394 protein-coding genes, 9 tRNA genes, 3 rRNA genes, 1 pseudogene and 2 riboswitches (1 of these 409 only partly in view) are annotated in these 461,373 nt (G+C 34.8%); of the genes and pseudogenes, 167 read left to right on the top strand and 240 right to left on the bottom strand.

Features of this window, described 5'->3' with window-relative positions; all coding sequences use genetic code 11:
* Nucleotides 1–6: 6 nt before the first annotated feature.
* The 5 genes from ACMDB5_RS02090 to ACMDB5_RS02110 all read left to right on the top strand — a co-directional run bounded on the left by ACMDB5_RS02090 (nucleotide 7) and on the right by ACMDB5_RS02110 (nucleotide 4,163).
* Nucleotides 7–1,065, top strand: coding sequence for a 3-oxoacyl-ACP synthase III family protein (locus ACMDB5_RS02090; RefSeq protein ID WP_413999369.1), 1,059 nt, complete (start codon nucleotides 7–9; stop codon nucleotides 1,063–1,065).
* 149 nt (nucleotides 1,066–1,214) lie between these two features.
* Nucleotides 1,215–1,739 carry a methyltransferase domain-containing protein gene (locus ACMDB5_RS02095; RefSeq protein ID WP_413999370.1) on the top strand — a complete coding sequence of 175 codons (525 nt, stop codon included), beginning with the start codon at nucleotides 1,215–1,217 and terminating at the stop codon, nucleotides 1,737–1,739.
* On the top strand, nucleotides 1,739–2,587 hold the full coding sequence (locus ACMDB5_RS02100) for a glycosyltransferase (protein ID WP_413999371.1): 849 nt from the start codon (nucleotides 1,739–1,741) through the stop codon (nucleotides 2,585–2,587). Before ACMDB5_RS02095 ends, ACMDB5_RS02100 begins: the two co-directional genes overlap by 1 nt.
* Before the next feature lie 68 nt (nucleotides 2,588–2,655).
* A complete protein-coding gene (locus tag ACMDB5_RS02105; RefSeq protein ID WP_230063126.1) occupies nucleotides 2,656–3,405 on the top strand; it encodes an MlaE family ABC transporter permease in 750 nt (249 codons plus the stop codon).
* Nucleotides 3,402–4,163, top strand: coding sequence for an ABC transporter ATP-binding protein (locus ACMDB5_RS02110; protein ID WP_413999372.1), 762 nt, complete (start codon nucleotides 3,402–3,404; stop codon nucleotides 4,161–4,163). Before ACMDB5_RS02105 ends, ACMDB5_RS02110 begins: the two co-directional genes overlap by 4 nt.
* A gap of 27 nt (nucleotides 4,164–4,190) precedes the next feature.
* Here the strand turns inward: ACMDB5_RS02110 and ACMDB5_RS02115 are convergent, their stop codons facing one another.
* The 4 genes from ACMDB5_RS02115 to ACMDB5_RS02130 all read right to left on the bottom strand — a co-directional run bounded on the left by ACMDB5_RS02115 (nucleotide 4,191) and on the right by ACMDB5_RS02130 (nucleotide 7,186).
* Nucleotides 4,191–4,790, bottom strand: a complete 600-nt coding sequence (locus tag ACMDB5_RS02115) for a SprT-like domain-containing protein (RefSeq protein WP_413999373.1) — start codon at nucleotides 4,788–4,790, stop codon at nucleotides 4,191–4,193.
* 27 nt (nucleotides 4,791–4,817) lie between these two features.
* Complete coding sequence (locus ACMDB5_RS02120) at nucleotides 4,818–5,177, bottom strand: four helix bundle protein (RefSeq protein ID WP_413999374.1); 360 nt, start codon at nucleotides 5,175–5,177, stop codon at nucleotides 4,818–4,820.
* A 27-nt stretch (nucleotides 5,178–5,204) separates the two neighbouring features.
* Nucleotides 5,205–5,882, bottom strand: coding sequence for an SDR family NAD(P)-dependent oxidoreductase (locus tag ACMDB5_RS02125; RefSeq protein WP_413999375.1), 678 nt, complete (start codon nucleotides 5,880–5,882; stop codon nucleotides 5,205–5,207).
* A gap of 164 nt (nucleotides 5,883–6,046) precedes the next feature.
* Nucleotides 6,047–7,186 (bottom strand): acyl-CoA dehydrogenase family protein, encoded by a 1,140-nt coding sequence (locus tag ACMDB5_RS02130; RefSeq protein WP_413999376.1) that lies wholly within the window; start codon nucleotides 7,184–7,186, stop codon nucleotides 6,047–6,049.
* 615 nt (nucleotides 7,187–7,801) lie between these two features.
* On the opposite strand from ACMDB5_RS02130, the gene ACMDB5_RS02135 reads away from it, so the two are divergent.
* The 7 genes from ACMDB5_RS02135 (at nucleotide 7,802) to ACMDB5_RS02165 (ending at nucleotide 13,365) form a co-directional block, all read left to right on the top strand.
* Nucleotides 7,802–8,383 (top strand): chalcone isomerase family protein, encoded by a 582-nt coding sequence (locus ACMDB5_RS02135; RefSeq protein WP_413999377.1) that lies wholly within the window; start codon nucleotides 7,802–7,804, stop codon nucleotides 8,381–8,383.
* A gap of 178 nt (nucleotides 8,384–8,561) precedes the next feature.
* On the top strand, nucleotides 8,562–9,788 hold the full coding sequence (locus ACMDB5_RS02140; RefSeq protein WP_413999378.1) for a Glu/Leu/Phe/Val dehydrogenase dimerization domain-containing protein: 1,227 nt from the start codon (nucleotides 8,562–8,564) through the stop codon (nucleotides 9,786–9,788).
* 209 nt (nucleotides 9,789–9,997) lie between these two features.
* Nucleotides 9,998–10,702, top strand: coding sequence for a MotA/TolQ/ExbB proton channel family protein (locus ACMDB5_RS02145; protein WP_413999379.1), 705 nt, complete (start codon nucleotides 9,998–10,000; stop codon nucleotides 10,700–10,702).
* Nucleotides 10,703–10,704: 2 nt separating this feature from the next.
* A complete protein-coding gene (locus tag ACMDB5_RS02150) occupies nucleotides 10,705–11,097 on the top strand; it encodes an ExbD/TolR family protein (RefSeq protein ID WP_413999380.1) in 393 nt (130 codons plus the stop codon).
* Nucleotides 11,098–11,128: 31 nt separating this feature from the next.
* Nucleotides 11,129–11,926, top strand: a complete 798-nt coding sequence (locus ACMDB5_RS02155) for an energy transducer TonB (protein WP_413999381.1) — start codon at nucleotides 11,129–11,131, stop codon at nucleotides 11,924–11,926.
* Between the two features lie 59 nt (nucleotides 11,927–11,985).
* Nucleotides 11,986–13,206, top strand: a complete 1,221-nt coding sequence (locus ACMDB5_RS02160; protein WP_413999382.1) for a bifunctional folylpolyglutamate synthase/dihydrofolate synthase — start codon at nucleotides 11,986–11,988, stop codon at nucleotides 13,204–13,206.
* A gap of 81 nt (nucleotides 13,207–13,287) precedes the next feature.
* Nucleotides 13,288–13,365 (top strand) — tRNA-Val (locus tag ACMDB5_RS02165).
* Nucleotides 13,366–13,653: 288 nt separating this feature from the next.
* Here the strand turns inward: ACMDB5_RS02165 and ACMDB5_RS02170 are convergent.
* Entirely contained in the window at nucleotides 13,654–15,351 is a 1,698-nt protein-coding gene (locus ACMDB5_RS02170) for a hypothetical protein (RefSeq protein ID WP_413999383.1), read from the bottom strand.
* 267 nt (nucleotides 15,352–15,618) lie between these two features.
* On the opposite strand from ACMDB5_RS02170, the gene ACMDB5_RS02175 reads away from it, so the two are divergent.
* Complete coding sequence (locus ACMDB5_RS02175) at nucleotides 15,619–20,898, top strand: MBG domain-containing protein (RefSeq protein ID WP_413999384.1); 5,280 nt, start codon at nucleotides 15,619–15,621, stop codon at nucleotides 20,896–20,898.
* A gap of 70 nt (nucleotides 20,899–20,968) precedes the next feature.
* The gene (locus ACMDB5_RS02180; protein WP_413999385.1) at nucleotides 20,969–21,802 is read left to right on the top strand and encodes a hypothetical protein; all 834 of its coding nucleotides are present in this window, start codon (nucleotides 20,969–20,971) and stop codon (nucleotides 21,800–21,802) included.
* 454 nt (nucleotides 21,803–22,256) lie between these two features.
* Here the strand turns inward: ACMDB5_RS02180 and ACMDB5_RS02185 are convergent, their stop codons facing one another.
* The 4 genes from ACMDB5_RS02185 to gldJ all read right to left on the bottom strand — a co-directional run bounded on the left by ACMDB5_RS02185 (nucleotide 22,257) and on the right by gldJ (nucleotide 28,696).
* Nucleotides 22,257–23,666, bottom strand: a complete 1,410-nt coding sequence (locus ACMDB5_RS02185) for a glycosyltransferase (protein ID WP_413999386.1) — start codon at nucleotides 23,664–23,666, stop codon at nucleotides 22,257–22,259.
* 436 nt (nucleotides 23,667–24,102) lie between these two features.
* The gene (locus ACMDB5_RS02190) at nucleotides 24,103–25,179 is read right to left on the bottom strand and encodes a calcium:proton antiporter (protein WP_413999387.1); all 1,077 of its coding nucleotides are present in this window, start codon (nucleotides 25,177–25,179) and stop codon (nucleotides 24,103–24,105) included.
* Between the two features lie 484 nt (nucleotides 25,180–25,663).
* On the bottom strand, nucleotides 25,664–26,950 hold the full coding sequence (locus ACMDB5_RS02195; protein WP_413999388.1) for a UDP-N-acetylmuramoyl-tripeptide--D-alanyl-D-alanine ligase: 1,287 nt from the start codon (nucleotides 26,948–26,950) through the stop codon (nucleotides 25,664–25,666).
* Nucleotides 26,951–27,010: 60 nt separating this feature from the next.
* Nucleotides 27,011–28,696 (bottom strand): gliding motility lipoprotein GldJ, encoded by a 1,686-nt coding sequence (gene gldJ / locus ACMDB5_RS02200; RefSeq protein WP_413999389.1) that lies wholly within the window; start codon nucleotides 28,694–28,696, stop codon nucleotides 27,011–27,013.
* A 728-nt stretch (nucleotides 28,697–29,424) separates the two neighbouring features.
* Between gldJ and porV the strand changes: the two genes are divergently transcribed.
* From porV to ACMDB5_RS02220, 4 genes are all read left to right on the top strand, one after another.
* Nucleotides 29,425–30,600: a type IX secretion system outer membrane channel protein PorV gene (gene porV / locus ACMDB5_RS02205; RefSeq protein ID WP_413999390.1), complete on the top strand. Its 1,176-nt coding sequence runs from the start codon at nucleotides 29,425–29,427 to the stop codon at nucleotides 30,598–30,600.
* An 81-nt stretch (nucleotides 30,601–30,681) separates the two neighbouring features.
* Entirely contained in the window at nucleotides 30,682–31,164 is a 483-nt protein-coding gene (gene cdd, locus ACMDB5_RS02210; protein ID WP_413999391.1) for a cytidine deaminase, read from the top strand.
* A gap of 142 nt (nucleotides 31,165–31,306) precedes the next feature.
* Entirely contained in the window at nucleotides 31,307–32,305 is a 999-nt protein-coding gene (gene pdhA, locus ACMDB5_RS02215) for a pyruvate dehydrogenase (acetyl-transferring) E1 component subunit alpha (protein WP_413999392.1), read from the top strand.
* A gap of 6 nt (nucleotides 32,306–32,311) precedes the next feature.
* On the top strand, nucleotides 32,312–33,934 hold the full coding sequence (locus ACMDB5_RS02220) for a 2-oxo acid dehydrogenase subunit E2 (RefSeq protein WP_413999393.1): 1,623 nt from the start codon (nucleotides 32,312–32,314) through the stop codon (nucleotides 33,932–33,934).
* A 58-nt stretch (nucleotides 33,935–33,992) separates the two neighbouring features.
* On the opposite strand, the gene ACMDB5_RS02225 is transcribed toward ACMDB5_RS02220, so the two are convergent.
* Nucleotides 33,993–35,234, bottom strand: a complete 1,242-nt coding sequence (locus tag ACMDB5_RS02225) for a glycosyltransferase (protein ID WP_413999394.1) — start codon at nucleotides 35,232–35,234, stop codon at nucleotides 33,993–33,995.
* 109 nt (nucleotides 35,235–35,343) lie between these two features.
* On the opposite strand from ACMDB5_RS02225, the gene ACMDB5_RS02230 reads away from it, so the two are divergent.
* Both ACMDB5_RS02230 and ACMDB5_RS02235 read left to right on the top strand, forming a co-directional pair.
* Nucleotides 35,344–35,925: a tRNA-(ms[2]io[6]A)-hydroxylase gene (locus tag ACMDB5_RS02230; RefSeq protein ID WP_413999395.1), complete on the top strand. Its 582-nt coding sequence runs from the start codon at nucleotides 35,344–35,346 to the stop codon at nucleotides 35,923–35,925.
* 54 nt (nucleotides 35,926–35,979) lie between these two features.
* Complete coding sequence (locus ACMDB5_RS02235) at nucleotides 35,980–38,727, top strand: AsmA-like C-terminal region-containing protein (protein WP_413999396.1); 2,748 nt, start codon at nucleotides 35,980–35,982, stop codon at nucleotides 38,725–38,727.
* A 745-nt stretch (nucleotides 38,728–39,472) separates the two neighbouring features.
* On the opposite strand, the gene rrf is transcribed toward ACMDB5_RS02235, so the two are convergent.
* The 7 genes from rrf to ACMDB5_RS02270 form a co-directional block, all read right to left on the bottom strand.
* Nucleotides 39,473–39,582: ribosomal RNA gene (rrf, locus tag ACMDB5_RS02240) — 5S ribosomal RNA — on the bottom strand.
* 128 nt (nucleotides 39,583–39,710) lie between these two features.
* Nucleotides 39,711–42,594, bottom strand: a 23S ribosomal RNA gene (locus ACMDB5_RS02245).
* Nucleotides 42,595–42,772: 178 nt separating this feature from the next.
* Nucleotides 42,773–42,846: transfer RNA gene (locus ACMDB5_RS02250), tRNA-Ala, on the bottom strand.
* Between the two features lie 101 nt (nucleotides 42,847–42,947).
* Nucleotides 42,948–43,021, bottom strand: a tRNA-Ile gene (locus ACMDB5_RS02255).
* Nucleotides 43,022–43,145: 124 nt separating this feature from the next.
* A 16S ribosomal RNA gene (locus ACMDB5_RS02260) occupies nucleotides 43,146–44,659 on the bottom strand.
* The 16S, 23S and 5S rRNA genes sit together here with 2 tRNA genes alongside, the layout of an rRNA operon.
* 785 nt (nucleotides 44,660–45,444) lie before the next feature.
* Nucleotides 45,445–46,680 (bottom strand): ABC transporter permease, encoded by a 1,236-nt coding sequence (locus tag ACMDB5_RS02265; protein ID WP_413999397.1) that lies wholly within the window; start codon nucleotides 46,678–46,680, stop codon nucleotides 45,445–45,447.
* Nucleotides 46,681–46,778: 98 nt separating this feature from the next.
* A complete protein-coding gene (locus ACMDB5_RS02270) occupies nucleotides 46,779–47,276 on the bottom strand; it encodes a YkgJ family cysteine cluster protein (protein WP_413999398.1) in 498 nt (165 codons plus the stop codon).
* Between the two features lie 79 nt (nucleotides 47,277–47,355).
* Here ACMDB5_RS02270 and ACMDB5_RS02275 point away from each other — a divergent pair, with 79 nt between their 5' ends.
* Nucleotides 47,356–48,063 carry a class I SAM-dependent methyltransferase gene (locus ACMDB5_RS02275; RefSeq protein WP_413999399.1) on the top strand — a complete coding sequence of 236 codons (708 nt, stop codon included), beginning with the start codon at nucleotides 47,356–47,358 and terminating at the stop codon, nucleotides 48,061–48,063.
* A gap of 106 nt (nucleotides 48,064–48,169) precedes the next feature.
* On the opposite strand, the gene ACMDB5_RS02280 is transcribed toward ACMDB5_RS02275, so the two are convergent.
* From ACMDB5_RS02280 to ACMDB5_RS02310, 7 genes are all read right to left on the bottom strand, one after another.
* The gene (locus ACMDB5_RS02280) at nucleotides 48,170–48,802 is read right to left on the bottom strand and encodes a 7-carboxy-7-deazaguanine synthase QueE (RefSeq protein ID WP_413999400.1); all 633 of its coding nucleotides are present in this window, start codon (nucleotides 48,800–48,802) and stop codon (nucleotides 48,170–48,172) included.
* Between the two features lie 179 nt (nucleotides 48,803–48,981).
* Complete coding sequence (locus ACMDB5_RS02285; RefSeq protein ID WP_413999401.1) at nucleotides 48,982–50,643, bottom strand: tetratricopeptide repeat protein; 1,662 nt, start codon at nucleotides 50,641–50,643, stop codon at nucleotides 48,982–48,984.
* Between the two features lie 29 nt (nucleotides 50,644–50,672).
* The gene (locus tag ACMDB5_RS02290) at nucleotides 50,673–51,605 is read right to left on the bottom strand and encodes a PstS family phosphate ABC transporter substrate-binding protein (RefSeq protein ID WP_413999402.1); all 933 of its coding nucleotides are present in this window, start codon (nucleotides 51,603–51,605) and stop codon (nucleotides 50,673–50,675) included.
* Nucleotides 51,606–51,838: 233 nt separating this feature from the next.
* Entirely contained in the window at nucleotides 51,839–52,633 is a 795-nt protein-coding gene (locus ACMDB5_RS02295; protein WP_413999403.1) for an energy transducer TonB, read from the bottom strand.
* Nucleotides 52,634–52,673: 40 nt separating this feature from the next.
* On the bottom strand, nucleotides 52,674–53,219 hold the full coding sequence (locus tag ACMDB5_RS02300; RefSeq protein ID WP_413999404.1) for an ExbD/TolR family protein: 546 nt from the start codon (nucleotides 53,217–53,219) through the stop codon (nucleotides 52,674–52,676).
* A gap of 19 nt (nucleotides 53,220–53,238) precedes the next feature.
* The gene (locus ACMDB5_RS02305) at nucleotides 53,239–53,850 is read right to left on the bottom strand and encodes an ExbD/TolR family protein (protein WP_413999405.1); all 612 of its coding nucleotides are present in this window, start codon (nucleotides 53,848–53,850) and stop codon (nucleotides 53,239–53,241) included.
* Nucleotides 53,851–53,890: 40 nt separating this feature from the next.
* Nucleotides 53,891–54,709 (bottom strand): MotA/TolQ/ExbB proton channel family protein, encoded by an 819-nt coding sequence (locus ACMDB5_RS02310; protein WP_413999406.1) that lies wholly within the window; start codon nucleotides 54,707–54,709, stop codon nucleotides 53,891–53,893.
* A gap of 374 nt (nucleotides 54,710–55,083) precedes the next feature.
* Here ACMDB5_RS02310 and ACMDB5_RS02315 point away from each other — a divergent pair, with 374 nt between their 5' ends.
* Nucleotides 55,084–56,616 (top strand): helicase HerA-like domain-containing protein, encoded by a 1,533-nt coding sequence (locus ACMDB5_RS02315; protein WP_413999407.1) that lies wholly within the window; start codon nucleotides 55,084–55,086, stop codon nucleotides 56,614–56,616.
* A 64-nt stretch (nucleotides 56,617–56,680) separates the two neighbouring features.
* On the opposite strand, the gene ACMDB5_RS02320 is transcribed toward ACMDB5_RS02315, so the two are convergent.
* Nucleotides 56,681–58,024 carry an FAD-dependent oxidoreductase gene (locus tag ACMDB5_RS02320; RefSeq protein WP_413999408.1) on the bottom strand — a complete coding sequence of 448 codons (1,344 nt, stop codon included), beginning with the start codon at nucleotides 58,022–58,024 and terminating at the stop codon, nucleotides 56,681–56,683.
* Between the two features lie 58 nt (nucleotides 58,025–58,082).
* Complete coding sequence (locus tag ACMDB5_RS02325; protein WP_413999409.1) at nucleotides 58,083–60,473, bottom strand: penicillin acylase family protein; 2,391 nt, start codon at nucleotides 60,471–60,473, stop codon at nucleotides 58,083–58,085.
* 152 nt (nucleotides 60,474–60,625) lie between these two features.
* On the opposite strand from ACMDB5_RS02325, the gene ACMDB5_RS02330 reads away from it, so the two are divergent.
* The gene (locus ACMDB5_RS02330) at nucleotides 60,626–61,264 is read left to right on the top strand and encodes a flavin reductase family protein (protein WP_413999410.1); all 639 of its coding nucleotides are present in this window, start codon (nucleotides 60,626–60,628) and stop codon (nucleotides 61,262–61,264) included.
* A gap of 79 nt (nucleotides 61,265–61,343) precedes the next feature.
* Here ACMDB5_RS02330 and ACMDB5_RS02335 read toward each other — a convergent pair whose 3' ends face one another.
* Together ACMDB5_RS02335 and kynU are read right to left on the bottom strand one after the other, a co-directional pair.
* On the bottom strand, nucleotides 61,344–61,745 hold the full coding sequence (locus tag ACMDB5_RS02335) for a YMGG-like glycine zipper-containing protein (RefSeq protein ID WP_413999411.1): 402 nt from the start codon (nucleotides 61,743–61,745) through the stop codon (nucleotides 61,344–61,346).
* 96 nt (nucleotides 61,746–61,841) lie between these two features.
* Nucleotides 61,842–63,116, bottom strand: coding sequence for a kynureninase (gene kynU / locus ACMDB5_RS02340; protein WP_413999412.1), 1,275 nt, complete (start codon nucleotides 63,114–63,116; stop codon nucleotides 61,842–61,844).
* 175 nt (nucleotides 63,117–63,291) lie between these two features.
* Here kynU and ACMDB5_RS02345 point away from each other — a divergent pair, with 175 nt between their 5' ends.
* Nucleotides 63,292–64,026 carry an SIMPL domain-containing protein gene (locus tag ACMDB5_RS02345; protein WP_413999413.1) on the top strand — a complete coding sequence of 245 codons (735 nt, stop codon included), beginning with the start codon at nucleotides 63,292–63,294 and terminating at the stop codon, nucleotides 64,024–64,026.
* Between the two features lie 73 nt (nucleotides 64,027–64,099).
* On the opposite strand, the gene queA is transcribed toward ACMDB5_RS02345, so the two are convergent.
* The 14 genes and pseudogenes from queA to ACMDB5_RS02415 form a co-directional block, all read right to left on the bottom strand.
* Nucleotides 64,100–65,149: a tRNA preQ1(34) S-adenosylmethionine ribosyltransferase-isomerase QueA gene (gene queA, locus ACMDB5_RS02350; RefSeq protein WP_413999414.1), complete on the bottom strand. Its 1,050-nt coding sequence runs from the start codon at nucleotides 65,147–65,149 to the stop codon at nucleotides 64,100–64,102.
* A gap of 193 nt (nucleotides 65,150–65,342) precedes the next feature.
* Nucleotides 65,343–66,572 (bottom strand): 3-phosphoshikimate 1-carboxyvinyltransferase, encoded by a 1,230-nt coding sequence (gene aroA, locus ACMDB5_RS02355; protein WP_413999415.1) that lies wholly within the window; start codon nucleotides 66,570–66,572, stop codon nucleotides 65,343–65,345.
* A 106-nt stretch (nucleotides 66,573–66,678) separates the two neighbouring features.
* Nucleotides 66,679–67,005 carry a nucleotide pyrophosphohydrolase gene (locus ACMDB5_RS02360; protein WP_413999416.1) on the bottom strand — a complete coding sequence of 109 codons (327 nt, stop codon included), beginning with the start codon at nucleotides 67,003–67,005 and terminating at the stop codon, nucleotides 66,679–66,681.
* A 2-nt stretch (nucleotides 67,006–67,007) separates the two neighbouring features.
* Nucleotides 67,008–67,697 (bottom strand): annotated as a pseudogene (locus ACMDB5_RS02365) (type ISP restriction/modification enzyme).
* A 90-nt stretch (nucleotides 67,698–67,787) separates the two neighbouring features.
* On the bottom strand, nucleotides 67,788–69,815 hold the full coding sequence (locus ACMDB5_RS02370) for a DUF3857 domain-containing protein (protein WP_413999417.1): 2,028 nt from the start codon (nucleotides 69,813–69,815) through the stop codon (nucleotides 67,788–67,790).
* Nucleotide 69,816: 1 nt separating this feature from the next.
* The gene (locus ACMDB5_RS02375) at nucleotides 69,817–71,730 is read right to left on the bottom strand and encodes a DUF3857 domain-containing protein (protein ID WP_413999418.1); all 1,914 of its coding nucleotides are present in this window, start codon (nucleotides 71,728–71,730) and stop codon (nucleotides 69,817–69,819) included.
* 43 nt (nucleotides 71,731–71,773) lie between these two features.
* Nucleotides 71,774–72,226: a D-aminoacyl-tRNA deacylase gene (gene dtd, locus ACMDB5_RS02380; RefSeq protein WP_413999419.1), complete on the bottom strand. Its 453-nt coding sequence runs from the start codon at nucleotides 72,224–72,226 to the stop codon at nucleotides 71,774–71,776.
* Nucleotides 72,227–72,270: 44 nt separating this feature from the next.
* On the bottom strand, nucleotides 72,271–73,248 hold the full coding sequence (rsgA, locus tag ACMDB5_RS02385; protein WP_413999420.1) for a ribosome small subunit-dependent GTPase A: 978 nt from the start codon (nucleotides 73,246–73,248) through the stop codon (nucleotides 72,271–72,273).
* Between the two features lie 81 nt (nucleotides 73,249–73,329).
* Nucleotides 73,330–73,959: a hypothetical protein gene (locus ACMDB5_RS02390; protein WP_413999421.1), complete on the bottom strand. Its 630-nt coding sequence runs from the start codon at nucleotides 73,957–73,959 to the stop codon at nucleotides 73,330–73,332.
* A gap of 98 nt (nucleotides 73,960–74,057) precedes the next feature.
* Nucleotides 74,058–75,140, bottom strand: a complete 1,083-nt coding sequence (locus ACMDB5_RS02395; protein WP_413999422.1) for a chorismate mutase — start codon at nucleotides 75,138–75,140, stop codon at nucleotides 74,058–74,060.
* 59 nt (nucleotides 75,141–75,199) lie between these two features.
* Nucleotides 75,200–76,057 (bottom strand): prephenate dehydrogenase, encoded by an 858-nt coding sequence (locus ACMDB5_RS02400; RefSeq protein WP_413999423.1) that lies wholly within the window; start codon nucleotides 76,055–76,057, stop codon nucleotides 75,200–75,202.
* A 5-nt stretch (nucleotides 76,058–76,062) separates the two neighbouring features.
* Entirely contained in the window at nucleotides 76,063–77,208 is a 1,146-nt protein-coding gene (locus tag ACMDB5_RS02405) for an aminotransferase class I/II-fold pyridoxal phosphate-dependent enzyme (RefSeq protein ID WP_413999424.1), read from the bottom strand.
* 67 nt (nucleotides 77,209–77,275) lie between these two features.
* Entirely contained in the window at nucleotides 77,276–78,103 is an 828-nt protein-coding gene (locus ACMDB5_RS02410) for a prephenate dehydratase (RefSeq protein ID WP_413999425.1), read from the bottom strand.
* A 387-nt stretch (nucleotides 78,104–78,490) separates the two neighbouring features.
* Entirely contained in the window at nucleotides 78,491–79,414 is a 924-nt protein-coding gene (locus ACMDB5_RS02415; protein ID WP_413999426.1) for a M28 family metallopeptidase, read from the bottom strand.
* Between the two features lie 245 nt (nucleotides 79,415–79,659).
* Between ACMDB5_RS02415 and gldA the strand changes: the two genes are divergently transcribed.
* Entirely contained in the window at nucleotides 79,660–80,559 is a 900-nt protein-coding gene (gldA, locus tag ACMDB5_RS02420) for a gliding motility-associated ABC transporter ATP-binding subunit GldA (RefSeq protein ID WP_413999427.1), read from the top strand.
* A 101-nt stretch (nucleotides 80,560–80,660) separates the two neighbouring features.
* Here gldA and ACMDB5_RS02425 read toward each other — a convergent pair whose 3' ends face one another.
* The 19 genes from ACMDB5_RS02425 to ACMDB5_RS02515 all read right to left on the bottom strand — a co-directional run bounded on the left by ACMDB5_RS02425 (nucleotide 80,661) and on the right by ACMDB5_RS02515 (nucleotide 103,469).
* Nucleotides 80,661–81,158: a hypothetical protein gene (locus ACMDB5_RS02425; RefSeq protein ID WP_413999428.1), complete on the bottom strand. Its 498-nt coding sequence runs from the start codon at nucleotides 81,156–81,158 to the stop codon at nucleotides 80,661–80,663.
* Between the two features lie 110 nt (nucleotides 81,159–81,268).
* Nucleotides 81,269–82,225 carry a methylenetetrahydrofolate reductase [NAD(P)H] gene (metF, locus tag ACMDB5_RS02430; protein ID WP_413999429.1) on the bottom strand — a complete coding sequence of 319 codons (957 nt, stop codon included), beginning with the start codon at nucleotides 82,223–82,225 and terminating at the stop codon, nucleotides 81,269–81,271.
* Between the two features lie 92 nt (nucleotides 82,226–82,317).
* Entirely contained in the window at nucleotides 82,318–84,999 is a 2,682-nt protein-coding gene (gene metH / locus ACMDB5_RS02435; RefSeq protein WP_413999430.1) for a methionine synthase, read from the bottom strand.
* Between the two features lie 128 nt (nucleotides 85,000–85,127).
* On the bottom strand, nucleotides 85,128–86,129 hold the full coding sequence (locus ACMDB5_RS02440; RefSeq protein WP_413999431.1) for a homocysteine S-methyltransferase family protein: 1,002 nt from the start codon (nucleotides 86,127–86,129) through the stop codon (nucleotides 85,128–85,130).
* A gap of 233 nt (nucleotides 86,130–86,362) precedes the next feature.
* Nucleotides 86,363–86,483: riboswitch (SAM riboswitch) on the bottom strand.
* A 92-nt stretch (nucleotides 86,484–86,575) separates the two neighbouring features.
* Entirely contained in the window at nucleotides 86,576–87,628 is a 1,053-nt protein-coding gene (locus tag ACMDB5_RS02445; RefSeq protein ID WP_413999432.1) for an NAD(P)/FAD-dependent oxidoreductase, read from the bottom strand.
* A 102-nt stretch (nucleotides 87,629–87,730) separates the two neighbouring features.
* Nucleotides 87,731–88,312, bottom strand: coding sequence for a bifunctional precorrin-2 dehydrogenase/sirohydrochlorin ferrochelatase (locus tag ACMDB5_RS02450; RefSeq protein ID WP_413999433.1), 582 nt, complete (start codon nucleotides 88,310–88,312; stop codon nucleotides 87,731–87,733).
* On the bottom strand, nucleotides 88,299–89,090 hold the full coding sequence (gene cobA / locus ACMDB5_RS02455; RefSeq protein WP_413999434.1) for a uroporphyrinogen-III C-methyltransferase: 792 nt from the start codon (nucleotides 89,088–89,090) through the stop codon (nucleotides 88,299–88,301). Before cobA ends, ACMDB5_RS02450 begins: the two co-directional genes overlap by 14 nt.
* Nucleotides 89,080–91,173 (bottom strand): nitrite reductase, encoded by a 2,094-nt coding sequence (locus tag ACMDB5_RS02460; RefSeq protein ID WP_413999435.1) that lies wholly within the window; start codon nucleotides 91,171–91,173, stop codon nucleotides 89,080–89,082. The genes cobA and ACMDB5_RS02460 overlap by 11 nt, the downstream gene beginning before the upstream one ends.
* Nucleotides 91,174–91,313: 140 nt before the next feature.
* Nucleotides 91,314–92,558 carry a sulfate adenylyltransferase subunit 1 gene (locus ACMDB5_RS02465; RefSeq protein ID WP_413999436.1) on the bottom strand — a complete coding sequence of 415 codons (1,245 nt, stop codon included), beginning with the start codon at nucleotides 92,556–92,558 and terminating at the stop codon, nucleotides 91,314–91,316.
* Nucleotides 92,559–92,702: 144 nt separating this feature from the next.
* Entirely contained in the window at nucleotides 92,703–93,602 is a 900-nt protein-coding gene (cysD, locus tag ACMDB5_RS02470) for a sulfate adenylyltransferase subunit CysD (RefSeq protein WP_413999437.1), read from the bottom strand.
* A gap of 66 nt (nucleotides 93,603–93,668) precedes the next feature.
* Nucleotides 93,669–94,370: a phosphoadenylyl-sulfate reductase gene (locus ACMDB5_RS02475; RefSeq protein ID WP_413999438.1), complete on the bottom strand. Its 702-nt coding sequence runs from the start codon at nucleotides 94,368–94,370 to the stop codon at nucleotides 93,669–93,671.
* The gene (locus tag ACMDB5_RS02480) at nucleotides 94,370–95,272 is read right to left on the bottom strand and encodes a sulfite exporter TauE/SafE family protein (protein WP_413999439.1); all 903 of its coding nucleotides are present in this window, start codon (nucleotides 95,270–95,272) and stop codon (nucleotides 94,370–94,372) included. The genes ACMDB5_RS02475 and ACMDB5_RS02480 overlap by 1 nt, the downstream gene beginning before the upstream one ends.
* Nucleotides 95,273–95,383: 111 nt before the next feature.
* Nucleotides 95,384–95,794 carry an RrF2 family transcriptional regulator gene (locus ACMDB5_RS02485; protein WP_413999440.1) on the bottom strand — a complete coding sequence of 137 codons (411 nt, stop codon included), beginning with the start codon at nucleotides 95,792–95,794 and terminating at the stop codon, nucleotides 95,384–95,386.
* Nucleotides 95,795–95,945: 151 nt separating this feature from the next.
* The gene (locus ACMDB5_RS02490) at nucleotides 95,946–97,118 is read right to left on the bottom strand and encodes a trans-sulfuration enzyme family protein (protein ID WP_413999441.1); all 1,173 of its coding nucleotides are present in this window, start codon (nucleotides 97,116–97,118) and stop codon (nucleotides 95,946–95,948) included.
* Nucleotides 97,119–97,145: 27 nt separating this feature from the next.
* Nucleotides 97,146–97,574 (bottom strand): OsmC family protein, encoded by a 429-nt coding sequence (locus tag ACMDB5_RS02495; RefSeq protein ID WP_413999442.1) that lies wholly within the window; start codon nucleotides 97,572–97,574, stop codon nucleotides 97,146–97,148.
* Between the two features lie 55 nt (nucleotides 97,575–97,629).
* Nucleotides 97,630–100,044: a bifunctional aspartate kinase/homoserine dehydrogenase I gene (gene thrA, locus ACMDB5_RS02500; RefSeq protein ID WP_413999443.1), complete on the bottom strand. Its 2,415-nt coding sequence runs from the start codon at nucleotides 100,042–100,044 to the stop codon at nucleotides 97,630–97,632.
* A gap of 23 nt (nucleotides 100,045–100,067) precedes the next feature.
* Entirely contained in the window at nucleotides 100,068–101,030 is a 963-nt protein-coding gene (locus ACMDB5_RS02505) for an alpha/beta fold hydrolase (protein ID WP_413999444.1), read from the bottom strand.
* Nucleotides 101,031–101,109: 79 nt separating this feature from the next.
* Nucleotides 101,110–101,216, bottom strand: a riboswitch (SAM riboswitch).
* A gap of 179 nt (nucleotides 101,217–101,395) precedes the next feature.
* On the bottom strand, nucleotides 101,396–101,599 hold the full coding sequence (locus tag ACMDB5_RS02510; protein ID WP_413999445.1) for a hypothetical protein: 204 nt from the start codon (nucleotides 101,597–101,599) through the stop codon (nucleotides 101,396–101,398).
* Nucleotides 101,600–102,194: 595 nt separating this feature from the next.
* Nucleotides 102,195–103,469: an O-acetylhomoserine aminocarboxypropyltransferase/cysteine synthase family protein gene (locus ACMDB5_RS02515; protein ID WP_413999446.1), complete on the bottom strand. Its 1,275-nt coding sequence runs from the start codon at nucleotides 103,467–103,469 to the stop codon at nucleotides 102,195–102,197.
* Nucleotides 103,470–103,987: 518 nt separating this feature from the next.
* Between ACMDB5_RS02515 and metK the strand changes: the two genes are divergently transcribed.
* Both metK and ACMDB5_RS02525 read left to right on the top strand, forming a co-directional pair.
* Nucleotides 103,988–105,238: a methionine adenosyltransferase gene (gene metK / locus ACMDB5_RS02520; RefSeq protein ID WP_413999447.1), complete on the top strand. Its 1,251-nt coding sequence runs from the start codon at nucleotides 103,988–103,990 to the stop codon at nucleotides 105,236–105,238.
* Nucleotides 105,239–105,470: 232 nt separating this feature from the next.
* Nucleotides 105,471–106,085, top strand: a complete 615-nt coding sequence (locus tag ACMDB5_RS02525) for a deoxynucleoside kinase (RefSeq protein ID WP_413999448.1) — start codon at nucleotides 105,471–105,473, stop codon at nucleotides 106,083–106,085.
* Nucleotides 106,086–106,178: 93 nt separating this feature from the next.
* Here the strand turns inward: ACMDB5_RS02525 and ACMDB5_RS02530 are convergent, their stop codons facing one another.
* The 5 genes from ACMDB5_RS02530 to ACMDB5_RS02550 all read right to left on the bottom strand — a co-directional run bounded on the left by ACMDB5_RS02530 (nucleotide 106,179) and on the right by ACMDB5_RS02550 (nucleotide 113,625).
* A complete protein-coding gene (locus ACMDB5_RS02530) occupies nucleotides 106,179–108,644 on the bottom strand; it encodes a sodium-translocating pyrophosphatase (protein WP_413999449.1) in 2,466 nt (821 codons plus the stop codon).
* 109 nt (nucleotides 108,645–108,753) lie between these two features.
* A complete protein-coding gene (locus tag ACMDB5_RS02535) occupies nucleotides 108,754–109,284 on the bottom strand; it encodes an inorganic diphosphatase (RefSeq protein WP_413999450.1) in 531 nt (176 codons plus the stop codon).
* A gap of 111 nt (nucleotides 109,285–109,395) precedes the next feature.
* Entirely contained in the window at nucleotides 109,396–109,998 is a 603-nt protein-coding gene (locus tag ACMDB5_RS02540; RefSeq protein WP_413999451.1) for a DNA-3-methyladenine glycosylase family protein, read from the bottom strand.
* An 89-nt stretch (nucleotides 109,999–110,087) separates the two neighbouring features.
* On the bottom strand, nucleotides 110,088–112,574 hold the full coding sequence (locus tag ACMDB5_RS02545; RefSeq protein ID WP_413999452.1) for a DUF5686 family protein: 2,487 nt from the start codon (nucleotides 112,572–112,574) through the stop codon (nucleotides 110,088–110,090).
* Between the two features lie 73 nt (nucleotides 112,575–112,647).
* Nucleotides 112,648–113,625: a pyruvate dehydrogenase complex E1 component subunit beta gene (locus ACMDB5_RS02550; RefSeq protein ID WP_413999453.1), complete on the bottom strand. Its 978-nt coding sequence runs from the start codon at nucleotides 113,623–113,625 to the stop codon at nucleotides 112,648–112,650.
* Between the two features lie 274 nt (nucleotides 113,626–113,899).
* On the opposite strand from ACMDB5_RS02550, the gene ACMDB5_RS02555 reads away from it, so the two are divergent.
* The 8 genes from ACMDB5_RS02555 to ACMDB5_RS02590 all read left to right on the top strand — a co-directional run bounded on the left by ACMDB5_RS02555 (nucleotide 113,900) and on the right by ACMDB5_RS02590 (nucleotide 120,427).
* Nucleotides 113,900–114,646: an electron transfer flavoprotein subunit beta/FixA family protein gene (locus ACMDB5_RS02555; RefSeq protein ID WP_413999454.1), complete on the top strand. Its 747-nt coding sequence runs from the start codon at nucleotides 113,900–113,902 to the stop codon at nucleotides 114,644–114,646.
* Between the two features lie 69 nt (nucleotides 114,647–114,715).
* Nucleotides 114,716–115,684, top strand: a complete 969-nt coding sequence (locus ACMDB5_RS02560; RefSeq protein ID WP_413999455.1) for an electron transfer flavoprotein subunit alpha/FixB family protein — start codon at nucleotides 114,716–114,718, stop codon at nucleotides 115,682–115,684.
* A gap of 118 nt (nucleotides 115,685–115,802) precedes the next feature.
* Entirely contained in the window at nucleotides 115,803–116,432 is a 630-nt protein-coding gene (locus tag ACMDB5_RS02565; RefSeq protein WP_413999456.1) for a bifunctional nuclease domain-containing protein, read from the top strand.
* Between the two features lie 68 nt (nucleotides 116,433–116,500).
* Entirely contained in the window at nucleotides 116,501–117,325 is an 825-nt protein-coding gene (locus tag ACMDB5_RS02570) for a thymidylate synthase (RefSeq protein WP_413999457.1), read from the top strand.
* Nucleotides 117,326–117,568: 243 nt separating this feature from the next.
* Entirely contained in the window at nucleotides 117,569–117,916 is a 348-nt protein-coding gene (locus tag ACMDB5_RS02575; protein WP_413999458.1) for a 2TM domain-containing protein, read from the top strand.
* Nucleotides 117,913–118,395, top strand: coding sequence for a dihydrofolate reductase (locus tag ACMDB5_RS02580; protein ID WP_413999459.1), 483 nt, complete (start codon nucleotides 117,913–117,915; stop codon nucleotides 118,393–118,395). Before ACMDB5_RS02575 ends, ACMDB5_RS02580 begins: the two co-directional genes overlap by 4 nt.
* A gap of 596 nt (nucleotides 118,396–118,991) precedes the next feature.
* Nucleotides 118,992–119,726 carry a bifunctional demethylmenaquinone methyltransferase/2-methoxy-6-polyprenyl-1,4-benzoquinol methylase UbiE gene (gene ubiE / locus ACMDB5_RS02585; RefSeq protein WP_413999460.1) on the top strand — a complete coding sequence of 245 codons (735 nt, stop codon included), beginning with the start codon at nucleotides 118,992–118,994 and terminating at the stop codon, nucleotides 119,724–119,726.
* Nucleotides 119,723–120,427 carry a porin family protein gene (locus tag ACMDB5_RS02590; RefSeq protein WP_413999461.1) on the top strand — a complete coding sequence of 235 codons (705 nt, stop codon included), beginning with the start codon at nucleotides 119,723–119,725 and terminating at the stop codon, nucleotides 120,425–120,427. The genes ubiE and ACMDB5_RS02590 overlap by 4 nt, the downstream gene beginning before the upstream one ends.
* A 66-nt stretch (nucleotides 120,428–120,493) precedes the next feature.
* On the opposite strand, the gene ACMDB5_RS02595 is transcribed toward ACMDB5_RS02590, so the two are convergent.
* On the bottom strand, nucleotides 120,494–121,216 hold the full coding sequence (locus tag ACMDB5_RS02595) for a TrmH family RNA methyltransferase (protein ID WP_413999462.1): 723 nt from the start codon (nucleotides 121,214–121,216) through the stop codon (nucleotides 120,494–120,496).
* 37 nt (nucleotides 121,217–121,253) lie between these two features.
* On the opposite strand from ACMDB5_RS02595, the gene ACMDB5_RS02600 reads away from it, so the two are divergent.
* The 3 genes from ACMDB5_RS02600 to accD all read left to right on the top strand — a co-directional run bounded on the left by ACMDB5_RS02600 (nucleotide 121,254) and on the right by accD (nucleotide 125,879).
* The gene (locus ACMDB5_RS02600) at nucleotides 121,254–123,815 is read left to right on the top strand and encodes a BamA/TamA family outer membrane protein (RefSeq protein WP_413999463.1); all 2,562 of its coding nucleotides are present in this window, start codon (nucleotides 121,254–121,256) and stop codon (nucleotides 123,813–123,815) included.
* A 67-nt stretch (nucleotides 123,816–123,882) separates the two neighbouring features.
* Nucleotides 123,883–124,950 (top strand): class II fructose-bisphosphate aldolase, encoded by a 1,068-nt coding sequence (fbaA, locus tag ACMDB5_RS02605; protein ID WP_413999464.1) that lies wholly within the window; start codon nucleotides 123,883–123,885, stop codon nucleotides 124,948–124,950.
* Nucleotides 124,951–125,024: 74 nt separating this feature from the next.
* On the top strand, nucleotides 125,025–125,879 hold the full coding sequence (accD, locus tag ACMDB5_RS02610) for an acetyl-CoA carboxylase, carboxyltransferase subunit beta (RefSeq protein ID WP_413999465.1): 855 nt from the start codon (nucleotides 125,025–125,027) through the stop codon (nucleotides 125,877–125,879).
* 53 nt (nucleotides 125,880–125,932) lie between these two features.
* Here the strand turns inward: accD and ACMDB5_RS02615 are convergent, their stop codons facing one another.
* Both ACMDB5_RS02615 and ACMDB5_RS02620 read right to left on the bottom strand, forming a co-directional pair.
* On the bottom strand, nucleotides 125,933–126,979 hold the full coding sequence (locus ACMDB5_RS02615; protein WP_413999466.1) for an NAD(P)-dependent alcohol dehydrogenase: 1,047 nt from the start codon (nucleotides 126,977–126,979) through the stop codon (nucleotides 125,933–125,935).
* Nucleotides 126,980–127,086: 107 nt separating this feature from the next.
* A complete protein-coding gene (locus ACMDB5_RS02620; RefSeq protein ID WP_413999467.1) occupies nucleotides 127,087–128,337 on the bottom strand; it encodes an ABC transporter permease in 1,251 nt (416 codons plus the stop codon).
* 199 nt (nucleotides 128,338–128,536) lie between these two features.
* Here ACMDB5_RS02620 and purH point away from each other — a divergent pair, with 199 nt between their 5' ends.
* The 6 genes from purH to rodA all read left to right on the top strand — a co-directional run bounded on the left by purH (nucleotide 128,537) and on the right by rodA (nucleotide 135,750).
* The gene (gene purH / locus ACMDB5_RS02625; RefSeq protein WP_413999468.1) at nucleotides 128,537–130,063 is read left to right on the top strand and encodes a bifunctional phosphoribosylaminoimidazolecarboxamide formyltransferase/IMP cyclohydrolase; all 1,527 of its coding nucleotides are present in this window, start codon (nucleotides 128,537–128,539) and stop codon (nucleotides 130,061–130,063) included.
* 54 nt (nucleotides 130,064–130,117) lie between these two features.
* Nucleotides 130,118–131,146 carry a rod shape-determining protein gene (locus tag ACMDB5_RS02630; RefSeq protein WP_413999469.1) on the top strand — a complete coding sequence of 343 codons (1,029 nt, stop codon included), beginning with the start codon at nucleotides 130,118–130,120 and terminating at the stop codon, nucleotides 131,144–131,146.
* Nucleotides 131,147–131,245: 99 nt separating this feature from the next.
* Nucleotides 131,246–132,070: a rod shape-determining protein MreC gene (gene mreC, locus ACMDB5_RS02635; RefSeq protein ID WP_413999470.1), complete on the top strand. Its 825-nt coding sequence runs from the start codon at nucleotides 131,246–131,248 to the stop codon at nucleotides 132,068–132,070.
* The gene (locus ACMDB5_RS02640; RefSeq protein WP_413999471.1) at nucleotides 132,063–132,569 is read left to right on the top strand and encodes a rod shape-determining protein MreD; all 507 of its coding nucleotides are present in this window, start codon (nucleotides 132,063–132,065) and stop codon (nucleotides 132,567–132,569) included. Before mreC ends, ACMDB5_RS02640 begins: the two co-directional genes overlap by 8 nt.
* Nucleotides 132,566–134,497, top strand: coding sequence for a penicillin-binding protein 2 (gene mrdA / locus ACMDB5_RS02645; RefSeq protein ID WP_413999472.1), 1,932 nt, complete (start codon nucleotides 132,566–132,568; stop codon nucleotides 134,495–134,497). Before ACMDB5_RS02640 ends, mrdA begins: the two co-directional genes overlap by 4 nt.
* A gap of 17 nt (nucleotides 134,498–134,514) precedes the next feature.
* The gene (rodA, locus tag ACMDB5_RS02650) at nucleotides 134,515–135,750 is read left to right on the top strand and encodes a rod shape-determining protein RodA (protein WP_413999473.1); all 1,236 of its coding nucleotides are present in this window, start codon (nucleotides 134,515–134,517) and stop codon (nucleotides 135,748–135,750) included.
* Here the strand turns inward: rodA and ACMDB5_RS02655 are convergent, their stop codons facing one another.
* Both ACMDB5_RS02655 and ACMDB5_RS02660 read right to left on the bottom strand, forming a co-directional pair.
* The gene (locus tag ACMDB5_RS02655) at nucleotides 135,751–136,605 is read right to left on the bottom strand and encodes a DNA/RNA non-specific endonuclease (RefSeq protein ID WP_413999474.1); all 855 of its coding nucleotides are present in this window, start codon (nucleotides 136,603–136,605) and stop codon (nucleotides 135,751–135,753) included.
* Nucleotides 136,606–136,732: 127 nt separating this feature from the next.
* Nucleotides 136,733–139,009, bottom strand: a complete 2,277-nt coding sequence (locus ACMDB5_RS02660) for a carboxy terminal-processing peptidase (RefSeq protein WP_413999475.1) — start codon at nucleotides 139,007–139,009, stop codon at nucleotides 136,733–136,735.
* A gap of 196 nt (nucleotides 139,010–139,205) precedes the next feature.
* Between ACMDB5_RS02660 and surE the strand changes: the two genes are divergently transcribed.
* From surE to ACMDB5_RS02685, 5 genes are all read left to right on the top strand, one after another.
* Nucleotides 139,206–139,985 carry a 5'/3'-nucleotidase SurE gene (surE, locus tag ACMDB5_RS02665; RefSeq protein ID WP_413999476.1) on the top strand — a complete coding sequence of 260 codons (780 nt, stop codon included), beginning with the start codon at nucleotides 139,206–139,208 and terminating at the stop codon, nucleotides 139,983–139,985.
* Nucleotides 139,978–140,250 carry a hypothetical protein gene (locus ACMDB5_RS02670; RefSeq protein ID WP_413999477.1) on the top strand — a complete coding sequence of 91 codons (273 nt, stop codon included), beginning with the start codon at nucleotides 139,978–139,980 and terminating at the stop codon, nucleotides 140,248–140,250. The genes surE and ACMDB5_RS02670 overlap by 8 nt, the downstream gene beginning before the upstream one ends.
* An 85-nt stretch (nucleotides 140,251–140,335) precedes the next feature.
* Entirely contained in the window at nucleotides 140,336–141,448 is a 1,113-nt protein-coding gene (gene lpxB, locus ACMDB5_RS02675) for a lipid-A-disaccharide synthase (RefSeq protein WP_413999478.1), read from the top strand.
* A gap of 46 nt (nucleotides 141,449–141,494) precedes the next feature.
* The gene (locus ACMDB5_RS02680; protein ID WP_413999479.1) at nucleotides 141,495–141,992 is read left to right on the top strand and encodes a C40 family peptidase; all 498 of its coding nucleotides are present in this window, start codon (nucleotides 141,495–141,497) and stop codon (nucleotides 141,990–141,992) included.
* Nucleotides 141,993–142,055: 63 nt separating this feature from the next.
* A complete protein-coding gene (locus tag ACMDB5_RS02685; protein ID WP_413999480.1) occupies nucleotides 142,056–144,083 on the top strand; it encodes a ComEC/Rec2 family competence protein in 2,028 nt (675 codons plus the stop codon).
* 4 nt (nucleotides 144,084–144,087) lie between these two features.
* Here ACMDB5_RS02685 and ACMDB5_RS02690 read toward each other — a convergent pair whose 3' ends face one another.
* The 7 genes from ACMDB5_RS02690 to ACMDB5_RS02720 all read right to left on the bottom strand — a co-directional run bounded on the left by ACMDB5_RS02690 (nucleotide 144,088) and on the right by ACMDB5_RS02720 (nucleotide 154,105).
* A complete protein-coding gene (locus tag ACMDB5_RS02690; protein WP_413999481.1) occupies nucleotides 144,088–144,546 on the bottom strand; it encodes a thioredoxin family protein in 459 nt (152 codons plus the stop codon).
* Between the two features lie 108 nt (nucleotides 144,547–144,654).
* A complete protein-coding gene (locus ACMDB5_RS02695) occupies nucleotides 144,655–145,119 on the bottom strand; it encodes a thioredoxin family protein (protein ID WP_413999482.1) in 465 nt (154 codons plus the stop codon).
* Between the two features lie 46 nt (nucleotides 145,120–145,165).
* Nucleotides 145,166–146,971 (bottom strand): peptide MFS transporter, encoded by a 1,806-nt coding sequence (locus ACMDB5_RS02700; RefSeq protein ID WP_413999483.1) that lies wholly within the window; start codon nucleotides 146,969–146,971, stop codon nucleotides 145,166–145,168.
* 7 nt (nucleotides 146,972–146,978) lie between these two features.
* Complete coding sequence (locus tag ACMDB5_RS02705) at nucleotides 146,979–148,481, bottom strand: peptide MFS transporter (RefSeq protein WP_413999484.1); 1,503 nt, start codon at nucleotides 148,479–148,481, stop codon at nucleotides 146,979–146,981.
* A 1-nt stretch (nucleotide 148,482) separates the two neighbouring features.
* Nucleotides 148,483–150,141, bottom strand: coding sequence for a peptide MFS transporter (locus tag ACMDB5_RS02710; RefSeq protein WP_413999485.1), 1,659 nt, complete (start codon nucleotides 150,139–150,141; stop codon nucleotides 148,483–148,485).
* A gap of 76 nt (nucleotides 150,142–150,217) precedes the next feature.
* Entirely contained in the window at nucleotides 150,218–151,909 is a 1,692-nt protein-coding gene (locus ACMDB5_RS02715; RefSeq protein ID WP_413999486.1) for a peptide MFS transporter, read from the bottom strand.
* A gap of 27 nt (nucleotides 151,910–151,936) precedes the next feature.
* Entirely contained in the window at nucleotides 151,937–154,105 is a 2,169-nt protein-coding gene (locus ACMDB5_RS02720) for a S9 family peptidase (protein ID WP_413999487.1), read from the bottom strand.
* A 181-nt stretch (nucleotides 154,106–154,286) separates the two neighbouring features.
* On the opposite strand from ACMDB5_RS02720, the gene ACMDB5_RS02725 reads away from it, so the two are divergent.
* A complete protein-coding gene (locus tag ACMDB5_RS02725) occupies nucleotides 154,287–155,603 on the top strand; it encodes a hydroxymethylglutaryl-CoA reductase, degradative (protein WP_413999488.1) in 1,317 nt (438 codons plus the stop codon).
* A 76-nt stretch (nucleotides 155,604–155,679) separates the two neighbouring features.
* A complete protein-coding gene (locus ACMDB5_RS02730; RefSeq protein WP_413999489.1) occupies nucleotides 155,680–156,597 on the top strand; it encodes a GYDIA family GHMP kinase in 918 nt (305 codons plus the stop codon).
* Between the two features lie 133 nt (nucleotides 156,598–156,730).
* Here the strand turns inward: ACMDB5_RS02730 and ACMDB5_RS02735 are convergent, their stop codons facing one another.
* The 6 genes from ACMDB5_RS02735 to ACMDB5_RS02760 all read right to left on the bottom strand — a co-directional run bounded on the left by ACMDB5_RS02735 (nucleotide 156,731) and on the right by ACMDB5_RS02760 (nucleotide 162,992).
* The gene (locus ACMDB5_RS02735) at nucleotides 156,731–158,827 is read right to left on the bottom strand and encodes a peptidylprolyl isomerase (protein ID WP_413999490.1); all 2,097 of its coding nucleotides are present in this window, start codon (nucleotides 158,825–158,827) and stop codon (nucleotides 156,731–156,733) included.
* A gap of 108 nt (nucleotides 158,828–158,935) precedes the next feature.
* A complete protein-coding gene (locus ACMDB5_RS02740) occupies nucleotides 158,936–160,195 on the bottom strand; it encodes a hemolysin family protein (RefSeq protein ID WP_413999491.1) in 1,260 nt (419 codons plus the stop codon).
* Nucleotides 160,196–160,198: 3 nt separating this feature from the next.
* The gene (locus tag ACMDB5_RS02745) at nucleotides 160,199–160,393 is read right to left on the bottom strand and encodes a hypothetical protein (protein ID WP_413999492.1); all 195 of its coding nucleotides are present in this window, start codon (nucleotides 160,391–160,393) and stop codon (nucleotides 160,199–160,201) included.
* 18 nt (nucleotides 160,394–160,411) lie between these two features.
* Nucleotides 160,412–160,966 carry an LPS export ABC transporter periplasmic protein LptC gene (gene lptC / locus ACMDB5_RS02750; protein ID WP_413999493.1) on the bottom strand — a complete coding sequence of 185 codons (555 nt, stop codon included), beginning with the start codon at nucleotides 160,964–160,966 and terminating at the stop codon, nucleotides 160,412–160,414.
* 48 nt (nucleotides 160,967–161,014) lie between these two features.
* Nucleotides 161,015–162,265, bottom strand: a complete 1,251-nt coding sequence (locus ACMDB5_RS02755; protein ID WP_413999494.1) for a hypothetical protein — start codon at nucleotides 162,263–162,265, stop codon at nucleotides 161,015–161,017.
* Nucleotides 162,258–162,992, bottom strand: coding sequence for a type III pantothenate kinase (locus ACMDB5_RS02760; protein ID WP_413999495.1), 735 nt, complete (start codon nucleotides 162,990–162,992; stop codon nucleotides 162,258–162,260). The genes ACMDB5_RS02755 and ACMDB5_RS02760 overlap by 8 nt, the downstream gene beginning before the upstream one ends.
* A 99-nt stretch (nucleotides 162,993–163,091) precedes the next feature.
* On the opposite strand from ACMDB5_RS02760, the gene ACMDB5_RS02765 reads away from it, so the two are divergent.
* Nucleotides 163,092–163,164, top strand: a tRNA-Phe gene (locus tag ACMDB5_RS02765).
* A gap of 154 nt (nucleotides 163,165–163,318) precedes the next feature.
* Here ACMDB5_RS02765 and ACMDB5_RS02770 read toward each other — a convergent pair.
* From ACMDB5_RS02770 to ACMDB5_RS02795, 6 genes are all read right to left on the bottom strand, one after another.
* Complete coding sequence (locus ACMDB5_RS02770; RefSeq protein WP_413999496.1) at nucleotides 163,319–163,858, bottom strand: YSC84-related protein; 540 nt, start codon at nucleotides 163,856–163,858, stop codon at nucleotides 163,319–163,321.
* A gap of 179 nt (nucleotides 163,859–164,037) precedes the next feature.
* Entirely contained in the window at nucleotides 164,038–164,733 is a 696-nt protein-coding gene (locus ACMDB5_RS02775) for a hypothetical protein (RefSeq protein ID WP_413999497.1), read from the bottom strand.
* A gap of 2 nt (nucleotides 164,734–164,735) precedes the next feature.
* Entirely contained in the window at nucleotides 164,736–168,074 is a 3,339-nt protein-coding gene (locus ACMDB5_RS02780) for an alpha-amylase family glycosyl hydrolase (protein ID WP_413999498.1), read from the bottom strand.
* 85 nt (nucleotides 168,075–168,159) lie between these two features.
* A complete protein-coding gene (locus ACMDB5_RS02785; RefSeq protein WP_413999499.1) occupies nucleotides 168,160–169,305 on the bottom strand; it encodes a SusE domain-containing protein in 1,146 nt (381 codons plus the stop codon).
* A gap of 57 nt (nucleotides 169,306–169,362) precedes the next feature.
* On the bottom strand, nucleotides 169,363–170,934 hold the full coding sequence (locus tag ACMDB5_RS02790; RefSeq protein WP_413999500.1) for a RagB/SusD family nutrient uptake outer membrane protein: 1,572 nt from the start codon (nucleotides 170,932–170,934) through the stop codon (nucleotides 169,363–169,365).
* Between the two features lie 38 nt (nucleotides 170,935–170,972).
* On the bottom strand, nucleotides 170,973–173,891 hold the full coding sequence (locus tag ACMDB5_RS02795) for a SusC/RagA family TonB-linked outer membrane protein (RefSeq protein WP_413999501.1): 2,919 nt from the start codon (nucleotides 173,889–173,891) through the stop codon (nucleotides 170,973–170,975).
* 226 nt (nucleotides 173,892–174,117) lie between these two features.
* Between ACMDB5_RS02795 and ACMDB5_RS02800 the strand changes: the two genes are divergently transcribed.
* From ACMDB5_RS02800 to ACMDB5_RS02835, 8 genes are all read left to right on the top strand, one after another.
* The gene (locus tag ACMDB5_RS02800) at nucleotides 174,118–175,137 is read left to right on the top strand and encodes a LacI family DNA-binding transcriptional regulator (protein WP_413999502.1); all 1,020 of its coding nucleotides are present in this window, start codon (nucleotides 174,118–174,120) and stop codon (nucleotides 175,135–175,137) included.
* A gap of 253 nt (nucleotides 175,138–175,390) precedes the next feature.
* Complete coding sequence (locus ACMDB5_RS02805) at nucleotides 175,391–176,752, top strand: MFS transporter (RefSeq protein WP_413999503.1); 1,362 nt, start codon at nucleotides 175,391–175,393, stop codon at nucleotides 176,750–176,752.
* 2 nt (nucleotides 176,753–176,754) lie between these two features.
* Complete coding sequence (gene pgmB, locus ACMDB5_RS02810; protein ID WP_413999504.1) at nucleotides 176,755–177,408, top strand: beta-phosphoglucomutase; 654 nt, start codon at nucleotides 176,755–176,757, stop codon at nucleotides 177,406–177,408.
* Nucleotides 177,409–177,468: 60 nt separating this feature from the next.
* Entirely contained in the window at nucleotides 177,469–179,769 is a 2,301-nt protein-coding gene (locus ACMDB5_RS02815) for a glycoside hydrolase family 65 protein (protein WP_413999505.1), read from the top strand.
* Nucleotides 179,770–179,802: 33 nt separating this feature from the next.
* Complete coding sequence (locus tag ACMDB5_RS02820) at nucleotides 179,803–181,917, top strand: glycoside hydrolase family 97 protein (RefSeq protein WP_413999506.1); 2,115 nt, start codon at nucleotides 179,803–179,805, stop codon at nucleotides 181,915–181,917.
* Between the two features lie 120 nt (nucleotides 181,918–182,037).
* Complete coding sequence (locus ACMDB5_RS02825; protein WP_413999507.1) at nucleotides 182,038–183,915, top strand: glycoside hydrolase family 13 protein; 1,878 nt, start codon at nucleotides 182,038–182,040, stop codon at nucleotides 183,913–183,915.
* Between the two features lie 113 nt (nucleotides 183,916–184,028).
* Complete coding sequence (locus ACMDB5_RS02830; RefSeq protein WP_413999508.1) at nucleotides 184,029–184,706, top strand: glycerophosphodiester phosphodiesterase; 678 nt, start codon at nucleotides 184,029–184,031, stop codon at nucleotides 184,704–184,706.
* Nucleotides 184,703–185,911 (top strand): NAD(P)/FAD-dependent oxidoreductase, encoded by a 1,209-nt coding sequence (locus ACMDB5_RS02835; RefSeq protein WP_413999509.1) that lies wholly within the window; start codon nucleotides 184,703–184,705, stop codon nucleotides 185,909–185,911. The genes ACMDB5_RS02830 and ACMDB5_RS02835 overlap by 4 nt, the downstream gene beginning before the upstream one ends.
* A 119-nt stretch (nucleotides 185,912–186,030) precedes the next feature.
* Here ACMDB5_RS02835 and ACMDB5_RS02840 read toward each other — a convergent pair whose 3' ends face one another.
* Both ACMDB5_RS02840 and ACMDB5_RS02845 read right to left on the bottom strand, forming a co-directional pair.
* Nucleotides 186,031–186,573: a hypothetical protein gene (locus ACMDB5_RS02840; RefSeq protein WP_413999510.1), complete on the bottom strand. Its 543-nt coding sequence runs from the start codon at nucleotides 186,571–186,573 to the stop codon at nucleotides 186,031–186,033.
* 27 nt (nucleotides 186,574–186,600) lie between these two features.
* A complete protein-coding gene (locus ACMDB5_RS02845) occupies nucleotides 186,601–187,509 on the bottom strand; it encodes an OmpA family protein (RefSeq protein WP_413999511.1) in 909 nt (302 codons plus the stop codon).
* A 312-nt stretch (nucleotides 187,510–187,821) separates the two neighbouring features.
* Here ACMDB5_RS02845 and ACMDB5_RS02850 point away from each other — a divergent pair, with 312 nt between their 5' ends.
* A complete protein-coding gene (locus ACMDB5_RS02850) occupies nucleotides 187,822–188,574 on the top strand; it encodes a hypothetical protein (RefSeq protein WP_413999512.1) in 753 nt (250 codons plus the stop codon).
* An 8-nt stretch (nucleotides 188,575–188,582) separates the two neighbouring features.
* Here ACMDB5_RS02850 and ACMDB5_RS02855 read toward each other — a convergent pair whose 3' ends face one another.
* On the bottom strand, nucleotides 188,583–189,059 hold the full coding sequence (locus ACMDB5_RS02855; protein WP_413999513.1) for a TspO/MBR family protein: 477 nt from the start codon (nucleotides 189,057–189,059) through the stop codon (nucleotides 188,583–188,585).
* A gap of 229 nt (nucleotides 189,060–189,288) precedes the next feature.
* Between ACMDB5_RS02855 and ACMDB5_RS02860 the strand changes: the two genes are divergently transcribed.
* The 5 genes from ACMDB5_RS02860 to ACMDB5_RS02880 all read left to right on the top strand — a co-directional run bounded on the left by ACMDB5_RS02860 (nucleotide 189,289) and on the right by ACMDB5_RS02880 (nucleotide 193,707).
* Nucleotides 189,289–190,371: a diphosphomevalonate/mevalonate 3,5-bisphosphate decarboxylase family protein gene (locus ACMDB5_RS02860; RefSeq protein ID WP_413999514.1), complete on the top strand. Its 1,083-nt coding sequence runs from the start codon at nucleotides 189,289–189,291 to the stop codon at nucleotides 190,369–190,371.
* Between the two features lie 40 nt (nucleotides 190,372–190,411).
* Nucleotides 190,412–190,606 carry a hypothetical protein gene (locus tag ACMDB5_RS02865; RefSeq protein ID WP_413999515.1) on the top strand — a complete coding sequence of 65 codons (195 nt, stop codon included), beginning with the start codon at nucleotides 190,412–190,414 and terminating at the stop codon, nucleotides 190,604–190,606.
* Nucleotides 190,607–190,647: 41 nt separating this feature from the next.
* Nucleotides 190,648–191,586 (top strand): mevalonate kinase, encoded by a 939-nt coding sequence (locus tag ACMDB5_RS02870; protein WP_413999516.1) that lies wholly within the window; start codon nucleotides 190,648–190,650, stop codon nucleotides 191,584–191,586.
* 91 nt (nucleotides 191,587–191,677) lie between these two features.
* Nucleotides 191,678–192,634, top strand: a complete 957-nt coding sequence (locus ACMDB5_RS02875) for a geranylgeranylglycerol-phosphate geranylgeranyltransferase (protein ID WP_413999517.1) — start codon at nucleotides 191,678–191,680, stop codon at nucleotides 192,632–192,634.
* Between the two features lie 92 nt (nucleotides 192,635–192,726).
* Entirely contained in the window at nucleotides 192,727–193,707 is a 981-nt protein-coding gene (locus tag ACMDB5_RS02880) for an acyl transferase (protein WP_414000350.1), read from the top strand.
* A 79-nt stretch (nucleotides 193,708–193,786) separates the two neighbouring features.
* On the opposite strand, the gene tyrS is transcribed toward ACMDB5_RS02880, so the two are convergent.
* Entirely contained in the window at nucleotides 193,787–195,079 is a 1,293-nt protein-coding gene (tyrS, locus tag ACMDB5_RS02885) for a tyrosine--tRNA ligase (protein ID WP_413999518.1), read from the bottom strand.
* Between the two features lie 128 nt (nucleotides 195,080–195,207).
* Here tyrS and ACMDB5_RS02890 point away from each other — a divergent pair, with 128 nt between their 5' ends.
* Nucleotides 195,208–196,215 (top strand): NAD-dependent epimerase/dehydratase family protein, encoded by a 1,008-nt coding sequence (locus ACMDB5_RS02890; protein ID WP_413999519.1) that lies wholly within the window; start codon nucleotides 195,208–195,210, stop codon nucleotides 196,213–196,215.
* A gap of 7 nt (nucleotides 196,216–196,222) precedes the next feature.
* Here the strand turns inward: ACMDB5_RS02890 and ACMDB5_RS02895 are convergent, their stop codons facing one another.
* Genes ACMDB5_RS02895 through ACMDB5_RS02905 form a run of 3 tightly spaced genes read right to left on the bottom strand, consistent with a single transcriptional unit; the run spans nucleotide 196,223 to nucleotide 198,802 of the window.
* A complete protein-coding gene (locus ACMDB5_RS02895; RefSeq protein WP_413999520.1) occupies nucleotides 196,223–196,714 on the bottom strand; it encodes a DUF4296 domain-containing protein in 492 nt (163 codons plus the stop codon).
* 9 nt (nucleotides 196,715–196,723) lie between these two features.
* Nucleotides 196,724–198,064: a dihydroorotase gene (locus ACMDB5_RS02900; RefSeq protein ID WP_413999521.1), complete on the bottom strand. Its 1,341-nt coding sequence runs from the start codon at nucleotides 198,062–198,064 to the stop codon at nucleotides 196,724–196,726.
* 12 nt (nucleotides 198,065–198,076) lie between these two features.
* Nucleotides 198,077–198,802, bottom strand: coding sequence for a polyprenol monophosphomannose synthase (locus ACMDB5_RS02905; protein WP_413999522.1), 726 nt, complete (start codon nucleotides 198,800–198,802; stop codon nucleotides 198,077–198,079).
* A 103-nt stretch (nucleotides 198,803–198,905) separates the two neighbouring features.
* Between ACMDB5_RS02905 and ACMDB5_RS02910 the strand changes: the two genes are divergently transcribed.
* From ACMDB5_RS02910 to ACMDB5_RS02920, 3 genes are all read left to right on the top strand, one after another.
* Nucleotides 198,906–199,577: a DUF4271 domain-containing protein gene (locus ACMDB5_RS02910; protein WP_413999523.1), complete on the top strand. Its 672-nt coding sequence runs from the start codon at nucleotides 198,906–198,908 to the stop codon at nucleotides 199,575–199,577.
* Between the two features lie 13 nt (nucleotides 199,578–199,590).
* Entirely contained in the window at nucleotides 199,591–200,340 is a 750-nt protein-coding gene (locus ACMDB5_RS02915; RefSeq protein ID WP_413999524.1) for a uroporphyrinogen-III synthase, read from the top strand.
* 167 nt (nucleotides 200,341–200,507) lie between these two features.
* Nucleotides 200,508–200,978 (top strand): Lrp/AsnC family transcriptional regulator, encoded by a 471-nt coding sequence (locus ACMDB5_RS02920; RefSeq protein ID WP_413999525.1) that lies wholly within the window; start codon nucleotides 200,508–200,510, stop codon nucleotides 200,976–200,978.
* Between the two features lie 153 nt (nucleotides 200,979–201,131).
* Here the strand turns inward: ACMDB5_RS02920 and ACMDB5_RS02925 are convergent, their stop codons facing one another.
* Nucleotides 201,132–201,821 (bottom strand): zinc metallopeptidase, encoded by a 690-nt coding sequence (locus ACMDB5_RS02925; RefSeq protein ID WP_413999526.1) that lies wholly within the window; start codon nucleotides 201,819–201,821, stop codon nucleotides 201,132–201,134.
* Nucleotides 201,822–202,013: 192 nt separating this feature from the next.
* Nucleotides 202,014–205,082, bottom strand: a complete 3,069-nt coding sequence (locus ACMDB5_RS02930) for a leucine--tRNA ligase (RefSeq protein WP_413999527.1) — start codon at nucleotides 205,080–205,082, stop codon at nucleotides 202,014–202,016.
* Between the two features lie 215 nt (nucleotides 205,083–205,297).
* Between ACMDB5_RS02930 and ACMDB5_RS02935 the strand changes: the two genes are divergently transcribed.
* The 4 genes from ACMDB5_RS02935 to truB are packed head-to-tail and all read left to right on the top strand — an operon-like array spanning nucleotide 205,298 to nucleotide 208,004.
* Nucleotides 205,298–206,173 (top strand): cell division protein FtsX, encoded by an 876-nt coding sequence (locus tag ACMDB5_RS02935; protein WP_413999528.1) that lies wholly within the window; start codon nucleotides 205,298–205,300, stop codon nucleotides 206,171–206,173.
* Between the two features lie 58 nt (nucleotides 206,174–206,231).
* On the top strand, nucleotides 206,232–206,474 hold the full coding sequence (locus ACMDB5_RS02940) for a DUF3098 domain-containing protein (RefSeq protein ID WP_413999529.1): 243 nt from the start codon (nucleotides 206,232–206,234) through the stop codon (nucleotides 206,472–206,474).
* Complete coding sequence (locus tag ACMDB5_RS02945) at nucleotides 206,475–207,284, top strand: undecaprenyl-diphosphate phosphatase (protein ID WP_413999530.1); 810 nt, start codon at nucleotides 206,475–206,477, stop codon at nucleotides 207,282–207,284. It abuts the gene before it with no gap.
* A gap of 6 nt (nucleotides 207,285–207,290) precedes the next feature.
* The gene (truB, locus tag ACMDB5_RS02950; RefSeq protein ID WP_413999531.1) at nucleotides 207,291–208,004 is read left to right on the top strand and encodes a tRNA pseudouridine(55) synthase TruB; all 714 of its coding nucleotides are present in this window, start codon (nucleotides 207,291–207,293) and stop codon (nucleotides 208,002–208,004) included.
* Here the strand turns inward: truB and ACMDB5_RS02955 are convergent.
* Nucleotides 207,955–208,581, bottom strand: coding sequence for a thioredoxin family protein (locus ACMDB5_RS02955; RefSeq protein WP_413999532.1), 627 nt, complete (start codon nucleotides 208,579–208,581; stop codon nucleotides 207,955–207,957). The genes truB and ACMDB5_RS02955 overlap by 50 nt on opposite strands.
* A 107-nt stretch (nucleotides 208,582–208,688) precedes the next feature.
* Here ACMDB5_RS02955 and ACMDB5_RS02960 point away from each other — a divergent pair, with 107 nt between their 5' ends.
* From ACMDB5_RS02960 to ACMDB5_RS02975, 4 genes are all read left to right on the top strand, one after another.
* Nucleotides 208,689–209,471, top strand: a complete 783-nt coding sequence (locus ACMDB5_RS02960) for a patatin-like phospholipase family protein (protein WP_413999533.1) — start codon at nucleotides 208,689–208,691, stop codon at nucleotides 209,469–209,471.
* Nucleotides 209,472–209,538: 67 nt separating this feature from the next.
* Nucleotides 209,539–210,246 carry a UMP kinase gene (gene pyrH / locus ACMDB5_RS02965; protein WP_413999534.1) on the top strand — a complete coding sequence of 236 codons (708 nt, stop codon included), beginning with the start codon at nucleotides 209,539–209,541 and terminating at the stop codon, nucleotides 210,244–210,246.
* Nucleotides 210,247–210,329: 83 nt separating this feature from the next.
* Nucleotides 210,330–210,893, top strand: coding sequence for a ribosome recycling factor (gene frr, locus ACMDB5_RS02970; RefSeq protein ID WP_413999535.1), 564 nt, complete (start codon nucleotides 210,330–210,332; stop codon nucleotides 210,891–210,893).
* A 115-nt stretch (nucleotides 210,894–211,008) separates the two neighbouring features.
* Nucleotides 211,009–213,507 carry a DUF5686 family protein gene (locus ACMDB5_RS02975; RefSeq protein WP_413999536.1) on the top strand — a complete coding sequence of 833 codons (2,499 nt, stop codon included), beginning with the start codon at nucleotides 211,009–211,011 and terminating at the stop codon, nucleotides 213,505–213,507.
* Nucleotides 213,508–213,511: 4 nt separating this feature from the next.
* On the opposite strand, the gene ACMDB5_RS02980 is transcribed toward ACMDB5_RS02975, so the two are convergent.
* Both ACMDB5_RS02980 and ACMDB5_RS02985 read right to left on the bottom strand, forming a co-directional pair.
* Nucleotides 213,512–213,841: a DMT family transporter gene (locus ACMDB5_RS02980; RefSeq protein ID WP_413999537.1), complete on the bottom strand. Its 330-nt coding sequence runs from the start codon at nucleotides 213,839–213,841 to the stop codon at nucleotides 213,512–213,514.
* Nucleotides 213,842–213,843: 2 nt separating this feature from the next.
* Complete coding sequence (locus ACMDB5_RS02985) at nucleotides 213,844–216,114, bottom strand: cation:proton antiporter (RefSeq protein WP_413999538.1); 2,271 nt, start codon at nucleotides 216,112–216,114, stop codon at nucleotides 213,844–213,846.
* 197 nt (nucleotides 216,115–216,311) lie between these two features.
* Here ACMDB5_RS02985 and ACMDB5_RS02990 point away from each other — a divergent pair, with 197 nt between their 5' ends.
* From ACMDB5_RS02990 to rpoN, 3 genes are all read left to right on the top strand, one after another.
* The gene (locus ACMDB5_RS02990; protein WP_413999539.1) at nucleotides 216,312–218,741 is read left to right on the top strand and encodes an efflux RND transporter permease subunit; all 2,430 of its coding nucleotides are present in this window, start codon (nucleotides 216,312–216,314) and stop codon (nucleotides 218,739–218,741) included.
* Nucleotides 218,742–219,078: 337 nt separating this feature from the next.
* Nucleotides 219,079–220,512 (top strand): asparagine--tRNA ligase, encoded by a 1,434-nt coding sequence (gene asnS, locus ACMDB5_RS02995; protein ID WP_413999540.1) that lies wholly within the window; start codon nucleotides 219,079–219,081, stop codon nucleotides 220,510–220,512.
* A 72-nt stretch (nucleotides 220,513–220,584) separates the two neighbouring features.
* Nucleotides 220,585–222,051 (top strand): RNA polymerase factor sigma-54, encoded by a 1,467-nt coding sequence (gene rpoN / locus ACMDB5_RS03000; protein WP_413999541.1) that lies wholly within the window; start codon nucleotides 220,585–220,587, stop codon nucleotides 222,049–222,051.
* 77 nt (nucleotides 222,052–222,128) lie between these two features.
* On the opposite strand, the gene ACMDB5_RS03005 is transcribed toward rpoN, so the two are convergent.
* Nucleotides 222,129–222,719, bottom strand: coding sequence for a thymidine kinase (locus ACMDB5_RS03005; protein ID WP_413999542.1), 591 nt, complete (start codon nucleotides 222,717–222,719; stop codon nucleotides 222,129–222,131).
* A 230-nt stretch (nucleotides 222,720–222,949) separates the two neighbouring features.
* Between ACMDB5_RS03005 and ACMDB5_RS03010 the strand changes: the two genes are divergently transcribed.
* The 6 genes from ACMDB5_RS03010 to ACMDB5_RS03035 all read left to right on the top strand — a co-directional run bounded on the left by ACMDB5_RS03010 (nucleotide 222,950) and on the right by ACMDB5_RS03035 (nucleotide 228,615).
* Entirely contained in the window at nucleotides 222,950–224,056 is a 1,107-nt protein-coding gene (locus ACMDB5_RS03010; RefSeq protein WP_413999543.1) for a hypothetical protein, read from the top strand.
* A gap of 8 nt (nucleotides 224,057–224,064) precedes the next feature.
* Entirely contained in the window at nucleotides 224,065–224,784 is a 720-nt protein-coding gene (rsmI, locus tag ACMDB5_RS03015) for a 16S rRNA (cytidine(1402)-2'-O)-methyltransferase (protein ID WP_413999544.1), read from the top strand.
* Nucleotides 224,785–224,795: 11 nt separating this feature from the next.
* Nucleotides 224,796–225,140 (top strand): HopJ type III effector protein, encoded by a 345-nt coding sequence (locus ACMDB5_RS03020; RefSeq protein WP_413999545.1) that lies wholly within the window; start codon nucleotides 224,796–224,798, stop codon nucleotides 225,138–225,140.
* An 86-nt stretch (nucleotides 225,141–225,226) separates the two neighbouring features.
* A complete protein-coding gene (recJ, locus tag ACMDB5_RS03025) occupies nucleotides 225,227–226,915 on the top strand; it encodes a single-stranded-DNA-specific exonuclease RecJ (protein ID WP_413999546.1) in 1,689 nt (562 codons plus the stop codon).
* On the top strand, nucleotides 226,915–228,198 hold the full coding sequence (locus ACMDB5_RS03030; RefSeq protein ID WP_413999547.1) for an MFS transporter: 1,284 nt from the start codon (nucleotides 226,915–226,917) through the stop codon (nucleotides 228,196–228,198). The genes recJ and ACMDB5_RS03030 overlap by 1 nt, the downstream gene beginning before the upstream one ends.
* A gap of 60 nt (nucleotides 228,199–228,258) precedes the next feature.
* Nucleotides 228,259–228,615, top strand: a complete 357-nt coding sequence (locus tag ACMDB5_RS03035; RefSeq protein WP_413999548.1) for a hypothetical protein — start codon at nucleotides 228,259–228,261, stop codon at nucleotides 228,613–228,615.
* Here the strand turns inward: ACMDB5_RS03035 and ACMDB5_RS03040 are convergent.
* The 5 genes from ACMDB5_RS03040 to ACMDB5_RS03060 form a co-directional block, all read right to left on the bottom strand.
* The gene (locus ACMDB5_RS03040; RefSeq protein ID WP_413999549.1) at nucleotides 228,612–229,370 is read right to left on the bottom strand and encodes a UDP-2,3-diacylglucosamine diphosphatase; all 759 of its coding nucleotides are present in this window, start codon (nucleotides 229,368–229,370) and stop codon (nucleotides 228,612–228,614) included. The two genes, ACMDB5_RS03035 and ACMDB5_RS03040, sit on opposite strands and share 4 nt — an antisense overlap.
* 23 nt (nucleotides 229,371–229,393) lie before the next feature.
* Nucleotides 229,394–229,846: a 6-pyruvoyl trahydropterin synthase family protein gene (locus ACMDB5_RS03045; RefSeq protein WP_413999550.1), complete on the bottom strand. Its 453-nt coding sequence runs from the start codon at nucleotides 229,844–229,846 to the stop codon at nucleotides 229,394–229,396.
* Nucleotides 229,815–230,054 (bottom strand): hypothetical protein, encoded by a 240-nt coding sequence (locus tag ACMDB5_RS03050; protein ID WP_413999551.1) that lies wholly within the window; start codon nucleotides 230,052–230,054, stop codon nucleotides 229,815–229,817. The genes ACMDB5_RS03045 and ACMDB5_RS03050 overlap by 32 nt, the downstream gene beginning before the upstream one ends.
* A 6-nt stretch (nucleotides 230,055–230,060) precedes the next feature.
* Nucleotides 230,061–230,828 (bottom strand): enoyl-CoA hydratase/isomerase family protein, encoded by a 768-nt coding sequence (locus tag ACMDB5_RS03055; RefSeq protein WP_413999552.1) that lies wholly within the window; start codon nucleotides 230,826–230,828, stop codon nucleotides 230,061–230,063.
* Between the two features lie 198 nt (nucleotides 230,829–231,026).
* Nucleotides 231,027–231,103: transfer RNA gene (locus ACMDB5_RS03060), tRNA-Ala, on the bottom strand.
* Between the two features lie 323 nt (nucleotides 231,104–231,426).
* On the opposite strand from ACMDB5_RS03060, the gene ACMDB5_RS03065 reads away from it, so the two are divergent.
* Nucleotides 231,427–232,602 carry a dicarboxylate/amino acid:cation symporter gene (locus ACMDB5_RS03065; protein ID WP_413999553.1) on the top strand — a complete coding sequence of 392 codons (1,176 nt, stop codon included), beginning with the start codon at nucleotides 231,427–231,429 and terminating at the stop codon, nucleotides 232,600–232,602.
* A gap of 52 nt (nucleotides 232,603–232,654) precedes the next feature.
* Here the strand turns inward: ACMDB5_RS03065 and ACMDB5_RS03070 are convergent, their stop codons facing one another.
* The 3 genes from ACMDB5_RS03070 to ACMDB5_RS03080 are packed head-to-tail and all read right to left on the bottom strand — an operon-like array spanning nucleotide 232,655 to nucleotide 235,458.
* Complete coding sequence (locus tag ACMDB5_RS03070) at nucleotides 232,655–233,602, bottom strand: lipid A deacylase LpxR family protein (RefSeq protein ID WP_413999554.1); 948 nt, start codon at nucleotides 233,600–233,602, stop codon at nucleotides 232,655–232,657.
* The gene (mtgA, locus tag ACMDB5_RS03075; protein ID WP_413999555.1) at nucleotides 233,603–234,346 is read right to left on the bottom strand and encodes a monofunctional biosynthetic peptidoglycan transglycosylase; all 744 of its coding nucleotides are present in this window, start codon (nucleotides 234,344–234,346) and stop codon (nucleotides 233,603–233,605) included.
* On the bottom strand, nucleotides 234,346–235,458 hold the full coding sequence (locus ACMDB5_RS03080) for an NAD(P)/FAD-dependent oxidoreductase (RefSeq protein WP_413999556.1): 1,113 nt from the start codon (nucleotides 235,456–235,458) through the stop codon (nucleotides 234,346–234,348). Before ACMDB5_RS03080 ends, mtgA begins: the two co-directional genes overlap by 1 nt.
* 123 nt (nucleotides 235,459–235,581) lie before the next feature.
* On the opposite strand from ACMDB5_RS03080, the gene ACMDB5_RS03085 reads away from it, so the two are divergent.
* The 3 genes from ACMDB5_RS03085 to ACMDB5_RS03095 all read left to right on the top strand — a co-directional run bounded on the left by ACMDB5_RS03085 (nucleotide 235,582) and on the right by ACMDB5_RS03095 (nucleotide 241,288).
* Nucleotides 235,582–237,483 (top strand): alpha/beta fold hydrolase, encoded by a 1,902-nt coding sequence (locus tag ACMDB5_RS03085; protein WP_413999557.1) that lies wholly within the window; start codon nucleotides 235,582–235,584, stop codon nucleotides 237,481–237,483.
* An 85-nt stretch (nucleotides 237,484–237,568) separates the two neighbouring features.
* Nucleotides 237,569–238,765: an aminopeptidase C gene (locus ACMDB5_RS03090; protein WP_413999558.1), complete on the top strand. Its 1,197-nt coding sequence runs from the start codon at nucleotides 237,569–237,571 to the stop codon at nucleotides 238,763–238,765.
* Between the two features lie 96 nt (nucleotides 238,766–238,861).
* Entirely contained in the window at nucleotides 238,862–241,288 is a 2,427-nt protein-coding gene (locus ACMDB5_RS03095) for a hybrid sensor histidine kinase/response regulator (RefSeq protein ID WP_413999559.1), read from the top strand.
* Here ACMDB5_RS03095 and ACMDB5_RS03100 read toward each other — a convergent pair.
* The 8 genes from ACMDB5_RS03100 to pdxA all read right to left on the bottom strand — a co-directional run bounded on the left by ACMDB5_RS03100 (nucleotide 241,285) and on the right by pdxA (nucleotide 248,296).
* Entirely contained in the window at nucleotides 241,285–242,619 is a 1,335-nt protein-coding gene (locus ACMDB5_RS03100) for a sigma-54-dependent transcriptional regulator (RefSeq protein ID WP_413999560.1), read from the bottom strand. The genes ACMDB5_RS03095 and ACMDB5_RS03100 overlap by 4 nt on opposite strands.
* Nucleotides 242,620–242,735: 116 nt before the next feature.
* Complete coding sequence (locus ACMDB5_RS03105; RefSeq protein WP_413999561.1) at nucleotides 242,736–243,032, bottom strand: hypothetical protein; 297 nt, start codon at nucleotides 243,030–243,032, stop codon at nucleotides 242,736–242,738.
* Between the two features lie 256 nt (nucleotides 243,033–243,288).
* Entirely contained in the window at nucleotides 243,289–244,638 is a 1,350-nt protein-coding gene (accC, locus tag ACMDB5_RS03110; protein WP_413999562.1) for an acetyl-CoA carboxylase biotin carboxylase subunit, read from the bottom strand.
* A gap of 91 nt (nucleotides 244,639–244,729) precedes the next feature.
* The gene (gene accB / locus ACMDB5_RS03115; protein WP_413999563.1) at nucleotides 244,730–245,209 is read right to left on the bottom strand and encodes an acetyl-CoA carboxylase biotin carboxyl carrier protein; all 480 of its coding nucleotides are present in this window, start codon (nucleotides 245,207–245,209) and stop codon (nucleotides 244,730–244,732) included.
* Nucleotides 245,210–245,232: 23 nt separating this feature from the next.
* A complete protein-coding gene (locus tag ACMDB5_RS03120) occupies nucleotides 245,233–246,231 on the bottom strand; it encodes a beta-ketoacyl-ACP synthase III (RefSeq protein ID WP_413999564.1) in 999 nt (332 codons plus the stop codon).
* 175 nt (nucleotides 246,232–246,406) lie between these two features.
* Nucleotides 246,407–246,601, bottom strand: a complete 195-nt coding sequence (rpmF, locus tag ACMDB5_RS03125; protein WP_007137315.1) for a 50S ribosomal protein L32 — start codon at nucleotides 246,599–246,601, stop codon at nucleotides 246,407–246,409.
* A gap of 9 nt (nucleotides 246,602–246,610) precedes the next feature.
* Entirely contained in the window at nucleotides 246,611–247,162 is a 552-nt protein-coding gene (locus ACMDB5_RS03130; RefSeq protein WP_413999565.1) for a YceD family protein, read from the bottom strand.
* Nucleotides 247,163–247,252: 90 nt separating this feature from the next.
* A complete protein-coding gene (pdxA, locus tag ACMDB5_RS03135; RefSeq protein WP_413999566.1) occupies nucleotides 247,253–248,296 on the bottom strand; it encodes a 4-hydroxythreonine-4-phosphate dehydrogenase PdxA in 1,044 nt (347 codons plus the stop codon).
* A gap of 58 nt (nucleotides 248,297–248,354) precedes the next feature.
* Between pdxA and ACMDB5_RS03140 the strand changes: the two genes are divergently transcribed.
* Nucleotides 248,355–248,942, top strand: coding sequence for a riboflavin synthase (locus tag ACMDB5_RS03140; RefSeq protein WP_413999567.1), 588 nt, complete (start codon nucleotides 248,355–248,357; stop codon nucleotides 248,940–248,942).
* A 43-nt stretch (nucleotides 248,943–248,985) separates the two neighbouring features.
* On the opposite strand, the gene ACMDB5_RS03145 is transcribed toward ACMDB5_RS03140, so the two are convergent.
* The 5 genes from ACMDB5_RS03145 to ACMDB5_RS03165 all read right to left on the bottom strand — a co-directional run bounded on the left by ACMDB5_RS03145 (nucleotide 248,986) and on the right by ACMDB5_RS03165 (nucleotide 253,251).
* The gene (locus tag ACMDB5_RS03145; protein WP_413999568.1) at nucleotides 248,986–249,225 is read right to left on the bottom strand and encodes a hypothetical protein; all 240 of its coding nucleotides are present in this window, start codon (nucleotides 249,223–249,225) and stop codon (nucleotides 248,986–248,988) included.
* Nucleotides 249,226–249,368: 143 nt separating this feature from the next.
* A tRNA-Ile gene (locus ACMDB5_RS03150) sits at nucleotides 249,369–249,442 on the bottom strand.
* A gap of 137 nt (nucleotides 249,443–249,579) precedes the next feature.
* The gene (gene mce, locus ACMDB5_RS03155; RefSeq protein ID WP_413999569.1) at nucleotides 249,580–249,981 is read right to left on the bottom strand and encodes a methylmalonyl-CoA epimerase; all 402 of its coding nucleotides are present in this window, start codon (nucleotides 249,979–249,981) and stop codon (nucleotides 249,580–249,582) included.
* 32 nt (nucleotides 249,982–250,013) lie between these two features.
* Nucleotides 250,014–252,287: a tetratricopeptide repeat protein gene (locus tag ACMDB5_RS03160; RefSeq protein ID WP_413999570.1), complete on the bottom strand. Its 2,274-nt coding sequence runs from the start codon at nucleotides 252,285–252,287 to the stop codon at nucleotides 250,014–250,016.
* Nucleotides 252,247–253,251: a hypothetical protein gene (locus ACMDB5_RS03165; RefSeq protein WP_413999571.1), complete on the bottom strand. Its 1,005-nt coding sequence runs from the start codon at nucleotides 253,249–253,251 to the stop codon at nucleotides 252,247–252,249. The genes ACMDB5_RS03160 and ACMDB5_RS03165 overlap by 41 nt, the downstream gene beginning before the upstream one ends.
* Nucleotides 253,252–253,420: 169 nt before the next feature.
* Between ACMDB5_RS03165 and ACMDB5_RS03170 the strand changes: the two genes are divergently transcribed.
* The gene (locus tag ACMDB5_RS03170) at nucleotides 253,421–255,088 is read left to right on the top strand and encodes an Ig-like domain-containing protein (RefSeq protein WP_413999572.1); all 1,668 of its coding nucleotides are present in this window, start codon (nucleotides 253,421–253,423) and stop codon (nucleotides 255,086–255,088) included.
* On the opposite strand, the gene ACMDB5_RS03175 is transcribed toward ACMDB5_RS03170, so the two are convergent.
* Nucleotides 255,078–255,845: an amidohydrolase gene (locus ACMDB5_RS03175; RefSeq protein ID WP_413999573.1), complete on the bottom strand. Its 768-nt coding sequence runs from the start codon at nucleotides 255,843–255,845 to the stop codon at nucleotides 255,078–255,080. The two genes, ACMDB5_RS03170 and ACMDB5_RS03175, sit on opposite strands and share 11 nt — an antisense overlap.
* A gap of 74 nt (nucleotides 255,846–255,919) precedes the next feature.
* Between ACMDB5_RS03175 and ACMDB5_RS03180 the strand changes: the two genes are divergently transcribed.
* Nucleotides 255,920–256,483, top strand: a complete 564-nt coding sequence (locus tag ACMDB5_RS03180) for a hypothetical protein (protein WP_413999574.1) — start codon at nucleotides 255,920–255,922, stop codon at nucleotides 256,481–256,483.
* 89 nt (nucleotides 256,484–256,572) lie between these two features.
* On the opposite strand, the gene ACMDB5_RS03185 is transcribed toward ACMDB5_RS03180, so the two are convergent.
* The 3 genes from ACMDB5_RS03185 to ACMDB5_RS03195 are packed head-to-tail and all read right to left on the bottom strand — an operon-like array spanning nucleotide 256,573 to nucleotide 260,049.
* Complete coding sequence (locus tag ACMDB5_RS03185) at nucleotides 256,573–257,319, bottom strand: succinate dehydrogenase/fumarate reductase iron-sulfur subunit (RefSeq protein WP_413999575.1); 747 nt, start codon at nucleotides 257,317–257,319, stop codon at nucleotides 256,573–256,575.
* Nucleotides 257,320–257,370: 51 nt separating this feature from the next.
* Complete coding sequence (locus ACMDB5_RS03190) at nucleotides 257,371–259,371, bottom strand: fumarate reductase/succinate dehydrogenase flavoprotein subunit (protein WP_413999576.1); 2,001 nt, start codon at nucleotides 259,369–259,371, stop codon at nucleotides 257,371–257,373.
* Nucleotides 259,372–259,383: 12 nt separating this feature from the next.
* Nucleotides 259,384–260,049, bottom strand: a complete 666-nt coding sequence (locus ACMDB5_RS03195; protein ID WP_413999577.1) for a succinate dehydrogenase cytochrome b subunit — start codon at nucleotides 260,047–260,049, stop codon at nucleotides 259,384–259,386.
* 515 nt (nucleotides 260,050–260,564) lie between these two features.
* Here ACMDB5_RS03195 and ACMDB5_RS03200 point away from each other — a divergent pair.
* From ACMDB5_RS03200 to ACMDB5_RS03210, 3 genes are all read left to right on the top strand, one after another.
* Nucleotides 260,565–261,857 (top strand): aminopeptidase P family protein, encoded by a 1,293-nt coding sequence (locus ACMDB5_RS03200; protein WP_413999578.1) that lies wholly within the window; start codon nucleotides 260,565–260,567, stop codon nucleotides 261,855–261,857.
* A 252-nt stretch (nucleotides 261,858–262,109) separates the two neighbouring features.
* Nucleotides 262,110–262,910, top strand: a complete 801-nt coding sequence (locus ACMDB5_RS03205) for a TIGR00266 family protein (protein WP_413999579.1) — start codon at nucleotides 262,110–262,112, stop codon at nucleotides 262,908–262,910.
* 86 nt (nucleotides 262,911–262,996) lie between these two features.
* Entirely contained in the window at nucleotides 262,997–263,779 is a 783-nt protein-coding gene (locus ACMDB5_RS03210) for an alpha/beta fold hydrolase (protein WP_413999580.1), read from the top strand.
* Nucleotides 263,780–263,814: 35 nt separating this feature from the next.
* Here ACMDB5_RS03210 and ACMDB5_RS03215 read toward each other — a convergent pair whose 3' ends face one another.
* The 4 genes from ACMDB5_RS03215 to ACMDB5_RS03230 all read right to left on the bottom strand — a co-directional run bounded on the left by ACMDB5_RS03215 (nucleotide 263,815) and on the right by ACMDB5_RS03230 (nucleotide 272,606).
* On the bottom strand, nucleotides 263,815–266,577 hold the full coding sequence (locus ACMDB5_RS03215) for a PD-(D/E)XK nuclease family protein (protein WP_413999581.1): 2,763 nt from the start codon (nucleotides 266,575–266,577) through the stop codon (nucleotides 263,815–263,817).
* A 64-nt stretch (nucleotides 266,578–266,641) separates the two neighbouring features.
* Nucleotides 266,642–268,075 (bottom strand): OmpA family protein, encoded by a 1,434-nt coding sequence (locus ACMDB5_RS03220; protein ID WP_413999582.1) that lies wholly within the window; start codon nucleotides 268,073–268,075, stop codon nucleotides 266,642–266,644.
* A gap of 121 nt (nucleotides 268,076–268,196) precedes the next feature.
* Complete coding sequence (gene kbl / locus ACMDB5_RS03225; RefSeq protein WP_413999583.1) at nucleotides 268,197–269,390, bottom strand: glycine C-acetyltransferase; 1,194 nt, start codon at nucleotides 269,388–269,390, stop codon at nucleotides 268,197–268,199.
* A gap of 42 nt (nucleotides 269,391–269,432) precedes the next feature.
* Nucleotides 269,433–272,606, bottom strand: coding sequence for a UvrD-helicase domain-containing protein (locus ACMDB5_RS03230; protein WP_413999584.1), 3,174 nt, complete (start codon nucleotides 272,604–272,606; stop codon nucleotides 269,433–269,435).
* Between the two features lie 220 nt (nucleotides 272,607–272,826).
* Here ACMDB5_RS03230 and rbfA point away from each other — a divergent pair, with 220 nt between their 5' ends.
* On the top strand, nucleotides 272,827–273,219 hold the full coding sequence (gene rbfA, locus ACMDB5_RS03235; protein WP_413999585.1) for a 30S ribosome-binding factor RbfA: 393 nt from the start codon (nucleotides 272,827–272,829) through the stop codon (nucleotides 273,217–273,219).
* Between the two features lie 3 nt (nucleotides 273,220–273,222).
* On the top strand, nucleotides 273,223–274,422 hold the full coding sequence (locus ACMDB5_RS03240) for an ABC transporter permease (RefSeq protein ID WP_413999586.1): 1,200 nt from the start codon (nucleotides 273,223–273,225) through the stop codon (nucleotides 274,420–274,422).
* Between the two features lie 157 nt (nucleotides 274,423–274,579).
* On the opposite strand, the gene dusB is transcribed toward ACMDB5_RS03240, so the two are convergent.
* Nucleotides 274,580–275,572: a tRNA dihydrouridine synthase DusB gene (gene dusB, locus ACMDB5_RS03245; protein ID WP_413999587.1), complete on the bottom strand. Its 993-nt coding sequence runs from the start codon at nucleotides 275,570–275,572 to the stop codon at nucleotides 274,580–274,582.
* A gap of 293 nt (nucleotides 275,573–275,865) precedes the next feature.
* On the opposite strand from dusB, the gene lepA reads away from it, so the two are divergent.
* Nucleotides 275,866–277,662, top strand: a complete 1,797-nt coding sequence (lepA, locus tag ACMDB5_RS03250) for a translation elongation factor 4 (protein ID WP_414000351.1) — start codon at nucleotides 275,866–275,868, stop codon at nucleotides 277,660–277,662.
* Between the two features lie 160 nt (nucleotides 277,663–277,822).
* On the opposite strand, the gene ACMDB5_RS03255 is transcribed toward lepA, so the two are convergent.
* On the bottom strand, nucleotides 277,823–278,755 hold the full coding sequence (locus tag ACMDB5_RS03255) for a 1-phosphofructokinase family hexose kinase (protein ID WP_413999588.1): 933 nt from the start codon (nucleotides 278,753–278,755) through the stop codon (nucleotides 277,823–277,825).
* 108 nt (nucleotides 278,756–278,863) lie between these two features.
* Between ACMDB5_RS03255 and thiL the strand changes: the two genes are divergently transcribed.
* Entirely contained in the window at nucleotides 278,864–279,913 is a 1,050-nt protein-coding gene (gene thiL, locus ACMDB5_RS03260) for a thiamine-phosphate kinase (RefSeq protein WP_413999589.1), read from the top strand.
* Between the two features lie 48 nt (nucleotides 279,914–279,961).
* On the opposite strand, the gene ACMDB5_RS03265 is transcribed toward thiL, so the two are convergent.
* From ACMDB5_RS03265 to ACMDB5_RS03285, 5 genes are all read right to left on the bottom strand, one after another.
* A complete protein-coding gene (locus tag ACMDB5_RS03265) occupies nucleotides 279,962–280,651 on the bottom strand; it encodes a response regulator transcription factor (RefSeq protein ID WP_413999590.1) in 690 nt (229 codons plus the stop codon).
* 1 nt (nucleotide 280,652) lies between these two features.
* Nucleotides 280,653–282,707, bottom strand: coding sequence for a tetratricopeptide repeat protein (locus ACMDB5_RS03270; protein ID WP_413999591.1), 2,055 nt, complete (start codon nucleotides 282,705–282,707; stop codon nucleotides 280,653–280,655).
* A gap of 102 nt (nucleotides 282,708–282,809) precedes the next feature.
* The gene (locus tag ACMDB5_RS03275) at nucleotides 282,810–283,052 is read right to left on the bottom strand and encodes a 3-oxoacyl-ACP reductase (RefSeq protein WP_413999592.1); all 243 of its coding nucleotides are present in this window, start codon (nucleotides 283,050–283,052) and stop codon (nucleotides 282,810–282,812) included.
* Between the two features lie 179 nt (nucleotides 283,053–283,231).
* On the bottom strand, nucleotides 283,232–284,050 hold the full coding sequence (locus ACMDB5_RS03280; protein WP_413999593.1) for a LytR/AlgR family response regulator transcription factor: 819 nt from the start codon (nucleotides 284,048–284,050) through the stop codon (nucleotides 283,232–283,234).
* A 360-nt stretch (nucleotides 284,051–284,410) separates the two neighbouring features.
* Entirely contained in the window at nucleotides 284,411–285,952 is a 1,542-nt protein-coding gene (locus ACMDB5_RS03285) for a glycine--tRNA ligase (RefSeq protein ID WP_413999594.1), read from the bottom strand.
* Nucleotides 285,953–286,049: 97 nt separating this feature from the next.
* Here ACMDB5_RS03285 and ACMDB5_RS03290 point away from each other — a divergent pair, with 97 nt between their 5' ends.
* Together ACMDB5_RS03290 and ACMDB5_RS03295 are read left to right on the top strand one after the other, a co-directional pair.
* Nucleotides 286,050–286,733: a ComF family protein gene (locus ACMDB5_RS03290; RefSeq protein ID WP_413999595.1), complete on the top strand. Its 684-nt coding sequence runs from the start codon at nucleotides 286,050–286,052 to the stop codon at nucleotides 286,731–286,733.
* Nucleotides 286,734–286,952: 219 nt separating this feature from the next.
* Nucleotides 286,953–287,561, top strand: a complete 609-nt coding sequence (locus ACMDB5_RS03295) for a superoxide dismutase (RefSeq protein WP_413999596.1) — start codon at nucleotides 286,953–286,955, stop codon at nucleotides 287,559–287,561.
* A 306-nt stretch (nucleotides 287,562–287,867) separates the two neighbouring features.
* Here the strand turns inward: ACMDB5_RS03295 and ACMDB5_RS03300 are convergent, their stop codons facing one another.
* The 4 genes from ACMDB5_RS03300 to ACMDB5_RS03315 form a co-directional block, all read right to left on the bottom strand.
* Nucleotides 287,868–289,766, bottom strand: a complete 1,899-nt coding sequence (locus ACMDB5_RS03300) for an amidophosphoribosyltransferase (RefSeq protein WP_413999597.1) — start codon at nucleotides 289,764–289,766, stop codon at nucleotides 287,868–287,870.
* A 105-nt stretch (nucleotides 289,767–289,871) separates the two neighbouring features.
* Entirely contained in the window at nucleotides 289,872–290,795 is a 924-nt protein-coding gene (locus ACMDB5_RS03305) for a PfkB family carbohydrate kinase (protein ID WP_413999598.1), read from the bottom strand.
* 104 nt (nucleotides 290,796–290,899) lie between these two features.
* Complete coding sequence (gene rnhA / locus ACMDB5_RS03310) at nucleotides 290,900–291,379, bottom strand: ribonuclease HI (protein ID WP_413999599.1); 480 nt, start codon at nucleotides 291,377–291,379, stop codon at nucleotides 290,900–290,902.
* Between the two features lie 42 nt (nucleotides 291,380–291,421).
* Nucleotides 291,422–291,982: a phosphoribosylglycinamide formyltransferase gene (locus ACMDB5_RS03315; protein WP_413999600.1), complete on the bottom strand. Its 561-nt coding sequence runs from the start codon at nucleotides 291,980–291,982 to the stop codon at nucleotides 291,422–291,424.
* 175 nt (nucleotides 291,983–292,157) lie between these two features.
* On the opposite strand from ACMDB5_RS03315, the gene ACMDB5_RS03320 reads away from it, so the two are divergent.
* The 6 genes from ACMDB5_RS03320 (at nucleotide 292,158) to ACMDB5_RS03345 (ending at nucleotide 297,495) form a co-directional block, all read left to right on the top strand.
* A complete protein-coding gene (locus ACMDB5_RS03320; protein WP_007137004.1) occupies nucleotides 292,158–292,394 on the top strand; it encodes an acyl carrier protein in 237 nt (78 codons plus the stop codon).
* Nucleotides 292,395–292,569: 175 nt separating this feature from the next.
* Complete coding sequence (gene fabF / locus ACMDB5_RS03325) at nucleotides 292,570–293,823, top strand: beta-ketoacyl-ACP synthase II (protein ID WP_413999601.1); 1,254 nt, start codon at nucleotides 292,570–292,572, stop codon at nucleotides 293,821–293,823.
* Nucleotides 293,824–293,829: 6 nt separating this feature from the next.
* Entirely contained in the window at nucleotides 293,830–294,570 is a 741-nt protein-coding gene (rnc, locus tag ACMDB5_RS03330; protein ID WP_413999602.1) for a ribonuclease III, read from the top strand.
* 114 nt (nucleotides 294,571–294,684) lie between these two features.
* The gene (locus ACMDB5_RS03335) at nucleotides 294,685–295,173 is read left to right on the top strand and encodes an IPExxxVDY family protein (RefSeq protein WP_413999603.1); all 489 of its coding nucleotides are present in this window, start codon (nucleotides 294,685–294,687) and stop codon (nucleotides 295,171–295,173) included.
* Between the two features lie 5 nt (nucleotides 295,174–295,178).
* Nucleotides 295,179–296,609 (top strand): pyruvate kinase, encoded by a 1,431-nt coding sequence (pyk, locus tag ACMDB5_RS03340; RefSeq protein WP_413999604.1) that lies wholly within the window; start codon nucleotides 295,179–295,181, stop codon nucleotides 296,607–296,609.
* Nucleotides 296,610–296,721: 112 nt separating this feature from the next.
* Nucleotides 296,722–297,495, top strand: a complete 774-nt coding sequence (locus ACMDB5_RS03345) for a Bax inhibitor-1/YccA family membrane protein (RefSeq protein ID WP_413999605.1) — start codon at nucleotides 296,722–296,724, stop codon at nucleotides 297,493–297,495.
* 57 nt (nucleotides 297,496–297,552) lie between these two features.
* Here the strand turns inward: ACMDB5_RS03345 and dinB are convergent, their stop codons facing one another.
* Together dinB and ACMDB5_RS03355 are read right to left on the bottom strand one after the other, a co-directional pair.
* Complete coding sequence (gene dinB / locus ACMDB5_RS03350) at nucleotides 297,553–298,638, bottom strand: DNA polymerase IV (RefSeq protein ID WP_413999606.1); 1,086 nt, start codon at nucleotides 298,636–298,638, stop codon at nucleotides 297,553–297,555.
* Between the two features lie 45 nt (nucleotides 298,639–298,683).
* Entirely contained in the window at nucleotides 298,684–300,753 is a 2,070-nt protein-coding gene (locus ACMDB5_RS03355; protein WP_413999607.1) for a recombinase, read from the bottom strand.
* A gap of 347 nt (nucleotides 300,754–301,100) precedes the next feature.
* Between ACMDB5_RS03355 and ACMDB5_RS03360 the strand changes: the two genes are divergently transcribed.
* Entirely contained in the window at nucleotides 301,101–301,571 is a 471-nt protein-coding gene (locus tag ACMDB5_RS03360) for a CYTH domain-containing protein (RefSeq protein WP_413999608.1), read from the top strand.
* On the opposite strand, the gene ACMDB5_RS03365 is transcribed toward ACMDB5_RS03360, so the two are convergent.
* The 11 genes from ACMDB5_RS03365 to uvrC form a co-directional block, all read right to left on the bottom strand.
* Nucleotides 301,572–302,066 carry a septal ring lytic transglycosylase RlpA family protein gene (locus ACMDB5_RS03365; RefSeq protein WP_413999609.1) on the bottom strand — a complete coding sequence of 165 codons (495 nt, stop codon included), beginning with the start codon at nucleotides 302,064–302,066 and terminating at the stop codon, nucleotides 301,572–301,574.
* A gap of 84 nt (nucleotides 302,067–302,150) precedes the next feature.
* On the bottom strand, nucleotides 302,151–302,573 hold the full coding sequence (locus ACMDB5_RS03370; RefSeq protein WP_413999610.1) for a hypothetical protein: 423 nt from the start codon (nucleotides 302,571–302,573) through the stop codon (nucleotides 302,151–302,153).
* A 98-nt stretch (nucleotides 302,574–302,671) separates the two neighbouring features.
* Nucleotides 302,672–305,911: a carboxypeptidase regulatory-like domain-containing protein gene (locus tag ACMDB5_RS03375; protein WP_413999611.1), complete on the bottom strand. Its 3,240-nt coding sequence runs from the start codon at nucleotides 305,909–305,911 to the stop codon at nucleotides 302,672–302,674.
* 314 nt (nucleotides 305,912–306,225) lie between these two features.
* Nucleotides 306,226–307,869, bottom strand: a complete 1,644-nt coding sequence (gene pgi, locus ACMDB5_RS03380) for a glucose-6-phosphate isomerase (protein WP_413999612.1) — start codon at nucleotides 307,867–307,869, stop codon at nucleotides 306,226–306,228.
* Between the two features lie 211 nt (nucleotides 307,870–308,080).
* The gene (locus ACMDB5_RS03385) at nucleotides 308,081–309,301 is read right to left on the bottom strand and encodes a peptidoglycan DD-metalloendopeptidase family protein (RefSeq protein WP_413999613.1); all 1,221 of its coding nucleotides are present in this window, start codon (nucleotides 309,299–309,301) and stop codon (nucleotides 308,081–308,083) included.
* 22 nt (nucleotides 309,302–309,323) lie between these two features.
* Nucleotides 309,324–310,256: a tryptophan 2,3-dioxygenase family protein gene (locus ACMDB5_RS03390; protein ID WP_413999614.1), complete on the bottom strand. Its 933-nt coding sequence runs from the start codon at nucleotides 310,254–310,256 to the stop codon at nucleotides 309,324–309,326.
* Complete coding sequence (locus ACMDB5_RS03395) at nucleotides 310,256–311,026, bottom strand: DUF3108 domain-containing protein (protein WP_413999615.1); 771 nt, start codon at nucleotides 311,024–311,026, stop codon at nucleotides 310,256–310,258. Before ACMDB5_RS03395 ends, ACMDB5_RS03390 begins: the two co-directional genes overlap by 1 nt.
* A 291-nt stretch (nucleotides 311,027–311,317) precedes the next feature.
* Nucleotides 311,318–312,478, bottom strand: coding sequence for a 4-hydroxyphenylpyruvate dioxygenase (gene hppD, locus ACMDB5_RS03400; RefSeq protein WP_413999616.1), 1,161 nt, complete (start codon nucleotides 312,476–312,478; stop codon nucleotides 311,318–311,320).
* Between the two features lie 194 nt (nucleotides 312,479–312,672).
* Nucleotides 312,673–313,830 carry a homogentisate 1,2-dioxygenase gene (locus ACMDB5_RS03405; protein WP_413999617.1) on the bottom strand — a complete coding sequence of 386 codons (1,158 nt, stop codon included), beginning with the start codon at nucleotides 313,828–313,830 and terminating at the stop codon, nucleotides 312,673–312,675.
* Between the two features lie 187 nt (nucleotides 313,831–314,017).
* Nucleotides 314,018–316,219 carry a patatin-like phospholipase family protein gene (locus ACMDB5_RS03410; RefSeq protein ID WP_413999618.1) on the bottom strand — a complete coding sequence of 734 codons (2,202 nt, stop codon included), beginning with the start codon at nucleotides 316,217–316,219 and terminating at the stop codon, nucleotides 314,018–314,020.
* A 54-nt stretch (nucleotides 316,220–316,273) separates the two neighbouring features.
* Nucleotides 316,274–318,073: an excinuclease ABC subunit UvrC gene (gene uvrC / locus ACMDB5_RS03415; protein ID WP_413999619.1), complete on the bottom strand. Its 1,800-nt coding sequence runs from the start codon at nucleotides 318,071–318,073 to the stop codon at nucleotides 316,274–316,276.
* 137 nt (nucleotides 318,074–318,210) lie between these two features.
* On the opposite strand from uvrC, the gene ACMDB5_RS03420 reads away from it, so the two are divergent.
* Together ACMDB5_RS03420 and ACMDB5_RS03425 are read left to right on the top strand one after the other, a co-directional pair.
* Nucleotides 318,211–319,188 (top strand): succinylglutamate desuccinylase/aspartoacylase family protein, encoded by a 978-nt coding sequence (locus ACMDB5_RS03420; protein WP_413999620.1) that lies wholly within the window; start codon nucleotides 318,211–318,213, stop codon nucleotides 319,186–319,188.
* Nucleotides 319,175–319,744 carry a 5-formyltetrahydrofolate cyclo-ligase gene (locus tag ACMDB5_RS03425; RefSeq protein WP_413999621.1) on the top strand — a complete coding sequence of 190 codons (570 nt, stop codon included), beginning with the start codon at nucleotides 319,175–319,177 and terminating at the stop codon, nucleotides 319,742–319,744. The genes ACMDB5_RS03420 and ACMDB5_RS03425 overlap by 14 nt, the downstream gene beginning before the upstream one ends.
* A 77-nt stretch (nucleotides 319,745–319,821) precedes the next feature.
* Here ACMDB5_RS03425 and ACMDB5_RS03430 read toward each other — a convergent pair whose 3' ends face one another.
* The 8 genes from ACMDB5_RS03430 to gdhA (ACMDB5_RS03465) form a co-directional block, all read right to left on the bottom strand.
* Entirely contained in the window at nucleotides 319,822–320,424 is a 603-nt protein-coding gene (locus ACMDB5_RS03430) for a lipoprotein signal peptidase (RefSeq protein ID WP_413999622.1), read from the bottom strand.
* 88 nt (nucleotides 320,425–320,512) lie between these two features.
* Nucleotides 320,513–320,893 (bottom strand): TraR/DksA family transcriptional regulator, encoded by a 381-nt coding sequence (locus tag ACMDB5_RS03435; RefSeq protein ID WP_413999623.1) that lies wholly within the window; start codon nucleotides 320,891–320,893, stop codon nucleotides 320,513–320,515.
* Between the two features lie 8 nt (nucleotides 320,894–320,901).
* Nucleotides 320,902–324,303, bottom strand: coding sequence for an isoleucine--tRNA ligase (ileS, locus tag ACMDB5_RS03440; protein WP_413999624.1), 3,402 nt, complete (start codon nucleotides 324,301–324,303; stop codon nucleotides 320,902–320,904).
* A gap of 135 nt (nucleotides 324,304–324,438) precedes the next feature.
* On the bottom strand, nucleotides 324,439–324,645 hold the full coding sequence (locus tag ACMDB5_RS03445) for a helix-turn-helix transcriptional regulator (protein WP_413999625.1): 207 nt from the start codon (nucleotides 324,643–324,645) through the stop codon (nucleotides 324,439–324,441).
* Nucleotides 324,635–325,096, bottom strand: coding sequence for a hypothetical protein (locus ACMDB5_RS03450; protein WP_413999626.1), 462 nt, complete (start codon nucleotides 325,094–325,096; stop codon nucleotides 324,635–324,637). Before ACMDB5_RS03450 ends, ACMDB5_RS03445 begins: the two co-directional genes overlap by 11 nt.
* A 109-nt stretch (nucleotides 325,097–325,205) precedes the next feature.
* Complete coding sequence (gene recO, locus ACMDB5_RS03455) at nucleotides 325,206–325,919, bottom strand: DNA repair protein RecO (RefSeq protein ID WP_413999627.1); 714 nt, start codon at nucleotides 325,917–325,919, stop codon at nucleotides 325,206–325,208.
* Nucleotides 325,920–326,076: 157 nt separating this feature from the next.
* Complete coding sequence (gene gdhA, locus ACMDB5_RS03460) at nucleotides 326,077–327,420, bottom strand: NADP-specific glutamate dehydrogenase (protein WP_413999628.1); 1,344 nt, start codon at nucleotides 327,418–327,420, stop codon at nucleotides 326,077–326,079.
* Between the two features lie 405 nt (nucleotides 327,421–327,825).
* On the bottom strand, nucleotides 327,826–329,169 hold the full coding sequence (gdhA, locus tag ACMDB5_RS03465) for an NADP-specific glutamate dehydrogenase (protein ID WP_413999629.1): 1,344 nt from the start codon (nucleotides 329,167–329,169) through the stop codon (nucleotides 327,826–327,828).
* A 275-nt stretch (nucleotides 329,170–329,444) separates the two neighbouring features.
* Here gdhA (ACMDB5_RS03465) and ACMDB5_RS03470 point away from each other — a divergent pair, with 275 nt between their 5' ends.
* On the top strand, nucleotides 329,445–330,248 hold the full coding sequence (locus ACMDB5_RS03470) for a THC0290_0291 family protein (protein WP_413999630.1): 804 nt from the start codon (nucleotides 329,445–329,447) through the stop codon (nucleotides 330,246–330,248).
* 61 nt (nucleotides 330,249–330,309) lie between these two features.
* Here ACMDB5_RS03470 and ACMDB5_RS03475 read toward each other — a convergent pair whose 3' ends face one another.
* Nucleotides 330,310–331,479 (bottom strand): cystathionine gamma-synthase, encoded by a 1,170-nt coding sequence (locus ACMDB5_RS03475; RefSeq protein WP_414000352.1) that lies wholly within the window; start codon nucleotides 331,477–331,479, stop codon nucleotides 330,310–330,312.
* A gap of 154 nt (nucleotides 331,480–331,633) precedes the next feature.
* Nucleotides 331,634–332,089 carry a DinB family protein gene (locus ACMDB5_RS03480; RefSeq protein WP_413999631.1) on the bottom strand — a complete coding sequence of 152 codons (456 nt, stop codon included), beginning with the start codon at nucleotides 332,087–332,089 and terminating at the stop codon, nucleotides 331,634–331,636.
* Nucleotides 332,090–332,172: 83 nt separating this feature from the next.
* On the opposite strand from ACMDB5_RS03480, the gene ACMDB5_RS03485 reads away from it, so the two are divergent.
* The 4 genes from ACMDB5_RS03485 to nadD all read left to right on the top strand — a co-directional run bounded on the left by ACMDB5_RS03485 (nucleotide 332,173) and on the right by nadD (nucleotide 334,666).
* On the top strand, nucleotides 332,173–332,523 hold the full coding sequence (locus ACMDB5_RS03485) for an arsenate reductase family protein (protein ID WP_413999632.1): 351 nt from the start codon (nucleotides 332,173–332,175) through the stop codon (nucleotides 332,521–332,523).
* 86 nt (nucleotides 332,524–332,609) lie between these two features.
* Nucleotides 332,610–333,470, top strand: a complete 861-nt coding sequence (locus ACMDB5_RS03490; RefSeq protein ID WP_413999633.1) for a YicC/YloC family endoribonuclease — start codon at nucleotides 332,610–332,612, stop codon at nucleotides 333,468–333,470.
* Nucleotides 333,471–333,506: 36 nt separating this feature from the next.
* Nucleotides 333,507–334,085, top strand: a complete 579-nt coding sequence (gene gmk / locus ACMDB5_RS03495; protein ID WP_413999634.1) for a guanylate kinase — start codon at nucleotides 333,507–333,509, stop codon at nucleotides 334,083–334,085.
* Nucleotides 334,085–334,666 (top strand): nicotinate (nicotinamide) nucleotide adenylyltransferase, encoded by a 582-nt coding sequence (nadD, locus tag ACMDB5_RS03500; protein ID WP_413999635.1) that lies wholly within the window; start codon nucleotides 334,085–334,087, stop codon nucleotides 334,664–334,666. The genes gmk and nadD overlap by 1 nt, the downstream gene beginning before the upstream one ends.
* On the opposite strand, the gene ACMDB5_RS03505 is transcribed toward nadD, so the two are convergent.
* Nucleotides 334,667–335,563 carry a LysR family transcriptional regulator gene (locus ACMDB5_RS03505; RefSeq protein WP_413999636.1) on the bottom strand — a complete coding sequence of 299 codons (897 nt, stop codon included), beginning with the start codon at nucleotides 335,561–335,563 and terminating at the stop codon, nucleotides 334,667–334,669.
* Nucleotides 335,564–335,649: 86 nt separating this feature from the next.
* Here ACMDB5_RS03505 and ACMDB5_RS03510 point away from each other — a divergent pair, with 86 nt between their 5' ends.
* The 3 genes from ACMDB5_RS03510 (at nucleotide 335,650) to ACMDB5_RS03520 (ending at nucleotide 338,865) form a co-directional block, all read left to right on the top strand.
* Nucleotides 335,650–336,414, top strand: coding sequence for a type 1 glutamine amidotransferase domain-containing protein (locus ACMDB5_RS03510; RefSeq protein WP_413999637.1), 765 nt, complete (start codon nucleotides 335,650–335,652; stop codon nucleotides 336,412–336,414).
* 2 nt (nucleotides 336,415–336,416) lie between these two features.
* Nucleotides 336,417–337,574 carry an iron-containing alcohol dehydrogenase gene (locus tag ACMDB5_RS03515; protein ID WP_413999638.1) on the top strand — a complete coding sequence of 386 codons (1,158 nt, stop codon included), beginning with the start codon at nucleotides 336,417–336,419 and terminating at the stop codon, nucleotides 337,572–337,574.
* Nucleotides 337,575–337,869: 295 nt separating this feature from the next.
* A complete protein-coding gene (locus ACMDB5_RS03520) occupies nucleotides 337,870–338,865 on the top strand; it encodes an NAD(P)H-dependent glycerol-3-phosphate dehydrogenase (protein ID WP_413999639.1) in 996 nt (331 codons plus the stop codon).
* 116 nt (nucleotides 338,866–338,981) lie between these two features.
* Here the strand turns inward: ACMDB5_RS03520 and ACMDB5_RS03525 are convergent, their stop codons facing one another.
* The 3 genes from ACMDB5_RS03525 to ACMDB5_RS03535 all read right to left on the bottom strand — a co-directional run bounded on the left by ACMDB5_RS03525 (nucleotide 338,982) and on the right by ACMDB5_RS03535 (nucleotide 340,963).
* Nucleotides 338,982–339,389: a hypothetical protein gene (locus tag ACMDB5_RS03525; protein ID WP_413999640.1), complete on the bottom strand. Its 408-nt coding sequence runs from the start codon at nucleotides 339,387–339,389 to the stop codon at nucleotides 338,982–338,984.
* Between the two features lie 87 nt (nucleotides 339,390–339,476).
* Nucleotides 339,477–340,496, bottom strand: a complete 1,020-nt coding sequence (gene pheS, locus ACMDB5_RS03530) for a phenylalanine--tRNA ligase subunit alpha (protein ID WP_413999641.1) — start codon at nucleotides 340,494–340,496, stop codon at nucleotides 339,477–339,479.
* Nucleotides 340,497–340,606: 110 nt separating this feature from the next.
* On the bottom strand, nucleotides 340,607–340,963 hold the full coding sequence (locus ACMDB5_RS03535; protein ID WP_413999642.1) for a hypothetical protein: 357 nt from the start codon (nucleotides 340,961–340,963) through the stop codon (nucleotides 340,607–340,609).
* 186 nt (nucleotides 340,964–341,149) lie between these two features.
* Here ACMDB5_RS03535 and ACMDB5_RS03540 point away from each other — a divergent pair, with 186 nt between their 5' ends.
* Nucleotides 341,150–341,653, top strand: coding sequence for a CvpA family protein (locus ACMDB5_RS03540; RefSeq protein WP_413999643.1), 504 nt, complete (start codon nucleotides 341,150–341,152; stop codon nucleotides 341,651–341,653).
* A 26-nt stretch (nucleotides 341,654–341,679) separates the two neighbouring features.
* Here ACMDB5_RS03540 and ACMDB5_RS03545 read toward each other — a convergent pair whose 3' ends face one another.
* The 10 genes from ACMDB5_RS03545 to ACMDB5_RS03590 all read right to left on the bottom strand — a co-directional run bounded on the left by ACMDB5_RS03545 (nucleotide 341,680) and on the right by ACMDB5_RS03590 (nucleotide 351,837).
* Nucleotides 341,680–342,426 (bottom strand): tetratricopeptide repeat protein, encoded by a 747-nt coding sequence (locus ACMDB5_RS03545; protein ID WP_413999644.1) that lies wholly within the window; start codon nucleotides 342,424–342,426, stop codon nucleotides 341,680–341,682.
* A gap of 58 nt (nucleotides 342,427–342,484) precedes the next feature.
* Nucleotides 342,485–344,236, bottom strand: a complete 1,752-nt coding sequence (locus ACMDB5_RS03550) for a BatD family protein (RefSeq protein ID WP_413999645.1) — start codon at nucleotides 344,234–344,236, stop codon at nucleotides 342,485–342,487.
* A gap of 66 nt (nucleotides 344,237–344,302) precedes the next feature.
* Complete coding sequence (locus ACMDB5_RS03555) at nucleotides 344,303–345,079, bottom strand: tetratricopeptide repeat protein (protein WP_413999646.1); 777 nt, start codon at nucleotides 345,077–345,079, stop codon at nucleotides 344,303–344,305.
* 53 nt (nucleotides 345,080–345,132) lie between these two features.
* Nucleotides 345,133–346,167, bottom strand: a complete 1,035-nt coding sequence (locus tag ACMDB5_RS03560; protein WP_413999647.1) for a VWA domain-containing protein — start codon at nucleotides 346,165–346,167, stop codon at nucleotides 345,133–345,135.
* Between the two features lie 59 nt (nucleotides 346,168–346,226).
* Nucleotides 346,227–346,607 (bottom strand): GxxExxY protein, encoded by a 381-nt coding sequence (locus tag ACMDB5_RS03565; protein ID WP_413999648.1) that lies wholly within the window; start codon nucleotides 346,605–346,607, stop codon nucleotides 346,227–346,229.
* 73 nt (nucleotides 346,608–346,680) lie between these two features.
* The gene (locus ACMDB5_RS03570) at nucleotides 346,681–347,682 is read right to left on the bottom strand and encodes a vWA domain-containing protein (protein ID WP_413999649.1); all 1,002 of its coding nucleotides are present in this window, start codon (nucleotides 347,680–347,682) and stop codon (nucleotides 346,681–346,683) included.
* The gene (locus tag ACMDB5_RS03575) at nucleotides 347,682–349,313 is read right to left on the bottom strand and encodes a hypothetical protein (protein ID WP_414000353.1); all 1,632 of its coding nucleotides are present in this window, start codon (nucleotides 349,311–349,313) and stop codon (nucleotides 347,682–347,684) included. The genes ACMDB5_RS03570 and ACMDB5_RS03575 overlap by 1 nt, the downstream gene beginning before the upstream one ends.
* A gap of 134 nt (nucleotides 349,314–349,447) precedes the next feature.
* Nucleotides 349,448–349,807, bottom strand: a complete 360-nt coding sequence (locus tag ACMDB5_RS03580) for a four helix bundle protein (RefSeq protein WP_413999650.1) — start codon at nucleotides 349,805–349,807, stop codon at nucleotides 349,448–349,450.
* Between the two features lie 84 nt (nucleotides 349,808–349,891).
* Entirely contained in the window at nucleotides 349,892–350,755 is an 864-nt protein-coding gene (locus tag ACMDB5_RS03585; RefSeq protein WP_413999651.1) for a DUF58 domain-containing protein, read from the bottom strand.
* 77 nt (nucleotides 350,756–350,832) lie between these two features.
* Nucleotides 350,833–351,837 (bottom strand): AAA family ATPase, encoded by a 1,005-nt coding sequence (locus tag ACMDB5_RS03590; RefSeq protein WP_413999652.1) that lies wholly within the window; start codon nucleotides 351,835–351,837, stop codon nucleotides 350,833–350,835.
* 212 nt (nucleotides 351,838–352,049) lie between these two features.
* On the opposite strand from ACMDB5_RS03590, the gene ACMDB5_RS03595 reads away from it, so the two are divergent.
* The gene (locus ACMDB5_RS03595; RefSeq protein WP_413999653.1) at nucleotides 352,050–352,922 is read left to right on the top strand and encodes an aldo/keto reductase; all 873 of its coding nucleotides are present in this window, start codon (nucleotides 352,050–352,052) and stop codon (nucleotides 352,920–352,922) included.
* Nucleotides 352,923–352,988: 66 nt separating this feature from the next.
* Entirely contained in the window at nucleotides 352,989–353,741 is a 753-nt protein-coding gene (locus ACMDB5_RS03600; protein WP_413999654.1) for an SDR family NAD(P)-dependent oxidoreductase, read from the top strand.
* 93 nt (nucleotides 353,742–353,834) lie between these two features.
* Here the strand turns inward: ACMDB5_RS03600 and ACMDB5_RS03605 are convergent, their stop codons facing one another.
* Nucleotides 353,835–354,644, bottom strand: a complete 810-nt coding sequence (locus tag ACMDB5_RS03605; RefSeq protein WP_413999655.1) for a DUF4382 domain-containing protein — start codon at nucleotides 354,642–354,644, stop codon at nucleotides 353,835–353,837.
* A 92-nt stretch (nucleotides 354,645–354,736) separates the two neighbouring features.
* Here ACMDB5_RS03605 and ACMDB5_RS03610 point away from each other — a divergent pair, with 92 nt between their 5' ends.
* The 3 genes from ACMDB5_RS03610 to ACMDB5_RS03620 all read left to right on the top strand — a co-directional run bounded on the left by ACMDB5_RS03610 (nucleotide 354,737) and on the right by ACMDB5_RS03620 (nucleotide 357,439).
* Nucleotides 354,737–355,876 carry an ATP-binding protein gene (locus ACMDB5_RS03610; protein ID WP_413999656.1) on the top strand — a complete coding sequence of 380 codons (1,140 nt, stop codon included), beginning with the start codon at nucleotides 354,737–354,739 and terminating at the stop codon, nucleotides 355,874–355,876.
* A 295-nt stretch (nucleotides 355,877–356,171) separates the two neighbouring features.
* The gene (locus tag ACMDB5_RS03615) at nucleotides 356,172–356,897 is read left to right on the top strand and encodes a metallophosphoesterase (protein WP_413999657.1); all 726 of its coding nucleotides are present in this window, start codon (nucleotides 356,172–356,174) and stop codon (nucleotides 356,895–356,897) included.
* Between the two features lie 44 nt (nucleotides 356,898–356,941).
* A complete protein-coding gene (locus ACMDB5_RS03620; protein ID WP_413999658.1) occupies nucleotides 356,942–357,439 on the top strand; it encodes a DUF6646 family protein in 498 nt (165 codons plus the stop codon).
* 93 nt (nucleotides 357,440–357,532) lie between these two features.
* On the opposite strand, the gene ACMDB5_RS03625 is transcribed toward ACMDB5_RS03620, so the two are convergent.
* From ACMDB5_RS03625 to ACMDB5_RS03635, 3 genes are all read right to left on the bottom strand, one after another.
* Nucleotides 357,533–359,080 (bottom strand): aldehyde dehydrogenase family protein, encoded by a 1,548-nt coding sequence (locus tag ACMDB5_RS03625; protein WP_413999659.1) that lies wholly within the window; start codon nucleotides 359,078–359,080, stop codon nucleotides 357,533–357,535.
* Nucleotides 359,081–359,173: 93 nt separating this feature from the next.
* Nucleotides 359,174–359,713, bottom strand: a complete 540-nt coding sequence (locus ACMDB5_RS03630) for a 3-hydroxyanthranilate 3,4-dioxygenase (protein ID WP_413999660.1) — start codon at nucleotides 359,711–359,713, stop codon at nucleotides 359,174–359,176.
* 129 nt (nucleotides 359,714–359,842) lie between these two features.
* Nucleotides 359,843–360,952 (bottom strand): endonuclease/exonuclease/phosphatase family protein, encoded by a 1,110-nt coding sequence (locus tag ACMDB5_RS03635; RefSeq protein ID WP_413999661.1) that lies wholly within the window; start codon nucleotides 360,950–360,952, stop codon nucleotides 359,843–359,845.
* 163 nt (nucleotides 360,953–361,115) lie between these two features.
* Here ACMDB5_RS03635 and ACMDB5_RS03640 point away from each other — a divergent pair, with 163 nt between their 5' ends.
* From ACMDB5_RS03640 to ACMDB5_RS03655, 4 genes are all read left to right on the top strand, one after another.
* Nucleotides 361,116–362,015: a S66 peptidase family protein gene (locus ACMDB5_RS03640; protein ID WP_413999662.1), complete on the top strand. Its 900-nt coding sequence runs from the start codon at nucleotides 361,116–361,118 to the stop codon at nucleotides 362,013–362,015.
* A 55-nt stretch (nucleotides 362,016–362,070) separates the two neighbouring features.
* Nucleotides 362,071–362,430, top strand: coding sequence for a YraN family protein (locus tag ACMDB5_RS03645; protein ID WP_413999663.1), 360 nt, complete (start codon nucleotides 362,071–362,073; stop codon nucleotides 362,428–362,430).
* Nucleotides 362,431–362,548: 118 nt separating this feature from the next.
* Nucleotides 362,549–363,205: an aspartate kinase gene (locus tag ACMDB5_RS03650; protein WP_413999664.1), complete on the top strand. Its 657-nt coding sequence runs from the start codon at nucleotides 362,549–362,551 to the stop codon at nucleotides 363,203–363,205.
* Nucleotides 363,206–363,284: 79 nt separating this feature from the next.
* Entirely contained in the window at nucleotides 363,285–363,893 is a 609-nt protein-coding gene (locus tag ACMDB5_RS03655; protein WP_413999665.1) for a transposase, read from the top strand.
* Nucleotides 363,894–363,936: 43 nt separating this feature from the next.
* Here the strand turns inward: ACMDB5_RS03655 and mfd are convergent, their stop codons facing one another.
* Together mfd and ACMDB5_RS03665 are read right to left on the bottom strand one after the other, a co-directional pair.
* Nucleotides 363,937–367,305: a transcription-repair coupling factor gene (mfd, locus tag ACMDB5_RS03660; protein ID WP_413999666.1), complete on the bottom strand. Its 3,369-nt coding sequence runs from the start codon at nucleotides 367,303–367,305 to the stop codon at nucleotides 363,937–363,939.
* Nucleotides 367,298–367,900 (bottom strand): hypothetical protein, encoded by a 603-nt coding sequence (locus ACMDB5_RS03665; RefSeq protein WP_413999667.1) that lies wholly within the window; start codon nucleotides 367,898–367,900, stop codon nucleotides 367,298–367,300. Before ACMDB5_RS03665 ends, mfd begins: the two co-directional genes overlap by 8 nt.
* Nucleotides 367,901–368,209: 309 nt before the next feature.
* On the opposite strand from ACMDB5_RS03665, the gene ACMDB5_RS03670 reads away from it, so the two are divergent.
* Nucleotides 368,210–369,148 carry an L-threonine 3-dehydrogenase gene (locus ACMDB5_RS03670; protein WP_413999668.1) on the top strand — a complete coding sequence of 313 codons (939 nt, stop codon included), beginning with the start codon at nucleotides 368,210–368,212 and terminating at the stop codon, nucleotides 369,146–369,148.
* Between the two features lie 72 nt (nucleotides 369,149–369,220).
* Here ACMDB5_RS03670 and ACMDB5_RS03675 read toward each other — a convergent pair whose 3' ends face one another.
* The 5 genes from ACMDB5_RS03675 to ACMDB5_RS03695 all read right to left on the bottom strand — a co-directional run bounded on the left by ACMDB5_RS03675 (nucleotide 369,221) and on the right by ACMDB5_RS03695 (nucleotide 375,923).
* Nucleotides 369,221–371,095: a M1 family metallopeptidase gene (locus tag ACMDB5_RS03675; protein ID WP_414000354.1), complete on the bottom strand. Its 1,875-nt coding sequence runs from the start codon at nucleotides 371,093–371,095 to the stop codon at nucleotides 369,221–369,223.
* 60 nt (nucleotides 371,096–371,155) lie between these two features.
* A complete protein-coding gene (locus ACMDB5_RS03680) occupies nucleotides 371,156–372,781 on the bottom strand; it encodes a S8 family peptidase (RefSeq protein ID WP_413999669.1) in 1,626 nt (541 codons plus the stop codon).
* 68 nt (nucleotides 372,782–372,849) lie between these two features.
* Nucleotides 372,850–373,710 carry an MBL fold metallo-hydrolase gene (locus ACMDB5_RS03685; protein WP_413999670.1) on the bottom strand — a complete coding sequence of 287 codons (861 nt, stop codon included), beginning with the start codon at nucleotides 373,708–373,710 and terminating at the stop codon, nucleotides 372,850–372,852.
* A gap of 181 nt (nucleotides 373,711–373,891) precedes the next feature.
* Nucleotides 373,892–374,956, bottom strand: a complete 1,065-nt coding sequence (locus ACMDB5_RS03690) for a M48 family metallopeptidase (protein ID WP_413999671.1) — start codon at nucleotides 374,954–374,956, stop codon at nucleotides 373,892–373,894.
* Between the two features lie 7 nt (nucleotides 374,957–374,963).
* Nucleotides 374,964–375,923, bottom strand: a complete 960-nt coding sequence (locus ACMDB5_RS03695) for a YjgN family protein (protein ID WP_413999672.1) — start codon at nucleotides 375,921–375,923, stop codon at nucleotides 374,964–374,966.
* Between the two features lie 171 nt (nucleotides 375,924–376,094).
* Here ACMDB5_RS03695 and ACMDB5_RS03700 point away from each other — a divergent pair, with 171 nt between their 5' ends.
* The 4 genes from ACMDB5_RS03700 (at nucleotide 376,095) to sufD (ending at nucleotide 380,120) form a co-directional block, all read left to right on the top strand.
* Nucleotides 376,095–376,424, top strand: a complete 330-nt coding sequence (locus ACMDB5_RS03700) for a HesB/IscA family protein (protein WP_413999673.1) — start codon at nucleotides 376,095–376,097, stop codon at nucleotides 376,422–376,424.
* An 86-nt stretch (nucleotides 376,425–376,510) separates the two neighbouring features.
* Nucleotides 376,511–377,959, top strand: coding sequence for a Fe-S cluster assembly protein SufB (sufB, locus tag ACMDB5_RS03705; protein ID WP_413999674.1), 1,449 nt, complete (start codon nucleotides 376,511–376,513; stop codon nucleotides 377,957–377,959).
* 32 nt (nucleotides 377,960–377,991) lie between these two features.
* Complete coding sequence (sufC, locus tag ACMDB5_RS03710; protein ID WP_413999675.1) at nucleotides 377,992–378,744, top strand: Fe-S cluster assembly ATPase SufC; 753 nt, start codon at nucleotides 377,992–377,994, stop codon at nucleotides 378,742–378,744.
* A 59-nt stretch (nucleotides 378,745–378,803) separates the two neighbouring features.
* The gene (gene sufD / locus ACMDB5_RS03715) at nucleotides 378,804–380,120 is read left to right on the top strand and encodes a Fe-S cluster assembly protein SufD (RefSeq protein WP_413999676.1); all 1,317 of its coding nucleotides are present in this window, start codon (nucleotides 378,804–378,806) and stop codon (nucleotides 380,118–380,120) included.
* A 104-nt stretch (nucleotides 380,121–380,224) separates the two neighbouring features.
* Here sufD and ACMDB5_RS03720 read toward each other — a convergent pair whose 3' ends face one another.
* Entirely contained in the window at nucleotides 380,225–381,571 is a 1,347-nt protein-coding gene (locus ACMDB5_RS03720) for a serine hydrolase domain-containing protein (RefSeq protein WP_413999677.1), read from the bottom strand.
* Between the two features lie 157 nt (nucleotides 381,572–381,728).
* On the opposite strand from ACMDB5_RS03720, the gene ACMDB5_RS03725 reads away from it, so the two are divergent.
* The 7 genes from ACMDB5_RS03725 to ACMDB5_RS03755 all read left to right on the top strand — a co-directional run bounded on the left by ACMDB5_RS03725 (nucleotide 381,729) and on the right by ACMDB5_RS03755 (nucleotide 386,148).
* Nucleotides 381,729–382,943, top strand: coding sequence for an aminotransferase class V-fold PLP-dependent enzyme (locus tag ACMDB5_RS03725; protein ID WP_413999678.1), 1,215 nt, complete (start codon nucleotides 381,729–381,731; stop codon nucleotides 382,941–382,943).
* A 10-nt stretch (nucleotides 382,944–382,953) separates the two neighbouring features.
* The gene (locus ACMDB5_RS03730) at nucleotides 382,954–383,397 is read left to right on the top strand and encodes a hypothetical protein (RefSeq protein ID WP_413999679.1); all 444 of its coding nucleotides are present in this window, start codon (nucleotides 382,954–382,956) and stop codon (nucleotides 383,395–383,397) included.
* The gene (locus ACMDB5_RS03735; protein WP_413999680.1) at nucleotides 383,384–383,806 is read left to right on the top strand and encodes a SufE family protein; all 423 of its coding nucleotides are present in this window, start codon (nucleotides 383,384–383,386) and stop codon (nucleotides 383,804–383,806) included. Before ACMDB5_RS03730 ends, ACMDB5_RS03735 begins: the two co-directional genes overlap by 14 nt.
* Nucleotides 383,807–383,850: 44 nt before the next feature.
* On the top strand, nucleotides 383,851–384,264 hold the full coding sequence (locus ACMDB5_RS03740) for a GxxExxY protein (RefSeq protein WP_413999681.1): 414 nt from the start codon (nucleotides 383,851–383,853) through the stop codon (nucleotides 384,262–384,264).
* 65 nt (nucleotides 384,265–384,329) lie between these two features.
* Nucleotides 384,330–384,653 (top strand): SUF system Fe-S cluster assembly protein, encoded by a 324-nt coding sequence (locus ACMDB5_RS03745; protein WP_230063500.1) that lies wholly within the window; start codon nucleotides 384,330–384,332, stop codon nucleotides 384,651–384,653.
* Between the two features lie 81 nt (nucleotides 384,654–384,734).
* Nucleotides 384,735–385,241 carry a DUF2480 family protein gene (locus tag ACMDB5_RS03750; protein WP_413999682.1) on the top strand — a complete coding sequence of 169 codons (507 nt, stop codon included), beginning with the start codon at nucleotides 384,735–384,737 and terminating at the stop codon, nucleotides 385,239–385,241.
* A gap of 55 nt (nucleotides 385,242–385,296) precedes the next feature.
* Nucleotides 385,297–386,148, top strand: coding sequence for a DUF3078 domain-containing protein (locus ACMDB5_RS03755; RefSeq protein ID WP_413999683.1), 852 nt, complete (start codon nucleotides 385,297–385,299; stop codon nucleotides 386,146–386,148).
* A 67-nt stretch (nucleotides 386,149–386,215) separates the two neighbouring features.
* On the opposite strand, the gene hflX is transcribed toward ACMDB5_RS03755, so the two are convergent.
* The 8 genes from hflX to namA form a co-directional block, all read right to left on the bottom strand.
* Nucleotides 386,216–387,454, bottom strand: coding sequence for a GTPase HflX (hflX, locus tag ACMDB5_RS03760; protein WP_413999684.1), 1,239 nt, complete (start codon nucleotides 387,452–387,454; stop codon nucleotides 386,216–386,218).
* Between the two features lie 111 nt (nucleotides 387,455–387,565).
* The gene (locus ACMDB5_RS03765) at nucleotides 387,566–388,432 is read right to left on the bottom strand and encodes a hypothetical protein (protein WP_413999685.1); all 867 of its coding nucleotides are present in this window, start codon (nucleotides 388,430–388,432) and stop codon (nucleotides 387,566–387,568) included.
* Nucleotides 388,433–388,690: 258 nt separating this feature from the next.
* On the bottom strand, nucleotides 388,691–389,161 hold the full coding sequence (locus ACMDB5_RS03770) for an FKBP-type peptidyl-prolyl cis-trans isomerase (RefSeq protein ID WP_413999686.1): 471 nt from the start codon (nucleotides 389,159–389,161) through the stop codon (nucleotides 388,691–388,693).
* Between the two features lie 127 nt (nucleotides 389,162–389,288).
* Nucleotides 389,289–390,641: a DUF5689 domain-containing protein gene (locus ACMDB5_RS03775; protein WP_413999687.1), complete on the bottom strand. Its 1,353-nt coding sequence runs from the start codon at nucleotides 390,639–390,641 to the stop codon at nucleotides 389,289–389,291.
* An 18-nt stretch (nucleotides 390,642–390,659) separates the two neighbouring features.
* Nucleotides 390,660–393,497, bottom strand: a complete 2,838-nt coding sequence (locus ACMDB5_RS03780; protein ID WP_413999688.1) for a carboxypeptidase-like regulatory domain-containing protein — start codon at nucleotides 393,495–393,497, stop codon at nucleotides 390,660–390,662.
* A 363-nt stretch (nucleotides 393,498–393,860) separates the two neighbouring features.
* Entirely contained in the window at nucleotides 393,861–395,072 is a 1,212-nt protein-coding gene (locus ACMDB5_RS03785; protein ID WP_413999689.1) for an MFS transporter, read from the bottom strand.
* Nucleotides 395,073–395,170: 98 nt separating this feature from the next.
* Nucleotides 395,171–396,211, bottom strand: a complete 1,041-nt coding sequence (locus tag ACMDB5_RS03790) for a Gfo/Idh/MocA family oxidoreductase (RefSeq protein ID WP_413999690.1) — start codon at nucleotides 396,209–396,211, stop codon at nucleotides 395,171–395,173.
* Nucleotides 396,212–396,244: 33 nt separating this feature from the next.
* Entirely contained in the window at nucleotides 396,245–397,315 is a 1,071-nt protein-coding gene (gene namA, locus ACMDB5_RS03795) for an NADPH dehydrogenase NamA (RefSeq protein WP_413999691.1), read from the bottom strand.
* 202 nt (nucleotides 397,316–397,517) lie between these two features.
* Here namA and rseP point away from each other — a divergent pair, with 202 nt between their 5' ends.
* The 5 genes from rseP to ACMDB5_RS03820 all read left to right on the top strand — a co-directional run bounded on the left by rseP (nucleotide 397,518) and on the right by ACMDB5_RS03820 (nucleotide 402,953).
* Nucleotides 397,518–398,861: an RIP metalloprotease RseP gene (gene rseP, locus ACMDB5_RS03800; protein WP_413999692.1), complete on the top strand. Its 1,344-nt coding sequence runs from the start codon at nucleotides 397,518–397,520 to the stop codon at nucleotides 398,859–398,861.
* A gap of 139 nt (nucleotides 398,862–399,000) precedes the next feature.
* Nucleotides 399,001–399,074: transfer RNA gene (locus tag ACMDB5_RS03805), tRNA-Asn, on the top strand.
* 224 nt (nucleotides 399,075–399,298) lie between these two features.
* A tRNA-Asn gene (locus tag ACMDB5_RS03810) sits at nucleotides 399,299–399,372 on the top strand.
* Between the two features lie 219 nt (nucleotides 399,373–399,591).
* Entirely contained in the window at nucleotides 399,592–401,064 is a 1,473-nt protein-coding gene (locus tag ACMDB5_RS03815; RefSeq protein WP_413999693.1) for an alkaline phosphatase PhoX, read from the top strand.
* A gap of 68 nt (nucleotides 401,065–401,132) precedes the next feature.
* Nucleotides 401,133–402,953, top strand: coding sequence for a cytochrome-c peroxidase (locus ACMDB5_RS03820; protein ID WP_413999694.1), 1,821 nt, complete (start codon nucleotides 401,133–401,135; stop codon nucleotides 402,951–402,953).
* Nucleotides 402,954–403,182: 229 nt separating this feature from the next.
* Here ACMDB5_RS03820 and ACMDB5_RS03825 read toward each other — a convergent pair whose 3' ends face one another.
* The gene (locus ACMDB5_RS03825; protein WP_413999695.1) at nucleotides 403,183–405,618 is read right to left on the bottom strand and encodes a DUF4982 domain-containing protein; all 2,436 of its coding nucleotides are present in this window, start codon (nucleotides 405,616–405,618) and stop codon (nucleotides 403,183–403,185) included.
* Between the two features lie 252 nt (nucleotides 405,619–405,870).
* Between ACMDB5_RS03825 and ACMDB5_RS03830 the strand changes: the two genes are divergently transcribed.
* The 3 genes from ACMDB5_RS03830 to ACMDB5_RS03840 all read left to right on the top strand — a co-directional run bounded on the left by ACMDB5_RS03830 (nucleotide 405,871) and on the right by ACMDB5_RS03840 (nucleotide 408,980).
* Nucleotides 405,871–406,989, top strand: a complete 1,119-nt coding sequence (locus tag ACMDB5_RS03830) for a PQQ-dependent sugar dehydrogenase (protein WP_413999696.1) — start codon at nucleotides 405,871–405,873, stop codon at nucleotides 406,987–406,989.
* Nucleotides 406,990–407,064: 75 nt separating this feature from the next.
* Nucleotides 407,065–408,105, top strand: a complete 1,041-nt coding sequence (locus ACMDB5_RS03835) for a hypothetical protein (RefSeq protein ID WP_413999697.1) — start codon at nucleotides 407,065–407,067, stop codon at nucleotides 408,103–408,105.
* A gap of 26 nt (nucleotides 408,106–408,131) precedes the next feature.
* Nucleotides 408,132–408,980, top strand: coding sequence for a polysaccharide deacetylase family protein (locus tag ACMDB5_RS03840; protein ID WP_413999698.1), 849 nt, complete (start codon nucleotides 408,132–408,134; stop codon nucleotides 408,978–408,980).
* A 78-nt stretch (nucleotides 408,981–409,058) separates the two neighbouring features.
* Here the strand turns inward: ACMDB5_RS03840 and ACMDB5_RS03845 are convergent, their stop codons facing one another.
* From ACMDB5_RS03845 to ACMDB5_RS03955, 23 genes are all read right to left on the bottom strand, one after another.
* Entirely contained in the window at nucleotides 409,059–410,348 is a 1,290-nt protein-coding gene (locus ACMDB5_RS03845) for a murein hydrolase activator EnvC family protein (RefSeq protein ID WP_413999699.1), read from the bottom strand.
* 23 nt (nucleotides 410,349–410,371) lie between these two features.
* Nucleotides 410,372–411,163 carry a DUF4292 domain-containing protein gene (locus ACMDB5_RS03850; RefSeq protein ID WP_413999700.1) on the bottom strand — a complete coding sequence of 264 codons (792 nt, stop codon included), beginning with the start codon at nucleotides 411,161–411,163 and terminating at the stop codon, nucleotides 410,372–410,374.
* A 7-nt stretch (nucleotides 411,164–411,170) separates the two neighbouring features.
* Nucleotides 411,171–412,517, bottom strand: a complete 1,347-nt coding sequence (locus ACMDB5_RS03855) for a tetratricopeptide repeat protein (protein WP_413999701.1) — start codon at nucleotides 412,515–412,517, stop codon at nucleotides 411,171–411,173.
* A gap of 48 nt (nucleotides 412,518–412,565) precedes the next feature.
* The gene (locus tag ACMDB5_RS03860; RefSeq protein WP_413999702.1) at nucleotides 412,566–413,576 is read right to left on the bottom strand and encodes a sugar phosphate nucleotidyltransferase; all 1,011 of its coding nucleotides are present in this window, start codon (nucleotides 413,574–413,576) and stop codon (nucleotides 412,566–412,568) included.
* Nucleotides 413,577–413,675: 99 nt separating this feature from the next.
* On the bottom strand, nucleotides 413,676–414,110 hold the full coding sequence (gene dut / locus ACMDB5_RS03865) for a dUTP diphosphatase (RefSeq protein ID WP_413999703.1): 435 nt from the start codon (nucleotides 414,108–414,110) through the stop codon (nucleotides 413,676–413,678).
* A gap of 64 nt (nucleotides 414,111–414,174) precedes the next feature.
* On the bottom strand, nucleotides 414,175–415,638 hold the full coding sequence (locus tag ACMDB5_RS03870) for an oligosaccharide flippase family protein (protein WP_413999704.1): 1,464 nt from the start codon (nucleotides 415,636–415,638) through the stop codon (nucleotides 414,175–414,177).
* A 38-nt stretch (nucleotides 415,639–415,676) separates the two neighbouring features.
* Entirely contained in the window at nucleotides 415,677–416,174 is a 498-nt protein-coding gene (locus ACMDB5_RS03875) for a hypothetical protein (RefSeq protein WP_413999705.1), read from the bottom strand.
* A gap of 11 nt (nucleotides 416,175–416,185) precedes the next feature.
* A complete protein-coding gene (locus ACMDB5_RS03880) occupies nucleotides 416,186–416,629 on the bottom strand; it encodes a GNAT family N-acetyltransferase (RefSeq protein WP_413999706.1) in 444 nt (147 codons plus the stop codon).
* Between the two features lie 84 nt (nucleotides 416,630–416,713).
* Complete coding sequence (atpG, locus tag ACMDB5_RS03885; protein ID WP_413999707.1) at nucleotides 416,714–417,574, bottom strand: ATP synthase F1 subunit gamma; 861 nt, start codon at nucleotides 417,572–417,574, stop codon at nucleotides 416,714–416,716.
* An 81-nt stretch (nucleotides 417,575–417,655) separates the two neighbouring features.
* Nucleotides 417,656–419,233 carry a F0F1 ATP synthase subunit alpha gene (atpA, locus tag ACMDB5_RS03890; RefSeq protein ID WP_413999708.1) on the bottom strand — a complete coding sequence of 526 codons (1,578 nt, stop codon included), beginning with the start codon at nucleotides 419,231–419,233 and terminating at the stop codon, nucleotides 417,656–417,658.
* Nucleotides 419,234–419,271: 38 nt separating this feature from the next.
* On the bottom strand, nucleotides 419,272–419,805 hold the full coding sequence (gene atpH, locus ACMDB5_RS03895) for an ATP synthase F1 subunit delta (RefSeq protein WP_413999709.1): 534 nt from the start codon (nucleotides 419,803–419,805) through the stop codon (nucleotides 419,272–419,274).
* 4 nt (nucleotides 419,806–419,809) lie between these two features.
* A complete protein-coding gene (locus tag ACMDB5_RS03900; protein WP_413999710.1) occupies nucleotides 419,810–420,301 on the bottom strand; it encodes a F0F1 ATP synthase subunit B in 492 nt (163 codons plus the stop codon).
* 83 nt (nucleotides 420,302–420,384) lie between these two features.
* Nucleotides 420,385–420,585, bottom strand: a complete 201-nt coding sequence (atpE, locus tag ACMDB5_RS03905; protein ID WP_026708812.1) for an ATP synthase F0 subunit C — start codon at nucleotides 420,583–420,585, stop codon at nucleotides 420,385–420,387.
* A 40-nt stretch (nucleotides 420,586–420,625) separates the two neighbouring features.
* Nucleotides 420,626–421,765: a F0F1 ATP synthase subunit A gene (atpB, locus tag ACMDB5_RS03910; RefSeq protein ID WP_413999711.1), complete on the bottom strand. Its 1,140-nt coding sequence runs from the start codon at nucleotides 421,763–421,765 to the stop codon at nucleotides 420,626–420,628.
* A 136-nt stretch (nucleotides 421,766–421,901) separates the two neighbouring features.
* On the bottom strand, nucleotides 421,902–422,285 hold the full coding sequence (locus ACMDB5_RS03915) for a hypothetical protein (RefSeq protein WP_413999712.1): 384 nt from the start codon (nucleotides 422,283–422,285) through the stop codon (nucleotides 421,902–421,904).
* Nucleotides 422,285–422,509, bottom strand: coding sequence for an AtpZ/AtpI family protein (locus ACMDB5_RS03920; RefSeq protein ID WP_413999713.1), 225 nt, complete (start codon nucleotides 422,507–422,509; stop codon nucleotides 422,285–422,287). The genes ACMDB5_RS03915 and ACMDB5_RS03920 overlap by 1 nt, the downstream gene beginning before the upstream one ends.
* A complete protein-coding gene (locus tag ACMDB5_RS03925) occupies nucleotides 422,478–422,885 on the bottom strand; it encodes a bactofilin family protein (RefSeq protein WP_413999714.1) in 408 nt (135 codons plus the stop codon). The genes ACMDB5_RS03920 and ACMDB5_RS03925 overlap by 32 nt, the downstream gene beginning before the upstream one ends.
* A gap of 4 nt (nucleotides 422,886–422,889) precedes the next feature.
* Nucleotides 422,890–425,517 carry a tetratricopeptide repeat protein gene (locus ACMDB5_RS03930; RefSeq protein WP_413999715.1) on the bottom strand — a complete coding sequence of 876 codons (2,628 nt, stop codon included), beginning with the start codon at nucleotides 425,515–425,517 and terminating at the stop codon, nucleotides 422,890–422,892.
* A gap of 255 nt (nucleotides 425,518–425,772) precedes the next feature.
* Nucleotides 425,773–426,468 (bottom strand): ABC transporter ATP-binding protein, encoded by a 696-nt coding sequence (locus tag ACMDB5_RS03935; protein WP_413999716.1) that lies wholly within the window; start codon nucleotides 426,466–426,468, stop codon nucleotides 425,773–425,775.
* A 60-nt stretch (nucleotides 426,469–426,528) separates the two neighbouring features.
* Nucleotides 426,529–427,998 (bottom strand): DUF5687 family protein, encoded by a 1,470-nt coding sequence (locus ACMDB5_RS03940; RefSeq protein ID WP_413999717.1) that lies wholly within the window; start codon nucleotides 427,996–427,998, stop codon nucleotides 426,529–426,531.
* A gap of 53 nt (nucleotides 427,999–428,051) precedes the next feature.
* On the bottom strand, nucleotides 428,052–428,753 hold the full coding sequence (locus tag ACMDB5_RS03945; RefSeq protein ID WP_413999718.1) for a hypothetical protein: 702 nt from the start codon (nucleotides 428,751–428,753) through the stop codon (nucleotides 428,052–428,054).
* Complete coding sequence (locus ACMDB5_RS03950; RefSeq protein ID WP_413999719.1) at nucleotides 428,750–429,430, bottom strand: hypothetical protein; 681 nt, start codon at nucleotides 429,428–429,430, stop codon at nucleotides 428,750–428,752. Before ACMDB5_RS03950 ends, ACMDB5_RS03945 begins: the two co-directional genes overlap by 4 nt.
* Nucleotides 429,431–429,441: 11 nt before the next feature.
* Nucleotides 429,442–429,777 carry a PadR family transcriptional regulator gene (locus ACMDB5_RS03955; RefSeq protein WP_413999720.1) on the bottom strand — a complete coding sequence of 112 codons (336 nt, stop codon included), beginning with the start codon at nucleotides 429,775–429,777 and terminating at the stop codon, nucleotides 429,442–429,444.
* 128 nt (nucleotides 429,778–429,905) lie between these two features.
* On the opposite strand from ACMDB5_RS03955, the gene ACMDB5_RS03960 reads away from it, so the two are divergent.
* Entirely contained in the window at nucleotides 429,906–430,958 is a 1,053-nt protein-coding gene (locus ACMDB5_RS03960) for a 2Fe-2S iron-sulfur cluster-binding protein (protein WP_413999721.1), read from the top strand.
* 92 nt (nucleotides 430,959–431,050) lie between these two features.
* Here ACMDB5_RS03960 and ACMDB5_RS03965 read toward each other — a convergent pair whose 3' ends face one another.
* Nucleotides 431,051–432,064, bottom strand: coding sequence for a glycosyltransferase family 9 protein (locus ACMDB5_RS03965; RefSeq protein WP_414000355.1), 1,014 nt, complete (start codon nucleotides 432,062–432,064; stop codon nucleotides 431,051–431,053).
* Between the two features lie 42 nt (nucleotides 432,065–432,106).
* The gene (locus ACMDB5_RS03970) at nucleotides 432,107–432,712 is read right to left on the bottom strand and encodes a DUF4254 domain-containing protein (protein ID WP_413999722.1); all 606 of its coding nucleotides are present in this window, start codon (nucleotides 432,710–432,712) and stop codon (nucleotides 432,107–432,109) included.
* A 121-nt stretch (nucleotides 432,713–432,833) separates the two neighbouring features.
* Here ACMDB5_RS03970 and upp point away from each other — a divergent pair, with 121 nt between their 5' ends.
* Nucleotides 432,834–433,487, top strand: coding sequence for a uracil phosphoribosyltransferase (upp, locus tag ACMDB5_RS03975; RefSeq protein ID WP_413999723.1), 654 nt, complete (start codon nucleotides 432,834–432,836; stop codon nucleotides 433,485–433,487).
* Here upp and ACMDB5_RS03980 read toward each other — a convergent pair.
* Nucleotides 433,482–434,411 carry a DUF6427 family protein gene (locus ACMDB5_RS03980; RefSeq protein ID WP_413999724.1) on the bottom strand — a complete coding sequence of 310 codons (930 nt, stop codon included), beginning with the start codon at nucleotides 434,409–434,411 and terminating at the stop codon, nucleotides 433,482–433,484. The two genes, upp and ACMDB5_RS03980, sit on opposite strands and share 6 nt — an antisense overlap.
* A 144-nt stretch (nucleotides 434,412–434,555) precedes the next feature.
* Between ACMDB5_RS03980 and ACMDB5_RS03985 the strand changes: the two genes are divergently transcribed.
* Entirely contained in the window at nucleotides 434,556–434,786 is a 231-nt protein-coding gene (locus ACMDB5_RS03985; protein ID WP_413999725.1) for a DUF6341 family protein, read from the top strand.
* A 31-nt stretch (nucleotides 434,787–434,817) separates the two neighbouring features.
* Here ACMDB5_RS03985 and purD read toward each other — a convergent pair whose 3' ends face one another.
* A complete protein-coding gene (gene purD, locus ACMDB5_RS03990) occupies nucleotides 434,818–436,092 on the bottom strand; it encodes a phosphoribosylamine--glycine ligase (RefSeq protein ID WP_413999726.1) in 1,275 nt (424 codons plus the stop codon).
* Between the two features lie 120 nt (nucleotides 436,093–436,212).
* Here purD and ACMDB5_RS03995 point away from each other — a divergent pair, with 120 nt between their 5' ends.
* The 3 genes from ACMDB5_RS03995 to ACMDB5_RS04005 are packed head-to-tail and all read left to right on the top strand — an operon-like array spanning nucleotide 436,213 to nucleotide 438,970.
* Nucleotides 436,213–437,082 (top strand): hypothetical protein, encoded by an 870-nt coding sequence (locus tag ACMDB5_RS03995; protein ID WP_413999727.1) that lies wholly within the window; start codon nucleotides 436,213–436,215, stop codon nucleotides 437,080–437,082.
* Nucleotides 437,082–438,395: a phenylacetate--CoA ligase family protein gene (locus ACMDB5_RS04000; protein ID WP_414000356.1), complete on the top strand. Its 1,314-nt coding sequence runs from the start codon at nucleotides 437,082–437,084 to the stop codon at nucleotides 438,393–438,395. The genes ACMDB5_RS03995 and ACMDB5_RS04000 overlap by 1 nt, the downstream gene beginning before the upstream one ends.
* A 47-nt stretch (nucleotides 438,396–438,442) precedes the next feature.
* Entirely contained in the window at nucleotides 438,443–438,970 is a 528-nt protein-coding gene (locus ACMDB5_RS04005; protein ID WP_413999728.1) for an ORF6N domain-containing protein, read from the top strand.
* On the opposite strand, the gene ACMDB5_RS04010 is transcribed toward ACMDB5_RS04005, so the two are convergent.
* The 5 genes from ACMDB5_RS04010 to ACMDB5_RS04030 all read right to left on the bottom strand — a co-directional run bounded on the left by ACMDB5_RS04010 (nucleotide 438,971) and on the right by ACMDB5_RS04030 (nucleotide 444,602).
* Nucleotides 438,971–439,741: a glycosyltransferase family 2 protein gene (locus tag ACMDB5_RS04010; RefSeq protein WP_413999729.1), complete on the bottom strand. Its 771-nt coding sequence runs from the start codon at nucleotides 439,739–439,741 to the stop codon at nucleotides 438,971–438,973.
* Nucleotides 439,742–439,770: 29 nt separating this feature from the next.
* On the bottom strand, nucleotides 439,771–440,754 hold the full coding sequence (locus tag ACMDB5_RS04015) for a UDP-glucuronic acid decarboxylase family protein (RefSeq protein ID WP_413999730.1): 984 nt from the start codon (nucleotides 440,752–440,754) through the stop codon (nucleotides 439,771–439,773).
* 47 nt (nucleotides 440,755–440,801) lie between these two features.
* Nucleotides 440,802–442,481, bottom strand: a complete 1,680-nt coding sequence (locus ACMDB5_RS04020; RefSeq protein ID WP_413999731.1) for a DUF6909 family protein — start codon at nucleotides 442,479–442,481, stop codon at nucleotides 440,802–440,804.
* A 36-nt stretch (nucleotides 442,482–442,517) separates the two neighbouring features.
* The gene (locus tag ACMDB5_RS04025; protein ID WP_413999732.1) at nucleotides 442,518–444,017 is read right to left on the bottom strand and encodes a GH3 auxin-responsive promoter family protein; all 1,500 of its coding nucleotides are present in this window, start codon (nucleotides 444,015–444,017) and stop codon (nucleotides 442,518–442,520) included.
* A 72-nt stretch (nucleotides 444,018–444,089) separates the two neighbouring features.
* The gene (locus ACMDB5_RS04030; protein WP_413999733.1) at nucleotides 444,090–444,602 is read right to left on the bottom strand and encodes a peptidase; all 513 of its coding nucleotides are present in this window, start codon (nucleotides 444,600–444,602) and stop codon (nucleotides 444,090–444,092) included.
* A gap of 213 nt (nucleotides 444,603–444,815) precedes the next feature.
* On the opposite strand from ACMDB5_RS04030, the gene tatA reads away from it, so the two are divergent.
* Nucleotides 444,816–444,998 carry a twin-arginine translocase TatA/TatE family subunit gene (gene tatA / locus ACMDB5_RS04035; RefSeq protein ID WP_413999734.1) on the top strand — a complete coding sequence of 61 codons (183 nt, stop codon included), beginning with the start codon at nucleotides 444,816–444,818 and terminating at the stop codon, nucleotides 444,996–444,998.
* Nucleotides 444,999–445,034: 36 nt separating this feature from the next.
* Here tatA and ACMDB5_RS04040 read toward each other — a convergent pair whose 3' ends face one another.
* A complete protein-coding gene (locus tag ACMDB5_RS04040; RefSeq protein ID WP_413999735.1) occupies nucleotides 445,035–447,158 on the bottom strand; it encodes a Tex family protein in 2,124 nt (707 codons plus the stop codon).
* An 88-nt stretch (nucleotides 447,159–447,246) separates the two neighbouring features.
* Between ACMDB5_RS04040 and ACMDB5_RS04045 the strand changes: the two genes are divergently transcribed.
* Nucleotides 447,247–447,525, top strand: coding sequence for a DUF1294 domain-containing protein (locus ACMDB5_RS04045; protein ID WP_413999736.1), 279 nt, complete (start codon nucleotides 447,247–447,249; stop codon nucleotides 447,523–447,525).
* 67 nt (nucleotides 447,526–447,592) lie between these two features.
* Here the strand turns inward: ACMDB5_RS04045 and rpiB are convergent, their stop codons facing one another.
* The gene (gene rpiB / locus ACMDB5_RS04050) at nucleotides 447,593–448,021 is read right to left on the bottom strand and encodes a ribose 5-phosphate isomerase B (RefSeq protein WP_413999737.1); all 429 of its coding nucleotides are present in this window, start codon (nucleotides 448,019–448,021) and stop codon (nucleotides 447,593–447,595) included.
* Nucleotides 448,022–448,718: 697 nt separating this feature from the next.
* Entirely contained in the window at nucleotides 448,719–448,958 is a 240-nt protein-coding gene (locus ACMDB5_RS04055) for a DUF2007 domain-containing protein (protein ID WP_413999738.1), read from the bottom strand.
* 116 nt (nucleotides 448,959–449,074) lie between these two features.
* On the opposite strand from ACMDB5_RS04055, the gene rnr reads away from it, so the two are divergent.
* From rnr to ACMDB5_RS04070, 3 genes are read left to right on the top strand one after another with little or no spacing between them, the layout of a single operon-like run.
* Complete coding sequence (rnr, locus tag ACMDB5_RS04060) at nucleotides 449,075–451,267, top strand: ribonuclease R (protein WP_413999739.1); 2,193 nt, start codon at nucleotides 449,075–449,077, stop codon at nucleotides 451,265–451,267.
* Nucleotides 451,268–451,281: 14 nt separating this feature from the next.
* Nucleotides 451,282–451,950, top strand: a complete 669-nt coding sequence (locus ACMDB5_RS04065; protein ID WP_413999740.1) for a head GIN domain-containing protein — start codon at nucleotides 451,282–451,284, stop codon at nucleotides 451,948–451,950.
* A gap of 39 nt (nucleotides 451,951–451,989) precedes the next feature.
* Nucleotides 451,990–452,667, top strand: a complete 678-nt coding sequence (locus tag ACMDB5_RS04070) for a LysE family translocator (RefSeq protein ID WP_413999741.1) — start codon at nucleotides 451,990–451,992, stop codon at nucleotides 452,665–452,667.
* A gap of 224 nt (nucleotides 452,668–452,891) precedes the next feature.
* Here the strand turns inward: ACMDB5_RS04070 and ACMDB5_RS04075 are convergent.
* Together ACMDB5_RS04075 and folB are read right to left on the bottom strand one after the other, a co-directional pair.
* Nucleotides 452,892–452,962: transfer RNA gene (locus ACMDB5_RS04075), tRNA-Cys, on the bottom strand.
* A gap of 104 nt (nucleotides 452,963–453,066) precedes the next feature.
* Complete coding sequence (gene folB, locus ACMDB5_RS04080) at nucleotides 453,067–453,426, bottom strand: dihydroneopterin aldolase (protein WP_413999742.1); 360 nt, start codon at nucleotides 453,424–453,426, stop codon at nucleotides 453,067–453,069.
* Nucleotides 453,427–453,572: 146 nt separating this feature from the next.
* Between folB and ACMDB5_RS04085 the strand changes: the two genes are divergently transcribed.
* The 4 genes from ACMDB5_RS04085 (at nucleotide 453,573) to ACMDB5_RS04100 (ending at nucleotide 456,960) form a co-directional block, all read left to right on the top strand.
* The gene (locus tag ACMDB5_RS04085) at nucleotides 453,573–455,675 is read left to right on the top strand and encodes a glutamine--tRNA ligase/YqeY domain fusion protein (RefSeq protein WP_413999743.1); all 2,103 of its coding nucleotides are present in this window, start codon (nucleotides 453,573–453,575) and stop codon (nucleotides 455,673–455,675) included.
* 306 nt (nucleotides 455,676–455,981) lie between these two features.
* Nucleotides 455,982–456,311 (top strand): YtxH domain-containing protein, encoded by a 330-nt coding sequence (locus ACMDB5_RS04090; protein WP_413999744.1) that lies wholly within the window; start codon nucleotides 455,982–455,984, stop codon nucleotides 456,309–456,311.
* A 40-nt stretch (nucleotides 456,312–456,351) separates the two neighbouring features.
* Nucleotides 456,352–456,702, top strand: a complete 351-nt coding sequence (locus ACMDB5_RS04095) for a competence protein (RefSeq protein ID WP_413999745.1) — start codon at nucleotides 456,352–456,354, stop codon at nucleotides 456,700–456,702.
* A 3-nt stretch (nucleotides 456,703–456,705) separates the two neighbouring features.
* Complete coding sequence (locus tag ACMDB5_RS04100; protein WP_413999746.1) at nucleotides 456,706–456,960, top strand: DUF6327 family protein; 255 nt, start codon at nucleotides 456,706–456,708, stop codon at nucleotides 456,958–456,960.
* Nucleotides 456,961–456,990: 30 nt separating this feature from the next.
* Here ACMDB5_RS04100 and ACMDB5_RS04105 read toward each other — a convergent pair whose 3' ends face one another.
* Nucleotides 456,991–457,974 carry an SPFH domain-containing protein gene (locus ACMDB5_RS04105; RefSeq protein WP_413999747.1) on the bottom strand — a complete coding sequence of 328 codons (984 nt, stop codon included), beginning with the start codon at nucleotides 457,972–457,974 and terminating at the stop codon, nucleotides 456,991–456,993.
* 76 nt (nucleotides 457,975–458,050) lie between these two features.
* Here ACMDB5_RS04105 and ACMDB5_RS04110 point away from each other — a divergent pair, with 76 nt between their 5' ends.
* Nucleotides 458,051–458,692, top strand: coding sequence for a PorT family protein (locus ACMDB5_RS04110; RefSeq protein ID WP_413999748.1), 642 nt, complete (start codon nucleotides 458,051–458,053; stop codon nucleotides 458,690–458,692).
* Between the two features lie 33 nt (nucleotides 458,693–458,725).
* On the opposite strand, the gene gltX is transcribed toward ACMDB5_RS04110, so the two are convergent.
* Nucleotides 458,726–460,231 (bottom strand): glutamate--tRNA ligase, encoded by a 1,506-nt coding sequence (gene gltX, locus ACMDB5_RS04115; protein ID WP_413999749.1) that lies wholly within the window; start codon nucleotides 460,229–460,231, stop codon nucleotides 458,726–458,728.
* 187 nt (nucleotides 460,232–460,418) lie between these two features.
* On the opposite strand from gltX, the gene ACMDB5_RS04120 reads away from it, so the two are divergent.
* Nucleotides 460,419–461,373: the beginning of a hypothetical protein gene (locus tag ACMDB5_RS04120; protein ID WP_413999750.1), read on the top strand. 2,348 nt of this gene lie beyond the right edge of the window; 955 of the gene's 3,303 nt are visible here — the first part of the coding sequence; the start codon lies at nucleotides 460,419–460,421; the stop codon falls past the right edge of the window.

The raw sequence follows: 461,373 nt of genomic DNA on the forward strand, positions 1-461,373 counted from the left end.
AAACCGATGAAAATAAAAATAACTGGAATAGGAAGCTATATTCCTGAGAAAAAAGTAAGCAATACAGACTTTGGAGATCACGTTTTTTTGAATGAAGATGGAACCCCTTTTGGTTATCCGAATGAGGTGGTCATCAAAAAATTCAAAAGCATAACCGGAATTGAACACAGACGCTATGCTGAAAACAATTTAAATTCTTCCGACCTCGCATTTTTCGCATCCCAAAAGGCAATAGAAAATGCTGGTATTGATCCTGAAACTATAGATTATATTATTTTTGCACATAATTTTGGGGATGTCAAATGTGGAACTACACAATCTGATATGCTTCCAAGTTTAGCCACGCGTGTCAAAAATAAATTACAAATAAAAAACCCAAAATGCGTTGCTTATGATATCCTTTTTGGATGTCCTGGCTGGATTGAAGGCGTTTTACAAGCAAATGCTTTTATCAAATCAGGCATGGCAAACCGTTGTTTGGTTATTGGTTCTGAAACTTTATCCAGAGTGGTTGATGAGCATGATAGAGATTCTATGATTTATTCTGATGGCGCTGGTGCCGCGATTGTGGAAGCATCCGATGATGAAACTGGTATGCTTTCGTACGAAAGCGCAACCTATGCTATGGATGAAGCAAATTATTTGTTTTTCGGAAAATCGTACAATCCGGATTTAGATCCAGATACGCGTTATATAAAAATGAATGGCCGTAAAATTTATGAATTTGCATTAAATAACGTCCCTATAGCTATGAAAAGTTGTTTGGAGAAAAGTGGTATTGCTATTGATGATGTTAAAAAAATTCTCATTCACCAAGCCAATGAAAAAATGGATGAGGCAATCATTCAACGCTTTTACAAATTACATGACAGACCGGTTCCGCAAGATATTATGCCAATGTGTATTCACGAGCTAGGAAACAGCAGTGTAGCTACGGTACCCACACTTTTTGATTTATTAATTAGAGGCGAAATAAAAGATCAGAAAATCAACAAAGGCGACATACTGTTATTCGCTTCTGTTGGTGCAGGAATGAACATCAATGCCTTTGTTTACAGGTATTAGTTTAAATATAATTCTGAAAATCATACTCAAAAAGTCCACAGTAAAAACTATTTTTTAACTGTGGACTTTTCATTTCTATCTACAATAAAAAACTGCAAAAGAAGAAATATATCTTTGTACCTTTGCAACCTTATTATATCAGTAAAAAAATGTACGAAAAAACGTTTCCAAATAAAAGATTCAAACACACTTTAGAATTTTTAAACAAACACATTTCAACAACGAATACTATTTTAGACTTAGGTGTAGAAAACCCTTTTTCTAAAATCATGAAAGCCGAAGGATTTTCAGTTAAAAACACCAACGGAGAAGATTTAGATATCGATCAATCTGTTTTTTCAACGGAAACACCAGATGTTGTAACTGCTTTTGAAATATTCGAACATTTACTGAATCCTTACACTATTTTAAGCGAAATAAAATCAGACAAACTTTTTATTTCTATTCCATTGCGACTGTGGTTTTCATCAGCGTATAGAAGCAAAACAGATATGTGGGACAGACACTACCATGAATTTGAAGATTGGCAATTAGACTGGTTGCTTGAAAAAACAGGATGGAAAATTGTCGCAAGAGAAAAATTCACTCATCCAGTTAAAAAAATCGGTTTTCGCCCTTTATTGCGTTATTTCACAAATAGGTATTATATAGTTTATGCCGAAAAAATAAAATAATGAACTACTATATAGTTATTCCTTCTCATAACGAAGAAAAGCTCATTTCACTCACCTTACAATCGCTAGTAGAGCAAACTGTTTTGCCTAGCAAAGTTGTAGTAGTAAATGATAATTCAACTGATAAAACTGCCGAAGTCGTACTGGCTTTCGCAAAAGAAAATCCGTTTATATCATTGGTGGAAAAAAAATCTAGTGCGATCCATTTACCGGGAAGCAAAGTGATTCAGGCGTTCCAAAAAGGTTTTGAAACCTTGGATGACAATTACGACCTAATTGTAAAAATTGATGCCGACTTGATTTTTCCGAATAATTATTTCGAAACCATTATCCAGCATTTTAAATCAGACAATTCAATTGGTATGGTTGGAGGCTTTTGTTATATTGAGAAAAATGGCGAATGGATTTTAGAAAATCTAACAGATAAAGACCATATTCGCGGAGCCTTAAAAGCGTACAGAAAAGAAACTTTCAAACAAATTGGCGGTTTAAAACCTCAAATGGGCTGGGATACAGTTGACGAATTACTTTGTAAATTCTACAATTGGAAAGTAGTTACTGATGCTTCTTTAAAAGTAAAACATTTAAAACCTACTGGTGCCAATTACAACAAAACGGCTCGCTATAAACAAGGCGAGGCTTTTTATACTTTAGGTTACGGTTTCATAATTACCGCCATTGCCTCGGCAAAACTGGCAATGATGAAGAAGAAACCTTTGCTTTTTTTAGATTACATAAAAGGATTCTGGAAAGCCAAATCAGCTAAAACGCCAATTATGGTAACCAAAGAACAAGCAAAATTTATTAGAAACTATCGCTTAAAAAAAATGAAAGAGAAGCTTTTCTAAGGAAAACCAACAACTCATTATTCATAACTCATAACTATTTTTGTAATTTAGCCCATAATCACAAAACTATGATGCTCATTCGATATATAACGCAGATAGGAAGATACTTCTTGATGCTAAAAGAAATTTTCAACAAACAGACGAAATGGTCAGTGATGAAAAAACTAATATTCAAGGAAATTGATGATTTAATTATCGATTCTCTTGGTATTGTTTGCTTCATTTCATTCTTCGTTGGAGGAGTTGTTGCTATTCAAACTGCATTAAATCTTACCAATCCGTTAATTCCAAAATACCTTATTGGTTTTGCCACGCGACAATCAGTGATATTAGAATTTGCTCCGACTTTTATTTCTGTGATTATGGCAGGAAAAATGGGGTCATTCATCACCTCAAGCATCGGTACCATGCGAGTTACCGAGCAAATTGATGCCTTAGAAGTAATGGGAGTGAACTCATTGAATTATTTGGTATTCCCTAAAATAATTGCCTTATTACTGTATCCATTTGTAATTGGAATAAGTATGTTTCTAGGTGTTCTAGGTGGCTGGATGGCTGGTGTATATGGTGGTTTTACTTCAAGTGCCGAATTTATCAATGGTGCCCAAATGGAATTCATTCCATTTCATATTGTTTATGCTTTTATTAAAACATTAATATTCGCCATGTTACTTGCAACAATCCCTTCTTTTCATGGGTATTACATGAAAGGTGGTGCGCTAGAAGTGGGTAAAGCCAGTACAGTATCATTTGTTTGGACCTCAGTATCCATCATTCTTTTCAATTACATATTAACTCAGTTGTTACTAGGATCATGATAGAAGTAAAAAACGTAGAAAAATCATTTGGAGACAGCAAAATCCTTAAAGGTGTTTCAACCATTTTTGAAACTGGAAAAACCAATTTAATTATTGGACAAAGTGGTTCGGGTAAAACAGTTATGCTCAAAAGCCTTTTAGGCATTCATACCCCGGAATCTGGCACCATAGCTTTTGATGGCAGAATTTATTCTGAATTAGATCCCGATGAAAAGAGAGAACTCAGAACAGAAATCGGAATGGTCTTTCAAGGTAGCGCGCTATTCGACTCTATGACTGTAGCCGAAAACGTAGCTTTCCCTTTGAAAATGTTTACCAATGACAATAAATCTAAGGTTCAAGATCGAGTAGATTTTGTACTAAAAAGAGTAAATCTTATCGACGCGCATAAAAAATTACCTTCGGAGATTTCAGGAGGAATGCAAAAACGTGTGGCGATTGCCCGCGCCATTGTAAACAATCCAAAATATTTGTTTTGTGATGAACCCAATTCTGGATTAGACCCAAATACCGCAATATTGATCGATAATCTCATCAAAGAAATCACCGAAGAATACAATATTACCACTGTGATAAACACCCACGACATGAACTCGGTTATGGAAATTGGCGATAAGATCTTATTTCTAAAAAACGGCCTAAAAGCTTGGGAAGGAACCAAAGAAGAAATTTTTAGAACCGATAATGAAGCGGTCGTTGACTTTGTATATTCTTCTAATTTATTCAAAAAAGTAAGAGAAGCTTATTTGAAAGAGTAATATTTTTTTTAGCTTTTAATAAAAAATTTAGCTTGGTAACAACTCCACTTCAGCGTTAGGATTAAACAGATACATACGTCCCGAATTGATTTCGACACATTCGTATCTTTTTATTCGAAGTGCCCCTTTTTTGAAAATTTTGCCGTTCTGTATTCTAAAAACGCTATCATAAGGAATCTCAAAGATATAGTTTTTGTCATTTTTGGCATCAAATTGTTTCAAAGCCAATGCCAAAGTCGCATCGGTATCGCTACTTGCCGTAGGATTCTTAAAATGTCTTGCTAATAAAGGCAACAAATGACTAGGGAAAATCTCCGGTCGAATAAATGGAATCATCAGTCGCTGAAAAGAATATTTCCATTCGTTGCCATGCGGTTTGATGTTTCGACCGAATTTTTCAAAAGCAACAAGGTGGGAAATTTCATGAATCAGCGTAATCAAAAACTTATATTTATTCAGATTTGAATTAACTGTAATTTCATGTTTTCCGTTCAAACCTTTGCGGTAATCACCATGTCTAGTTTGTCTTTCGTTGACAATTTTAAGATGCACCTGATTAACAACAATCAGTTCAAAAACTGGTTTTACAGCATGCTCCGGTATATATCTTGCTAAGGTTTCGCTCAAAACAAATTTTGAATTATGAGTTATAGATTATGAGTTATGAGTTTTCTTAGAGCTGATGATTATACTTCGAATAATTTTCAAAACTTCGTTACTCTGTTCGTGCAATGATTTAAATTCATTTTCAGAAATGTATTCTGTTGCATTTAAAAGTTCTAACCAATACATTGTTTCATCACATTCTTTTTGAGCTATAGCTAATTTATGAATAAAATCTGGTTTACTTTGAGCATTTACAGCTTCGCGAACATTATCTCCAACAGAAGTTATGGAGCGTAAAAATTGTTTACTCATAATATACTCTTTCTTTTCAGCAACAATATATTTATAGAAGTTAACACCACTTACAGCCAAATCAAAACTCTTTGTTTTAACGATACTTTCACTCATAACTTATAGCTAATAATTTATAACTTTTTATGGATTCGTTGAAGAAACCTGCAACACTTTTCCGTTGAAATATTTATTGCCCGTCAAAGTAAAATTAAAAATATAATCGGCCATTTCACCGGCGGATATAGGTGCTTGATAACCCGGAAAAGCTTCCGCAAGCATTTCTGTTTGAACTGAGCCCAAAGCCAAAACATTAAAAGAAATTCCACGCTCTTTGTATTCTTCTGCCAATAATTCCATAAGCGTAATTACAGCTCCTTTGCTTGAACTATAAGCTGCAAGTCCTGCAAACTTAAGACTTCCTTGTATACCTCCCATAGAACTGATGGCAACTACATGACTCCCTTTTTGCAAATAAGGCAAAGCAATTCGTGTCAAATTTGCAACAGCAAAAACATTCACTTTATAAATATTTTCAAAATCTTCTTGTGTAGTTTCCGAAAATGGTTTCAACACTAAACTTCCGGCATTATGTACAATTGCATCTATTTGTTTCCAAGATTTAGAAAGAAAATCACTTACTTTAACTAGTTCCGATTCATTAGATAAATCAACCGAAAGACAAGTAATGTTTTCATTCCCTAACAAAGTTTGAGGGATTTTCCTTGAAATAGCCAAAACTTGATGTCCAGCTTTTGCAAATTGCAAGGCTAACTCATGCCCTATTCCCCTACTCGTTCCTGTGATAATAATATTTTTCATAAAGCAAAAATAAACAAAAGCCATAAAAAAAGACAATCAAAACCAAGGATTGTTTTTTGATTTACACAAAGAAGAATCAGGCACCTATATTTTTTGATTAAAACAAAAAAGTCCAATCTCAGATTTTGAGATTGGACTTTCAGTAAAACTATATTTTGTCTCTGTTATGAGATCAACGTTCTTGAAATTACGATACGTTGTATTTCAGAAGTTCCTTCATAAATCTGGGTTATTTTGGCATCACGCATCATACGCTCCACATGATATTCGGCAACATAGCCATTACCTCCGTGAATTTGAACTGCTTCAATTGTAGTATCCATAGCCGTTTGCGAAGCAAACAATTTTGCCATTGCTCCAGATTGAGAGATGTCCATTCCGGCATCTTTTTCAAAAGCCGCTTTAAAACACAACATTTTGGCAGCCATAATCTGAGTCGCCATATCAGCTAATTTGAACGCAATTGCCTGGTGTTTGAAAATTTCCTTTCCAAAAGCTTTACGCTCTTGAGAATATTTCAAAGCCAACTCATAAGCTCCGGTAGCAATACCTAAAGCTTGGGAAGCGATACCGATTCTTCCGCCGTTTAGCACAGCCATTGCAAAATTAAATCCAAATCCATCGGCTCCAATTCTATTTTCTTTTGGCACTTTCACATCCGAAAACATCAATGAATGAGTATCTGATCCGCGAATTCCCATTTTCTTTTCTTTTGGACCAATATCAAAACCTGCCCATCCTTTTTCAACGATAAATGCATTAATTCCTTTATGTCCTTTCTCGATATCCGTTTGCGCAATTACAATATAAGTAGATGCTGTAGCTCCGTTTGTAATCCAGTTCTTTGTACCATTTAACAAATAATGGTCTCCTTTGTCAATAGCGGTTGTTTTTTGGGAAGTAGCATCAGAACCAGCTTCTGGCTCCGACAAACAAAAAGCGCCTATAACATCTCCTTGGGCCAAAGGAACTAAATATTTCATTTTTTGCTCTTCATTACAATATTTTTCTAAACCGGCACAAACTAATGAATTATTAACAGACATTACTACCGCGGCCGAAGCATCTATTTTAGCAATCTCAGTCATCGCTAAAACATAAGAAACGCTATCTAACCCGGAACCGCCATATTTAGGATCAACCATCATTCCTAAAAACCCAAGTTCAGCCATTTTTTTTACTTGCTCTGTTGGAAATTTAGAATGCTCATCTCTTTCTATCACTCCCGGCAACAATTCATTTTGAGCAAAATCTCTAGCAGCCTGTTGTATCATCAACTGCTCTTCAGTTAGATTAAAATCCATATCTGTATTTATTATTTAAAATATTAAAATTCCAACTCTACAAATAAAAACAAAATTCCCCAAAAAACAATCTCTAAAGCGATTCCTTAAGATCTTTTCTGACAGTTTTATTTTTTCATTACAGCATTGATGATTGTCTTATGATATACAAATTAATTCCGTTTTTATTCAAAAAACGCTTCCAAAAATACTTTTTTTTTATGAAATCACCAATTTTGATCCAAAAATTTGATCAATAAAAAATCATCACTATATCGTTATCGATAATATGTCAGGAACTTCGCTCGACTGAAATAAATTGACACTCTTTCACCTTCGAATTATCAAGCTGAAATATTTTTTTAGAATTAAACATTTCAATAATAAAACAACTATTCCGTCGCTCATAAGCAGCTTATTCTTTACGAATCTTAACAAAAAAATCTAAATCAAAATGACAATTTGTCAATCAAATCAAGCTATTTTTACTTTTTACCCAACTAAATAACAAATCGAAAAACAAAATAGAAAAATTATTCTTACAAAATAAATTTATCAGGAAAACTAGGCTTCTTTGGCTATTAAATACACTAATTAAAACTAATTTTGCTACAAAATAATTCAATACACATTACCATGAAAAAAATCTTACTACTGCTTACTGTGCTTTTATCTGTCCAATTCTCTACTGTTACAGCACAATCTCAAATAGAAATAAACGGAATCACTGTTCCTAGAACAATCAACATCCAAAACAAAAACCTGACACTCAACGGAGTTGGAGGCAGATCTAAAATGTGGGTCGAAGTTTATGTTCAGGCCTTGTATTTATCACGTCTTTCGGAAGATCCTAACTACATCGTTGAAAGCGACACAGAAATGGCTGTAAGAATACATATTACTTCTTCATTAGTTTCATCAGGGAAACTGACGAGAAATTTCAATATTGGATTTGAAAAATCGGCTGGAACTAATCTAAACTCTTTAAGGCCTAAAATAGAAGCTTTCAAGAAAATGTTAAGCGATGAAATTGTAAAAGATGATGTTTACAATCTTTTTTACAACCCTATTGACACTTCGGTTTGGGTTTACAAAAATGATATATTGAAGGGTAAAATACCCGGAATTGATTTTAAAAAGGCATTATTTGGTATTTGGCTTTCTGACAAACCTGTCGATGAAACCCTTAAAAAGAACTTGCTAGGTATATACAAATAAATTATTTTTTAAAGAATCAGCTTACAAATCAACTGCAATGAGACAAATCCTATTGCAAATACATTGTTTAAGATAGCGATTAAAATTTAAAAACACCATCAAATGAAATAACATTCCAAATACACAATTCGCATCATACTAATTTTTATATTTGTCAAAATTAAATATATCGCAAAAAATGAAAGATTTATTAAAGAAATTCGAAAATAAAGAACCTGAAATCATTTTTAACTGGAAAGATTCCGAAACAGAAGCCGAAGGATGGACTGTCATCAACTCGCTTCGTGGCGGCGCTGCCGGTGGAGGAACAAGAATGAGAAAAGGATTAGATATGAATGAAGTTTTGTCTTTGGCAAAAACGATGGAAGTAAAATTTAGTGTTTCTGGACCAGCAATTGGTGGTGCTAAATCCGGTATTAATTTCGATCCGAACGATCCAAGAAAAAAAGGCGTACTACAACGTTGGTTTAAAGCCGTTTCACCTTTACTAAAAAGTTATTACGGAACAGGTGGCGATTTGAATGTAGATGAAATCCATGAAGTAATCCCAATGACGGAAGAATGTGGCGTTTGGCATCCGCAAGAAGGAGTCTTTAATGGTCATTTTAAACCTACCGAAGCAGATAAAATCAATCGAATTGGACAATTGCGTCAAGGAGTTATTAAAGTAATTGAAAACCCTAAATATTCTCCTGATGTTTACCGCAAATATACTGTTGCGGATATGATTACCGGTTTTGGTGTTGCTGAAGCCGTTCGTAATTATTACTCTATTTATGGAGGCGATGTAAAAGGAAAAAAAGCCATTATTCAAGGTTTTGGTAATGTTGGTTCGGCTGCTGCTTTCTATTTAGCCGAAATGGGTGCAAAAATAATCGGAATTATAGATAGAGACGGTGGGGTAATAAACGAAAACGGCTATACTTTTGAAGAAGTAAAAGCCTTATTCCTTGCCAAAGACGGAAACAAACTAGTTGCCGACAACATGATTCCTTTTGATGAAATCAATCAAAAAATATGGACAATCGGTGCCGAAATATTCACTCCTTGCGCAGCTTCACGATTGGTTACCCAATCTCAAATTGATAGCTTAATTGCCAATGGTCTGGAAGTAATTTCTTGTGGTGCCAATGTTCCTTTTGCGGACAAGGAAATTTTCTTTGGACCAATTATGGAGGATGTTGACAGCAAAGTAAGTTTGATCCCTGACTTTATCTCAAACTGCGGAATGGCGAGAGTTTTTGCTTATTTCATGGAAAAGAAAGTGCAAATAACAGATGAAGCTATTTTTCAAGATACTTCTGAAATCATAAAAAAAGCTATTCAAAAAGCACACGCTTTAAATAGTTCAAAAACAAATATTAGTGCTACTGCCTTTGAAATTGCTTTAAAACAGTTAGTATAATCTTTTCTATAATTACAAACATTTAGTTCGTTTGTAATTACATTTTATTAGTCAGTTTGATGCATCAAGTTTAGTACAGATGCATTAAACTGACTTTTTTTACAGCTCATAATTAGCACCTTAAGCAAATTCTTCTCATTGGTTATATTAATCTTAGAAAACAGCAATTTTTATAATATATTAGCGTTTTCATAATAAAGAAAATTTCTATGAGTCTATTGTTACAAGCAGACAGCCTAACTGTTGCAAAAGAAAGTTTAGTCGAAGCAGTCCCTGTTGAAAAAACTTTATCAATTATTGAATTATTAACTAGCGGAGGATTAGCAGGTCAGCTAATTATGATCTCTTTATTCCTGATGTTTTTCGTTGCTTTGTATCTTTATTTTGAACGACTGATGGCTATTAATGCCGCTTCAAAAATTGACCTGAATTTCATGGGACAAATTAGAGAAAACATCAGAAACGGACGTATTGATAATGCCAAAATAGCTTGCGCACACTCTAAATCTCCTGTTGCAAGACTAATTGAGAAGGGAATTTCGCGAATAGGAAAACCACTTGACGACATCAACACCGCTATTGAAAACGCCGGAAAATTAGAAATTTACAAACTAGAAAAAAATGTAAGTATGCTTGCTACTATTTCTGGAGCGGGTCCTATGACCGGTTTCTTAGGAACAGTTGTAGGTATGATTCAGGCATTTCATAAGATGGCCAGTTCTGGAGGACAAATAGAAGTTGGCGCACTTTCTGAAGGTATTTATACAGCAATGACAACTACTGTTGTTGGTTTAGTAGTAGGAATTATTGCTTATGTTGGCTACAATCACTTGGTAGTAAAAACAGATAAGATTGTTCATCAAATGGAAGCCAATGCAGTTGACTTTTTAGACTTATTAAACGACCCTGCATAATCATGAATTTAAGAGGAAGAAATAAAGTTAGCGCCGAATTCAATATGTCATCAATGACAGATATTGTTTTCTTATTGCTTATATTCTTTATGCTGACATCTACAATGGTAACTACAAATGCATTGGATCTAGTCTTACCAAAAGCAAAAGGAAAAACAGACAGCAATAAGAATATAACAGTAAGCATCAATAAAAAATTAGAATTCTTTATTGACAAAGATCCCGTTTCAGAAACCGAATTGGAATCAAAATTATTATCCTTGTTTTCTGCAGACAAAACTAAAGCTATTGTTTTAAGAGCAGAAGAAGGAGTACCAATTGAAAAAGCAGTCAATGTTTTGGACATTGCAAACAGAAACCAAATCAAGGTTGTTTTGGCGGTAAGGCCTAAATAATTTTAGCTGCCTTAAAAAAGATTTATTCTACATGAAATACTTAGAAACAAAAGAAGAAAAAAAATCATTTACAATCACATCAATTATTTTTGTGATTCTATTTATTTTGTTCTTTTATTTAGGATTAACTTCTTTGGATCCGCCTCCTGAAAATGGAATAGCCATAAACTTTGGAACAACAGAGTTTGGATCGGGAAACATCCAGCCTACAGAAGCAATACAATCAGCTCCCAAAGCAACAGCGGCAAAACAAGCAACCTCAGCGGATGAGGAGATTCTCTCTCAGGACATTGAGGAAGCGGTTGTAATGAAACAAACCAACAAAACACAACCAACAAAAGAAACCGCAAAAGAAGAAGTCAAACCAAAACCAAAAGAAAACCCACAACCTTCAAAAAGCACCTCTGATGCTTTATCCAGCCTAATAAATGGCCCTAAATCTGATGGGAAAGCACAAGGCGGCGAAGGCAATGATAATGTAGCAGGAGACAAAGGAAGCCTAAACGGTAACCCTTATGCAAACAGCTATTACGGTTCAGGAAGTGGAAGCAGCAACGGAAGTGGCTGGGGATTAAACGGAAGAAGCATTAGTTCTAGAGGAAAAGAAGTTCAAAAATGCAATGAATTTGGAACTGTTGTTGTGCAAATTACAGTAAATAGAAATGGCAATGTTGTTGCCGCCAAATATACCAAAGGAACAACAAATACCAATCCGTGTTTGGTAGAACCTGCATTGGCAACAGCCCGAAAATACAAATGGCAACCAGACCCAAAAGCTCCGGAAACCCAAATCGGCTTTATAACCGTTAATTTTAAATTAGGCGAATAATCATAACTATAAATAATAAAAACTCAAGTATCTTTGAGTTTTTATTATTTATAGACCTCATGAATTACCAAGAAACAACGGCATGGATGTTTAACCAACTTCCGATGTACCAGCTCCAAGGAGCCTCTGCTTATAAAAAAGACTTGACAAACACTCATTTATTGATCAATCATCTTGGCAATCCACACACAAATTTAAAATGCATTCATGTTGCTGGCACAAATGGAAAAGGCTCAACCTCTCACATGCTAGCCTCCATACTTCAAGAAGCCGGATACAAAGTAGGACTATATACTTCGCCGCATTTAAAAGATTACAGAGAACGCATCAAAATTAACGGAACCGAAATTGCCGAAGATTTCGTTTGTGATTTTATCAATTCGAATAAAGTTTTTTTTGAATCAAATGATATTAGTTTTTTCGAAATGAGCGTTGGACTTGCCTTTGCTTATTTTGCTAAAGAAAAGGTAGACATCGCTATTATCGAAGTTGGAATGGGCGGAAGACTAGACGCCACTAATATAATCACGCCCTTGGTATCTGTTATCACAAATATCGGATTAGACCACACCCAATTTTTAGGAAACAACCTTGAATCAGTTGCCTTTGAAAAAGCAGGAATTATCAAACCCGGAATTCCCGTTGTTATTGGCGAATATACTCCGGAAACACAGCCCGTCTTTTTGGCTAAAGCCAAAGAAAACAATTCAAAAATCTATTTTGCTTCTGATATAATTTCAAATGTATATCCTTCAGATTTGATTGGTGATTACCAAATACACAATAAAAAAACAGTTTTACAAACTATTGCAATTTTAAACGAAGGAAAAGAATACGAAATCAAGCCCGAAAACATCCAATCCGGTTTATTAAATGTTGTAAAAAACACAGGTCTTCAAGGCAGATGGCAACAATTAGGAGAATCCCCAAAAGTCATTTGCGACACCGCACACAACAAAGAGGGCTTGAAAATTGTACTAAATCAAATACAAAACGAAAAATTTGACACTTTGCACATTGTTTTAGGTGTGGTAAACGACAAAGACTTGGACGAGATCTTACCTTTATTCCCCAAAAAAGCAATTTATTATTTTTGCAAACCAAATATTCCTCGCGGACTGGATGCTCAAATTCTAAAGCAAAAAGCAGCTTCTTTTAAGCTAAACGGAGAAGTATACAATTCTGTTTCAGAAGCTTACAATAAGGCGATTCATAACGCTTCAAAAACCGATTTTATATACATTGGGGGAAGTACATTTGTAGTAGCAGAAATTTTATAATTTTTTTTATTTTTTGCTTGCATATCCCGAAAACAGGCGTATATTTGCACTCGCAATAACGCAAGACATTGCAACCCGAAAGGGCGATTAGCTCAGCTGGTTCAGAGCACCTCGTTTACACCGAGGGGGTCGGGGGTTCGAACCCCTCATCGCCCACCAAAAAACTCCTTAAAAATTAAGGAGTTTTTTTATTTCTTTATTTTTCTTTCAAAATAAAAATGAATTAATAAAAGTTTGGGACTAAGCAACTCGTCTAACTATACTTTTTTGAGAATCTTTTTCTTTCTATTTTCATATAATTCATCCTTACGGTTTTCATACACTACTTATAAACCATCCATGCACTATGTCTCATGTTTGGAGTACAGATTATTAAATAAATCCTAATATAGTTATACACTGTGTCTCGTAATTCATTTTTAAAGTTAAATCATACTAGTTTAGCTACTATCTCAACTCTATGATTTCAAATAGTAAATCATATTTATCTCCTAACTTTTTCTTCAATCGCTGTTTGTTTTTTTTGATGGCATCAACAGTAACTCCTAGTAAACTAGCCATTTCCTGATTAGTAAAATCTAATTTTTGGAGCATTATTATTTTAAGATTAGATTCTTTTAGCTCCGGGAAACTTCCTATTAAAGATTCATAAAAAGGAGTATGCAGTTTTTTAAACTCACGTTTAAAAGCATTCCAGTTTTCATCGGTCATTAGATGAGAGTCTAATATTTCCTGAAGTTTGTCTTTTTCTTCTTCCTTTAAATGTTTTAAAGCGGAATTTTTACTTTCATCAAGTTCCGCTTTTAAAATAGATATTTGTTTGTTTTTATTTCGAAGATATTCAATGTAAGTACTTAAATCAAAATTAGCATCTTTAAGCTTTTTCTCAAAAATTATCCTGTCATTTTCATATTCCATTACTCTTAATTTTTTTATTTTTAATCTTTTTCGTGAAGATATATAAATAAAAAGACTCAATAATATGGCAAACACTACAATTAAAATGTAGATGTTTTTCATTTTTTCTTCATGCTGTAATTCTAATTGATTTTTTTTAGCCTCATTTTCATATTTCATTTTTTGAATCAGCCAGTTGGATCTTCGCAACACGGTCTTACCATTTGTTTTAAGCAGGGTATCTTCTATTAAATTTAATTGACGCCTGAGTATTAACTCTTCATTTGGATTTTGATTATTTAAGATATGCAGTTTTAATTCAATTATTTCTTTTAATGAGCTTTTGTAATATGGCTTAGAATTTGCAATTCTTTCTGCTCTTTCTAAAATTATCTTTGCTTCATTTACTGCCTTGGATTTTAAAAGAATTTTTGCCAATATAATAGAAGCAAACATTTCGTTTTTATATTCTTTAAACTTTTGTGAATAATAGATATCTTTTTTTAAGAGACTAATTGCTTCTTTAATATTTCCTTTGTTTTCATATACCAATGCTTTGTCACCAAGGATTTTTGCGTACCGAATACTGTCACCAATTTTTAAGGAGATGGCTTCCGATTTATTAAAGTAGTACATCGCATTTGATAAATCTTTACGATTGAAATAACAATTACCAATTGCATTTAAAACACTAGCTGATTCTGATGACACTTTCTTGGAGTATTGTAATGATTTTTTTAAGAAATAAATTGCAGAATTATCTTCAACTGTAAACATCATCCAGCCGAAAAATTTGAAAGTCTCCTCTGGCAAAATAATTTCTGAAGCATCAACTTTCTTCGTATTTTCAATAGTTTTAAGGGCAATTGGAATTAGTTTATCTATCTCACAATAAAAATACAGGTATTTCGAATAATTCAATTGTGTCCAGACAAGGAGTGAAGGATCGTTTAGTTTTTGTGCTTCTTGAATTGATTTTAAATAATAATAATTACTTCTATTATTTATCTTATCAAAAAAATTAGAATAGCCGTTTGCTAATAAAGCATCATATAAAACGTGAAATCTTTTACTTGATGACTGCTTTAAAAATGCCAAATGTTTTTTTAATTCTAAAGTATCTTTTTTAGAATTGTTTTCATTAGTAATAATTGTAGCTATCTTTTTATTTGAATCTGTAACAGAAACTTGTAGATTTTGCGAATGTAGCTTTGTCAAAAAAATAAAGCTAATCATCATAAAAAACAAGCTGTTTTTTTTTGCAAGAGAAGTCATTTGGAGGGGCTTATTAAGTTGCTAAAATAAAAAAATAAAGTATTTCATTTTAATTTTTTATTATAAAAAAACAACAGGGTAACTAAAAACAATACGATAAATAAAAATGTCTTCTTTTTGTCCACCCCCATAAATAGGATAAAAATGATCACATCCCTACTTTCGTGCTTTAAAAAGTAAACTATACTTTTTTGCGCCATTTTATAGCGCCACGATAAACAAACTAAATCCTACTAACGAATGAAACAAAAATTACTTTTATTTTTAGCAATGCTATTTTTCGGTGTGGCTTCTGCGAAAAATTTTATATCCGATAACATTAATTATAATGAGACAGAAGCTAAAACTGTCGAGGCAGGTCCTAATCCTAAATTCTCGGGAGTAACAACCATAGCCTCAGTAGTAGAAAATAATGGTGTAAATTATCCCGTAACTCCATTAATAATAAATAACAATATTTTTGATAGTGTAAACCGAGCTACATGTGCATTATATGCGCCTATAGAAAGCATTTCTGATTACCAGTTGGCTTCCGTGTGGGGTAATTTCTCATCGAGAACAATTCCAATAACAGCGGTATATAGTGTTTCAGTTCTAGCAAACGGAACTTATGGTACAGGGCAAAACTTAGATTTCATTGTTAATTTTAATAGAGAGGTGATAATTTATGGATCACCACAAATAGCAATAACTATTGGCTCAACTACACGTCTGGCAACTTATATTAGCGGTTCAGGGACAGTAAATTTATTATTTAGTTATACTGTTCAATCAGGAGATAATGATGCTGATGGTATTATTATAAATTCATTATCACTTAATGGAGGTGCCATAAGGGATTTAGCAGATAATGATGCTGACTTGAATTTGAATAATGTTGGTGCTACAAAGGATATTTTAGTGAAAACTATTGTCCCAAGTGAAAACAATGTGCTTTATGTAAATAAAAATGCAACTGGTAATCAAACAGGAAACTCTTGGCAAAATGCCATCATGGAATTGGCAGATGCTTTAAGATATGCCAAGCAACAAGATAATTTTACATCAACTACACCTTTAAAAATATTTGTAGCGGGAGGTACTTATAAGCCACTGTATAGTCCAATAGATGGTGCTAGTTTTGGTACAGACCAAAATCGTGATAATACTTTTTTGATGGTCAATAATGTACAAGTGTATGGCGGATTTGCTGGTGACGAAAATACTTTAGAAGAAAGAGACTTAAGCCTAACAGTAAATCAAACTATCTTAAGTGGAGATTTGGGTATTGCTAATGATATCACAGACAATGCTTATCATGTAATTGTGAGTGCTGGCGAAGTTGGTACTGCTCGTTTAGACGGCTTTACCATTACAAAAGGATATGCAAATAGTACAGGAAGATATGTAGCAAATACTAAAGAAGCTTATAGTTGTTCAGGTGCAGGTATCTACAATTCGGAATCAAACCCTTTTTATAAAAATCTTATCATAAAAGAAAACATTTGTTTAGAATCTGGCGGTGGTATGTTTAGTTATATGTCAACACCAAATCTTCAGAATGTTACCATCCAAAACAACCAAGCTAAAGATGGTGGTGGAATGGCAAATCAATACAAGTCTTTTGCGTCTCTTCTAAATGTATCGATTAAAAATAACAATGCTAGTGAGAGTGGTAGCGGGTTGTACAATGTAGATAATTCTAGTGCAACACTTACTAATGCTTCTATTGTAGGAAATAGAGCGACAATAAATAGCGAAATAGTAGCAGGTTGTGAGTCTCAAAATTCCTCTGTAACTCTAAAAAACAGTATTGTTTGGGATGAACTTACAGGAACTTTTACGGCTCAATATTCATTGATCAAAAATAAATCGAACACGGATAATGGTAATATAGACGCCACAAACTTAACAGAAGCTAAGCTATTTAATAATGCTGCAAACGACGATTACAGTCTAAAAAACACTAGCCCTGCTGTAAATGCAGGAGACAATAACTTATATACAGGTACCCTGGCAACAGACAAAGATTTGGCAGGTAATGCACGTATTTTTGATGGCTCACCTACTATAGATGTAATTGATATGGGAGCTTATGAGTTGCAGGAAAATCTCTTTAAACCTGCGCCAACTGCTAAGTATCTAACTCAGGTGTTTGCAGGAGATGACAAAACTTTAACCAATTTACAAGTAAGTGGTACTGCCATAAAATGGTATACCGCAGCAACTGGTGGTTCAGTTTTAGCAATTACTACAGAATTAGCAGATGCCACTACATATTATGCAACACAAACTATTGATGAAGTAGAAAGTACAAAAAGAGTAGCTATTACAGCAAAACGTATTTCAGATGCTAATCAAAACATGTTGGCAGGAAGTACAGTAGCAAACTTAGTGAGCACACCAACTACAGGTAGTACAGCAACATGGTTTAGTGCAGCCAATGGCGGTACTGCTCTAAATAGTACAGATGTGTTAGGAGCAGGTATGTATTATGTAGAACAAAATACACCTGAAACTATAGAGATCTTAGGTAGCGGATTCACAGCGATTCAGGACATGGTAGTTCTAGAAGATGGCAAAATTTTGTTATCAGATGCTGAAGAAAATGCCATCAAACGTATGGATGCTGATGGGACGAATATCGTAACCTTAGGTAGTGGATTTAACTACCCTTGTCAGATCGCTGTCCAATCTGATGGAAAAATTCTGGTGGCAGATAGAAATAATGGGATGATTAAACGTATGGATGCTGATGGGACTAATATAGTAACTTTAGGAACTGGATTTAATGGTGCTACAGGAATAGCTATTCAATCGGATGGGAAAATTGTGGTAGCAGATAGTGAGAATAATCTTATCAAACGCATGGATGCTGATGGCATGAATATCATAACCTTAGCTAGTGGATTTAAATACCCTAGTAGGATAGCTATCCAAGCCGATGGAAAAATTGTGGTAGCAGATAGAGATAATAATTTGATTAAAAGGATGGATGCAGATGGGACTAATATTGAAACTTTAGGCAGTGGGTTTACTCTTCCTAATGGCATAGCCATTCAATCGGATGGAAAAATTGTGGTAGCAGATAGTGATAATGGTGCCATAAAACGTATGGATGCTGATGGTACGAATATCGTAACCTTAGTTAGTGGACTTAGGACCCCTACTAGTGCAATCATTCAATCAGATAATAAAATTGTAGTGGCAAATTTACTTGATAATGAAATTAAGCGTATAACCACGGCAAGTTCCACAAACAGAGTAGCGGTCACGGTAGATTTATCCCCAACCATTTCTACACTTTTACCAGCAGACGATGCGACAGATGTTGCAAGTGCCAATAATTTAGCAGTTACTTTTGATCAAAATGTAGTAAAAGGTACTGGAAACATTACTATTTATGATACTTCAGATGACAGTGTTATAGAAACGATAGATGTAACTACTGCTAATGTTACGGTAACTGATGCTATAGTAACGATCAATCCAACTTCAAACTTAGAGAAATCTAAAACGTATTATGTAAAAATAGCTGCCACCGCATTTAAAAACGTTGCAGGCAATACTTTTGCAGGAATTTTAGATAAAACTACTTGGAGCTTTGCAACCGAATTAAAAATAGCTCCAACAGTGACTTTTGCTGATTTTACCAAAACGTATGGAGACGCCAATTTTAATTTGGCAGCCAGCTCAAATTCCACAGGTGCTATAAGCTATGAAGTTGTAATAGGAGGAACTGGAAGTGTAACATTATCGGGAACGAATAATACTATGGTAACAATAGGCAATGCAGGAACGGTAACGCTAAAAGCGACTGTTGCTGCAGATGCAAATTACAGCGAAGCAAGTCAATCGGTTACACTTACAATTTCACAGAAAGAGATAACAGTAACAGCGACTTCAGGGCAAACAAAAGTGTACCATTCAACAGATCCTGCATTTACTTATACTGCTAGTGAAACATTAGCTACTGGAAATACTTTTAGCGGAAGCTTAAGCCGTGTTGCTGGTGAAAATGTTGGAACTTATGCTTATACTATTGGTGATTTATCTGCAGGATCGAACTATGCTGTAACGTTGATTGATTCAAATACCTTTGCTATTACAGCAAAATCAATCACGGTAACCGCTGATGCTTCTCAAACAAAAGTGTACCGTTCAACAGACCCTGCATTTACTTTTACTGCTAGTGAAGCATTAGCTTCAGGAAATACTTTTAACGGAAGCTTAAGCCGTGTTGCTGGTGAAAATGTTGGAACATATGCTTATACTATTGGTGATTTATCTGCAGGATCGAACTATGCTGTAACGTTGATTGATTCAAATACCTTTGCTATTACAGCAAAATCAATCACGGTAACCGCTGATGCTTCTCAAACAAAAGTATACGGAGCAGCAGACACTGAATTTACTTTTACTGCTAGTGAAACATTAGCTACAGGAAATACTTTTAGCGGAAGCTTAAGCCGTGTTGCTGGTGAAAATGTTGGAATATATGCTTATACTATTGGTGATTTATCTGCAGGATCAAACTATGCTATAACGTTGATTGATTCAAATACCTTTGCTATTACAGCAAAATCAATCACGGTAACCGCTGATGCTTCTCAAACAAAAGTGTACGGAGCAGCAGATCCGGCTTTTACCTATTCAGTTTCACCAAGTTTAGTAGGAAATGATACCTTCTCTGGTGCTTTAGGAAGAGTAATTGGAGAGAATGTCGGAACTTATGCTATTGAACAAGGAACATTAAATAATACTAACTACGCTATAACGTATATACCGTCTAATTTTAGTATTTCTAAAGCTAATCAAGTAATTACCTGGAATCAAACTTTGGTTTCGAATTGTGGAGAGACATCAACAAGTGTTTTAACAGCTATTTCTAATAGTGGTTTAGCGGTAAGTTATGCTTCTTCCAATACGGATGTGGTAACGATTTCAAATGATGAATTAACATTTATCAATCTTGGTTCGGCAACTGTTACAGCTTCGCAAGCGGGTAATAACAATTACAATACCGCTGAAACTATAGCATTGTCAGCTTTGAATAGCCAACCGAATTTGATCAGACAACAATTCGAGGATGTTATTTTCTTTGACAATAGTTCTAAAGAATTTAAATCTTATACTTGGTATAAAAATGGGGTTTTAGTTCTAGGTCAAACGTTGCAGTATTATAAAGAAACTGGAGGCCTAAACGGTACTTATTATGCGGTTGCAACAAAATTAGACGGGACATTAATTACTACTTGTCCATTAATTTTGTCTTCAACTGTAACAGTTGAGACCGTTAAAGTTGTTCCTAATCCTGTCAGAAGTAATGCAAGTTATCAGTTGGTTACGAATGTAAATGCTGCTCAAATGCAAAATGCCCGTATTGAGGTATTTGGTATGAATGGATCGTTGTTGGATCAAAGAACAACTAATGAAAACGAGACCACATTACAGGCGCCAGGTGTTGAAGGTATCTATGTCGTGAGAATCACTTTAGCAAATGGTAAAACGTTTACAAAAAACCTTCTAGTAAAAAACTAAATAATGGAAGAGTATGAAGTCCTCATTTTTTATAAATGGGGATGGATTATTCTGATAAAAAATAACATATATGAAATTTAATAGTAAACACATACTAGGCATTATAGTAATTCTATTCTCTACAGTTGCTAGTGCTCAATTTTACGTAGGTGTACAAACAGGAGTGGGGAATCTTGAAAGTAATGTGGCTGGAACAGTAGCCGAAACTAAAATGGGAAGAGCTGTAAAAGCAGGATATATCTATTCTTTTACAAAAAACATCGGAATTGGATCGGGAATAGAATTCTCGCAATACAAGCAAAACGTTTCTTTGACTTACTCATCTAACACACTAACGAATTATGAAGTAGATGCTTCTGGTTCAGCATTTATTTATAATGTTACTACTAGTAATTATAAAGAAAAACAAACATTGCAAGCCGTTCAAATTCCACTTTTTGTGCAATTAAAAACCAACATCAATACAGGAATTGATTTTAATTTTAGAGCAGGAGTAAAGTATTTTTTACCTGTGAGTTATAAAATAAAAGCGACTGCAGATAATGTAAATAATACTGCTTATTACCCCGATGTTAATTTGACAATTGATAATTTGCCTGAATATGGAATAGGACAGCAAAGTAGTTATTCAGCTATAGGGGAATATGAAACAAAAGGAATTTTCATGAGTTCTTTCGAGTTAGGATTTACATTCGATATCGGCAAAAAGAATGCTTTATATGCAGCAATGTTTCTCGAAAATGGATATGGAACGATACTTGACCAAGAAAAAAAGCAGTCTTATGTAGGGTATAATCCAACATCAACCACCGATAGAAAAGCGAATGGTCTGTACAGCATTGAACAAAATGCTAAAATCACGCCAGTGGCATTTGGTCTGACATTAGGATGGAATTTTAAATAAATTTATCTTCCGAAAAAAAGATACAAGGTCATAAATAATCAAGGTTTTTATATTTGTAGAAAATGGATAAAAGATCAGCATATTACTACACAATAGGAAAGTAATTTGTTGATAAGATCTATAGTACTAAATTATTTTAAACTATCAATAAAGTTCAAAATAAGTATCAGGTGTTCGATTGTAGCCCCTGACAGCCCACCAAGAAACTCCTTAAGAAATTAAGGAGTTTTTTTATGCCTACTTTTGAAGTAAATTCAAAATCTTTAAAATATTGTTTTTTTAAAAAAACTACAAGAAGGTAGCTAATCAGAAAACAAAAAAGCCATCTCAAATATTAATATTTGAGACGGCTTCTTTGTTTATTAATAGTCACAAATGACTTCTTCTTATTTGTATTCTCAGCATTTATTTTAAAGACAATATCTACTTTAAAATAAAAACTAATGTTGTTCTTTTATTTTTGTGGTAATTCACGAGTCAACCAACCACTACGTCCAGCAGTAGCAATAGCATAAGGTGAAATCCAAAACAAACCAAATGTATATAAAACACTGTACGCATAAGCCCATAATGATTCTGACAAACTGTATTTTTTAGCGTAAAAAAACACTGGGAAACTCGCAGAAATTAATATTCCTAAAAGTGTAGAACTCAAAAATAATAATGGATGCATTACAATAAAATACAACATAAAAAGTAAAAATGGATACGTCATTACAATTGATAGAAACTGATTTGTAAACAACAATCTAGTTCCGACTTTAGATTCATTTTTGAAATTTGTAAAAACAAATTTAGCCATAACTAAATTTTCACGAACATTACTTCTTCCCCATCTAATAAACATTTTATACAATCCTTTATACTTTTCTGGAACATCAGTTAGAACAATTGCATTTCGTTGGAAAAGCACTTTTTTACCTTGCTTTAAAATCATATTGGTCATGGCTCTATCTTCACCAATATCCGAAGCCTGCCCCATAAAAGTTTGATTAATCCATTCTGGAAGACATTTAAACACTGCCGTACTTCTATAAGCCGCTAAAGCTCCAGGAGTACATAAAACACTTCCTAATTGACTTTCTACTGAACGTACAAATTCAAAACTCATAACAAAACTCACATTAAGCATTTTAGGCAAAATAGCATTCTTGTTATTTAAAACACGAACATTCCCTGCTACGGCTCCACAATTTTCATCTACAATAAGTGGGCTTACTAAATTTCTTAAAGTATTAGGTTTAATAATCGAATCACTATCAATCGTTACAAAAACATCACCTGTCCCTAAATTAAATCCACGGTATAAAGCATGTCTTTTTCCTTTGTTTTCAGGTTGTTGAAAAACCACGATTTGATCTCCTAATTTATCTTTGGCTTTGTTCATCCAAGACCAAGTGTCATCTTTACTACCATCATCAATAGCTAAAATTTGCAATTTATGTTTTGGATAATCACTGTTTGCGATACTTAATAAAGTATCATAAACCAAATTTCCTTCGTTGTAAGCTGGAACAATCACAGTACATGTAGGCAATAATTCGTCAGTTACTGCTTCAATTGGTTTATATTTAAAGTACAAAAACACATTGTATAAAAAGAATGAAACTTTGAATAAAAGCAATGCTAAAGTCAGTACAAGAAAAGCCAATCCAAATGAAGAATCAATTCTGCTTTCGCGAAAGGTATCAAAATCGGGTTGCAAGAAATATACTAATGAAGCACCTGTAATCAACAACAAAATGGTCGCTGATAAAATAATTCGATTAAAAAGTACATTTTTAGAAGGAGCTATGTTAGTTGAAGTATTTATTTCTTTGTTAGTAAAAAAAGTGTCATTTGGCGGCATCGTCTGTGTTTTCATATTATTAGGAATCATCAATCTGTTATTGTTTTCTCAAGAACAAGCAATTGTTATTCCAAACAAACATCTTACTAAAATCCAAACACTTACAATTATTTTAAAATTTTAAAACTGTATAAAAATTACTCACTTAGTATACACATTACCCATTTTGTTGCCCTATTATTAGAAAAATTAGCTTTATTTTATTTCAAAAAACATTGTAATTGACAACGCTAAAAAATAAAAATGAAAAACGCTGCAAAACCGAAATTCTACAGCGTTATTCCAACAAATAATTAAAATCAGAGAAAGTTTTTAAAAATTTCTTTGATAACTTCAATAGCAAAACGGTCGCACTCCACTAATGTTTTTTCACCATAAAAAACTCCTTAAGAAATTAAGGAGTTTTTTGTGTTTGTATTTTTCTAATTGTATTTACTGTTATATGTAAGGATTACGGATATATCATAAGAAATACAAAAGCAAATAAATTGACTAGAAGCACCACTCCGTAAACAATATTAGACTTGCCTTTACTTAATGACAACATTACAGTAAACACCGATAATGCTAATAGAACAATAGATTTAATGTCGAGTCCTAGAATAATAGGCATATCCATCATAATACAAACCACCGAAACACTAGGAATGGTTAATCCAATACTTGCCAAAGCAGAACCCAAGGCTAAATTTATACTAGTTTGGAGTCTGTTTTTTCTTGCCGCTATGATAGCAGCAATTGCTTCAGGCAGTAAAATTATTGCCGCAATTATAACCCCCACCAAAGTTTTTGGCAGACTATAGCTGACAATAATACTTTCGATTGCAGGAGAAAGGGTTTTAGCCAATAACACAACAATACCTAAGCTTATGATAAGAAAAACAATACTTGTAAAGAATACCTTATTATTGATTGCTATAGGCCCAGCAACTTCTTCATCTTCATCGGGTCCAATTGTTAGGAAATACTGTCGGTATCTTCTAGTTTGCGCAAATAGAAAAGAGGAGTAGATAACGAGGCAAGCTGCAGAAGCAAAAATAAGTTGTGGTACTGAATAATACGATCCCGCAACACTTTCGGTGAAAGTAGGAAAGACCAATGTAAATACTATAATCGAAACCAGTGAAACTAAACCAATGGTCACAGAAGAAGCAGAAAAATTCTGTTCGTAATGTTTGAGACCGCCAATAAGAAGACACAATCCAATAATACCATTAAGAATAAGCATTGTGGCAGCATATACAGTATCTCTGGCTAACGAAGCCGCTTCAGAGCCTTCTGACATCATTAGAGACACAATAATCGAAACTTCGATAACAGTTATCGATATAGCCAAAATAATGGTTCCATAAGGCTCTCCAACTCTTTCTGCTATTATCTCAGAATGATGTACTGCCGACATAACACTAAGAATAAGTAGTAAGCTTGCAACAATTTGAAAAAAGCCACTGTTGTCAACAAGTCCGCTAAAAAAGAGAATCCAAGATAATATTGGAATGATAATCGTCCACTGAAGTAATTGTTTCATTTTTTTTAATAAGTAAATACTCGTAAATTAATATTTTTGCCTATAGATCTTACTCTAAACAGGCTCTTTATTTTCCCGAATATAGAATTATTTTTGCTAAAAATGACAAAAAAACTGCATTATGTTTAATTATATGCTAGTAAATTTATGGCTCAAAACAACTACTTTGAAGCTAATCTCCTTTAAATCATACAGTAAAAATCGTCAGCAAAAAAGTGAAATTTGAATTTGAATTAATGGCAATAGCATGCCATTTTAGTTCATTTTTGCATTTTTATGAAAAAAACTTCTAAAAAAGAAGGCACAAAAAAACCGCCTCAAAATGGTATCGAGACGGCTTCTTTTATTTCAGGATTACACTTTTATTTCTTTTCTAATTTGTTTCACACATTAGCTATTAGACAAAAGAGAAAATCTCGTGGACTTTTTAATGAAAATTTAGTCTAAAACATCCATCCAAAAAACTAGCGAGATTTTGTTCTTTTTAAGAAATATAATCCAATATTCTCTCTAAAGCCATTCCTCTTGATCCTTTTATAAGAATCGTTTTACTTTCAAACTTTTGCTCTTTTAAAACTTCTAAAAAACTATCAAAAGATTCAAAAAAACCAAAATTATCCTTTTTTATTCTATTGTGATAAAAATCCTTCCCGATAAAATAACATCTCAAATCTTCACTTTTAGACAGTAAATCCACAATGTTTTTGTGCTCTTGAATACTTTCAACACCTAACTCAAACATGTCACCTAAAATCGCAATTTTATTTGGCTTCTCTAATTGAATAAAATTTTCTATGGCTACCTCCATACTGCTAGGATTAGCATTATAAGCATCTAAGATTATCTGATTTGATCCTTTTGTTAATAATTGTGATCTATTGTTTTCTGGAATATAAGCTTCCAATGCCTCTTTAATAGACAAATCATCCACTTCAAAGTATTTCCCTATAGTAAGTGCCGCATTTAAATTATTAGCATTGTACAAGCCAATTAGGTGAGACGAAATTACAATGTTTGAATAACAAACCTCCACAAACGGATTCGCTTTAACAGATTTGATATTAACAGCAGCGTTTTCTTTATTTACACCAAAAGAATATGATTTTATTTTTTTTGATTTCTCTGCCTGAATCGGGTCTTCCAAATTTACGAAAGCCAATTTGTTATTTTGAGAAAGGTAATCATACATTTCACTTTTACCTTCAATAACACCTGCAATACCTCCGAAACCTTCCAAATGCGCTTTACCAAAATTTGTGATATAGCCATAATCAGGCTGAGCCAATTCGCATAAAAAAGCAATCTCCTTCTTATGATTAGCTCCCATTTCAACAATGCCAATTTCAGTATCTGAATTAAAAGACAATAAAGTCAACGGAACTCCAATATGGTTGTTTAAGTTTCCTAGGGTAGCTTTGGTTTTATACTTTTTTGAAAGCACCACTTGAATTAATTCTTTAGTGGTTGTTTTACCGTTACTTCCTGTGAGCGCTATTATAGGTAATTTTAGATATTCTCTGTGGAATTTTGCCAATTCCTGTAAAGCCACTAAGCTATCATCGACCAAAATGGTTCTTTGGTCAATGTAATAATCCGCATTATCAATTATAACAGAAGAAGCTCCTTTGCCCAAGGCTTCTTTAGCGAATGTGTTAGCATCAAATCGCTCCCCTTTTATGGCAACAAATAATGAATTCTGTTCGATCCTGCGAGTATCTATTGAAACCGAATTGCATTTTAAAAACAAACTATGAATGTAATTGATATCCATCTCAAAATGATTTAAAAAACAAAAGCCCTAATCAAAGGGCTTTTATATTTCTACTTAAAATTAATTTCTTGGTGATTTTCTTTTTTCGGCTTTAGGACCTACTCTTGACATAGCGTTTCTAAATCCAATATAATCTGTAGCCATATCTTGAGGAAAATACCTTCTTTGCGCAGGATCTAACCAATAAGCTCTATCTCTCCAAGAACCTCCTTTATAAACTCTTACTTTATCATTTATTAAAGTAGTTCTCTTGCTTGACTTATCGTATTTTCTAACCATCATTCCTAAACTGTCAGTAGTAACATTGTGTCTAGGGGAGTTATACATATTTTTATCATCTTTTCCTTTATCTGTATCCGAGTCAGAACCCCCAAAATTATAATACTTAGAAGACTGTCTATCACCGTCTCTATAACCGATATTATCGCTCTTATCAAAATTTTGTCTCAAATAAGTTTCTTGTTCATCAACTGGAACTTGTGCAATTTGACCTGGAAAGTTCCTAGCTATTATTTTTCCGTTACTTAAGGTATCATATTTAATATTGTCTTTAGTAACAATTTCGACTTTACCATCTTTTCCAATTTTGTTTTTGGTATAAAGGTTTCCTCTAAAATAATTGAAATCGTTGCCTTCGTTATCGATTATTGGTCTATAAACGTCAGCTACCCATTCGGCAACGTTTCCTGCCATATCATATAATCCAAAATCATTTGCTGGATATTTTTTTACTGCATTTGTAATATCAGCTCCGTCATCAGACCATCCAGCGATACCACCGTAATCTCCATTTCCTTGCTTAAAGTTAGCCAACTGATCTCCTTTACTCTGTCTTTTACCAGAGCGAGTATAACCTCCAGACCAAGGATATTTCTTTTGACCCTTGTAAATATTATATTCTCTCTGACCAACATCTGCAGCTGCTGCATATTCCCACTCAGCCTCCGTAGGAAGTCTATATTCAGGTAAAATAAGTCCCGAAGAACGTTGTGCATATACATTTTTTGGCTCAGAAACAGTTCCATCTTTTGCAGATTTAGAACTTTTTTTATTGCCTTTAGTGTTTTTTAGAACAATATCTTCATTACCACCACGAGCTAATGTTGGTGCATTTAAGTAGGTTTCTGTGTTAAATGAATTTTCTGCAGAAACATCATCTGTCTTAGCATTTTTCTTAAGATAACCGCTCTTTTCTAATATTGCTTCATTTACACGATCCGTTCTCCATTTGCTAAATTCAACTGCTTGAATCCAATTAACACCTACAACAGGGTAATCAGCATAAGAAGGATGTCTTAAATAATTATTAGTCATTGTTTCATTATAACCCAATCTATCTCTCCAAACTAAAGTATCTGGAGAAGCTCCCTCATAGATATGTTTATAATTATCCTCTGTTGGTGGAAATACATTTTTCAACCAATCTAGATATTCCAAATACATGAAATTGGTAACTTCAGTCTCATCCATATAAAAGGACTGAACGTGTTGCTGTGTTGCGGTATTATTCCAATCATGCATCACATCATCTTCTACTTTACCCATGGTAAAAGTTCCACCTTCAACAAAAACTAATCCAGGACCAGCAACTTGTTTTTTATTAGCTAAAGCTTTTTTACCATCTACATTCCAACCAGTAGCCTTTGAAGCACTTTTTGAGCTGGATTTTTTACTACAACTGGCAAAACCTATAATCATTAATAATGATAACATCAATCGTAAAGCCATAATCTTGTTTACTTTCATACTCTTTGGGGTGATATTTTAAGTGACGCAATATAATAATTAACCATTAACTCGCAACACCATTCGATATAATTTTAATCTGATAATTTATACGCAATAGAACATACAAAATAAACGCAAATTTATACTTTTTATTATTTATTTGCATATCAAATGATAAATTTTTACATATAATACGATTTTCCCAAAAAACATCACTAAAGAAAAGTACTGCAATTTGATTAATCTCAAAATACTTGCTGTTTAAATCCAAAGTAGAAAAACGACACAAGCATTGAATATCAGCCTCGGCAAAAATAAATATGCAACTCTCGGCAATATTAATTCAAAAATAAAGTTATAAACAAATGATGAAATATTTGTTTATGCTGTCAGAATAAAAACTCCATTATTTCTGCTTATTTTTAAAAAAGATAAGCAATTCACAAACAAAAACAAGCGCTAAACAAATTCTAAACCACTAATATTTACTTTTAAAAACAGCAAACCGTAAAAACATCCAAAATAACAACATAGACAAAATCCTCCTAACAGCCTTAAACTAGCTTACCTTATTCCTAAACATTTAGATTATTTCAGGATCAATACAATTAATTTCAACAAAAAAGAAAGTGCATTTTTTCACTTACCAACAGCTAAAACCTGTTTAACTGATAAAAATCAGAAAAATATTGACAAATTTATAATACATAAATAACTATATTTGTTCAATGAATATCTTAATTATAATGAGAAAACTAATACTTTATACAAGTTGTTTGTTTGCATTTTATTTTGTCAAAGCACAGGAAAGAGCCATCAATCCTGCGGTACCCTTTTTACTGGTATCTGCCGATGCAAGAGCTGCAGGTATGGCTGACATTGGAGTAGCAACTTCTGCTGATGCCTTTTCTCAACAATGGAATCCTGCAAAATATGCGTTTTCAACTGACAAGCAAGGGCTTTCTGTAAGCTACACTCCGTATCTGACAGATTTAGCAAATGACATCTCCTTAGGACAATTAACTTATTATAACAAAATCAGTGAACGAAGTGCTTTTGCTGGAAGTCTACGCTATTTTGGTTTTGGAAATATTGAACTAAGAGACAATGCCTTTGACGACCCTAGAATTGTCTCCCCAAACGAATTTGCATTAGACGGGTCCTATTCATTAAAACTGAGTGAGAAATTCTCAATGGCCGTTGCTGGTAGATACATCCGCTCTAACCTAAAAGTTGTTTCAGATATCGGTGATACTTCTGCAGCAAATTCATTTGCAATAGATGTAGCCGGTTTTTATCAATCAGAGGAGATTGCTTACAATAGTTTTAACGGAAGATGGAGAGCCGGGTTTAACATTCAAAATCTCGGACCAAAAATCAGTTATGACAATGATGAGATTAGTACCAACTTTTTACCTGCTAATCTAAAAATAGGAACCGGATTTGATTTTATACTAGACGACTCTAACAAAGTAGCTTTAAATCTTGAATTCAACAAACTACTGATTCCAACTCCTCAAAATTCAGACTTAAATGGCGATGGCGAAATCAGCGGATCAGACGAACTTGCTTTATTAAACAAAAATCAAGAAGACTACAGACGAATTAGTTGGGTTTCCGGAGTATTTAAATCATTTGGTGATGCCCCAGACGGCATAAAAGAAGAACTACAAGAAATAACTTATGCTGCAGGCGCAGAATACCTATATCAAGATTCATTTGCTATGCGAATGGGCTATTTTCACGAAAGCCCTTCAAAAGGTGCTCGAAAATATTTTTCTCTTGGCGCCGGATTTAAATACAGCACAATTAAAGTAGATATTTCTTACTTATTTTCAACATCTAAAATTCCAAACCCATTAGAAAACACCTTACGCTTCTCTCTTTCGTTTAATTTTGGAGACAAGTACGAACAATATTAACATTTTATAAAATCACATTAAAAATCCAAATTTCAATATCCTGAAATTTGGATTTTTTTTCCAAAAAAAAATCCCATAATCATGAAAGAAATATCTATTGTAAGCACATTCTCTGTTTATAATTCAATCCAGGAATTACCAAATGACGTACAGGATCTTATGGCAAAAGCTGTCAATATTAGAAAAAAGGCTTATGCTCCATATTCAAAATTCAGAGTCGGCGTAGCTATTTTTCTAGACAACGGAGAAATTGTTTTAGGCTCAAACCAAGAAAACGCAGCATATCCATCCGGACTTTGCGCAGAACGCGTAGCTATCTTTCACGCAGGAGCAATTTACCCTGAAGCCAAAATTATAAAAATGGCTATTACCGCGGCTTCAGACACAAACAAAACAATGGCCCCAATTCCTCCTTGTGGCTCATGCAGGCAATCAATCGCCGAATATGAAATAAAACAAGATACTCCAATTGAAATCTATTTTATGGGCGAATCAGGCGAAATACATAAATCCGCATCGTTAAAAAACTTACTCCCTCTTATGTTTGACAAAAAGTTCTTGTAAAAAATCCAAAAATTAGCTTATAAATTTTAGTTCTAAGTTTGAATGTGTTATTTTTGCGATTCGCAAATTTGTGGGATAAAACTATTTTGCGTCATAGACTTAGTTGATAACACAATAAAACTTTAGCAAAAGAACAATCGAGATGAAAGAAGTTACAAAAGAGGTTTATTTAAAGTGGTATGAAGATATGCTACTTTGGAGAAAGTTTGAAGACAAACTTGCAGCATTATACATACAACAAAAAGTTAGAGGTTTTCTACACTTATACAATGGTCAAGAAGCTGTACTTGCAGGAGCATTACACGCAATGGACTTGTCAAAAGATAAAATGATTACTGCATACAGAAATCACGTTCAACCAATAGGAATGGGTGTTGACCCAAGACGCGTAATGGCTGAACTTTTAGGAAAAGTTACAGGAACATCTAAAGGAATGGGTGGTTCTATGCACATCTTCTCAAAAGAACACCGTTTTTATGGTGGTCATGGAATTGTAGGTGGACAAATTCCTGTAGGTGCTGGATTAGCTTTTGGAGACAAATATTTCAATACTGGAGGAGTTACAATGACCTACTTTGGTGATGGAGCTGCTCGTCAAGGTTCTCTACACGAAGCTTTCAACATGGCTATGTTATGGAAACTTCCGGTAGTATTTATCGTTGAAAACAACGGTTATGCAATGGGAACATCTGTAGAGAGAACTGCAAACCATACTGATATTTGGAAACTTGGATTAGGCTACGAAATGCCTTGCGGACCAGTTGACGGGATGAATCCTGTAAAGGTAGCTGAAGCAATGACTGAAGCAATTGATAGAGCACGTCGTGGTGATGGACCAACTTTCCTAGAAATGAAAACATATAGATATAGAGGTCACTCTATGTCTGACGCACAATTATACCGTACGAAAGAAGAGGTTGAAGAATACAAAAAAATCGATCCAATTACTCAAGTATTAGATGTTATCAAGGATCAAAAATACGCTACTGAAGAAGAAATTGAAGCGATTGACCAAAGAGTAAAAGACTTAGTTGAAGAATGTGCAACTTTTGCAGAAGAATCTGATTACCCACCAATTCAACAACTTTACGACGTAGTATACGAACAAGAAAACTATCCTTTTATACCTCATAAACTATAAATCAATATGGCAATCAAAATAACAATGCCTCGTTTGAGCGATACTATGACGGAAGGAACAGTAGCAACTTGGCTAAAAAAAGTAGGAGATAAAGTTTCAGAAGGAGATATTCTAGCTGAAATTGAAACCGACAAAGCAACAATGGAATTTGAATCCTTCAACGAAGGAACTCTTTTATATATAGGTATTCCAGAAGGAGAAACCGCTCCTGTAGACTCTTTACTGGCAATAATAGGAAAAGAAGGAGAAGATATTTCTTCTTTAATATCTGGAGATTCCGCTGCCGCTCCAGTTGCAGCTGAAGTTAAAAAAGAAGAAGTTTTAGCAGTTGCTGCTCCAACTAATTCAGCACTTCCAAAAGGAGTTGTAGTTGTTACCATGCCTCGTTTGAGCGATACCATGACAGAAGGAACTGTAGCCACTTGGTTGAAAAAAGTAGGAGATAAAGTTTCAGAAGGAGACATTCTTGCTGAAATCGAAACGGATAAAGCAACAATGGAATTCGAATCTTTCAACGAAGGAACTTTATTATACGTAGGAATCGAAGAAGGAAATACAGCTCCTGTTGACAGCCTTTTGGCCATCATTGGACCTGCAGGAACTGACATTAGCGGAATTGCTGAAAATTATAAAACTGGCGGAGCGCCACAAGCTGCTCCAGCTGTAACAGAAGAAAAAGCAGTAGCTTCAACAGAAAAAACTGCAGAACCAATTGTTCAAGAACCATCAACTGATGGACAACGCATTTTAGCATCACCATTAGCAAAGAAAATTGCTTCTGACAAAGGAATCCAATTAACTCAAGTTAAAGGTTCTGGAGAAAACGGACGTATCGTAAAAAGTGATATCGAAAACTTCACTCCTGCTGCTGCCGCTCCACAAGCTGTTGCTGCACCTGCAAAAACTGAGGTTGCTGCTGCACCAAAAGTATTTGTTCCTGCTGGAGAAGTTTTCACTGAAGAAATCAAAAATTCGCAAATGCGTAAAATCATTGCGAAACGTTTGGCTGAATCTTTATTCACTGCACCACATTACAACTTAGTAATCGAAGTGACTATGGACGATGCAATGAAATCAAGAGCAACTATCAATAGCGTTCCAGATACCAAAGTATCTTTCAACGATATGGTAATCAAAGCTTGTGCTTTAGCATTGAAAAAGCACCCAAAAATAAACTCACAATGGAAAGAAGATGCTATCATCATCAATCACCACGTGAACATTGGAGTTGCTGTAGCTGTTGAAGATGGATTAGTTGTTCCTGTATTGAAATTCACTGACGCTATGAGTTTATCTCAAATTGGTGCTAGTGTAAGAGATCTTGCTGGAAGAGCTAAAAACAAAAAACTAGGACCACAAGAAATGGAAGGAAGTACTTTCACTGTTTCCAACCTAGGAATGTTTGGAATCACTGAATTCAACTCTATCATCAACCAACCTAACTCTGCTATCCTTTCAGTAGGAGCTATCGTAGAGAAACCAGTGGTTAAAAACGGACAAATCGTTGTAGGGAACACTATGATGTTATCTCTTGCTTGTGACCACCGTACTATCGATGGAGCAACTGGAGCACAGTTCTTACAAACATTAAAACAATACATTGAAAATCCAGTAACCATGCTTGCATAATTACTGATTCTGCATAAAACTAAAAACCCGTCTTGTATAAAACTTGACGGGTTTTTTATTACTTATTCTTCTCCTCAATCCACTTTGACATATACTTGGTGCTTTTCAAAGTATGATGTTGCAATAACTCACCCATAAAATTCACCAATCGATGATGTGTTAAATTATCTTGCAATGATTTTATTTGTTGTTCAAAATCATCCGCAAAAGATGCTCGCAAATAACGTTGTTCAATAATTACAATTCCATTTTTTTGAGCTTGAAACCAAATATTTTTATCTTGATATAATTGCACTGCTTTTTCTGCAAAAAGTTCAGGCATATCTTCTATAAAACCATTCCAGGCTAAATCGCCCTGCATGGATTCTGCACCTATAGAAGTCGTCACACTTGGAGTTCCGCATTGCATTGCTTCTAATAATTTTCCTTTAATTCCAGCACCAAAACGCAGAGGAGCCAAAACAACACGGGCTTGCTTGACAACTTCATTCGCATTTTCAGCTCGCCCTTTTATCAAAAATCCTTCTTTTGCATTATGCAACTGCAACACTTTTTGCGAAGAATAAGCACCATAAACATTCAAAACCGCCGCTGGCAATTGCTTTCTAATTTTAGACCAAATCTCTTCCTTTAAATATTGCACGGCATTCCAATTGGGCTCATGAAGAAAATTACCGATAAAAACAAAATCCTGTCGTTCCTCAAAAGAAGGTAATTTTTCCAAATCAGGAATTTCATTCGATTCTAAAAGCAAAGGCAAATAATACAATAAAGCCGAATCGATTCGGAAAGTCGTTTTCAACAAATCCATTTCAAATTCCGAAATCATCAAAGACAAATCGCAACGCAGAATACTAGCAATCTCTCTTTTTGCAACTTCTTCAGCTAATAAATCTGTGCTTTGAAACGGACGGTTTTCTTTGAATGCTTTTTGCCTTGCCAAACGCAAACAATGCAAATCTTCGGTATCTAATAATCGTAATGCATTCGGACAATTCTCGGCAACACGCCAGCCAAATTGTTCTTCGATCATAAAACGATCAAATAAAACAACTGTAGGATTCAATTCTTTTATAAATGTGTCAAAACTAGAACAGTTTAAGGCTATTGACTTTTTCACGACTCCATACAAATTCAAATCAACCATAAAATCGCTGTCCTGAGCTGGACTCGCAAAAACAACCTTGAAACCCTGTTCTTTAAAAAGTGAAACCAATTGCATCATCCTTCCTCCTGCCGCAGAAGAATTGGGTTCAGGCCAAACAAAACCTATTATTAAAAGCGATTGCATTTGATTCATAATTTTAAAAAGTTATTATTGCAAAATAATGGTATTTCGGCGGCAAATCCTTCATTTCTAATAAAAATCAATTAGAAAAGACTAATTTTGCAAAAAAAAATTCAGGATTATGTTAGGATTAAAATTAGCCACCGATCCAAGATGGGTAAATATTGTAGAATCGAATATCGAAGAAATTTTGACCGACCATGCTTGGTGTGAACAAAAGGCTGCTTCAAACGCTATAAGTCTTATCACCCAAAATTCCGAAAAAGAAGAATTGGTTACCGAATTGATGCTCATTGCCAAAGAAGAATTAGAACATTTTCAAATGGTTTATGATCTAATAAAAGAAAGAGGTCTTACTTTTGGTCGGGAACGCAAAGACAGCTATGTAAACGAGCTTTTTAAATTCATGAAAAAAGACGGAAGTCGAAACGATGCTTTATGCGAACGTCTGCTTTTCTCGGCTATGATTGAAGCTCGCAGTTGCGAACGATTCAAAGTCTTATCGGAAAACATAAAAGATCCTGAATTGGCTATATTTTACCGTGATTTAATGATTAGTGAAGCGGGACACTACACCACTTTTTTAACTTTTGCTCGAAAATATGCCGATAATGTTGACGTTGACAAACGCTGGAAACAATGGATTGAATATGAAACATCCATTATTAGCAACTACGGTAAGAATGAAACTGTTCACGGATAATAAACAATTCCAAAACACGTTCCTATATTTCATTTCATAAACAACAACATTATCATGTCTCAAAAAAAAGCTATATTTTTTAAAATATTGAAATATATAGGAATCACTTTAATAAGTTTATTGGCTTTTATGTTTATTGCTCCCTATATTTTTGCAGACAAAATCAATGCAGAAATAAAAAAAGTAGCCAATGAAAAACTGAATGCCAAACTGGATTATTCTGAATCTAAAGTTTCTTTTTTTAATCATTTTCCTTCATTAACCGTAAGTTTAGACAATTTTAAACTGAATGGTTCAGCTCCTTTTCAAAATGAAAAATTAATTACAGCCAAAGAAATTGCTTTTGGTATTAATGTTCCAAGCTTAATTTTTGGAAAATCAGTCAATATCGACAAAATTTTTATTTCTAATGCTGATATAAATGTAAAGGTCAACAAAGAAGGATTTGCAAATTATAATGTCTATAAATCCAGCAAAGCGGAGACAAATGATAATAATGAAGATAGTTCATTAAAATTAGAGAAAATCGAAATCAAAAACAGCAAAATTGTTTATGATGATTTATCGACCAAACTTCATTTTGACATATTTGGTTTTAATTATTTAGGAAAAGGAGATTTAAGCAAAGCTATTTTTGATTTATATTCAAAAGCAAAAATCGAAAAATTCAATATTTTATATGACAATGAGCCTTATTTGATGAATAAAAAAGTCAATGCCGATTTAATTACCAAAGTAAATGTGAATTCCCTTTCACTTATTTTTGAACAAAACGATTTAAAAATAAACAATCTTCCGGTTGATTTCAAAGGAAAATTCGATTTCCTTCAAGAAGGTTATAATATGGATTTTATCCTAAAAACAACCAACAGCAACTTATATGATTTATTTACTGCCTTGCCTCCAAAATTTATTACTTGGTTAAATAAAACTGATTTAAAAGGAAAAATCGATTTTCTCTTAACTCTAAAGGGAAATTACATTGCCTCTAAAAACATTGCGCCAACAATGAATCTCGATTTAAAAGTAAGGGACGGTTTTGTAAATTACAACAAAAGCAAAACACCCATAACAAATTTAAATTTAGATTTTTTGACTAAATTACCTTCTTTGAATCCTGATCTTTTGATCGTGGACATGAAGAATTTATCTCTAAATATTGAAAAAGAATACCTAAAAACTAAAATATACAGCACCGGAACAACCACATCTGAAGTTGATGCAGTTCTAGATGCAAAGATTGATTTAGGTAAACTAAACCGTGCGATTGGTATTCCTGACTTAGATCTAGAAGGAATTCTAATTGCCGACATAAAAACAAAAGGTAAATACGATCAAAAAAAAGGCATTTTCCCTATTACCAATGCTGTGCTTAATTTGAAAGATGGTTATATTAAAACTAAATACTATCCCAATCCAATTACAAACATTGAAGTTGTTTCAACTATTTCCAACCCAAAAGGAACCTTTGATGATTTAAAAGTTACCACAAAACCTGCGCAATTTACTTTTGAGGGCAATCCTGTTTTTGTAGAAGCAGATTTAAGTAATTTCAAAAATCTTACTTATGATATCAAAGCCAAAGGAACTCTGGATATAGCCAAAATATATAAAGTTTTTTCTCAAAAAGGATTGGATTTAGAAGGATTCATAAAAGCAGATTTAAGGTTAAAAGGAAAGCAGAGTGATGCCGAAAAAGGGAATTATTCTAAACTTCAAAACAGCGGAACATTAGAAATTAGGAATATTGGCGTAGCTACTGAATACTTACCTAAAACTTTTCTTATCAAGGAAGGAATATTCAAATTCAATCAGGACAAGATGCATTTTAATACTTTCTTAGCATCTTACGGTCAATCTGATTTTAAAATGAATGGTTATTTGCAAAATGTATTCAATTTTATAGCTTCCAAAAATGGCGTTTTAAAAGGTTCTTTTATCTTAAATTCTAAATACATAAATGCTGATGAATTCATGTCAAGCACTAGTAGCAATTCATCTACAACCGCTACTGCAAATTCTCCTGTCTCAAACCAAGCCGTTGCAGAAAAAGGAGTAATTATAATTCCATCTAACCTAGATTTACATTTTCAAGCAAATGCTCAAAAAGTAGATTTTAAAGGACTTAATCTTAAAGAAGCAAAAGGAACATTGAAAATGAAAAACGGCTCGCTAAACATGCAGAATACTGGTTTTAATTTGATAGGTTGTGCTGTTACGATGGATGCCAATTACAAAAGTGTAACTCCAAAAAAAGCAGAATTTGATTATCATATAAAAGCATCCGAGTTCGATATAAAAAGAGCCTACAATGAGGTGAAAATTTTTAGAGAAATGGCTAGTGCTGCTGAAAAAGCACAAGGAATTATATCTTTAGATTATAACCTTAAGGGCAGATTAAATGAAAACATGGAACCTGTTTTTCCTTCTTTAATAGGTAACGGTGTCATTTCTGTAAAAAATATAAAATTTTACGGTATGAAAATGTTTAATACTGTGGCTAGCAAAACAAATCACGAAGGTTTGAAAAATCCTGAAATAAACAAAATTGACATACGTAGTTCAATAAAAAATAACATTATTACACTAGAAAGATTCAAATTCAAATTTGCGGGATTCAGACCTCGAATAGAAGGCACAACAAGTTTAGACGGAAAACTAAATCTAAAAATGAGATTAGGATTACCTCCTTTAGGTATTTTTGGAGTACCACTAGTTATCACCGGAAATAAAGACAATCCAAAAGTAAAAATAGGTAGAAAATCAGAGGACTTAGAAGAGACAGAAGACACTTTGAATTAGCTCTTATTATAACATCCAAAATAGATTGACTGATTTAAATTTTTCCCGATTCGCTAAGCGATCGGGATTTTTTTTTGCAAACAATGACAATGTAAGCGGTTTACATTTTTAAAGAATCAATTAAACTTTTCTAAGCATAATTACATTACTCCTAATACAGTTACAGCTATAGAACACCAACTATTATATACAAGTATAGCTTAGTTTTCGCAAATAGGTCAAATAACTATAATATTACCCACTCTTTAATAAACCCTTTAATTCTGATTATTATTATAACCTTAATTAATTTATACTTAACTAAAATTTGATCTTTACAGACTTATACAAAAGAAACTATCCTTCCAAATTTATTTTCCATAGAAGTTTTTCTTTTTCCATCTGATGATATAATTTTCAGGTAATAGTTTACTTTAATAATATAACTAACTATATCAAATCTTCTAGCAACAAATTTAGCTATGCAAAAATGGTAGATTTCTATCTTCTGTACAAATTGACTAAATCATTCTCTTAGCCCTCAACTTTTGAACTTGATTCTTTCAAACCTACTTGCTTGAAAACATCAGAATAAGCTTCTGATTTAATGATTCCAAACAAAAAACCCTCTATCCGATTGGATAGAGGGTTTTACAGAATCTAAAACAGGTCCAGATTAAACAAAGCCGTCGAACCGAGCCCTTAGACAAACACTTCGATGCTATAAAAACAAAAAAGCCTGTCTTTTCAGACAGGCTTTTCTAAAGAAAGGCGACGACATACTCTCCCACATAACTGCAGTACCATCTGCGCAGGCGGGCTTAACTTCTCTGTTCGGGATGGGAAGAGGTGAGCCCCGCCGCAATAACCACCTTAAGGTCGTTTTGCAATGGGTAATCCATTATTTATGGATCAACATTACACAATATCTTAACATACTGAGATAAAGAAAAAAGTATTTATTTAGAAAGTTTCTTCCTCCGGGTTACCCCGGAGGAAAAGGTGTACATAAGCTTACGGATTATTAGTACTACTCGACTATGACATTACTGCCTTTACATCTATAGCCTATCAACGTGGTCATCTCCCACGATCCTTAAAAGAAATCTCATCTTGTGGTGGGTTTCGCGCTTATATGCTTTCAGCGCTTATCCCTTCCAAACGTAGCTACTCTGCGGTGCCACTGGCGTGACAACAGATACACTAGAGGTTTGTCCAATTCGGTCCTCTCGTACTAGAATCAGATCCACTCAAATTTCTTGCGCCCACAGTAGATAGAGACCGAACTGTCTCACGACGTTCTGAACCCAGCTCGCGTGCCACTTTAATGGGCGAACAGCCCAACCCTTGGGACCTTCTCCAGCCCCAGGATGTGACGAGCCGACATCGAGGTGCCAAACCCCCCCGTCGATATGAGCTCTTGGGGGAGATCAGCCTGTTATCCCCGGCGTACCTTTTATCCTTTGAGCGATGGCCCTTCCATGCGGAACCACCGGATCACTATGCTCTACTTTCGTACCTGATCGACCTGTATGTCTCTCAGTCAAGCTCCCTTATGCCATTGCACTCTACGCACGGTTACCAAGCGTACTGAGGGAACCTTTAGAAGCCTCCGTTACTCTTTTGGAGGCGACCACCCCAGTCAAACTACCCACCAAGCAATGTCCCCCGCAAAACGGGGTTAGGCCTCAGATAAACAAAGGGTTGTATTTCAACAATGACTCCACAACGCCTAGCGACGCCACTTCACAGTCTCCAACCTATCCTACACATCATTTATCCAAGGTCAATACTAAGCTATAGTAAAGGTGCACAGGGTCTTTTCGTCCCACTGCGGGTAAACGGCATCTTCACCGTTACTACAATTTCACCGAGCTCATGGCTGAGACAGTGTCCAGATCGTTACACCATTCGTGCAGGTCGGAACTTACCCGACAAGGAATTTCGCTACCTTAGGACCGTTATAGTTACGGCCGCCGTTTACTGGGGCTTCAATTCAATGCTTCTCCGAAGATAACATCTCCTCTTAACCTTCCAGCACCGGGCAGGTGTCAGGCCCTATACTTCATCTTACGATTTTGCAGAGCCCTGTGTTTTTGATAAACAGTCGCCTGGACCTCTTCACTGCGGCCAGCATTGCTGCTGGCGACCCTTCTCCCGAAGTTACGGGTCTATTTTGCCTAATTCCTTAGCCATGAATCTCTCGAGCACCTTAGAATTCTCATCTCGACTACCTGTGTCGGTTTGCGGTACGGGTACTATTAACCTGAAGTTTAGAGGTTTTTCTTGGAAGCCCTTAGGTGCACTATCTCTTTGTCCGAAGACGCCGAGTACTATCGTATTTCCCCAAAACCCGTGGATTTGCCTGCGGGTCTTATAGGTAGGTACTTCAACGAACTATTCCGTCAGTTCGCGGCACTTTCATCACTCCGTCACCCCATCACAGTTAACAGTAGTACGGGAATATTAACCCGTTGTCCATCGACTGTCCCTTTCGGGTTCGCCTTAGGTCCCGACTAACCCACAGCTGATTAGCATAGCTGTGGAAACCTTAGTCTTTCGGTGTGCGGGTTTCTCGCCCGCATTATCGTTACTTATGCCTACATTTTCTTTTCTAACCAGTCCAGCATACCTTACGATACACCTTCTACCCTGTTAGAATGCTCCCCTACCACTTAGAGTAAACTCTAAATCCATAGCTTCGGTAATATACTTATGCCCGATTATTATCCATGCTCGTCCGCTCGACTAGTGAGCTGTTACGCACTCTTTAAATGAATGGCTGCTTCCAAGCCAACATCCTAGCTGTCTGGGCAGACAAACCTCGTTCTTTCAACTTAGTATATATTTGGGGACCTTAGCTGATGGTCTGGGTTCTTTCCCTCTCGGACTTGGACCTTAGCACCCAAGCCCTCACTGTTATGAAACATTATATAGCATTCGGAGTTTGTCAGGAATTGGTAGGCGGTGAAGCCCCCGCATCCAATCAGTAGCTCTACCTCTATATAACTTTACGCATAACGCTGCACCTAAATGCATTTCGGGGAGTACGAGCTATTTCCGAGTTTGATTGGCCTTTCACCCCTACCCACAGATCATCCCAAGACTTTTCAACGTCAACGGGTTCGGTCCTCCACTGTGTGTTACCACAGCTTCAACCTGTCCATGGGTAGATCACACGGTTTCGCGTCTAACACTACTGACTAAAGCGCCCTATTCAGACTCGCTTTCGCTACGGATCCGTGGCTTAACCACTTATCCTTGCCAGCAACGTTAACTCGTAGGCTCATTATGCAAAAGGCACGCCGTCACCCCACGAAAGGGCTCCGACCGCTTGTAAGCGTATGGTTTCAGGATCTATTTCACTCCGTTATTCACGGTTCTTTTCACCTTTCCCTCACGGTACTGGTTCACTATCGGTCTCTCAGGAGTATTTAGCCTTAGCGGATGGTCCCGCCAAATTCAGACAGGGTTTCACGTGCCCCGCCCTACTCAGGATACCACTATCCTTTACACTCGTTACCTATACAGGACTATCACCCTCTTTGGTTCTACTTTCCAGTAGATTCTAGTTCCTTGTGCAAGAAATGTCGTGGTCCTACAACCCCAACATTGCCGTAACAACATTGGTTTGGGCTAATCCGCGTTCGCTCGCCACTACTTACGGAATCACTTTTGTTTTCTTCTCCTCCGCCTACTTAGATGTTTCAGTTCAGCGGGTTTGCCCACCTATCGGTGTACTATGTCTTCAACATAGTGGGTTGCCCCATTCAGGTATCTACGGATCAATCGGTGTGTGCCCGTCCCCGTAGCTTTTCGCAGCTTATCACGCCTTTCATCGCCTCTGAGAGCCAAGGCATCCCCCATACGCCCTTATTTTGCTTATTGTACCAATCTTAAATTTAATTAAGACCGTTTTTGTTTGTCTTTTACTATAAATAGTAAAAAACGCTTTCTACTTTTTAATATTTTTCTTATCTCAATATGTCAATGAACGGTTATCTGTGGATTTATGGATTCGTGATTCGAATAAACGAATGACCAAAAAACCAAATCAACTGATTTGTGGAGAATAACGGAGTCGAACCGTTGACCTCCTGCGTGCAAGGCAGGCGCTCTAGCCAGCTGAGCTAATCCCCCAATACAGTTGGCAGTGTTCAGTATTCAGTAACTTTACTTTACATCCAAATGAGTTGTGAATTGCTAACTCTAGATTCTTCTTTGTATTTAAGTGTAAATAGTTGTCTCGGACAGACTCGAACTGTCGACCCCTACATTATCAGTGTAGTACTCTAACCAGCTGAGCTACGAGACACTCTTATTCTTAAATTGTATTATTTGAACTAACAGCAAGAGTAATAAATTCTTTAGATATTTTTCCAATATCTCTTTTCGTCTTCTTTCTTGAAAGTGTATTGCTACTAACATTCAAGCTCTAGAAAGGAGGTGTTCCAGCCGCACCTTCCGGTACGGCTACCTTGTTACGACTTAGCCCTAGTTACCAGTTTTACCCTAGGCAGCTCCTTGCGGTCACCGACTTCAGGCACCCCCAGCTTCCATGGCTTGACGGGCGGTGTGTACAAGGCCCGGGAACGTATTCACCGGATCATGGCTGATATCCGATTACTAGCGATTCCAGCTTCACGGAGTCGAGTTGCAGACTCCGATCCGAACTGTGACCGGTTTTATAGATTCGCTCCTGGTCACCCAGTGGCTGCTCTCTGTACCGGCCATTGTAGCACGTGTGTAGCCCAAGGCGTAAGGGCCGTGATGATTTGACGTCATCCCCACCTTCCTCACAGTTTGCACTGGCAGTCTCGTTAGAGTTCCCGACATGACTCGCTGGCAACTAACAACAGGGGTTGCGCTCGTTATAGGACTTAACCTGACACCTCACGGCACGAGCTGACGACAACCATGCAGCACCTTGTAAATTGTCTTGCGAAAAGTCTGTTTCCAAACCGGTCAATCTACATTTAAGCCTTGGTAAGGTTCCTCGCGTATCATCGAATTAAACCACATGCTCCACCGCTTGTGCGGGCCCCCGTCAATTCCTTTGAGTTTCATTCTTGCGAACGTACTCCCCAGGTGGGATACTTATCACTTTCGCTTAGCCACTGAGATTGCTCCCAACAGCTAGTATCCATCGTTTACGGCGTGGACTACCAGGGTATCTAATCCTGTTCGCTACCCACGCTTTCGTCCATCAGCGTCAATATATTAGTAGTAACCTGCCTTCGCAATTGGTATTCCATGTAATCTCTAAGCATTTCACCGCTACACTACATATTCTAGTTACTTCCTAATAATTCAAGTTTAGCAGTATCAATGGCCGTTCCACCGTTGAGCGATGGGCTTTCACCACTGACTTACTAAACCGCCTACGGACCCTTTAAACCCAATGATTCCGGATAACGCTTGGATCCTCCGTATTACCGCGGCTGCTGGCACGGAGTTAGCCGATCCTTATTCTCACAGTACCGTCAAGACTCTACACGTAGAGTTGTTTCTTCCTGTGCAAAAGCAGTTTACAATCCATAGGACCGTCATCCTGCACGCGGCATGGCTGGATCAGGCTTGCGCCCATTGTCCAATATTCCTCACTGCTGCCTCCCGTAGGAGTCTGGTCCGTGTCTCAGTACCAGTGTGGGGGATCTCCCTCTCAGGACCCCTACCCATCGTAGCCTTGGTAAGCCGTTACCTTACCAACTAGCTAATGGGACGCATGCTCATCTTTCACCGTTGTGACTTTAATAATTAAATGATGCCATTCAATTATACTATGAGGTATTAATCCAAATTTCTCTGGGCTATCCCTCTGTGAAAGGTAGATTGCATACGCGTTACGCACCCGTGCGCCGGTCTCTAATTCCGAAGAACTATACCCCTCGACTTGCATGTGTTAAGCCTGCCGCTAGCGTTCATCCTGAGCCAGGATCAAACTCTTCATCGTATATTATGCGAGAACCATAAATGATTCTCTGTTTTTATTCGACTGAAGATCTATCGGTTTTTTCAAATCTATCGATTCTATTACTCTTATTCTTTTGTTTTAAGATCTCTCTTAAAACGGCTGTCAATTCAATATGTCTAGGAACGTGTCTTATCGTTTTTTCGTCTCGTTCTTCACATCTAAATGTGTTTCTCGAAGCGGGTGCAAAAGTACAACTTCTTTTTAATCTCGCAAGAAAAATTTAAAGTTTTTTTGAAGCTTTAAAACTTCGTTTTCTTTATTCTATCTTACCAATCTCTCAAGGAACTTTGCATATTTTGCGGGGTGCAAAGGTAACAAGCAAATTCAAATCTCACAAGCTTTTTTTGAGTTTTATTTTAGAAAACTAAATCCCTAAATCAAATAATCGCTGTCAGTGTTTTAATGAACGTTTGTCGCTGTTGCGGGTGCAAAAGTAGAACCTTTATACCGTTATACAAGCTTTTTAAACACCTTTTTTTTAACTTTTATTAACTTTAATTTTAAATCACTGAAAACCCGAACTTTGGAATTAAAAGTTTTTTTAGCGTTTCACGGATTACAACCTTATTATGTTGCTAGGCGGCGAAAACACAGCTCCAACAAGGCTTTTTAACAATCAATACTACCTTATAATAAAGACACAATTATAAGTTTTGATTCAAATTAAAAGGTTTTATCGCTGTTTTACCATCCAGAAAGAAAAAAGACTTTACTTATATACAAGTAAAGCCTTTTTTAATAACATAGAACTCCAGAAGAAACCATCAATCAAAACGAATTGCTTTAACTGGTGAGATTTTGGTTATTATATAGGACGGAATTAACAACACCAAAAAGCAAACGCCAATCGTGAGTAAATTCAATAATACAATGTATCCCCAATTAAGATATACGGGAGCCTGATCTACATAGTAATTTTCAGGATTGAGTTTAACTATTCCAAAATATTGCTGCAACAACAATATAACAATCCCTATTAAATTCCCCCAAAAGAGACCACGTAGAATAAGATAAGAAGCATTGTACAAAAATATTTTTCTAATACTCCAATTATTAGACCCTAATGCCTTTAATATTCCTATCATTTGGGTACGTTCTAGAATAAGCACCAAAAGCGCAACAACCATATTTATAGTAGCAACAACAATCATCACGATCAATATAATTATAATATTGAAATCAAATAATTGAAGCCACTCAAATATATAACTGTATTTTTCGATTATGGTTTTGGTATCGAGTGTGGATCCTATTTTTTGATACACCTGATCACCTACTGCTTCTATATTGTCAAAGTCCGAAACAAAAACCTCAAAAGCTCCTATTTGATCGGGCGTCCATTTATTAATTCGTTGTATGTGCCGAATATCACCTATTATATAGGTAGCATCGAATTCTTGAAAACCAGAATTAAAAATTCCCGTAATTTTAAAACGGCGAATGTTTGGCAATTTATTCTCCCCTTCTTTCATAAAGAAAGTATTGAATGTATCCCCGACTTTCAAATTTAGCCTATTGGCCAAAAATTGAGACAACAATACTTCTTGATTTACATTTTTAGAATAATCCGGTAATTTGCCTGCAATTAGATATTCCTTTATATTATCCCATTTATAATCCGAACCAACGCCTTTAAAAACTATTCCTTCAAAAGCTGTTTCTGTCCTAATAATTCCAGCCTTACTAGCAGTAGCCTGAATATGACTCACACCTTCTACGGAATTAAACTTCGGATAAAAATCTTGATTTTTAGAAATTGGAGCTGTGGTAGTTTCTGATTGATTACTATCAAAATTTGAAATGATAACATGCCCATTGAATGCAGAAATTTTCTCTCGGATCTTTTGCTGCAACCCTATTCCAGTCGCAACCGACACGATCATCATTATCATACCGATAGCTATTGCCGAAATAGCAATTTTTATAATTGGTGCCGAGATACTGCTTTTATAGTCTTTAGCAGTTATAAGTCTTTTAGCGATGAAATATTCTAAATTCAAGATTTTCGTTTTGGTTTCAATGCAAATATACATAAAGTTTTAAGCCCTGAATTGCATAAGCTTTCAGTAATAAAGAGAATGATGCTTTTCGAAATTATTTAAAGCGGTAACTTCTTTTTCATTTCTTCTACGATATTGTAAGCCGCAGGACAAATGGCAACATTTTTTAAAGTCAGGTCAGAAATTTGTTGAAACTTCTTTCTGTCTGTATGCGGAAATTCTCTACAAGCCTTTGGACGCACATCATAAATCATACAAGCATTTTCATTATCAAGAAAAGTACAAGGTACACTTTGCAATACATAATCTTTATCTTCATCAATACGCAAATATTGCTCAATGAACTGCTGCGGCTTTTGTTTCAGATGTTTTGAAACGCGTTCAATATCCGCTAGAGTAAATAAAGGACCGGTAGTCTTACAACAATTGGCACATTTCAAACAATCTGTTTTCTTGAATTCGGCATCATGCAAATCTTGCATTACATAATCTAAATTTTTAGGCGCCTTCTTTTTAAGCTTATCAAAATACTTTTTATTTTCTATATGCTTATCTTTGGCAAGTTTATTCAACAGCCCTATTTGTGGATTTGTCAATTTTGTGGATTTGATAAATTTATGCTGCAAAATTAATCAAATCAAATAAACAAATTACCACACCATCAAAGAAACAATTATGAAAGACCTTTTTGGCAAAGCCATACTAGACTACCAAACGAATAATTCTCCTGAAGATTTGATCACAGAAACATCCATATCAGATGCTGATGAAATGAGCGTTGCTTATTTATTCCGATCTTTTGATGATATGCCTAATCTGGAACAAAAAGCCCTTCAATTAGCCAAAGGAAAAACTCTTGATGTTGGTTGTGGCGCAGGAAGTCATAGTTTGTATTTGCAAAATGAGAGAGATTTAGACATAACATCCATTGATATTTCTAAAAAAGCCATCGAAGCTTCTAAATTAAGAGGCCTTTCTTCTGCTAAAGTTGTAAATATTCTGGATTTAGATGAGATTGAAAAATTCGATACAATTTTACTACTAATGAATGGTACCGGAATCTTTGGAAAACTAAGCAATCTTCCTAAGTATCTTCAAAAATTAAAAACGCTATTAAACGAAAACGGACAAATACTAATCGATTCTTCTGATATAATTTATATGTTTGACGAAGACGAAGATGGCGGAAAATGGATTCCGAGTAACGATTATTATGGTGAATTAGAATTCACAATCACTTATAAAAATGAAAAAGAAGAACCATTTCCTTGGCTGTATCTTGACTATAATACTTTACAAAACGCTGCAATAGACAACGGATTAAATTGTGAATTGATACTTGAAGGCGAACATTATGATTATTTAGCGAAACTTTCAATTTAAAAAAGCTTTACACTACCTAAACCTGTAATGTGCTTTTAATTAAAAACCATCTTAGAGTAACAGAAATACAAAAAAGCCAAACAATTATTCTTGTTTGGCTTTTTTATTATGGAATATTCAAATATTTATGTGTTTGAAGCGAAACACGCCATTTTGGATTATTCATTACATAATCAACAATCAGCGGAGTCATTTCCTCTTTCTTACTCCATTCTGGCTGAAGGAACAAAATAGCTTCCTTATTTACCAACTCTGCTTGTTCCTCCGCAAAAATAAAATCATGTTTATTATGAATAATCACTTTTAATTCTTGTGCATTATCATAAACCGTTTGAGTAGGAAGCTTGTTTTTCTTTGGCGAAAGACAAATCCAATCCCAAGTTCCAGATAAAGGATAAGCACCCGAAGTTTCGATATGCACCTTACGGTTATTCTCCTTTAATTTTTGGGTCAAGAGACTCATATCCCACATTAAAGGCTCACCTCCGGTTACCACAACCGTTTCAGAATATTTACTTGCATTTGCAACGATCGTATCTACACCAGTTGGAGGATGCAATTCTGCATTCCAACTTTCTTTAACATCGCACCAATGACAACCTACATCACACCCACCAATTCTAATAAAGTACGCAGCTGTTCCTGTATGAAAACCTTCTCCTTGAATAGTATAAAACTCTTCCATCAAGGGAAGCATGGCGCCTTTATTAACTTCTAATTGTATTTCTTTTGATAACATTATTGTAATTTAAAGTGCAAAGATAACTAATTTGAAAAGGAGTCAATTTAATAATATGAAAATGCTTGAAAAATGATTTAACGCCAGTCATCAATTCATTAACATTCCAAAGACATATCTATACTAACAAAAAAACCGATAGAATAAACTATCGGTTTTTATAAAAATCGTATGAACTACTATTTTAATGACTTCAAAGATTCAGTTGCAAACTTATTAGCAGGGTCAATTGCTAGAGTTTTAGCAAAATATTCTTTTGCTTTAGCCGAAGCTGAGTTAGCCGCAATTGTATTATAAGCTTCAACAAGTTTCGCTTTAGTAGAAGACTTTGCAAGCTCATCTGCTCCACTTTCTGTTACCACTTTGGCAAATTCTTCATAATACTGAATCATCATTTCTGGTTTTCCTAACAAACTATTTACTCGCGCTCTATAAAGATAAGCATCATGTGTTGTTGGAGATCCTGCAATTAAATTCCCTAAAGCAGTATCTGCTTTTTGTAAAGCAACTTGATCTTGTTTTTCTGAAGCAAGATTTGCGTTAGCAAAATATATCGATGTACCCAAATAGAAATTGTCAATTAGATAGTTTTTAGAATCTGGATTCGTCACCGCAATCTCTAAAATAGCTGCAGCTTCTTTATATAACTTTTGACCGTATAATTTTGTTGAAATTTCATTAAGATCATTTGCAACATAAGCTTCCATTTCTACTGCTTTCTTAATAAAACCAATTCCCTCGTTAAAAAGAGTCGCATCTATAGTAGCTCCATCAGCACTTGTTCCTTTTTTTATTTTTGCTAAACCTAAATAAAGATAATCTTGAGCGATTACTTTATTCGTTGGAATTCCAATAAAATCATTTAACGATTTAATTGCTAAATCTACATTTCCATTCTCATAGGCGGCATATCCTAAATAACGGTAAATTCTAGGATTTACTGCGTCAATTTCTTTCATCTTATTTGCCTCAACTTCTAAAGCTTTATAGTCTTTGGCCAAAATAAGAAAGTCAGCATGACGCATACGAGATGCCAAAGAATAATCTGTAAGAGCCATATACTTTTCATAATAAGTCAGCGCCTCTTTAATATATTGATCATATCTACCTGGTACATTAGCAGCCCAATAGTAATAGGTTTCCGCTAATTCTCTATAAACAGGACCGTAATTAGGACTTATTGCTATTACATCATTGTAAGCAGCTACTGCTTCTGTATATGCTTTAGCTCCTTTTAACAAAACACCTAATTGCATTTTTGCTCTTATCAATGAATTGTTTGCTTGAAAAGCATTTCTATAAGCAGCATAAGCTTCGTTTTGATTTTTTTCACCATAAAAAGCATCTCCAAAAGCTAATTGTACCTGCGCTTCTTGTCCGCTACGTTCTTTAGCTAGATTCAATGTAGCAATTGCAGCCTTATAATCTGGTTTTGAAGCATTCATATAAGCACGTGCTATATAAACATATTCTTCAAAATCCTTTTTCTTCATTTCTTTTTTAGCCAATTCAAATTTTGCCTTTGCAGCCATTAAATCACCATTATCAAGATCAATTTGACCAAGACCTATGTTATTCAACTGCGCATGCTCTTTAGCACTTAATCCTTTTTGATACACCATTTTGGCAGAATCAGCAATATTTTGCTCTAAATAAACATTCCCTAAAAGAAAGAAAGCCGCTCCCTCAGCAGGATTTGTTTTAATTATCGATTTCAAAGTCGATTTAGCGCTTTCAAATTGTTCAGCATCAATTGCTTTTTTAGCTTGATTTATATCCTGAGCTTGGGCTACGGATACGGAAGCCAGAAAGGCAACACCCAAAAATTTAAATTTGTTCATTTTATTACTTTATTTATTATATTCTTATTCTACTTTTTCTTTTCCGTAGTGTCCGCTTGTGTTTTAAAAACCACCTTTCTACCAGGCACACGCACAGGTAATAACCCCGATTTCAAAACAATACGCTGACCTACTTCTCCTGCTATGAATGAAGCGAATCCCATTCCTAGACCATTATACCCTTGACAATTTATTATAAACAAATCGCGTGCCAAAGGATAAGTCCCTTCAGCTAGGTTATTTTGTGTTGGAGCAAAATAGTCCTTTTTACCCTCACCCTTAACACTAAGAACATTAATGTCTTTAACCAAGTTTTTAATGGTAGCAGATGGTTGATAAAGCCAATTCAACCCAACTACTCCAATCATTCCATCGTTTTCCGAAACAAACTTTACCACATCCTCATTAACCTTAAAAGAGAAAACCCCCTTTTGAGGAACTTCCTTAATTCCTGCCAATTCAGTCATATACCGAACAGTACTTGAGTTTAAATTGTCAAAAACCAGTCCTTTTATGCTCTTCTGCTCTTTTCCTTGCATAAAAAGTATAACGTCTTGAAGTGCAATTAAAGTATCCTTATTGTTCCTATTTGCGATAAAAGCTATTGCATCAGTAGCAATTTTAGTAACCTTTGGAGTTATTTTAAGAATCTGAAAATGCTTTAACTCATCTTCGTTTAGTTTTCTTGATAATATTGCTATTTGTGAACTGTCATTCAGGAAAGACCTCAAAACTTCCTTCTCAGACTTCGCTTCCAAAATAATTTTAGCATTATAATCGCTTTGAAAAACAGCAATTTGATCCTCTATTAATGGCTTTATACTTTCGTCAACAAGGATTGTTGCCGAACCTTTCAAAATAGTTTCTTTATCCTTTCCTGAATTATCAGATTGCTTACAATTAACAAACAACATCGAAACAAAAAGGATTGATACGTACTGGAGTTTTGCAAAGTTTTTCATAATCTAGTCTTTATTATCGTTAATAATACGTACAAATCTAATAGAAGCATATACGATGAGAAGAATCCCAAAAACAACTCTATACGTAAAACTCATTTCTAATGGGAAATTATTCATAAAGATAATAAATAAACCCAAAATAAGATAGGACAGGAAAAACAAAATTCCTATAACGAGAAGAAATCGCTCTTTAAGCGATTTCTTCTGTATATTTCTATAAATTTTTTCTAGCATTATTCAGCGCTTTGAATAGTAATCGGAAGAGAATAAAGCACCCTTACCGGTTTTCCATTTTGAACTCCAGGGTTCCATTTAGGACATTTACTTAAAACTCTGATAGCTTCTTTTCCAGTTCCGTAACCGATATCTCTAAGTACTTTGATATCTGTTAATGAACCATCTTTTTCTACAACAAAAGTTACATAAACTTTACCTTTAAGACCTTCTTCCTCAGGTGCACGATAATTTTTCCCTACAAAAGAGTAAAATTTTTCGATTCCACCAGGAAATTCAGGTTTTACCTCGATACCTGCCGTGTTGTAAATTTGATTGTCTTCTTCAACAACCTTACTTGGTCCTGTACCTACTGGAGCAACAGTTAATACTGCATCTGGATCTCCTTTTATAGTTTCAGCTCCTAGTTTTTTCTCTTTAATTTCAACAATTTTTGGTGGCTCTTCAGTAACCTCTTCTGCCTTAGCCACAACTGGCTTCACAAACTTCACCTGATCCACTTTTGGTGGTGGTGGTGGTGGTGGTGGCGTAAATTTCTTAATCTCTTCTTTCTTTGGAGGTAATTTTACAGTAGTGATTTTAATATCTCTATCCATATCTTTCTCCTCTGACTTAGGAATCATATCCGCAATCAAAGGGGCACCCACAGCAAGAGTAAAGAAAATAGCTCCCAAAATAAGGGCCTTAACAGTTGTCTTCCTGTTGCCTTTTCTTAGTTCATAAGCTCCATAACTCTTATTACGCCCTTCGAAAACAATATCAAGCCATTGGTTTTTTAATATATCTAATTTCATTTTTCTTAATTATTAGGTTATTAAGAAAACAAGATTGCTCTTATTTTCCCTCTAACAATTTTTGTTCCTCAGGCGAAAAATCATTAACGATTGTATACGTTGGTACATCAGAGATTGCCATCTCATCTAGAATATCAACCACATTTCTATAGTTTGACTTTTTGCTTGGTTTGATAATTACAATCATCCCTTTGTCCTTACTACCTGTATATTCAAGAACTGTTTTCTTTCTAGAAAGAATCTCTTTTCTTATTCCATCTTTACCATAAGCAATCTGCTTAGGGCCTGCAATAGGATTTTCTAATAAACCCATGTAATAAATCAACTTATTATCTGCTCCTAACATTAAGGTCATGGTACGATTCTCGTCAACTTTTATATCAACATTTTTATCATCCGGTTCTTTATCTGGCAACCCCAAGTTCATCGATTGAGGTTTAGACAACGAGGTTGTTAGCATAAAAAATGTAATCAATAAGAATGCCAAATCCACCATGGCAGTTAAATCTACCTTTGAGTTTTGTTTTTTACTTCTTACTTTTCCACCTTTTGCGCCTCCACCGTCGCCGGTATTTAATTCAGCCATTTTAGTGTCTTTTTTTTAATTAAAAATCATTTCCTCTTAAACCAGTAACCAAACTAAAGCTATTGATCTTTTGATCCTGACAAATATCCATTACTTTTCTTATCATAGGATACTCTTCCTTTGCATCACCTTTTATAGCTACCTGCAATTCTTTATCATTAACCTCTATATTCGCAATACGCGCATTATAGATCCAATCTTTCAATTGATTGTCTAGCGAATCTGCAGGAATACCAGGTTGCCCCGCTTTACTTCTATCAGACGCTTTCATCTCAATGATTTGTTTAAGATTAAGAATTGGCACGCCAAAATCATCCATCCTCGAAAATGTGTTTTTATCCTCATCACTAAAAGTAACGCCGTATTTCTCTGCCATCAACTCTAACGTTCTTACGCGAACTTCTTTTCCTTTCAAATCAAAGAACACTTTCCCTTTACCTACAGTTAATGTAGCTAAATCAGTTTCAGGCAATTTAGTCTGAACCGTTGAAGTAGGTGTATCTACAGGTAGAGCTTCAGGTATTTTGGCTGTTGAAGTCATTACAAAGAAGGTAAGCAAAAGAAATGCAACATCACACATCGCGGTCATATCTGTAGACCCCGGATTTTTATTTATTTTTATTTTAGCCATTCTTTTTGTTTTTTATTTGATATAATATATATCAACAATATTATTGCTTCAAACTTCCTCTGAATTTTCTGTAAGTATTCACAATTGAAACAGCAGCCTCATCAATTGAATACGTAAGATCATCAATTTTTGAAGTAAAGAAATTGTAAGAAATAATTGCTACAGCTGAAGTTCCAATACCTGTTGCTGTATTAATAAGTGCCTCAGAAATACCACTTGCAAGAGCTGCTTGATCCGGAGTTCCAGCAGAAGCCAATGCACCAAATGCTTTAATCATACCAGAAACTGTTCCTAATAATCCAATAAGAGTACCCAAAGAAACTAAAGACGAAATAATTGTCATGTTTTTTTGCAACATTGGCATTTCAAGAGATGTAGCCTCTTCTATTTCTTTGTGAATAGTCTCTGAAGCCTCTTCACTATTAAATCCTTCTTTCTTAACTGCTTGGTATTTTACTAAGGCAGATTTAATTGCATTTGCAACAGAACCTTGTTGTTTATCACAAGAAGCAATAGCATCTTCAATTTCACCTGCTTTGATACTTGCTTGTATCTTAGTCATGAATGTATCCAATTTAGTTTTACCAGCTGCTTTAGATATCACAAAATATCTTTCAATAGAAAAAACAAGAACCATTAATAACATTCCTAATAATACTGGCACAATTGCACCCCCATGATACACTTGACCTAAAGTATTCAATGGATGCCCTGTTTCTGGATTTCCACCTTCAAAGTTAGAAGGAGAACCCATTATAACTTTCCAAATAAACACACCAACACCGATACATGCAACAATAATGATTCCTGAAATCATTCCTCCTCCATTTGAAGTGCTTTCTTTTTTAACGTTTGCCATTTTTTTTAAATTTTAATAGTTTTAAATAATTTATTTTTATGTTGTAATAAACTTGTTAGGAGCAAATTTATATGTTTCGTTCAAATAAAAAAACTTTTTTCAATTTAATTCGAATTAAATTTATTGAATTTAAAAATACAATCCTGAAACAATTTGAATAATCATCAACATTCCTAATGGAATTATTGTTATTTTTAAAAATAACCCTCTTTTTATGATTAATCATCACAATTCATTAAACCTACAGACCTAACTGTTAAAAAAAAGTTTTTTCAACTATTGACAACATAAATGTAATAAAATTGCAGTAAACACTAAAATTACCTACTTTTAAAAGGTTAAAACCTATAAAAACTAAGCTCAACTAAAATACCATGACTAGAAAGGAAGAATTTATAAATAGTATTATTGAAGGATATAATTCAAAAGGCGAAAGCATAATCTTAGGCGGAGCAATCCTTGACGGAGAGGCCTTGGCAAATACATATGTAAAAATCCCATTGAAAACCCTAAATAGACACGGCTTAATTGCCGGAGCAACCGGAACCGGAAAAACCAAAACCATTCAGGTATTATCCGAACAATTATCATCATTTGGAATCCCTGTATTAATGATGGATATCAAAGGTGATTTTAGTGGTATTGCAAAAGAAGGCGAAGAAAAAGCATTTATAACCGAGCGCCACACGAAAATAAATATCCCTTACAAAACAGCAAAATTCCCTGTCGAATTATTAAGCTTATCCGAACAAAGCGGTGTACGCCTAAGAGCAACAATATCGGAATTTGGTCCTGTTTTATTTTCACGAATTTTGGATTTAAATGACACTCAAGCTGGTGTAATGTCAGTAATATTTAAATACTGCGATGATAATAAAATGCCTTTGTTAGACTTAAAGGACATCAAAAAAATCATTAATTATATCACCGAAGAAGGGAAAGATGAAATCACATCAAGTTATGGCAAGATCTCTACTTCGACAACCGGTATTATTCTAAGAAAAATTATAGAACTAGAACAACAGGGAGCCGATTTATTTTTTGGAGAAATGTCTTTTGACATTGAAGATTTAATGCGAATTGACGAAAACGGACAAGGATACGTCAACATTATTCGCCTGACTGACATTCAAGACAAACCCAAATTATTCTCGACTTTCATGTTGAGTCTACTTGCGGAAATATACCAACAAATGCCGGAAAAAGGAGATTTAGACCAACCCGAATTAGTAGTTTTCATTGACGAAGCTCATTTGATTTTCAATCAAGCTAGCAAAGCATTATTAGAACAAATAGAAACAATTGTAAAACTGATTCGTTCCAAAGGAATAGGGATTTACTTTATTACCCAAAATCCAATGGACGTTCCTAGTGGCGTATTGGCTCAATTAGGGTTAAAAATACAGCATGCTTTGAGAGCATTTACCGCTAAAGACAGACAATCTATAAAACAAACAGCAGACAATTACCCTACTTCAGAATACTACAAAACCGACGAAGTATTAACAAGCCTTGGTATTGGTGAAGCTTTAGTTACTGCCTTAAACGAAAAAGGAATTCCAACTCCACTTGTCGCTACAATGATGCGTGCTCCAATGAGCCGAATGGATGTTCTGACCGAAAGTGAGATTCAGGAAATCAACAGCAAATCGAAATTGGTAAAAAAATACAGTGAGATTATTGATCGTGAAAGCGCTTATGAAATGCTCAATGAAAAAATCGCTTCAATTGAAGAAGAAACAACCAAAAAAACACAAGAAATAGAAGAACAGAAAGCTTCAAAAAATAAGACAACCCAAGAAACAAGTACAACAGAAGTTGTTGGAAAATCAGTCTTAAAAGTTTTGACGAGTGCTACTTTTATTCGAGGAGCATTTGGAATATTGACAAAAATGTTGAGAAAATAATTCTGAACAACAAAAAACCCTTTTAATCTGAGTTAAAAGGGTTTCTATTTTTATAATTAAAGAATTAATCCTGAGTTAATAACTCCAAAATTCTATTTTCTACCATTTCAGAATCCCAAACCTTTTCTATATTTTCCATTTTCAAAACCTCCTCCATAATAGCATTTTGACAATCTCCAATAGCCAAAGCCTCAGCATAAGGGCGATCACTAAAAGTTACCCTACTATAAAGTGGAATCCATTTTTCTGGGTGTTTATCCGAGAACCATTTTTCTATCTTCTTTTGCAAAAGAAATTTATCATCGGCAGTTTTCGAACTCATTTCCAGAAAATTACGATAGGAAAGTTCTGCAATAGCATCAGCATTAGGCTTGCGCGATTTTTGATATTCGGAGAAAATAGTTTCCCAGTCGTCTCCATATTTTTCGATCATTTCATCCAGAACCGATATATCTTCAAAACCGGCATTCATTCCTTGTCCATAAAAAGGAACTATCGCATGACAAGCATCGCCTATTAAAGCAATTTTATCTTTATAAGTCCATGGAAAACATTTCATAGTTACCAATGTACTTGTAGGGTTTTCAAAGAAATCTTCGGCTAGTTTAGGAATAACATCAATTGAGTCCGGAAAGTTTTTTTCAAAAAATGCCTCAACATCTTTTCTCTCTTTAAGCGATTCGAAAGAATTCTCTCCTTCGAATGGCATAAACAAAGTACAGGTAAAACTGCCATCTAAATTAGGCAAGGCTATTAGCATATACTCCCCTCGCGGCCAAATATGAAATGAATTTTTGTCTAGTTTATGGGAACCATCAGAATTTGCAGGAATATTTAATTCTTTATATCCAATATTTAAAAACTCTTGCGAATAATTGAACATGCTTTGGCGTTGCATACGATGGCGAATTCTCGAAAAAGCACCGTCAGCGCCAAACACCATATCGTATTTTTTTTCTTCCCAAGCGCCTCTTTCTGTTTCTCCAATGTGCAAAGTAGCTTCATTCAAGGTTACATCCCAAATCTTCTGATTAAAGAAAAAATCGGCACCGGCTGCTTCGGCCAGATCAATCATTTTTCGATTTAAACTACCTCTTGAGATGGAATAAATACACTCACCTTCTTGTCCGTAATTTTGAAAATTTAGTTTATCTACCAAATGAATAGCTCGTTTATCCATGGGTATTGCGATTTCGCGAACCGCTTCGCCTGCATTCACCCTGTCTAAAGCTTTCCAACCTCTATTAGACATCGCTAAATTTATGGAACGTCCCGAAAATTCAGCCTGTCTTATATCTAGACTTCTGTCGTATATATGAACCGTGTGTCCCGCTTTGCGTAGATAAATAGCCAATAGCGAGCCAACTAAACCGGAACCAACAACAGCTATTTTTTTTGGAGTTTGCATTATTTTTTATAAAAGTTAGGCAAAATTACTGATTTATTATGGCAAGGGACCAAATCCCTTAGTTTTTAACTGGCACAAAAACCAATTTTGTTGAAGTCTTAACAATCTCCTCTTTATTCATCTTCATTTTTCTGAATTTACCCGCATTGTATAATTCAGCCTGATCGCGAAAATGAGCACTCAAAGGATTTCCTGATTGTCCTGTAGGCAAAATACCCCAACTGTTTTCAATATCCGAGAAATCTACCACTCTTCGCGTTGATGGTCCGCCCGTCACAACATGTTTTGCTTCATCTGTATAATGAAACATTTGGTTATTGATTACTTCATTAGAACCCGAAACTTCAAATGGTCCAACATTAAATATTTTTCGCAAAGCAGCCACTTTCCCTAGCGGATGTTGGTATTCAACCACATGTACTTTGTTCCAAGTCCATGCTGGAACTGAATTCCCTAATTGCTTCTCAAGGCTAGCAATTGCTTCTTTAAATGATTTGGAAAGAATCTCATTTCTGGTTTCCTTCTTGTTTTTGGTTTTAACGTTGTCCCACCAAAGCGAATTTTCGTTAGCAACTTGTTTTGCAATTATTTGCTTCATTATATGTGTATCCAAAAATTGTTTGAAGCCATCCTCTCCGAGTTCGTCTTCAAAAGTATTCTTTAGATACAAATAAATCCATTTGTTGTAAATCGTTGGTGCAACATCATTTTTATTATTTGTTCCTTTCCACGATTTCAAAATGGCTACCGCTTCTTTTTCATTTTTTGAAAGTGAATTTTGATTTAGACTCGAAATTAAATTGACAACCACATCTGGAGCTACCGATGAAACGTTATCAGCAATCATTTTAGCAACCGCTTCTTTGTCCCAATTTGATTTTGGATCCAGTAATTGTATAATTCTTTTAGCTCTATCTTCCGGCAAATAATAACCCGGATATAAAAACCCATCAATGGCTTCGGGTTGATTATTGGCAGAATACACATAATTCCAATCCGGATTTACTGCCGAAGGATTTTTGGAGAAATCCAAATACTCGGTAATATCATCTTTGCCTGAAGCACCGTCTAAAATAAAATGAGTATCAACACCTTCATTGTGTTTGTATAATTTTCCGGTTGCCCACCAACCTACATTTCCTTTGGCATCTCCATACATCACATTCAAACCCGGAGCCGCAATAAGACTAACCCCTTTCTGGAAATCGGTCTTGCTCTTAGAATGCGATAGTATGTAAACCGCTTCTAGAATCTGAATGGGTTGTTGGGTATAAATCCAAGATAGAGCCACTGGTGTTTTTTTATCCAAACCATCAATCATATCATTCACAACAGGACCGTGGCGACTGACTTTCAAATTCAAAACGACATCGGAGCTGTCTTTAACTTTTATTGTTTTTTTTCTAAGCTCATAATCACTGAAACCATTTGGTGTTTTATATTTATTGGCATCATTCGGATTATTTTCTTCCTGATACAAATCGATATCATCGTTTTCAAACATCGTCAAACCATAAGCATAATCTCTGTTATGCCCCAACAAAGGATAAGGAGTTCCTGCGAGATAACAACCATATAATTCGAATTCTGGCGTTACAATATGCGCTTCATACCATGTACCTGGTTGCGAAAAACCGATATGCGGATCATTGGCAAAAATCACTTTCCCGTTTTTAGTTTTCTTTGGTGCAATCACCCAACTGTTGCTTCCTATAAAAGGCGGAATTGGAGATTTTTCTAGCAAGGCTGCAATCGATTTTGAGATTTCTGCAAATTCTTGCGGCTTTTCTTTTGCTGTTTTTATTATCGTAGTATCCAATGAGCCATCTAATCCAAAATCCTTTAGATAATTCATTCCCCACTTATTCCGAATATCTGTCAATAACGGATCCGTCTTTTGTGCCATGGCAAAACTAAATGCCATGTATCCATAAATATTATAGATATCTTTAATGGTGAATTTTTCTTTCTTCACGCCAATCAACTGAAACTCTATTGGACTTGTCCCTTCATCCATATATTGATTGATTCCGTCCAAATAAGCCATCGCTAATTGGTAACTTGGACTATTTTCATCCAAAGCCGCAATCGCTTTCTCTGAGGCTTCTTCGATGCCTAACCCAACAAAAAATTGGTCGTTCTTCAAAGTCACTTTTCCAAAAATTTCGGACAAACGTCCTGGAGCAATACGTCGCATTAATTCCATTTGCCACAAACGATCTTGAGCATGAACATAACCCAAGGCAGTCATAGCATCTTTGGCATTATTAGCATATATATGAGGAACTCCAAAATCATCAAAATAAACCGTGGTTTCTTTCTGAATGTTTTTCAACTCTACTTTACCTTCATATTTGGGTTTTAGATAAAAACCATAAATTACCAATCCGATGAGTAGAATTACTAATAATGAAACTAAAACTAAGAGTGCCTTTTTTATTTTTTTCATATTCGAAGAAATTTCACTCACAAATATAAAGGTTTTAAAAATTAAACCGAATGAAATCATAGTCCAAAACTTGAATAAAAAAAGGCTATCGCTTTGTTAAGTCTATAAATACAAGGAATAAACAAAGATGTATATTTGTCTAAAACAAAAAAATGGAACAACTATCAACAAAAGATTTTTCCAAGATGGGAAGAATAGAAAGGTTGAATTTAATCAACTCTTGTACAGGATATAAATCAGCAAATTTAATCGCAACTCAATCAATCGATGGCAAATCTAATATTGCAATTTTTAGCAGTGTAACTCACCTAGGAAGTGATCCCGCTTTAATTGGATTCATCGTCCGACCAACCACAGTAACAAGAGACACCTACAAGAACATCAAAGAAACGGGATATTTCACTGTTAATCATGTAACAGAATCGATGATTGCTGATGCTCATCATACTTCAGCAAACTATGCCCCTGGTATTTCTGAATTTGAAAAAACGAATTTAGAAGAAGAATATAAGGAACACATAAAGATTCCTTTTGCAAAAGGGAGCCCAATACAACTCTATTGTAAATATGTAAACGAATACTATATTGCAGAAAACGATACTATTCATGTTATCGCCTCCATAGAAAATATTTTTTTTGAAGAAAACTTAAGACACGATGATGGATGGTTGCAAATTGACAAAGGAAATGTAGTTGCTCTAAATGGGCTAGACGGATACTGCTTGCCCAAATTAATTGATCGCTTTCAGTATGCAAGAAAAGATACCCCAACAAAATCATTCTTAAAATAGAATAAAATCAGGACGATAATCCATAAAAAAAGGGCTTTTGAATACCTGATTCAAAAGCCCTTTTTTATATAAAATTATATTATTTTTTTCTTCCGTCAATAATTGCCCCAGTCCCTGCGCCTACACCAGCACCGGCTAAACCTCCAATTATAGCACCCTGTCCTTTTTTCTTGCTAATAATCGCCCCAGTTGCTGCTCCTACTCCTGCTCCAATCACAGCTCCTTTTGCAGTATTACTCCAAGCTTTCTTCTTTGCAGTGGTGGCTGGAGCTGAAGTAGAAGGTTGCTTAACAATAACAACCTCTTTTTGAGATTCAACCTTGTCCATTTCAACTTGCATTGAATCAATAATTTTTTGTTTTTCAATTTCTACTTTCATAGAATCAATAGTTTCTTGCTTTGCGGCTTGACTATCCATTTTCCCTTGATCTTTACAAGAAATTACAACAACAGCTAATAACAACAAGTATAATGCTTTCATAATTTTTTATCTTTTATTTTACAAAGTAAACCCATAGCGTACTATTTTAAGTTATATAATTATACGCAAAACTTATATAATTACTAAAATCTTAGACTATTTCAGTATTCCTGTTTTTAATATTTGCCCAAAATCATACATATCTTCAAAAGAGCAATACAAAGGAACAGGTGCTAAACGGATAACGTTAGGTTCGCGCCAATCTGTAATTACACCGCTTTTCATTAAATAATCAAACAAACTTCGCCCTTCCCCATGAAGTAATACCGATAATTGGCATCCTCTTTCAGATTGATTTGTCGGTGTAATAATTTCAAAACTGCTGTCGACTTCCTTATCAATTTCGTGAAGAATAAACTCCAGATAAGAAGTAATTTTGTCTCTTTTTTCAATCAAAGCATCCATTCCTATTTCATCGAACATCTCTACAGAAGCCAAATAAGGAGCCAACGAAAGTACGGGCAAATTACTTATTTGCCAGCCATCAGCACCATGAACAGGATCAAAAGTAGGCTCCATTTTAAAACGGCGCTCTTTATTGTGTCCCCACCAACCCGCAAATCGCGGTAAGTCAGAATCGTTGTGGTGTTTTTCATGTACAAAACATCCCGAAGCATTTCCAGGTCCTGAATTCATATATTTGTAACTGCACCAAGCCGCAAAATCTACGTTCCAATCATGAAGTTCTAATTTAATGTTTCCGGCAGCATGCGCCAAATCCCATCCTACTTTTGCCCCAACTTGATGTCCTGCGGCAGTGATGGTTTTCATATCAAAAACCTGCCCGGTATAATAATTGACTCCGCCTATCAAGACCAAAGCCAATTCCTCTCCTACTTCATTAATTTTAGCCAATACATCTTCCAATCGGATGTTGTGCTCTCCGTCTCTGCGCTTAATTTCAACAATTGCATCTTCGGGATTATATCCATGAGAATGTACTTGACTTTGAAACATATATTGATCCGAAGGAAAGGCTTTTTCCTCGCAAATGATTTTATATCTCGTTTTCGTAGGTCTGTAAAAAGAAACCATCAGTAAGTGAAGATTTACTGTCAAAGTGTTCATCACGGTAACCTCAGATGGTAATGCCCCAACTACTTTACTCAATGGTTTTGCAAAACGTTCTTGATAATCCCACCATGGTTTTTCAGCATAAAAATGTCCTTCTACAGCAAGATTAGCCCAATCATCCATTATTTCATCAACATAGGCTTTAGTCCTTTTGGGTTGCAGCCCCAATGAATTTCCAGTAAAGTAAATTACTTTTTCTCCATTGACTTTTGGAAAAATAAATTCGTCTCTATATTTATTTAATTTGTCTTGTGAATCGAGTTGCTGGGCAAATTCTTTAGTGTTTTCGAAAATCATGTTTCTAATTTAGTTTTGTAAAAATAACTAATATTTATTCCGGCGCAAACCGTATCCCTTTTATTTTACCTCTCCAACAAACTAGTAAAATATGTAAGTGACCAATTACTTAAAAAGCACATCCATCTGAAATCAAATTTTAGTTATATTTGATTGTACTTTAAATCCGATTATTATGCTTAAAAACAGTCTAAACGTAATTATCCTTTCGATAGCAGTGGTTCTTTCTGCTTTCTTGTTTTCAAATGCTTTTCAGAACAGAAACAAAAGCAACGACACTATTAGCGTTACTGGTTTAGGAAAAACAGATTTTGTCTCTGATTTAATTGTTTGGAAAGGATCATTTTCTAAAAAAAGTAGCACGCTAAAAGAAGCTTATACCTCATTGGATATTGACCGAGAAAAAATTAAAAATTACTTATCTGGTAAAGGGATTCCGGCTGCTGATATTATATTTTCTGCCATTAATTTCAATAAAGATTACGAGACAACATACAATGAAAACGGAAGTATCAGACAAAACATATTTACTGGTTTTACCCTGAGTCAAAATGTCAGCATTCAGTCTAAAGAAGTAAATAAAATTGAAGATATATCCAGACAATCCAGTGAATTAATCAACTCTGGTGTTGAGTTTTATTCGAATGCTCCTGAATATTACTACACCAAATTAGCCGAACTAAAAATAAAAATGATTGCAGAAGCCACAAAAGACGCTAGCACAAGAGCCAAAAGCATTGCTGAGAATGCTAATGCCAACTTGGGTAATTTGAAAAAATCGGACATGGGCGTTTTCCAAATTATAGGACAAAACTCATCCGAAGATTATTCATATGGAGGTTCTTTCAATACCATCTCCAAAAATAAAACAGCAACTATTACAGTAAAATTAGTTTATCAAGTAGATTAAGATTTTCAACTTTGTTGCAAAAAAAAATCTCGCCATTGCTGACGAGATTCATGAATTAACCTTTACAAGTGAATTAGATGATTAACATCGCGTCACCATAAGAGTAAAATTTGTATTTTTCTTTGATTGCTTCCTCATACGCTCTCTTCATTAAATCGTGACCACAAAATGCAGAAACCATCATTAATAAAGTAGATTTTGGAGTATGAAAATTGGTAATCATACAATTTGGTATCGTAAATTCATGAGGAGGGAAAACGAATTTGTTTGTCCATCCATCAAAAGGATTTAAGGTGTTTTGCGAAGAAACAGAGCTTTCAACCGCACGCATCGATGTTGTACCAACGGTACAAATACGTTTCTTTTTTGCTTTTGCTTCATTGACAATATCACAAGCTTCTTGAGTAATTTTTAATTCCTCAGAATCCATTTTGTGTTTTGACAAATCCTCAACCTCAACAGGGTTGAATGTTCCCAAACCTACGTGAAGAGTCACCTCAGCAAATTTAACTCCTTTGATCTCTAATTTTTTCATTAAATGCTTAGAGAAGTGCAATCCTGCAGTTGGCGCCGCTACAGCTCCTTCTTCTTTAGCGTAAATAGTTTGGTAACGTTCCGCATCTTCCGGAGTTACATCTCTACTGATATATTTAGGTATTGGAGTTTCTCCAAGTTCTGTTAATTTGTTTCTGAATTCTTCATAAGAACCATCATAAAGGAAACGCAATGTTCTTCCACGAGAAGTTGTGTTATCAATAACCTCAGCCACTAATGAATCATCGTCACCGAAATACAATTTGTTCCCGATTCTGATTTTACGAGCCGGATCTACCAAAACGTCCCAAAGACGTTGTTCTGCATTTAATTCTCTAAGTAAGAAAACTTCAATTCTTGCTCCCGTTTTCTCTTTATTTCCGTACAAACGTGCTGGAAAAACTTTGGTGTTATTCAAAATTAAAACATCACCATCGTCAAAATAATCAATAACATCTTTGAACATTTTATGTTCGATAGTTTGTTTTTTGCGATCAATAACCATAAGACGAGCCTCATCTCTATTCTCAGCAGGGAATTCTGCTAAAAGTTCTTTAGGTAAATCAAATTGAAAATGTGATAATTTCATCTGTTTGTTTTTATTTAAAGTTAACCCTTCGACTGAGCTCAGGGCGACAAAAAGTTAATTGAAAATCAAATAACTAAGCGAATGCAAATATACGACTGTGAGATAGGCGTTGTCAAGTGTTTTGATGTTTAATTTAAACACAAAGTCACAAAGCCACCTATTATCAAACATTTAACCCCGCAGACACTGAGAATTACGCAGTCGTTTCTGAAATTATAAATCCTAAATTTTTCATATCCTCCCAAAAATCAGGGTAAGATTTAGAAACTACTTCGGCATTTTCAATTATTATAGGCACTTTTAAAGCCAAAGGAGCAAATGCCATTGCCATTCGATGGTCATTATAGGTGGCAATTTTCACATTGTGATTAATATTGTTTGAAGCTACAAGTGTCAAACTATCATTGGTAACCGATATATTAGCTCCCAGTTTTGTCAGCTCAATTCTTAGTGCTTCCAATCGATCGGTTTCTTTTATTTTCAAAGTATGAAGCCCCGTCAAATGACAGCCAATTCCTAAACCAAGACAAGTAACAACTATCGTTTGAGCGATATCTGGAGTATTGTTAAGTTCGAAATTTACGTCTTCAAAATTAAAATCCTTTTGCTTTGTTAAGGTTATTTTATTCGCATCGAATTGCGTTTGCACTCCTAACTTTCTATAAATAGAAACTAATTCTGAATCGCCTTGCAAACTGTTTTCCTTGTAGCTTGTCAATGAAATAGAAACTTCTTCCGCCAAAGCGGCCAGACTGAAAAAATAAGAAGCCGAACTCCAATCGGATTCCACAACCATTTCTTTAGTTTCAACTTCTTGTTTTGGAAACACTTTAATTATATTCCCTTCAAAACTAGTTTGAATATCCAGATCATTCAGCAAAGCCAATGTCATTTTGATATAAGGAATAGAGGTAATTTCACCTTCTAAAATCAACTCTAAACCGTTTTCTAATTTGGGCGCAATTAACAACAAAGCCGAAATATACTGGCTGCTAACGTTAGCCGCCATAGTTACTTTCGAAGCGGTAATTTTTTGTCCTTTAATACGAATTGGCGGATAACCAACCTCTTTTTCATACGAAATTTCAGCTCCTAACTGCTCTAAAGCCTCAACCAAAATTTTTACTGGACGCTCATGCATTCTAGCAGAACCGGTCAAAACCACTTCACGCCCTTCTTGCACGGCAAAATAGGCTGTCAGGAATCGCATTGCGGTTCCTGCATGATGAATATCTATTATTTCCTCATTCCCTTTTAATGCCTTTTGCATTACCTCACTATCATCAGAATTAGAGGTATTAGCAAGGGTAACATTAGGAAACAAAGCTTGTAACAATAATAGTCGGTTGGTTTCGCTTTTTGAGCCGGTAACGGCAATTTGAGCATTTAAATCAGAATGGGTAGTTTGTAACAGTAAATTCATGTTGTGATTATGAGTTATGAATTATGAATTATGAATTATGGTCGGCATAATTCAAGCCCGCAATTTACCACTCCACATTTATAATTCATAATTTATAAACCACAAATTATTTCAGTTTCTCGTTGTTTTTGTGACGATCCTTATCTCTAATTGATTTTAAATCCATCTTTTTATCAAAAGCAGCTTGTAAATCAATTCCTGTTTGATTTGCTAAACACAAAACCACAAAAACCACATCGGCTAATTCTTCGCCAAGATCTTTGTTTTTATCACTTTCTTTTTCAGATTGTTCTCCATAACGGCGAGCAATGATTCGGGCAACTTCACCTACTTCTTCGGTAAGCTGCGCCATATTTGTCAATTCGTTGAAGTAACGCACACCGTGTTCTTTTATCCAAGTATCTACTTCTAGTTGGGAATTTTTTAAATCCATTTTTATTCTATTACAATTTTATTAATCTCGTTCATAATCCTATCTGTTTCATTTAAGGCAACTATTATTTTTTGATAATGCAAAATATCATCCAGTTTTAGTGTTTGTCCTTTTCTGTCTTTGAGCCATTTTTGTGCCGGTTGATAAGGGCCAATGTAAAAATTCCAAGCTACATCTGGAACATTCTCAAAATATTGGGTTTCGTTTATGTAAACCTTAGCGTTTTCGCAAACAACTTTCACAACTATATTATCGCCATCTTCAGGATATCGGGCAATGAAGTTCTCTGTAATTAGGCTTTCAAATAAATGAATTTGGCGTAAATTCTTGCCCAATTTCACTAATCCTCAAAAGTTTTCTACATTTTTTGGATATAGATTTTCCGGAAAATTTGTTTTAGGAAAATCTTTGTATTTCCCTCTATATATTGATGAATGCAAAACGGCATAAATATAGTCTAGAATATCTATTAGCTCAAAAATTTGTTTGAATTCATCTCGCAGTTCATCTTTATTATTAGCAAAACAAACGTTGCCATTTTTATTTTCTACCACAAAGGTTAGTCCTAGCTTTTTGGCAATTTCGTTTGCTATTTCTGGTTCTAAATTAGGAATGTTTATTACCGTTAATTTTGTTGAGATAGCTCTGCTATATACCGAATTTATATTTTGAATATATTGTTCTAAAGTCATTTTTAGCTAGAATTAAAAACGTAAAGAATTGATAAAACAAAACGTCTTAAACGAGGTTTTTGCTACAAAGCTACAAAGACTCAAAATAAATTATATTCTTTTTAAAACTATTTTTTCAGATTCTTTAGCAATCTTTTTTTTGTAATATTCTTTTAACATTTCATACTTCTCCGTTCCAACAATAGCATCATTAATTTGGTGCTGGATTAAAAGTTGTATTTTATCCCCATTTAAAGCAATCTCATATTTAAAAGTGCCTAAATTATCTTCCATTACAATCACCGCAGGAGTCGGTAATGTTTCAACAGAAAAACCTTCAGGAATTTGAATCATAATATTATACTTATCTAAAAAGGGAAACCCAAAATCTACTGGATATTCTCTTACTTCTTGGGTAAATGGGTTTTTGTCATTTCCGAAAAACAACATTGGATTCACATAAATTTTACCTCCAATAAGTTCACATAAATCACCCCCTGCAAAAGAATATGTTTCTGTAATTGGTAAGAAAATATCTTTTTCATTGGTTCTACTATACTCGCTAATTTCTATTTTATTATTACGGTTTTCAAGTTTTTCTAAATATTCATCTTCTTTGACAGAATCAATATTAGCTCTAGTTATCATCGCATTATAATCTGAATTTTGCCTTCTGGCTTTCCCTATTACCTTCCCATCAGAATCAATATTGTAAGTCATAAAAACAATATCATTTGAAAGTTTTCTAGGCATCAAATCTACTTCATCTGAGGTACCATCTTTTCTAATTAATCTTCCCGTCCAATTTAAAGCTCTAAAAGGCAAAACATTTGGAATTGAAAACTTATCAGATGCATCTAATAAAACATTCCCATTAGCAGTTTCAACAGCTGCTATCACATAATTAAAAGCTGTTCTGTTAGGAAACAATGCAATCCCATTTGATCGAGTACTCACTAAAACCGGATTGGCATTAATACCTGCATGTCGCAACATAGCTGTGAGCATCAGATTGATTTCGGCCACATTTCCTACCTTGTCTTTATAGGCCTTCTTTACGCCCTCATCGCATGAATACCCATAAAAATCATTCCACTTTACTCTATTCTTAACAAAATTAAAAATTGCTGTTATTTTATCTTCTTGCGTATTTAAGCCTACAAGCAATTTATTAATATCTTCTTCAAAATAACCTGTTTTTTTAAGCTCAATTCCAAAACCTTCGCTCTCATAAATTTTCTTAGCTACCGACTCCCAATCAGTCGAATACAATTCAAGGAGGGAATTTGGGAATTTAGTCATTGCCAATTCATGCGAAACACTCGATGTGTAATTATCTATATTATTTACAAAAGCTTCTCCTTTCATCGCAGGAAGATTTTCTCCCAAGTAAGTAGTTTGAGTTTCCTGATAATTAATTTTGTCTTGAGAAAAAGTAGCCTTGATAGGCGCCGAAGCAAGTCCTCCTCCCCCTGATCTTTCTTTATTATTTATCACAATTGATTTATTGCCCTTTTCAACAGTAACCTTAGGAAAAACATAACCTTTTTGATTCGGTTTATAAACGAAATATTCGGGGATAAAGGTTTTAAATTCTGAATAATTTACAGGAATACTAGTTTGGAAATTCCATTCTTTCAATTCAGCTATACGCGGAGATTTAACGGTATACCTATATTCAATAACAGAGCCTTCTTTTACGTTAGGCATCACTATCTTTTTTCTACCCCAATATTTATTGATTTTTTCGTCAAATTCCCCTTCACTTTTCAATTTAGTTTTCTCTATTTTCCCATCAACTAAATTATAAGTTATAGCATCCGAGAATGAAATATTTTCTTTTAAATTACTCCCTAAATAGTATTGAAGTGTTTTATTAGCCCAATCGTATCCCTCTTTTTTATAAATTTTGATACGTGTTCTAACTTCGGTCACCATTTCAAAACCTTTATCTTGTGAATATTCAAATTGAACTTCCCCTTTATTGAATAAAACCGCAGCTACAGCCGTAGGATCTTTAAGATGCTCTTTTTCTTCTAGTTCGGCTATATTAACTTTTCCTAATTTGAATTCTTGTGCATTTGTTTTAGAAACAAATACTATCAACAAAAAAGCACTGATAAATGTTTTGATTTTCATTCTATTCTTGGTTTTTAGTTAGTATAATTTTGGCATTATCATTTTTAGACACTTGTTCCATAAAAAGGCGATATTCATCGTATTCTTTATTCGAATATTTCCCTTTACTTAAAAACATCGTGCGTTTATAAATCAGTTTATTGGTATCTTTTTTGACGATTTCAGTTTTATATTCTCCAAATTTTACTTTCAATTCAAAGTTTGAAGGCAAAAATTCAATCGAAAAGCCCGCTGGTAAATTAATCTCAATTTCATCTGTATCTAAATAGCCACGCTGAATTTGAAATGGATTTTTTCTATTTCTTATACGCTTGACATTTCCTGTATATTGATTGAAAGCATTCACTACAAAAATCATTTTATTTCCCGAAATAGAAGCATAATCTAATGCGCTAACCTGAATATCTTCAGTAAAACGAATACTTTCTTTATCATTAGTAAAACTTAATTTACCCAGTTTAAGATTATTGATATTACTCCAATATTCTTTATAATGTGTTTCTTTTTCTGTAGGCTGTAAATTTTCTATTCTAGATTTTGAACTATATTGAGAACCCTCTGAAATAATTGATATTGAACCCGAAAGATCACCATTTCCATCAATTGTATAGACTCCTTTATCTACTTGGCTATTGCCCTTATCGTCATACACTTTGGTTTTAACAATTACCCCTCCTTCCGGTTTAATTACTAAAACATTTCTATCGTCGGTAAAAGTTCCTTGATAACCAAAAGGATCATCTTGACTCGTGCACTCAAGCCAAATATAATTCCCATCTGTAGGAATTGCTAATATCATGTGGTTTCCTTGCATAGAAACAAAATCGGAGTCGATATTTTTTTTGGTTCTGTCTCCATACAAAATCGTATTATAAGATGGGACATCCACCGCATTTAATAACGCTTTCGTATAATTAGTCAAAGCCTTACAATCACCATAACCTAATCGATCTACATCATTGGCCAGCATGGGTTTCCAGCCTCCAATCCCAACCTGAATACTGATATATCTTGATTTTTGCTGAACGTAGTCATAAATTAGTTTGGCTTTCTTAATAGGATCTTTTTCATTACCTACCAAAGATTTCATTTTGGCGATGGTTTCTTCAGACAACTCTGTTGTACCTGATAAAATCTTATTGGAGTACCATTGCCCAAATTCTTCCCAAGTTTTCGCTGTTCCATCTACACCTTCAAGATTAAAAAGCTCTAGAGCAATCATCACTTTAGGAAAAACTGAACTAAAATCAGGGCTGTAATCTTCCGGTTTTTTGGCTCCAATATTAGTTGCTTCATAAGTAAGTTGAATAGGGGTTTCATTAATTTTTTTTATATTAAAATCAGAAAAATTATATTCTTTCTTTTTAAACCCTAGAGTTGAAGGAAAACTCACATTCAAAACACTTTTCTCAATACTTAAAAAATAGTTATCTAACGGAAACCATTGTGGCAAAAAAGCTGTATTAGAAGTTTCTATTTCACTTTCATAAACAATGGTAAAAGGATATTGAATAGGCGTATATTTCAAATAAATAATTCGATTATCGGATAAAAGTGTTACACCATCAATGACACTTTGATCTTTAAAATCCTTCTTTTTTATTTTTTTAATTTCATTTCCTGAACCATCAAATACTGCTGCTTCAATATTTTTAATATTGGTTTTTTTATCATAATTTTCAGAAGCATCTATAGAGCCTAGTCCATTTTCATTAAAAACAGTAATCACTCTTTTAGTTTTGATCGTCATACTGCGTTGGGAAGCAATAACAATATCAATTTGGTTTAAACGAACAACTGCATTTGCATTTTCTTTAAGACTATCCGAGATTTTTAAAGTAGTATATTCATTCTTTTGAGCGAAAAGAAAGCTCGTAAAAAGAAAAAAGAAAGGAGATAAAAATTTAAATAACATAAATTTTTTAATCAAATATATAAGAAGTTTTTGATTAAAAAAATTATTCTTTGTTTTTACTGTCTATAATTATAGTTACTGGACCGTCATTTAACAGACTGACTTTCATGTCGGTACCAAAAACACCCGTTTGTACTTTCTTGCCTAATTCTTTCTCCAAATATTTCACGAAATTTTCATACATGGGGATGGCAATTTCGGGCTTAGAGGCCTTTATGTAAGATGGACGATTCCCTTTTTTGGTGGAAGCATGTAATGTAAACTGGCTTACCACAATAATTTCGCCATCAATATCTTTAACGGAAAGATTCATAACATGGTTTTTGTCACCAAATATGCGAAGATTCACAATTTTTCCAACGAGCCAATTAATGTCTTCTTGGGTATCGGCATCTTCAAGACCAACCAAGACCAACAATCCTTTTTGGATATCGGCTACGATTTCAGAATCAATTGTTACCGAAGCTTGAGAAACTCTTTGAACTACAACTTTCAATTTCTGGGATTTTGGAATTTAATATTTGGAATTGCTTTAGGGCTTTACTCCCTGTTTTTATCGCTGATTATTCGATCTTCATTGTGAATATCGGTACGGTAATTTTCATCATCACCCTCTAAAATTTTAAGATAGCTGTTGTATCGAGACCAAGCTATTTCGTCTCTATCTAATGCCGCTTTAACAGCACAATGCGGCTCTTCTTTATGCAAGCAATTATTGAACTTACACTGGTCCTTCAACTTGAAAAATTCAGGAAAATATCCACTGACTTCTTCTTTTTCCATATCCACGATTCCAAAACCTTTTATTCCCGGAGTATCGATAATTTTGGCATCAAAAGACAAATCATACATTTCGGCAAAAGTTGTCGTGTGTTGTCCCTGTTTACTGGCTTCAGAAATAGTCTTTGTTTTAAGATGCAAAGAAGGCTCCAAAGCATTCACCAAAGTCGATTTTCCTACACCGGAATGTCCAGAAAACATGCTTACTTTGCCAATCATCATCTCTTTCAACTCCCCAACTCCTTTCATTTCTGTCGAAGAAACACGCAAACATTTATAACCAATTTCCTGATACACATGCTGCATATACAGTTGTTCATCAAGCGTAGCTTCGTCTAAAGTGTCTATTTTATTGAAAACCAAAACCGTTTCAATCCCATAGGCTTCGGCAGTTACTAAAAAACGGTCGATAAAATTAAAAGTCGTAGGCGGATTATTTATCGTCACAAGCAAAAAAACCCGATCAATATTAGATGCAATAATGTGCATTTGATGGGATAAATTCACCGATTTACGAACGATATAATTCTTCCTATCGTGAATATTATTAATAGTTCCCGTTACAGTATCCGAAGATTCTTCCAATTCATAGTCCACAATATCCCCCACCGCAATAGGATTGGTACTTTTGATTCCCTTGATTCTGAATTTCCCTTTCATACGGCATTCTATAAAATCACCTTGTTCTGATTTTACGGTGTACCAACTTCCTGTAGATTTGTATACGAGTCCTGTCATGACGCAAAGATAAGATTTTGAATCTTGATATATAGCAAAAAAAAAGTTGTCATTTCTAACAACTTAAAAAAACAATAACTTTTATTTTAAATAGGGGAAATTTCTCGAAACTTTTCTCATCATACTTTCCACTAGATCATCTGTAGATGTTCCAATACTATCATCCATTGTTTTGAAAAAACGCCATAATAACTCTCCATCAGCTCCATTATTAATCATCATCGTCAAAGAACCAGAACCTGTTTTTCCTCCAAAACCACCAAAAAGCACAGCTGTTACGATAGCACCTGCCTCTGTCTTAGTCTGTTCAGTCTCAAAAGCTCCACTGACTACAGCATCAACGCCTAATGCTTTTGCAACTTCATCTTTTGTCATTTCGTCAAGCTTATCGGATATACCAGCTTTCTTTAATAAAATATTTGTCTTTTCAACATCTTGAAAACCCACACTATATTTATCAGCTTTACGCAATAAAAAAGTATACATGCTTGATTGAATTGATTTAGCCATTTTTATCTCTTGATCTTTATTAGCATCTGAACTAAAATTCTTAGGCTGTTTTTTGTATGTTATTTTAACAATAAAAGGTAAAATTGCTACAACTTTATGTTCTTTAACTGTAGATGATAGCTGTGGGCTTTCAAAGATTTGTTTCTGGGAATAACAAATAAAATTTAAAAATAAAATTGATAATAGTAATAATTTTTTCATTTTCTAGATATTTAATATTTATATATTGTTTTACATTAAAAACAATAATACAAAAAACCCGCAAAAAAAATGCGGGTTTATAAAAAAATGTTAATTTTTTAAGCGTTTACTATTTTTTCTTGATGACCAATACTTTCCTGGTGGATCGCTTTGAACATTCTAAGAACAAACTCTTCGGTCAAACCTCTTTTTTCTCCTTCAAGAATCATTTTTCCAAGAATTTCATTCCAACGTGTATTTTGAAGTACCGCAACGTTAGCGTCTTTTTTCACTTGACCAATTTCGTCAGCTACTTTCATACGCTTTCCTAATAAGTCTAATAAATTAGTATCCAAAACATCGATATTCGCTCTCAATTTTTTCATTTTTTGAGTGTACTCATCCGATACATCGTCTTGTTTTCTTACTCTCAAATCTTTGAAAATTTGTTTCAAAGCATCCGGCGTCACTTGTTGTGCTGCATCACTCCACGCATTATCAGGATCAGTATGTGTTTCGATGATCATACCGTCATAATTTAAATTCAATGCTTCCTGTGTTACTTCAAGAATCATATCTCTGTTACCAGTAATGTGAGATGGATCGATGATTAAAGGTAAATCAGGGAATTTATTTTGCAAGTCAATAGCAATTTGCCATTCTGGAATGTTTCTGTATTTTGTTTTTTCGTAAGTAGAAAAACCTCTGTGAATTACTCCTAATTTTTCGATTCCGGCGGCATGCAAACGCTCTACACCACCTAACCATAAAGCCATATCTGGATTTACTGGATTTTTTATCAAAACAATTTTATCTGTTCCTGCCAATGTATCTGCAATTTCCTGAACAGCAAACGGATTTGCAGTCGTACGCGCGCCAACCCATAAAACATCGATATCATATTCCAAAGCCAATTTACAGTGTGCAGCGGTAGCCACTTCGGTTCCCATTAGCAATCCGGTTTCTTCTTTGGCTTTTTTCAACCATTTCAATCCAATTTCTCCAACACCTTCAAATCCTCCCGGACGCGTTCTTGGCTTCCAGATTCCAGCTCTAAAGATACTTACATCCGAATCCTTCAATTCATGCGCAATTTTCAACACTTGTTCTTCTGTTTCAGCACTACAAGGACCAGCTATTACTAGAGGGTGAGTTAAATTGAAATCATTTAACCACGCTCTCATTTCTTTCTTATTTTCCATCTTTTAGTTTTTAGTTTATTTTTAAAATTTTTAGTTTATTTTTTTACGCGATAAGTATTTTATTTCTTAACGTTTATCCCGTTTAATATTTCTTTTATTTTATTGACGCTCTGCATTTCATTGTAAATCGCATCGTAATCTTCCTTTTCCAACAGTTCCTTGAACTTTGATAAATTAGAAATATACTCTTCCAATGTTTTCACAACCTGCTTCCTATTTTGTTTAAATATAGGCGTCCACATCGCCGGAGAACTTTTAGCCAGACGAACGGTACTTTCAAAACCCGAACCCGCCATATCAAAAATATCCTGCTCGTGTTTCTCCTTATCGATCACCGTTTTCCCAAGCATGAAAGAAGAAATATGGGACAAATGCGACACATAAGCGATATGCTTGTCATGCGATTTTGGATCCATATAACGTATTCTCATCCCGATTGATTTAAAAAGCTCCAATGCTTTTTCCTGTAACTTGAAAGTGGTTTTCTCCACCTCACAAATAATGTTCGTTTTCCCCTGAAACAATCCTTTTATCGCCGCCGACGGTCCCGAAAATTCCGTCCCTGCTATCGGATGCGTAGCAATAAAATTTCGCCTTTTCGGATGACTGGCAACCGCTTCGCAAATAGGCATTTTGGTAGAACCCACTTCAAAAACAATCGTGTTATCGCCAATTGCATCCAAAACGGTTGGCAAAACCACCATCGCAACATCTACCGGAACAGATACAATCACAAAATCAGCCGAAGCCAAATCCTCCATATTTCCGGCAACATCAACAACCCCTAAGGCAATCGCTTCCTGCAAATGACTTTCGTTACTGTCAATCCCACAAACTATTGCTTCCGGATGCAGCGATTTGATATCTAATGCCATCGAACCACCTATCAATCCTATTCCTATTATGTAAATTTTCATTTTAATTAAAATCTATCAATTGCTTCTTGTATCTTTTCTTCTTTTACACAAAGTGCAAATCGAATATAACCCTCTCCATTACTGCCAAAAATTGTTCCCGGTGTTATAAAAATAGATTTCTCATATAAAATCTGGTCGATGAACTTTTCTGCTGAAGTTATTCCTTCCGGTAATTTTGCCCAAACAAACAATCCTACACCTTCTTTATATACCTTACAATTTAATTTTTCGACCAATTGTTCCGTAAGAACTCGTCTTCTTTTATAAATTGCATTCATCGATTCAAACCAGGATTTATCACTATTTAATGCGGCAATCGCTCCTTTTTGGATCCCGAAAAACATTCCACTATCCATATTACTTTTCACCTTCAAAACCGCATCAATACAGGCAGCATTTCCTAAAACCATTCCAACTCTCCAACCCGCCATGTTGAAAGTTTTACTCAAGGAATTCAATTCTAGTGCTACTTCTTTTGCTCCTTCCACTTGCAACAAACTCATCGGATTGTCATTCAAAACAAAACTGTACGGATTGTCATTGATTAATAATATTTGGTGCTTTTTGGCGAAAGTCACCAACTTTGCAAACAGCTCCAAACTTCCTCTCGCTCCCGTTGGCATGTGCGGATAACCAATCCACATGATTTTCACTTTCGATAAATCTAATTTTTCCAAAGCCTCAAAATCAGGTTCCCAATTAGTGCTTTCTTTCAAATCATAATAAACAGGAACCGCTCCCACCAAATTTGTTACCGAAGTATAAGTCGGATATCCTGGATTTGGAATCAAAACATGATCGCCTTCATTCAAAAAAGCCAATGAAATGTGCATAATTCCTTCTTTCGAACCCATCAAAGGCAAAATCTCCGTATTTGGATTTAACACAACATCGAAATTATTTTTATAAAAATCAGCCATTCCCTGACGTAATTCCGGCAACCCTTGATAACTCTGATATTGGTGCGCATTCACATCTTGCATTGCCTCTTGAATCGCATCAATTACAGCTTTCGAAGGCTGTAAATCCGGGCTTCCAATACCCATATTGATTATTGGTTTACCTTCCGAAGCTAGCTGTCTTACTTCTCTCAATTTTGAGGAGAAATAATATTCTTCAATTATATCTAAACGTTTCGCTGTTGTAATCATGGTTTTATTTTAAAATCTTTCTGTATTCTTGTTCTGCCTTCTGAAATCTGCCTTCTCCTTTCTGGGTTTACTCTTTTGTGTTTTTATATTCTCCCAAAACTTTAAAATACTCCGCCATAATTATCAATAGTGATTTTGCTTTTGCATAATCTTCGTATTTTTCGAACGTAACATCCACAAAAAAGGAATATTTCCAAGGCGTTTCTATTTTTGGCAACGATTGAATTTTAGTTAAATTCAGCTTACAATCGCTCATTACATTCAAAACTGCAGCCAAACTTCCGCGTTTGTGATCCAATTCAAATTTGACCGAAGCTCTTCGGATTTCATTTTCCGGTACGAATGAATTTTCCTTTTTTATGATAACAAAACGAGTCATGTTATTTTTTATAGTTTGAATTTCCGGAGCCAAAATTTCTAAATCATACATTTCGGCAGCTGTTTTACTGGCAATTGCCGCGATGCCTTTTAGTTGCTTTTCTTGGATTCTTCGAGCCGTTTCGGCAGTATCTTTATCTTCAACCAATTTAATGTTGGGGTATTTTTTCAGGAATTCCATACATTGCAAAATAGCCATAGGATGCGAATGTACTTCTTGAATATCTTCTATTTTCTGACCTTTTAATGCCATTAAATTTTGGTGAATTCTTAAATAATGCTCTCCGATTATGTGCAAATTGTTTTTGTCAATCAAAGCATAATTTGGAATAATTGGCCCAGCGATAGAATTTTCAATCGCCATAACCGCCTGATCTGATTTGCCCGAAAGCAAGCTATCTACCAATTCTTCAAAGGACAAACACTCATCGACTATTACCTCTTGTTCATAATATTCTTGTGCCACCTGATGATGAAAAGACCCTTTTATTCCTTGTATTGCAACTTTATTATCCATTTTTGTAAAAATTAGGCAAAAAAAAATCCCGATTCACATCGGGATTGTATATTTATAATTATCAATTTAATTTTTGAATTAAATAACCATACGACAATCCCTACCCTGTTCCCAGAAGAAATAATAAGAATTGCTAAAATAAAATCGGTTATCCAACATTTTGTTTTGTGTTTTTTGAATCAAATTCTATGCGAATGTATAAATTATTTCCAGCTCACCAAAAAAAAAATTACTTTTTATGAAACAAAAAAAGAATTCTCGATAAAACTAGTTTTAAATTATACAATCATTAAAAATACCTTAATAAAATAACATATAAGCAGCTGCACAATAAGCAGTTTGAGCACTAAAAAACAATCCCAATACTTTTGTAAAAAAGATATCTTATTATTTTTTCACTCTTGAAGGCGTGTCTTCACCGCTAATAATACTCTGTGAACTAATGGCAATTGCCTTTATAATTTCGGTCATATTATCTAAATCCAGAGTCGATACTTCGTCACTCAATTTATGATAGTTTGCTTCTACATCCATTTTTGAGGTTGAAATAGTATGTGCTGGAACTCCTTGTGCGGCCAATCTCGCATTATCAGAACGATAAAAAAGCTGCTCTTTTGGGTATGGGTCCTGATAGAAGTTAAAATCGGTACCTTTTAAATTTTTCTGTAAAATAGTTCCGAAATCCGTTTTCTCAAAGCCGGTTATGTATGCCGAGTTTTTACCCCATTTGCTCTCCGTCCCGATCATTTCGATATTGAACATGGCGATCACTTTGTTAGGATCCATTTTTTCGGAGAAAAATTTGGCTCCAAAACCGCCTACTTCTTCTCCGGTAAAGGCCACAAAAATAATGGTTCTCTCATTTTGGTTCAATTCTTTAAAATATTTTGCCAATGCAATTACTGCCGTCGTCCCCGAAGCATCATCATTGGCTCCATTATAAATTTTATCTACCCCTTCTTTCTCCATTTCCAAATGGTCATAATGTGCCGAAAAGATAACATATTCATCCGCTTTTGATTTTCCGGGCAGTATTCCAATTACATTATTTGCTGCTTTTCCTTTTACATCAAATTCTTGACGAAAATTTTTCAAATCTTTAAAATAAGAAAGGTCAATTTTCTTGAATTCGTCTTCAATAAAAGCGGAAGCCAAATCAATTCCAGGCGAAAAAATAGCTCTTCCTTCCATTTTATCCGAAGCAAGTTCTGTCTCAATCCTAACAACTTCCTGGTTGTCGATCATTAATTTTTGTTGCGCCTGAGCGAAAAGTCCAAGAAAAAGGAACAATAAGATACTTTTGTTTTTCATAATTAGTTTGGTTTAGTTTAGTAGTTTCAAGCCACAAATGTATCTTTTTGGCTAATTACCAATGAATCTTTGGATTACTGTGACTATAAAATTGGTCGTAAATATATAAATCTAAATCCTAGTCTGCAATTTCAACTGTTTTTGAATAACTATTAATCAATGTTTTCAAAAAATCATGAATTGACAGCTGAAGAAACTACAAATCAATCCTTTTTCTGTTTACTTTTGCAACAAATAATTCGCCAATGTCAATAGAAGTAAATAACATTTCAAAAAGTTATGGTGCCCAAAAAGCACTTGACAACATTTCGTTTTCTGTAAATAAAGGAGAAATCGTTGGTTTCTTGGGGCCAAATGGAGCCGGAAAATCTACTTTGATGAAAATATTGACGACTTACATCAATGCCGATGAAGGTTCTGCAATGGTGAACGGACATGATGTAAACTCAGCCCCAAAAGCGGTTCAGCTCTCTATTGGCTATTTACCTGAACATAACCCACTGTATTTGGATTTGTACGTAAGGGAATATTTGGCTTTTAATGCCGATGTTTATAAAGTAGCTAAATCACGCATCGAAGAAGTGATTCAACTTACGGGTTTAACTGCCGAAAGCCATAAAAAAATAGGGCAACTATCCAAAGGATACCGCCAGCGCGTGGGGCTTGCCAACGCTTTATTGCACAATCCCGATGTTTTGATCCTGGATGAACCAACGACAGGTCTGGACCCAAACCAATTAATTGAAATACGAAATGTGATAAAAAACGCAGGAAAAGACAAAACCGTTTTTCTTTCCACACATATCATGCAGGAAGTAGAAGCTATTTGCGACCGTGTGATTATCATCAATAATGGTGTGATTGTAGCCGACAAAAAACTGGACAAATTAATCTCTGCCGACAAAGAGCAAGTAATTGAAGTGGAATTTGATTATAAAATTGAAGAACAGGTTATTTGCAAAATAGAAAATCTTACTTCCTATAAAAATACGCACGACATGATTTGGGAATTGACTTTTCTTGCCGATAAAGATATGCGTCCTGTAATATTTGATTTTGCCAATGCCAATGGCTTAAAAACCCTTCAACTCAATCAAAAAAATAAAAATCTCGAAGCAGTCTTTAGGGAAATTACCAAAAAATAACTTACGGAAGTAAATTTCAGATAAAAAGAAAAGCTCGTTGACCCATAAACTGGATTAAACGAGCTTTTTTATTTTAATAGCAATATCTATTGCTAAATTTATTAGCTTTTTGGCAAAGGAGCTCCTACTGCAATATCACATCTATGCCCGTCTTTTCCGTGTGGAGGATTCATCCCTTCTGGAGTTTCGGTATCAGCAGTACTTGTCGACAATAAGGCAGGAACCGGCTGTTGCACATTAATCTTTTGCGAAACCTGACCTGAAGCCGGAGTCGCTGTATTTGTTGCAGTTACCGGAGCAGCTTTTGAATTTAAAGGTGCACCAACCTGAATATCACAACGATGACCTGGTTGTCCATGTGCCGGATTCAATCCTTTAGCAACTGAAACAGGAGCTCCCGAATTCGTTTGCTGATTTCCAGCATTTACACCTTGTTGATCCACAGCTGTTGTTGCTGTTTGAGTCGCAACTGCAGGTGAAACATTTTGATAAAAAGGCACAACATTAGTCGAACTATTATTGATCTCTTTTTTGCTTTCCTCTTTACAAGAAGTCAACGCAATAAAAGAGGCAAAAATGAAGTAAAAATTAGATCTCATAATCGATTATTTATTTTTATTTAAATCAAATATAAGCCTTTAAAATACTCCTACAAAAAATTTAATTTAATTTTCACAAATCAGCTTAGCAAACAACAACTTACTATCTCCTAAAAAACCTGAGAAGCTATTTGGCGTATATTCTCCGATTTTCCCATAGAATAATAATGCAATACAGGAACACCAGCTGCCTTTAACTCTACTGATTGTTGAATTGCCCATTCTATTCCAACTTGCCTAATCTCTGCATTGTTTTTACAATGATCCACTGCGCGAATTAAATCTTCGGGTAAATCGATTCTAAAAATTTGCGGCAATATTTGTAAATGTTTTTGTATTGCAAGAGGTTTAATCCCCGGAATAATAGGAACCGTGATTCCCATTTCTCTGGCTTTAGCAACAAACTCAAAGTATTTAGCATTGTCAAAAAACATTTGGGTAACCACATAATCAGCTCCGGCATCTACTTTCTCTTTCAATCGTTTTAAGTCCGAAAGTAATGATGGTGACTCTAAATGTTTCTCCGGATAACCTGCCACACCAATACAAAAATCAGCCTTGTTATCAATATGCATCACATCGTGCAAATACTTGCCTTCATTCAATTGGTTAATTTGTTGTACCAAATCGACTGCGAAATTATTCCCTCCTTCTTTTGCCACAAAGGATTGCTCATCTTTCATCGCATCACCACGTAAAGCCATTACATTATTGATGCCTAAATAATGACAATCTACCAATAAATACTCGGTTTCCTCCTTTGTAAAACCACCGCAAAGCACGTGCGGAACGGTATCTACATCGTACTTATGTTTAATGGAAGCACAAATCCCCAAAGTTCCCGGACGCATTCTGGTTAGTTTTTTATCTAATAATCCATTGCCTTTATCAACATAAATATACTCCTCACGAGAAGTAGTTACATCAATAAATGGTGGCTTGAACTCCATCAACGGATCAATATTATCGTATAGCTCTTGAATGTTTTTCCCTTTTTGAGGCGGAATAATTTCGAAAGAAAATAATGTATTCCCTTTAGCTTCTTCTATATGCTGTGTAACTTTCATTCTGAATTATGAGTTATAAATTATAAGTTATGAGTTGAAAATCTGAATTCAATCCCGAAGCTTCGGGACATTAATCAACAATCATAAATCATTTAATCTGCAATATTTGGGTTCAACCATTTCATCGCTAAGTCAGTTGAAATACTTCTGCGTTTCGCGTAATCGATAACTTGATCCTCTTTTATTTTACCAAGACCAAAATACTTACTTTGCGGATTTCCAAAATAATATCCAGAAACCGAAGAAGCTGGCCACATCGCCATACTTTCAGTCAATGTTACCCCAATTTCTTCTTCCACATTTAACAGTTTCCAGATTGTTGGTTTCTCTAAATGGTCAGGACAAGCAGGATAACCCGGTGCTGGACGAATTCCTTTATAGGTTTCGGCAATCATATCCTCGGTACTTAAAGCTTCATCCGGAGAATAACCCCAAATGTCTTTTCTTATTCTTTCATGCAGGTATTCGGCAAAAGCCTCCGCGAAACGATCGGCCAATGCTTTGACCATTATCGAATTATAATCATCTAAATCCTTTTCGAATTCAGCCGCCCATTCGTCAACACCAAAACCGGTAGTTATACAAAACGCACCCATATAATCCGTTTTACCGGAATCTTTTGGAGCAATAAAATCAGACAAAGCAATATTTGGTGCTCCTTTTGTTTTTTGTGATTGTTGGCGTAATGTTAGGAATTTCTCCAAAACTTTTCCGTTTTCATCGCGCAACTCAATATCATCATCGTTAACTTGATTCGCTGGGAAAATACCGTAGATTCCTTTAGCGGTCAGTTTCTTTTCTTTCAAAATTACTTCCAACATCTCATTGGCATCCGCAAAAACAGAAGTTGCCTGTTCTCCTACCACTTCATCGGTAAGAATTGCCGGATATTTTCCGAACAATTCCCAAGTTCTAAAAAATGGCGTCCAGTCAATATAAGGAACCAAAACATCCAAATCGACTTCAATTGTTTTTGCTCCAATAAAATTAGGTTTCATTGGATTGTAATTTTCCCAATCCAACTGCAATTTATTTTTTCTTGCCTGTTCAATGGTCAGGAAATTTTTATCTCGAGAACGATTTAAAAAAGTCTCTCTAAAAGCATCATACTCTTCACGAATTGATGCGGTATATGTTTTTTTATCTGCATTCAATAAACTTCCGGCAACCGTTACAGCTCTCGAAGCATCATTAACATGAACTACTGTTTCTCTATATTGTGGGGCAATTTTCACGGCAGTGTGCGCCCGTGAAGTAGTAGCTCCACCAATCATTACCGGGATTTTTATATTTCGCTTGTCTAACTCTTTGGCCAAATAAACCATTTCGTCTAATGACGGAGTAATCAATCCGCTTAGACCAATAATATCTACATTATGCTCTATGGCAGCTGCGATAATTTTCTCTGGAGCAACCATTACGCCCAGATCTACAATCTCATAATTATTACAAGCCAAAACCACCGATACAATATTTTTTCCAATATCGTGTACATCGCCTTTTACCGTTGCCATAAGGATTTTTCCATTTCCTTGCTTGTCGCCAGCTTGCTTGCTCGCTTCAATAAACGGCAATAAATAAGCCACGGCTTTTTTCATCACACGAGCCGACTTTACCACTTGTGGCAAAAACATTTTTCCGGATCCAAATAAATCTCCTACGACATTCATCCCTGCCATCAAGTTGATCTCGATAACTTCGATTGGTTTTGTTGCAGCTAAGCGCGCTTCCTCTACATCTTCTTCTATAAATTGATCAATTCCTTTAACAAGTGCATGGGTAATACGCTCTTGAACTGTTCCCGAACGCCATTCTTGTACCGCTTTTTCATTTCCTTTAGCATCGCCTTTTACATTTTCGGCAAAATCCAATAACCTTTCTGTTGCGTCATCGCGTCTGTTCAGGATTACATCTTCAACATGTTCCAATAAATCCTTTGGAATCTCGTCGTAAATAGAAAGCATTTCCGGATTCACAATTCCCATCGTCATTCCATTTTGGATGGCGTGGTACAAGAAGACCGAGTGCATCGCTTCACGAACAACATCATTCCCTCTAAAAGAAAACGAAACATTACTCACGCCGCCACTAATATGCGCATGAGGAAGATTCTCTCTTACCCATTTTGTTCCTCTAAAGAAATCCAATGCATTCAGACGGTGCTCTTCCATACCTGTTGCTACAGGAAAAATATTCAAATCGAAAATAATATCTTGCGGAGCAAAACCTACTTTATTTACTAAAACATCATACGAACGCTGACAAATCTCTACTCTTCGTTCATAATTATCCGCTTGACCCACCTCATCAAAAGCCATCACAATAGCAGCCGCTCCATAACGCTTAATCAATTTAGCGTGTTGAATAAACTGTTCTTCTCCTTCTTTTAACGAAATCGAGTTTACGACACATTTTCCTTGCACAACTTTAAGACCCGCTTCGATAATTTCCCATTTTGAACTATCAATCATGATAGGAACTCTAGAAATATCCGGTTCAGCTGCGATTAAATTTAGGAATTTTGTCATTGCATATTCGCCATCAAGCATTCCTTCATCCATATTAATATCGATGATTTGGGCGCCTCCTTCAACTTGTTCTTTTGCAATGCTTAATGCTTCTTCGTATTTTTCTTCCTTAATTAATCTAAGGAATTTTCTAGATCCCGTTACATTTGTACGCTCCCCAACGTTTACAAAAACACTGTCAGGTGTAACAATCAGAGGTTCTAATCCTGATAAAACCAAATTCCTTCTTGCTTCCTTTTCTGCCATTTTTATTTATTTATAATCCTCCAAGATTTTAAAAATCTTAGTGGCTTAAGCTTTTTGTTATTTTTTGCTTCCACTTATTTTTTTTACAAGATTTTGAAACCCTTGTAAAAAACTAACAAATCAAATTATTACATTGTTGCTGTTGATACTCTTGGCTTATACTCCTTAGCAATATCAGCAATCAGCTTGATGTGCTCTGGTGTTGTTCCGCAACAACCACCGATGATGTTTATTAAATTATCGTCTAAATATTCCTTGATAAAAGCTTGCATTTGCTCTGGGGTTTCGTCGTATTCTCCAAAAGCATTTGGCAATCCTGCATTAGGATGCGCCGACACATTGAACGAGGTATTTTGCGACAAGGTTTGTAGATAAGGTTTCAACAAATCGGCTCCCAGGGCGCAATTAAAACCAACGCTCAACAAAGGAATATGCGAAACTGAAATCAAGAAAGCCTCCACCGTTTGTCCAGAAAGTGTTCTTCCCGAAGCATCAGTAATGGTTCCTGAAACCATGATTGGAATATCAATATTGCGTTCGTCCTTTACTTCTTCGATGGCGAAAAGCGCAGCTTTGGCGTTTAAGGTATCGAAAATAGTTTCCACCAATAACAAATCGCAACCGCCATCCATTAATGCTTCCACTTGTTGTTTGTAAGCGATACGCAAATCATCAAAAGTCACAGCTCGGTATCCTGGATCATTTACATCTGGCGACATACTCGCCGTTCTGTTTGTAGGTCCTACTGAACCAGCAACAAAACGAGGTTTCTCTGGATTTTTAGCTGTAAATTCATCTGCTACTTCACGAGCCAGTTTTGCCGATTCATAGTTCAGTTCATAAACCAAATCTTCCAAATGATAATCGGCCATACCAATTGTTGTTCCAGAGAAAGTATTGGTTTCTACAATATCTGCTCCTGCTTCAAAATAAGCGGCGTGAACTGCTTTGATGGCTTGTGGTTGGGTTAGTGACAACAAATCGTTGTTCCCTTTTAGAGAATGAGGAAAATCTTTGAATCGCTCTCCACGAAAATCTTCTTCCGAAAAATTGTAGCGTTGCAACATTGTTCCCATAGCTCCATCGAGCACGAGTATATTTTTTTTAATTGCTTCTTGAATTAATGCCATTTATTATTTTTTATAAATTTAAAATGCTCACTATAACCACTCTTTAGCCCTGATGGAAGCGGCATCCTTTTTATCCTGAATTTATTTCAGGATAAAAAGATACAGCGCACAGCAGGAAGCATATTGGCTAAAAATGCGCCAATTATTCGCTCATTTTACTAAAAAAATCAGCTAGCTAGTATATTGTAAGGTTGTCAAGAAAAGTTTTTGAGAAATACTGTAGAAGTATTCTTATGTTATCTATCTTATAGTTCTGTAATAAATTCAGAATAAAGTAGAATGTAGCACCTTCTTTAAAGATAAAGGGTTGCTAAGGTTTCATCGGGTCTTTCCCTCCGCCTTTCGTGATAACTTTCAATAAATATAGGAACAGTGCAAAGTAAAGACATAGCGCTAATACTTGCAAGTATTAGCGCTACATTTTTTAACTGGTTTATGGTAAGTTGTTAAACTATGGCTTTGACCACTGCTTTAGGAGCTTCTTTACGAGTCCCGTCAAATCCATCAACACCGCTTACTGTTGTGTATTTTAGTACATATTTCTTACCCGGATTGATGATTTGGTAAGCTGCTTGACACATAATTGTTGCTTCGTGGAAACCACAAAGGATCAATTTTAGTTTTCCTGGATAGGTATTTACATCTCCTATGGCAAAAATTCCCGGAATATTAGTTTGATAATCTAATGCATTATTTACTTTGATTGCATTTTTTTCGATTTCCAGTCCCCAGTTTCCAATAGGCCCTAATTTTGGTGTTAATCCAAAAAGTGGAATGAAATAATCGGTAGGAATTGTTCGCTGTGCGCCTTCTTCATCAACCACAACTGATTCTAGATGTTCTGCGCCGTTCAATCCAACTACTTCTCCTGGAGTAATCATTTTTATTTTTCCTGCATTTTTCAGTTCCTGTACTTTTTCGACAGAATCTAATGCACCTCTAAACTCATTTCTGCGGTGAATCAAAGTAACCTCAGAAGCAACATTCGACAAGAAAATACTCCAATCTAAAGCAGAATCCCCGCCTCCGGCGATTACGACTTTTTTGTCTCTGAATTTTTCCGGGTTTTTAATAAAGTATTTTATCCCTTTATCCTCATAAAATTCAATGTCTTCGATAAGTGGTTTTCTAGGTTCGAAGCTTCCCAATCCGCCTGCAATGGCAACAACCGGAGCGTGAAACTTTTTCCCTTTATTTGAAGTTACGATAAAACTCCCGTCTTCTTGTTTTTCAATGGTTTCGGCACGTTCTCCAAGGGTAAATCCCGGCTCGAACTGCTTAATTTGTTCCATTAAATTATCGACTAAATCTCCCGCCAATACTTCCGGAAAACCGGGAATATCGTAGATCGGTTTTTTTGGATATAACTCCGAAAGTTGTCCGCCTGCTTGTGGTAAGGCGTCTAATATATGGCATTTTAATTTTAATAATCCTGCTTCAAAAACGGCAAATAAACCAGTTGGACCGGCTCCTATTATAAGGATATCTGTTTTAATCATTTTTTTATTCTTTATGTAATTATTCTAAATTATCTGATTACAAATTAACGATTGATTTTTACTTCCTAAAATGATAATTATCATTCGCTAGTTTTGGCTGTATTATTCTTTATTCTTTAATGACTCCGTAATTTCATTCATTTTCTGAACTTTCTCTTCAAAATTCCCTTTTAGGGTTTTGCGATAGTCATTTAAATTTTCGACCATTTTATTTATATCCTCCGGAATCACTTCTTCAAAAAACTCACGCAATCTCTTGGCTGTTGTAGGTGATTTCCCATTGGTTGAAATGGCAATTTTTACATTCCCTTTGGTTACGATTCCACCCAAATAATAATCGCATAAATCTGGTGTATCTGCTATATTACAAATCAAATGCCTTTTTCGGGACAGATCATAAATCCTTTTATTCACTTTTAAATCATCGGTACAGGCAATAACCAGATGCCGTTTTTTTAGCATTTTTTTCTTGAACTTTGCTTTAGTCAATTGTACCGAAGGATGTTTTGCGACCAAGTCTTCTAATTCCGGCAAAAACTTTGGCGCAACTACCTCAACATTTGCATTGGGACTGGACTTTAGCATGAAAGATAATTTTTCCAATCCTACGTTTCCCCCGCCTACAATGAGTACGTTGAGTTGGTGTAATTTTAAAAATATCGGATACAACTCATTCCTTTCCATACGCCAGCACCTTATGATTTGATTTTAATTCTTTATAAAAACCAATCCTTTTCTTACTGTCACCCACTACTTCCCCAATAACGATGATTGCCGGTGAACTTAAATTATTCTCTGCCACGACTCTCTGGATTGTATCTATAGTTCCAATTCCTACTTTTTCCTCCGGCGTTGTTCCGTTTTGAATTATCGCTACAGGAATTTCTCCTTTGGATTCTTTTTGGAATAAAGCCACAATTTCCGCCAATTTACTCATTCCCATCAAAATCACCACAGTTGCGGTAGATTGAGCCGCTAAAGCTACATCTGTTGACAATTTTCGCGCAGAAGTTGTTCCTGTGATTACCCAAAAACTCTCCGAAATTCCTCTTTTTGTCAATGAAATTCCTTGAGAAGCTGGAACCGCAATCGAAGATGAAATTCCAGGCACTACAAAGGTAGGGATTCCAAAACTTTCTACGAATTCTATTTCTTCACTTCCTCTTCCAAAAATAAACGGATCTCCGCCTTTCAACCGAACCACATTCCCGTAAGTAAGTGCATTATCTACAATCAATTGGTTGATTTCGTCTTGTGTATAAGCATGACAGCCTTTTCTTTTTCCAACAAATATTTTCAACGCTTTTTTAGGAGCAAAAGACAATAACTCGTCATTAGCCAAAGCATCGTACAAAACCACATTGGCTTCCGCCAAAGCTTTTGCTCCTTTGATGGTAAGCAAATCCGGATCTCCAGGACCGGCGCCTACCAAAGTAACTTGAGGTTCTATTTTATTTATCATCTTTTAGGTCTTTGGCTCTGAATGCTTCTATCGTATCAAAAAAAGTGATTGCTTCTTGAATATACTTTGTAGCGAACTCCTGAGATGGTTCATTTTTATTAATTTGGAATACTAAATCCTTTAAGGTAGATTGCAATGGAATTTTATTTGTTGCCACAAAAACGGTATCAAACAAATCAATTATTCCCGCTTGATGATTCGTTTTTTGGTTTTCCGAAAGCAACAAGGCTTTGGAGCCGTTTACAAAACCGGCATAGGCATGATAAATCGCATCCGACCATTTTTTGTCTTCGAAAGCCTCTTGTGCGAAAGTCAATTTGTCTTTGGCTTCTAACAATAAGGTAGCCACAAGATCAATTACAACACCGGCACATTCTCCAACACCAACCGCTTTCACGTAATTATCTGCATTTCCCCAATCCACGAAATCGGCTTCGGTAAGATTAGTCACATCAGCTAAAGGTTTCAAAAACTCGTAAAAGTATTTTTCTCCTTTGGCATCATAATAATCCAAAAAGGATTGTCCGTTTGCATTTTCTTCAAAATCATTTAAGATAAAACGCAAAGCATCTGGTCCTCTTCTGCTAGGGATTTTGATCACTTTGTCCGAAAATCGTCCTTGTCCGTTTCCTAAATTCCCACCGCCCAACAACACCTGAAGCGCTGGCGCAACCAGTTTTCCGGCATTGATAGACATTCCCTGAAAACCAATTTCGGCCATATTATGTTGACCGCAGGCGTTCATACAGCCACTAATTTTAATCGTAATTTCTTTATTATTGCTGTATTGCGGGTATTCCGTTTCCAGTACTCTTTCCAGTTCTGCCGCGATTCCTGTGCTGCTTGCAATACCAAGATTACAGGTATCTGTTCCTGGACAAGCCGTAATATCTGCGGTACTGTTATATCCTAAAGCTACAAAATCTAATTTGGCTAATTCCTGGTAGAAAAACTCCAGATTTTCCTCTTTTACATTTCGTATTAAAATATCTTGTCTTAGCGTAAAACGCAATTCATTTGCCGCATAATTTTTGATTAAATCAGCCAATGCTCTGGCTTTATCTGTATAAAAATCACCCAATAAAACTTTGATTCCGATCGCTACATAACCAGCTTGTTTTTGCGCAATCACATTCGACTTTTTCCAAGCATCGAAAGCGGCTATATCTTCAATAGTCACTTCTGGCGCTGCCAACAAAGGTTCTGGAATTGGACCATCAAAAGCAGTCGTGTCGATTTCAACCACTTGGTGTGACAAAGCTAATTTTTCTTCTTCGACCAATTTTAAAAATTCGTCACGACCAATATCTTTAATCAAGAATTTCATTCGTGCTTTTAATCTTTTAGCTCTTTCACCAAAACGATCAAATATTCTTAAAACTCCTTCGGCTGTCGGGATAATTTGATTAACCGGAATAAATTCCGACAATAATTCGGCATGACTAGGCTGCGAACCCAATCCGCCACCCAACATTACTTTAAACCCTCTTTCGCCATTTACAATTCTAGGAATGAAGCCTAAATCATGCAAATAACTCAAAGCAGTATCTTTATCCGAAGAAGAAAATGAGATTTTAAATTTACGTCCCATCTCCTGGCAAACCGGATTTCTCAAGAAAAATTGAAACATGGCATGTGCATAAGGCGAAACATCAAAAGGTTCGTCAACATCGATTCCTGCTGTTTCGCTGGCCGTAATATTTCTTACTGTATTTCCACAAGCTTCCCTTAAGGTAACATCGTCTTTCTCTAAATTAGCCCATAATTCAGGTGTTCTGTCTAAACTCACATAGTGAATTTGAATATCCTGACGCGTTGTAATGTGCAAACGACCAGTAGAATATTCATCCGAAACTTTAGTGATGCGATTTAATTGCTCGCTGGTCACTTTCCCGAAAGGCAATTTGATACGTATCATTTGCACGCCTTCCTGACGCTGTCCGTAGACACCACGCGCTAAACGAAGGCTACGAAAACGTTCATCATCTATTTTTCCTTCTTTGAATAAACGAATTTTTCTCTCTAAATCGATGATGTCTTTTTCGACAATCGGGTTTTCTATTTCGGTTCTAAAACTTTGCATGATCTGTGTATGTTTTTCCTCCCCCCGACCCCCTCCGAAGGAGGGGGAGACTTAGCGGAGATCGATTCTTTTTTTTAAAATCAGATTTATTTTGGCTCCCTCCTCTTCGGGGAGTCCCGAAGCGTCGGGAGGAGTGGGGATTATTTTATAAAACCAACTCCTGCGGTTGTATTGGTTGCGACATCAATTAAAATAAAAGCTCCGTTTGATTTATTGTCATTATAGGCGTCAAAATACAAGGCTTTGCTTAATTTAATTGTTACTTCTCCAATTTCGTTAATAGCTAATTGAGTCGCTGGATTTGTACCTGAATAATCGGTAGCGATTACGTTTTTTACGCTTTCAATTTTTGCCAAAACTCTATTGGTATTATGCTGAATCAAATATTTTGTTCCGGCAACGAGCTTTTTACTGTCCATCCAGCAAATTGTTGTTGTGATGTCTTTTTCGATTCTAGGAAGTTCATCCGATTTTACAATCATATCTCCTCTGGTCACATTAATGTCATTTTCCAATTCGATTGTGATTGAAGAACCGGCTGCAGCTTCGTCAAATTGTTTATCAAAAAAATGAATCTTGCTGACTTTAGATTCCGTCAAAGATGGAAGAACCGTTACCGCATCGCCCACTTTAATATTGTCACCGTATAATTTACCGGCATAACCTCTAAAGTCGTGGTATTCCTCTGTTTTTGGCCTGATAACCGTTTGAACCGGGAAACGCGCCTGCCCTTTTTCGTACACATCTGTTGGCTCTAATTCTTCTAAATGTTCCAAAACCGTTTGTCCTGTGTACCAAGGCATGTTTCCTGATCTGTCAGCTACATTTCCTCCATTAATGGCGCTCAAAGGAATGTAACTCACATTTTGTTCTTTGAAAGAACTTTTACTGTTTAATTCCTGAAAATCGGCTTTGATTTTATTGAATACTTCTTCCGAATAATCAACCAAATCCATTTTGTTTACAGCAACAATCACTTCTTTTACGCGCAATAAATTATTGATAAAAAAGTGACGATAGGTTTGCTCAATCACTCCTTTTCTGGCGTCAATCAAGATAATTGAAACCTGTGAAGTTGAAGCTCCCGTAACCATGTTTCTGGTATATTCTACGTGACCCGGAGTATCGGCAATAATGTAACTTTTCTTTGCAGTCGAAAAATAAATATGCGCCACATCTATCGTAATTCCTTGTTCTCTCTCGGCAACCAAACCATCAGTAGCCAAAGAAAAATCAAGATAATCGTATCCTTTTTGTTTACTACTCTTCTCTATTGCTTCAATTTTATCTGTTGTCAATGATTTTGTATCGTACAATAATCTCCCGATCAAAGTACTTTTTCCATCATCTACACTTCCTGCTGTTGCTATTTTTAAAACTTCCATTCTTTTTTTGTTTAAAGTTTAAGGTTTCCAAAAACACCTTATGTAAACTTCTAAATTTGATTTTTTTATTTTAAATGTTGAATTTTAAATTTTAAATGTCTCGGAACAATTCATAACTTATAATTCATAACTTATAATTGTTTTCTAAAAGTATCCTTGTTGTTTTCTTTTCTCCATGGCCGCCTCCGAACGTTTATCATCAATTCGGGCTCCTCTTTCAGAAATGGTAGAAGACCTGATTTCGCCAACTACTTCTTGAATCGTTGCAGCATAAGAATCGACCGCCGCCGTACAGCTCATGTCTCCAACAGTTCTAAAGCGAACAATTCTTTCTTCGATTTCTTCATCTTCTTCCTGATACACAAAAGGAGAATGTGACCAGATTAAGCCGTCTCGCATAAATACTTTTCGTTTGTGTGAAAAATAAATCGATGGAATTTCGATTTTTTCTTGTTCGATATAACTCCAAACATCTAATTCGGTCCAGTTTGAAATCGGGAAAACACGTACATTTTGCCCATTTTCAATTTTTCCATTCAAAATATCAAACAATTCCGGACGTTGGTTTTTTTCATCCCATTGACCAAAATCATCACGTACCGAAAAAATACGCTCTTTGGCTCTTGCTTTTTCTTCATCACGACGTGCGCCGCCAATACAAGCATCAAACTTAAATTCTTCGATAGCATCCAAAAGTGTTGTTGTTTGCAAACTGTTTCTGCTCGAATATTTCCCTGATTCTTCGATTACTTTTCCTTCATCGATAGCATCCTGAACATTACGAACGATTAATTCTAATCCCAATTCTTCTACCAATTTATCTCTAAATGCAATGGTTTCCGGAAAATTATGTCCCGTATCAACATGCAAAAGAGGAAAAGGAATTTTTGCAGGAAAGAATGCTTTTTGCGCCAATCTCACTAAAGTAATCGAATCTTTACCTCCAGAAAAAAGCAAAACCGGTTTGTCAAACTGAGAAATTACTTCTCTAAATATATATATCGCTTCGCTTTCTAAAGCGTTTGTTTTAACTATTGTACTCATTATTATTTGGTAATTTGTTTATTTGTCTATTCGGTTAAACGACCAAACAGATAAACGATTAAACTATTATTTTTGGTGCAAACCGCACTCTTTATGACTAGATTCCCATGACCATCTTCCCGCTCTTATATCTTCTCCCGGAGCAATCGCCCTAGTACAAGGAGCACAACCTATACTTACAAAACCTTGTTTATGAAGCGCATTTTGCGGCACATTATTATCATCAATATATTTTTGAACTTTCTCTAAAGTCCATTTTAACAATGGATTGAATTTTATGATTTTAAAATGAGCATCGTATTCAAACAAATCCAAACTATTTCTGTTTTCCGATTGTTCCGCTCTTAAACCCGTAATCCAAACTTCGTTTCCTTTCAAAGCTTTGGTCAACGGTGCCACTTTTCGAATAAAACAACATTCTTTTCTGTTTTCAACAGATTCATAAAAACTGTTTGGTCCTTTCGTATTCAATAAATTTTCTACCGCCACGGCTTCCGGAAAATAAACTTTGATTGCCGTTTTATACTTTTTCAGCGTCTTATGAAAAACATCATAAGTCTCCTGAAACATTCGACCTGTATCTAAAGTAAAAATATTGATTGGCAAATCGTTTTTCGCGATAAGCGCTGTGATTACTTGGTCTTCTTGTCCGAACGAAGTCGAAAAAACCACTTTGTTTTTATACTCATTAGCCAAAAATGAAAGCGTTTCTTCAATGGAAAACCCTTTCGTTTTTTCTAATAAAGTATTTACTAATGCTGTACTCATTATAATAATTTAGATAATGTTCTTAAACTCAAAATAATAATTAAAACTCCCACCAAAATCATCATCGGTTGTCTTTTGATTTTATTAACCAATAAAGCGGCAATAGGAGCAGCGATCACGCCTCCCAAAATCAACCCGATAATTACCTGCCAACCTTGGATTCCTCCAAAAATCATAAAGGTGATTCCGCTGGCAAAAGAAACTGCAAATTCAGCAGCATTTACGGAACCAATTGTATATCTTGGATTTCTACCTCGTCCTAGCAATGTAGATGTTACGATTGGGCCCCAACCGCCTCCGCCAACTGAATCCATAAAACCTCCGAAAGAAGCTAAAATGCCCAATTTCTTGGTTTTCTTTTTTATAATATTTTTTTGCATTGCTTTTCTAATAATAATACAAGCCAAAGCAATCATATAAACCGCAATAAAAGGCTTAATTACATCGCCATCAATTACATCAGATAATAAATACGCTCCGGTTATAGAACCTAAAACGCCCGGAATCAATAAATGCCTTACTAATTTTTTATTGATGTTTCCAAATTTATGATGTGAAATAGCCGATACTCCAGTGGTAAACATTTCTGCTACGTGAACCCCCGTGCTACTAACAACTGGTGGAACTCCATAAGCCAATAAAAAAGAGGTTGATGTTGCACCATAACCCATTCCTAAAGTCCCATCAACTAACTGAGCAAAAACACCAATCATGAAAAAGACTAAAAACTCCTGATTGAATCCATTTAAAAAACCATTCCAAGAAAATTCCGAATGGTGATTATACACTAAAGTAAATATTAACCCTACTAACAAAACAACAGGGATAATAACCCACAAACGCTCTGAAAAAGTGATTTCCTGTTTTACCGCAATACTATTTTTATTTACTTCCGAATTCATCTTAAATTATTTTTTCAACAAAAATCTATTACCCTATCGGCTTTATAGATTAAAAGGCAAAAGTAATGCTTTTTATTAAATTACAAATTTTTTTTTAGATTATTTTACGGTTTAAAAAGCGATATCAGCCAGAGTATTATTTTCTAATATCATCAAGGTATTGTCTCGTACTTCGGTCATTAGCCTCCGAACAGCACAAGTAGCTTCATCGGTACAGTCTTCACATTTTTCATAAAAATTATGACTGGCGCAAGGTAGAAGCGCAATGGGACCCTCGAGAATTCGATAGACATGAGCCATATTAATGTCTTTTGGCTCTTTGATGAGGTAATAACCGCCACCTTTTCCTTTTTTGGCACCCAAAAAACCCGAATTACGCAATAATAACAAAATACTTTCTAAAAATTTAGTCGAAATGTTTTCACTTTTTGCAATCTCTGCAATTTGAACTGGCGTTTGATCTTTCTGGCGAGCCAAAAAAGTCAAAGCCTTTATTCCGTATTTTGTTTTTTTAGAAAGCATAATTAACGATTTTTGATTTAAGAATGATGATCAACGATTTTTGATTTAAAAAAACATCAATTGTTTTAAATTCAAACACCAAATCTACAATCTTTTTTAGCGACAATCATCAAATCTAAAATCAAAAATCGTTTATCAAAAATTGAAAATCTTATGAAAGTGCCTGTTCTAAATCGGCAATTACATCTTTAACAGTTTCCAAACCTACAGAAACGCGCACCAAACCATCGGTGATACTTACCGCTAACCTTTCTTCAACAGATAATTTGCTGTGTGTTGTTGATGCCGGATGTGTAACGATTGTTCTGGTATCTCCTAAATTTGCAGAAAGCGAACACAATTTAATTTTATTCAAAAAAGCCCTTCCAGCTTCAATTCCGCCTTTTATTTCAAAAGCTACAATATTCCCACCAAGACTCATTTGTTTTTTGGCAATTTCATATTGCGGATGCGATTTCAAGAACGGATATTTTACTGTATTCACATTTGGATGGTTTTCGAGAAACTCTGCCACTTTCATCGCATTTTCGCAATGTTTCTCTACGCGAACGGCTAATGTTTCTAAACTTTTCGACAATACCCAAGCATTGAAAGGAGACATTGAAGGTCCTGTATTTCTCGAAAATAAATAAATTTGTCTTATCAAATCTTCATTTCCTACGGTAACTCCGCCAAGAACTCTTCCTTGCCCGTCAATTAATTTTGTAGCAGAATGAATGACCAAATGAGCTCCAAATTTAATTGGATTCTGGATATAAGGTGTCGCAAAACAGTTGTCGATAATCAATATCAGATTGTGTTTTTTGGCAATATTTCCCAATAATTCTAAATCGATAATATCTACCGCCGGATTCGTTGGCGACTCAGCATACAAAATTTTAGTATTAGGCTTAATAAAGCTCTCAATGGTTTCCGGTTTGTCAATATCAAAATACGAAGTTTCGATATTCCATTTTGGAAAATAAGTTGTAAACAACGCATGGGTTGACCCAAAAACACTACCCGCAGAAACGATATGATCACCTGATTTTAACAAGGCTGCAAAAGTAGAATAAACCGCTGCCATCCCTGTAGCATAGGCATAACCTGCTTCGGCACCTTCCATTTTGCAAATTTTCTCTACAAATTCAGTTGTGTTTGGATTGCTAAAACGACTGTAAATATTTCTTTCTTTTTCTTCCGTAAAAGAAGCACGCATATCTTCGGCATCTTCAAATACAAAACTGGATGATAAATACAAAGGCACCGAATGCTCTAAATATTGGGTTCTTTCTAATTGACTGCGTATGGCTTGGGTTTCAAAACCAAATTCTTGTTCGTTCATTTTTTTATTTTCTTTTACAAATGGCTATTAACCAAGTGTTATATTATTCAAAACTACTTTATAATGTATTGTTGCCGTGGGTTCTAATGTTTTAGAAACGGAACAGTATTTCTCGAAAGAAAGCTGTGCCGCTCTTAAAGCTTTTTCTTCGTTTATAGGTCCTTCCAAGAAGAAAACTACAGTAATATTCTTGAACGGTTTGGCTTCTCCAACTTGCACTCTTTCGCCCTCAACTTCCGCTTTGAAAGAAGTAATTTCCTGGCGTTGCTTTTTTAAAATCGAAATCATATCAATCGCGCTACAACCAGCAACTCCCATCAATACTAATTCCATTGGGCTTGGTCCCATATCATTCCCGCCAAATTCAGGACGACTATCTACATTTACTATATGTCCACGCTCATTTTTTAATTCAAAGTGGAAATTATCGTTTATTCTGTTTAATGTTATTTTCATTTTGTATCTTTTTTATATCTAAATTCAAAAATCATTACTCTGCGATCTGAAATCCTTATCCTTTATCCGACAATCTCAAAACATCTCCAAAAACACCTCTCGCCGTAACTGCCGATCCGGCTCCAGCTCCCTGAATCACGATTGGTCGGTCTCCGTAAGATTCCGTGTAAATTTCGAAGAAAGAGTCTGATCCTTTCAATCCGCCTAGCGCCGTATCAGATGGAACCGAAACTAATTTTACTTCTAGATTTCCTTTGTCGTTTTGTAAATCTCCAGACAATTCGCCTATATATCTCAAAACGTGATTTGGCTTTTGTTCGCTTTTTATCTTATCATAAATTGGGTCAAATTCCTTCAATTTATTTAGAAAATCAGAAACATCGCCTTCACGTAAATGTTCCGGAATAAGATTCTGAATCCCAATTTCTTCAAATTCATTTTGCAAATCCAATTCTCTTGCTAAAATCAATAGTTTACGTCCTACATCATTACCGCATAAATCTTCTCTTGGATCCGGTTCTGTGTACCCATTATCAATTGCTTCTTTCAAAATTTCACTAAAAGGAGCATCCTTGGCTGAGAAATTATTGAACAAATAACTCAATGTGCCAGAAAAAACGCCTTTAATTTTGGTGATATTTTCACCAGAAAGATGCAGTAATTTTATAGTATCTATCAACGGCAGACCAGCACCAACATTAGTTTCATAAAGATAACTCTTTTGATTATCCGCCAATACCTTTCTTAAATCTTTGTAAAACTTATAACTTAATGTGTTGGCAACTTTGTTAGAAGATATTAAATCAAAACTGTTTTCGGCCAATCTTACATAATTCTCAACGAAATCAGCACTTGCCGTATTATCTATTGCAATTAAATTCTCCAGATGATGTTCATTTGCATAAGCGATAACATCATCAATTGTATACGAAAAGCCGTTAGTTTGTATTTCGTTTATCCAATTTGGTGATACTCCGTTTTTATTCAAAAGGATATTTTTTGAATTGGCAATCGCAAAAACATTCAATTTAATTCCTTTTCTTTTCTCGATTGTTTCAGCAGATTCCAATATCTGGTTAATCAAAGTTCCTCCAACCAAACCATGGCCAAAAACGGCAATATTATTTTTCTTTGAAACTCCAAAAATCTCTCCGTGAATAACATTCAGCGCTTTGTTCAGTTGGTGCTTATAAACCACCAAACTAACATTCTTACCCGTCACCGTATTATTGAAAAGTATAGGAACAATTTTATTCTTGATTAATGCCGTATAAGGCTTGTAAAACGTACTTAAATCCTGACCAATAATTGAAATTACAGAAACATTATCGGTCACCGTAATTTTATTGACATCCTTTGAATAGAAATCATTTTCAAATTCTTTTTCAAGTTCAATCATCGCTTTGGTCGCTTTATCAGCGGCTACCACTAACCCAATCCCTCTTTCAGATGATCCTTGTGATATGATACTTACGCTGATATCATTATCTCCCATCACTCTAAAAATACGGGCATCAACACCGGTTTTCCCTAATAAACCTCTTCCTTCAAGATTCACCAAAGCCACATTTTCTAATACAGAAAGCGTTTTAATTCCTGCTTCATTCGAATTAGATGTGATTAGCGTTCCTTTATTTTCGTGATTAAAGGTGTTTAAAATACGAAGTGGAATGTTTTTTTCCAATAAAGGAATAATCGTTTTAGCATGTAATATCGTTGCACCAAAATTGGCTAACTCATTGGCCTCATTAAAGGTCAAATGATCAATTTTTTTAGCATCCAAAACCAAATCTGGGTTGGCTGTGTAAATTCCATCCACATGAGTATAGCTCTGAAGTTCTTCGGCGTCTAAATAATTCGCCAGTAAAGAAGCGGTGTAATTACTGCCATTTCTTCCTAAAGTAGTCGTGTCATTGTTGTTATTTGAACCAATAAAACCAGTGACAATATTTACTGTGGTCCCATTATTTTGTTTAAAGTGTTGAATAACATTTTTCTTGGAAAGTTGTTCAAGCGGTTGCGCATCACCAAATTTAGAATCGGTTTTTAGCAAAACTCTTGAATCCGTAAAATGAGCATTTATTCCTTTAGAAACCAAAATAGCCGTCAGTAATTTTGCCGAAATCAATTCTCCCTTAGAAAGAACCTGATCTTTTATTTTGGTACTATAATCTCCAATTAGGCTAATCCCTTCAAAAAGTTTTTCCAATATTTGGAATTCTTCAGACAAATCTACTTCTTGATATTCTCCGTTTTGATATTTTTTAAAATCTTCAAATAAAGGCTTGTAATCTCCGTTTTCGGATGCAATTCTTAGTATATCTTCTAATTCATCTGTTGCATTTCCACGAGCTGAAACTACAACCGCAATTTGCTCTCCTTGATTTACTTTGTCAACTATGATCGAAACAACTTTACTTATTCCTTCACCATTAGATAGTGATTTACCTCCAAATTTTAATATTTTCATTTTACTATGTTTTATAATTGCCATTAAAAAATATCGGCAAGTAAATTATTTAATTGTTCGTATTCGATCAAAAAGGCGTCGTGCCCGTGTACCGATTCAATTTCCTGATAAGATACATTGATATTGAGTTTCTTTAATTCCTGATAGGTTTCTTTATTTTCTTTTGCCGTAAAAAACAAGTCCGAATTAATTCCAATAATGTGAATTGAGGCTTCTATTCTCGAAGCCAGAACTTCAAATGAATCCGTGTTTCTGCTAACATCAATTGTTTTTAGCAATTGGTTCATCATCTTATACGAAGACAGTTGAAACCGTTTTTGTAGTTTTTCTCCATGATGAATAAGCCAACTTTCAACATTAAAAATTGCTAATTCTTCGTTTTTGGTTCTTTGAAATTTTTCTTTGAAAGATTCCGGAGTACGATAACACATCATGGCGTGCGTCCTGGCATCTTCAATAGGTTTACAAGAATTATTTAGGATTTGTTCTTGCAAAAAACAATTGGCAATCAACCAATCAGTAGCTTTCCAATCGGTAGCAATAGGAATTAAATGTTTGGTGATTTTAGGCTCTAAGGCAATCATCTCCCAAGCAATCCCACCACCTACTGAACCACCAATTAAAGCATACAATTGATCAATTTTAAGAAATTGAATCCCTTGGATGAATAATTTAGCGATATCTCTGGCCTTAAAATCTAAATAATTATCTATAGTCGTTTTATCATAACCATTACCCGGTATGTTAAAAGCAATTACGGTATATTTATTAGTGTCTATTGTTTTATTGTCACCAATTAAATCATTCCACCAGCCATCATTCCCTACAACACGAGAATTGCCCGTTAAAGCATGATTGACCAAAACGATAGGAGCTGTGTTTAATGCCGGTCCAAAAACTTCATAAGTTAAGTTTAAGACAGGATAAACAACGCCACTTTCGGTGGTGAAATTTTTTATAGTAATAGGATTGAGTTTATTTTCCAATTTCAAATCTTTTAAAATTTTGATCTGTGTCTGGAAATATTAGAAAGAAAAAGCTAGAAATAAACTAGGAGAATTCTTGTTGTTATCTTTCCACTTGAGTGTGGTAGAATGCAGCACCTTCTTCGATTTCTCGAAGGGTTGCTAAGGCTTCATTGGGTCTAATCCCTCTGCCTTTCTTTATAACATTTCAGTACGTTTGTGAACTTATTGGCGCAAATTAACTACATTTTTTGTTAATAACCAAACAAAAATGCCTTAGATTTTATTCTTAAAATAGTACAAACACAAAAACGCAAGGCAACACCGAACATTGCTATTCAGAAATTACTTGCGATTAAGTCACTATAAAATTGGGAAAAACCCAACTATATAAAAAGAGTGTCATTTTCTTTTGAATACATCAAAAACTGTAATGAATTGGATTGTTTTTTTAAATCCTTTTCATCAGTTGCATCCAATCCTAATCTCGGATTAATTAAATCATTTTCTGATAAATTAACTCTACTTCTTTTGTTTCTTAAATTCCTAAAGAAATTAAATTTTTCGCTAAATGTGTTTTTTGTGCTCATCGTACTTATTGTTTTGGTTATTCTTTATTTTAAAATCAATGCTTGCTTATTATTAAAAATGTTTTCTTAGATAGTATAAAAAAACCCTTTTGGATAAAATACCAAAAGGGTTTAAGTAATGTATACCTACACTTTTGGAAATCAACATCCTTCTACAAGAAATTTTGTAGAAAGTGATTTACTATTTTTAATGACGCATTTATTCATCGTGTGTGTTTTATTTTGAAACATATTATATTAAAAAAGCCTCCCAATGCTATTTACTATTGAGAGGCTCTTGCTATAGATGTGTAAATTGAAAGCAATTACAACCCGGCAGATTCCTCCGAAATATTTTTAACCTTTTTGCAAATCTTAAAATTCATTTTTTGTTTTTTCTTGATATACAAATATGGCTATTTTTTCTCTATTTTCCAAATATCTTAAGCCTATTTAACGTTAGTTTAGCAAAAAAACACTATTTAGCTATTTAGTTAACAATCTAATAACAAATAAGCTAGAACTAACTTCCAAAACCAAACGTTTTATATTATTTTAAATCAATACGCCAAAAATGACTTTCGAATTAGTCCGCTGAATAAATTCACTTTTAAAACTACAAACTATCAAAAACTGCTTTTAAATCTGCTTTCAAATCATCAATATCTTCTAAACCTACTGACAAGCGAATTAAATCCTGAGTAACACCCGAAGCGACTTGCTGGTCTGCCGATAATTGTTGATGCGTTGTACTTGCAGGATGAATAATTAAAGACTTCGTATCTCCAATATTGGCTAAAAGCGAAAACAGCTTGGTTTCATCAGCTACTTTTTTGGCAGCTTCAAAACCTCCCTTTAAACCAAAGGTTAGCAAACCGTTTTGTCCTTTTGGCAAATAAGTTTGCGCTAAATCATAATACTTACTTGACTTTAATCCTGGATAATTTACCCAAGCCACTGCATCTTGATCTTCTAACCATTGTGCTAAAGCCAAACCGTTTTCACTGTGTTTCTGCACGCGAAGCGGCAAAGTCTCTAAACCTTGGATAATTTGAAATGCATTAAACGGACTCAAAGCCGCACCAAAATCACGTAAACCTTCAATTCTAGCTTTTGCAATAAAAGCAGCATTACCCAATGCTTCATGATAAATTAAACCATGATAGCCCGCAGCTGGTTCTGTAAATTCCGGAAACTTACCACTGCTCCAGTCAAAAGTTCCTGCATCAATAATAGCGCCTCCCAATGAAGTTCCGTTACCTGCAATGTATTTCGTCAACGAATGAACAACAATATTTGCACCGTATGTAATAGGATTTAATAAATAAGGAGAAGCCACAGTGTTATCAACCATGAATGGTACTCGAAATGCTTTGGCTTGCGCCGAGATCGCCTTTAAGTCCAAAACATCTAGTTTAGGATTCCCTAAAGATTCTGCAAAAAATACTCTTGTATTTTCTTGAGCAGCTTTAGTAAAATTAGTCGGATCAGAAGGATCTACAAAAGTAGTTGTGATTCCTAATCTAGGCAAAGTAACACTTAGCAAATTATAAGTCCCTCCATACAAACTGTTAGATGCTACAATATGATCGCCGGCCCTAAGCAAAACAAGCAAAGCAGTTGTGATAGCTGCTGTTCCTGATGCCGTAACCACCGCAGCGATTCCACCTTCCAAAGCAGCCAAACGCTGTTCCAAAATATCGTTTGTAGGATTATTTAATCTTGTATAAATATAACCCGTTTCTGCTAAACCAAATAAATTAGCCGCATGTTCTGAGTTATTAAAAACATAAGAACTAGTTTGATAAATAGGAACCGCTCTTGTTCCTCCGTGTTGTCTAACATCATGCCCAGCATGCAAAGCCTTAGTTGCAAAATTTTGTGTACTCATTGTGTTTGATTTTATTTAGTTAATAGTTTTTAGATTATAATTTGAATTAATTTCATAAAAAAACCCCTGCGGTTAGCAGAGGTCTCAATTATATATTTTAGATTTTTAAAACTATACAATAGCGAACTCTGCGGAATACTCCGGCATCATAAAACACATATTGTTAGTAATAAATTTCATTTTTCTATTATTTGATAATAGCAAATTTGCAAACTATTTTTGATGTGACCAAATAAAAACGAATATATTTACAAAGCCTATAGAATAACTAGGATATGTTAAATATATTAATTTAAATTAAAAAAAGATTAAGTTTAATTTGCAATTCAAAATGGTTTCATACATTTGCACCCGAATACAAGAGGAAAAATTTGAACTGATTGCAACCTCTTCATAATGAAACGAATTCATTATGAATACTGAATGTTTTTCAGTAGAAAAAATGCTAAAGCAGAAACTCTTCTTTAGCACTATTTTGCAACTATTTTTTCCTCGCTTAATTTTAAACAACAATTATTATGGCCTATTTATTTACGTCAGAATCTGTGAGTGAAGGACATCCAGACAAAATTGCAGATCAAATTTCGGACGCATTAATTGATAACTTTTTAGCATTTGACCCCGAATCAAAAGTGGCTTGCGAGACTCTGGTTACAACTGGACAAGTAATATTGGCCGGAGAAGTAAAATCAAACACCTACTTAGACGTACAAAATATTGCTCGTGAGGTAATCAGAAAAATTGGTTACACGAAAAGTGAATATATGTTTGAAGCTAATTCTTGTGGAATTCTTTCTGCAATTCACGAACAATCAGCTGACATAAACCAAGGAGTTGATAGAGCCAATCCTGAAGAGCAAGGTGCTGGTGACCAAGGAATGATGTTTGGTTACGCAACAAACGAAACAGACAACTACATGCCTTTGGCACTTGATTTATCTCATAAATTATTGCAGGAATTAGCTATTTTAAGACGCGAAAATAATGAAATCACTTATTTACGTCCAGATGCTAAATCTCAGGTAACTTTAGAATACAGCGACGACAACAAACCAACTCGTATTGATGCGATTGTAATTTCGACACAACACGATGATTTTGACGAAGAAGCAGTAATGCTTGCCAAAATCAAAAAAGATATCATCGAGATCTTGATCCCAAGAATCATTGCCAAAAATCCTAAACAAGCGCATTTATTCAATGATAAAATCCAATACCACATTAACCCAACAGGGAAATTTGTAATTGGAGGACCTCACGGAGATACCGGACTTACAGGAAGAAAAATCATTGTGGATACTTACGGTGGAAAAGGTGCTCACGGTGGTGGCGCATTCTCCGGTAAAGATCCAAGTAAAGTAGATAGAAGTGCTGCTTATGCTACACGTCATATTGCTAAAAACTTGGTTGCTGCAGGCGTTGCTGAAGAAATCTTAGTTCAGGTTTCTTACGCTATTGGTGTTGCAAAACCAATGGGTATTTTCATCGATACTTACGGAACATCTAAAGTAAACTTAACCAATGGTGAAATTGCAAAAAAAGTAGAAGCTATCTTCGATATGCGTCCTTATTTTATTGAGCAACGTTTGAAACTAAGAAATCCTATTTACAGCGAAACAGCTGCTTACGGACACATGGGACGTACGCCTGAAACAGTAACAAAAACTTTCTCTGCTCCAGGTGGAAACGAAAAAACAGTTACAGTTGAATTGTTTACTTGGGAAAAATTAGATTTCGTTGACCAAGTAAAAACGGCTTTCGGATTGTAATAAATAAGATCGGATTATTTTATAAAAAAGCCATTCATTGATCATGAATGGCTTTTTTATGTTCTAAAACTATAAAAAACAAATATTTTTTTTAGTAGTCAAAGACTTATATAAAAATCAGAGGAAGAAAATTAAAATTTCGAAAAACGTTTGAAAAATTCAGCAATAGAGAGCAAATTTTATCTATTTTTACAATTAAGTAATTTACAAATTATAAAATCATAACAGCGTAATGCACATAGCAGTAGCAGGAAACATAGGGTCTGGAAAAACAACTTTAACACGTTTATTGGCGAAACACTTTAAATGGGAACCCCATTTTGAAGATGTGGTAGACAATCCATATTTGGATGATTTTTATCACCAAATGGAACGTTGGTCTTTTAATTTGCAAATCTACTTCTTGAATAGTCGTTTTCGTCAGGTGATGCAAATTCGCGAAAGCGGTAAAAAAATAATTCAGGACAGAACCATTTATGAAGATGCTCATATTTTTGCACCCAATCTTTATTCGATGGGACTGATGACCAATAGGGATTTCCAAAATTATTCTTCTCTTTTTGAATTAATGGAATCTACGGTTAAAGCGCCTGATTTATTAATCTACCTAAGAAGCTCTATCCCGAATCTTGTGGGACAAATTCACAAACGCGGCCGTGAGTACGAATCTACTATTTCTATTGATTATTTGAGTCGTTTGAATGAACGCTACGAGGCATGGATTCATACTTACGACAGAGGTAAATTACTTATTATTGATGTAGACAACATCAACTTTGTTGACAGACCCGAAGACTTAGGAAATATTATAAATCGAATAGATGCCGAGATAAACGGGTTATTTTAATCCTCTTGCCTCACCTTCAAAGAAATAAAGTAAATCTTTTTAAAATAAAAATGCCCCACGAAAGTGAGGCATTTTCTTTATAATCAAGTTAAATTAATTTTTCAACGCGTCAATTTTGGCCTGAACCTCAGCATCCGTTCCTTCAAAAACATGAACTTCTGATTTCCCATTTGTGGTCGTTTTGATTGTCGCTTTCACTTTCCCATTAATATTTACTTTTTCAATAGAAACTTCTTTAGAAGTCGTTTCGGCTTTCATTGCGTCTGGCTTCATGTGTTCGCATTTTGCATTGGTACAACCTTTGGCCAGACATTCTTCTTTAGACATTGATGTACATGCTCCCATAGTAATACAACAGCTGGCTTTATCAGAAATCGTATGACTACCGTCACCTAAAATTGGTGCCATAACTAATCCAATCAAACAAGTCAATTTTATTAAGATATTCATCGACGGCCCAGAAGTATCCTTGAATGGATCACCAACCGTATCTCCTGTCACAGCAGCTTTATGCGCATCTGAACCTTTATAAGTCATTTCGCCATTAATCATAACACCGGCTTCAAATGATTTCTTGGCATTATCCCAAGCGCCTCCTGCATTATTTTGAAAAACAGCCCAAAGAACGCCCGAAACAGTAACTCCAGCCATATAGCCCCCTAACATTTCGGCAATCAATTGATTATTGCCACCATAAACTAATTTCCCTAAAAGCACAATCGCAATTGGAAAACCAATGGTTAATATCCCCGGCAGCATCATTTCTCTTAAAGCCGCTTTGGTTGAAATATCAACGCATTTTGCATATTCTGGTTTTCCAGTTCCCTCCATAATCCCTGGAATTTCTTTGAACTGACGACGCACTTCATACACCATATCCATAGCTGCTTTACCCACTGAGTTCATCGCCAAAGCCGAAAAAACAACAGGTATCATTCCGCCCACAAATAACATCGCCAGAACTGGTGCTTTAAAAATATTGATCCCGTCAATTCCTGTAAAAGTTACATAAGCCGCAAATAGAGCCAATGAAGTCAATGCTGCCGATGCAATAGCAAACCCTTTTCCGGTTGCAGCAGTTGTATTCCCCACAGAATCCAAAATATCGGTACGGGTACGCACTTCTTTAGGCAATTCGCTCATCTCGGCAATTCCTCCTGCATTATCAGAAATTGGACCAAAAGCATCGATTGCTAATTGCATTGCTGTTGTTGCCATCATCGCCGAAGCCGCCAATGCCACACCATAAAATCCTGCAAATGCATAAGAAGTCCAAATAGCAGCAGCGAACAATAATACTGTTGGAAAAGTAGATATCATTCCCGTTGCTAAACCTGCAATCACGTTAGTTCCCGCACCTGTACTCGATTTTTGAACAATTGCCATAACCGGCTTTGTACCTAAACCTGTATAATATTCCGTAACTGAAGAAATCACCCCACCAACTACTAAACCTACGATTGTAGCATAAAAAACCCTCATAGATGAAATATCCTGGCTTCCTTCACCGAAAAACTCCATATTCATAGTTTCCGGTAACATATATTGTACTAAAAAGAAACAAGCAATAGCAGTTAGCGCAATAGAAACCCAGTTCCCTATATTCAATGCTTTTTGAACTTGTGCTTCTTTTGCATTTTCATCAGTAATTTTTACAAGCATGGTTCCAATGATAGAAAATAAAATTCCGAAACCGGCAATAGTCATTGGTAATAAAATAGGCCCTATTCCGCCAAAAGCGTCTTGAATATTTCCGCCCATGTCTTTAATGACGTAATTCCCAAGAACCATCGCTGCCAAAACGGTGGCCACGTAAGAACCAAATAAATCCGCTCCCATTCCGGCAACATCACCTACGTTATCCCCCACATTATCCGCAATTGTAGCCGGATTACGAGGATCGTCTTCTGGAATTCCGGCCTCAACCTTACCTACTAAATCAGCACCAACATCAGCAGCTTTTGTATAAATTCCGCCACCAACTCTTGCAAACAAGGCAATAGATTCTGCTCCAAGAGAAAATCCAGCCAATGTTTCCAGTACCACGGTCATGTCTTCGGTAGAAGTCCAGCTTCCGTTCATAAAAAAATGAAAAAAGAAAATAAAAAAAGAAGTCAAACCCAGAACGGCTAAACCGGCAACACCCAATCCCATTACGGTTCCTCCTCCAAAAGATACTTTCAACGCCTGAGGCAAACTCGTACGAGCGGCTTGTGTTGTTCTTACATTTGTTTTAGTTGCTATCTTCATACCCATATTCCCGGCAAGAGCAGAGAAAAAGGCTCCAAAAACAAAAGCAACCACTATTAATAGATGTGTTTTAACCCCTGATATAAATGTTATTCCTGCTAAAACTATACTGGCCAAAAGCACAAAAACGGCTAATAATCTATATTCGGCCTTAAGGAAGGCAAGTGCCCCTTCATAAATGTAATCTGAAATCTCTTTCATCTTTCCATCGCCGGCATCTTGTTTTAAAACCCATGTGCGTTTAACCCACATAAATAAAAGCCCTACAATTGCCATGATTATTGGCAAATAAATCATAATTGTATTCATAAATTCGTTTTGGTTTTTTGGTTAATAATCAACACTATTAAAAACGAATTTAAACAAAAAAAGCAATATTCTTACAGAATATTGCTTTTTTTAAGATATATAGAAAAGATTATTTAATACTAAATAAACCTTCTGGTTTGTTTTCTATCTGATCAAAACGATCCGTACAGGCTTTCAAAATTGCATAAGCTTCGTCTCTATCTCCCCAACCACCAACATCGACAGTTTTGTTTTCAAGATCTTTATACACTTGAAAGAAATGCTCAATTTCTTTTAATAAATGCGGGTTCATATCTGATAGGTTTTCCAATTTGTTCCAAATTGGATCAGAAACTGGTACACAAATCACTTTTTCGTCTGGACCTTTATCATCTGCCATATGGAAAACCCCGATAGGCTTTACTTCCATTACACATCCAGGAAAAGTAGGCTCATTTACTAAAACCAATACATCCAAAGGATCACCATCTAATGCAAGAGTTTCTGGTATAAAACCATAATCAGCCGGATACATCATTGACGAGAATAACATTCTATCAAAACGCATTCTTTTAATTTCAAAATCGTATTCGTATTTATTTCTACTCCCTCTTGGGATTTCGATTAATACATCGAAAGTTTTTAATTTGTCTGCAGTCATTTTATCGTATGTCTTAAATTCTTTTATGCGAGTGCAAAAGTAGTTTAAAAACCCGTTCTCCACAAGAATAATCCGTCATAAAACGCAAGAAAACAAAAGCTTCGCTATTTATTAGTACGAAATCGTCCTAGCTCTTTTTTTTAGGTAATAATGCCATAAAAGAAAACTAGCCATAGAACGATACGGCCTCCATTTTATGCTATGTATCTCTATGATTTCTTTTTCGTGGATATCGAATAATTCTTTTATGGTATTAATTATGGCTATATCTCCCAATGGCAGCAAATCTGGCTCTTGAAGACAAAACATTAAATAAATATCTATCGTCCAGTTTCCTATTCCTTTTATCTTGATGAGCTCTTCTCGAACTTGTTGAGCCGGTTTATTGGCCAGACTGTCTATATCAATATCTTGATTCAAGATCGCTAGTGCTAATGCTTTGATATAAGATGTTTTTTGTCGGCTTACGCCAAGGACTCTAAACTCCTCATCGGATATATTCAGAAGAATCTCTGGTTTGACTGTTTTTGCCCTTGTTTTTAATTTCAAAAAAGCTGCTTTGGCAGAATCAATTGAAACTTGCTGTTCTAATATTAGCAAAACTAAAGTTCCGAAACCTTCCGGTCTTTTGGGAATTACAGGCAAGCCATATTTTTCAATTATCAACTTGAAAACAGGTTCTTTTTCTGAAAGATATTCGATAGCTTCTTGCATACTCTTTTTTTAGCCCAGATAGAAGTGTAAATCCTTTTCCTTTTTTAAGAAAAAAGGAAAAGATTGAAACGAATAGCTGGAAATAGCTCCTAGAAATAAAACCCAAAAGATCCTTTTATAGAAAAACGCTGTGTATCTGGGGTGTTAAAATAATTTCCTCTCCAAGCAAAATCAATACGCAGAACTTTGAAAATATTTCCGATTCCTGCGCTGTATTCCCAGTACACGTCTTCGGGTGCGTTATAAACCAATCCCGATGCATTGATTGCTCTATTAGCGTCAGATACGGTTCCGTAAACTGCTTTTGCGCCAACAATTTCTCTCCAATTGAGTTTTCTCATAAATGGAATTCTTGAAAACAAACGGCCTCCAAAATTATGATCCCACTGCAACATGGCATATTGATCTGTTACAAACTCGTAAAAATTAAGATTACTAAAAGTGTTTTCAATAGTAAAATAAGTTTGATTTCCCGGAATAACATTCAGCAAGCCTAAAGGAATTGTACCAAAAGTTTTACCGACCTCCATAATTACATTCGAACGTCCCAATGGCCCTATAATTATAGGTTGTTTATAATACAATTGGATTTTTTCGTATTTGAAATCACTATTAAGTAAACCTTTAAATCCATGACTGTAATTTACATAAAAACGGCTAAAAGGGCTATCTGCATCACTTCTCTCTACACCATAACCAATCGTTTTTCTATTGGGTGTGTATTCAATCTGGAAGTTAACTTCTGATTGTTTCAAATCACTTTTCGTAGTTGTAAAAGTATTGTCCGTATAATAATCCAAACTAAATGTACTAGAAGCCGACTCTAAAGTTCGGTACGAAAATCCGGTTTGAAAAGTCAAGTTCTTGATTGGCTCTATTTCTATACCTAAATTACTCAGGTTAATATTAGTCAGTTTTCCATTACTACCCGAAGAAAACAACGAAGAAGAAGCAAAACTCCTACCTAAAACATCATTTGTTGTGGTAAGACTTGCGCCTATCTGTTCGATATCACGCCTATTACCTCCCGAAAGTATAATTCTGCTTTTTTTGTCTACCATCCATTTCCCAGAAAGTCCGTATTTGAATTTATTATCATCAAATCCATAAGCGGTATAACCTTGCAATCTCCATACATCGTTAGGCCCAAAATAAGTTCTTCCTCCCGCTCTAAGTCGTATTCCCTCGACCTCATTGTACCCAAAACTAGAAAAAATAGGCCCGTAATCAATATGTCCAAATTGAACATAACCACTACCTAGAATAGACACTAAATTATACAGCTGCCTAAATTTCTTAACGGTTTGCAAGGTATCGAGCATCTTATAAATCCCTTTCTCATCTTTATTTAGATTCTCAAAACGGTTTTCTTCCCAATAAGCTTCGGATTTATTATAAACTTCATTGTCAATATAGTTGACCTCATCCCTATAAAACCCTGCCGGTTTCTCTATATTAAATTTATGATTTTGATATAATGTGGTTCGCTTTCCATAAACCCCTTTAGAATCTTCTTTTTTATTTAAAGCAAAATCCGACATCATATAATCACGAGTCAAAAGGAAAACAGAATCATTTTTTACTTCAAATTCCTGTTCGATATAAATATCTTTTACCCAGTTAATATTAGCACTTTTAGTCACTGCCATATTAATTTTTTTAATGGCAAATGTGGTATCGTTAACCCAAAAATCGCCTTTAAAAGTCAACTCATTTTTACGTCTTGGATAAAATAAAATATTATAACACCATTTTTTATCTATATAAGCACTGTCTCTAAGTACATAATTATAAACATCTATCCCTGTTTTTGATAAGGGACTGGTGAAGCTTTTGTCAAAAAAAGTCAGGTGGTTGTTGTAAATATCATAATCCGAGTATAGATCTTTTACAAAGGATAAGATTTGTTGATTATCACTAAATCCCGAATTCTTATTGGCATTTAGTTTTTCCTTTACTTTCTTTAATTTATTATTCCCGTAAACATCAGACAAAGACTCGTTTATGAAAATAGGCAAGTAAGTTTTTCCGGTAACACTAGAGGTATCGATGTGTTTAAAGACAAACTCCATTCCTTTAAAAATCTTGCTCTTCATAAATGCACTATCAATGGTATTCATGTCAAACTCCACTTTTTCGTACTTCTCCATCTGATATTGATCAAACTGATAAAGTCCGTTTTTACGCTTTCTTTCCCATATTTTTCTAAGAATATCAAGTGCAGGATTGTTCTTTTTAGATGTCTTTCCGGTAAAAATTACGACTTCGTTTAAAGACTCCGCTTCGTTTAAGCGAATCCTTAAATTATAATTAACCGCCTTCTCCAGCGTAATTTCCCGGTCTGAGAAACCAACCGAAGTTACTATTACTGCAGTATAAGTGTTTTTGGATTCAAGATAAAAATGACCATCCTCATTAGAAACAATACCTTCATTAGAATCCTTGAAAGCAACGTTAGCAAAAGGAACCGGCTGATTTAATTTATCCACGATAACACCGCTCACTTTTGTTTGAGCAAAAAGGGTCCCCCCGATTGTCCATAAAAAAAGCAAACACAATAATAGACTCTTATTCATAATTTATATTTAAAAAAAAACTTCATCAAACTAACGTAAGATGAAGCCTTAATAGTATTGACAAATGTATGTATTATTTATACATTACTTTTTTCACTGCTTTTATTACATCACCTGCGTTTGGCAACCATTCTTTCAACAATACTGGAGAATATGGCGCTGGTGTATCAGCGGTAGTAATTCTTTGTATTGGAGCATCCAGAAAATCAAAAGCACGTTCTTGAACAACATAAGTAATCTCTGAAGCAACACTCGCAAAAGGCCAAGCCTCTTCAAGAATAACTAATCTGTTTGTTTTCTTAACCGATGTCAAGATTGTTTCATGATCCAAAGGACGAACAGTTCTCAAATCGATAATCTCACAAGAAATTCCTTCTTTGGCCAATTCATCAGCTGCAATATGAGCTTCTTTTATAATCTTACCAAAAGAAACAATAGTTACATCAGTTCCTTCACGCTTAATATCTGCGACACCAAGTGGAATTATATATTCGCCATCCGGCACTTCACCTTTATCACCATACATTTGTTCTGATTCCATAAAAATAACTGGATCATTGTCACGAATAGCCGCTTTCAAAAGCCCTTTCGCATCATAAACAGTAGAAGGAACCACAACTTTAAGTCCTGGCGTATTAGCAAACCAATTTTCTAAAGCCTGAGAGTGTGTTGCTCCTAATTGTCCTGCCGAAGCCGTTGGACCACGAAAAACAATAGGAACATTAAATTGTCCACCAGACATCTGACGCATCTTGGCAGCGTTATTTATAATCTGATCGATACCTACTAAACAAAAATTGAAAGTCATATATTCAACAATCGGCCTACAACCATTCATTGCCGAACCTACTGCAATCCCTGTAAATCCAAGCTCTGCAATTGGAGTATCAATTACCCTTTTTTCACCAAACTCGGCAAGCATCCCTTTAGACGCTTTGTAAGCACCATTATATTCAGCAACTTCTTCACCCATTAAATATATGGACTCATCATGACGCATTTCTTCACTCATCGCTTCGCAAATGGCCTCTCTAAATTGTATCGTTCTCATATTTGATTATTGTATCTGTATAATTTTCGAAAAGCAAAAATAAATATTTTAAATCACTTAAAGGCATAAATTAGTTTAAAAATAATCAGGAGTTGTTTCTAAGTCTATACTATATCTTCCTGTCAATAAAGATACCGCAAGAAAGCACAAGACCATTAAGACAAGAACGAAATCGTAATAGTTAAAAGAAAAATATTATGCATGCATAGTAAATTATTGGAATTAATATTATATTTTTGTGAAAGCATTTTAAGAAAATCAAAAAAATATACCTATGAAAATATTAGTTTGCATCAGTCACGTTCCTGATACTACTTCAAAAATTAATTTTACCAATGGTGACTCTGAATTTGATACCAATGGCGTACAATATGTAATAAATCCTAACGACGAATTTGGTTTGACTCGTGCCATTTGGTTCCAAGAGCAACAAGGCGCAACAGTGACTGTTGTGAATGTTGGCGGACCTGAAACAGAACCAACTTTAAGAAAAGCATTAGCAATAGGAGCAAACGAAGCCATTCGTGTAAATGCAAATCCTGCTGACGGTTTTTTTGTTGCCAAACAACTTGCCGAAATAATTAAAAATGGCGGTTATGACCTTATCATTGCCGGAAAAGAATCATTGGATTATAATGGCGGAATGGTTCCTGGAATGATTGCCGGAATCCTAGGTTACAACTTCCTAAATTCATGCACCGGCATAACGGTTGATGGCACAAATGTAAAAGCAATTCGTGAGATTGACGGCGGAAAAGAAACCGTTTCTACCACATTGCCATTAATCATTGGAGCACAAAAAGGATTGGTTGAAGAAAAAGATTTACGCATCCCAAATATGAGAGGAATCATGACTGCTAGAACTAAGGCTTTGGCTTTAGTAGAACCGGTAGAAACCACTATAAATACCAAAGCGGTAAGATTTGAAAAACCAGCTCCTAAATCAGCAGTGAAACTAATCTCACCAGATAATTTAGATGAATTAATCGACTTATTACACAACGAAGCGAAAGTAATATAATTTTAAATTGTGAATTAACGTTCTCAAATACATTTAAAATTTATAATTCAACATTTAAAATAAAAAAACATGTCAATATTAATATATGCAGAATATGCAGAAGGAAAATTCAAAAAAGTAGCTTTCGAATTAGCTTCCTATGCAAAAAAAGTAGCCGAAAGTCTAGGAACAACAGTAACAGCTGTAACGATTAACGCCGGAGATGTTTCTGAATTATCAAAATACGGAGTTGATAAAGTCCTAAAAGTAAACAACGATAAATTATCTGGATTTACAGCCAAAGCTTATGCTGATGTCATCAAACAAGCAGCCCAAAAAGAAAGTGCAAAATTAGTTTTACTTTCTTCATCCACAGACAGCATTTACCTTTCTTCTCTTGTGGCAGTAGCCCTAGAAGCCGGTTACGCTTCAAATGTGGTTGGATTACCAGTAAGCACCTCTCCTTTTCAAGTAAAAAGAAATGCTTTTTCAAACAAAGCATTCAATATCACCGAAATCAATACCGACATTAAAGTTCTTGGTCTTGCCAAAAATTCTTATGGCGTTTTTGAAAGCGCATCCACTTTAACCGAAGAAGACTTTAATCCAACTATTGGAGAGAATGATTTTGGCGTAAAGGTAGAATCAGTTGAGAAAGTAACCGGAAAAGTATCTATCGCTGATGCTGACATTGTAGTTTCAGGAGGACGTGGATTAAAAGGCCCTGAAAACTGGGGAATGATCGAAGAATTAGCTTCGGTTCTTGGTGCAGCAACTGCTTGCTCAAAACCCGTATCAGATCTTGGATGGAGACCTCACGCTGAGCACGTAGGACAAACAGGAAAGCCTGTTGCGACCAACTTATACATAGCAGTAGGGATTTCTGGCGCAATACAACATATTGCCGGAATCAGTTCCTCAAAAGTAAAAGTAGTTATCAATAGCGATCCTGATGCTCCTTTCTTTAAAGTAGCCGATTATGGAATTGTAGGAGATGCTTTTGAAATTGTGCCAAAATTGATCGAAAAATTTAAAGCATTTAAAGCGCAACACTCATAAATTCAATAAAACTGTTGAAATTGCTGCCTAAAAAACAAGATATTTGTATCTTTGCTTTTAGGCAGCATTTTTTTTAAACACAAATTTAAGTACGAAGTACTTTAGCATATCAACAACTATGAGCTTAGTTAAATTATCCATAAAAGGAATTTCATACAGTCAAACCCAAAACGGGGCCTATGCCTTGATTTTAAATGAAGTTGACGGTGAAAGAAAATTGCCTATTGTAATAGGTGCTTTTGAAGCGCAATCTATAGCAATAGCCCTAGAAAAAGAAATTAAGCCCCCACGTCCACTAACTCATGATTTATTTAAAAATTTTGCGGAACGATTTGACATCACAGTAAAACAAGTTATTATTCACAAGCTAGTTGATGGCGTTTTCTATTCCAGTATTATTTGCGAAAGAGATAAAATAGAAGAAATAATAGACGCCAGAACATCCGATGCAATTGCATTGGCATTACGTTTTAATGCTCCTATTTTTACCTATAAGAATATTTTAGATAAAGCTGGAATCTTTTTAAAAACAAATCCACTGGAAACAGACAAAGACTCTCAAGAAATTGACGACATCCTTTCTAATCCCGAGACTTTTGGCAATGAAGAAGAAAGCACTCAATCGGCTAGAGCCTATATCAAAAACAGTCTGCAGGAATTAAACGAATTACTCGAACAAGCGATTCAAATTGAGGATTATGAAAAAGCCGCTAAAATAAGAGACGAAATTTCCAGAAGAGAATCCTAACTAGAAGTTGATATTACTATTTGTTAATTTAGTTATTCAAATTAACAAATCCACAAATAAGCAAACGAATGAAGCAATATTTAGATTTAGTACAGCATGTTTTGGAAAACGGTTGTCAAAAAGGAGATCGTACCGGAACAGGAACAAAAAGTGTATTTGGTCATCAACTGCGTTTTGATTTAAGCGAAGGTTTTCCAATGGTTACCACTAAAAAACTGCACTTCAAATCAATTGTTTATGAATTGCTTTGGTTTTTAAAAGGAGATACAAACATAAAATACCTTCAAGAAAACGGCGTAAAAATATGGGATGCTTGGGCTGATAAAAATGGCGATTTAGGCCCTGTATACGGGCATCAATGGCGCAATTGGAACAGCGAAGAAATTGACCAAATAGCCGACTTAATCAGCGAACTAAAAACCAACCCAAATAGCCGCAGAATGTTAGTTTCTGCATGGAATCCATCTGTACTTCCAGACACAACTAAATCGTTTGAAGAAAATGTAGCCAACAATAAAGCTGCTTTGCCTCCCTGTCATGCATTCTTTCAATTCTACGTTGCCGATGGCAAATTATCCTGCCAGTTATACCAAAGAAGTGCCGATATATTCCTAGGAGTTCCTTTCAACATTGCCTCATATGCCTTGCTAACGATGATGATTGCACAGGTATGCCATTTAGAAGTAGGAGAATTCATCCATACTTTTGGCGACGCACATATTTACAACAATCATATTGAGCAACTTGAGTTACAATTATCAAGAGAGCCAAAAACATTACCAAAAATGGTTTTGAATCCGAACATCAAGAATATTTTCGATTTTGATTTTGAAGATTTTACACTCGAAGGATACGAGCCTCATGCACTAATAAAAGGGAGCGTTGCAGTCTAACCCAAATTAAACTTTAAACTACATACAAGAATTCATAATTTACAGTAATTATTTACATTTAAAAAAGCAACTTCTTAAAAGGCTTTTAATCCTAAAAATTATTGTATTTTATCAATACAACTGGTAAAACTTTAAAATTATACTAATAACGTAAAACTAGGTAAGCATTTCCAGAAATAATCCATATTTCAAATAGCTTCTTTTATAAATTAAATTTTATCTTTATAAAATAAATTTAAGCCAATGGAAAGAGACCAACACGAACTATACGAAAATGCCCGAAGACGAATAAAACAGAAAAAAAGACTTTACTATCACTTTGTTTTACTAACACTTGGTAGTTTATTCCTGTTTGTATCGACTAAAATTTTCAATACTGCCATTGATTCAAATTGGTACATTTGGGTAATTACGTTATGGATTTTTCTTTTTATTTTACATTTCATAAAAGTTTTCATCACGGATCGGTTTATGAATAAAGATTGGGAAAGAGACCAAATAGACCGACTTGTTGCTTTACAACAAAAAAAACTAACTGAATTACAGACAAAAACAGCCGAAGAATTACCCAATAAACTAGAGACAGAATGATTATAATGATTGCGGCAGTTGCCGAAAATAATGCGCTTGGAAAGAACAATGAATTGGTCTGGCATCTGCCCAATGACTTCAAAAGATTCAAAAATCTTACTTCAGGACATCATATCATTATGGGAAGAAAAACATTTGAAAGCTTTCCAAAACCACTTCCCAACAGAACCCATATCGTAATCACCCGTCAAAAAGACTATAAACCGGAAGGCTGCATTGTAGTAAACAGCATCGAAGAAGCAATAAAAATTTGTCCCGAAAATGAAATCTCGTATGTTATTGGCGGAGGAGAAATATATGAATTAGCTATGATTTATTCTGACAAAATAGAGCTTACTCTTGTTCATCACAGCTTTGACGCTGATGCTTTTTTTCCTGAAATCAAACTTGATGACTGGAAAATAATTAATTCTGAATTTCAACCTAAGGACGAAAAACATCTTTTTGATTATACTTATCAAACTTACATCAGAAAATAAAAAAACACCTCAGTTTCCTGGGGTGTTTTTTTTATTCAATGATAGGGAAAAATGATCTACACTTGAAACAAGATTTGATAACATAAAATGAAAATTACAAATGTCAACATTATCCCTGAAACACAGGTGATAACATTTGACATTCTTTGAGAATACATCTCAAAAAAGCCTTTAATACCAAATACCACGAAGATACTAAAGACATAAAAAATCAAAATTTCCAAAAACAAATTTAATCCTAAGAACGTATGTTGCGCTAAAATTACGGTACCGTTTTTTATAACAGCACCATCAAAACAGCTCACAAGAACAAGTGACAAAATTAGCGCAAAAAGCAACCACTTGATTTGGACCATAAATTCCCTTTTAATCATTGAAAAAATATTTTTGCTTTATATTTTGTAAAATTCGACATTAATACATTTGATTGCAATACCCACTTTTAGTGATTTTTAAACAAGTATATTCTTATTTTATTATTCTGTTTTTATCAAAACGAAAGATTACTCATTTTTTGAATCATTATTCTACACTATTTAAAAAACTAGATTACAGTTCAAAATAGATTATAGTATATTTGTGAAAATTTTTAAAAAATGTCAAAAAACATAACTCCTTATAAAGATTCTACTTTAGGCAAAAAAGAGCAGGTCGCAAAAATGTTTGATACCATATCTGGAAATTATGACAATCTAAATCGTGTCATCTCTTTTGGAATAGATGTAAAGTGGCGTAAGAAAGTTTTGGGAATTGTAGCCAAATCAAATCCAGAAACCATTCTTGATATTGCAACCGGAACAGGCGATTTAGCTATTTTAATGGCTAAAACAAATGCGAAAAAAATTATTGGACTAGACATATCGGCCGGAATGCTCGAAGTAGGCGTAAAAAAGATTGCCGAGAAGAATTTATCCAATACCATAGAAATGGTTTTGGGCGACTCTGAAAACATCCCTTTTGACGACAATTATTTTGATGCAATAACAGTTGCTTTTGGTGTGAGAAATTTTGAAAATCTTGAAAAAGGACTAGCCGAAATATTAAGAGTGTTGAAGCCAAATGGAACATTTGTAATTTTAGAAACTTCGGTACCAGATAAAGCTCCATACAAACAAGGCTATAATTTTTACAGCAAAAACATACTCCCAATTATTGGAAAATTGTTCTCAAAAGACAATGTAGCTTATGGTTATTTATCTGAATCAGCAGCAGCCTTTCCTTATGGTGAAGCTTTAAACAATATTTTAAGAAAAATTGGGTTTATAGATGTTGTAGCCTTACCACAAACATTTGGCGTAGCCACTATTTATTCTGCATCGAAAAAAATATGAAAAAAATTGCCGTCATAGTTCTACTCGTTTTATCGCTTAAGGGATACTCGCAAGGTCAAAAAAGAATATTTGGAAAAGACCCTATCATCAATTTGGAAAACTTTCAAAAACAGCAACTCTATTTTGGTTTCTACTTGGGCTTCAACTCTTTTGACTTTAAAATAGATTATAAAACAGATGGCCCAGATATACTGGTAAAAAAAACTACGGGATTCAACGTAGGATTAGTAAGCGACTTAAAACTACAGGAATACATCAATTTGCGTTTTGAACCTGGATTGTATTATACCAAAAGAGACTTACACTTTCCCGGCTTCGCAAGAGAAATAGACGCCTTAAGAGAAGTAAACAGCACCTATATTCATTTTCCGCTGCTAGTAAAATTTTCATCACTCAGAACAGGAAATGTTAGACCTTATTTATTGGGTGGCGTATCAACGACGCTAAACTTATCCAGTAACTCAAAATCTATAGACGATAATTCCCAGCAAAAATTCAGAGTAAAACCTTGGACTAAAAACTATGAACTAGGTTTTGGAATCGATATTTTCTCTGAATACTTCATATTTTCTCCTTCGATAAGAGGTGTTTTTGGGCTTTCAGATGAATTGATACGAGACAATGATCCTAATAGCCCATGGACGAGTAATATTGAATCTATGAAAAACAGAGCTGTTTTTATTAATTTTACTTTCCACTAGGTAAAAATTAATAAAAACAAAACTGGATTTTTTATTCATCAATAATTCATTAGGCTATATCCTAAATTATCTTCTGAACTCACTTAATATTATGGCTGCTGCAGTGGCCACATTTAAGCTTTCTGTTTTTTGAATATCTCCAAAACGAGGAATTGACAGTCTATTTTTGATGTTTTTTTCGAGTGCTTCCGAAATTCCATTAGCCTCATTTCCCATGATAACAATTCCTTCCTGTGGCAAAGTAGTTTTATAAATGTTTTCACCATCCATAAAAGTACCAAAAACAGCTAACTTACTTTGAGACACAAAAGCTTTTAAATCAATATAATTGACATTGACTCTGGCAATAGATCCCATTGTGGCTTGCACTACTTTTGGGTTGTAGATATCTACTGTTTCTTTTGAACACAACAACTGTTTTATTCCAAACCAGTCACATAATCTTAAAATTGTCCCTAAATTTCCGGGATCGCGAATTGAATCTAAAGCAACGATCAATCCCGACTCAATAATTTTTTTCTCTAAGGGAATTTTAAAAACTGCCAAACAAGTATTTGGAGTAGCCAAAGCACTGATTTTCTTTAAATCGGCTTCGCTAATTAATGTTCTTTTTAAAGCTAAAACATCCTTAAAATCATCTTGAACAGTATACAAATGTTCGAGTTCAAAATTTGATTGCACTAATTCTTGAATTACTTTTACACCTTCGGCAAAAAACAATTGATTAGCAACTCTATACTTTTTTTGTTGTAAACTAGTTATAAGCTTTATTTGGTTTTTACTAACCATAAAAATATGTACTTTTGAATTAAATATTTTAGAACACTTGAAGAAAATTTCAACAAAAATATCATTATTTATTCTAATAGGGATAATTTTATCTGCCTGTAACGCTGAAAAAAGAGTTCCAGAGGGCAAACAACTCCTTATAAAAAATCAAATTACAGTAAACGGGAAAAACATCAAGGACGAAAATGTCTTTGATCAGTTGTATCAAAAACCGAACAGTACTTTGTTAGGATATCGTTTGCGTTTGCATTTATATAATTTGGCAAATCTAAATCCTGACTCAACATACCAAGCTAAATTCACCAATAATCCGGGAAAATACGAACGAAAATCAAAATGGCTCTCTGCAAAACAAGTAGACCGCCTTGGAAAATCTTTTTGGAATAAAGGAATACATGAATTCTTAAAGAAAACTGGCGAACCACCAGTAATAATTGACTCTTCGAAGACTAGTAAATCGCTTTTGAGACTTAAATATTACTATTTCAACAATGGTTTTTTTAATGTAAAAACTGATTACAAAGAAGACAGTATTAGCCTCAAAAGAGGAAAAATAAAATATCTCGTAACTACCGGAAAAGGATATGTTTTAGACTCTTTGAAAAGAAAAATTTCAACCCCAGCGTTAGATTCTTTATTTGAGTCTAACAAATCGAATACTTTTATCAAATCTGGTAAACAATACCAAACAATCGATTTTGAAAATGAAAAAAATCGTATCACAACACATTTTAGAAATAATGGTGTCTATTATTTCCAGCCAACCTATGTAACTTTTGACGTAGACACTATCAATAAGAAAAATACGGCTAATGTAAATTTAATCATCAACGATTATTCCTACATAGAAAAAGATTCTACCAAAACAGAGCCTTTTAAAATGTATAAAATAAGTGATGTAAATATTTATACTGATTACTCAACAAATAACAGCAATTCAACAATTACTGATAGCACCACGTACAAAAATTTTAATTTGTACAGTCATGCAAAATTAAAATACAAGCCCTACGCTATAGCGGATGCCATTTTTATAACTAAAGGAAGTCTTTTTGCCGATAACAAAACAGTGCTCACTACACGTTATTTAAATAATCTTAAAATTTTCAGTTATCCCAGCATACAATATGAAGTAGACAAAAGAGACAGTACAAGCAGTTCATTGATTGCAAAGATATATTTGACTCCAAGAAAGAAATATAGTTTTGGTGCCTCTGTAGATCTCACCCACTCTAACATTCAGGATTTCGGAATTTCATTTAGCCCTTCTATTTCGATAAGAAACGTATTTAACGGAGCCGAAACTTTAGAAATTTCAGCCAGAGGAAATGTAGGTTCATCTAAAGATTTAGCAAATCCTAAAAATCAGCTATTAAATGTATCGGAATATGGTATTGATTTAAAATTAAATTTTCCGAGAATTCTTATGCCTTTCTCAACCGAAAAAATAATACCTAAAAACATGATCCCCTCTACCCTTATGGCAGTGGGATTTGCGAGACAAACAAACATTGGATTAGACAAAGAAAATTTCACCGGACTGCTTTCTTATAATTGGACTCCAAAAAAGAATAATTCTGCCCGTTTTGACCTATTCAACATACAATTTGTTCGAAATCTAAATCCGAAAAATTATTTCAATGTTTATGGCTCTTCATATACTGCGCTAAACAATATTGGAAAAACATACAATACAAATCCGCTTTATTTCACCAATGATACCGACAAGAATTTAAGCATTGAAAATGGTACAATGGGATTCACAAACGATGTATTATCAGGAACAACAGCTTTAACACCCGCTGATAGTGATTATACTACAGTAAAAAACATAGAAGAACGAAGAATCAGGCTGATTGAAAACGATTTTATCCTAGCTACTAACTTTACTTTTACAAAATCAACCAAAAAAGACTTAGCCGATAACGATTTTTATCTTTTTAAAACCAAAATTGAGTCCGCAGGAACCCTTTTATCTCTAATTTCAAATACCACTAGTAAAACTAAAAATGCAAATGGAAATTACGAACTCTTTAATTTAGAATACACCGAATATTTAAAAACGGAATTCGACTACATAAAACACTGGGATTTAACTAAAGAGAAAGTAATTGCGGTAAGGAGCTTTTTTGGAATTGCCATTCCTTTTGGAAATTCAAACAACGTACCTTTTTCAAGGAGTTATTTCTCTGGAGGATCAAATGACAACAGAGCTTGGCAGCCTTATAGCTTAGGCCCCGGAAGAAGTAAAGCAATGAATGATTTCAATGAAGCCAATATGAAAATTGCACTCAGCGGAGAATTTAGATTTAAAGTTTTTGGGGAATTAAAAGGAGCTGTTTTTGCAGATGCCGGAAACATTTGGGATGTTTTTGACAATGTAGAGGACGAAGCTTCAACTTTCGAAGGATTTAAAAGTCTAAAAGACTTAGCACTAGGCACTGGAATTGGACTCCGATACGATTTAAGCTTTTTTGTTGTCCGATTCGATTTAGGATTTAAAACCTATAATCCGTCCAATGAAGAAGGCAAAAAATGGTTTTATGAATATAATTTTGGACACTCTGTTTTAAATTTTGGAATTAATTACCCTTTCTAATGCTAATTAATTCTTATTTTTGCAGACTTAAACTAAAAACTAGAGAAACCAACTAAAAAAAAATACAATGGCACATAACATCAAACCGGGCGTAGCTACAGGAGATCAGGTTCAAGAAATTTTCAATTATGCAAAAGAAAAAGGTTTTGCTCTTCCTGCAGTAAATGTTACTGGTTCAAACACAGTAAATGCTGTTATTGAGACTGCGGCAAAACTAAATGCTCCCGTTATTATTCAATTTTCTAACGGAGGCGCACAATTTAATGCTGGAAAAGGACTTTCGAATGCAAATGAAAAAGCAGCGATCTTAGGTGGAATTGCAGGTGCAAAACACATCCATACTCTTGCTGAAGCTTATGGAGCTACAGTAATTTTGCACACGGATCATTGTGCTAAAAAATTATTACCTTGGATTGACGGATTGTTAGACGCTTCCGAAGAGCATTTTGCAGCAACCGGAAAACCATTATTCAGTTCTCACATGATTGATTTATCTGAAGAACCAATCGAAGAGAATATCGAAATTTGCAAAGGCTACCTAGAGAGAATGAGCAAAATGGGAATGACATTGGAAATTGAGCTTGGAATTACAGGTGGAGAAGAAGATGGTGTTGACAATTCTGACGTAGACAGTTCAAAATTATACACACAACCAGAAGAAGTAGCTTATGCTTACGAAGAATTATCTAAAGTAAGCCCGAAATTTACAATTGCAGCTGCTTTTGGAAACGTTCATGGAGTTTACAAACCAGGAAATGTGAAACTAACTCCGAAAATTTTGAAAAATTCTCAAGATTTCGTTCAGAACAAATTCAACACAGGAAGCAACCCAGTAGATTTCGTTTTCCACGGTGGATCTGGTTCTACACTAGAAGAAATCAGAGAAGCTATTGGATACGGAGTTATCAAAATGAACATTGATACTGACTTACAATTTGCATTTACCGAAGGTTCTCGTGACTATATGGTAAAAAATATTGACTATTTGAAAACTCAAATTGGTAATCCTGAAGGTGCTGATATTCCTAATAAAAAATATTACGACCCAAGAAAATGGTTACGCGAAAGCGAAGTAACTTTCAACACAAGGTTAGAGCAAGCATTTGCTGACTTAAATAATGTGAATACACTATAAAATTACGATAGTAAGAATTACGATATACGATTTAAATCGTATATCGTATATCGTAAATCTTAAATTAATTAAATATGGCTTGGTTTAAAAGAAAAGAAAAAGGAATTACAACTGCTACCGAAGACAAAATGGATGTCCCAAAAGGACTTTGGTACAAGTCACCTACCGGAAAAATTATTGACGCTGAAGAGCTGGAACGCAATTTATTTGTAAGTCCGGAAGATGGTTTTCACGTTAGAATTGGTAGTGCTACCTATTTTGAAATTTTATTTGACAATAATGATTTTGTCGAATTAGATAAAAACTTAACTTCCAAAGACCCATTACACTTTGTTGACACAAAGAAATATGCAGATCGTCTAAAAGATGTAATGGAAAAAACCAAACTTAAGGACGCAGTGCGTACTGCAGTTGGAAAATCAAAAGGCAAAGATTTAGTAATTTGCTGTATGGATTTTGCCTTTATTGGTGGCTCAATGGGAGCTGTTGTAGGTGAAAAAATAGCAAGAGGTATTGATTATTCTATCAAGAACAACATTCCTTTTTTGATGATTTCAAAATCTGGTGGAGCAAGAATGATGGAAGCGGCTTATTCATTAATGCAATTAGCTAAAACATCCGTAAAACTTGCCCAACTTGCCGAAGCTAAAATTCCTTACATTTCATTATGTACAGATCCAACTACTGGAGGAACGACTGCTTCTTACGCTATGTTAGGAGATATAAACATTGCTGAACCTGGTGCATTAATCGGATTCGCAGGACCTAGAGTTGTAAAAGACACTACTGGTAAAGATTTACCAGAAGGTTTTCAAACTTCCGAATTTCTTTTGGAGCATGGTTTCTTAGACTTTATTACGCCAAGAAAAGAATTGAAAGACAAAATCAACCTTTATATCGATTTAATTCGAAATCAAGAAGTAAGATAAAAAAAATCCCGAATTAATTCGGGATTTTTTTTGCTTAAAAAGTAAATCTAAGGCTATTTTAAACTAGCCATATCAATTACAAAACGATACTTAACATCACTTTCATTCATACGATCATAGGCTTCGTTAATATAAGACATATCAATCACTTCAACATCAGAAGTGATGTTATGTTCCGCACAATAGTCTAACATTTCCTGAGTCTCGGCAATTCCTCCTATCAAGCTCCCCATAATACTTCTTCTTTTCATAATCAAAGTAAAAACAGGAATTTCAGCAGGAGCTGGCGGAGCACCAACTACAATCATTGTTCCGTTAGTTCTCAATAAATTCAAATAGGCATTATGATCATGCTTTGCAGATACGGTATTTAAAATAAAATCAAACTTATTTGTCAAAGAATCCATTGTTTCAGAATCGGATGTTAAGGCAAAATGATGAGCTCCTAATTTTTTAGCATCTGCTTCTTTGGAAGGAGAATGACTTAACATGGTAACTTCGGCACCAAAAGATACTGCAAATTTCACAGCCATATGACCCAATCCACCCAAACCTAAAACACCAACTTTATGTCCTTTACCAACCTTTAAATAGCGTAATGGAGAATAAGTTGTAATTCCTGCACATAATAAAGGAGCAACACCCGAAAGCTCTAATTTGTCCGAAATACGCAAAGTATAGTCTTGATCAACTGTAATACTGGTCGAATAGCCTCCATAAGTAGGTATTTTTGTTCCTCTTTCATAGCTATTATAAGTACCAGTCATCCCTTCATCACAAAACTGTTCCTCGCCTGATTTACAACTAGGACAAGTTCTACAAGAATCCACAAAACAACCCACGCCTGCTAATTCACCGATCTTAAATTTAGTAACTTCGCTACCCAAGGCGGTAATTCTACCCACAATTTCATGTCCGGGCACCAATGGATATATAGCTGGTCCCCAATCTCCTTTTGCTGTATGAATATCTGAATGACAAACACCACTGTAAAGTATCTCTATCTGAACTTGTTTTGAGCCAAGTTCTTTTCTATCAAATGAATACGGTTTTAATGGAGTTTCCGCATCATAAGCTGCATAAGCCTTAATTGCTGTCATAATGTAAATTTTAGTTGAATGTTAAAAGTACAAAAAAGACAAACTATGCTTGTTAATAATATGATAAATCGAAGAAAACAATATTTAAGTTATATTCCGATAAAAGATTACATCCCTGTTCTGATTGCTTCTACGGGATCCAGTTTTGAAGCAGTTATAGCCGGAAGAATTCCAGATATTAGACCGATCAGAGCAGCTAAACCTGTTCCTAGAACAACATTCCCCATACCAAGAACAAACTCGAAATCCAAAGCTTTTGTTAGTACTACAGAAATAATCCAGACCAAAATCAATCCAATCATCCCTCCTATTACAGAAAGAATCACAGCTTCAAACAAAAATTGAAACAAAATAAATCTATTTTTGGCTCCTAATGACTTCTGGATTCCTATCAAATTCGTACGCTCTTTTACCGAAACAAACATGATATTAGCAATTCCAAATCCACCTACCAATAATGAAAATCCACTAATTATCCAGCCCACAAAATTCATTTGACCGATAATTCCGTCTATTAAATCTGTAAATCCGGACAAAACATTAATAAAAAAATTATTCCCTTCATCTGCTTTCATCCCTCGTATAGCTCTCAATTTTTGAGCAACTTCTGCCTTATAAGCATCCATATCGATTCCTTTTTGGGGTTTAATCAAAATCACAGGTGTCATTGAGTCATTATTATCGCCATACATTCGTCTTAGAAAATTAACTGGTATAAAAACCGAAGTATCGTTATCATCACCAAACATTCCTGCGCCCTGCTTTTTTAAAATTCCAATAACTGTAAACCGCTGTCCGTATAAACGAATATTTTTCCCTATTGGGTCACTTTCTTCAAATAAATTCTTGGCAATTTCATAACCCAATACTATTACCGCAGTTCCGGAATTAGACTCTGATTCATTGTAAAATCTTCCTTTTTCGAACTCAAGTCCCTGAATATCGATAAATTCATAAGAAACAGGAACCACATTTACATCACTAACTAGCTTTGATTCATATTTAATACTTTCCCGTTTTACAAAAAACTGATATCCTATTTGTTCCGTATTATTTAACGATCCTTTTAAAGAAGTATATTCATCGTATTTCACATCAGGAAACTGCTCCCGCTTCCATTGCGGAATATCACTAGGACCAAAAGAAAAACGCATCAAATAAATGGTATTTTTATCTAAACTACTTAAATCCTTTGTGATTTTTCTATCTAAAGAATCTACAGCAGCAAGCACCGCAATTATCGAAAAAATCCCTATGGTAACACCTAGCAAAGAAAGCAAAGTCCTTAACTTGTTGTTTCGCAAAGCATTCATAGCAAAAGCAAAACTTTCTTTCAATAATCGAAGATAAACTAACATAATATCATTTTTGTGTTAAGGTAAAATTCTATAAATATTATTCAAAAACCTAAGAAAATAAATATTCATTGTAGTTCCATATTTACATTTCACCTTTTTTTAACAAAATTAAAAGAGTAATTTAGAAATTATCTCATTTTCAAATAGTCTAATTTTCACATTAAAAAACTATTTTTGCACTTTATAACTATAACTACACATGAGCACAACAAAAACAATTCAATCTGCATTAATCTCAGTTTTTTCGAAAGAAGGTCTTGAACCAATTGTAAGACTATTAAATAGTCAAAATGTTACACTTTATTCTACAGGAGGAACCGAAGATTTCATAAAAAACTTAGGAATTCCCGTAGTTCCTGTTGAAGACGTTACTTCTTACCCATCTATTCTTGGAGGAAGAGTAAAAACATTACACCCTAAAGTTTTTGGTGGAATTTTAAATCGTCAAGACAACGAAAGTGATGTGCAGCAAATGGAGGAATACAACATTCCCCAAATTGACTTAGTGATTGTTGACTTATATCCGTTTGAAAAAACTGTAGCTTCGGGAGCAAGCGAAGCTGATATTATTGAAAAAATAGATATCGGTGGAATTTCTTTAATTCGCGCTGCCGCAAAAAACTTCAAGGATACTGTAATTGTTGCCTCTGTTGATGAATATAGTACACTTTTGGATTTGATTACAACTCAAAACGGAGCAACAACTTTGGCCGACAGAAAACTATTGGCAACAAAAGCTTTTCATGTTTCTTCACACTATGACACGGCTATTTTTAATTATTTCAATGCCGACGAAACTATCTATAAAGAAAGCATTGCTAATGGTCAAGTATTGAGATACGGAGAAAACCCACATCAAAAAGGATTTTTCTTTGGAGATTTTGACGCGATGTTCAATAAATTACACGGAAAAGAATTATCGTACAACAACTTATTGGATGTAGATGCTGCCGTAAATTTAATTTATGAATTCAAAACTGACGGACCTACATTTGCCATTTTAAAACACAACAATGCCTGCGGTTTAGCCACAAGAACTACCATTAGCGAAGCATATAATGCTGCTTTGGCTTGTGATCCAACATCTGCATTTGGTGGAGTATTGATCTCTAACACAAAAATTGACGTTGCAACAGCAACAGAAATCAACAAATTATTTTGCGAAGTAGTTATCGCTCCAGAATATGACGCTGAAGCCGTAACAATTTTACAAGAAAAGAAAAACCGAATCATATTAGTTCAAAATGAGGTTGAATTACCTAACAAACAAGTTAGAACTTGCCTAAACGGACTTTTAATTCAAGAAAGAAACAACATCACCGACAATAAAGACGATCTAAAGACCGTTACTATTACAACTCCTACAGAACAGGAAATTAAAGATTTAATATTTGCTTCAAAAATTTGTAAAAACACCAAATCGAATACGATTGTTTTTGCAAAAAACGGAACACTTATTTCATCAGGAACAGGACAAACTTCAAGAGTTGACGCTTTATTACAAGCAATCGAAAAAGCAAAAACATTTGGTTTTGATTTACACGGTGCCTCAATGGCAAGTGATGCCTTTTTCCCTTTCCCGGATTGTGTTGCTCTTGCAAAAGAAGCTGGCATAACCGCTGTAATTCAGCCTGGAGGATCAATAAAAGACGAATTAAGCATAAACTATTGCAACGAAAATAATCTTGCAATGGTATTTACTGGAACACGTCATTTCAAACATTAATTTGTTTAACTTTGCATGCTATTATTTATTATAACTTTTAACCCTAAATAATTTATGGGATTTTTTGATTTCATGACCGAGGATATTGCGATAGACCTTGGTACCGCTAATACTTTAATCATACATAATGACAAAGTAGTTATTGACAGTCCATCGATTGTTGCCCGTGACAGAATCTCAGGCAAAATTATCGCTGTTGGTAAAGAAGCCAACCTTATGCAAGGTAAAACACATGAAAACATTAAAACAATAAGACCTTTGAAAGATGGTGTAATTGCTGATTTTGATGCTTCAGAAAAAATGATCAGTATGTTTATAAAAAGCATACCGGCATTAAAAAAGAAAATGTTCACTCCAGCATTAAGAATGATTGTTTGTATACCTTCTGGAATTACTGAAGTGGAGATGAGAGCTGTTAAGGAATCTTGCGAAAGAGTAAATGGTAAAGAAGTATATCTAATACACGAACCAATGGCAGCAGCTATTGGTATCGGCATCGATATCATGCAACCAAAAGGAAACATGATTGTTGACATAGGTGGTGGTACAACTGAAATTGCTGTTATAGCATTAGGTGGAATTGTATGCGACAAATCAGTAAAAATTGCTGGTGATGTATTCACAAATGATATCGTGTATTATATGCGTACGCAACACAACCTTTTTGTTGGAGAAAGTACTGCTGAAAAAATAAAAATCCAGATTGGAGCAGCTATTGAAGATTTAGAAACTCCTCCAGAAGACATGTCAGTACAAGGAAGAGATTTACTTACAGGTAAACCTAAACAAGTTGACGTTTCTTATAGAGAAATCGCAAAAGCATTAGACAAATCTATCCAAAGAATCGAAGATGCTGTTATGGAAACTTTATCGCAAACTCCTCCTGAATTAGCAGCTGACATTTACAACACCGGTATTTACCTTGCAGGTGGAGGATCAATGTTAAGAGGATTGGATAAAAGAATCTCGCAAAAAACGGATTTACCGGTTTACATTGCAGAAGATCCATTGAGAGCAGTAGTTAGAGGAACCGGAATGGCTCTTAAAAATATTTCAAAATTTAAAAGTATCTTAATAAAATAAGATTCCTTAAATTTATCATGTATTCATCAAGTACAAAACTAAAATTTAAAAGAATCAGACACTTAAGTACATCCTGAAACAAAATAATCAAATAAGAGAATGCAGCAAATATTTAATTTTATATTCAAAAACAGTAATCGACTACTGTTTTTGCTGTTATTATGCATTTCGCTTTTGCTTACAATACAATCTCATTCCTACCACCGAAGCAAAATAATAAGCTCCGCTAATTTTTTGAGCGGTGGTGTTTATGAAAAAATAAACAATGTAAGTGAATATCTGAATTTAAGAACAGAAAACGATGCATTAGCTCTTGAAAACGCAAGACTGAAAAGTCTTTTATTTAATGCCAAAGATACTTTAGCTATACAAAACTTTGAAAAAATTAAAGGTGTTGCGCCAGAAGACATTGTTGTTTCAAAAGTGATTCACAACTCCTACAACGTTCATGAAAATTTCATAACGCTAAATTCAGGTTCTTTACAAGGTATAAAACCGGATATGGGAGTGATAAACAGCCTCGGAATCATTGGAATAGTTGACAAAACTTCTCCTAAATATTCAACGGTTGTAAGTATCTTAAATATAAAATCTCAAATCAATGCCAAAATAAAAAAATCAAATCATTTTGGCTCTTTGGTTTGGAATGGAAAAAATACAGGTTTTGTTCAATTAATAGATGTACCTAGATTAGCAGCCGTTAGAAAAGGAGATACAATTGTAACTGGTGGACAATCCGTTATTTTCCCTGAAAATATTAACATAGGAACTGTTAGCAAAGTATACATTGACAATAAAACCAATTATTACACCTTAGATATAAAACTCTTTAATGACATGACTAATTTAGGTCATGTTTATATCATAAAAAGCGAAGATAGAGAAGAGCTTAATAACTTAGAAAAAAGAGAAAAAGATGAATAGCACTTTATTAACCAATACTTTGAGGTTCATTTTGTTGTTGGCCATCCAGATTCTTATCTTCAATAACATGACTTTTTTGGGATTTATAATTCCATTACCCTATATCTTATTCATCATTTTATATCCGGTAAATGGTAACAAATCAGGTCTTTTGCTTGCCAGTTTCCTTCTTGGTATAATTATGGATGTGTTTTCTAATTCAGGTGGAATTCATGCTACAGCTTGTTTAACTTTAGCATTTTTAAGACCTTATATTTTTAAATTTGCATTTGGAGTGAGTTATGAATACCAGACTATAAAACTAAACGATGTTTTAACCCCCGAACGATTTTCTTTTATTTCGCTATCGGTAATAATTCATCATTTCACATTATTCTTATTAGAAGCATTTCAAATAAGCTTCTTTTTAGACATATTAATACGATCTTTATTAAGTACCGTATTCACCATTATCAGTTGTATTGTTATAATATACCTTATTAAGCCCAACAAAAAATGAGAAAACTCTTGCTGCCTTCTTTAATCATTGTTGCAGCATCATTGCTAGTAATACGAATATTTTATTTGCAAGTTGTAAACGACACTTTCAAATTGAAATCGGAAAATAATGCCATCAAAATCAAATATGATTATCCTGAAAGGGGTTATATCTATGATCGAAATGGAAAATTATTAGTGGCAAATCAGGCATCGTACGATATCATGGTAATTCCAAGAGAATTAAAAAACATTGATACTCTTGAATTCTGCCACTTACTAAACATCACAAAAGAGGATTTTATAGAAAAAATAGCCAAAGCTAAGGTATACAGCCCACGCTTGCCTTCTGTTTTTTTGTCCCAATTAAACAAGAGTGAATTTGCAGCTTTTCAAGAAAAAATCAGAAAATTTGAAGGATTTTATTTCCAAAAACGTTCACTTCGAGACTATGAAGTGGATTTTGGGGCCAATATATTTGGGTTTATAACTCAGGTTAACGAAAAATTAATTGCCAAAAACCCGTATTACAAAAGCGGTGATTTAATCGGAAAACAAGGTGTTGAAGAGTACTACGAAGATATTTTACGCGGAATAAAAGGAGTTAAATATTTCCAAAAAGACAAATACAACCGAGAAATTGGCTCGTATAAAAACGGAAAATTTGATACAATTGCCGTACAAGGAGAGGATATAAATCTTACATTGGATGCGGAGCTTCAAAAATATGGCGAGCAATTGATGATCAATAAAAGAGGTGGAATTGTTGCCATAGAGCCTAAAACTGGAGAAATTCTAGCACTTGTTACAGCTCCTTCTTACGATCCCGGCATATTAGTTGGAAGACAAAGATCTAAAAACTACACCATGCTCTACCGTGATTCCATTGCAAACCCATTATATGATAGAGCGCTCTTAGCGGAATATCCGCCGGGATCACCATTTAAAATCCTAACGGGTTTAATCGGATTACAAGAACAAGTAGTTGATGAACAAACCACATTTATGTGTAATCATGGTTTTAGCTACGCCAGAGGCCGATTCATGAAATGCCATGATTCCGGCCCTAATCAATTGCACAATGGAATATACCACTCCTGTAACACTTACTTCGCACAAGTTTACATGAAAACCATAAACAAATATGCAAAACCGTCTTATGCTGTTGATGTTTGGAGTAATCATGTAAAAAGCTTTGGACTCGGTCAATTCATGGGCTATGATTTACCGACAGGAAAGAGAGGAAATGTCCCTGATTCTAAAACATACAAAAAAATCTACCCGAATGGAGGATGGAGAAGTACTACCATAGTATCGAATTCCATTGGTCAGGGAGAAGTTTTAATGACTCCTATTCAATTGGCTAATATGATGGCAACTGTTGCCAATCAAGGATATTATTACACTCCTCATATCATCAAAAAAATAAAAGGAGAGAACATTGACCCAAAATTCAAGGTAAAACATGAAACCACAATAGACAAAAAGTATTTCCCCCCTATGATAAGTGGTTTGTTTGATGTATACAATTTAGGTACTGCAAGTTCGCTTCGCGTAGAAGGAATCGACATCTGTGGTAAAACAGGAACTGCTGAAAACTTTGCTAAAATTGGTGGTAAAAGAATTCAAATGGAGGACCACTCTATATTTGTAGCTTTTGCACCAAAAGACAATCCAAAAATTGCAATAGCTGTTATGGTAGAGAATGGAGGCTTTGGCGCCACCATTGCAGGACCTATAGCCAGTTTAATGATTGAAAAATACTTGCGTAAAACAATTACAAGAACAGATTTAGAAAAAAGAATTCTTGAAAGAAGTTTACAAGATCGATATGCAAAACTAGGAGGTCTTTCGGAAGTTGTCAAATTGCAATTGAAAAAACAGGATTCTATTTTAAAAAGTAAAAAAGTAATTCCGGCAATAAAAAAGGATACTACTAAACAAAATTAATAAGCGATTCATTTCAAATGAAAAACCAAAGTATAAAGAAAAATCTGGACTGGACTTGTGTCATCATCTATAGCTTATTAGTGCTTATGGGTTGGTTGAACATATACTCCTCCTCCTTATCTTCTATTGAAGACACTTATCAAAAACAGCTTATATTTATTTTCCTGACAATTCCTCTAATTTTCATCGTACTTGCAATTGACGGGAAGTTTTATGAAAAATACGCCAGTATCATTTTCGGTATTTCTTTATTGTCCTTGGTAGGATTATTTCTATTTGGTAAAACCATCGCAGGGCAAAGATGTTGGTATGCTATTGGCAGCTTCACCCTTCAACCATCAGAGTTTGCAAAAGCAGCGACCTCATTAGCTTTAGCTAAATACCTGAGTGATTCTCAAATTAGCTTAAAAGATGTCAATAGGCAAATTCAAGCCCTTGCCATTGTATTTTTACCAGTTATGCTTATTCTGCCTCAACCGGATCCGGGAAGCGCCCTTATTTACAGCATTTTCATAATTATATTGTATCGCGAAGGACTTCCTGCTTGGTATGTTTGGACTGGATTTTCTGCAATATTATTATTTATGTTAACCCTAATAATAGAACCGCAATACGTTATACTAATCGCTTTATTGGTTATAATCCTTGTCTATTATAAATCCAGATTAGCCGACAGAAATATTATAGTAAGCGGGATTCTTTTTGTTATAATTTCGGGTTTTGTACTATCTGTAGATTATGTTTTTGATAATGTTTTCAAGCAGCATCACCGGGATCGTTTTAATATCTTGCTCGGTAAAACCGTAGATTTAAAAGGTATCGGATACAACACAAACCAATCTGAAATAGCAATTGGCTCAGGTGGCTGGATTGGAAAAGGTTTTCTTGAAGGAACTCAAACCAAAGGAGGCTTTGTACCAGAACAACATACCGATTATATTTTCACCACCGTTGGAGAAGAATGGGGTTTTGCCGGTTCTATAGTGGTAATCGGATTATTTGTAACCTTATTACTTCGTGTAATTTATCTGGCTGAAAGACAAAAGACAAAATTTAGTAGGGTATACGGCTATTGTGTCGCCGGTATTTTATTTACCCATTTCTTTGTAAATATTGCAATGGTTGTTGGCGTATTTCCAACTATTGGAGTTCCCTTGCCTTTCTTTTCTTATGGAGGATCAGGACTTTGGGGGTTCACAATTTTATTATTTATTTTTCTAAAAATGGATGCAAATAAGGTAAATGAATGGTAATTATTTAGAAAGCCAAGACCTGTAATCGGTACTTTTTTCTAACTCGTTTCCTATTTTATCATCTAATGCAGGAAAAAAATCAATTCCTGTCATACCTTCAATTCTATCTACAGAAACCACAAAATCATATAAAGGTTTCTCACTTTTTTTGTTTGGAATCAAAAAAGCAATCATTTTGAAATTCCCTCTTGAATTGTCTAATACAACCTTATAGAAAAACTCAGGTACAGCAACACGCTCTTTACCTATAGTCTTCAATGATGGAGCTAAAACACCTCCAGTAACAACAAAAACACCATCATATTTCTCTGCCCAATATCGAACTTTTTGCTCTAATCGATTCCAAATACCGCCATTAAAAGCACGATCTTGGGGCGCAATGTTTGATGTATAGAAAGTGTCATCGTAAGCTTTCTTATTAAATTGCATATCGCCAGCAGGGCATAAATGTCCTTTATCAAAACCTGATTTTTTAAAATTCCTCCAATCAGCTGATCTTGTTATAACCTTAGGATCTTCTATAAAAAAAGGTCTTTTAAAATTATTCTTCTTAATATAATTCTTCTTTAATTCGTAGGCCACCCACTCTGCTTGTTCTGATTTTTCATTATACGATAATGTATAATAATCATGATTCACAATTTGCCCTGTTGTAGAAGTAGGCAAAAAAAAAGATAAAGCAACCTCATTTACACTATTGCCTTTCTCCTTTATTCTATCTATTCGGTTACTATTGATAGGCAAAACAATCTTCCCTTCTGATAAAGAAATACTGTCTAGATTTCCCCCAGCAGAATAAAGAATAAAAATGCCAATTAAACCAAAAACAATCGGAAAAAGTTTAATATATTTCATAAACGAATATAAATTTTGCTCGTAAAATTAAATAAAATCCCAACCAAAAAGCAAAGAAAAAACGCTTCAAAAATTAAATAATTTCTGAAGCGCTTTTATGTATTTTTATCAATTTTATCAACCTAACTTAAGACTTTACAAGCTTTTCTTTTTTTAATTTGGCAGGTAAACTTTTCTTCAAATCAGCCTTAGCTTGCAAATCATCCAAAACATTCAATGCCTCTTCAATATAAATATCCTTAGATAGACCTTGATGCCATCTTTCTCTTTTTTCTTTCAAGACGCTATCTTTGGCCATTTCTTCAACTTCATAAGGCAAAGAATTAAACTTCAAAGAATTTTTATATTGAGAAATAGGCTTGTACTTTTTAGCCTTTTCTTCAATTTCGTTTTGAGCAATTCTGAATTTATCAATATTTAAACTATAAGTATTGTCCTCTCTCCTGCTATCAATCCATTTTGCATTGTCTTCTATCAACTGAAATTGAGCATTGTTAGCAATTCTATTTTTACTATTCAAAACAGCATTGTTAAAATTATCCGTTTTATTCCAAACAGTATAATCTGCAGCATCAATTTTATCCCATGGCATTGCATTCTCTACATCACGTTCACCCATTTTTAAATAAGCAAATCTATCCGGCATAACAACATCACTACTCACTCCTTCTAATTGAGTTGATCCACCATTGATTCTATAAAACTTTTGGGTTGTTGTTTTCAAAGCACCCAAATCGCCTACACCACTATTTCTAATAAATTGATTAAAATCAATAACGTTCTGAACTGTTCCTTTACCGTATGTTTGTTTGCTACCGACGATAATGCCTCTTTTGTAATCCTGAATTGCGGCTGCTAAAATCTCTGAAGCTGAAGCCGAGAAACTATTAACCATAATTACCAACGGACCATCCCATTCAATTTTTTTATCTCTATCATACAAAACTTCTTTCTTTAATCCCGCTGATTTGATTTGTACAATTGGGCCTTGCTCAATAAATAAACCTGCTATATCAACAACTGTAGACAAAGATCCTCCGCCATCATCACGTACATCAAGAACAATTCCGTTAATATTTTCCTTTTTCAATCGTGCTACTTCAATGGCAATGTCTTTTCCAGCATCTCTACCTCCCCTATTGGCAAAATCAATATAGAATTTTGGCAAATAAATAACTCCGTATTTTAAACCATCTTTATTAACAATACTTGACTTTACATAGGTTTCTTCAATTTCAACAATATCTCTTATTATAGATATAACCTTAATTGTTCCATCCACTTTTTTAACGGTAAGACGAACTTCTGACCCTTTAGGTCCTTTAATTTTTTTGACAACATCATCAAGACGCATCCCAACAATATCTACAGGATCTCCGTTTCCTTGCGCTACTTTGGTCACTACGTCACCTGCCTCAAGCTCTTTTCCTCTCCAAGCCGGACCACCTGATATCAATTCAGAAATTTCGGTAAAATCATTTTTCTTTTGAAGACGCGCACCAATTCCTTCTAATTTACCGCTTATATCTACATCAAAACGCTCTTTCTCTTCTGGTGCAAAATAATTGGTATGCGGATCAAAGCGAGCAGTAATTGAATTAATGTAAACCGAGAACCAGTCATCCCTGTCTAAATCTTTCATAAAATCAAAATACTCATTTAATGCTTTTAAAGCATTTGTTCTTGTATCTTTTTCTAGCTCAGCAAAAGTTTTTGGCTTGTTGTCCTCTTTAACTTTAGCAGAATTTTTTTTATTTTTTACGTTAAGAGGATCTGCATTAACCTTTTCACCATCCTTTAAAATCTCAGAAGATTCTTGAGTACTAGCAACGCCCTTAGCTTTATCTTCTTGCATCTTCAAAAGATCTGTCAAAGACGAAAGTGCAGATAATTTAATCTGTTTTCTCCAACGGTCCTTAAGCTCCTTTTCATTTTTTGCATAGGGCGCTTTATCATAATCCGTATTAAAAGTTTCATCAATTGAATAATCAAATGGAGTGCTTACTACTTCCTTATATATTTTTTTACTTTCTTCCATTCGTTTCATCAAACGGTCGTAGGTCAAATTAAAGAAAGTTAGATCTTTATTGATTAAAGCATCATCAAGTTCATATTCAAATTTTGAAAATTCATCAATATCAGACTGAATAAAAAAACGCTTAGAAGGATCTAAAGCTTGAATATAATCCTTATAAACCCCTTTTGAGAATTTATCATCTATAGGAGCCGGACTATAATGTCCTTTTTCGATAACAAAAGTCAATAATTCTAAAAGCAATTTGTCTTTACCTGGATCTGACTCAGCTCCCGATTTTATTTTAAACGCAAATAAAGTTGCCGAAAGAGCAACAATTGCAAGGAGTATTTTATAATTTCTCTTCATAAAGCTAATAATAGTATTCATCCAAATTTTTAAACTAATTTACAGTAAAAAACATGCCAACACTTACTGTGCCCACATAAATTTTTGTTAAAGATATAAAATTGTTTTTTTTGTTTTGGCATTAAACCACCAGTTAATAAATTTTGTTTTTCTTTGTTTGAAAGATACAAATCTGTACAATTTGATTGGATTTTCCAAATCATAAACTCGAAATATAATGAATAAAGAAAAGCCTTTAATTTTAATAACAAATGACGATGGGGTTTCGGCTCCCGGACTTAGAGCGTTAATTGCCGTTATGTCCGAAATTGGAGAGGTTGTAATTGTAGCTCCTGACAAGCCACAAAGCGGCATGGGACACGCCATTACCACAAACAACACCTTGTATCTAAATAAAATTTCGAAAGAAAACGACGCTATTTTAGAATATAGTTGCTCGGGAACTCCGGTAGATTGTGTAAAACTGGCGGTAAATGAAATTCTGAAAAAGAAACCAGACCTTTGTGTATCAGGAGTGAATCATGGCTCCAATTCTTCGATCAACGTTATTTATTCAGGAACAATGAGTGCCGCCTTAGAAGCTGGTATCGAGGGAATTCCCGCCATCGGTTTTTCACTTTTGGATTACGATTGGAATGCGGATTTTGAAACCATGAAACCATTTATTAAAAAAATCACCATGGAAGTATTAGAAAACAAACTTCCGCAGGACATCGTTTTAAATGTAAATTTCCCCAAGTTAAAGAAGGAAAATATCAAAGGGATCAAAGTCTGTCGTCAGGCTAAAGCGCTTTGGATGGAAAAATTTTATAAGCGACAAACTCCTCAAGGAAGGGATTATTACTGGCTTGCCGGAGAATTTGTAAATCAGGACAAAGGAGAAGACACTGACGAATGGGCATTAGAAAACGGCTACATTTCTGTGGTTCCCGTTCAGTTTGACCTGACTGCGCATCATGCAACTCAACAACTTAATACCTGGAAATGGAATGAATAAAATTGATTTAGTTATTGGATTAATAATTGGTTTTTTAGCCTCCTTGGTAGGTTGCTTTATTTTTATCACTTTTTTTACCGATTATCATTTTATAAATGGAATTCGCATCATGAAATTACAAGGTTCGCTGGGAAAATTAATTACTCTCGGTTGTATTCTTGACTTGGTCGTCTTTGCTCTTTTACTAAAACTAAACAAAGAACTTATGGCTCGTGGCGTTATATTAGCCGTTATCGCAATAGCGATTCTTACTTTGTTTATTTAAAATAACATCCAATTAACTTGATTGATGCCCTTTCAATACCTAATTTTGGTAACGAAAGTTTTTTAACCCAATCACAATCTCAAAAATGAAATACTACATTATAGCGGGTGAAGCCTCAGGCGACTTACATGGTTCTAATTTAATGAAATCTTTGTACAAAGAAGACGTAAATGCTGACATCCGGTTTTGGGGAGGCGACTTAATGCAACAAGTAGGTGGCACTTTGGTTAAACATTACAAAGAATTGGCTTTCATGGGTTTTGTCGAGGTACTGTTCAATCTTAAAACCATCTTAGGCAACATCAAAATATGTAAAAAAGACATTATTGAGTTCCAACCCGATGCGATTATTTTTATTGATTACCCGGGATTTAATATGCGCATAGCAAAATGGGCAAAAGAAATTGGCATCCGAACACATTATTACATTTCTCCACAAATTTGGGCTTGGAAAGAGAATAGAATTGCAGCTATCAAACGCGATGTAGACAAAATGTATGTTATTTTGCCTTTCGAAAAAAACTTCTACGAAGACAAACACAACTATCCCGTGGAATTTGTTGGACATCCTTTAATTGACGCAATTCACAACCAAGCTGCAATTGATTCAGAAGTTTTTAGAACAGAAAACCATTTAAACGAAAAACCAATTATAGCATTACTTCCCGGCAGCAGAAAACAAGAAATCACCAAAATGCTTTCGGTGATGCTGAGTGTAGTAGCTGATTTTCCGGAATATCAATTTGTAATTGCCGGCGCGCCGAGTCAGGAATATGATTTTTATAAGAGTTTTATTTCCAATGAAAACATCAATTTTATTTCTAATAAAACCTATGATTTGTTAAAAAATGCAACAGCAGCCTTAGTCACATCAGGTACGGCTACGCTCGAAACGGCTCTTTTCAAAGTACCGGAAGTTGTTTGTTACAAAGGAAGTTGGGCTTCGTACCAAATTGCCAAACGCATCATTACCTTAAAATACATTTCGCTTGTAAACCTTATCATGGATGAAGAAGTGGTGACTGAACTAATCCAGGATGACTTTAACAGTAAAAACATTAAAAGAGAATTAAAAAAAATACTGGAACCCCAATACCGCAAACAACTCTTGGAGAAATATGATTTGCTGGAGAATAAACTTGGCGGAATTGGAGCCAGCGAAAAAACGGCCAAATTAATTGTTGCCGATCTCAAATAATTTTAATCTAATAAAATCTAATTCCGGATTATAAAAAAATACGCATTTGAAACAATTATTATCACTCCTATTATTACTTATCATTTTTACTTCTTGTAATTCTTCTAAAGCCGTCTCTAATTCGACTTCTAAAAAGAATGCGGGAAAAGCTAGCTCTTTAGCTGAGCAAATAATAAACTCAGCCTCTGAAAATATTGGTATTCGTTACAAAATGGCAGGCACAACAAAATCAGGCTACGATTGCTCCGGCTTGGTTTATTCAACTTTTGATTTGTATGACATCAAGCTTCCAAGAAGTTCTTTTGAGCAGTCAAAAATTGGAATTGAATTGGGTAAGAATGTCGAAAAAGCCAAAAAAGGGGATTTAATATTCTTTAAAACAAATAAGAGATCAAAAATAAACCATGTTGGAATTGTAACTGAAGTACTGGATGATGAAATCCGTTTTGTGCATTCATCAACCTCAAGAGGAGTTATTATTTCATCTACAAAAGAGCCTTATTATCAAAATTCTTTCGTTCAATTAAATCGAATTTTACAATAAATTGCTTCCTTAAATAAAGTACATTTTATCGCTAAAAAGCTGTACTTTAGAACAATGAAAGTGATGCAATTCCCTTTAGCGAGAATTACAGTGGCTTTTATTCTGGGAATAATAGCCGGTTTTTATCTAAAACCAAATCCAATATTTGTATTTGGTTTATTGATTGCTGTCTTTTTTATCTTTATTATCAGCTACTTTTTACAAAAAAACACCTTTGGAAAAGGGATCTATTTTGGTTTATCCACTTATTTTTTATCTTTTCTTATTGGAGTCACGACCCAAATTATTCACACAGACTCTTACCAAAAAAGTAATTATACCCACAATGAAACCGTATTTAAGAAGCCGCAAATCCTATCAATAGTTATTCGCGAAAAACTAAAAAGCTCCAACTATAACTACCGTTATATTGCCCTTATAAATCATATAGGATCCAAAGAATATACCGGAAGAATAATTCTAAACATCCCAAAAGACAGTTTAAACCATACATTTGAAACCGGAACTATATTGCGCATTAAAGGAATGTTATACAAACACAAACTTCCTAATAACCCGAACCAGTTTGATTATGGAGCCTATTTAAAGAACAAACAAATCTATGCGCAATTGTATGCAGATCATGAACAAATAAACATAAGTTCTGCTTTAAAAAAGGATATTTGGTATTACAGCTCCAGATTTACTTCCTCAATTATACATAATTTAGAAAAAAAGGGATTCAACAAAACCGAATTAAATGTCGCCGTTGCATTAATTATGGGGCAACAGCAGGACATTTCACCAGAAATTATTCGGGATTATCAATATGCCGGAGCTGTTCATATATTGTCGGTTTCAGGATTACACATCGGCTTTATATTGCTTTTTGTCACCTTTATCCTGAAGCCCATCCCAAATACAAAAAAAGGAAAATTATTGAAACTGCTAATCACATTGATCTCTTTATCCCTATTTGGATTAGTGGCGGGTCTTGCTCCTTCGGTTGTACGATCAGTAACTATGTTCTCCTTTGTGGCAATAGGCTATTACCTGAGTAGAAGCGTCAATATTTACCACACTATATTGGTTTCTATTTTCCTTATTCTGCTATTTCAACCTTCTTTTCTTTTTGATGTTGGTTTTCAGTTAAGCTATGTCGCTTTATTCTTTATCATTTGGTTTCAGCCTTTATTGAGTACTATCTGGTCGCCAAAATCCAAAGTGTTACAATATATTTGGGGAATACTTACCGTTTCTTTTGCAGCACAAATAGGTACTTTGCCTTTGAGTATTTATTATTTTCATCAATTTCCAGGCTTATTTTTCCTGACCAATATAGCCATCATTCCATTATTGAGTTTCATAATGATTTTGGGAGTCGTGGTGATGTTATTGGCTTCTTTAGATTACGTTCCTTTTTTATTGACAAAACCATTTGAATGGAGTATTTATTTCTTGAACAAAATTGTAAACTTCATCGCTTCATTCGAACAATTTATAATCAAAGATATTCCATTCAACGCCTATTTATTAGCGAGTTTCTACTTAACAATTATTGCTTTTATAGTCTTTTTTCAAAACCCCAATTTCAAAAAACTTACAATTGCATTAATCTCTATTATCACCATCCAGCTTGTCTTTATAACAAACCAATGGAAAATTAATCAGCAACAAGAATGGCTTGTTTACAACGTAAAAAAGAATACGCTAATTACAGAGCGCTATGGAAATAAAGTAGCTTTGTACGCCAATGACAGCATCTTAAAGTCCAATCAAAACCACAATGTACTCCAATCTTATTTAGTGGGCAATTTTAGCACTTTGAATGCAAAAGAAAAAATTAAAAATGTGCTTTATTTTAAGGGAAATAAAATTCTTATTATAGACAGCTTGGCCGTTTATCCCAAAGACTCAAATCCAGATATTCTATTACTCACCCAATCACCAAAAGTAAATTTAGAAAGAATACTGCAAAATCTAAAACCCAAAATCGTTGTTGCAGATGGATCCAATTACAGAACGATTCAAAAAATATGGAAAGTGAGTTGTGAAAAACAACGAATCCCTTTCCACTCAACTGGTGAAAAGGGATTTTATATATTGAATTAAAAACTTATTCTTCTTCTGTCTTGGCATTCAAAATTTTATTAGAATCTTCGATCCAAGCCTTAACACCTCCAGGCTTGTAACCTATTTTACCCAATAAACGATAACTTATTTTGTTTTTACGAGTCACTGCATTTGAAAAACAAATCTCAGGTAAATTCTGTACTCCAAAAGCTTTTTTAAGCGACTGATTTCGTTCAATATTTTCATTTGAAGAATTATCAGTCAAATCCAGCTTTACCAAAACCACATTATCTCTTGACCAAAGGGCAAAATCTAAGGTTTTTAATATTTGGGATTCCAAAATCTTATCTGCATTATTATCTGTAAACAAAATCAACATTGGTTTTTTTTGTTCTTTACTAACAGTAATTGCATTGCTAATGTCGGTATTCCAATTTAAAACTTGAGCTTCTACGCTTAAAGAAAGCAACATCAAAAACGACAAAAATATTTTTTTACACATCAGATATTCAGTTTACTTTATTACTTTTTAAACTATAATGATTATAGTATACATTATTTACAATGCGCTAAAAGTAATAAAATAAATACAAAATCCAATTAAAAAAATTTATGATTTGGACTTAATAATTTTGTTAGCCACTTCTAACCAAGCAGCTGGACCGCCGGCAACGTAACCCGTGCTTCCTAATCCTTCAAAATTTACCTTGCCTCCTTTATTCGTTCCTTTGGCAAAATGAACCGTCGGATATCCCTGAATTCCAAAGGTTTGTTGCAATTCATTGTTTTGTTTTTTAAGCTCCGGTGTTTGAGCAGTTCTTCTCGGATAATCTAATTCTACAAGAACAACATTTTCTTTAGCCCATTTTTCGAACTCAGGCGTTTTCAAAACCTCTTTTTGCAATCGGATACACCAACCACACCAATCACTTCCTGTAAAAAACAGCAATAAGGGTTTCTTATTTTTTTTAGAAACTTCAATTGCTTTTTTGACATCTGTGTGCCAAACCAATTCTTGGGCTTCAACTGCAAAAGAGCCCACCAAAAGCAACAATGTTATAAATATCTTTTTCATAAATTTTTTTTTAAAAATTATTCAACTCAAAAATCGAACCAAAATCTTATCGAACACCATGCATTAACTTCTTAATTACTGGTGCCATTAAAATTGAAAACACCCCTACCGTTACCGATATGATAGTTAACATCCAAAAGAAATAGCTTAATCCGTGCTCGTTTGCAATTTTGTCAATATTCTCACCAAACATACCTGCCCCTTTCATTCCTATCGCCACAGCTAGATACCAAACTCCAAACATAAAAGCAATCATTCTTGCCGGCACCAATTTACTCACATAAGACAAACCTACAGGCGAAATACACAATTCAGCCATTGTATGGAATAAATATACTAAAATAAGCCAAATCATACTTACCGAAGCTGTTTTTGCTCCCGCTTCAATTCCATTAGCTCCAAAAGCGATACAAGCCATACCCATTGCCAATAATCCCATACCGATACCATACTTAAAATTAGCCGACGGATTGTATTTACTTTCCCATAATTTTGAAAATAAAGGAGCCAAAGTTATAATGAACAAAGAATTCAATGTCGAAAACCAAGTAGCCGGAACTTCTGTCAAAGCAGTTGTTACTTTCTCAATTTTTAATAATGCTAGCGTTTCATCAGATAATGACAAATAACCTGCCGTATAATAATCCTTTGCCAACATCCAAATTGCAATGGCCCAAATAATCACAAAACTCATGCTTAGAATAATATTAGCAAGAGCATAATCTTTGAACGTTTTCTTAAACATTAAATACAAAACAAAGGTAATAATAGCTAAAGGTAAAATGGTGATCAAGGAATTCATAACCAAGAAAACAACACTCCAATTTCCTTCCAAAACTCGGTTCGTATAATCATTTGCAAAAATGGTCAAACTGTTTGGAGATTGCTCAAAAATAGCCCAAAAGAAAATGGTTAAGAAAGCAAAGAAAGTAACCGCTATTAATTTTTCTCTTGTAATTTGAGAATACTGCGTAAAGCGATAAACAAGCAAAATAATAAATAAAACCAGGGCTGTTACAATTGCGATAGAATTACCATTTGCACCTAAAAAGCCAAACACATTTACTTTTCCTCCAGAAATTTTAGAAGCAGGATCATTCAAAATCCAAAGTAATCCCAATATCGAAGACATTGCAATTACAACTAACTGCCAAGGAGTAAAAGGATTTCTTTTATCTGTATCTAATGCAGCAGCTTTGGCAACACTCTCTTTATTTGGTTTTAAACCAATCTCACCAAAAATATTTTGTGACAACCAAAATTGTAACATCCCGAAGAACATAAAAATTCCAGCAAGTCCAAATCCATAACTCCAGCCCACTTTTTCTCCTAAGTATCCACAAAGCAAAATTCCGAAGAAAGCACCTGCGTTAACTCCCATGTAAAACAAAGTATAAGCTCCGTCTTTTTTCTCCGGACGATCTTTGTACATTTCGGAAATTATAGAAGTCATATTAGGTTTGAAAAAACCATTCCCGAAAACTAATAACAATAATCCTAAATAAATAGAAAACTCTGTTTCAACAGCCATCGAAGCGTGTCCGAGAGTCATTAAAACAGCACCAACGACAACCGCCCATCTAAAACCAATCACTTTATCGGCAAAGTAACCACCCATCATTGTTGACAAATAGACCAAACCTACATAAGACCCAAATAAAGCAGATGCGTTTTCACGAGTCCATTCCCAACCGCCATCAGCAAATGATGTTGTTAAAAATAATATCAATAAAGAACGCATTCCGTAGAATGAGAATCGTTCCCACATTTCGGTGAAAAACAAAACGAATAATCCGGCTGGATGCCCTAAAACGGAATTTTTAAAAAACTGGTCTGTTGTATTCTGAGTCATATTTATATTATTTTACTTCCTGCATTAATTTTTTAACAAAAGGAGAAATCGCGATTAAAACAAGCCCTGCGATTAAGGCATAAATAGCTAATTGATAGTAACCATCAGTATAGGTGTTTAGCTTTTCTAAATTAGTTGCATTTTTTGAAGCTTTCGCAATATTTGCTCCTAAAATTCCGGCAAAATATTGACCGTAAGCACTCGCTAAAAACCACATTCCCATAATTACAGCTTGTGTTTTTTGTGGCGATAATTTCGTCATTGCGCTCATTCCAATTGGAGACAAACATAGTTCTCCAAAAGTGATAATAAACCAACCAAACGCAAATACCCCAAGTGATGTTCTTCCTGAAGCGTCAGCAAAAAACTGAGTGTAATAGAAAACCCAGAAACCTCCAGCTAAAAACAAAAAGGCTAAACCAAATTTTATGATTGTATTAGGCTCAATTTTCTTTTTTGCCATCCATAACCAAACCAATCCAACTAAAGCCGCAAAAGTAATTACAAAGAAAGAATTGGCAGAATTGTTTACTCCATTTGGACTCAATGTAACTCCAGCAACAGTATTGTTTAAGTTATTTGCTGCAAACAGACTTAAAGAACCACCGCTTTGCTCAAAAAATGCCCAAAAGACAATTGAAAAAAGGATAAACACTAAAGCCGCTAATAATTTTTTGTTTTCAACTATAGAAAAATTTCTCATTTCATAAAACAAATACAAAATGGAAATTGGACCAATGGCATACATGAAATAATCTGTATATTCAGTATTTGCAACCATAATGATTACAATTGGAATAATTAAAACAGAACCTAAATAAGTTAAGTTTTCCAATAATTTTCTTCGTGAAGCTTCTAAATTTGGTAATGGTGAAAGTCCAATAGTTGCTAAACTTTTTTGTGTTTGAGTAAAAGTTAACAAACTAATTACCATTACTAAAGCCGCAAAACCAAAACCTACATTCCAACGCAAATGCTCAGGAACTATTGATTTCCATAGAGAACCTTCAGCGACAGCAATACATATGTATCCACCAATGAATGCTCCTAAATTCACACCCATATAAAAGAATGAAAATCCGGCATCGCGTCTTGGGTCATTATCTTTATAAAGTTGTCCAACCATAGAAGAAATATTAGGCTTAAAAAAACCTGTTCCTACAATTGTAAACCCTAATCCAGTAAAAAATAAATTTTTTGGATCAATTGCTAAAATGACACTTCCGATAATCATTAAAATTCCACCCCAAAAAAGAGACTTCCTTAAACCTAGAATTTTATCTGCAAATAATCCGCCAATAAAGGTAAAAGCATAAACCCAAGCTTGAGTAGCACCATATTGTAAATTTGCAACTTCTTCATCCATGGCTAAATGATTTACCATGAATATAACTAACATTCCTCTCATTCCGTAAAAACAGAATCGTTCCCACATTTCTGAGAAAAACAAATACCACAATTGTTTTGGATATTTGCCTTTAAAATTTTGTATTTCTTCTATTGTTTGCATACTAATTGATTCCGTGATCTTTCATCACCTTATTTAAATTTTTCACCAAAGCAAACATCAGTACCGTTGCAAATAGCAACAAGCCAAAGTTCACCCAAAAAAAGTTTGCTTTATCATCGTATTGATCCCACATACTGGCCAAAACGCCACTTAATTTATTTCCGATTGAAGTTGACAAAAACCAACCACCCATCATTAAAGCCGTAATGTTTTTTGGAGATAATTTGGACACAATCGATAATCCCATCGGACTCAAAAATAATTCTCCGATGGTGATAATTCCATAATTAGCAACTAACCACCAAACCGACACTTTTTCGGCACCATTTCCACCAATATGAACCGCGGCAACCATTACCAATACAGATAATGCCGAGATCAATAATCCGAATGCAATTTTTGTTGGAGTCGATGGTTCTTTTCTTCTGCTACGCAAAAACGTAAAAAATGCTACAATCAAAGGAGTCAAAATAATCACCCAACCTGGATTTATCGACTGACTTAAATTAGTCGCCCAAATTGATACTTTTGATCCTTCGGCAGGTTTTTTGTCTTCGGCTACGTTTCTAAAATAAACCGGATAATCAACTGTTTTTACCACTTCGCCGTTTTCCTTTTGCAGTCTAAAACTAGCATCATACAATTCAGTCGAATCTTTTTTGAATTCTACTTCCTTAGCCAATTTCAAACCATTGAAAACCGTTTGGGTAGTTCCAGTAATTTCCCTGTCGGTATAACGGTCTGCCCATGTTGTCAACGCAGAACCATTCAATTTAAAAACCGCCCAAAATAAAATAACCACGGCAAAAATAGAAAGCAATGCACCTATTTGTCGCTTCTCTTCTACTTTTGCTTTAAAATATAAACTTCCATAAAAATAAACTACCGGAATACATGCAAAAATGAATGCATCGGTACTATCAGAACCAAAAATAGCACTGTCTAAATTCATATCAGATTGCACACCTTTGATCAACCAACCAATAACTCCAAACACAACCGACGGAACTAAGATGTACAACACAATTTTTGAAAACGGCATATCGCCTTCTTGAATTCCTTTTTTATCCGTTTTATCACCATAATGTTTTGTCCCCATTAGGAAAACAATAACGCCAATAAACATTCCCAATCCTGCCGCCATAAAAGCGTATTGCCATCCTAAAAGTATTTGCAAGGCCGCACCAAAGAAGTTACAGATGAAAGCACCCACATTTATTCCCATATAGAAAATATTGTATCCTTCGTCCTTCTTGTCTTTGTATTTCTCTTCGTCATAGAAGTTACCTAAAAGTGTGGAAATATTCGGTTTGAAAAAACCATTACCCACAATAACTAGCGTCATGGCTACATACAACATGGTCAAACTATGAATTCCCATCATAAAATAACCCGCACCCATCATCAATCCACCAAGAACAATCGAATTCCTATATCCTAAATATCTGTCGGCAACTAAACCACCGATGAAAGGAGTCAAGAAAACTAATGCAATGAAAGTTCCATACAAGTCAGAAGCTTCTTTCTCAGTCATGGCAAATCCAGCTTCTACATCTTTTAGATATAAAGTAAAGATTCCAATCATTAAATAATAACCGAAACGTTCCCACATTTCAGACAGAAACAAAAACGGCAATGCTTTTGGGTGGTTCTTCCACATAATAAAGTAGGTTTAAAATTAAAAAATTACCTACCCCAAATAAATCGGATAGGTAATTGTGTATAGTTGTTAAATTTTAGCGAACTCCGTGCATCATTTTCTTTAAAAGTGGAGTCAGAGCAAATAAAACTACTGCTGCAATCCCTGTTAAAATCACAAAAACCATGAAGAACTCAAAAAGATTATGAATTTCAAAACCAGCAAAAATTGGATTTGTTGCGCTAATCTGATGTGTTTCTAAAAGCTGTAATTGCTCTGGAGTGGCAACAACCGTTTTATCTAAAATTGGTTGCAAGTCAACTCCCAATTCTTTAGCTTTTGCAAACTTCTCTCCTGTTGCTGGCATGATAGAGCCTAAAGTACCTGATAAAGCGTATCCGGCAGCATTAGACAAGAAAAACACACCAAAAAGCAAGGAAGAAAAACGTTTTGGTGATAATTTACCTACCAAAGACAATCCTATTGGTGACAAACACAACTCAGCAAAAGTTTGAATTAAATACAAAAGAATCAACCATTTTATAGCTAGAAGTCCACTGTTACCTAAATCTTTTACGTTGTAAGCAATTATAAAATAACTCAATGCAATCAATGCTAAACCAATTGCTTGCTTCACCGGAGATATTGGTTCTTTACCTTTTTCTCTCAATTTATCCCACAGAATACTAAAAGGCAAAGCGAAAGCAAAAACGAAAATTCCGTTGAATACCTGAACCATCGAGGCTGGCATTTGCCATCCAAACATAAAAGTCCTATCGGTTTGATTTGCTGCAATAAATGTCAAAGAAGATCCTGCTTGCTCAAAAGCCGCCCAGAAAAATATAATAAAAAAGGCAACAATATAAATCACGAAAATTCGGTCTCTTTCTACTTTTGTCAACGAACTATCAGAAATAATCAATCCTGCCAATGTCAATCCACTTGCATAAATAATTGGATAAATTAATGTTTTTATAAAATTATCTCCGTCTAAAATATAACGGAAAGCAAAGAACAAAATCACAAAAGCAATAACAGCACCAACCAAAGCTTGTGTTGAGAAAACCGCTTTTTGAGCTTCGCCTTCTTCATAATCACTTACATCATTCTTAGATGGCAATCCTCCTAATGGTTTTCCTTCTGGAGTAACAACATATTTATTTTTCAATACATAAAAAACGGCTGTTCCAATCAACATCGCAATTGATGCCGCCAAGAATCCCCATTTGAAAGCATGTATATTCTGAACACCATTTACAACTTCGTCACCTAAATAAGGACAGATTGTTTGCCCTAAAAAGGCACCCAAATTGATTCCCATATAGAAAATTGTAAAAGCAGTATCTAGCTTGGTTTTTTCTTGTTTTGGATATAAACTCCCAACCATACTTGAGATGTTTGGCTTAAAAAAACCATTTCCAAAAATAATAATTCCCAATGCTGACCACATTAAAGTATTGGCCAAACTCATATTTGAACCAAAAACACTGGCACTGGTAAACAACAATAGCTGTCCTATAGCCATCATTAATCCTCCCAACAAAATACAATTTCTGTTTCCAAAGAAACGATCGGCAATAAAACCACCCAACATAGGTGTTAGATAACAAAGTCCCAAGAAACCTCCATAAATTAACGATGCTTCCGACTCTTTCATCATTAAAGAGTTTACCAAAAACAAGGTAAGAATTGCTCGCATTCCGTAGAAATTGAAACGCTCCCACATTTCGGTTCCAAATAATACCCAAAGACCTTTTGGATGTTTCGATTTCACTGCTACTTCACTCATTTTTATTATATAGGTTAAATTGGTTTATTATAAATTCTCTTTGATGAAATTTGTCATCTTGTTGTACAATTGAACTCTGGTTTTCCCACCGTAAATTCCATGATTTTTATCCGGATAAATCTCTGAGTCAAATTGCTTATTTGCCTGAATTAAAGCCTCCATCATTTGCATAGAATTCTGAACATGCACATTATCATCTGCACTTCCATGAATTAAAAGGAATTTTCCATTTAATTTATCAACATGGTTGATTGGCGAATTATCGTCGTAACCACTTGCGTTCTCTTGTGGAGTCTGCATATATCTTTCGGTATAAATGCTGTCATAAAATCTCCAATTGGTTACCGGAGCAACAGCAATTGCCATTTTAAACGTATCATTACCTTTCAAAAGACAATTAGAAGCCATAAATCCTCCGTAAGACCAGCCAAATATACCTATTCTGGATTTATCAACAAATGAATAATTTCCTATCACTTTAGCAGCATCAATTTGATCTTCCACTTCATATTTCCCTAATTGCAATTGGGTTACTTTCTTAAAATCGGCTCCTTTAAAACCAGTTCCTCTTCCGTCAACACAAGCTACAATATAACCTTGTTGCGTAAGCATCATAAACCAATAATCATTGCTACCAATACCTTGATTAGCTACCTGCTGAGAACCTGGTCCAGAATACTGATGCATGAAAACCGGGTATTTTTTGTTGGGATCAAAATCTTTTGGCTTAATCATCCAAGCGTTTAATTCGATTCCTTTCTCTGTTTTCAGAACAAAAAACTCTTTTACTGGCAAATCATAGGCTTTTAATTTAGAAGCCAGTGCCGCATTGTCCTCAATAACTTTTATTTTTTTTCCATTTTTGGCCTCGTTCAGCGTATAAGTAGTTGGCTGAGACGCATTAGAAAAAGTACCGATAAAATATTGGAAATTTGGACTAAAAGTAGCTCCACTTGTTCCTGTTCCTGCAGACAAACGCACCTTGTTTTTGCCGTCAAGAGCTATTCTATAAATATCACGATTAATTGAACCGTTTTCTACCGATTGATAAAAAACAGTGCTTGTTTTTTCGTCAAAACCATAATAAGAAGTTACCTCCCAGTTTCCTTCAGTAACCTGATTTCGCAACTTTCCATTTTTATCATAAACATAAATATGATTGAAACCGTCTTTTTCGCTTGTCCAAATAAAACTGTTGTCTTTTAAGAAAGTTAAATTATCCGTCACATCTACATAAGCCTTATCTTTTTCGTTCAAAACGACTTTTGTTGCACCCGTAGTTCCATCAACAAACAACAAATCCAAATTGTTTTGATGACGATTTAAAACCTGAGCCGATAAAACATTAGCATCATTGGTCCATTTTAATCTGGCAATGTAAAAATCATTGTAGTTCCCTAAATTGATTTTTTTAGTGTCTTTAGAAGCTTCATCAAACACATGCAATGAAACTAGAGAATTTTTCTCTCCCGCTTTTGGGTATTTGAATGTTTCAATGGTAGGATACAAATTTTTGTGAAACATTGACATCGAGAATTCAGGAACCTGACTTTCGTCAAAACGAATATAAGCAAGTTTCTTACTGTCTTTACTCCAATCGAATGCTCTTACAAAAGCAAACTCTTCCTCATAAACCCAGTCCGTAATACCATTAATTATTGCATTTTTCTTCCCATCAGTAGTAATCTGAGTAGTTGCTTTTGAATCTAAATCATATACATAAAGATTATTCTCCCTTGCATAAGCGATCTTTTTTCCGTCTGGTGAAAATGTTGGTTCTTGCACCTGAAAGTCAAATAACTTAGTCAGCTCTTTATTAGTCGTGTCATATAAATAATAATCTGCGGTAAAAGAGTGACGAAAAATTTGAGTGGAGTTACAAGCTAATAAAATCTTTTTCTCGGCTGAGTCAAAAGTATAGCTATTAATCATTGGTAAACCAGGATGGTTTTTGGTATCGACTAAAGTAGATGTCTTTTTGAGCGTTGCAAAATCATACAAATCAATCTGCATCGACTTCGTTGCTCGGTCAAAATTTAAGACTGTATATTGATTTGAATTTTTCATGGACTGTAGAGCGTCCATTCCTTGGGTACGGAAAGTACCGTTATAAATTTCATCAACTGTTATTTTTTGTTGTCCAAAAACGGCGAAACATAAAAATAAAAATAAGACCGAAAAGCGCTTAGAATTCATACTATTGATTTATATATAAAAAAGACCCCAATTTTAGTGAAAAAATTACAATTACATAACATTTTATATGTTAAATATTAAAAACAATATTTTTAAACTCCTATTTATGATGATTACAAAATGATTAATAAAAGAGCTAAAAACGTATCTTTGCCACTAATTACACTATAATCTACTGAAAATGAATAAGCCTATTGCCGGATTTTCGAAACTATCCAAAGAAGAAAAAATAAATTGGATTGCCAAAGAATACTTTTCAACTCCTTCCGAAGCCATAACATTACTCAAAAACTATTGGAATTCAGATGAAAAAATACAAAAGCTACACGATGAATTCATCGAAAATACGATAAGTAATTTCTATATTCCCCTTGGCGTGGCACCTAATTTCCTAATTAACGGGAAATATCAAACCATTCCGATGGCAATCGAAGAAAGTTCTGTTGTAGCCGCAGCTTCAAAATCAGCAAAATTCTGGTCGACACGAGGCGGATTTAAAGCCACGGTTATCGATACCGAAAAAATAGGTCAGGTTCATTTCCTATTCAAAGGTGATGTTTCTAAGTTGGAATTATTTTTTGTTCAAACCAAAGCAAAGTTTTTTTCGGAAACTGAAAGCATAACAAAAAACATGCAAAAACGAGGCGGCGGGATTCTGGATATTGTCCTGAAAGACAAAACCGATTTGCTAGACAATTATTTTCAACTTCATGCCACATTTGAAACCAAAGACAGCATGGGCGCTAACTTTATTAATTCTTGTTTGGAGCAATTTGCCAAAACCTTAAAAGAAGAAGCCCTATCTTACGAACTTTTTACCGAAACCGAAAAGGGTCTTCAAATTATCATGAGCATACTTTCTAATTATGTTCCCAATTGCATCGTACGCGCCGAAGTTTCTTGCCCAATAGAAGACTTAACGGAAAAACACATTCAAAATCCGCAGGAATTTGCAGAACGCTTCGTTCAAGCTGTCCAGATTGCCGAAGTAGAACCTTATAGAGCCGTAACCCACAACAAAGGAATTATGAACGGAATTGACGCCGTAGTGCTAGCCACAGGCAATGACTTCCGCGCCGTTGAAGCCGGAATCCATGCCTATGCCGCAAAATCCGGACAATATTCTAGTTTATCCCATGCCGAAATAGAAAATGGTGTTTTCAAATTTTGGCTAGAAGTTCCGTTAGCATTAGGAACCGTGGGCGGATTAACGTCCTTGCATCCATTAGTAAAGCTATCATTGCAAATGCTCGAAAATCCATCTGCAAAAGAATTAATGCAGACCGTGGCTGTTGCCGGTTTGGCTCAAAATTTTGCCGCCTTGCGTTCTTTGACCACAACAGGAATTCAGGACGGACACATGAAAATGCATTTGAATAATATCTTAAATCAGTTTGAAGCAAATGATGAGGAACGTATTTTCATCAAAAAACACTTTAAACTCCATGTTGTTTCGCACAGTGCAGTTGTCGAATTGATTGAGAATTTACGAAAATAACACTAGAAGCTAATCCTACAATTTACTTGATTAAAAAATCGAGTAAAGTCGGGAATAAAAAAGAATACAGGAATAAATGAAAAAAACATTCTATAGCAACGGTAAATTATTAATTACCGGCGAATATTTGGTTTTAGATGGCGCCAAAGCTTTTGCGTTACCTACAAAATTTGGACAAAATTTAATTATTGAATCAGGAATAAACCAGGAAATAAGTTGGAAAAGCTACGACTCAAACGGAAGCATTTGGTTTGAAGAAACCATTTCGTTTTTGGAAATTTCGTCATCCCAAATTCCGGAATCCGAATCTGTAAAAACAACATTAATAGAAATTTTGCATCAAGCCTTTTTATTGAATCCTGATTTCCTAAATAACACAAACGGCTACACCATTAGCACCCAACTTACATTTCCTCGAAAATGGGGACTGGGAACTTCCTCAACGTTGATAAACAATATTGCACAATGGCTACAAATCGATGCCTTTGTCCTGCTTAACAATAGTTTTGGAGGTAGTGGTTATGATATCGCTTGCGCCCAAAACGATTTCCCTATTTTGTACCATTTAGTAAACGGTAAACCTATTGTCGAAAAAGTATCTTTCAACCCTGCCTTTAGCCAAAACATCTATTTCGTTTACCTTAATAAGAAACAAAGCAGCAAAACATCTATAGCAAGATACCAAACAAACAAAGCCTTTAAACGCGAAAAAACTATTGACGAAATTAACAAAGTAACACAGACTATTTTGAATGCAACCAATCTAGATACATTTGCTGAAGCAATAACCGCACATGAAGCCTTAATGAGCCATGTTCTAGAAACAAGCACGGTTCAAGAAACTTTATTTTCGGATTTTGATGGAGCTATAAAAAGTTTAGGAGCTTGGGGAGGCGATTTTGTTATGGCAGTTTCAAAAGAAGATCCTACCGCTTATTTCAAGTCAAAAGGATATGAAACAATACTTACTTATGATGAAATGATTTTAAGTTAAACTACTCATTAATCATACTTACTTCATCCATCTAAAATCCGATAAAAAAACAAATAGCATAAACATAAAAAAACCGATACATATTATGTATCGGTTTTTTTTATAAATGAATTAGTAATTACCTCAAATGAAATTAATAATTGAATTGTTTTCTATTGTCTTTAATTTCAGCACTGTTTTTAAGAGCCGGTAAAACTCTGTTTGCATCTCCTGCAGATTGCGCTTTTAATTTAGCAACATAAGGAGCGTGATCTTTCAAAGCCGGAGCTTTTACAGTACTAACGTTTTTAACAACATATACCCCTGTATTTCCTTCAATTGGGGCAGATAATTTATTTGCTGCTAAAGCAAATGCATTTCCTACAACTTTAGGCTCTTGACCAACACCTACTAACATTGGGTTTTCCATGGTAACATCTGTAGCTTGAAGAACAGTAGAACCTGTAGCTTTTGCAATAGCTTCTAAAGAACTTCCAGTCATTTTAGCCTTGATTAATTCAGCCTTTTTCTTGTTTTTAAGAATTGACTCTACATAAGGTCTTGCTTGCGTAACTGGTACCAATCCTGAATCGTCAATACTTTTCACTCTTGCTATAACGTGACCAATATTTGCCAATTCAAAACGTTTTACTACACCTACTTTAGAATCACCTTCAAAAACCCATCTTACGATTGTTCTTTGATTTCCAAGAGGTCCGAAATTTTCATCCATTGCTGAAACTGTAACAGGAGCAGCTATAGTAAGTGCCATTTCTTTGGCAATTTTATTAAAATCTTTATCTGCAGCATCCATTTCAAATTTGGTTGCTTGAGTAAATATTTTATCAGAAGTCGCTTCAGAAGGCTCTACTTTTTGAGCTACTGTAGCTAAACGAATTCCGTCTTGCTTATCTGTAATTTTGATAATGTGAAAACCAAAATCAGTTTCAACTAAACCTACTTTTCCAATTCCGTTATTGAAAACAAAATCATTGAAAGGTTTTACCATTTGGTTTTGCTCAAAATAACCTAAATCTCCACCTTGTTGTGCAGATGAATCATCTGAATTTGTAAAAGCCAACATCAAGAAACTATCCGGATTAGCATTTACCTGAGCTAATATAGCCTCCGCTTTTGCCTTTGCCTCTTCTTTAGTTCTGTTCTCTTTCTTATTAGGAACTTGTGTTCCTTCATAGCTAATCAAAATATGACTCGCTTTTGCACTTACACCTGCTTTTTTACCCATAGATTTTGAAATACAATAGTATTTTCCAAACATATAAGGTCCGTAAACTTCTCCAGGAGCAAGGTTAAATAATTGATCCGCATCTACAGCTGGCAAATCTTTTTTGGCAACATAAGTTGAATCATAAGGAACATCTGAATTTGAATTTACAAACTCAATTGTATTTTTAGCCGATTTAAAACCAGGCAAAGTATCGTTTTTACCAGTAGCTTGGTTATAAACCACGCTTCCTGAAAGCAAACCTTTTATTCTTGCTTTAACCTCAGCTTCATCTGCTGCAGAGGCTTTATCTTCAATCAAAACATATTCTACTTCACGAGTTTCATCTGCTTTGAATTTCTTGTTGTTTTTCTTCATATAATCTAAAACCTCAGCATCAGTAACTTTAACGTCACTGTCCTTGATGGTAGAATACAATCCGGCAACATAAGCAAAATTCACTTTATTAGCTTCCATTTCATATTTCAACTTTCCTTCACTCTCAGTAGTAAAAGTACTTGCTTTGATCAAAGTATTATAGATTTGATATTTTGCGTTTAACTCAGCATCTTTCTCTCTATCTTTCAGAAATTGAGCTTGTGCTGGATTTGCTTTAAAATATTCTTTAAATTTTGCAAGATCAAATATTCCGGCAGCATTTAAAAACATTGGATTTCTACCAATATTTTGATCTGCTTTCAAAATTTCCAATAAGTGTTTCTCACCTACTCTTAATCCTATTTTATCAAACTCAGAAGTCAACAAAGCAACAGAAACCTCTTGATCCCAAACTCTGTTTGCAGCTGCTGTAGAAGTAATCCCTTGACCACTTTTTTCAACATTGCTTACTTTAATTCTAAAATCCTCAAACGAAATGTCTTTTCCATTGATACTTCCCACATCTTTTGATGTACTGTCGAAACTACCACTTTTAAATAAATCACCAATGATAAAAGCAAATAAAGCCAATGCGATAACTGCAATCATTAAAGCGGAACGTTGTCTAATTTTTGATAAAACTGCCATTTTTATTGTTGTTAATTTTATATTCAGTTTGCGAAAATACAATTATCTAATTAATAATTATACTAGTAGTGTTTTATTTTGCAAGAAAATTCAATTTTACAAAATAAATCACTCTTTTACGGTCATTTTAACCAATTCTATTTTTTTGTTTGTCGCTTCTTCTATCACAAAATGATAGATTCCGATGACAATTACCTCACCTTTTGACGGAATTTCCTTAGTAAAGTTAACGATAAACCCTCCTAGAGTACCATAAGAATCACTCTCCGGAATAGAAAGTTTATGGGCTTGATTTAAATACTCTACATCAAATCGAGCCGAAAAAAGATACGTATCATTCCCAAGTTCTTTTTCGATTAGCTCTTCATCGGAATCGTGCTCATCTTCAATTTCTCCAAAAAGCTCTTCAACTATATCTTCAATAGTTACAATCCCAGAAGTCCCACCATATTCATCCAAAACCACCGCAACGCTTTTTCTCTTTTTGGTAAGCAAATCTATCACATCTTTTATATAAATCGTCTCCGGAACAAATTCGACAGAAATGACGATAGACTTAATATTTTCAGGCTTTTTAAACAAATCGAACGAATGTACGTAACCTACAATATCGTCCAATGAGTTTTGATAAACCACAATTTTGGAATAACCAGTTTCTATAAACAATTCTTTTAGATCCGTGATGGAATCAAAAAGATCAATAGCCACAATTTCGGTTCTCGGACTCATTACATCTCTGGCTTTTACTCCCGAGAATTCTAATGCATTTTGAAATATCTGAATTTCTGAATCCACTTCATCGTGATCTTCAACGGTACTCATTTGTTCCGTTATATAATTCCCTAACTCTACTTTGCTAAAATAAAGCTGTATTTGATCTCCCTGAGTTCTAAAAAATCTTTTAAGGATAAAATCCGAAACCCAGATAAGAAAGCTGGAAATAAAATAAAACAATAGATAAAAACAATAAGCCGGAACAGCAAAGAACTTTATTAATGCATTTGCATAAATTTGAAAGAAAACTTTCGGCAAAAACTCAGCCGTCATCAAAACAATTAATGTTGATAACAGAATTTGAATAAACAAACTCAAGGCGTCCGAAAAATGGTAGTTCAGCGAATTAATCCAACGCATCAACAATTCACCCATAAAAAAACCATAAACAACCAGAGCAATATTGTTTCCAATAAGCATTGCCGCTATAAATTTTGACGGTTTTTCGGTAAGCTTAGTAAGTATTTTAGAAAGGAAATTATCTTGTTTTTTTTCTATTTCAAGATAAATTTTATTGGAAGAAATAAATGCTATTTCCATTCCTGAAAAAAAAGCAGATAATATTAGGCATAATATTATAATACTAATTTCCATGAATTATTGTTTTTTGTTTCGCTCTTCTATTCTTTTTGCAAATTTCAATCTAAAGAAAAACATAAAAACGGCAAGCCCAGCAATCAAAAGACTCAATATAGGTGTTGCATCAGCCATTTCCCATTTAACAAATGCATCGTAAACAAAAACTCCTGCAAAAACAAGATAAAGATAAGGTGTGTATTTCATGTAACCCATAATTTGATATTTTTATATTTATTCGGCGGTTTCTACTTCGCCAGTTATTCTTTGTGAATTTATAACTTTAAAATCCTTGCTAAAATCGATTCCTTGTCCATTGGAAACCCCTTTCAGATCTGTAAATTTAAACTTTTTTTCAGTAAAAAACCATTCGTTTTTTTGATCAAAATACAGCTGTTCTGTTTCAAGCATTTGCCCGTCTTGGGATGCAATTTTTACTTTTCCCCTTAAGTCAATAATTCCGGTAATTTTATAAGAAACGGCATAGTTTGAAGTTATGCGCGTCGTTTTAGCCTTATCATCATAAAGCGTAACATCTATTCCTTTTGGAAATTCCGTAAACGGAAAATCAACACTGGTATAATCCAGCATTTTAGAACTTACCAAAATTGCTTTTATAAGACCTGAGTCTGTATATTTCAAATTCACGTTGTCGGCATCACCATTTGGCGTAAACTCTGAAAAATTTATTTTTTGAACTTCTTTAAAATTACTTTCACACCCAAAAAACAGAGTCATGGCTAGAACCATGACTACTGAAATTGTTTTATATTTTTTTGATAAAATCATACGTCAAGATAGACAAAGTGAAATGTAACTGCTGTCGCTTTTAATATATTAATTGAATTTTCTTTTAACGAACCATTTGTCATTAAGAGAAAATCCTACACTTATATTAGCATAATTCTCCTGAATCAAATTTGAAGAAGTAGTTCCTTTTTTCCCTAATTCAAAACCAACATTCACATTAGAAAAAGCCCCTGTTATAGGAAATCCAAGTCCTAAAGTTACTCCTATATCATTTATAGATTCTGAATTAACCATCAATCCTGTTTTGTCAAATTTCAAACCACCTCTATAAACGATTCTTTTAGCATAACTTGAAAAGGAATTGTAATTAGGAATATAATAACCCCCAACGCTGTATTTCATAGAATTCTCATAAGACACATTATTCATCCCATTGTAGCTATTCACCAAATCTCCTGTACTTCCCATCACTACCTGAGCGCCTAAAAGCCATTTTCTTGATTCCCCTATTCCTGCGCCAATAGACAACTTACTAGGTAATTTCAAGTCTTTAGCATTTTTTTGTTCATCAAGAAGATCGACAATCTGCACATCAAATGAAGAATTAAACATCACTGTCGAAATATTTCTCGAATTGTTAGATGTTAATGTACTCTCAAGCGTATAATTTACACTACTGTAAAAATTAAGTTTTTTACCTATTTTAGTTTGATACATTGTCCCAATGTTAAAATTCACACCAGATAAATCTGCGTTATTCAATTCACGCGTTCCAATAGGAACTCCTGTAACAAATTCTAAACTACTGGTTTCAATTTTACCAAAATTATACTGCACATCTGCACCGATAGTAAAATTAGGAGCTATTTTATATCCCAATCCCAAAAAAGCTTTATTCAAGCCTCCCGAACCATTAAGACGTCTACTAATCGCTCCGGCGTCAGAAGACAGAGCTTCAATTTTATATCCTACAGACGAATAAGGAATCAATCCAAATCCTAATCCAAACTTACCTAAAGGCAATCCTACCGCAAGATAATCCAAAGTAGTTCTTGTCGCTTTTTCCGATTTAGAACTTGACTTTAATGTGTTTGTATTATAAGTTCCTCCAAGTGAAAAAGTGGTATATTTCAAATTAGCAAAACTTGCCGGATTCTCTAAATTGAGATGAATACTATCTTGCTCTACCGCTAAACCTGCCATCGAACGATTTTCAACAGTTCCTTTAAATCTTACATCGCCAATACCATAAAAAGAATAAGGAGACGAAGTCCCTTCTTGGGCAAAAGACGCTATCGATAAAAATAAACAAGCGCTTACTATAATTTTTTTAATCATTTTTGATTTTATATTGAAATGTTCGGTTCAAACTCTCTAAAAGAAAATTTGAATTGGCAAATATGGTATTTTTTAATCGTTTAGCCAAAAAATCTGTGTCTCCGCCCGTTAAAATTATTATAAATTTTGAACATTGTCGTTTATATTCATTAATAAAACCATCTATCTCATAAACCAATCCGTTGACAACACCGGAGTGAATTGACTCATAAGTTGATTTTCCAATGAAATTCTTAGGGCTTTCTAATGTCAACAAAGGCAATTTTGAAGTAAAATTGTGCAGGGCTTCATACCTCAATCGCAGACCGGGAGCAATAGCCCCACCTTGATAATTATCATTTTCGTCAATAAAATCATAGGTAACACAAGTCCCGGCATCAATCACCAATCTATTTTGACCAGGATATTGCAAGGTAGCTCCTGCAGCAAGAACCATCCTATCAATTCCTAAAGTATGAGGCGTTTCATAACTGTTAACAAACGGAAAAGTATCCTTATGGGAGACAAAATGCACTTCAAGTTCGTTTTCAAACTCTAAAAAAGACTCTTTTTCTACATTTCCGACCGACGCCACAACCAAATGGGTCGTTTTGTTATATTTTTTTAAAATATTTTTAATATTTTTCTGAAGCTCCGTTTTCTCAAAAACAAAATACTCAAAGGACATATCACCCTCAAAAACAGAAGCTTTAATTCTAGTATTTCCTACATCAACCGTTAAAATCATAATTATAATTTTGTTTTTGCGAAGGTACGAATACATTTTTTTTTAAAAATGTATTGCACAAACAAAAAAACATCCTATATTTGCACCCGCAACAAGCACGGTACCTTAGCTCAGATGGTAGAGCAATGGACTGAAAATCCATGTGTCCCTGGTTCGATCCCTGGAGGTACCACTTTAAAACCCGAATAGAAATATTCGGGTTTTTTGTTTATACAACTTAATTATATTTCACAAAAAAGAGGGAGCAAATTACTCCCTCTTTTTAATTCTCAAATAGTTTATATTTTAGCACCTCTTTGAATTCTTCATTGAATAACGAAAGTGCCTTACAGTTTATTAAATTTAAACTTCTGTCCACCCACAGATGCCTCGTACATAAGTCCACCCTTTTGCATAGTGAACACCATAATACCATTAGCATACTTTACATTAGCTGAGGCACCAGCTGTTACCGCTACCGCTGAAACCTGAGCAGAGAACTCCAATCGACTCTCTTTAAAACGGTCCATGTCATCCTTAGTCTCAAAAAATATCACTTCACGATATGCTTGTCCTCCTGCCTGAAATCCTATACTCAGTTGGGTCAGCTTTGCCATACCTACCATCTTGTTATGCTCATAAACAACTCCATTACCGGCTGCGCCACCTACACCAATCCCACCTTTTCCAACATTAGGAAAGATGACATAACCATTTGCTTTTTCAAAAAGCCCTTTCATAAGAGGATCCGCTTTAATAAACTCAACCTTAGCAGTCTTGCTGTCAGCAATAATTTTATTTTTCTTAGAGGCCGATTGCCCGAACATCGATGTTACACTTATTAAACAAGCCAACACCATAACCCAAATAATGCTTAAATTTTTCATACTTCCTGTTTTTAAATTATTGTAAAGCAACTCATGATACCATGCTTTTATTCATAAACTGAAGAGCAAAACATCTTTGTTCAAATATACAACAAATCCATTAGATATAAAAAAATACCTCTGATTATCAGTAACATAGATACTATTGATTTAAAACAAAATTCCAAAAAAAAAAAACATTAATTAGTTTTAAAATTCCATACCTGACCTACTGTTTCTCCTCCTTTATTATCCTTAACCACAACCCTCCAATAATAAATTTTAGAAGCTTCCACATTTACATCTAAAGTAGTTGCCGCTTTATTTACTCCAACTTTAGTCGTAGGCGGATTAGTCGTTCCAAAAAGCACATCAAAAACAAGAATATCATTTACATCTACATCAGTTGCATTCCACTTTAAAGTCACCGAAGGCGTGTTTAAAACCCCATTTAAAGCCGGCGAAACAAGTTCGGGCGAAAAAGGCAAATGATTTGTAAATCCAACTCCCTCAGTATAAAAACTGTACACCAAGGAATAACTACTCGATAAATTCTTACCATCTGTTGCTTTCACACGCCAATAATAAGCCACTCCTTTCTCTAAAGAAATTGATTGTACATTTGCTGTTCCTTCGGTTGTTTTTACAATCTGCAAAAACTGATTATCCTTTGCTACTTGCATCTGATAGATTATCGGATGTTTTTCTGCATCGGTAGATACTTCCCATTGAAAACTAATCGAATTATCAATGCATAATTTATTATTTGAAGGTGATACCAGCAAAGGAATTGTTGGAGCTGTATTTTCCTTTTCTGTAGGAGTTCCTGGATTATCACTTCCTCCACAAGAAAAAATAAACAAACAAATAAACAGCAGGTATATATATTTTTTCATCATCATTTTTTTATTATCGTTAGCACTTTAGGATTATCCAAATAAATCTTAGCAAAATAAATTCCTGCAGTTTGGCTTGCAAGGCTAAGCTCAACTTTATCATTTACAACCGGATAAACCTGTTTTGAAATTAATTGAGAAGACACATTATAAAGTGCTATTTCTACTTTACTTTTAGATTCAGGCAATGAAATCTCAAAGATATCAGCTGTTGGATTCGGATATAATGACAAAATCCCTAATGAGTTATCTATTTTATTTGAATAAATTCCCTCGCAAGCTTTAGCGGTTTTTACCTCAAGAAAATCCCCTGATTGTGCGTCTATTGAAAAAGAAGACGAGGCGGTCTCAAATAGCACAACTCCGTTTACAAATACCTGATAAGGTGCGGTTCCATTTTCAATTTCAACTGAAACTTTATTTGATAAAACAGTAGATTTCGCAGTAATCATTGTTCCTTTTGGAATCGTAACATTGTAGCATTGTTCAAATATCTTTCCTCCTACCGAAATACAAACCGTATAAGTATCAGGGGTTAAATTTGGAATAACCAAACGATTATTGACAAAATTGTACGTTTTTCCATTAACCGTAGCCGTATAATCATAGCTTTCAATTGCGTTGATATTTATCTCTCCATTGTTTTTTCCAAGACAAGTTTCGCCTTTTGATTCAATCGAAAAATTATCTATAGGCAATTCAAAGTTTAATGATTGAATATCTAATTTTGACTTTTGATTGCCATAAATTCTGAAACCACCTGGCGGCATTGAAATAGCAGCATTGATATCTGTTACGTTTAAGGTAGAATTATCCATCAGATTGTACCATGTTCCGGCATACGGAAAACCGCTAACCACATTTTGCTGTGTCACATTAAAATTAGCTATAATCAAAACATCTTTAAGCTCCGTATTGGCTAAGGCAGGATTCGTTATTCGGATATTCGGATACAATGAACTAGCATTGACCATAGTTGCAGTTCCTGAAAAAACAGGTTCAGCAATTTTTAACGCAATCATTGTGGACCAATTCTTATAAATTTTATTTCTATTAGCATTTTCCAACCAATTGTTAGTCCATTGCGGCTGCGGTTTAGTATCCAATTTACAGTCTCCGGGAATAGCATCATTAGATGTATTCACCGAACCATTATTACAGCTAAATATAGAAGGTTCCCATCCCAATTCTCCAAACTGCCAAATCATTTTTGGTCCGGGAACTAATAAAGAAACAGCTCCAATTGCCGACATTCTAGATAATGCTGTATTCAGATTTTTGACATTATGAGTTGTATTTGTACTATTGCCAAATTGCAAATTTTTGTACATCAAACGTTCTTCATCGTGACTTTCGGCATAACCCATCAATCGATTGGCGGTAAAGCCCCTGCTGGAGTTATTCATTCTGGCAATGTTAGCAGCGTATCCCATAGAAAGTTCATTATAGGTGGAGTTCATATTACCCCACATCATAATTCCCTTGCTTGGTGTTTCGGTAATCTTATAATTCGCCCATTGCTGCTCTTCGGCATCTGTGCCTAAATGTTCAAAAATGGTATAATGAGTCGGATCTAAACTCCAAGAATAATCAGCATAGGATTTCAAAACATCCACCCGATCCTGTTGATAGGAATTGGTACAACTTTCGTCCGAAGCCGTGCAATTTTGTGTAAAACCTTTGGTTAAATCCCAGCGAAATCCATCAATTTTATATTCTTCGACCCATTGCTTAATTACTCTCTGCACATAATTTTGTGTTCTGGCTTGTTGATGGTTAAAATCTTCACCAACATTATAACTATGTTTTGCAACGGTGTTAAAATATGGATTCTCAGCAGTTGGCGAACCAAATCCATCGCCATCAGGATCATTCATCCACATACGCACCATCGGATTTCTTCCAAAAGCATGATTTAAAGCCACGTCTAAGATTACCGCAATTCCGTTTTGATGGCATAAATCGATGAACTCTTTTAATTTATCCGAAGGCCCATAAAATTTATCCAAAGCCATATGAAACGAAGTGTTATAACCCCAACTTTCGTTTCCTTCAAATTCCATTATGGGCATTAATTGGATCGCATTTATTTTAAGATTTTTAAAATAATCAATTCGATCAATTAAACTCTGAAAATTACGACTGGCATCAAAATCACGAACCAAAACCTCGTAAACAACCAATTTTTCTTTTTCCGGTTTTACAAAATTAGACACTTGCCAATTGTAAGGCGTTTGCCCAGTTTTTAAAACCGTTACTTCAAAACTTTGCCCCACAGGATAAGCTGGCATATTAGGATATGTAGTAGATGGAATCCCTGAATCATCATAAGGCGAAAGAACCAAAGTCGAATACGGATCAGCAGTTTTGACCAAGCTTGGAGAATTAGCAATTGGATTGGTTTTGACCACCCAATATTGATAGGTATTATTTTCTCCCGAAACCAATCCGGTTAATTCCAACCAAAATTTCCCGGAATTTGGATCTTTTTTCATCGCATAGGATGGAGTAGGTTGCCAATTATTAAAACTTCCTGCTACATATACAAAATCCTTTAAAGGCGCATCTAAAACCAATGTAGCTCTAGTTGCATCAACAATATTATAATTTATCCCATCAACTAAACCCGCAGGCATCGTTTCTGAAACCGTATTCGGATTTACAATTACCGAGAATTTTTTGGAAACAACATTAGAACCCTGAGAAACAACTAATTCATAATTCTGATTAGTCGCGACAGCAGCATGTGTATAAGAATAGGAAGCGGTACTTAAATTTGAATTCAAAACAACACCATTTGCTTTTAAAACGTAACTCGCATCTCCGTTTGTATTTGTTGCCACAATATTAAAATTTGTGCCTGAAGCGATAACCGTAGAGCTATTTTCAACTGGAGCTGATAATGCTACTTGAAACGAACCGACAGCAACCAAAATGTCTTGCGATTTTTTATCACCGGTTCCGTCTTTAGCTTTGATCAAAAAACCTATTTTACCAATTCCGGCAGTATTGTAATAGGCTGTCGGCGTAATCGTTTTGGTATAGGTGTCTGTTGCTGAATTGTAAGTAAACCTGCTAGCTTCGGTTGAAGCAGTCCAATCACCGTTATTCGGGGTTCCTTTTTGAGTACTACCGCTTGTATCGAAAGCCCAAGCCCAAAGATACAGCGCATTCCCTGTTACACCCCAAGCAGCTTCGTTGATACTACTTCCGTTAATCGTTATGGTTATTGCAGTCGTCTCCTCAAAAGTGGCAGGGTTTACAGAATAACTAACAGTTTGTTGCTGCGCAAAAGTTATTAGAGTAAACAGTCCAAAAAATAAAAGTAGTGTTTTTTTCATGGTTTGGTAGTTATTAAAATTCAATAAAAAAAGGGCTATACGAAGACAGCCCTTTTCAATAATTAAAATCAATTTTGGTTAAAAATTAATTTGCTATTAATTTTATATTGTAGTTTGCGGAATTATTCAAATCCAACACTACTTTGTAATTTCCAGCAGTTGGAACTTTCATATTTCCTCCACCAAATTTTATTTTATTCTGGGATGTAGCCACAAGAGTTTCTACACCTCCAGACATTGTACCCATTTTTATGGACCAATCATCTTTTAGACGAACTAGAAATTCATCTGCTTTTAATACTAAATCTTTGGTGTACATTCTATAATAAGGTGAAGCCGGATTAGTATCAAAAACTAAATCGGTAGGATTATCCCAACCATTAGGTGTGGCTGCTCCTATTATAGCCACTCGCACTTTAGCAATAGTATAAGTATTCGCTAACCAATCTACAGTAAAGAAATAGGTTCCTGCACCATCTACTGGTTTAATGTCTTTTCCGCCTAATTTGGTAAATGTATTTGGATTCTCAGTAAGATCTCCCTTATCACCAGACCAAGCTGGACCAGGGGTAAATTTGAATGCAGGAGAAGCATTATTCATCCACACAAAACCTTCGTATTTGCCGTTGTTATTTGCAGAAAACAATCTTGGTGCATTGTCTGGTGCCCAATCAGCAAAAGTACTTGATCCACCAAAACTACCCGGAACATAAATCCTATCGAACTCATCAAAAGTATCAAACGGATTTCCTGTAAAAGCTACTTCTTGAGAAACTGATCTAACCCCATTTGCAGAAGACTCAAGTTGAGTAGACGGCATCCCTACCACTCTCATTTTAAAACTTCCCGAAGCCCCAATTGCACCTCCGGCTCCTAATAACATAGAATTCAACTGTCTTTGGGTTAAAACTTTTTCGTGATTTGATATGGAACTATCATTAAAACTTCCCAGAACAAAAGATTGAGGTTCAGAAAAATCAGCAGTAGCTTTGACAACTTGCAATGAATAAGTCACCGAAGCAGAATATCCAAAATCAGCAGAAGACCACTTTATTGTTGCTACATCATCGGCAGCTTTTGGAGCCGTTAATACATAATCAGCTCCAGCCGGTGTACTCAAAACGATATTTTGAGTTAGCGAAGCAACCGGATCCTGATCCTCATTAGTACAAGAAACCAACGAACTGGCTATTCCTGTCAATAAAATCAAACTTAAAAATATTTTTTTCATAATAAAAACTTTATTTAAACCCGTTGGTTAGTCAATCCTAACCAACGAGTTTTTTTATTAATATCCTGGATTTTGTGACAAATTAGTATTCGCATTCAATTCTTTATTTGGTATCGGAAATATCAACCTATTTGGAGATAAATCTGAACCAGATTGACTTCCACCTTTCCATTGCCAATTATAACCGCTTAAGTATTTATTAAACCTAATTAAATCTTGTCTTCTATGTCCTTCCCAGTACAATTCTTTGGCTCTTTCATTCAAGATGAATTGAGGTGTCAAATCAGACAAGGTAACAAGACCTACTCCGGCTCTTTGTCTTAAATCATTAACATATGTCAAAGCCGTAGCAAGACTCCCTTTTCCATTAACAACAGCCAATTCAGCATACATCAAATAGGCATCTGCCATTCTAAACAATGGGAAATCAGTATCCGGAAATGTTTGATCTTTACCATTAGCTCCCGTCGAAGTTTTATTAGAGAATTTTATTAATTTTTTCCCTTGCTCAAATTTAGCATAGTCAGAAATCGAGGCTGGACTTGCATCACCAGGAACATACATAATACGAGCATCACTTGTTCCAGCTATATCAGCAAATTCTTTACGAACTCTAAATCCTTGCCATCCAAAATCTATACCTACTAATGGAGCTGATACAGCATCAGTAGACCCATGTAATAAATAGGTCATTCCTCCCCATGTTTTGGTATTTACCCCATCAAATGCGATAGGAAAAATAACTTCATCTTGGGCTCCATTAGTATTATTATCAGCTTTAAACAAGTTTGCATAAGGTATTTGTGCAATACTATATCCGGAACCAATAATAGAATTTACAACGGTCAATGCATCTGCACTTTTATCAACTCCTGTATAAACAGAGGAATTCAATAGCAATTTGGCCTTAAGCATCCAAAGTGCCGCTTTATCTGCACGACCGTACTCATTTGCTTTTGGCGCAGCCATATCAACTTCTATAGCATCTAATTCGGATAATATATAATTGAAAACAAATTCTCTTGTTTGCATTTTAGGTGGCGTTCCTAAAGCATCCGCATCAGTTCCAAAAGGTAATTTTCCAAAAATATCTATACCATGATAATAAGACAATGCTCTTAAAAAACGAACTTCTGCTCTGTATCTTTTAACCTCATCACGTAAAGTTCCTGAAACGCCTCTGCTATCTAATTTTGCATCGGTAGTTTCTCTTAAAAATTCATTACTCAAACTTACTTGATAAAAAACTCGAGCAAAAAATGCTTCAAGAAAAACATTGTCTGCATTCCAAGTATTAAAATTTAAATCCTTAATAGTTGGATTATCACTTTCTCCCCAAGCAATAATTGCTTCATCGGTAGTTAATTCTTGCAATTGCCAGTATCCTCTTAAATATTGAGAAAATCCCTCATTAACAGTTCCTGCTCCAGATCCTAAATCTGATTCTCCATCTGGTCCTTTTTGTCCTGTAACTGCTAAACCTCCATAAATTTTTGCCAAAAGTTGTTTGTACGCACCCGGAGTAGCATAAAATTGCTCACCCGTGAAATCATCATCGTCTTTTGGAGTAATATCTAAGCTACAAGAAGCTAATGCTACTAAGACAAATGCAATCAATACTGATCTCATATCAAAATATTTTTTATATTTTTTCATCCTTTTTTTTATTAAAAATTAGCATTTACACCCAACATATACATTCTTGCTCTAGGGTAAATAGTCCCATCTATACCATCATTAAAAACTTCTGGATCGATGTTTTTATACTTAGTTATTGTTAGTACATTTTGAACACCAGCATAGAATCTCAAAGATGTTTTACCTCCTAAAACCTCGCTAAATTTATATCCTAATGTAACATTGTCTAATTTAAGGAAAGAACCATCTTTAACATAATAATCGGATTCTTTTACAGCCGAAGTAAAGAAAGTATTACTATAATCAATCGGTGCATTATTTAAAGTATTATCAACTGTATTATTAATCGAAGTTAATACCGATCTATCTGCAGATATCCTATCATATACATAATTTCCTAAACTTGCTCTCCAAGCCATTGAGAAATCCCAATTCTTATAAAATGTTGCATTTGCCATAAAGCCCATAGTAACATCTGCCTGAGGCTTTTTATAATTATATTTATCCTTACTATCAATGGCACCGTCTTTATTTCTATCAACATAAACGCCTTGAATAGCTTTACCTGCAACATCATACACTTGTTCATATACCCAATAAGAAAAAGGGGCTATTCCTATTTTATGTGTCTGTACAAAACCGCCCAGTCCTACTCCACCTATTTGAAGTCCATCAGAAAACAAACTAGTTATCTCAGATTTATTGTAGGCAACGTTATAATTCAAATTCAGATCAAACTTTTCATTTTGTACGGCCTGATAGTTTAATGAAAAGTCAATTCCTTTAGATTGTAAAGAACCAATATTTCTATACCCATAGATTCTTAAATTCTGCAATGATCCTTCAGCAACTTGAGAGAATAAATCATTTGTCTCAGAAAAATAACCATCTAACGATCCTTTTAAACGATTATTCATAAAGCCGAAATCCAAACCAATATTATATTTCGTGCTTCTTTCCCATTTTAAATTCTCATTGTAACCTTCTGGCTTAGAAATAACAACAAATGAATTTCCAAATTGATAGGAATTATTGTTAGAAGTAGAATATCTTTTGAACCAATCTATCGGTGCATCAATATTTTGCTGACCAACTTCACCATAACCTAATCTCAATTTTAAATCAGAAATCGTGTTAGAATCTTTCAAGAAATTTTCTTCTTTAATTTTCCAAGCAAAGGCATAACCTAAGAAATTTGCCCATTTGTTTTCTGGGGAAATTTTAGAAGAACCGTCTCTCCTAAAGTTAACTGTCAACAAATACTTACTATCGAAACCTAAGTTAGCACGACCAAAATAAGCCCCTAATTTATTCCCCGGATCAGTATAAATATCTTCATTGTTTTCCTCTCCCAGATTCAATCCAAAAAGATTTCTATTTCCTGATCTGTAATCTCTTTTGCCAAATTCCTGATATTCATAACCTCCTAAGAAATCTACATCTAATTTACCAAATGATTTATTATAGTTTAATTGTGCGCTTATGTTATGGTTTTTATTATGATACCAAGTTTCTGAATAAGACCCAATTTGTTCGTTTCCTATAACACTTGGATTAAAACCAGAACGAGAAAATGGATTTACTGTTACACTACCATCTCCATCTTGTTTGTCCATTCCAGCGTTCAAAATTGCTCTTAACTCAGGTAAAAAATGGAATTTATAATCAATATTAATATTCCCAAAAAATCTATGGCTATTAGAAATATCACGTCTTTCTTTTAATTGACTTACCGGATTTGAAGTTCCTCTTGGATTCCCTGAAACAGGATCTATCCATTCTGTGTAGCCTGCAAAAATTGAATTTGGATTATATACAGATTGTGTAGGATCATAAGAAATAGCGCTTCCTATTGCTCCTTCTTCAGCATTTCTTTTGGTTGTGTATGAATAATTACCTGTAAGATTAATTTTCAGATGATCCTCAAAAAACGTTGGATTTAAAGCTACCGATGCCGTTGATCTCTTGAAATTAGAAGTCATTAAAATCCCGTTATTATCTGTATTACCGACTGTTAATCGTGAAGGAATTTTCTTAAACAAATTACCCATTACCGATAAACTAACATCTGACGTTACAGAAGTTTGGAAAATTTCTTTTTGCCAATCTGTTTCTGAATTCCCTAAAAGTCCAACTTTACCAGGCGCTACTTGACCAACCAAAGCTCTGTAATCATCTGCTGAATATACATCAATCTTTTTGGCCAAAGTATTTAAGGTCGTAAAGGTATTCAATGAAACCTGAATGTCTTTTTTAGATCCTTTTTTAGTCGTTATAATAATTACCCCATTTGAACCTCTATTTCCATATATAGCAGTTGCAGATGCATCCTTTAGTATAGAGAATGTTTCAATATCATTTGGATTAACTACCGAAAGTCCTCCAGTAATTGGCAAACCATCTATTACGATTAAAGGGTCATTGCTTGCCGCTAAAGATGAGCCACCTCGAATTCTTATAACTGCTTCATTACCAGGAGTACCAGATGAAGTTACCACAACACCAGGCGCTCGCCCATTAAGAAGACCATCAACACTTGTAATTGCCCCTCTATTAAATTCCTTTGTAGTAATTAAATCTACAGATCCAGTAGCATCTTTTTTCTTAACGCTTCCGTAACCTACCTGAACCACAACTTCTTTTAATTGATTTTCATCTTCTCCCAAAGAAACATTTACTATTTTTTGAGAATCATAATTAATTACTGAGTTTTTATATCCAATAAAAGAAAATACTATTTTATCTCCTTTTTTAATATTTGATAATTGATACTTCCCATCAAAATCAGTCGAAACACCGTTTGTGGTGCCTTGTATATTTACATTTACTCCCGGAATCGGTTGTCCTGATGTTTTGTCAAGAACAACACCACTTATAGTATTCTGTGCCAGAACACCAAAAGGCAACAGCAGCAATAAAAATAACAACTTTTTATAAATTGTTTTCATACTTTTCGTTTAAGTTAATTTGGTTTTTATTAATTTTTACTCTTACTTCGAATGTTAAATTTATGTAAATTTTAAGACGCTCGACAAAAGCATTTTTCAAATGGCTTACGAAAACGTGGTAGTGTTGAAAACTTTATATATATTACTGATTTTTGAAGGTATAATTATTATAATCTAAATAATTAATACCTTTATTTACGGAAATAAAATTTATCAAATTGTTGTTATGAAAAAGAAGATAACGCTTAAGCAAATTGCCAGAGAATTGGATGTATCTATTTCAACCGTTTCAAAGTCCCTAAGAAACAGTTCCGAAATTGGAGAAGATACCCGATTAAAGGTACAAGCTTTCGCTAAATTCTATAATTACAAACCCAACAATATTGCCCTAAGTTTAAAAAACAGGAAATCAAAAGCCATAGGTATAATCATTCCTGAGATTGTACATCATTTTTTCTCGACTGTCATTAATGGAATTGAACAAGTGGCTAACGAACATGGCTACAGCGTTATCATCTGTTTGTCTGACGATTCTTTTGACAAAGAAGTCCTTAACATGGAAATGCTTGCTAATGGAAGCATTGATGGTTTTATCATGTCCTTATCCAAAGAAACCCAATTCAAAGGCGATTTTCACCACATTACAGAAGTAATCAATCAAGGAATGCCCGTTGTCATGTTTGATAGAGTAACCAATGAAATCCTTTGCGACAAAGTTATTATTGACGACAAATCAGCTGCCTACGAGGCGGTACAAAGCTTGATTGACAACGGTAAGAAAAAAATTGCCCTAGTAACTACTGTCGATTATGTAAGCGTGGGCAAACTAAGAACAGATGGCTATATCAAAGCGCTTTTAGATAACAATCTTCCATTTGATGAAAATCTAATCATTAAAATTGAGAATGTAGATACCTGCGAAATCATAATCAGCAAACTACTCGAAGACAAAGCCATTGATGCCGTTTTTGCGGTAAACGAGCTTTTTGCGGTAACCTGTATCAAAACAGCCAACAAAATGGGATTAAGAGTCCCAGATGATTTATCTATAATTGCTTTTACTGACGGTATCATTTCAAAATACTCGACTCCTACAATTACTACCGTAAGCCAAAACGGAATAAAAATGGGCAATAAAGCAGCAAAAATGCTCATCGACAGATTAGAATCAGAACATGATGAGGAAGAAAATTACAAAACCGAAGTAATTGAAACCCATCTGATAGAGAGAGAATCAACTAATTAAGGGTTAGACGTGATGAGGTTTGCTTAACATCTAACTCCTAATATATCTAACTTCTCACCTCCTACCTTTTTTTCTTACTTTATTCATTACTACAACCTTGTAGTAAGAAATATTGCCTTTTATTTGTATCTAACAAACAAAAGTTCAAAATAAATTTTTACATTTACCTCATCAAAGCTTTTACTTTTACTTCGAAAAATAAGTTAAGTTTTGATAAGCATCGCGCTTATCGTATTCATTTTAAATTACGATAATGGAAAAGCGTAAGTTAGGTTTCTGGGAAATTTGGAACATGAGTTTCGGTTTTTTGGGAATACAGATGGGTTTTGCCCTTCAAAATGCTAATGCCAGCAGAATTCTTCAAATTTTTGGTGCCGATGTGCATGAACTATCTTGGTTTTGGATAATTGCTCCTTTAATGGGACTAATTGTACAACCCATAATAGGCTACTATAGCGACAAAACATGGGGAAAATTTGGACGAAGAAAACCTTTCTTTTTAGTTGGTGCTTTATTAGCCTCTATTGGTTTGGTTTTAATGCCTCAAGCCGAAATTTTTATCGCCTTATTGCCTGCCATTTGGGTTGGTGCAGGAATGCTGATGATCATGGATGCGTCCTTCAATATTGCGATGGAACCATTCCGAGCTTTAGTGGGAGACAATTTAAGAACAGATCAAAGAACCCTTGGTTTTAGTGTTCAAACCGCATTAATCGGATTTGGAGCAGTAATAGGTTCTTGGCTTCCATATGTACTTACCAACTGGTTTGGCGTTTCCAATAGAAACGAAGATGGAGGCGTTCCTTTGCATCTTATTTGGTCCTTTATAATTGGAGCCGTTATTCTTATCGGTTCCATCCTAATTACCATTTTTACCACCAAAGAATATTCTCCGGAAGAATTGGCACAGTTTGAAGATGAAAATGGTCATCAAGAAGTATTAGACACAACAATTGTAGAAAAAAAATCCAGTCTATTAGATATTTTTGAAGATTTCAAAAAAATGCCTACTACTATGAAACAACTGAGCTGGGTTCAGTTTTTCTCTTGGTTTGGCCTTTTCGGAATGTGGGTATTTACCACTCCTGCCATAGCACATCACGTTTATGGTTTACCAATCACTGACAATAAAAGTGTTGCTTATCAAGATGCCGGTGACTGGGTTGGCGTATTATTCGGAATCTACAATCTCGTTTCAGCTTTTTATGCTTTCGCCTTACCCTATATAGCAAAAAAAATAGGAAGAAAATTAACCCATTCCCTTTCACTAATCATTGGTGGATTAGGTTTAATCTCTATGTATTTTGTACCAAATGAAAACTGGCTTATTCTCTCCATGATTGGTGTAGGAATTGCTTGGGCAAGTATTTTATCTATGCCTTATGCCATTTTAGCGGGTTCCATTTCTCCAATGAAAATGGGGGTTTACATGGGGATTTTCAATTTCTTTATTGTTATCCCTCAAATCATAAATGCCTTAATTGGAGGTCCTTTAGTTAAGTATGTGTATCATGACGATGCCATACTTGCGTTAGTTACAAGTGGAGTTAGTTTCCTTATTGCTGCCGTATTAGTAGTAAAAGTGAAAGATGTTGATGATGTAATAAAACAATAACCATGATTAAAAAAGCATTTATATTCGACCTTGACGGTGTGATCGTAGATACTGCCAAATACCATTATTTAGCCTGGAAAAAAATTGCAGAGGAATTAAACATTGATTTCACACTCGAACATAATGAATTATTAAAAGGAGTTAGCAGAGTGCGCTCATTAGATATCATTCTAGAATTAGGCCAAATTGAAGCCTCACAAGAAGATAAAAACAAATGGCTTTTTCAAAAAAATGAGGACTATCTATCCTACTTGGTTGATATCGATCAAAGCGAAATATTGCCGGGTGTTTTACCAATTTTAAAATATTTAAAAGAACAAAACCAGGCTATCGCCTTGGGTTCGGCAAGTAAAAATGCCAGACCTATTCTTGAGAAAACCGGAATCATGCCCTATTTTGACGCAATCGTAGATGGTAATGATGTTTCGAATGCGAAACCGGATCCAGAAGTTTTTTTGATAGCCGCTCAATTATTAGGCGTTCTGCCAGAAGACGCCATCGTCTTCGAAGATTCTGTGGCTGGTGTTCAAGCGGCCAATATCGGAAAAATGACCAGTATCGGAATTGGAGAAGAAGCTATTTTGTACCAAGCAAAATACATATTTAAAGATTTCACACATATAGAAACGAGTTTTATAGCGTCTTTAATAAAATAGAAAACGACTTAATTAGAGAATAATATAATTCTCAAAGCAGAAAATAAAAATTAAAACAAAATGAACCAAGATTATATAAAAGCAGACAATTGGTCCATCATTGAAGAGGGATTTGATGCAGAAAGAGTAAAATCGTCTGAAAGCCTATTCAGTATCGGTAACGGTGCTATGGGACAACGTGCTAATTTTGAAGAAAAATATACGGGACGCAGCTTCCAAGGAAGTTATATTGCCGGAATCTATTATCCGGATAAGACCAAAGTGGGCTGGTGGAAAAACGGCTATCCGGAATATTTTGCCAAAGTTTTAAATGCTCCAAATTGGATTGGGATAGACATTGAAATAAATGGCGAAAACTTCGATTTGAATTCTTGTACCGCAATAAAAGATTTCCGTCGGGAATTGAACATGAAAGAAGGATGGTACAATCGTTCTTTCAGTGCTACTTTAAATAACGGCACTGAAATTTCGGTTAATGTTCGTCGCTTCCTTTCTATAGACCTAGACGAAGTGGGAATTATCAATTATGAAATTACTCCTTTAAACAAGGATGCAAAAATAATTTACAAACCTTATATTGATGCCGGAGTTACCAATGAAGACGCCAATTGGGATGAAAAATTCTGGGAACCGCTTAAAGTAAAAAAATCAGGGAATGAGGCTTTTATCACGGCACAAACTTTCAAAACTCATTTTGAGGTAACCACCTTTATGCAAAACAGCATTTGGGAAAATGGCGAAAACATAGGCATCTCTCCTTCAGCAATTGACAGCCTTCCGGACAAAATTAAATTCAGTTACGATGTAATTGTGGCTCAAGGCCAAAAATCATCCATCCAAAAAATTGGCGGATACACTGTTTCTTTAAATCATAAAAACACTCTTGCGGCGGCAGAAAAAGCAATTCAAGCTGCATTAGCCAAAGGATACAATCAGTTACTGAAAGAACAAATTGAAGCTTGGGCTAAAATCTGGGAAATGTCAGATATTACGATTGAAGGAGATGTAAAGGCACAACAGGGAATTCGATTTAATATTTTTCAATTAAACCAAACCTATTTAGGGAAAGACAGCCGATTGAATATTGGACCAAAAGGTTTTACCGGCGAAAAATATGGTGGTTCTACTTATTGGGACACCGAAGCCTATTGTATTCCTTTTTATATGGCTACCAAAGACCAAGAAGTAGCCCGAAACTTATTGACTTACCGCTACAATCATCTTGAAAAAGCAATTGAAAATGCCGAGAAAAACTTAGGTTTTAAAAATGGGGCCGCTTTGTACCCGATGGTGACAATGAACGGAGAAGAATGTCATAACGAATGGGAGATTACTCATGAGGAAATCCATAGAAATGGCGCCATTGCTTTTGCTATTTTCAATTACCACCGTTTCACAGGTGACAATTCTTATATTCCTGAAAAAGGATTGGAAGTTTTAATTGGAATTTCGCGTTTTTGGCATCAAAGAGCCAATTTCTCAAAAGACAAAAACCAATTTGTAATTTTGGGAGTAACTGGTCCGAACGAATATGAAAATAACGTCAACAATAATTTCCACACCAATTATATTGCCAAATGGTGTATCAATTATACGCAGGAACAAATTAAAAAAGTAGCTTTAGAATTTCCTTTGGATCACAAACGAATCGTGGAAAAAGTAAAATTGTCAGATGCCGAACTTCAGCAATGGAAAAAAGTAGCCGATAATATGTATTTCCCAAAATCGGAAGATTTAGGGATTTATTTACAACAAGATGGCTTTTTGGACAAAGATTTGGTTCCCGTAGAAGGTCTAGATCCTTCACAAAGACCGATCAACCAAAAATGGTCTTGGGATCGTGTTTTACGTTCTCCTTATATCAAACAGGCAGATGTCCTGCAATCTTTTTACTTCTTCGAAGAGCATTTTTCGAAAGAAGAATTGAAACGTAATTTTGAATATTACGAATCCTTTACCGTTCACGAAAGTTCTCTTTCTCCTTGCGTACATTCAATTCAAGCAGCAACTCTAGACAAAATGGATATGGCTTACGCCTTTTATTTAAGGACTTCGCGTCTGGATTTAGACGATTACAACAAGGAGGTAGAAGAAGGCTGTCACATCACATCGATGGCAGGAACTTGGATGAGTATTGTTGAAGGATTTGGCGGAATGAGAATTAAAGAGAACAAGCTTCATTTTTCTCCAAAAATCCCAAAACAATGGAAAGCCTACTCTTTTAAAATTAATTTTAGAAATCAGATTTTGAAAGTTGCTGTTAGCCAAAACGAAACTAGCTTCTCCGTAAATGGAGATACCGATTTAGCGATAGTAGTTAACGGACAAACTGTAATGGCCACCAAATTTGAAAAAGCATAAATAATAACCCCTAATATTTTTAAAATCCGAAACATGAAGAATTTAATTTTAACAGCATTCATTTTGCTTGCATTTAGCAACATCGCCAAAGCGCAGCAACTGAAATCCCCCGAAGGAAAATTTGTCATGGAATTTTCGTTACTCAACGATGGAACTCCAAGCTACAACCTTAAATACAAAAACAAAGAGGTTATAAAATCTAGTAAATTGGGATTAGAACTGAAAGATGACAAAAAATCATTGTTGAATGATTTTACTGTTGTTGATTCTAAAACAAGCACTTTTGACGAAACCTGGAAACCGGTTTGGGGCGAAGTAAATCAAATTCGCAATCATTACAACGAATTAGCCGTAACTTTAAATCAAAAAGGAACAGACCGTCAAATCATCATTCGTTTCCGATTATTTGATGACGGATTGGGTTTCCGTTATGAATTTCCTACTCAAAAAAACCTGACTTATTTTGTGATCAAAGAGGAGAGAACACAATTTGCAATGGCAGGCGACCATAGCGCTTTTTGGATGCCTGGCGATTACGATACCCAAGAATACGATTATACTCAATCGAAATTATCTGAAATCAGAGGACTTTCAGAAAAGGCCTATACCGAAAATGTTTCGCAAAAATCTTTTTCGCCAACAGGCGTGCAAACTTCATTAATGATGAAATCGGCAGATGGGGTGTACATCAATTTACACGAAGCGGCCTTGATTAATTATTCTTGTATGCATTTGAATTTGGATGACAAAAACATGGTTTTCCAATCTTGGTTAACGCCGGATGCAAACGGAGACAAAGGATACATGCAAGCACCGAATCATTCTCCTTGGAGAACGATTATCGTAAGCGATGATGCGCGCCAAATTCTTGCTTCAAAAATGACTTTAAACTTAAATGACCCATGTAAGATTGAAGATACTTCTTGGATAAAACCGGTTAAATATGTGGGCGTTTGGTGGGAAATGATCACCGGAAAAAGCTCTTGGGCTTACACCAATGATTTCCCTTCGGTACAACTTGGAGTTACTGATTATACCAAAGCGAAACCAAATGGAACTCACGGAGCCACTACCGCACACGTAAAAGAATACATCGATTTTGCCGCTAAACATGGTTTTGACGCAGTTCTTGTTGAAGGTTGGAACGAAGGTTGGGAAGATTGGTTTGGACATTCAAAAGATTATGTTTTTGATTTCGTAACCCCTTATCCTGATTTTGACGTAAAAGGAATTCATGCTTACGCAAAAGCAAAAGGAGTAAAAATGATTATGCACCATGAAACTTCGGGATCTGTTCGCAATTATGAGCGCCACATGGATAAAGCATACCAATTTATGAATGACAACGGTTACAATGCCGTAAAAAGTGGTTATGTAGGTAACATTTTGCCAAGTGGTGAAAATCATTACAACCAATGGGCAATAAACCATTATCAATATGCTCTTGAAAAAGCAGCCGAATATAAAATCATGGTCAATGCGCACGAAGCAGTTCGCCCAACTGGAATTTCCAGAACCTACCCAAATTTAATCGGTAATGAGTCGGCCAGAGGAACAGAATACCAAGCTTTTGGAGGTTCTAAACCCAACCATGTTACTGTTGTACCTTTTACTCGTTTAATTGGTGGACCAATGGATTACACTCCTGGTATTTTTGAAATGGATATCAGCAAACTTAATCCTGACAACAAATCGCACGTAAACAGCACCATTGCCAACCAATTGGCATTGTACGTAACCATGTACAGCCCATTACAAATGGCAGCTGATTTAATTGAGCATTACAATAAGTTTCCGGATGCTTTCCAATTCATCAAAGATGTAGCCGTAGATTGGGACGAAAGTAAATATCTTGAAGCAGAACCAGGCGATTATATCACTGTTGCTCGTAAAGCAAAAGGAACAAACAATTGGTTCGTAGGTAATGTAAATGGTGAAACTAGCCGTACTTCAAACATCAACTTTGATTTCTTGGAAAAAGGTAAAAAATACACCGCTACAATCTATGCCGATGCAAAAGAAGCACATTACAAAACCAATCCACAGGCATACAAAATTCGCAAAATGACGGTGACCAATAAATCTAAATTGTCGCAGTTATCTGCTCCTGGCGGAGGTTATGCAATAAGCATCATCGAAACCAAATAAATTATTCAAAGACAACTAATGCCATTCAAAATCATTAGTTGTCTTTTTTCAATTTTCATATCCATAAAAGGTTTAAAACCTTAAATCAATTCTATTAATCGAATTTTATATCTTCAGATTATGAATATTAAAAATCAACTCACAAAAACAAAGACTCATTTGCTTCATAAAATAATGTTGTTTGTTCTATTGTTTTCCGCTTCGGTAAACGCACAAATCCAGCGAACAGAACCTCCTTTTTGGTACGCCGGTATGCATAATCCGGAACTTCAAATCATGTTTTATGGGAAAAACATAGCTCAAAATGAGGTTTCGGTTTCAAATAATATCGCCATAAAAAACGTTCAGAAAACCGAGAATCCTAACTACGTTTTCGTCACAATTGACACCAAAAACATTCCGGCTTCTGAGTTACTTTTTACATTTAAAAACAAAAACAAAGTTGCTTTCACTAAAAAATACTCTTTAAAACAACGAAGAGAAAATTCGGCTTCACGTAAAAGTTTTGACGCTTCAGATATGATGTATCTATTGATGCCCGATCGTTTTGCAAACGGAAACACAAAAAATGACAGCCATCCGTCAGTAACCGAAAAAGAAGACCGAACGCTATCCGGAGGTCGTCACGGAGGTGATATCGAAGGAATTGTAAAAAATCTTGATTACTTACAAGAATTAGGCGTTACTGCGCTTTGGAGTACGCCAATGTGCGAAGACAATGACAAAACCTATTCCTACCACACTTATGGTCAATCGGATGTGTATAAAATCGATCCACGTTACGGAACCAATGAGGATTATGTTCGCCTTTCGGCAGAATTGAAAAAACGAAACATGAAATTGGTCAAAGATTATGTGACGAATCATTGGGGTGCTGAACATTGGATGTACAAAGATTTGCCTACCTACGACTGGGTACACCAATTTCCTGGATATTCTCAATCAAATTACAGAATGACCACTCAATTTGACACCAATGCTTCTGCAATTGATGCCAAAAACTGCATGGATGGCTGGTTTGTTCCATCAATGCCAGATTTAAATCAATCCAATCCTTTGGTTCTGAATTATATTACTCAAAATGCCATTTGGTGGATTGAATATGCCGATTTAGATGGATTCAGAGTTGACACTTATTCTTACAATGACAAAGCCGGAATCTCAAAATGGACCAAAGCAATTACAGACGAGTACCCAAATTTCAACATCGTCGGGGAAGTATGGATGCACGACCAGGCACAAATGTCCTATTGGCAAAAAGACAGCCCAATTAGTGCCATTCAAAGCTATAATTCTTATTTACCAAGCGTAATGGATTTTACATTACATGACGCTTTTGGAAGTGTTTTCAATGAAGACAAGGCGTCTTGGAACGATGGAATGATTAAAGTTTACGACAATTTTACAAACGATTTTTTATATGCAAATACAGATAATCTGTTGACTTTTGTCGAAAATCATGATACCGGAAGATTCAATCATATTTATAAAAACGATCTCAAAAAATACAAAATGGCTATGACTATACTGGCTACTGTTCGCGGAATTCCGCAATTGTATTACGGATCAGAAATAGGTATGAGCGGAGACAAAGGCAAAGGCGATGGTGATATTCGCCAAGATTTTCCGGGTGGCTGGCAAGGCGATCAAAACAATGCTTTTACCAAAGAAGGAAGAACCCAACAGCAAAATGAGTATTTCGATTTTACTTCAAAAATATTCCAATGGAGAAAAACCAATGAAGCGGTTCATTTCGGAAAAATGACCCATTATATTCCTGAAAATAATATATACGTCTATTTTAGATACACCAAAAACAAAACGGTCATGGTGATCATTAATAACAACAACGAAAAGCAAACATTAAAAACCGACCGTTTTAAAGAAAATATTGGCGATTTCAAAACAGCGAAAGAAGTAATGACAGATGCGACTTTCAATTTAACAAATGAAATTTCAATTGAAGGGAAATCTGCTTTGGTTTTAGAATTAAACTAAAGCAAGCCTTAAAAGCATCATTCAGAAAGACAATTCATAACGAATGATAAAAGCACAAATCGATTTCGGTTTGTGCTTTTTTATTTTAGCTACCTTTGTCAAAAATCATTGCAATGCTCAAAATAGGCCATCGCGGCGCCAAAGGATATGAACCTGAGAATACCCTAATAGGTTTTCAAAAAGCAATTGACATGCATGTTGACGGTATCGAGCTGGATGTACATTTGAGCGCTGACGGGGAAATCATGGTTATTCACGATGAAAGCATTGACAGAAAAACTAACGGCCAAGGAATTGTAAATACCTTATCTTTGCCAGAGTTGAAACGATTTCTAATAAGTCACGAGCATGCAATTCCTACACTGACAGAAGTATTTGATTTAGTAAACCGCAAATGTTTCATCAATATTGAATTGAAAAGCTATGAAACGGCCGATAAAGTAGTGAATCTGATTGAAAAATATGTCGAAGAAATGAATTGGGAATATACTGATTTCTTGGTTTCGAGTTTTGATTGGAACGCTTTGCAACAGGTCACTTTTTCAAATTCAGCAATCCCCATTGGCGTACTGACAGAAACCGATTTGGACTTGGCTTTGGCTTTCGCCAAATTTATTCAGGCAAAGTCAATTCATCCCCATTATCATTTATTGACAGCCGAAAATACGGCTCAATTCCAAGAAAAAGGATTCCAAGTTTTTCCCTGGACCATCAATGAATCAGAAGACCTAAAAAAAATAAAATCATTTAACGTAAACGGAATCATCACTGATTTTCCAGATAGAATATGAACCAGAATTTTGATATAATTATAGTGGGCGGTGGCGCTGCAGGTTTTTTTACAGCCATCAATATTGTTGAGAAAAACCCAAAATTAAAAGTAGCCATTCTGGAACGCGGAGCCGAAGTGTTACAAAAAGTGCGCATTTCAGGAGGAGGGCGTTGTAACGTGACCCACGCCTGTTTTGAACCCAACGAACTGGTGAAGTTTTATCCTCGTGGTGAAAAAGAATTGCGTGGCCCTTTCCATCAGTTTTGTTCCGGCGATACCATAGAATGGTTCGAAAAACACGGAGTGGAACTCAAAATTGAGGATGATGGACGAATGTTTCCCGTTTCGAATTCATCTCAAACCATTATCGACTGTTTCCTGAAAGCTACACAAAAACTCGGAATTGCAGTACTCACAGGACAAAGCCTGCAATCTGTTTTTAAAAAGGATAATTTGTGGAAAATTGAAACCCAAAACGAAAATTATATTACCGAAAAACTAATTTTGGCCACGGGTAGCAACCCTAAAATCTGGGAAATGCTCCAAACTTTCGGACATGCTGTTGTCAGCCCAGTCCCTTCGCTATTCACTTTCAATATCAAAGATCCAAGAATTAAGGAATTGCCCGGAGTTGCGGCACAAGTCAGCGTAAAAGTAAAAGACAGCAAACTCAGTTCAACCGGACCTTTATTAATCACGCATTGGGGAATGAGCGGACCGGCAATTTTAAAATTATCGGCTTGGGGAGCACGCATTTTACATGATAAAAATTATCAGTTTACTATTTTCGTTAATTGGTTAAATGACATTGAAACTTCTGAAGCAGAAAAAATCCTCAAAGACATAAAACAGGAAAACGCCAAAAAAGCGGTTTCCAGGAAATCACCTTTTGAGTTCCCGAATCGTTTGTGGGAAAGTCTGGTTCTCGCTTCGGGAATAGAAGCCGAAACCAAATGGGCAGATTTATCAAAAACACAATTGCAAAATCTAGCAAATCAACTAACGAATGCGACTTTCCAGGTAAACGGAAAAAGCACTTTTAAGGAAGAATTTGTAACCGCTGGCGGAATCGATTTAAAAGAAATCAATTTTAAAACCATGGAAAGTAAATTACACGAAAATCTCTATTTTGCCGGAGAAATAGTGAACATTGATGCGATTACCGGCGGATTTAATTTTCAAAATGCTTGGACAAGCGGTTTTATTTTGGCGAACTCCATATAGTTCTCAGTTCCGGTTTTCTGTAAATAAATTATGATTTGGACACTTTTGAATAAAAAAATAAAAAACAAAGCCGACAGCTTTTAAAAAGCTGTCGGCTTTGTTTTTTAACCAGTAATAAATTATTTTCTCCCACCAATATGGGCTTCTTGCCATTTTTTTAGTTCTCGCCACTTCCCTTCAAAAGCCAATTTTGCCTGATATGGCCAAGTTTCTGGATTATGTATTACAAATCGTTCCCCTTCCTTGTCCAAAATTTCCTGGCATCGGCTAACGGGAGTATCACAAAGTGTTTCCCATGTTGTAATTCCATTGGCATGGAACAATTCTTCAATCTTCGGACCAATTCCTTCGATAATTTTCAAATCGTTTTCATTAATTTTTTTTTCAAAAATATCAGATGCCGCAATGGTATCAAAAGGGACGAAAGCAGATATAAGCCCAGAAACGGCCTCATGCTGTGCCGCCGCAGGAGCAGTCGCTTTAGCTTTCAAAGCCATCAATTCAGCCTCCAACTTAGACGATCTCGCCTGACATTTATCTAATTCTAATTGCAACTCGCCTGAACTATCTTTGGCTGAGGAAAATAGTTTTCCAAGTAAGTAGCCTAATAGTGCACAAATTAAGCCTACTAAAATCGGGATTATTATACAAGGTGAATCCATAATTATATTTTTTTAAGTTTTAATTTTCTAGTTTATTTTAACAACAACACATCTGTTTTTGGCCTGACCCTCTTTTGTTGAATTATCATTCATAGGTTCGGCTGGACCTTTGGAAGAAGTATTAATTTTTTCTGCTACAATTCCATTCTTTACTAAATAAGACTTTGCAAAATCGGCTCTTTTTTGTCCCAAACGAATATTTGTATCAGCATTGCCCTTGTTATCCGTATGTCCTACTGCCTCTAGCTTTGCATCTTCGACATGATTTAGGTAATTGCTAATATCGGCTACTTTCTGGTGATCTTCTTTAGACGCTATAATATATGCTTGTCCGGTTTTAAAATAAAAAATCAATGGATTGGTATTAATCTTCTCTTTTAAGGCAGTCCAATCCGTAGTAGCTGTATTGTCTTTTTCTGAAATCATAAAAGAAAGCGGCCCAAATAAGGTGTCGTTTTTAAAACTTAAATTATCCCTGATTTCTCCGTTAATCTCAATATCAGAGTCTAAAAACCCTTTTGAAATAAAATAATCCTTGACACCGTTTGCCCGAGCAAAACCAAGATTCGGGAAGCTCGAATTATTCATTTCTTCAGCCGTGGCAAATCCAGTAATTCTCAACTTTTGTCCACCTTTATCAAAAATGGTTTTCAATGAAGAAAGTCCCAAATCAATGGAATCTGGAACCGGAAGAAAATGCGTAAAGCCATTCCTTGAAAAATTAAAATTGTCATGCGAACTGAAGTCAATTCCTTTTCCTTTTAACGAGAACAAACTTAACTGGTTCAAGGTTCCCGAATTGGCATTTGCCGGTGTCGAATTTTCCTTTATCGGACTAATATTGCCATCGCTGGAACAACAAAACTTATGATATAGAAAACTACCAATTATTATGGTCGCCAAAATACCAAGTACGTAAGTGGATTTTTTGCTCATATGGTAAAAATTTAAACAATCAATCAAAGTTACTAAAAATCAGTAACTTATGTGTTTAAAGTATTAAAAAAAGTAAAATAAATTTAAATTATTTCTATATAATTTAACCGTCAAATACTCCCATTAAATACCATTGAAAAACTTGGACAAAGCAAATCCAAAAGCAATAATTATCCCGGATTTTTACTGGTTTTGGAAAATTGAAAATTAGCTTTTAAAAGCGCTTCATTTAAAATTAACAAGATTTTATGTATTTATTAAATTTTAGTTTAGACGAATCCAATACATTTACCTTTAACTAATTAGATTTATATGAAAGTAAAACTACCCGTCATATTATTATTTTTTATATTTCAATCGGGTTTTTCACAATCTGAAAAATTAATTAACGGCACCGTTTTATCCGAGCAATTCGCGGTCGCAAAAGTTGAAGTCTCAAATTTCAATTCTAAAAAAACAACAATTACAAACTCCGCAGGAACATTCTCAATTCATGCAAAAGTGGGGGATGAAATCATTTTTGTATCAAAAGACCATGACATCAAAAAAATCATAATTAATCAAAATAGTATCAACAATAATAATCTTATCATTATATTAAACCTTAAACCGGAACAATTAGACGAAGTATTAATTGCAAAAATACCTACTATCAAATTAAGTAAGGATTTAAAATGGGAACAGCAAAAAAGAGACCAATTGGTTCTGGAAAAAGCCGCCAGTACTCTAAAAATAGCTGGATACAAAGATGGAACCATTGAAAACCCAATGGATTTTATGCGGATTGGCGGCATGATTTTAGGCTTATTCGCCAAAGAAAAAGAGAAAGTCGAAAAAAAGGCTCCCAAAATTGAATTTATCGCCTTGGCAAAAAGCATCTGTGAACCTGATTTTTTTAGTAAAACACTAAAATTACAAGCAGACGAAATAGCCCTATTTCTTTATTTTTGCGAAGCGGATAGCAAATCAAAATCTCTTCTTGAAAACGCTAATACTTTATCGGTAATGGATTTCTTATCCAATAAAAACAAAGAATTTCAAAAATTAAAAGAGTTCCAAAAATAGACGAAAAACTATCGGTTCAGAAACCAAATACTCGCATTCAACACCGCCGCAAAACTGACCCAAGCCAAATAGGGCAATATTAAATAACCAGCTACCTTATTGATTTTAGAAAAATGTGCATAGGTTTCATAAATCATCAGCCATAACAAAACAATCTCGATACCGGCAAGCATAGGATTATGCAATCCAAAAAACAAATAAGACCACAATGCATTTAAAGCCAACTGAATTGCAAAAATAAGCAAGGCTCTTTTCACCGTTTCTTTATCAGAATCCATTCGATCCCAAACCAATCCAGCGGCAACACCCATCATAATATACAACATACTCCACACCGGTGCAAAAACCCAATTAGGTGGATTAAAACTCGGCTTTATTAATGTTGGATACCAGGTCTCAATACTGGAACGAGTCTCTACCCCCGAAAAATAACCGATAACAAGGCAAGTAACAACAACAGTAAGTATTCTGGTAATCTTATTCATTTTAATTTTTTAAAATTTACGAAACTTTATATTATTTAAGCCATATAAGTACTTTAAGAAAGTTTAAGAATTATTGAGTTGTAGGAATGTCAAATAAATTCTTGAATGGACTTAGTAAGCTTAAATTGTATTTTTTTGCCAAATTTAATCAAAAGTTTAGTACAATTCAATAAATAAACGAATCGAGGTCTAAATCAAAAAAAGTATCTTTGTCAAAATTTTAGAATTCATGTTTTCAGCAAACGATTTTATACCTACTCCCTATTCTCAAACTGTAGAACAAGGTAATTTCCAATGGAGCGCACCCAGCAATATTGCTTTGGTAAAATATTGGGGAAAGAAAGACAATCAAATTCCGGCCAATCCTTCGGTGAGTTTTACTTTGAAAAATTGTAAAACAATTACCAAGCTGGCTTTCGCCAAAAAAGAAAAGCAAGACGTTTTTTCTTTTGATTTGCTTTTTGAAGGAAAGCCAAAAGAAGATTTCAAACCCAAAATCCAAAAATTCCTAGAACGAATTGAAACATATTTGCCGTTTTTGAAAGCATATCATCTTACGATAGACACTCAAAATACGTTTCCGCACAGTTCGGGAATTGCATCTTCGGCTTCTGGAATGGCGGCTTTGGCGATGAACTTGATGAGCCTGGAAAAAGCATTGAATCCTGAAATGACCGAAGACTATTTTTATCAAAAAGCCTCTTTCTTGGCCCGTTTGGGTTCTGGAAGTGCCTGTCGTAGCGTAAAAGGCGAAGTTGTAGTTTGGGGAAATCAGGCGAATATTGAAGGAAGCTCTGATCTGTTTGGCGTTGAATTTCCTTATGCTATTCACGAGAATTTCAAGAATTACCAAGACACTATTTTATTAGTAGACAAAGGCGAAAAGCAGGTTTCCAGTACATTGGGTCATGATTTGATGCACGACCATCCTTTTGCCGAAAGGCGATTTGCACAAGCACACGAAAACTTAGGCAAACTGATTCCTATTTTTGAAAACGGGAATTTGGAGGAATTCATAAAAGTGGTCGAAAGTGAGGCTTTGACCTTACATGCTATGATGCTGACTTCGATGCCTTATTTCATTTTAATGAAACCCAACACCTTGCAAATCATCAATGCGATTTGGAAATTCAGAAACGAGACTAAAATTCCCGTTTGTTTCACGCTAGATGCCGGTGCCAATGTACATGTTTTGTATCCCGAAAACGTTAGCGTTGCTGTATTACAATTTATTCAGCAAGAATTAGTTGACTTTTGTCAAAATGGGCAGTACCTTTGCGACTCGTTAGGAAATGGAGCGATGCAGTTGTAATACATTTTTTTCATATCTTTAGCCTTAAATAGCTGAAATCATGGATATTCAATCAGAAAAACTAGAATTGATAAAAATGTTGTTAGAAACTGATGACAAAACCATAATTGAAACGATAAAAAGCATTTTAAAATCGGAGAGAAAAAATTCTTTCAAAGAATTATCTCCGGAACAACAAAACGAAATTAATATTGTAATACAAAAAGAAAATCGAGGTGACATCGTCGATTTTTAAAATTAAATTACCAATCTCAAATTGTTAATTTTCAAACAAATATGAAAGGACCCCTATTTTACTCAAAAATATTACTCTTTGGAGAATACGGAATTATTCGTGACTCTAAAGGACTATCTATTCCTTACAATTTCTATAATGGCGCGTTAAAAAGAAATGAAAATCCTTCTGCCGAAGCAATTACATCCAATGCCAGCTTGAAACGTTTTGCCGATTATTTAGAAACTTTACAAAGCGAGCAACCTGACTTAGTTACTTTTGATTTAGGAACGCTAAAGAATGATATTGAAACCGGAATGTATTTTGATTCCAGTATTCCGCAAGGTTATGGTGTGGGAAGTAGTGGCGCATTAGTTGCTGCTATTTACGACAAATATGCCCAGAATAAAATTACGGTTCTTGAGAATTTAACTCGTGAAAAACTATTACAATTAAAAACTATATTTTCTCAAATGGAGAGTTTTTTTCACGGAAAAAGCTCTGGTTTAGATCCGTTGAACAGTTATTTGAGCATCCCGATTCTAATCAATTCTAAAGATAATATTGAGGCGACCGGAATTCCGACACAAAGTTTTGATGGCAAAGGCGCAGTGTTCTTGCTAGATTCAGGAATTGTAGGAGAAACAGCGCCAATGGTTAATATTTTTATGGAAAACCTAAAAGATAAGGGATTCCGTACGATGCTAAAAAACCAATTTGTAAAATATACCGATGCTTGTGTGGAGAATTTCCTTGGCGGAGACATGAAATCTTTATTCTTGAACACCAAGAAACTTTCAAAAGTTGTTTTAAACAATTTCAAGCCAATGATTCCGGAACAATTTCACGCTATCTGGCAAAAAGGGATTGACACCAATGATTATTACCTGAAATTATGCGGATCTGGTGGTGGCGGTTACATTCTTGGTTTTACCGAAGACTTAGAAAAAGCCAAAATTTCTTTGAAAGATTATAAACTGGAAGTGGTTTATCAGTTTTAATTCCTCTCCCCAACCCTCTCCAAAGGAGAGGGAACAAAATGTAAAAAAACTTATCCTTATTATTGGAACTACATCCTTTAAATAAATCTAAATGTTAAGCAGGCAGCACAAACTTCTCATAATGAAAATTGTCAGTTTGTTCTCTGTCGTTAGAGGCTATAACATTCCGATTATTATTATTGCTCAATATCTTTCGGCAATATTTATTCTTGCCCCTGAGAAAAGAGCGCTCGCGGTATTGATGGATTTTCATTTGTTCCTACTCGTTTTTGCTTCGTCTATAACAATCGCTTCAGGTTATATTATCAATAATTTTTACGACAGTAAAAAAGACCTAATCAACCGTCCTAACAAATCCATGCTGGATCGATTGGTAAGCCAAAAAACGAAATTAAACGTTTACTTTACACTAAATTTTATCGCTTCATTAATGGCTCTTGTCGTTTCGTGGCGTGCTTTTTTATACTTTTCGGTCTATATTTTCCTGATTTGGTTCTACTCCCATAAAATAAAAAAATACCCTATAATAGGAAATCTAACCGCAGCTTTACTGGCAGTAATTCCCTTTTTCGCCATATTATTACATTATTATTTCAAGCTTACTTTTGAAGAAATTGAAAGCTACAAGGATCATCTTGCTGTAATTTTTTCGCATGCCAATTTTCTTTTTCTGTTATTGCTCATCCGAGAAATAATTAAAGATTTAGAAAATATAAAAGGAGATCTTGCCAATGGATATCAGACAATTCCGATTATCTACGGCGAAATTATTGCAAAAAAAATCATAACCATCTTAACACTATTAACCATAATTCCGGTTTATGTTCTAATCGAAATTTATGACGTGGGTTATATGGACATTTATTTCTATTTCTGTATGATTGTTCTGATTTTCTTCCTTTTATATTTATGGAAATCCGACAGCAAAGGTCAATATTTACTACTTCACAACATCCTGAAATTCCTTATCGTTGCCGGAGTTTTTTCTATCGTCCTCATCGATCCTTCAGTATTATGGAATGGTAAAAAAATGTTGTTGATCATTTAAAAAAATACAAAAGCAAAAAGTTGACTCTTTCACTAGCTATTGATAAATTCGAAAGACTTACTAAATATTTATACCTTTACACAAAAAAATTCTTGATTACAGCTACCGATATATTTGCCATTTCAAATCAAAAACAATTTGAAAAAATTGCTTTAAAAGTATTTCGTCATCAATATGAAAACAATTTAGTCTATCATGAATTCTGCGATTTCTTGAAAGTCGATATTCATAAAGTAAAATCATTGGCCCAAATTCCTTTTTTGCCTATTCAGTTTTTCAAAAGTCATGCTGTAGTTTCTAACAACAATGCTATTGAAGAAGCTTTTACCAGTAGCGGAACGACCGGAATGATTACCAGCAAGCATTTGGTAACTGATGCTTCCATCTATGAGGAAAGCTACCGCAAAGGATTTTCTCAGTTTTATGGCAACATCGAAGATTATGTGGTTTTGGCATTATTACCTTCCTATCTTGAAAGAGAAGGTTCTTCGTTGATTTATATGGTCGAGGATTTAATTAAATTATCCAATCAGCCCGAGAGCGGTTTTTATTTGCACAACCACGATGAACTGATCAAGAAACTAATTGAATTAGATCAAGCAGGGCAAAATGTAATTCTGATTGGAGTTACCTATGCTTTATTGGATTTAATCGAAAAACAGCAGTTTCAATTGCAAAATACCATTATCATGGAAACAGGCGGTATGAAAGGCAAACGAAAAGAAATGATTCGAGAAGAACTGCACCAGCAACTTTGTGAAGGTTTTGGCGTATCGGCCATTCATTCAGAATATGGCATGACCGAATTGCTATCGCAAGCCTATTCTCTTGGCGAAGGCGTATTCGAATGTCCTTCTTGGATGCAAATCCTCATTCGTGACACCGAAGATGCTTTGTCCTATATTCCTCAAGGAAAAACGGGCGGCATCAACGTAATTGATTTGGCCAACATTAATTCCTGCTCTTTTATTGCCACTCAAGATTTGGGCAAAAAAAATCCCAACAACTCTTTCGAGGTATTGGGACGTTTTGATAATTCCGATATTCGCGGTTGTAATTTAATGGTACTATAAAAGATAATTCGTTTATTTGGTTTTAAGAAGATCGCAATGAACTTCGCTAAAGAAATAACCGAATACACAAATTAACAAATTACACCACTCTCACCACAAAATAATTTTTCTTTCCGCTTTGCAACAACACAAACTGATTGTTGATTAAATCATTGGCAGAAAGTGCGAAATCCTCTTTCACTTTTTCTCTGTTTACCGAAATCGAATTCGCCGTCAAAGCGCGTCTCGCTTCACCATTCGATTTAAAGAAACCTGTTTTTTCGTTTAAGACATCAACAATATTGATTCCTGTTTCGATTTCAGTTCTAGCAATTTCGGCTTGCGGAACACCGTCAAAAACATCTAAGAAAGTGGCCTCATCCAATTGTTTTAAATCATCTGAAGTAGAATTTCCGAACAAAATATTCGATGCTTTAATCGCATTTTCTAAATCTTCTGCCGAATGCACCATTACCGTAATTTCCTCGGCCAAACGTTTTTGCAACAAACGCAAATGCGGTGTTTCTCTATGTTTTTCGGTTAAAACCTCAATTTCTTCTTTCGATAAAAACGTAAAAATCTTGATGTATTTTTCGGCATCCACATCAGAAGTATTCAACCAATATTGGTAAAACTTATAAGGCGAAGTTCGAACTGCATCCAGCCAAATATTTCCTCCTTCTGATTTTCCAAATTTGGTTCCATCCGCTTTTGTAATCAACGGACAAGTCAAAGCATAGGCTTTTCCGCCGGCAATTCTGCGAACTAATTCGGTTCCCGTGGTGATGTTTCCCCATTGGTCACTTCCGCCCATTTGTAGTGTACAACTTTTATTTTTGTACAAATGCAAAAAGTCATATCCTTGAACCAATTGATAGGTAAACTCCGTAAATGACATTCCTTCGGCAGCTTCAGAAGACAAACGTTTCTTTACCGAATCTTTGGCCATCATATAATTCACGGTAATATGTTTACCAACATCACGAATAAAATCCAGAAAAGAAAAATTCTTCATCCAGTCGTAATTATTCACTAACTCAGCAGCATTTGGCGCATCAGAAGTGAAATCTAAAAAACGGGATAATTGTCCTTTTATAGCTTCTTGATTGTGACGCAAAGTTGTTTCGTCTAATAAATTTCTTTCGTTGGATTTTCCTGACGGATCACCAATCATTCCTGTCGCACCACCCACTAAAGCTAATGGCTTGTGTCCAGACAGCTGAAAATGTTTCAATAACATTACTCCAACTAAATGTCCTATATGCAATGAATCGGCAGTTGGGTCAATTCCCACATACCCCACACGCATTTGTTCCATCAAATGTTCTTCTGTGCCCGGCATAACATCATGGAGCATTCCTCTCCAAGTCACTTCTTCAATAAAATTCTTCATCTTTTTTAATCAATTTACTTTCGTCAGTTCAGCCTTTTAAGCTTCATGTGCGCAAAGATAAAATTTATTGTGGATTCGGTTATTTGTTTATTAGCTTATTCGAAAAAAAATATTCGTATTTTAGCAACATGATTTTAGTAACAGGAGGAACCGGTTTAGTAGGCGCACATTTATTGCTTCATTTAGTTGAATCCCAAAGTATCGGGAGTGAGAAGGTTCGGGCAATTTATCGAACTGCCGAAAGCATCAATAAAACGAAATCATTGTTTCAACTTTACAATAGAACTAATCTATTTGATTCTATAGAATGGTTAGAGGCTGATATCATTGATGTTCCTTCTTTAGAACAAGCTTTCGTCGGAATTGATAAAGTGTACCATTGTGCTGCAGTTATCTCATTTGATCCAAAAGACGAAGAATTAATTCGGAAAATTAACATTGAAGGCACCGCAAATATTGTCAATTTCTGTCTTAGCAATTCGATTCAAAAATTGTGTTATATCAGTTCGATAGCAGCATTGGGCGATTTAGCGGCGCATGAAACTATTATTACCGAAGAAACCGAATGGAATCCCGAAAAACCTCACAGCGATTATGCCATCTCTAAATATGGTGCCGAAATGGAAATTTGGCGCGGCCAACAAGAAGGATTAAAAATATTAATTGTAAATCCAGGTGTAATTATTGGCCCTGGTTTTCAAGAACAAGGAAGCGGCTTACTTTTTAAGAAAGTAGCCGATGGCTTAACTTTTTACACTCTTGGGACTAGCGGATTTGTTGCCGTAAGCGATGTTGTCAGAATTAGTAGCGAATTAATGAATAGTGAAATTTGCAATGAAAGATTTACACTAATCGCACAAAACATCTCTTTTAGAGACATATTAAACAGTATTGCAGATGCTTTGCAAGTGCAAAAACCTACTAAGCATGTAAAGCCTTTTTTAATGGAAATAGTATGGAGGGTAGATTGGATTTTATCTGTTGTTTTTAGACAAAAAAGACAGTTTACAAAAGCTACAGCAAAAGCATCTTATTCTAAAAGTCAATACTCAAACGAGAAAATTAAAAGGGTTTTAAAAACCGATTTTATCGATATTCATCAATACATTAAAGAAATTTCAAGCTTGAAGGCTTAATTCATTTTTATTGCAAAGCTTCTTTTTTCATCGAAGATTCCTTTACCAAATTGTGCTTTAAAAATTTCTTCCTTTTCCCAATTACAGAATCCTTTACAGTTAAAGAATCTTTGGCGGGTTTTGCCTTTTTAACTTTTTCTTGCTTCTTTTTTTCCAACATAACTAAAGAATCGGCAACTGCCTTTTCTTTATCGATACGTTTGATAATTTGATCAGACATTGCTTTATACTCTACATAATTAGAAGCATAATAAACATTATTTTGAGCAAATTGAGCACTATCAACTTTATATTTCTTGTAGATAAATTCAGCCGGATTTACTTTATACGGCTCCATCGAAATCGGATTTTGATATTTTATCGCTTCTAAAAGCGACAAATCATACATAATATCCACCATAACGCCTTTTTCAATAAGTCGTTCCGGTTTTTTTACTACCTCCTCTTTACAGCTACTCAGCACTATAAAAAGCACTAAAATTGACATTACTTTTCTCATATTCAGCTCTTATCGATCAAATAACAATCGCTTTCCTGCCTTAATCTCTTTTACTTTAAAGGCAGTATAAACTAATTGTCCGTTTACAAAAGTATGGGTAATTCTGGACTTAAATGTAAATCCTTCAAATGGAGACCAACCACATTTAGCCAAAATATTTTCCTTCTTTACACTCCATGGCAAACCTGGATTTACAATAACTAGATCGGCATAATAACCTTCTTTCACAAAACCACGTTTTTCTATCTTGAAAATTTTTGCCGGATTATGGCACATTTTCTCCACAATCTTCTCAACACTGATTTTCCCTTGGTGAAAAGCTTCAAACATTGCTACTACAGCATGTTGCACTAATGGCCCACCCGAAGGCGCTTTCAGATAAGATTGCTTTTTCTCTTCCAAAGTATGAGGTGCATGATCAGTAGCAATAACATCTATTCTATCATCTAGTAAAGCTTTCCACAAAGCATCTCTATCTTGAGCTGTTTTTACAGCAGGATTCCATTTAATCAAATTCCCCTTTGTGGTGTAATCCTCATTGGTAAACCACAAATGATGTACGCAAACTTCGGCAGTAATTCGTTTCTCTTCCAAAGGAATTTTGTTCGTAAACAAATCCATTTCTTTGGCAGTAGAAAGATGAAAAATATGCAAGCGAGCTCCTGTTTTCTTAGCAAGTGCAATCGCTTTTGAAGATGAAATATAACAAGCTTCTTCGCTACGGATAAGGTGGTGCACCGTTACCGGAACATCCTCACCAAACTCTGCAATATATTTTTCTAAATTACTTTTTATTGTAGCCTCGTCTTCGCAATGCACCGCGATTAACATTGGAGTACTTGAAAATATTTTCTCCAAAGTTGCTTCATTATCCACGAGCATATTTCCGGTTGAGGAACCTAAAAATATTTTAATCCCTGCTACATTTTTCGGATTCGTTTTTAGAACTTCATCCAAATTATCATTGGTAGCTCCCATCATAAACGAATAATTCGCATAGGATTTTTCGGCAGCTAATTGGTATTTTTCTTCTAAAATTTCTTGGGTAACCGCATTAGGAACCGTATTGGGCTGCTCAATATAAGAGGTGATTCCGCCGGCAACTGCGGCTCTAGACTCTGATTCGATATCGCCTTTATAAGTAAGTCCCGGTTCTCTAAAATGCACCTGATCATCAATGGCTCCGGGCATCAAATAATTCCCTTCGGCATCTATGATTTTACAATCCGATGACTTAGCACTTATGCTTTCTGAAATTTCAACAATTAAGTCATTCTCAATTAATACATCGCCCTCAAAAATCACCCCTTCATTTACTATTTTGGCATTCTTAATTAAAACCCTATTCATTGTTTTTTTATATTATAAACTATTAACTAATTTTTTTAATCTCAGAGAAATCACACCAAAAACGGCTTCAACAATAATTGAATTACTCATTTTTGATTGTCCTTTGGTTCTATCTGTAAAAATAATAGGAACCTCAACAATTTTGAAATTTTTACAAAAAGTTCTGTATTTCATTTCAATTTGAAAAGCATAACCCACAAATTTTATTTTATCTAAATTGATCTCTTCCAACAGCTGCCTTTTATAACAAACGAAACCTGCTGTTGCATCATGAATTTTCATTCCGGTAATAAATCGCACATAAACAGATGCAAAATAAGACAATAACACCCTGCTCAATGGCCAGTTCACCACATTTACGCCGGTAACATATCGGGATCCAATTGCTAAATCAGCATCACCAAAATGGCAAGCATCGTATAACTTTTGTAGATCATTTGGGTTATGCGAAAAATCGGCATCCATTTCAAAAATAAAATCATATTTATTTTCCAATGCCCATTTAAAACCATGAACATAAGCGGTTCCTAATCCAGATTTTTTTTCTCTTTTTTCCAAAAACAACCTTCCTTCAAATTCCGATTGCAACAACTGAACCTTATCTGCGGTATGATCCGGAGAATTATCATCGATGATAAGTACGTGAAAAGGTTTGTGTTGCGAAAGCACTGATCTGATAATGCTTTCGATATTTTCAATTTCGTTATAGGTAGGAATTATAACAATACAATCGTTCATGTTTCTAGTAATTTCACCGCAAAAGTAACCTTTTTATGGCATTTGACTCATAATAAAATTATAATAAAAGATTGATACAAAAAATTAGTAATTTTGCCTCGCTATGATTGAACACGTACTTCATCCGAGAATAACCGAAAACAAAGACTGGATAACGGCTTTATTTGTCCTGTCATTTGTTATTATTGCTATAACCAAGTCTGTTTACGAAAACCGATTTGGTGATTTTATGAATTTATTATTTTCAGATAAATATTCAAAAATTTACCGAGACAGCAGTCATCTAAAAAGCGGATTTACCGTTTCGCTGTTCTTTGTTCAAGTTATTTCATTTGCTTTTTTCATTCAGTTTTCGCTGAGTCTTTTTGGTTACGCTTCCAAAACAGATTGGATATTGTATATCCAAATTATAACTTTTCTTATTTTCTTTATTCTATCTAAATATCTGGTAGAAAAAATCATTGCCACGGCATTCAATATTGAGGAATTTGTTGAGCAATTTAACTTACAAAAAGTTACCTATAGGACTTATATTGGGCTTTTTATACTGCCAATCAACGTTATTCTGTTCTATTACGATACAATCTCAAAAAATATTCCATTAATTATAATATTCACTATATTGATATTTAATGTGTTAGCTTATTTGATTTCAATAAAAAACTATCAAAATTTAATATTCAGTAAGTTGTTTTATTTTATTTTATATCTTTGCACTCTCGAAATAGCACCTTATTTTTTTATGTATTATTGGTACACAAAAGGAAGCGCTTAGAAAAAGTTAAAATATGAAAGTGAAAACAATTTTGGTGTCACAACCCGAGCCTAAAGTGGAAAATTCCCCTTACTTTGAGCTTCAGCAAAAGCATAAAGTTAAAATTGATTTCAGACCTTTTATTCACATAGAAGGAGTTAATGCCAAAGAGATTAGACTTCAAAAAATCGATCTTAATCATTATACTGCAATTATTTTAACCAGCAGAAATGCCGTAGACCATTTTTTTAGAGTTGCAGAAGAAATGCGCTTTAAAGTACCCGAAGGATTGAAATATTTTTGTCAATCAGAGGCTGTTGCATTTTACTTGCAAAAATACGTTGTCTATAGAAAAAGAAAAATTTATGTTGGAGCAAAAGATTTTGCCGATTTATCACCATTGATAAAAAAGTACAAAGACGAAAAGTTCCTTTTACCCGCTTCAGATCAATTGAATGCAGACGCTCCTATTACTCTTAACGGATTAAAGGTAGACTGGACTCAGGCAATATTCTACAAAACGGTAATGAGCGATCTTTCTGATTTGGCCGATGTGTATTACGATATCTTGGCGTTTTTTAGCCCAACCGGAATAAAATCTTTGTTCAAAAACTTCCCAGAATTCAAACAAAACAACACTAGAATAGCCGTTTTTGGAAGCACAACTCAAAAGGAAGCCCTAGACCACGGATTAAGAATTGATATTCTTGCTCCAACTCCAGAAACCCCTTCGATGACAATGGCATTAGAAAAATACATAAACGACGCAAACAAAGGAAAATAATCCTGAATTTGTTCTTAAATAGAATCACAAAACCATCAGTTTTACTGATGGTTTTTTTATACCCAAATTTAATTAAAACTTAAAATTACCGAAAACTTATTGTTTTTTATTTAAATTTGATTTAAAAATACAACTAAAACAAAGTTTTTAGTTTCAAAAAGCAACCCATGAAAATCAACTCTCTTGTAGCGGAAATTGACGGTATCGATAAAGAAATCTTAAGATCCTTAATGGAAGATGCCCGTAAGCCAATCCTTCAAATAGCCAATAAAATAGGGATTTCTGGAGCAGCTATTCACCAACGCTTGCGAAAACTGGAACAATCTGGCGTAATTTCAGGCTCTAAATTTGTCGTAAACCAAAAAGTATTAGGCTACAACACCATGGCTTTTGTCGGGATTTATCTGGACAAAGCCGCAAGAAACCCGGAAGCCGTGAAGGATTTGAAAAAAATCCCCGAAGTTTTAGAATGTCATTACACCACCGGAAACTGGTCGATATTGATAAAAATAATTTGTAGAGACAACGAACATTTAATGCAATTACTAAACACCAAAATCCAAGCAATTGAAGGTGTTTCTAGAACTGAAACCTTCATTTCCTTAGACCAACAAATTGACAGACAGATTCAGTTATAATTTTATTGGTTAATCGTTGATTTGGTTATTCGAAAAAAAAAAAAAAAACAATATCCCACAAAAAAAGCCTTAACGCTCAAAGTAGCATAAAGGCTTTTTTTATATAATTCAAGGATACAAATTACCGAATTAACAACAAAACAAATCCAGTTGTTAATCCCTTCTGCTTCCACCCATATAGATTGAAACATAGTACAACAAGGTTGCAATAGAACCAAGAGCTGCAACGACATAAGTTCTAGCCGCCCATTTCAAAGCATCTTTGGCTCCTGCTTGTTCTTGCTGCGTAAGCATTCTTTTATTTTCTAACCAAGCCAAAGCACGGTGACTTGCATCATATTCTACGGGCAAAGTAACTATTGAGAATAAAGTTGTTGCTGCAAAAATTATAATCCCAATCAATAATAATTGCGGAAAACTTTTCATCATCACAATACCTGCCAATAAAATCCATTGCATATAGGTAGATGCCACGTTTACGACAGGAACTAATTTAGAACGCATATTCAACCATTCATAGCCTACCGCATGTTGTACCGCATGACCACATTCATGGGCCGCAACAGCAGCAGCAGCAGCATTACGCTGGTTATAAACAGCCTCGCTTAAATTAACCGTTTTATTTACCGGATTATAATGATCCGTCAATTGTCCCGGAGTCGAAATCACTCTTACATCACGAATCCCGTTATCAGCTAGCATTTTTTCGGCAATTTCGGCGCCACTCATTCCGTTTTGCAATTGTAATTTAGAATAATGCTCAAATTTGCTCTTTAGTCTTGAACTCACCAACCAGCTTGCCAGCATAATAGCTCCAGCCAATATTAAATAACCCATTCCCATATTTCTGTGTTTTATTTTTTAAAGTTACAAAGTAAACATCAAATTGTGAACCACTTTTTTAAAATGCCAAATTGACATTAGTTAAAAAAATCTAAATAAATAAAAAATCCAAATCCCAACAGCTGTTGAAATTTGGATTTTTAATATATCGGCATCGTAGAGATGCACTGCGGCGCATCTCTACGTGTACTTCTACCCTACCAAATTGATGATTTTTCCTGGAACAATAATAACCTTATTTGGCGTTCTGCCATCTAATTGTTTTTGTGTTCTTTCATCTTTCATGATGATTTCTTCGATTTGTTCTTTGGTTAAATCCAAAGGCAATTCGATGGTGAAACGCATTTTTCCGTTGAAAGAAACCGGATATTCCTTACTGCTTTCCACTAAATGTGCTGGTTCAAAAACCGGAAAAGCCACCGTAGCTATTGAGCCTTCATGACCTAATAACGACCATAATTCCTCGGCTATGTGTGGCGCATAAGGCGAAATCACAATTGCCAATGGTTCTAAAATCGCTCTTGAATAACAATTTTGAGTCGATAATTCATTCACACAAATCATAAACTGAGAAACAGAAGTATTGAAAGAGAAATTCTCAATATCTTCCGCCACTTTTTTAATGGTTTTATGCAATGATTTTAAATTGTCTTTTGTTGGCGCTTCATCGGTTACAATCATACCGTTTTCGTCAAAATACAAACGACACAGTTTTTTCAAGAAACCAAAAACCCCCGAAATCCCTGCCGTATTCCAAGGTTTTGCCTGTTCCAATGGCCCTAAAAACATTTCGTACAAACGCAAGGTATCCGCACCATATTCGGCACAAATATCATCTGGAGTAACTACATTGTATTTGGATTTCGACATTTTCTCTACTTCGCGACCAACGATATATTTACCGTTTTCATCGCAAATAAATTCAGCAGTAGAATATTGCTCTCTCCATCCTTTGAATTTTTCAATATCTAATTCATCAGAAGTATTTACAAAATTTACATCTGTATGCGGTTTTACAACTGAACATCTATAATCATAACACTCATCCAATATATCTTTCTCAGAATCTATAAAAGTTAAATTCGGAAATTTATTACGAATCAATTTATCTAAAACATCGTTTTCTATAAGACCATCCTCATCTGATTTAAACTTCTCTGATTCAAAAACCTTTTTTGAAATTCCAACAAAAAAAGGACGAGGTTGATCAATAGCAATACATTTACTATTATCTCCAAAATCTCTTTTAACAGAACGATAGTTTAATTCTACCCATACACCATTTACAAAAGCACTCGTTCCCAAAATCATTCCCTGATTAATCAGTTTTTTGAATGGTTCTTCCGTTGGAGCAAAACCTTTGTCTTTTAAGAATTTATTCCAAAAACGAGAATACAATAAATGTCCGGTTGCATGCTCGTTTCCGCCAATGTACAAATCGACACTTTCCCAATAAGCCAAAGCTTCTTTGCTTGCAAATTCGTTTTCATTGTGCGCATCCATATAACGCATCCAATAGAACGAACTTCCCGCCCAACCCGGCATGGTGTTCAATTCAAGAGGAAACACAGTTACATTATCTACTAACTCAGTACCAACAACTGAACACTGAACACTGTCCCAAGCCCAAACTTCGGCATTCCCTAAAGGAGGCAAACCGTCTTCTGTTGGTAAATATTTCTCTACTTCTGGTAATATAATTGGCAAATGTTTCGCATCAATCATTTGTGGCAAACCATTTACATAATACACCGGAAATGGTTCTCCCCAATATCTTTGACGGGAGAAAACAGCATCACGCAAACGGTAATTTGTTTTCCCTTTTCCTTGGTTTAATTTTTCTAATTCAGCAATTACTTTTTGAGTTCCATCTTTATAACCTAATCCGTTTAAGAAATCAGAATCAACCAATTTGAAACCGTCTTTTGCTCCAAAAGCGGCTTCAGAAATATCTTTATCAAAAATATTTTTGATTTCAGGCATTCCGTTTTGACCTTTAAAGAAATTAGCAAAAGCATAATCTCTTTCGTCACCGCAAGGAACCGCCATTACAGCACCTGTTCCGTAACCTGCCAAAACATAATCACCAATCCAAACCGGAATTGACTCTTTGGTAAACGGATGCTCCGCATAAGCTCCGGTAAATACACCCGAAATGGTTTTTACATCAGCCATACGCTCTCTTTCGGAACGTTTTGCTGTTTTTTCTATATAAGCTTCAACAGCCGCTTTTTGTTCTGGAGTTGTGATTCTAGCAACCAAATCATGTTCTGGTGCCAAAGTCATAAACGTAACTCCAAAAATAGTATCGGGACGAGTCGTGAAAACATCAATAACTTCGTTGTGTTCTTTTACATTGAAAGAAACCATCGCTCCAACCGATTTTCCAATCCAGTTCCTTTGGCTTTCCTTGATGCTTTCGCTCCAATCGATATCGTTCAAACCTTGTAACAAGCGTTCTGCATAAGCCGAAATACGCATGCTCCATTGGGTCATTTTTTTACGAACCACGGCGAAACCGCCACGTTCCGAAACTCCGTTTACAATCTCGTCATTTGCCAAAACCGTTCCCAAGCCCGGACACCAGTTTACTTCGGTCTCTGCCAAATAAGTTAATCTATATTGTAAAAGAATTTTCTCTTGTTGTTCTTTTGCGAAAGCGTTCCATTCGCTTGACGAAAACGCAACGATATTATCATCGCAAACTGCATTCACATTTGTATTTCCATCTTTTTCAAAAATAGCCGTCAAAGTCGAAATATCTTCGGCTTTATCGCTGTTTTTGTTGTACCAAGAATTGAATAATTGGATAAAAATCCACTGTGTATGTTTGTAATAATCCGGATTTGAAGTTCGAACTTCTCTGCTCCAATCAAAAGAAAATCCAATTTGATCCAATTGTTTTCTATATCCGGCAATTTTATTTCCTTCTTTGTCAAAACCACCATCAATATTTACTGAAGTGGTGTCCTCCGGACGTTGACCTGTTTGAATAGCATATTGTTCTGCCGGCAACCCGAAACTGTCGTACCCCATAGGATGCAACACATTAAAACCTTGATGTCTTTTGTATCTTGCAAAAACATCAGAAGCAATGTATCCTAGCGGATGCCCCACGTGCAATCCAGCACCTGAAGGATAAGGAAACATATCCAGCACATAATACTTAGGTTTATCGGAGTTATTTACAGCGGCAAAAGTTTGATTTTCTGCCCAATAGTTGCGCCATTTGGCTTCTATTTCGTTCGGATTGTATTTCATTCTCTTTAAATATTGTTTTTTTGAAATCGGGTTAACTTAAATTCCCCTCCTCCATTCGGTTCAAAATTGTAAGCTTGCAAAGCTGTATTGCGTTTCTCACAATGAATTATTAAGCGGCAAATTTACGTTTATTGTACGAAAGTTAAAACTTTGAGCGTTATTAACTTTAAATAAAGAAATTCTTTATTATTTTTACCCCATAATTAAAATAAACTATGAGTTCTTCATTTGATAAGTTTCAAAAGCGCAGGTTAATTTCCTCTTATTTTTCGGTGGTTCTAAGTGTATTCTTGGTATTATTTTTATTAGGCGTATTAGGCCTTTTTATTATAAATTCTAAGAAACTGGCAGATGACTTCAAAGAGAAAATTGCGATGACCGTATTTTTCAAGAACGAAGCCAACGACACTATCCTAAAGGCTTTTGGAGGACAACTTAAAATAGCTCCTTATGCTAAATCGAATGTGTATGTTTCTAAGGAAGCTGCCGCAAAACAACATACGGATATCATCGGAGAGGATTTCATGACCTTTTTGGGTGAAAACCCATTGCAAAACTCCTACGACATTCATTTAAAAGCCGATTATGTCGTTAAAGACAGTATCACAAAAATTGAAAGACAACTGCGTACAAACCCTATGATTGCTGATATTGTTTATGACAAACAATTAGTAAATCTAGTAAATGACAATATCAAGAAAGTGAGTATGTGGATCTTAATCATCAGCGGATTCCTAACTTTTATCGCCGTTTTACTGATTAACAGTTCCTTGCGTTTGTCGATACATTCTAACAGATTTATCATCAAAACCATGCAAATGGTTGGCGCCACAAAAACATTCATTCGAAAACCTTTTGTTATGCGCAGCATAAAATTAGGAATGATGGGAGCCGCTTTGGCAATTATTGCACTAATTGGTCTTTTGATTTATGTAGAAACCAGTTTCCCTGATCTTGGAATCCTAGACGACAAAATGCTAATTGTTTTTGTTTTACTAGCCGTTTTTGGAATTGGAGTTTTAATCACCTGGTTAAGCACTCACTTTGCCACACAACGATTCTTGAATCTAAGAACAGACGATCTTTATTAATTTCAGATTATTGATTAACGATTTCAGATTTTAAAAAAACATAATAATTCCATATAAAATGAAAAATAACGACCAAAAACACGAATTCCTTTTTGGAAAGATAAATTACAAAATTCTATTGATTGGAATTGGAGTTATTGCTCTAGGATTTATTTTAATGTCTGGCGGAGGAAGTGATGATCCTAATGTATTTAGTGAGGCTATTTTTGACTTCAGAAGAATCCGTTTGGCTCCAACTACTGTTTTAATTGGTTTTGGAATCACCATTTATGCCATACTAAAGAATCCCAACAAAGCATAAATGAATACATTACAAGCATTTTTAATTGCAATTATAGAAGGACTAACAGAATATCTTCCTGTCTCTTCAACTGGTCACATGGTATTTGTTAGTTCTTATTTTGGAATCCAAGAGGATGATTTCGTCAAACTTTTCCAGGTTTCCATTCAGTTTGGAGCTATTTTGGCGGTAGTCGCTTTATATTGGAAAAAGTTTTTTGATTTTTCAAAATTCAATTTCTACATCAAGTTGGCCGCTGCGGTAATTCCGGCTTTGGTTCTGGGAAAATTATTCGATGATAAAATTGAGGCAGTTTTAGGAAATCCAATTCCTATTGCCATTGTATTGATTCTAGGCGGAATCGTATTGCTTTTTATAGACAACTATTTTCAAAACCCAACCATTAACCGAGAAGAAGATATCACCATCAAAAAAGCGGTGACCATAGGTTTCTGGCAATGTTTGGCTATGATGCCGGGAACAAGTAGATCAGCCGCATCCATCATTGGAGGAATGCAACAAGGATTGACGCGTCAGGCTGCAGCCGAATTCTCTTTCTTTTTGGCCGTCCCTACAATGCTAGCTGTAACTTGCTATTCTGTTTTTTTAAAGACTTACGAAAGCTCCCAAATGAAAGGCTACGAGCTCATCTTGAAATCGGATGAAAACATCAAAATGTTTCTAATTGGAAATTTAATTGCTTTTATCGTTGCGGTTTTAGCCATTAAATTCTTCATTGAAATCATTAAAAAATACGGTTTTAAACCTTGGGGTTGGTACAGAATCATTGTTGGTTCTTTTTTACTTATCTATTTCACTTACCTAAAATAAATTCCCTTGCTAACTCAAGAAGACTACTTAAACGGACAAATTTTACTGATTGACAAACCTTTAAAATGGAGTTCTTTTCAGGCAGTGAACAAACTAAAATACGCCTTGATCAACAAGATGGGGCTCCCAAAAAAGTTTAAGATTGGACATGCCGGGACTTTAGATCCATTAGCCTCGGGATTATTGCTAGTTTGTACAGGAAAATTCACCAAAAGAATATCTGAACTTCAAGGACAAGCCAAAGAATACACAGGAACTTTCTTTATCGGGGCAACGACACCTTCCTATGATTTAGAAACCGAAATTGATCAAACTTTCCCAACGGAACACATTGACGAAGCATTAATTCGCGAAACGGTGAAACAGTTTTTGGGTGAAATTGACCAAAAACCGCCCGTTTTTTCGGCAATAAAAAAAGACGGTGTACGATTGTATGAACATGCACGCGCAGGGGTCGAAGTTGAAATAGCCTCCAGAAAAACCACTATCCATGAATTTGAAATTACCCGAATAGCACTTCCCGAAATAGATTTCAGGGTAGTTTGCAGCAAAGGAACTTACATCCGTTCTCTCGCTTACGATTTTGGAAAGGCGATGCAATCAGGCTCGCACCTGACTGCTTTACGCCGAACAAAAATTGGAGATTATGATGTGAAAAACGCTGTAGATGTTACATATTTTGAACAATCTCTTGGTCTAGATCAAGCATCATCTGAATAATTTCTTCTTGAGTAGAGAGCCCTTTGTCATGCAAGTACCATAATTGCAAATTGGTTTTAGCTATTTCATCAACAACTCTATGCTCTTTTTTGTAATTTAAAATCAGGTCAGAAGCTCCTTTTGGTCTTGGTCCCCAATGAGCCAAGGCTCCGCCTGTTTCTCTGTTAATGACAATCAATTTAGGAATTGCTCTGCCTTTGTTAGTCAAAAACAAATCCATAAGTTCTTCATTTTCATCACGAAGAACAATCTTCAAATCAATTCTACTATCAGAAACACTAGCCATTTTATTAAAAATAGGCAATAACTGAGCCGCATCACCACACCAACCTTCTGAAATAACTAACCATAGGTAACCGTTTTTCAAAGACTTTAATTTCTGAATATTCTCATCTGAGACTTTCAAGGTTTTTTCCAAACGATTCATGCGGGTTTCGTTCAAATGGCTGTAATTGGTCAATTCATCCGACTGTTCTTTACCAGTAGATTTTTCTTCAAGTAACAAATCTGAAACTATTTTTCTATATTCTAGATAAGAATGACTCTTAAACAAGGCTTTAGCAATTGAGGCTTTCATAATTTATATTTATTTATGTAAAGTTAGAACAAAATAATAATTTTAAACATGACAAAAGTCACTTTGAAATAAACAAAAACTGTAATTTTATAAAAAACAGAAAATAGATGATAAATCTAAAAACAAAATCAATTGGTCTAGCACTTTCAGGTGGCGGAACAAAGGGTTTGGCACATGCTGGTGCCATAAAATTTCTAGAAGAAAAAAACATTCGTCCCTCTCGAATAGCGGGTACAAGTGCCGGATCTATTGTGGGAGCGATGTATGCTTGGGGAAAATCACCTGAAGAAATTCTGGAATTCTTCAAATCAGTATACCTTTTTCATTGGAAACACATCACCTTTAAAAAAGCAGGATTAATCGATTCGTCTTCGTTTATTGATTATTTTCATGCCATTTTTCAAGATGCGGTCATAGGAGATTTAAAAATTCCGACTCAAATTACGGCAACAGATATGATAAGAGGGAAATTAAAAATATTTGAGTCCGAAACAAAAATTATCGATGCTTTAATTTCTTCTTCCGCTTTTCCAGGAATCATTTCACCATTTGAAATTAAAGGAAATCACTATAGCGATGGTGGGATCTTAAATCATTTCCCGACAGATATTTTACAAGGTCGTTGTGATACTATAATTGGTATTTATGTCAGTCCGATTCAAAAGATTGAAGCCAAAGACTTAAATTCGATACGATCTGTCACCAATAGAGCATTCGATATTCTTTCGGAGAATTCAAACAGCCAAAAATTCAACTTTTGCGACTGGATTATAGAACCAAAAGAACTGAGTGTTTTTAGCACATTTGAAACGAATAAACTCAAAATGGATTCGATTTTCAACCTTGGTTATCAGGCAGCGAAAAACACCTATGAGAAACAAAATTTATAAATTTTGAACGACACTTTTTAAAAAAAAAGAATATACCTATATTTGCACAAAACAACTCAACATACACATGAAATATAAAAGAATTCTTCTAAAATTAAGCGGTGAAGCTTTGATGGGTGAAAGACAATATGGAATTGATCCTGTAAGATTAGCCGAATATGCTGAAGAAATTAAAAAGATTCACGACCAAGGAGTAGAAATTGCTATCGTAATAGGTGGTGGAAACATCTTTAGAGGAGTTGCAGGTGCAAGTAATGGAATGGACAGAGTGCAAGGTGACTATATGGGAATGCTTGCCACTGTTATCAACGGAATGGCATTACAAGGCGCATTAGAAGACAAAGGAATGCTAACCCGATTGCAAACCGCATTGAAAATTGAAGCTATAGCTGAGCCATATATTAAAAGAAGAGCGGTGCGTCACCTTGAAAAAGGAAGAATCGTAATTTTTGGAGCTGGTACCGGAAATCCTTATTTTACAACGGATACAGCAGCCGTTTTACGTGGCGTTGAAATTAATGCCGATGTAATCCTAAAAGGAACCCGTGTTGATGGTGTTTATGATTCAGATCCTGAAAAAAATGCTTCAGCATTAAAATTTGATACCATCTCGTTTGAAGATGTTCTTAAAAAAGGATTGAATGTAATGGATACCACAGCTTTCACTTTGAGTCAGGAAAATAAATTGCCAATTGTAATTTTTGACATGAATAAAGAAGGTAACCTATTAAAAATCTGTGAAGGACAAAACATAGGAACCGAAGTAAATATATAAATAGATTATTAGACAGTTAGATTATTAGATGGTTAGAAAGTCTAAGAAATCCGGCAGTCCAAGAAATCTAAAAATCTAAAAATATGACTGAAGAAATTGAATTTATATTAGATAGCACCAAAGAATCTATGTCAGGTTCTATTGCTCACTTAGAGAAAGAATTCCTAAATATTCGTGCTGGAAAAGCATCTCCTGCCATGTTGGGAAGTGTTTTTGTAGATTATTATGGTTCATCGACACCACTTTCACAGGTAGCAAAAATCAGCGTTCCTGATGCAAGAACGATTACTTTGCAACCTTTTGAAAGAAATATGCTGCATACGATAGAGAAAGCAATCATGATTGCCAATATTGGTTTTAATCCGATGAATAACGGAGATTTAATCATAATCAGTGTTCCGCCTTTGACAGAAGACAGAAGACGCGAATTGGCAAAACAAGCAAAATCAGAAGCTGAAGACGGTAAAATAGGAATTAGAAATGCTCGTAAAGACGCTAATACCGATATCAAAAAATTAGAAAAAGACGGAACATCAGAAGACATTTGTAAAAGTGCCGAAGAAGAAGTTCAAAACCTAACCAATAGTTACATCAAAAAAATTGACGAACTTCTTGCTGTAAAAGAAGCCGAAATCATGAAAGTATAACTTTTGATAAACATCATTACAATCCGTCTCGTTAAAATAACAAGACGGATTTTTTTATTGCTATTTTTGCTGCAACAAAACAAAATTATAATCGTTTTGTAATAAAACTACATCTATGAAGCATTTTTGGATATTGCTTTTCCTATTTTCACTTTCGCTTCAGGCACAATTTCAAATAAATGGAATTGTCAAAGAATCTACCACTAATAAGCCACTACCCTTTGCAACTATTACCTCAAATGACGGCTTGAATACCGTTACGGATGTAGATGGGAAATTCAATATTTTATCTAAAAAAATACTCAATAGTTTCACTGTATCGTATCTTGGCTTTACGCCGACTAAAGTAGTTATTGAAAAAAACAAAAATTATTATGCCGTTTTCCTCTCTCAAAAAAGAAGTGATTTAAACGAAGTTTTGATTGCTAATGAAAATCCTGCTTTGGCAATAATCAAAAAGGCAATTGAGAACAAAAACAGCAATGATCCGCAAAAAAAACTAAACAATTTTGAGTTCAAATCCTACAACAAACTAATTGTTACAGCTAATCCCGACTCAATTTCTGAAAGAACAGATTCAGTTTTTATCAAAAAACCCATCGGAATAGTATTCAAAAAAATCGATTCTGCTAATTATAAATTTAAAGAGATTGTAACCAAACAGCATTTGTTTCAAACCGAAAAAGTATCCCAATTTCAATTTGGCGGTCACAAATTAAAAGAAACCATTCTGGGAACAAAAATGGCTGGTTTTAAGCAGCCTATTTATGAAATCATAGGCTTCAACCTACAATCCTTTTCTATTTACGATTCCAGTTACGAACTGTTTGAAACCAAATACAACAGCCCGATTGCAAAAGATGCTTTTCACGATTATAGCTATAAATTATTAGACACGGTTTTGATAAATGGAAGAAATTCCTATATGGTGTATTTCAAAAACAAAAAGAAAAGAAAAGCATCCGGTTTAGAAGGCGTATTATACATCGACCAAAACAGTTATGCCATTTCTAAAGCTATCATGCGTATAAAAGGAGTTCTTGACATCAGCGGAATCCATGATTTTAAATACATCGCTGAAGAGAATATTTGGTTTCCGATACGCAAGACTTTTAAAATCATAAAAGGGAAAAATGATGACGATATAAAGATTCTTGGCGGCACCATACAATTTGACGGTGATGTAGAAAAAGACTTTAAACCTCGAAAAAAAACGGCGACTGATTATGCTTATCTTCTGTCTGAAACTGAAAACTTTGACATTAATTACAACATCCCGATCGAAATTAAAAAAAGTCATATTTCAATCGAAATTCAAGATGATGCCATTAACAAACCTGAAAGTTTTTGGAAGACTTACCGAAAAGACAGCCTAGACATTCGAGACAAAAAAACCTATTTAGCTTTGGATAGCATCGCTATTAAAAAACGAATTGAAAGCCGCATCCGTTTTGGCCGAAAAATTGTCAATGGCTATCTGCCGATGGGATATGTAGACTTGGATTTGCGCAGAATATTCAGGTATAACAATTACGAAGGATTTAGGCTGGGCATTGGCGGTACCACAAGCGAACAATTTTCCAAAATATACAGAATTGAAGGATACACCGCTTATGGAACAAAAGACGGAGAGTTCAAATACAACTTGGGTGTTGCGGCTCGCGTGGGTAAATTTTCAAATTCATGGATTGGAGCTTCCTACACAGACGACGTTAGGGAGATTGCCAGCACTTTATATTCAGTTGAAAAAAGACCTTTTAAACTCTATGATCCAAGACCTATAAATATTAGTACTTTTTACAATTATGTGAGTTGGAAAACTTATATAGAAACCAAAATTATTCCCAAAACCGAAAGTAAATGGGAACTCACTCATTCTGCCATAGAGCCTAAATTCAATTACACTTACAATTTAGACGGTACTTTATATACTCATTATGTAATGACAACGGCCATGGTTTCATTGCAATGGAACCCTTTTAGCGATTATATGCAAACGCCAATCGGAAGAATTGAGGTAGAGAAACGTTTTCCAAAATTCACTTTTCAATACACTCAATCATTACCAAAAATAGCCAACAATGATTTTGAGTTCAGCAAAATTGACTTTAAAACCGAATATGAAAAGAAATATTTAAATGGTCAAAAAACCAATTTACTTTTAGAGGCCGGATATGCTTTAGGCGATGTTCCGCTAACGCATTTGTACAATACTTCGCCAAATAATATCACCAAAGAAACCGTCATACAAAGAATTACTTTTGCAGGAAGAAATAGTTTTGAAACAATGTATTTTAATGAGTTTTTCTCCAGTGAATTTGTTTATTTCCAACTCAAGCACGGTTTCAAGCGAGTTACTCTTTTTCAAAAAGTAAAACCTTCGTTAGTGCTTGTTTCCAGAATGGCATGGGGAAATTTACAAAAACCAGAACAACATATTGGTTTAGATTACAAAACCCTAGATAAAGGCTATTTTGAATCTGGGATAGAACTCAATCAAATTTTAAACGGCTTGGGATTAACGGCATTTTACCGTTATGGCCCAAATGGCTTACCTAAATTTGAGGACAATATTGCCATCAAACTGAGCTTTGTCTTTAATCTGGGGCTCTAATATTTTAATGACTCGATACGAATTTCAACCCTACAATTGAAGCAATTAGAGTGCTCAAAAAGAAAATTCTCCAAAAAGTAGCGGGTTCTTTAAAAATAAAAATTCCAACCAAAACTGTTCCAACTGCACCAATTCCTGTCCAAACCGCGTAAGCTGTTCCAATAGGCAATTCCTGTGTTGCTTTGTAAAGTAGCACCATACTTATGGTAAGACAAACTAAAAATCCCAACATCCAATAAGTAGATGCCGCGCCGCTTGTTTCTTTGGCTTTGCCTAAACAAGAAGCAAAACCTACTTCGAACAAACCTCCTAATATCAATAAAATCCAACTCATAATTATTGTTTTAAAATCAAAACTGATGGTACACCACTCAACCAATCGCTTCGGTAATCCACCAGCGCTTTCCAGCTCTCTAAACTAATTAGCATTAAATCCTGCTGCTCTAAAAATTCTTTTTTGATAATTTTATCATCTATTAAACCAATATTATTAGGGTATTTTTGTTGCAAAGAATTTATCGCACTCTCCATAACAAAATTGGTATTTACATGTCCGTTTACATCCAAAACCATTATTTCAGAGTTGTTGTTGTAAATTAATTTCTGCGCATAATCGATCAGAAAGGAATCTTCGGGACTGAAAATTGGAAGAAAAACTTTATTTACGTTTTGAAGTTCTTTGTCAATCAAAATCCCAATTGGCATTTTGGTTTTAGAAATAATCTGTCTTGTTCTTTCATCAAATGGTGAATTTTCAAAAAGACCTTCTTTTCCGGTGAATTTATCAATCAATCGATCCGGATTAATTATCCTTGTGGTAAAGCCAATTACTTTTCCAAGAATGGTTCCTTCAAAAATTGATTTTCCTAAACCTACTAACAGCAAATCATAATCTCCTTGATTTGCAACATCGGCAATCTCTGTTTCTATATCAGCAGTTGCTTTAAATATGGTCGTAATTTCCTGATTTAAAACCTTTGATTCTTTGACAATAGGAATAAAACTGCTTTTTTCCCTGTCCTCAATATTATAAGGATTCATCTCGTCACTCAATGACAAATGCATTGCGGTTATAGTTGATTGCTCTTTTTGCTTTTTCATTAAACTATGAGCCAATCGCAAAAGCGACTTCCCTTTTTCGTTGTTCCCAAACGAAATTAATATTCGATACTTATTAAGATTAGTTACTTCTACGGTATCGGTATTCTCCTTAGTTTTAAAAACAAAATTGATTAGATCTAAGGCCGGACCTGTCATAAATGTAGTTACTAATGCCATAATTACCATCATCGTAAAAACTTCAGGAGTCAACACTTTGAGTTCTAATCCTATATTTAAGACAATTAACTCCATTAATCCTCTGGTGTTCATCAAAGCTCCAATGGTTAAACTGTCGCGCCAATTTTGTCCAACAAATCTGGCTGCCAGCGCACTCCCTAAAAATTTACCAACAACTGCTACCAGAATAATGAAACCGGTTACTTTCCATAAATAAGGATCGTTGATAAGTCCAATTTCAGTTTTCAAACCCGTAAAAACAAAAAACAAAGGCAATAGAAGAATAACCGAAACGTCTTCAACTTTTTCAATAAATATAGTTCTGAATTTAGGTACATCTGGCATAATAGCACCGGTCATAAAAGCACCAAATAAGGCGTGAATCCCTATTACTTCTGTAGCATAAGAAGAAAGGATAAGTATCAAAAAGAAAATAGCCACTACTGGCTTGACTATCGCATCTTTTGAACCGTATAAATCTCCTATTCGCTTCAAGAAGGGTTTTACTATAAAAAGCATAACCAAAACGTAAATCATCGCTAAACCGATAATGTATAAAGAACTCACAAAAGTTCCTGCTTTTACGATTGCAATTACAACTGCCAATAAACACCAAGCCGTGATATCATCGGCGGCAGCACAAGTAATAACAATAGCGCCCAATCTGGTTTTATGAATACCTCTTTCCTGAACAATTCGTGCCAGAACAGGAAAAGCAGTGATGCTCATCGCAATTCCCATAAACAAACTAAACGAAAGGAATTTTACGCCTTCGGGAGCAAATCGATTATAAACAAAATAAGCAAGCCCAATTCCTAAGGCAAATGGAATAACAATACTGGCATGACTGATGACAACCGCCTCGTTGGCTTTATTTTTTAAAACTTTCAAATCAAGCTCCATTCCTATGACAAACATGAAAAGTATCAATCCTATCTGGCTCAAGAACTTAAGATTCCCCAAGGATTCTACCGGAAATAACGCAGCCGAAAAATCCGGAAAATACATTCCCAACAACGAAGGCCCAAGAACGATTCCTGCGATAATTTCACCAATTACGGAAGGTTGTCCTATTTTTTTGAAGATCCAGCCACAAAAACGGGCCACCAAGATAATCGTAATAATCTGCGCTAAAAGTATAGCCAAAGGATCCTGAAAATTATGCAGCATTGATGTTATAAAATCATCCCAAGAAGCTTTTCCAGAATTTGGAGTCACAATCGTTTCGCGGACTTCTAAATGCTTTCCTTCACTTATAATCCAATAAATTAATGCAGTAAAACCACCTGTAACACCAAAATAAAATAATGCGTTTTTATAATTCTTCATACTTATTTTTAAAAGAAAATCTCAGCTTTAAAAAGCAAAGATGAGAAAATCAAATATATAATTTATAACTTAAAGAATTATCTTATCGTAAAATAAAAAAAGCCCTTGTATTATTAGCCTTACAATATAAAAAGTTTAGCACAAACCTCATGATTCATAGCTGTTTTACCTACCTTTGCCGCCGATATATATGAAATATGATTAAGTGGTTTAGTTTAGGATTTTGGGAATTAATAGCCCGAACAATACTCAGAAATAGAATAATTATTTTGTGTGGAATTGCTTTAATAACAATTCTACTTGCTTTACAGTGGAAAAATGTAAAATTTACCCAAACCGAAGCTAACCTTATCCCAGCAGATGATAAGGTAAATGTTGACTATGATCATTTTCTTAAAAACTTCGGCGAAGAAGGAAATTTGATCGTAATAGCAACCAAAGACCCAAAGTTATTTACTCCAAAAGTATTCAAAGCTTGGAGTGCACTTATGGAAAAAATCAAAAGCGATAAAGAAGTAAGTTTGGTGATTTCTGTAGACAATCTACAACAATTAGTCAAAAATGACTCTTTGCAAACTTTTGAATTAAAACCTTTTGTAAACCCCGAAAAAATAAACGACCCTGTTTACTTAACCCAACTGAAATCGGATTTTTTCAAAAATCTTCCTTTTTACGAAGGCTTACTTTTTAATAAAAAAACAGAGGCGGTTCGCTCGGCAATTTATCTGGACAAAGAGATTGTCAACACCAAAGCCAGAAAAGATTATGTGCTTCATAAATTTATTCCTGAGATAGATAAATTTTACAAGGAAACAGGCATCAAACCTCATGTTTCGGGCATGCCTTACATCCGAACATTAAATGCTAAAACCATTACTGATGAAATTGGTTTATTTATTGGTGCGGCTTTATTGATAACCTCGCTTATTTTCTTTTATTTCTTCCGTTCGTTCAAAGCTACTCTTACTTCTTTGATTATTGTGATTATCGGGGTAATGTGGTCTTTCGGGATTATGGGAGGAATGGGTTATGAAATAACTGTACTTACCGCTTTGGTACCAACATTAGTAATTGTAATTGGTATTCCGAATTGTATTTTCTTTATCAACAAATACCATCAGGAATACCACAAACACGCCAACAAAGCCAAAGCATTGCAACGTGTAATTACCAAAACCGGGACAGCTACACTTATGACCAACATTACAACTGCTGTGGGTTTTGCAACATTTATTATAACCAATAATGTATTGCTTAAAGAATTTGGAGTGGTTACAACGATCAACATTATTGCTATTTACACCTTAAGTTTGTTGATTATCCCGATATTTTTTAGCTATTTTCCTCCTCCAATACCTAGACACTTAAACCATTTAGAACGCCAATCACTAGCTAATTTTTTCAAATGGATTATCAATACTGTAAAATACAGACGTTTTTCCGTATATGTAACTTCAATAATCTTATTGGTTTTCGGAATAATCGGTATCTACAAAATTAAAATTTCAGGAAGTATCATAGAAGACATGCCTAAAAAAACCGACTTCTTTGACGACATTCGTTTCTTCGAAAAAGAATTCGATGGAGTCATGCCTCTCGAAATAATGATCAATACCAAAAAGGAAAATGGGGCAATGAAACTTAGCAATCTGCGAAGAATGGAAGAATTGGAAGAAACGATTGTTGATATTCCGGAACTTTCTAAACCGCTATCAATTGTTAATGTGGCCAAAAGTTTCAAACAAGCCTATTACAACGGAAATCCTGAGTTTTACGAATTGCCTTCTTCACAGGAAGAAACATTCTTAATTCCTTACATTAAAAATTCGCTCAAAAAATCAAAAGACAATCAGCTTAAAAGCTACATCACTGATGACGGAAGTATTGCACGAATGACTGCATTTATCAAAGATGAAAACGGCGAAAAAATGGAGGGTATCGAATCTCAAATTCGCAGAAAAGTCGATAAAATTTTCCCAGCTCCAAAATACGAAGTAATTATTACCGGTAAAGCATCCGTATTCCAAAAAGGAACAAAATACTTGCTTGACAATTTATTATCTTCCTTACTTTTTGCTTTTGCATTAACCGGAGGTCTAGTTGCAATCATGTTCCGTTCTTTCAAGATGGTCTTGGTGTCTATTATTCCTAATTTATTACCATTGTTGATGACTGCGGGTCTGATGGGCTTTTTGGGAATTCCGTTAAAACCTTCTACCCTATTGGTTTTCGGAATCGCATTCGGAATGTCAGTAGACGACACCCTACGTTTCCTGGCACAATACCGATTGGAACTCCCAAGAAACAACTGGAAAATAAAAAAATCCGTTTTTGCCACATTTGAAGATTCGGGTATTAGTATGTTTTACACTTCTATTGTATTATTCTTTGGTTTCTCTGTATTCATGCTTTCAAGCTTTGGAGGAACAGTCGCCCTTGGAGGTTTAGTTGCTATTACTTTGTGTTTTGGTATGCTGTCTAATCTTGTTTTATTACCTTCATTGGTACTAACATTAAACAAAACCTTGGCTAATCAACAGGAATTTATTGAACCTACAATAGATATATTGGAACATTCAGATGAAGAAGTTGATGAATTAGAACGAAAAAACAAGCTACGTTCTTAAGAACTGACTCCACTTTCAATAATAAATAAAAAATCCTTTTGTGTACTGACTGATACATAAAAGGATTTTTCATTTATCAGCTCAGAAAAAGCACCAAATACAGCAGAAAACTCGATCAAATTGCTTTATTTTCTTTTTTATAAAAATTTAGCCAACTCCATTTAAAATGGCTTCTTTTTACTTTTTTGCTATCAAAACCAAAAGATATAGTGTCCCGAGGCGTCGGAAGTGGAAATAGCTCCTGATTACATCATTTCCCACAATGACAATTAGAAACAAATCATTTATATTTGCAGTTCGAACAGTAGACAATTTTAATATCAACAATATAAATAAAATGAGACATACAAAAGTTAAAGACTTGCTGAACAGCACCACGACACTTCATGAAGTAAATGCAAAAGGATGGGTGAGAACTTTTAGAAACAATCAATTTATTGCTTTGAATGATGGTTCTACCATCAACAATATACAATGTGTAGTCGATTTCGAGAACACGCCAGACGAAACTTTAAAGAGAGTTACTACCGGTGCTGCGGTTTCGGTAACGGGAACCTTGGTGGAAAGCAAAGGTGCCGGACAAAAATTTGAGATTCAGGTTTCTAAATTAGAAATCCTTGGAGACTCCGATGCGGAGAAATTTCCAATGCAACCAAAGAAACATTCGCTAGAATTTTTACGTGAAAACGCGCATTTACGTGTAAGAACAAATGCTTTTGGTGCAATTATGAGAGTACGTTCGGTATTGTCATTTGCAGTTCACAACTATTTTCAACAAAAAGGTTTTGTGTATGTAAACACGCCAATTATTACTGGTTCTGACGCAGAAGGAGCAGGTGAAATGTTTAAAGTTACAGCTTTGCCATTTGACAACACGCCAAGAACCGAAGACGGAAAAGTAAATTACAAGGAAGATTTCTTCGGAAAAGAAACCAATTTGACGGTTTCCGGACAATTGGAAGGGGAAACTTTTGCGATGGCTTTAGGCCAAATTTATACTTTTGGACCAACTTTTAGAGCCGAAAACTCGAATACTTCTCGCCACTTGGCTGAATTTTGGATGATTGAGCCAGAAGTTGCTTTCAACGATTTGAATGACAACATGGATCTAGCTGAAGATTTTATCCAATACGTGATTAAATACACGATGGAGAAATGTCAGGATGATTTGAAATTTCTTGAGGGACGTTTATTAGAAGAAGAAAAATCAAAACCACAGGCAGAAAGAAGCGAAATGCCATTATTGGAAAAATTAAGCTTCGTGCTTGAAAACAATTTCAAACGCGTTTCTTATACCGAAGCGATTGATATTTTGAGAGATTGTACTCCAAATAAAAAGAAAAAATTCAACTATATCATCAACGAATGGGGAGCTGATTTACAATCGGAACACGAACGTTATTTGGTTGAAAAACACTTTAAATGCCCAGTAATCTTGTTTGATTATCCGGCAAACATCAAAGCATTCTATATGCGTTTGAACGAAGATGGAAAAACGGTTCGTGCAATGGATATCCTTTTCCCTGGAATCGGAGAAATCGTAGGAGGTTCTCAAAGAGAGGAGCGTTTTGATGTATTAGTTGAAAAAATGAAAGCATTAGGAATCGACGAAGAAGAATTATGGTGGTACCTAGACACTAGAAGATTTGGTTCGGCTGTTCACTCTGGTTTCGGACTTGGATTCGAAAGACTAGTTCTTTTTGTAACAGGAATGACAAACATTCGTGACGTAATTCCTTTCCCAAGAACACCTGGAAGTGCTGAATTCTAAAAAAAGCTAATTTGTGAATTTGGTTATTTGTTGATTCAAATAACCAGATAACCGAATAACCAAACAATCTATATGCTAAAGCAATTCTTAAATTTAAAATTATCACAGAAGTTATCTCCACAGCAAATTCAGCTGATGAAGTTAATTCAATTGCCTACGCAAGCCTTTGAACAGCGATTAATCGAAGAAATGAATGAGAATCCAGCTCTTGAAGCAGGAAAAGAAGAGGATGATTACGAAAAAGACGAATTCGAAAACGAAGATTACGATGACTACGATGATTCCGAATCAGATAGAATTGAGGCCGATGACATCAATATTGACGAATATTTAAGCAGCGATGACACGCCTGATTACAAAACACAGGCAAACAACTACAGCGATGACGATGAAGATCGCGAATCGCCACTAGCTGCTCCAATCAGTTTTCATCAGGATTTAATCAATCAGTTGAATACCTTTATCCTGACGGATGATGAACGCGATATTGCCGAATTTCTAGTAGGAAGCATTGATGATATGGGATATATCCGCAGAAGTATTCCCGATATTGTTGATGACATGGCTTTTACTCAGGCAATTTATACTGATGAAACTACGGTAGAAAGAATGCTACACGTAATCCACGAACTGGAGCCTTCCGGAGTGGGCGCGCGCGATTTACAGGAATGTTTGTTGTTACAATTAAAACACAAAACACCTACAGAATCAGTAGCATTGGCAACCGATATTATCGAAAATCAGTTTGATGCTTTCACAAAAAAGCATTACGACAAACTTATTCAAAAATATAATGTTTCTAATGAACAGCTTAAAAAAGCAATTCATGAAATAGAGAAACTCAATCCAAAACCAGGTGGCGCTTTTAGCGGAAACAATAAAGTAACCGAAAATGTGGTTCCTGATTTTGCTATCCGAATCGTTGACGGCGAACTAGAACTAACCTTAAACGGACGAAATGCTCCTTCGCTGCATGTTTCCAAAGACTATCAGGAAATGATGCAAACCTATAAAGAATCGCGTGATAAATCATCCGCCCAAAAAGATGCTGTGCAGTTTATCAAACAAAAACTGGATTCGGCAAAATGGTTTATCGATGCGATTCGTCAACGCCAGGAAACGCTTTTTGTAACCATGAATGCAATTATGCATTATCAGGAAGAATATTTCTTGGATGGCGACGAAACCAAGCTGAAACCGATGATCCTTAAAGACATTGCAGATCTTGTAGGTCTAGACATTTCTACTGTTTCACGTGTGGCCAACAGCAAATTTGTCGAAACACCTTATGGCACGAAATTGATCAAAGAATTCTTCTCTGAAGCGATGAAAAATGATCAAGGTGAAGATGTTTCTACGTTGGAAATCAAAAAAATTCTTCAAAATATCATTGAGGAAGAAGATAAGAAAAAACCACTTCCTGATGATCAGTTGGCCGAATTACTAAAAGAAAAAGGCTATCCAATTGCCCGAAGAACAATTGCAAAATACAGGGAACAACTGGATATTCCTGTGGCAAGAATGAGGAAAAAAATATAATTCACCTTTGCATAAAAATAATAAACCCGACAAATTTTAATAGCTGTCGGGTTTTATTTTACCTAAAAAATTTATAATTATTCTTCTTTATTTTTCTTCATCGCATGATAAAAGGCCGCACGGCTTAATGGCTCATATTCTTCGGTTTCGCCCAGCATCACCAATTTATCATTATCGGTTTTACGAAAACTATAATTGGCTAAATTTCCTGTGCGCGTACACACGGCATGAACCTTAGTCACATATTCGGCAGTAGCCATAAGAGCCGGCATGGGTCCAAAAGGATTTCCTTTGAAATCCATATCCAATCCTGCTACAATAACACGAATTCCTTGATTTGCTAAATCGTTGCAAACTCTGACAATTTCATCATCAAAAAACTGCGCTTCGTCAATCCCAACTACATCACAGCCTTGGGCCAAAATGGCAATATTTGCCGCCGCCGGTACTGCCGTGGAACGAATTTCATTGGCATCATGCGACACTACCATATCATCATGGTAACGGGTGTCGATTTCCGGTTTAAAAATTTCTACTTTTTGTTTGGCAAATTGTGCTCTTTTCAGTCGTCGGATTAACTCTTCGGTTTTACCCGAAAACATCGAGCCGGAAATAACTTCGATCCAACCAAATTGCTCTTTATGATTTACTGTATTTTCGAGAAACATTTTGTATTTTTCTAACTTAAAAAATGAATAGTTTTTATTACTTTGTACCGTAATAAACCGACTTGGATTTTATACTTTTACACTGTCTCAAAAGTAGAAAATTTTTATCAATTCGAAGATTTGTGGACACTTAATTAAAAATTAAATGTTGCCTTCAGAGGAATCTTACTTCCTTGCCCATAATACAGAACAACAAAGAGATACACCATACATACTATAATTCAAACGTTATGAAAAGAAAATTGGAAGCCGATTTAATCAGCATTGCACACAGAATATTACAACTAAAGAATAAATCTGACATCAACCAATTGTATTTGGAAACTCAAAAATTATATGAAAAACTGTCTGTACTACGATTTGTCGAGACGCATTATGGCGATGTAAAACCTACCATTGGATATACTGAAATCGAAAAAGAAATTGAATCGTTTTTTGATACCGATACCGAAATAGCTATTGAGAAAATTGAAATCACCGAAATCAATTTAACATCTGAAACAACAACCGAAGAAAGTATCGAAAAAAACACCATTGCAACGGAAACCGAAAAAACAGAGGTGGAAACCGAAAACAAAACGATTGTAGCAGATGAAAAAGAAGTTGTAGTAGAAAAAGAAGAAGCTTTTGAAGCGGAGGGTACGGAACAATCGATAGCTACCGAGGAAACTTTAGTGGAAGAAAAGGAGAAACTTGAAGAAGTAAGCAATACAGATACCGATGAAGAAATCGATGCCGTAGCATTATCGAATGAAGAGAGTTTAGTTACTAATGAAGCCATTGAAGATGTTCAGAAAGAAGAAGTATCAAATGAAAAAGCTCCGGAAGATTTTAAACCCATTTTTGAACTATCCGAAGAAATAGAAACCCCTACAAAACCAGAAGCGGTACAAATTTCGTTTGAAGATTTATTAGGCGGAAATTACAACGACACTCTTTTTGTAAAGGTAGATGAAGTAGAAACTATTGCTCCGACCCCTATTTTTGAAGCTGTAGAAGAAGTTGTTTTAGAAAAAATTATTTTAGAAGAAAAAGCTCCAAATCAGCATATTGAAAATAAATTTGAAAAAGCAGAGCCAAAATCCATTTCTCTAAATGATAAACTTTCAAAAGGAATCAACATTGATTTAAATGATCAGATTGCTTTTGTAAAACACCTTTTCGGAAACAGCAACGAGGATTACAACCGTGTGCTGAATCAATTAATTACGTTTGACAACTTTTACGAAACCAGAAATTTTATTGAAGAAATGGTCAAACCGGATTACAACAACTGGGATGGAAAAGCCGATTATGAAGAGCGTTTCATGGATATCATTGAGAAAAAATTCCTTTAATACAGTTTATGTCAAAATTATACATAGTCCCTACGCCTATTGGCAATCTTGAAGACATGACCTTTAGAGCCATCCGGATTCTAAAAGAGGTCGACTTGATTCTTGCCGAGGACACCCGCACTAGCGGAAAACTCTTAAAGCATTTTGAAATTGGCACGCACATGCACAGCCACCACATGCACAATGAGCATAAAACGGTCGAGAATTTAATTTCCAGATTAAAAGGCGGTGAAACTATTGCGCTAATTTCTGATGCTGGAACACCTGCAATTTCTGATCCCGGATTTTTATTGACTCGTGCCTGCGTTGAAAATGGAATTGCTGTGGAATGTCTGCCTGGCGCCACTGCTTTTGTTCCTGCTTTGGTAAATAGCGGCTTGCCCAATGACAAATTTGTTTTTGAAGGCTTTCTGCCAGAAAAAAAAGGACGCCAAACCCGATATTTAGAACTTGCCGAAGAAACAAGAACAATGATTCTTTATGTTTCTCCCCATAAATTAGTAAAAACACTAGCTGAATTCATCACTTATTTTGGTGAAGACAGACAAATTTGTGTTTCGAGAGAACTCTCCAAATTACACGAAGAAAACCGAAGAGGAACAGCCAAAGAAGTTCTGGCCCATTTCGAAAAAACAGCCCCGCGTGGTGAAATCGTTGTGGTCGTAGCCGGCAAAACAGTCGTTAAAGAAGTTAAGAAAAGTAAATTCCAAAAAGAAGAAGAAGAATAACAACAAGAAAAATGAATATAGCAGCTTTTATCTCAAAATTAAAACAAACTCCAGAAGCAATCAGTTTTCCGGAAACTATAGCAGTCATTGAAGAAAATTACAATTTTACTCCAACTGCATTCGAAAATGGATTACAACACAATGCGGCAGGAGAAAACTCGGGTTCTTGCAAATTATTTGCTTTTGCCGAATTGCAAAATTTATCTCAAGCCGAAACATTAGCCTGCTTTGGCGCTTATTACCGTGAAGAAGTATTGGGAGATCCAGAAGGAACCAATCACCAAAATATTCGCAACTTTATTACCCATGGTTGGGACGGAATTTCATTTTACGGAAGTCCTTTAGAATTGAAGTAAACTATTTAAGAATTTCGATTAACGATTTTTAATTTCAGAAAGCAAAATCCCAAATTAAAAATTGTTAATCTTCAATCAAAAATCAAATGCGTTGGACTCTTAAACCAAAACCTTCCGAAGATAAAATCAAGCATTTGGCGCAAGCCTTGAATGTGGAAGATTTTGTGGCTACTTTATTAGTGCAACGCGGCATTGAAACTTTTGAAGATGCTAAGAATTTTTTTAGACCATCGCTAGACCATTTGCACGATCCATACTTGATGAAAGACATGGAGAAAGCAATCGAACGAATCGAAAAAGCGATCGAAAATCAGGAACGTATCCTTGTTTTTGGCGATTATGACGTTGACGGAACAACAGCCGTTTCACTGGTTTCTTCCTATTTAAAAAGCTATTATCCAAATGTTTCGACTTATATTCCGGATCGTTATGCAGAAGGTTATGGCATTTCCTTTAAAGGAATTGACTTTGCCGATGACAATGAATTTTCGTTAATCATTGCTTTGGATTGCGGCATAAAATCGATAGATCATGTCGCTTACGCAAAAGAACGAAACATCGATTTCATCATTTGTGACCACCACAGACCCGGAAATGAATTACCCGAAGCGGTTGCTATTCTTGACCCAAAAAGAGATGATTGTAGATATCCTTATGACGAATTATGTGGCTGTGGAATTGGATTTAAACTGATTCAGGCTTTAGGAGCGAATAGAAATCAAACCATCACCGATTTAGTGCCTTATTTAGATTTGGTTGCCGCCGCTATTGCTGCAGACATTGTTCCGATGACAGGCGAAAACCGAGTGTTGGCTTATTTTGGATTGCAAGTCATCAATAGCGATCCCAGACCCGGAATCAAAGCTTTGATACATCAGATAAAAAAGCAGACTTTGGATATTACTGATGTCGTTTTTATAATTGCCCCCAGAATTAATGCAGCCGGCCGAATCAAGCACGGCAATCATGCGGTTGAATTGCTAACCGAATTCGATTTTGAGCAAGCCCAACAATTTGCATCAGAAATAGAACAATACAATTCAGACCGTAAAGATCTGGACAAACATATCACCAAAGAGGCTTTTCAACAAATTGAAAAAAACCAAGAGCAGGAGCGATTTACAACGGTAGTTTATCAAGAAGATTGGCACAAAGGCGTTATTGGTATTGTGGCTTCCCGATTGATCGAAACTTACTACCGTCCTACGCTGGTTTTTACAAAAAGTGGCGATAAATATGCCGCTTCGGCGCGTTCTGTAAAAGGCTTTGATGTTTATAATGCTCTCGAAGCTTGCTCTGAACACTTGGAGCAATTTGGCGGACACATGTATGCAGCGGGAATGACATTGAAGGAAGAAAATTATTCCATTTTCAAAGAAGCTTTTGAAAAGCAGGTTCAGGAAACCATCCATCCGGATATGCTTACGCCAGAAATCGAGATTGATGCCGAAATCAATTTTTCGGACATTACTCCAAAACTCATCCGAATTTTAAAACAATTTGAGCCTTTCGGTCCTCAGAATATGACGCCCACTTTTTTGACTAAAAACGTAAAAGATACCGGCTACGCCAAAAAACTAGGTGCAGAAGACGAACATCTGAAATTATTTCTAAAACAAAACAGCCCCGAAGGAATTCCTGCAATCGGTTTTGGACTGGGCAATAAAATTGATTTAACCGCAAATCAAAAACCATTTCAAGTCGCTTATTGTATCGACGAAAATGAATGGAACGGAAAAGTTTCTGTTCAATTAAGATTAAAAAGCATAAAATAATGAGTTCCGAAAAAATAAAGAAAAAAGACCCCTACGCAGCTTTACGCTATAAAGAATTCAATACTTTTTTGCTTTTGCGTTTTGCCATGGTTTTTGCTTGGTCAATGCAATTTATCATTATCGAATGGCAAGTGTACAGCATTACCAAAGATCCACTTTCGTTAGGAATTATCGGTTTAATGGAAGTCATTCCTGCAATTTCATTAGCCTTGTTTGCCGGACATGTAGTAGATCAAAAAGAAAAAAAAGGCTTGCTTGTAAAATGTATCCTAGCTTTCTCTGTCATTAGTTTTGGTTTGTTTTTATTGACTTGGCCAGCTGTGATAGGCGATATTTCGACAAAAACGATTCTATATTCTATTTATTTCTTGGTTTTCCTTGGTGGATTAGTCAGAGCCTTTCTCGGACCGACCATATTTTCTTTACTATCCTTACTTGTTCCCAAAAAAGCATATCCCAACGCAGCCACGTGGAGCAGTTCTGTTTGGCAAATTGCTTCGGTTGTAGGACCTGCTGTTGCCGGTTTTTCTATTACGCTCATCGGAGTGCATTGGTCCTTGTGTACGGTTTTTGCATGTTCCATTTTTGCCTTACTGGCCTTGTCTCAAATAGCAGCTAAACCAATTTTGAATCCTAAAATTGGAGAGCCAGTTATGCAAAGTTTATCCGAAGGAATCAAATTTGTCTTCAACAACAAGACTGTTTTAGGAGCTATTACACTAGACATGGTGGCGGTTCTTTTTGGTGGTGCGATAGCATTATTGCCTATTTTTGCCCAAGATATTTTAAAAGTGGGACCGGAAGGCTTCGGTTTTCTTAGAGCTGCTCCCGCAGTAGGTGCTTTTTTGACGATGCTTATCACTGCTTATGTTCCTTTGAGTAAAAATGCAGGAATGAAACTCTTGACAGCCATATTTGCTTTCGGACTTTGTATTATTGTTTTTGGTCTTTCTACTATTTTTTGGGTTTCGCTGATTGCCCTATTCTTAAGTGGCGTTTTTGATGGCATTTCGGTAGTCATCCGCCAAACCATCCTACAATTAAAAACACCCGATCATATGCGCGGCAGAGTTTCGGCAGTAAATTCGATGTTTGTAGGTTCTTCAAATGAATTGGGTGCTTTTGAAAGCGGATTAACCGCTAAATTAATGGGAACTGTAACTGCCGTAGTTTTTGGCGGAAGCATGACACTTCTGGTGGTTTTAACTACAGGAATTGTTTCTCCTTCATTTAGAAAGCTAGATTTGAGAAAAGATTTAGAGGAACATGAAAACGAAGATTAACCCCTGATTTTATTTAGAATAATTATAAATAATCATTATATTTGTTTCAAACATTTTCACATGAAAGAAATAAAACAAATATATTACAATGATTCAGGAACTTCTTTTTACTGGAGAAAAGAGAATGAAATAGTAATTGACAAAATACAATTGATATTTAGAGAAACCGGATTTTATTTTAATAAACAGGAACTCGAACTATTTAAAAACTGTATCGAGGAAAGTTTCTTGCTAAATAATTCTTGCGAAGATTGCAAACTAAAAAACCATTGCACTAAATTTTTATTAAAAACACCTTGTTCCCAAATTGATCTAGCAGTTTCAATGGAAGAATTAAATGCCGTAAAAGATCTGGTAGAAGGCACTTTGTTTAAAATAAACTTAGATGATTATTTGTATGGTGTGGGGATGAATTAGTTTTCGAATTTTTTTATTTCAAAAGTATCACCGTCAAAAACACCATAAGTAAAATAGCTGATCCAGTCTCCCAGATTCACATACTCTGCATTTTCGCCTACACTTAGTTTCATCGGCAGATGGCGGTGGCCAAAAACAAGGTAATTATAATGTTTGGTTTCCAGTTTTCTTTTGGAATACAAAATAAGCCATTCGTTATCTTCTCCTAAAAAAGTCACATCTTCAGCTCCGGAAATCAGTTTGTTTTTCACCGAAAGATATTGTGCTAAACGTACTCCTATATCGGGATGTAACCATCTGAAAAGCCATTTCGAGAATGGATTGGTGAATACTTTTTTCATTCTTTTGTATCCTATATCACCGGGGCCTTTACCGTCACCATGACCAATAAGGAATGTTTTATCCCCAAAAGTAAATTCTTTGTTATCGTGAAAAACCGGAATATTCAATTCTTTCTGGAAATAATCTTCCATCCATAAATCGTGATTTCCCACAAAGAAATAAATAGGGATTCCGCTGTCTCTAATTTCTGCTAGTTTCCCTAGAACCCTTACAAATCCTTTTGGAACTACTGATTTGTATTCGAACCAAAAATCAAACAAATCACCCAATAAAAAAATGGCTTCTGCATCCTTTTTTACCTCATCAAGCCAAGCCACAAAGCGTTTTTCTCTAGGAAAACTCAGTTCGGCAGTTGGCGCTCCAAAATGCTGATCGGAAGCAAAATATACTTTTTTATTGTTAGCTAATTGCATGAAACGGAAATATCAAAATAGATTTATAAATTATCGCTGGCGTACCATTCTGCAAAAGAAGAATCTGTTTCTTGCAGTTTTAAAGAAAAAAGCTTGATATTTTCTGGCAATCGGCTGATAATTCTTTGTGAAAAATCGATCACCATATTCTCACTCGTAGGCTGATAATCGACTAAGATAACGTGGTGTCCACGGTTTTTTAATTCTGCGGCCAATTCGACATGAGGAGTAGTTTCGTTAAAAACAGTGGCATGATCAAATTGATCTACAATTTCCTCTTTTACTATTTTTTTTAAGTCGGTAAAATCGATAACCATCCCAAATTTTACGTCATTTCGATTCTCAATAGGACTTCCGATAACGGTTACTGACAATTTATAACTATGCCCATGAACATTTTTACATTTTCCATCATAACCATACAAGGCATGACCGGTTTCGAAACTAAATTTTTTTGTAATTCTGATTTTGCTCATTGCCATCTAATTTTGAATGCAAATTTAGTGAATAATTAACCGTTTTTAACTCTTTTTTTGCAGAAGCATACATCCAGTAAGCCAATCCAACCAAAACAACAAACGGAATAAAGGAGCCAATAAGCACTCCAATCTGATAACTGTTATCAGTTGCACTTTTTAATTTCTCTGCAATATCCACTCCTTGAACGAGCGTTATAATCTTCATTACCTACTATTTTTTAAATTGTTCCAAAGCATTTCTGGTAAAATCAGACAAAACTAACTTCCCAGAAATTGCTGCCCTGTCTACTAATAATTGATCCCAATTTTCAGTCCCTTCCCAAAAAACCATTTTCATCTCGGCTAAAGCTTCCGGATTATAATTAGACAATTTAGAACAAAAATTAGTCAATGCTAGGTCGAGATCTTCTATGTTTTCATAGGTTTCGGCATACAAACCTTTGGCTGTAGCCCAATCAGCAGATTTCCATTCGTGAGCCGATAAAGTCATTTCGGACAAAGCAGTCTTACCAATTTTTCTAGAAACTGCGGGCTCAATAACAAAAGGACCAATACCTATTGCTAGTTCAGATAATTTAATCGATGCGGATTTTGTGGCAAAAACATAATCACAGGCCGAAGCAATTCCTACACCGCCTCCAACTGTTTTTCCGTGGACACGCCCCACAATAATTTTCTTGCAGTTTCGCATGGCATTAATCAAATGGGCAAATCCAGAGAAGAAATATTTTCCTTCTTCTAGATTAGTCACCGCCAATAGTTCATCAAAAGAAGCTCCGGCACAAAAAGCTCCGGATCCTCCACTTTTCAAAACAATTAGAGAAACATTCTGATTTTCGCTTAAATTATTCAATTCAGCTGTCAAAAGATCTAACAATTGACGCGGAAATGAATTACTTGCCGGATGTTCAAATTGAAGCGTTGCAATTTTATTTTCTATTGATGTGATGAGCGAACCGTTTGGGTTTTCTGAAGCCATTTTTAACTATTTTTATGTAAAGTTAGAAATATTCGGATTAAAGAATCCTTTTTTGAAAGATTTAGAAGTTCTTTTTTCAACTAAGTATTTCCGCCCTTTAAATCAACATTAAGTCTGGTTTCTATCTTTTTTGAACTTCATTCTTATTTTACCGAAAATAAAAAAGGCTCTGCATCGCTGCAAAGCCTTTGTTTTAGTTGGTGGAGAATATCGGATTCGAACCGATCACCTCTTGCCTGCCAGGCAAGCGCTCTAGCCAAATGAGCTAATCCCCCAATTACGGCGCAAATATAATATAATAATGGATTAAAACTACAAATATGCTATAAAAAAGGAATCGGCTAGTGCTTTATTTATGCAAACAAAAGTGTTCCTAACAACAAAATCTCTAAAAGATGGAGGCGAATTTTGTTTAAAACAATCTGTTAAATATAAACCATAAGTGTAGGAAAACATTACGTAGTGATGTCTTAACTGTGTTAATAAAGCAAAAAACTGGAATCACAGTACCCTTGTTCAGAACATTGGCAGTATATTCGCCAACTTAAAAATAATCTACTACGAAGCCTTTAGAGGCTTTTACTAATTAGCATATATTATGAAGCATTTATTTTCGAACTTACTGTTTAAAGTTTTTCTTGCCATCGTTTTAGGTATTGTTTTCGGACTGTATTTACCCGAATCTATAAACAGGATATTTACAACATTTAATGCTTTTTTCGGACAGTTTTTAAATTTCGCTATTCCATTAATTATAATGGGATTAATAATGCCCGCGATTTCCGATTTAGGAAAAGGTGCAGGTAAGTTATTATTGCTTACTGCCGCTATTGCTTATGGGTCGACTTTATTCTCGGGTTTTATGACTTATTTCGTCACCTCGGGTATATTCCCACAACTGCTAGAATCTCATGTTAATAATGTAGCTAAAATTGGAAGTTCAGCCCCAGAATTGACTCCTTTTTTCACCATTAGCATTCCTCCTGCCTTAGATGTTATGACTGCTTTAGTTTTTGCTTTTGTTATTGGATTAGGATTATCCTATCAAGAAAAATCAAGCTTGAAATTAGTAGTAAAAGATTTCGAGACCATTATAATGCAGTTAATAGCAAACGTAATTGTTCCGCTATTGCCCTTATTTATCTTGGGTATATTTGCAAGTATGTCTTTTAGCGGAAAAGTATTCTCAATTCTTTCCGTGTTTATCAATATTATCGGTGTGATTTTCGCCTTACATATTATCTTATTACTTCTTCAATATACTATTGCAGGTATAGTTACAAAGAAGAATCCTTTCAAATTATTACTAACAATGATGCCTGCTTATTTCACTGCATTGGGTACACAATCTTCGGCAGCGACTATTCCTGTTACCTTGGAACAGACTTTAAAAAATGGCGTTTCTGAAAAAATTGCCGGTTTTGTAATTCCATTATGTGCTACTATTCACTTATCAGGAAGTACTATGAAAATTACAGCTTGTGCGATTGCATTAATGATTTTGCATGGAATGCCATTTGATATTACACTATTTGCAGGTTTTATATTTATGCTAGGAATTGCAATGGTTGCGGCGCCCGGAGTTCCTGGAGGAGCAATTATGGCAGCAGTGGGGATATTGCAATCTATGTTGGGTTTCAATGATGAAATGATCGGATTAATGATTGCCTTATATATTGCAATGGATAGTTTTGGTACTGCATGCAATGTTACGGGAGATGCCGCTATTGCTTTAGTTGTAGATCGAATTACCAAAGAGAAATTGGTTTCTTAATTCAAATTTTGTTTTGATAACTAAAATTGACAATGATTATCTTAACTCAACTTTAATTAAACAGATAGGAAACATTTATTGATCCATAAAAATATCCCGTATTCAAATCATGTCTTACTTCTTTTCCCTTATAAATAAAGGCATAGGATAAGTTAAGATTGTTTTTTCGGTATTTCAAACCCGCTTCCCCATTAAACCGAAAAGGAATCAAATCATAGGTTACGGGACTACTGTCATTAAAAAGACTTCCTTCGATTGTCGCATCATACAATTGATAATTAATACTTGGATGAAAATAAAAATAAAATTCGCTTTCTATCTGCCGAAGATCTTTATTGACCGAAGCACCATAAAAATTGGAATTATAAATTGGAACTAATTTTTTAAATCCAATTCTGGTCAAAAACCCGCTGGAAATCCCCGTAAAAACCGTTCCCAGATTGGTCTCAGATTGAGAATAAAAATCAATAACATCCATATTGTCTTTTGGAAACAACTTTTTGGAAAACAAAAAATGGGATTGGAGAGCCACCGCATTTTTAATTTGGTTCTTCCACCCTTCAACGGATTCATAATTAAAAAAATGATGAAATCCACTTTGCATCTCTCGTCCAAATGAATTAGGTCCGATGAAACCCAGTTGAAAACTAACATTTATTACCGATTCATTTTGATAGAAGAAAGTTTTTCCAGCTTCTGCAAAAAGATAGCCTGCAAAAGGGCGGTCATTTTTTTCAATCGCTTTTGATTTGATACTTCTGGGATTATAGATATACTGACCTAGTCTAAATTCTGAGATTGTTTTATTGACACCTGCTTTATTGTTTTTAGCTAAATGGCGGTAAAAAAACTCTAAACCATTGGTATAGTACATGTCATTCTTAGAAGACGTATATAAATCATTATCAGTAACAAGCCCAACTTCAATAGTTTTTCCTTGTCCCTTTACAATTACAGAAACCAATACTATAAAGAGGAAAAGGGCTTTTTTGACTATCATCTAATAATTTATTTTCCCTACAGTCCTCATGATCCGAACAATTTTGGCCTTTCTATTATTGATATAAGTTGAAGAACTTGTAGCTTTATATTTTCTTGGACTAGGCAAAATCGCTGCTATTCCCGCCGCTTGAGTTGGTGTAAGATTAGCAGCATCTTTATGATACCAATGTTCCGCAGCTGCTTGTGCCCCATAAACACCGTCACCCATTTCGATACTATTCAAATACACTTCCATGATACGTTCTTTGCCCCAAACTAATTCTATAAGCACTGTAAAATAAGCTTCCAATCCCTTACGAAGATAACTGCGCCCTTGCCAAAGAAACACGTTCTTAGCCGTTTGTTGCGAAATGGTACTACCACCTTTTATTCTTCTGCCTCTTTCGTTGTTATTATATGCTTTTTGCATGGCCGTAAAGTCAAAGCCATTGTGCTGTAAAAAAGTTCCATCCTCGCTAGCGATTACGGCTTTTTGTAAATTAACGGATATGTTTTCCAAAGGTTCCCAATCATGACTAAAATAAACTTCTTTACCGGCCACTTTATTTTCGATGGCACGAATAGCCATTAAAGGAGTGAAAGGCACGGGAACAAATTTATAAAGCACTACAAAAAACAAAGAAATTCCAAAGAACCACAACATCATCTTAAACAAAAACCGGCTTACTTTACTCATGAAGCTAGTGGATTCTTTTTTTACTGGTTTTTTAGTGGGTTTCTTTTGTGTAATTTTTGTTGCCATTATACTAAATCTGCTAATTCTGTTCCTATTAAACTTCCTATTGCCACTCCCATTCCGCCTAATCTTACTCCGCAATACACATTTTCTGATAATTGCGAAACAATAGGACTCTTGCTACTGCCAATTCCCATGATACCGCTCCAACGGTGGGCAATTTTGAAATCTTGATTGGGCAAAATTACTTCTTTTAATAGTTGTTCCAATTTATTTTGAATAATTTCTGTTTGAGCAAATTCAGTTGTGGTTTCTCCCTCAAAGTCAAGGTTTCTGCCTCCGCCTAGCAATACTCTGTCGCCAATATTTCTAAAATAATAATAACCTTTGTCTAAATGAAAAGTACCTTTTATGCCTAAATCCGGAATGGGTTCGGTAATTAAAACCTGTGCTCTGGCCGGTTTTACAGCTCCATCAGTTAATTTATTTGCGAAACCATTAGTGGCAAACAAAACTTTTTTTGTCATAAAACTAAAATCATCAAGCACAATTTCGACAACATTTCCTTTATCTAAAAAAGAAGTGACTGTTTGCTGATTTAAAATTAGTATATTTTCAGAAACAGCATTTTTTAATAAAGCCTGCATCATATTTCCGGTATCAATTTGCGCTTCGAATGGATTGAAAACTAAATGTTCTCGAACGCCATTAAACCCAAAACGATCCATTTCCTTAGTAAACACATTCGCCTTAAAAAGTGGCTTTAGAATTTCATTTATAAATGGTAACTTATTGACACATTCTTCATAACAACCTGTATCTTCTTTTAGAAACAACTCATAACCACCATACGATTTAAAATCTATAGCGGTATCTCCAAGTCGTTTTCGCAATAATTGCAAGCCTTGCCAGCGCTTTTGAACCAAATTAAAAACCTCTTCTTCTGAATGGGTTTTCAAATCATCAATAATTTCCGAAATACTTCCGAAACAGGCAAAACCAGCATTTTTAGTACTAGCACCATGAGGCAACATTCCTCTTTCAAGAACAACTATTTTACTTTCGGGAAATTTCTCTCTCAGCCGTAAGGCCGCATGCAAACCTACGATACCACTTCCCACTATCGTATAATCCACATTTGTGAACCAATTTTTTAATTCCCAATAACTTAGCTGCATCTGAAAAATTTTTATAAAAATAATATTTTTAGCCTAATGTAAATTAAAAAGAGTTAACATAATCCTCCGATACTTTTCAGAATAAAATCATTACTTTTAAAACCTTAAAAAACAAATACTTTTATGAAAAAATTATTTTTTATAACCCTGACAATGATAAGCTTAAATGCAATTAGCCAAAATGTAATGACACCTGAAATCCTTTGGAAGCTAGGAAGAGTTACTCCTTTAGGTATTTCTAAAGACGCAAAAAATGTTGTTTACAAAGTAACGACCCCTTCGATCGAAGAAAATAAATCAAATTCTAAATTCTATGTTATTCCTGTAAATGGAGGTAATCCAACAGAGGTCGCATCAACAAAAGATTTATTGACAGACAAAAACATTTCGCCTGACGGCAAATACCTTGTTTATAATGAAGAAGTGAAGCTCAACAAAGTACTGGGAAAGGATTTTTATCCAAAACTGGAAAAATCTGATGCACAAATCTATGATGGCTTGGATTATCGCCATTGGGATACTTGGAACGAGGGGAATTTTAACCACGTTTTTTACAAGGAAACCATAGAAGATGCCGTAGGAACTGACATAATGGGTAATGAAAATTTTGATAGCCCTCAGAAACCATTTGGAGGCGACGAAGATTACATCTGGTCTCCAGACAGTAAAAGTATTTTTTATATAAGTAAGAAAAAAGCAGGAACCCAATATGCGATTTCTACAAACACCAACATTTACGAATACAATCTGGAAACCGGAAAAACCTTAAATAGAACAGAAGACAATCTAGGTTATGACACGGCTCCTCAATTTTCTCCAGCAGGAAATTTGACTTGGTTGCAAATGAAACGCGACGGTTATGAAGCTGACAAAAATGACATTATTGTTGATTTTAAAGGAATAAAAATGAACCTTACCGCAACTTGGGACGGTACTGTTGATAGTTTCCTTTGGAGTAAAGATGGCAGAAAAGTATATTTTCTGGCTCCAATTAACGGAACAAAACAGTTATTTGAAGTTAATTTCCCGGGACTTACCAAAATTGCATACAATGTTAGTCAAATTACCGATGGAGATTTTGATGTAAATGATTTGATTGGTTTTTCTGGAAACAACATTATCGTTACCAGAACTGACATGAACCATGCTTCGGAAATTTTTTCTTTTGATATGAAAGACAAAACCTGGAAGCAGTTAACGAATGTGAATACGGCAACTTATAACACATTGGCGTTAAGCAAAACCGAAAGAAGATACGTGACCACAACAGACGGCAAGAAAATGTTAGTTTGGGTAATTCTTCCTCCTAACTTTGATAAAACAAAAAAATACCCAACTCTTTTATATTGCCAAGGAGGACCACAAAGTGCTCTAACGCAATCTTATTCTTTCCGTTGGAATTTTCAGTTAATGGCTGCTAACGGTTATATTGTTGTAGCTCCTAACCGTAGAGGAATGCCAGGACACGGTGTAGCTTGGAACGAACAAATCAGTAAAGATTGGGGCGGACAGGTAATGGATGATTATCTATCAGCTATTGACGATGTTGCTAAAGAAAAGTATGTTGATTCGGCTCGTTTAGGTTGTGTCGGCGCTAGTTATGGCGGATATTCTGTGTTTTATTTAGCCGGAATACACAACAATAGATTCAAATCTTTTATCGCTCACGATGGTGTTTTCAATACGCAAAGTATGTTTGGAACTACAGAGGAAGTTTTCTTCAATAACTGGGATTTTGGAGGTCCGTATTGGGAAAAGGATAATGCAGTAGCTCAAAAAACCTACACCACATTCAATCCTATTAATTTAGTAGACAAATGGAATACTCCTATTTTAATCATACAAGGAGGAAAAGATTTTAGAGTACCAATAGGACAAGGGCAAGAAGCTTTTCAAGCAGCACAATTACGTGGTATAAAAAGTAGATTCCTTTATTTTCCAGAAGAAAATCATTGGGTTTTAAAACCTCAGAATGCACAAGTTTGGCAAGGGGAATTTTACAAATGGCTAAAAGAAACGCTGTAAACTTATTTTGCTATTGTTAAAATCAAATTATAAAGTAACAATTTTGTCGCTTTACACACAAACATTAAAATCAAAATTATAGAATATGTACAAATTACCAATTAAAAGTCTTTTTATTGCCTCAACCTTTTTGTTTGGCGTAAACACTATTTCAGCACAAGACGGTCTTGTTAACTCATTAAAGGTTAATGCCAGCGCAAAAAGTAAAGAAAGTTTCAAATTTAAAGACATTATTAACCTAGCCAACACTTCGGTAAAAGACCAAGGATCATCAGGAACATGTTGGAGCTATTGCACGAATTCTTACTTAGAATCAGAAATGATTCGATTAGGTAAACAACCGGTTGAATTATCTCAAATTTTTTCAGCTCGTAATACTTATGTAGAAAAAGGTAAAAATTATGTACGTATGCACGGAGCCATAACACTTGGTGACGGTGGTGCCTTACATGATGTTATCAATATGTACGCTAAATACGGAGCTATCCCACAAGAAGCTTACACTGGCTTGAATTATGGAACTTCAAAAAACAAATTTGCCGAAATGGGATCTCTTATGGAGGGTCTATTAGCTGCCGTAGTTAAAAATCCTAACGGAGAATTGACTCCAAATTGGATCAAAGCTTATACAGCTGTAATCGATTCTTACCTAGGACAAGTTCCAGAAAATTTCAATTACAAAGGAAAGAATTATACTCCTCAAACATTTGCTAAAGAAGTAGTAGGTATTAACCCAACTGATTACATCGAAATATCATCATTTAGCGATTCGCCTTACTACACTAAAATGACCATGATGGTACCAGATAACTGGTCTTTAGATCAAATTTACAATGTGCAATTAAACGATATGACTAATATTATCGATAATGCATTGAAAAATGGATTTACCGTTGCTTGGGCTTCTGATGTAAGCGAAAAAAGTTTCAGCTGGAAAAATGGTGTAGCTTATGTCCCAACAAAAAAAATGGAGGAAATGACCGCTGAAGAAAAAGAAAATATGTTTAACGGACCTAAGGCTGAGTTAGAAATTACTCCCGAATTACGTCAAAATGCATTTGACAACTATCAAACTACTGATGATCACGCAATGCACATTGTTGGTCTTGCTAAAGATCAAACAGGCAAAGAATATTATATCGTAAAAAACTCTTGGGGAGCAACAAACGACTATAAAGGCTACCTTAACGTTAGTAAAAACTATGTAAAATATAAAACTACCGCTTTCATGGTAAATAAAGCTGGAATCCCAGCTGATATTGCTAAAAAAATGGGCGTATAATCTCAGAATCCAAAATTATAGCTAGGCAAATTCTTTAACTATTTTAAAGAAAAAACTATGCTATTATCTAAAACCAGCCCACACTAATTCTAAAAAATGGGAAACAAAAACAGCAATATTCCTGTAAAAGTTTTCATAAGTTACATTGCTCTAGTAGCACTTGTAGTTAGTGTGGGTTGGATTTTATATTCTGAAAACAAAGTCTATTCTAACATTGAAAATGAAATTAACTTCGAAGAAAACAAAGTTTTAAAAATTAGTAACCTTTTTTCTAATGTATACAAAACAGAAAGTTTAGCTCGAAAAACTATTCAGTCCAATTCAGAAAAAGATTTAAAAAATTATCTACAAGAAACAGATTCCCTAAAAATTCGCATTGATTTATTAAAAAAAACGGTCTCAAGTGACTACCAAATTAAATTACTTGACAGCGTTACCATTTTACTTTCCGAAAAAACTCAAAATATAAGGCAACTCAAGGCCATAAAGAATAAAACAACAGAAGAAACATCTGTAAAAGATGCTATCCAGGGATTGAATCAATTAGAGTTTTCATTACGCAAATTACAATTACAAGATTTTCATAAAAACCCAGAAAAACTCAGTAAATACAAGCGAACTGTATTGCAAAATTACGTTGATTATCTGAATCAAAATATACCAGATGACAGCAGCAATACCCTAACAAAAAAAGTCTCTGATTCTATCCTATCGACTTCTAAACAATTATTAAACGTTGTAAAACTAGAAACCGAAAAGAAAAAAGCTTCCTTAGCTATTCAAGAAAAAAAACTACTCAACAATGAGATTTTAATATCGGATCAGCTTAGAAAAGTTCTTCAAATTATAGAGCAAGAAATCATTGTTCATTCTATTGAAAACAATAAAGAAAAAGAAAAATCGCTCAAAAGAATCAATCAGATCGTAACTGCTGCAGCGATTGTAGGATTATTACTTACTATATTCTTTTCTATACTTATTGCCAGTGATTTTTCTAAAACACAATTGTATAAAAAGCGATTGGAGATTGCCAATTTTAAAACCCGAAACTTGCTAAAAAGCAGAGAACAACTCATCTCTACAGTAAGTCACGACTTAAAAACACCATTAACTACCATTGTTGGTTATGCTGAATTATTGGGGACTTCTGACTTAACAAATAAACAGTTATATTTTACCAATAACATTAAAAACTCATCTGAATATATTTCGAGATTGGTAAAGGATTTATTGGATTTCTCCCAAATTGAAGCCGGCAAAATTACTATCGAAAAAAAACCTTTTTCATTAAAGGAGACAATTCATGAGGTAGCCAATAATATCCAATCCGTTTATCAAAAAAAGGAAATTGAACTCTTAATTACTATTGACAAAAAGTTCGATCAATCTATCATTGGAGATGAATTTCGATTAAAACAGGTTTTATTTAACATCATAGGCAACGCTTATAAATTTACAAACAAAGGATTCATTACAATAAATGCGAGCTTGGCGCCAACAGAAAACCTAGCTTTTATTAGCGTTACAGATTCTGGAATCGGAATAGCAAAAGACAGTCAGAAATTAATTTTTGAAGAATTCGCTCAGGCAAATGAATCGATTGAAAAAACATTTGGCGGAACTGGTTTGGGATTATCAATTTCGAAAAAAATCGCTTCTCTTTTAGGAGGCGAATTGTATTTGAAGCACAGTTCACAAATAGGAAGCTGTTTTGAAATTAAACTACCCATTACTTTTGATACATCAAGCAGTAATACCAAAGTTAATACCGCGATTTACGTTCCGAAAAAGCAAAATAAAACTATCATTTTAGTTGATGACGATGCCACTTTATTACAACTAACCGCCGAAGTTTTAAAACAGTACTTTAAAGTTATCTCTTTTTCTAATGCCCAAGCAACATTAGAATACCTTAAATTAGAAAGCTTTGATTTATTAATTACCGATATCCAAATGCCAATAATGAATGGTTTTGAATTGGTAAATGCTCTAAAAACAGGAAACAACAGCTATACTAAGCAACCTCTAATTGCTGTAACAGGCAGAGCGGATCTAAGCGATGAAATCTATCAAAAAGCAGGATTTTCAGTGGTGCTAAAAAAGCCTTTTACACCAAATATTCTTTTGAAAACGATTGATGCTGTTTTCAGCCAAACAAATCTTCCAAAACAAGAGAAAATAGCGAGTAAAAAACAGGACGAGTTGTTTTCCTTACATTCGTTAGAATTATTTTTAAACAATGATCAGGAAGCTATAAAAAATGTAATTCAATCTCTTATAAGTACTACTGCAGCTAATCTTATCCTATTCGAAGATACTATTCAGGCATTTGAGCCAGAAAAAATAAAGCAGCTCGCCCATAAAATGGCGCCCATGTTCAAGCAGATTGAAGCAACGGAAATTGCCGCAATTTTAACACAACTGGAAATACAAGAATTTAGTGTTGCGGAATTAAAAGTGCTTTTTTCAAATTTAAAATCAAAAATCACTATCCTCTTTACCGAAATTGAAAAAGTGATCTAATTAATATCGTACAACTTTAGCTTGTTATAAAGTGTTTTACGAGTTATTTTCAACAATTTAGCAGCCTCCGATTTATTATTTTGCGTTTTAGCCAAAGCATAAACAATAGCTTCTTTTTCGTTTTCAGACAAAGACAAGCTAGTAGTCGTAGGCTGATTTTTTTCAAAAAACTCCACTGGCAAAACTGCTTTTTCTATAAAATCATCCTTCGTTAAAAGCGTTGCCCGTTTCACACAGTTTTGCATTTCTCGTAAATTTCCCGGCCAAGGATAATTTTGAAAAATATCCACTACTTCACTAGAGAAACCTATAACTTCTTTATTTAACTGCTCATTTGCCTTCTCTAAAAAAAACTCGGCAAAAATCATTAAATCTTCTGCACGTTCTGAAAGTGAAGGCGAATGAATAGAAAATTCATTAATTCTATGGTATAAATCTTCCCTAAAATCACCATTTTTAACCGCTTCACGCAAATCTTCATTGGTAGCTGTAATAATCCTAATATCAACCTCTATTTCTTTATTACTCCCTACCGGTTTTATCTTTCGCTCTTGCAAAGCACGCAACAGCTGAATTTGGTTTTCATAGGACAAATTTCCAATTTCATCTAAAAAAAGAGTTCCTCCATTAGCAGCTTCAAAATAGCCAATCTTGTCAGAAATAGCTCCTGTAAAAGAACCTTTTAAATGACCAAAAAACTCACTTGCAGCCAACTCTTTTGGAATTGCGCCACAATCAACGGCAATAAAATTAGCGTCTTTTCGATTGCTTTTTTGATGAATACTTTTAGCTATAATTTCTTTTCCGGTACCGCTTTCGCCAATAATTAAAACCGACATATCCGTTGGACTGACCAATTGAATGTGTTCAGCTAATTTTTTGGAAGCTTTTGAGATCCCCTCGACATATTCTGAGGAAGAAGATTTTTTATTACTAGACACATGCTTTTTATTTTCTTTTGGTTTTGACTCAAAAGCTTGCATTGCATTAGTGATTACCAATAATACTTCATCCGGATTAAATGGTTTCGAAATATAATCGGAAGCCCCGTTTTTTATGGCTCGAACTGCAGTATTTATGTCTGAATAACCGGTCATCAAAACTACTGGGGTCTGAAAATTAGTTGTTTTAATCTCTGCTAACAAGTCTATTCCATCAGCATCCGGCAAGCGTAAATCGGTTAAAATCAAATCGAAAGTATCATTTTTAAAAATCAATCGAGCATCGGCAGCAGAAAAAGAGGTCGTCACTTCGTACTTATTTTTAATTAGAAATTTCTCTAATAGTTTACAAAACGAAATATCATCTTCAATAATTAAAATCTTCGGCATTAGTCTTGGTACTTTTTACGCTAAATTAAGGCTTATATATTGTAATTATAATAAAATTATGCAAAAAAGAGGCTGTCAAAATTAGACAGCCTCTTTTTTAAAAAACAAAACCTATTTTATTTTTGTATCCATTTTCCGTTTGCATCAGCAAATAAAGAACCTACTTTTTCACCTACAGTTATATCTAACTTATATTCTTTTTTCTCGTTTACATACGCTTTTGTAAGCACCGCATCCGGATAGGCTTTTTTCAAAGCGTTTACAACTGCCGCTGGCAACTCTTCTATTTTGATTTCAGTGTATTCTTCAGCAATTGTCACTGATTTTTCTACTGGATTGTTTGTAGCTATAGTGGCTGCAAATGTTGATAAACTTCCTAATACGATAGCGGCTGATAAGATTAATTTTTTCATAATGTGTCTATTTAAATATAATTATTATTGTTTTACACTTCAGACAATGAAATTATTATGCCGCTAATTATTTCTTAATTAAAAAAATATAACATATTAATTTACAACGAATTAATATTAATTCCGTTTTTAAAACGATTGGATATCCACGTGTAATGATTACCTAAAATGGATACTTTTTACACACTTTCGGAAAAAAAAGCCATAAAAAAAAGCCACACATATAGTGCGGCTTAATTATAATATATACAATAAATTAAATTAAAGGATCAACCATTTTGAATGTATCCATAAAAGCAGTTGTATAATCTCCTGCTAAATAGCGAGGATCATCCATCAATTGTCTATGAAAAGGTATTGTTGTTTTTATTCCTTCAATTACAAATTCATCTAATGCTCTTCTCATTTTACTAATAGCTTCTTCTCTTGATTGAGCTGTAGTAATCAATTTTGCAATCATCGAATCGTAATTTGGTGGAATCGTATAACCGGAATACACATGGGTATCCAATCTTACTCCGTGTCCACCTGGCATATGAAGCGTCGTGATTTTTCCTGGTGAAGGACGGAAATCATGGTACGGATCTTCTGCATTGATACGACATTCGATACTGTGCAATTGTGGCAAATAATTTTTACCTGAAATTGGCACACCAGCAGCAACTAAAATTTGCTCGCGTATCAAGTCATAATCTATAACTTGCTCGGTAATTGGGTGCTCCACCTGAATACGGGTATTCATTTCCATGAAATAGAAATTACGGTGTTTATCCACCAAAAATTCTATCGTTCCAGCACCTTCGTATTTAATATATTCAGCCGCTTTTACAGCCGCTTCACCCATTCTATTACGCAATTCATCAGTCATAAACGGAGATGGAGTCTCTTCTGTCAATTTTTGGTGACGACGTTGAACAGAACAATCTCTTTCAGAAAGGTGACAAGCTTTACCGTAAGCATCACCAACTACTTGAATTTCGATATGACGAGGTTCTTCAATTAATTTTTCAAGATACATACCGTCATTTCCAAAAGCAGCGGCAGATTCCTGACGGGCATCTTCCCAAGCTTTTAGTAAGTCTGCTTCTTTAGCAACAGCACGCATTCCTTTTCCACCACCACCGGCAGTAGCTTTTAGCATAACTGGATAACCAATTTCCTTTGCCAATTTTTGTGCTTGCTCAAAAGACTCTAACAATCCTTCTGAACCAGGTACACATGGCACTCCTGCAGATATCATTGTTGCTTTTGCCGAAGCTTTATCACCCATTCTCTCAATCATTTCAGAAGATGGACCAATGAATTTGATTCCATGCTCTTGACATATTTTTGAGAATTTTGCATTTTCAGAAAGGAATCCGTATCCTGGATGTATTGCATCTGCATTGGTAATCTCAGCAGCAGCAATAACATTTGACATTTTCATATAGGACAAGTTGCTTGGCGGTGGACCAATACAAACAGCCTCATCAGCAAACTTTACGTGTAAGCTTTCTGCATCTGCAGTAGAATAAACAGCCACCGTTTTTATTCCCATTTCCTTACAGGTCCTGATAATACGAAGCGCAATTTCTCCCCTATTTGCAATTAATATTTTTTTAAACATCTTATTGAAATTATAAATTATAATTATAAATTTTAAATTATTTGAATGACAGATGATAATTCATCATTCAAAATTCATCATTCAAAATTTCTTATGATGGATCTACCAAGAATAAAGGTTGGTCAAATTCTACAGGAGACATATCGTCTACTAATATTTTCACGATTTTACCAGTAATTTCAGATTCAATTTCATTGAATAATTTCATTGCTTCAATAACACAAAGAACATCTCCTTTAGCAATTGTATTTCCTACTTCTACGAAAACAGCTTTATCAGGTGATGGTTTTCTGTAGAAAGTTCCAATGATAGGTGATTTTATAGTTACATATTTAGACTCTTCAACAACTGGAGCTGCTGCTACTGGAGCTGCTGGCGCCGAAATTTGTGGAGCCAATGCTTGCTGAAGTTGACCTTGAGCAGGAACTTGCTGAACATAAGTAGTTTCAGTTACGTTTCCTTCTAAAGTTGTTCTAATGGTGATTTTAACATCATCCATTTCTAATTTAACTTCTGCAACTCCCGAATTTGCTACAAATTTGATTAAGTTCTGAATTTCTTTTAAATCCATGATTATTTGTTTTTAGTTTAAATTTATTTTTTGTCGTATGCCCATTTTAAATATATAGATCCCCAAGTGAATCCACCTCCAAATGCAGCAAAAATAACCGTATCTCCTTTTTTAAGTAAGTGTTCGAAATCATTTAGAACAAGAGGCAAGGTTGCAGAAGTCGTATTTCCATACTTTTCTATATTCATCAAAACCTTAGATTCTTCTAAATTCATTCTGCTTGCAGTAGCGTCTATTATACGCTTGTTTGCCTGATGTGGCACTAACCAATTAACATCTTCATTAGTCAAGTTGTTTCTTTTTAAGATTAACTCGCTTGCATCAGCCATATTAGTTACAGCATATTTAAAAACTGTTTTACCGTCTTGCACAATGTTGTGTCGATTTTCTTTAATTGTCTCTAATGAGGCTGGATGAAGTGATCCACCAGCATCAATCTTTAAAAAATCACGACCTACGCCATCACTTCTCAAATATTCATCCTGTAATCCTAAACCTTCATTATTAGGCTCAAACAAAACTGCACCTGCACCATCTCCAAAGATGATACAAGTAGATCTATCTGTATAATCTACAATAGAAGACATTTTATCGGCACCAATTAAAAGTACTTTTTTATATCTTCCTGATTGAATGTAAGCAGCCGCAGTAGACATTCCGTATAAGAAACTAGAACATGCTGCTTGCAAATCATAGGCGAAAGCATTTGTTGCTCCAATTTGAGTGGCAACATATACTCCTGTAGAAGCAACCGGCATATCTGGTGTTGCAGTTGCCATTATTAATAAATCAATATCCAAAGGATCAATATTCGCTTTCGCTAATAAATCCTGAGCTGCTTTTATAGCTAAAAAAGAGGTGCCTTTATCCTCATCTTTAAGGATTCTTCTTTCTTTAATTCCTGTACGAGTGGTAATCCACTCATCGTTTGTATCAACCATTGTTTCAAGAACTTTGTTTGAAAGTACAAAGTCAGGAACATAGGCTCCTACAGCGGTGATTGCGGCCGTAATTGTATTCATTGTATTCGAATATTTTTTATCAAATGCTACCATTTAATAAAACGTTTAAAAGAGTTGAAAATTACAAAAAAAATCCTAAACCCTCTGTTTTAGAACTCTTTAATTTATTTAAAATAACAGACAACAAAAAAACTCTCACATAGTGAGAGTTCAAATATCATTTGTAAAAAATGCATTAAGCAACAGCTACAGACTTATCGATAACAACTTGTCCTCTGTAATACATTTTCCCTTCATGCCAGTAGGCTCTGTGGTATAAATGTGCTTCACCCGTAATTGGGCAAGTAGCGATTTGTGCTACAGTAGCTTTATAATGTGTTCTTCTCTTATCTCTTCTTGTTTTGGAGATTTTTCTCTTAGGATGCGCCATTTTACTATATTATTTATCCGTTAATAGTTGCTTTAATTTGTCCCAACGTGGGTCAATATTTTCTTCTTTATTCTCTTCTTTATCTTCTTCTGGTTGTTCTTTTAATGTTAATTCATTCAGTTTCTCAAGAGCTTCCGTTTTTAAACTTCCGTCTTTCACTCCTGGATGAACTCGTCTTAGAGGCACAGAAAGCGCAATCATTTCATATATATACTGCGCAATATCTATTTCAAACTCTCCAAAAGGTAAAATAAGCAACTCTTCGTTGTCATTATTATACACCTCTCCAAAACGAACTATCAACCTCATATCCCCTTTTACAGGCATGTCAAAATCTTCACTCGTAAGATCACAAGGCACATTAACTGTACCCTTATGCTTGAAGGTCAACTCCAACATATTGCTTTTCTTCTCTAAAACTACATTTACTTTGATTTCTGAATTTTGAAATTCGTCATAATCAAAGATTTCAAAGAACGCATTAGCTATTTGATACTCAAAATGATGTTTCCCTAGCTTTAATCCCACAAAAGGGATTACATATTCTTTTGTCTTATTCATTTCAACAAAATTTTACCCCAAACTTCGGGAGTGCAAAGATATAAAATTATTGCAAAACTAATAATGTTATTTATTATTTTTTATCTTCTGCTATTTTTCCCTAACCTTTAGTGGTTTTTCACTGATTTCTGCATACTCCGCTCTTGAACGATAAACATCTAATGCAAGATAAACAGCTTCCTTGAAAGAATTATAATCTGCAATACCCTTCCCTGCAATATCATAAGCAGTTCCGTGATCCGGAGAAGTTCTTATTTTATCCAAACCGGCCGTATAATTCACTCCTTTACCAAAAGACAACGTTTTAAAAGGAATCAATCCTTGATCGTGATAAGTGGCAATTATTGCATCATAATTCTCGTATTGTCCACTTCCAAAAAATCCATCCGCAGCAAAAGGCCCAAAAACCAAAGTTCCTTTGTCAAATATTTTTTTTAATGCCGGTCTCAAAACCGCGTCATCTTCTTTTCCTATCACTCCGCCGTCACCACAATGCGGATTCAACCCCAAAACAGCAATCTTAGGCTTATTGATGCTAAAATCCTGGATTAAAGACTGCTTTACAGTTTCTATTTTCCTTACAATCAAATCTTCAGTAAGATGTGACGCAACCTCACTCACCGGGATATGATCCGTCAAAAGCCCAACCCTTAAACCATCCTGAACCATCAACATAAGAGCATCTCCTTCTAATTCTTGATCTAGATAATCGGTGTGTCCCGGAAACTTGAACTCTTCCGATTGTATATTGTATTTATTGATTGGCGCCGTTACCAGTACATCTACCAAACCTTCTTTCAAAGCCTTCGTTGCCGCCACAAATGATTTCACAGCATACTCCCCTACTTTTTCATCATTAACTCCAAGATTCAAATCGACTCCTTCTCTCCAAAGATTCAAAACATTAATCTTCCCCGGAAGAATCTGATCTAATTTATCAATCCCATGAAGCGCAACAGCAGACTCTAAATTCTTTTTTATAAATGACATTATTTTCACATTAGCAAAAATAACGGGCGTACACAACTCTAACATTCGCGAATCCTCGAATGTTTTTAAAACAACTTCGCTTCCAATACCGTTTAAATCTCCGATTGAAATTCCAACAATTATATTTTCTGCTTTTTTCATCATGACCACAAGTTATTTATTGCTAATTTTGAAGTGCAAATTTAGTAAAATAAAACAAGAAATGTTTACAGGAATAATAGAAACCCTTGGCACCATCCAAGAAATAAAAAAAGAGAAAGACAACATCTATATAACGATAGACTCTTCGATTACCGCTGAACTCAAAATAGACCAAAGTGTTTCGCACAATGGAATTTGCCTAACGGTTGTTGCCCTAAAAGACAACAACTACACTGTAACCGCTATTGACGAGACGATAAAAAAAACAAACTTGGTAGATTGGAAAGTTGGCGATAGCGTAAATTTAGAGAGAGCGATGAAATTAGGAGATCGACTAGACGGCCACATCGTACAAGGACATGTTGACCAAACCGGAACCTGTATTGAAGCTCAAGAAACTAACGGAAGCTGGCTCTACACCTTTGAATATGATGAAGCCTTAAATAATCTAACAATCGAAAAGGGCTCGATTACCGTAAATGGAGTAAGTTTAACCGTCGTAAATTCAAAGAAAAACCAATTTAGCGTCGCCATCATCCCTTATACACACGAGCACACTAATTTTAAAAGCTTTAAAGTAGGCACAAAAATAAATCTAGAATTTGACGTAATCGGGAAATATGTATCTAAATTACACGCTAACCGCTAAAAAACAAGACGATCAAAATCTCATTAAAAACAAAAGCTCCAAATTAATTTGGAGCTTTTGTTTTTAATCTATGATTATAAATGACATAAATTCCAAACAACAGAGCAATCACAACCAATATCACAATATTTTCATCAATAGGCAAACCATCTGGCGGCGGCGGAGTATTTCTCTGGTTTGTTGGCGCAGGCGGAGTGGTTTTCGCCGAAACTTTATTCCAAACAACAAAAAATCCAAATAGGAAAACAATTAAAATAAATAATTTGTTTTTGCTAATTTTCATTATCCTGAAATAAAAAAGATTTAAAAAAAACACCGTTCCCACAAAAAACAATCATAACAAAAATATGACTTTTTCTTATAAAAACCTGATTTTCATCGGCATAAAATAAAAAAGCCTTTTAGAAAAATCTAAAAGGCTTTTTGTGGTCCCACCTGGGCTCGAACCAGGGACCACCTGATTATGAGTCAGGTGCTCTAACCAGCTGAGCTATAGGACCGGTTAAGAGTTTGCAATATTACTACTATTTTTCGTTTACACCAAATATTTTTTGCTTAGATTTTCAATTAAACACACTATTCGAACATTCAAATCAGAAAGTTATTGATTATTAGATTTCTAAATTTTAAAGAAAAATTATTTTATTTCCTGACACAACTCTATCAAAACACCATTAGTGCTTTTTGGATGCAAAAAGGCAACTAACTTATTATCGGCCCCTTTTTTTGGAATTTCATTCAAAACAACAAAGCCCTCCTTTTTCAAACGCGCTATTTCCTCAACAATATCCTCCACATCAAAAGCAATATGATGGATTCCCTCTCCTTTCTTGGCTATAAACTTAGCAATAGGACTATCGGGATTAGTAGCTGCCAAAAGTTCAATTTTATTTGGACCGTTTTTAAAAAAAGAAGTTGTAACTCCTTCGCTTTCTACTTCCTCAAATTTATAAGCTGGTGCGCCAAAAAGTTTCTCAAAAACCAGATTCGAAACTTCCAAATCATTCACTGCAATTCCTATATGTTCTATTTTTCTCATCCTACAAACTGTATTAAACAACAAAGATACGATTATGGTCTGTTAATATAAGTCCTAAAATACCCGCATTCTGCAATTACCTCCTGATAGTATTTTGTGTCAGAATAGTCTTTTTCTAACTTTTTAAAACCATCCCAAGCTAAAAAATTAACCTTATCATCATACATATCCCACCAATTTTTATTCTGGAAATAATACCTATTGTTGTAAAATTCATTTCGTTCGCATTTTGCCAACAAATAAACACATTTTGCCTTTTGTTCCTTTGTAGTCGCCGCTTCAAAGGCTTTTCTATAATACATTTTTGACAATGAGCAATCTACAATCATTTTTTTAATTGGATCTCTAAAAAAAGTTGGACTAGAACCAAAACCTGCAATAGCGCCTTCATGGAAAAGACGTGCATTCCCAAAATGAGTAATATTGTAAAAAGCATTGCCCAATAACAAACAATTATTATAAACATCTTCATTTTGAACCACCTTATCCTGCATCTCTTTTATCAGCTTTAAAAACTCTATTTGCGTAAACTTCTTTTTTTGATGAGCGGCATGCTCGCAATCGTGGCAATCTTTGATATTTCCGTTAAAAGGATTTCCCGGAAATTTTACGTATTGCAAACTGTCGGTCTTTTGCATAAAAGCAATTGCCTCAGGAATCTTATTTTCAAAAGTGGCTTTTGTAGCTTGAAAAGCATTAATATCTTTCAATTTCAGATTATAAACACTATTTGCAATGACTTCCATTTCGGTTTTATTTGATTTCGAAAGGAAATCTTTCATCGCTTGTAAGTTTTTATCATTGTCATAAAATCCTTCCGTAGCTACAAAAAGCTCCGCCATGACATTGTTGTTTTTTGCTTTATACAAGGCTGACAAGTACAATTTACTCCAATTGGTAGCATTATGATAACGAAAACTCTCTATGTTCTTTTTCGGAAGCTCCTTATAAAGCCAATGTAAATCATTCAAAATCGTTTTTTCAGAAGCAGGATTAATAACTGAAATTTTATTCAAGTTATTCACAAATCGCAACAATCGCAACTGATTTGAAGCCAAGTCCGTTTTAGGCAACTTTGGTGCCACCGCATCAAAGGTTTTATCTGCTTTTGTATATTCTCCGTTTAAAGTTTGCAAATAACCCAATGCAATACTCCACAGATAGGGTTCGTGTGTAGCATTTGAAGCAGTAATTTTATTCACCAAAGCCAAAACCGATTTATCCATATTGGCTAATTGTGATTTCTTATTCTCCGAAACCGATTTATCCTTATAATTAGCATTAATTTTATTCTCTTGACCATTAATTAATCGCGTTAACAAATAATTCAAATGCTCGCTTGAAGGATCTAATTCAAAAATATTAGAAATCGCGTTTACTTCGTCCTTATAAAACCCATGAATAGCCCAAAGCGCCGCTTTTTCCTGATTGTTTTCCGCCATCGCTAAGGATTGATTCCAATCTGCTTCCTCTTGCGGATGAAAACTATAAGCCGCAACCACTCGCATTGGCGGACATTTATCAAAAACTTGGCTGTACAAATAATTAGAAACCGCATAATTCTTTTGCTTGTAATAAATTCCCGCTAAATAGCCGACTGCTCTATAATACAAGGTGTTTTTAGGAACAGAAGCTGCTGTTTTATTAAAAAAATCAATTGCTTTTTGCCTATCATCACTATAAAAATAAGCTTTTATCGTTTGGAACCAATATCGATTTTTTAGAAACGCATCTTTTGTTGTATTGTATTTATTTTCAATTTCTTTAATCAATTCTAAATCAGTAAAAACCTTTGAAACAACCGGTTCATAGCCCCAATGTTCTTCTCCAATAGAAACAGTTTCTATTTGTTGTGCCAAATATAAAAACCTAATAAACTCTTTAGTCTTTGCATCTTTCAAATTTATTTTCGAAGCAAAACCTATCGAAGATTCATTTTTTTCTTTTGTTTTAAAAAAGAAGTACAATTCCTCAACCTTTATTTTTCTGTTATTGTCTAATAAAAAAGCCTTTACCTCGTCTGGATTCATCTTTTCTTTTAAAAAAGACTGCCAATCAGCCGTTATTTCATCGTTGAATCTGGAATTGTGCTGAGCATCAAACCCAATTCCGTAAAAAACTTCTCCAGACAAAAACAATGGCGAGTAGGATTTATCAACAAAAGCTTCTGGCGTAAAATTAGAATTGTATCCATAATACCAATCCTCAAACCATTCGCCACCACCACAAGCATAAATAACACCATAAACAAATAGTAAAAAGATGCTAGAAACAAGAAACAACTTGCTTAAAAATAGTTTTCTCATAGTTTTTTATATTGAGTTCGTCTAAGTCATAAAAAATAATCTCTTTTGGCATTGCTGCCGAATTTTCTTTTAAATCACGAGCCATTTCTTTTAAATCAGCACCCGAAACGGCTTCTATTTTTAAGATATCGCCTTTTTTATAAAAAGTTCCTTTTCGATAATTAGAACGATTTACTCGAAAACTATTGGATTCTTCTAAGGTAAAATTGGAATCCAATTGTAAGTCCGAAACTGTCATTTTGCTTCGTAAACCAATCACTTTTCCATCACTAATATGAATTCCCCAGGAATAAATTGGCAAGGCAAAGTCTAATGCCAAAGGATATTTCTTTAAACTTTTTAAATAACGGCTGGCAATACTCTGATCGTATATAGAATTGAGCGAATTTACCGCAATTTTTCCCATGTTATAATACATCAAAACAGCCGAATCTACGTTAGGAATTTTAGTTTTTTCAAAATATTTCACTTGGTGCAATCGAATTGTAGCTGATAGTTTTTTATCCGAAATACGTTTAAAGTCTTCTATAAACTGCAAATAGTTTGTTTTACTTTGCAAAGTCCAATCGCAATCTATTTGAATTTCCTGACAAGAAAGATTATTTTTAGAATTGATAAGATTTACAAAATCATAGGTTTGTTGCGCCAGCTTTTTGCTGTCAAAATTGGCCTTTAGCATCACTTTATTTTTGATATAAACCACCGGAACGATTGTTTTCACCGACGGAAGAGCAGAAAAATGTATCGGACTTAATGGAAAAGGTTCGTTTGTTTTTGGGTGTAAATCAATATCAAAATACCGAATGTATATTTTTTGAACATCATTACCTTGTAACGTTTCTTTTTCTAAAGATGATAAAGAAAAATTGGTCTTCCAATAATAAAAAGCAATAATCGGTTTTTCTTTACGATTGCAAGAAGCAAAAACCACAATTAAAACGATATACCAAAAATAATTTTTCAAAAAAATAAAAGAATTAAAAGTTTTACAAATGTAGGATTTTATTACTTAAAAAGGGTGGATTCCGACTTAAATCAATCGACAACCTATACAAATCCACCTAATAATTCTATAAAAGTTTCGATTAGAGTAAATATAATTGTTATTTTGTATCCTTAAATTCTGAACTTTTATGTTGAAAAATAAAACACTCATTATATACATCATTTTAGCACTTTCGATAGCTGGTTGTGCCAAAAGAGGATCAATCACTGGCGGTCTAAAAGACACCATTGCTCCTGTCCTAAAAATGAGTTTCCCAGAAAACTTCAACACCAATTTTAAAGGAGACGAAATCAAATTAGAATTTGATGAAAACATCAAGCTCAAAAACCTAAACAAACAATTGGTCATTTCGCCACCAATGAAACAGGAACCGCTAATCCTACCAACAACTGCAAGCAAACATATTACTATAAAAATAAAAGATACTTTGCAGCCTAATACTACTTATAGCTTAAATTTTGGGCAAAGTATTGCCGATAATAACGAAGGAAATCCCTATAATCAGTTTAAATATGTATTCTCAACTGGTGCCTATATTGACTCCTTAGCTCTTGGCGGAAGAATAAAAGACGCTAAAAATAAGGAAGCCGATTCTTTTGTTTCGGTAATGCTTTATGAAGTAAATGACACCTTTAAAGATTCTGTTATTTACAAAGAAAATCCTAGATACATTACAAATACCTTAGACAGTTTAAAAACATTCCGTCTTGAAAATCTAAAGGCTGGAAAATACCTTCTTGTAGCACTAAAGGATAAAAACAACAATAATAAACTTAACCCAAAAGAGGATAAAATTGGATTTCACAAACAATTCATCACCATTCCTAATGACACTGTATATGAATTGGAATTATTCAAAGAAGTACTCCCATTTAAAGCCTTTAAGCCTACTCAAGCTTCCGGAAATCGTTTGCTTATGGGATATGAAGGAAATATGACTTTAGCCAATTCCAGACCAAAAATAACTTTAAAAAACAACAACGAAACCTTAGCTTCGATTATAACACAGCTACCTAAAAAAGATTCGCTCCAAATATGGTTCAAGCCATTAAAAACCGATTCTTTATCCTTGGCTGCAGCCAAAGATAAATACCAAAAAGACTTTACTTTCAAAATTAAAGACCAAAAGAAAGACACCTTAAACATAACAGCTCTATACAATGGGACTTTGCATTTTAGGAATCGATTTACATTAGAAACTGCCACGCCATTGGTTAAATTTGATAATTCAAAAATAAAACTGATTAATAAGGATTCTATTGCTGTTCCTTTTACTAGCGAATATGATGATTTTAATCAAAAATTGTTTTTTGATTTCAAGAAAGAACCTTTAGAAAAATACACTTTCACCATTTTACCGGGAGCTTTTACCGATTTTTTCGAAAAATCAAATGATACTTTAACTTATAAAGTGACTACGCAAAACACTTCGGATTATGGGAATCTTAGAATAAAACTAGAAAACGTAAAGCATTTTCCGGTCATTGTAGAATTAACAGATGCAAAAGGTGATGTTGTTTTTGCTTCTGAATACACCGAAAACAGCACCACTGTCGATTTTAATCTACTAGAACCCACACTATTTACACTTCGCGCTATTTATGACGAAAACAAAAATAAAATTTACGATTCCGGAAATTATTTAGAGAAACGCTATTCCGAAGAAGTGATTTATTTTTCAAAAGAAATAGATATCCGAGCAAATTGGGATGTCGAGCAAGCTTTCGATTTGAGCATTCCTTACACGCCTGAACCAAAAAAGAAAACGGATAACAAGAAAAAATCTAGTTTTTAAGCTCAAAAGTGTCTTTATCGTTCAAAAAACCTAGTTTTTTTCGAACTTCGATTAATTTGGATCTATCTAAAGTAGCTGTAAGAACTGCATCGGCTTCTTGTGGCTCCACTATATAATCTCCCAGGTAATCGACAACTTGCGAATGCCCAATATATACATGTCCATTTTCATCTACTCCGGTTCTGTTAACACCTATTACATAACTCATATTTTCTATTGCTCGTGCTTTCAATAAAGCATCCCAAGCATTTGTTCTTATTTTTGGCCAACTGGCTACATAAAGCATCAAATCATAATCCTCAATGTTTCTTGAAAAAACCGGAAAACGCAAATCATAACAAACAAGCAGACAAATTTTCCATTCTAAATACTCAATAATAACTTTTTTAGTTCCTGCCGTATAAACTTTATTCTCTCCGGCAAGGGTAAATAAATGTCTTTTATCATAATACTGAATCTCGCCCGAAGGAAACACAAATAACATTCTATTATAAAAATTGCCATTCTCCTCAATAACAATACTTCCTGTTATGGCACTGTTTTTGGCTTTCGCCAATGATTGCATCCATAACGCAGTTTCGCCTTCCATCGTTTCGGCAACAGCACTGGGATTCATCGTAAAACCGGTGGTAAACATTTCCGGAAGCACAATCAAATCAACAGCCGAAGAAATTGAATTAATTTTTTCTTCGAAATAATCGCGGTTAAATTTTGAATTTTCCCAAACTAAAGGAGCTTGTATCAGTATAACTTGCATCGTTTTATTTTTTCATAAAAATAAGAAATATCATAATAGTATAAGTTCATTATATTAGCAAAAAAAACACAATTATGAAAAAGACAATACTTCTCTGCACAATGTTATTCTCTGTTTTGATTTGGGGACAAGAGAAATCAGGAGCTAAACAATTTTGGGAAAATTTACAAAAACAATGCGGAAAATCTTTTGAAGGAGAAGTAAAAGAAGGCGCTGACAATGATACTTTTAGAGATAAAAAACTAGTAATGCACGTCCGTAATTGCAGTGAAAACACCATTCGAATTCCGTTTTTTGTAGGAGACGACAAATCAAGAACTTGGGTGTTAACATACACAAACGACCGCATTCAATTGAAACACGACCACCGTCACGAAGATGGCTCTGAAGACAAGGTTACCCAATACGGAGGAACAACCTCTAATTCTGGTTCGTCAACGCTTCAGTTTTTCCCAGCAGATCAAGAAACATGTGATTTAATTCCAAATGCTGCTGCAAATGTCTGGTGGATTACTTTAGACGAAACTTCTTTTACGTATAACTTAAGACGCATTGGTTCGGACCGATTGTTTACCGTTAAATTTGACATTACAAAGGCAGTTTCAACACCTTCCGCACCTTGGGGATGGAAAGACTAAACCCTATCTAAAATCTAACGTTTATTTATATAAAAAAACGCATTCAACTTTGAGATTGAATGCGTTTTTTAAATTTATATTTCGAGGTTTTATCCTTTCAAACTTGCAGATAAATATTCTCTATTCATACGAGCGATGTTTTCCAGAGAAATTCCTTTTGGACATTCCACCTCACAAGCTCCAGTATTGGTACAGTTACCAAAACCTTCATCGTCCATTTGATTTACCATGTTTAATACACGATCAACCGCTTCTACTTGACCTTGTGGCAATAAAGCAAATTGAGATACTTTGGCAGCCACAAACAACATCGCAGATGAGTTTTTACAAGTAGCAACACAAGCACCACAACCGATACAAGTAGCGGCATCGAAAGCATCATCAGCATCTTTCTTGTTAATAGGGATTGTATTGGCATCAATTGTATTTCCAGAAGTATTTACCGAAATAAATCCTCCAGCGTGTTGAATTCTGTCAAAAGAACTTCTGTCAACTACTAAATCTTTTACTACTGGGAAAGCAGCAGCACGGAATGGCTCGATTGTAATCGTGTCACCATCCTTAAACATACGCATGTGCAATTGACAAGTCGTAACTCCTCTGTCTGGTCCGTGCGCTTCACCGTTAATGAATAAAGAACACATTCCGCAAATTCCTTCACGACAATCGTGGTCAAAAGCTACTGGATCTCCACCAGCATTGATTTGTTGTTCATTGAATACGTCAAGCATTTCAAGGAATGACATATCAGGTTCAATTCCGTCGATTTTATAATCAACCATTGCTCCTTTATCTTGGGCGTTTTTCTGACGCCATATTTTTAATGTAAGTTTCATTGTGTATAAGTATTGAGTATTAAGAAATAAGTATCGAGACTTTTCTGAATACTATTTATAACTTCTTTGAACTAGTTTGATGTTTTCGTAAACCAATGGCTCTTTGTGTAATACGGCATCGCTAGGTTTTCCCTTGTATTCCCAAGCAGCTACATATGCAAAGTTTTCATCATCACGTAAAGCTTCCCCTTCTTCTGTTTGGTATTCTTCACGGAAGTGACCTCCACAAGATTCATTACGGTGTAAAGCATCTTTAGCAAACAATTCTCCTAATTCTAAGAAATCGGCAACACGAATTGCTTTTTCTAATTCTTGGTTGAATCCTTTGTCAGTTCCTGGTACTCTTACATCTTTGTAAAACTCTTCACGTAAAGCAGCAATTTCTACAATAGCCTCATTTAATCCTTTTTCGTTACGAGCCATACCTACTTTATCCCACATAATTTTACCTAATTTTTTGTGGAAGTGGTCAACTGAATGCGTTCCTTTATTATTCATAAAGTTCGAAATCAATTCTTTTACACTTTTCTCAGCCTCAATAAACTCTGGTAAATCTGTAGAAATTTCACCCATTTTGATATCTGGAGCTAAGTAATCTCCAATAGTATAAGGCAATACGAAATATCCATCAGCTAAACCTTGCATTAGAGCAGAAGCTCCAAGTCTGTTTGCTCCGTGATCTGAGAAATTAGATTCTCCGATAGAGAAACAACCAGGAATTGTAGTCATCAAGTTATAATCAACCCATGTTCCACCCATTGTGTAGTGAACCGCTGGGTAAATCATCATTGGTGAAGTATAAGGATCCTCATCTACAATTTTATAATACATCTGGAACAAGTTCCCGTATTTACTTTTTACAATTTCAGTACCTAATTTAGTTACTAATTTAGTATCATTAGCATCTAAACCTTTTACATAAACCGCTTCAGTACCATAACGCTTAATTGCTGCAGCAAAATCCAAGTAAACTGCTTCACCCGTTTTGTTAACACCAAAACCAGCATCACATCTTTCTTTTGCAGCACGAGAAGCTACGTCACGTGGAACCAAGTTACCAAAAGCAGGATATCTTCTTTCTAAGAAATAATCTCTGTCAGCTTCCGCTAAATCAGTTGCTTTTTTCTTTCCTTCACGAATTGCTTGTGCATCTTCTTGTTTTGCAGGAACCCAGATACGTCCGTCATTACGTAACGACTCTGACATCAAAGTCAATTTAGACTGGTGATCTCCTGAAACCGGAATACAAGTTGGGTGAATTTGAGTATAACAAGGATTTGCAAAGAAAGCCCCTTTTTTGTGGATTTTCCAAGCTGCAGTAGCATTAGAACCCATTGCATTTGTTGATAAGAAGAAAACGTTTCCATAACCTCCAGAACCAATTACAACTGCATGAGCTGAATGTCTTTCGATTTCACCAGTAACTAAGTTACGAGCGATAATTCCTCTTGCTTTACCATCAATAATTACTAATTCTAGCATTTCGTGACGGTTGTACATTTTGATTTTTCCACGACCAATTTGACGGTTCATTGCAGAATAAGCTCCTAACAATAATTGTTGTCCTGTTTGCCCTTGAGCATAAAATGTACGAGAAACCAAAGTTCCTCCAAAAGAACGGTTATCCAATAATCCACCATATTCACGAGCCAATGGCACCCCTTGAGCCACACATTGGTCAATAATATTAGCAGAAACTTCAGCTAAACGATATACGTTAGCCTCACGAGCACGGTAATCTCCTCCTTTTACAGTATCGTAAAACAATCTGTGAACAGAGTCACCGTCTCCTTTATAATTTTTTGCCGCATTGATCCCCCCTTGTGCCGCAATAGAGTGCGCACGACGTGGTGAATCTTGAAAACAAAATGCTTTTACGTTATATCCTAACTCAGCCAAAGTAGCAGCGGCAGAACCTCCTGCTAGTCCTGTTCCAACAACGATAATATCTAAATTACGTTTGTTAGCAGGGTTTACTAAATTAATATGATCTTTATAATCGGTCCATTTGTCCGCAATTGGACCATTTGGAATTTTTGAATCTAATGCCATTATAATTGTATATTAATGATTGAAATGATGAAATAATGCAATAAATACGAAACCTAAAGGAACAACAATCGCGAAACCTAATCCGAAATTCTTCAAACCTTTTGTGTATTTATTATTTTGTCCGATAGACTGAAAAGAGGAGCTGAAACCGTGTTGTAAGTGCAAAGACAACAACACAAATGACAAGCAGTATAAAGCAGTACGAACTGGACTTTCAAATTTTGCTACTAATTCATGGAAATACCTTGTTTCATCCAACGGATTAACCTCTACGTATTTGTAAACCATTTCTGGAACCCAAAAATCGTAAGAATGCAAGAATAAGAAGGCAAGAATTACAACCCCAGAATAAATCATGTTTCTTGAAGCCCAAGAAGAATTAGCCGCTCCGTTATTCTTAGCATAAGAAATCGGTCTTGCATTTCTATTTTGAATTTCCAAAACAAAACCCATGATAAAGTGAAAAATTACTCCCACGACTAAAATTGGCTGGATAACGAATTGAACCAACGGATTGTTCCCCATGAAATGGGATATCGAATTAAAAGTATTAGAACTAAAAACCGACGTCATATTGATGAAAAAGTGCTGTGCTAGGAACAACATCAAAAAAATTCCTGAAAGCGCCATAGCAACTTTTTTAGCTATTGACGACTTCAATAATGCAGATTTTGCCATAAGATTTGAATAATTTGTTTTAAAAAATATCACAAAAATAAAGCAAATAGACATGAACTACAACCTTTTCGCTGTTATTTATAATGATTTTAAAGTGCCTTGCACCTCTTTAAGACATCTCTTAAAAAACACTTTTAACTGATTGTTTGATGATTAATGACTAATCAATGGTTTTTTAAATTTTATATTAAAAAAAAATATCCCGATTTTACCAACACATCAATTTTAGTTCGATATAAAAACACCTACAACTGCCGGAATAAAACCTACAAAATCAAGAAAAAATGTTACAATTTGAGCCAAAAAGAAATAGCTTAAAGTTATAAATTTCAAACTATCGAATTTAATGTTTTTATATAAAATTTATCAAATTCCTAACTTAAACTGATTTAATCTTAGTATTTTTGACTCATCAAAATAAAAACCGAATTGTTAGCTCTTTTCAACAATCTCAAGCCCCAATTCGGATACTGAATGACGATATCCCATTGTTTAAAAAATAAATTTTACATAATATGAAATACCATCAAATAGACCGTCAATTATTTATAAAAAACCGCGCTAAATTCATGGGGCAGATGAAGCCTAAAAGCGTAGCCGTTTTTAATTCTAACGATATTTATCCTGTTTCCGCAGACAGTACTTTGCCATTTGCACAGCACCGCGATATATTTTATTTAAGCGGCGTAGATCAGGAAGAAAGTATTTTGCTATTATTCCCGGATGCTCCTTACGAACACCAAAGAGAAATCTTGTTCTTAAAAGAAACTAACGATCATATTGCAGTTTGGGAAGGTGAAAAATTAACCAAAGACCGCGCTTTCGAAGTTTCAGGAATCAAAACCGTGTATTGGCTGCAAGAATTCGAAAAAGTTTTATTCGAATTAATGACGCACTCAGAAACTATTTACATCAACACTAACGAACATTATCGCGCTACCGTGGAAACAGAAACCCGCGAAGCTCGTTTTGTAAAATGGTGGAAAGAGAAATATCCTGCGCACGCGGTTGCCAAAAGCAATCCAATTTTGCAACGCATCCGCTCGGTAAAAGAAAGCGAAGAACTAGACCTTATCCAACAAGCGTGTAACATCACCGAAAAAGGTTTTAGAAGAATACTTTCATTTGTAAAACCAAATGTAATGGAATACGAAATCGAAGCCGAGTTCATTCACGAGTTCATTTCTAATCGTTCTAAAGGTTTTGCTTACACACCAATTATTGGTTCAGGAAACAATGCTAACGTATTGCATTATATAGAGAACAACCAACAATGTAAGGCTGGCGATTTAATTTTACTAGATGTTGGTGCCGAATATGCTAATTATTCTAGCGACATGACGCGTACAATTCCTGTTTCTGGAAAATTTTCGGATAGACAAAAAGACGTTTACAATGCCGTTTTAAATGTTAAAAACGAAGCTACTAAAATGTTGGTTCCAGGAACTATGTGGAAACAATACCATGCTGAAGTAGGTAAAATTATGACATCAGAATTGCTTGGTCTGGGATTAATCGATAAAGCCGATGTGCAAAACGAAAATCCGGACTGGCCAGCATACAAAAAATATTTCATGCACGGAACTTCACACCATATGGGATTAGACACCCATGATTATGGAATCCTGACTGATCCGATGCAAGCCAATATGGTTTTCACTGTAGAACCCGGAATTTATATCCCTGCCGAAGGTTTTGGAATACGCCTAGAAGATGATGTGGTAATCCAAGAAACTGGAGCTCCATTCAACCTAATGCGCAATATTCCTATCGAAGTAGAGGAAATAGAAAGCTTGATGAATTCTTAATTAAGAATATAGAAAAAACAACTAAGACGGCTCGCAGTAATGTGAGCCGTTTTTTGTTAAATTATGGCACATCCTCGCCTCCGCAAACTACGGCAAGGTCGGGCTGTACGCTATAAGTCCTCGTCCCGAAAAAATCGGGACTGCGGGCTTTCCGCTGCCATCCCTTGTGCAAAAAAACGCTTAAATAAATCATAAAAATGTAACATTTTAATTAAGCTTCCAACTAATTACTAATATCAAAAAACTAAAATTATGAGAGCACACGAAATAGATTACCAGATTTTTGGTGAAGAAATGCAATATGTAGAAATCGAATTAGACCCACAAGAAATAGTAATTGCCGAGGCGGGCAGTTTCATGATGATGGACAATAATATCCAGATGCAAACCATCTTTGGAGACGGCTCTGAACAGCAAACCGGTATTTTTGGAAAACTCCTAAATGCAGGAAAAAGAGTCCTTACCGGCGAAAGCTTGTTCATGACCGCCTTTATCAATCAAAACAATACCAAAGGCAAAGTATCTTTTGCCTCTCCTTATCCCGGTAAAATCCTCCCTATTGATTTGACCGAATTTCAAGGAAAATTTATCTGTCAAAAAAGCTCTTTCCTTTGCGCCGCCAAAGGTGTTGCTGTCGGCATTGAGTTCTCCAAAAAAATAGGCACCGGCCTTTTTGGCGGTGAAGGTTTCATCATGCAAAAAATTGAGGGCGACGGTCTGGCATTTGTACATTCGGGTGGAACCTTGGCTAAAAAAGAACTGCGCGCCGGCGAAGTTCTAAAAGTAGACACGGGCTGCATTGTAGGTTTTACCAAAGACATTGATTACGATATCGAATTCATCGGCGGAATCAAGAACTCCATTTTTGGAGGCGAAGGCTTATTTTACGCAACCCTTCGCGGACCGGGAACGGTGTACGTGCAATCTCTTCCCTTCAGCCGATTAGCGGATCGGATTATCGCTTCGGCGCCAAGAGCTGGCGGTAATAGCCGCGAAGAAGGTAGCTTACTGGGCGGATTAGGAAGTTTACTAGATGGCGACAGACGATTTTAATTTACTCACGGCTTTCAGAAATGGGAGCCGTTTTTTATTTGAAATAAGATAAAAACTCTAATTTTGCACCAACATATAACACTCCCTTGAAACAAATTCAATTTAAAAATAGCAGCATTTCTTATACGGATACCGGAAAAGGCAACGCTATTGTCCTGCTTCATGGTTTCTTGGAGAATCAAGGTATGTGGAACAATTATATAGAAGTTTTTTCAAAAAAAAACCGCGTCATCACTATTGATTTATTGGGCCATGGAGAAACGGAATGCATGGGCTACGCACATACAATGGAAGACAATGCCGATGCCGTACATACCGTTTTAGCAGAATTACGAATACGGAAAGCCATTTTTGTTGGTCATTCGATGGGTGGTTATGTAGCACTTGCTTTCGCCGAATTGTATCCTGATTTTGTCAAAGGCATGGTTTTACTGAATTCTACCGCAAAAGCGGATAGCGACGAAAGGAAACTCAATAGAGATCGTGCTATTAAAGCCGTAAAACAAAGCTATATCAATTTTGTTCGCTTGGCCATCGTCAATTTATTTAGCGAAAACAATCGAGAAAGATTATCAGAAGAAATTGAAAATGTAAAAAAAGAGGCGTTAAAAACTCCACTTCAAGCCATTGTTGCTTCGCTGGAAGGAATGAAAATAAGAGCGGACCGCGAAGTTTTACTCCATCTTAGCCCATTTCCAAAAATGCTTATTTTAGGTAAAAAAGACCCTGTTTTGCCCTACAAAGAAACCAAAACACAAATAGAAAACACCGAAGTAGAATTAGTTACTTTCGCTGACGGACATATGAGCCATATTGAAAACCAAGAAGAACTGACTAAAGTATTATTGGCTTTTTTTAAGAAGATTTAAAACAAAAATCTCTTTACAAACTTTGTGCAAAACCTTTAAACTTTCTCCTCAAAAGGAATCGCTTGATCTAATATCTCTTTCAATAACAAAACTATTTGTTCCAGATAATTAGTCATTACCTCCTCGTTAATAATCAGCTGCGCTTCCTTCTCTTCTTTGAAATTAAAAGGCAAAAATCCCGATTTTAAGTTTTTGAAAGAAATAATTCCGGCTTCAATTGGCTTTGAATTTGCTTCTTTTTCGTACATATAAGCATAAGCCAAAACCTGAATAATTTTGTCATTCTTAATTTCTTCGATCAAACCTTTCCATGATTTCAAAGTCACGTTGGCTTTCTCTACTTTTCCCGTTTTATAATCAATGATTCTAATTGTTCCGTTGCGTTCTTCAATACGGTCAACATTTCCTTTTATCAGTACCGGAAAAGGCAAACTAGAATGTTCCAAAACGCGTTCGAATGTTTTTTCCAAAGCGATGATTTTAATTGCATCACCACTTTTGATACTTTCCTGTTCAACTTTTAGGAAATTAAACACATTTCGTTTAGCCACCTCAAAAGCCAGCAAATTTCGTCCTTTTTTTATTTCACCCTCTTTATAAACGATTTTGAATTGTTTCAAAACCTCATCATCGATGAGGTTAAAACAATTATCAATATCTTTTTCAGAAATGAATTTCCCAACAAATGGATCGTACAGTGCTTTTAAAGTTTCGTGAATTATAGTACCCAAAGTATTCAAAGCGATATTTTCCTCGACTTCCTCGACTTCCCTGATTCGCAATATTTTTTGAAAATAAAACTGGATCGGATTTCTGATATAACTCGTCAAAGCCGAAGGCGAAAAACCGACATCGGCAATTTCCTTTAATCGCAACATTACCGCCTCTGATTTTTCAATAACCATCGGTTTATAAGCCGTTTCCGGCAAAACTGCATTATAGATTTCGTGTTTCAACGTATGATTTCGCTGCTTTTCGACTTCTAATTGTGTAATAAATCGGCTCTTTTCTCCTGCATCCAAACCTTCACTTTCAGTATTGTACAACAAATAAATATTTTTGGCGCGTTGCAACAAATGGTAAAAGTGATAGGTATAAATAGCGTCTTTCTCTTTGAAAGTAGGCAATCCTAATTCTCTTTTCACATCATAAGGAATAAATGAATTTTGCGATTTTCCCGCCGGAAACTTTCCTTCATTCATCGAAGTAACGATTACGGTATCAAAATCCAATACACGGCTTTCTAAAACTCCCATGATTTGCAAACCATTCAAGGGCTCCCCTTCAAAAGAAACGGCAGCCAAATCGATTACCTGTTTATAGATCGCATGTAAAGTTTCAATTTTATCAATATGCTCATGTCGCGAATAATAGCTAATCAATTTGTTGATGACTTTAAAAATAGCAAAAACAAAGGCTTTGGTTATTTTCTCTTCTTCATTGTCATTACTCAAATTATTTTTGATAGTCAGTAACAAACTAGAAACGGTTTGCAAAACGGCAATCGATCCTTTTTCCCATTTCTGAAAAAGCAACAAAAACAAATCAGTTGGACTCTGATTAAGCTCTATGACTTTTTGATGGCTTATAAAAGTATAATTATTTTTATTGATACTATTCACCAAATCGCTAGTTTTAGCATAAGGCTCGACCAGAGGATGAGTTAAAACATCCAACACATCTTTATAGTAAAACACATAGCTAGCCGATTTTCTAGACAAAGCATTAGTATGCATTTTGAACAGTTTGGCTATTAAAATTTGTGCGGGATTATTTTTACTCGGATAGCCCATTGTAATATTCAAAGCGCCCACAGATGAAGGCAAAGAGTACAAAAGAGGCACCAATAGATTTTCTTCACCAAGAACCACAGCTACTTTATCAAGAGAGGTATTTGGATTTTCATTTATGATATTCTCAATAATACTACCTGTGATTTTAGCCTGGCCGATGGTTTTAGGAGTACCAATAATTTGGATGTTTTTAGATTGCGAAAAATCATTTACAATCCATTCAAAAGGACTGGACTTATAATGTTTCCAGCTCTCCTTGAATCTCCTTACAAATAATCCGGCATCATGAAACGGATCATTTAAGAATGTTTGATCTACATCCCAATAAATCTGAGCTTGATCTGAAGCGATAAGATGTTGGATTATCTTTTCCTCTGCTGCATTCAAAGCATTAAAACCGGCAAAAAGATATTGTTTTTGATCAATAGAATCTGAAAAGTGATTTAAATTAACCACCGCTTCACGATAAATTAATCCCTGATAACCGATTCCTTTTTTGAGTAAATGTGAATATAACGATTGATAGTAAAGTGGAAGCAATTTCCAAAAATCAATATAATTTTCAAGTAGTTGGGTTTTATTCTCTACCTCAATTCCCCATTTCTTGATGTCTTCGATGTCTTTTAGGTAAGACAAAACATGTGATGGATCTAATAAATACCGATCGATTTCATTAAAATCCTGCAAAAGTGTTTTTGCCCAATTAGCGAATAACTCAAATGATTGCAGATTGGATTTTTCTGTTACAGATAAGTAAACTTCATAAAATTCAAATAACAATTCAATAGGATCTACAGAACGAATACCGGTAATATCTTGAATAAAATCTTCAATGCTAATAATTTCTGGAGAAAGTATATTGTTTTGGACTTGCTTCTTGAGTGCTTCGACCAAAAAAATCTTTGCTCTTTTGTTTGGCAAAACCACTATTGTATTCGCTAGTTTATCTGAGTATTTTTCAATTAAAACCTGAGCGATTTTATCTAGAAAAGAAATATTTATCATTTCATAAAAATAAAAAAAACGCCCCGATAAATCGAGGCGTTTTCTATAAATATTTTAAGAAAAATTATTCTTTAATCAAAGAAACTTCAACTCTTCTGTTAGCAGCTTTTCCTTTTGCTGTTTTGTTAGAAGCAATTGGTTTAGATTCTCCAAAACCAGTAGAATTTAATCTATCAGAAGCGATACCTTTTTCGATTAAGTAATTTTTAACCGCTGCAGCTCTGTTTTCAGATAAATTTTGGTTCAATGCATCACTACCATCACTATCAGTATGTCCTTCAATCATGAATTTTGAGTTAGGATATTCTTTTAGGATTTCAACGATAGAGTTTAAAACTGGGTAAGTTTGAGGTTTGAAAGTAGATTTACCAGAGTTAAACAAGATTGTTTTACCGTAGTCATTCAATTTTGTCATAACTTCCTTAGAAACTTCTGGACAACCGTGGTTAGCAACTGTACCTTTTACTTCTGGACATCTGTCATCTTTATCTAAAACTCCATCTCCATCAGTATCTGGCCAAGGACAACCACCGTTCTCTTTAGGACCTGCAACAGTTGGACATTTGTCATCTTTATCAGCAACTCCGTCTCCATCAGTATCAGGACATCCTTTTAAAGCTTTTAAACCAGCAACTTCTGGACAAGCATCATCTTTATCTGGAACTCCATCGCCATCAGTATCAGGACAACCATTGAATTCTTTTAAACCAGCAACTTCTGGACAAGCATCATCTTTGTCAGGAATACCATCTCCATCAGTATCAGGACATCCGTTGAATTCTTTTAAACCAGCAACTTCTGGACAAGCATCATCTTTGTCATATATCCCATCACCATCAGTATCTTTACCTCCAAATTTGAAGATAATCCCTGCAGAATGTTGAAAATGAGACGGTGCATCTGGAGTTCCAAAAGCATTTTCTCTATCTCCAAATGAATACTTATACTTTGTAGCAAGCTCTAAACCTACATTCTCTGTAAACCAAAAAGTTAAACCAGCACCTGGGTTTAATGTTCCGTAGCTACTATCTCCAAAGAAAGTATAACCTCCTCCAACAGATAAAGATGGATCAATTACCTTAGATTTAATCAAGTTCATGAAGCTATATTTAACAGTAGCATCAATACCATAATACATTAAATCTCCAGGATTCGTTACAACATAACCACGAGAATCATGACCAACAGCCGTTGGAGCAAATCTCACATATTTATCAATTTTGTTTACAGAACCAGTAATTCCAAAAGAGAAATTATCACCAAGATATCTAGAGACACTTAGATAAGATACAGACGGAAGTATGTTCCAATTGTCTTTCACGTCAAATGGTTGAGAGAAATGACGGTCTAACCATCCATTCCCACCACCAGCACTCGTTTTAGTGTCTACGGCATTAACTCCAAAAGAGATTGCCCACGGATTATTACTGTCTTGTGCGTGGGAACTTAACCCCATCGCCATTATTGCAGCAACAAAAAGTTTGTTAAGATGTTTCATACTTAATATTTTTAATTACATTTAGTTAATTAGTAACAAAAGTAGCTCGTAAATTTTTAACTACAAAAAAAAACGTTAACAAAATGCATAAAATTAAACCAAAACACACTAAAAATAAGAACTATACAACATTTAGTGCCTTTCCTACTTCTATAAATGCGCTTATAGCCTTGTCCAAATGTTCTTTGGTATGTGCCGCAGATAGCTGTACTCTAATTCTTGCTTTATCTTTAGGAACAACTGGAAAAAAGAACCCAATTACATAAATTCCTTTTTTCAACAACTCGTCAGCCATCGTTTGTGACAACTTTGCATCATACAACATTACAGGCACGATAGCAGAATCTCCGTCTACAATATCGAAACCTGCTTTTTTCATTCCCTCCTTGAAGTAATTTGTATTCCACTCTAATTTATCTCTTAAAGTAGTGTCTTTTTCAAGTAATTCAAAAACTTTAATCGAAGCTCCTACAATTGCTGGCGCCAATGAATTAGAAAACAAATACGGTCTAGAACGTTGACGTAATAATTCGATTATTTCTTTTTTGGCTGTAGTATAACCTCCCATGGCACCTCCTAAAGCTTTTCCAAGAGTACCAGTTACAATATCAACTCTTCCCATTACTCCTTTAGCCTCCAGAGTTCCTTTTCCTGTTGCACCAATAAAACCTGCGGCATGACATTCATCGACCATAACCAGTGCATCGTATTTATCGGCTAAATCACATATTTTATCCAATGGAGCAACAATACCATCCATAGAGAAAACACCATCAGTAACAATTATCTTAAAGCGACTTCCTGCCTCATTCGCTTTTATAAGCTGCTGTTCTAAATCCTCCATATCGCTATTCGCATAACGATAACGAGCTGCTTTACACAAACGTACCCCATCAATAATTGAAGCATGATTCAGGCTATCCGAAATTATTGCGTCACCTTCACCTAATAAAGGTTCAAAAACACCTCCATTGGCATCAAAAGCCGCAGCATAAAGAATCGTATCTTCTGTACCGTAAAATTCAGATATCTTTCTCTCTAAAGTTTTGTGGATATCCTGTGTCCCACAAATAAAACGAACAGACGACATCCCGAAACCATGTGTATCCATTACATCTTTTGCAGCCTGAATTACTTCTGGATGAGATGACAATCCAAGATAGTTATTGGCACAAAAATTCAAAACTGTTTCTCCTGTAGAAATCGTTATTTCGGCTCCTTGAGGAGATGTTATGATTCTTTCTTTTTTGAATATTCCATTGTCTTCAATAGTCTGCAATTCGTTTTGCAAAAAATCTTTAATTTTTCCGTACATTTTTATGCCTTTTAATATATTTATAATTAGTTGTGTTTTCGCCTACAAATCTACTACATCAATTTCTTTTCCGATATAAATTAGCGACTTTTTTATCACTTTGTACCCCATCAACTCAATAGCGTTTTGGTAATTCTCTAATTGCGCTTGGTATTTTGAATTATGAATCCCTGTTTTATAATCCAATAGAAAAACCTCCTTGTCTTTAGTCAATACCATTCTATCCGGTTTCATCGTTTTACCTTCTTTTTGAATAATGGTTTGTTCGTTCAAAACTTCATTCCCTTCTGCAAAAAACAATTCCAACTTTTGATCATTTACAATATCTTGAATAGTCTGGCGTACAATTTCTTTTTGCGTCAGATTAATCAATCCATTTTCCAATGCTTTATCAATCGCTAAGTCAATATCATTTTTTGTCTTTATAAAAGATAAAATCTCATGTACCACATTACCATATTCAATAGATTCCTGCTGATGTGTACCCCACATTAAAGCTTCGCGTTGGGCAATTTTAATGTTTTTAGGATCTAATGTTTCGATTACGTTTACAATAGGTTTGGAACTATCAATATGCTTTGCTTCTAATGACAATTTGGTCGCTTTCCCGAATTCATATTCCAAGATACTTTCATCGAAAATCTTTTTATCCATCAAGTAATTAATAAAAAATGTCGACATATTATTTGGCTTAACCTCTCCTTTGCTTGTCAAATTCATATTCGAAATCACATACAATTGTTCTTCGGCGCGGGTTAAAGCAACATAGAGTACATTAACATTATCCAACAATTCTTCTTGCTTTTTTTGACCATAAACCGATTTGGCTTCCTCTCCAAAACCTTCCACAGCGCTGCTATTATCTATTAATGCTTTAGGTAAACCAAAATCCATTTCTTCAGCATCAAGCCAGAGTTTATCTTTTGGTTTTTTGTTATAATCTTCTTCCGCAAAAGGCATTATCACCACAGGAAATTCTAAACCTTTTGATTTATGAATTGTCATAATACGAACCGCATTATTCCCTTCCGGCGATGGAATACTAAATTTCTCTGCGTTTTTGTCCCAAAAAACAAGAAAATCAGCAATTCCCGCCTGATTGCGTACATCACGCTCCAATACTATATCGAGAAAATATTGCACATAAGCATTCCCCACCCCCAAAGGGGGAGTTAACGAAGGATTAGAAATAAATTTAGAAACAATAATCTCTACCGCTTCGTAAAGCGATTTTTTCCGAATGTTCTCAAACGAGAGTGAAATATCAAAACTCATCAGCCATTTCTCAAAATCAGCTTCCTGTTTTTGCTCCATACCCTTTGCAATAAAATCATGAACCGGCAATTGATCCTGAATATTTTCAGCAACATAATGCAAGAAATAGGCTTTCGCTTCTAAATCGGCATTATTTTTTAAATATTTCAAAAGATGGATAATCAATCGAACTTCGGTTGCATTTTGAATCATCAGCGTTTCGGATGATAACAACGGAATACTTTGCTCAGTTAAATAATTTGCAATAGCAATTCCCTGACCTCGCTTACGCGTTAGAATAACAATATCCTTATATTCAAAACCCTGACGAATTACTTTTTGAATTGTATTTAAAGTTGCCAAAACATACAATTCGGTCTTATCCAATGCTTCCTCATCCTCCTCTGTAGTTTCTACTTTTGGAATAAAGGAAATATTGACATAACCACCCGTTTTATCGTTCGTCTTTTGATGGCTGTGATTTTCATATAAATCTTTATAATCCAAATGCTCGAACTCATTCGATAATAATTTAAAAAAATCGTTATTAAATTCAATTACCTGCGAATACGAACGGTAATTCTTATCTAAATGTTCTAATTTCTTATCCGGATTATTAAACGGATTATTATCCTTACTTAATTCAATAAACTGCTCCGCTTTTCCGCCTCGCCAGCGGTAAATAGACTGCTTGGGATCGCCCACAATCATTAATGTCCCTTTCTCGCCAAAATCATCCTGACCTGAAAGCGCATTATCTATAAGCGGAATCAGATTTTGCCATTGCATCTCGGATGTATCCTGAAATTCATCTATAAAAAAATGTCGGTAACGCTCCCCTAATCGTTCGTATATAAAAGGAGCTGGTTGATTCTGAATTTCCCTGTGAATTATGGCATTAAATTCCGAGATGGAAAGTACGTTTTGCTCTTCTTGAATTTTAGCCAATTCGTTGCTCACGGTATTCAGCAAAGACAGCGGTGTAATATTTTTAAGAAAGGCTTTGTAAAAATCTCGTTTCTCGAAATTTTTATAAATAGTTGCCAGAATTTGTAATAATTCTGGGATTAAATTCTCAATTAAGGCTCGGTCTTTAGCCGTTTTATTGATTGCTATATCATCAAACTCATGAAAAGTTTTATTCTTAGGATTGTACTTTCCTTCTCTAATACTTACAAGATGATTTGGGAAAGTGCCTCGGGAAAAGGATTTCAAATCAATCCCGTTATTTTCTATTAAAAGCAAAGCAGCTTCGGCAAACTCAGCATTATCTTTCTCTAATACCTTACAGGCTTCCGCCAATTTCTTTTTAATGGCTACAAACTCAGCAATAGATGTGTTATGGAATTGGGTAATCTCATTTCGGTTATTTTCATTGAGGACTAAACGACCGGTATCTAGAATTTCCCTTGAAATATCCCAGGATTTATCATCATCGGTTTTTTCCATTGTAAAATCGATGAGCAACTTGGTCAAGGTTTCATCTTCGCCGGCTTGGGCAATAATGGCATCGACGGCTTCAACAAGCAAATTTTCGGTATCCAAAGTCACCTCAAAAGTCATAGGCAAATTCAAATCATGTGCAAAAGCACGAATCACTTTATGGGTAAATTTATCGATGGTCGAAATATCAAAAGCGGCATAATTGTGAATGATATGCTTGATGATTTGTTGCGATTTGGTTTTGATTTGAATGATCGAAAGTTCCGTATCAATAGCCAAATCCTGCATTAAATCTTGTGCTTTTCCGCTTGGTTCGTCTTTAGCAAATTCAGACAAACTACCTACAATCCTACTTTTCATTTCGTGTACCGCTTTATTGGTGAACGTAATGGCGAGAATGTTGCGATAGGCATCATTTTTTTTAGCAACAAGAATAATTTTCAAGTATTCTTTGACCAAGGCGTAGGTTTTACCGGAACCGGCAGAGGCGTCATATATAGAAAAGGAAGGTCTTTGCATTTGGATTTTCGATTGTTGATTAACGATTCTAAATTTTAGAAAAACATACTTGTAATGCTCTTCGCTAGCCCTGATGGCAACGGCATCCTTTTATGTCTCGCAAAAAAGCGAGACATAAAAGATAGAGTGTACAGCAGGAAAAAGCTCCTAAAAATATAGGAATTAATAGCTTGTTTTTAAAAATTGTCCGTTTAATGTTTAAAAGTACTATTTTTGCACTATGGAAACAAATAGACAGAAAAAAATAGGTGGGGTAATCCAAAAAGATTTGGTTGACATTCTGCAAGGTGAAGTGAGAAAAAACGGAGTTAGTAATTTGATAATTTCGGTATCCAAGGTTGTTGTAACTTCAGATTTGTCTGTGGCTACGGTGCATTTAAGTGTTTTCCCTCAGGATAAAGCAAAAGAAATTTTAGAGGCGGTTAAGTCGAATTCTAAAACAATAAAACATGATTTATCACAAAGAGTACGTTTACAATTGAGAAAAGTACCTAATTTGGTTTTCTTTATTGACGACTCTTTGGATTATATTGAAAAAATTGACAATGCCCTTGCAAATAGAGACAATCCTATAGAAAATAGAGATCTTTTGGAGAAACGTAAGTTTAAATAAAATTTGAATTTTCCACTTTACATAGCCAAACGTTACATCCTTAGTAACAGTAAAAACAATGCCATAAACATCATTAATCGCATTGCGAGTATGGGAATCATTGTTGGTGCCATGGCTTTGTTCGTGGTTCTTTCGGTCTTTAGTGGTCTTAAAGTTTTTAGTCTTTCGTTCAGCAATGATATTGATCCGGATTTAAAAATTTCCAGTACCTTAGGCAAATCTTTCTTTGTTTCTCCTGATCAAGAAAATCAAATCAAGAAAATTGATGGACTTGCCTCCTACTCTAAAATTATCGAAGAACGCGTTTTGTTTGTTTTTGACAACAAGCAGCTAGTCACTTACCTAAAAGGTGTTGATGTAAATTTTGACAAAGTTAACGACATCAAAAAAACACTTTATAATGGCCAATGGTTTGAACCAAACACCTATCAAGTTATTGTTGGCTATGGAATTGCCCAAAAATTCTCAATGGGTTTGCTCGATTTCAACAAACAGCTGGAAGTTTTAGTTCCTAAACCCGGTAAAGGAACCATAGAAAATGCGGAGCAAGCCTTCAATAAAAGTGAGGTTTATCCAGTTGGAGTTTACGCAATAAGCGAAGATTTAGATTCTAAATACGTTTTTGCCGATTTAGGTTTAGCCCAAGAATTATTAGAATACAAATCCAATCAGATTTCAGGAATCGAAATCAAGGAAAAACCGGGAGCTGATGAAAATGCAATTATCAGCCAACTGCAAACTATTTTAAACCATAAAATTACCGTAAAAAACAGGGCGCAACTCAACGAATCTTTGTATAAAATGCTGAATACGGAGAATATTGTCGTCTATTTAATATTTACTTTGGTAATTGTCGTGGCACTTTTTAACCTGATTGGCGCACTGATTATGATGATTCTGGATAAAAAAGGAAACCTAAAAACACTTTTTAATCTGGGAACCGAAATCAATGATTTACGCAAAATATTCTTGCTTCAAGGGACTTTACTGAGTGTTTTTGGTGGAATTATTGGGCTTGTTTTAGGAATTGCAATTGTGCTTCTGCAACAACATTTTGAACTCATAATGATAACTCCAACACTGGCATATCCTGTGGTTTTCTCTCTTGAAAACGTATTGATTGTCATGGGAACGATTGTTACCCTTGGTTTTATTGCTTCCCTGATTGCCAGCAGCCGAGTAAGCAAGAAGTTGTTGGATTAAATCCGTAAAACCACTAATTTCAGATTAAAAAAGAATCTTCTTAAACCATTAAGATATTTATTCGAATTCACACCGCCATTTCTAGTGTTCTAAAAAGCAACATCTTTTATTATAAAAACCCGATAGCTTTTTTGAAACTATCGGGTTTTTTATAATGTTATATCAATTCATAAGCTGAATAAGCTTGTTCAATCTCATTCAGAACTGCGAATAATTCTTCGGGACGATCTAGAGTTACTAATTTTTGTTTGAAAGGCTTAAAAGAGTGTATTCCTTTGAAATAATTGGTGTAATGGGGTCTTGTTTCAACAATACCCAGTCTTTCTCCTTTCCATTCCATCGCCCAAGTTAAATGGTTTCGGACGGCTTCCACCCTATCGGCAACCGTAGGTTTGGCCAAATGTTCGCCTGTTTTCATGTAATGCTTGATTTCGTTAAAAATCCAAGGATAGCCAATCGCAGCACGACCAATCATGATTCCGTCGATGCCATATTCATTTTTATATTGCAATGCTTTTTCGGGGGAATCGATATCTCCATTCCCAAAAATAGGCATCGTGATTCTAGGGTTGTTTTTCACTCGCGCGATATGCGACCAATCCGAGTGGCCCTTGTACATTTGCGCACGTGTTCTGGCGTGAATACTTAATGCCGCAACGCCAATATCCTGCAAACGCTCTGCAACTTCGTCAATATTGATGGAGTTGTCATCCCAACCCAAACGGGTTTTTACGGTAACCGGCAAATCCGTACTATCGATAACCGCTTTAGTTAATCGCACCATCAAATCCACATCTTTCAATACTCCAGCGCCGGCGCCTTTGCAAACTACTTTTTTTACCGGACAACCATAATTGATATCTATTAAATCCGGGTTTACGGCGGAAACTATTTTGGATGACATTGCCATTGCTTCTTCATCGCCACCAAAAATCTGGATTCCAACGGGGCGTTCGTAATCAAAAATATCCAACTTCATTCGGCTTTTGATGGCGTCTCGAATTAATCCTTCGGAGGAGATGAATTCCGAATACATCAAATCGGCACCATGCATCTTGCACAATCTGCGATACGGTGGATCGCTCACATCTTCCATAGGTGCGAGAAGTAAAGGGAAATCAGGTAATTCTATGTTGCCAATCTTGACCATCTGCTTAATTTTGGCGCAAAATTACAACTTTTAGACGAATACCCGAATACCCGAAGGGAAAAGACTTAATATTAAAGCCTTTAGTTTATAGATTCTAGGCTTTGAAGCTATTGATTTTAGCGTATATTTGCAGATTAATTGTCGCGGTTTGCGAATGTGTGCGAGGGATAGCAGTGGAAATCCCTTTCTTTTTTTCTTAAAAAAGAAAGGATTATAACGGATAGCCCGACCCTTGTTGTCACGCCCTGAAATAAATCAGGACAAGCCAAAAATAAAATTGACAGATGGATAAAATGAAAAAAATAAGGAATTTTTGCATTATTGCACATATTGACCACGGGAAAAGTACGCTTGCAGACCGTTTACTAGGAGCAACTCAGACGGTTACGGCTCGTGAAGAAAAGGCGCAATTGCTAGATAACATGGATCTAGAGCGCGAACGTGGGATTACGATTAAGAGTCACGCGATTCAGATGGAATACACCTATAAAGGTGAGGAATATATCCTAAACTTGATTGATACTCCTGGACACGTAGATTTTTCATACGAAGTTTCTCGTTCTATTGCCGCTTGCGAAGGTGCGCTTTTGATTGTGGATGCGGCACAAAGTATCCAAGCACAAACGATTTCGAATTTATATTTAGCTTTAGAAAACGACCTGGAAATTATTCCGGTTTTGAATAAAGTAGATTTACCATCTGCGAATCCTGAAGAAGTAAGTGATGATATTATTGACTTACTTGGATGCAAATTGGAAGATATCATCCATGCTTCAGGAAAAACAGGTTTTGGTGTCGAGAATATTTTGGCGGCGATTATCGAACGAATTCCTCCTCCATCAGGAAATATTGACGAACCTTTACAGGCTTTGATTTTTGACTCGCATTACAACCCATTTCGTGGAATTGAGGTTATTTTCCGTGTGAAAAACGGACAGATAAAAAAAGGCCAAAAAATTAAATTCATGGCCACTGGAAATGAATATTTTGCGGACGAAATTGGAACATTAAAACTGAACCAGGTTCCGAAACAAGTAATTTCGGCTGGTGATGTTGGTTATTTGATTTCAGGAATCAAGGAAGCCAAAGAAGTAAAAGTTGGGGATACTTTAACCGATGCTAAAACGCCAACAACGAATATGATTACGGGTTTCGAAGACGTGAAACCGATGGTTTTTGCTGGAATTTACCCAGTAGACACCGAAGATTACGAAGACTTGCGTGCTTCGATGGAGAAATTACAATTGAACGATGCTTCGTTGGTTTTTCTTCCAGAAAGTTCGGCGGCTTTAGGATTTGGTTTCCGTTGTGGATTCTTAGGAATGTTACACATGGAAATCATTCAAGAACGTTTAGAGCGTGAATTTGATATGACGGTAATTACAACGGTTCCTAACGTTTCCTATTTAGCTTACACCAAAAAAGAACCGGATACTGCATTTGTAATTAACAATCCTTCGGATTTACCGGAACCATCAAAATTAGATCGCGTTGAAGAACCTTTTATAAAAGCAACGATCATTACCAAAGCGGATTTCGTGGGTAACGTAATGAGTTTGTGTATCGAAAAACGCGGTATTATAACCAATCAAACCTACCTGACAACCGAGCGTGTGGAATTGAATTTTGACATGCCCTTAGCGGAAATTGTATTCGATTTTTACGATCGTTTGAAAACCGTTTCTAAAGGATATGCTTCTTTTGATTACACCCCAATCGGGATGCGTACTTCAAAATTAGTACGATTAGATGTTTTATTAAATGCACAATCTGTGGATGCACTTTCTGCTTTAATTCACGAAAGCAATGCCTACAACATTGGTAAAAAAATGTGTGAAAAATTGCGTGAGTTGATCCCAAGACAACAATTTGACATTCCGATTCAAGCAGCAATTGGAGCTAAAATTATCGCTCGTGAAACGATTAAAGCACTTCGTAAAGACGTTACCGCTAAATGTTATGGTGGGGATATTTCTCGTAAACGTAAACTTTTGGAAAAACAGAAAAAAGGTAAAAAACGTATGAGATTGGTTGGAAATGTTGAGATTCCGCAAGAAGCATTTATGGCCGTTTTGAAATTGAATGATTAATTCTTTTTCTAGAAAATAGAAGAAAGAACAAAGAATAAAGAGGAAACCTGATGATGTAAAAATTATCAGGTTTTTTTGTTTTTATTCCCGCTGTAGAGATGCACTGCTGTGCATCTCTACGATCGTGCGTCTCTACAACTAACATCGGGTAAAATTAAATTTATTTATCCTTCAACCATTCAAACAATCGCTGCGCATCTTCCAATTTAAACAATTGCGTGCCTTCATTCATCGTTGCCGCAGATCCGCAGGCAACTCCCCAACGAATGACTTCTTTTAAAGATTTATTCTGAGATAATGCCCAAACCATACCACCAACCATACTATCACCGGCGCCAACGGTGCTTTTTTTGGCAACATTGGGAGCGTGGACAAATTCATAATTATCTTTCGTGACCAAAACCGCTCCTTGAGGTCCGAGAGAAACCACAATGATTTCGGCACCGCCTTTAGCAATGATCTGTTTGGCGGCATCTTTTACTTCTTCCATCTCGAGGCGTTCCACACCAATCAGTTTTGCCAATTCGCCCACATTGGGTTTTATCAAGTAAACACCCGCTTCTAACACTTTTTTAAATGCTTCACCAGTAGTATCGACAATCAGTTTTGAATTGTTTTTTTTTGCTTTTTCTGCAATTTGCTTATAATAATCAATGGGCAAGCCTTCACTCAAACCTCCGCTGAGAACCAAAAAATTGAAATCTAATCCCTCAATAGTTGAACTAATTTTTTCTTTTTCTGAAATTGTGACGGCTGGAGCAGGAAAAACAAAACGATACTGGGAATTTGTATGATCATCCACCGCAACAAAATTTTCTCGGGTCCAAGTTTCAGTTTCGATTGCTTCAAAAGGAATCGAATCTCTTTTCAATAATCCTTTCAGCATTTCACCGGTTGCACCGCCTGAAGTAATTACCGCCAATGAAGTTCCTCCCAATTTCGATATCGCTTTAGAAACATTGATTCCGCCGCCGCCTGCATCAAACATGGGTACTTGACATCTCATTTTTTGTTCGGGAATCAAACCCGAGAAATGGGCACTTTTATCTAAGGCCGGACTCACCGTTAGCGTAACAATATCGAATGTTTTCACTTTATTGCATTTTTATAATCTTAAAGGTCGAAAAAAATTCCATACAACACACTCAATTTAAGGCGAAGATTTCTTTGTATATTTGCAAGTTCAAAACAAAGAAAAAAGATGATCGAAGATAAAACGCCACAACGAACAAGCATAGCTCAATTAGGAGAATTTGGATTAATAGACCATTTGACAAAAAACTTCGAAATCAACCAATCTTCCACCATAAAAGGAATTGGTGATGACGCTGCCGTCTTGGATTTTAAAGACAAAAAAGTGGTCGTTTCTACCGATTTGCTGATTGAAGGCGTACATTTTGACTTGGCATACATGCCACTAAAGCATTTAGGCTACAAAGCAGTTGTGGTTAACATTTCTGATATCTGCGCAATGAATGCCAAAGCCACACAAATCACGGTTTCGGTGGCAGTATCCAATCGTTTTCCTTTGGAAGCTTTAGAAGAACTATTTGCAGGTATCACCCATGCTGCAAACGAGTACAAAGTGGATGTTATTGGTGGTGACACCACCTCATCACAAAAAGGATTAATCATCAGCATTACCGCCATCGGAGAAGCTAACGAAGAAGAAATCGTCTATAGAAACGGTGCCAAACAAACCGATTTATTAGTGGTTACCGGCGATATTGGTGCAGCTTATATGGGATTACAGGTTTTAGAACGCGAGAAACAAGTTTTTCAGGTGAACCCAAATTCCCAACCTGATTTAGATGCTTATACGTATCTTATAGAGCGTCAACTAAAACCGGAAGCCCGAAAAGATGTCCGCACTTTACTGCACGCTTTAGAGATAAAACCAACTTCAATGATTGACATTTCGGATGGATTGTCATCAGAAATCATGCATTTATGCAAACAATCTGGTGTGGGTTGTAATTTATATGAAGACAAATTGCCAATCGACCCGCAGTTTATAAACGTATGTGAGGAATTCAATATCGACAGCACAACCGTTGCGATAAACGGAGGTGAAGATTATGAATTGCTTTTCACGATTGCTATGGAAGATTTTGAAAAAATAAAGGGAAATCCAAATTTCTCTATCATTGGACATATGACCCAAGAAAGCGAAGGCATTCATTTAGTAACTCGAGCGAACACTAAAATTCCTTTAAAAGCTCGCGGCTGGGATGCCATCAGAGAAGAATAATTTTAAAACAAAAACGACACTTTAATAAGTGTCGTTTTTGTTTTAAATCTAAAATAACAGTCCAATATTTCTAGCTTCACGGACTAAATCAATGTCGCTACCGTCAGTTACTTTCAGTAATTCTTTTAGATTTAGCTTCCTTACTTCAATCGCATTTAAAGATATAGGAATATACTGAGGCAAGTCTTTTGTTTTAGTTCCTTTTGATAAATGAAATAAAATTTGCTTGTCAAATAAATCAATCTCTATACTGTGTTCTTCAGATTCCAACATTTTAAGAACCGATTGACTATAATATTTTTCGTCTTTGATTACTTTATTAAAAGCAAACAACAACTCATCAAATGTCAAGTCGTTTTTTATAACTAGTCCACTAGGATTTATATTTTTTATAATCGTTTTTATCTTTAAAAACTCGGTAAACATGGTCAGCATAATAATTTTGCAATCCGGCATAAATTCCAGAATCAACTTTGCTAAATCTTCACCAGAATAAAGTCCCTTTTCTTCATAAGGTGGCATACTTATATCTAAAAAAGCAATGTCAAAAATAGTGTCTGGATTTGTAATAATATGATAAGCTGATTCGCAATCCTTGGCTTCTGCAATAAAAAACTCATGCTTTTCTGGCTTATATCTCGTAATTGCATTTTTATACCCTTGTATAATAAAAGGATGATCGTCTACAATTAGTACATTGTTCTTTATCTTAGTTAAGGCAGCTGATTCAGTTGTCATTTTATGTGGCTATTTGTTTTTGTTCTATTGGGACTGTAACTGTAATGATTGTTCCTTCGTTTTTTTTAGATTTTATATTAAATGAACCATTACATTCATTTGTTCGAGAAAGCATGTTTTGCAAACCAATACCTTTTTTCTTCACATTGGCATTAAACCCGATTCCGTCATCGGTTATTGTCAACTCCAAGTCTTCTTCTGTTTTTTTCAGTTCAACTCTAATTGAGCGAGCGTTTGCATATTTATTAATATTTTGAAGCGATTCCTGAATAATACGATATATATTAATTTTAACAGAATTGGGAACCGATTCCCATTTAATATTCGAATCGATACTTGTGACTAATTTTGACTGGAATGTTCTTCTTTGCTCTTCGAATAAATTATCGACTATGGCAACGAAGTTATTAATTAATTCTGATTTTTCTCTATTCAAATCGTGCGAAATTTCACGAATATCCTGCTCAATATTCTTCAATTCTTTTAAATAACCGATTCTCTGATTGATAGCCATCTCATCCTGAAACCCATTTAATCCATCTAAATTCATACGAACACCAAACATTCTTCCCAACACCCCATCATGTAGTTCTTGGGCTACTCTCTTTTTCTCTTTTACTCTAATGGTATCAATCGTATTCTGCTGAGAAATCATCAAATTATAGATATCCTCATTGGCTTCCTGTTGCCTTTGCTTGTATTGCAATTCTCTGTTTTTTGCTTTTTGAGCTTTGATAATATACAAAAATAAGCCTATGATTGTCAAACCACTAAAAAGATAAACCAAATTTCTGTTTTGAGTTGTTAAGTCAGAGTTCTCCCCTTTTATTACATCCGTTTCATACTCAATACGAGAGAACTTATCTCCCATTTTACGCTCCGCTTTTTGCAACTCTTCATTGACATGAATATATTCCCTGTTATAAGCAGCAGCATTTCCGGGTTCTACTACAGCCATTTGCTTCAATGCCACTAAGATATCTCTAGAAATTTTGGTGTTACGAGCAAGCAAAAGAGCTTCTTTAGAATATTGAATTGCTTTGGCCTCATCTCCTTTGGAAACAAAATATTCTGATAAATGTATTTTATTGGTAAATATTCCTGAACCTAGTTTTAGACTATCTCTGAGTTTCAGCGATTGATAAAACAAATCAGGTAAGCCATCTTTTTCGTTTAGTTTGAATTTAGAATAGGCTAAATTATCCAACAACATCGCATATAAAGGTGGCTTATGAATCATCAAATTCTCTTGTTCCAATCCTTTTTGAAAATATTTTTTTGCTTGCAGATAATTCTTTGAGCTAATATAAAGATACCCTATATTATTATACGAAGTTGCTCTAGACTGAAATTCCACTGGTAATGTTTCATCCTCGATAACGGATAATGCTTTATTATTGTAAGCTAGTGCATTATCAAATTCACCAAGTTCATTATATATTAAGCCTAGAAGATTATAAGCATCATATAATACTATGCTATTTACTCTTTTTTCACCTTTGATAATTCGTAACACACTAAAAATAGCTTTTTCAGCCCCTAGGAAATCTCCAGCCTTATATTGCAGAGTAGCTTTATTAATCAGCGTTTTACTTAGATTAAACTTATCCTTAAATTTCTCATAAATCTTTTCCGCATTATAATAAAATACAAAAGCACTATCTGAGACTGTTTGAGCTTCATAATAATCACCCAAATAAGTATAAGCTTTTGCAATACTTGCAGTGTCATTTGCGCTTACTGACTTTTCCAAAACAAGATGTACAGTCTTACTATAGTCTTTCCAATTATTGATATTATAAAATCTATTAGCAACTTTAAATAGATTAACCCTATTTAACGAATCGTTTTCTTGATTCATTACAATCTCAAAAGCTTTTTGATTAATCAGGTGTCTTTTCTCTCGAGTGAGACTTAAATCATTAGCCAATGAGAAATAAGTAGACAGACTATCATTAGAAGTATTAACAATTTCATTCTCTGAATCTTTCTTGGTACATCCAAAAAACAAAATCAGGAAATAGATAAATAAGAATTTAAAAATAATTTTTTTCAATAGTATTATCTTTAATTTTACCAAAAATAGTAAAATAAAACTATTAGAATAAAAAAAGCTGCCAAAATTGACAGCTTGAATATTATTACAAAAAAATAGTTATCAGTCTAACTTCATATTACCACCTGCTGAACCTTGTCCTATAATATCTAATTTCATATTACCACCTGCTGAACCTTGTCCTATAATATCTAATTTCATATTACCACCTGCTGAACCTTGTCCTATAATATCTAATTTCATATTACCTCCAGCAGAGCCTTGTCCAATTATATCTACTGTAGTAAAAGATGTTAATACCATTACTAAAGAAAATAGTCCGATTGTTAAGATTGATTTTTTCATAATTTGGGATTTTTTATGTTTTTAATTTGTTTTACGTTATTTTAAGAATCCGTTTGTGTGGGAATTCTTTTGTAAAACTACATAGCGAATCTCTATTTTTCTTACAAATACAGGCCTATATGGTGGAATGTGGCTGTCTGATAGTAGATGACAGTCAAATTTGGGTAGATGGCCTTTTTTTAAATTTCTAAGTAATTCCCATTCGAAATTTCAGAAATAATAAGGTCGATGTTAATCTTGTAGGATTTAGAAAAAGGAAGTTTTGTGGTGGTATTCTTTATGTAACAGACCGCATTTCCGGTATGGATCCTCGAAATGTAATTACAGTTTACAATATAACTATTATGAATTCGGACAAAAGGATAAGACAAAGCACTCTCAAAATGTTTCAATGTCTTGAAGGCAGTTACCATTTCTCCACTATTTAGATGAATATCGGTAGAATTATTATCCGCTTGCAAATAGCAAATATCTCTGGCATCAATATATCTATAATCACCATAAGACTTTATACACAATATGAGCGGTTTTTGCTGACTTAAAGTTTCGTGATGCACAAAAGAGACTGGTTTCTCTTCTTGAGGCTCTGGCGGCGATTGTGCCAAAATCTTTTCCTCTTCACCATCTGCTTTTTTCAATTTAAGGATTGACTTGACAAAATCAATTCGTGACAATGGCTTCAACATATATGCCGTCACATCATATTCTATGGCCTCAAAAGCTAAGTCTTTCTTTCTAGTTGTAACAATAATTTTAGGAATTACCTTCAAATATCTGTGCAACTCATTTATAAGAGCTAATGACAGCATACTTTTCTTGTCAACAGGATCAATTTCGAGAAAAACCAATTGGGGAGTGTGCTCTAAGATAAGGTTTAAACCCTCGACATAATTATGTGCCGATGCAACAAAAGTAAGCTCCGAAAAACTGTCAGCAATGGCTTTCGTTTTCAAAACACTTTCTTGATCGTCGTCAATAATAATGTACGAATAATTCATCAGTGGCTTTTCCTAGAATTAGCATCCATTACATTTGGTATCCAAAGTAAAACATACTCTAAATTATTAAGCAATTGCGGTAGTTTTGGGAAACTAATTAAACAAAAGTGTAAAACACTACATAAAACGCTATTATTTAACATTCTAAAAATAAGCATTTAACTATTTTTCCTTATTAGTTGTTAATATGTTCATAACAAATGTTGATACATTGAGATGAAGTGCAAATAAACCCGATAAAAGACGTGAATATTTTTTTGAAAAGAGCACAAAAATAGATATACAAAATTCATTTGATACCATTCTAAAAAAAAAGCTTTCCGTTTTGGAAAGCTTTTCTTATATAAACAAAAAAACTAATTACATTTTCATCAACCAATTTTTCATCGAAACTTCATCTTCTATAATTGATTTCAAATCGGCAATTTTTACGCGATCTTGTTTCATGCTGTCTCTATGTCTAATTGTTACGGTTTGATCTTCGATTGTTTGGTGATCCACTGTAATACAAAATGGAGTTCCCAAAGCATCCTGTCTTCTATAACGGCGACCAACTGCATCTTTTTCATCATAAGACACATTGAAATCCCATTTTAAATCCTCAATGATTTTATGTGCAATTTCAGGCAATCCATCTTTTTTTACCAAAGGCAAAACTGCCGCTTTTGTTGGTGCCAAAACTGCAGGCAATTTCAGAACTGTTCTTGTAGATCCGTCTTCCAAAGTTTCTTCTTTCAAAGAAGTAGCAAAAACAGCCAAGAACATTCTATCTAATCCTACCGAAGTTTCAACCACATAAGGAACATAATTTTGATTCAATTCGGCATCAAAATATTGTAATTTTCTGCCTGAAAATTTCTCATGCGCTTTCAAATCAAAATCAGTACGAGAGTGAATTCCTTCTAATTCTTTGAATCCAAAAGGAAAATTAAACTCAATATCAGCCGCAGCATTAGCGTAATGCGCTAATTTTTCGTGATCATGAAAACGATAATTCTCTCTTCCTAAACCTAGAGACAAATGCCATTTTAAACGCGCTTCTTTCCAAAACTCATAATGCTTCATTTCATCTCCCGGACGCACAAAAAATTGCATTTCCATTTGTTCAAACTCACGCATACGGAAAATAAATTGTCTTGCAACAATCTCGTTTCTAAAAGCCTTTCCAGTTTGAGCAATTCCAAAAGGAACTTTCATTCGTCCTGATTTTTGTACATTCAAGAAATTTACAAATATACCCTGAGCTGTTTCCGGACGCAAATATAAATCCATTGCAGAATCGGCAGAAGCACCTAATTTTGTACCAAACATCAAGTTAAATTGACGAACTTCGGTCCAATTTCTAGATCCTGATTCTGGACAAGCAATTTCTAATTCTTCAATTAAGGCTTTTACATCAGCCAAATCTTCATTCCCTAAAGAGCGAGCCATTCTTTCTAAAATTGCTCTTTCTTTAGCTTTGTATTCAACTACTCTAGCATTTGTAGTAACAAATTCTTGTTCGTTAAAAGCATCGCCAAAACGAACTCTTGCCTTTTCAATTTCTTTGATTGCTTTTTGATTTAGCTTTTCGGCATAATCTTCAATCAAAACATCCGCTCTATATCTTCTTTTCGAATCTTTATTGTCGATTAATGGATCGTTAAACGCATCTACGTGTCCTGACGCTTTCCAAGTAGTAGGATGCATCAATATAGCCGCATCAAGTCCCACTATGTTTTCGTTCATCTGAACCATCGCTTTCCACCAATACTCGCGTATGTTCTTTTTTAACTCTACACCGTTTTGTGCATAATCATAGACTGCACTCAAACCATCGTATATTTCGCTTGACGGAAAAATAAATCCGTACTCTTTTGCGTGCGAAACTACATTCTTAAAAATATCTTCTTGTTTTGCCATAGTACTGCAAAAATATAAAAAGAGAACTGAAAAAAAAGGAAATAAGAGAAGTTTGAAGCATTGATTTTCATATTTTTATAAATAAATTCGTAATTATATGTTCAAGAGCATCATAAACCTATTCTTTCCCAAGGCATGCGCTGGCTGTAATTCATTTTTACTGACAAATGAAAATGTAATTTGTACTCTTTGTAGGCATCATATCCCGCTAACAAATCATCATTTGAACCCAGAAAACGAAGCTTTCAAAAAATTTTACGGCAAAATACCTATAGAATATGCCTCAGCATTTCTTTATTTTCATAAAAAAGGAATTGTACAAGAGGTAATACACAAACTAAAATACAAAGGACATCAAGAAATAGGTGCCGTTTTAGGAAACTGGTATGCCGAAGATTTAAAAGAAATTCTGATTCTTCAAGAAGTAGACACAATAGTCCCAGTCCCTTTGCACAAAAAGAAATACCACGAAAGAGGCTACAATCAAGTTACCGCTTTTGGACTTGCTCTTTCGAACGAATTGAATGTAAACTATGATGATTCTATTCTGATTCGAACGCTTTATTCCAAAACACAATCCAAAAAAAATCTTTTAGGCAGAACCGAAGGTATCGAAACCACCTTCAACGTTAATTTTACCGAAAAAGACCATCACAAACATTTCCTTCTTGTTGATGATGTAATCACAACCGGCTCGACTCTTGAAGCCTGTTCCCGTGCTTTAATGAAAATTCCCGGAGCAAAAATCAGCATTGTTTGTATGGCAATGGCGCAATCTTAAAATTGAATTATTCTTCTATAAAAAAGACTTACAAACAGCGTTTTATTAGAATAAAAAATAAAAACAAGCTCTTTTTAATTTAATCCTAATTGTAACAAAGAACGGCTAATTACAGCAATCAATTTAATTAATGTAATTATAACCAAATAGAATTTCCGATTACAAAGTTAAATGTTTAAATTTGGATAAATTTTTATAAATCATTTAAACAACTATATCATGGCTTTTGAACTACCTCAATTACCTTATGCTTATGACGCATTAGAACCTCATATTGATGCTCGTACAATGGAAATTCACCATACAAAACATCATAATGCATATACTACCAATTTGAATGCTGCAATTGCAGGAACAGATATGGAAGGTAAAACAATCGAAAATATCTTGATTAATCTTGATATGAAAAATGCTGCCGTTCGCAACAACGGAGGTGGATTTTACAACCATAATCTTTTTTGGACAGTTATGGCTCCTAACGCTGGTGGATTGCCAACTGGAGATTTGTTAGCAGCAATTGAAGGTACTTTTGGTACTTTTGAAGAATTTAAAGCTAAATTCAGTAAAGCTGGAGCAACACAATTTGGTTCAGGATGGGCTTGGTTATGTGTTCAAAAAGGTGGAAAATTAGACGTTTGTGGAACTCCAAACCAAGACAATCCTTTAATGCCAGGAATTGGTTGTGGAGGAACTCCAATCCTTGGAATGGATGTTTGGGAACACGCTTATTATTTGAATTATCAAAACAGAAGACCTGATTATATTGAAGCTTTTTTCAGTGTAATTAACTGGACTGAAGTTTCAAGAAGATATGCTTTAGAAAAATAGTCTTTCAGAAAACAGAGAATAGATTACAGATCTAAACGCTAGAAATAAAAAGTCGGATGAGCTAAATAGTTCATCCGACTTTTTTATGGTTAGTTTTTACTTCTGCCCTCAGGCTTGGCATCTTTTCACCTCAGTTTATTCCAATAAAAAAGGTGGAATAAATTCCACCTTTTTTGCCCCAAATCTACCATAAACTTAACCTACTAAATGTTATGGTAGTTTAAAATTATAGAAGTTATTCGCTGTAAACAAATATTCAAGACGAACAACTCAAAAAACCGATAAATTACATAATTTGATCGATTACTAATATGCTCTAGCGTCTTTGCCTTCGTAAAAATTCATAAAAGCACGATTCACAACTCTGTTTCCTCCCGGAGTAGGATAATCTCCCGTAAAATACCAATCTCCTAAATTCTCAGGACATGCTACATGAAGATCCTCCACGGTTTGAAATATAATTTTAACTTCCGCTTTTATTTCCGGAGAGCTCAACATTTCTGCAATTTTATCAGAAACCTCTTGTGGCTCAAACGGCGCATAAATAGCCGTTACATAATTCACAACCTCAGTGTCTTCAAAGTTTTCTTGCGCCTTACATTTTGCATAAACTTCATCAACAATATGATATAGATTTCTTTCTTTCAATAATTCTAAAGCTGCTCTAAAGGCTACTAAACCTTCCATTTTAGCCATATCAATTCCATAACAATCAGGATAACGTATCTGTGGCGCCGATGAAACGATAACAATTCTCTTAGGCTTCAAACGATCCATCATTTTGATGATACTCATTTTAAGTGTCGTTCCACGAACAATACTATCATCAATAATCACCAAATTATCGGTAGGTTTTATAACACCATAGGTCACGTCATATACGTGAGCCACTAGATCATCTCGGCTACTGTCTTCGGTAATAAATGTTCTGAGTTTAGCATCCTTGATAGCCACTTTCTCGGTACGGATTTTTACAGAAAGTAATTCTTGCAAACTATCGGCAGTCAGAGTGTCTCTGTTCGCCAAAATGTAATCATTTTTCCTTTTATTTAAAAAATCCTGAGCCGCTTCTACCATTCCATAGAACGAAGTTTCCGCAGTATTTGGAATATAAGAAAAAACCGTATTATCAGTATCGCTATCAATAGCATCTAAAACTGCAGGCAAAATTAATTTTCCTAAATTTTTTCTTTCTTGATATATCGTAGCATCACTTCCTCTAGAGAAATAAATACGCTCAAAAGAACATGCTTTTAAAGGTAAAGCTTCGCGAATTTGTTCATCAAGAACGGTTCCGTCTTTTTTAACTATTATTGCATGACCAGGTTTAATCTCCTGTACTTTATCAAAATCAACATTAAAAACAGTTTGAATTACCGGACGTTCTGAAGCTACAACTACTACTTCATCATCTTGATAATAATAAGCTGGACGAATTCCTGCAGGATCACGAGTAACAAATGCATCTCCGTGACCTATCAATCCCGCCATAGCGTATCCTCCGTCCCAGTTTTTTGATGCACGACGCAAAATTCTTCCCACATCAAGACGATCACCGATAACCGGAGAAGCTTCTCGTTTTGACAAGCCTTCGTTTTTACAATCGTTATATAACTGAGTAACTTCGTCATCAAGAAAGTGACCAATTTTTTCCATTACAGTAACCGTATCTGCCATTTCTTTTGGATGCTGTCCCAAACGAACTAAATCAGCAAACAGCTCCTTAACATTTGTCATATTGAAGTTTCCTGCAACAATCAGATTTCTATGCATCCAATTATTTTGACGTAAAAAAGGATGAACATTTTCGATGCTGTTTTTCCCAAAAGTACCGTAACGAACGTGACCTAAGTAAACCTCTCCTACATAAGGAATATTTTTCTTTTGAAGCGCCACATCATCTGCATATTCAGGATGAGAAACCATCTCTTCATTTATCCTTTCATTAATTTGAGCAAAAACATCCTGAATCGGTTGTGCATGATTAGAACGCACGCGGCTTATGTATCTCTCTCCTGGCTCCATGTCTAGTTTTATACTTGCAAAACCAGCACCATCCTGCCCGCGGTTGTGCTGCTTTTCCATCATCAGGTACATTTTTTGTACTCCGTAAAAAGCAGTTCCGTATTTTTCTTTGTAAAATTCAAGCGGTTTTAGTAGTCTAACTAAGGCTATCCCACATTCGTGTTTTAAAGCGTCGCTCATTGTATTGTTTTTGTTGTGTTGTTGTTTACTAATATATATTCTTACAAAAAGAATTAAAAACCATGATTATTAACCAAAAAAACCTCGTTTCCGAGGTTTGTAACTTTATAGCGCTATATCAAATTGAGTCAAAGACTTGAATTGTTTTAATCTTGTCAAGACTTCTTCTTTATCAAGATCTACCATTCTTTCTGTTCCAAATTTCTCCACACAAAATGAAGCTAAATTAGACCCATAGATTATGGCATTCTTCATGTTCTCGAAAGAAATGTTTTCGCTTTGCGTGATAAATCCTGCGAACCCCCCAGCAAATGTATCTCCAGCTCCCGTTGGATCAAAAACTTCTTCCAATGGTAATGCTGGCGCAAAGAAAACATCTTTATTATGGAACAATAATGCTCCGTGCTCTCCTTTTTTAATCACCACATACTTTGGTCCCATAGTATGAATTTTGGCAGCAGCCTTTACTAAAGAATATTCTCCCGAAAGCTGACGCGCTTCTTCATCATTTATGGTAATAACATCCACTCTTTTTATTACATCCAATAATTCTGGTAAGGCACAATCCATCCAAAAATTCATTGTATCCAAAACAACTAATTTTGGCTGTGTTTCCATTTGATCCAAAACACTGCTTTGCACTAATGGATGCAAGTTTCCAAGCATTACTACATCGGCATCTTTATAATCCTGAGGTACTTTTGGTTGAAAATCCGCCAAAGTATTCAATTCAGTTACCAAAGTATCTCTTGAATTCAAATCGTTATGATAACGACCGCTCCAAAAGAAAGTTTTTCCACCTTTTACAATTTCCAAACCTGAAATATCAATATTTCTGCTAGTCAATAAATCTAAATGTTCTTGTGGAAAATCATCGCCAACTACTGAAACGATAGCTGATTTTAAATTAAAAAAAGATGCAGAAAGTCCGATATATGTAGCGGCTCCACCTAAAATCTTATCTGTTTTCCCGAAAGGAGTTTCAATAGCGTCGAAAGCAACAGTCCCGACAATCAGCAATTTGTTCATTTTTTGGTTTTCGAATTAAAGCGCAAAGGTAGTTCATAAGTTGCAAAATTGCAACGGCTAAAATCGTAAAGTTTTACTAATTTATCACACTGAACACTAATGCATTACGTTATTTTACTGCCTTCATTTTCGTAATAAGCATCTATAGAAAGCGAACTACTTTGAGAAGCCATAACCGCCAATTCATCGCACCTTTCGTTTTGCGGATGGTTATTATGTCCTTTTATCCATTTAAAATCAACCTGGTGTTTTCTGTAAACAACCAAAAAACGCTTCCATAAATCAGGATTTTTCTTTCCCGTAAATCCTTTTTTCTCCCATCCAAAAACCCATTTCTTCAATACCGAATCGACCACATATTTTGAATCCGAAACAACCAAAACTCTCGTATTGGGGTTTTTCAACTTCTCGAGTCCTACTATAACTCCCAATAATTCCATTCTATTATTAGTGGTATGCCTAAATCCTTCATAGAATTCTTTCTTATGAGGCGTTCCCACCAACTCCATCACAACACCATAACCTCCTTTTCCAGGGTTTCCTTTTGCAGCACCATCAGTATATATATGTACGTCGTGAATCATTATAGCTAATTAGATCTTAGTATTTGAAAATTGTATTGGTTCTTAACCCAGTAATTCCGCAATTACACTAGGGAAATATTTTTGCTCCAATTCATGGATTTTATCAGCAACTGTTTCCGGAGTTTCTTCGCCTGACAAAACGATACTCTTTTGAAAAATAATATTTCCTTCATCATAATTTTCATTCACATAATGAATAGAAATTCCCGTTTCTTTTTCTTTATTTTCAACAATACTCTTATGAATATTCATGCCATACATTCCTTTTCCTCCGTATTTAGGCAACAAAGCAGGATGTATATTTATGATTTTATCCGGATAATAGGCTATAATATCTTCCGGAAATTTCAACAAAAATCCGGCAAGAACAATCAAATCAGGTTGAATTTCATTTATTTTTTGCAATACATCTCCTTTATTTAATTCCTCTTTAGAGAAAATCTCCGCAGGAACCTCATATTTACTAGCTCTTTCGATGACCTTAGCCGAAGCATTATTTGTAAAAACAGCGACTACGGTTCCTGATTCATTTGAATCAAAATATTTTATAATATTCTCAGCGTTAGTCCCAGATCCAGAAGCAAAAATCACTATTTTTTTCATAATCAACTTGAATTTATTTACGCAAAAAAAGGAATAAAAAATGAAAATAAATAACATTGAGAAGCCTTTGTTGAAATATATTTTATAAATTAGTTGTCACATTTATCAACTTAATGGTTGTTTTAAAATAAAGTTTTTTATTTTTGCCACCAATTAAATTCTAAAATTAAAGATTATGTCAGACATTGCATCAAGAGTAAAAGCGATTATCGTAGACAAATTAGGCGTTGACGAAAACGAAGTTGTAACAGAAGCAAGCTTCACTAATGATTTAGGAGCTGATTCATTAGACACTGTTGAGCTTATCATGGAATTCGAAAAAGAATTCGATATTCAAATTCCAGACGATCAAGCAGAAAACATTGCTACTGTAGGTCAAGCTATTTCTTACATCGAAGAAGCTAAAAAATAATAAATACTCACTCGCTTGCAGCTTTGTAAGCGAGTGTTATTATTTTTTTCAAAAATTAAATTCGAGATTGTAAATCAATCAAAAGATATATAATATAATACCCACGGCTTTTTTGTAGAATTACAGTAAAGAAAGCGTGGGTTTTATTTGTTTAAAGATACAAAATACATAAGTTATGGTATTAAAACGAGTTGTTGTAACAGGTTTAGGTGCTCTTACTCCTATTGGAAATAATATTGAAGAGTATTGGAACGCTCTTATTAACGGTGTTAGTGGTGCAGCACCAATTACTTATTTTGATGCTTCAAAGTTTAGAACAAAATTTGCCTGTGAAGTAAAAAACTTCAATGTTGAAGATTTTATTGACAGAAAAGAGGCACGGAAAATGGACCGTTACGCACAATACGCTATGGTTGCATCTGACGAAGCTGTAAATGATGCTAATTTTGATTTTGAAAAATTAGACAAAGATAGAGTAGGTGTTATTTGGGGTTCAGGAATTGGAGGATTAGAAACTTTTCAAATAGAGGTTCTTAATTTTGCAGCTGGTGACGGTACTCCAAAGTTTAATCCTTTTTTCATACCAAAAATGATTGCTGATATAGCTGGTGGTCTTATTTCGATGAAACATGGATTTAGGGGTCCAAACTTCACAACAGTTTCCGCTTGTGCATCATCAACAAACGCTATCATTGATGCTTTCAATTACATTCGCCTTGGTCATGCTGACGCAATAGTAACAGGTGGCTCTGAAGCAGCGGTAACAATTGCCGGAATGGGAGGTTTTAATGCAATGCATGCCTTGTCAACCAGAAATGATGACCCAAAAACAGCTTCCAGACCAATGGACAAAGACAGAGACGGATTTGTACTAGGAGAAGGTGCCGGAGCATTAGTTCTGGAAGAATATGAGCACGCTGTAGCTCGTGGCGCAACCATCTATTGCGAAATTGGTGGTGGTGGAATGTCAGCTGATGCGCATCATATAACAGCTCCTCATCCAGAAGGTTTAGGCGCTAAAAATGTAATGTTAAACTGCTTGAGAGACGCTGGCTTAAAACCAACGGATGTAGACGGCGTAAACATGCACGGAACTTCAACTCCTCTTGGTGATATTGGAGAATCTAAAGCAATTCTACATGTTTTTGGCGAACACGCTTACACAATGAATTTGAATTCAACAAAATCAATGACAGGCCATTTACTTGGTGCTACCGGAGCAATTGAAGCAATATCATGTATTCTTTCATTAAAACACGGAATAGTTCCCCCTACAATCAATCATTTTACTGATGACGATAACATTGACCCTAAACTGAACTTCACTTTCAATGTTGCTCAAAAAAGAGACATGAAAGTTGTTATGAGTAATACCTTCGGTTTTGGAGGTCACAATGCTTGTGTTTTGGTTAAAAAATTAGACTTGTAATTCCATATGGGTATAATAAGCAAAATATTTTCAAAATCCCGTTCTCAAGAAGACGGGATTTTTTTTGATTCTATCCAAAAAATATTGGGTTTTACCCCAAAAAACATCGATCATTACAGAAAAGCTTTTACACACCGCTCTTCCAATAAGCTGAATTCGGAAGGAAACCCGATAAACTACGAACGCTTAGAGTTTTTGGGAGACGCTATGTTAAGCGCCGTAATTGCAGCACATTTGTTTAACAAAGCACCGCTTGGCGACGAAGGCTACCTCACTAAAATGCGCTCAAAAATAGTAAGCAGGGAACACCTGAACGAACTTGGCAAAGATCTAAATTTGATTCAATTTATTGAAAGCAAAGTGCCGGTTCAACATTTTGGAGAAAACATACACGGCAATATTTTTGAATCATTAATAGGGGCTATTTACCTAGACAAAGGTTACGATTATTGCGAGAAATTCATTCAAAAAAGAGTGATTACCCCTTATGTAGATATTTCCAGATTAGAAGGAAAAGTAATCAGTTACAAAAGCTTAGTAATCGAATGGTGTCAGAAGGAGAAAAAAATATTCCACTACGATATTTTTGAAGATAATGCCATCGATGGGCAACGTTTATTTGGAGTAAAACTCAGCATCGATGACAAAGTAATTGCAAAAGCGAGAGCAACATCGAAAAAGAAAGCAGAAGAAAAAGCATCCCAACGCGCCTATTTTGCATTTCAACAAAAAATGGACAAGAAATAACATTAATTTCTTCAAAACTACAACGTTTTCGTTCATAAATTAACTAAATCATTACATATTACCACTCTAACACTTCGTTAGAAACACTATATTTACACCTTATTTTTGACGAATATGGCTATTCATAAATTGGATCTTGGCGAATTTGACGAAATAGATTACCATCTCATTGCAATTCATACTTCATTAGAAGATTATAGATTGGCGTTTTTCATCAATCAAAATCTTCCGATCAATTTAAGCATGAGCAAGGATGAGATTCAAATTAATATAAAAGAAGGAGAAACTAATTTTTCTAGATTTTATTATTATGACTCAGAAAATGAAATATCCTGGAATTTAATTCAAAATAAAAACGAGGTTTTTCAACAAAAAAAAGATGCTGATCAAAATCTATTCTCGAATTTAACCCAGGGAATTCCAACAAAGGTTTACTTACTTCCAGAATTCAAAAAAGCAGATTTCTTTTTGAAAATTGAACATAACGACAACGCAATAGACGTTTCAAAAATAAAAATAACATTAAATACCATTGATAGCATATCAACAGTTTATACTGTAGATACGAATCAGATAAGATCAAAAAACAATTTAATTTTTTAATACAAATGATTACGAACAAAAAAACCAAAATTGTAGCCACACTGGGCCCTGCATGCAGCACAAGAGAGACTATAAAAGACATGATTGACGCAGGTGTAAATGTGTTTAGGGTTAATTTTTCTCACGCAGACTATTCTGACGTTAAAGAAAAAATTAGCATCATAAGAGGACTAAATGATGAGTACGGATATACAACGGCAATACTTGGCGATTTACAAGGACCTAAACTTCGCGTAGGAGTGATGAACGAAGGAGTTGTAGTTAATGATGGAGATTTAATTACTTTTACGACTGCCGAAGACATTATTGGAACTGCTGAAAAAGTTTTCATGAAGTACAAAAACTTTCCAAATGATGTTAATCCAGGGGAAAGAATTTTACTAGACGACGGGAAACTTATTTTTGAAATTGTTGAGACTGACAAAAACACCGAAGTAATTGCAAGAGTTATTCAAGGTGGAGAATTAAAATCTAAAAAAGGAGTAAACCTTCCTAACACCAAAATATCACTTCCTGCAATGACAGAAAAGGATATTGCAGATGCTATATTTGCCATCGAACAAAAAGTAGACTGGATTGCACTTTCGTTTGTAAAAACGCCACAAGATCTAAAAGACCTACAGGAATTAATTGCTGAACATTCTGAACATAAAATTCCAATTGTAGCCAAAATAGAAATGCCCGAGGCATTAGAAAACATAGATAAAATTATTGCTTATTGTGATGGTTTGATGGTAGCGCGTGGTGATTTAGGTGTGGAACTTCCTGCTCACGAAGTACCATTAGTTCAAAAAGAATTGATCCGTAAAGCCAAAACAGCTCGAATCCCAGTAATTGTAGCCACTCAAATGATGGAAACTATGATTACGAGTTTAACTCCAACAAGAGCAGAGGTAAACGACGTGGCTAACTCGGTAATGGATGGTACAGATGCCGTAATGCTTTCTGGCGAAACTGCCACTGGTAATTATCCGGTTCAGGTGATTCAAAAAATGACTCAAATTATTGAGGCTGTCGAAGATTCTCCACTTATCAATGTGCCACAAAACACACCACAAATAAAAACGAAACGTTTTATTACTAAAACTATTTGTCAAAGTGCTGCACTTATGGCTAATACAATCAAAGCCAAAGCAATTTGTACTTTGACTAACAGCGGATACACTGCTTTTCAGATTTCTGCTTGGAGACCATCGGCTCACATTTTGGTATTCACTTCAAACAAAAGAATACTTACACAACTTAATTTACTTTGGGGTGTTAAATCTTATTATTACGACAAAAGAGTAAGCACAGATGACACCGTAACAGACATAAACGAAATTGTAAAAGAAAAAGGATATGTAACTCCTGGTGACTTTGTAATCAACTTAGCAGCTATGCCTATCAAAGAGAAAGGAATGGTAAATACCCTTAGAGTTTCAGAAATTGAATAACTAAGAATTTTTAACAAATATTTAAACCGCCTCTTAATGATTTTAACGAGGCGGTTTTTTTGTACTAATTTATTTTCATATATCTTTGATGAAAAACAAATACTATTCAATTATGAATTTCGAATCAAGAAACCCTTTTTTGAACAATAAATCTTTTTCGGCAACATCTGCTACAAGAAAAGAGGAAGTGCATCAAGCAACTATTATTGATTACAACCAAGAAATGACTTTATCAGGAACGATCAATAAAACCTTATTATTGTTTCTATTGCTTACTGCATCGGCTATGGTAATTTGGTGGATGTCATTTAATGGTATGAACCCAATAATTCCAACTATTGGAGGCGCTGTAGTAGGACTAATTTTAGTGGTTGTTTCTGCATTTAAACCTCAATATTCCTCTTATTTAGCTCCCGGATACGCATTATTCGAAGGATTATTCATTGGCGGAATCTCTGCAATTTTTGAAGCTATGTATCCCGGAATTGTAATCCAAGCCGTTGGAGCTACTTTTGTGACATTTGCCGTTTGTTTAGGATTGTACAAATTCAAAATAGTAAAAGTAACAGAACAGTTCAAATCGGTTGTTGTTGCGGCAACACTTGCCATTGCGACTTATTACTTAATATCTTGGTTAGTTTCAATGTTCACAAGCTTTCAACCAGTTCATCACGGCAATTCCATGATGAGTATCGGAATCAGTGTATTTGTAATCATAATCGCAGCTTTGAACTTATTTTTAGATTTTGATAGAATCGAAAAAGGAGTTCAGGAAAAAATGCCAAAATATATGGAATGGTTTGCTGCCATGGGATTAATGATAACCTTAGTTTGGTTGTACATCGAGTTCCTAAGATTACTTTCAAAACTTTCAAGCAAAGACTAAAAACAATCTGGTCAATAAAACAAGAAACCCTTTTCATTACGAAAAGGGTTTCTTGTTTTAAAAGGCAAATTTTAACTGCACAACTACCGCTTTTTTAACTTCAGTATTCAAATTACTCATCGATATTCCCAGTAACCGAACAGAGTCTTTCATCCGTTCTTGATACAAAAGTTCTTTTACGGTTTCTAAAATCAATCCTTTATCCGAAATAAAATAAGGCAAAGTCTTGCTTCTTGTTTGCTGACTAAAATCGCTATATTTGATTTTTAACGTGACCGTTTTACCGGAAATATTGTGTTTTTTAAGCCTTCTTTCTAATGCGTTTGCAATAGTATCCAATTGTTCAACCATGAATATTTCTGAAGAAAGATTGACATCAAAAGTATGTTCGGCAGCTACTGATTTCGTAATTCTATCCGACTTGACTTCACTATTATGAATCCCGCGCACCACACTATAATAGAAACTTCCAGATTTTCCGAAATGTTTTTCAAGAAACTCCAGAGATTTACTCTTTAATTCAAGTCCTGTAAAGATTCCTAATTGATACATTTTTTCGGTGGTGACTTTTCCAACTCCATAAAACTTACGAATTGGCAGTTCTTCTAAAAAAGCAAGAACTTCATCAGGGTTTACTGTTTTTTGTCCATTAGGTTTGTTGTAATCACTGGCTATTTTTGCAACAAACTTATTAATCGATATTCCGGCCGAAGCCGTTAAACCTACCTCATTAAAAATTCGTGCTCTAATTTCTTCCGCCAATAAACTCGCACTGGGATTTCCTTTTTTATTTTGGGTAACATCTAAATAGGCTTCATCGAGCGAAAGCGGTTCTACAAGATCCGTGTATTCGCGAAATATCTTATGAATCTTAGTTGAAATCTCTTTATAACGATCAAATCTAGGTTTTACAAAGATAAGTTCCGGGCAATTTCTCTTGGCCAAAACACCGCTAATAGCACTTCTAACACCAAATTTTCGGGCTTCATAACTTGCCGCCGCAACCACTCCTCTATTTTCAGAACCTCCAACAGCAATAGGCTTACCACGCAACTCTGGATTATCCATTTGCTCCACGGAAGCATAAAAAGCATCCATATCGATATGTATGATTTTCCTATTTAGAATTAAATCCTCCATCATAAACAAATTGAATAACCACCTCTCTTATCGAATAGTTTAGTATAACTAGGAATTTTTTAGCTCCTCCAACTGCGACTCATTTGCTTTTTTTTCTGTTGGAAAAAAGAAACTAAGAGGTTTTGACTTGAAATGATTCCAAATCGAAACGGTAACAAATCGCAATTCAAATAATGAGATAGCACGCGAACGGAATGCAAGACCTAATGAAAGGCTGAAACTCACCATAAAGTTAACCAATCCGATAAGACCAATCCCAAAAATCCCCCAAAATAACATCCAATTGCTTACTTCATAATTTGCCCCATACAAAGCCAAAGCAAGGTTTCCACTACCAAAAGTTATGTGTCGGACATCGAGATTTAATCCTAAAAACAACCCAATAGAAGCCGTACTACCCATAAATATTCCAAACCAAAAATTAGAAATAATACCAGCCCATTTCTTCTCATATAGTTTTGCTAATTGCAGGGTTTTATTTTTTCCAAAATTTCTTTTCAAGAAAGGGTGTTCTGCAATTCTAAAACAAACCTGATTGTGCTTGTCTCTGTTGGCAACACTGCCTGAAATGATTCCTGATAAAAACAGAAATACTCCTGCAATAGCCGCATGAAAAATAGCCAAGGAATGAATTGGACTTAAATCAACGAGCAAGGTTTCCCATTTAGTAGCAGCAATATTATAATTTAAAAAATAATCAATCAACCATATTCCAAGTAATGAAACCGGAAAAGCCATAACCACATTCCCAACAAAGGCAATAAACTGGGATCGGAAAACGCGAGCAAAAAAAACAGCAAACGCTTTATACTTTGCAGTACCTATACCTTTCTGCAACGCACCTTCTTCTAATGCCTTAATTAAAGCCGAAGCCGTCATCGCAGGTTGTTTTGTAGCCAATGTAAAACCCAAAAGATAAATGGCAATAAATCCAAAAGCATAATTCATACTATACAGAAAAGCGTGGCCAAAAAAACTTGTCTCTGCCTTAGAAAGCAAAACTTTTACAATACACAAAATCCCTACAATAAAACCACCTCCTAAAGCGCCTTGGAACATTTTAAAATACTCCTTACGGCTTTCCGTAATATAATGTTCTCCTGTTTTGGCGGTATGTTGTGTAATCTCATAAGAAAGTAACTGGGTACTTTCGGCAACGAATTTTCGAACATTATTTTTATAACAGTTATACTTTATCAATCGTAAAGCCAATATAATACCGTTATTCCTTTTATCTTTTTCAGAATCAACTACTAATAACGAAATTAAAAACGTCAAACGTTCTAGTTGCTGTCTAATTTTTAACAAATGCTGATTTACCCGCAATGAAATTCCATATTTTGAACTGTTATGAAATGCTTTCTCCACAAATCCTTCGCATTGCTTCTTCAAAATCAACAACTGCGCATAAGATAAATCATCTGAAGTAATATAATGCTTCGCTGAATTTATAATCCGATCTTCAATCAAAAATAATTCCTTTTCAAAAGCGGAAAAAGGGCTCTCAAGATCATCAAACTCAGGCACCATTTTGATCACATCAGTCTCCATGGCTCGACCACTGATTCGTTGAATAATCAAGTGCTGAGCAATCAATAATTCAGACAAAACAGAATTAGGCAACTTGCTTTCGTAAATAGACTTGAATTTCAAAAGATCATACAATTCTTCCAATTGACTTAAGGGGATTCTGTCAATCCAAACTCCATCATTAGCAAGATAAAAAACCTGATTGAGGACATATTCTAAAGTATCCTTTTGCGGCTGATAGGGCAATAACTTAGCAAAGATTCTTTTTTTGACTTCAAAAATAAAATCTACATCTTGCAAGATGGCGGCATCAGAAAGGATTTTATTAAATTTCCTATCCTTTAAAATTTCTTTGAGATAGATGGAAAGCTGTTTCCGGCAGGAATAGTTCTCTTTTAAAAAAGAAATAATTTCTTGTAAATCTACAGTCTGTTGCTTTTTGTTTTTTAAAGGTCTTATTAAGCGAACTAATTTTACTAAAGGCTCTAAGACATCATTAGTTTCGCGCCAGGATTGCGTTTCTCCAAAAAATTCAGTTAAAAGTCCTGCTGCGGTAGATTTTGGTTTGGTTTTGAAAAATAGCTTCATTGTAACAATTCGATTTTTGTAAAAATACAAATCGCCCAAAGAAATTCTGGTAACTTAATCAAAAAAAAACATAAAAATACAATTCCGGATTGGCAACAGACCTTTTTGTTTACTCAAAACACAGAAAAATAACCGTAAATAGTTTTCAAATAAAACAAACCATAACCCTTTGAACTAAAGCCTAAATTCAATAGCTTTTGAAAGTCACAAAGCCATTAAAGTAAAATATTCAATACCTTTGGGTTCGGAATTAGCCCAGATGGAAGCGGCATCCTTTTTATTTTTTCTTTAAAAATAAAAAGATACAGCGAACAGCTGGAAAAGCTTCAAAATAAAACAAATACAAAATGATCGAGATTGAACGAAAATTTCTAGTTACTTCAGACCAATTTAAAAAGGAAGCCTTTGCTCAAAACCGAATTAAACAGGGTTATTTGAGCTCCGTCCCAGAACGAACAGTACGAGTTAGACTAAAAGGAAACAAAGCCTACATAACCATAAAAGGAATCTCAAATGAAGCGGGCATGTCGCGTTTTGAATGGGAAAAGGAAATTCCCGTTGATGAAGCCGAAAAGCTACTGCTATTGTGCGAAAAAGGGATTATTGACAAAACCCGCTTTGATGTAAAAGTAGGCAATCATATTTATGAAGTGGATGAATTTTATGGAGATAATCAAGGTTTGCTTATTGCCGAGGTAGAACTTCAATCTGAAACAGAAACTTTTGAAAAACCAAACTGGCTTGGAAAAGAAGTGACTAGCGACAAACGCTATTACAATTCGCACTTGAGTATTATTCCTTATAAAAATTGGAAATAATTATTTAATCTCTTCAATAGTTACCATCATGGATCCCGCCGCTTTATTTTTAGTAATCTCCATAAAAGCTTTTTTAGAGAGATCAATTTCTCTAGATCTCACAAATGGCCCCCTGTCGTTAACTTCAACAATTATAAACTTTCCGTTGGCCTCATTTGTTACTTTTAATTTAGTTCCAAAAGGGAGTTTTTTATGGGCTGCAGTGTATTTACCCTTGTCGTATTTTACACCGCTAGTTGTTCTTTTTCCATGAAATTTATCTGCATAATAGGACGCATGAGCATTTTTTTTATACAGTTTTAATTTCGTTATTTCTTCTGTCAAAGTGTCCTTTAAAATTTGTTGTTGCCCAACTGGGGATTTACTCTTCTTGACAGTATCTTTTTGCGCTGCTGTTTTTGACAACGATGCTTTTATTTTATCAGCAATTAAACTCTGACTACTCGCAAAGCCTACTATAGCCAGTAAAAAAAATAGTGTTATTAGTTTCTTCATTTGTAACTTTTTATTTGGACTCTATTTGTACAAAAACTGTACCTAGATAAAAAAAGTCCTATTTCTAGGACTTTTTACATTTTATTAAAACCACATTGACCATGGAATTCTACTTAAAATAAGTACTAATCCCAAACCGTAGAAAATGCTAAATGTTTTGAATTTAGATTCAGATGTTGTTAATTTTTTATGCTTAGACCATCCAATTGTAATTAAAGCAATAGCAATAATGTTGATTAACGGATGCTCTAATGATGTTAATCGCAAAGCTTTATCAGACATTTGTCCAAGGGAAGCGAAACCAAGCGGAGAAACAAAGTACAAAATTAATCCAACTAACAATTGAGTATGAGTTCCTATCAAACCGAAAATTGCAATTTTTCTGTCTTTGGCTGTAAATTCTTTTTTAGATATCAAACCAATAACGGAATTAACAACAGCAATCACTAATAACAAAAGAGCTAGATAAGCCCAACCAGAATGGAACTTTTGAATGAATTCGTACATAAATTAATTATTTTATTAAAAACAAATATAAGAAAAATAATAGCATAAAAAAACCCTCATTCCAATTAGAAATGAGGGTTTTTTATAATTAACAAATATTAGTTAAAAGTATAACGAACACCTGTTTGTATTTGCCATCTTGATGAATTAAGACCAGCATCGTCAACTTGGTTGATATTAGCAGCTACTGCAGGATTATAACTAAAAGTTGGTGTGTTTGTGCCAGGTAAGAAATTTTCTTGCTTAAGCAACTGAACTTGGTCAAAACTTGTGAAATACCTTTTACCCCAATTTTTATTCAATAGGTTTGTGAAGTTAAAAATATCTGCTGTAAATTCTAAAGTGTGTTTCTTTTTACCTGAATATATAGTAAACTCTTGAGCGAATTTTAAATCTACAACATGTGAAGTTTTCAAACGATCTCCATTACGCTCCGCATAACCACCTTTTCTACTTCTTAAGTAGTCATTTCCTTCAACAAAAGCACTAAAAGCATCCCATTGCTGATCAGCCGTTAAACCTCCTGAATTTGCTATGAAATTAATTTCGCTTTTACTAGCAGGAATATAAATCAATGCTGAATTAGAAAACGTATCTTGTAATAAACGACCACTATCATTATACACATAACTTATTGGAGTTCCTTGTGCTCCTTCATAGAAGAATCCAATTCTTGTTTTAGTGAATTTATTCCATTTTAATGTCGCATTACCATTAGAAATAACTCTTCTTCCTTGGTCAAAATCCGATCTAGAAAGTGTTAAATAATTTGCGCCATTTACAGTTTCTGTATTATTCCATTGAGAACTGTTTTGAGAAGAAGTTGCATCTAGTAAAACTGTTGACTTACCATAAGAATACGTTCCAGAAATATTAGCATCGATAAAATCAGATCTGAAATTTTTAGCCAATGTAAAAGAAATATTATGAGCTTTACCTTCATCTGTATTTGAAGCTAAATAAACACCCAAATAAGTAGGATCTACTCTACTATTTCCATTGTAACGTGGTCTTTTATCAGCACCTGTTAAATTACTTGAAGCCGCTTTTATGTTTAAATTTTCATAAGTAATTGCACTAATATTATCATTATAAGTGATTTCAGATGTAAAAACAAAACCTAATGGTAATTTTTGATCAACTGCAAAACTTGCTTTAAACACTTGTGGCAATTTAAAATTATTCGCAAATAAATCTATGTTACCACCTTTTCCTCCTGAACCAGGCAATGGTCCTAAAGCAACAGAACCATTCATAATCTGACTATCTACACTTGGATTTGGATTAAAAACTGGTGTTTTTGTAATATCCGTGATCGAAATAGCTCCTTGAGAAATACCATTATTATTATAAACCCCTCCTGGCCAAACCAAAGGCAATCTAGAAGTAAATACTCCTAACCCTCCTCTAAATTGAGTTGATTTGTTACCATTAAGATCATAATTAAAACCTAAACGTGGTGCAAAATGAGCATGGTTTGCAATACCTTGACCTGTACGAGCTCCTTGTAAATCTTTACCGGCTGCTTCTAATATACCAACTGTTCTGTTATTAAAATCAGTATTTACTAAACCGTCTTCCCAAATAGGAAGATCAACTCTAACTCCATATGAAAGCTTGAAATTATCGTTTATCCTCATATCATTTTGAACATAAAATCCAAATTGTTTTGTACCAAACTCAGCAGCCCCTAAAGATTCATCCCCTTCACCACCAATCAAAGAATAATTCATTTGGAATCTGTTCGGTCTATTACCTAGCATGAAATCGTTAAAACTATTAAATCTGTATGAACCGAAATTATTTCCAAAAAACACGTTTCTTGAAGATGAAAACTCATTATGAGTACCAATAGTTATTGTACTTATTCCAGTATTAATTTCAAAATTATCTGTAATTGTCAATACCTTTTGACTTAAAAAGTTTGCAGTAGAAAAACCTTCTGCTCCAAAGAAAATATTCCCAGAACCATCAACGATCTGAACTGTCGGGAAAGGATTACCTAATGCATCTCTATCATCGATTACTTTTGTGTATGCAACTACTAAATTATTTGAAAATTTATTTCCAAATCTAGAGTTTAATTCCAAAGCAGTAGAATTAGTTGTAGAATTAAATAATTGGCTACCATTAATAAAATTTATTGCAGTCGCTGAAGATCTACTTGGCGAGAAATTTTCTGCTTTTACATAACTGTGCTTAAAAGACAGCTTATGGTCATCATTAATATTCCAATCTATCTTACCAACCAATTTATCACTCACAAGAGTTCTTACATTGTTTTCAAAAGAACCTGGATCATATCCATAAGTAGCAAGTTTAGTTCTTAACTCACCTAATCTATTTGCAGACAAACCAGTATAATTGCCTATTTCAAAAGGTTGTGGAGTTTCATTATCTTGTCTCTCATAATTAATGAAATAAAATAATTTATCTTTTACAATTGATCCTCCAGCTCTTACCCCATAAGTCCTTGCTGAGAAATCAGCTAATTTTGTTCTTGGGTTTGTTCCTGCCAATGATGGAGGAGTTTTTGCTGCTAAATTTTGATCTCTATTTAAAAAATAAGCAGAACCTTCAAAATTATTTGTTCCTGAACGTGTAATAGCACTAATCGCTCCCCCAGCAAAACCAGATAATTTTACATCATAAGGAGCAACACTTACCTGAAATTGCTCAATAGCATCTACAGAGATTGGACTCACTCCTGTTTGTCCACCATTAGTTCCATTAGCTGCCAAACCGAAAACGTCGTTACTTACAGCTCCATCAATATAAATAGCGTTAAATCTATTATTTTGTCCTCCAATAGAAAGAACATCATCTCCTCTTAATTGAGCTTGCGGTGTAAGTCTTGCAAAATCAGAAATATTTCTAGACAAAGAAGGCAATGCTTTAATTTTATCTGAATCTATTACTGTTTGAGCACCCGTTCTCTTAGAATTAAAAGTATTGTCTTTTGAAACCTTAACAACAACTTCTTGAAGTTCATTTGTTTCATCTGACAAAACCACTTTTAAATTCTTTGATTCTCCTAATTGAAGATTTACATTGTTTTCTTCAAATGTTTTAAACCCTATAAAAGCAATCACAATCTTATAAGGACCACCAACTCTCATGTTAGAGATTCTAAAACCACCATTAAAATCAGTTGAAGCAGTATAACGCGTTCCTGATGGTGTGTGAATTGCAAGAACTGAAGCTCCTGGTAATGATTGCCCTAAACTGTCATAAACACCCCCATTAATGGAAGAAGTTGTATTACCTTGAGCATAAATACTGGAATCTGCACAAATAAATGCAATCAGTATTAAAAACAATTTTAATAATTTTTTCATGATGTGTTGATTATTATTTTTTTGGCAAAATTATAACATTTTAACTACAGAATGTTACTATAATGTTAATAAAAATAACATTAAAAAACAACTTATAAATTCCAAAAAGAATAATATATGTTTTTTCTCTTAAATAAATGCGTATTTAATAATTAAAATGCTGTTTTTTAGACAATTACTCAATAAACAAGCCTAAATAAAACTTATAAATATCACAAAAAAAATAAGAGCGTTCATTTAGCACCCTAAAAAACAAAACCTTGACTCCAAAAAATCAAGGTTTTACTTTAAAAACTATTTAAAAAAAACAATCTTTATTTATGCTCTAAAAAATAACTTAATAAAAATGCCGTCGAACTATCATGTGTTTTTACTTCACGCGTATTAATCTCATCAAGGATTGAATTAGCCAATTGTTTTCCAAGTTCTACTCCCCACTGATCATAACTAAAAATATTCCAAATGATTCCCTGTACAAAAATCTTATGCTCATATAATGCAACTAAAGAACCTAACGATTTTGGCGTCAATTTTTCAATCAGAATAGTATTTGTTGGCTTATTACCTTCAAAAACTTTAAACGGCAGAAGAAACTTTGCTTTATCAGAGTCCAGACCTTGTTTATCAAATTCAGCCTGAACTTGTGCTTCGCTTTTTCCATGCAACAAGGCTTCGGTTTGCGCAAAAAAGTTAGACATTAATTTATCATGATGGTCATCATTTCCGTACAATGGTTTTACAAATCCAATAAAATCAGAAGGAATCAACTTAGTTCCTTGATGAATTAACTGAAAAAAAGCATGCTGAGAATTAGTTCCCGGCTCTCCCCAGATAATAGTTCCGGTTTGATAATTCACAGGTTTACCATCTCGACCTACACTTTTACCGTTACTTTCCATTGTTCCTTGTTGCAAATAAGGCGCTAACTTTTGCAAATACTGAGTGTAAGGAATCAATGCTTCACTTTCGGCTCCAAAAAAGTTGTTGTACCAAATACTCAACAAAGCGAGGATTACTGGCATATTTTTATCAAAATCGGCTGTTTTGAAATGATCATCCATTTCATTTGCTCCACCCAAGAGTTCGTCAAAATTTTCAAAACCTACCGCTAAACTTATCGTTAAACCCACGGCACTCCAAAGAGAAAATCTTCCTCCAACCCAATCCCACATTGGAAACACATTGTCCGGATTAATTCCAAACTCCGTTACTTTTTGAATGTTGGTAGAAACTGCCACAAAATGTTTTGCTACATCCTCTTGTGTTGCTGATTGCAAAAACCATTCTCGGATGGTTTCTGAATTAGTCAAGGTTTCCTGAGTTGTAAATGTTTTCGAAACAATCACAAAAAGAGTTGTCTCGGGATTTAATTTTTTAATAATTTCATTTACGTGATCGCCGTCAACATTTGAAACAAAATGAACATTTAAATGATTCTTATAATATTGTAAAGCTTCAACGACCATAGTAGGACCTAAGTCAGAACCACCAATTCCTATATTTACAACATCTGTAAAAAGTTTTCCCGTAAAACCAGTTTTTCCTCCAGAAACAATTTCGTTCGTAAAAGCTTTTATTTTATTTTTAACCTCATAAACTTCAGGCACAACATTTTGACCATTCACATTTATTACTGCCGTTTCTTTAGCTCGCAATGCTGTATGAAGAACCGCTCTATTTTCGGTTTGATTAATTATTCCACCACCAAAATATTCAGCAATTGCTTTTTTAAGCCCCAACTCATTTGTCAACTCAAGCAATAACTCTAGCGTTTCTTCATTGACTATGTTTTTAGAATAATCAATTAAAAAATCATTCCATCTTAGATTGAACTTTTCAACTCTTGAAGCATCTATTTGAAACATTTGTTGCATTGAAGCCTTTTGCATCTCTTCATAATGCGTTTGTAGTTTTTTCCAAGCTACTGTTTCTGTTGGGTTTTTTGTATCTAAAGCCATTTATATTAGGATTATAGTAATTATTTTTTCTCTTGTCAAAAATACTGAAATTAGATTTAACAGATAAAGCATTTTTAATTATAACCAAATAATGAAAAAAAGACTCCGATATCAAAATTATAGACAAAAAAAGAACGGAATGCTATTAAATTAATAGCATTCCGTTCTTTTTATTTATTTTTAAAACTATCGGAAAAACAATTACAAATGACTATAAATTCGCAACGCTATCCAATTCAAATTTTAATGGTTCGATCATTTTCATAAACCGTTCTTTGTTTTTCCCAACCATAGGTTCGCCGCTAGGCAAATTTAGCCTTAACGCATCAACTTGTACACCGTTTTTCCAAAATCTATAGCATACATGCGGTCCTGTAGCCAAACCTGTGCTTCCTACTCTACCAATAACATCGCCTTGATTTACATGCTGTCCGCGTCGCACCAAAATTTTGGACATATGCAGGTATTGAGTCGAATAAGTTCCGTTGTGTTTTACTTTAACAAAATTTCCATTCCCGGCAGTATAACCTGTTTTTTCAACAACACCAGATGCCGTAGTGGTGATTGGAGTCCCTGTAGGCGCTGCATAATCAGTTCCTTTATGGGCTTTCCATCTTTGTTGCACGGGATGAAATCGGTTCATAGAGAATCGAGAAGTCAATCTACTAAATTTTATAGGAGTTTTAAGAAAGAAATTCTTTAACGTTTTTCCTTGTTCATCGTAATATTCAATTTTACCCGAAGAAGGATTTTGAGCAAAAGGGAAGGCATAAATAATTTTTCCTTTGTATTCAAAAAAAGAAGCTTCAAGATTATCAACTCCATCATAAACGGTGTCATTAATAAATCTTTCGGTAAAAGTAATTGCAAACCTATCTCCTTTTTTCAACTTAAAAAAGTCGATTGACCAAGAATATATTTTTGTTATCCGGCTCGCTAATGCTGCTTCAACTCCTGAATTACCAAGAGTTTCAGATAAAGATCCTTTTAAAACACCACCTATCGTTCTTCTTTTGATAGTAACTGGCCTTGTTTTTTTATAAGCCACCACCGCAGTGTCTCTAAAATCAAAAACATAATAATTTAAGGCATCGGGTTGGTATACAAAAACCTGTATTTTATTAGTCTTATCCTTGGTTCTAAGAATCGTGTACGGCTTATCTGGTCGAATAGACTTTACATTAAACGTATCTTTAATACTTTCTACGATTTCGAATACCCTACGATTCCCTATGTTTTGTTTATTTATGATTGTTCCAAAAGTATCTCCATTTTTTATCGTATCCTGAACCACATTAAAATCAGAAAAATTAAATCCAAAATCCGATTTTTCTGCAACGGCTTTAACCGGCTTCACAACAATCTCCTTTTCGGATTTCTTACACGATAATATAGATGTTACTATTAAAATAAATACCAATACTTGTTTCAAACCTCATTATTTTTAATTCAACCTATTTTTCCACACCCCAACTTGCTAATTCCTCCTCATTCCATAGTTCTGGAAAAAAAATTCTTCTTTGGTATTTTGGATGCATGTATTTTTTCCAATCACTTCCTCCGGTGGCTTCACCGCTACCTTGTCCATTATCTATATATTTCCTTGCTGCATTCAAATGTCCCATAACCCAAGTAATATTTACCGTATGGTCAAAATGGCGCATTGCTTTTATCAACTCAGGATTTTTTTGATCTAACTCAGGAAGTTGTTTGAATTTTTGCCAAATATTTATGCTATTATACTCCTCCATGTGTCGTAAGAAAACACCTTTATACTTTCTTTCAAATTCTTCTAATAAAAAAGATTTCTTGCCTGTGTGATAATCTTTTCCAGCCGCCTGCCAATACAAATGCTCAAAAGCATGTTCGTAAGGCGTATTTCTATCAATCGTTTCTCTATAACGATGATCTATAAGGTTAATCAAATCAGTTGAAGAAAATTCAATCAATCGGTATTGAGCACTTTGAAAACCAGATGCAGGAGTTAATGTGTTTCTGAATTTTAGATATTGATCCACTTCCATTCCGTCACCCATAATATCGAAAGAAGTAGTCAGCATATCAAAATAACGACTAATCCTGGTTAATCTTTCGGCAAAAAAATCAGTTTTTATATCTTGAGAATAAGAAATTTGATGCATTTCCCAAAGGATCATTTTAAACATCAACTCATTAACCTGATGATACATAATAAAAACCATTTCATCAGGAAGTGTAGTTCTTTGAATTTGTAGATTTAGTAAAGCATCCGTTTGAATGTAATCCCAATAAGTAATGGGCTTTGACCAAAGTAATCCTTCAAGATGCGTTTCCGTTTTTTGGTTAATAGATTCGTATTTAAGCTCTATCTGCTTTAAAACAGCTTCTGTATTCTCACTAATATTCATTATATTTTTATTTTAAACGGATTGTTTAATCCTTTAAACGCATCCAAATCTGCTTTAATTGAACCTACGGCAAGATCCGCCTTTATTCGAATAGGCAATCTATTACCATCGTCAGAAATCCAAACTGTTAAACTTTCTTTTTCTTTAAAAACGCGCCCTGATTGCACCAAAGGCCTAAAGACCATTGAAGACACAACGCCAAATTTAGTTGTAATATCTTCACGTCCTATAAACTTTAACTTAAATTTTGTGGTTTCGCCGTCAAAAAACATATCAATTGACACAGATTCCCCTGGTTTTATTTTATCTATACCCGGATAATTGCGTAAATAATAAAAAGCTGACAGAATATCCTGAGTGTTTTTTGGAATCGCAAAGGTGTTTTCGCTTTTGTTTTTATAATCTTTTACAAGAACTTTATTTGCTTGCTGATTAAAAAATCCTTCTTGATTTTTAGTATAACCTCCTTCATTGATTTTTCTAACAAACTGATATGGACTTCCAGAATCCTTATCGATGTAGCTTTCGTATAAATCATCGACTTTAAAAAAAAAGCGCGACACTCCTGTAGTATATCCTTTACCAACTACATGAAAGGCTTTTTTATTATTTACGGTAGCATCTTTAACCTCTAGGGTTGCAAAGCCAGCGTTTATAAAACCATAATGGATTCGGAATTTAAACCATTCTCCAACATCATATGCATCATCATTTCGGGAATCAAAACCAACGGTTACTATCAATATCAAGAAGAGTACTATTTTTTTCATAATTTACTTTGTCTATTTATCGACTGTATAAGCAAATTTAGTTCCAAAATATATTAAAACAAAAAAACTCAGTCAAATAATGACTGAGTTTTTATGCTATTAACTAACCAAAAAACTATAAATTATGAAATTTATATCAATTCGGAAGGAAACCACCCCTTCCATTTTGCGAGTGCAAAGGTAGCCAATAAATCAACTTATTTTTTCTAAAAAAAAAGTTTAACACAACAATTGCCAAACAACTTATCGTTCCTTGACTATTTTTTCACATAATGTAAAAAAAACAGCTTTTTACAACGTTCCTCGCAATTGCTGTTCACGCTCTATAGATTCAAACAAAGCTTTAAAGTTTCCTGCTCCAAAGCCTTTAGCTCCCATTCTTTGTATAATTTCAAAAAACAAAGTTGGTCTATCTTGTACCGGTTTTGTAAAGATTTGCAATAAATAGCCTTCTTCATCAGCATCAACCATAATAGCCAATTTTTCAATTTCATTCAAATCTTCCTTCATCATTTTCATATGCTCACCCAATCGCTCCGGAATTGCCTCATAATAAGCGTGAGGAGGAGCTGACAAGAATTCGACACCTCTTGCTTTCAATTGAGATACTGTTTTGATGATATCATCCGTTGCAATGGCGATATGCTGAATACCAGGACCACCATAAAAATCAAGATATTCTTCAATTTGAGATTTTTTCTTTCCTTCGGCAGGTTCGTTGATTGGAAATTTGATTCTTCCGTTTCCATTAGACATCACTTTACTCATCAAAGCCGAATATTCGGTGTTGATTTGTTTATCATCAAAAGAAAGGAAATTCACGAATCCCATTACCTCTTCATAGAACTTCACCCAAGTATTCATTTCATTCCAACCCACATTACCCACCATGTGGTCTATGTATTTCAATCCCGTTGGTTCCGGATTGTAATCGGATTTCCATTCTTTGTAGCCTGGCAAGAAAACACCTTTATAATTTTTGCGTTCCACGAAAATATGAACCGTTTCTCCGTAAGTATAAATTCCCGAACGCACTACTTCTCCAAACTCGTCTTTTTCTACCGTTGGTTCCATGAAAGAACGCGCGCCGCGCTTCATTGTTTCTTCATAGGCACTAGTTGCATCTTCTACCCAAAGAGCCGCCACTTTTACCCCATCACCATGTTTTCTCAAATGTTCGTTTATAGGAGAATCTTGTGTTAGTGGCGTAGTTAAAACAATGCGAATCTTATCTTGTTTTAAAACATATGAAGTTTTGTCTTTTACACCGGTTTCTAAACCTGCATAAGCCAGTGACTGGTAACCAAAAGCGGTTTTATAATAATGTGCCGATTGTTTTGCATTCCCTACGTAGAATTCTACATAATCGGTCCCTAATAAAGGAAGGAAATCTTGTGCTCCTTCAAATATTTTTTCTAGTCCGTATTCTACTGATTTTACTTCTTTACTCATTGTGATTTATTTTTTGATTTGGTAAATCTGATTTTGAAACGCCGATAGCGAGAATAAAACAGATTTACAATGTTTATTATTTAAAAAAATGTTGTTGATTTTACCGAGGCCTAGCCCTGATGGAAGCGGCATCCTTTATGTTTTTTCTTTAAAAAAATAAAGATATAGCGCACAGCAGGAAATAGCTCCTTAAATTACTCTACCCATGATTTGTAATATTGACCATCATCAAGACCCATGGCTTCTTCGGTAACCATTAACGGTCGGAAAGTATCGACCATTACCGCTAATTCGTGGGTTATGGTTTGACCAATACTGCGCTCCATGGCTCCTGGCGCGGGGCCGTGCGGAATCCCTTTTGGGTGCAATGTAATATGACCTTGCTCAATATTGTTGCGCGACATGAAATCGCCATCTACATAATACAAAACCTCATCACTGTCAATATTGCTGTGATTGTAAGGCGCAGGAATTGCTTTTGGATGATAATCGTACAATCTTGGAACGAAAGAACAAACCACGAAAGTCGAGGTTTCGAAAGTTTGATGTACCGGTGGCGGCTGATGAACGCGACCTGTTATAGGCTCGAAATTATGAATGCTAAATCCGTAAGGAAAATTGTAACCGTCCCAACCCACAACGTCAAAAGGATGCGTGGCATAGACTATTTCGTGCATCATTCCTTCTTTCTTGATTTTGATCAAGAAATCGCCTTTTTCGTCATGGGTTTCCAATTCATTAGGCAAAATAAAATCGCGTTCGCAAAATGGAGAATGCTCTAAATGCTGACCCGATTCGTTTTTATAGCGCTTTGGCGTATAAAAAGGAGCAAAAGATTCGACGTAGAAAAGTCTGTTTTCTGAAGTTTCAAAATCAATTTGATAAATCATTCCACGAGGAATAATCAAATAGTCACCGTATTCAAATGGAATATTTCCCATCATGGTTCGCAATTTCCCTTTTCCTTTGTGAATGAAAATCATTTCATCGGCATCGGCATTTTTATAGAAATAATTGCGTAAGGATTTTCTTGGTGCAGCTAATCCTATCGTACAGTCTTTATTGACAAGCATCGCTTTTCGGCTTTCCAAAAAATCGTCTTCGGGTTTTAATTCAAAACCTTTTAACAACAACGATTTTATGTTTTTTCCAATGGCAATTTTTGGTTCAACCGAATATGATTTTGTAATTTCCTTAATTTGCGTTGGCCTGTGCACATGGTAAAGCAAAGAGGAGTGACCATGAAAACCTTCCGTTCCAAACAACTGTTCGTAATACAAACCACCATTTGGTTTTTCGAATTGTGTGTGTCTTTTTTGGGGGAAACTTCCCAATTTATGATATAAAGGCATGTTTTTTTGTTTAAAGTTAAAGTCTAAAAGTTTGAGATTTTTCAAAACCAAACTTTCTAATTAAATCAAAAAAATACGCAATCTATTCCGGATTTCTCTTGATAAGGAATTGCAGATATCCCAATAAACCGCTCCAAGTTGTTTTCATGATAACAAATATCGGAATTTTTATTAACATAAATTATATTTAAAATAAAAATCCAACAGAAAACCAAGTATAGCTTTTTGAGTTTTCAGGAGACCAAGAATGTTTTATTTCTATCGGACCAATAATCGTTTCTAAACCGTAACCGATAGCATAACCTGAATATTTGGGAATAGAAATCCAATCAGTTGTTTCAAATAATCGATCACCCAAGTTCGCAAAATTAGCCGAAAAATTAATGTGGTTTTTTTTGTAGAACTCGTAATCAAAGGTTGCCGATGACTTTATATAACTATTGGCAGCAATGCTCAAAAAATCATATCCATAAAAATGTCTGAAGTTATTTATCGTATTATAACCATAACCTCCCAAAATAAAATTAAAAAACGGCACACTTTCTTTACCAATTGAAAAGCCGGCTTCGGTATTGAGTTTTATAGTAGCCTTGTTAAAAATCTTTGCCGCAATTCCAAAATCAGCCTTTGCTATAGAAAAAGGATTAAATTCATTTGTATAATTTGATGACAACAAATAGGATTGAATGTCTCCCGAGAAAGACCATCCTTTAGTAGGGAAATATTTATCATCAAAGGAGTCGTATTTCAAATATCCAAAAACGCTTCCATAGGTACTCTTGTCTATTATTGGATCGATATTAGCCAAGGTTTCGGACTCAATTTTTAAAAATTTCAACTCAAATCCAGCTCCTATTAAAAATTTTCTCACGAATAAGGATTGAAAATAAATCTGATTTGTTACATCCGAGAAGTCGGTATTAATGGCTTTTACTCCAAAAGTGTCCGGGTCTAAACCACTTACTTCTTTAGCCATGTTTTTATTAAATTGGTTAAAAGATGATTTAAAACCGATACTTAAATTAAATCCATTTTCGATGTAATAATCAAAATTATAACGGAAATTATCGCCTAAAATAACATCAAATGAAGTCACATCATTTTTAAAAAAAGTTTTTTTACGCATCAAATTAATCAGAACCCCGCTCTTAAATAAGCCATCATAATGCAACCCGAATTTCAGATAGGATTTCGTTGGATTTTCTTTTAAAGTGAGATTCAAATCATCTCCTCCGTCATTTGGACTTAGCGAATAGGCAATGGCACTAAAGTTTTGTGTCGCATTAATATTATTTATTCCGGCTTCCAATTCCTTGTAACTGATTTTGGATCCTGGCTTAAACCTCAACTTCCCTATAACATAATCTTTTGTAAAATTATCCAAATCATTGCAATTTATGCTTTTAAGATTTAAAGAATCTACCACTAATTCCAACTTAGGCTTAGTGAATTTATTAGAACTATCAACCAGTAGTTTGATTTTTTCATAAACCGAAAAAGTAGCATCCTCACCCCTTACAATAATCTCTTTTCCTTTGTCAAAGGAGATTACGCCATAGTTTTTAATATCCGGTTTTATATAAATATCCGTTTTTACTACATTCTCTTTCATTTTTTCAATCGAATGAAGATTTGTAATTTGAACTAAAATTTTGGTAGCATCTTTAAGTGAATAGCGATCAAGCAAATCATTTTGCACATCTACTCCTATAATAATATCGGCGCCCAAATTCCTAATCTCATCTATAGGATAATTATTAGTCACACCGCCATCAACTAAAAGTTTTTCATCTATTTCAATAGGGGAAAATAAAGATGGAAAAGCGGCGCTGGCAATCATGGCCTGAGCCAGATTACCCTTATCTAATATCACTTGTTCTCCTGTCTCAATATTAGAACCTATGCACAAAAAAGGAGTTGGCAACTGATTAAAATCCCTAACGTGTCTTACATTTCTGGTAAGCCTGCTTAATAAATTAAAGTTGTAGAGTCCTTTAGAAAGTGCCTTAGGTATTCCTATTTTAAAATCATTAAAAGGCAAACTAAGCGCATAAAGTTCGTCATTTCTCTTTTCATAAAAATTCTTAGACGCTCTAGGAATAAAATCGCTTAGCAATTCATCAAAATTAGTTTTTTGAAAAATAGAATCAATTTGAGCAGCATTATATCCCGAAGCATAAAGTCCGCCCACAACAGCTCCCATACTTGTGCCGCCAATAAAATCTATCTTTACTCCCGCATCTTCAAGCACTTTCAAAACGCCAATATGCGCAAATCCTTTTGCACCTCCACCACTTAAAACCAAACCTATTTTTGGTCTTTTCTGCTCTTGTGAAAACACAGTCAGACAAGTAAAAAAGATAAAAATTAAAAGTGTTTGTCTTTTCATAAAAGTGCTTATTTTTTCAGATTAATCAGCATTATTAGAATTATATGCTTCGTATTATTCCTGAATGGTTTTGTAAAAGTCGACAATTTTTTTTGCTTTAGATATACCTATAACGTCAGAAATTTCTTTTTCTGTCGCTAATTTCAATCTTTTAACACTTTTAAAATGTTGAATTAGTACAAGCATCGTTTTTTCGCCAATTCCAGGAATGGATTCTATCGAAGAATTCAATGCCGCTTTACTTCTCTTGTCCCTATGATGCGTAATCCCAAATCGGTGCGCTTCATTTCTCAATTGCTGAATTACCTTTAAAGTTTCTGATTTCTTATCCAAATACAAAGGAACTGAATCTCCGGGGTAAAATAATTCTTCTAATCTTTTGGCGATTCCAATTATGGCTATTTTCCCTCTCAACCCCAATTCATCTAAACTCTTAAGTGCCGATGACAACTGCCCTTTCCCTCCATCGATGATTATCAATTGCGGCAAAGGTTCTTTTTCGTCCAACAATCTTTTGTAACGTCGATAAACTACTTCTTGCATAGATGCAAAATCATCGGGTCCTTCGACTGTTTTTATATTAAAATGACGGTAATCCTTTTTACTCGGCTTCCCGTCTTTAAAAACTACGCAAGCCGCAACAGGATTGGTTCCTTGAATATTCGAATTATCAAAACACTCAATGTGTCGCGGTTCGACTGACAATCGCAAATCTTTTTGCATTTGTGCCATAATTCTATTGGCATGCCTATCGGGATCCACAATCTGCAATTGTTTTAGCTGTTCGATCCTGTAAAACTTCGCATTCCGAATTGACAGGTCCAAAATTTGCTTTTTGTCACCCAATTGAGGCACTATAACCTTAATCTTTTCTCCCAAATCAACCGAAAAAGGAACAATTACTTCTCTAGACAACAATTGAAAACGCTCTCGGAGTTCTATTATCGCTAATTCCAATAATTCTTCGTCTGTTTCCTCTAATTTCTTTTTTATTTCCATCGTATGCGATCGAATAATCGAACCATGAGAAATTTGCAAGAAGTTTACATAGGCCGCACTTTCGTCAGAAACAATCGAGAACACATCTACATTAGTAATTTTTGGATTTACAATCGTAGAACGCGATTGGTAATTTTCGAGCACTTCAATTTTTTCTTTAATTTTTTGTGCTTCTTCAAAATGCATGTTTTGAGCCAACTCAATCATCATCTTTTTGAAGTCCTTCATGCTTTCCTTAAAATTTCCTTTCAATATTTCGCGGATGGCATCTACTTTCTTTTGGTAATCCTCCAAAAGTTCAAATCCTTCGCAAGGGCCTTTGCAATTACCAATATGGTATTCCAAACAAACCTTAAATTTACCACTTTCTATATTGGACTGGTTTAAATCATAATTGCAGGTCCGAAGTGGATACAATTCTTTTATCAGCTCTAAAATAGTATTCACGGTTTTAAAACTTGTATAGGGCCCAAAATATTCCGAACCATCTTTAACCATTCTTCTGGTAGCGAAAATTCGAGAAAAAGGTTCTTTTTTAATACACAGCCAAGGATAACTTTTGTCATCACGCAACAACACATTATATCTAGGTTGAAATGTTTTGATTAGGTTATTTTCCAGTAAAAGCGCATCCGTTTCTGTTGGAACAACGATATGTTTAATCGTTACAATTTTCTTGACAAGGACATTTGTTTTAGCCGTATCATGAATCTTATTAAAATAGGATGAAACCCTTTTTTTTAAATTCTTGGCCTTACCTACGTACAAGATTTTTCCCTGCTTATCATAATATTGATACACACCAGGACCGTCAGGCAATGTTTGGATTTGAAGTTCTAGACTTGGGTTTTGCATTATAGTGTTATTTCACAAAGATACGCGATGGCACTTAGAGATATCGGTGATTTTATTATTTTGAAGTTCTTTATTGAATTCATTTCAAATTTACGAAATACAAATAATTATTTCTACATTTAGATTTTTTATTCCCTATGAAAAGCACAAAATCCATAACCATTTTAGGAGAAACCATTTTACCTGGTCAAAACAAAACAATTGATATGGAAATTGCCAAACTACACAACACGGCAAAACTTAAAATCCCAATCATCGTTGAACGCTCCAAAATTGATGGTCCTATTGTTCTTTTTTCTGCAGGAATTCATGGTGATGAAATCAACGGCATCGAAATTGTACGCCAACTTATCGCTAAAAAAATTAACAAACCTCAAAGAGGAACCATCATCTGTATTCCCGTAATTAACATGTTTGGTTTTATCAACAGATCTAGAGAGTTTCCCGATGGCAGAGACTTAAATAGGGTTTTTCCGGGAACCAAAAAAGGCTCACTCGCCAGTAGATTTGCTTACCACATTTTGACCGAAATCATGCCACTTGTAGATTATGCAGTTGATTTTCATGCCGGAGGCGCCAGCAGATTCAACGTCCCACAGATTCGCTTGACACCAAATAATGCTGAGCTAAAAATATTAGCCGATGTTTTTAATGCTCCTTTTACTTTATTTTCAAAAAACATTAGCGGTTCATTCAGAAATTCTAGCCAGAAATTAAATGTGAAAATGCTGCTCTTTGAAGGAGGAAAATCCTTAGACATCAACAATAATATTACAGCCGAAGGCGTAAATGGCGCAAAACGACTACTGCATCATCTTAACATGCTAGATCCTAAACACATTATTGAAGAGCAAAAATCAAAAACAATTTATATCGAAAATTCGGGTTGGATTAGAGCACAATATTCCGGCTTATTGCATGACAATAATAAAATAGGTTGTTTTATCAAGAAAGGAACCGCTCTTGCCAGCATTACAGATCCTTTCGGGAAATTTGAACGCAAAGTAAAAGCCCCGAACGACGGCTATATTATCAATGCAAATCTCTCGCCCATTGTTTATCAAGGCGATGCAATTTATCACATATCAAAATCAATCGATGATGGAAACGAATAAAAAAGAATTACGCTTAAAATACAAAACCCTGCGAAACCAACTTTCGGAAAACGAATTAGAAGAAAAAAGCTTGGCTATCGCCAATAAATTACTGACACTTCCTATTTGGGACAAAACCTATTTTCATGTTTTTTTGCCCATTACAGAACAAAAAGAAGTAGATACCGAGTTAATATTACATTTAATATCAGGGAAAGACAAAGAAACTATTATCTCGAAAGCTGATTTTGAAACCAGAGATATGACCCATTTCCTACTTACCGATAACACCAAAATCAAGAAAAACGAATACAACATCCCTGAACCGGTTGATGGAATCGAAGTGCCTCCTCATAAAATTGAGGTTGTTTTTGTTCCTCTTTTAGCTTTTGATATGGAAGGACATCGAATAGGCTATGGCAAGGGTTTCTATGATAAATTCCTGTCTAAATGCAAGCCAGAAACCATCAAAATTGGTCTTTCTTACTTTGAACCCGAAAAATCAATTACCGATACTCATGAAAATGATGTCAAATTAGATTATTGCGTTACTCCTCATGAAATTTATGAATTTTGATTATTTCCCAAGTTGCTGTCAAAAAAAAAGACCTATTTCAAATTATGAAATAGGTCTTTTTTTTGACAGATTTTATCTTATTCATTATGATGAAATGCTCTCTTATTGAAAACAATCAATATCCCCACACCTGTTGAAATGGCTACATCGGCAACATTGAAAATGGCATTGAAAAAAGTGAAGTCTTTTCCGCCCCAAAATGGCAACCAACTAGGCAGGTTTCCATGCCAAAAAGGGAAATAAAACATATCTACTACCTTTCCGTGAAACAAAGTCCCATAAGGATTATCAGAAAATATCGTAGCTAATTCCGAATGACTATCATTAAAAATTATTCCGTAAAAAACAGAATCAATTATATTACCAAAAGCTCCAGCAAGAATTAGTGCAATGGAAACAATCAAATAATTAGAGCTGTGCTTTCTCTCTACAGAATCCCACAACCAATACCCAATTCCTCCAACGGCAACCAATCTAAAAAGAGTAAGAATCAATTTACCATAGGCTCCCGGAATTTCGGTACCCCATGCCATGCCTTCGTTCTCAATAAATAGAATCTTGAACCATTTAAAAACAGTTACTTCCTCTCCTAATATAAAGTTAGTTTTTATATATATTTTAGAAAGTTGATCAACAATTAATATAAGGAAGATCAATAAATATGCTTTTCGTAATGACATTTTTAAAATTTTAAGTGCGTAAAAGTAATAATTTAATCAAAAAAAACGCTCCCAATGGAGCGTTAAATATTTATATAACGAAAGTCGATTATCGTTGTAAATTTTTAGCTTCTATACTCATCGTAGCGTGAGGAACGATTTTCAACCTATCTTTGTTAATTAGTTTTCCTGTGACTTTACAGATCCCATAAGTTTTGTTCTCAACACGGAATAAAGCATTTTTTAAATCACGAATAAACTTCTCCTGACGAATGGCCAGTTGTGAGTTAGCTTCTTTAGACATGGTTTCGCTTCCCTCTTCAAATGCTTTGAAAGTAGGCGATGTATCATCGGTACCATTATTCAAATCATTCATATAGGCACTTTTTATCAAATCTAAATCAAATTGTGCTTTCTCAATTTTCTTTAGAATTATCTCTTTGAACTCAGCCAAATCGGCGTCAGAGTACCTTGTTGCTTCTTCTACCATAACCTATATTATTTAGTAATTGTTATTTTTGTTTTTATCTCATCAAACTCAATTTCTGTACCATTTTCTAATTCATCCACAAAAACCAAATCACTGGTTAATGTTTCCGATTTGATATAGTCTTCGTTTTTAAGAATTGCTTGTTCCAAAAGTCCATCTCTTTTCAATTGAACCTTGATTTTATCAGTAACTTCAAATCCGGAATCTTTACGGATATTCTGAATTCTGTTTACCAATTCTCTTGCAATTCCCTCTTGTTTCAATTCTTCAGAAATTGTAATATCTAATGCAACCGTTATTCCGTTTGAATTAGCTACCAACCAACCTTCAATATCTTGCGATGTTATCTCTACATCTTCTAAAGATAAAGTTACGTCTTTTCCTGCAATAACAACATTCAGACTTCCTTCCTTGTCTAATTGATTAATCTGCTCAGCCGAAAACCCTTGTATTTCCTTAGAAATCAACCCCATATCCTTACCAAAACGCGGTCCAAGTGCCTTAAAATTAGGCTTAATTTGTTTCACCAAAACACCCGAAGCATCATCTAAAAGTTGAATTTCTTTCACGTTTACCTCGGCTTTTATCAGCTCAGAAACTGCCTCAATTTCAGCTCTTTGATTCTCGTCAAGCACCGGTATCATTACCTTTTGCAATGGTTGACGTACCTTGATCATTTCCTTTTTACGAAGCGATAAAACCAGTGACGAAATGGTTTGCGCTTTCTGCATTTTGCTCTCTAACGATTTATCAACAAAGTTTTCAACGTATTTTGGGAACTCCGCCAAATGTACACTATCAAATTTTTCTGACTGTGTTGCCAAAGTTAAGTCTCTGTAAAGCTTATCCATAAAGAATGGCGCGATAGGTGCTCCAAGTTTGCTTATGGTCAATAAACAAGTATATAAGGTTTGATAAGCCGCAATTTTATCCTGCGCATATTCGCCTTTCCAGAAACGTCTTCTGCACAAACGAACATACCAGTTACTCAGGTTTTCCTGTACGAAATCAGAAATAGCACGAGCGGCTTTAGTAGGTTCATAATCGGCATAAAAACCGTCCACATCTTTTATCAAAGTGTTCAATTCCGAAATAATCCATTGATCAATTTCCGGTCTTTCGTTCAAAGGAATTTCTGCTTCTTCGTATTTGAATCCGTCAATATTGGCGTACAAACTAAAGAACGAATAGGTATTGTATAATGTTCCGAAGAATTTTCTACGAACCTCAGCAATTCCTTCCAAGTCAAACTTTAAGTTGTCCCAAGGATTTGCATTCGAAATCATGTACCAACGCGTAGCATCAGGACCATATTCTTTTAATGTTTCAAAAGGATCTGCGGCATTACCTAAACGTTTGGACATTTTTTGTCCGTTTTTGTCTAATACCAATCCGTTTGAAACAACATTTTTATAGGCAACTTTATCAAAAACCAAGGTTGCGATAGCGTGCAAGGTATAAAACCAGCCACGGGTTTGATCTACTCCTTCGGCGATAAAATCAGCAGGGAAATCTTTATTCTCGTCTATTTTGTCTTTATTTTCAAAAGGATAATGCCATTGTGCATAAGGCATAGAACCCGAATCGAACCAAACATCTATCAAATCGGCCTCTCGTTTCATCGGCTTTCCAGAAGCGGAAACCAACGTAATTTCATCGACCACATTTTTATGTAAATCAATCAAATCATAGTTTGATTCGGCCATATTACCAATTTCAAAACCTTTGAAAGGATTTTCTTTTTGGAAACCCGCAGCGATTGATTTTTCGATTTCGTTGTATAATTCCTCAACCGAACCAATCAAGATTTCTTCGGTTCCTTCTTCGGATCTCCAAATTGGCAATGGAATTCCCCAATATCTTGAACGGGACAAATTCCAGTCATTGGCATTTTTCAACCAATTTCCAAAACGACCTTCTCCGGTAGCTTTTGGTTTCCAGTTAATCGTTTCGTTCAAGTCGAACATGCGGTCTCTAACTTCCGTGATTTTTATAAACCAGGAATCCAAAGGATAATATAAAATAGGCTTATCGGTTCTCCAACAATGTGGATAACTGTGCACGTATTTCTCTACTTTGAAAGCTCTGTTTTCTTCTTTTAATCGAATGGCAATTTCAACATCCATAGAACGTTCCGGTGCTTGACCTTCATCGTAATATTCATTTTTCACATATTTACCGGCATAATCACCCATATGCGATGTGAATTTCCCTTGTAAATCAACCAAAGGAACTGGAATTCCATTTTCGTCAAGAACCAACATTGGCGGCACCTCAGGCGTAGCTTCTTTGGCCACTTTGGCATCATCAGCACCAAAAGTTGGCGCGGTGTGCACAATTCCTGTTCCGTCTTCGGTGGTAACAAAATCCCCTGAAATTACTCGGAAAGCATTTTCCGGATTTTGATATGGCAATGCAAACGGTAGTAATTGTTCGTATTTTATCCCAACTAAATCCAATCCTTTGCATTCAGCCAATATTTCGTATGGTATTTTCTTGTCGCCTTCTTTGAAGTTTTCAAAATCAGCAGCTTCTGTACTTTCAAAAAATCCTTTTCCGAATTGTTTCCCAACTAAATTCTTAGCCAAAATAACGGTTATCGGTCTGAAAGTGTATTGATTGAAAGTATTAACTAAAACATAGTCAATTTTTGGACCAACAGTCAATGCCGTGTTAGATGGCAAAGTCCAAGGAGTCGTTGTCCAAGCTAAAATATAAATGTCGCCAAAACCTTGAAGAAAATCTGGCAAGGTTTCATTTAATGCTTTAAACTGAGCCACAATGGTCGTATCCGTTACATCACGGTAAGAACCCGGCTGGTTTACTTCATGCGAGCTCAATCCTGTTCCCGCTTTTGGAGAATACGGTTGAATGGTGTAGCCTTTGTACATCAAATCCTTGTTGTAGATTTGCTTCAAAATCCACCAAACCGTTTCCATATATTTGGATTTGTAAGTCACATACGGATCTTCCATATCAACCCAATATCCCATTTTTTCGGTCAAATCATTCCACACATCGGTATAACGCATCACGGTTTTTTTACACGCTTCGTTATATTCTTCAATGGAAATCTTAGTTCCGATATCTTCTTTGGTAATTCCTAATTCTTTTTCCGTTCCCAATTCCACAGGCAATCCGTGTGTATCCCAGCCCGCTTTACGCTTCACTTGGAATCCCTTTTGGGTTTTATATCTGCAAAAAATATCTTTGATGGCACGCGCCATTACGTGGTGAATTCCCGGTAATCCATTTGCCGAAGGCGGACCCTCAAAAAATACGAATGGTTGGTTTCCTTCACGTGTGCTTACACTTTTCTCGAATATGTTTTCTTTCTTCCAAAAATCCAGAACTTCCGTTGCTACTGTTGGTAAGTCAAGTCCTTTGTATTCAGTAAATTTTGTGCTCATTTTATCCTTTTCTTTAATCGATGTGCGAAAGTAATGAATTTTGAATTATTGCACACGAATTTCACAAATTTTCACTACGGTTTGTTACTAGAGACTCCAGAATCACAAGAATTTATTAAAAAGCCAAGGTATTAGCTATTGTTTTTCATCTCCTTCTAACTCGAAAAATTCATTAACTGATTTACCAAACAACTTTGACAATTTTAACGCTAAAACAGTAGATGGGACAAAGCGATTGGTTTCAATTGAATTTATTGTTTGTCGAGAAACACCTATTCTTTCCGCAAGCTCCTCTTGAGTTATGTTTAAAATGGCTCGCTCTACTTTTAGTCTATTCTTCATTATAGGCCTTTTTTAACTTCCTGAATGTTAGAATTTGCATCATAAGTAAAACTCCCAATATTGGAATATCCTTACTACCTTCCATTTTTGGCGCATGTGAGAAAATAAATACAATTACATAATTAACAAATGGCAACAGTAAATAAGCTAGTACAGTACCAATGACAGCGTAATGATACGATTGCATCCTAATTTTTGCAATTAACTCGTCCTCTACTTTTTCCTTAGAAATTGCTATGGTGAGCAAACTTAAAATAGCTATCGTCGAACCTATCCTCTGGAATAAATCTTGGTATTTATTATTTTCTAAATAGATAGAGATAACCGGAACTGAGATAAATGAAATAATAAACAATACTAAACCAATAATTTTAAATTTATTTGGCAGCTGATAGTTCGTGTATTTATCAATCTTTTCGATATCTTCTGGCACTTGTACTTTTGTTTTCATAAATTAATTAGTTAAAGTCTATTTTCCATAAAGAACAACAAACTAGATTAAAAGACAAATACACTTTACTTTTTGATGCAAAATTAAATTTGGGAAAAAATTTTAATCTCTAAGAAAAAACTTCTTTCAAAACGTCCAATGATTTTGGTTTTTTAAAACCATCCAAATGAAAACTATAATAATCAATTAGAATTTTCAAAATGATTTGCCTTTCAATAACATGAAAGATTTTTTGATCATTATCGAATTTTAAACCAATCAGTTTTTTAAACAAACTTGTTTCGTGCTCCGTCAACGAACTTATGGCATGAAAAGGAGTAAAAACACCTTCGGTCATCTCAAAAAAAGGCATATCCATATCGGAAATATCGGGATAAAAGCCAAGGTATTTTGTAATTTCAAGCAGTAAAATCAAATGAAAATTAGCCATTTCATCATGATTATCCAACCAATGTAAGGCGGTTTCCAGAAAAGTAAAAAGAGGCTCGTTTTTTTCCTCTTCGTGAATGGAATGATGCAAAACCTCAGAAAGAAACATCACGATAGTACTCTTATAAATATTGGAATGTATCGAATGAAACGGAGTCGCTATCTTTATTTCTTTGAAGTTTTCTAATGTGCCTTTATTTTTATGAACCGCCTCGATATCCAATAGTGTCAACGGCTGGAAATAAGCTATTTTTTGATTGGATTTTCTGCCGGAAAAAGCATCCCGAACAAAGTACGATTTCAATCCATGCGAGAGCGTGAAACACTTTACAATCAAGCTTTTTTCTTGAAATTTCAAAGACGAAATGACGATTGCCTTGGTTTTTACCTGCATTTTTTAACTTTTTTTGGAAATAAAACAGTTTTATTCGCCTGCAAATATACTACAAACCAAAACACTTGGCTTTTGATTCATTCCTCAAAAAAAACCTTCTATCTTCCCGAACATTCAGAAAAATAGAAGGCATTTAAAAAATATTTTAAAAAAGAGATTATACCACTCCTTGAGCCAGCATGGCATCGGCCACTTTTACAAAACCTGCAATATTTGCTCCTTTCACATAATCAACATGTCCGGTTTCGTCAGTTCCATATTTCACACAAGAAGAGTGAATATCAGCCATAATTTCTTTTAATCTTTCATCTACTTTTTTAGAAGACCATTTCAGTCTTAATGAATTTTGAGACATCTCAAGACCTGAAGTTGTAACTCCACCAGCATTTGAAGCTTTACCTGGAGCGTACAATATTTTTGCATCCTGAAAAACAACAACCGCCTCTGGGGTAGATGGCATATTTGCACCTTCGGCAACACAAATACATCCGTTAGCCACCAGCGTTTTAGCATCCTCATCATCCAACTCGTTTTGAGTTGCACAAGGCAAGGCAACATCACATTTTATCCCCCAAGGACGAGCTCCGACAACATATTTGGCATTTGGATACTTGGTTACATAATCCTTAATCGTGCCTCTTAATTCATTTTTCAGTTCCATCACATGAGCCAATTTTTCTGCATCAAATCCGTCAGCATCATAAACATATCCTAAAGAATCTGAAAGAGCAACCACTTTTCCTCCTAATTCATTCACTTTTTCGGTTGCATATTGCGCTACGTTTCCTGAACCAGAAATCACCACAGTTTTACCGTTAAAATCATCTCCTTTTGTAGCTAACATACTTTGTGCAAAATACACCGTACCATATCCTGTAGATTCGGGTCTTATCAACGAACCTCCAAAAGAAATTCCCTTTCCGGTTAAAACTCCTGTAAATTCGTTTTTAATCTTTTTATACTGCCCAAACATATAACCTACTTCTCTTGCTCCAACACCAATATCACCCGCAGGAACGTCAGTATCAGCACCAATGTGTCTGCATAATTCATTCATGAAACTTTGACAAAAACGCATCACTTCAATATCCGATTTTCCTTTTGGATCAAAATTAGAACCTCCTTTTCCACCGCCCATTGGCAAAGTGGTCAAACTATTTTTGAAGGTTTGTTCAAAAGCCAAAAATTTCAAGATGCTCAAATTTACAGAAGGATGAAAACGAATTCCTCCTTTGTAAGGACCAATTGCCGAATTCATCTGAATACGATATCCTCTATTTACCTGTGTTTTCCCACGATCATCAATCCAAGGCACACGAAAAATAACAATTCGTTCTGCCTCGACCATCCGCTCCAAAAGCATTTTATTTTGATATTTTTTATTTTTTTCAATAAAAGGAATAACAGCTTCAGCAACCTCTATAACAGCTTGCATGAATTCCGGCTCATTTGGGTTGTTTTTGGCAACCTCTCCGATAAAAGTAGAAATGCTTTGTGACATGATAATTAGATTATAAACGTTAGAGAAAACGTCATTGTTTAGGTTCACAAAGATAGGTCACAATCAAAATACTGGGAATTTATTTTTGCTTTTACCGGAAGAATTCCCTATTCATTAAATAAGGACTATCAATTTTATTTTATACAAAAATTCGAATAGGGAATATTATTAATTTCATAATAAAACCAAAATAACCGCCACTTTAATTTCAACAAAAAGCAGCAAATTCTTGTCTAATTTTCCCAAAATAGCACTTCTACTTAGCAATAATTCAATCCTCTTCGTCGCGATAGCTCCTCTTTACTTACATGCAGAATGATTTTAAAACCGTATTTTCATTAAATAAAAAACCTTCTGTCAAAACTACGACAGAAGGTTTTTGTTTAAAATATTTACAAAGTTGGTTTACACCACTCCTTGGGCAAGCATTGCATCTGCAACTTTCACAAAACCGGCAATGTTAGCTCCTTTTACATAATTTACGTAACCATCGTCATCAGTACCGTATTTCTTACACTGATTGTGTATGCCTGTCATGATTTCCTTCAATCTCGAGTCTACTTCTTCACTTGTCCAGTTTAGACGGATAGAGTTTTGGGTCATCTCTAATCCTGAAGCCGCAACACCTCCTGCATTGGCTGCTTTACCTGGTGCAAATAGAACTTTAGCATTTAAGAATTCTTTAATAGCTCCTAATGTACTTGGCATATTGGCCGCTTCGGTTACACAAATCACTCCGTTAGCAATCAATTTTTTCGCATCCTCTTCATTCAACTCATTTTGAGTTGCACAAGGAATTGCAACATCAACCTTAACTTCCCAAACGCTTCTTCCTTTATGGAAAACCGCATTTGGATATTTCTCTAAATAAGACTCTACTCTGTTATCTCCTCTAGCTCTCATTTCAAGCATAAATTCAATCTTATCTCCCGAGATACCTTCTTCGTCATAAATATAACCATCAGGCCCAGAAATAGTAACTAATTTTCCGCCAAGATCGTTCACTTTTAAAGCGACTCCCCAAGCCACATTTCCAAATCCTGAAATAGCTACTCTTTTACCTTTGATGGTGTGACCAATAGTCTGCAACATTTGTTCGGTAAAATAAACCACTCCATAACCTGTAGCTTCCGGACGAATCAAAGAACCTCCGTATGCCAATCCTTTACCGGTTAAAACTCCGGTAAACTCGTTTCTTATTCTCTTATATTGACCAAATAAATACCCAATTTCTCTAGCACCAACACCAATATCCCCAGCAGGAACGTCTAATTGTGGACCGATATGTCTGCATAATTCCGTCATGAATGACTGGCAAAAACGCATCACTTCGCCATCTGATTTTCCTTGTGGATCAAAATCAGATCCTCCTTTTCCTCCGCCCATTGGCAAAGTCGTCAAGCTGTTTTTAAATACTTGCTCAAAAGCTAAAAATTTCAATACCGATAAATTTACGGTATGATGAAAACGAATTCCTCCCTTGTAAGGTCCGATGGCAGAATTCATCTGAATTCTAAATCCTCTATTTACCTGAATTTCACCTTTATCATCAACCCAAGGAACACGAAATATAATAGAACGTTCCGGCTCAGACATTCTTAAAAGCAGGTTTTTTCCATCATATTTTTTCTGTGTTGCAATAAATGGAATCACCGTTTCGGCAAATTCTCTAACTGCTTGAATAAATTCTGGTTCGTTTGGATTTTTGGCTTCAACCTGAGCCATAAAATCATTTATTTTTAGTAACATATATAAATAACAAATTAATTAAGAAAACGTTTTCGTTAGCCAATACAAATATACGTTTTATAAGAATATTCGAAATACATATGTTTTATTTTCTCAATAGAATTATCTTTTCATTAAGTAATCACAAGGAAATCCTCTATAAAACTAGCTTTTTCACAGAAATTACTACAGTTTTCACAAATAAAATAGAATTTGACTTATTATTTTTTATTTTAATTCCAATAAGGGATTGATGTTTTCCTTATATTTGTTTGTACTTGAAATTTTAACTGAAAATGCTAAAATACATCACCCTCACTCTATTTGTTTTTTTGGGTTTTTCAAATAAAACAAATGCGCAATTTGGTTTTTCGCATGAAGTAGGGATTATTGTTGGTCCTGTAGCCTTTCAATCTGATTACGGAGAACGTTATAATCTAGATACCAATGCAGGAAATACTGGTATAGGGATTGGTATTATTCATTATATCAATTTTTCATACAAAGCAGAATGCAACTGCTATGCCCCCGAAACCTATTTTAACGATCATTTTAAACTGAGAAGTGAGTTGTCCTACAATAAAACAAATTTGGAACATTTTGGAGAATGGGTAGCGCCAGACAAAACCTCACTGGGAGCCGATCAATTAAGAGCCATGAGAGGAAGCACCGCAGTTACTAATATAGGTATGCAGTTAGAATATTTCCCCCTAAGCATTAGAGATTTTACAGCTAGAATAGGAAGCTTAGGCCCATTCATAAGCCTTGGCGGCCAATTCAGTCAATACGATGCCAAAGCATCTTCAACAATGGGTCCGCTAGGAACTCCTTTAACCACATTTCCAAAATACCTAACCCCAACTGATGATCGCCCTTACGGTTTTTCAACAGAGACCGGCACAGTTTGGTCAGTCATTTCAAGTGTAGGAACCCGTTACAAACTAACACCTTTACAAGATTTAATGGTTGATTTGAGATTTCAATATTATTTTTCAAATTGGGTAGATGGCTTAAACCCAAATCCAGCCATTTACAAAGAGAACAAGGCCAACGATTGGTTAGTTTGGTTCAATGTGGGTTATATTTATTATCTGCAATAGAAAAACAAAATCCCAATCCTAAAAAAATTAGAATTGGGATTTTTTATAAAATTGGGCTGAATTATGCCAATGCCTGTTTTAAATCTTCAATTAAATCTTCGGCATCTTCTATACCTACACTCAATCGAACCAAATCATCGGTAATTCCTATTTCTTTTCTTTTGTCTTCCGGAATCGAGGCATGTGTCATTAGTGCCGGATGATTGGCCAATGACTCAACTCCGCCAAGAGATTCCGCCAAAGTAAATACCTTTAGCTTTTCAAGAAAATCAATCGAATCTTCTTTTTTACCCGATACAAATGTGAAAGAAACCATTCCCCCAAAATCACTCATCTGCTTCTTTGCAATTTCATGAAACGGATGACTTTCTAAACCTGGGTAATAAACGGTTTTAATTTTAGGGTGACTGTTTAAAAATTCAACCACTTTTACACCATTTTCACAATGTCTTTGCATTCTTAGATGCAATGTTTTTATTCCTCTAAGGACTAAAAAGCTATCCATTGGTCCAAGGGTAGCACCCGTAGCAAATTGTTGAAAATGCAATTGCTCTCCTAATGCTTCGTCTTTTACAATTAAAGCTCCTGCAATAACATCAGAATGTCCCGAAAGATATTTTGTTGCCGAATGCATAACTACATCTGCTCCTAAATCTAAGGGATTCTGCAAATAAGGTGTCGCAAAAGTGTTATCAACCGCAAAAAGGATGTTGTTCGCTTTAGTAATCTTGGCAATTTCTTGAATATCTGCCAATTTCATCAAAGGATTCGTTGGCGTTTCCACCCAAACCAACTTAGTGTTCTTGTTGATTAATGACTGGAATTTCCCCATATCATTCATATCTACAAAATGAAATTTAATCCCAGAATCCTTATATATTTTAGTAAACATTCTATAAGTTCCTCCATACAAATCATCCATAGCAATTATTTCATCACCGGCTTTGAAAGAACGCAACAAACAATCTGTTGCCGCCAATCCGGATGAAAAAGCCAATCCCCTTACCCCATTTTCAATACTTGCCAATGCATTTTCTAGCGCAGATCTGGTAGGATTTGCCGCCCTGCTGTATTCATAATCCGGATTTATGGGCTGTCCAGGACTTTTTTGCACAAATGTTGACGTTTGATAAACCGGAGGCATTACGGCTCCCGTGCTTGGATCGTGATGCTGCCCTCCGTGAATTGTTTTAGTATTAAATTTCATAGCTGAATATTTTTTATTTTTTATTGCTCATCTGGAACTTGCATAGCTGTTCTTCGTACTTCCATCGAATTTTCGTTATGCAGATTCCAGATCTCTTAATTTTTGATTGCGAATATCTTTCACAAAATTACCCTTTAATTTATTCTAAACAAACCATTGGCTCCTTCCTTACTTGAAATTATACAAACTTCTTTATGCCCATCATAATCCCTGTATGAATTGCCTCATGGTAAATATTAAACGAAATAGCGTCTTCTGCATTTTTTATAGCAAAACCTGTCATAGTTGTAAATTCCTGGAAATTTTTGAAAATTTTATTATCCAAATCCATTTTGGTTTGATCGATTGTCTCAAAAAGAAATTTCTTTATCTCATCAACATCTGCCTGGGTTGCGTCCTGAACTGGTGCGCTTCCTTTCTTATATTTATTGACCATTTCATCCGAAATCATCATAGGTAAACCTGATAATTTATAAACCAGCATTTGCTGCACTACAACGATGTGACCGATATTCCAAATCAAATTATTATTATAGCCTTCGGGAATTTTATTTAATTGCTCTAACGTATATCCATGCAAAAATCGGGACAATGTTTCCCTGCTCGTTGCGGTAATCTGAAATGTTTGATTCATATCCTATGATTTTATTTTTTTATAAAATTAATCATTTTCACTGTTAAATGAATTTTCTTTGCATAAAGAAAATTCAAAGCATTATGAACAAAATATATTATATCGCTTCTTGTGATACTTGCCGAAAAATCATAAAATCTTTACCAAAAGGGAATAACCTCGTTTTTCGCGACATCAAACAAAACCCACTTACGATTGAGGAACTAGAGGAAATGCACCAAATTTCAGGAAGTTATGAAGTCTTATTTAGCAAAAAAGCCCAGCTTTACAAATCGATGAATCTAAAAGACAAGTCATTAACCGAAGAGGACTACAAAAACTATATACTAGAACATTATACTTTTTTAAGCCGACCTGTTTTTGTCATTGAAAACAAGGTTTATATTGGCGGCAGCCAACAAAGCATGCTTCAGGTAATGAAAGCATTGGAATAGTTTTCAGGCTGTAGTCTTGGGTCTGTAGACCGAAAACTGGACACTGAACACTTTTTTCTTATCTTTGACCACTTTTAGAAAATAATATGATACAATCGATGACGGGTTTTGGTAAAGCTACTTTACAATTACCAACCAAAAAAATAACAGTAGAAGTAAAATCCTTAAACAGTAAAGGTTTGGATTTGAATGTGAGAATGCCTTCCCTTTACCGCGAAATGGAATTAGGTTTGAGAACCCAGATTGCATCTACACTAGAAAGAGGAAAAGTTGATTTTTCTATTTTTATCGAAAGTACCGCCGAACAAACTTCCACGAAAGTGAATGTGCCAATTGTAAAAGGATACATCGAGCAATTACGTGCCGTTTATGCTGATGCCGATGAAACAGAACTAATGAAAATGGCGATTCGCATGCCCGATACGATGAAAATTGAGCGTGATGAAATTGACGAAAATGATTGGGCAGAAATCAAAAAAGTAATCGAAGAGAGCTTGAATAATATCCTTAATTTCAGAAGAGATGAAGGAATGTCACTCGAAAAAGAATTTCAATTGCGAATAGGAAATATTCGTCAATACATGACTGATGCTTTAGCACTTGATCCTGAACGCGTTCAAGCTATAAAAGACCGTTTACAAACTGCTATTGATGAATTAAAAGTAAACGTTGACGAGAATCGTTTTGAACAAGAATTGATCTATTATTTAGAGAAATTAGATATTACCGAAGAAAAAGTACGTTTGACCAATCACTTGGATTATTTCTTGGAAACCATCAAAGGAACCGAAGCCAACGGTAGAAAATTAGGTTTTATTACCCAAGAAATGGGGCGCGAAATCAATACGATGGGATCTAAATCCAATCATGCGCAAATGCAGAAATTGGTCGTTCAGATGAAAGACGAATTGGAAAAAATCAAAGAACAAGTTTTAAACGTATTATAGCCTCCTAACCCCAAAGGGGAATAAAAAACAACAATAATGAGCAGCACAGGCGGAAAATTAATCGTATTCTCGGCACCTTCGGGATCCGGAAAAACGACCATAGTTAGGCATTTATTAAGCAAGGAAGATTTAAATTTAGAATTCTCAATCTCAGCAGCTTCTCGCGAGCCAAGAGGAGAAGAAGTGAACGGGAAAGATTACTACTTCATCTCGACCGAAGAATTCAAAAAGCACATCAAAAATGACGATTTCTTGGAATGGGAAGAAGTATACCGAGATAATTTTTACGGAACGCTAAAAAGCGAAGTAGAACGAATCTGGGCCAAAGGAAAAAACGTGATTTTTGATATTGATGTCGCAGGAGGATTGCGAATTAAACACAAATTTCCTGAACAAACTCTAGCTGTTTTCGTAAAGCCGCCAAGTGTAGATGAGCTAAAAAGAAGACTTAAAGAACGCTCGACCGAAAGCGAGGATAAAATCAATATGCGCATTGCAAAAGCATCAGTTGAACTGGCAACAGCGCCACAATTTGATACCATTATAAAAAATTACGATTTAGAAATCGCTTTAGAAGAAGCCTATCAATTGGTTAAAAACTTTGTAAAAGAATAATGAAAATCGGATTGTATTTCGGAACGTTTAACCCCATTCATGTCGGACATTTAATCATTGCCAATCACATGGCTGAAAATGCCGATTTAGAACAAGTGTGGCTTGTCGTTACGCCCCATAATCCGCTAAAAAAGAAAGATACTTTGCTCGATGATTATCATCGCCTAGAAATGGTGCATCTGGCAACCGAGGATTTCCCGAAATTGAAACCCTCTGATATCGAATTCAAATTATCGCAGCCTAATTATACGGTAAACACCTTGGTTCATCTGGAAGAGAAATTCCCTAATCACGACTTTTCTTTGATTATGGGAGAAGACAATTTAAAGTCTTTACACAAGTGGAAAAACCATGAAATTATTCTGCAAAATCATGAAATCTATGTCTATCCTCGGATTTCTTCCGAGGCAGAAAACCTTGACTTAAAAAACCATCCCAAAGTTCATTTGATTGATGCACCAATAGTCGAAATTTCCTCAACATTTATTCGAAAAAGCATCAAAGAAGGAAAAAATATCCAACCACTATTGCCTACAAAAGTCTGGGAATATATTGATCATAATAATTTCTATAAAAAATAATTAGGCCAGCAGTTTTTTCAATTCTTCTTCCATTTCCTGGAAGGCGTTATTAAAATTATCGTTTTTACCCGATAACAAGAACACCTCCGTACTAGGCATTTGTTTGCTGTTCCATACTAATTGCAATTTTTTATTTTCAATAAAAAACTTGGCATTCACATCCCAAACCACTGCAATTCCAGTATTTTTAGAAACTATATCCAACATCTCATATTCACTTGGAATAATATAATTAGGAACCATCGAAGGTCTCTTTTTATTAAAAGCATGGAGCCAAAACAACTTCACATGTGGAATTCCGGAATCATGGCTATACCATTTTTGTTCGTTTAACCATTGTTCCGCTTCCAGGAAATCTTTGGATTTTACTTTTGCTTTAAATCCAGAAACATCAATATTCATTGAACCCACAATGATTTGTTTCATCTCACCTAACTTTTTCTGAATCGTATCAAAGGTGTCGTACTTCTTGGTAACAACTGCAAAATCCAACTTTTTTGTGTTTACCAAGTCAAATAGCGTTTCATCTTCATAAAAGCTAAAATCGATAAAATCAAATTTCGAAATCAAAGAACTACCGATGCTGCTAAACAAATGCTTTGAAATTCCCACAGAAATCAAACGGTTGGCATTAAATGCCTTCATTCCAAAACCATTCTCTACATTTTCCAATCTATTCAAAGCCTCTATAATCAAGTTATTAAGTAACTTAGCATATTCTGTTGGCTCAACTCCTTTAGATTTTCTATTAAAAAGAGTATAACCTACATGCGCCTCTAACATCGCTATTTGTTGGCTAACAGCCGGTTGACTGATAAATAATTCTTTAGCAGCCAAAGAAAAATTACCGTTTTTATACACGGATTTAAACGTTCTGTACCATTCTAAGTTAACCATGATATAAATATATTTATCACAAACATAATTTAAATTATTTTTACTAATAACATGTATACCTTAAATTTGTATAAATAAATTCAACAATGAAAAAAATCGCATTAATCGCAACTATCATTTTAACAGCGAATAGCATCGTAGCTACTGCACAAAATAAAAAAGACATGAAAAAAGTACTATTTGTTCTTACCAGTCATGATAAACTGGGAGATACCGGAGAAAAAACAGGTTATTGGACTGAAGAATTTGCTGCGCCTTATTATGAATTAGCAGATAAAGGAGTTCAAATTGATATTGCCACACCATTGGGTGGACAACCTCCAATTGATCCAAAAAGTGAAGACCCAGCATCAGCGACAGAAGACACTAAAAGATTAGACAAAGATAATGCTTTATTGGCAAAATTAAAAAATACTATAAAATTAGCTGACGTTAAAGAGTCCAATTATGATGCTATTTTTTATCCAGGAGGTCATGGTCCTTTGTGGGATTTAGCTACTGATAAAAATTCCGCTGCCTTAATCGAAAAATTCTACACCAGCAAAAAGCCGTTAGCCTTTGTTTGTCATTCTCCAGCGGTATTAAAAAACGTAAAAGTCAATGGAGACTATTTAGTTAAAGGAAAAAAACTAACAGGTTTTTCTAATACTGAAGAAGCAGCAGTAGGATTAACGAAAGTCGTTCCGTTTTTATTAGAAGATGCTTTACAGGCAAATGGAGCTCATTATTCAAAAGGAGCCGACTGGAATCCTTATGCGGTAGTAGACGGTTTGCTGATAACAGGTCAAAATCCTGCTTCTTCTAAACTAGTGGCCGAAAAATTATTACAACAATTAAACGCAAAAAAATAAAGATGTTAAACTTTGAATTATACAACCCTACAAATCTTGTATTCGGTAAGGGACAAATAGAAAAATTAGGATCATTAGTACCAAAAGGAGCTAAAATATTATTGGCTTATGGTGGCGGAAGTATCTTTAAAAACGGAATTCATCAGCAGGTTATCGATAATCTTAAAGGCTTTGAGATTGTTGAATTTGGCGGAATAGAACCCAATCCTCATTTTGAAACTTTGATGAAAGCGGTTGCAATTATTAAAGAACAAAAAATAGACTTTATTCTAGCTGTTGGTGGTGGCTCGGTGATTGATGGTGTGAAATTTATTTCGGCAGCCGTTGATTTTGACGGGAACCCAATAGACATCCTTCAAAAACGTTTGTTGATAAAAGAAAATGCAGTGCCTTTTGGAACGGTTCTAACTCTGCCGGCTACGGGAAGCGAAATGAATTCTGGCGCGGTGGTAACTATTGAAGCTACCCAAGAAAAACTAGCTTTTGGAGGTTCGGCTTTGTTCCCGAAATTCTCTATTTGCGATCCAACTGTAATTGTATCCCTACCAAAAAGACAGCTTCAAAATGGTGTCGTAGATGCCTACACCCACGTGATGGAGCAATATTTAACCTATCCTCATGATGGTTATTTACAAGACCGAATTGCAGAAGGAATTCTACAAACTTTAATCGAAGTAGGTCCTAAAGTAGTCGAAAACCCAGGAGATTATGCTTTGGCATCTAATTTTATGTGGAGTTGTACCATGGCATTAAACGGTTTAATCCAAAAAGGAGTTCCTAGTGATTGGGCAACCCACATGATTGGCCATGAATTAACCGCTTTATACGGAATTGACCACGCGCGTACTTTAGCAATTATCGCTCCTAGTTTGTACAAAGTGATGTTAGAAACCAAAAAACAAAAATTGGCACAATACGGAAAACGTATTTTCAATTTGGAAGGAACAGAAGAAGAAATTGCGACGAAAGCTATTGAAAAAACAGTTGAGTTCTTCCATACTATGGGGATGAACACCAAACTATCTGATTATACCCAAGACTACGACAAGGCCGCTGATTTTATTGTAAAACGTTTTGATCAAAGAGGCTGGAAAGGCTTAGGAGAAAAACAAAACATCACTTTAGAAAAAGTAAAATCTATCGTGGAGATGAGTTACTAATTCACAAAAAAAGAAGAAATCTATATAAAACAAAAAGGCGTTCGTGAATTTATTCATAGACGCCTTTTCAGAACACCAAAACAAAACTAACTAATTCAATTCTCATATCTAACTAACAAATTAACGTACAGACTTTTATAACGCTACAAAAACATTAATATTGTATATAATTATAAAAAAAAGTATCAAAATTTAACTTTGTGTATTTTTCCACTCTTAAATATCGAGACTCCATCATTATTTTCTTGCCTCATTAGTACATTTTTAAGTACTTTTGATTAAATTTAATACTAAAATGACCGAAAATCTAAAATTTGCAGTAATTGGAGGCGGGAGTTGGGCAACGGCAATCACGAAAATGTTATGCGTAAACCTTTCCGAAGTTTCTTGGTATATGCGTAATGAAGCTGCAATAGAGCACATAAAAACTCACAAACACAATCCCAATTATCTAAGTTCAGTAGAATTTGACACCCAAAAGTTAAAACTCACTAGCGACATTAATGAAGCGGTTGCTTATGCTGATTACATTATTTTTGCTATCCCATCGGCTTTTTTAAATGGAGAACTAGAAAAATTGACTGTTTCATTGAAAGATAAAATCATTTTTTCAGCAATTAAAGGTATCGTTCCAGAAACCAGTTTGATTGTTGGAGAACATTTTCACTTTCAATATGATATTCCCTACTATAATATTGGTGTAATAACTGGTCCATGCCATGCCGAAGAGGTGGCCTTGGAGCGTCTGTCTTATCTAACCATTGCTTGTGGTGATGCCGAAAAGGCTAAAACTGTAGCAAAAAATTTATCAGGAAATTTTATCAAAACAAAAATTACCGATGATATTATAGGAACTGAATATGCCGCCATGCTCAAAAACATTTATGCTATTGCTGCAGGAATTGCCCACGGATTGGGTTATGGTGATAATTTTCAGGCGGTTTTGATGAGCAACGGGATTCGTGAAATGAAAAAATTCATCAAGAAAGTACACAAAATGAAACGAAACATAAATGATTCGGCTTATCTGGGTGATTTATTGGTAACGGGTTATTCTCTATTTTCAAGAAACAGAACTTTCGGAAATATGATTGGTAAAGGCTACACCGTACAAAGTGCTATGATGGAAATGAGCATGGTTTCAGAAGGATATTATGCTACAAATAGCGCTTACAAACTCAATCAGGGTTATGGTGCAAAAACGCCAATTATAGATGCCGTTTATGAAATTCTTTACAAAGGAAAAGAGGCTAAGACTATTTTTAAAGAACTAACGAATAAACTGGATTAAATCCAAAATTCCAATTATAGCTTAAGATTTACAAAAAAACCGCCGATTTACAGATTTTAAATTAGAATCTGTAAATCGGCGGTTTTAATTTTTATAATAAATCAAAAAAAGATAGACTATCTTACAATAACACCTTCAACGAATAAAATTGGCACTTCTTCGGTGCTGTTTTCATTGATAGAATTTGCTTTAAAAATAAACTTTTTATCGTACAGGGTGTTTCCGATGAAAAAAGTAAGCATAAATTCATTGTTAAGTGTCAAAACACTTTTTTCTACCATTTCAATTTTAACGACTGAAACAGCAGAAACTTCAACAAAAGCATGACGTAACAGCGAAGTTTTTTTCATTTCTCCATCTATAGTTCCAAAAGCTTTAGAAACCACCATAACACTTTCGATAAGGAAATCGCTATCATTTACTAAATAGACATACCAAACTTTTTCCATAAAATCGTCACTCCACTCTTGAACAGCAGCCAAGAATACGTTTTCAACTTCGGGGATGATGATATCTTTTTTCATATGCTTTAATTTTTGATCTAAGAAAAACGATTTTTGATTTCTAAATCTAGAAACCAAAAATCGTTCATCAAAATTCTTAAAATATTTTTATACTATCGATTTAAATTGCTCTAGGAAACGAACGTCATTTTCGTAGAACATACGAATATCACCAATTTGATACAATAACATTGCAATACGCTCTACACCCATTCCAAATGCAAAACCGTTGTATTCCTCAGCATTGATACCACAGTTTTTCAAAACATTAGGATCAACCATACCACAACCACCAATTTCTAACCATCCGGTTCCTTTGGTAATTCTATAATCGGTTTCGGTTTTTAAACCCCAATAAATATCAATTTCGGCACTTGGTTCCGTAAATGGGAAATAAGATGGACGCAAACGGATTTTAGATTTTCCGAACATTTCTTTAGTGAAATAAAGCAATGTTTGTTTCAAATCAGCAAACGAAACATCTTTGTCAATGTACAATCCTTCTACCTGATGGAAAATACAGTGTGAACGAGACGAAACGGCTTCATTACGAAAAACTCTTCCCGGAGAAATCGTTCTGATAGGCGGCTTGTTGTTCTCCATATAACGCACCTGCACTGATGAAGTGTGCGTGCGTAATAAGATGTCAGGATTTGTTTGAATAAAAAACGTATCCTGCATATCGCGCGCCGGATGGTATTCCGGTAAGTTTAATGCAGTGAAATTATGCCAATCGTCTTCAATTTCCGGTCCTTCAGAAACATTGAAACCAATGTTTGAAAAGATATCGATAATTTGGTTTTTCACAATGGAAATAGGATGGCGAGAACCAATTGTAATTGGCTCCGAAGAACGTGTCAAATCACCATAAAAACCCTTACTTTCTTCCTTACTTTCTAAAGTTTCCTGTATGGTTTTTACCTTTTCTTCTGCAGAAGTTTTTAGTAAATTAATTACTTGTCCAAATTCCTTTTTTTGGTCGTTGGGAACGTTCTTGAACTCGGCAAAAAATTCTTTTAGAATCCCTTTACTTCCTAGAAATTTGATCCTAAATGCTTCTAATTCCGTTGCATTTTCTGTCGAGAAAGCTTGTGCTTCACCAATATATTCTTTTATCTTGTCTATCATTTTCATCCAATAATTGAGAGTGCAAATTTAAGTAATTTGTTTCAGCTTTAAAGTTTAAAAGTTTAAAGTTTCCTTCCTTAAATAAAAATCTGCAATCTTAAATCCTAAATTTAATCTATTAGTTCCCTTTCTAAAAAGTAATTCACGATTGCCTCTTTCATCAAAACCGATTGTTCTCCTGCTTTTAAAGGCGGCAATTCCTCTTTTACTCTATAATGAGGCCATCCTTCTTCGTCAAAAAAATCAAATTCATAGAAGCCATAAGGTTCTAATAATCGGCAAATGGCAATATGCATCAGATTTAATTTTTCGTCTTTTTTGAATTCACGATGAACTTTACCCAATTCCTGAACTCCAATCAGGTAAATAATAGCGTCTAAATCTAAGTCTTCCCCTTGCGAAAATTGATCGGAAAGTATCGTTACAAGCTGTTCCCAGCGTTCTTTAAGTTGTGTGTCTCTTGACATTTTTAATATAGGATTTTAGATTTTAGATTTTAGATTTTGGGCAGAAATCGTAATAGTTATGTTTTTAAATCTGAATTCTGCAATCTGGATTCTAAAATTATTTAGGCAAAGATAAGAACTTGAAAATTGGCAATCGATAACCAACAATTCTTTTATATTTGCACTTTTATTTAAAACAGCATAAAAATGGGTTTTTTGGATATTATTTTAGGAGGATTACTTGGATATGCTTTGTATAAAGGAATCCGAAACGGACTTTTTGTAGAAATTGCTTCTCTAGTCTCTTTATTGGCAGGTATTTATTTTGCCGTTAAATTCTCTTCGATTATAAAAAGTGTGTTATCGGGATTTGTTTCCTGGAATCCGCATACGATACAAGTGACCGCTTTTGTCCTTACTTTTATTGTGGTTGTAGCAGGTATTTATATGCTGGGAAAATTCTTTACAAACCTTGCTGATTTTGCCTATATGGGCTGGATCAATAAAGCGGGTGGTGGTTTCTTTCGCCTGTTAAAAACAGTACTGATCATCAGTGTAGTTCTGACAGTTTTCGAAAAAATAAATTACAAAAATTTCTTAGCTAAAAAAGAAACTCTAGACAATTCCATATTCTATAATCCTATTCAAAAAACAGCGGGATTCATTTTTCCTTCAATCGAAAAATGGTATGATGGCGCAAAAAAAAAGTAATCAATCCCTGTTTAGGGGCAATAAAACTACTTTACTTCTTTAATAGCGCTACTCTCAATCCAACCTTCGGTACCATCTGTTAATTGAATTTTTTTCCAGTTATCCAAGGTTTCTTTTACGAATACTTTGGTTCCTTCGTGTAATACGAAAACATTAGAAGATTTCTTCTGTGGCTCGCTTTTCATATCAGTTATCTCGGCAAAAACTACTGCAGGTCTTTCGTTTTCAGCATGACTTTTTTCGAAAAAAGCAGCCGAAACACTGATAATAACTAACAATAACATCAGGAACATTCCCAAGAAAAACATCCTTTTAGAAAGTGAAATTTGAGAAAAATAATACCCACAAAAAGACAATAAGAACAATCCCGAAAAGGATATAGAAATCCACGCCCATGTATTGTATTGATAAATTCCCGTGAAATCACGAAGCAATTTTCCGAAACCTACTTTTGGAATCACTTTTATTTCATCAATAGTACGTTTTTGGGCAAATTTCAAATTATTTACTATTTCGCTATCATTAGGACTCAACGACAAAGCCTTTTCGTAGTTATAAATTGCCTGAGCCACTTTATTAAGTCTGTAGTAGCAATTCCCTAAATTAAAAAACAATTCTGCCGATTGCTGTTTATTAACACTCAAAACACTTTCATAGGCTTCGACAGCTTGCTCGTATTTTGCATTTTTATAAAACTCATTCCCTTTTTCAAAGCCATTTTGGGCAAAGAAAACTTGAGTTGTTAACAATAATATATAAAGTATATTTTTCATTTTATTAGTCATAAGTTGTCGATGTACCATTTATAAATTTAAAATCGCCAATCTAAAATTATATCTGTTTTTCCAATTCAGAAATGATCAAAACCGCTTTATCAAAATCCTGCTGTATTGTAGCAGTTGATGAAGGCGCATATCGAGCGACTTCACAATTCTCGGTAAGGGCAATAAAATCATTCACCGTTTCTGGTTTTGCATTTCTGTTCACCAACAATTCTTTAATATTATCCTTACTCATTTCTGAGGTTTCTATATGCAGTTTAGCTTTCAAGAAATTGTGCATCGCCTTTTCGAGAGCAACATAAAATGGCTCTTTGTTGCTGATTTGTTTTTTGGCTTCTGACAAATACTTCTTAGCCAATCTATTGTTCCTTTTAATTCTGTTTCCAACAACATCACCGTCGATGGCTTCTTTTTTATTCTTGACCAAAATAATTAATGGCAACATTAAGAATGGTAAAAACAATAAACCCAAATACAAATTAGAACCAAAAAAATCATTCTGGGCAACCGAAACAAGGTTTGTTTTTAACTTAATAAATTTGAATTGTTCGGTACTAGAAATTTTATTTTTATCATGATCAGAATCCGAACCGCTAACAGCTCTTGTATCCGTTGGCCCATCAAGAACGTTTATCATTATCTCGGGAGAGTTAATTGTCTTGTAAGTACGCGATCCTAAATCAAAATAGGAAAATTGCATTGATTTGATTGGATAATTTCCTTTGTACTGTGGTATAATGGTGTAACTATCAGAAACTTTCCCCGCCATACCTGCCAGCGATGTATTTACTTGCTCACTGTGAACCGCATCATACATTTCCAGCGCATTTGGGACTACCGGTTTTGGTAAATTGAATAATTTCATATTTCCTTTACCACTAACGCTTACCACTAGATCTAAGCTCTCTCCGTTTTTAAGACTTGTTTTTGTAGGCGTCACTTTGAAGTCAAAATTCCCTACAGCTCCCGAAAAATCAGCAGGTTTCCCTGCTTCCGGTAACGCTCTAACCGCAATGGTTTTTGCACCAGCAGAAACTCTTTTACTGTCTAGTTTCAATATCATTTGTCCAATCACATTTCTGCGATTAGTTGGCAACTCAACATCTATATCTAATGAAAGTGGCTCTATCACCAATTTTCCTGATTTTTGAGGATAAAGGACTGTTTTTCTTAAAACCACGTACCTGTATTTCTCACCTTTGAACATCCCTTCTTCGGCAACAAGCTCCTTAATATCAACATTCTGACTCCAAAAATCATTGTATTTCGGCTTATTAAGCTCCCTCCAATTGGTTATTCCTATGTTATAACTAAAGTATAATTTATAAACTACACTAATAGGCTCGTTGATATAGGGATTTGTCTTAGAAATATCGGCAACCAGATAGATATTATCATCTGCTGAAATGCTGGTATCATTTGGATCTTTAGGCGATTCTACCGCTGCCGTAACATTTATTTTAATGGACGCCGTTTTATAAATTTGCCCATTGAATTCAATTGTTGCCTGCTTAATGAGCAATGTCCCTTTTTGGTTAGGTAAAAGGTAATAAGAATATATTTTTTCAAAAGAGCTTCTTCCATTTACCCAAGATTGACTCACTTGTTGGCTAGGTCCAGCAATAACCCTGAATCCATCAAAAGAAGGTTCGTTAAAGTTATCGCCATCTATATTCATGACAAAGTCAACACGAAGCCTTTCGTTTAGTCCAAGCGTGGTTTTGCTCACTTTGGCCTCAAATTGTACTTGAGCCAAAAGTCCTTGAAAACTTAACAGTATTAAAATTAAATATCTTTTCATTTCTTATTCAATCCTTATCTTTTCCTTACGTTTTTATTTTACCTTGAATATGCAAGTAAAACCGAATTACCAATCTTTCTCGGTCTTGGTTGGTTTCCCTTTTACTTTTTGAGCATTCACTTTATTCTGGATTTTCTTTTCTTCATTATTTACGGCATCTAAAAGACTTTCCAATCTTTGTTTAGAAATTCCACCAGGAGTTGGCTTTGGCTTTCCTTCGTTATCGGATTTATCATCTTTGTCCTTTCCGTCTTTCTTATCCTTATCTCCTTTATCGTCTTTCTTATCTTTGTCTCCGTCTTTTTTATCGTCCTTTTTGTCCTTCTCTCCGTCCTTTTTATCGTCTTTCTTATCCTTATCTTTCTTGTCTTTGTCTTTATTCTTATCGTCTTTCGGAGGATTTTCCTTCAGCATCTTTTTGGCCAAAGCATAATTATACCTTGTTTGCTCATCAGTAGGATCATTGCGAAGTGCGTTTTTATAAGCTGCAACTGCTTCGGTATAATTTTTTTCTTTCATGAAAACATTCCCTAAATTATGAAAGGCTTTATGCTTTTCAGGTCTTGTTTTAATGTTTTCGATCGCCTTTGCATAAGCTAATTTAGCTTCGCCAATTTGGTTTTGTTTGTATATCGAATTCCCTAAATTATAAGAAGCAACGGTTTTCTTAGGAAATTTCGAATTAGAAATTCGGTAATTAGCCTCGGCATCAACAAATTTATTCTGGGTATATTCCTCATTTGCTTTAGACAAACTTTTATCCTTCTCTTGAGCAAATATCCCTCCCAGCCCTAAAAAGAGAAGCGTAAAAAAGCTAAATAAGTATGTTTTAAAATTTTTCATTTTTATTAAATTATGTTAATCCTCAAAAGCAAAATCTTTAAAGGAATCGACATTTATTTTTCTTCGTTAAACAGATTCAACTTCTTAACCCATTTTGTTTTTCTTTCTAATAAGAAAAGATCTAAGAATAACAACACAAATCCAAATCCTAAAAACCACTGAAATTGTGATTGAAAATCGGCCATTTGAGTCGCTTCAAACTCGGTTTTCTGAATTTTATCCAAAGTGTTTTTTACATATTCCAAAACTTCTTTGGTATTATTCCCATTCATATAACCTCCCTTTGTCGCTTTGGCAATTGTTTCTAAACTGGCTTGGTTTAACTTGGTTACAACCACTTCGCCATTGTTATCTCTTTGGTAACTTTCAACAATTCCATTTCTTTTCAAAGGAATCGTCCCTCCTTTTTCGGTACCAACACCCAAAGTTATGATACGAATTCCTTCGGCATTAGCTTCATCGGCGGCAACTTGAGCTCCTTCGGAATGGTCTTCCCCATCTGAAATCAAAATCAATAACTTGCTGGTTTTGCTTTTATCGTCAAAATAAGTTGCAGATAATTTTATGGCTTCGTCCAAAGATGTCCCTTGCGAAGAAACCATCTCGGTATTCATACTTTGCAAGAACATTTTTGCAACGCTATAATCTGACGTTATCGGTAAAACCGGAAAAGCACTTCCCGCATAAGCCACAATTCCTATTCTGTCATTCCCCAGCTGATTGATAATTTGCGAAACAATTTGTTTACTTTTTTCCAATCGACTTGGAGCGACGTCTTCGGCAAGCATACTTTTGGAGACATCTATCGCAAAAACGATGTCGATTCCCTCTCTTTTTACCGTTTCCATCTTAGTCCCGATTTTTGGGTTTACCAATCCTAAAATCAATGCAGCCAAAGCCAACAAAACTACAATCAATTTAAAAGCAGGTTTAAAAACTGAACGTTCCGGACTCAATTTTTTAATTAAGTCCAAATCACCAAATTCGCGTTGCTTTTTTCTTTTCCAATATGAATTGAACAAGAATAACAGCACCACCAATGGCAGAATAAAAAGCAGGTATAAATATTTTTTTTCGTCTAATTCCATATTTTTTAACCACAATGGGCACTAAGATTTTTCACAAAGCACACCATATTAATGTTTATTTATAAAGTTCCATTTATTACTCTTCTAACACCATTTTTTAATAAACTGACATTAAAATTGATTAATAACCCTAATTTACAATTTGACAATCTTAAATAAGTCAACAGCTGAGCTAAATGAACATCATTAAGTGCTTCGACCGATTTTATTTCAACAATAAATTTATCTTCAATAATAATATCAATTCTATAACCAACATCTAATTTTACCTCTTCGTAAACTAGAGGCAATTGTTTTTGTTTTTCAATTTTTAAACCATACTTTTTGAGTTCATAAAACAACCATTCCTCATAAGCACTTTCCAATAAACCAGGCCCCAATATTTTATGAACTTTTAATGCGCTTTCAAAAACAATTTTTGATATTTCATTTTCATCCATTATATATAATTATTAGTTTCCTTTAAAAACTTAGTGCCCTTTGAGACTCCTTAGTGTCCTTTGTGTTTAAACACTAAATAAAGCTTCTATAAACTGTATTTCTCAAGCCAATTTCCACCAACAATAAAAAACCGGCAAGCCAAACAAAAGGTCTGTATTTTTCATCATAGTCATAGAACTTTAATTCTTCTATTTCGGTAGTTTCCAGTTTATTGATCTCATTATAAATTTCGGCCAACTTACTATTGCTTGTCGCTCTAAAATATTTACCGTCAGTCTTTTTGGCGATGCTTTTCATTAATTGTTCGTCAATTTCCACCTTCATCATTTGAAATAAAAACTGACCATTTGGCCCAACCGCATAAGGCGATTCAGCCATTCCATTGGTTCCTAAACCAATTGTGTACACTTTTATTCCATATTGCTTGGCAATATCCGAAGCGGTTTCGGGCTCGATAAAACCAGCATTATTAACACCATCGGTCAAAAGAATAATAACCTTACTCTTGGCTTTGCTGTCTTTCAAACGGTTCACGGCAGTAGCCAATCCCATTCCAATTCCTGTTCCATCCTGCAAAACATTATCGTACTTTATACTCTTGATGGCTTCCAAAATAACCGCTTTATCGCTAGTTACCGGAGTTTTTGTATAAGATTCGGAGGCATAGACAACTAATCCTATCCTATCATTTGGTCTTTCTTCCACAAAATCTGCAGCCACTCTTTTCAGCGCTTCCATTCGGTTTGGTTTCAAATCTTTGGCAAGCATACTTCCGGAAACATCGACCGCCATAACGATATCAATTCCTTTTGTGGTTTTTGTCTTATTGCTTATGTCAACCGTTCTGGGTCTTGCCATGGCAACAATCAAAGAGCTTAAAGCCAATAATCTAAAAACGCTCAAAAAAGGTTTCATCTTTGCTAAAAAAGAGGTCGAACCTTTGAATCCTTCAATCGAACTCATTTTTAAAGTTGCTGATTGATGGTTTCTTTTAAAAACCAACCAAATAATGGCAAGGGGTATTAAAAGAAACAACCAAAAAAACTCCGGATTTAAAAAAGTTATTTTTGCCATTATTTGCTCAGTTGTTTTAATTCTACAGAGTTCAAAACTCGTTCGGATACTTTATTTGCATACAAATCGCCTTCTTGATGAAGAATCATGATTTGTTGTAATCCGCCATCTTGACCAAACAACAAAATCTCATAATATGTTTTTTTGCTGCTCTTTATGTCTTTATCTATACTAGAGAAAGTTCCGTACGCTTTTACACCACTAATACCTTCTCCGGTATCGAAATCTTCTTGTTTCACAATCATATTTTGCGCTCCCTGAGATTCTAACGTTTGAATTGTAACTTCAATAGATTTTTTCAAATCAATTTCAGTTTGCTGTTTGTATTTCATCGTAGAAACCATCAGGTAAAAATTATCGGTAAAACTACCGTAAGCAAAAGATTGCATTTCTTTGACTAATGCCAAACCTTCTTTAGGAAGCGATTTCGTTAAATCAATTCTTTTAAGCACTTTTGGCGTTTCAATTCTGACTCCCGGATTCCCATAAGTACTTGTTACCCATTCTCCTTCCAGCAATTCCTTAGTTGGATGTCCAATAATATTATCTTTTACATAATCAAATCCTTTGGTTGCAATAAAATAAATTGTAGTAGCCATTATCAGAAAAAGGACCGCTGCCACCGAAATAGCGATGCGTTTATTTCGCTTTTTCTTCAACTGCATTTGAATCTGTTTTTGTCTTTGCGCTTCATTCAATAAAATATCTTCTTCGGGCGCAACTTCTACAGGAATAGAATTGTCTAGCGTTAAGATTACTTTTTGTATTTTATTTCGGTCTTCGGTGATTTCGTATTCCAAAGGTTTTGATTTGGCAAACTTAACCAAATCGGCCTGTTTTAAAACGCGTTCCAGGTTTTCGATGGTTTCCTGAGAAACCGTCATTTTCTTTTTGACAGAAGCGGCTCTAAGTCCAACAATCAATTCCGAAGTTGTGCTTTCCATAGCCGGAATTTCAATAGCTTCTTCAATATAATTTCGAGCTATATCAGTCAATTCGCTATAATAAGCCTTTACTTCTCCTTTTTGCCAAAGCTCCTTTTGCTCCAGCGTATCCATTAAACTGGTCGCTTTTTCTATTGGAGTTTTGTATACCTCTTCTTCTATCTTTTTCTTTTGTTGTTTTTTAATGAACCAATACACCAATGCACCGATACCAAGAATCAAAGCCAGGATCAAAAGATATTTCCACCAAGGAGACATCGAACTCTTTACTGGAACAATATCCTTAATATCATACATCTTTTGTTTTAAGGTATCCACTTGCACATTAGCCACTTCAACCAAAAGGGAATCCGTCATATAAGGCTTACTGTTAATAAAAATCTTAATGCTTGGGATAACATATTTTCCGGAATCAAACTGGGTTAAACCATATTTCTTGATTAACTCATATTGATCATTATTTTTGATGGTATCAATAGGATACGAACGGATGACCTCAAGAGCTCCGATGCTTTTCAGATTCGGGAAATCAACTTTAGATAAAGTATCTACCGTAGTTTTCAGTGTCAATTTGAACTCGGCACCAATTTTATTTTTTGTAGTATCGATACTTGTTACCACCTTTTTCTGTTGGGCAAAAACAGCTGTGGAAAGAAGTAATAACAGTAAGAATAAGTGTTTTTTCATGTATAATGTTTCCATTTTTTGATTTTCGATTGAAGCAAATGATTTTTGATTGAAGATTAACGATTTTTGATTTCAGAATTGAGCTGCAATTGTAATCAAACATCGTTCATTCTATGCATTTAATTCAATTTTTCCTAATCAGAACCTGCCTTTGATGTTTTAATACTTGAAACAAAAATCGATATTAATTCATTTGCTTCTTTTTTTACTATTGTTAGTTTTTCAATATCTGATGTTAAATTTGCTTTTTCAATAATCTTCAAGCATACAAATGATTCTCTCAATTCTTTAAGACAGATACCCATTTTATGGATAAAATCTTTCTTGCTTTCAGCACTTTGAGCTTCGCCATAATTTAAAGCTGGCGAGGTTCCAGAACGAATTATTTGACTCGCCAAATGATTTCCCGCATAATTTTTCTCAAAATTATTAGCCACATTAATAATTAAAGCCGCAAAATCTATCAATCTATCTTCTAAAACCTGCTTGTTCATGCTTTTATATTTATGATCGTTAATCTTTTCATTCATCACAACCACATCTGCAATCAAAAATCGTTAATCATCATTCTTCAATCATTATCTCGATTTAAAATAGCCTAATAATTTGGTTACATAACTTTCGTCAACTCTTGTATTTACAATTCCGGAACCGGATTTTCTAAAAGTTTCCTTGAAATAATTTACCTTATCATGGTGGTATTTCTCATAATTCAACCGAACTGTTTTAGAACCGGTATCAATCAATCGCGTTTCTCCGGTTTCGGCATCAAGCATAGGAACCATCCCTATATTCGGCATTTTTTCTTCTCGAATGTCATATACTCGAATACCCGTAATATCATGTTTTTTGGATGCTATTTTTAAAGTATGCTCATAATCTTCTGCCATGAAATCAGAAATCATAAAAACAATGGCTTTCTTTTTCTGGGTGCTTGACAAGAATTTTAAGGCTTGAGCAACATCTGTTTTATGACTTTTGGGTTCGAATTCTATCAATTCCCGAATGATACGCAATACGTGCGATCTTCCTTTTTTGGGCGGAATGTATAATTCTATTTGGTCGGAAAATAATATCAACCCAATTTTATCATTGTTTTGGGTAGCCGAAAAAGCCATGGTAGCGGCAATCTCAGTGACAATCTCTCTTTTAAACTGGTTTTTGGAACCAAAACTTTCAGAACCCGAAATATCGACCATCAACATCATCGTCAATTCGCGCTCCTCCTCAAAAACTTTTACGTGGGCTTCGTTGTAACGTGCTGTTACGTTCCAATCGATAGCACGAATATCATCACCATATTGGTATTGTCGCACTTCGCTGAAAGTCATTCCGCGTCCTTTGAATGAGGTATGGTATTCCCCCGAAAAGATGTGATCGCTCAATCTTCGGGTTTTAATTTCTATTTTCCGTACTTTTTTTAAAAGCTCTTTTGTATCCATTTTGATTATTGATTGTTGATTAACGATTGCTGATTTCAGATCTAAAATCTAAAATCTTATATCAAAAATCTAAAATCTTAAGGTACTTCTACTTCGTTTATAATTTTATTGATGATGTCAACAGAAGTAACATTTTCGGCTTCTGCCTCATAAGTAACACCAATTCTATGACGCAATACATCATGAACAACGGCACGAACATCCTCTGGAATCACATAACCACGACGTTTGATAAAAGCATAACATTTGGCGGCATTGGCTAAATTGATACTTCCACGTGGCGATGCTCCAAAACTGATTAATGGTTTCAAATCGGCCAATTTATATTTCTCAGGGTAACGTGTGGCAAAAATAATATCAAGAATGTATTTCTCAATTTTCTCATCCATATAAACTTCACGAACCGCTTCTTGAGCACGCAAAATTTGTTCTACCGAAACAACTTGATTTACTTTCTCATAGCTTCCTTTTAGATTTTGACGAATTACCATTCGTTCTTCATCAATTTTTGGATAGTCAATAACGGTTTTTAGCATGAAACGATCGACTTGAGCTTCCGGAAGTTGATACGTTCCCTCTTGTTCAATTGGATTCTGCGTTGCCAAAACCAAGAAAGGTCTGTCTAACTTGAAGGTCGTATCGCCAATGGTCACTTGTTTTTCCTGCATGGCTTCCAATAATGCTGATTGCACTTTGGCTGGCGCACGGTTTATCTCATCGGCAAGAACGAAATTAGCAAAAATAGGTCCTTTTTTGATAGAGAACTCATTTTGCTTAATGTTATAAATCATAGTACCCACAACATCGGCAGGTAATAAATCAGGTGTAAACTGAATTCTGCTAAACGAACCATGAACAGCCTGTGAAAGTGTATTTATTGCTAAGGTTTTTGCCAATCCGGGAACTCCTTCCAATAAAATATGCCCTTGACCTAAAAGCCCGATCAACAAACGCTCTACCATGTGCTTTTGACCCACAATCACCTTGTTCATTTCCATACTAAGGAGGTCTATAAAAGCACTCTCTCTTTCAATTTTTTCATTGATTGCTCTAATGTCTATAGTCGCAGTATTTTCTTCCATATTATTATTTTTAAACCCTTGAATTTTACACCTTACTTTTGGTAGTGCAAATTGAATTTTTTTTTAGAAGGAAGATGTTAAAAAATGGTTAAAACTTCGATTTATAGTCTAATTTTAAGGATGAATTATGATTCAATTTTTATATTTTTAAGAACTTTGAAAAATATACTTTAAAATAGAAGATTTACACATTTTAATAAAAAACAAAACCCATGAGTAAGACAACATTATCGCCTATTATTGCTGGCACCATGAATTGGGGAGTTTGGGATAAAAACCTGACTCCAAAGGAAATGGAAAACATAATTCATGTTTGTTTAGAAAACAAAATAACCACCTTTGACCATGCCGACATTTATGGTTCTTATACCACCGAAGCCGATTTTGGAAAAGCATTTGCCTCAAGCAAGATTGCCAGAGAAAAAATGCAACTGATCTCGAAATGCGGTATTCAAATGCTTGCCGAAAATCGAACTAACAAAATCAAACATTACGATTATTCGAAATCGCATATAATTGCCTCTGTAGAGCAGTCTTTAAAAAACTTACAAACTGATTATTTGGACGCTTTCTTGTTACACAGACCAAGTCCATTAATGCAAGCTGATGAGATTGCCGAAGCGGTAGAAAAACTAAAAACGGATGGAAAAATCATTGATTTTGGGCTTTCTAATTTCACATCTTCCCAGACAGAATTAATTCGCCAAAAAGTAGAAGTTAGTTACAATCAAATACAATTTTCGGCGACTAATTTTGAGCCTATGGTTGACGGTAGTTTTGACTATATGCAAGTTCACAACATTCGTCCGATGTCATGGAATCCATTAGGATTTGTTTTCAGGGAAGATATCCCACAAACCCACCGTTTGAAAAAATTATTAGCAACATTAGTTTCGAAATACAGCTTGGGTGCCGACACAATTTTACTGGCTTGGATTTTAAAACATCCCGCAAAAGTGATTCCAATTGCCGGAACTGTAAACGTTGCCAGAATACAATCATTGATGAAAGCAGTCGAATTAGACCTAGAAAAAGAAGATTGGTTTGCTATTTGGACCGAAAGCAGAGGAGACGAAGTACCTTAGTTTAGAATACAGACAGCAAAATTAAGAACGCAGAATTAAGATTGCGTTTGTAAAAATCAATAAACAATGAACAAAACAGCTTTAATAACTGGTGCCACCAGCGGAATTGGAAGGGAGACAGCAAGAATATTGGCAAAAAACAATTATAGAATCATTCTTTGCGGAAGACGGGAAGATCGATTGATCGAACTCAAAAAAGAACTTTCTCAGCATACTGAAATCCATACTTTACTATTTGATGTTCGAGACAAAAAAGCTGTTTTTGAGAGTATTAGTTCTTTGCCCGAAAGCTTTTCAAATATTGATATCCTTATTAATAATGCTGGAAATGCTCATGGTTTAGATCCTATTCAAAACGGAGATTTAGAGGATTGGGATGCCATGATTGACATTAATGTAAAAGGGCTTTTATATGTTTCCAAGGCCATCATTCCGAAAATGATAGAGAAAAAATCTGGGCATATTATTAACATTGGTTCCACAGCAGCAAAAGAAGTGTATCCAAACGGAAACGTATATTGTGCAACAAAACATGCCGTTGATGCCATCAATCAAGGAATGCGTATGGATTTGAATGCTTTCGGAATAAAAGTTGGTGCAATCCATCCCGGAATGGTGAATACTGAATTTAGCGAAGTGCGCTTTAAAGGCGACAAAGAAAGAGCTACTAACGTCTATAAAGGATTTGAACCTTTGCAAGCAGAAGACATTGCAGACATTATTCATTTTGTGATTTCAAGACCTTATCATGTTAATATTGCCGATTTGATAGTGATGCCTTCGGCTCAGGCCTCATCAACTCTTGTGAAGAGAGATTAATCAAGTTTTATAGTAATCGAAAAGAGGCTTAAATTCAAGTTCATTTGAAATTTAAGCCTCTTTTTAGTCTAATAATTTACAATCAGCAGTTTCTTATAAAGAAATCGCACCCATATCAGTCATTGTTCCATTAACTACTACTATCCCCGGAATTATTTTAATTGCTTTTCCTGAAGCTACGTCCGGAGTTAGTGTCACAATGTAAGTCCCCGCTGGAATACCATTAAGCTGAAACACTCCTGATTCATCGGCATAGGCAGAAACCACAACATCTCCTACCAGAACGGATGCCAATACCTGATAACCTGTCAAAACAGGATTAATGGCACCTTTGATAACTCCAGAAGTTGCAGCTGTAGAAACTCTGATAACCGGATGCAAATTATAATTACCTGAATTCCCTGCTTGCACCACAATCGAATGTTCTACATCAAAATCCAACAAAAAATCATAAGTCGCACCTGCAAGTAGCGTTTGGTTAATTTTCAATTTCAGCCCTGATTGTTGCGCACTTGGCGTTTTTAAAGGATAAGTTACACCATCTTTGACAACAGTATTGTTCTCACCTAAAACCAATCGGACTTGTCCTAAAAACCCAGAAGGCACTAGATTATCAGCTAATAATACATTTACACCACCCGTTAAATCCAACAAATTATAAGTCATAGGAGTGACATTCCCTATACTAACCCAACCTTTGTTGTCATCATTGTCTGTAGTTGCTTTTATCAAAACGTCTTGTACATCAATGTTTACAGCATCATAATCTCCAGGAGCATCAGTCATTCGAATTGAAACTCTTGAAGTTTGTGTCGAATCATCAGTTGAATTACATCCTATAAATAACAAGGACATAAACGCCATTACACAAAAACTTAACACGTAAAATTTAATCTTTTTCATATCTTTCCATTATTTAAATTTGGTTACATTTAATAACGTTTAAATTTACGAATTAGTATTATTTTAGTAGATCCTCTTAGCCATTTTAACACATGATCAACAAACGTCTTTTAGTCAAGAACCTACTCGCACACAATGATGAGAGCAGTTTTTATGACAAAAAGCGCCAATTAAATTTACATACTCGTGAAGGGAAAGCAAAGTTTCTCAAGCACATTTGCGCACTCTCTAATTCTAATCCAGCAAATAATTCCTATATCGTAGTAGGAGTTGAAGATCATGATAATGAAATCGTGGGGGATGATTTTTTTGACGATAGCAGAATACAGAACTTGGTGAATGCTTACTTAGAAAACCCTCCTAAGATTCAATATGAAAACATCCCATTTCCTAACCTTTCGAAAGATAAAGTGGTGGGATTAGTAACCATAAAACCTAAAAATAAAACTTCTTTTTTTAAAAAAGGAATTCATACCATTCCAGCTAACAGTATTTTTATAAGAAGAGGAAGCAATACTACTCCTACCGAAGAAAAAGTTGAAAAAAATTACCAAAACTCAGAAACTGTCCTTAGTATTGAAAACAATTCTAGAAATAACATCAAATACACTCTGGATGGCGTAATTGATTTCATGAACTTCCGCCACAAAGATATGGCGCCAAAATACAAAGTTTTTAAAGAATTATTTGTCATTTGCTGGGCAGGAATTCCTAAAAAAGTACGTGACAAAACCTATCTTTCCCGAGTGGACATTGAATTGATAAATGAGCAAATCAAACTGTTTTATTCTGCCCTAGATGTAGTAACAATTCACTGTGACGAGGATTCTTTTACGATTACAGAATATGTCCCTTTGGGCTTGAATGACAGAACAAGTTATTATCCATTGGAAGAACAAACCATTTATTTCTATGAAAACGGCTATTATAAAATTGAAAATAAAATGCTTTTTCAACCGCCGGAATTCAATAGAAAAATGCTTTACCACATCTACAATAGCAATATTACGTTATTAAATAAGTTAAGAAAAGGATCTTCATTGACCGAGAGAGAGCATAAGGATTTAGAAAATTTACCCTCAACATTTATGATTTGTTACCTCAACGGTTTTGAAGATGCCAAAGAAAAACTGATTGATGCCAAGCCGCTTTTAAAACCCTATCCTCAAATTTATTTATCTTTTAAAGAGGCTATGCGAATTTTGAGAAAGATGAAGTATAACGTACAATAAGCCTGTAATTTAAAAAAAGTATCTTTCTAGCCGCTGGGTTTTTTATGTGTTACTAATTTTACTTAAAAAAAACATCATTAATCAGACTACAAACAACATGAACAACTAGTAATGTAAAAGCTATAATTGCATTCATTTTAGAAGTGTTTAATTTTTATGTAAACCTAATTTTATTTTTACTCACTAACAATCACCAAATTTAGTGATATTTCAATACCGCAAAAAACCTCCAAAAAAACGCTATCTTCCTAAGTCTTTTACGTAATTTTATGAAATAATAAAGAGAGTACAACAAATGAGAACATTAGTAATAGGCGATATACATGGTGGTTTGCGAGCACTACACCAAATCATGGAAAGAGCCAAGGTTACCCAAAAAGATAATTTAATTTTTTTGGGCGATTATGTAGACGGCTGGAGCCAATCGCCCCAAGTCATCGATTTTTTGATTCAATTAAATACAACTAACAACTGCATATTTATCCGAGGCAACCATGATGATTTATTACTCGATTGGCTAAAAGACGACAAAGACAATCCATTATGGCACAAACACGGTGGAGGATCTACTGTTTTAGCCTATGAAAAGGTAAAAGAAGAAACAAAACAAAGACACATTGTATTCTTACAATCATTAAAAGATTATCATCTGGATGAAAAAATGCGTTTGTTTATTCATGCCGGATTCTCTAATATGAATGGTGTTGCTTATGAATATTTTTCGGAGACTTTTTATTGGGACAGAACCTTATGGGAAACCGCTATGGCCTTAGACAAAACCATAAAACCTGCTGATTTATTATACCCAAAACGACTTACATTATACAATGAAATTTATATAGGTCACACTCCTGTTTCCCGTATTGGGAAAAGCGTTCCGGTACAAATGGCCTGTGTTTGGAATGTTGATACAGGCGCAGCCTTCAAAGGACCACTTACTATTATGGATATTGATACCAAAAAATTCTGGCAAAGCGAACCTTTAAATGAGCTGTATTTTGACGAAAAAGGCAGGAATTAACTTATTTAAACTACTTTTGTCGCGAATTCTAAAATTATAAGAATATGAAAAAAATTATCACATTATCATTATTATTATTCGTTGGTTTTATAAATGCCCAAGCTTTCAAAGGAAAAGGAGATACAAAATTTAATCTTGGTGCCAACATTCAAAATGGAGGATCGGGAATCGGTGTTTCATCAGATTTTGGAATCGGGGAAAATATGTCATACGGTTTTGCCGTTTCTTATCTATTATCTGTAGACTCAAATGTTTTAGGAAACAAACCAGAATTTGGAGATAGAATTGATGCCAAATTTAGATTCAACGCTAATTTGGGAAATGTTTTTCAACTTGATGAAAAAATGGATATTTACCCTGGTTTAGATTTAGGGTTAAGAAATTTTGGCGCTCATCTAGGATTCCGTTATTTCTTTACAGAAGGTTTTGGCGTTTTTACTGAAGCCGGAGTTCCAATTGCCAGTTACAAAACCAATCCAATAGGTTTTGACAAACTAAACAACCAGTTTGTGTTTAATATTGGAGCTTCATTCAATTTGTAACATTTGTAAAAAACACTAAATTCACCAGAATTTTTATAATAAAAAAAGGCAATTTGAAAATTCAAATTGCCTTTTTTAGTTTGTGATTATTAGTTACAAATCAAATCTTATTCCTTGTGCTAATGGTAATTGTTTACCGTAATTAATGGTATTTGTTTGTCTTCTCATGTAAGCTTTCCACGCATCAGAACCAGATTCACGTCCGCCACCGGTTTCTTTTTCACCGCCAAAAGCACCACCGATTTCAGCACCAGAAGTTCCAATATTCACATTGGCAATTCCACAATCAGAACCGGATTGAGAAAGGAACAATTCCATTTCTCTCATACTATTGGTAAAAATAGAAGAAGAAAGTCCTTGTGGAACTCCGTTTTGCAAGGCAATAGCTTCTTCAATTGTACTGTATTTCATTACATACAAAATTGGAGCAAAAGTTTCTGTTTGAACGATATCAAAATGATTTTCAGCCTCAATGATACATGGTTTTACATAACAACCACTTTCATATCCTACTCCTTCTACTAAACCGCCTTCAACAATAATTTTACCTCCTTCTTGTTTTGCTTGCTCAATAGCGTTTAAGTAATCCTGAACGGCACCTTTATCAATAAGCGGCCCCACATGATTGTTCTCATCTAATGGATTCCCGATTTGCAATTGCTTGTAAGCGCTTTTTAATACGCTGATTGTTTTATCATATACACTTTCGTGAACAATCAAACGTCTGGTTGATGTACAACGTTGACCTGCAGTTCCTACTGCACCAAAAACAGCTCCAACCAACACCATACTGATATCAGCATGTTCCGAAACGATAATTGCATTGTTCCCTCCTAATTCAAGGATTGTGTTTCCAAAACGTTCTGCTACCGTTTTTGATACGTGGCGACCAATTTTGGTTGATCCGGTGAAAGAAACTAACGAAATTCGCTTATCATTATTGATCAAATCACCTGATTCATTTCCTGTTACCAAACAACTAACTCCTTCAGGAACATTATTTCGCTCTAAAACTGTCTTGATAATATTTTGACAAGCCACACCACATAAAGGTGTTTTTGAACTTGGTTTCCAAATGGCAACATCACCACAAATCCAGGCAATCATCGAGTTCCAGCTCCAAACAGCAACAGGGAAGTTAAAAGCCGAAATAATTCCGACTGTCCCTATTGGGTGGTATTGCTCGTACATTCTGTGTAAAGGTCTTTCAGAGTGCATCGTTAATCCGTATAGCTGACGGGACAATCCCACCGCAAAATCACAGATATCAATCATTTCCTGAACCTCACCATATCCTTCTTGAAGACTTTTTCCCATTTCATAAGAAACCAGTTTTCCAAGAGGTTCTTTAAATTTTCTTAATTCATCTCCCATCTGACGAACAATTTCGCCTCTTTTGGGAGCCGGAACCATACGCCATTCCAAAAAAGCTTCTGAAGCTTTTTGCATCGCTTTTTCATAATCTTCTTTAGACGAAGTTTTTACTTTACCAATTAAAGCGCCATCTGCTGGTGAGTAGCTTTCAATGATTTTTCCGTTGGCAAAATTGTTTGATCCGGTTGATGTTCCTTCATTAATCTCTTCAATCCCTAATTGTTTCAGAGCTTCTTTTATTCCAAATTGACTTACTTTTGTTATCATTGTAACTTTTTAATTAAAAATTGTTATATTTTTTACGTAAAGATATTATTAAATCCTGAAATAGCCAACTTAAACATTTAGAGTAAAATCATGTTACTTATGACTTACGAATCTTGGATCCGTTTCCATAACGGTTCCGCAATTGGAACAAGTTCTTAATTCCAATGAATTATAAAAGTTTTCAAAATGAGAAAGAAAGTCCTTTTCAATATTATGAAGCTCAAAATAGACTTCATATAATTTATGATTACAGTTATCACAATACCAGATCAAGCCATCCGTAAATCCTTTTCCAGCTCTTTTTCGTTCTATTACTAAACCTATTGATCCCTCTGAACGAACCGGAGAATGCGGTATTTTTGCCGGATGCAAATACATATCACCAGCATGAAGCTCCATTTCTTTGCGTTGTCCATCTTCTTGAATAAATACTTTAATTGATCCTTCCAATTGATAAAACAATTCCTCGGTTTCGTTATAATGATAGTCTTTTCGCGCATTTGGACCAGCAACTATCATAACAATATAATCCCCAGATTCTTGATATAGATTTTTATTACCAACTGGTGGTTTAAGTAGATGATGATTTTCGTCAAGCCATTTATTGAGATTGAAAGGTTTTGCTATTGCCATTTTGTAGTGTTGTTATGTTTAAGAATCGCTAAGTTACTAAAAAGTCACAAGTCTTAAAGTCAATGAAAACTTAAAGTCTTTCTATCGAAAAATAATCTATTTACTAATGCGAAATGAATTATAAGGATTTTATTTTAATTCTTTAATCAAATAGATATAGACCGGAAAATGGTCGCTAAACCCAATTTCGGTTGCCGAATGCCTTTTGGGATAACCCTTATATTGCCCAGAAGTTTGTATTAAAAAAGACTTGTTGTAAATTCCCGATTTCCAGTATTGATAAGTAGAAAAATTGTCTTGTATCAAAGATTGTGAAACCATGATCTGATCAAAAATATCCCAAGAATCCCTAAAAGCAATTGTCCCCAATCCTTTTTTTGCCATTTCCTCAAACGGATTATAAATTCCCAACAAGGGAACTTCTTTTTTATTAGCCTTTGCTCCAAGCGCTATCTTTATACTTTTATTATAAGGACCGTCATTCAAATCACCAAGCGTAATCACTTTGGCATTGGGATTTATTCTTTGCAAAGAGTCAATAACTTTTCTGTTCAGTGTTCCGGCAGCTTCTCTATAAGGGCTTGATTTTTTTTCACCACCAGATCGTGAAGGCCAATGATTGACTATGATACTAATTTCTTCACCTTCTAAAAATCCGGTGACCAATAATTGATCTCGCGTAAACACTCGATTTGTTTGGGGATTTAACTCTAAATTATCATCTATTTTATCATCGGATTCTAATTTAGAAATTGCTTTTGCCTTACTTTCCTCTTTAAAAACATATAAAGGAACATTGGTGTATGTTGTGGGTTTAAAATGTTTTTTTTGATACAATAAGGCTACATCGATACCTCTTTTGTCGGGCGAATCAAAATGGATAATTCCAAAGTCTTTATCAATCAGTTTTGGTTCCTTGATTAAATCCTCCAAAACACCTCTATTTTCTATCTCGCAACAACCTATAAAAGTAGGTGCATTAGCATTATCCGAAGAACCAATTTCGAGTAAAACTCTGGAAAGATTTTGTAGCTTTTGATTGTATTTTTTGGAGGTCCAACGTTGTGCTCCTTTCGGTGTCCATTCGTCATCATTCGTATGGGGATCATTAATGGTATCAAAAAGATTTTCGAAATTATAAAAAGCAACCGTATGAATACTATACTTCTTCGATTGAGCTCCAACTTTTGCCATTGGCAACACCAAAATTAGCAAACAAATCAAATGTAATACTCTCATAGCTGATTTTTAAAATTTGATTAGAATCAAAGCCTTTTTTATAAATCAAAAATTGCTTCTAGTAAAAATACTTCATTTGTAGAACAAACTAAAATTATTTTCAAATTTCCTATCTTTGTTTTTATAGGCTTTTTAATCTTAAACAGTCAAGCCCAAACATTAGATGATAACACCACTCAAATTACAAAAAGGAGACACGGTAGCTATTTTGGCTACAGCTAGAAAAAACACCGATGACAATCTAAAACCCGCGATAGACTTATTACACAGCTGGGGATTAGAAGTTTTAATTGGCAACACGATTGGTTTAGACAATAATCAACTGGCCGGAACCGACGAACAAAGAGCAGCCGACTTTCAGCAACAATTAGACAACCCAAATGTAAAAGCAATTTGGTGCGTGCGCGGTGGCTACGGAACGGTTCGCATGATTGATTTATTGGATTTTACTCAATTCAAACAAAACCCGAAGTGGATTATCGGTTTTAGCGATATTACCGTTTTGCACAGTCATCTAAATCTAATGGGCTATAAATCCATCCATGGAATTATGCCGATAAGTATCCCAAAAGCCAGTAAAGAAGCTATTGAAACACTAGAAATGGCTTTGTTCGGAGAACCATTATCATATGAAATTACCTCTGATGTCAAAAACCGATTGGGAACCGCAAGTGGTGAATTAATAGGAGGAAATTTATCAATTCTTTATAGTCTTTTCGGCTCTCCATCGGCGATTGAATGCCAAGACAAAATATTATTTATAGAAGATTTAGATGAGTATCTTTATCACATTGATCGTATGATGATGAACTTAAAACGAAACGGTTGCTTAGAAAACATCAAAGGAATCATTGTGGGTTCTATGTCTAAAATGAGAGATAATGAAATCCCTTGGGGGAAAAATGCCCTTGAAATCATAGAAGATATTACCAAAAATTATAGTTTTCCGGTTCTATACAATTTTCCTGCAGGACATATTGACGACAACAGGGCTTTGATTTTAGGAAACAAAGTAACTATGGAAGTGACCGACAAAAAAAGTATCTTAAAATTTAATGACTAAACACCAAAACTACTTTTGATTGCTGAAATCTTAAACTGAGACTGAATACTAAAAAATGGCCGAACACAACGAATTAGGAAAACTAGGCGAAGAATTGGCTGTAGAATTTCTGCAAAAAAACGGCTATACTATTTTAGAAACAAATTGGACTTTTCAAAAAGCCGAAATTGATATCCTCGCAAAAAAGGATACTATTCTGGCAGTCGTAGAAGTTAAAACCCGTTCTTCATTGGATTTTGGCTTGCCACAAGATTTTGTAAAACCAAAAAAAATCCAACTTTTGGTAAAAGCAGTTGATGCTTATGTGAACGAAAAAGAATTAGAAATTAACGTCCGTTTTGATATCATCGCAATTCATAAAGAAGGAAAATCTTTTGTAATCGAACACCTTATAGATGCATTTTACCATTTTTAGACGAATTTAATCACTGTTATATTTGTAACAAAATGTTTTTTATTTATATTTGCAATGTTTTTTAAAACATAAAACTATTAAAACCAACTGCTTAAAATAAGTAAAAAAATAATTTAGTATGAAAACTGTTTCTTCTATAGTAGAGAATTACATCAAAACGAAGCCTTTTTTATTAAATGCATTATCACTCGGAATCATTAACTTAACTTCATTGTCAAGAAACATAATGGCCGAATTAGAGAATGAATTCGACAAAGAAGTGAAACAGGGTGCCGTAGTAATGTCCCTAAAAAGATTAACAGAAGAACTTGATTTTAGATTAAATCACAAAATCAATAAAGTAATAAAAAACATAGGCGAAATAACGGTGCGTTCTTCACTAACCGATTATACTTTTGCCGTTTCTGAAACTGTTTTGAACAAACAAGCGGAACTAATTTCGGACATTAATTCATTTCCGGATGTTTTTTATACCTCATCAAGAGGAGTAAACGAAATTAATATCGTAGTTAGTAAAACTGTAAATCAATTAGTTGACAAGCACTTTGCTAATGAAAAACTGATCCAAAAACTAGATGATCTTGCTTCGATCACCGTAAAATTACCAAAAGAAAACATCGCTGTTCCAGGTATTTATTATTTCATTTTTCAGCGTCTTGCCTGGGAAGGAATCATCATCAACGAAGTAATATCAACCTCTAATGAATTCACCATTTTAGTGAGCGAAGAACAGGTAGATGTGGCATTTAAAGTAATTAAGGATTTAAAGAATTAATCTTATAATCGACAAAGCTTCCAGCCTTTTAAAGGCTGGAAGCTTTGTCAAAGGTCGGAAACTTTAAAAACTAACTCTTATGAATCCAATTCCCCTTGAAAACGGTAAATACTATCACATTTATAATAGAGGTAATAATGGAATTGATTTGTTTTTTGAAATTGAAAACTACAATCATTTTTTAAGGTTATACGAGAAATACATTGACCCAATAGCCGAAACTTATGCTTGGTGTTTGATGAAAAATCATTTTCACATTCTGGTTTACATCAAAGAAACCGAAGAGATTGATGTTACAAAATTAGAATACTCATCAACTGATAAACCAAAAACGGTAAGTGCTTCAAAACAGTTTTCAAATTTGTTCAACGCTTATACTTTAGCGATGAATAAGCGATATAAAAGGACCGGTAGTTTATTTGAGAAAAATTTTAGGAGAAAAGTAGTTACTTCTGAAGCTTATTTTAAAAAACTTGTTTTTTATATCCACAATAACCCTGTTCATCATAAGTTTACGGAAAACATTATAGAATATCCTTGGACTTCTTACAGAACAGTTATTTCAACCCAAAAGACCAAATTACAAAGAGATAAAATTATAGAATCGTTTAATGATTTGGAAAACTTTAAATATTACCATACCATTAACCAAAATTTAGATGAAATTGAAGATCTAATCATGGAGTAACAAAGCTTCCAGCCTTTAAAAGGCTGGAAGCTTTAAATTATTCTTATTTCCCTCCCAACAACTCCATCAATTCCAATGCTCTTCTTGTTGATTTTACATTTTCAAAAGTCAATAATAAGCGTAAGCCATTTGCGGTTTGTTTTTCTTTCATCTTACAGATAGTATTGTGTTTTTGAACAAACTGCAACACCTCACGAAAACGGTTTGACTGGTAATAATCCGATTGTTGATCGGACACAAAATAGCCTATCATTTTGCCTTTTTTCATAACCAACTTCTCAATTCCAATTCGAGTTGCAATCCATTTAATGCGGATACTATTCATTAAAGCATTCGCTCGTGGTGGCATAGGACCAAAACGGTCAATCAATTTATTTTGGAAAATGATAAGTTCTTCTTCGTTTTTCACGGCACCCAATTCGTTGTACAAACTCAATCGTTCCGAAACATTATTGATGTATTCGTCCGAAAACAATAATTCAAAATCGGTGTCTATTTGCAGGTCTTTTACGTATTCTTTGGTTTCAATATTATTTTCCTCCGGATATAAATCTTTGAATTCGTTTTCTTTCAATTCCTCGATGGCTTCATTCATGATTTTTTGATAGGTATCAAAACCTATTTCGTTGATAAAACCACTTTGCTCACCTCCCAATAAATCTCCTGCTCCACGAATTTCCAAATCCTTCATCGCAATATTAAAACCGCTTCCCAATTCGCTGAATTGTTCCAAAGCCTGAATTCTTTTCCTTGCGTCATCGGTCATCGCCGAATAAGGCGGACAAATGAAATAACAAAACGCTTTTTTGTTGCTTCGTCCCACACGTCCTCTCATTTGATGCAAATCAGACAAACCAAAATTATTGGCGTTATTGATAAAAATCGTGTTGGCATTTGGAACATCCAATCCGCTTTCGATAATCGTGGTTGCCACCAAAACATCAAACTCGCCGTTCATGAAGGCCAACATTAACTCTTCGAGTTTTTTCCCGTCCATTTGGCCGTGACCAATTCCAACTCGCGCATTAGGAACCAAACGCTGAATCATTCCGGCTACTTCCTTGATATTCTCTATCCTATTATTGATAAAGAAAACCTGTCCGTTTCGCTGAATCTCATACGAAATCGCATCTCGAATTAACTCTTCGCTAAAACCAACCACATTGGTTTCAATAGGATATCTGTTAGGCGGTGGTGTTGTAATTACCGATAAATCTCGTGCTGCCATCAGCGAAAACTGTAAGGTTCTCGGGATAGGCGTTGCTGTCAAAGTCAGCGTATCTACATTGGCCGCAATAGTTTTGAGCTTGTCTTTTACGTTTACTCCGAACTTTTGTTCCTCATCAACAATCAGTAAGCCGAGATCCTTGAAAACGACATTTTTGTTGACTAATTGATGGGTTCCAATGACAATATCCAGCTTCCCATCGGCTAAATCTTTTAAGGTTTCTGCCTTTTGTTTCGCCGTTCTAAATCGGTTTAAATAACCAATAGAAACGGGCATATCTTTTAATCTTTCGGTAAAAGTTCTATAATGTTGGTATGCCAGAATAGTTGTAGGAACCAAAACGGCAACTTGTTTACTGTTATCCACGGCCTTGAAAGCGGCGCGAATGGCGACTTCTGTTTTACCAAAACCTACATCTCCACAAACCAAACGATCCATCGGACGGTCACTTTCCATATCGGCTTTTACCTCCTGAGTCGATTTAGTCTGATCCGGCGTGTCTTCGTAAATAAAAGAACTTTCCAATTCATTTTGCAAATAACTGTCGGGCGCAAACTGGAATCCTTTATCCAAACGCCTTTTAGCGTACAACTGAATCAAATTGAAAGCAATATGTTTGACTCTTGCCTTGGTCTTTTGTTTTAAAACTTTCCAGGCATTCGATCCCAATTTGTAAATTTTGGGAGGCGTTCCGTCCTTGCCGTTGTATTTTGATATTTTGTGAAGCGAATGAATACTCACATACACAATGTCGTTGTCGGCATAAACGAGTTTTATGGTTTCCTGCGTTTTGCCTTCAACTTGTATTTTTTGCAAACCGCCGAATCGTCCAATTCCGTGATCTATGTGTGTTACATAATCACCAACTGAAAGTGTTGTCAGCTCTTTTAACGTTATATTTTGCTTTTTGGAATAACCATTTTTGATGCTAAATTTATGATAACGTTCAAAAATTTGGTGATCCGTATAACAAGTAAGTTGATTTTCTTCATCTATAAAACCCTGATACAAGGGCAAAACAATCGTATTATATTGTTTTCTGATATTCTCCGAATTAGCTTCATCCAAAGTTTCGAAAATATCGTGAAATCGTTTCGCCTGAGCTTCATTAGAACAAAACAAATAGTTCTTGAAGCCATTGAAATGATTTTCATTCAAATCATTCAACAACAAATCAAATTGCTTGTTAAAAGACGGCTGTGGTTTAATATGAAAATCGAATTTCTGAGTAATTCTAAAAATCGGTTTCGAACTCAATTCCACAATCGAAAAATCCAAAGCTCTTTTTACAAAAGCGGTTTGATTAAGGAATAATTGTTCTGGCGCAGCATGCTTAATATCTTTGGATAATTTTTCGAAAGCTTCTTCGGCTTTGGCAAATTGCTTGTCCAATTGTGATAATAAATCCTCGGTATTTTGAATAAAAATTATCGTTCGCTCCGAAATATAATCCAAGAAACTTTCTCGGTTTTCCTGAAAAATTTTGTTTTCTACATTTGGAATTATCGTAATTTTCTTCTGTTTTTCTATAGACAATTGGGTTGCCACATCAAAACTTCGAATACTTTCAACCTCATCACCAAAAAATTCAATTCGGTACGGATTATCATTTGAAAAAGAAAACACATCGACAATTCCTCCACGAACCGAAAATTCTCCGGGTTCTGTGATAAAATCCACTCTTTTGAATTCATATTCAAATAAAACTTCGTTGATGAAATCAATCGATATTTTGTCGCCAACAGCAACTTTTAGCGTGTTTTTGTCCAAATCTCTGCGCGTCACCACTTTTTCGAACAAAGCTTCCGGATAACTGACAATAATCGCCGGTTTTTTTCGGGAATTAATTCTGTTCAAAACTTCGGCGCGAAGCAAAACATTGGCGTTATCTGTCTCTTCAATTTGATACGGACGGCGAAAAGAACCGGGATAGAACAAGACATCCTGTTCACCAACCAATTGTTCCAAATCATTCAAATAGTAAGCGGCTTCTTCTTTGTTATTTAAAATAATCAAAAAAGGATGTTCTGTTTTCTTAAACAACGACCGAATTACAAATGAGGCTGCCGATCCCAACAAACCGTTAAGATGTACTTTTTGTTGGTTATTTTCCTGCAAACGACTTGCAATCTGCAAGATTTTAGGCGAAGAATCGTAGGTTTTATATAAGGCTGCTTTACTCAACTCGAGGCAAATTTGGGTCTATTTTTAGGTTTGGAATCGCTCTTGCGGTATCCATCATTTTCATCAATTCAGATTCGCCTTGTTCCAAAGGAATTTTGTTTTTCGTTACAATTTTATCCATTTGTCTTTCCAATGATATCAATTCAAGGTTAATTTCGGCAACTAATTGAACCACTTTTTCGGCAGGAATATTATCCAAATGAATGAATAAATCCAACAGACGCACCTTAGTAATCAATGTGGCAATTCGGCTTTTTATTTGTGGTTTGTTAAACTCAGCCGGAACATTATCATTCAAAGCCATTGCTTTTTTAGAAATCGCTGCCGATTTTTCTTGAAATGCCTCAATGCTTTTTTTAGGTTTTTGAGCAAGTTCAGCTAAAAAAAGGCGTAACTCATTCCAAGTAGTCACGCTGCCTTCTGTTGCGGTATTAATTGGCGTATCGTTAAAAACCCAGCCTTTCTTAATTTTAGAGAAAACAACTTCTCTCTTTTCAGCGTTTTTTTGATTGTCGGACAGCCTTTTTTGATTTTCGTCTTTGCATGAAGAAAGTAAGACAATCAAGAAAAGAAAGTATGATAATTTATATTTCATTTGTAGTTATTTATTATTTTTTCAATGGTCACTCCTTTTATTCGCATCTCATCACCAGTGATGGCTTCAAATTTCTTTTTATATTTCTTTCATTTTGAATCCCATTGAAACGCAAAGTTACAAAGTAAATTTATAATTACAGATTGCAAAATGCGAATTGCAAACCAAAGTTAGACATAAGCTTTTCATCATTAGATACTCAAATGCGAATGGGCTTTGGGCTTGCCTTTCTTTAGATTTTTAAACTCTAGTTTGATACTAATAATTATTTTTGAAAATAGTATATTTGCACTACAAAAAATATCCAAGATGAATCCAAAAATATTAATTATAGGTGCTTGCGGGCAGATAGGCACAGAACTGACCCATTCTCTAAGAAAAATATACGGAACAGAAAATGTAATTGCTTCTGATATCCGAAAATTGAATACTGATGTTGTAAATTCTGGTCCTTTTGAGGTCGTAAACGCCTTAGATTTTAACCAGATTGAGCATCTTGTTGAAGAACATCAAATAACTGATGTTTATTTAATGGCGGCCTTATTATCGGCTACAGCCGAAAAAAACCCTGCCTTTGCCTGGGATTTGAACATGAATTCCTTGTTCCACGTTTTAAATTTGGCAAAAGCCGGAAAGATCAAAAAAATATTCTGGCCATCGAGCATCGCTGTTTTTGGACCTACAACTCCAAAAGAAAACACGCCACAATATACCGTTATGGAACCTTCAACGGTTTATGGAATCAGCAAGCAAGCTGGTGAAAGATGGTGTGAGTATTACCATAACATTTTTGGAGTAGATGTACGAAGCATCAGATATCCGGGTTTAATAAGCTGGTCATCGCCTCCTGGTGGCGGAACAACAGATTATGCTGTTGATATTTTCCACAAAGCATTAGCCGATAAAAAATACGAATGTTTCTTATCATCGGAAACTAAAATGCCAATGATGTACATGGACGATGCTATTAATGCAACGATAAGCATTATGCAGGCTCCGGAAGAAAAAATTAAAATACGCTCTTCATACAACTTGGCCGCGATGAGTTTTACCCCGACAGAAATTGCTGCCGAGATCAAAAAACACATCCCTGAATTTACAATCACTTACGAGCCGGATTTCCGTCAAAAAATTGCCGACAGCTGGCCTGCAAGCATTGATGACAGTAGCGCCAGAGAAGATTGGAATTGGAATCACAAATTTGATCTAGAATCTATGACAACGGATATGTTAGAGCATTTGAAATAATCCAAAAAAGTAAATACCAAAAAAAAAGTCTAGTTTTTGAAACTAGACTTTTTTTTGACTTCTAATGAAGATTTATTTTACTTCATAAACATTATTCGTTTGCTTAACATCAGCCATTAATCCACTTGGATCAATAGTGATTTTCTTAATTGTATTTTTCGGCTTAGCGATAGTAAAATCATAATTTGAGGCAGCCCAAGCCCAATCGTTTAGAACTGTTCTTTTCACTGCCGGATTTGGATTTTCCTTCTCAAAACTCATCATTCGCAAAGGAATGTAAAAACTTTCCTTACTTCCGTCGGTATATTCAACTAACAAATCAATAGGCATTGGCATTCTGCCAATTCTTTCTAGGCTAACTGTAGCTTTATCCCCATTTTCTTTTACAGCTGTAATTCCATAATCGATAGTATTGGTCGTTTGAGTCCAATCCATCAAATACCAATCTAAATTTGCGCCAGAAACACGTTCAGCCGTTCTTTTGATATCATTAGGCGTAGGATGTTTGAACTTGAAATCGTGATAATATCTCTTTATTGTTTCTGCTAATTTATCCTGTCCGATCAAATAACCCAATTGAGACAAAAAGATACTTCCTTTTACATAAGAAGAAGTACTGTAAGGTCTATTTTCATCATAACGATCTCCATGGGTACCTTGTGGTTGTTCTTTGCCAGACTCTATTAATTTATAATAAGCGTTGTAATTTCCTTTGAATGGATTTTCAACTTTTTTGTCTGACAATTCATTTTCTCCCCAATCTTGAACATAGGTTGTAAAACCTTCGTCCATCCAAGGATGTTTTGATTCGTTTGAAGCTAAAACATGTTGAAACCAAGCATGTGCTAACTCGTGTGTTGCAGTACCGTAAATCCCCGCAAGAGTACCGTTTCCTAACATCAATGTACACATGGCATACTCCATTCCGCCATCGCCACCTTGTATAAAAGAGTATTGTTTGTATGGATAATCACCTATGTTTTTATTGAAAAAATCCAACATATTAACCATTAACGGCTGTAGTTTTTTCCAGTTCTCAATTATCTTTGGATTGTTTTTATACAAGAAATGCAAATCAACATTGTTAGGTCCCTTTACCACATCATGGATGTAGTCTTTATCAGCTGCCCAAGTAAAATCATGAACCATAGGTGCGATAAAATGCCAAGTCAGATTTTTAGTTTTCTTTGGATAAGTAACGGTAACTCCAGCATCTTGGTATCCATGACCAATTTCGTTTTGATTTTGCAAATAACCCGAACCTCCTAAAGTATATTCTTTATCGATTGTAATCTTCACATCAAAATTTCCCCACACCCCATGAAATTCTCTGGCAATGTACGGATCAGCGTGCCAACCTTCGAAATCAAATTCGGCTAATTTCGGATACCATTGCGACATTGAGAATGCTATACCTTCGGAATTATTTCTTCCGGAACGGCGAATTTGCACTGGAACTTGTCCATCAAAATCAAGTGTGAAAGTTGTTTTTGAATTTGGTAATATAGGCTTAGCCAAAGTAACTTCAAGAATAGTTCCTACAGTTTTTGTAGTAGCAGCAACGCCATCTTGCTTAAAATTAGTAATCTTAAGGTAGCCGATTTCATTTGGTTTTAAAGTTTCAATTCGGCTCACTTTTACCTCTTTACCGTCAACATTTACTTTGTTTACCATTCTTGCGTCTGGATCTTTAATGGAGTGCAATCTGGCATCCATTTCACTTCCCGGCTGAAATGCATTATTAAACAAATGATAATAGACTTTTCTTAAGGTGTCAGGCGAATTATTGGTGTAAACCAATTCCTGTTTTCCTTTGTATTGGTAGTTTTTCACATCCATGACAACATCCATTTTATAATCGACATGCTGTTGCCAATAAGTAGAGCTTTGGGCATAAATAGAACCCAGATTAAGCGTAATAATTGAAAGTAAAAGCAGTTTTTTCATCATTTTGCAAATAAAAAATGGAAGGACAATCGTCCTTCCATTGGATTAGAATTATTAAGTTTATTTTTTAGACATTTTCTCAGCCATCAATAAAGCATTGTATGCGTTCACCATTTTTCCTGATTTAGATAAAGCAGCAAAAGAACGGCTGTCTTTTGGATTTCCACCTACTACAACATCAGTTGTGATTGCTACTCCTGAATCCATCAAAATATGTTTTACCTGTGAGGCTGATAATTTTGGATAATAAGAACGAATTAAGGCTGCAACTCCAGCAACGTTTGGTGCGGCCATTGAAGTTCCTTGTAAATATTGGTAAGCATCTTTTGGTGTTGTAGCATAAATTTTTACTCCCGGAGCAAAAACATCCACATTCACTTTACCGATATTTGAAAAATCAGCCACAACTTTATCTCCGTATTCAAAATTTAAAGCACCAATGGTAATCATATTATCGGCAAATTCATTTATTTTATCATCAGAATCGCTTGGGAAATTATCATTGTAGTCGATGTCTTTTGCATCATTTCCTGCTGCATGAACAATTAGTACGTCTTTCTTTTCAGCATATTTAATCGCATCATAAACCCATTGTTTATGAGGAGAGAAACTTTTTCCAAAACTTCCGTTGATTACTTTTGCACCATTATCTACTGCATAACGAATTCCAAGAGCAATGTCTTTATCATACTCATCACCATCTGGGACGGCGCGAACAGTCAAAATTTCAACATTACTAGCAACACCATCCCCACCAATTGAATTGTCTCTACTTTGAGCTACGATTCCTGCAACGTGAGTTCCGTGAAGTGCTTCATCTTTGTCTGGCCCAATAACGTTATTGTTTCCGTACTTTGTGTCAGTTATATCTTCTGGATTATCTCCCAGTACTTTTCTGTAATCTTTTTTTAGGTTATCTCCTTTTAAAAGCAAATTAAGATCATCCAATTCTTTTTGAACAGCCACTTTTAGCTCAGCTATAGGCATTCCAAAAGAAAGCATTTGTTGGATTGCCGCCTTGCTTTTTTGTACTTCAGGCTCTTGCGATACAATGGCATTTACTTCCTCAGCTGAATAAGCCGGTTTGCCAAAATGTTTTGCCAAAGTGGCATCACCAGCAGTAATCATTTCAAGCATTCCTTCCATGCGGGCTTTTCCTCCCGATGCTTCGGCTATTTTTTTATCAGCAAATTTCTTCGCTGCCTGATAAGTAACCTCATCGGCCAAATTCTTATTTTTGATGATTCTTTCGTATTCCAGATTCTCTTTGGTAATATCTCCTAGGAAATTCCAACCATGAATATCATCTACATAGCCATTATTATCATCATCAATTCCATTTCCAGGAATCTCTTTTGGGTTAGTCCAAACTACTGACTTTAGATCTTCGTGTTCAATATCAACACCCGAATCTACAATTCCAACAATTACTTTAACTCCTTTTTTGTTTTTCAATAGCTCTGCATAAGCTCTATCGACACTCATTCCCGGAATCGTATCTTTTACAATATCCAAATGACTCCAACGTTTTAGCTCAATTTCTTTTAACGGAGCTACTTTTTTAATATTCAAAGGAGCGCTGATAACCGCTAATGTACTTGTTTCTGATACTTGTTTCTGAGCACCACAACCTGCTAAAACCAAGGTGGCGAAAACTGATAAATAAAGAGGTTTAATATTATTCATTTAATTATTTATTTTTAAAATATTGGTCTAAAGTATATGTTTTTGTTACAAAATAAAAGCGATTAACACTATCTTAAGATTTCCTCACAGCTAAAAACGGCTTTCAATCGTACACCTTTTTCGGTATGTTGTACCGTTATAATTTCATTATGCGCATCATGCTCCAAGAATAAATAGTAATTATTATCGGCTGCGGCATTCAGGAATTTAGTTTTCTCAGGCATCGTTAATAAAGGTCTCGTATCATATCCCATCACATAAGGAACCGGAATGTGTCCGGCTGTAGCCAATAAATCAGCACAGAAAACAATCGTTTTGTCTTTGTATTGAATGTGTGGAATCATCTGTTTTTCGGTATGTCCATCGGCAAAGAATATGCCAAAGCCCAGTTCTGATTGTTCCAGAAAATCGCCTTCGGGTCTTTTGATAAAATTCAATTGTCCGCTTTCTTGCATAGGCAAAATGTTTTCGGACAAAAAAGAAGCTTTTTCTCTAGGATTGGGTTTTGTTGCCCATTCCCAGTGGCTGTCATTGCTCCAAAACTTGGCATTTTTAAAAGCTGGCTCGTAAGCTGTTTTGTCCTTGTTCCATTGTACACTTCCACCACAATGGTCAAAATGCAAATGCGTCATAAAAACATCGGTAATATCATCGCGATGAAAACCGTATTTAGCCAAAGATTTGTCCATCGAATGGCTTCCCCAAAGTGAATAATAGCCAAAAAATTTCTCCGATTGTTTGTTCCCCATTCCGGTATCAATAAGAATCAACCGATTTTCATCTTCAATGAGTAAACATCTTGCTGCGATACCAATTAGATTATTGGAGTCGGCCGGATTGGTTTTATTCCAAATGGTTTTGGGTACCACACCAAACATGGCGCCACCATCGAGTTTAAAATTCCCTGTTTCTATAGGATAGAGTTTCATCTTATTGTACTTTAAAACTAAATTATCATCAAATATAAAAGATTCAATAATAAAACTCCCTTAATTAGTTGCTTTATTATTGAATCTTGAAATTAAAACCCTTCACACACAGAATAAACAGTAAAAAAATCTCTAATAATAAGAAATAGCTTAAAAAAATGTAATTTGTTTTTTAGTCGTTCTACTTCTTTAGTTTTTCAAAAATACTTTCTAATCTACTGTTCGTTTTAAACTTGAAAGATTTTGTTTTTATTATTTCATCGATATAACTTATTCTTTCTTTCGTCAAAGGATGCGAACTTAGAAACTCCGGAATCACAATCGCATTTTGGTGCTGTAGTCGCTTGAATAAATCAGACATGCCTTGCGGATTGACTCCATTAGAAACCAAAATCTCAAAGCCATCTAAATCTGCCTGATGTTCAAACTCTCTAGAAAAAGAAAGAGATTGTAAACTGTTTACATTATCCCCAATTGTTGTCATAATACCATTTGCATCTCCTAAAATTGCAGAAACGAATAAATAACCTGACAAACTCCTACAAATTGCTTTGATAGAATGTCTATTATTGACATGAGCCACTTCGTGACCAATTAAAGCTACCAACTCTTCATAGCTCTTCATCTCGTCCAATATCCCTTTATAAACAACGATATTTCCGTCAGGAAGTGCAAAAGCATTAACAATATCCGAATCGACAACTGTAAACTTTATCGGCTTGGTGTTTTTCAATTTTAATTCCTTTGCAAATAAATTTAGAGCCTCCGTCTTAGCCGAATCAACGGAGTTAAAAAGCATATTCTCTTCAAAAAAATTACTTCCTAATTTATCATCATAATCCTCTGGTATCAAAACCACCGATTTTTCTGCTACCCAAGGAATGGCATATACATAAGAAAGCCCTATAAATACCATAATAAACAAAGTAAAAATTGCATGAGAAGTTAATCCTAAATCCAATAATTTATGATACCAGTCTACATGACCATTGTTTTTTCTAAAAAGAGTTATTTCTTGAATAAAAACTAAATCTTTTATAACAATACTTTGAACAGGATCATCTCCATATTGAAGATAAAGAGCTCCGCTTTTTTTCTCAAAAGAAACGGACTCTAATCTCCATTTAACAGGACTATCTTTAGGTGATTCAAAATAAAATATAGAAGTTCCTTTATCTAAAGACAACTCTATTTGTTGAGGAACCGAAGAATTCCCATCATAAAAAACCCCAATTGTTTTACACATAATGGTATTACATTACAAAATCTAAATCCAAGAAATCACTGATATCCTCACCAGTAGCGTCTTTGTAGTTTCCTTCTGTTTGTTGTATCGAATCTAAATCAATATTACCCTCTAATTCAATATTATTAAAAATATATTTCATTGTCCTTGTAACTACCCATGCATATCCAAGTCCAAGTGTACCGATGATAATAAATATGTTAACAAAAGCTAATTTTAAAAAACCACCTCCAGTTACAGTAGAATTTAATTTAATTTCTTCTTTGCCTTTATTTAAACTTAAGTTATCTATATAATAATCGAAAAGATCTTTTTGCCACCAAAAAGCATAAATACCAAGTGTAAATACCGTTAAGAAATAGCCTTTAAGATTTAACATAAAATAATCTCCGCCGTCTCCTTCATAATTCAGTTCGATTTCACCAAATCTAACATTATTCAAAAGATATTTTCTTAGATTAATGGACATCCATGAACCGTAAAGACCAATAGAAATAATTGTAAAAAAAATCCATTTAAAGAAGTTTTTGGTAAGTTCGTTTCTATCTCCTCTATATCCAAAACGGATCCCTCGCCAAGACGTCCTTGACATTCTATATCTATAGGAACCGTGAATTGCTAAAGGTAAAATTGCTATAAATCCAAGGTAAAACAATAGTAAACCCACAAACGGTATTTTTAAATATATAAACAAAAGCAACATACCATAAAGAGTGATGAATATTAAAATAGCTTTTAAAAAACCTTTAAACATCTCTTTCCCTGTTCCATGAAAAGAAAATGAATCTCCATTTAATGATGTCCCTCCATAAAGAAACTGAAGGCGTTTTGCTTTTGCCCATGGATAGTAAAATCCAAGGGTAACAATTGTTAGAAGCCAATTGACAATAATGACTCCAAAAAAGTCACTCCCATTTCCGTGAAAATCTATTTTATAGTTTTTTGGGCTAGATAACGGTTCATTCATGTTTTATAGTGTTATTTCTTGTTAATAATCGATAAAAGTAATTTATTTTTTGAATTATAAAACATTATAGGCATTTTCTATTTTAGCATTAGTTATAAAAATGTTATCGATTATGGAAAAAGGTTTTTATATAGTATCTTTGCGGTTAATTTAGACAAAATCAATATAACAATGATAAAGGTTTCTGATACTGCCAAAAAGAAAATCATCGATTTGATGAAAGACGATGGCTTTGATGCTGCTACAGATTATGTTAGAGTAGGCGTAAAAAGTGGTGGCTGCTCGGGATTGTCTTATGATTTAAAATTCGATAAAGACAAAGGCGAAGACGATAAAATTTTCGTAGACAACGATATAACGATTGCAGTGGAGAAAAAATCTTTTCTGTATTTAGCCGGAACAATTTTAGAATTTTCAGGCGGACTAAACGGAAAAGGATTTGTTTTCAATAATCCAAATGCAAGCAGAACTTGCGGTTGCGGAGAGAGTTTTTCTCTGTAATTGCTACATAAGTTTACAAAACATAAATTTTAAACCATTTAATAATTAAAACTTAATTCCTAAATGGTTCTAATTAAAAGAAAAAAATGTCAAAATACACAGAAGACGATTTAAAAATCGAACTCGAAACTAAAGAATACGAGTACGGATTTTATACTAATCTAGAAGCGGATACTTTCCCCGTTGGCTTAAACGAAGATATAGTTCGTGCCATTTCGCTTAGAAAAGAAGAACCACAATGGATGACCGACTGGCGTATTGAGGCTTTTCGTTCTTGGCAGGAGATGATTGAGCCAGAATGGGCCAATGTACATTATGAAAAACCAGATTTTCAGGCGATTTCCTATTATTCGGCTCCAAAAGTGATAGATCCTAATAAAACATTAGACGATGTAGATCCAGAACTTTTAGAAATGTATAAAAAGTTAGGAATCTCTATCGATGAGCAAAAAATGATGAATAATGTGGCTATGGATATTGTTGTTGACTCGGTTTCAGTAGCTACAACATTCAAGAAAACATTAGGCGAAAAAGGAATTATCTTTATGAGTATTTCCGAAGCCATCAAAGAACACCCGGAATTAGTTCGTAAATATTTAGGAACAGTTGTCCCGCAAAAAGATAATTTTTACGCGGCTTTGAATTCAGCTGTTTTCTCTGACGGTTCTTTTTGTTATATTCCAAAAGGCGTACGTTGCCCAATGGAACTTTCTACTTATTTTAGAATAAATCAAGCCGGAACAGGTCAGTTCGAAAGAACCTTACTAATTGCCGATGAAGGAAGTTATGTAAGTTACCTAGAAGGCTGTACTGCACCAAGTCGTGATGAAAATCAATTGCACGCTGCAGTAGTAGAACTAATAGCATTAGACGATGCCGAAATCAAATATTCAACTGTACAAAACTGGTACCCTGGAAACAAAGAAGGTAAAGGTGGAGTTTTCAATTTTGTAACCAAAAGAGGAATCTGCGAGAAAAATGCTAAAATTTCTTGGACACAAGTTGAAACAGGTTCAGCGGTAACTTGGAAATATCCTTCTGTTATTTTAAAAGGAGATAATTCAGTAGGCGAATTTTACTCGATTGCCGTTACTAATAATTTCCAGCAAGCCGATACCGGAACTAAGATGATTCATTTAGGAAAAAACACTAAATCGACAATTATCTCCAAAGGTATTTCTGCCGGAAAATCACAAAATAGCTATAGAGGATTGGTACAAATTAGCGCTCGCGCTGATAACGCCAGAAACTTTTCGCAATGTGACTCGTTGTTAATGGGCAACAATTGTGGTGCGCATACTTTTCCTTATATCGAAAGTAAAAATCCATCGGCCAAAGTAGAACACGAAGCTACGACATCTAAAATTGGTGAAGACCAAGTTTTCTATTGCAACCAACGTGGAATCCCAACCGAAAAAGCAATTGCTTTAATTGTAAACGGATTCAGCAAGGATGTATTGAACAAGCTGCCAATGGAATTTGCTGTGGAAGCTCAAAAATTATTAGAAATTTCTCTTGAGGGATCTGTAGGATAACCTTTTTAAGACTTTATAAAAACAAGACATTTATGTTATCAATAAAAAATTTACACGCCTCCATTGGAGACAAAGAAATATTAAAAGGAATCAACCTTGAAGTAAAAGCTGGTGAAGTTCATGCTATCATGGGACCAAATGGTGCTGGAAAAAGTACCCTTTCGGCTGTAATTGCAGGAAACGAAAACTACGAAATGACCGAAGGAGAAATCTTTTTGGAAGGAGAAGACATTACTGAATTGGCTCCTGAAGAAAGAGCACATAAAGGCGTTTTTCTTTCTTTTCAATATCCGGTTGAAATTCCTGGAGTTTCTGTAACAAATTTCATAAGAACAGCCATCAATGAAACACGCAAAGCAAACGGTCAGGAAGAAATGCCAGCCAATGAAATGCTGAAACTGATTCGTGAAAAAGCGGAATTATTGGAAATCGACAGAAAATTTTTGTCTCGTTCCCTTAACGAAGGTTTTTCAGGGGGAGAGAAAAAACGTAACGAAATTTTCCAAATGGCAATGTTAGAGCCAAAATTGGCGATTCTTGACGAAACCGATTCTGGATTGGATATCGACGCTTTGCGAATTGTTGCAAACGGAGTAAACAAACTGAAAAGCGACAAAAATGCAGTTATCGTTATCACGCACTACCAAAGATTATTGGATCATATCGTTCCTGATTTTGTTCACGTTCTTTACAACGGAAAAATTGTAAAATCGGGTGATGCAAGTCTGGCCTTAGAACTAGAAGAAAAAGGATACGACTGGATCAAACAAGAACAAGAAGCTTAAATTAGTTAGCAGTTAGCAGTTTTTAAAACTCATAACTCATAACTTTTAACTAAAAAAAAATGGAATTGAAAGATAAATTAATCTCGTCTTTTATGGCTTTTGAGGAGCGCATCGATGTTCATTCTGAACTTCATGATGTGAGAACTTCAGCTATAAAAAACTTTGAAAATAAAGGTTTTCCAACCAAAAAAGAAGAAGCTTGGAAATATACTTCGCTAAACGCCATCCTAAAAAATGACTTTACAGTATTTCCAAAAAACGAAAGTTCGATTGAATTTAACCAAGTAAAAAAATACTTCATCCATGAAATAGACACTTACAAAGTGGTTTTCATTGACGGCGTATTTAGTTCTCATTTATCTTCAACAACACACGAAGGAATTGATGTTTGTTTGATGTCATCGGCACTAAACAAACCAAAATACAAAATGATTATTGATACCTATTTCAATCAGATTGCCAACAAAGAGGAGAGTTTAACTTCTTTGAACACGGCTTTCGCCAATGAAGGCGCCTATATCAATATCCCAAAAAGCAAAGTGGCCGACAAACCAATTGAGATTATGTATTTCTCAACTGGTAGCGAAGCAGCGCTTATGGTACAACCAAGAAATTTAGTAATTGCAGGAGAAAATTCTCATGTTCAAATCATCGAGCGCCACCAAAGTTTAAGCGGAAATCCCGTTTTAACAAATTCGGTTACCGAGATTTTTGCCCAAAAACGTGCGATTGTAGATTATTATAAAATACAAAATGACAATCTTGAGGCTAACCTTATAGACAATACTTACGTTTCACAAAAACAGGAAAGTCACGTTTCGGTTCATACCTTCTCTTTTGGAGGAAACCTGACTAGAAACAACTTGAACTTCTATCACTTTGGAGAAAGATTGACAAGTACCCTGAACGGAATCACCATTATTGGCGAAAAACAGCATGTGGATCACTATACTTTAGTGAAACACTCTTCACCAAATTGCGAAAGTTTTCAGGATTACAAAGGAATCTTTTCAGATCGTTCGACAGGTGTTTTCAACGGAAAAGTTTTTGTTGAAAAAGAGGCTCAAAAAACAAATGCATTCCAAAAAAGCAATAACATTTTATTGAGCGACAAAGCCACAATCAATGCCAAGCCACAATTGGAAATTTTTGCAGATGATGTAAAATGTTCGCACGGATGTACGATCGGTCAACTGGATGAAACTGCTTTGTTTTACATGCAACAACGTGGAATTCCACAAAAAGAAGCCAAAGCTTTGTTGATGTATGCCTTCTCAAATGCAGTTATCGAAAATATCAAAATACCGGAATTGAAACAACGAATTACTAAAATTATTGCCACAAAATTAGGCGTGAAATTAGGATTTGATTTGTAATAAATTCTGAAGCGCAAGCTTCGCAAATATTTAAGCAAAAAGGGCACAAGTTAAATAAACTTTGTGCCCTTTGTACTTTTATTTAGTGTCCTTTGTGGGCAAATTTATTTCTTCAAACTCCTAATAATTCCTTTCAACATTCCGTTTACGTCAAACTTAGCGTCTTCGGTCAATCCCATTCGTACAATTACCAAATCCAGCGATGGAATAATAAACACTTTTTGTCCCTGATAGCCATTACAGGAATACAAATCTTTTGGAGCATCAGGATATCTACCACCTGCATTGAGCCAGAAATGTCCTCCATAATCTCCCTTGGAACCATTCGTTGGCGTAGCCACATATTTTGCCCAACTTTCGTCAAATAATTGCTCGCCATTCCAATTCCCCTTGTGCAGATACAATAAACCAAACTTAGCCCAATCTCTTGTTGTTGCCCAGCCATAGGAAGAACCTACAAAATTACCTGCCATATCCGTTTCGATTAACATTGATTGCATTCCAATTTTATCAATCAAGGCAGCGTACCAAAAATCAAGATATTCCTGCTGTGTTTTGAATTGATTTCTCAAAATATAAGACAATAAATTAGTCGTTCCTGATGAATAATTCCAATGACTGTTAGGCACGAATACAGCCGGTTTTTCGAGTTGTACTCTTCCCATATTTTCTGACAGAAAAAGCATTTTTGTGGCATCGCAAATCGTGTTGTAATCTTCCTCCCATTCCAATCCGGAGTTCATATGGATCAAATCGTTTGTGGTGATATTTTTACGTTTGTCATTTTGCCATTCGGGAATCGGGGCGGGTTTATAAATATCATATTTTCCTTGTTTTTGTAGTATCCCAAATAGCGTTGCTGTAATACTTTTGGTCATCGACCACCCTAAAATTTTGCTGTTTTTATCGAAACCGGCATCATACTTTTCGGCAATGATTTTATCTTTATAAACAACCAAAAGAGAACGCGTACGTTTGTCTTTTTTTCCTTTACTATCAAAGGCATTGGCTACAGCCAGATTTAATTTATCATAATCAATATTGGGAAAAACCGTGTCTTGGGCTTCTTTATCGCCATAAGGAAAGGACAAATCATTTTTTACTTTAGTTCTTTTCGGAATGGCATAGGGTTTTGAAATATCAAAATCATCATTAATTAATGTCGCGCCCAAACCTTCACGATAAATCGCTTTTCGTTTTTTTAATCCATATACAGAAGCAGTTGCAAATTTTCCTTCTTCGTCAATTTTGTTTTTAGCCAAATCAATCATATCGATATCATTGTCTCCTTTTTCGATCATTTCAAGCGAACGGTGGTCTATGAAATGTCCAGAAGCGACACTTTTGGCTGAAAAGCCGGAAATTAAATCCAACTTTGGATAAGTAGTATATCCAATATAAAAAAAACCGACAAAGGACGCAAAACCAATAAGTTTGAATATTTTTTTCATTTGAAACTATTTTAATGCAATTTATTAAAAACATTCAATACAGCGAATTATACTTACAAATGATTTAGACTATAAAACATAGTAAGAATCTATGAAAACTTAATTTCTTAATGGTATAATTTTAGTACTTTTGTATTTAGAATTTTTCTAAATAATTATGCTAGACATTCAAAAAGTAAGAGCCGATTTTCCTATACTTTCACAAAAAGTAAACGGAAAACCTTTAGTTTATTTCGATAACGGAGCCACATCGCAAAAACCACAAGTGGTCATTGATGCCATATCTAAGTATTACCAAGAAATCAATGCCAACATACATCGTGGCGTGCATACATTAAGCCAATTAGCAACCGATGCCTACGAAATTTCTCGTGGCAAAGTTCAAAATCATATCAATGCCAAATTTACCCATGAAGTGCTTTTCACTTCAGGAACTACCTTTGGGATTAATTTAGTTGCCAACGGATTTGCCTCGATTTTAAAACCAGCCGATGAAGTTTTAGTTTCGGCATTGGAACACCACAGCAATATTGTGCCTTGGCAAATGTTGTGCGAGAAGACTGGTGCTTCCCTGAAAGTTATCCCTATCAATGAAAATGGCGAGCTGATTATGGCTGAATTTGATAAAATCCTTTCGGATAAAACCAAAATCGTGGCCGTAAATCATATCTCTAATGCGCTGGGAACAATCAATCCTATCAAGTACATGATTGATAAAGCGCATGAAGTTGGCGCTGCTATTTTAATTGACGGAGCACAAGCTGTTCCTCATTTAAAACCGGATGTTCAAGCATTGGATTGTGATTTCTATGTTTTTTCAGGACATAAAATGTGCGGACCAACAGGAACCGGAATTTTATACGGAAAAGAAGCCTGGTTGAATAAATTACCGCCTTATCAAGGTGGTGGCGAGATGATCAAAGAAGTGACTTTCGAAAAAACCACTTATGCCGAATTACCTCATAAATTTGAAGCGGGAACTCCTAATATTGCTGGTGGCATTGTCTTAGGAACCGCCATTGACTATATGAATGAAATAGGTTTTGACAACATTCAAAAACAGGAATTAGAATTATTGGAATACGGAACACAACGATTATTGGAAATTGAAGGCTTGAAGATTTTTGGCACAGCCAAAGAAAAAACTTCGGTAATTTCATTTAATATCGAAGGAATTCATCCATATGACATTGGTACAATAATTGACAAGTTGGGTATAGCGGTTCGAACAGGACATCATTGCACCCAACCAATAATGAATTTTTTCTGTATTCCGGGAACCATCAGAGCCTCTTTTTCTTTTTATAACACCAAAGAAGAAATTGATCTTATGGTAGAAGCCGTCAAAAAAGCGAAAACAATGTTATCCTAAAAACTAAATTATGAAAATAATCTCTTTATTGTTCTTAACCCTATTTTTGGGAAAAGGTTGTCAAAACGCCGAAGCACAAGAAATTAATGCTGCCGTAATTGAATACGTAGCCAATACAAGAGGTTTTTATCAAAAAATAGTTATTGAAGAAAAGAAATTTTCCATTTCAAGAGACCGAAACCAGAGTGAAAAACCAGTTGCAACAGAAATTTCAAATGCTGATTGGAACGAATTAATTACGATATTTCAAGAAATCAACTTAGACGAAATCCCAGAGTTGAAATCGCCAACAGAAAAACGCTTTTACGATGGAGCGGCTATCGCCAATTTGAAAATTACATACAAGGGAAAAACGTATGAATCAAAAAGTTTTGATCATGGATATCCACCAGTAGAAATTAAAAAATTAGTAAATAAAATAAATTCATTTGCAAAACAGAATGACGAAAATTAAAGACATACAGAACGAAATAGTAGATGAATTTTCTATGTTTGACGATTGGATGCAACGCTACGAATACATCATCGAACTGGGAAAAAATCTTCCGTTAATCAAAGAGGAATTCAAGACAGAAAACAATTTGATTAAAGGTTGCCAATCAAAAGTATGGTTGCAAGGAGAAAAAAACGAGGAAAAGATAATTTTTACTGCCGATAGTGATGCCATATTGACCAAGGGAATTATTGCAATTTTAATCCGCGTTTTTTCTAACCAGTCGCCTGCAGATATCATCAATGCTGACATGAGTTTTATCGATGAAATTGGGCTAAAAGAGCATTTATCCCCTACCCGCGCCAATGGTTTGGTATCAATGATAAAAAATATTAAAATGTATGCCTTGGCATTCAATACTCAAAACTAATTTTTTAAAACATATAAGTCATATAAGCAAATCATTAAAAGACTATGAATGTAACCAAAAGTTTTCTCAAAGATCTAGTTTATCAGATTAATGGAGCAGCAATTGAAGTTCATAAAAGTTTTGGGCCAGGTCTTTTAGAAAATGTTTATCATCAATGTCTTAAAAAAGAATTAGAATTGAGAAAAATAAATTATTCATCTGAATTTTTGATCCCTTTAAATTATAAGGGACATGAGTTAGAATCTAAACTCAGATGTGATTTATTTATAGAAAATACTCTCGTTGTTGAATTAAAATCGGTAAACGAAATAAACCCTATTTTTGAAGCACAATTGCTTACTTATATGAACTTATTAAATGCACCGATTGGCTTATTGATTAATTTTAATGTAAAGAATATTTACCACGAAGGCCAAAAAACTTTGGTAAATGAATTCTATAGACGACTAGAAGAATAAATAATTAAAAAACTTACATGACTTATATGGTTTTAAAAAAATATAAGTCGCAAAACTAAAACAAAATGGAACAAGAAATAGACACTAACGAATTAGGCGAAGCAATCGTAAAAAAATTAAAAACCATTTACGATCCTGAGATTCCTGTAGACATATATGAATTAGGATTAATTTATGACGTTATGGTCAACACCGATTATGAGGTAAAAATCCTGATGACACTTACTTCCCCTAACTGTCCGGTTGCCGAAAGTTTACCGAGAGAAGTGGAAGAAAAAGTAAAATCAATCGAGCATATTAAAGATGCCGAAGTAGAAATTACTTTCGACCCGCCTTGGAGCAAAGACCTAATGAGCGAAGAAGCAAAACTAGAATTGGGAATGTTGTAAATTAGCATTCAGATAACAGTGGTCGGTTAGCAAATTTTTTTACTGCTGAACACTGTTATCTCAATACTGAACACTGAAAAAATGGACGAAATAATTAATAAAGTAGCCAATAGCGCCTTAGAAGTTTTTGATTTAGAGGATTACTATCCAAGAGGAATCCGCACACAAGTTGATATTTCACAATGGTTATTGGAAGGTTTTTTGTTAAAAGAAAAAGATTTTCGGGAGCATCTTAAAAACCACGATTGGGCGCAATATCAAGACCAATTTGTGGCTATTAATTGTAGTACAGACGCTATTATTCCGGCTTGGGCTTCTATTTTAGTAGCAATTCAATTGGCTCCTTTTGCCAAAAAAATCATCAATGGAAGTATCGAAGATTTAGATTCGGCACTATATGAAGAATTACTTCCAAAACTGGATTATTCAGTATATCAAAACAAACCAACCATTATAAAGGGTTGCTCGCAAAAACCGGTTCCGATGCGTGCCTATGTTTTGGCGGCTCATTATTTGTATCCTTTTGCCAGAAGTATTATGTATGGCGAAGCCTGTTCGGCAGTTCCCTTGTATAAGAAAAAGCTATAAAATACATTTTGTCAATTTCATTTTTTATATTTGTTAAACTAACAAAATAAAGAATATGAAAAAAGCACTACTTTCTTTGGTTTTTATTTTGACACTCGTTTCTGGAAATGCCCAAGAAGTCCCAAAAGACAGCACAAAACTCTGGACAAAAAAAGGAAACATATCCTTACTTTTTAATCAGTCAGCCTATAATAGGCAATGGCTTGGTGGCGGAACCTCAAACCTTGCAGGAAATTTTGGTTTGAATTACGATTTCAATTACAAAAAAGAAACTATCGTTTGGGACAATAAATTTATTTTGGCTTATGGTTTGAGTAAAATAAAAGGAATTGAAAAAACCGCCAAAACGGATGACCGATTGGAACTGAATTCCCTTTGGGGCAAAAAATCATCTGCTCCAAATTGGTACTACTCAATATACTTCAATTTCAAATCACAAATGGATTCCGGTCTGGATAAAAACAATCAAATTATCTCTCATTTTTTTTCTCCCGCTTATTTTCAGTTTGGTCCTGGAATGTTATGGAAAAAAAACGACAACCTAAGTGTCAATTTTTCTCCCGCAGCAGCTAAATTAATTCTTGTTCATAAACATTTTACTGATTTTGGACCTTCTTTTGGTGTTTTGCAAGGAGACGCTTCTAGATTTGAATTTGGCGCTAGCGTCACTGCTTATTACAAATTTAATGTAATGGCAAATGTCTCGATCGAGAATAGACTTAATTTATACTCCAATTATTTAGACGATCCACAAAACGTTGATGTCGATTATCAGATGAATGTAATTATGAAAATCAATAAATATTTGTCGGCAAATGTTGCTGTACAAGCAATTTACGATGACAATTCTGTGCAAGCTGTTCAGGTGCGTGAAATTTTTGGTCTGGGTATTAATTTTGGAATTTAAACTTTTTTAATCAACATAAAAAAAATCCCTATTGATTTACTTTCAAAAGGGATTTTTTTATTTAAATCTATTCTTCTTTGTCTTCTTTTTCCACAGCATCCTTATAATCCGGATATAAAAACTTATTGTAAGGAAAACGAGTTATGTGAATTTGTCTTACCGCTTCATAGACACGCTCTCTAAATTCTTCAAAGTTCTCTTTGTTTGTAGCCGAAATAAACAAGGCATTTTGTTCCCCTACTCGGCTCATCCAAGTCGATTTCCATTCCTCAAGTGTATAATGTTTTGTGGTTTTCTCGGTCATTAAATCATCCTCATCAATCGTCAAATGCCTATAAGCATCTATTTTATTGAAAACCATAATTACCGGTTTATTATTGGCTTTGATATCCAATAAAGTTTGATTTACCGATGCAATGTGATCTTCAAATTCAGGATGCGAAATATCAACTACGTGCAACAATAAATCGGCTTCACGAACCTCATCCAACGTACTCTTGAAAGAATCTACTAGTTGTGTAGGCAATTTTCGAATAAATCCAACGGTATCCGAAAGCAGGAAAGGTAAGTTTTTGATTACCACTTTTCGAACCGTAGTATCTAATGTTGCAAAAAGTTTATTCTCTACAAACACATCACTTTTACCAACGGCATTCATCAAAGTCGATTTTCCTACATTGGTATATCCCACCAAAGCCACGCGAACCATAGAACCGCGATTGCTTCTTTGTGTACCCATTTGTTTGTCAATAGCCTTGATTTTATCTTTCAATAAAGCAATCCTATCGCGCACGATACGTCTATCCGTTTCAATTTCCGTTTCTCCGGGTCCACGCATTCCAATCCCTCCCTTTTGACGTTCCAAGTGCGTCCAAAGACCTGATAATCGAGGCAACAAATAGATACATTGTGCCAGCTCTACTTGGGTTCTGGCATAAGAGGTTTCGGCACGTTGTGCAAAAATATCCAAGATAAGATTGGTCCTATCCAGAATTTTACATTCGGTTATTATTTTAGAAATATTTTTTTGTTGCGAAGGCGTTAATTCATCATCAAAAATCAATGTTGAAATCCCGTTTTCTTTTACAAAATAATGGATTTCCTCTATTTTTCCGGTTCCAACAAAAGTCTTAGGATTAGGACGCTCCATTTTTTGCGAAAAACGTTTCACCACTTCTCCACCTGCGGTAAAAGTTAAAAACTCTAATTCGTCAAGATACTCATTGAGCTTAGCTTCACTTTGATTTTGAGTAACAATACCAACAATGGCTGTCTTTTCGAAATTTATTACTTCTTTTTCTAACATAACTTTGAATAAGCCACAAATTTAATGATTTAACAGCTACTAATACTTATTCCATGCATTTTTAAAACAAAAGGAATTCGCAAAATAAAAGATTGTCAAAAAAACAAAACTTTATTCGTAAAAATAATTCGTCTCGGTTTTTACTATTCCATTGTCTTCCAAAAGAGAATAGGCTGTTGGGTAGTTCAGATTGTTGTATTTATATTTCCCGATTTTCCCTATATGATTTACCGAAGTAGATTGAAAACTCAATTCGTTATTAGTAGAGACGGATTGAAAATCAAACTCGGCCTCATGAAAAGAAACTATGGGAACAATTATTTTATAGTTGTCCCCAAACAGATTTTTGACAATTAATAAATTAACTGAATTTTTATCGTCAAAAGTGTAGCTCAGCATCGACTTATCGCCTACTAATCCTTTATGTCTTACAATGTTGTCTTTATAGTAAGCGTATTCTATTTTATTGATAATTTGTTGATTTCGATCCCTTGAAGTACGTCTGATAACACATCCGTTTTCAATTACATACTCTATATCGTCAATAAAATTTTGATGATTGTTGCTTTTTTTGGTTATTGCTTTTACTCTTGCTCCCTCGTATTTTAGGCTCACCGTTTTACTCACAAACTCTCCTCCTTCTTCATATTTTTTCTCTAACTTTAGCAATCGTTTCTCATTGTCATAGCTGTAATTTACAACTTCTTTCCAATTGCTTCCTTCTCTTTCTTTGACACTCATATCCAACAATCCATTTCGATTGTAAAAGAAACTTTGGATAACATCGGATGTTTTTATCGTCGAGATTTTTCCGTCTTTAAATAAAATGTTTTTGTTTACAATTTCGCCGCTTTTTAAATTGCGGAAATTTGTTCTTACAATTTTGATTTGTTTCAATTTAATAGTGTTTTCCTGGGTTTGACTTTGTATCAAAAATGGAAAAGCCATCATTAAAATGGCAATGAAGTAGGTTTTCATAGGGTATTAGTATTGATTTGGAATCGCCAAAATACAAAAATCAACAAGAGGATGAAACTTTAGTTTCTGGAAACCCACATATAAAAACAATCAAACTGATAACCAATACTTTAATTTAAATTGTTTTTTATTCAAAATCTTAAATGAGTTTAACTATTACTCTTAAAAATAAAAAAATCCAAGCTACACAAAGTCGCCACTTAATTAGCAACATTTTGTTTAGCTTGGATAGTCCTTGGCAAAAATTTCTTATTCTGCCTATTTTACAGTAATTAATTTAACATCAAAAATAAGTACAGCGCCTCCAGGTATACCTGGTCGACCATAACTGCCATAACCAAGATGAGAGGGAACTAAAAGAACTCCGCTTCCACCTTCTTTAAAATAAGTAATCCCTTCTGTCCAACCTTTTATAACCTGCTGCAAACCAAAAGAAATACCTTCTGCTTTACTTTGGTCAAACACAGATCCATTTGTAAAATAACCTTTATAAGCAACCGTTACATTAGAAGTTGCAGTAGGTTGTTTCCCATCGCCTGGTTCAGTAATTATATAATACAAACCTGTATCGCTTTTTACAGCTGTTAAATTTTTGGCTGCAATATAATCCGTTATTTCTTTTTCATTTTGGATTGTATAATCAACTGGTTGAGTTTCTATATTTGTATTTGTGTCTGATAAACAAGAAACAAATAGCAAGGAAACAAGTGCTAATAAAGTGTATTTCATGATAAATTTGATTTATAAAGATCGCAAATATAATAAAATTACACCAACAAAATCTTTATAAAATCCCTGTATAAAAAGAACTTACTCTTGTTTTTTTGCTGACAATTCTGGAGTTTTCACACTCAAACTAATCCCCAAAAATCTGTACATCATCAACCTGAAATGCACCATCCAAAGCAAGGTTTCTCCCTGATCCGATATACTTAAAAGCGATGTTGATTTTACCCATATAAGAAGACAAATCTACTCCTCCGGAGCCTACAAACTGATACCAAGGTGTGGCTTGCTTGGGTAAATTCACCTTCAACGGAATCCAAGTTGCCTTGGTTACATTTAAGCCATCAAAATTAGTCGAAACATAAACTTCCAATGTGTTCAAAGGAGAATCGACATCCAGATGATGTTGAGCAGTTCTAAAAGTCAGAATCTCATTGGTATGTGTATCCATATCAATTTTAGGCGAAATCAGCCAAGCAATATTAGAAACCACTTTAGTTCCACTAATAGCAAACTCTGCATAGCCGTTGCCCGAATAAACCCCGCCTTTCCAGAACAAAGTACCACTCTGAACAATATTTGCCCAGCCGGGTAAACTCAAATTAGACTTATCAACCACCGCTTGAAAATCTTGGGAGAAAAAAGGAACGGCCCGCTTGCCGCTCATTGCCACATCTTTTTCAGAACGTGCCAACAACTGATAATCAGAACCAAATTTGGTCAAAACTCCTTTTACTTTTCCGATGCCATTGGGAACTAAATTTCGAGCAAAATCAGCATAACTACTTGTCCTAAAAATAACTTGATTACCGTATTTGTCCATCAAACTCCAGTTCGTCGCTCCACCAATATCATTTGTTTCCTCATAATAATGCCGGCCAATTGCAGCTTCGGTAAATTGTACATCAGACAATTCGATTAGTGTATTCAAATTAGAATCCGCAACTAAATCAGGAATTGTGATGGAACGAACTAAAAGGTTTTCGGCCACATTAGTACAGGAAGCATGCAGAACATTTTTATAGTCATTTTGAGAAAGTCGCCCCACTGCTCCCTCATTATACGAATTGACATAAATACCACCAATACGCAAACTGCCATAATTAATATCGGTATATTGGTTTTTTAATTTCACATAAACCTTGTTTCCTAATCGGAAATCGACATACAAATTTGTTGCGTCTACGGGAACACTAAAACCTTGAGTTTGATTTGTGGCTGTAGCCAAAGTTTGAAATGATATTGTCTTGAAAAAATTACCGTTTGCATCGCTAGAAACAACATAAGCTTCTATCACATCGTCATAGGTATATTGCGAAACGATGGCGCCAGCATTGCCATGAATTTGAGAAACGGTTTTGTTTACGGCAAAATCAGGCTGGGTACAATTCAACTTTGGAACCGCCACCTCATCATTTCCACAACCCAAAAATAGAATCACAAAAACCATCAAAAAAAGGAATTTACCGCTATTACTTCTCATAACATTTGATTTTAAAAATTAAAAATTGAAGTAGAGATTTACAAAATAGGTTCGGCCATAGCCATAAAAATATTTGTTGCCAAAAGAAGGTGTTCCGCTGGAAACATCCTGATTGAGCTGTCTGAAATTAGCATTCCGGGCTTGTTCATAACCGCCCGTTTTATATTTGCTGTCTAGCACATTATTAATACTGGCAAAAAGCCCCAAGTATTTTCCTTTGATCCGCCATGATTTTCCCCCAAGTAAATTGAGCAAGGCTACCAGGTCAAATTTTTCTTGTTTTAGTAATTCCGCCGCTCTTTCTTCGGTGGCTTCGGGGAAAGGGAATCCGCTGGCGGGATTTGTATAAAATTGTGCCGTTCTAGAAATGGGCGAAACATCAATATAAGAATCCGCCAGATAATTTACGTTAGTTCCTATCCACCAGAATTTGGGATCCCGATATTCAATTCCTAAACTATAGGCTTGTTGTGGCATGCCGGATTGTTTGTAATTCTTCAAAAGTGCTTTCCCAAAATCATAGGACGGATTGGTATTTTCTGCAGTGGCCACCGCATCGTTATTGATACTCACATTGGGATTATTCTCATATGTGAATTGACCATAAGCCGCCGAAAAACTCATTTTTAAAGTGGTAGTAAATTGATATTCATAACTAAATTCGGTACCGATGTTTTTACGATCCAGGTGAGTTAATGTTTGGCCTACAAAAGCATTCGTATTGGTATAACCAGCTCCATTATCAAAAATTCCTTCTGCATAAAAGAAGGTTGTTTTAGTGGCATCTTTTAGAGTCGAATAATAGGCTGTCAATCTCATTTTTAATTTTGGTGAACGGAAAACATAAGTCGCATCGAGGCTATTGATCGTTTCACTTTGCAAACCATCAACAATCGAATTATTCAATCTCGCATTGGGAAAAGTATTTCTAAGAGTCGGCGCTTTGGTCAAATGAGCCGCATTAAAACTAAGCAATTGTTTTCCAGAGATTTTAAAAACAATTCCGCCTTTGAAACCAAAATTTTCAAAAGCTACTTTGGCACTTTTACCAAAAGAAATGCTTTCATAAATTCCGTTTTTATACAAGCCTTCTCTTTGATAATTCGTACTGGAGAAAGATTGCGCCAAATAGAAATCAATTATATCGTACGAAAACTTAAACTGGCTAAAGGCATCAAAAGTATTTGCTCTATACTTATAATTGTATCCATAAGCATCGCCCACCACCACTTGACGATTTGGATTATTAAGATCCGATTGCGCTTGACTGCCACTATAAAACCCATCAATATCTTCAAAAAAAGCACCTCCCAATAAATCCAATAGCTTTTGATAGTTATGAGATTTAAAATCCCGAAACGAAACGCCCGCATTCAAAATCAAGTTTTCATTCAATTGCGAATCGAAGTTTGATGCAAGCACAGCGGTTTGGTCATCAGTCCGATCTTCATATAAAACATAATGACTTTGTGCCGGTTCATAGCTTATAATTTCCCCATTATTATCCAAAATCGGATTTTGATTGGCCCGGTACATCGCATCCCAATCGATTTGAGGATTTGCTAGAAATGCAAGTTTGCTCTTCTCGGCATTCTCATAATCAGGAGTAAAATTGCCCGAAAACTCACCGTCATCTTTGGCATACATCGAACTGTAATAGCTGGGCAATTTTCTAAAATAAGTAGGATCCGGACTGTTCGCGCGTTGGTAATCGAGATTGCTGTTGCTTATTTTACCAAACTGATACATCAGGCTTGAATTGAGACTGCTGTGATCGTTGATTTTAAAATAATGATTGAGCATTAAGATTGGTTCTTCAATGGTTTTCTCTCTGGCATTTCTTTTTTTGCCATCTTGGTAACCCCAATAAGAATTGTATTTTTCACTGGTTAATTGCGTAACTTCTGTGGTGTTTGGCGAGTTCTTCCCACGAGTATTTGGCGTATAAAAACCAGTCGCATTAAGTGAATGCCTTTCATTTAATTTCTTTTCGACACTAAGAAAAAGGGAATTCCCATCATAGGTAGTTCCTTCAAAATAGCCTTCATTAGCATAACGTTTCCCTGCCGAAACCACATAAGCCCAGCCATTCTTAGTCATGCCCGACGCATAAGTTCCCATCATACGCCAACTATAATTGGTGTTGGTTCCCGAAACCGTAATTCTCGACCCGATTCTATAAATAGAAGCACGGGTATTAATTTCCTGCGTACCCAGAATACCGCCAAAAGTATAATCAGATGGGGTAGTGCCAATGGAAAATTCCTGATTTCGGGTGGCATCATTCAATCCACCCCAATTGCCCCATTGTGGCCTACCGTCATACAGCTTGTTCATAACAACACCGTTGATCATGATAGTCGCATTTTCGCTGTCCAATCCTCGAAGCCGGAACCGTGCCGATCCCCAATTGAAAGCAGCCGCTTGCTGGAAAGCATCTTTGGAGGATTGTAGCAAACCCGAAGTGCTCTCGGAACCACTATTGTCATCCGTAAGGTCATTTTCGAAAAGACGAATTGAACTGCTTTGCTGGTCTGAAATCTGGTCTTCTTCCAACAAAATTGTTCCCAAATCTAGTAATTGACCTTCGTTTAGGCTTACAGGAAACAAGGCGTCTTTGTAACCTTGATTGTGAAAAAGAATTAGATAATCTCCCGCTGGTGCGGAATCAAAAAGGAACTTCCCATTAGCTTCTGTTAATTGAAGCAAACTTGTGTTTTGAATCGAAACAACTACAGAAACCAAAGGCTGCAAGCTTCTGGAATCCAAAACCTTACCTGAAATTCCGGTTTTATCTTGCGCAAAAACATATCCTAGCTGTAAAATAAAAAAGAGTGATCCAATACTTTTTCTCATAAGTCTGTTACTGTTTTATTGCCAAAAAGAGTTCTGACGGATCAGAAAGTTTCGCTTTTTAATAAAATTTGATTGTTTCATTTCTGAGCATAAAAAAATATCCCAAAAAGGAATACTTATGACAGAAATAGCGGAAAAAGAGTTTTTTGGAAAATTATAAGCTAACCAAATACAAACAGAAAAGTGATGAAAAAGTGGTATTAATACTCTATTGTTTGATTAGGCATTTTAAAAGTAATCAAAATAGTAATAAGTTGTTGATTTTGAGTTAAAAATCTCAAAATCAACAACTTATTTTAAATAAAAACGAATCAGTAAATTTTTATAAGCTAAAAAATTTAATTTGGATTAAAATGCCAAAAGCTATTCGACAGCCTTAATTCTCGAAACCATAAATGCGATTAGAACTCCAAAAATTCCGATAAAAGCAAACGAAAATCGCAAACCAAACAATTCAGCAATATAACCAATAACCGGTGGTCCCATTAAAAATCCCAGAAAACTAACGCTGGAAACTATGGTTAATGCTTCTCCTGGAGGAACTGTTGGATTTTTTCCTGCAATACTATAAATCGTAGGAACAATTGTTGAAACTCCAACTCCCACAAACATAAATGCAATTGTTGACGGAATCAAATAAGGAAAAAACACGGAGGTAAAAAGTCCGGCTGAAATCATAATTCCACTGATTTGCATGACCGGTTTCCTTCCAAATTTACTAATCAAATGATCTCCGAAGAAACGCCCTCCGGCCATCATTATCATAAATGAAGTATATCCCAAAATTACCAATGGACCAGGAGCCTGGATGACATCCTTGAAATAAACACCACTCCAGTCAAACATCACACCTTCGCTTGCCATACAACAAAAACCAATTATTCCCAGCCAAATCAGCGCGCTATCAGGTTTTGTAAATCCTTTTTTCTTTTCGGCTTTAATTTTTTCTTTGGCTTTTATTAAAAACTTATAATTGAAAAGAACTAACAAAAGAACGATTCCTCCTACTGCTAAAAAATGTATATAAGGCGTAAGTTCTAAGGCAAGCATTCCAAGTCCCACTAAGGCTCCAATAAATCCGGCCAAACTCCACATGCCGTGAAAAGATGACATAATTGTTTTCTTAAAAAGTACCTCGGTATAAACACCTTGTGTATTTACAGCTATGTTAGCCAAATTACCAAAGACTCCGAAAAGCATTAATCCGAGTGACAGCTGCCAAGACGCGGAAGCTAAGCCCAAATTAGTCAAACTAAAAACATATAATAAAAGTGAGAATATAAGAATACGATGGCTTCCAAAACGTGTGACCAATTTTCCTGAAAAAGGCATAATTAACAGCTGTCCTAATGGCAAAGCAAACAAAATTGTTCCCAGATCGCCATCGCCTAAGTGCAAAGCCGTTTTAATATCCGGAATTCTACTTGCCCAGGTAGCAAAACACAATCCCATACCAAAATAAAACATCGATACCGCCCAACGAATCCGTTTTAGATAGGAAACCTTGGCGTTTCGATAATTTTTTTTGTACTTCCCTTTGGCTTTAAATCGGACTATGAAATTTAAATCTATCAAAACAAATTCGTTTTTATTATTTTAAGGTACAAAAATAGAAAAGCAACCGTTCACTTATCTAAAACGTCACATTAAACAAAAAAATACAACGTTATTGTTTATAAATTTATCACTGCTTGTTGCTTATTACTTTCAATTGCAGCTTCAATGATCTGCATCACTTTCACACCATCTTGGGCAGTAACCGGTTCAGGCTTATCATTTGAAATCGATTGATAAACACCTTCAAAAAAATCATAATAATTTCCTTGAAGTGTTGGTGTTTTTTCAATCAAGATGTCGTTATTAATCTCTGTATGAAGAATACCTTCTTTAGTCGTGGCTTCTTTGCCCCAAGTATCAAGGTTTGGTTTTTTTCCCAATTTCAAATCGTCTTCCTGCACATCACCACGCGGTTTCAGGAAAGATCCTTTTTTTCCGTGAATTATATAGGCCGGAATAGGCTCTCTGACAAAAAAACCTGCTTTTAATCGAACCCTAAAATCCGGATAATAAAGCAACAAATCGATACAATCATCTACCAAAGAATGTTCCCGAGTTACCCGAATATCGGCAAAAACGGCTTGAGGAAAACCAAATAAATACAATGCCTGATCAATCAGGTGCGGTCCTAAATCTTTTAGAATTCCCGCTCCCGAATTGGCTGTTTCTTTGTGCTGCTTTGGACTCAAATTAGGACTGTAACGGTCAAAATGGAATTCGGCTTCCACAATTTCGCCCAAAACACCATCCAAAATGATTTTTCGCACTGTTTTTAAATCGCTGTCCCATCTTCTGTTTTGAAAAACAGCCAGTTTCAATCCTTTTACTTTGGCTAAAGCAGCCAATTCCTTAGCTTCAGCAACCGTAGTGGTAAACGCTTTTTCAACTATAGCATGTTTTCCCGCCTCCAATACTTTTTTGGCATATTCAAAATGGGTTTCTACTGGTGTATTTACGATGACCAAATCAACATCATCTTCCAATAACGCTTCTAAACTGGAATAACTCTTTGTATCGGGATAATCCTGTTGTATCAATTTTTTACTTCTTTCCCAAGAACCCAATAATTCAAATCCGGGGTGGAAGGCGATAAAAGGTGCGTGAAACACTTTTCCTGACATTCCGTAGGAAAGTAGGGCTGTTTTTATTTTTTGCATAATTTGTTATTAAAATAGTAAAACCTCAAAAAGCTATTTTATTTTTGCCCTTTCATATTGATTTGGCCATGATACATCCGTATTTAATTCTTTTGCAAAAGCTAACCCCAAGTTTGGGTTTCGGAGCGATTCTCTAGCAAACAAAACCAAATCCGCTTTTCCGTTAATCAGGATTTCTTCTGCCTGATGTGCTTCTGTAATAAGTCCGACGGCGCCGGTCAGAATTCCGGTTTCTTTTTTTATGCTTTCCGCAAAAGGCACCTGATAGCCGGGGGATACCGGGATTTTTTGGTAAGATACTGCGCCTCCCGAAGAAACATCAATCAAATCTACTCCTTTTTCTTTGAGTATTTTCGAAAGCTGTACCGATTCTTCGATATTCCAACCGCCCTCTGCCCAGTCCGTGGCAGAGATTCTGACAAATAAAGGCAAATCATTTGGCCATTCACCTTGCACAGATTCTAGCACTTCCAAAAGCAGCCGGATTCGGTTTTCAAAACTGCCACCATATTCATCTGTTCTTAAATTAGATAAAGGCGAAAGAAATTCGTGCAACAAATAACCATGCGCAGCATGAAGCTCCATTACTTGGAATCCCGCTAGTACTGATCTTTTAGTTGCTGATGCAAAATCGGAAATCACTTTTTGGATCCCCATTTTATCCAAAGCAATCGGAGGCGTTTCCGTATCATGAAAGCCTATTGCTGATGGCGCCACGGTTTCCCACCCACCTTGTGTACTATCGATTTTTTTATTGCCGTTCCAAGGCGAAGTAACGCTGGCTTTTCGCCCGGCATGCGCCAATTGGATTCCGGGAACCGCATTTTGACTCTTGATAAATTGGGTGATTGCCTGCAATTTTTCAATATGTTCGTCTTTCCATATTCCCAAATCCTCAGGAGAAATTCGACCTTCGGGAGAAACAGCTGTAGCCTCCTGAATAATCAATCCCGCACCGCCACTGGCACGACTGCCCAAATGAACCAAATGCCAATCATTGGCAAAGCCATCCTGAGATGAATACTGACACATCGGAGAAATCACGATTCTATTTTTGAGCAAAATGCTTTTTATTTGAAGAGAAGAAAATAATTTTGAAGACATATCATTTACTTTTTAAAATTAAGATTAATCCAATGCAACACAAATATCAGTTACAGAAAGTAAAGTTACTCGACCTGACTGAAAACGAGAATTGAAATCGGAATAATTAACAAATATTTAAAAGCTTATGAAGCAATAATTACGTATAATACAAATAGAAAACCTTACTTTTGTGAGTTATAAAAAGAATTAAAATTTAAAAATGGATCTATTTATCAAGCTTTCTCAATTTTTATTGAGTTTATCATTACTTATTATACTTCACGAATTAGGACATTTTATTCCTGCTAAATTATTCAAAACTAGAGTCGAAAAATTCTATTTGTTTTTTGACGTGAAATATTCCCTTATAAAAAAGAAAATCGGCGAAACGGAGTACGGAATTGGTTGGTTGCCTTTGGGCGGATATGTAAAAATTTCCGGTATGATAGACGAAAGTATGGATAAAGAACAAATGGCTTTGCCACCACAACCTTGGGAATTTCGCTCTAAACCAGCTTATCAACGTTTGATTATTATGTTGGGCGGGGTTACTGTAAACTTTATTTTGGCTTTTATCATCTACATAGGGATGGCTTTTACCTATGGCGACACCTATATTGCTAATGCTGATTTGAAAGACGGTCTTTTGATTGAGAATCCAGTGATGCTAAAAGCAGGTTTCAAAACGGGAGATAAAATCTTGGCGGCTGATGGAACAAAAATTGTCAAGTTTGACAACGACATCAACATGAAAATCATCTTGGCCAAAGAGGTACTAATCGAAAGAAATGGTATCGAACAAACCATAAAAATGCCTAATGATTTTGTGGACCAACTTTCGAAATTTGAAAAAGGATTATTACTTGATTTCAGGATGCCATTTGTAATAGGCGCCATTAGTGATGAGACTGCCAATGCAGAACTGAAACCTAAAGATGTTGTTTTAACTCTTAACGGGCAAACTGCAAAATACTTTGATCAGGCTAAAATCATCTTAGAAAACAACAAAGGTAAAACTATTGTTGCAACAGTTTTACGTAACCAAAAGGAAGAACAAGTTCATGTCGCAATTAATAAAGAAGGAAAACTGGGTGTTCAACTAGGTGCATTGGGTCTTTCATCTCTAGAAAAAATGGGGTACTATAAAGTGAGTACACAAGAATTTAGTTTCTTAGAATCCATTCCTGTGGGAATTGAGAAAGGAAAAAACCAATTAGTAGGTTACGGAAAACAGCTAAAAATGATTTTCAGTCCAAGTACGGGTGCATACAAACAAGTTGGCGGATTTAAAGCCATATTTGATATTTTTCCTAGTAATTGGAGCTGGGAAGTTTTCTGGTCTATCACAGCTTTGCTATCAATTATGCTTGGAGTTATGAACTTATTACCTATTCCGGCGCTTGATGGTGGTCATGTAATGTTTTTATTGTATGAAATAATTTCAGGCAAAAAACCAAGTGATAAATTCTTAGAAAACGCACAAATGGTTGGTTTTGTTTTACTTATAACCTTGCTTTTATTTGCTAACGGAAACGATATTTACAAGGCAATTATCGGGAAGTAAAAAAAATAAAAAAAAGTTTGATTTTTATTTGCAAAAACCAAATGATAGCCTATCTTTGCACCGCTTTACAACTGAAACAAACATCACAATAAAGCATCAAAAAAGATTAAAAAGTTCTTATATATAAAAATATACAGTTTCCTTCTTAGCTCAGTTGGTTAGAGCATCTGACTGTTAATCAGAGGGTCCTTGGTTCGAGCCCAAGAGAGGGAGCTTTTTAAAAAGCCTGACAGCAATGTCGGGCTTTTTTTTGGTCTAAACTGAACAAAACACAACTTCACCGTGTTTTATTGAATCAGCTGCAAAAGTTGGGGATTAGGCAAATTTTTATTTGCACAAACCAAATGATAGTCTATCTTTGCAACCGCTTCGACAAATAAACAACGTCAACAAAAGCACAATAAACACGTTCCTAATCGCATTTTAAATATACAGTTTCCTTCTTAGCTCAGTTGGTTAGAGCATCTGACTGTTAATCAGAGGGTCCTTGGTTCGAGCCCAAGAGAGGGAGCTTTTTAAAGCCTGACAGCAATGTTGGGCTTTTTTTGTTTCTATACTTTATTAAAAAAATCTTTTAGAAAGTCTCTCCACTTTTTCTTTACTTAAAATTAACTTGGTAATGTTAGCATCACTTGTGCTTAACGAAAGGATCACTATTTCCATAAAATCCATTAACTTCTATAAAATTTCTTCGCTGTTTCTTTGTCAAAAATAATTTTAAAAAAGAATCATGAAATTTAATTACCTAAAACAACTCGGGCTTTTATCTGTAGTAAGTTTATCGGCGGTAAGTTGTCAAAATGACAATAACGAAGATAAGCCGAATGCTTTAATTGATTTTAATACTTCATCGATGCCGGCTTTGGTAGTGGCTAAGGAAGGCTTCGAAAACCTAAAAATTACTTCATTAATCAGCAGTACTGATGTATTGTCACAATCTCCTTCTTTCGTATATGGAGCACAACCTGACGGAGCTGGATTCATGAAAGATCCAAACGGAGACGGTTACATGATGATTACAAATCACGAGATATTAAAATCGGTTTCCAGAGTCTATTTTGACAAAACATTAAAACCTATAAAAGGAGATTATATCGTTGACGGAATTGGAGGCTTGACCAGATTGTGCTCTGCAACCTTAGCTACTCCAGCAATTCACGGATTTGGACCACTATTTTTAACCGCAGGAGAAAGTGGAGAAGAAAGTATGGTACACGGAATTGATCCTTTTAGCTTAAGCAGCCAAAAAAGCAGAACAGATCGCGTTTTACCAGCCTTAGGTAAAGCAAGCATGGAAAATGCTGTTCCGCTTACAAAAGCCGCTTATACGGGCAAAACGGTAATTTTAATTGGCGAAGACCAAAGCTATTCAACTGGACACACTAGTGCTGGACAAGTCATCATGTATGTAAGTGATGTTGTTGGAGATCTTACCAATGGTAAACTATATGCCTTAAAAAGAAATGACGGAGTTCAAGTTGAAACTTCTATGACAGTAGGCAACTCTTTTGATGTCTCTTTTGTTGAGATTCCAAATGCCAAGAACTTAACCGGAGCGGCAATCAATACGGCTGTAAATAATTTAGGAGCTATTCGTTTTTCAAGAGTGGAAGATGTAGATTACAGAAAAGGTTCTGCCAAAAACAATAGAGAAATTTATTTTACGGCTACTGGTCAAGCTAGCGGTGACGCTCCAGTTTCTGGATACACGATGTGGGGAAGAGTATACAGATTAGTCTTGAACGACAACAATCCATTATTAGGAAAATTAGAATTAGTAGTTGAAGGCGATTCTACTCCAGGTACCGGAATTATAAATCCAGATAACATTTGTGTGACCGAAAACTATGTTTACATCCAAGAAGATGGAGATTCTTACTATGCCGCTGCGAAACACGATTCTTATATCTGGCAATACAACATCGCCACAAAAGCGAACAAACCTTGGTTGACCATGAACCATAAAAGGGATGACGCCGTTTGGAACGCAACTTACAACCAAACGGGAACAACCAAATTAGGAAGTTGGGAATATGGAGCTATGGAAGACATTTCTGATGTGATTGGAGTTCCAAACACATTTATCGTTAACATTCACCCGCACACTTGGCAAAAAGACGCTTTCTTAAATCCTGACGGAAGTGGCGTAAACACTAATAAAGAAGGCGGTCAAACCGTAATTATCAGAAACGTTCAAAAATAATTTTTGACACCAATTAAACCAAGGCAACCTCCATTATGGGTTGTCTTGGTTTATATATTACCTAAAAAATGAAATTGTCCCAAAAGAATTGTAGCCGAAAAATCATTCTTATTATCAACTTTACTCTTGCCTTCTTTTTATTAGGTTGCGAAAAAGAATACGTACCCTTGACCCTACAGCAAGAGCTATTAGCAGATGTTGAGAAGTTTGAACAAATAACAAATGATTTTCAACACATCTCCGAAAAAGAAACTGACCAAAAAAAGATTCACCAAGCTTTCCAATCGGCACGACTGTCCTATAAAAAAATAGAATGGGCTGTTGAATATTTCACTCCGGATCCGGCTCGGTTCATTAATGGTCCTGCTTTGGATGAACTGGAAGTTGCCGAAAACAAATTTTTACCTCCCAATGGTTTTCAGGTAATAGAAGAACTACTTTACCCTGATTACGACCCAAAAAACAAAACCGATTTAGTTCGTGAAATAAAAATGATCAAAGCTAATTTGAATCAGGTCAAGCAAAGTTTGAGCGTGATCACCATTTCTGATGATTATGTTTTAGATGCTTCAAAAATGCAGATCAACCGGATTCTAGCACTCGGAATCACCGGATTTGATTCCCCAATTGCTTTACAATCGATACCGGAAACAAAAGCAAGTTTGAACGCCTTAGGTGTTTTGATTAGCAAAATGAACTACAAGGGAAAGATGTCAGAGCTGATAGAAAAAAAGATAGTGAAGCTCTGCTCAGAAGCAGCCAAATATTGCCAAAAAAATTCGGATTTTAACACGTTCGACAGAGCTCATTTTATCAAGAATTTTTTAAACCCAATCAGCAAAAATCTGATTGTCTTTCAGAAAACAAATGCCATAAAAAACATAGACCGAAATAACGCCCTCAATCCAAATGCTACAACCATTTTTGACAAAGATGCCTTTGATGTAAATGCTTTTATCCCTTCAAAAGAATACCAATTTACCACCCAAAAAGCGGCTTTGGGAAAACAACTATTCAATGAAAATTCTTTTTCAAAAGACAAAACCAGAAGTTGTGTTTCCTGCCATAATCCGGAGCTGGCTTTCGCCGATAATTTGAAAACCAACACCTCTTTAAAAGGTGGAAACCTGTATCGCAATACACCTACACTAACCTATGCGTCCTTGCAGAATGCCCAGTTTTGGGATATGCGCCAATTGGATTTAGAAAAACAAAGCACAGATGTGATTCAGAACAAAGAAGAAATGCACGGCGACATATCCAACATTATCGGAATCCTAAGCAAAGACAAAGCCTACCAGAAATCATTTCAGGCAGCTTTTCCAAAATCCAAGAAAATAGAAGAATGGCAAATCCAAAATGCTTTGGCGAGTTACATCCGTTCCCTAAACGCATTCGATAGCAAATTTGACAAATACATGCGAGGAGAATCAAATGATTTTACAACCGAAGAAAAACTAGGTTTCAATCTTTTTTCAGGCAAAGCCAAATGTGCTACTTGTCATTTCATTCCGCTATTTAACGGAACGGTTCCACCAAAATTCAATAAAACCGAGCACGAGATTATTGGCACACCCGAACATAAAAACGGTCTGAAAATAAGTCCCGATTTGGGAAGATATATCCAATACGAAATGCCCCAATTAAAAAACGCATTCAAAACGCCAACGCTGAGAAATGCTGCAGTAACCGCTCCTTACATGCACAATGGCGCATTCTCGACCTTAGAAGAAGTTATCGATTTTTATAACAAAGGCGGAGGACTTGGCTCTGGGATAGCAGTTGACAACCAAAGTCTGCCTTCGGATGAATTAAAACTCACCGAAAAAGAAAAGAAAGCCCTAATCGCTTTTATGGAAACCTTAACCGACGAAAAATATCAAGATTAAATCATAAATAGGCTTCTTGACCTATATAAACGCTGTTTTTATTTTTTTTGCTTTTCTTCCAAGAAAAGTTTTTTAAGAGACCGTCCGTTCTGGATGGTCTCTTTTTTTCGCTCCTAGCTTCACTAAAAAATAATATCAATTTTTTAGAATATCACTTAGATACTGTTTTTAATAAATAATGATTTACTTTTAATATAAACAGGTAAAATAACTCATTCATCACAACACTTTATAACTGCTTATTAACGATGTCTACCTTTAGTTTCCCCGTTTTTAAACCTTTGCCTGTAACGCTAAGTTCCATCGTTCCGGTTTCTTCTAGCGATTGCAACACCACCACTAATTGTCCACTAAACAACTTCATTGTAGGCAAATGAAATTGTTCTAATGAAGTTGCATCACCATTACAGGCTGCTCTGTATTTTCCTTTTCCGTTTACCTTAAATTGCAATTGGTTAGTAGCCGTAGGGCAAGGAATTCCGTTTTTATCAACTACCGAAACAGTAACAAAAGATAAGTCTTTGCCATCGGCTTGAATTGTTTTTCTATCGGCGTTAAGCACAATTTTGAATGGCGTTCCTGCGGTATGCATTTCTTTTTCGGAAACTGCTTTTCCGTCTTTGTCATAGGCAACCACTTTCACGGTTCCTGGCTCGTATTTTACATCCATCCACATCAAACGATATCTGTTTTGAGGGCTAGAAGTATTCTTTTTTTGAATTCCCATACTTTTGCCATTTACAAAAAGCTCTGCACTTTCGTAATTGGTATAAACAAAAACGGGTGTTACTTGACCTTCGCGTCCTTCCCAATTCCAGTGTGGTAAAATATGTAGGGTTTCGTCTTTCTTGTTCCAACGGCTTCTATACAAATAGAATCGATCTTTGGGTAAACCCGCTAAATCATTAATCCCAAAATAAGAACTACGCGATGGCCAGCTCTCATCATAAGGCGTAGGTTCGCCTAAGTAATCAAATCCGGTCCATACAAATTCACCTATAACCCAAGGTTTATCATCTTGAAGAACAAAATCTTCATCTGGTACATTAGACCAGCTGCAGGCTTCTAAATCATAAGACGAAGATTGAAAATCAGCATATTGTTTGTTTTTTGCTTGTACCACCGGAAATTTATAAATCCCTCTTGAACTTACTGTAGAAGCGGTTTCGGAACCCAAAATAAATCCTTGTGGAAATTTGTTATAAGCCTCTTGGTATAGATTCACTCGATAGTTTAATCCTGGAATATCCAGCAAGGCACCAAAACCAGATTCCATAGTTGCTTTTACCTGATCCATTCCTACCGTTACCGGTCGCGTAGGATCTTCTCTATGAAAAATATCTTGCAGCCATTTGGCACGCTTTGCTCCGTCTGATCCCCATTGATCGGGAACTTCATTGCCGGAACTCCACATCACAATACAGGGATGATTCCTAGTGGCATGAACTAAATTAACAATATCTTTTTCGGCATATTCCTCAAAAAATCGATGGTAGCCATTTTCAACTTTGGGTTTAGCCCATTCATCAAAACTTTCAGCAAGAAATAAAAAACCCATTTCATCACACAACTCTAATTGCTCTAAGGAAGGCATGTTATGCGAACTGCGAATCGCATTACAACCCATATCTTTTAATATGGTTAATTGACGACGTAAAGCCGCTATATTTACTGCCGCTCCTAATGGTCCTAAATCGTGGTGCAGACAAACCCCTTTGAATTTTGTTATTTCTCCGTTTAAACTAAATCCTTTGTTCGCTTCATACTTTATCTCCCGAATTCCAAAACGAGTGCTAACTTCATCTTTTAACTCATTCCCTACAAACCATTGCGAAACGGCTTTATACAAATACGGATTCTCAGGACTCCATAATTTCGGATTGTCAACTTTAATATTTTGATCCAATTCCTTTCCAAATTGGGTAGTCGCTTTATCCGAATTTAAAACTTTTCCATCCGCATCAAAAATAGTAGTCACTAGATAACCATTTTCTCCGGAAACCTTCGTTTTAATATTTACTTTAGCAACTTCGGCACTAATAAATGGTGTTGTAATATTTGTACCCCACTGCTCTATGCTCTCCTTGTTTTTGACAATCAGACTGACTTTTCTATACAAACCAGCCCCAGGATACCAGCGAGAGGCAAACTCTTTATTGGTTAACTTAACAGCCAAAGTATTTTCTCCCTCTTTAATAAACTCAGAGATCTCAAAATAAAAATAACCATAACCATAGGCCCATTCTCCTATTTTTTTCCCGTTTAAATAGACTTGTGGCTCGCTCATCGCTCCTTCAAAAAGCAAAATCACTTTTTTAGTTTTCTCAGTAGCAGTAATTGTAAATTTATTTCTATACCAAGCGGAACCTATATGTGGCAATGCGCCCGTTCTTCCTGTTTTTTCAGAAGCTACATTTTCTCCGTTTTGAACAATAGCTATATTTTGCTTGTCTACTTCTTTGTTAAAAGGTCCGTAAATTGCCCAATCATGTGGTACTGTTACTTTTTCCCATTTGGAATCATTAAAACTCTCTTGAGAAGCATTTTCATAATTTCCTTTTTGAAACCTCCAATTACTATCTAATTCTCTTACTGTTCGTACTTGTGAAAAAGTGATTTGTGTTATTATTAATAAAGTAAAGAGGAAAGTTCTAAGCTGTATCATTTAAAATAGTTTGTATTTATTTCTATACTTGATTTAAGGGCTACTTCAGGAGTTGTGTTTTTATTTTTTCCGAAAAAGTAATCCTAATCTAATTGGCTATAAACTTAAATATTAATTTAAAATAATCCGTTATTTATTAAAGCTTAAAAACCTTAGGCCTTTCAACAAACTGTAATTCAGCGATAAAAAGAAAAAGAAAATCACCACATTTTTTACTATCTTTAAATCTAGCATGCTTTAAAAAATCAAATCATGAATAAAATCCAATTTCTGTTATTAGCTTTCTTTTTTTCCAGTAGTCAGGCACAAACCAATCCGAACGATATACCACTTCAAGATGAAGTAAAAAATTGCAGCTTTGAAACCGTAGCCAATGGTATTCCCATTCCTTGGGGTATGGCTTGGTTGCCGGACGGTTCGCTACTTGTAACCGAGAAAAGTGGTATACTCTATCACATCAAAAACGGTCGGAAATCTCAAATTAAAAATGTTCCCGAGGTCTACAACCACGGTCAAGGCGGTTTACTCGATATTGCTTTGCATCCCAATTATGCGAAAAATCCCTGGATTTACCTTACGCTAGCTTCTAGCGAAGGAGAAGGTAAAGGCGGCAATACCCAACTTATCCGAGCCAAACTGCAAAACGGAAGTCTGTCCGCAATTGAGTCACTATACAAATGCGCGCCTAACACCACAAAGGGACAACATTTTGGTTCCCGAATTGCGTTTGACAATGCCGGATATTTGTATTTCTCCGCTGGGGAACGTGGGGATCATTTTGTAAACCCTCAGGATATAAACCGTGATAACGGAAAAATATACCGTCTGAATGATGATGGCAGTATACCGAAAGACAATCCCTTCGTGGGGAAAACGGGCGCAAAAGAAGCCATTTATTCTTATGGGCATCGCAATCCTCAGGGTTTGGCTAAAAATCCGGTTACAGGAGCGATTTGGGAGCACGAACACGGTCCGAAAGGAGGTGATGAAATCAACATCATAAAAAAAGGAGCTAACTATGGTTGGCCAATCGTTACCTATGGAATCGATTATGACGACAGTACCATCAGCACCAAAAAAGAAAAACCGGGTATTGAAAATCCTATCTACTATTGGGTTCCTTCAATCGCTCCAAGCGGAATGGCATTTGTAACCTCTAACCGCTATCCCAATTGGAAAGGACATTTGCTGGTGGGTTCCTTAAAATTCCAATACCTCGAACTGTTAAAATTAAAGGGGAATAAAGTTATCGCCCGACAAAAAATAGCCACTGACATTGGACGTGTGCGAAATGTCGTTCAAGCTCCGGACGGCTATATTTACATTGGTGTGGAAGGAAAAGGAATTATAAAAATAGTTCCCAATAAATAACTCTTCCGAATACTATTTCAATAAACAGCTCGTTCTTTAAAAAGCTATATATTTAATCCCCAAGATTTATTTTTTATGAAAAATTCCGCAATAGCCTTCATTATATTTTCTTCACTATTTATTGTTTCCAGTTGCAATCAAAGCAAAGCTGCAGACGAAGTGGATTCAAAAAAAGAAGAAAAAGAAACAAAGACGATAGTAACACCCGAAGCCACAAAGGAAATAACATCGACTACAATTGACACAGCTGATTACAACAAAAGAATGTTGGCTTTAAGCAATAACGACACCACCGGAAAATGGCCTGTAAAAACGTCATATCCTCTAGCCGGAGCTATATTGCCTTACCATAGGGTTATTGCCTATTACGGCAATCTGTATTCTAAAAGAATGGGCGTTTTAGGAGAATTTCCCCGTTCAGAAATGATTCAAAAATTACAGGGAGAAGTTGCTAAATGGCAAGCTGCAGATTCTACTATGAAAGCTATCCCTGCTTTGCATTATATTGCAGTAACGGCACAAGGAACACCCGGAAAAGACAATATGCACCGCATGCGCATGCCTTTTAAACAAATAGACACCATTTTGAGCTGGGCAAAACCCATTGATGCTTTAGTGTTTTTGGATGTACAAGTGGGGCACAGCAACGTTAAAACCGAGGTCAGCGAACTGGAGAAATATTTAAAATTGCCCAATGTACATTTGGGAATTGATCCAGAGTTTTCATTGAAAAACAAAGAAATTCCGGGATCTAAAATTGGTAGTTTTACCGCTGATGATATCAATGATGCCATTACTATTCTCGCTAAAATTGTCCGTGAAAACAAGTTGACTCCAAAAATACTTGTTGTACACCGCTTTACACAAGGCATGCTAACCAATTATAAAAAAATAAAAATAGTACCCGAAGTACAAGTTGTGATAGACATGGATGGTTTTGGCAGTAAAGTTTTAAAAAGATCAACTTATTTGAGTTACATTTATAAAGAACCAGTTCAGTTTACCGGTTTTAAATTGTTTTATAAAAACGATACTAAGAACAATCCTAATGGAATGTATACGCCTGAAGAACTCCTTAAATTCAAACCCAAACCCGTTTACATCCAGTATCAATAAATTGAAAATTCATAAATTTTTGAGGTATGAAAAAAGTTGTGTTTCCTGTTTTAATCTGTCTTTTTTTGGTCATTAGTTGCCAACAAAAAAAAGAAACTGAAGTCAAAAAAGAAGTCTCCAAACTATCTGCTAATGGCGAAGAAAAAATGGAGCCTAAATTAACAATAGCTGATGCAACCACAATACTATCCAAAAAAGAAGTGCCGGTGTTATGTTACCATCGCATCCGGAACATCCTTGCTAGTGACGGTAATGACATGAAAACCTATTCGGTAAACCCATCCGATTTTGCCGGACAAATGAAAGCCTTGAATGATAATGGTTACCAAACTATCTTACCAGATCAATTGTATAATTATTTAGTATATGGTAAATCTTTACCCAAAAAACCGATTCTAATTACTTTTGACGACAGCCGCGAAGAACAATTCAGTATAGGAGCAACCGAAATGAAAAAATACGGTTTTAAAGGTGTGTTTTTTATAATGACTGTGAGTCTTAATAAAGCTGGATATATAACAGACGCTCAAATTAAAAATTTATCCGATGAAGGACATAGCATAGCGGCACATACTTGGGATCATCACATGGTTACAAAATATTCCGGAAAAGATTGGGAAACACAATTTGTAAAACCAAAGGCTAAACTTGAAAAAATTACGGACAAAACTGTAAGCTATTTTGCTTATCCGTTTGGTTTATGGAATGAGGCTGCAATTCCCGAATTGAAAAAAAGTGGTTATAAAATGGCTTTTATTTTATCTACCAAAAGAGATGTTAGCAATCCCCTTTTTACCGTTAGACGCATTATTGTTCCTGGCGGCATGTCTGGGCAATCTCTATTGAAAAACATCGAAAAAAAATTTAATAAATAGTCTTGAAATAATTTCCATAAAAAAAGCCTTGTTTTATCTATAAAACAAGGCTTTTACTATTTAAATAAACGGTGTTGATTATCTATTAGACAACCAACCTTGTGGATTAGTATAAGTTGTATTCTGTGAAAGTAAAAATTTCAATACTGTTTTACCCGTTTCAGAACTTGTTCTTATTCTTCCCAAACTTTGTTTTTCATTTACTTTATCCCCTTTACTTACTGATACTGAACTCAGATTTTGATAAACCGTAAAATAATCTCCGTGTTGAATTACCACCGCCTTATTTATTGGAGATAAAACAATCACACTGGTAACTTCCCCACCAAAAACGGCTCTTGCATTAGCGCCATCATTGGTCGTAATTTCCAGACCACTGTTGTGAATAACCAGCGAAGTATAAACCGGATGCGCCTGGTCTCCGTAACCTAATGAAATAAATCCTTTTTCTACAGGCCAAGGTAATCTTCCTTTGTTTGCTCTAAAACTATCAGCTATCAATTTGGATTCTGGTGTCAACTCAATTCTAGAAGAAGAGACTGGTGCTTTTGCGACAGTAGCAGCTACTTCTTTTGGAGTTGCCTTAGAATTATTTGCCAATGCCTTTGCTTTTGCTCTTTCCAAAGCCGCTTTTCTGTTTGCTTCAGCAATTGCTTCACGAATTAAACGATCAATTTGTCTGTCAATTGTTTTGGCTTCTCTCTGTTTTTTACGAATGTCTGATACAATTCTGTTTTTGTCTTTTTTAATAGAATTGACCAGTTTTTCCTGTTCTCTCTTTTCTACCTCAAGAGCTTCTCTTTCTTTTTTGTTTTCGGTCAATAACTTTTGTTTTGCTACTTTTTGAACGTTCAATTTATCATTATAGACCGCTAGATCAGTAGACTTAGATTTTATCTCCTCTCCTTGATTTTTTCTAAAACTGGTATACTGTTTTAGGTATTGTGCTCGTTTATAAGCTTGCAAAAAATTCTCTGAAGACAATATGAACATTGCTCTACTTTGTTCAGAACGGCTTTTGTATGATTTCACGATCATCTTAGCATAATCCTCTCTAAGAACATCGAGTTCTCTGTTGAGTTTATTGATTGCCAACTGATTGATGTACATATCATTTGCCAAAAGTTTCGTTTGCTTTTCGGTAGTATTAATCAGGATTTCTTTCAGCCTTATCTTGTTTTTTTGAATCGTAAAAATATTAACTGCCGATTTTTCCTTTGATTTTACAGACTTCAATAACTTTTCGTTATCTCTGATTTCCTGTTGAATCTGGGCTTTTCGCTGTTCTAACTTTTCTTGTTGAGAGGACTGACTCCAGATAACTGAAGTCATGCATAAAAATAGTAGGCTTAGGAGAAATTTTGGCATCTTAAAAAATTATTTTTGCAAATTTACTTAATTATAACTCTTTTGTATCCATTTGGAATACTATATGGAAAAGAAAGTTCTTCATTGAAAGAAATGGTATTATAATCCAAATTAATTTCTGTTTTTCCTTTCTTTTGGTAGGTGTTTATAATTACACTTGTAGGTATAACGACTTCGTTAAACACTTTGTTGTTAGCATAAGCAACCTGAATCATTCTGCCTTCGGCCGTTTGGGTTATTTCCTGTTTTTTAACACTGAAATTATCCGCATCAAGATAGAAGGTTTTTTTAGTGTTTTCATTATTCACATCATCCAATCGATACAATTGCTCTACTAAAGATTCTGTATATTTTCCCTCTTTTAAATTATCTAAAGCTTCTCCAACTAAGAGATTTTGAATTTTATTATAGTCCAAATCGGTGCCCAACCATTGACTCAAAGAACTGAAATCGCCTTCAAAATAAGTGCCTTTTATTTTTTCGTAATAACTCACCGCTGTCGGCGTTATTGATGCTTTGGCCATCGTAATTCCCAGAAAACGAATACTTACCAGAATTTGTTCGTCCTTCTTAATTTTTATCTCAGCACTGACATTTTGTGTTTGTTTGTCATCGGCATATCTTGCATCTGCTTTTATGTATAATGTAGAAAAATCATTTTTATTGTTGTAATGATTTTCTATTATTTTTTTGGACTTCATTTCAATAGCCGGAACCGTTGCTGATGCTACTAAAGCTTTCGATTTACAGGACACGAGCGTGAGTGAACTGGCGGAGCAAACTATGAAAACCGCTAGTGCTAAATATTTTTTCATCTGAATTTTATTGTTTTAATAATTGATTGGCTTTGGAAAAATAGAATTCTTTTTTCTTAAAATCTCCCAAACCATTGTAAGCCTCGCCCAGTTGAATATTGAAATTTGTTTCCAATGTTTTGTCGTCAACCAGATAATCCAATCCCATTTCTAATATGTCTTTTGCCTTTTTAAACTGCTTCAATTGGTTGTAGCCCAAACCGGAATAATAATAAAACTGCGGTTGTGTTGGAAACAGTTCCACCATATCCATTGCTTTTTTGTTTAGCAATTCAAACTTTTTCGTTTCAGTATAAGCCTGAAGCAAAAGCAAATTAGTTTCGATATCTGTCTCGGCGCCTTTTAAAATCGCTTTATCGTAATATCCAATCGCTTTATCCCATTGTTTTTTGTTGTGATAAAACTTTCCTATTTCTTTGGCCACATTCACTTCCGGGTCATTGTCAAAATAACCAACGGCTTTTTCTAAAGCGTCCGCAAACTGTGGATTTGTGTTTGTGAAAATCAGAAATTCATTCAGAATTCGGTGCTTTATTTTAGAATCGATTTTAGAACTAGCCAAGGCAATATTCATCGATTTTACTGCTTTTTCTCCGTCCTTATTTTCTAAATAACTTTTGAATAAACTCACCTGCGTCCACTCAGAAGTAGGAATTTCAGTTTCTAATTTTCGCGCCGTTTCCAGCATTTTATCGGTTTCATTATTCTTAGAATACAAATAAATCAGCGAAATATAATTGGATTCCTCTTTAGGATATCTACTGATTTGCTCAATCAAATTGGCAATTTCCGTATTTTGATATTTCCCTTGGGATAAAATCTGTATTTTGTATGATTCTCTTCGATCTGATTTTCCCGAAGTTTCATTGAGTTCATTAATAAGCTCCAATGCCTTGTCAAATTGACTTGTGCTCATATAAAGTGAGGTCAGATCTTCCTTGAACTTAGGGTCAAAAGTAATCAGCTTTTGGATTGTGATAATTCCTCGATTGAAATCCTTTGTCGCATAATCCACATCATACATTCCTATCCAAAACCATTTATTAGTAGGGTCAATTTTTGTAGCATGCTCAAAAGAACCATAAGCATTTTTATAGTCTTTTAAGGCTAAATAATTTTTCCCTAATTCGAAATGGATCGTCGCATTTTCGGGCTCCATTTTCAAACATTTTTCTAACTCTAGAATCGCTTTATCATAGTTCTCAATTCCTTTTTGCTTCAATGCTTCGTAAAAATAATCCTGAAATTTATCCGTATTCAGCTTTATGTCTTCCGGTTCGGTTTGTGCCAATAGCAAGCTTGAATTGCTTAGCAAAACCGAGAATAGAATTAATAAAAATGAAACCTTTTTCATTGTCTTTTTATAAGAAACCTTAAAGGAAAACTAAAACACAATTAGCCGTTATTCCAATACGGAATAATCTCCGATACTGATGCTGGCAAAATTACCGTCAAAACTAGCATGGTTACCAATCATAGCATTATCTAAATTGGCATTTTTTATATGTACATGAGTTTGAATCAAACTGTTTTTTATCGTACTATCTACCACATGACATCCTTTTCCCAAGGACACATTAGGTCCAACAGTTGCATTGATAAGCACTACATCCTCCCCAATATAACAAGGCGGGATGATTGTTGCATTTTCTAGTTTTACACTAGGCGTAACAAGATTTATACCATCATTGTGTAAGAAGTTCAACATTCTAGAATTTGTTTCCACGGTTACATCTTTGTTTCCGCAATCCATCCAAGCACTTACTTCACCTGTTTTAAAGATTTTACCTTTTGCCATCATGTTTTTGATACCGTCATTGATTTGGTATTCGCCACCATTTTGGATGTTGTTGTCTAAAACATTTTGCAATTCTTGTTTTAATATGGCAATATCTTTAAAATAGTAAATTCCGATAACAGCCAAATCACTCACAAATTCCTGTGGTTTTTCTACCAATTCGACAATCTCACTATTTTCGTTCAATTTTACAACTCCAAAAGCCTCTGGATTTTCAATTTGTTTTACCCAAATTACCGAATCGGCTGTTGGATCTAATTCAAAATCTGCTCTAATCAAAGTATCAGCATAAGCAATTACAGCCGGTCCAGAAAGAGATTCTTTGGCACACATAATGGCATGACCGGTCCCAAGAGCTTCATTTTGATAATAAATAGTTCCTCTGGCTCCTAATTTTTCAGCAATAGCAATTAAATCCTGTTCTACTTTTTCTCCAAAACTTTCATGGATAATAAAAGCTATTTCTTCAATATCTTGATTTAAAACACCTGCAATATCTTCTACTAATCGGTGTACAATTGGTTTTCCTGCAACCGGAATTAATGGCTTAGGAATAGTTAATGTATGTGGACGTAGACGCGAACCGCGTCCTGCCATTGGTACAATTATTTTCATTAAATATTTTTTTAACCGCAAAATTCACGAAGCTTTCGCAAAGTTCACGAAGTTTATTTTATTTCTGTTTTTTTAAATAGTACAGCTGAATACTGCCAACTATTTCACTCCTGTACTTCCAAATCCGCCTTCACCTCTTGAAGTTTCGGTTAATTCCTGGACTTCAATCCAATCTGCGCGCTCGTGTTTGGCAATAATTAGTTGGGCGATACGTTCTCCGTTTTGGATCACAAAATCCTGATTGGATAAATTTACTAAAATCACCCCAATTTCCCCACGATAATCGGCATCAACTGTTCCGGGACTGTTTAAAACCGTTATTCCGTTCTTGAAAGCCAATCCGCTTCTTGGCCTCACTTGGGCTTCATAACCTATTGGTAATTCTATGAAAAGCCCTGTTTTAACGATCGTTCTTTCTAAAGGCTGCAAGGTTATAGATTCGGTAAGATTGGCTCTTAAATCCATCCCTGCCGAGGCTATTGTTTCATAGTTCGGTAAGGCATGTTGTGATTTATTGATAATGTTTATTGTCATTTTATACTATTTTATGATAAATAAAGACAAATTATAATTTGTCTCCAAAATTTTACAAAACTAACTAATTTTTACGTTTTATAATTTTGATTAATATTTCTTTTTCGTTGTGATAAATAAAATATAGGAATGCGATTAACAGTGCAATCCCAACGAAATAGTTCTCTCTAAAACCATAAAAAGATACGATTGAGAAAAGGATAGATAACGAAAGATAAGCTCCTATTTTCTTTAAATCGTAAGGTATAGGATAGTATTTGTTGCCCAGATAATAAGAAATCAACATCATACTTCCGTAAGCAGCAATAGTTGCAATGGCCGACCCCATATAACTCATACTTGGAATCAACAAATAATTAAGCGCCAAAGTAATTATTGCTCCTACTATTGAGATGTAAGCGCCAATATACGTTTTATCAATCAATTTGTACCAAACCGAAAGGTTCGTATAAATCCCCAAAAAGAAATTAGCCAAAATAATTAAAGGAACCACTTTCATTGCTACCCAATAGGAACTGTCACGAATCATCAACAATTTAAAAAGATCGGCAAATACAATTACCGATAATAAAATAAAAGAACCGAAGATGACAAAGTATTTGGTTACCATGGCATAAGTCTGCGGTGCATTTTTATCAGAGGCATGGCTGAAAAAGAAAGGTTCGATTCCTAAAGTATAAGCCGTTCTGTACAAAACCATGAACAAACCTAATTTATAACAGGCCGAATAAACTCCAACCTCAGATTCGGCAATATTAGCCGGCAATAATTTCGATAAAAGAATTTTGTCAAACTGTTCATTAATGGCAAATGCAATTCCTGCAACCATGATTGGCATACCATAACGCATCATTCGTTTCCATAATTTGAAATCAAATTTCCACTTTAAATAAACGTAATCCGGGGAAATTGCTACAAAAGTTAATAAACTTGCAATGATATTAGCCAAGAAAATATAACCAATTTGGAAGTTTTCTATGTACAAAGAACTCAAGAATCCATCAGGATTTGCATCAATTAATTTTGGCATATAAAGTAAAAAAAGTACGCTCAATATCAAGTTTATAAGCACATTCCCAATTTTTATTATAGCATACACCATGGGCTTTTGGTATGCTCTCAATTTAGAAAACGGAATAATAACTAGCGCATCCAATGCCAAAATCCAGATTGTATAGCCAATGTATTGAGAATCTATACCGGACCATCCGGCTAAAGTACCACGGAATAACAAGCCAACGAATAAAAAGACTATTGTGGTCCAAAAAATAGAAACCATAGAGGTTTCTACCACCGTTTTTTTATCGGTTTCATTATTGTAAAACCTAAAAAAAGCGGTTTCCATTCCATAAGCCAAAATAACATTAAAGAATATCATGTAGGCAAAAATCACAGACACTTTTCCATACTCGGCCTTTGGGAGTAAATCGGTATAAAGCGGTACCAGCAAAAAGCTGAACATTCGCGGTAAAACCGTAGCGAGTCCGTATATGGCCGTTTGTTTAAAAAGATTTTTATATAATCCCAAAATACTGTGTCTTATTAATTTTTAGAAAACAAAAATAACTAATTCTTTGGTTTATTCCTTGATGGATAGACAATGATTGGTTTTTCTTTTATACCGATGATTTTGTAGTAAAAAGTTTTGCTTTTTATTTTGTATTCCAAAACCGCTTCTGTAGATTTCAACTCAAATTTTGGCTGAGTTATTATTGGTGCTTTATTCCCATATTCTTTTAAGGAATCACTGTCTAAAATGAAATCATGATTGGCTTGCATTGGATAAAAATGAGCTACGAAGACACTGCTGTTTTCTTTTATAACCTTGGTTTCCTGATTCCTAAAATAGACTTTTTGCAAAAAAATCCCTTCTTCAAGCGGCTTCACAAATTCAATAAAAAAATCAGTCCCGAATAAAGATTGTCCATTTTCAACATTTCTTTTTTGAGAATAAACGGCAGCTATTTCTTGAGGAAAATCCAATTGATTATTTTGTTTAGTACCACAATATGATAGACCGAAAACGATCAAAATCAAGAACACTTTTTTATTGAGAAATCGCATTAGAAAATGATTTAAGATAAGCCTTCTTCGTTCAATATTTTCAGAAAATGAAAACCTTTAGGAACATAACCTTGGTTGTAATAAAAACGATGTGCAGTAAAATTTCCGGTAAAAGCATCAAGAACAATCATTGTGCAACCGGTTTCTTTTGCTTTTTCATCAATATAATCGGTCATCATTTTTCCGATTCCTTTCGAACGATGATCCGGATGAACAATAAAATTATCAATTTCTAAATACTTTCCGGACCAGAGTTTCGTACCCGACCATAATCCGCTAATACCTACGCAAACTTCGTTTTCAAAGACGGCCACTTGCCTGTAATTATGCGGAATCATTTCTTGAAGATAAGATTCGTATTTTTCTAAAGTAAATTTAGGGTATAAATGTTTCATCATCGCTATTTGAGCGAGCATTTCCTCTTTTGTGGTCAGTTCTTTAATATATAACTGCATGATCTTTAATTTAAACCCTAAAATTAATCAAAAAAAAAGAGCCACGAAAACCGTGGCTCTTAAATGTATTTAATATGAAATAATTTATCCTTTCAACGCTTCTGCTCCACCAACGATCTCCAAGATCTCATTAGTAATTGCAGCCTGACGGGCTTTGTTGTAAGTTAATTTCAATTGATTTCTTAATTCGGTAGCATTATCCGTTGCTTTGTGCATAGCGGTCATACGAGCACCATGTTCAGAAGCAAATGAATCTCTGATTCCTTTATACAATTGTGTTTTCAATGATTTTGGAATCAAAGTCAGTACAATTTCTTCTTTTGAAGGTTCAAAAATATAATCTCCTGCCGGAACATTCAAATCTGTTTTTATCGGTGCCAAAGGCAAAAACTGTTCTGTTTGAACAATTTGTGTAGCCGCATTTTTAAATTGATTGTAAATCAATTCAATCATATCATACTCACCCGAAACAAATTTTTGAGTTAATGTATCTGCAATAACAGCAACATTATCAAAAGTTAAATTGTCAAAAACAGTACTTTGATTAGCAACAACCGAATTCGTTTTGCTCAAAACATCGTTTCCTTTTTTACCAATGGCAAAAATATCAACTTGTTTACCCGCATAAAACGCAGCACGATTTTTGGCTTCCTTAATTACATTTGTATTAAAAGCACCACATAAACCTCTGTTAGAAGTGATGGCAACAACTAATACTTTTTTTACCTCACGTTGAGTGGTAAATTCTCCACCTATATCACCGTCAAGTGTAGCAGAAAGATTTTGTAATAATTCCGTTAATTTTTCGGCATAAGGGCGCATGGCTGTAATTGCATCTTGAGCTTTCTTAAGCTTAGCTGCAGAAACCATTTTCATCGCCGATGTGATTTGCATCGTAGATGAAACGGAAGTAATTCTATTACGTATTTCCTTTAAATTTGCCATTTTTATTATTTTGAATTATAAATTTTGAATTATAAATTATGGTGACCATTTAAAATTTATAATTCAAAACTTAAAATAATTTTAGTTGTATTTTGCTGAAACTTCTTTTGCTACAGATTGAATTACATCTGTAATTTCGTCTGTCAACTTTCCTGCTTTCAAAGCATCAAGTGTAGCTCTGTGTTTGTTGTTCATGAATTCTAAGAAATCTTTCTCAAATTCTTTCACTTTGTTCACAGGAACATTTCTCAACAAGTTTTTAGAACCAGCATAGATAATTGCTACTTGGTCTTCAACTGTATAAGGATCGTTCAAACCTTGTTTTAAGATTTCAACGTTTCTTCTTCCTTTTTCAATTACGTTCAAAGTAACAGCATCCAAATCAGAACCAAATTTAGCAAACGCTTCCAATTCACGGAATTGAGCTTGGTCTAATTTTAAAGTACCAGATACTTTTTTCATTGATTTAATTTGAGCATTACCTCCAACTCGAGATACCGAGATACCTACGTTAATTGCTGGACGAACTCCTGAGTTAAACAAATCTCCGTCAAGGAAAATCTGACCATCTGTAATCGAAATTACGTTTGTTGGGATATATGCAGAAACGTCACCAGCTTGAGTTTCGATAATTGGTAAAGCTGTCAATGAACCACCACCTTTAACGATTCCTTTTAATGAATCTGGTAAATCATTCATGTTTTTAGCAATTCCGTCATCAGCGATAACTTTACAAGCACGCTCTAATAAACGAGAGTGAAGGTAGAAAACGTCTCCAGGATATGCCTCACGTCCCGGTGGTCTTCTCAATAAAAGAGAAACCTCACGGTAAGCAACAGCTTGTTTAGATAAATCATCATAAACAATTAAAGCCGGACGACCTGAGTCTCTAAAATATTCTCCAATTGCAGCACCTGCGAAAGGAGCATAAACTTGCATTGGAGCTGGATCAGAAGCATTAGCTGCAACGATAACCGTATAAGCCATTGCACCTTTTTCTTCTAACATTTTAGCAATTCCTGCTACTGTAGAAGCTTTTTGTCCAATTGCAACATAGATACAAAATACAGGTTTTCCTGCATCGTAAAATTCTTTTTGATTTAAGATAGTGTCAATACAAACAGTTGATTTACCTGTTTGACGGTCACCAATAACCAACTCACGTTGTCCACGACCAACTGGGATCATAGCATCAACTGCTTTTACTCCTGTCTGTAATGGTTCAGTAACTGGTTGACGGAAGATAACTCCAGGAGCTTTTCTTTCCAAAGGCATTTCGTATAAGTCTCCACCGATTGGTCCTTTTCCGTCAATAGGAAAACCAAGTGTGTTTACTACACGTCCTACCATTTGTTCTCCTACTTTAAGAGAAGCAATACGTTGTGTTCTTTTAGCAGTTGAACCTTCTTTGATTCCTGTTGATGGTCCTAAAAGTACCACACCAACATTGTCTTCTTCAAGATTCAATACAATAGCCTCAAGACCATTGTCGAATTCTACTAACTCACCGTATTGAACATTTGAAAGCCCGTAAATACGAGCAATACCATCTCCAACTTGAAGTACTGTTCCTACTTCTTCTAGCGTAGCACCAGATTCAAAACCTTCTACTTGCTTTCTTAATATTGCTGATATTTCAGCAGGTTTGATTTCCGCCATCTTAATTTATAATTTAAACACTTTAAAGTGCAATAAAACTAGTTACTTAATTCTCTTTTTAATACTTGTAATCTATTAGCAACTGAAGCATTGTACTCTTTGTCGCCAATTCTTAAAATAAATCCTCCTATAATAGCTGGATCTATCGTATTTACTATTGTAATTTTTTTATCTGAAAATTCTTTTATTTTTTCAGAAACTTTCGCTTCTAATGCAGAATCCATCGGAGTTGCCGTAGTTACTTTTACTACTTGGTATCCATTGTTTTCGTCAGATAAAAGAATGTATTGAGAAACAATATCTCCTAAAATTTCAAATCTTTTGTTTTCGAATAATAAACGGAAAAGACTTTTAGTCAATCCAGTTGTACTTGCAAAAACTTCAGTCAAAGCACTTTCTTTAACAGTAACAGAAATGGTAGGATTTTGAATAAAATTATTCAATTCCTCATTCTCATTGATTGTTGAAGAAATCAAAGCCATGTCTTTATAAACTTCTTGCTCATTTCCTGCAGAAATAGCTAAGTCTAAGAATGCTTTTGCATAACGAATTGCTGCTCTAGTTCCTGACATAATTTTAGTTTAATTTTACGTCACCTAACATTTTCTCAACTAATTTAGTTTGAGCTTCTTTATTAGATAATTCGTCTTTCAATAATTTTTCTGCGATAGTAAGTGACAAAGTAGAAACCTGAGTTTTCAATTCAGCCATAGCTGCATTTTTCTCTGCTTCAATAGCCGTTTTTGCTTGAGCTATCATTCTTTCTCCTTGAACTTGTGCTTCTTTTTTAGAATCAGCAATCATTTTATCTCTCATATCACGAGCTTCTTTTAATAAAGAATCACGTTCCATTCTTGCCTCTTGTAAGATGCGTTCATTGTCAGCAGTTAAATTCTGCATTTCTCTACGAGCTGATTCAGCTGAAGCCAAAGCATTATTAATAGATTCTTCGCGACCTTTTACTGCTCCTAAAATTGGTTTCCAAGCAAATTTGCTTAAAAGAAGAAAGAAAACAAGGAAAATGATCGTTGTCCAAAAAATTAAACTCTCCGGTGAAGTTAATTGCATAAACTTATATATTTAAAAATTGTTTGTCGTTTGTTTTAAAAAATTTCCTGTAGCCAACCGCTACAGGAAATTTTAATTTTTAATTACTGTGCGATTAAAGCAACAACTACTGCGAAAAGCGCAACACCTTCAATAAGTGCAGCAGCGATAATCATAGCAGTCTGGATTTTTCCAGCAGCTTCTGGCTGACGAGCAATTGCATCCATTGCAGATCCACCAATTTTTCCAATTCCAAGACCTGCTCCGATTACAGCTAATCCAGCTCCGATTCCAGCTAATACCATAATAATAAATTTATATAGTTAATAATTAATAAAACTCTGATTAATGATGATCGTGCTCTGCTACAGCCTGACCAATAAATAATGCTGATAACAACGTAAACACGTATGCTTGTAAAGCTGCCACTAACATTTCTAATACACTCATAAATAAAACGAACGCTCCCGAAATTGGAGAAACCGCAACCGTTTCAAATATAAAGATTAAGGAAATTAAACTTAAGATGATAATATGCCCAGCAGTGATGTTAGCGAATAAACGAATCATCAATGCAAAAGGTTTTGTCAACATACCAATGATCTCAACAGGAATCATAATTGGGTATAATGCTTTTGGTACCGGCGGAGTCAAAATATGTTTCCAGTAATCTTTGTTTCCACTGAAAGAAGTTACAAGGAAAGTGATGAAAGCCAATACAAAAGTAAAGTATATATTTCCGGTTAAGTTTGAACTGAATGGAAAAAACGGAATCAAACCAATAAGGTTGTTAATCCAGATAAAGAAAAATATTGTCAAAAGATACGGCATGTATTTCGCGTATTTTTTTTCACCAATATTTGGAATTGCAATTTCGTCTCTAACAAACACAACAAGTGGCTCAAGAAATCCAGCTAATCCTTTTGGCGCCAATTGATTTTTCTTGTAAGAACGTGCTACAGCAAGAAACAACAAGAACAAAACGATTGCCGACATGAACATAGAGAAAACATTCTTTGTGATTGAGAAATCCAAAGGTCTGGCATCAAATTCAAATGCTCCATTTTCTCTTTGATCTTCTGTTAAACTTTCAAATTTATCAGCGTAAAAAATCACTTCATTAAAACGAACTAAACGTTGTCCATTTACAGAAACTACATGTTCTCCTGAATTATCATGGTGAAATTGTTCAGCCGAGAAAATTTCTAAACCATTATTTGTCCATAAAATTACAGGCAAATAAAAAGAAATAGGATGTCCATCCCAATCAGCAATATGAAATTCATGAGAATCCCCAATATGAGAATTGATTAAATCCGTAGCGTTAAATTCTTTTTTCTCGTGTGCTGTTTGAACACCGTGCTCCGCAACAGCTTCATTAACAACAGAAAGACTGTCAACCGCAGGATTTGCAAATCCAAAGTAAGGAATACTGGCTACTAAAGCAACTAATAAGAACTGAACAGGTTTATTTGAAAATACCATTATTAAATTGTGTGTCTAATTTTACGTTTCAAAATTTTTTGCAAAGGTACATAATTTATTCATAATTGAAAATATATCATTTTGTTTTTAGGCGTTATATTCCAATTAAATAACTTTATTTTAAAAAAAACAGCATTTATTGTTTGTTTATTAGGCGAATCGCGAAAAAAGTTTCGAAAAACAAGTATAAAAAATACGGAATAAAAAATGCACTTACATCTGGAATTTGGTTTTTAAGGTCTGATTGCAACAAAGGGATCAGAAAAACAATAGCCGCCATCATCTTAATCAGGCTTATACCCATAAAAGCAAAACCAGTTTTATCAGGAAAGGTTTTGTTTACAAAAACTAAAAAAGTATGGGTCAATAATGTAACTACAAGATGAAAAACATAAATACTCCAGGTTGAATAAAAAAAGGAAATATTTTCAAAAAAAGTACTTACTACATAATTTTGTATGAAAAACAATACAAGAGAAAAAGGGATTATTAACTTTAAAAATTTGTAAAATTGTTGCATTAGTCTTCTTTGTTTAAATTCTTAACCTGCCTGATAACATTGTATAATGCTATAAAAACAGCCAAAAGTGATAATATTATTGTAAAAATAGATGTGCCTGTATATTTTTCATCGAGCCAGATCCCTAAATATGTAAAGCAAAAAATGATAACTCCCATTTGAAAAGGAATATTCATCATCACTAACCATTTGTTAGTCTGCTTTAAGTTGGGTTTCTTGTCCATTTAAAAGTGATTGTTTTTTTGCATCAATATTCATTGTACAAGAAGCACTAAAATCGGCACCCGGCTCCACAGATAATTTACCTACAGTAACTTCTCCGTAAATACTTGCCGTGGCTTTCACATTTAGAATTTCAGCAACTTGAATAATCCCATTGAATTTCCCTTCGATATCAGCATTGAGACAGACTATGTCACCGGTAACACTGCCGGCAGGACCAATAACCAGTTTGCCGCTAGATTGAAAATTCCCTGTTAATTCTCCGTCAAGTCTGAAATCAGCCTGAGAAATAATATCTCCTTTTATAATAGTTCCTTCTACAATTCTATTCGTTTTCCCTAAAAGATCTGTATAGGGTTTCGTTTTTTTATCAAACATTTTTTTATTTTTTTGGGGCTAAATAAATATCCAGATTTTTCTTAATCTGAATTACTTTGTAATTTTCGTTGGTAAGCACAATCGCTGGCTTGTCTATTTTAAAGTCTTTATTCTCTTTCAAGATCGAACTAACACTTTTTGCATAAGCTTCTGATTTTATACCGTGAATCGTTACAAAAAACTCATTATCAGTATAAACATCATAGGAATAGCTTAGCTTTTGATTGTTTTCGTCAGTATTAAATTTCTTTATTTTTTCTTCAATTTCTTTTCTGCCTTTATCATCACCTTTCGCAACAGCGTAAAGGATTTTCCAATTATTAGTGTCTTTGGTAGTAAAATCCAAACTCTCTAAAGACGGAATTTGCTTATTCAAAATTTCCTGCGCTTTCTTTCCTTCTTCACTATTTGGATAATTATCAGCCACAAGTTGTAAAGCATTTTTATAAGCTAAAACCCCTCTTAATTTTCCGACAGTACTGGCTTTCAAAAGTTCAAATTTAGAAACAATTTCATCCCCTGAAAATTGATTAATCAAAGCATCAATTTTATCTAAAACAGTAGTAAATTGTTCTTCTTCATACAATTTATACCATTTATTATAGGTGTTTTCAGGTGTGTCGTTCAGCGCAGCTGCATCCGGATTTACATTATTGATTATTTGTGCATAACGTGAATCTGGGAATTGAGTGCTAATGCGTCTTTTCATCTCTTCTGCTTTGGCACTATCGGTAATTTGGTAGGTTTTATACAAATTGTACATCGCAGGAAGAATCAATTTTTCTTCGGGATTATTTAATAATAATTGCTCTAATTTATTGGTAGCCAATTCATATTCCTTGAATTTTTCCTTATAAATCACTCCAAGTTGGTAATAAGCCGAATTGCGTTCTTTGGCAATACTGTCAATTGCAGTTTGCGAAGCGGGAAGCTGTTTCAAATAAAATTCAGTGGTATATTCTTTAATTATTATTTCTTTTCCTTCGGCTAATTGATTTTCTTGGACAATCTTATCTGAACTTATGGTGTCTGTGTCAACCAAATTAGTTTTAATATTTGATTTTCTCCAATTTCCTCCTAATGCCCTATTTCCCCATATTTTTTTAAATTCCAATTTTCCAAAAGAAACCGTTGTGGGATTATAAAAATAAAAAGTACTTGCAGTTGCTCCACCGGAAGCAATTGATGGAGGCGCAATTGATGGTTTTGAAGTTGAATTTACAATATTTTGACCAGAAACAGCCTGATCTACCGCCATCGTTTTGGTATTTCGCTCAATATTTTCTTTTTTCTCTTTTAGTTTTTCCTCAGCAATTCTTTTGGCTTCATTGTCTTTCTTCAATTTATCGATAGCTTTTTCAAAATACAAAACTCGATCTGCTTCAGACAAGGAAACTACATTCATAATACTGTCATTTCTTGATGCTAGTGCTTCATATAAAATGACTTCATCAAGATCCTTCCTGATTTTTTGAATACGGATAAATTCTCTGGTCTTAAGCTCCAGTTTTACTAAAGTACTGTCATAATACTTAGCCGCCATTGGATATTCGGCATTTTTAAAATGCATGTTCCCAATGTTTCTATAATTGGATGCCATTAAATATTGATCTGTAGTCGTTTTTCTTAGCGAAGCATTATAAAAGTCTAAGGCCTGTTGCTGTTTGTCGTTTTTATCATAAAAAACGCCCATTTGGTAGAATAACACATCTAGAAAAGGTCTGTTTTCTCTGTCGGCTATCAATTTTTTATAGGTTTTCAAGAAGGCGATTGTATCATCTTTTTGATAATCAAATAATTGTGCTTTTCGGGCATGAGATTGAATAACATATTTCCTTTCGGATTTTCTATTCATTTTTATCACCGATTCGTAGCTATAAATTGCGCTGTCTTTCTTGCCCAGCTCTTCATATAATTGCCCCAATATAAATCGATACCTCGCTCTCTCGTTGTTGCGCTTGGTGAAATCTTTGGCAATTTTTAATTTTGCCACAGCACTATCTTTTTCTTCCAAATTCAAAAAAGCTTCCGCCAAAAGCGCATTGGCATCGGCAAAAACTTGTTTTTTGAGTTTTTTATCCTTCAAAAGACGGTTTATATTATTTACAACCAATGCGTCATTACCCATGCGCATATTGGTTTTTTCTCGCCAAATTTTAGCCTCATAAATCTTGCTGCTGTTGGGATATTTGTATAAAATATAATTGAATGCGTCTAAGGCCGGAAGGAACCTTTGATCGTAATAACGGGATTTCCCCAGAAGTAAATAAGACTCGTCAATCTGAGAATTTCTTTCCCATCCGTCTATATTCATCGAGTGCTTCTGAATGGCTTTGGTCGCTTTGGTTTCTGCTAATTCAAAATCAGCATTTTTAGTTTTTCCCTCAGCGGTTAAATCATCATTGATTTGCATTCTTTCAATTGGCAAACGCTTCCAAAAATTGTCTATATTGTTTGATTTTATACCTTGAATTCCTTTGTCTAAGCCTATTTGCCCATTGTATAAAATATTATATTCAGTACTTAAAGCATGGGAATTTCTAGACAGGAAAGTATTGTTTTTAGTAGAACAGCCTACCAAAAAAAACAAAGATCCCAATGGAATTGAATATTTAAACAGCTTGGTTTTCAATGGCAAATGTTTATATCATTAAACTTTGAAAAATGTTTTTTAGTATAATGACTGGTAAAAATACATTTCTTTTTGACATCGTGAAAATTATACTGCTGTTTTTAAATTCTTAATCCGCTATAAATTTTAATCTTCTTTACTTTAATTAGCTTTTTACAGACTGAATTTCAGCTAAAAAGAAAAATCCTTCTTCATTTTTTAAGAATAAAGAAGGATTATGATGATTGGAATTTGGTATGCTGTAAAAATTAAATCTTATACTGCAAAAAACACTTCTAACTCTTGCAAGGTTTCACTCGAAGTCTGAATGTCTTTAACAATTTCACCTTTGTTCAAGGCTACAATTCTGTCGCTAACTTCAACTGTATGCAACAAATCATGGCTAGAAACCAATACCGTTACATCCGGATTATCGGCTAGATCTTTGATGATTTTCTTTAAACGAAACTGTGTTGTTGGATCTAAATTAGCAAAAGGCTCATCTAGAATTATCACTTCCGGGTTTCCTATTAAAGTGGCGATGATGCCCACTTTTTTCTGATTTCCCTTGGATAAATCGCGTAAATATTTCTTGTTCTTAAGTATTTCACCGTTGAAAAATTCTTCGTGCGTAGCCAATAAAGCATCAACATCAGCTTTATTCTGTCCGCGCAAATCACCTATGAAATAAAAATATTCTTCGGGAGTCAGATAGCCAATAAGGAAACTCTCATCCAAAAAAGAAGCTGTGAATGGTTTCCAGTTTTCGCTAGCGTTTACCTGAACATCATTATTGACAATATTTCCCGTTGAAGGCTGGATTAAATCCAATAACAAACTGAAAAAAGTTGTTTTTCCTGCTCCGTTATTCCCAACTAATCCAAAGCTTTCGCCTTTTTTAATTTCTAAATTATCTATTTTTAATACGGTTGTTCCGTTGTATGTTTTCGAAAGGTTTTTTACTTGTATCATTTTGAAAAAGTTTATTCGGTTATTTTTTGATTGAATTAATCGCTTTATAAAATTTGAGGATTATCCTTTTTGTTTGTAAGCGGCAATGGTTGCGTATTTCTCTGATTTATAGATTTTTTCAATCAAAGAAAAAGCCTTGTTTTTCATTGCTAAACCTAATAATCCTACTGAAGCAACTAAAACTAATCCCACATTTGCACTAGCAAAAGTAGAACCCAGCCAATACAGTAAAACCGGTAAAGCCAATTGTGGAATCGATATCAACATTGTTTTTACATTAAATGCTTTTTTATCACCAAAAGCGCCTTTGCCAGAACTCAAATCAATTGGCGTTTTTGTGTAAGCACCGCCCAGCAAAACCAAATGAGAATTGACTCCAATGTTATAAATTGCACCCACTATAATTATTAAATAGGTTTGCCATCCAAAATACAGGTAGAATGATGCAATAGTCGTTGTTACTATTGTAGCAATTACCATCAACCACCATTTAGAACTCAAATAGCCTTTGTAAGGAATATTTTGTGTCATCATCAACTGGTAATAAGCACTGTCCCAACTAGGTACAAATTGTCCAAAAGTGATTAGAAATCCGCCAGAAACAAAAATTCCGGCAAAAATGTGCATCGTAGGATTATTATAAGCTTCAATTCCATTAGTGAAGAAAAGCAAACCATAAAAAAGAAACATAATGCTCAAGCCTACCGTGGTTTTAGATCGTTTGTTTCGTTTTATAAGTTTAATGTCATTTTTTAGAAAAGTACCGATAGTTCCAAATTGATTGAGCCAAATCAAATCCTCAGTTTTTGCAACATCATGTTTGTTAGAAAGACCCGCATCAAGGTATAAATTGCTTTTGAAATATTGGAAAGTGAAATAATACATAGCAATCAAAGCCAAAACAGGAATTGCAAAAACCCAATAAGTATTGAAAATAGCATTAAAAAAAGGAGCCGTATAATCGGTGATGTTGAAAAAACCGTAATACTGCAATCCGCCAAGAACAGAGGTTATTCCTAAGAAAATTGAAAACAAATTGTCTTTGTTACTCAATATAATATTTACAAAATTATTGATATACAGCAGCGAAAATATTGCAGTAAACCAAAGCAACACCGACACCACATCAAATCCTTCAATTATTAAAACAACGCTAAACGGAATCAGGAAAAAACCATGAACCAAATTAAAGAAGGACAAAATGGTTTTTCCTAAAGAGAAATGCACAATCGTGGATTTTTTTATTGGAAAAATCAACAGCGGACGAATGTTCATCACCGGAATTTTTTGCAACATCATTCGGATCATTAAATCCATCAATACATAATAAATCATGAATTTGTTTACTGTAACAATAGGATCGAGGTTCATTTTCTTTAAAATATAAAAAACACCGATTCCTAATCCTAAAAAGACTAAAATGAAATAAATGGCAACAAAACCCATGAAGATTTTCAAAGCCAAGTTGGTAGCGAAGGAAGCCGATCTAAAAAATGCTTTCCATTCGAGATAAAGGAATTTTTGAATCATAACTTATTGGTTTAGTTTTATGGTAAGTAAGTAAAAGTAAGAAAACGTTACATTTATTCTAATTTATATTCTGGATATGTAATTTCTAAATAAGTATGAACTTTAGATGGTATAATTTTGAAAATAATAAAAATAATTATTGAAAATAGTATAGAAATTAGACTCAACCCCAATAACCAATAGTCATTCCCAAAGAAAACATCAATATGATTAATCAATTGAAGCAGCAGATTAAAGGGGAAAATTATCGCCCCAGAAAAAGTACCGTATTTATTGATGATTTCTTCAAACAACCATTTTTTCTCTTTTGATTGCTCTTTTGTTTTTTTCTTTTTCCGGTTTCTAATCATTTCATAAAATATAAACCCCATCAAAATAAGATAAAAGCCAATAATAATCCACTCTTTATACGCACTCACTTTTAAAACACTGAATAATACCAAAGTCATTGCAATGGTCAAAACAATCTTTGGAATGCCAAAAAAATCTTTGAAATGCTGCCAAACTAAAGAGTTGTATTTTTTACCAAGGGCTATTTGTCGTTGTTCTACCACATCCATAAAACCAAAAACGCCAAACTTCTTGAATTCATTTTCCAGAGCTTCATCAAAAGATAGTTTTGGATTTTTCTGCCATTGGCATTCGATGGCATTCGCCAAATGATCGACCAATTCAGATTGCAAGTCATACCATTCGACAAAATGCTGGCGGCTGAAAACAAAAAGTTGGTCTATTTGTTCTGTTGTTAGTTTCATGAAATGGAAGGGGATAGTTTTTTCTCTACTTTAAAATGCTTGTGCAAAAATCTTAAACTGTTGATACAATACATGACAAAAATTAAAAGCAAAACCAAAGTTAATACCTTAACTTCTAAACTTTTGTTTAAAGGAACAATGCGAAAAATATTAAATGCTATTTGTATAGAAAACAAAAGGGTAATATAAAATCTTCTATTAAATAAAGTGGAATAAACGGTCTTTACCTTTGTCTTAAAAAGAGTAATTCGAAAGTAAATATTCGTTAAAATAACAACAATCAATAGCTTTTTTAGCATTGCATCGAGTACTAATAAAAAATCGACATTATTAATTATTTTATAAAGCAATAAAATAATTAAAGTGCTAAAAAAAGCTAATAGCAAACCCCATTTCAACTCTGATTTAGTGAAATTAGCCATTTTATCCATTACCATTTTTGGTCCAGAATAAGCATAGCCAAGCCATAAACCATAAGTTGTAGGTTTTAATTGCACTGCCCATTTCTCAAAAACAATTTTTAAATTTTCTTCGAATGAATGTGTGTTATCCTCCATTAAAGCTTCAATTTCTGAGGCAATATGATCGGTAACTTCCAGTTTTATGTCATCATAATTAAGACCATTCAAAACTAAAGTTTCTTCTATTAAGGTTATTTGTGGTTCGGTTAGTTTCATTTCAAAAAAAATTAAAATTCTAATTTAGGATTCACTAAGGATTGCATATTTCGAATAAAATCCTCGAGTTCCGAGAGACGATTTACCGTTTCTTTAGTACCAGCCTCAGTGAGTTTATAATATTTGCGCATGCGGTTATCCACTTTTTCAATTTCTACGTCCAACAAACCTTCGGCTTCCAACTTATGTAACGCCGGATACAAAGCCCCTTCGGTAATATTGAGTTCGCCTTGGGTTATGGCTTTTACTTTTTGGGTAATCTCATAGCCGTACATCTTACCATTTTCCTCAAGCATCTTCATAATAATCGTATTCAAACTTCCTTTATACAATTGTGAGTTTTTCATTTTCATTTTCATTTTGAAAACAAATATACATAAGATTCTTATACATAATTTTTTTAGGTATGTAAATTTTCAAACACTTTGATTTAAGAAACCTAATCTGTTTCCTATCTTTGTAAAAAAAATATCTCATGCCATCCTTTTTAAAACTAATTATAAAAGAAGTACGTCGCGAAACCAAAGATGCGGTTTCGATACTTTTTAACGTTCCAGAGGAACTAAAAGCCAATTATAATTTCATTGCAGGTCAATACCTTAACTTGAGACTAACCCTTGACGGTCAGGAAATTCGTCGCGCTTATTCCATTTGCTCAGCACCGGAAAGTGGAGAACTCCGTATTGCTGTTAAAGCAGTCAAAAATGGTGCTTTTTCTCAATTTGCCAATACAAAACTAAAAGCAGGAGATGTCCTTGAAGTTGGAAGACCAGAAGGGAAATTCATTTTGGAACCTGAAGCAAGCAAGCAAAAAAACTATGTTGCTTTTGTATCCGGAAGCGGTATTACACCGGTAATTTCTATCTTGAAATCTGTGTTGAAGAGCGAGCCTAAAAGTTCTTTCGTCCTTGTTTATGGTAACAAAACACCCGAAGAAACAATATTTAACCAAGAATTACACGATTTACAATTGCAATATGTAAGCCGATTATTTGTGCATTATGTTTATAGCCAAGCTAAAGCAGAACAGTCATTATTTGGTCGAATTGATAAATCGGTAGTGAATTTTGTATTGAACAATAAACACAAGGAACTCGAATTTGACAAGTTCTATTTATGTGGTCCTGAAGATATGATTACTACCGTTTCAGGAGTTTTGAAAGAAAAAAACGTAAAAGAATCGGCTATCAAGTTTGAACTTTTTAGCACTTCTTCGCATGAAAATGTGATTACAGAATCGCTAGAAGGTCATTCTAAAATTACCATTATGGTAGATGATGACGAAACCACTTTCGAGATGTCTAGAAAGCAAACTATTCTTGAAGCAGCCTTAAAACAAGGCATTGATGCGCCTTATTCTTGCCAGGGCGGAATTTGCAGCAGCTGTCTTTGCAGAATCACATCTGGAACAGCTGAAATGACGAAAAATTCGATTTTGACCGACAAAGAAATTGCAGACGGATTAATCCTTAGCTGTCAAGCACACCCGACATCAGAAACAATCTATGTGGATTTTGACGACGTTTAAAATCAATGTTCATTTATAAAAAAAAGAGTTTGCAATGCAAACTCTTTTTTTTGTTTATATATTTCTTGTAACTAATTAAGTCTAAATGAAGCTTAATTAGTTAATAAATGATTGATTTTTTGCACAACTGTTATTGGTGAAATCGTTCGCATTGCTTCTTCGTAGCCTGGAACTATTTTGTTTCCATAAACAGATGTAGGCAAAAATGGGTACTTTTCTTTATCTGAAACCAAGGCATTTTCCAGCGGTTGATTAAAAGGCATAAATCCGGCATAAGGGTGCGTTGCGCCCCAAAGCGTGATTACTTTTATACCTAACATCGCTGCAATATGGGCATTCCCAGAATCCATAGAAAGCATGACATCAAGATTGCTAATGAGCTCTAATTCCTGCTGAAACTTGATTTTACCAGCCATATTGATGACATTTTCTTTGTCTTTTGAAAGTGATTCCAAAATTTCGACTTCTTTTTTTCCACCACCAAAAAGCAGTATTATATAATTACTGTTTTCGGCCAATTTATTTATTACTTCTTGTATCAAGTCAATAGGATACACTTTAGAATCATATTGCGCAAAAGGAGCAATTCCGATTAATCGCTGACTATTTTCTCCTATTAAATCTAAAATTTCATCTTTTAAAACTGCTTTTTTAGGAAAAACAGGATGGGATAAATCAACCGCAAAACCAAGCTCCTCGAACACTTTCGCATGTCTTTCGAACATTGTCGTAAGTGGTTTAAAATCTTTGTTTTCAAAACGGGTTAAGGCTTTTTTCTCCTCACGGCCTTTGTCGGTATAAGCGATTTTTTTTCCGCTCAAGGCAAAAAGTGATCTTACGATTTTTGATCGTAAAACATTGTGCAAATCGGCGAAAGCATCAATCTGAAGTTGTTTTACATCTTGAAACAGTCGCATCAGGCCCAAGAACCCTTTATGACGTTCTTTTTCATCAAAAACAAAAAAAGAAACGTTAGGAATTCCTTCGAAAAAAGCTTTGAAAAAAGGACGGGAAATTACCGTGATTTTAACTTCGGGATACTGATTTACGAAAGCACGTAAAACAGGCGCCGTCATGGCGACATCTCCCATTGCAGAAAGTCTCATGACGGCTATATGCTGAATTTTATTTGACATTTTAACTGTCAATTATTTCTTTCCTTGGTACAAAACAGGATTCAAATCATCATCATTGTACATTTTCATTTGTTTGTACACTTTCATAAATTTATCTCCGTTTTCAATATCTGTTAACAAATCATCGATAGCAGTAGACAAATCTGTTCTTTGTTCTAATAGAATATTCAATTTTAACTGGCATTTGTCTCTGTGATCTTGAGAAGCTTCTGCACGAGTTGCTTCTTCATTCATGTGATAAATTTTCAATGCCAAAATTGACAATCTGTCAAAAGCCCAAGCCGGACTTTCGGAATTGATTTTTGCATCTTCTTTCACTTTTACATTGCTGAATTTTTGCAAAAAATAACTGTCAATATATTCCACCATATCCGTACGTTCCTGATTAGAAGCATCAATTCTTCTTTTCAAGGTTAAAGCCGCAACCGGATCAATATTTGGATCACGAATGATATCTTCAAAATGCCATTGTACTGTATCGATCCAGTTTTTTAGGTATAATAAATGCTCGAATTTATCCTTTGGGAAAGGATTATTTATAGGTTGATCTACATTATCAAATTGATGGTAATCTTTGATACTTTGTTCGAAAACGGAATACGCTAATTTTGAAAACATCTTTTTATATTTTATGGTAACAAAGATACTTTTTATACTTTTATAAAAAAATCACAAATCACAAATCTATTTCGAAAGTCTGGAAGGACAATACATTTGATTTGGAAATTAAAATTCTCTTATGCAAATTCACCATTTATCAGAAACTAATAGTGTTCTCAATCATTTTTTGGGTCAAATCAGAAACGTAAATGTTCACAATGACAGTATGCGTTTTAGAAGAAACATTGAGCGCATTGGTGAAATAATGGCCTATGAATTGAGTAAGGAATTGCATTATAAAGAAGTAGAAATTCAAACGCCGCTTGGAATCAAGAAAAGTACTGAAATTAAAGATCAATTGGTTTTATGTTCTATACTACGTGCTGGATTGACCTTGCATATTGGTTTTTTGAATTATTTTGACAGTGCCGAAAACGGCTTTGTTTCGGCCTATAGACACCATCCAAATAATGACGATTATTTTGATATTTTGGTCGAATACCAAGCTATACCTGATTTTAACGACAAATACTTATTACTTATTGATCCCATGCTCGCCACCGGACAATCTATAGTTGCTGTTTTCAATAAATTGATGGAAAGAGGCACACCAAAAGAAATTCATATCGCTGTTATAATCGCAGCACCGGAAGGCATTGCCTACCTTGAAAAAGAATTGCCTGACAATTGCCATCTTTGGATAGCATCTATTGACGAAAAGCTAAATGAACACTCTTACATTGTACCCGGACTTGGTGATGCCGGAGACTTGGCCTACGGTAATAAATTATAATTGCGAGAAAAAAGCAAACAAACTACAAAGAATAAGTACAGCCAAAACCATTTCTTGTTTTAATTTAACTTGCGGCATTTCAATATGGCTCGTTGCTAACATTGCCAAAGGAGCAATTGTAAACACCAATAAATCATTGCTTTTATTCGAAGAAACCAAGAAAATCAATACTCCGATAAAAAAAGAAGCGATGACTTTTTTGTATGAAGTATGTAAAACTAAGGGTCTATTTGACAAGGTTGAAAACATCGAAATGACAAAAAACAAAGCCACCGTTGCATAAATTGACAAGGCTCCGTTTTGGTAATTATTGGTGAAATAATTAATCTCGAAATTGGTTTTTACGCTACGGCTAATGTATTCAATACCATTTATGTCGAATATTATTGTGATAAATGCAAAAATAGTTCCTACTGCAATAAGAGCAATAAAGGGCAATATCCAGTTTCTATAATCTCTGGCAACATGGAAAATTATGGAAATAAACACCAATACTATGTAAATTATACTCCAAAAATGGAATAATGAGGCTACAAAAATCCATAACGAAGCATCAAATATTTTTTCTTTGGAAGCTTTTAAAGACTGCAAAGAAATCAATCTACGGAACGCCAAGAGCAGGAAAAAATTAGCCAGAAGCAAATTTGTATTATCTAAAACCGTTGGAAAAAACAACAAGAACAACAAATAAAATAAGATAATATAACTACTGTCTTTACTAAGTCCGTTCTTCTTAGAAATAAAGTTGGTAATAAAAGCAGATGCCAATAAAATTGAGAGTAGTCCCACTTTTTCAAAAATCAAAATAAGTGAATTAGTCCAGGCTAAATCTCGAATTTGAAAAATAAAAAAGAAAACCAGTATTAAAAATACTACTAAAGAAAAATTTAATGGTGTAGATTTTTTAAAAACACTTGTAATCATAAGGATATTTTATACTTTTGTGACTGTAAATATAGTACTTGTTTAAAAAGGAAACTCTGCAAGTTCAAAAAGATTCTTAACAAAGAAGAATGTTTAGTAATCAAGCTCCTTTAAAAACATCTAATAAAATTAATTTTATACATTATGAAAGCATTTTTCGAAGGAATACAATACTTGTTTGTAAATATTTTATTTGCTCCCCTTGACTTTTTACGCTCTTTAGAGTTATCATCTTGGTTTGTCGCAAATACGATCAACTGGATTTTCATGATTATTTGTGCTGCCGCAATGTTATATTGGATCAAACAATTAAGAATTTTTGATGCTGCAGGAACAGAAAATCAAGATACAACTGCTCATTCTTTTTTAAAGTAATATTTAAAAAAAATAAAAAAGATATTGGAAACTATTTTAAGTCGTTTCCAATATCTTTTCTAAAATACATCTTATCAAAATTTAGTTTATCTATATTCTGGTAAGATTTTTTTATGGCTTGTTCAAAATCGTCTCCATAAGAAGTTACAGCCAAAACTCTACCTCCATTAGAAACAACAGCACCGTTGTCTAATTTTGTTCCCGCATGGAAAACGATAGAATCGCTTATATTTTCTAAGCCCGAAATCACTTTCCCTTTTTCAAAATCTTCCGGATATCCACCAGATACAACCATAATTGTAGTGGCGCTTCTTTCGTCAATCTCAAGGCTGATTTCATCTAATTTTTCATTGGCTACAGCCAAAAACAATTCAACTAAATCCGTTTTTAATCTTGGAACAACAACTTCCGTTTCCGGGTCACCCATTCTTACATTGTATTCAATTACGATTGGCTCGTTTTTGACATTGATCAATCCAATGAAAACGAATCCTTTGTAAGGAATTCCATCTTTCTGGAAACCGTCGATAGTCGGTTTTACGATGCGTGTTTCAATTTTTTCCATCAATAAAGCGTCAACATAAGGAACCGGAGAAACAGCTCCCATTCCGCCTGTATTCAAGCCCGTATCGCCATCGCCAATACGCTTGTAATCTTTGGCTGTTGGTAAAATTTTATAGCTTTTCCCATCCGTAAGGACAAAACAACTCAATTCTATTCCGTCAAGAAATTCCTCGATAACCACTTTTGAACTTGCGGCACCAAATTTTTGATGAACCAACATGTTTCTTAACTCTTCTTGCGCTTCGGCTAAATCTTGAATAATCAAAACCCCTTTTCCTGCGGCTAATCCATCAGCTTTAAGTACATAAGGCGGTTGTAAGGTTGCCAAAAATTCGCATCCTTTTTCAACCGTTTCTGCTGTAAAACTATCGTAAGCCGCAGTTGGTATATTATGTTTCACCAAAAATTCTTTGGCAAATTCTTTACTTCCTTCTAATTGAGCTCCAATTTTAGAAGGTCCAATCACCGGAATGTGACTAAGCGCTTCGTCATTTAGGAAAAAATCATAGATTCCTTTAACCAAAGGATCTTCAGGACCTACAACAACCATATCGATTTTTTCAGCAATAGCAAATGCTTTAATAGCATCAAAATCAGTTACACCCATATTTACATTGGTTGCTATCGAAGCAGTACCCGCGTTACCAGGCGCTACAAAAAGTTTGTCGCAAAGCGGACTTTGAATCATTTTCCATGCAAATGCATGTTCTCTTCCTCCTGAACCCAATAGTAAAATAGTCATCTGTAGTTGTTTTTAGTTGTGGTGCAAAAATAGGTTGTTTTAAAGTTTACCAAAAGAGATTCACCCAAAAAATTAAATAAAAACAGCGATTTCTTTTCCTATTTTTGATAAAATTTGTTTATGAAACATAAAATAAAAACATCCATCTTTCAGTTTTTGAGCATTTTGCCAAATAGTTTGGGTGTTCAACTGTACCATAAACTGCAGTTTTTCTCTGAAAACAAGAATCTGAATCTCAAAATAAAAAGTACAGAAAACACATTCAATAGTTTTATTTCAATTTGCAATCAACTAAAAATAAACATTTTAAATCAATCAATAATAGAGATTGGTTCCGGATGGTTACCCATTATGCCTTATTTTTTTATCTTTAAGGGTAAAGCAAAACGTGTTTCCACCTATGATTTGAACGAACATTATCAAGAAAAATCAATTGTAAACTTTAATACCATTTTTTCTAAAGAATACAATCAGAGTGTGAATACCAAAAAGAACGGAAAGTATAGTCTTCCAAAAGAAGTCGTTTATTATCCTTCACAAAATATAATTACAGCGGAAATTCCAAAAGCAGAAACCGTGTTTTCAAGGTTTGTCCTTGAACACGTGACTCCCGAAGACATTGTAGAAATGCATAAAAAATTTAAAAAATCACTTGAAAAAGGTTCGCATATAGTTCATTTTATTTCACCAAGTGATCATAGAGCTTATTCGGACAAATCATTGTCGCTTCAGGATTTTTTAAAATATGATCAAAAAGAATGGAATCGTATCCAAACCAAATTTGATTATCACAACAGATTAAGACTTCCGCAATATCTGGAAATTTTCAAATCTTTGGATTATGAGATTATATATTTAACTTTCGATAGCGTAAAAAAAGACTCTGAACAACATCGTTTGTTTAAGAATATTGAAATACACTCTGATTATAAAAATTATTCAGAAGAAGAATTAACAGCCGGAAATATTAATATTGTTCTAAAAGTATGATGCTAAAATTATTCGATTTAACGCTAAAATGGAATGGCTACCCGATAAAAGAGGCCAAGCTCGAATTGCGAAAAATTGTAGCTCAATCAACAACAGAACGTCAATTATTCATCGAAAATAAAAAAAGAGAGATTGTTGATTTTCATTTGCAAAACAATTCCTTTTACAAACAATTAGCGGGTTCAAAAACGTTTGAAAATTGGGAAGAACTACCCATTTTAAACAAACAGAATTTACAAAAACCATTGAATGAAAGATTATCCAATGGTTACAATTCTAAAAATGCTTACGTTAACAAAACCTCCGGTTCTAGTGGCGACCCTTTTATTTTTGCCAAAGACAAATACTGTCATGCGCTGACTTGGGCTTCGTATATGTACCGTTTTGGCTGGTTTGGCATTGATTTTAACAGTTCTCTTCAGGCACGTTTTTATGGCATTCCTTTGGATTTCATTGGCAACAAAAAGGAACGTTTCAAGGACTTTTTGAGTAATCGTTTCCGATTTCCCATTTTCGATTTATCCGATGCCGCTTTAGAAAAGATCCTGAAAAAATTTAAGTATAAAAAATTCGATTACATCAATGGCTATACGAGTTCGATTGTATTGTTTGCCAAATTTTTACAGAAAAAAAACATCATACTTAAAGAGATTTGCCCCACTTTAAAAGTCTGTATGGTCACTTCAGAAATGCTTTTTGAAGAGGATAAAATATTGTTAGAAAACCAATTCGGAATCGCAATTGTCAATGAATATGGTGCTTCGGAACTCGATTTAATTGCGTTCCAAAACCCCAATAGTGAATGGCAAGTAAATACTGAAACACTGTTTGTTGAAATTCTGGATGATAACGACAAGCCACTTCCTTACGGCCAAGAAGGGCGAATTGTGATTACGTCTTTGTTCAATAAAGCGCATCCTTTTATACGATATGATATTGGCGATATTGGAATCTTGGATACAAAAAGTACTTTACAAAAACCCATTCTCAAAAAATTAATCGGAAGAACAAATGATGTTGCGATTTTACCAAGTGGAAAAAAATCGCCCGGTTTGACTTTTTATTATGTCACCAAAAGCATTATTGAAGATGACGGAAACGTGAAAGAATTTATCATTCGACAGACCGAAACCGACTCTTTTGAAATAGAATATGTCAGTGAAACCAAATTAAATTCGGAACAAATAAAAAAAATAGAACAAGCAATTTCTTTGTATCTGGAACCGAATTTAAACTTTAAATTCACTAGAAAAAAAGCTTTAGAAAGAAGTAATCGCGGTAAATTGAAGCAGTTTCAGTCTATGCTAAAATAAAATTAGAGGTCACAAAATGTGATCTCCAATTGAAAAAACACAAATTTATGGATAAAAATTTTATGCTTTCTGAAGAAACCATTTCTAATAAAATCTATTTTATTAGAAATCAAAAAGTGATGCTTGATAGAGATTTGGCGGAGCTTTATGGAATTGAAACTAAAAGGCTAAAAGAACAGGTAAAAAGAAATATTAATCGATTTCCAGAGGATTTTATGTTTGAACTGTCTAAAGCAGAGTTTGAAAATTGGAGGTCGCAATTTGCGACCTCCAATTCTGAAAAGATGGGTTTGCGCTATGCCCCAATGGCTTTCACCGAACACGGTGTTTTAATGTTGTCCAGTGTTTTGAATAGTGACAAAGCCATCCAAACCAACATTCAAATTATGCGCATTTTCACCAAAGTGAGACAAATGCTCCTGGACACGACCGAAATGAAGTTAGATATTGTACAAATTCAAAGGAAACTGGAAAATCAAGGCAAAAACATAGAATTGGTTTTCTCTTATTTGGATGAACTAACAGAGAAAAAAGAAGATAAGAAACCAAGACCTAAAATTGGCTATAAAAAATAATCAGCTATTTTTACAATAAAGTGGTTTTATCAGCAACTGCGTAAATAAAAAACCGCTCATGCACAGTAAGGAAATACCTAGATTATAACCGTGAAAGCTTCTGTAAACGGCGAAATTATGTTTCAATAAATCGAGTTTTGAGGCAGAAATTGAGTTTGTCCGAATTCTATAATATGCCAAACTCTCGGGAACTGCTTGCGCCGACTTTATCTTTTTAACGACAGAAAGCCAATGCATCCAATCTTGCCGTTTGCGACTAGAGGAAATCTCGATTTTTCCGAAGTAATTTGCATCATAAATCCCGGTAAGATTGCCAACATAATTACAAAAAAACAATTGCCAATAGTACAGTTTTTTGGGTGCTTCTATCGTTTTATTCAACAATTCACCGTCTTCATTGATCCAATCGTAAAAAGAAAAAGTAAACGGTAAATTGTTCTTCAGCAGAAAATCAAGCTGCTTTTTGAGTTTTTCGGGTTTCCATAAATCATCGGCATCCAAAAAAGAAATGTAACGACCGGAAGCTTTTGACAGCCCAAAATTTCGAGCCACTCCAGTTCCTGAATTCTTATCGAGTTGATGAAACTGGATTCTTCTATCATTTTCGACCATTTCTGAAACAATCGAAACCGAATTATCTGTAGAACAATCATCAACCAAGATGATTTCCCAGTTTGTATAGGTTTGTTTTTGGACAGACTCAACTGCTCCTGAAATGAATTTTTCAGAATTAAAAATCGGAATTATTATAGATACTAAGGGTAATTCCATTTTTTAGATGATTTGTCTTTCCTTATTGCTTATTTGATATAATCCGTAAAATCTTTGTGTTCCTCTTTTAAAAGTTCCTCTTTAGACAATGATTTAAAATAATCATAAGTAATTTTCATTCCTTCGGCGCGATTGACTTTGGCCTCCCAACCTAGAATTTCTTTGGCTTTGGTGGTGTCAGGTTGGCGTTGTAAAGGATCGTTTATTGGTAACGGATGATACACCACTTTTTGATTGGTTCCTGTTAATTTGATGATTTCTTCGGCAAAATCTTTAATGGTTATTTCGTCCGGATTCCCAATGTTTACCGGATAAACATAATCCGAATGCAATAATCTAAAAATACCTTCCACCTGATCGTCAACATAACAAAAAGAACGGGTTTGCATCCCATCGCCAAAAATAGTTAAATCCTCTCCACGCAATGCCTGACCTATAAATGCCGGAATTACACGACCGTCATTGAGTCGCATTCTAGGTCCATAAGTATTGAAAATTCGTACGATTCTAGTTTCCACGCCGTGAAAAGTATGGTACGCCATAGTTATGGATTCTTGAAAACGTTTGGCTTCATCGTAAACACCTCGTGGTCCAATAGTATTCACGTTTCCGTAGTATTCTTCGGTTTGTGGATGAACCAATGGATCTCCGTAAACTTCTGAGGTCGATGCAATCAAAATTCTGGCTTTCTTAACTCTTGCCAAACCTAAAAGATTATGTGTTCCTAACGAACCTACTTTCAAGGTTTGAATCGGTATTTTTAAATAATCAATCGGACTTGCCGGTGAAGCAAAATGCAAGATATAATCCAATTGTCCCGGCACATGGACAAACTTGGTGATATCGTGATGATAAAACTCAAAATTTTCCAGTTTAAACAAATGCTCAATATTTTTTAAATCTCCCGTAATTAGATTATCCATCCCGATAACAAAATAGCCTTCCTTGATAAAACGATCACACAAATGTGAACCCAAAAATCCCGCAGCACCAGTAATAAGTATCCTTTTCATATATAGATTATATTGTTTTGTTCGAATTCGTAATTCGATTGCTTTTCCTAAATTATATTAAAAATTTGTTCCAATATCTTGATGGTAATCAAATAAGTAGGTTTTACACCAGTTGTCCCAAGTCCACCCGAAGCTAGTGTGCTTCCTGTTTCCAAAGGATTGTCCGAAGCATAATAAGCATATCTTACTTTGATGTCATGAGGAACACTTTTTCTGATTTTGGAAGCAGATTGTATCGCTTTTTGATAATAAGATCCCTCCATTTCTAAACCAATAACACCCCAAGTTGATTCATGGAAGAATTTTAATAAATCCTTGTTTTGCAACGAAGTTCCTAGTACAGTAACCATAGGTCCAGCAAAAACTTCTATGCCATTGCCTTCAAACATATCGGCTCTTAATTCATTATGGAAAAAATAATTATCTGCAGTTCCCTCATTGATATGGGCATTTGGAATCATGATATCTCCTTTTCCGCCTTCCAGAATTCCCGCTTTTCCCATTATAGAAACCGATTCTACATTGAGTAAAATATCTTTTTTGAATGGTTTTAACAACTCATCAATCGTTTCATAGGCTTGTTCACCAAAGGCATAATCCATGACGATCAATACTGGTTTTTTAGTTCCAATTTTCGCTTTAGGAAAAGAGGAATTGGCCCAATCAATCTTGGCCGTATCAAAAATTTGTACGTCGATATTAGTTCCGGAAGTATCCGGTAACGAAATCATCCCTTGTTTTAAAGCGATTTCTTCGACCTTATTTCTAACTTCATTAGCCGTAGATTTGCTTAATTCTTCATAAATAAAGAAATCTGATTTGTCTTTAAAGTTCGTTTTTAAAGTTGTTGTGGCAAAAATAGAATTCATCACAGAGTGCATATTAGCACTGATCACGTGAATAGGACGGTCCAAAAGATCCTTTTCCTTTAAAACTTCCTTGATGTTAGTAGCCCAGATTTCTCCGTGAATATGATGCCCTAGTCGTTCTCTTAAAATGGGACTAAAAGTGATGGTTCTTTTATTGTTGTCAACAACTTCTTCAATGGCTAATTTTCCAAGCCAGTAAATAACATGCAAAAATCGGTCTGGCTCAGTTGGAGAACCAAATGCGTCATAAATATCTAAAATTTCCTCAAAAGTCCTTCCCAAAATATTGGCCGCATGCGAAATGGCTTTCTCTTTTTCTACTTGAGATAATTTCTCATCATAAGAAACAGCTTGCTCTAGTTTATGCCAATCACGAGAAACCTCGCCTGCATCATCTAATAAAATCCTGTTTTTGATTTTATGTGATTCAATGAAAATAAAGGTTAAGTGCGTCAAAATATCATAAATATCCGAACGCCCTCTGGTAATCTCCACATTCATTTGTTCTTCGTCTATACGATAGCAATTACGTCTTCTTTTAGGCGGAACAATAGCCTGAAAATGGGATTTAGAATAACCTTCATCCGAGGTTAGATTGATAAAACGACATTCTTCAATTCCTACCGGAAGGCGCTCTATAACATACAAAAGTCCGTTTAATTCTACTTTTTCTTCGGCAATATTTCCGTAAATTTCCGGACGCAAAGCCAATAATGCTTCTCGCAAAGTATCACCAGAAACTCCCATGGGTTTATAGAATCCTCTATTAAACAAATGGCGCATGGTGATGTACATTTTTTCAATTGCCGCCGATGATTCCTGTGCTCTTGATCTTGATATATTTTTAGTCTCTTTCATATGCTATATATTTTCAAACCTATAAATCTAATTCTTTTATTTTGTGTTTAACAAATCCACTATTTTCCTGTCATTTGACAATCTTGGAATTTTATTCTGTCCTCCCAATTTTCCTATTGATTTCATGTAATCCTGAAATCCATTTTTTGCAACCTTCGTAATCACTAATTGCTGCAACACTTTTCCGGCGATCAAATCGTCATAATACACATTTTGTTTGCGCATGGCCTCATCTATTGCTTCTGCAAAAGCCAGACTGTCTTCTGGTTCGTTTTCAAATTCGATGAACCATTCATGGTAAGGCAATCCGTCAATTGGCGTAATTTGAGGCGCCACCGTAAACTCATTTACCCTAATATCAGTTCCTTCCATGGCTTCTTGCAAAGCACATTCAACCTCCTTGCCTATTACATGTTCGCCAAAAGCCGAAATATAATGCTTGATTCTTCCCGAAACTATAATTCTATAAGGCTTTAACGAGGTAAACTGAATCGTGTCACCAATATTGTATCCCCAAAGTCCCGCATTGGTAGAAATAATTAAAACATAATTTACATTTAATTCCACTTCGCCAATGGTATAACGCCTTGGTCCCAAACCTTCTGGATTCGAGTAAAATTCGTCTGATTTTATAAATTCATAGAAAATCCCCGCATTCAAAAGCAACAACATTCCTTTTTCTTTTTGAGAATCCTGATAAGCAAAAAATCCTTCCGAAGCCGGAAATAGCTCAATACTGTCTACTTTTCGACCAATTAGATTCTCAAATTTGGCACGATACGGTTCGTAATTAACGCCTCCGTAAATAAATAGATTAAAATTTTTGAAGATTTCGCCAACAGGCTTCCCTCCTTTTTGCTGCAATTTTTCAAAATACATCTGAACCCAGGAAGGAATTCCCGAAATTACTGCCATATTTTGGTCAAAAGTTTCTTCAACAATCGCATTTACTTTAGTTTCCCAATCATCTATGCAATTGGTTTCCAAAGAGGGCATTCGGTTTTTTTGTAAATATTTTGGAACAAAATGGGCAACGATTCCTGATAACCGACCAAATTGTATCTCGTTTTTTTCCTCTAATATTGGACTTCCTTGCAAGAAAATCATTTTTCCGTCAACAAAATCGGCATTTCCAGTTTCATGAATATAAAGCAAAATCGCATTGCGAGCCGCCTCAATATGATAAGGCATGGATTCCTTAGTAAGCGGAATGTATTTTGCTCCAGATGTGGTTCCCGAAGTTTTGGCAAAATAAAGCGGTTTTCCTTTCCAAAGAACATTTTCTTCGCCTTTTACCACTCTGTCAACATACGATTTTAAGCCTTCATAATCCCTGACAGGAACTTGTTTTGTAAAATCTTCGTATGTTTTTATTTGGTTAAAATGATGATCAATACCAAATTGTGTTTGTTTCGCTTCTTTTATTAATTCAAGAAAAACGGCTTTTTGGCTTGCAATGGGATTAGCTGCCCAAGCCTGGGTTTTCTTATGTATTTTTTTAGCAAATAACTTTGCTGCAATGGATTTTATTGACATTTAGTAGTGCTTATTTTGATGTTTTTTGCCAAGATGACTCAAATACACGCCGTTTTTATTAAAATCTAAAAACTACTTGGATTTTTTCTTATTCTCTTTTGTAGAAACTGCTTGCTCCTTTTTATCTTCTTTTGCCACTTGTTCCCTTAATTCCATTTCTTTTTTAGAAGCCTCCAATTCAACCTGAGTAGGAATTTCATCAGTAGAATCTAAAATTGAATCTTTATTAAATTTAGCGTATTCTAATTCTCCATTCAGTACTTTTTGAATAGATAAAATATAGGCTTCATTTTTCTTTAGTGCAGTGGTCAAAGAATCTGATTTTAAAGCTAATTCGGTAGCGTCTCTTTTTAATTTAGACGAAGAGTATCCTGGAATAAACTCCCGCAAAGGCGTAAAGGCAATAATAAAAGTGGTAATTAAAATTAATAAAATAGCGCCTATAGAAGCCACAACAAAAACATTCATTAAGGTTAATTTTAAAGAAAAAGTTTCTTCAAAAGTATCCTCATTCAAAATAACCAATCGGTTTTTAGTGAATAATTTACTGTGGAGTTTTTTCCTTTTTAATCTTTTTCCTGACATGTTTTTCCTTTATGTTACAAATATAATAATTAATGTCAATGATAGCACTTTACGGCTTCACTTAGACGCAAATCTAGAAAATGACTTGTTTTAATAAATTTTTAACGCTATAGAAATTAAATAATTGACCAAATATGAGTTTGCTTTGAGTAATTCTATTTACATTTGCCTCGAGATTTATTACAAATTTGCTTCGGCATAAATTATTCAATCATGGGAAGATTTGGTGTTACAGAAATCCTAGTTATATTAGCAGTTGTTTTGTTACTTTTTGGAGGTAAAAAAATTCCAGAATTAATGAAAGGCTTAGGAAGCGGAATTAAAGAATTCAAAAATGCTGCCAAAGAAGAGCAACCAGCTGATAAAAAAGACGAAAACAAAAGCGAAGAAAAATAAAAAAAGTCCCGATATTTCGGGACTTTTTTTATGCTCTTAAAGTATCATAGACAACTGGATTCGTTTTCTATCCTCATCTACTTCGGTCACTTTTACCTCGACATGTTGGTGTAATTTCACCACTTCGTTTACGTCGCTGACAAAACCAGCTTTGAGTTGCGAAATGTGAACCAAACCACTTTCCTTTACTCCAATATCCACAAAACAGCCAAAATTGGTGATGTTATTGACAATTCCCGGTAAAATCATTCCTGTTTTTACGTCTTTTATCGATTTTACATTAGGGTCAAATTCAAATACCTTGGCCGATTTTCTAGGATCTAATCCCGGTTTTTCAAGCTCTTTTATAATATCTTTCAATCCCAATAAACCAATCTCTGGTGTAATATAATTCTCTGGTTTTATCAAAGCTGTTTTTTCCTTATTGGCAATTAAATCATGAACCGAAATTTTCAAATCTTTGGCCATTTTCTCAACAATTCCGTAGGCTTCAGGATGCACGGCTGAATTATCAAGCGGATTTTTAGCGTTTGAAATTCGGATAAAAGCAACTCCCTGCTGATAGGCTTTTTCTCCTAATCTAGGTACCTTTTTCAGCTGCTTTCTATTTTCAAAAGGACCATTTTCCGAACGATAATTCACGATATTTTCGGCCAACTTCTCTCCTATTCCACTCACATAACTCAACAAATGTTTGCTCGCTGTGTTGATATTTATCCCAACGGAATTCACACAACGAATCACCGTATTATCCAATTCTTCTTTTAGTTTTGTCTGATCCACATCATGTTGATACTGACCTACGCCAATGGCTTTGGGGTCAATTTTTACCAATTCGGCCAAAGGATCAGAAAGTCTTCGACCAATAGAAACCGAACCACGAACGGTTACATCATAATTTGGAAATTCATCCCTTGCAATTTTAGACGCCGAATATACCGAAGCTCCAGCTTCTGAAACGATGAAAACTTGTACCGGCTTATCAAAAGCGATTTTCTTGATAAAAAATTCCGTTTCACGCGAAGCAGTTCCGTTTCCTATCGAAATAGCATCAATAGCATAGGCATTTACCATCGAACGGATTTTTTTCATCGCCATGGCGCTTTCATTTTGTGGCGCATGCGGATAAATGGTTTCGTTGTACAATAAATCCCCTTTTTCATCCAAACAAACAATTTTACAACCGGAACGAAATCCAGGATCAATCGCTAAAATTCGCTTTTCGCCCAAAGGCGGTGCCAGTAATAATTGTCCTAAATTATTGGCAAAAACCTGAATAGAATTGGCGTCGGCCTTTGCTTTTGCTTCCTGCAAAGTTTCATTAGAAATAGCCGGATTCAACAAACGCTTAAAGCTATCCTCGATAGCCAATTGTATGTGTGGTGTACAGTTATTTTGACCTTTTATTATCAATTCGTCAATAAGATCGTAAGCTTCGTCAATATCAACCTCGATTTTCATTTTTACAAAACCCTCTTTTTCGGCACGAAGCATCGCTAATAACCGATGCGAAGGCGCTTTAGTTAAAGATTCCGACCAATCAAAATATTGATCGAATTTTTTGGCTTGTTCGTCATCCTTTTTGGTTTTAACAACCTTAGTGCTAATGTTTGCTTTTCGTTGATACAAACGACGCAATTGCTTGCGCACATAAATATTTTCGTTAATCCATTCGGCAATAATATCCCGAGCGCCTTGCAAAGCGGCGTCTTCATTAATAACATTTTCATTCAAATATTTCGTTGAAATAAAATCGACATCATCATTATTTTGCGCCATGATGATCTTTGCCAAAGGCTCTAATCCGTTTTCACGAGCTACATCTGCTTTTGTTTTCTTTTTCTTTTTGAAAGGCAAATAAAAATCTTCCAATTCCTGTAAATCAAAACTTTGCTGGATTTTTTTCTCTAATTCTGGACTCAGCGCTTTTTGTTCTTCAATCGATTTTAATATCGCTTCTTTCCTTTTTACAATAACCTCATATTCTTTTTGCAATTTTGCAATTTGCTCAATTACAACTTCGTCCAAATTTCCTGTGGTATCTTTTCGGTAACGGGAAATAAACGGAATGGTGCAATCTTCCTGTAATAATTGAACGGTGTTTTGAATGTTTATAGCTGCTGTAGCTACAAATTTTTTTATGAAATCTATATTTGTCATTATATTATGTGATTTTATTACCAATAGTGAGATTTATATAAATCTTTGTGCGAAAATAATATCTTTGAAGTTCAATTAAACATCAATAATGATTTTATTCTACTCTTTTTTAGTAGTTAATTTTTTAGCCTTTTTTTTCATCGGATATGATAAATATTTAGCCAAAAGAAATAAAAGACGAATTTCTGAAAAAACACTTTTAAGTTTTGTGTTAATCGGTGGAACAATTGGTTCGGGATTAGGCATGCTATTTTTCAGGCATAAAACGGCTAAAAGTAGCTACTTATTGAAGTTTTGGACAATAATTACAATTCAAATAGTAGTTATTATTGGTTTGTTTTATTTTGGCATTTTAAACTTAGCTTAAAAAAAGCCGAATTATTTTTAGAAATAATTCGGCCAGTTTGTATTTAAACGGTGCGAAGCACCTTTTTTTAGCAAGAAATCTTGTCTACTCTATTTTGATGTCTTCCGCCTTCAAAATCAGTGCTCAAAAAAGTTTCTACCATTTCTACCGCTTGATGAATGGATGTAAAACGCGCTGGAATACTTATAATGTTAGCATTATTATGCTGACGAGTTAAAGCAGCAATCTCTTTTGTCCAACATAAACCGGCACGCACTTGTGGATATTTGTTTACGGTCATGGCAATTCCGTTTCCGCTTCCGCAAATAACGATTCCAAAATCAACTTTTCCTTCTGATACATCTTTTGCAACAGCATGACCATAATCTGGATAATCTACACTATCACTTGTGTCAGTTCCATAATTAGTTACTTCGTATCCTTTGGCTTTAAGCATTTCAACAATGGCTTTTTTATACTCCGGTCCTGCGTGATCGTTTCCTATTGCAATTTTCATTTTTCTTATCTATTAAGTTGTGTGATGCAAATTTACCAAAACAAATTTGGATTTTTTTACTAGCGAGAATTGTTTATTTGTTAAAAAACAAAAGTTTTAAAAATAGCTTTTCTCAATAACATCTATAACTATCCTATTATTAGAAAATTAGCACTTTATCAACATTTACAAAAATGTATAAAACATTGAAAATCAATCACTATTATATAATTTATTTGTTAAAATTTTGCATTGTTAATAGCGAAACCTAAACAACTGATATTCAGTTAACTTTAAGTTAACAAAAAATGTTGATAACTTCGGATAGAATATTAGAAGTATTTTTGGGTTGTATCGAAAAATTAAGTAATCCAAAACCCACTTTTAAAAACCTAATTTAGTTTGATGAATTTTTAGAAAAGTTATCATCATTAAAAAATAGTTTATCAACAGAAATTTAAAAAAGAGTTATTTACAATTTGAAAGCTTTTTAGTTTATCAACCGTTGTTAATTAAAATTCAAAAACTCTTTAAAACTAATTCTTTAGCTACAAATAACACTGTTGATAACTCTGTATAACATACTAAAACTTCATTTCAATGCTTTTAAAAATAAATTTATTGCCACTATTAACACACTATAATAACCATTAAAAAATTATTTAAATTTAAATTTTCTTTTTTATGTATTATATATATGTTGACAACTTTGAAAAGATCAAACAATTTTTAGATTGTTATCGTATTTCATTTCTTGAAGAATTGTTTTGACAGTTTCAAAATCGTTGGGATGAATTTTAAGTTTGATGCCTCCAAGAGCAGTCGAATACATGGGAACTATTGATGACATTATTTCGTTTTCAAAATAATACTGCAATCCTTCCTGATCCAATCGATGTTTTAGAATTTCTATCTCATGGATGTAATCAAAAATAGCAATGGTTATAAATGCTTCCATTTTATTGTTTTTATAAAGATACGACTATTCTTTTAAGTTATATTTTATGTAAAACTTACTTCTTTTCTTTATAACTGCGTAACAATTTTGTAATTTCGAACTTTAAGAAAAGATTTATGGGAAAAAGATTAAGAAAGCCAATAAAAAAAGAGAAAGATTTCTCTGATAAGATTATAAAAATATTATCAAAAAATGCCAATAAAGCATTCAATTATAAGCAAATAGGATCAAAGTTAGAACTTGACGATACTCAAAGTAGAAATCAAATTATCAAAGATTTGAAGATTTTGGCTTCTCAAAATAAAATTATTGAATCAGAACCTGGAAAATATTTAATCAAAGCGGTAAGCAAAGATTATTACGAAGGAAAAATTGACATGACAGGCCGTAAAACGGCTTATTTTGTTTGTGCTGATTTAGAAGAGGATGTTTTTATTCCGACCAATAATTTAAATCATGCTTTAGATAAAGATACCGTAAAAGTATACGTTTACAACCGCAGAAAAGGAAAAAGACCTGAAGGTGAAGTCATTGAAGTTATCGAAAGACATAAAACAGATTTTGTTGGAGTAATCGATATTCAAAAGAATTTCTCTTTTGTGTCAACTGCCAATCCGAAAATGTACACGGATATTTTTATTCCAAAAGATAAAATAGGGGAGGCAGAGCAAGGAGATGTGGTTTTAGTTCATATTGAAGATTGGCCCGCAAGAGCCGATAGTCCTTTTGGAAAAGTGGTAAAAGTATTAGGAAAACCAGGAGAACATGATACTGAAATTCATGCTATTTTGGCCGAATATGGTTTGCCAGCCGAGTTTCCTATTGAAGTAGAAACTTATGCACAAAAGATTGACACTTCTATTGAAGAAAGTGAAATTGCCAAACGTCGCGATATGCGTGATACTTTGACATTTACCATTGATCCAAAAGATGCCAAAGATTTTGATGATGCCTTGTCTTTCAAAAAGTTAGAAAACGGGAATTATGAAATTGGTGTTCACATTGCCGATGTGTCTCATTATCTTCAAGAAGGAACTATTTTAGACGATGAAGCTTATCAAAGAGCCACATCCGTTTATCTTGTAGATAGGGTAGTGCCAATGCTACCGGAAGTTTTATCGAATTTTGCCTGTTCTTTGCGTCCAAATGAGGAAAAATACACTTTTTCGGCCGTATTTGAAATATCAGATAAATGTGAAGTTGTCAATCAATGGTTTGGAAGAACGGTGATTTATTCTAATCAGCGATTTGCTTATGAAGAAGCGCAATATATCATTGAAACGAAAGATGACGTAATTCCGGAAGAAATTTCGATTACTGGAGCTTCTTATAAAGTTTCGGAAGAAATTGTGGCAGCGACGCTTAAAATGGATGAATTAGCCAAGATTTTCAGAAGAAAAAGAATGAATGATGGCGCCATTTCGTTTGATAAAGTAGAAGTAAAATTCAACTTGAATCAAGAAGGAGAACCGGAAGGCGTTTATTTTAAAGTATCAAAAGATGCCAATCATTTGATTGAAGAATTCATGCTTTTAGCTAATAAAAAAGTTGCAGAATACATTGGTAAACAAAAGAAAACTTTTATTTACAGGATTCACGATGAACCAAATGAAGATAAATTGATTGCCATGCAAACGGTGATTGCTAAGTTTGGTTATAAAATTGATTTTAGAAATAAAGGTGATATTTCGAAATCATTGAATGCTTTGATGGAAGAAGTAAACGGGAAAAAAGAACAAAATCTTATTGATACTTTGGCTATTAGAAGTATGAGTAAGGCTAAATATTCGACAGATAATATTGGTCATTACGGATTGGCTTTTGATTATTATTCACATTTTACTTCACCAATTCGTCGTTATCCTGACGTTATGGTACACCGTTTGTTACAGTTTTATTTAGACGGAGCAAAATCTGCCGACGAAGAATTGTATGAAACCAAGTGTTTGCATTGTTCCACTATGGAAGGTTTAGCTACAAATGCTGAACGCGATTCTATCAAATACATGCAGGTAAAATACATGCAAGATCATAAGGATCAAGAGTTTTTGGGTGTAATTTCTGGTGTAACCGAATGGGGAATTTATGTAGAAATCATTGAAAATAAATGTGAAGGAATGGTTCGAATTCGAGATATAAAAGATGATTATTATACTTTCGATGAAAAACAATATGCTTTGGTAGGAGCAACTTCAAACAAGTTATTACAATTAGGAGATGAAATCTTCGTTAAAGTTAAAAATGCTGATTTAGTTAAAAAACAATTAGATTTTAATTTTTTGAGAAGAATAGATGAAATACTAAATTAATAAAAGAATAGAAAATGAAAAAAGTAGTAGTAGTAGCATTTGCAATCGTTTCACAAATTACATTTGCTCAAGTAACTAAAAAAATAGGCGATTTTAATCAATTGAAAGTTTATGATAAATTAAAGGTTGAATTAATTGAATCTTCAGAGAATAAAGTAGTTATCAGCGGTAATAGAGAAAATGAAGTAGAGGTAGTGAACAAAAATGGCGAATTGAAACTTAGAATGCCATTTCCTAAATTATTATCTGGTGAGGATATTAGTATTAAATTGTATTTTAAAAATATTGATGGTATAACGGCAAGCGAGGGTTCTTATGTTTCAAGCGATGCTGTTTTTAAACAAACAATTATAGATTTGAGTGCAAAAGAAGGTTCAGAAATATATTTAGAACTTGACACTCAAAAAGTGAATGTAAAAGCAGTTACTGGTGGAATGATTGAAGTAATCGGTAAGGCTATAAATCAAGATGTAAGTATTATGTCAGGTGGAAGTTTAAGATCTAAAGGATTAAAGACTTCACAAACAACAATTACTGTTTCTGCGGGAGGAAATGCTGAAATCAATGCTACAACATTAGTTGATGCAAAAGTTAAAGCAGGAGGCTCTATTTTCATCTATGGAAAACCGAAACAAATCAATCAACAAACAATTTTAGGAGGTACAATTGTAGAAAAGGAATAAATATTATGTAATTTTATTCTAACAAAATTTTAATTTTTAATGATAAACGATATTTTATCTGGTATTCCTTGGGGAATATTTTTGAGTTTTATGATAGGTCCAGTTTTCTTTATTTTACTTGAAACTAGTATTATAAAGGGGTTTAGAGCAGCTTTAGTTTTTGATTTAGGAGTTGTTTTGGGAGATATTATTTTTATTGCAATTGCTTATTTAGGAAGTTTTAGATTAATTCAAAGTTTAAAAGATAAACCGGCACTTTTCATTTTTGGTGGCATATTGATGTTAGCCTATGGAGTGATTTCTTTTATTAGTTTGAGAAAGGAAAAAAAGATAAATACCAATGAAATTGACAATGAAATTATTAGAAAAAATTACTTCAGTCTTTTTATAAAAGGATTCTTTTTAAACATAATCAACATAGGAGTTTTGGGTTTTTGGCTGGCAATTATAATTTCTGTCGGACCTAAATTAGAAATGCAAACTTCTAGAATGTTAACTTTTTTTAGTACAGTAATTATAACTTATTTACTGATTGATTGTCTAAAAATTCTATTAGCTAAACAGTTAAAAACTAAAATGACACCCACAAATATTTTAAAAATTAAAAAAGGTATCAGCATCGTTTTAATGGTTTTTGGAACTGTGTTAATAACTCAAGGTTGGTTTCCAAAAGAGAAAGAATTGGTAAAAAAAGCATTTCAAAAAATAGAAAAGTAATTCAAATTTATACTATTTAAACCGCTCATATTGAGCGGTTTTTTTATGACTAATAATTTATTATTTTGTTATTCTGATGAAAGTTGAATTATAATAAAGCTGGTTTTAGATTATCAATAAACTTGGAATAAAGCCTAATTAATGGAGATTTCTCCTTCTTTGAAATGACAATTTTGGGAGTTTTAACCATAAAAAAAACCTCCAAGTTTCCTTGAAGGTTTTAGAGGCATCGTGCGGATTCGAACCGCAGTAGGAGCTTTTGCAGAGCCCAGCCTAGCCACTCGGCCACGACGCCATTATTGAATGGATGGCAAAAGTACTTAAAAAGTTTAAAGTTTAAAAGCTTAAAGTTTAAAATTTTTAAAAAAACAGCATCTTTTATCTTTTTGAATCTAAGCTTTAACTTCTATATTCTTCCAATTCGATGGTAACTGCTTCAACATCACCTCCAATAGGGGGATTTAGTTTTGAAACTCCTAGAAGGATTCTAGAAACGGTAGGTATTTCATCAAAGATCCTTTTAATGATACGATGCGCAACATGTTCTAATAAATGGGAGCGAATGGCCATTTCTTCCTCTACAATTTTATTTAAAAGCACATAATCTACCGTATCATGTAAATTATCTGATAAACATGATTTTCTCAAATCGGTTTTAATCTCTAAGTCTACCGAATAATCGGAACCAATTTTTCCTTCTTCTATCAAACATCCATGATAAGAGTATGTTCTGATATTTTTTAATTTTATAGTTCCCATTTTAGTGTATTTGTTAATTTGACTGTTCTTTATATTTGATAAAAGTACGAATAATTTCTTTTTTGATTGTCAATACAAAATAAACAACTTGTCGATTAATCGTTTCCACAACTATTTTGGTAACTTTGCTTCTTTAATAAAAGAATATGTCAACTGAAGAAAAATCACTCCATTTTATAGAACAAATTATTGAAGAAAACCTAGCAAACGGTTTTTCTCAGGATAAATTACGTTTTCGTTTTCCACCAGAACCAAATGGGTATTTACACATTGGTCATGCCAAATCTATTTGTTTAAATTTTGGTCTAGGATTGCGTTATAATGCACCGGTAAATTTACGTTTTGATGATACAAATCCAGCCAAAGAAGAGCAAGAATATGTAGATGCAATTAAAGAAGATTTGCAATGGTTAGGCTTTAATTGGGCCGAAGAACGTTATGCTTCTGATTATTTTGAGCAATTATACGAATGGGCCGTTGCAATGATCAAGAAAGGAACAGCCTATGTTGACAGTCAATCTTCTGAAGATATGGCTGCTCAAAAAGGAACTCCAACACAACCAGGAGTTGATGGTCCTTATAGAAACCGTTCTGTGGAAGAGAATTTGACTTTATTCGAAGGTATGAAAAATGGCGATTTCCCTGAGGGAAGTCATGTTTTAAGAGCCAAAATTGACATGAAATCAACAAATATGTTGATGCGTGATCCATTGATGTATCGTATTTTGCACCGTCATCACCATAGAACCGGAAACGATTGGAAAATCTATCCAATGTATGATTATGCACATGGAGAAAGTGATTATATAGAACAAATTTCGCACTCTATTTGTACGTTAGAATTTGTAATGCACAGAGAGTTATACAATTGGTTTTTGGACCAAATTTATGATGATAATAAGGTAAGACCACACCAATATGAGTTTGCGCGTTTGAACTTAAATTATACAGTAATGAGCAAGCGTAAACTATTGCAATTGGTTCAAGAAAATATAGTTAAAGGTTGGGATGATCCTAGAATGCCAACGATTTCTGGTTTAAGAAGAAGAGGGTATACTGCTAATTCTATTCGTAAATTTTGTGAAATTATTGGTGTTGCCAAACGTGAAAACGTAATTGATGTGTCTCTTTTGGAATTCTGTCTTCGTGAAGATTTGAATAAAACGGCTCCAAGAGTAATGGCTGTTTTAGATCCTGTTAAGGTAATTATCACTAATTATCCTGAAGACAAAGAAGAGTTTCTTGAAGCCGAAAACAACCAAGAAGACGATGCTGCTGGTTTTAGAAAAGTACCTTTTTCGCGTGAATTTTACATAGAAAGAGAAGACTTTTTAGAGGTTGCTCCGGCTAAATTTTTCCGTTTAAGTATTGGAAATGAGGTTCGACTTAAAAATGCGTATATCATTAAAGGAGAAAGTGTTGTAAAAGATTCGGAAGGAAATATTACCGAAATTCACGTTACTTATGATACAGATTCTTTGAGTGGAAGTGGGAGTGAAGCTTCAAAAAGAAAAGTGGCTGGAACCTTGCATTGGGTTTCGATAAAACATGCCATTGAAGCCGAAGTTCGTTTGTATGATCGTTTGTTTATTGATGAAGCGCCAGACAGCCACAAGGAAAAAAACTTCTTGGAATTTATGAATACTAATTCACTAGAAACCGTTAAAGGATTTGTAGAACCAAGTTTAGCAAATGTTAATTTAGGAGATAAATTTCAGTTTCAACGTTTGGGTTATTTTAATGTTGATAAAGATTCAACTGCTTCAAAATTAGTGTTTAACAAGACTGTTGGACTTAAAGATGCTTGGGAAGAAAAAGGGAAAAAAGAAGCTAATTTATTGATGAATACACAAAAAGAAATCAATAAATATGTAAAAGAGAAAGACGAAACCAATGCTGCCGTATTATTAAAAAGTATTGTTGATAACATAGAAAGTATCGACAATTTTAGCCTAATAAATCAAACTGTTGTCAAAAATGTGAAGAACGACAATAACTCTTTATTGTTTGCAAATTTAATATTGCTTCATTCAGATAAAGTACAAGCAAAGGATATCGATTTAGAACCTCTTACTAAATTATATTCGATGTCATTAAAAAGTCAATTGGCGGCTGTCAGAATTTTAGCAATTCAAAATTTAGAAAACGACAAGCTAAATCTTGAAGATTTTAAACTGCAATTGTCAGAATTAAAAAATACAGAGAAAAATGAAAAAGTTTTAGATTCTTTGAATAATTTGATTCTTTAAAATTTAATTTCTAATTATAGATTTTATCAATTAAAAACACCTTTTTTAAGGTGTTTTTTTATTATAATTTATTTTTATCATTTTATTTATTTTTATAATATTTATTGATTAAAAATGACTTCCATAAACTTATTTTAAAACAATTTTATTTTATTTCTTACGCTACACATGGTTTTGGTTTTATAGTCGATTAAAGCTCTTTATTTTGATTTTTAGTATTAATAAAACTACTTTAACTGCTTATTAACATCGATATGTTAATAAATAGCTTAACTTTATAAAACTATTAACTTTAAATTAAATATTATGTCAAATAACGCCGGAAATATGTTAATAGCTCTTATTGGGGGAGCAGCCATCGGTGCAGGTTTAGGAATTTTGTTTGCTCCGGATAAAGGAACAAAAACTAGAGGAAAAATTAAAGATGGTTATAAAGACGCCAAGAAAGATTTAAAATGTAAGTACGATGACTTAGCGGGCGAGATGAAAAATAAATTCAAAAGTTCTAAATTAAATTTAGAAGAAAGTTACGAAGATTTGATTTCTGATGTAAGTCATAAAACAGAAGATGTGATTTCTTTCTTGGAAATGAAATTGGCTGAATTGAAAGAACAAAATGCAAAACTTCAAAAATAAAAACAGTTATTTATTATAATTGAATTTTAAAAACAAAAATATGGCTTTTGAAGAATTAAAAGAAAATACAGAAAATATTCAAGAACAATTTGAATCCTACATCGAAAGCAATCTTTCTTATTATAAATTAAAGAGTTTTAAGATGGCGATGAAATCTACAACGGCTATCTTTAAATTTGTATTAATTTTATTGTGCATTTGTATGGTTTTATTGTTTTGCTCAATTGCACTTGCTTTTGCATTAGGAAATTATTTTGATAGTTACGCTTATGGATTTGCAACTGTTGGAGGAATTTATTTAGTATTAACGATTCTTTTATTTTTTGTTAGAGACAGAATTGTTGAAGGTCCGATTTTAGAAAAATTTTCAGAAATATTTTTTAACGATTAAATTATGGCTACCAAAAAATATTCTTCCTATGCTCAGATTGAGAGGGAACTTGAAATTTTAAAAATAGAAAAGGAAATTAGTTACCAAAAACTGGTTTTTAGCATTCAAAAAACAAAGGAAAGTTTAGCTCCAAGAAATATTGTAAATGGTTTTTTAGGATCCTATAAAACGATTTTAAGCGGTTCTTATAATACAATATTAAGTGTTGCTGTTCCTTTGATAATCAATTGGATAAAGAATAAAAAAAGAGGCTGTTAAGCCTCTTTTTCGTTATAAATACTATTGGTATTATTGTTCAGATTCAGGAGTTTCTTCCTCTTTATTTTCTATTGGAAGAATAGGTTCATTTTTAGGTTTTAATTTTTTGATTCCTTTTCTCATAGATTCTCCAACCATATTACTTGCCGTAAAACTTGCCACCATATTATTTAGCATATCACTTCCGGCTTGTGGGGAATTAGGCAACAAGATTAAATTAGAATTGGTGTCTGCTCCAATTGCTTGTAATGTATCATAATGTTGGGTTACTACAATCAAAGCCGAAGCTTCCTGAGAGTTAATTCCAACTTTATTTAAAACATCTACACTTTCTACTAAACCTCTAGCAATTTCTCTTCTTTGATCTGCAATACCTTGACCTTGTAATCGTTTGCTTTCTGCTTCTGCTTTTGCTTTAGCTACAATTCTGATTCTTGATGCTTCTGCTTCAAATTCTGCAACCGTTTTTTCTCTATCGGCAGCATTAATTCTGTTCATTGCATTTTTTACTTGAATATCCGGATCAATATCAGTTACTAGCGTATTGATTATTGTATATCCATAAGTGGTCATTGCTTCATTTAATTCTCTTTTTACAGCAATGGCAATATCATCTTTTCTTTCAAAAACATCATCAAGTTTTAATTTTGGTACTTCGGCACGAACAACATCAAAAACATAAGAAGTAATTTGATCGTGAGGATATTCCAATTTATAAAATGCATCGTAAACTGTTTCTTTTATAACCATGAATTGTACAGATACTTTTAGTTTAACAAAAACGTTATCCTTAGTTTTAGTTTCAATAATTACATCTAATTGTTGAATTTTAAGATTTACACGTCCTGCAATTCTGTCAATTAACGGAATTTTTAATTGTAAACCCGATTGTCTGATACTTAAAAATCTTCCGAAGCGTTCTATAACAACTGAAGTTTGTTGTTTTACGGTAAAGAAGGATGATAGAAAAATAAATAATCCAAAAACAAGAAGAAAAATCAATGTAATGTTCATAATATGTTTAATTTAAGTTTTAATTTAGGTGTAAATTACAAATAACTTTAGGTTTTTCCTACTTAAATCTATTTATATGAAAAAGAGATTTTTAACTTTTGCATTAGTACTTCTTTCTTTTACGGGTTTTGCTCAGTATGGTTATAGAGATTCTAACAGAATAGGAATCAATTTTGGTGTTAATCAGTTTACTTTGAATACAAATAATTTTCAAACAAAAGCCGAGTTGGGTTGGAATGCTGGACTTTCAGTAAGAGGAAATTTCTATGATAATTGGGATATGGTTTATGCATTGCAGTTTAGTGAGAATAATTTTTCGGTAGCTACAAGAAATTTACTTTTGTTGAATGAAGATGTAAAATATAAATTAGCTTCCGCTCAAATAACTTTACAATTGAGTTATATACTTATCGAAGATCATTTGAGTATTGAGTTAGGTCCGATTGTTCAGGTGAACGGGAAATTTAAAATTGATTCCGAAAATGAGAACAATATCATTTCTGGTACGACTTTGTTGGCGAAAGATATTGTTGATATTTCTAAATTCAATTTTTACCCAACTGTTGGAGTTACAGCAGGAGTGAAGCATTTTAGGATAAATGTTTCCTATCAATATGGAGTTAATAATATGCTGGGAAATCTAAACAATAAAAACTTAGGGGTCAATTTCAAAGGAAATCCCGGAATTCTAAACGGAAACATTATTGTTTATTTATAAAAAAAGCCCTGATAATTCAGGGCTTTTTTGTTTTTATAAGCTTTCAATTGCTTTTTGAATTCTCTTGATTGTTTCGTCTCTTCCAATGAGTTCCACGATATCAAATAGGTGAGGACCTTTAAGAGCTCCCACTAAACTCAAGCGGAATGGTTGCATTACTTTTCCCATTCCAATTTCATTTTTGGCCATCCAATCTTTAACTAATGTTTCAATATTGGCTGAAGTAAAATCAGTTATTTCTTCCAGAACCGAAATCAATTCTTGCATTAAAGCTGGTGTTTCTGGTTTCCAGTTTTTGGATGCTTTTTCATCATAAGCTGTTGGAGCTACAAAAAAGAAATCACTCAAATCCCAAAATTCAGAAACAAAATGAGCACGTTCTTTTATCAAAGAAGAAATTCTTACCACATCAAATTTTGAAACTTCAATTCCTTTTGATTCTAAAATAGGGGAGAAGGTTTTCGCCAAATCTTCGTCTTTTTGCTTAATCAAATATTGGTGATTGAACCATTTGTTTTTCTCAGGATCAAATTTAGCGCCCGCTTTATGAACTCTGTTTAAATCAAAGGCTTCTACTAATTCTTCTAAAGAATACAATTCTTTGTCAGTTCCGTCATTCCAACCCAATAAGGCTAAGAAGTTAATCACTGCTTCAGGGAAAAATCCTTTTTCTCTGTATCCAGAAGAAATCCCTTCTTCTGTTTTCCATTCTAATGGGAATACCGGAAATCCAAGTTTATCGCCATCACGTTTCGATAATTTTCCGTTTCCAATTGGTTTTAAAATCAAAGGTAAATGTGCAAATTCAGGTGCATCCCATCCAAAAGCTCTGTATATTAAAACGTGTAACGGCATAGATGGCAACCATTCTTCACCACGAATTACGTGTGTTGTTTCCATTAAATGGTCATCAACAATATTGGCTAGATGGTAGGTTGGCATTCCATCACTTTTAAACAAAACTTTATCATCTAATAAACTAGTTTCAAACTTAACTTCACCACGAATAATATCATGTAAATGCAATGTTTCGTTTACTGGAGTTTTAAAACGGATCACATAATGTTCACCATTTGCAATTCTTTGAGCTGTTTCTTCTGCAGAAATTACAAGAGAAGTATCTAGTTTTTCTCTGTTTGTATGATTGTAGATGAATGTTTTTCCTTGTTCTTCTTGTGTTTTTCTTTCGGCATCTAAGGCTTCGGCGGTATCAAATGCATAATAAGCCCAATCAGAATTTATTAATTGGTCAGCATATTGTTTGTAAAGGTGTTTTCTTTCGCTTTGACGATAAGGACCAAATTTTTCATTTTTCCCAATGGTTTCATCAGGAGCAATTCCTAACCATTCTAATGCTTCCATGATATAAGCTTCGGCACCAGGAACAAAACGATTTTGATCTGTATCCTCAATTCTTAAATAGAAAGTTCCACCATTTTTTTTGGCAAAAAGATAATTAAATAATGCGGTACGAACACCGCCAATATGTAAAGGTCCTGTTGGACTTGGTGCAAAACGCACTCTTACTTGCTTTGACATTGTAGTAAATTTTAATGCAAATATACGTTTTCAATGTGTGAATCAGAAAATTTGATAATCAGATAAAGAGTTGAAATCAAATTAAGCTTCTAAACTGTACGATTAATATATTTTCTAATTATCTCATTGGCAAATTATCCCATTAAAATTATTACTTTTATTGGTTATAAAATCTTAATTGCAAATTTTGGAGCATTCAAATTTCATTTATCAAAAGTTAGAAGCTTTTATCAGGAAGTTTTATATTAATGAATTGATACGAGGAGTAGTATTCTTTATCGGTTTAGGACTTTTATATTTCTTGTTTACGCTTTTTATTGAGTACTTTCTTTGGCTGAAACCAATGGGAAGAACCATTTTATTTTGGACTTTTGTTGGAGTAGAAGCCTTCCTTTTTTTCCGTTTTATTTTGTTTCCGATTTTTAAATTATTCAAACTTCAAAAAGGTTTGGATTACAATCAGGCATCAACTATTATAGGAAATCACTTTGTTGAAGTAAATGATAAATTGACTAATTATATTCAATTAGCGAATTTAGATCATCATCAAAATTCTGAATTATTGATGGCTTCGATAGAGCAAAAAGCAAATGCACTTCAGCCAATTCCTTTCGGAAATGCTATTAATTTTAATGATAACCGAAAGTATTTTCCGTTGGCAGTTATCCCTGTTTTGTTTTTTGTGTTCTTTTATTTGTCAGGAAATAATGCAGTGATTTCTCAGAGTTTTAATAGAGTAATGCATTTTAATGTTGCTTTTACTCCTCCGGCTCCTTTTGAATTTGTTGTAATGAACTCTAATTTGCAAACAGAGCAAAATAAGGATTTTATTCTTAAGATTAAAACCGTTGGAAATATTGTTCCTGATAATACGATGATATTTATAAATGGCGAAAGTTATTTTATGGAGAGCGTAAGAGCAGGAGAGTTTCAATTTAAAATTAGTAGACCATCGGAGAATATTTCATTTTATTTGAAAGCGAATTCCGTTTCATCTAACGATTATGAACTAAAAGTTATAGCCGTTCCTTCGATTTCTAATTTCGAAATGCACTTAAATTTCCCTTCTTATTTGAATAGAAAATCGGAAATTCTAAAAGGAACCGGTAACGCTGTCATTCCCGAAGGAACTACCGTAACCT

The sequence above is a fragment of the Flavobacterium sp. W1B genome (assembly GCF_047344965.1).
Taxonomy (GTDB): Bacteria; Bacteroidota; Bacteroidia; order Flavobacteriales; family Flavobacteriaceae; genus Flavobacterium.

Excerpts from the sequence above, each read along its gene's own strand:
- dut (WP_413999703.1), bottom strand. The coding sequence starts at position 414,110 with ATGACAATAAACATTATCAATAAATCACAACATGCCTTACCGAACTAT.
- ACMDB5_RS04030 (WP_413999733.1), bottom strand. The coding sequence starts at position 444,602 with ATGTCAGGAAAAAGATTAAAAAGGAAAAAACTCCACAGTAAATTATTC.
- ACMDB5_RS03985 (WP_413999725.1), top strand. The coding sequence starts at position 434,556 with ATGAAAGCATTTTTCGAAGGAATACAATACTTGTTTGTAAATATTTTA.
- ACMDB5_RS03575 (WP_414000353.1), bottom strand. The coding sequence starts at position 349,313 with ATGAAAAAACACTTATTCTTACTGTTATTACTTCTTTCCACAGCTGTT.
- ACMDB5_RS02875 (WP_413999517.1), top strand. The coding sequence starts at position 191,678 with ATGTTAAGCAGGCAGCACAAACTTCTCATAATGAAAATTGTCAGTTTG.
- ACMDB5_RS02720 (WP_413999487.1), bottom strand. The coding sequence starts at position 154,105 with ATGAATTCTAAGCGCTTTTCGGTCTTATTTTTATTTTTATGTTTCGCC.
- ACMDB5_RS02690 (WP_413999481.1), bottom strand. The coding sequence starts at position 144,546 with ATGTGTAAAAAAATATTTTTGTCGTTTTTGATGTTGCTTTCTTTAAGC.
- ACMDB5_RS03345 (WP_413999605.1), top strand. The coding sequence starts at position 296,722 with ATGAATTTCGAATCAAGAAACCCTTTTTTGAACAATAAATCTTTTTCG.
- ACMDB5_RS03010 (WP_413999543.1), top strand. The coding sequence starts at position 222,950 with ATGAAAAGAAAATTGGAAGCCGATTTAATCAGCATTGCACACAGAATA.
- ACMDB5_RS02415 (WP_413999426.1), bottom strand. The coding sequence starts at position 79,414 with ATGAAAAACAAAAGTATCTTATTGTTCCTTTTTCTTGGACTTTTCGCT.
- ACMDB5_RS02540 (WP_413999451.1), bottom strand. The coding sequence starts at position 109,998 with ATGCAAGAAGCTATCGAATATCTTTCAGAAAAAGAACCTGTTTTCAAG.
- ACMDB5_RS03300 (WP_413999597.1), bottom strand. The coding sequence starts at position 289,766 with ATGAGCGACGCTTTAAAACACGAATGTGGGATAGCCTTAGTTAGACTA.
- ACMDB5_RS02745 (WP_413999492.1), bottom strand. The coding sequence starts at position 160,393 with ATGGGTTACATGAAATACACACCTTATCTTTATCTTGTTTTTGCAGGA.
- ACMDB5_RS02740 (WP_413999491.1), bottom strand. The coding sequence starts at position 160,195 with ATGGAAATTAGTATTATAATATTATGCCTAATATTATCTGCTTTTTTT.
- ACMDB5_RS02145 (WP_413999379.1), top strand. The coding sequence starts at position 9,998 with ATGAGTCTATTGTTACAAGCAGACAGCCTAACTGTTGCAAAAGAAAGT.
- ACMDB5_RS02855 (WP_413999513.1), bottom strand. The coding sequence starts at position 189,059 with ATGAATAAGATTACCAGAATACTTACTGTTGTTGTTACTTGCCTTGTT.
- ACMDB5_RS03395 (WP_413999615.1), bottom strand. The coding sequence starts at position 311,026 with ATGAAAAAAATAGTACTCTTCTTGATATTGATAGTAACCGTTGGTTTT.
- ACMDB5_RS03835 (WP_413999697.1), top strand. The coding sequence starts at position 407,065 with ATGAAAAATTCCGCAATAGCCTTCATTATATTTTCTTCACTATTTATT.
- ACMDB5_RS03065 (WP_413999553.1), top strand. The coding sequence starts at position 231,427 with ATGAAGCATTTATTTTCGAACTTACTGTTTAAAGTTTTTCTTGCCATC.
- ACMDB5_RS02920 (WP_413999525.1), top strand. The coding sequence starts at position 200,508 with ATGAAAATCAACTCTCTTGTAGCGGAAATTGACGGTATCGATAAAGAA.
- ACMDB5_RS02095 (WP_413999370.1), top strand. The coding sequence starts at position 1,215 with ATGTACGAAAAAACGTTTCCAAATAAAAGATTCAAACACACTTTAGAA.
- ACMDB5_RS03480 (WP_413999631.1), bottom strand. The coding sequence starts at position 332,089 with ATGAATCAAACATTTCAGATTACCGCAACGAGCAGGGAAACATTGTCC.
- ACMDB5_RS02110 (WP_413999372.1), top strand. The coding sequence starts at position 3,402 with ATGATAGAAGTAAAAAACGTAGAAAAATCATTTGGAGACAGCAAAATC.
- ACMDB5_RS03030 (WP_413999547.1), top strand. The coding sequence starts at position 226,915 with ATGAGTTCCGAAAAAATAAAGAAAAAAGACCCCTACGCAGCTTTACGC.
- ACMDB5_RS02800 (WP_413999502.1), top strand. The coding sequence starts at position 174,118 with ATGAAAAAGAAGATAACGCTTAAGCAAATTGCCAGAGAATTGGATGTA.
- ACMDB5_RS02560 (WP_413999455.1), top strand. The coding sequence starts at position 114,716 with ATGTCAATATTAATATATGCAGAATATGCAGAAGGAAAATTCAAAAAA.
- ACMDB5_RS03840 (WP_413999698.1), top strand. The coding sequence starts at position 408,132 with ATGAAAAAAGTTGTGTTTCCTGTTTTAATCTGTCTTTTTTTGGTCATT.
- ACMDB5_RS02315 (WP_413999407.1), top strand. The coding sequence starts at position 55,084 with ATGACTAGAAAGGAAGAATTTATAAATAGTATTATTGAAGGATATAAT.
- ACMDB5_RS03055 (WP_413999552.1), bottom strand. The coding sequence starts at position 230,828 with ATGGCTTCAGAAAACCCAAACGGTTCGCTCATCACATCAATAGAAAAT.
- ACMDB5_RS03555 (WP_413999646.1), bottom strand. The coding sequence starts at position 345,079 with ATGAAAAATTTTAAAACATACTTATTTAGCTTTTTTACGCTTCTCTTT.
- ACMDB5_RS02655 (WP_413999474.1), bottom strand. The coding sequence starts at position 136,605 with ATGAAATATATTAAACTTTTTCCGATTGTTTTTGGTTTAATTGGCATT.
- ACMDB5_RS02905 (WP_413999522.1), bottom strand. The coding sequence starts at position 198,802 with ATGAACGATTGTATTGTTATAATTCCTACCTATAACGAAATTGAAAAT.
- ACMDB5_RS02815 (WP_413999505.1), top strand. The coding sequence starts at position 177,469 with ATGAACCAAGATTATATAAAAGCAGACAATTGGTCCATCATTGAAGAG.
- ACMDB5_RS03275 (WP_413999592.1), bottom strand. The coding sequence starts at position 283,052 with ATGAAAAAATCAATCTTAACAATCGGACTATTTTCTTTAGTAATGGTA.
- ACMDB5_RS03915 (WP_413999712.1), bottom strand. The coding sequence starts at position 422,285 with ATGCAACAATTTTACAAATTTTTAAAGTTAATAATCCCTTTTTCTCTT.
- ACMDB5_RS03290 (WP_413999595.1), top strand. The coding sequence starts at position 286,050 with ATGTTCAAGAGCATCATAAACCTATTCTTTCCCAAGGCATGCGCTGGC.
- ACMDB5_RS02940 (WP_413999529.1), top strand. The coding sequence starts at position 206,232 with ATGAAAAATAACGACCAAAAACACGAATTCCTTTTTGGAAAGATAAAT.
- ACMDB5_RS03190 (WP_413999576.1), bottom strand. The coding sequence starts at position 259,371 with ATGGCATTAGATTCAAAAATTCCAAATGGTCCAATTGCGGACAAATGG.
- ACMDB5_RS02525 (WP_413999448.1), top strand. The coding sequence starts at position 105,471 with ATGCACATAGCAGTAGCAGGAAACATAGGGTCTGGAAAAACAACTTTA.
- ACMDB5_RS03825 (WP_413999695.1), bottom strand. The coding sequence starts at position 405,618 with ATGATACAGCTTAGAACTTTCCTCTTTACTTTATTAATAATAACACAA.
- ACMDB5_RS02935 (WP_413999528.1), top strand. The coding sequence starts at position 205,298 with ATGAGTTCTTCATTTGATAAGTTTCAAAAGCGCAGGTTAATTTCCTCT.
- sufD (WP_413999676.1), top strand. The coding sequence starts at position 378,804 with ATGGAATTGAAAGATAAATTAATCTCGTCTTTTATGGCTTTTGAGGAG.
- rsgA (WP_413999420.1), bottom strand. The coding sequence starts at position 73,248 with ATGACAGGACTCGTATACAAATCTACAGGAAGTTGGTACACCGTAAAA.
- ACMDB5_RS02100 (WP_413999371.1), top strand. The coding sequence starts at position 1,739 with ATGAACTACTATATAGTTATTCCTTCTCATAACGAAGAAAAGCTCATT.
- ACMDB5_RS03720 (WP_413999677.1), bottom strand. The coding sequence starts at position 381,571 with ATGAAAAAAATATTCAAACTTATTGGTTTTGCGTCCTTTGTCGGTTTT.
- ACMDB5_RS03680 (WP_413999669.1), bottom strand. The coding sequence starts at position 372,781 with ATGAATAATATTAAACCTCTTTATTTATCAGTTTTCGCCACCTTGGTT.
- pdhA (WP_413999392.1), top strand. The coding sequence starts at position 31,307 with ATGAAAGAAGTTACAAAAGAGGTTTATTTAAAGTGGTATGAAGATATG.
- lptC (WP_413999493.1), bottom strand. The coding sequence starts at position 160,966 with ATGATTTTATCAAAAAAATATAAAACAATTTCAGTAGTCATGGTTCTA.
- ACMDB5_RS02235 (WP_413999396.1), top strand. The coding sequence starts at position 35,980 with ATGTCTCAAAAAAAAGCTATATTTTTTAAAATATTGAAATATATAGGA.
- accD (WP_413999465.1), top strand. The coding sequence starts at position 125,025 with ATGGCTTGGTTTAAAAGAAAAGAAAAAGGAATTACAACTGCTACCGAA.
- ACMDB5_RS03070 (WP_413999554.1), bottom strand. The coding sequence starts at position 233,602 with ATGATAGTCAAAAAAGCCCTTTTCCTCTTTATAGTATTGGTTTCTGTA.
- ACMDB5_RS03365 (WP_413999609.1), bottom strand. The coding sequence starts at position 302,066 with ATGAAGAAACTAATAACACTATTTTTTTTACTGGCTATAGTAGGCTTT.
- ACMDB5_RS02300 (WP_413999404.1), bottom strand. The coding sequence starts at position 53,219 with ATGGCTGAATTAAATACCGGCGACGGTGGAGGCGCAAAAGGTGGAAAA.
- ACMDB5_RS02915 (WP_413999524.1), top strand. The coding sequence starts at position 199,591 with ATGAAAGTGAAAACAATTTTGGTGTCACAACCCGAGCCTAAAGTGGAA.
- ACMDB5_RS03105 (WP_413999561.1), bottom strand. The coding sequence starts at position 243,032 with ATGAAAAAATTAATCTTATCAGCCGCTATCGTATTAGGAAGTTTATCA.
- nadD (WP_413999635.1), top strand. The coding sequence starts at position 334,085 with ATGAAAATCGGATTGTATTTCGGAACGTTTAACCCCATTCATGTCGGA.
- ACMDB5_RS02175 (WP_413999384.1), top strand. The coding sequence starts at position 15,619 with ATGAAACAAAAATTACTTTTATTTTTAGCAATGCTATTTTTCGGTGTG.
- accC (WP_413999562.1), bottom strand. The coding sequence starts at position 244,638 with ATGTTTAAAAAAATATTAATTGCAAATAGGGGAGAAATTGCGCTTCGT.
- ACMDB5_RS03305 (WP_413999598.1), bottom strand. The coding sequence starts at position 290,795 with ATGAACAAATTGCTGATTGTCGGGACTGTTGCTTTCGACGCTATTGAA.
- surE (WP_413999476.1), top strand. The coding sequence starts at position 139,206 with ATGAATAAAGAAAAGCCTTTAATTTTAATAACAAATGACGATGGGGTT.
- ACMDB5_RS03770 (WP_413999686.1), bottom strand. The coding sequence starts at position 389,161 with ATGAAATACACTTTATTAGCACTTGTTTCCTTGCTATTTGTTTCTTGT.
- ACMDB5_RS03995 (WP_413999727.1), top strand. The coding sequence starts at position 436,213 with ATGAAACATAAAATAAAAACATCCATCTTTCAGTTTTTGAGCATTTTG.
- ACMDB5_RS03445 (WP_413999625.1), bottom strand. The coding sequence starts at position 324,645 with ATGAAGAATAGACTAAAAGTAGAGCGAGCCATTTTAAACATAACTCAA.
- ACMDB5_RS02670 (WP_413999477.1), top strand. The coding sequence starts at position 139,978 with ATGAATAAAATTGATTTAGTTATTGGATTAATAATTGGTTTTTTAGCC.
- ACMDB5_RS03700 (WP_413999673.1), top strand. The coding sequence starts at position 376,095 with ATGATAAAGGTTTCTGATACTGCCAAAAAGAAAATCATCGATTTGATG.
- ACMDB5_RS02715 (WP_413999486.1), bottom strand. The coding sequence starts at position 151,909 with ATGAGTGAAGTAGCAGTGAAATCGAAACATCCAAAAGGTCTTTGGGTA.
- ACMDB5_RS04070 (WP_413999741.1), top strand. The coding sequence starts at position 451,990 with ATGATAAACGATATTTTATCTGGTATTCCTTGGGGAATATTTTTGAGT.
- ACMDB5_RS03470 (WP_413999630.1), top strand. The coding sequence starts at position 329,445 with ATGCTAAAATACATCACCCTCACTCTATTTGTTTTTTTGGGTTTTTCA.
- ACMDB5_RS04100 (WP_413999746.1), top strand. The coding sequence starts at position 456,706 with ATGGCTACCAAAAAATATTCTTCCTATGCTCAGATTGAGAGGGAACTT.
- ACMDB5_RS04105 (WP_413999747.1), bottom strand. The coding sequence starts at position 457,974 with ATGAACATTACATTGATTTTTCTTCTTGTTTTTGGATTATTTATTTTT.
- ACMDB5_RS03780 (WP_413999688.1), bottom strand. The coding sequence starts at position 393,497 with ATGAGAAAAAGTATTGGATCACTCTTTTTTATTTTACAGCTAGGATAT.
- ACMDB5_RS03040 (WP_413999549.1), bottom strand. The coding sequence starts at position 229,370 with ATGCAATTAGCTAACAATAAAAAAGTATATTTTGCTTCCGATCAGCAT.
- fbaA (WP_413999464.1), top strand. The coding sequence starts at position 123,883 with ATGGCACATAACATCAAACCGGGCGTAGCTACAGGAGATCAGGTTCAA.
- ACMDB5_RS02975 (WP_413999536.1), top strand. The coding sequence starts at position 211,009 with ATGAAGCATTTTTGGATATTGCTTTTCCTATTTTCACTTTCGCTTCAG.
- ACMDB5_RS02275 (WP_413999399.1), top strand. The coding sequence starts at position 47,356 with ATGAAAGACCTTTTTGGCAAAGCCATACTAGACTACCAAACGAATAAT.
- queA (WP_413999414.1), bottom strand. The coding sequence starts at position 65,149 with ATGAAATTATCACATTTTCAATTTGATTTACCTAAAGAACTTTTAGCA.
- ACMDB5_RS02285 (WP_413999401.1), bottom strand. The coding sequence starts at position 50,643 with ATGAACAAATTTAAATTTTTGGGTGTTGCCTTTCTGGCTTCCGTATCC.
- ACMDB5_RS03610 (WP_413999656.1), top strand. The coding sequence starts at position 354,737 with ATGATCAACAAACGTCTTTTAGTCAAGAACCTACTCGCACACAATGAT.
- ACMDB5_RS02180 (WP_413999385.1), top strand. The coding sequence starts at position 20,969 with ATGAAATTTAATAGTAAACACATACTAGGCATTATAGTAATTCTATTC.
- thrA (WP_413999443.1), bottom strand. The coding sequence starts at position 100,044 with ATGAAAATATTAAAATTTGGAGGTAAATCACTATCTAATGGTGAAGGA.
- ACMDB5_RS03540 (WP_413999643.1), top strand. The coding sequence starts at position 341,150 with ATGGGTTTTTTGGATATTATTTTAGGAGGATTACTTGGATATGCTTTG.
- dinB (WP_413999606.1), bottom strand. The coding sequence starts at position 298,638 with ATGATGGAGGATTTAATTCTAAATAGGAAAATCATACATATCGATATG.
- ACMDB5_RS02890 (WP_413999519.1), top strand. The coding sequence starts at position 195,208 with ATGATTTTAGTAACAGGAGGAACCGGTTTAGTAGGCGCACATTTATTG.
- ACMDB5_RS02395 (WP_413999422.1), bottom strand. The coding sequence starts at position 75,140 with ATGGAAAATAAGAAAGAAATGAGAGCGTGGTTAAATGATTTCAATTTA.
- ACMDB5_RS02410 (WP_413999425.1), bottom strand. The coding sequence starts at position 78,103 with ATGGATAATAAAGTTGCAATACAAGGAATAAAAGGGTCTTTTCATCAT.
- ACMDB5_RS02370 (WP_413999417.1), bottom strand. The coding sequence starts at position 69,815 with ATGAAAATCAAAACATTTATCAGTGCTTTTTTGTTGATAGTATTTGTT.
- ACMDB5_RS03565 (WP_413999648.1), bottom strand. The coding sequence starts at position 346,607 with ATGGATGAAAATGAAATATCAAAAATTGTTTTTGAAAGCGCATTAAAA.
- ACMDB5_RS02475 (WP_413999438.1), bottom strand. The coding sequence starts at position 94,370 with ATGAGTACAGCATTAGTAAATACTTTATTAGAAAAAACGAAAGGGTTT.
- ACMDB5_RS02870 (WP_413999516.1), top strand. The coding sequence starts at position 190,648 with ATGAAAGGACCCCTATTTTACTCAAAAATATTACTCTTTGGAGAATAC.
- ACMDB5_RS03900 (WP_413999710.1), bottom strand. The coding sequence starts at position 420,301 with ATGCAATTAACTTCACCGGAGAGTTTAATTTTTTGGACAACGATCATT.
- metF (WP_413999429.1), bottom strand. The coding sequence starts at position 82,225 with ATGAAAGTTACACAGCATATAGAAGAAGCTAAAGGGAATACATTATTT.
- metK (WP_413999447.1), top strand. The coding sequence starts at position 103,988 with ATGGCCTATTTATTTACGTCAGAATCTGTGAGTGAAGGACATCCAGAC.
- tatA (WP_413999734.1), top strand. The coding sequence starts at position 444,816 with ATGGGAAGATTTGGTGTTACAGAAATCCTAGTTATATTAGCAGTTGTT.
- ACMDB5_RS02510 (WP_413999445.1), bottom strand. The coding sequence starts at position 101,599 with ATGAGCACAAAAAACACATTTAGCGAAAAATTTAATTTCTTTAGGAAT.
- ACMDB5_RS02840 (WP_413999510.1), bottom strand. The coding sequence starts at position 186,573 with ATGGATTCACCTTGTATAATAATCCCGATTTTAGTAGGCTTAATTTGT.
- ACMDB5_RS03880 (WP_413999706.1), bottom strand. The coding sequence starts at position 416,629 with ATGCAGTTATATATTAAAGAACTGACCACAAAAGAGGAAATGCTCGCT.
- ACMDB5_RS02220 (WP_413999393.1), top strand. The coding sequence starts at position 32,312 with ATGGCAATCAAAATAACAATGCCTCGTTTGAGCGATACTATGACGGAA.
- rbfA (WP_413999585.1), top strand. The coding sequence starts at position 272,827 with ATGGAAACAAATAGACAGAAAAAAATAGGTGGGGTAATCCAAAAAGAT.
- hflX (WP_413999684.1), bottom strand. The coding sequence starts at position 387,454 with ATGTTAGAAAAAGAAGTAATAAATTTCGAAAAGACAGCCATTGTTGGT.
- ACMDB5_RS03020 (WP_413999545.1), top strand. The coding sequence starts at position 224,796 with ATGAATATAGCAGCTTTTATCTCAAAATTAAAACAAACTCCAGAAGCA.
- ACMDB5_RS02160 (WP_413999382.1), top strand. The coding sequence starts at position 11,986 with ATGAATTACCAAGAAACAACGGCATGGATGTTTAACCAACTTCCGATG.
- namA (WP_413999691.1), bottom strand. The coding sequence starts at position 397,315 with ATGTCTTCAAAATTATTTTCTTCTCTTCAAATAAAAAGCATTTTGCTC.
- ACMDB5_RS03620 (WP_413999658.1), top strand. The coding sequence starts at position 356,942 with ATGAAAAAAATTATCACATTATCATTATTATTATTCGTTGGTTTTATA.
- ACMDB5_RS03140 (WP_413999567.1), top strand. The coding sequence starts at position 248,355 with ATGTTTACAGGAATAATAGAAACCCTTGGCACCATCCAAGAAATAAAA.
- atpG (WP_413999707.1), bottom strand. The coding sequence starts at position 417,574 with ATGGCAAATTTAAAGGAAATACGTAATAGAATTACTTCCGTTTCATCT.
- ACMDB5_RS02725 (WP_413999488.1), top strand. The coding sequence starts at position 154,287 with ATGAATAAGCCTATTGCCGGATTTTCGAAACTATCCAAAGAAGAAAAA.
- ACMDB5_RS03980 (WP_413999724.1), bottom strand. The coding sequence starts at position 434,411 with ATGATTACAAGTGTTTTTAAAAAATCTACACCATTAAATTTTTCTTTA.
- ACMDB5_RS02730 (WP_413999489.1), top strand. The coding sequence starts at position 155,680 with ATGAAAAAAACATTCTATAGCAACGGTAAATTATTAATTACCGGCGAA.
- ACMDB5_RS02320 (WP_413999408.1), bottom strand. The coding sequence starts at position 58,024 with ATGCAAACTCCAAAAAAAATAGCTGTTGTTGGTTCCGGTTTAGTTGGC.
- ACMDB5_RS03550 (WP_413999645.1), bottom strand. The coding sequence starts at position 344,236 with ATGAAAAGATATTTAATTTTAATACTGTTAAGTTTTCAAGGACTTTTG.
- thiL (WP_413999589.1), top strand. The coding sequence starts at position 278,864 with ATGATCGAAGATAAAACGCCACAACGAACAAGCATAGCTCAATTAGGA.
- ACMDB5_RS03645 (WP_413999663.1), top strand. The coding sequence starts at position 362,071 with ATGGCCGAACACAACGAATTAGGAAAACTAGGCGAAGAATTGGCTGTA.
- ACMDB5_RS02325 (WP_413999409.1), bottom strand. The coding sequence starts at position 60,473 with ATGAAAAAAATAAAAAAGGCACTCTTAGTTTTAGTTTCATTATTAGTA.
- ACMDB5_RS03560 (WP_413999647.1), bottom strand. The coding sequence starts at position 346,167 with ATGGAATTAGACGAAAAAAAATATTTATACCTGCTTTTTATTCTGCCA.
- mreC (WP_413999470.1), top strand. The coding sequence starts at position 131,246 with ATGCAGCAAATATTTAATTTTATATTCAAAAACAGTAATCGACTACTG.
- ACMDB5_RS02445 (WP_413999432.1), bottom strand. The coding sequence starts at position 87,628 with ATGATTAAAACAGATATCCTTATAATAGGAGCCGGTCCAACTGGTTTA.
- lepA (WP_414000351.1), top strand. The coding sequence starts at position 275,866 with ATGAAAAAAATAAGGAATTTTTGCATTATTGCACATATTGACCACGGG.
- purD (WP_413999726.1), bottom strand. The coding sequence starts at position 436,092 with ATGACTATTTTACTATTGGGTTCAGGAGGAAGAGAACATGCATTTGCA.
- ACMDB5_RS02550 (WP_413999453.1), bottom strand. The coding sequence starts at position 113,625 with ATGAGAACGATACAATTTAGAGAGGCCATTTGCGAAGCGATGAGTGAA.
- ACMDB5_RS02125 (WP_413999375.1), bottom strand. The coding sequence starts at position 5,882 with ATGAAAAATATTATTATCACAGGAACGAGTAGGGGAATAGGGCATGAG.
- recJ (WP_413999546.1), top strand. The coding sequence starts at position 225,227 with ATGCGTTGGACTCTTAAACCAAAACCTTCCGAAGATAAAATCAAGCAT.
- uvrC (WP_413999619.1), bottom strand. The coding sequence starts at position 318,073 with ATGCAAAACCCAAGTCTAGAACTTCAAATCCAAACATTGCCTGACGGT.
- ACMDB5_RS02695 (WP_413999482.1), bottom strand. The coding sequence starts at position 145,119 with ATGAAAAAGATATTTATAACATTGTTGCTTTTGGTGGGCTCTTTTGCA.
- ACMDB5_RS03220 (WP_413999582.1), bottom strand. The coding sequence starts at position 268,075 with ATGAAACATCTTAACAAACTTTTTGTTGCTGCAATAATGGCGATGGGG.
- ACMDB5_RS03320 (WP_007137004.1), top strand. The coding sequence starts at position 292,158 with ATGTCAGACATTGCATCAAGAGTAAAAGCGATTATCGTAGACAAATTA.
- ACMDB5_RS02130 (WP_413999376.1), bottom strand. The coding sequence starts at position 7,186 with ATGGATTTTAATCTAACTGAAGAGCAGTTGATGATACAACAGGCTGCT.
- ACMDB5_RS02895 (WP_413999520.1), bottom strand. The coding sequence starts at position 196,714 with ATGAGAAAAGTAATGTCAATTTTAGTGCTTTTTATAGTGCTGAGTAGC.
- ACMDB5_RS03520 (WP_413999639.1), top strand. The coding sequence starts at position 337,870 with ATGACCGAAAATCTAAAATTTGCAGTAATTGGAGGCGGGAGTTGGGCA.
- gldA (WP_413999427.1), top strand. The coding sequence starts at position 79,660 with ATGTCAATAGAAGTAAATAACATTTCAAAAAGTTATGGTGCCCAAAAA.
- ACMDB5_RS03315 (WP_413999600.1), bottom strand. The coding sequence starts at position 291,982 with ATGAAAAAAATAGTGATTTTTGCTTCTGGATCTGGGACTAACGCTGAG.
- ACMDB5_RS02480 (WP_413999439.1), bottom strand. The coding sequence starts at position 95,272 with ATGAATTCGGAAGTAAATAAAAATAGTATTGCGGTAAAACAGGAAATC.
- ACMDB5_RS02230 (WP_413999395.1), top strand. The coding sequence starts at position 35,344 with ATGTTAGGATTAAAATTAGCCACCGATCCAAGATGGGTAAATATTGTA.
- pheS (WP_413999641.1), bottom strand. The coding sequence starts at position 340,496 with ATGATAGACAAGATAAAAGAATATATTGGTGAAGCACAAGCTTTCTCG.
- ACMDB5_RS02570 (WP_413999457.1), top strand. The coding sequence starts at position 116,501 with ATGAAGCAATATTTAGATTTAGTACAGCATGTTTTGGAAAACGGTTGT.
- ACMDB5_RS02910 (WP_413999523.1), top strand. The coding sequence starts at position 198,906 with ATGATTGAACACGTACTTCATCCGAGAATAACCGAAAACAAAGACTGG.
- ACMDB5_RS02290 (WP_413999402.1), bottom strand. The coding sequence starts at position 51,605 with ATGAAAAACTTTGCAAAACTCCAGTACGTATCAATCCTTTTTGTTTCG.
- ACMDB5_RS03050 (WP_413999551.1), bottom strand. The coding sequence starts at position 230,054 with ATGAAGATTATAACGCTCGTTCAAGGAGTGGATATTGCAGAGAAATTA.
- ACMDB5_RS03510 (WP_413999637.1), top strand. The coding sequence starts at position 335,650 with ATGAAAAAAATCGCATTAATCGCAACTATCATTTTAACAGCGAATAGC.
- ACMDB5_RS03370 (WP_413999610.1), bottom strand. The coding sequence starts at position 302,573 with ATGTACGAATTCATTCAAAAGTTCCATTCTGGTTGGGCTTATCTAGCT.
- ACMDB5_RS02360 (WP_413999416.1), bottom strand. The coding sequence starts at position 67,005 with ATGGATTTAAAAAATTCCCAACTAGAAGTAGATACTTGGATAAAAGAA.
- ACMDB5_RS03745 (WP_230063500.1), top strand. The coding sequence starts at position 384,330 with ATGGAACAAGAAATAGACACTAACGAATTAGGCGAAGCAATCGTAAAA.
- ACMDB5_RS02630 (WP_413999469.1), top strand. The coding sequence starts at position 130,118 with ATGGGATTTTTTGATTTCATGACCGAGGATATTGCGATAGACCTTGGT.
- ACMDB5_RS03100 (WP_413999560.1), bottom strand. The coding sequence starts at position 242,619 with ATGCCGAAGATTTTAATTATTGAAGATGATATTTCGTTTTGTAAACTA.
- ACMDB5_RS03570 (WP_413999649.1), bottom strand. The coding sequence starts at position 347,682 with ATGGCAAAAATAACTTTTTTAAATCCGGAGTTTTTTTGGTTGTTTCTT.
- ACMDB5_RS03195 (WP_413999577.1), bottom strand. The coding sequence starts at position 260,049 with ATGGCAAAATCTGCATTATTGAAGTCGTCAATAGCTAAAAAAGTTGCT.
- ACMDB5_RS02930 (WP_413999527.1), bottom strand. The coding sequence starts at position 205,082 with ATGAAATACAATCCGAACGAAATAGAAGCCAAATGGCGCAACTATTGG.
- folB (WP_413999742.1), bottom strand. The coding sequence starts at position 453,426 with ATGGGAACTATAAAATTAAAAAATATCAGAACATACTCTTATCATGGA.
- ACMDB5_RS02310 (WP_413999406.1), bottom strand. The coding sequence starts at position 54,709 with ATGGCAAACGTTAAAAAAGAAAGCACTTCAAATGGAGGAGGAATGATT.
- ACMDB5_RS02405 (WP_413999424.1), bottom strand. The coding sequence starts at position 77,208 with ATGATTACAACAGCGAAACGTTTAGATATAATTGAAGAATATTATTTC.
- ACMDB5_RS03435 (WP_413999623.1), bottom strand. The coding sequence starts at position 320,893 with ATGGTAGAAGAAGCAACAAGGTACTCTGACGCCGATTTGGCTGAGTTC.
- ACMDB5_RS02660 (WP_413999475.1), bottom strand. The coding sequence starts at position 139,009 with ATGAATACTATTATTAGCTTTATGAAGAGAAATTATAAAATACTCCTT.
- ACMDB5_RS02280 (WP_413999400.1), bottom strand. The coding sequence starts at position 48,802 with ATGTTATCAAAAGAAATACAATTAGAAGTTAATAAAGGCGCCATGCTT.
- ACMDB5_RS03095 (WP_413999559.1), top strand. The coding sequence starts at position 238,862 with ATGGGAAACAAAAACAGCAATATTCCTGTAAAAGTTTTCATAAGTTAC.
- ACMDB5_RS04045 (WP_413999736.1), top strand. The coding sequence starts at position 447,247 with ATGATTTTATTCTACTCTTTTTTAGTAGTTAATTTTTTAGCCTTTTTT.
- ACMDB5_RS02545 (WP_413999452.1), bottom strand. The coding sequence starts at position 112,574 with ATGAATAAGAGTCTATTATTGTGTTTGCTTTTTTTATGGACAATCGGG.
- ACMDB5_RS02465 (WP_413999436.1), bottom strand. The coding sequence starts at position 92,558 with ATGGAAGTTTTAAAAATAGCAACAGCAGGAAGTGTAGATGATGGAAAA.
- ACMDB5_RS02735 (WP_413999490.1), bottom strand. The coding sequence starts at position 158,827 with ATGGCAGTTTTATCAAAAATTAGACAACGTTCCGCTTTAATGATTGCA.
- ACMDB5_RS03590 (WP_413999652.1), bottom strand. The coding sequence starts at position 351,837 with ATGGAAGAAAATACTGCGACTATAGACATTAGAGCAATCAATGAAAAA.
- ACMDB5_RS04015 (WP_413999730.1), bottom strand. The coding sequence starts at position 440,754 with ATGAAAAGGATACTTATTACTGGTGCTGCGGGATTTTTGGGTTCACAT.
- ACMDB5_RS02865 (WP_413999515.1), top strand. The coding sequence starts at position 190,412 with ATGGATATTCAATCAGAAAAACTAGAATTGATAAAAATGTTGTTAGAA.
- ACMDB5_RS03775 (WP_413999687.1), bottom strand. The coding sequence starts at position 390,641 with ATGAGAAGTAATAGCGGTAAATTCCTTTTTTTGATGGTTTTTGTGATT.
- ACMDB5_RS02705 (WP_413999484.1), bottom strand. The coding sequence starts at position 148,481 with ATGCAAACAATAGAAGAAATACAAAATTTTAAAGGCAAATATCCAAAA.
- recO (WP_413999627.1), bottom strand. The coding sequence starts at position 325,919 with ATGCAGGTAAAAACCAAGGCAATCGTCATTTCGTCTTTGAAATTTCAA.
- ACMDB5_RS03490 (WP_413999633.1), top strand. The coding sequence starts at position 332,610 with ATGATACAATCGATGACGGGTTTTGGTAAAGCTACTTTACAATTACCA.
- mce (WP_413999569.1), bottom strand. The coding sequence starts at position 249,981 with ATGAGAAAAATAGAACATATAGGAATTGCAGTGAATGATTTGGAAGTT.
- cobA (WP_413999434.1), bottom strand. The coding sequence starts at position 89,090 with ATGATAAATAAAATAGAACCTCAAGTTACTTTGGTAGGCGCCGGTCCT.
- ACMDB5_RS03665 (WP_413999667.1), bottom strand. The coding sequence starts at position 367,900 with ATGAAATATAAATTATCATACTTTCTTTTCTTGATTGTCTTACTTTCT.
- ACMDB5_RS02710 (WP_413999485.1), bottom strand. The coding sequence starts at position 150,141 with ATGTGGAAGAACCACCCAAAAGCATTGCCGTTTTTGTTTCTGTCTGAA.
- ACMDB5_RS03750 (WP_413999682.1), top strand. The coding sequence starts at position 384,735 with ATGGACGAAATAATTAATAAAGTAGCCAATAGCGCCTTAGAAGTTTTT.
- ACMDB5_RS02620 (WP_413999467.1), bottom strand. The coding sequence starts at position 128,337 with ATGTTAGTTTATCTTCGATTATTGAAAGAAAGTTTTGCTTTTGCTATG.
- ACMDB5_RS02105 (WP_230063126.1), top strand. The coding sequence starts at position 2,656 with ATGATGCTCATTCGATATATAACGCAGATAGGAAGATACTTCTTGATG.
- ACMDB5_RS03505 (WP_413999636.1), bottom strand. The coding sequence starts at position 335,563 with ATGGTTAACTTAGAATGGTACAGAACGTTTAAATCCGTGTATAAAAAC.
- ACMDB5_RS04090 (WP_413999744.1), top strand. The coding sequence starts at position 455,982 with ATGTCAAATAACGCCGGAAATATGTTAATAGCTCTTATTGGGGGAGCA.
- ACMDB5_RS02440 (WP_413999431.1), bottom strand. The coding sequence starts at position 86,129 with ATGGCATTAATTCAAGAAGCAATTAAAAAAAATATACTCGTGCTCGAT.
- ACMDB5_RS03850 (WP_413999700.1), bottom strand. The coding sequence starts at position 411,163 with ATGAAAAAATATTTAGCACTAGCGGTTTTCATAGTTTGCTCCGCCAGT.
- frr (WP_413999535.1), top strand. The coding sequence starts at position 210,330 with ATGACTGAAGAAATTGAATTTATATTAGATAGCACCAAAGAATCTATG.
- ACMDB5_RS02135 (WP_413999377.1), top strand. The coding sequence starts at position 7,802 with ATGAAAAAAATCTTACTACTGCTTACTGTGCTTTTATCTGTCCAATTC.
- pyk (WP_413999604.1), top strand. The coding sequence starts at position 295,179 with ATGATTACGAACAAAAAAACCAAAATTGTAGCCACACTGGGCCCTGCA.
- hppD (WP_413999616.1), bottom strand. The coding sequence starts at position 312,478 with ATGAGTAAAGAAGTAAAATCAGTAGAATACGGACTAGAAAAAATATTT.
- ACMDB5_RS03765 (WP_413999685.1), bottom strand. The coding sequence starts at position 388,432 with ATGAAAACCTACTTCATTGCCATTTTAATGATGGCTTTTCCATTTTTG.
- ACMDB5_RS02960 (WP_413999533.1), top strand. The coding sequence starts at position 208,689 with ATGATAAATCTAAAAACAAAATCAATTGGTCTAGCACTTTCAGGTGGC.
- gdhA (WP_413999628.1), bottom strand. The coding sequence starts at position 327,420 with ATGTCACAAAGCATTTCTACTTTTATCGGAGAGGTTGCCAAAAACAAC.
- ACMDB5_RS03130 (WP_413999565.1), bottom strand. The coding sequence starts at position 247,162 with ATGAATAAGACAAAAGAATATGTAATCCCTTTTGTGGGATTAAAGCTA.
- ACMDB5_RS03390 (WP_413999614.1), bottom strand. The coding sequence starts at position 310,256 with ATGAATATTAGTGAGAATACAGAAGCTGTTTTAAAGCAGATAGAGCTT.
- ACMDB5_RS03655 (WP_413999665.1), top strand. The coding sequence starts at position 363,285 with ATGAATCCAATTCCCCTTGAAAACGGTAAATACTATCACATTTATAAT.
- ACMDB5_RS03625 (WP_413999659.1), bottom strand. The coding sequence starts at position 359,080 with ATGATAACAAAAGTAAGTCAATTTGGAATAAAAGAAGCTCTGAAACAA.
- atpH (WP_413999709.1), bottom strand. The coding sequence starts at position 419,805 with ATGTCAGGAACTAGAGCAGCAATTCGTTATGCAAAAGCATTCTTAGAC.
- tyrS (WP_413999518.1), bottom strand. The coding sequence starts at position 195,079 with ATGAAGAATTTTATTGAAGAAGTGACTTGGAGAGGAATGCTCCATGAT.
- ACMDB5_RS03170 (WP_413999572.1), top strand. The coding sequence starts at position 253,421 with ATGTTGAAAAATAAAACACTCATTATATACATCATTTTAGCACTTTCG.
- atpE (WP_026708812.1), bottom strand. The coding sequence starts at position 420,585 with ATGGTATTAGCTGGAATCGGAGCTGGATTAGCTGTAATCGGAGCAGGT.
- ACMDB5_RS03830 (WP_413999696.1), top strand. The coding sequence starts at position 405,871 with ATGAATAAAATCCAATTTCTGTTATTAGCTTTCTTTTTTTCCAGTAGT.
- ACMDB5_RS03360 (WP_413999608.1), top strand. The coding sequence starts at position 301,101 with ATGATCGAGATTGAACGAAAATTTCTAGTTACTTCAGACCAATTTAAA.
- ACMDB5_RS02900 (WP_413999521.1), bottom strand. The coding sequence starts at position 198,064 with ATGAATAGGGTTTTAATTAAGAATGCCAAAATAGTAAATGAAGGGGTG.
- ACMDB5_RS02775 (WP_413999497.1), bottom strand. The coding sequence starts at position 164,733 with ATGAAAAAATATATATACCTGCTGTTTATTTGTTTGTTTATTTTTTCT.
- ACMDB5_RS02195 (WP_413999388.1), bottom strand. The coding sequence starts at position 26,950 with ATGGATATCAATTACATTCATAGTTTGTTTTTAAAATGCAATTCGGTT.
- ACMDB5_RS03580 (WP_413999650.1), bottom strand. The coding sequence starts at position 349,807 with ATGAACAAGCAGGTTTTAGAAGATAGATTGATAGATTTTGCGGCTTTA.
- ACMDB5_RS04040 (WP_413999735.1), bottom strand. The coding sequence starts at position 447,158 with ATGACAAATATAGATTTCATAAAAAAATTTGTAGCTACAGCAGCTATA.
- ACMDB5_RS02860 (WP_413999514.1), top strand. The coding sequence starts at position 189,289 with ATGTTTTCAGCAAACGATTTTATACCTACTCCCTATTCTCAAACTGTA.
- cdd (WP_413999391.1), top strand. The coding sequence starts at position 30,682 with ATGAAAGAAATATCTATTGTAAGCACATTCTCTGTTTATAATTCAATC.
- ACMDB5_RS03035 (WP_413999548.1), top strand. The coding sequence starts at position 228,259 with ATGAAAGAAATAAAACAAATATATTACAATGATTCAGGAACTTCTTTT.
- ACMDB5_RS02185 (WP_413999386.1), bottom strand. The coding sequence starts at position 23,666 with ATGAAAACACAGACGATGCCGCCAAATGACACTTTTTTTACTAACAAA.
- ACMDB5_RS02685 (WP_413999480.1), top strand. The coding sequence starts at position 142,056 with ATGCAATTCCCTTTAGCGAGAATTACAGTGGCTTTTATTCTGGGAATA.
- ACMDB5_RS02495 (WP_413999442.1), bottom strand. The coding sequence starts at position 97,574 with ATGAAAATAACATTAAACAGAATAAACGATAATTTCCACTTTGAATTA.
- ACMDB5_RS03005 (WP_413999542.1), bottom strand. The coding sequence starts at position 222,719 with ATGTTTCTCGAAAATACAGTAAATCATAAAGAGCAATTTGGTTGGATC.
- ACMDB5_RS03925 (WP_413999714.1), bottom strand. The coding sequence starts at position 422,885 with ATGTTTGATAAAAAAACGAAACCCTATACAGATCTTTTAGGGAAAACG.
- ACMDB5_RS03755 (WP_413999683.1), top strand. The coding sequence starts at position 385,297 with ATGAAAAAAGCACTACTTTCTTTGGTTTTTATTTTGACACTCGTTTCT.
- ACMDB5_RS03090 (WP_413999558.1), top strand. The coding sequence starts at position 237,569 with ATGTACAAATTACCAATTAAAAGTCTTTTTATTGCCTCAACCTTTTTG.
- ACMDB5_RS04000 (WP_414000356.1), top strand. The coding sequence starts at position 437,082 with ATGCTAAAATTATTCGATTTAACGCTAAAATGGAATGGCTACCCGATA.
- pgi (WP_413999612.1), bottom strand. The coding sequence starts at position 307,869 with ATGGCTTTAGATACAAAAAACCCAACAGAAACAGTAGCTTGGAAAAAA.
- ACMDB5_RS03375 (WP_413999611.1), bottom strand. The coding sequence starts at position 305,911 with ATGAAAAAATTATTAAAATTGTTTTTAATACTGATTGCATTTATTTGT.
- ACMDB5_RS03265 (WP_413999590.1), bottom strand. The coding sequence starts at position 280,651 with ATGACAACTGAATCAGCTGCCTTAACTAAGATAAAGAACAATGTACTA.
- ACMDB5_RS02335 (WP_413999411.1), bottom strand. The coding sequence starts at position 61,745 with ATGAAAGCATTATACTTGTTGTTATTAGCTGTTGTTGTAATTTCTTGT.
- ACMDB5_RS04110 (WP_413999748.1), top strand. The coding sequence starts at position 458,051 with ATGAAAAAGAGATTTTTAACTTTTGCATTAGTACTTCTTTCTTTTACG.
- ACMDB5_RS03640 (WP_413999662.1), top strand. The coding sequence starts at position 361,116 with ATGATAACACCACTCAAATTACAAAAAGGAGACACGGTAGCTATTTTG.
- ACMDB5_RS03355 (WP_413999607.1), bottom strand. The coding sequence starts at position 300,753 with ATGAAGCTATTTTTCAAAACCAAACCAAAATCTACCGCAGCAGGACTT.
- ACMDB5_RS03280 (WP_413999593.1), bottom strand. The coding sequence starts at position 284,050 with ATGAATTATTCGTACATTATTATTGACGACGATCAAGAAAGTGTTTTG.
- ACMDB5_RS03535 (WP_413999642.1), bottom strand. The coding sequence starts at position 340,963 with ATGTCAAGAGACACACAACTTAAAGAACGCTGGGAACAGCTTGTAACG.
- ACMDB5_RS02535 (WP_413999450.1), bottom strand. The coding sequence starts at position 109,284 with ATGACTGCAGACAAATTAAAAACTTTCGATGTATTAATCGAAATCCCA.
- ACMDB5_RS03120 (WP_413999564.1), bottom strand. The coding sequence starts at position 246,231 with ATGAATACAATTACGGCCGCAATCACCGCTGTAGGAGCCTATGTTCCT.
- ACMDB5_RS02140 (WP_413999378.1), top strand. The coding sequence starts at position 8,562 with ATGAAAGATTTATTAAAGAAATTCGAAAATAAAGAACCTGAAATCATT.
- ACMDB5_RS03955 (WP_413999720.1), bottom strand. The coding sequence starts at position 429,777 with ATGAAAAACTCACAATTGTATAAAGGAAGTTTGAATACGATTATTATG.
- ACMDB5_RS03685 (WP_413999670.1), bottom strand. The coding sequence starts at position 373,710 with ATGAAACTCTATCCTATAGAAACAGGGAATTTTAAACTCGATGGTGGC.
- ACMDB5_RS03725 (WP_413999678.1), top strand. The coding sequence starts at position 381,729 with ATGCTAGACATTCAAAAAGTAAGAGCCGATTTTCCTATACTTTCACAA.
- rpmF (WP_007137315.1), bottom strand. The coding sequence starts at position 246,601 with ATGGCGCATCCTAAGAGAAAAATCTCCAAAACAAGAAGAGATAAGAGA.
- ACMDB5_RS02580 (WP_413999459.1), top strand. The coding sequence starts at position 117,913 with ATGATTATAATGATTGCGGCAGTTGCCGAAAATAATGCGCTTGGAAAG.
- ACMDB5_RS02490 (WP_413999441.1), bottom strand. The coding sequence starts at position 97,118 with ATGAACGAACAAGAATTTGGTTTTGAAACCCAAGCCATACGCAGTCAA.
- ACMDB5_RS04095 (WP_413999745.1), top strand. The coding sequence starts at position 456,352 with ATGGCTTTTGAAGAATTAAAAGAAAATACAGAAAATATTCAAGAACAA.
- ACMDB5_RS04055 (WP_413999738.1), bottom strand. The coding sequence starts at position 448,958 with ATGGAAGCATTTATAACCATTGCTATTTTTGATTACATCCATGAGATA.
- pdxA (WP_413999566.1), bottom strand. The coding sequence starts at position 248,296 with ATGATGAAAAAAGCAGAAAATATAATTGTTGGAATTTCAATCGGAGAT.
- atpA (WP_413999708.1), bottom strand. The coding sequence starts at position 419,233 with ATGGCGGAAATCAAACCTGCTGAAATATCAGCAATATTAAGAAAGCAA.
- ACMDB5_RS02805 (WP_413999503.1), top strand. The coding sequence starts at position 175,391 with ATGGAAAAGCGTAAGTTAGGTTTCTGGGAAATTTGGAACATGAGTTTC.
- pyrH (WP_413999534.1), top strand. The coding sequence starts at position 209,539 with ATGAAATATAAAAGAATTCTTCTAAAATTAAGCGGTGAAGCTTTGATG.
- ACMDB5_RS02700 (WP_413999483.1), bottom strand. The coding sequence starts at position 146,971 with ATGACTCAGAATACAACAGACCAGTTTTTTAAAAATTCCGTTTTAGGG.
- ACMDB5_RS02555 (WP_413999454.1), top strand. The coding sequence starts at position 113,900 with ATGAAAATATTAGTTTGCATCAGTCACGTTCCTGATACTACTTCAAAA.
- ACMDB5_RS02980 (WP_413999537.1), bottom strand. The coding sequence starts at position 213,841 with ATGAGTTGGATTTTATTGATATTAGGAGGTTTGTTCGAAGTAGGTTTT.
- pgmB (WP_413999504.1), top strand. The coding sequence starts at position 176,755 with ATGATTAAAAAAGCATTTATATTCGACCTTGACGGTGTGATCGTAGAT.
- ACMDB5_RS03595 (WP_413999653.1), top strand. The coding sequence starts at position 352,050 with ATGAGTAAGACAACATTATCGCCTATTATTGCTGGCACCATGAATTGG.
- ACMDB5_RS03675 (WP_414000354.1), bottom strand. The coding sequence starts at position 371,095 with ATGAAAAAACTGCTTTTACTTTCAATTATTACGCTTAATCTGGGTTCT.
- ACMDB5_RS03185 (WP_413999575.1), bottom strand. The coding sequence starts at position 257,319 with ATGAAACTTACATTAAAAATATGGCGTCAGAAAAACGCCCAAGATAAA.
- ACMDB5_RS04025 (WP_413999732.1), bottom strand. The coding sequence starts at position 444,017 with ATGTCAATAAAATCCATTGCAGCAAAGTTATTTGCTAAAAAAATACAT.
- ACMDB5_RS03605 (WP_413999655.1), bottom strand. The coding sequence starts at position 354,644 with ATGAAAAAGATTAAATTTTACGTGTTAAGTTTTTGTGTAATGGCGTTT.
- ACMDB5_RS02575 (WP_413999458.1), top strand. The coding sequence starts at position 117,569 with ATGGAAAGAGACCAACACGAACTATACGAAAATGCCCGAAGACGAATA.
- ACMDB5_RS02530 (WP_413999449.1), bottom strand. The coding sequence starts at position 108,644 with ATGAATACAATTATGATTTATTTGCCAATAATCATGGCAATTGTAGGG.
- porV (WP_413999390.1), top strand. The coding sequence starts at position 29,425 with ATGAGAAAACTAATACTTTATACAAGTTGTTTGTTTGCATTTTATTTT.
- ACMDB5_RS02755 (WP_413999494.1), bottom strand. The coding sequence starts at position 162,265 with ATGATTAAAAAAATTATAGTAAGCGCTTGTTTATTTTTATCGATAGCG.
- ileS (WP_413999624.1), bottom strand. The coding sequence starts at position 324,303 with ATGAGCACAAAATTTACTGAATACAAAGGACTTGACTTACCAACAGTA.
- ACMDB5_RS03545 (WP_413999644.1), bottom strand. The coding sequence starts at position 342,426 with ATGAAAAATATACTTTATATATTATTGTTAACAACTCAAGTTTTCTTT.
- gmk (WP_413999634.1), top strand. The coding sequence starts at position 333,507 with ATGAGCAGCACAGGCGGAAAATTAATCGTATTCTCGGCACCTTCGGGA.
- ACMDB5_RS03045 (WP_413999550.1), bottom strand. The coding sequence starts at position 229,846 with ATGAGCAAAATCAGAATTACAAAAAAATTTAGTTTCGAAACCGGTCAT.
- ACMDB5_RS03410 (WP_413999618.1), bottom strand. The coding sequence starts at position 316,219 with ATGAAAAGACAAACACTTTTAATTTTTATCTTTTTTACTTGTCTGACT.
- ACMDB5_RS04010 (WP_413999729.1), bottom strand. The coding sequence starts at position 439,741 with ATGGAATTACCCTTAGTATCTATAATAATTCCGATTTTTAATTCTGAA.
- aroA (WP_413999415.1), bottom strand. The coding sequence starts at position 66,572 with ATGAATTTACTGTTACAAACTACCCATTCTGATTTAAATGCTCAAATT.
- ACMDB5_RS02390 (WP_413999421.1), bottom strand. The coding sequence starts at position 73,959 with ATGAAAAAATTATTACTATTATCAATTTTATTTTTAAATTTTATTTGT.
- ACMDB5_RS02295 (WP_413999403.1), bottom strand. The coding sequence starts at position 52,633 with ATGAAATTAGATATATTAAAAAACCAATGGCTTGATATTGTTTTCGAA.
- ACMDB5_RS03630 (WP_413999660.1), bottom strand. The coding sequence starts at position 359,713 with ATGGCAATAGCAAAACCTTTCAATCTCAATAAATGGCTTGACGAAAAT.
- ACMDB5_RS03815 (WP_413999693.1), top strand. The coding sequence starts at position 399,592 with ATGAAATTTAATTACCTAAAACAACTCGGGCTTTTATCTGTAGTAAGT.
- ACMDB5_RS03200 (WP_413999578.1), top strand. The coding sequence starts at position 260,565 with ATGAAATACCATCAAATAGACCGTCAATTATTTATAAAAAACCGCGCT.
- ACMDB5_RS02945 (WP_413999530.1), top strand. The coding sequence starts at position 206,475 with ATGAATACATTACAAGCATTTTTAATTGCAATTATAGAAGGACTAACA.
- ACMDB5_RS02155 (WP_413999381.1), top strand. The coding sequence starts at position 11,129 with ATGAAATACTTAGAAACAAAAGAAGAAAAAAAATCATTTACAATCACA.
- ACMDB5_RS02820 (WP_413999506.1), top strand. The coding sequence starts at position 179,803 with ATGAAGAATTTAATTTTAACAGCATTCATTTTGCTTGCATTTAGCAAC.
- ACMDB5_RS03335 (WP_413999603.1), top strand. The coding sequence starts at position 294,685 with ATGGCTATTCATAAATTGGATCTTGGCGAATTTGACGAAATAGATTAC.
- rnhA (WP_413999599.1), bottom strand. The coding sequence starts at position 291,379 with ATGATTCACGACGTACATATATATACTGATGGTGCTGCAAAAGGAAAC.
- ACMDB5_RS02925 (WP_413999526.1), bottom strand. The coding sequence starts at position 201,821 with ATGGGAATGGGTTATTTAATATTGGCTGGAGCTATTATGCTGGCAAGC.
- ACMDB5_RS03950 (WP_413999719.1), bottom strand. The coding sequence starts at position 429,430 with ATGAAACTAACCGAACCACAAATAACCTTAATAGAAGAAACTTTAGTT.
- ACMDB5_RS03420 (WP_413999620.1), top strand. The coding sequence starts at position 318,211 with ATGAAAAGCACAAAATCCATAACCATTTTAGGAGAAACCATTTTACCT.
- ACMDB5_RS03855 (WP_413999701.1), bottom strand. The coding sequence starts at position 412,517 with ATGAAAAAGGTTTCATTTTTATTAATTCTATTCTCGGTTTTGCTAAGC.
- ACMDB5_RS03295 (WP_413999596.1), top strand. The coding sequence starts at position 286,953 with ATGGCTTTTGAACTACCTCAATTACCTTATGCTTATGACGCATTAGAA.
- ACMDB5_RS03845 (WP_413999699.1), bottom strand. The coding sequence starts at position 410,348 with ATGCCAAAATTTCTCCTAAGCCTACTATTTTTATGCATGACTTCAGTT.
- ACMDB5_RS02305 (WP_413999405.1), bottom strand. The coding sequence starts at position 53,850 with ATGGCTAAAATAAAAATAAATAAAAATCCGGGGTCTACAGATATGACC.
- fabF (WP_413999601.1), top strand. The coding sequence starts at position 292,570 with ATGGTATTAAAACGAGTTGTTGTAACAGGTTTAGGTGCTCTTACTCCT.
- ACMDB5_RS02515 (WP_413999446.1), bottom strand. The coding sequence starts at position 103,469 with ATGAGTACACAAAATTTTGCAACTAAGGCTTTGCATGCTGGGCATGAT.
- ACMDB5_RS03215 (WP_413999581.1), bottom strand. The coding sequence starts at position 266,577 with ATGATAAATATTTCTTTTCTAGATAAAATCGCTCAGGTTTTAATTGAA.
- ACMDB5_RS03695 (WP_413999672.1), bottom strand. The coding sequence starts at position 375,923 with ATGAATGAACCGTTATCTAGCCCAAAAAACTATAAAATAGATTTTCAC.
- ACMDB5_RS03285 (WP_413999594.1), bottom strand. The coding sequence starts at position 285,952 with ATGGCAAAACAAGAAGATATTTTTAAGAATGTAGTTTCGCACGCAAAA.
- ACMDB5_RS02790 (WP_413999500.1), bottom strand. The coding sequence starts at position 170,934 with ATGAGATCAGTATTGATTGCATTTGTCTTAGTAGCATTAGCTTCTTGT.
- ACMDB5_RS02225 (WP_413999394.1), bottom strand. The coding sequence starts at position 35,234 with ATGAATCAAATGCAATCGCTTTTAATAATAGGTTTTGTTTGGCCTGAA.
- ACMDB5_RS03430 (WP_413999622.1), bottom strand. The coding sequence starts at position 320,424 with ATGTCATTACGAAAAGCATATTTATTGATCTTCCTTATATTAATTGTT.
- ACMDB5_RS02835 (WP_413999509.1), top strand. The coding sequence starts at position 184,703 with ATGAACCAGAATTTTGATATAATTATAGTGGGCGGTGGCGCTGCAGGT.
- kbl (WP_413999583.1), bottom strand. The coding sequence starts at position 269,390 with ATGTACGGAAAAATTAAAGATTTTTTGCAAAACGAATTGCAGACTATT.
- dusB (WP_413999587.1), bottom strand. The coding sequence starts at position 275,572 with ATGGTCAAGATTGGCAACATAGAATTACCTGATTTCCCTTTACTTCTC.
- rpoN (WP_413999541.1), top strand. The coding sequence starts at position 220,585 with ATGCTAAAGCAATTCTTAAATTTAAAATTATCACAGAAGTTATCTCCA.
- ACMDB5_RS03790 (WP_413999690.1), bottom strand. The coding sequence starts at position 396,211 with ATGCAAAAAATAAAAACAGCCCTACTTTCCTACGGAATGTCAGGAAAA.
- ACMDB5_RS03085 (WP_413999557.1), top strand. The coding sequence starts at position 235,582 with ATGAAAAAATTATTTTTTATAACCCTGACAATGATAAGCTTAAATGCA.
- ACMDB5_RS03650 (WP_413999664.1), top strand. The coding sequence starts at position 362,549 with ATGAAAACTGTTTCTTCTATAGTAGAGAATTACATCAAAACGAAGCCT.
- purH (WP_413999468.1), top strand. The coding sequence starts at position 128,537 with ATGAGCACAACAAAAACAATTCAATCTGCATTAATCTCAGTTTTTTCG.
- ACMDB5_RS03945 (WP_413999718.1), bottom strand. The coding sequence starts at position 428,753 with ATGAAACTAACAACAGAACAAATAGACCAACTTTTTGTTTTCAGCCGC.
- ACMDB5_RS03180 (WP_413999574.1), top strand. The coding sequence starts at position 255,920 with ATGAAAAAGACAATACTTCTCTGCACAATGTTATTCTCTGTTTTGATT.
- ACMDB5_RS03405 (WP_413999617.1), bottom strand. The coding sequence starts at position 313,830 with ATGCCTTTATATCATAAATTGGGAAGTTTCCCCCAAAAAAGACACACA.
- ACMDB5_RS03585 (WP_413999651.1), bottom strand. The coding sequence starts at position 350,755 with ATGGATACAAAAGAGCTTTTAAAAAAAGTACGGAAAATAGAAATTAAA.
- rnc (WP_413999602.1), top strand. The coding sequence starts at position 293,830 with ATGGGTATAATAAGCAAAATATTTTCAAAATCCCGTTCTCAAGAAGAC.
- ACMDB5_RS03525 (WP_413999640.1), bottom strand. The coding sequence starts at position 339,389 with ATGAAAAAAGATATCATCATCCCCGAAGTTGAAAACGTATTCTTGGCT.
- ACMDB5_RS03860 (WP_413999702.1), bottom strand. The coding sequence starts at position 413,576 with ATGAAAATAATTGTACCAATGGCAGGACGCGGTTCGCGTCTACGTCCA.
- ACMDB5_RS02375 (WP_413999418.1), bottom strand. The coding sequence starts at position 71,730 with ATGTTATTTAAATTTTTATCTCCTTTCTTTTTTCTTTTTACGAGCTTT.
- ACMDB5_RS03425 (WP_413999621.1), top strand. The coding sequence starts at position 319,175 with ATGGAAACGAATAAAAAAGAATTACGCTTAAAATACAAAACCCTGCGA.
- ACMDB5_RS02830 (WP_413999508.1), top strand. The coding sequence starts at position 184,029 with ATGCTCAAAATAGGCCATCGCGGCGCCAAAGGATATGAACCTGAGAAT.
- ACMDB5_RS03965 (WP_414000355.1), bottom strand. The coding sequence starts at position 432,064 with ATGAGACTTTCTGCAATGGGAGATGTCGCCATGACGGCGCCTGTTTTA.
- ACMDB5_RS02425 (WP_413999428.1), bottom strand. The coding sequence starts at position 81,158 with ATGAGATCTAATTTTTACTTCATTTTTGCCTCTTTTATTGCGTTGACT.
- ACMDB5_RS02485 (WP_413999440.1), bottom strand. The coding sequence starts at position 95,794 with ATGCTTTCTAAAAAAACAAAATACGGAATAAAGGCTTTGACTTTTTTG.
- ACMDB5_RS03205 (WP_413999579.1), top strand. The coding sequence starts at position 262,110 with ATGAGAGCACACGAAATAGATTACCAGATTTTTGGTGAAGAAATGCAA.
- ACMDB5_RS03230 (WP_413999584.1), bottom strand. The coding sequence starts at position 272,606 with ATGCAAAGACCTTCCTTTTCTATATATGACGCCTCTGCCGGTTCCGGT.
- cysD (WP_413999437.1), bottom strand. The coding sequence starts at position 93,602 with ATGAGTACAATAGTTAAAACAAACGCTTTAGAAAGCGAAGCGATATAT.
- ACMDB5_RS02825 (WP_413999507.1), top strand. The coding sequence starts at position 182,038 with ATGAATATTAAAAATCAACTCACAAAAACAAAGACTCATTTGCTTCAT.
- ACMDB5_RS03935 (WP_413999716.1), bottom strand. The coding sequence starts at position 426,468 with ATGATACAAGTAAAAAACCTTTCGAAAACATACAACGGAACAACCGTA.
- sufC (WP_413999675.1), top strand. The coding sequence starts at position 377,992 with ATGTTATCAATAAAAAATTTACACGCCTCCATTGGAGACAAAGAAATA.
- lpxB (WP_413999478.1), top strand. The coding sequence starts at position 140,336 with ATGAAATACTACATTATAGCGGGTGAAGCCTCAGGCGACTTACATGGT.
- ubiE (WP_413999460.1), top strand. The coding sequence starts at position 118,992 with ATGTCAAAAAACATAACTCCTTATAAAGATTCTACTTTAGGCAAAAAA.
- upp (WP_413999723.1), top strand. The coding sequence starts at position 432,834 with ATGCAAATTCACCATTTATCAGAAACTAATAGTGTTCTCAATCATTTT.
- gltX (WP_413999749.1), bottom strand. The coding sequence starts at position 460,231 with ATGTCAAAGCAAGTAAGAGTGCGTTTTGCACCAAGTCCAACAGGACCT.
- mrdA (WP_413999472.1), top strand. The coding sequence starts at position 132,566 with ATGAGAAAACTCTTGCTGCCTTCTTTAATCATTGTTGCAGCATCATTG.
- ACMDB5_RS04065 (WP_413999740.1), top strand. The coding sequence starts at position 451,282 with ATGAAAAAAGTAGTAGTAGTAGCATTTGCAATCGTTTCACAAATTACA.
- ACMDB5_RS03600 (WP_413999654.1), top strand. The coding sequence starts at position 352,989 with ATGAACAAAACAGCTTTAATAACTGGTGCCACCAGCGGAATTGGAAGG.
- ACMDB5_RS02990 (WP_413999539.1), top strand. The coding sequence starts at position 216,312 with ATGATTAAGTGGTTTAGTTTAGGATTTTGGGAATTAATAGCCCGAACA.
- accB (WP_413999563.1), bottom strand. The coding sequence starts at position 245,209 with ATGGATTTAAAAGAAATTCAGAACTTAATCAAATTTGTAGCAAATTCG.
- ACMDB5_RS02090 (WP_413999369.1), top strand. The coding sequence starts at position 7 with ATGAAAATAAAAATAACTGGAATAGGAAGCTATATTCCTGAGAAAAAA.
- ACMDB5_RS02190 (WP_413999387.1), bottom strand. The coding sequence starts at position 25,179 with ATGAAACAATTACTTCAGTGGACGATTATCATTCCAATATTATCTTGG.
- atpB (WP_413999711.1), bottom strand. The coding sequence starts at position 421,765 with ATGGTATTTTCAAATAAACCTGTTCAGTTCTTATTAGTTGCTTTAGTA.
- ACMDB5_RS02345 (WP_413999413.1), top strand. The coding sequence starts at position 63,292 with ATGCTTAAAAACAGTCTAAACGTAATTATCCTTTCGATAGCAGTGGTT.
- kynU (WP_413999412.1), bottom strand. The coding sequence starts at position 63,116 with ATGATTTTCGAAAACACTAAAGAATTTGCCCAGCAACTCGATTCACAA.
- ACMDB5_RS02985 (WP_413999538.1), bottom strand. The coding sequence starts at position 216,114 with ATGAAGAATTATAAAAACGCATTATTTTATTTTGGTGTTACAGGTGGT.
- ACMDB5_RS02565 (WP_413999456.1), top strand. The coding sequence starts at position 115,803 with ATGAGCTTAGTTAAATTATCCATAAAAGGAATTTCATACAGTCAAACC.
- ACMDB5_RS03670 (WP_413999668.1), top strand. The coding sequence starts at position 368,210 with ATGAATCCAAAAATATTAATTATAGGTGCTTGCGGGCAGATAGGCACA.
- ACMDB5_RS02845 (WP_413999511.1), bottom strand. The coding sequence starts at position 187,509 with ATGAGCAAAAAATCCACTTACGTACTTGGTATTTTGGCGACCATAATA.
- ACMDB5_RS03920 (WP_413999713.1), bottom strand. The coding sequence starts at position 422,509 with ATGGACAAGAAACCCAACTTAAAGCAGACTAACAAATGGTTAGTGATG.
- ACMDB5_RS02780 (WP_413999498.1), bottom strand. The coding sequence starts at position 168,074 with ATGAAAAAAACACTACTTTTATTTTTTGGACTGTTTACTCTAATAACT.
- ACMDB5_RS02590 (WP_413999461.1), top strand. The coding sequence starts at position 119,723 with ATGAAAAAAATTGCCGTCATAGTTCTACTCGTTTTATCGCTTAAGGGA.
- rseP (WP_413999692.1), top strand. The coding sequence starts at position 397,518 with ATGGATCTATTTATCAAGCTTTCTCAATTTTTATTGAGTTTATCATTA.
- asnS (WP_413999540.1), top strand. The coding sequence starts at position 219,079 with ATGAGACATACAAAAGTTAAAGACTTGCTGAACAGCACCACGACACTT.
- ACMDB5_RS02460 (WP_413999435.1), bottom strand. The coding sequence starts at position 91,173 with ATGCAAAGTTTTAGAACCGAAATAGAAAACCCGATTGTCGAAAAAGAC.
- ACMDB5_RS03940 (WP_413999717.1), bottom strand. The coding sequence starts at position 427,998 with ATGATTCAAAAATTCCTTTATCTCGAATGGAAAGCATTTTTTAGATCG.
- ACMDB5_RS03080 (WP_413999556.1), bottom strand. The coding sequence starts at position 235,458 with ATGCAGCTAAGTTATTGGGAATTAAAAAATTGGTTCACAAATGTGGAT.
- rsmI (WP_413999544.1), top strand. The coding sequence starts at position 224,065 with ATGTCAAAATTATACATAGTCCCTACGCCTATTGGCAATCTTGAAGAC.
- sufB (WP_413999674.1), top strand. The coding sequence starts at position 376,511 with ATGTCAAAATACACAGAAGACGATTTAAAAATCGAACTCGAAACTAAA.
- ACMDB5_RS03970 (WP_413999722.1), bottom strand. The coding sequence starts at position 432,712 with ATGTTTTCAAAATTAGCGTATTCCGTTTTCGAACAAAGTATCAAAGAT.
- ACMDB5_RS02595 (WP_413999462.1), bottom strand. The coding sequence starts at position 121,216 with ATGGTTAGTAAAAACCAAATAAAGCTTATAACTAGTTTACAACAAAAA.
- gdhA (WP_413999629.1), bottom strand. The coding sequence starts at position 329,169 with ATGTTACTAAAAATAAATGATTTTATGGCTCAGGTTGAAGCCAAAAAT.
- ACMDB5_RS02955 (WP_413999532.1), bottom strand. The coding sequence starts at position 208,581 with ATGAAAGCCTCAATTGCTAAAGCCTTGTTTAAGAGTCATTCTTATCTA.
- rodA (WP_413999473.1), top strand. The coding sequence starts at position 134,515 with ATGAAAAACCAAAGTATAAAGAAAAATCTGGACTGGACTTGTGTCATC.
- ACMDB5_RS02330 (WP_413999410.1), top strand. The coding sequence starts at position 60,626 with ATGGAACAACTATCAACAAAAGATTTTTCCAAGATGGGAAGAATAGAA.
- ACMDB5_RS02400 (WP_413999423.1), bottom strand. The coding sequence starts at position 76,057 with ATGAAAATTTACATAATAGGAATAGGATTGATAGGTGGTTCGATGGCA.
- ACMDB5_RS03740 (WP_413999681.1), top strand. The coding sequence starts at position 383,851 with ATGAATGTAACCAAAAGTTTTCTCAAAGATCTAGTTTATCAGATTAAT.
- mtgA (WP_413999555.1), bottom strand. The coding sequence starts at position 234,346 with ATGGCAACAAAAATTACACAAAAGAAACCCACTAAAAAACCAGTAAAA.
- ACMDB5_RS03820 (WP_413999694.1), top strand. The coding sequence starts at position 401,133 with ATGAAATTGTCCCAAAAGAATTGTAGCCGAAAAATCATTCTTATTATC.
- ACMDB5_RS02640 (WP_413999471.1), top strand. The coding sequence starts at position 132,063 with ATGAATAGCACTTTATTAACCAATACTTTGAGGTTCATTTTGTTGTTG.
- ACMDB5_RS03615 (WP_413999657.1), top strand. The coding sequence starts at position 356,172 with ATGAGAACATTAGTAATAGGCGATATACATGGTGGTTTGCGAGCACTA.
- ACMDB5_RS03485 (WP_413999632.1), top strand. The coding sequence starts at position 332,173 with ATGAACAAAATATATTATATCGCTTCTTGTGATACTTGCCGAAAAATC.
- ACMDB5_RS02615 (WP_413999466.1), bottom strand. The coding sequence starts at position 126,979 with ATGACAGCAATTAAGGCTTATGCAGCTTATGATGCGGAAACTCCATTA.
- metH (WP_413999430.1), bottom strand. The coding sequence starts at position 84,999 with ATGGCAGAAAAGGAAGCAAGAAGGAATTTGGTTTTATCAGGATTAGAA.
- ACMDB5_RS03635 (WP_413999661.1), bottom strand. The coding sequence starts at position 360,952 with ATGAGAGTATTACATTTGATTTGTTTGCTAATTTTGGTGTTGCCAATG.
- ACMDB5_RS03690 (WP_413999671.1), bottom strand. The coding sequence starts at position 374,956 with ATGTGTAAAACAATTGGGGTTTTTTATGATGGGAATTCTTCGGTTCCT.
- ACMDB5_RS02150 (WP_413999380.1), top strand. The coding sequence starts at position 10,705 with ATGAATTTAAGAGGAAGAAATAAAGTTAGCGCCGAATTCAATATGTCA.
- gldJ (WP_413999389.1), bottom strand. The coding sequence starts at position 28,696 with ATGAAAGTAAACAAGATTATGGCTTTACGATTGATGTTATCATTATTA.
- ACMDB5_RS04005 (WP_413999728.1), top strand. The coding sequence starts at position 438,443 with ATGGATAAAAATTTTATGCTTTCTGAAGAAACCATTTCTAATAAAATC.
- ACMDB5_RS03735 (WP_413999680.1), top strand. The coding sequence starts at position 383,384 with ATGACGAAAATTAAAGACATACAGAACGAAATAGTAGATGAATTTTCT.
- ACMDB5_RS02785 (WP_413999499.1), bottom strand. The coding sequence starts at position 169,305 with ATGAAAAAAATATTTTTAAGTTTGATTTTATTGACAGGAATAGCCAGT.
- ACMDB5_RS02760 (WP_413999495.1), bottom strand. The coding sequence starts at position 162,992 with ATGATTTTAACGGTTGATGTAGGAAATACTAGAATTAAAGCTTCTGTT.
- ACMDB5_RS04020 (WP_413999731.1), bottom strand. The coding sequence starts at position 442,481 with ATGAAAGAGACTAAAAATATATCAAGATCAAGAGCACAGGAATCATCG.
- ACMDB5_RS03730 (WP_413999679.1), top strand. The coding sequence starts at position 382,954 with ATGAAAATAATCTCTTTATTGTTCTTAACCCTATTTTTGGGAAAAGGT.
- ACMDB5_RS02850 (WP_413999512.1), top strand. The coding sequence starts at position 187,822 with ATGAAAGTAAAACTACCCGTCATATTATTATTTTTTATATTTCAATCG.
- ACMDB5_RS03160 (WP_413999570.1), bottom strand. The coding sequence starts at position 252,287 with ATGAGAAAACTATTTTTAAGCAAGTTGTTTCTTGTTTCTAGCATCTTT.
- ACMDB5_RS04085 (WP_413999743.1), top strand. The coding sequence starts at position 453,573 with ATGTCAACTGAAGAAAAATCACTCCATTTTATAGAACAAATTATTGAA.
- ACMDB5_RS03145 (WP_413999568.1), bottom strand. The coding sequence starts at position 249,225 with ATGAAAATTAGCAAAAACAAATTATTTATTTTAATTGTTTTCCTATTT.
- ACMDB5_RS03515 (WP_413999638.1), top strand. The coding sequence starts at position 336,417 with ATGTTAAACTTTGAATTATACAACCCTACAAATCTTGTATTCGGTAAG.
- ACMDB5_RS02120 (WP_413999374.1), bottom strand. The coding sequence starts at position 5,177 with ATGAGTGAAAGTATCGTTAAAACAAAGAGTTTTGATTTGGCTGTAAGT.
- ACMDB5_RS02450 (WP_413999433.1), bottom strand. The coding sequence starts at position 88,312 with ATGGAAAGGAATGAGTTGTATCCGATATTTTTAAAATTACACCAACTC.
- ACMDB5_RS03175 (WP_413999573.1), bottom strand. The coding sequence starts at position 255,845 with ATGCAAGTTATACTGATACAAGCTCCTTTAGTTTGGGAAAATTCAAAA.
- ACMDB5_RS02795 (WP_413999501.1), bottom strand. The coding sequence starts at position 173,891 with ATGAAAACAATTTATAAAAAGTTGTTATTTTTATTGCTGCTGTTGCCT.
- rnr (WP_413999739.1), top strand. The coding sequence starts at position 449,075 with ATGGGAAAAAGATTAAGAAAGCCAATAAAAAAAGAGAAAGATTTCTCT.
- rpiB (WP_413999737.1), bottom strand. The coding sequence starts at position 448,021 with ATGAAAATTGCAATAGGAAACGATCACGCAGGACCGGAGTATAAAAAA.
- ACMDB5_RS03960 (WP_413999721.1), top strand. The coding sequence starts at position 429,906 with ATGCCATCCTTTTTAAAACTAATTATAAAAGAAGTACGTCGCGAAACC.
- ACMDB5_RS02770 (WP_413999496.1), bottom strand. The coding sequence starts at position 163,858 with ATGAAAAATTTAAGCATTATTTGGGTTATGGTGTTGGCTTGTTTAATA.
- ACMDB5_RS03450 (WP_413999626.1), bottom strand. The coding sequence starts at position 325,096 with ATGAAAACAAAAGTACAAGTGCCAGAAGATATCGAAAAGATTGATAAA.
- ACMDB5_RS03875 (WP_413999705.1), bottom strand. The coding sequence starts at position 416,174 with ATGCGATTTCTCAATAAAAAAGTGTTCTTGATTTTGATCGTTTTCGGT.